General features: G+C 61.0%; 294 protein-coding genes and 5 pseudogenes. 155 read left to right on the plus strand and 144 right to left on the minus strand.

Features of this window, described 5'->3' with window-relative positions; translation table 11 throughout:
• The 6 genes from FHT69_RS27830 to FHT69_RS27855 form a co-directional block, all read right to left on the minus strand.
• The coding region (locus tag FHT69_RS27830) for an FAD-dependent oxidoreductase (protein WP_183613477.1) at positions 1–122 on the minus strand (122 nt) is incomplete at its 3' end.
• Positions 123–821, minus strand: a complete 699-nt coding sequence (locus FHT69_RS27835) for a dimethylsulfonioproprionate lyase family protein (protein WP_063476712.1) — start codon at positions 819–821, stop codon at positions 123–125.
• A 14-nt stretch (positions 822–835) separates the two neighbouring features.
• A complete protein-coding gene (locus FHT69_RS27840; protein ID WP_183906241.1) occupies positions 836–1,765 on the minus strand; it encodes an electron transfer flavoprotein subunit alpha/FixB family protein in 930 nt (309 codons plus the stop codon).
• 23 nt (positions 1,766–1,788) lie between these two features.
• A complete protein-coding gene (locus FHT69_RS27845; RefSeq protein ID WP_183906242.1) occupies positions 1,789–2,538 on the minus strand; it encodes an electron transfer flavoprotein subunit beta/FixA family protein in 750 nt (249 codons plus the stop codon).
• 33 nt (positions 2,539–2,571) lie between these two features.
• On the minus strand, positions 2,572–3,174 hold the full coding sequence (locus FHT69_RS27850) for a dimethylsulfoniopropionate lyase (protein ID WP_048338176.1): 603 nt from the start codon (positions 3,172–3,174) through the stop codon (positions 2,572–2,574).
• A gap of 47 nt (positions 3,175–3,221) precedes the next feature.
• A complete protein-coding gene (locus FHT69_RS27855; RefSeq protein ID WP_063474170.1) occupies positions 3,222–5,258 on the minus strand; it encodes an NADH:flavin oxidoreductase in 2,037 nt (678 codons plus the stop codon).
• Between the two features lie 147 nt (positions 5,259–5,405).
• Between FHT69_RS27855 and FHT69_RS27860 the strand changes: the two genes are divergently transcribed.
• The 8 genes from FHT69_RS27860 to FHT69_RS27895 all read left to right on the plus strand — a co-directional run bounded on the left by FHT69_RS27860 (position 5,406) and on the right by FHT69_RS27895 (position 15,164).
• Positions 5,406–6,035, plus strand: a complete 630-nt coding sequence (locus FHT69_RS27860) for a TetR/AcrR family transcriptional regulator (protein ID WP_063474169.1) — start codon at positions 5,406–5,408, stop codon at positions 6,033–6,035.
• An 11-nt stretch (positions 6,036–6,046) separates the two neighbouring features.
• A complete protein-coding gene (locus tag FHT69_RS27865; protein WP_063474168.1) occupies positions 6,047–6,841 on the plus strand; it encodes a pyrroline-5-carboxylate reductase family protein in 795 nt (264 codons plus the stop codon).
• Positions 6,842–6,908: 67 nt separating this feature from the next.
• Positions 6,909–7,910: an ABC transporter substrate-binding protein gene (locus tag FHT69_RS27870; RefSeq protein WP_063474167.1), complete on the plus strand. Its 1,002-nt coding sequence runs from the start codon at positions 6,909–6,911 to the stop codon at positions 7,908–7,910.
• A 95-nt stretch (positions 7,911–8,005) separates the two neighbouring features.
• On the plus strand, positions 8,006–8,893 hold the full coding sequence (locus FHT69_RS27875; protein ID WP_047616819.1) for an ABC transporter permease: 888 nt from the start codon (positions 8,006–8,008) through the stop codon (positions 8,891–8,893).
• Complete coding sequence (locus tag FHT69_RS27880; RefSeq protein ID WP_047616821.1) at positions 8,886–9,965, plus strand: glycine betaine/L-proline ABC transporter ATP-binding protein; 1,080 nt, start codon at positions 8,886–8,888, stop codon at positions 9,963–9,965. Before FHT69_RS27875 ends, FHT69_RS27880 begins: the two co-directional genes overlap by 8 nt.
• A gap of 100 nt (positions 9,966–10,065) precedes the next feature.
• Positions 10,066–12,051: an FAD-dependent oxidoreductase gene (locus FHT69_RS27885; RefSeq protein WP_097596425.1), complete on the plus strand. Its 1,986-nt coding sequence runs from the start codon at positions 10,066–10,068 to the stop codon at positions 12,049–12,051.
• Positions 12,051–13,055: an Ldh family oxidoreductase gene (locus FHT69_RS27890; RefSeq protein WP_063474166.1), complete on the plus strand. Its 1,005-nt coding sequence runs from the start codon at positions 12,051–12,053 to the stop codon at positions 13,053–13,055. The genes FHT69_RS27885 and FHT69_RS27890 overlap by 1 nt, the downstream gene beginning before the upstream one ends.
• A gap of 1,110 nt (positions 13,056–14,165) precedes the next feature.
• On the plus strand, positions 14,166–15,164 hold the full coding sequence (locus FHT69_RS27895; RefSeq protein ID WP_047616827.1) for an AraC family transcriptional regulator: 999 nt from the start codon (positions 14,166–14,168) through the stop codon (positions 15,162–15,164).
• A gap of 51 nt (positions 15,165–15,215) precedes the next feature.
• Here FHT69_RS27895 and FHT69_RS27900 read toward each other — a convergent pair whose 3' ends face one another.
• From FHT69_RS27900 to FHT69_RS27930, 7 genes are all read right to left on the minus strand, one after another.
• Entirely contained in the window at positions 15,216–15,500 is a 285-nt protein-coding gene (locus tag FHT69_RS27900; RefSeq protein WP_063474165.1) for a hypothetical protein, read from the minus strand.
• Positions 15,497–17,791, minus strand: a complete 2,295-nt coding sequence (locus tag FHT69_RS27905; RefSeq protein WP_063474164.1) for an FdhF/YdeP family oxidoreductase — start codon at positions 17,789–17,791, stop codon at positions 15,497–15,499. The genes FHT69_RS27900 and FHT69_RS27905 overlap by 4 nt, the downstream gene beginning before the upstream one ends.
• Before the next feature lie 81 nt (positions 17,792–17,872).
• Positions 17,873–19,801, minus strand: a complete 1,929-nt coding sequence (locus FHT69_RS27910; RefSeq protein WP_063474163.1) for a diguanylate cyclase — start codon at positions 19,799–19,801, stop codon at positions 17,873–17,875.
• Positions 19,802–20,223: 422 nt separating this feature from the next.
• Entirely contained in the window at positions 20,224–21,663 is a 1,440-nt protein-coding gene (locus FHT69_RS27915; protein WP_063474161.1) for a coniferyl aldehyde dehydrogenase, read from the minus strand.
• 21 nt (positions 21,664–21,684) lie between these two features.
• Positions 21,685–22,791, minus strand: coding sequence for an NAD(P)-dependent alcohol dehydrogenase (locus tag FHT69_RS27920; protein WP_063474160.1), 1,107 nt, complete (start codon positions 22,789–22,791; stop codon positions 21,685–21,687).
• Between the two features lie 31 nt (positions 22,792–22,822).
• On the minus strand, positions 22,823–23,644 hold the full coding sequence (locus FHT69_RS27925; protein WP_063474159.1) for a p-hydroxycinnamoyl CoA hydratase/lyase: 822 nt from the start codon (positions 23,642–23,644) through the stop codon (positions 22,823–22,825).
• A 40-nt stretch (positions 23,645–23,684) separates the two neighbouring features.
• The gene (locus FHT69_RS27930) at positions 23,685–25,271 is read right to left on the minus strand and encodes an AMP-binding protein (RefSeq protein ID WP_063474158.1); all 1,587 of its coding nucleotides are present in this window, start codon (positions 25,269–25,271) and stop codon (positions 23,685–23,687) included.
• 201 nt (positions 25,272–25,472) lie between these two features.
• Here FHT69_RS27930 and FHT69_RS27935 point away from each other — a divergent pair, with 201 nt between their 5' ends.
• The 4 genes from FHT69_RS27935 (at position 25,473) to FHT69_RS27950 (ending at position 33,377) form a co-directional block, all read left to right on the plus strand.
• Complete coding sequence (locus FHT69_RS27935) at positions 25,473–25,958, plus strand: MarR family winged helix-turn-helix transcriptional regulator (RefSeq protein WP_063474157.1); 486 nt, start codon at positions 25,473–25,475, stop codon at positions 25,956–25,958.
• A 123-nt stretch (positions 25,959–26,081) separates the two neighbouring features.
• Positions 26,082–27,488, plus strand: coding sequence for an adenylate/guanylate cyclase domain-containing protein (locus FHT69_RS27940; RefSeq protein WP_183906243.1), 1,407 nt, complete (start codon positions 26,082–26,084; stop codon positions 27,486–27,488).
• Positions 27,489–27,810: 322 nt separating this feature from the next.
• The gene (locus FHT69_RS27945) at positions 27,811–30,861 is read left to right on the plus strand and encodes a hypothetical protein (RefSeq protein ID WP_183906244.1); all 3,051 of its coding nucleotides are present in this window, start codon (positions 27,811–27,813) and stop codon (positions 30,859–30,861) included.
• On the plus strand, positions 30,858–33,377 hold the full coding sequence (locus FHT69_RS27950) for a hypothetical protein (protein ID WP_183906245.1): 2,520 nt from the start codon (positions 30,858–30,860) through the stop codon (positions 33,375–33,377). Before FHT69_RS27945 ends, FHT69_RS27950 begins: the two co-directional genes overlap by 4 nt.
• 293 nt (positions 33,378–33,670) lie before the next feature.
• Here the strand turns inward: FHT69_RS27950 and FHT69_RS27955 are convergent, their stop codons facing one another.
• Positions 33,671–34,570: an AraC family transcriptional regulator gene (locus FHT69_RS27955; protein ID WP_183906246.1), complete on the minus strand. Its 900-nt coding sequence runs from the start codon at positions 34,568–34,570 to the stop codon at positions 33,671–33,673.
• Positions 34,571–34,808: 238 nt separating this feature from the next.
• On the opposite strand from FHT69_RS27955, the gene FHT69_RS27960 reads away from it, so the two are divergent.
• The 8 genes from FHT69_RS27960 (at position 34,809) to FHT69_RS27995 (ending at position 43,385) form a co-directional block, all read left to right on the plus strand.
• Positions 34,809–36,272 (plus strand): aldehyde dehydrogenase, encoded by a 1,464-nt coding sequence (locus FHT69_RS27960; RefSeq protein WP_174824466.1) that lies wholly within the window; start codon positions 34,809–34,811, stop codon positions 36,270–36,272.
• A gap of 68 nt (positions 36,273–36,340) precedes the next feature.
• Complete coding sequence (locus tag FHT69_RS27965) at positions 36,341–37,660, plus strand: ABC transporter substrate-binding protein (protein ID WP_183904318.1); 1,320 nt, start codon at positions 36,341–36,343, stop codon at positions 37,658–37,660.
• A gap of 4 nt (positions 37,661–37,664) precedes the next feature.
• On the plus strand, positions 37,665–38,420 hold the full coding sequence (locus FHT69_RS27970; RefSeq protein WP_183906247.1) for an ABC transporter ATP-binding protein: 756 nt from the start codon (positions 37,665–37,667) through the stop codon (positions 38,418–38,420).
• The gene (locus tag FHT69_RS27975) at positions 38,417–39,145 is read left to right on the plus strand and encodes an ABC transporter ATP-binding protein (RefSeq protein ID WP_183906248.1); all 729 of its coding nucleotides are present in this window, start codon (positions 38,417–38,419) and stop codon (positions 39,143–39,145) included. Before FHT69_RS27970 ends, FHT69_RS27975 begins: the two co-directional genes overlap by 4 nt.
• The gene (locus FHT69_RS27980; protein WP_183906249.1) at positions 39,142–40,056 is read left to right on the plus strand and encodes a branched-chain amino acid ABC transporter permease; all 915 of its coding nucleotides are present in this window, start codon (positions 39,142–39,144) and stop codon (positions 40,054–40,056) included. Before FHT69_RS27975 ends, FHT69_RS27980 begins: the two co-directional genes overlap by 4 nt.
• Complete coding sequence (locus FHT69_RS27985) at positions 40,053–41,090, plus strand: branched-chain amino acid ABC transporter permease (RefSeq protein ID WP_183906250.1); 1,038 nt, start codon at positions 40,053–40,055, stop codon at positions 41,088–41,090. The genes FHT69_RS27980 and FHT69_RS27985 overlap by 4 nt, the downstream gene beginning before the upstream one ends.
• Before the next feature lie 40 nt (positions 41,091–41,130).
• Positions 41,131–41,916, plus strand: coding sequence for a coniferyl-alcohol dehydrogenase (locus FHT69_RS27990; protein WP_183906251.1), 786 nt, complete (start codon positions 41,131–41,133; stop codon positions 41,914–41,916).
• A gap of 23 nt (positions 41,917–41,939) precedes the next feature.
• Positions 41,940–43,385 carry an aldehyde dehydrogenase gene (locus FHT69_RS27995; RefSeq protein ID WP_183906252.1) on the plus strand — a complete coding sequence of 482 codons (1,446 nt, stop codon included), beginning with the start codon at positions 41,940–41,942 and terminating at the stop codon, positions 43,383–43,385.
• Between the two features lie 117 nt (positions 43,386–43,502).
• Here the strand turns inward: FHT69_RS27995 and FHT69_RS28000 are convergent, their stop codons facing one another.
• The 19 genes from FHT69_RS28000 to tssH all read right to left on the minus strand — a co-directional run bounded on the left by FHT69_RS28000 (position 43,503) and on the right by tssH (position 65,187).
• Positions 43,503–44,075 (minus strand): methyl-accepting chemotaxis protein, encoded by a 573-nt coding sequence (locus FHT69_RS28000; protein ID WP_183906253.1) that lies wholly within the window; start codon positions 44,073–44,075, stop codon positions 43,503–43,505.
• A 311-nt stretch (positions 44,076–44,386) separates the two neighbouring features.
• Positions 44,387–45,685, minus strand: coding sequence for a DUF4350 domain-containing protein (locus tag FHT69_RS28005; RefSeq protein WP_183906254.1), 1,299 nt, complete (start codon positions 45,683–45,685; stop codon positions 44,387–44,389).
• Entirely contained in the window at positions 45,678–46,436 is a 759-nt protein-coding gene (locus FHT69_RS28010) for an ABC transporter ATP-binding protein (protein WP_082849677.1), read from the minus strand. The genes FHT69_RS28005 and FHT69_RS28010 overlap by 8 nt, the downstream gene beginning before the upstream one ends.
• Positions 46,429–47,511, minus strand: a complete 1,083-nt coding sequence (locus FHT69_RS28015; RefSeq protein WP_210304360.1) for an iron ABC transporter permease — start codon at positions 47,509–47,511, stop codon at positions 46,429–46,431. Before FHT69_RS28015 ends, FHT69_RS28010 begins: the two co-directional genes overlap by 8 nt.
• Positions 47,492–48,559, minus strand: a complete 1,068-nt coding sequence (locus FHT69_RS28020) for an ABC transporter substrate-binding protein (protein WP_183906255.1) — start codon at positions 48,557–48,559, stop codon at positions 47,492–47,494. Before FHT69_RS28020 ends, FHT69_RS28015 begins: the two co-directional genes overlap by 20 nt.
• A gap of 201 nt (positions 48,560–48,760) precedes the next feature.
• Positions 48,761–49,939 (minus strand): hypothetical protein, encoded by a 1,179-nt coding sequence (locus FHT69_RS28025; RefSeq protein WP_183906256.1) that lies wholly within the window; start codon positions 49,937–49,939, stop codon positions 48,761–48,763.
• Positions 49,936–50,280: a DUF1851 domain-containing protein gene (locus tag FHT69_RS34370; RefSeq protein WP_246780763.1), complete on the minus strand. Its 345-nt coding sequence runs from the start codon at positions 50,278–50,280 to the stop codon at positions 49,936–49,938. The genes FHT69_RS28025 and FHT69_RS34370 overlap by 4 nt, the downstream gene beginning before the upstream one ends.
• A 1-nt stretch (position 50,281) precedes the next feature.
• Positions 50,282–50,683, minus strand: coding sequence for a GAD-like domain-containing protein (locus FHT69_RS34375; RefSeq protein ID WP_246780764.1), 402 nt, complete (start codon positions 50,681–50,683; stop codon positions 50,282–50,284).
• Positions 50,640–50,876, minus strand: a complete 237-nt coding sequence (locus FHT69_RS28035) for a hypothetical protein (protein ID WP_183906331.1) — start codon at positions 50,874–50,876, stop codon at positions 50,640–50,642. The genes FHT69_RS34375 and FHT69_RS28035 overlap by 44 nt, the downstream gene beginning before the upstream one ends.
• On the minus strand, positions 50,873–52,018 hold the full coding sequence (locus FHT69_RS33980; protein WP_088930329.1) for a hypothetical protein: 1,146 nt from the start codon (positions 52,016–52,018) through the stop codon (positions 50,873–50,875). The genes FHT69_RS28035 and FHT69_RS33980 overlap by 4 nt, the downstream gene beginning before the upstream one ends.
• A gap of 10 nt (positions 52,019–52,028) precedes the next feature.
• On the minus strand, positions 52,029–53,528 hold the full coding sequence (locus FHT69_RS34380) for a DUF4150 domain-containing protein (protein ID WP_246780765.1): 1,500 nt from the start codon (positions 53,526–53,528) through the stop codon (positions 52,029–52,031).
• Between the two features lie 57 nt (positions 53,529–53,585).
• Positions 53,586–54,662, minus strand: a complete 1,077-nt coding sequence (locus tag FHT69_RS28050) for a hypothetical protein (RefSeq protein ID WP_183906332.1) — start codon at positions 54,660–54,662, stop codon at positions 53,586–53,588.
• Positions 54,649–56,316 carry a DUF4150 domain-containing protein gene (locus FHT69_RS28055; RefSeq protein ID WP_183906257.1) on the minus strand — a complete coding sequence of 556 codons (1,668 nt, stop codon included), beginning with the start codon at positions 56,314–56,316 and terminating at the stop codon, positions 54,649–54,651. The genes FHT69_RS28050 and FHT69_RS28055 overlap by 14 nt, the downstream gene beginning before the upstream one ends.
• Entirely contained in the window at positions 56,313–57,422 is a 1,110-nt protein-coding gene (locus FHT69_RS28060) for a DUF2169 domain-containing protein (RefSeq protein WP_183906258.1), read from the minus strand. The genes FHT69_RS28055 and FHT69_RS28060 overlap by 4 nt, the downstream gene beginning before the upstream one ends.
• Before the next feature lie 10 nt (positions 57,423–57,432).
• The gene (gene tssI, locus FHT69_RS28065) at positions 57,433–59,697 is read right to left on the minus strand and encodes a type VI secretion system tip protein TssI/VgrG (protein WP_183906259.1); all 2,265 of its coding nucleotides are present in this window, start codon (positions 59,695–59,697) and stop codon (positions 57,433–57,435) included.
• A 28-nt stretch (positions 59,698–59,725) separates the two neighbouring features.
• Complete coding sequence (locus FHT69_RS28070) at positions 59,726–60,658, minus strand: hypothetical protein (RefSeq protein ID WP_246780766.1); 933 nt, start codon at positions 60,656–60,658, stop codon at positions 59,726–59,728.
• A gap of 9 nt (positions 60,659–60,667) precedes the next feature.
• Positions 60,668–61,744: a hypothetical protein gene (locus FHT69_RS28075; protein WP_183906260.1), complete on the minus strand. Its 1,077-nt coding sequence runs from the start codon at positions 61,742–61,744 to the stop codon at positions 60,668–60,670.
• A 150-nt stretch (positions 61,745–61,894) separates the two neighbouring features.
• Positions 61,895–62,371 carry an Hcp family type VI secretion system effector gene (locus tag FHT69_RS28080; RefSeq protein WP_003575677.1) on the minus strand — a complete coding sequence of 159 codons (477 nt, stop codon included), beginning with the start codon at positions 62,369–62,371 and terminating at the stop codon, positions 61,895–61,897.
• A gap of 41 nt (positions 62,372–62,412) precedes the next feature.
• On the minus strand, positions 62,413–65,187 hold the full coding sequence (gene tssH / locus FHT69_RS28085) for a type VI secretion system ATPase TssH (RefSeq protein ID WP_127430787.1): 2,775 nt from the start codon (positions 65,185–65,187) through the stop codon (positions 62,413–62,415).
• 230 nt (positions 65,188–65,417) lie between these two features.
• Between tssH and tssA the strand changes: the two genes are divergently transcribed.
• The 14 genes from tssA to FHT69_RS28155 all read left to right on the plus strand — a co-directional run bounded on the left by tssA (position 65,418) and on the right by FHT69_RS28155 (position 84,109).
• The gene (gene tssA, locus FHT69_RS28090) at positions 65,418–66,482 is read left to right on the plus strand and encodes a type VI secretion system protein TssA (protein ID WP_080759911.1); all 1,065 of its coding nucleotides are present in this window, start codon (positions 65,418–65,420) and stop codon (positions 66,480–66,482) included.
• A gap of 56 nt (positions 66,483–66,538) precedes the next feature.
• Positions 66,539–67,063, plus strand: a complete 525-nt coding sequence (gene tssB, locus FHT69_RS28095; RefSeq protein WP_047616886.1) for a type VI secretion system contractile sheath small subunit — start codon at positions 66,539–66,541, stop codon at positions 67,061–67,063.
• A 130-nt stretch (positions 67,064–67,193) separates the two neighbouring features.
• Positions 67,194–68,675, plus strand: a complete 1,482-nt coding sequence (gene tssC, locus FHT69_RS28100; protein ID WP_047616887.1) for a type VI secretion system contractile sheath large subunit — start codon at positions 67,194–67,196, stop codon at positions 68,673–68,675.
• A gap of 75 nt (positions 68,676–68,750) precedes the next feature.
• Positions 68,751–70,139: a type VI secretion system contractile sheath large subunit gene (gene tssC, locus FHT69_RS28105; RefSeq protein ID WP_183906261.1), complete on the plus strand. Its 1,389-nt coding sequence runs from the start codon at positions 68,751–68,753 to the stop codon at positions 70,137–70,139.
• Positions 70,136–70,966, plus strand: a complete 831-nt coding sequence (locus FHT69_RS28110; RefSeq protein ID WP_183906262.1) for a type VI secretion system accessory protein TagJ — start codon at positions 70,136–70,138, stop codon at positions 70,964–70,966. The genes tssC (FHT69_RS28105) and FHT69_RS28110 overlap by 4 nt, the downstream gene beginning before the upstream one ends.
• The gene (tssE, locus tag FHT69_RS28115) at positions 70,959–71,468 is read left to right on the plus strand and encodes a type VI secretion system baseplate subunit TssE (protein WP_047616893.1); all 510 of its coding nucleotides are present in this window, start codon (positions 70,959–70,961) and stop codon (positions 71,466–71,468) included. The genes FHT69_RS28110 and tssE overlap by 8 nt, the downstream gene beginning before the upstream one ends.
• On the plus strand, positions 71,461–73,242 hold the full coding sequence (gene tssF / locus FHT69_RS28120) for a type VI secretion system baseplate subunit TssF (RefSeq protein ID WP_047616895.1): 1,782 nt from the start codon (positions 71,461–71,463) through the stop codon (positions 73,240–73,242). Before tssE ends, tssF begins: the two co-directional genes overlap by 8 nt.
• Before the next feature lie 20 nt (positions 73,243–73,262).
• Positions 73,263–74,264, plus strand: coding sequence for a type VI secretion system baseplate subunit TssG (tssG, locus tag FHT69_RS28125; protein WP_097543427.1), 1,002 nt, complete (start codon positions 73,263–73,265; stop codon positions 74,262–74,264).
• A 10-nt stretch (positions 74,265–74,274) separates the two neighbouring features.
• Positions 74,275–75,468 (plus strand): type VI secretion system-associated FHA domain protein, encoded by a 1,194-nt coding sequence (locus tag FHT69_RS28130; protein ID WP_183906263.1) that lies wholly within the window; start codon positions 74,275–74,277, stop codon positions 75,466–75,468.
• On the plus strand, positions 75,458–76,798 hold the full coding sequence (gene tssK, locus FHT69_RS28135; RefSeq protein WP_183906264.1) for a type VI secretion system baseplate subunit TssK: 1,341 nt from the start codon (positions 75,458–75,460) through the stop codon (positions 76,796–76,798). The genes FHT69_RS28130 and tssK overlap by 11 nt, the downstream gene beginning before the upstream one ends.
• Positions 76,795–78,330: a type VI secretion system protein TssL, long form gene (gene tssL / locus FHT69_RS28140; RefSeq protein WP_183906265.1), complete on the plus strand. Its 1,536-nt coding sequence runs from the start codon at positions 76,795–76,797 to the stop codon at positions 78,328–78,330. The genes tssK and tssL overlap by 4 nt, the downstream gene beginning before the upstream one ends.
• Positions 78,327–81,803, plus strand: a complete 3,477-nt coding sequence (gene tssM / locus FHT69_RS28145; RefSeq protein WP_183906266.1) for a type VI secretion system membrane subunit TssM — start codon at positions 78,327–78,329, stop codon at positions 81,801–81,803. Before tssL ends, tssM begins: the two co-directional genes overlap by 4 nt.
• Before the next feature lie 10 nt (positions 81,804–81,813).
• Positions 81,814–83,187 carry a type VI secretion system-associated protein TagF gene (gene tagF / locus FHT69_RS28150; protein ID WP_183906267.1) on the plus strand — a complete coding sequence of 458 codons (1,374 nt, stop codon included), beginning with the start codon at positions 81,814–81,816 and terminating at the stop codon, positions 83,185–83,187.
• Positions 83,177–84,109, plus strand: a complete 933-nt coding sequence (locus tag FHT69_RS28155) for a serine/threonine-protein kinase (RefSeq protein WP_183906268.1) — start codon at positions 83,177–83,179, stop codon at positions 84,107–84,109. Before tagF ends, FHT69_RS28155 begins: the two co-directional genes overlap by 11 nt.
• On the opposite strand, the gene FHT69_RS28160 is transcribed toward FHT69_RS28155, so the two are convergent.
• Positions 84,106–85,245, minus strand: a complete 1,140-nt coding sequence (locus FHT69_RS28160) for a polysaccharide biosynthesis/export family protein (protein ID WP_063474125.1) — start codon at positions 85,243–85,245, stop codon at positions 84,106–84,108. The two genes, FHT69_RS28155 and FHT69_RS28160, sit on opposite strands and share 4 nt — an antisense overlap.
• Before the next feature lie 205 nt (positions 85,246–85,450).
• Here FHT69_RS28160 and FHT69_RS28165 point away from each other — a divergent pair, with 205 nt between their 5' ends.
• From FHT69_RS28165 to FHT69_RS28180, 4 genes are all read left to right on the plus strand, one after another.
• Positions 85,451–85,798: a DUF488 domain-containing protein gene (locus FHT69_RS28165; protein WP_063474124.1), complete on the plus strand. Its 348-nt coding sequence runs from the start codon at positions 85,451–85,453 to the stop codon at positions 85,796–85,798.
• 136 nt (positions 85,799–85,934) lie between these two features.
• A complete protein-coding gene (locus FHT69_RS28170; protein WP_183906269.1) occupies positions 85,935–86,456 on the plus strand; it encodes a DUF4142 domain-containing protein in 522 nt (173 codons plus the stop codon).
• An 8-nt stretch (positions 86,457–86,464) separates the two neighbouring features.
• Positions 86,465–86,791, plus strand: coding sequence for a cupredoxin family copper-binding protein (locus FHT69_RS28175; protein ID WP_063474184.1), 327 nt, complete (start codon positions 86,465–86,467; stop codon positions 86,789–86,791).
• A gap of 107 nt (positions 86,792–86,898) precedes the next feature.
• Complete coding sequence (locus tag FHT69_RS28180; protein WP_097543388.1) at positions 86,899–87,609, plus strand: RNA polymerase sigma factor; 711 nt, start codon at positions 86,899–86,901, stop codon at positions 87,607–87,609.
• 163 nt (positions 87,610–87,772) lie between these two features.
• Here FHT69_RS28180 and FHT69_RS28185 read toward each other — a convergent pair whose 3' ends face one another.
• The 3 genes from FHT69_RS28185 to FHT69_RS28195 all read right to left on the minus strand — a co-directional run bounded on the left by FHT69_RS28185 (position 87,773) and on the right by FHT69_RS28195 (position 89,901).
• The gene (locus FHT69_RS28185; protein ID WP_244604813.1) at positions 87,773–87,979 is read right to left on the minus strand and encodes a hypothetical protein; all 207 of its coding nucleotides are present in this window, start codon (positions 87,977–87,979) and stop codon (positions 87,773–87,775) included.
• A 373-nt stretch (positions 87,980–88,352) separates the two neighbouring features.
• Positions 88,353–89,396: an AraC family transcriptional regulator gene (locus tag FHT69_RS28190; RefSeq protein ID WP_097543387.1), complete on the minus strand. Its 1,044-nt coding sequence runs from the start codon at positions 89,394–89,396 to the stop codon at positions 88,353–88,355.
• Positions 89,397–89,472: 76 nt separating this feature from the next.
• The gene (locus FHT69_RS28195; RefSeq protein WP_097543386.1) at positions 89,473–89,901 is read right to left on the minus strand and encodes a DoxX family protein; all 429 of its coding nucleotides are present in this window, start codon (positions 89,899–89,901) and stop codon (positions 89,473–89,475) included.
• A 110-nt stretch (positions 89,902–90,011) separates the two neighbouring features.
• On the opposite strand from FHT69_RS28195, the gene FHT69_RS28200 reads away from it, so the two are divergent.
• A complete protein-coding gene (locus tag FHT69_RS28200; protein ID WP_183906270.1) occupies positions 90,012–90,971 on the plus strand; it encodes a LysR family transcriptional regulator in 960 nt (319 codons plus the stop codon).
• 98 nt (positions 90,972–91,069) lie between these two features.
• On the opposite strand, the gene FHT69_RS28205 is transcribed toward FHT69_RS28200, so the two are convergent.
• Positions 91,070–93,625, minus strand: a complete 2,556-nt coding sequence (locus FHT69_RS28205; protein ID WP_097543384.1) for an EAL domain-containing protein — start codon at positions 93,623–93,625, stop codon at positions 91,070–91,072.
• 957 nt (positions 93,626–94,582) lie between these two features.
• On the opposite strand from FHT69_RS28205, the gene FHT69_RS28210 reads away from it, so the two are divergent.
• Both FHT69_RS28210 and FHT69_RS28215 read left to right on the plus strand, forming a co-directional pair.
• A complete protein-coding gene (locus FHT69_RS28210) occupies positions 94,583–96,694 on the plus strand; it encodes a putative bifunctional diguanylate cyclase/phosphodiesterase (RefSeq protein ID WP_063474116.1) in 2,112 nt (703 codons plus the stop codon).
• A 57-nt stretch (positions 96,695–96,751) separates the two neighbouring features.
• Positions 96,752–98,002 carry an ABC transporter substrate-binding protein gene (locus tag FHT69_RS28215; protein ID WP_097543383.1) on the plus strand — a complete coding sequence of 417 codons (1,251 nt, stop codon included), beginning with the start codon at positions 96,752–96,754 and terminating at the stop codon, positions 98,000–98,002.
• 101 nt (positions 98,003–98,103) lie between these two features.
• Here FHT69_RS28215 and FHT69_RS28220 read toward each other — a convergent pair whose 3' ends face one another.
• The gene (locus FHT69_RS28220) at positions 98,104–99,006 is read right to left on the minus strand and encodes an NADP-dependent oxidoreductase (protein ID WP_097543382.1); all 903 of its coding nucleotides are present in this window, start codon (positions 99,004–99,006) and stop codon (positions 98,104–98,106) included.
• A 92-nt stretch (positions 99,007–99,098) separates the two neighbouring features.
• Here FHT69_RS28220 and FHT69_RS28225 point away from each other — a divergent pair, with 92 nt between their 5' ends.
• The 6 genes from FHT69_RS28225 (at position 99,099) to FHT69_RS28250 (ending at position 103,264) form a co-directional block, all read left to right on the plus strand.
• Positions 99,099–99,749 (plus strand): TetR/AcrR family transcriptional regulator, encoded by a 651-nt coding sequence (locus FHT69_RS28225; RefSeq protein ID WP_097543381.1) that lies wholly within the window; start codon positions 99,099–99,101, stop codon positions 99,747–99,749.
• Positions 99,750–99,958: 209 nt separating this feature from the next.
• A complete protein-coding gene (locus FHT69_RS28230; protein WP_183906271.1) occupies positions 99,959–101,320 on the plus strand; it encodes a TadE/TadG family type IV pilus assembly protein in 1,362 nt (453 codons plus the stop codon).
• On the plus strand, positions 101,317–101,847 hold the full coding sequence (locus FHT69_RS28235) for a TadE/TadG family type IV pilus assembly protein (protein WP_047616910.1): 531 nt from the start codon (positions 101,317–101,319) through the stop codon (positions 101,845–101,847). The genes FHT69_RS28230 and FHT69_RS28235 overlap by 4 nt, the downstream gene beginning before the upstream one ends.
• The gene (locus tag FHT69_RS28240; protein ID WP_063474111.1) at positions 101,844–102,428 is read left to right on the plus strand and encodes a TadE/TadG family type IV pilus assembly protein; all 585 of its coding nucleotides are present in this window, start codon (positions 101,844–101,846) and stop codon (positions 102,426–102,428) included. Before FHT69_RS28235 ends, FHT69_RS28240 begins: the two co-directional genes overlap by 4 nt.
• Positions 102,429–102,539: 111 nt before the next feature.
• Complete coding sequence (locus tag FHT69_RS28245; RefSeq protein ID WP_246780767.1) at positions 102,540–103,058, plus strand: hypothetical protein; 519 nt, start codon at positions 102,540–102,542, stop codon at positions 103,056–103,058.
• A 62-nt stretch (positions 103,059–103,120) separates the two neighbouring features.
• Positions 103,121–103,264, plus strand: coding sequence for a hypothetical protein (locus FHT69_RS28250; protein WP_164735942.1), 144 nt, complete (start codon positions 103,121–103,123; stop codon positions 103,262–103,264).
• Here the strand turns inward: FHT69_RS28250 and FHT69_RS28255 are convergent.
• The 10 genes from FHT69_RS28255 to FHT69_RS28300 form a co-directional block, all read right to left on the minus strand.
• Complete coding sequence (locus FHT69_RS28255) at positions 103,239–103,994, minus strand: SDR family NAD(P)-dependent oxidoreductase (RefSeq protein ID WP_097543379.1); 756 nt, start codon at positions 103,992–103,994, stop codon at positions 103,239–103,241. The genes FHT69_RS28250 and FHT69_RS28255 overlap by 26 nt on opposite strands.
• A gap of 11 nt (positions 103,995–104,005) precedes the next feature.
• Entirely contained in the window at positions 104,006–104,770 is a 765-nt protein-coding gene (locus tag FHT69_RS28260) for an SDR family NAD(P)-dependent oxidoreductase (RefSeq protein ID WP_097543378.1), read from the minus strand.
• Between the two features lie 9 nt (positions 104,771–104,779).
• Complete coding sequence (locus FHT69_RS28265) at positions 104,780–105,814, minus strand: proline racemase family protein (protein WP_063474108.1); 1,035 nt, start codon at positions 105,812–105,814, stop codon at positions 104,780–104,782.
• Positions 105,811–107,301 carry an aldehyde dehydrogenase family protein gene (locus FHT69_RS28270; RefSeq protein WP_132574969.1) on the minus strand — a complete coding sequence of 497 codons (1,491 nt, stop codon included), beginning with the start codon at positions 107,299–107,301 and terminating at the stop codon, positions 105,811–105,813. Before FHT69_RS28270 ends, FHT69_RS28265 begins: the two co-directional genes overlap by 4 nt.
• 34 nt (positions 107,302–107,335) lie before the next feature.
• Positions 107,336–108,586 carry an FAD-binding oxidoreductase gene (locus FHT69_RS28275; protein ID WP_132574899.1) on the minus strand — a complete coding sequence of 417 codons (1,251 nt, stop codon included), beginning with the start codon at positions 108,584–108,586 and terminating at the stop codon, positions 107,336–107,338.
• 42 nt (positions 108,587–108,628) lie between these two features.
• The gene (gene dapA / locus FHT69_RS28280) at positions 108,629–109,507 is read right to left on the minus strand and encodes a 4-hydroxy-tetrahydrodipicolinate synthase (RefSeq protein WP_132574897.1); all 879 of its coding nucleotides are present in this window, start codon (positions 109,505–109,507) and stop codon (positions 108,629–108,631) included.
• Between the two features lie 29 nt (positions 109,508–109,536).
• Entirely contained in the window at positions 109,537–110,202 is a 666-nt protein-coding gene (locus FHT69_RS28285) for an amino acid ABC transporter permease (RefSeq protein ID WP_132574895.1), read from the minus strand.
• Positions 110,203–110,211: 9 nt separating this feature from the next.
• Entirely contained in the window at positions 110,212–110,874 is a 663-nt protein-coding gene (locus FHT69_RS28290) for an amino acid ABC transporter permease (RefSeq protein WP_132574893.1), read from the minus strand.
• A 12-nt stretch (positions 110,875–110,886) separates the two neighbouring features.
• Positions 110,887–111,669: an amino acid ABC transporter ATP-binding protein gene (locus FHT69_RS28295; protein WP_132574891.1), complete on the minus strand. Its 783-nt coding sequence runs from the start codon at positions 111,667–111,669 to the stop codon at positions 110,887–110,889.
• A 62-nt stretch (positions 111,670–111,731) separates the two neighbouring features.
• Positions 111,732–112,565, minus strand: coding sequence for a substrate-binding periplasmic protein (locus tag FHT69_RS28300; protein ID WP_047616966.1), 834 nt, complete (start codon positions 112,563–112,565; stop codon positions 111,732–111,734).
• Positions 112,566–112,764: 199 nt separating this feature from the next.
• Here FHT69_RS28300 and FHT69_RS28305 point away from each other — a divergent pair, with 199 nt between their 5' ends.
• Together FHT69_RS28305 and FHT69_RS28310 are read left to right on the plus strand one after the other, a co-directional pair.
• Positions 112,765–113,484 (plus strand): GntR family transcriptional regulator, encoded by a 720-nt coding sequence (locus FHT69_RS28305; RefSeq protein WP_047616841.1) that lies wholly within the window; start codon positions 112,765–112,767, stop codon positions 113,482–113,484.
• Positions 113,450–114,271: a pyrroline-5-carboxylate reductase gene (locus FHT69_RS28310; RefSeq protein WP_210304364.1), complete on the plus strand. Its 822-nt coding sequence runs from the start codon at positions 113,450–113,452 to the stop codon at positions 114,269–114,271. Before FHT69_RS28305 ends, FHT69_RS28310 begins: the two co-directional genes overlap by 35 nt.
• Here the strand turns inward: FHT69_RS28310 and FHT69_RS28315 are convergent.
• Complete coding sequence (locus tag FHT69_RS28315) at positions 114,268–114,816, minus strand: cupin domain-containing protein (RefSeq protein WP_132574887.1); 549 nt, start codon at positions 114,814–114,816, stop codon at positions 114,268–114,270. The genes FHT69_RS28310 and FHT69_RS28315 overlap by 4 nt on opposite strands.
• Before the next feature lie 139 nt (positions 114,817–114,955).
• Here FHT69_RS28315 and FHT69_RS28320 point away from each other — a divergent pair, with 139 nt between their 5' ends.
• Entirely contained in the window at positions 114,956–116,290 is a 1,335-nt protein-coding gene (locus FHT69_RS28320; RefSeq protein ID WP_132574885.1) for an aspartate aminotransferase family protein, read from the plus strand.
• 40 nt (positions 116,291–116,330) lie between these two features.
• Here the strand turns inward: FHT69_RS28320 and FHT69_RS28325 are convergent, their stop codons facing one another.
• Positions 116,331–116,813 (minus strand): Lrp/AsnC family transcriptional regulator, encoded by a 483-nt coding sequence (locus tag FHT69_RS28325; RefSeq protein ID WP_047616969.1) that lies wholly within the window; start codon positions 116,811–116,813, stop codon positions 116,331–116,333.
• A 104-nt stretch (positions 116,814–116,917) separates the two neighbouring features.
• Here FHT69_RS28325 and FHT69_RS28330 point away from each other — a divergent pair, with 104 nt between their 5' ends.
• Genes FHT69_RS28330 through FHT69_RS28340 form a run of 3 tightly spaced genes read left to right on the plus strand, consistent with a single transcriptional unit; the run spans position 116,918 to position 120,530 of the window.
• Positions 116,918–118,129, plus strand: coding sequence for a diaminopropionate ammonia-lyase (locus tag FHT69_RS28330; protein ID WP_132574883.1), 1,212 nt, complete (start codon positions 116,918–116,920; stop codon positions 118,127–118,129).
• Positions 118,126–119,373 (plus strand): Zn-dependent hydrolase, encoded by a 1,248-nt coding sequence (locus tag FHT69_RS28335; protein ID WP_132574881.1) that lies wholly within the window; start codon positions 118,126–118,128, stop codon positions 119,371–119,373. The genes FHT69_RS28330 and FHT69_RS28335 overlap by 4 nt, the downstream gene beginning before the upstream one ends.
• Entirely contained in the window at positions 119,370–120,530 is a 1,161-nt protein-coding gene (locus tag FHT69_RS28340) for a M20 aminoacylase family protein (protein ID WP_183906273.1), read from the plus strand. Before FHT69_RS28335 ends, FHT69_RS28340 begins: the two co-directional genes overlap by 4 nt.
• A gap of 21 nt (positions 120,531–120,551) precedes the next feature.
• On the opposite strand, the gene FHT69_RS28345 is transcribed toward FHT69_RS28340, so the two are convergent.
• From FHT69_RS28345 to alr, 3 genes are all read right to left on the minus strand, one after another.
• Entirely contained in the window at positions 120,552–121,574 is a 1,023-nt protein-coding gene (locus FHT69_RS28345) for a helix-turn-helix transcriptional regulator (protein WP_168333261.1), read from the minus strand.
• 87 nt (positions 121,575–121,661) lie between these two features.
• Positions 121,662–122,912: a D-amino acid dehydrogenase gene (locus FHT69_RS28350; protein WP_097543368.1), complete on the minus strand. Its 1,251-nt coding sequence runs from the start codon at positions 122,910–122,912 to the stop codon at positions 121,662–121,664.
• 29 nt (positions 122,913–122,941) lie between these two features.
• On the minus strand, positions 122,942–124,075 hold the full coding sequence (gene alr, locus FHT69_RS28355; RefSeq protein ID WP_183906274.1) for an alanine racemase: 1,134 nt from the start codon (positions 124,073–124,075) through the stop codon (positions 122,942–122,944).
• Positions 124,076–124,201: 126 nt separating this feature from the next.
• Here alr and FHT69_RS28360 point away from each other — a divergent pair, with 126 nt between their 5' ends.
• The gene (locus FHT69_RS28360; protein ID WP_047616828.1) at positions 124,202–124,666 is read left to right on the plus strand and encodes an Lrp/AsnC family transcriptional regulator; all 465 of its coding nucleotides are present in this window, start codon (positions 124,202–124,204) and stop codon (positions 124,664–124,666) included.
• 73 nt (positions 124,667–124,739) lie between these two features.
• On the opposite strand, the gene FHT69_RS28365 is transcribed toward FHT69_RS28360, so the two are convergent.
• Together FHT69_RS28365 and FHT69_RS28370 are read right to left on the minus strand one after the other, a co-directional pair.
• Positions 124,740–125,465, minus strand: a complete 726-nt coding sequence (locus FHT69_RS28365; RefSeq protein ID WP_047616826.1) for a helix-turn-helix transcriptional regulator — start codon at positions 125,463–125,465, stop codon at positions 124,740–124,742.
• A 148-nt stretch (positions 125,466–125,613) separates the two neighbouring features.
• Positions 125,614–126,252, minus strand: a complete 639-nt coding sequence (locus FHT69_RS28370; protein ID WP_132574875.1) for an acyl-homoserine-lactone synthase — start codon at positions 126,250–126,252, stop codon at positions 125,614–125,616.
• A 181-nt stretch (positions 126,253–126,433) separates the two neighbouring features.
• On the opposite strand from FHT69_RS28370, the gene FHT69_RS28375 reads away from it, so the two are divergent.
• From FHT69_RS28375 to FHT69_RS28420, 10 genes are all read left to right on the plus strand, one after another.
• A complete protein-coding gene (locus tag FHT69_RS28375) occupies positions 126,434–126,778 on the plus strand; it encodes a helix-turn-helix domain-containing protein (protein ID WP_018245423.1) in 345 nt (114 codons plus the stop codon).
• 306 nt (positions 126,779–127,084) lie between these two features.
• Positions 127,085–128,515: a glycoside hydrolase family 15 protein gene (locus FHT69_RS28380; RefSeq protein ID WP_183906275.1), complete on the plus strand. Its 1,431-nt coding sequence runs from the start codon at positions 127,085–127,087 to the stop codon at positions 128,513–128,515.
• A 96-nt stretch (positions 128,516–128,611) separates the two neighbouring features.
• Positions 128,612–130,483, plus strand: coding sequence for a GMC oxidoreductase (locus FHT69_RS28385; RefSeq protein WP_028757368.1), 1,872 nt, complete (start codon positions 128,612–128,614; stop codon positions 130,481–130,483).
• Positions 130,484–130,579: 96 nt separating this feature from the next.
• Positions 130,580–131,698: a ferritin-like domain-containing protein gene (locus FHT69_RS28390; protein WP_028757367.1), complete on the plus strand. Its 1,119-nt coding sequence runs from the start codon at positions 130,580–130,582 to the stop codon at positions 131,696–131,698.
• The gene (locus FHT69_RS28395; protein ID WP_028757366.1) at positions 131,695–132,183 is read left to right on the plus strand and encodes a hypothetical protein; all 489 of its coding nucleotides are present in this window, start codon (positions 131,695–131,697) and stop codon (positions 132,181–132,183) included. The genes FHT69_RS28390 and FHT69_RS28395 overlap by 4 nt, the downstream gene beginning before the upstream one ends.
• Before the next feature lie 38 nt (positions 132,184–132,221).
• Complete coding sequence (iolE, locus tag FHT69_RS28400; RefSeq protein WP_063474096.1) at positions 132,222–133,160, plus strand: myo-inosose-2 dehydratase; 939 nt, start codon at positions 132,222–132,224, stop codon at positions 133,158–133,160.
• Between the two features lie 128 nt (positions 133,161–133,288).
• The gene (locus FHT69_RS28405) at positions 133,289–134,305 is read left to right on the plus strand and encodes a sugar phosphate isomerase/epimerase family protein (RefSeq protein WP_183906276.1); all 1,017 of its coding nucleotides are present in this window, start codon (positions 133,289–133,291) and stop codon (positions 134,303–134,305) included.
• 88 nt (positions 134,306–134,393) lie between these two features.
• Positions 134,394–135,218, plus strand: coding sequence for an MBL fold metallo-hydrolase (locus FHT69_RS28410; protein ID WP_028757363.1), 825 nt, complete (start codon positions 134,394–134,396; stop codon positions 135,216–135,218).
• 142 nt (positions 135,219–135,360) lie between these two features.
• The gene (locus FHT69_RS28415; protein WP_063474095.1) at positions 135,361–137,016 is read left to right on the plus strand and encodes an alpha-keto acid decarboxylase family protein; all 1,656 of its coding nucleotides are present in this window, start codon (positions 135,361–135,363) and stop codon (positions 137,014–137,016) included.
• Positions 137,017–137,177: 161 nt separating this feature from the next.
• Positions 137,178–137,858 carry a redoxin domain-containing protein gene (locus FHT69_RS28420; protein ID WP_063474094.1) on the plus strand — a complete coding sequence of 227 codons (681 nt, stop codon included), beginning with the start codon at positions 137,178–137,180 and terminating at the stop codon, positions 137,856–137,858.
• A gap of 68 nt (positions 137,859–137,926) precedes the next feature.
• On the opposite strand, the gene FHT69_RS28425 is transcribed toward FHT69_RS28420, so the two are convergent.
• From FHT69_RS28425 to FHT69_RS28490, 14 genes are all read right to left on the minus strand, one after another.
• Positions 137,927–138,628 carry an HpcH/HpaI aldolase family protein gene (locus tag FHT69_RS28425; protein ID WP_063474093.1) on the minus strand — a complete coding sequence of 234 codons (702 nt, stop codon included), beginning with the start codon at positions 138,626–138,628 and terminating at the stop codon, positions 137,927–137,929.
• Positions 138,629–138,643: 15 nt separating this feature from the next.
• Entirely contained in the window at positions 138,644–139,447 is an 804-nt protein-coding gene (locus tag FHT69_RS28430) for an SDR family oxidoreductase (RefSeq protein WP_063474092.1), read from the minus strand.
• 9 nt (positions 139,448–139,456) lie between these two features.
• On the minus strand, positions 139,457–141,133 hold the full coding sequence (locus FHT69_RS28435; RefSeq protein WP_063474091.1) for a hydantoinase B/oxoprolinase family protein: 1,677 nt from the start codon (positions 141,131–141,133) through the stop codon (positions 139,457–139,459).
• 11 nt (positions 141,134–141,144) lie between these two features.
• A complete protein-coding gene (locus FHT69_RS28440) occupies positions 141,145–143,208 on the minus strand; it encodes a hydantoinase/oxoprolinase family protein (protein WP_183906277.1) in 2,064 nt (687 codons plus the stop codon).
• Between the two features lie 191 nt (positions 143,209–143,399).
• The gene (gene nac, locus FHT69_RS28445; protein WP_047616805.1) at positions 143,400–144,338 is read right to left on the minus strand and encodes a nitrogen assimilation transcriptional regulator NAC; all 939 of its coding nucleotides are present in this window, start codon (positions 144,336–144,338) and stop codon (positions 143,400–143,402) included.
• 89 nt (positions 144,339–144,427) lie between these two features.
• Positions 144,428–145,636 (minus strand): aspartate transaminase, encoded by a 1,209-nt coding sequence (locus tag FHT69_RS28450; protein WP_097595385.1) that lies wholly within the window; start codon positions 145,634–145,636, stop codon positions 144,428–144,430.
• Positions 145,637–145,678: 42 nt separating this feature from the next.
• Positions 145,679–146,422 (minus strand): ABC transporter ATP-binding protein, encoded by a 744-nt coding sequence (locus FHT69_RS28455; protein WP_097543353.1) that lies wholly within the window; start codon positions 146,420–146,422, stop codon positions 145,679–145,681.
• The gene (locus FHT69_RS28460) at positions 146,412–147,185 is read right to left on the minus strand and encodes an ABC transporter ATP-binding protein (RefSeq protein WP_047616799.1); all 774 of its coding nucleotides are present in this window, start codon (positions 147,183–147,185) and stop codon (positions 146,412–146,414) included. Before FHT69_RS28460 ends, FHT69_RS28455 begins: the two co-directional genes overlap by 11 nt.
• Entirely contained in the window at positions 147,182–148,168 is a 987-nt protein-coding gene (locus tag FHT69_RS28465; protein ID WP_063474086.1) for a branched-chain amino acid ABC transporter permease, read from the minus strand. The genes FHT69_RS28460 and FHT69_RS28465 overlap by 4 nt, the downstream gene beginning before the upstream one ends.
• Positions 148,169–148,211: 43 nt before the next feature.
• Positions 148,212–149,084 (minus strand): branched-chain amino acid ABC transporter permease, encoded by an 873-nt coding sequence (locus tag FHT69_RS28470; RefSeq protein ID WP_028756903.1) that lies wholly within the window; start codon positions 149,082–149,084, stop codon positions 148,212–148,214.
• Positions 149,085–149,105: 21 nt separating this feature from the next.
• Positions 149,106–150,299, minus strand: coding sequence for an ABC transporter substrate-binding protein (locus FHT69_RS28475; RefSeq protein ID WP_028756904.1), 1,194 nt, complete (start codon positions 150,297–150,299; stop codon positions 149,106–149,108).
• 417 nt (positions 150,300–150,716) lie between these two features.
• Complete coding sequence (locus FHT69_RS28480; protein WP_097543350.1) at positions 150,717–152,063, minus strand: NAD(P)/FAD-dependent oxidoreductase; 1,347 nt, start codon at positions 152,061–152,063, stop codon at positions 150,717–150,719.
• A gap of 1 nt (position 152,064) precedes the next feature.
• A complete protein-coding gene (locus FHT69_RS28485; RefSeq protein ID WP_097595387.1) occupies positions 152,065–152,952 on the minus strand; it encodes a dihydrodipicolinate synthase family protein in 888 nt (295 codons plus the stop codon).
• 134 nt (positions 152,953–153,086) lie between these two features.
• Positions 153,087–153,734, minus strand: a complete 648-nt coding sequence (locus tag FHT69_RS28490) for a GntR family transcriptional regulator (protein WP_176707342.1) — start codon at positions 153,732–153,734, stop codon at positions 153,087–153,089.
• 381 nt (positions 153,735–154,115) lie between these two features.
• On the opposite strand from FHT69_RS28490, the gene FHT69_RS28495 reads away from it, so the two are divergent.
• Complete coding sequence (locus FHT69_RS28495) at positions 154,116–155,123, plus strand: helix-turn-helix transcriptional regulator (protein ID WP_097543348.1); 1,008 nt, start codon at positions 154,116–154,118, stop codon at positions 155,121–155,123.
• Positions 155,124–155,199: 76 nt separating this feature from the next.
• Here the strand turns inward: FHT69_RS28495 and FHT69_RS28500 are convergent, their stop codons facing one another.
• From FHT69_RS28500 to FHT69_RS28545, 10 genes are all read right to left on the minus strand, one after another.
• Positions 155,200–156,093, minus strand: coding sequence for an amidohydrolase family protein (locus FHT69_RS28500; protein ID WP_047616785.1), 894 nt, complete (start codon positions 156,091–156,093; stop codon positions 155,200–155,202).
• Between the two features lie 64 nt (positions 156,094–156,157).
• The gene (locus FHT69_RS28505; protein WP_409527194.1) at positions 156,158–157,120 is read right to left on the minus strand and encodes a substrate-binding domain-containing protein; all 963 of its coding nucleotides are present in this window, start codon (positions 157,118–157,120) and stop codon (positions 156,158–156,160) included.
• 66 nt (positions 157,121–157,186) lie between these two features.
• Positions 157,187–158,200: an ABC transporter permease gene (locus FHT69_RS28510; protein WP_097543347.1), complete on the minus strand. Its 1,014-nt coding sequence runs from the start codon at positions 158,198–158,200 to the stop codon at positions 157,187–157,189.
• A complete protein-coding gene (locus FHT69_RS28515) occupies positions 158,197–159,687 on the minus strand; it encodes an ATP-binding cassette domain-containing protein (RefSeq protein ID WP_047616781.1) in 1,491 nt (496 codons plus the stop codon). The genes FHT69_RS28510 and FHT69_RS28515 overlap by 4 nt, the downstream gene beginning before the upstream one ends.
• Positions 159,688–159,697: 10 nt before the next feature.
• Positions 159,698–160,957 carry a TRAP transporter large permease subunit gene (locus tag FHT69_RS28520; RefSeq protein ID WP_168333266.1) on the minus strand — a complete coding sequence of 420 codons (1,260 nt, stop codon included), beginning with the start codon at positions 160,955–160,957 and terminating at the stop codon, positions 159,698–159,700.
• Positions 160,954–161,484 (minus strand): TRAP transporter small permease, encoded by a 531-nt coding sequence (locus FHT69_RS28525; protein WP_028756906.1) that lies wholly within the window; start codon positions 161,482–161,484, stop codon positions 160,954–160,956. Before FHT69_RS28525 ends, FHT69_RS28520 begins: the two co-directional genes overlap by 4 nt.
• A 29-nt stretch (positions 161,485–161,513) precedes the next feature.
• The gene (locus FHT69_RS28530; RefSeq protein WP_028756907.1) at positions 161,514–162,518 is read right to left on the minus strand and encodes a TRAP transporter substrate-binding protein; all 1,005 of its coding nucleotides are present in this window, start codon (positions 162,516–162,518) and stop codon (positions 161,514–161,516) included.
• Positions 162,519–162,583: 65 nt separating this feature from the next.
• A complete protein-coding gene (locus tag FHT69_RS28535; RefSeq protein ID WP_028756908.1) occupies positions 162,584–163,621 on the minus strand; it encodes a transketolase family protein in 1,038 nt (345 codons plus the stop codon).
• Entirely contained in the window at positions 163,618–164,457 is an 840-nt protein-coding gene (locus FHT69_RS28540) for a transketolase (RefSeq protein ID WP_028756909.1), read from the minus strand. Before FHT69_RS28540 ends, FHT69_RS28535 begins: the two co-directional genes overlap by 4 nt.
• Positions 164,458–164,501: 44 nt before the next feature.
• Entirely contained in the window at positions 164,502–165,263 is a 762-nt protein-coding gene (locus FHT69_RS28545; protein ID WP_028756910.1) for an SDR family NAD(P)-dependent oxidoreductase, read from the minus strand.
• Between the two features lie 143 nt (positions 165,264–165,406).
• Here FHT69_RS28545 and FHT69_RS28550 point away from each other — a divergent pair, with 143 nt between their 5' ends.
• A complete protein-coding gene (locus tag FHT69_RS28550; RefSeq protein ID WP_028756911.1) occupies positions 165,407–166,309 on the plus strand; it encodes a LysR substrate-binding domain-containing protein in 903 nt (300 codons plus the stop codon).
• A gap of 57 nt (positions 166,310–166,366) precedes the next feature.
• Here FHT69_RS28550 and FHT69_RS28555 read toward each other — a convergent pair whose 3' ends face one another.
• From FHT69_RS28555 to FHT69_RS28585, 7 genes are all read right to left on the minus strand, one after another.
• Entirely contained in the window at positions 166,367–167,401 is a 1,035-nt protein-coding gene (locus tag FHT69_RS28555) for an L-idonate 5-dehydrogenase (RefSeq protein ID WP_028756912.1), read from the minus strand.
• Between the two features lie 9 nt (positions 167,402–167,410).
• Complete coding sequence (locus FHT69_RS28560) at positions 167,411–168,817, minus strand: TRAP transporter large permease (RefSeq protein ID WP_028756913.1); 1,407 nt, start codon at positions 168,815–168,817, stop codon at positions 167,411–167,413.
• A 4-nt stretch (positions 168,818–168,821) separates the two neighbouring features.
• Entirely contained in the window at positions 168,822–169,394 is a 573-nt protein-coding gene (locus tag FHT69_RS28565) for a TRAP transporter small permease (protein WP_028756914.1), read from the minus strand.
• 62 nt (positions 169,395–169,456) lie between these two features.
• Positions 169,457–170,431 (minus strand): sialic acid TRAP transporter substrate-binding protein SiaP, encoded by a 975-nt coding sequence (locus FHT69_RS28570; RefSeq protein ID WP_028756915.1) that lies wholly within the window; start codon positions 170,429–170,431, stop codon positions 169,457–169,459.
• Between the two features lie 21 nt (positions 170,432–170,452).
• Entirely contained in the window at positions 170,453–171,211 is a 759-nt protein-coding gene (locus FHT69_RS28575; protein ID WP_183906278.1) for a FadR/GntR family transcriptional regulator, read from the minus strand.
• 188 nt (positions 171,212–171,399) lie between these two features.
• Positions 171,400–171,720 carry a hypothetical protein gene (locus FHT69_RS28580; RefSeq protein ID WP_183906279.1) on the minus strand — a complete coding sequence of 107 codons (321 nt, stop codon included), beginning with the start codon at positions 171,718–171,720 and terminating at the stop codon, positions 171,400–171,402.
• A 197-nt stretch (positions 171,721–171,917) separates the two neighbouring features.
• Complete coding sequence (locus tag FHT69_RS28585) at positions 171,918–172,622, minus strand: transcriptional regulator NanR (RefSeq protein ID WP_028756917.1); 705 nt, start codon at positions 172,620–172,622, stop codon at positions 171,918–171,920.
• Between the two features lie 177 nt (positions 172,623–172,799).
• Between FHT69_RS28585 and oiaX the strand changes: the two genes are divergently transcribed.
• From oiaX to FHT69_RS28680, 19 genes are all read left to right on the plus strand, one after another.
• Positions 172,800–174,056 (plus strand): 3-oxo-isoapionate-4-phosphate decarboxylase OiaX, encoded by a 1,257-nt coding sequence (oiaX, locus tag FHT69_RS28590; protein ID WP_183906280.1) that lies wholly within the window; start codon positions 172,800–172,802, stop codon positions 174,054–174,056.
• Positions 174,057–174,061: 5 nt separating this feature from the next.
• Positions 174,062–175,399: a four-carbon acid sugar kinase family protein gene (locus FHT69_RS28595; RefSeq protein WP_183906281.1), complete on the plus strand. Its 1,338-nt coding sequence runs from the start codon at positions 174,062–174,064 to the stop codon at positions 175,397–175,399.
• On the plus strand, positions 175,400–176,164 hold the full coding sequence (locus FHT69_RS28600) for a triose-phosphate isomerase (RefSeq protein ID WP_183906282.1): 765 nt from the start codon (positions 175,400–175,402) through the stop codon (positions 176,162–176,164).
• Between the two features lie 35 nt (positions 176,165–176,199).
• On the plus strand, positions 176,200–176,640 hold the full coding sequence (locus FHT69_RS28605; protein ID WP_047616916.1) for an RpiB/LacA/LacB family sugar-phosphate isomerase: 441 nt from the start codon (positions 176,200–176,202) through the stop codon (positions 176,638–176,640).
• A gap of 82 nt (positions 176,641–176,722) precedes the next feature.
• Positions 176,723–177,550: a phosphogluconate dehydrogenase C-terminal domain-containing protein gene (locus FHT69_RS28610; protein ID WP_028757645.1), complete on the plus strand. Its 828-nt coding sequence runs from the start codon at positions 176,723–176,725 to the stop codon at positions 177,548–177,550.
• A 99-nt stretch (positions 177,551–177,649) separates the two neighbouring features.
• Complete coding sequence (locus tag FHT69_RS28615; protein WP_028757644.1) at positions 177,650–178,591, plus strand: D-ribose ABC transporter substrate-binding protein; 942 nt, start codon at positions 177,650–177,652, stop codon at positions 178,589–178,591.
• 73 nt (positions 178,592–178,664) lie between these two features.
• Complete coding sequence (locus tag FHT69_RS28620; RefSeq protein ID WP_183906283.1) at positions 178,665–179,309, plus strand: DUF2291 family protein; 645 nt, start codon at positions 178,665–178,667, stop codon at positions 179,307–179,309.
• Entirely contained in the window at positions 179,306–180,856 is a 1,551-nt protein-coding gene (locus FHT69_RS28625; protein ID WP_183906284.1) for a sugar ABC transporter ATP-binding protein, read from the plus strand. Before FHT69_RS28620 ends, FHT69_RS28625 begins: the two co-directional genes overlap by 4 nt.
• Positions 180,853–181,917, plus strand: a complete 1,065-nt coding sequence (locus FHT69_RS28630; protein WP_028757638.1) for an ABC transporter permease — start codon at positions 180,853–180,855, stop codon at positions 181,915–181,917. The genes FHT69_RS28625 and FHT69_RS28630 overlap by 4 nt, the downstream gene beginning before the upstream one ends.
• A gap of 1 nt (position 181,918) precedes the next feature.
• The gene (locus tag FHT69_RS28635; RefSeq protein ID WP_183906285.1) at positions 181,919–182,953 is read left to right on the plus strand and encodes a Gfo/Idh/MocA family protein; all 1,035 of its coding nucleotides are present in this window, start codon (positions 181,919–181,921) and stop codon (positions 182,951–182,953) included.
• A complete protein-coding gene (locus tag FHT69_RS28640; RefSeq protein ID WP_183906286.1) occupies positions 182,950–184,797 on the plus strand; it encodes a hypothetical protein in 1,848 nt (615 codons plus the stop codon). The genes FHT69_RS28635 and FHT69_RS28640 overlap by 4 nt, the downstream gene beginning before the upstream one ends.
• 54 nt (positions 184,798–184,851) lie before the next feature.
• Positions 184,852–185,856, plus strand: coding sequence for a dihydroxyacetone kinase subunit DhaK (locus FHT69_RS28645; protein WP_063474072.1), 1,005 nt, complete (start codon positions 184,852–184,854; stop codon positions 185,854–185,856).
• A gap of 3 nt (positions 185,857–185,859) precedes the next feature.
• The gene (dhaL, locus tag FHT69_RS28650; RefSeq protein WP_183906287.1) at positions 185,860–186,504 is read left to right on the plus strand and encodes a dihydroxyacetone kinase subunit DhaL; all 645 of its coding nucleotides are present in this window, start codon (positions 185,860–185,862) and stop codon (positions 186,502–186,504) included.
• A gap of 70 nt (positions 186,505–186,574) precedes the next feature.
• Positions 186,575–187,828, plus strand: coding sequence for an ABC transporter substrate-binding protein (locus FHT69_RS28655; protein WP_047616751.1), 1,254 nt, complete (start codon positions 186,575–186,577; stop codon positions 187,826–187,828).
• A gap of 94 nt (positions 187,829–187,922) precedes the next feature.
• Complete coding sequence (locus FHT69_RS28660) at positions 187,923–188,822, plus strand: carbohydrate ABC transporter permease (protein ID WP_028756743.1); 900 nt, start codon at positions 187,923–187,925, stop codon at positions 188,820–188,822.
• Positions 188,819–189,703: a carbohydrate ABC transporter permease gene (locus tag FHT69_RS28665; RefSeq protein ID WP_028756742.1), complete on the plus strand. Its 885-nt coding sequence runs from the start codon at positions 188,819–188,821 to the stop codon at positions 189,701–189,703. The genes FHT69_RS28660 and FHT69_RS28665 overlap by 4 nt, the downstream gene beginning before the upstream one ends.
• Before the next feature lie 30 nt (positions 189,704–189,733).
• Positions 189,734–191,254: a DUF5060 domain-containing protein gene (locus FHT69_RS28670; RefSeq protein WP_063474068.1), complete on the plus strand. Its 1,521-nt coding sequence runs from the start codon at positions 189,734–189,736 to the stop codon at positions 191,252–191,254.
• 15 nt (positions 191,255–191,269) lie between these two features.
• Positions 191,270–192,340, plus strand: a complete 1,071-nt coding sequence (locus FHT69_RS28675) for an ABC transporter ATP-binding protein (protein ID WP_028756740.1) — start codon at positions 191,270–191,272, stop codon at positions 192,338–192,340.
• Between the two features lie 110 nt (positions 192,341–192,450).
• The gene (locus FHT69_RS28680; protein WP_183906288.1) at positions 192,451–192,960 is read left to right on the plus strand and encodes a GNAT family N-acetyltransferase; all 510 of its coding nucleotides are present in this window, start codon (positions 192,451–192,453) and stop codon (positions 192,958–192,960) included.
• Between the two features lie 169 nt (positions 192,961–193,129).
• Here the strand turns inward: FHT69_RS28680 and FHT69_RS28685 are convergent, their stop codons facing one another.
• Genes FHT69_RS28685 through FHT69_RS28695 form a run of 3 tightly spaced genes read right to left on the minus strand, consistent with a single transcriptional unit; the run spans position 193,130 to position 195,572 of the window.
• Positions 193,130–193,597 (minus strand): cyclophilin-like fold protein, encoded by a 468-nt coding sequence (locus FHT69_RS28685; protein WP_047616746.1) that lies wholly within the window; start codon positions 193,595–193,597, stop codon positions 193,130–193,132.
• A 12-nt stretch (positions 193,598–193,609) separates the two neighbouring features.
• Positions 193,610–194,356, minus strand: coding sequence for an SDR family oxidoreductase (locus FHT69_RS28690; protein ID WP_028756737.1), 747 nt, complete (start codon positions 194,354–194,356; stop codon positions 193,610–193,612).
• Between the two features lie 28 nt (positions 194,357–194,384).
• Entirely contained in the window at positions 194,385–195,572 is a 1,188-nt protein-coding gene (locus FHT69_RS28695) for an MFS transporter (RefSeq protein WP_183845269.1), read from the minus strand.
• A 96-nt stretch (positions 195,573–195,668) separates the two neighbouring features.
• Here FHT69_RS28695 and FHT69_RS28700 point away from each other — a divergent pair, with 96 nt between their 5' ends.
• Together FHT69_RS28700 and FHT69_RS28705 are read left to right on the plus strand one after the other, a co-directional pair.
• On the plus strand, positions 195,669–196,565 hold the full coding sequence (locus FHT69_RS28700; protein ID WP_097543330.1) for a LysR family transcriptional regulator: 897 nt from the start codon (positions 195,669–195,671) through the stop codon (positions 196,563–196,565).
• Positions 196,566–196,701: 136 nt separating this feature from the next.
• Complete coding sequence (locus FHT69_RS28705; RefSeq protein WP_097543329.1) at positions 196,702–197,499, plus strand: creatininase family protein; 798 nt, start codon at positions 196,702–196,704, stop codon at positions 197,497–197,499.
• Here FHT69_RS28705 and FHT69_RS28710 read toward each other — a convergent pair.
• Positions 197,462–198,451: a LysR family transcriptional regulator gene (locus FHT69_RS28710; RefSeq protein ID WP_028756733.1), complete on the minus strand. Its 990-nt coding sequence runs from the start codon at positions 198,449–198,451 to the stop codon at positions 197,462–197,464. The genes FHT69_RS28705 and FHT69_RS28710 overlap by 38 nt on opposite strands.
• A gap of 183 nt (positions 198,452–198,634) precedes the next feature.
• Between FHT69_RS28710 and FHT69_RS28715 the strand changes: the two genes are divergently transcribed.
• The 6 genes from FHT69_RS28715 to FHT69_RS28740 all read left to right on the plus strand — a co-directional run bounded on the left by FHT69_RS28715 (position 198,635) and on the right by FHT69_RS28740 (position 204,699).
• On the plus strand, positions 198,635–199,651 hold the full coding sequence (locus FHT69_RS28715) for an ABC transporter substrate-binding protein (RefSeq protein ID WP_097543328.1): 1,017 nt from the start codon (positions 198,635–198,637) through the stop codon (positions 199,649–199,651).
• 67 nt (positions 199,652–199,718) lie between these two features.
• Positions 199,719–200,543 carry an ABC transporter ATP-binding protein gene (locus tag FHT69_RS28720; protein WP_097543421.1) on the plus strand — a complete coding sequence of 275 codons (825 nt, stop codon included), beginning with the start codon at positions 199,719–199,721 and terminating at the stop codon, positions 200,541–200,543.
• Positions 200,543–201,397: an ABC transporter permease gene (locus tag FHT69_RS28725; protein WP_047616733.1), complete on the plus strand. Its 855-nt coding sequence runs from the start codon at positions 200,543–200,545 to the stop codon at positions 201,395–201,397. The genes FHT69_RS28720 and FHT69_RS28725 overlap by 1 nt, the downstream gene beginning before the upstream one ends.
• The gene (locus FHT69_RS28730) at positions 201,397–202,710 is read left to right on the plus strand and encodes a cytosine deaminase (RefSeq protein ID WP_047616732.1); all 1,314 of its coding nucleotides are present in this window, start codon (positions 201,397–201,399) and stop codon (positions 202,708–202,710) included. The genes FHT69_RS28725 and FHT69_RS28730 overlap by 1 nt, the downstream gene beginning before the upstream one ends.
• A gap of 1 nt (position 202,711) precedes the next feature.
• Positions 202,712–204,121, plus strand: coding sequence for an FAD-binding oxidoreductase (locus FHT69_RS28735; RefSeq protein WP_047616731.1), 1,410 nt, complete (start codon positions 202,712–202,714; stop codon positions 204,119–204,121).
• Positions 204,118–204,699: an NAD(P)H-dependent oxidoreductase gene (locus FHT69_RS28740; protein WP_028756728.1), complete on the plus strand. Its 582-nt coding sequence runs from the start codon at positions 204,118–204,120 to the stop codon at positions 204,697–204,699. The genes FHT69_RS28735 and FHT69_RS28740 overlap by 4 nt, the downstream gene beginning before the upstream one ends.
• Here FHT69_RS28740 and FHT69_RS28745 read toward each other — a convergent pair.
• The 6 genes from FHT69_RS28745 to FHT69_RS28770 all read right to left on the minus strand — a co-directional run bounded on the left by FHT69_RS28745 (position 204,696) and on the right by FHT69_RS28770 (position 210,680).
• A complete protein-coding gene (locus FHT69_RS28745) occupies positions 204,696–205,085 on the minus strand; it encodes a RidA family protein (protein WP_183906289.1) in 390 nt (129 codons plus the stop codon). The genes FHT69_RS28740 and FHT69_RS28745 overlap by 4 nt on opposite strands.
• Before the next feature lie 126 nt (positions 205,086–205,211).
• Positions 205,212–206,033, minus strand: coding sequence for a carbohydrate ABC transporter permease (locus tag FHT69_RS28750; RefSeq protein WP_028756726.1), 822 nt, complete (start codon positions 206,031–206,033; stop codon positions 205,212–205,214).
• Between the two features lie 3 nt (positions 206,034–206,036).
• Positions 206,037–206,903, minus strand: a complete 867-nt coding sequence (locus tag FHT69_RS28755) for a carbohydrate ABC transporter permease (protein ID WP_028756725.1) — start codon at positions 206,901–206,903, stop codon at positions 206,037–206,039.
• Positions 206,904–206,959: 56 nt separating this feature from the next.
• The gene (locus FHT69_RS28760) at positions 206,960–208,291 is read right to left on the minus strand and encodes an extracellular solute-binding protein (protein ID WP_047616729.1); all 1,332 of its coding nucleotides are present in this window, start codon (positions 208,289–208,291) and stop codon (positions 206,960–206,962) included.
• A 53-nt stretch (positions 208,292–208,344) separates the two neighbouring features.
• Positions 208,345–209,862: a putative N-acetylmannosamine-6-phosphate 2-epimerase gene (locus tag FHT69_RS28765; protein ID WP_132574841.1), complete on the minus strand. Its 1,518-nt coding sequence runs from the start codon at positions 209,860–209,862 to the stop codon at positions 208,345–208,347.
• A gap of 68 nt (positions 209,863–209,930) precedes the next feature.
• Positions 209,931–210,680 (minus strand): GntR family transcriptional regulator, encoded by a 750-nt coding sequence (locus FHT69_RS28770; protein ID WP_028756722.1) that lies wholly within the window; start codon positions 210,678–210,680, stop codon positions 209,931–209,933.
• Positions 210,681–210,883: 203 nt separating this feature from the next.
• On the opposite strand from FHT69_RS28770, the gene FHT69_RS28775 reads away from it, so the two are divergent.
• Together FHT69_RS28775 and FHT69_RS34715 are read left to right on the plus strand one after the other, a co-directional pair.
• The gene (locus tag FHT69_RS28775; protein WP_183906290.1) at positions 210,884–211,627 is read left to right on the plus strand and encodes a FadR/GntR family transcriptional regulator; all 744 of its coding nucleotides are present in this window, start codon (positions 210,884–210,886) and stop codon (positions 211,625–211,627) included.
• Positions 211,611–211,992, plus strand: a pseudogene (locus tag FHT69_RS34715) (ABC transporter substrate-binding protein); the annotation flags it as partial. The gene FHT69_RS28775 and the pseudogene FHT69_RS34715, both read left to right, overlap by 17 nt.
• On the opposite strand, the pseudogene FHT69_RS34720 reads toward FHT69_RS34715, so the two are convergent.
• Positions 211,990–212,187: pseudogene (locus FHT69_RS34720) on the minus strand (peptide ABC transporter substrate-binding protein); the annotation flags it as partial. The pseudogenes FHT69_RS34715 and FHT69_RS34720 sit on opposite strands and share 3 nt — an antisense overlap.
• Between FHT69_RS34720 and FHT69_RS34725 the strand changes: the two are divergent.
• From FHT69_RS34725 to FHT69_RS28820, 9 genes and pseudogenes are all read left to right on the plus strand, one after another.
• Positions 212,187–213,209 (plus strand): annotated as a pseudogene (locus tag FHT69_RS34725) (ABC transporter substrate-binding protein); the annotation flags it as partial. The pseudogenes FHT69_RS34720 and FHT69_RS34725 sit on opposite strands and share 1 nt — an antisense overlap.
• An 82-nt stretch (positions 213,210–213,291) precedes the next feature.
• Entirely contained in the window at positions 213,292–214,251 is a 960-nt protein-coding gene (locus FHT69_RS28785) for an ABC transporter permease (protein WP_063474059.1), read from the plus strand.
• A 2-nt stretch (positions 214,252–214,253) separates the two neighbouring features.
• Positions 214,254–215,132: an ABC transporter permease gene (locus FHT69_RS28790; RefSeq protein ID WP_183906291.1), complete on the plus strand. Its 879-nt coding sequence runs from the start codon at positions 214,254–214,256 to the stop codon at positions 215,130–215,132.
• An 18-nt stretch (positions 215,133–215,150) separates the two neighbouring features.
• A complete protein-coding gene (locus FHT69_RS28795) occupies positions 215,151–216,068 on the plus strand; it encodes a dihydrodipicolinate synthase family protein (protein ID WP_183906292.1) in 918 nt (305 codons plus the stop codon).
• A gap of 8 nt (positions 216,069–216,076) precedes the next feature.
• Positions 216,077–217,093, plus strand: a complete 1,017-nt coding sequence (locus tag FHT69_RS28800; protein ID WP_063474056.1) for an ABC transporter ATP-binding protein — start codon at positions 216,077–216,079, stop codon at positions 217,091–217,093.
• Entirely contained in the window at positions 217,094–218,047 is a 954-nt protein-coding gene (locus tag FHT69_RS28805; RefSeq protein ID WP_183906293.1) for an ABC transporter ATP-binding protein, read from the plus strand.
• 24 nt (positions 218,048–218,071) lie between these two features.
• Positions 218,072–219,007 carry a dihydrodipicolinate synthase family protein gene (locus FHT69_RS28810; RefSeq protein WP_183906294.1) on the plus strand — a complete coding sequence of 312 codons (936 nt, stop codon included), beginning with the start codon at positions 218,072–218,074 and terminating at the stop codon, positions 219,005–219,007.
• Between the two features lie 115 nt (positions 219,008–219,122).
• Entirely contained in the window at positions 219,123–219,692 is a 570-nt protein-coding gene (locus tag FHT69_RS28815; RefSeq protein ID WP_047616932.1) for a nucleoside 2-deoxyribosyltransferase, read from the plus strand.
• A gap of 100 nt (positions 219,693–219,792) precedes the next feature.
• Complete coding sequence (locus FHT69_RS28820; RefSeq protein WP_183906295.1) at positions 219,793–220,509, plus strand: 4'-phosphopantetheinyl transferase superfamily protein; 717 nt, start codon at positions 219,793–219,795, stop codon at positions 220,507–220,509.
• Here the strand turns inward: FHT69_RS28820 and FHT69_RS28825 are convergent.
• From FHT69_RS28825 to FHT69_RS28835, 3 genes are read right to left on the minus strand one after another with little or no spacing between them, the layout of a single operon-like run.
• Complete coding sequence (locus tag FHT69_RS28825) at positions 220,482–221,840, minus strand: lysine N(6)-hydroxylase/L-ornithine N(5)-oxygenase family protein (protein ID WP_183906296.1); 1,359 nt, start codon at positions 221,838–221,840, stop codon at positions 220,482–220,484. The genes FHT69_RS28820 and FHT69_RS28825 overlap by 28 nt on opposite strands.
• Positions 221,837–225,829, minus strand: a complete 3,993-nt coding sequence (locus tag FHT69_RS28830) for a non-ribosomal peptide synthetase (protein WP_183906297.1) — start codon at positions 225,827–225,829, stop codon at positions 221,837–221,839. The genes FHT69_RS28825 and FHT69_RS28830 overlap by 4 nt, the downstream gene beginning before the upstream one ends.
• An 18-nt stretch (positions 225,830–225,847) precedes the next feature.
• Positions 225,848–226,066 carry an MbtH family protein gene (locus FHT69_RS28835; protein WP_132574825.1) on the minus strand — a complete coding sequence of 73 codons (219 nt, stop codon included), beginning with the start codon at positions 226,064–226,066 and terminating at the stop codon, positions 225,848–225,850.
• 194 nt (positions 226,067–226,260) lie between these two features.
• Here FHT69_RS28835 and FHT69_RS28840 point away from each other — a divergent pair, with 194 nt between their 5' ends.
• The 3 genes from FHT69_RS28840 to FHT69_RS28850 are packed head-to-tail and all read left to right on the plus strand — an operon-like array spanning position 226,261 to position 229,866.
• Positions 226,261–227,250, plus strand: coding sequence for a GNAT family N-acetyltransferase (locus tag FHT69_RS28840; protein WP_183906325.1), 990 nt, complete (start codon positions 226,261–226,263; stop codon positions 227,248–227,250).
• Positions 227,247–228,668, plus strand: a complete 1,422-nt coding sequence (locus FHT69_RS28845) for an MATE family efflux transporter (protein WP_183906298.1) — start codon at positions 227,247–227,249, stop codon at positions 228,666–228,668. Before FHT69_RS28840 ends, FHT69_RS28845 begins: the two co-directional genes overlap by 4 nt.
• 10 nt (positions 228,669–228,678) lie before the next feature.
• Entirely contained in the window at positions 228,679–229,866 is a 1,188-nt protein-coding gene (locus tag FHT69_RS28850) for a PLP-dependent transferase (protein WP_047616705.1), read from the plus strand.
• Here the strand turns inward: FHT69_RS28850 and FHT69_RS28855 are convergent.
• Positions 229,757–230,416, minus strand: coding sequence for a sigma-70 family RNA polymerase sigma factor (locus FHT69_RS28855; protein WP_132574821.1), 660 nt, complete (start codon positions 230,414–230,416; stop codon positions 229,757–229,759). The genes FHT69_RS28850 and FHT69_RS28855 overlap by 110 nt on opposite strands.
• Before the next feature lie 163 nt (positions 230,417–230,579).
• Here FHT69_RS28855 and FHT69_RS28860 point away from each other — a divergent pair, with 163 nt between their 5' ends.
• The gene (locus FHT69_RS28860; protein ID WP_132574819.1) at positions 230,580–231,071 is read left to right on the plus strand and encodes an N-acetyltransferase; all 492 of its coding nucleotides are present in this window, start codon (positions 230,580–230,582) and stop codon (positions 231,069–231,071) included.
• A gap of 50 nt (positions 231,072–231,121) precedes the next feature.
• Here the strand turns inward: FHT69_RS28860 and fhuF are convergent, their stop codons facing one another.
• Complete coding sequence (gene fhuF / locus FHT69_RS28865) at positions 231,122–231,910, minus strand: siderophore-iron reductase FhuF (RefSeq protein WP_183906299.1); 789 nt, start codon at positions 231,908–231,910, stop codon at positions 231,122–231,124.
• A 2-nt stretch (positions 231,911–231,912) separates the two neighbouring features.
• On the minus strand, positions 231,913–234,096 hold the full coding sequence (locus FHT69_RS28870) for a TonB-dependent siderophore receptor (protein WP_183906300.1): 2,184 nt from the start codon (positions 234,094–234,096) through the stop codon (positions 231,913–231,915).
• 424 nt (positions 234,097–234,520) lie between these two features.
• Between FHT69_RS28870 and FHT69_RS28875 the strand changes: the two genes are divergently transcribed.
• Both FHT69_RS28875 and FHT69_RS28880 read left to right on the plus strand, forming a co-directional pair.
• Positions 234,521–235,195: a L,D-transpeptidase gene (locus tag FHT69_RS28875; protein WP_183906301.1), complete on the plus strand. Its 675-nt coding sequence runs from the start codon at positions 234,521–234,523 to the stop codon at positions 235,193–235,195.
• 13 nt (positions 235,196–235,208) lie between these two features.
• A complete protein-coding gene (locus FHT69_RS28880) occupies positions 235,209–235,745 on the plus strand; it encodes an OmpA family protein (protein WP_063474043.1) in 537 nt (178 codons plus the stop codon).
• A gap of 99 nt (positions 235,746–235,844) precedes the next feature.
• On the opposite strand, the gene FHT69_RS28885 is transcribed toward FHT69_RS28880, so the two are convergent.
• Positions 235,845–238,307, minus strand: a complete 2,463-nt coding sequence (locus FHT69_RS28885) for a glycoside hydrolase family 3 C-terminal domain-containing protein (protein ID WP_183906302.1) — start codon at positions 238,305–238,307, stop codon at positions 235,845–235,847.
• A 164-nt stretch (positions 238,308–238,471) separates the two neighbouring features.
• Between FHT69_RS28885 and FHT69_RS28890 the strand changes: the two genes are divergently transcribed.
• Positions 238,472–239,110, plus strand: coding sequence for a TetR/AcrR family transcriptional regulator (locus FHT69_RS28890; protein WP_183906303.1), 639 nt, complete (start codon positions 238,472–238,474; stop codon positions 239,108–239,110).
• 62 nt (positions 239,111–239,172) lie between these two features.
• On the opposite strand, the gene FHT69_RS28895 is transcribed toward FHT69_RS28890, so the two are convergent.
• Positions 239,173–240,009 carry an alpha/beta hydrolase gene (locus FHT69_RS28895; protein ID WP_183906304.1) on the minus strand — a complete coding sequence of 279 codons (837 nt, stop codon included), beginning with the start codon at positions 240,007–240,009 and terminating at the stop codon, positions 239,173–239,175.
• Between the two features lie 124 nt (positions 240,010–240,133).
• Between FHT69_RS28895 and FHT69_RS28900 the strand changes: the two genes are divergently transcribed.
• Positions 240,134–241,096, plus strand: a complete 963-nt coding sequence (locus FHT69_RS28900; protein ID WP_168333294.1) for a LysR family transcriptional regulator — start codon at positions 240,134–240,136, stop codon at positions 241,094–241,096.
• Here the strand turns inward: FHT69_RS28900 and FHT69_RS28905 are convergent.
• Together FHT69_RS28905 and FHT69_RS28910 are read right to left on the minus strand one after the other, a co-directional pair.
• Positions 241,066–243,060: a methyl-accepting chemotaxis protein gene (locus FHT69_RS28905; RefSeq protein WP_183906305.1), complete on the minus strand. Its 1,995-nt coding sequence runs from the start codon at positions 243,058–243,060 to the stop codon at positions 241,066–241,068. The genes FHT69_RS28900 and FHT69_RS28905 overlap by 31 nt on opposite strands.
• A gap of 338 nt (positions 243,061–243,398) precedes the next feature.
• Positions 243,399–246,425, minus strand: coding sequence for an alpha-mannosidase (locus tag FHT69_RS28910; RefSeq protein ID WP_183906306.1), 3,027 nt, complete (start codon positions 246,423–246,425; stop codon positions 243,399–243,401).
• Between the two features lie 219 nt (positions 246,426–246,644).
• On the opposite strand from FHT69_RS28910, the gene FHT69_RS28915 reads away from it, so the two are divergent.
• A complete protein-coding gene (locus tag FHT69_RS28915) occupies positions 246,645–247,784 on the plus strand; it encodes an ROK family transcriptional regulator (protein WP_047616687.1) in 1,140 nt (379 codons plus the stop codon).
• Between the two features lie 8 nt (positions 247,785–247,792).
• On the opposite strand, the gene FHT69_RS28920 is transcribed toward FHT69_RS28915, so the two are convergent.
• Entirely contained in the window at positions 247,793–248,839 is a 1,047-nt protein-coding gene (locus FHT69_RS28920) for a Gfo/Idh/MocA family protein (RefSeq protein ID WP_047616685.1), read from the minus strand.
• A 394-nt stretch (positions 248,840–249,233) separates the two neighbouring features.
• Between FHT69_RS28920 and FHT69_RS28925 the strand changes: the two genes are divergently transcribed.
• The 6 genes from FHT69_RS28925 to FHT69_RS28950 all read left to right on the plus strand — a co-directional run bounded on the left by FHT69_RS28925 (position 249,234) and on the right by FHT69_RS28950 (position 255,652).
• Entirely contained in the window at positions 249,234–250,532 is a 1,299-nt protein-coding gene (locus tag FHT69_RS28925; RefSeq protein ID WP_047616940.1) for an extracellular solute-binding protein, read from the plus strand.
• Positions 250,533–250,616: 84 nt separating this feature from the next.
• Positions 250,617–251,546, plus strand: coding sequence for a carbohydrate ABC transporter permease (locus FHT69_RS28930; protein WP_047616681.1), 930 nt, complete (start codon positions 250,617–250,619; stop codon positions 251,544–251,546).
• Positions 251,543–252,385 (plus strand): carbohydrate ABC transporter permease, encoded by an 843-nt coding sequence (locus tag FHT69_RS28935; RefSeq protein ID WP_183906307.1) that lies wholly within the window; start codon positions 251,543–251,545, stop codon positions 252,383–252,385. The genes FHT69_RS28930 and FHT69_RS28935 overlap by 4 nt, the downstream gene beginning before the upstream one ends.
• Positions 252,386–252,426: 41 nt before the next feature.
• Positions 252,427–253,665, plus strand: coding sequence for an ROK family transcriptional regulator (locus FHT69_RS28940; RefSeq protein ID WP_183906308.1), 1,239 nt, complete (start codon positions 252,427–252,429; stop codon positions 253,663–253,665).
• 48 nt (positions 253,666–253,713) lie between these two features.
• On the plus strand, positions 253,714–254,568 hold the full coding sequence (locus FHT69_RS28945) for a sugar phosphate isomerase/epimerase (RefSeq protein WP_183906309.1): 855 nt from the start codon (positions 253,714–253,716) through the stop codon (positions 254,566–254,568).
• Between the two features lie 22 nt (positions 254,569–254,590).
• The gene (locus FHT69_RS28950; protein WP_127430842.1) at positions 254,591–255,652 is read left to right on the plus strand and encodes an ABC transporter ATP-binding protein; all 1,062 of its coding nucleotides are present in this window, start codon (positions 254,591–254,593) and stop codon (positions 255,650–255,652) included.
• A 281-nt stretch (positions 255,653–255,933) separates the two neighbouring features.
• Here the strand turns inward: FHT69_RS28950 and FHT69_RS28955 are convergent, their stop codons facing one another.
• On the minus strand, positions 255,934–256,407 hold the full coding sequence (locus FHT69_RS28955) for a ProQ/FINO family protein (RefSeq protein ID WP_183906310.1): 474 nt from the start codon (positions 256,405–256,407) through the stop codon (positions 255,934–255,936).
• 277 nt (positions 256,408–256,684) lie between these two features.
• Between FHT69_RS28955 and panC the strand changes: the two genes are divergently transcribed.
• Positions 256,685–257,614: a pantoate--beta-alanine ligase gene (panC, locus tag FHT69_RS28960; RefSeq protein WP_063474035.1), complete on the plus strand. Its 930-nt coding sequence runs from the start codon at positions 256,685–256,687 to the stop codon at positions 257,612–257,614.
• Positions 257,611–258,432, plus strand: coding sequence for a 3-methyl-2-oxobutanoate hydroxymethyltransferase (gene panB / locus FHT69_RS28965; protein ID WP_047616670.1), 822 nt, complete (start codon positions 257,611–257,613; stop codon positions 258,430–258,432). The genes panC and panB overlap by 4 nt, the downstream gene beginning before the upstream one ends.
• An 18-nt stretch (positions 258,433–258,450) precedes the next feature.
• Here panB and FHT69_RS28970 read toward each other — a convergent pair whose 3' ends face one another.
• Positions 258,451–259,365: a hydrogen peroxide-inducible genes activator gene (locus FHT69_RS28970; RefSeq protein WP_127430843.1), complete on the minus strand. Its 915-nt coding sequence runs from the start codon at positions 259,363–259,365 to the stop codon at positions 258,451–258,453.
• A gap of 144 nt (positions 259,366–259,509) precedes the next feature.
• Here FHT69_RS28970 and katG point away from each other — a divergent pair, with 144 nt between their 5' ends.
• Positions 259,510–261,699, plus strand: coding sequence for a catalase/peroxidase HPI (gene katG, locus FHT69_RS28975; RefSeq protein ID WP_183906311.1), 2,190 nt, complete (start codon positions 259,510–259,512; stop codon positions 261,697–261,699).
• Positions 261,700–261,926: 227 nt separating this feature from the next.
• Here katG and FHT69_RS28980 read toward each other — a convergent pair whose 3' ends face one another.
• Positions 261,927–262,484: a DUF3299 domain-containing protein gene (locus FHT69_RS28980; protein ID WP_183906312.1), complete on the minus strand. Its 558-nt coding sequence runs from the start codon at positions 262,482–262,484 to the stop codon at positions 261,927–261,929.
• Positions 262,485–262,775: 291 nt separating this feature from the next.
• Entirely contained in the window at positions 262,776–263,234 is a 459-nt protein-coding gene (locus tag FHT69_RS28985) for an SgcJ/EcaC family oxidoreductase (RefSeq protein WP_047616664.1), read from the minus strand.
• Between the two features lie 144 nt (positions 263,235–263,378).
• Here FHT69_RS28985 and FHT69_RS28990 point away from each other — a divergent pair, with 144 nt between their 5' ends.
• The 4 genes from FHT69_RS28990 (at position 263,379) to FHT69_RS29005 (ending at position 267,688) form a co-directional block, all read left to right on the plus strand.
• Positions 263,379–264,554 (plus strand): sensor histidine kinase, encoded by a 1,176-nt coding sequence (locus tag FHT69_RS28990; RefSeq protein ID WP_246780768.1) that lies wholly within the window; start codon positions 263,379–263,381, stop codon positions 264,552–264,554.
• The gene (locus FHT69_RS28995) at positions 264,551–265,213 is read left to right on the plus strand and encodes a response regulator (protein WP_097543300.1); all 663 of its coding nucleotides are present in this window, start codon (positions 264,551–264,553) and stop codon (positions 265,211–265,213) included. The genes FHT69_RS28990 and FHT69_RS28995 overlap by 4 nt, the downstream gene beginning before the upstream one ends.
• The gene (locus tag FHT69_RS29000; RefSeq protein WP_063474028.1) at positions 265,210–267,150 is read left to right on the plus strand and encodes an ATP-binding protein; all 1,941 of its coding nucleotides are present in this window, start codon (positions 265,210–265,212) and stop codon (positions 267,148–267,150) included. The genes FHT69_RS28995 and FHT69_RS29000 overlap by 4 nt, the downstream gene beginning before the upstream one ends.
• Before the next feature lie 70 nt (positions 267,151–267,220).
• A complete protein-coding gene (locus FHT69_RS29005) occupies positions 267,221–267,688 on the plus strand; it encodes a response regulator (protein WP_047616656.1) in 468 nt (155 codons plus the stop codon).
• A 158-nt stretch (positions 267,689–267,846) separates the two neighbouring features.
• Here the strand turns inward: FHT69_RS29005 and FHT69_RS29010 are convergent, their stop codons facing one another.
• Positions 267,847–268,314: a nuclear transport factor 2 family protein gene (locus FHT69_RS29010; RefSeq protein WP_063474027.1), complete on the minus strand. Its 468-nt coding sequence runs from the start codon at positions 268,312–268,314 to the stop codon at positions 267,847–267,849.
• A gap of 137 nt (positions 268,315–268,451) precedes the next feature.
• Between FHT69_RS29010 and FHT69_RS29015 the strand changes: the two genes are divergently transcribed.
• On the plus strand, positions 268,452–268,823 hold the full coding sequence (locus FHT69_RS29015; RefSeq protein WP_047616653.1) for a winged helix-turn-helix transcriptional regulator: 372 nt from the start codon (positions 268,452–268,454) through the stop codon (positions 268,821–268,823).
• 13 nt (positions 268,824–268,836) lie between these two features.
• Here the strand turns inward: FHT69_RS29015 and FHT69_RS29020 are convergent, their stop codons facing one another.
• The gene (locus FHT69_RS29020) at positions 268,837–269,805 is read right to left on the minus strand and encodes a zinc-dependent alcohol dehydrogenase family protein (protein ID WP_127430847.1); all 969 of its coding nucleotides are present in this window, start codon (positions 269,803–269,805) and stop codon (positions 268,837–268,839) included.
• A gap of 53 nt (positions 269,806–269,858) precedes the next feature.
• On the opposite strand from FHT69_RS29020, the gene FHT69_RS29025 reads away from it, so the two are divergent.
• The 4 genes from FHT69_RS29025 (at position 269,859) to FHT69_RS29040 (ending at position 273,912) form a co-directional block, all read left to right on the plus strand.
• A complete protein-coding gene (locus FHT69_RS29025; protein ID WP_047616650.1) occupies positions 269,859–270,275 on the plus strand; it encodes an acyl-CoA thioesterase in 417 nt (138 codons plus the stop codon).
• Positions 270,276–270,305: 30 nt separating this feature from the next.
• Complete coding sequence (locus FHT69_RS29030; protein WP_183906313.1) at positions 270,306–271,829, plus strand: class I adenylate-forming enzyme family protein; 1,524 nt, start codon at positions 270,306–270,308, stop codon at positions 271,827–271,829.
• Positions 271,807–273,012: a thiolase family protein gene (locus FHT69_RS29035; RefSeq protein WP_183906314.1), complete on the plus strand. Its 1,206-nt coding sequence runs from the start codon at positions 271,807–271,809 to the stop codon at positions 273,010–273,012. Before FHT69_RS29030 ends, FHT69_RS29035 begins: the two co-directional genes overlap by 23 nt.
• A gap of 150 nt (positions 273,013–273,162) precedes the next feature.
• The gene (locus FHT69_RS29040) at positions 273,163–273,912 is read left to right on the plus strand and encodes a sensor histidine kinase (protein WP_183906315.1); all 750 of its coding nucleotides are present in this window, start codon (positions 273,163–273,165) and stop codon (positions 273,910–273,912) included.
• 99 nt (positions 273,913–274,011) lie between these two features.
• Here the strand turns inward: FHT69_RS29040 and FHT69_RS29045 are convergent, their stop codons facing one another.
• The gene (locus tag FHT69_RS29045; RefSeq protein WP_183906327.1) at positions 274,012–274,470 is read right to left on the minus strand and encodes a carboxymuconolactone decarboxylase family protein; all 459 of its coding nucleotides are present in this window, start codon (positions 274,468–274,470) and stop codon (positions 274,012–274,014) included.
• 397 nt (positions 274,471–274,867) lie between these two features.
• On the opposite strand from FHT69_RS29045, the gene FHT69_RS29050 reads away from it, so the two are divergent.
• Both FHT69_RS29050 and FHT69_RS29055 read left to right on the plus strand, forming a co-directional pair.
• Positions 274,868–275,632, plus strand: coding sequence for an SDR family oxidoreductase (locus FHT69_RS29050; RefSeq protein ID WP_183906316.1), 765 nt, complete (start codon positions 274,868–274,870; stop codon positions 275,630–275,632).
• A gap of 43 nt (positions 275,633–275,675) precedes the next feature.
• Positions 275,676–276,089 carry a cupin domain-containing protein gene (locus FHT69_RS29055; protein WP_047616638.1) on the plus strand — a complete coding sequence of 138 codons (414 nt, stop codon included), beginning with the start codon at positions 275,676–275,678 and terminating at the stop codon, positions 276,087–276,089.
• A gap of 49 nt (positions 276,090–276,138) precedes the next feature.
• Here the strand turns inward: FHT69_RS29055 and FHT69_RS29060 are convergent, their stop codons facing one another.
• From FHT69_RS29060 to cysE, 6 genes are all read right to left on the minus strand, one after another.
• Complete coding sequence (locus FHT69_RS29060; protein ID WP_183906317.1) at positions 276,139–277,422, minus strand: cystathionine gamma-synthase family protein; 1,284 nt, start codon at positions 277,420–277,422, stop codon at positions 276,139–276,141.
• Positions 277,423–277,495: 73 nt separating this feature from the next.
• A complete protein-coding gene (locus FHT69_RS29065) occupies positions 277,496–278,575 on the minus strand; it encodes a YihY/virulence factor BrkB family protein (protein WP_097543293.1) in 1,080 nt (359 codons plus the stop codon).
• 1,258 nt (positions 278,576–279,833) lie between these two features.
• A complete protein-coding gene (locus FHT69_RS33985; RefSeq protein WP_210304368.1) occupies positions 279,834–280,130 on the minus strand; it encodes a hypothetical protein in 297 nt (98 codons plus the stop codon).
• A 41-nt stretch (positions 280,131–280,171) separates the two neighbouring features.
• Positions 280,172–280,441, minus strand: a complete 270-nt coding sequence (locus tag FHT69_RS33990) for a hypothetical protein (protein ID WP_210304370.1) — start codon at positions 280,439–280,441, stop codon at positions 280,172–280,174.
• A 1,044-nt stretch (positions 280,442–281,485) separates the two neighbouring features.
• Complete coding sequence (locus FHT69_RS29075; RefSeq protein ID WP_183906318.1) at positions 281,486–282,397, minus strand: protein-L-isoaspartate O-methyltransferase family protein; 912 nt, start codon at positions 282,395–282,397, stop codon at positions 281,486–281,488.
• Between the two features lie 394 nt (positions 282,398–282,791).
• Positions 282,792–283,640, minus strand: coding sequence for a serine O-acetyltransferase (gene cysE / locus FHT69_RS29080; protein WP_097543291.1), 849 nt, complete (start codon positions 283,638–283,640; stop codon positions 282,792–282,794).
• A gap of 49 nt (positions 283,641–283,689) precedes the next feature.
• Here cysE and FHT69_RS29085 point away from each other — a divergent pair, with 49 nt between their 5' ends.
• On the plus strand, positions 283,690–285,390 hold the full coding sequence (locus FHT69_RS29085) for an FAD/NAD(P)-binding protein (protein ID WP_312865627.1): 1,701 nt from the start codon (positions 283,690–283,692) through the stop codon (positions 285,388–285,390).
• A 12-nt stretch (positions 285,391–285,402) separates the two neighbouring features.
• On the opposite strand, the gene FHT69_RS29090 is transcribed toward FHT69_RS29085, so the two are convergent.
• Positions 285,403–285,546 (minus strand): hypothetical protein, encoded by a 144-nt coding sequence (locus FHT69_RS29090; protein WP_179867815.1) that lies wholly within the window; start codon positions 285,544–285,546, stop codon positions 285,403–285,405.
• Positions 285,547–285,977: 431 nt separating this feature from the next.
• Between FHT69_RS29090 and FHT69_RS29095 the strand changes: the two genes are divergently transcribed.
• From FHT69_RS29095 to FHT69_RS29110, 4 genes are all read left to right on the plus strand, one after another.
• Entirely contained in the window at positions 285,978–286,817 is an 840-nt protein-coding gene (locus FHT69_RS29095) for a transporter substrate-binding domain-containing protein (protein ID WP_028758973.1), read from the plus strand.
• 118 nt (positions 286,818–286,935) lie between these two features.
• Positions 286,936–287,598, plus strand: coding sequence for an amino acid ABC transporter permease (locus FHT69_RS29100; protein WP_047613797.1), 663 nt, complete (start codon positions 286,936–286,938; stop codon positions 287,596–287,598).
• Positions 287,599–287,604: 6 nt separating this feature from the next.
• Positions 287,605–288,264: an amino acid ABC transporter permease gene (locus tag FHT69_RS29105; RefSeq protein WP_183906319.1), complete on the plus strand. Its 660-nt coding sequence runs from the start codon at positions 287,605–287,607 to the stop codon at positions 288,262–288,264.
• A gap of 12 nt (positions 288,265–288,276) precedes the next feature.
• The gene (locus FHT69_RS29110; RefSeq protein ID WP_063474013.1) at positions 288,277–289,047 is read left to right on the plus strand and encodes an amino acid ABC transporter ATP-binding protein; all 771 of its coding nucleotides are present in this window, start codon (positions 288,277–288,279) and stop codon (positions 289,045–289,047) included.
• A 178-nt stretch (positions 289,048–289,225) separates the two neighbouring features.
• Here FHT69_RS29110 and FHT69_RS29115 read toward each other — a convergent pair whose 3' ends face one another.
• Both FHT69_RS29115 and FHT69_RS34385 read right to left on the minus strand, forming a co-directional pair.
• Positions 289,226–289,654, minus strand: a complete 429-nt coding sequence (locus tag FHT69_RS29115; protein WP_183906320.1) for a type II toxin-antitoxin system VapC family toxin — start codon at positions 289,652–289,654, stop codon at positions 289,226–289,228.
• Positions 289,651–289,782, minus strand: a pseudogene (locus tag FHT69_RS34385) (prevent-host-death protein); the annotation flags it as partial. The gene FHT69_RS29115 and the pseudogene FHT69_RS34385, both read right to left, overlap by 4 nt.
• Positions 289,783–289,992: 210 nt before the next feature.
• On the opposite strand from FHT69_RS34385, the gene FHT69_RS29125 reads away from it, so the two are divergent.
• The 5 genes from FHT69_RS29125 to FHT69_RS29145 all read left to right on the plus strand — a co-directional run bounded on the left by FHT69_RS29125 (position 289,993) and on the right by FHT69_RS29145 (position 293,636).
• On the plus strand, positions 289,993–290,736 hold the full coding sequence (locus tag FHT69_RS29125; protein ID WP_063474012.1) for a GntR family transcriptional regulator: 744 nt from the start codon (positions 289,993–289,995) through the stop codon (positions 290,734–290,736).
• A gap of 3 nt (positions 290,737–290,739) precedes the next feature.
• The gene (locus FHT69_RS29130) at positions 290,740–291,525 is read left to right on the plus strand and encodes a transporter substrate-binding domain-containing protein (protein WP_132574773.1); all 786 of its coding nucleotides are present in this window, start codon (positions 290,740–290,742) and stop codon (positions 291,523–291,525) included.
• A gap of 80 nt (positions 291,526–291,605) precedes the next feature.
• Positions 291,606–292,277, plus strand: coding sequence for an amino acid ABC transporter permease (locus tag FHT69_RS29135; protein WP_047616948.1), 672 nt, complete (start codon positions 291,606–291,608; stop codon positions 292,275–292,277).
• Complete coding sequence (locus FHT69_RS29140) at positions 292,274–292,933, plus strand: amino acid ABC transporter permease (RefSeq protein ID WP_183906321.1); 660 nt, start codon at positions 292,274–292,276, stop codon at positions 292,931–292,933. The genes FHT69_RS29135 and FHT69_RS29140 overlap by 4 nt, the downstream gene beginning before the upstream one ends.
• Positions 292,911–293,636: an amino acid ABC transporter ATP-binding protein gene (locus tag FHT69_RS29145; protein WP_047613813.1), complete on the plus strand. Its 726-nt coding sequence runs from the start codon at positions 292,911–292,913 to the stop codon at positions 293,634–293,636. Before FHT69_RS29140 ends, FHT69_RS29145 begins: the two co-directional genes overlap by 23 nt.
• 70 nt (positions 293,637–293,706) lie before the next feature.
• On the opposite strand, the gene FHT69_RS29150 is transcribed toward FHT69_RS29145, so the two are convergent.
• On the minus strand, positions 293,707–293,880 hold the full coding sequence (locus FHT69_RS29150; RefSeq protein WP_244604819.1) for a hypothetical protein: 174 nt from the start codon (positions 293,878–293,880) through the stop codon (positions 293,707–293,709).
• A gap of 48 nt (positions 293,881–293,928) precedes the next feature.
• Here FHT69_RS29150 and FHT69_RS29155 point away from each other — a divergent pair, with 48 nt between their 5' ends.
• From FHT69_RS29155 to FHT69_RS29180, 7 genes and pseudogenes are all read left to right on the plus strand, one after another.
• A complete protein-coding gene (locus FHT69_RS29155) occupies positions 293,929–294,810 on the plus strand; it encodes an alpha/beta hydrolase (protein ID WP_097543285.1) in 882 nt (293 codons plus the stop codon).
• A gap of 127 nt (positions 294,811–294,937) precedes the next feature.
• Positions 294,938–295,603: a class I SAM-dependent methyltransferase gene (locus FHT69_RS29160; protein WP_063474007.1), complete on the plus strand. Its 666-nt coding sequence runs from the start codon at positions 294,938–294,940 to the stop codon at positions 295,601–295,603.
• A gap of 465 nt (positions 295,604–296,068) precedes the next feature.
• On the plus strand, positions 296,069–296,515 hold the full coding sequence (gene fabZ, locus FHT69_RS29165) for a 3-hydroxyacyl-ACP dehydratase FabZ (RefSeq protein WP_174824469.1): 447 nt from the start codon (positions 296,069–296,071) through the stop codon (positions 296,513–296,515).
• Positions 296,515–296,640: pseudogene (locus tag FHT69_RS34600) on the plus strand (FAD-dependent oxidoreductase); the annotation flags it as partial. The gene fabZ and the pseudogene FHT69_RS34600, both read left to right, overlap by 1 nt.
• A gap of 198 nt (positions 296,641–296,838) precedes the next feature.
• Positions 296,839–298,107, plus strand: a complete 1,269-nt coding sequence (locus tag FHT69_RS29170) for a GMC oxidoreductase (protein ID WP_246712971.1) — start codon at positions 296,839–296,841, stop codon at positions 298,105–298,107.
• A 73-nt stretch (positions 298,108–298,180) separates the two neighbouring features.
• Positions 298,181–298,486, plus strand: a complete 306-nt coding sequence (locus FHT69_RS29175; RefSeq protein WP_246780769.1) for a hypothetical protein — start codon at positions 298,181–298,183, stop codon at positions 298,484–298,486.
• Positions 298,470–299,195: an SDR family NAD(P)-dependent oxidoreductase gene (locus tag FHT69_RS29180; RefSeq protein ID WP_183845259.1), complete on the plus strand. Its 726-nt coding sequence runs from the start codon at positions 298,470–298,472 to the stop codon at positions 299,193–299,195. The genes FHT69_RS29175 and FHT69_RS29180 overlap by 17 nt, the downstream gene beginning before the upstream one ends.
• A gap of 17 nt (positions 299,196–299,212) precedes the next feature.
• On the opposite strand, the gene FHT69_RS29185 is transcribed toward FHT69_RS29180, so the two are convergent.
• Genes FHT69_RS29185 through FHT69_RS29195 form a run of 3 tightly spaced genes read right to left on the minus strand, consistent with a single transcriptional unit; the run spans position 299,213 to position 302,693 of the window.
• Positions 299,213–300,466: an acyl-CoA reductase gene (locus tag FHT69_RS29185; protein ID WP_183845258.1), complete on the minus strand. Its 1,254-nt coding sequence runs from the start codon at positions 300,464–300,466 to the stop codon at positions 299,213–299,215.
• The gene (locus tag FHT69_RS29190; RefSeq protein ID WP_183845257.1) at positions 300,450–301,490 is read right to left on the minus strand and encodes a long-chain fatty acid--CoA ligase; all 1,041 of its coding nucleotides are present in this window, start codon (positions 301,488–301,490) and stop codon (positions 300,450–300,452) included. The genes FHT69_RS29185 and FHT69_RS29190 overlap by 17 nt, the downstream gene beginning before the upstream one ends.
• A gap of 6 nt (positions 301,491–301,496) precedes the next feature.
• The gene (locus FHT69_RS29195; RefSeq protein ID WP_183845256.1) at positions 301,497–302,693 is read right to left on the minus strand and encodes a DegT/DnrJ/EryC1/StrS family aminotransferase; all 1,197 of its coding nucleotides are present in this window, start codon (positions 302,691–302,693) and stop codon (positions 301,497–301,499) included.
• 492 nt (positions 302,694–303,185) lie between these two features.
• On the opposite strand from FHT69_RS29195, the gene FHT69_RS29200 reads away from it, so the two are divergent.
• Entirely contained in the window at positions 303,186–304,070 is an 885-nt protein-coding gene (locus tag FHT69_RS29200) for a glycosyltransferase family 2 protein (protein ID WP_028758662.1), read from the plus strand.
• Positions 304,071–304,130: 60 nt separating this feature from the next.
• Here FHT69_RS29200 and FHT69_RS29205 read toward each other — a convergent pair whose 3' ends face one another.
• From FHT69_RS29205 to FHT69_RS29225, 5 genes are read right to left on the minus strand one after another with little or no spacing between them, the layout of a single operon-like run.
• Positions 304,131–305,513, minus strand: a complete 1,383-nt coding sequence (locus tag FHT69_RS29205) for an AMP-binding protein (protein WP_183845255.1) — start codon at positions 305,511–305,513, stop codon at positions 304,131–304,133.
• On the minus strand, positions 305,514–305,753 hold the full coding sequence (locus tag FHT69_RS29210; RefSeq protein ID WP_007637453.1) for a hypothetical protein: 240 nt from the start codon (positions 305,751–305,753) through the stop codon (positions 305,514–305,516). It abuts the gene before it with no gap.
• A gap of 9 nt (positions 305,754–305,762) precedes the next feature.
• Complete coding sequence (locus tag FHT69_RS29215) at positions 305,763–306,416, minus strand: acyl-ACP--UDP-N- acetylglucosamine O-acyltransferase (RefSeq protein ID WP_183845254.1); 654 nt, start codon at positions 306,414–306,416, stop codon at positions 305,763–305,765.
• A gap of 11 nt (positions 306,417–306,427) precedes the next feature.
• On the minus strand, positions 306,428–307,402 hold the full coding sequence (locus FHT69_RS29220) for a transketolase family protein (protein WP_183845253.1): 975 nt from the start codon (positions 307,400–307,402) through the stop codon (positions 306,428–306,430).
• Entirely contained in the window at positions 307,395–308,300 is a 906-nt protein-coding gene (locus FHT69_RS29225; protein WP_244604821.1) for a transketolase, read from the minus strand. The genes FHT69_RS29220 and FHT69_RS29225 overlap by 8 nt, the downstream gene beginning before the upstream one ends.
• A gap of 264 nt (positions 308,301–308,564) precedes the next feature.
• Between FHT69_RS29225 and FHT69_RS29230 the strand changes: the two genes are divergently transcribed.
• Positions 308,565–310,709, plus strand: coding sequence for a TonB-dependent siderophore receptor (locus FHT69_RS29230; protein ID WP_183845252.1), 2,145 nt, complete (start codon positions 308,565–308,567; stop codon positions 310,707–310,709).
• Between the two features lie 246 nt (positions 310,710–310,955).
• Here the strand turns inward: FHT69_RS29230 and FHT69_RS29235 are convergent, their stop codons facing one another.
• Positions 310,956–311,126 (minus strand): hypothetical protein, encoded by a 171-nt coding sequence (locus tag FHT69_RS29235; RefSeq protein ID WP_183845251.1) that lies wholly within the window; start codon positions 311,124–311,126, stop codon positions 310,956–310,958.
• Between the two features lie 268 nt (positions 311,127–311,394).
• Here FHT69_RS29235 and FHT69_RS29240 point away from each other — a divergent pair, with 268 nt between their 5' ends.
• Positions 311,395–311,703, plus strand: a complete 309-nt coding sequence (locus FHT69_RS29240; RefSeq protein ID WP_183845250.1) for a hypothetical protein — start codon at positions 311,395–311,397, stop codon at positions 311,701–311,703.
• 163 nt (positions 311,704–311,866) lie between these two features.
• Positions 311,867–312,838: a transcriptional regulator GcvA gene (gcvA, locus tag FHT69_RS29245; protein ID WP_127430884.1), complete on the plus strand. Its 972-nt coding sequence runs from the start codon at positions 311,867–311,869 to the stop codon at positions 312,836–312,838.
• 259 nt (positions 312,839–313,097) lie between these two features.
• Here gcvA and fhuB read toward each other — a convergent pair whose 3' ends face one another.
• The 8 genes from fhuB to FHT69_RS29285 all read right to left on the minus strand — a co-directional run bounded on the left by fhuB (position 313,098) and on the right by FHT69_RS29285 (position 322,537).
• Positions 313,098–315,068 carry a Fe(3+)-hydroxamate ABC transporter permease FhuB gene (gene fhuB / locus FHT69_RS29250; protein ID WP_183845281.1) on the minus strand — a complete coding sequence of 657 codons (1,971 nt, stop codon included), beginning with the start codon at positions 315,066–315,068 and terminating at the stop codon, positions 313,098–313,100.
• Positions 315,068–315,946, minus strand: coding sequence for an iron-siderophore ABC transporter substrate-binding protein (locus FHT69_RS29255; RefSeq protein WP_183845248.1), 879 nt, complete (start codon positions 315,944–315,946; stop codon positions 315,068–315,070). The genes fhuB and FHT69_RS29255 overlap by 1 nt, the downstream gene beginning before the upstream one ends.
• Before the next feature lie 13 nt (positions 315,947–315,959).
• Complete coding sequence (locus FHT69_RS29260) at positions 315,960–316,754, minus strand: ABC transporter ATP-binding protein (RefSeq protein ID WP_183906330.1); 795 nt, start codon at positions 316,752–316,754, stop codon at positions 315,960–315,962.
• 292 nt (positions 316,755–317,046) lie between these two features.
• Complete coding sequence (locus FHT69_RS29265; protein WP_047613837.1) at positions 317,047–317,895, minus strand: sugar phosphate isomerase/epimerase family protein; 849 nt, start codon at positions 317,893–317,895, stop codon at positions 317,047–317,049.
• Between the two features lie 11 nt (positions 317,896–317,906).
• Positions 317,907–318,893 (minus strand): ABC transporter permease, encoded by a 987-nt coding sequence (locus tag FHT69_RS29270; protein ID WP_097543270.1) that lies wholly within the window; start codon positions 318,891–318,893, stop codon positions 317,907–317,909.
• Entirely contained in the window at positions 318,893–319,921 is a 1,029-nt protein-coding gene (locus tag FHT69_RS29275) for an ABC transporter permease (RefSeq protein WP_047613842.1), read from the minus strand. Before FHT69_RS29275 ends, FHT69_RS29270 begins: the two co-directional genes overlap by 1 nt.
• Positions 319,914–321,428, minus strand: coding sequence for a sugar ABC transporter ATP-binding protein (locus FHT69_RS29280; RefSeq protein ID WP_097595421.1), 1,515 nt, complete (start codon positions 321,426–321,428; stop codon positions 319,914–319,916). The genes FHT69_RS29275 and FHT69_RS29280 overlap by 8 nt, the downstream gene beginning before the upstream one ends.
• Positions 321,429–321,553: 125 nt before the next feature.
• A complete protein-coding gene (locus FHT69_RS29285; RefSeq protein ID WP_047616953.1) occupies positions 321,554–322,537 on the minus strand; it encodes an autoinducer 2 ABC transporter substrate-binding protein in 984 nt (327 codons plus the stop codon).
• A gap of 244 nt (positions 322,538–322,781) precedes the next feature.
• Here FHT69_RS29285 and FHT69_RS29290 point away from each other — a divergent pair, with 244 nt between their 5' ends.
• Entirely contained in the window at positions 322,782–323,840 is a 1,059-nt protein-coding gene (locus FHT69_RS29290; protein ID WP_047616954.1) for a LacI family DNA-binding transcriptional regulator, read from the plus strand.
• Between the two features lie 379 nt (positions 323,841–324,219).
• Here the strand turns inward: FHT69_RS29290 and FHT69_RS29295 are convergent.
• Positions 324,220–325,266: ISNCY family transposase (locus FHT69_RS29295; RefSeq protein ID WP_246721349.1), on the minus strand; the 1,047-nt coding region annotated here is incomplete at its 5' end.

Here is a 325,266-nt window from a genome sequence, read left to right on the forward strand (position 1 = left end):
GAGAGCTCCGGATTGACCTGCTTCAGCCGGATCGCCGCCGCAAGACCGGCCGGACCGGCGCCGACGATCACAACGTCGAATTCCATGCTCTCGCGTTCGGGCAACTCGGTCGTCTCGGTCATCTATTTCGTCTCCGGCTCGATCTGGCACCAGACCGCGAGAAGCGGCCGGGCCGTGCATCTTATCGCGAAGGATTGCCCGGCATCGTTCGCGAAGACTGTGCCGGTAGCGGCAGAAAACCATTGGGAATCGCCAAGGGAGATTTCAGCGGGCGAAAGCAGGAGGAAGGCACGGGGCTGCGTCTGAACATGATCGGGGAAACGGGTGTAGCGATCCATGTAGATCACGCCGACCCTGAGATCGGCGCGTTCCTCCATGCCGCCCGGGCCGACGACAACCGCATGGGAATGCGTATCGCCAAAATTCAGGCTTGCAAACGGACCGGAACGGCCGCGTCTCCAGAGCAGCTTGTCGGCGAGACTATGGAACTGGCTGGCGATCGCCTCATATTTCCGTCCCGATTTCGCAAGATGGGCGATGGCGTCATCAAGCCCTTCCGGCGTGCCGGGAAGGGACCCGCCCTCCGGGCGCACCTTGCCGGTCTTGAGCAGCCTCTGGAGAACCTTGCCCGCGACGAAGCTGGCGACGGCGGGAGCCTCCGCCGACAACATCAGCCCGCCGACATCGTTGAGGAATTCCTGCAACGGCCGAGAACGCCTTTCCCTTCCGATGTCGTGGAGCCGTATATATGCCGGCTTCTCGTCATCGTTCAGGAGAAGGTCGGCACCAGGTTTGATTGGACGTCCCACCGTGCGCGCCACGTTCGGTCTCCCCGCTAAAGCGCCTTTTGCAATTCCGGCAGGACGTCGAAGAGATCGGCGACCAGTCCGTAGTCGGCGACCTGGAAGATCGGCGCCTCCTCGTCCTTGTTGATGGCGACGATCACCTTACTATCCTTCATCCCGGCCAGATGCTGGATGGCGCCTGAAATGCCGCAGGCGATATAGAGCTGCGGCGCCACCACCTTGCCGGTCTGGCCGACCTGCCAGTCGTTCGGCGCATAACCGGCATCGACGGCCGCGCGGCTTGCCCCGACGGCAGCCCCGAGCTTGTCGGCAAGCGGCAGGATGACCTCCCGGAATTTTTCCGCCGAACCGAGCGCCCGGCCGCCGGAGATGATGATCTTCGCCGAGGTCAGTTCCGGACGATCGGAGGCCGACAGCGCATCGGCGACGAAGCGCGACAGAGCGGGATCGGAAACCGCTGCAACCGTCTCGATCGGCGCGGAGCCGCCTTCGGCTGCAGAGGCGAAGGAGGCGGTGCGTACGGTGATGACCTTCTTGGCATCGGTTGCCTGCACCGTCTGGATGGCATTGCCGGCATAGATCGGCCGCTTGAAGGTATCGGCAGAGATCACCTCGATGATCTCGGAGAGCTGGGCGACATCGAGCAGGGCAGCGACGCGCGGCAGCACATTCTTGCCGACCGACGTCGCAGCCGAGAGGATCGTGTCATAGCTGCCGGCCAGCGAGACGATCAGCTCGGCCAGCGGTTCGGCCAGATTGTTGGCCAGCGCATCGCTTTCGGCCAGCAGCACCTTGGAGACGCCGGCAAGCTTGGCCGCCGCATCGGCAGCAGCCTTTGCGCCCTTGCCAGCGACCAGCACATGCACGTCGCCGCCGATCTTGGACGCTGCCGTCAGCGCCTTGGCGGTCTGGTCGGAAAGGCTTGCATTGTCGTGGTCGGCCAGAAGAAGAATGGTCATGATGAGGGCTCCCTGGTTCTGGCTTAAAGCACGCCGGCTTCGTTCTTGAGCTTGTCGACCAGCTCGGCGACCGACTTGACCTTGACGCCGGCCTTGCGGCCGGATGGCTCCTCGGTCTTCAACACCTTGAGGCGCGGTGTGGTGGCAACACCGAAATCGGCAGGAGACTTCTTGTCGAGCGGCTTCTTCTTCGCCTTCATGATATTAGGCAGCGAGGCATAACGCGGTTCGTTCAGGCGCAGGTCCGAGGTGACCACCGCCGGCAGCTTGATCTCGATCGTCTGCAGGCCGCCATCGACTTCGCGGGTGACGGTCGCCTTGCCATCGTCAATCTCGATCTTCGAGGCGAAGGTCGCCTGGGCAAACCCAAGCAGTGCCGCCAGCATCTGGCCGGTCTGGTTCGAATCGTCGTCGATCGCCTGCTTGCCGACGATAACAAGGCCGGGCTGTTCGGCATCGGCGACAGCCTTGAGGATCTTGGCAACCGCCAGCGGCTCGACCGCATCGTCGGTCTCGACCAGGATCGCCCGGTCGGCGCCCATGGCGAGTGCCGTCCTCAGCGTCTCCTCGGCCTTGGCAGGACCGATCGACACCACGACCACCTCTTCGGCCTTGCCGGCTTCCTTCAGCCGCAGCGCCTCTTCCACCGAGATCTCGTCGAACGGGTTCATCGACATTTTCACATTGGCAAGCTCGACACCCGTGCCATCCGGACGAACCCGGATCTTCACGTTGTAGTCGACAACCCGTTTGACGGGCACGAGTATCTTCATGGGTGACCCCCTTTATTTCTAGACTACCGGCCGTCAGTGCGGCCGTTCGGCAAGCAATGCCCAGAAGGCGAAGAGCGGCGTGTCGAGCGACCTCATGGCATGTTTGATGCCAGGGAGATTGTAGAAGGATCCGCCGATACCAGGCGAAAACCAGTCCCCTTCCCCCTGCTGGAATTCTCCCTCGGAAAGCACGAGGTAGACTTCCTCCGGTGCATGGTCGTGATCGGGGTAGCGCATGTGAGGCGCCATCAACGTCACGCCGATCCACAGGTCGCTCCGCTCCTCCAATCCTCCCGGGCCGATGATCATCGCATTGGCATGGCCATCGACAAAATTGTCGCTGGCCGTGTGGTCATACTTGGTGCGCCGACGCCATTCAAGCATTGGCTCGATGCCTTTGAACCCCTCGATCAAACGCGCCAGCGAAGGATAGGACGGATCGATCGAGAGCGCCACATCAAGGAGCGCACACACGGGCAATCGACTTCCTTCCCCTGCGCGTGCATCTCCCGGGCATTCCAGCGCCGTAGAAATCTGACGAATCGAGCGACGGGCTTCCGGCGCCCTGGCAAATTGGTCGAAAGCCACGAAAGCCGCATCCACGAAAATCTGGAGGCTTTCATTGCGCAAACTCATGTCATCACCTCCCGAAACGACCCGCCGACAGGCGGCTGATCTTGCGATCAGATATCTTTTGCGATGCGCAGTCCGTCATAGACGGCGGCATGCGTGTTGCGTGCGGCCACGGCATCGCCGATCCGGAACAGCTGGAACCTGCCGTCGGGATTGCGGACGATGGACTGGGGTTCTCCAGACAGAAGCTGGTCGTGCGACATCTCACCGAGATTGCTCGAATTGGGTTTCAGTTCGAAATAGAGCTCATCGAGCGGGATGGTCCCATGATTGACGACGATCTGGTCGAAGCTGTGCTGCCTGGCAATCCCGCCGTAATCGCTGCCGATATGAGCGACCAGCTGGTTGCCGCTCTTCTCGACGGCTTCCAGACGGTAGGTGACGGTGAAGGTCACGTCGTGCTTCTGAAGAGAACGCATATAGGGCACCAGGTTCATGGCCATGACCTCAGGCGCGAAGGACCGGTCCGGCGTCATGATCTCGACCTTGGCGCCTGCCTTGGCGATGAACTCCGCCGCCTGCAGGCCGGCATGGTCGCCGGCATCGTCGAAGATCAGCACGTTGGTTCCAGGCTTCACGTCGCCGGAAATGATGTCCCACGAAGAGACCACCAGCTCGTTGCCGCTCGTGAGAACCTCGGTATGCGGCAGGCCGCCGGTCGCAATGATGACGACATCGGGATTTTCGGCCTCGATGGTGTCGGCTTCCGCCCAGGTGTTGAAGTGGAAGGTGACGTCGTATTTCTCGCACTGGCTCATGCGCCAGTCGATGATGCTGATCATCTCCCTGCGGCGCTCACTCTGGGCGGTGAGCCGGATCTGACCGCCGGGATTGTTCGCCGCCTCGAAAACGACGACCTGATGGCCGCGTTCCCCGGCGACGCGCGCCGCTTCCAGACCGGCCGGGCCGGCGCCGACGATGACGACTTTTTTCCTGGCGTCGGCCTTCGCCACGATATGCGGCATCGTCAGTTCGCGGCCGGTGGCGGCATTGTGGATGCAGAAGGCGGCGCCGCCCTGGTAGATGCGATCGAGACAGTAATTGGCGCCGACGCAGGGGCGGATATCCTCTTCCCGTTTTTCGATGATCTTGCGGACGATGTGCGGATCGGTCATGTGGGCGCGGGTCATGCCGATCATGTCGACTTTCCCGGCCGCGATCGCGTGACGCGCGGTCGCGACGTCCGGTATCTTGGCAGCGTGGAACGTCGGAAAATTGGTCGCGGCCCGGATTTCACCGGCAAAATCCAGGTGCGGAGAGTTTGCCATGCCCTGGATCGGAATGACATCCGTCAAACCCGCATCGGTATCGATGTGGCCCCGAATGACGTTCAGATAGTCGATGAGGCCGCTATCGCGGAGCCGCTTGGAAATCTCCATGCCTTCGGCCTTGCCGGTACCGCCGGGAAGACATTCGTCGGCGGTATAACGAACGCCGAGGATGAAGTCGTCACCCACCCTTTGCCGGATCGCCTTGAACACATCGAGACAGAAGCGCATGCGGTTTTCGAGAGAGCCGCCATAGGCACCATCGAGTTCGTTGGTCAGCGGCGACGCGAACTGGTCGATCAGATGGCCGTAGGCCTCCAGCTCGACACCGTCCATGCCGCCCGCCTTCATGCGCTCCGCAGCATCGGCGAAATCCTTGATGATGCGCTCGATGTCCCAATCTTCCATCTTCTTCGGGAAGGCGCGGTGGGATGCCTCGCGATGATGCGACGGCGCCACGACCGGCAGCCAGTCGCCCTTGTCCCAGCGCGTGCGCCGGCCGAGATGGGTGAGCTGGATCATGATCGCCGCCCCCTCTTCATGCACAGCGTCGGTCATTTCCCTGATCCACGGGACGATCTCGTCCTTATAGGCGAGCAGGTTGTTGAAAACCGGCGGACTGTCCCTGGACACCGCGGCCGAGCCTGCGGTCATCGTCAGCGCCACGCCGCCCTTTGCCCGCTCCACCGTATAGGCGCGATACCTCTCCTTCGGCATGCCGTCTTCCGGATAGGCAGGCTCGTGGGAGGTCACGATGAGACGGTTGCGCAGCTTCAAATGCTTGAGCTGATAGGGCTGAAGAAGGGGGTCATTCGACATGGGCCGTGGTTCCGGATTAAAAACGTCAGAGGAGACGCTAAGCATAATGTACATAAGTGTCAACGAGGAAAACAAACGGGTCGTTATTTTCGACACTGATGTACATTTTTCTTGTGCGTGGTTTGATAATTTGATAGGAAACACCCCATGGATCAGGCTTTGAACGACACTGGCTGGCGCGGATCACAGGAGGGATGGCTGGAAGCAGCGTATCACTCCCTGCTGGATTCCGGGGTGGATTCGGTGAAGATTCTGCCGCTGGCGAAGAAGCTCAATCTCTCTCGCACGAGCTTCTACTGGTTCTTCAAGGATCGGGAGGAGCTGTTGGCCGCGCTTGTGGCGCGCTGGCGCGATAAAAACACCGGCAACATCGTCAAGCAGTCGGAAGCTTACGCGGAATCGCTTGCCGAGGCGATGCTCAACGTCTTCGATTGCTGGCTCAACAATGATCTGTTCGACGCCAGGTTTGAATTCGCCGTGCGCAGCTGGGCGCTGCAGTCCGACGAGATTCTCGCCGAAGTCCGGCAAGCCGATCAGCTTCGCCTGGAAGCGCTCAAGCGCATGTTCATCCGGTTCGGACTACCAGAAACGACATCAGATGTCAGAGCGCGAACAACTTACCTCGTTCAGATCGGCTATATCTCCATGCAGTCCAGGGAGGAACTCGCCGTCCGCATGAAACGGATTCCAGAGTATATTGCGATCTACACCGGCGAAGTGCCGCAGCAGAGGGAGCTCGATCGCTTCTTCTCCCGGCATGGCCATAGGCCCGGTTAGGGAAGGCCGAGATGAGCGTTTCCTTGAGGATCGGTATCATTGGCGGCGGCGGATGGCTTGGCGGAGCAATCGCCGGCTCGATCCTCGATGCCGGCCTGGTCGGTCCTCGAAATCTCTCCCTCTCCTATCGCAGCGAGCCGCCGCGCCGTTTCCCGAATTCTTTCCTGACCACCGACAATCAGGAGCTTGCCGACCGCTCGGATGTGATCCTTCTCTCCGTTCGTCCGGCCGACTGGCAGGCCCTGGAGTTCGATGCCGGCGGCAGGCTCGTCATCTCTGTCATGGCGGGCATCCGCTTGGGCGCACTTTCGGAACGCCACAACACCGCTCGCGTCGTCCGCGCTCTGCCGAATGCCGCTGCCGAAGTAACCAGATCCTATACGCCCTGGACTGGCACAAGCGACGTCACGGAAGACGATCGAGCAGTCGTCCGCGCCATTTTCCAGGCATGCGGATCTGAGGACGAGGTCGGAAGGGAAAGCGACATCGACTATCTCACCGGCCTTTCCGGATCCGGACCGGCATTCCCGGCGCTGCTCGCAGCCGCCATGATGAGCGACGCCGTCGCCCATGGCCTGCCGGCGGAGATTGCGCAGCGGGCCGTCAACACGGTGATGACAGGCGCCGGCCGCCTGCTGGAGCGCCGTGACGAATGTCCTGACGACGTCGTTCAAACCTTTCTCGCCTATCGCGGCACCACCGCAGCAGCCATCGAAGGCATGCGCGCTGCCGGGTTCAACGCTTCCGTCGCCAAGGGACTGTCGGCGGCATTCAAGAAATCGGTGAGTATGGGAGACGCTTCCTGACAACCGTTGGAGCGGGTTCCTGCGGCGCCCCGCTCGTCAAAATCGGCCGCTAAGCAGAGGGAACGAAATGAAAAAACTACTTGCATCGACATGCCTGACATTCGGCCTGATCGGCGGGGCGTCTTTCGCCAGCGCCGCCGAATGCGGCAGTGTGACCATCGCCAGCATGAACTGGCAGAGTGCAGAGGTTCTCTCTAACCTCGACAAGTTCATCCTGAACGAAGGTTATGGCTGCGAGGCCGACATCACCGTCGGCGACACCGTCCCGACGATCACCTCCATGGCCGAAAAGGGCCAGCCCGATATCGCGCCGGAAGCCTGGATCGACCTGCTTCCCGATGTCGTCAAGAAGGGAACGGATGAAGGCCGGATCGTCCAGGTCGGCTCTCCGCTGCCCGATGGCGGCGTACAGGGCTGGTGGATTCCCAAATATGTTGCCGATGCCCATCCCGATATCAAGACCATCGGCGACGTGCTGAAGCATCCGGAACTCTTCCCCGATCCGGAAGATCCGAAGAAGGGCGCCATCTACAACGGGCCGCAGGGCTGGGGCGGCACCGTCGTGACCACGCAGCTCTACAAGGCCTTCGAAGCCGAGAAGGCCGGCTTCACCCTCGTCGATACCGGCTCAGCCGCCGGCCTCGATGGTTCTATCGCCAAGGCTTACGAACGCAAGGAAGGCTGGGCCGGCTATTACTGGGCGCCGACCGCGCTGCTCGGCAAGTATCAGATGGTCAAGCTCGAAGCCGGTGTGCCGCAGGATGCAGCCGAATGGAAGCGCTGCATCACCGTCGCCGATTGCCCCGATCCGAAGCCGAACGCATGGCCGGTCGATCACGTCGTGACCTTGGTTGCCAAGCCCTTCTCGGAAAAGGTCGGGCCTGAGGTCATGGACTATCTGACGAAGCGCTCCTGGAGCAATGACACGGTCAACAAGCTGATGGCGTGGATGACCGACAACCAGGCAACCGGCGAAGATGGCGCAAAGCACTTCCTGAAGGAAAACAAGGACCTCTGGACAAAGTGGGTCTCGCCTGAGGCAGCCGCGAAGATCGAAGCTGCGCTTTAACGCCGACTATTGCGGTGCGCTCAAAGCGCACCGCCTCTCGCTGCCGATAAAATCAAAAAGACTGCCGCGGCTCTTTGAAGAAAAAGGGGAACCGAATGGAATGGTTTTATAAATTCCCGCATATGGATGATGATGCCCTTCGCAATCTGAAGAAGGCGATCGATGACGGCTTTCGCGCCTTTACTCGCAGCTATGGCGACGCGATCGAAAGCCTCTTCTCCCCGCTGCAGCATTTTCTCATCGCCGCCGACCGCTTCATGACGCAGACGCCGTGGCCGATCATCACATCCATCATCCTTGTGATCGCATGGTTTGCGAGCCGCAGCCTGAAGATCGTCTTCGGCTGTCTCGTGACACTGCTGCTGATCGGCTATTTCGACATGTGGGACGATACGATGCGGACGGTCTCGATGATCTTCGTCTGTACCGTGCTCTCGATCGCCATCGGCATCCCGATGGGGATCCTGATGGCGCGTTCCGACCGGCTGCAGCGCGTCATCAACCCGATCCTCGACGTCATGCAGACCATGCCGAGCTTCGTCTACCTGATCCCTGTCGTCATGCTGCTCGGCATCGGCAAGGTGCCGGGACTGATCGCCGTCGTCATCTACGCCATCCCGCCGATGATCAGGCTGACCGACCTCGGTATCCGCCTGGTCGACAAGGACGTGCTGGAGGCGGCCGACGCCTTCGGGACATCGAGCTCGCAGAAACTGTTCAAGGTCCAGTTGCCGCTGGCGCTTCCCACCATCATGGCCGGCATCAACCAGACCATCATGATGGCGCTCGCCATGGTCGTCGTCGCCTCGATGATCGGTGTCCAGGGTCTTGGCCAGCCGGTTCTGAAGGCGATCGCCAACCAGTACTTCACTCTGGGCATTTTCAACGGCCTTGCCATCGTCGGCATCGCCATCATCTTCGACCGGGTCAGCCAGGCATATGGCAAGAGGCTCCAGAAGCATCGGGAGATCGTCCATGGCTGATCAACGTTTCGGCGGCATCAAGATCCGCCATCTCTACAAGATCTTCGGTCCCAATCCTGCCGCTTACGTCGATGCCGTCCAAAAAGGATTGTCGAAGACCGAGCTCAACCAAAAGCATGGCCACGTGCTGGGCTTGAGCAATATCAATATCGAGATACCTTCGGGCCGCATCCAGGTCATCATGGGCCTTTCGGGTTCGGGCAAATCGACCCTCATCCGCCACATCAATCGTCTGATCGATCCAACCGCCGGCGAAGTGCTTGTCGACGGCGTCGATGTCGTGAAAATGAACGAGACCGAATTGCGGGCGTTTCGCCGGCACCAGACGGCCATGGTGTTTCAGAAGTTCGCGCTTCTGCCGCACCGGAATGTTCTCGACAATACCATCTTCGGCCTCGAAGTGCAGGGCATGGAGCGTTCGAAAGCCGTCGACGTCGCCATGCGCTGGCTGGAGCGGGTCGGTCTCAAGGGCTTCGAGCAGAAATATCCCAACCAGCTCTCCGGCGGCATGCAACAGCGTGTCGGCCTGGCGCGCGCCCTTTCCAACGATGCGCCGGTCCTTTTGATGGACGAAGCCTATTCGGCGCTCGATCCCTTGATCCGCACGGATATGCAGACGGTCCTTCTCGACATTCAGAGGGAGATCAAGAAAACCATCGTCTTCATCACCCACGATCTCGATGAAGCCCTTCGCCTGGGCGACCAGATTGCGATCCTGCGCGACGGCGAAGTCATCCAGCAGGGCACCAGCCAGGACATCGTCCTGCGTCCGGCGGACGATTACATCGCCAACTTCGTCAAGGAGGTTAATCGCGGCCGCGTCATCCATGTCGAAGCCGTCATGACCCCCCTGCATTCCGGCGCAGTACCCGGCGGATTGACGATTGCGTCAGGCACGACAGTCGAAGAGGCCGTCCGGATCCTGGCATCGGCGCCGGACGACGATGCCAGGGTGATTTCACCATCAGGCGAAGCATTGGGTCTCGTCACCTTCCGCCAGCTCGCAGGCGCGATGGTGAACTCGCAGGAGGTGGCTCCCCGACGCGATAGCGCCCTCTCGGTCGCACTCTGAAGCTCAAATGCGGCCGTCTCTCCGTTTCGTTGGCGATACCGATATCGGGCACGCCATCGCAGGAAATGGAAAGTCGGCCGCCTGACGCTTGGGGATCACCATGTCGAAACTCTTCCCGCGTCTGTTTTCGCCCGTCAGTCTGCGCGGACACATTTTGCGCAACAGGATCGTCTTCGGCGCGCATACGGCAAACATGGCGAACAACGGCGTGCCCGGCGACCGGCATGTTGCCTATTATGCCGAGCGTGCGATCGGCGGCGCCGGAATGATCGTGGTCGAACCGATGCCGGTCCATCCCGCCGCCGTGTTGACGCGCGGGAATTTTCTTCCCGGCGACGATAGTGTCGTCCCTCATTTCAGGAAGGTCACGACGGCGATCAGGGAAAACGGCGCGGTCGCGATCCAGCAGCTCTACCATGTTGGCGCGCATGGAGATTCCGATAATTCATACCACCCGCATTGGTCGCCGTCCGGTCTGCCCAGTTATCACGACAGCGACGGCTCGCATGCCATGAGCGAGGCGGAAATCTCAGAAACCATCGACGGATTCGTGCAGGCGGCGCGCCGCTGTCATGAGGCCGGTTTCGATGGCGTGGAGGTCTGGGCGGCCTATCTCGGCCTCATCGAGCAGTTCTGGACGCCCTGGTCGAACCGGCGAGAGGATCAATGGGGCGGTTCGCTCGAAAATAGGACACGTTTCTCGCGCGAGATCACGAGCCGCATCCGGGCGGTCTGCGGTCAGGATTTCATCATCGGGCTTGCGATCAGCGATGAGCCCGATCATAGCGTCGCGCTGACGCGGGACGAGCTTGCCGAGATCGTCGCCCTCCATGACGATCTCGGCCTCGTCGATTACGTCACCTGCGGCTCGGGCGGCTATCTCGACTTCCACAAGCTGATGCCGACATTCCTTTACCCGGAGAAGCTCGGCGCCGATCTCGCTGCGACGATCAGGCGGTCCGTCAAGCATGCGCTCGTCATCGCCGAAAGCCACATCAGAACGCCGGAGAATGCCGAAACCGTTCTGGGAGAAAGAGCGGCGGACCTCGTCTCGATCGTCCGCGGCCAGATCGCTGATCCCCATCTCGCCCGAAAAGCCGGCGAAGACCGCCCCGACGATGTTCGCGGCTGCATTTCGTGCAACCAGATGTGCTGGGGCCGGCGCTCGCGTGATTATTGGATAAGCTGCCTCATCAACCCGTCGGCCGGACGGGAATACCAATGGGGCGGCGACCGCTTCAGCCCGGCCGGCCAGCCGAGAACGGTGCTGGTCGTCGGCGGCGGGCCTGCCGGTCTGGAAGCCGCCCGCGCAGCCGCGGAGAGAGGCCACCGGGTCATCCTCGCGGAAGCCTCCAGCCGGCTCGGCGGCAATTTCCTGCTGGCCGGACTGCAGCCTCGCCGCGCGCAGATCCTCGACCTCATCGGCTGGTACGAGCGGCAGCTGACGAAACTCGGTGTCGAGATCCGGCTCAACTCTTATGTCGAGGCATCGGATGTCGAAGCGATCGGCGCGGATGCCGTCATCCTGGCGACAGGTTCCTATTCTCCCGACACCGGCTTCCAGAAGGCTCTGCCTTCGGTCGAGACGCTGCCCGGCATCGAAAGGGGAAACGTCTTCACGATCGAGGCTGTCATGGCGCGGCAGGCAAGGCCGGGCAAAAGGGTCCTGCTGCTCGACGAGGGTGGCGGCTGGCGCGGCTGCGGAACCGCCTGGAAGCTCGCCGAAGATGGGCACCTGGTGACCATGCTCTCGCCCGACCCCTTCATCGGCAAGGAACTTCAGCGCACCACCGCCGACGTACCGCTGCGTCGGACCTTGAAGAGGCTGGGTGTCCAATGGCGTCTGGAGGTCAGCGTGCTGGCGTGGCACGGCAACGGCGTCACCCTGCTGGATCACAATACCGGCGAGCATTTCTTCGAGGAAGGCGACAGCCTGGTGCTCGCCACAACCAATGCAGCCGCCAACTGGCTCGGCGAAGAACTGCGCTCGAGCGGTCGCCATATCGTGGAGATCGGAGACTGCGCCGCCCCGCGCCAGGCGCCCTATGCCTTCTATGAGGGCAGGCGAGCCGCATTGGAGCTGTGATGACCGGGCAGAGGATCAGAATGCCGATCGACGAGCTCCGCCAACTGGCGCTCGAAGCCTGCCTCGCCTGCGGTGCCAGCCAGGCCATGGCGAAGGCGCTCGTCGATGCAACGCTGTCGGCTGCCCGTTTCGGGCGCCCCGAGCTGGGTTTTCCGCATTTCGTCGATTATCTCGCCAGCCTGCGCGAGGGGCGGATCAACGGAGACGCCAAGCCCGGCTTCAACCATGTGCTGCCGGCCCTGATCCAGGCCGATGCGGATGGCGGCATAGCGCAGCTCGGCTTTGACCTCATTTACGACGACTTCACGAAACGCGTGAAAACCTTCGGCATTTCAGTCTTCACGCAGAAAAACAGCTATACCGCCGGGGAACTGGGATATTACATCAGGCGCCTGGCTCAGGACGGATTGATCTCCATCGCCGCTGCCAACGGCCCACCATTGATGGCCGCCGCCGAGGGCGGTGAGCGCGTTTACTGCACAAATCCGCTGGCCTTCGGCGCGCCCATGCCGGCCCCTTTGCCGCCTCTCGTCATCGACCAGGCGACGAGCGCTACGGCCTTCGTCACCCTTGCCGAGGCGGCCAAGGCGCAGTCGCCGATCGCTCACGGCATCGCCATCGATGAGACCGGCGCAATCACCACTGATCCGGTCAAGGCGATGCTCGGCGCGCTCCTGCCCTTCGGCGGCTACAAGGGCGCCAATATCGCCCTTGTCGTCGAGATGCTTTCCGCGGGTCTTTCCGGGGCCGCATGGTCGCTCGATGCAGGCCACTTTCTCTCGGGCGAGCATCCGGTCAATGCCGGAATGACCGTGATCGCGCTCTTTCCCGCAGCAGTAGATCCGGATTTTCAGGCGCGAGCCACGGCCCAATTGGAGCGGCTGCGCGCCAAGGGAGTTCGCATCCCCGGCGACAGAGCGATGTCCGCATGTACCGCGGAAACCGATAGCCTCGAAGTCGACGCAGCGGTGCTCGAAACGATCCGCCGCTTGTGCCTTCAGTGAAAGCAAATCATTACCAAGCCGAAGAAGCGCGCGCACTGCGGACCAGTGCGCAACCATGGCGACAATGTCCTCGTTCGGCTAATTGAGAAACTAAAGATCTCTATCCACTTTGCGCAGCGCATTGCGCAGAACAGACGGCTTCAGGGGAGCGGCTTCATATACATTTTGCGCAAGATCAGTCCAGACTGCGTCACGAAAAGCCGCTCGGCCGACAATATCGGGACCGGACAATTGCTCCATAGCTGAGGAACAGTAAGATCAATCCCGACCAATGCCATTATGGTTTGCGGTCCTAAAACCAAACCCGTTCATCCATCACCCCCAAAAGGATGGAAGGGATCATACATACGCACTGCATCCCGTGCGTATGCCTGCATGCCTGTCAGCCTGCCGAAGGCCCTCTTTAAGCGGTCCACTATAGAACCTTCGGCAGGCGACTGCGCGACTTGCGAAATCGGGGGCCCACTCGATAAGCTTCAGATATCGCTCCTCTCGGCAAGACCCGCTGCATTTGAGCCCGCCGAGCGCGGCCGCGTTTTTCTCGGACGTGCCAAGGCCGCTCTATCACTTTGAATCAAAATCCTAAAACGCGTCGCATGAATTCGCATTGGCGCGATGCGCTGTATAGTGGCCTGGCGGATACAGGCGATAAATTTACCCTTCTGCGTAATCGTTTCATCATCAGCCCGATGGCTTGCCAACTGTTCCGAGTTCTGCCAGTTCCTGCCGTCAGGCTGCGAAAAACGGATGCGATGGGAACTCTTGGCAATGCATTTAACGGGTTGGTTTTATTGACGCTTGTCACGCCCGCGTTTCGTCTGCATCGGCTTACGCAAACCACCGATCCCGATGCCGACACCACGTGCAGATTCCCCTGCTCCGCTGAGACCTGCTGCGCTGCATGCTCCGATCGGCTAATATATAGCCACGCCTCAGCAATCAATCACGTCCACAGGCCCTGACGAAGCGGAGGAGGATGGTCGATGGTATCAGGCGAAGCGATTGGAGGTACGCGCATCAATATGTCAGCGCTATCATGGATTGCGCCGGCATCGGCGAGCGACGGAGAAGGACAAGTCAACACAGCCCCATTGAAACGATAGGAGCGGCATGACGGAAAATAGCACTGCCCCATTCTCATTTCGATTTAGCGGTTCGTCCTTCGACAACATGGTCGAAACGCTGGGCGGCGCCTTTGGCGCATTTGATGCCGAGCCTGTCGGCCGCAGCCAGGACTTCCATTGGGGATTGGATTTCTCGGCATGTGACAGTGCCGTCCTGCTCACCGGTTATCATGAGGCGGAATTTCAGTTCAATATCGAGCCGACCGTCGATACGGCCGAATATCTGTCGATCGTCGTGCCGCGCAGCGGCGGCATGGGGGTCACCTATGGGTCGCGCGTCGCCGAGGCCGGGCAAGGAAAATTGCTTCTTTACAATAATTTCGAGCCCAACAGCGTCATCATGCATGGGCGATCGAACGTCATCGACGAGTTGCTGATCAACTGGCCGCTCATCCTCCAGACGATCGGCCAGACTTTCGAGATGCCGTTCAGCGGCTCTCTCGACCTGCTGCCCGAACTGGATCTGTCCAAGCCGGAAGGCCGGTTGATCAGCAATCTCACGGAAACGATCATCGCGGGCATGCGCGACGATGGTCCCTTGCTGCAGTCGCCGATCGCCATGGCGCATATGACGCAGGCGCTGGCCGATCTGGTCGTGCGCCTGGTGCCGCACCGGCTGTCGCATTTCCTGGAGAATGGCCCGGCCCTGATCGCTCCCCGGCATGTCCGCCGGGCGATTGAATTCATGCACGCCAATATCGATCAGCCGATCACCATGCCGAAGGTCGCCGAAGCGGCCGGCGTATCCAGCCGGGCGCTCGAAACCGGTTTTCGTGCCTTCAGGGGAACCTCTCCCGCCGCCTACCTCTTGACCCTTCGTCTGCGTGCGGCGCGCCAGGATCTGCTCGATCCCGAGAGCAAGGACACCATGAAGGCCATCTGTCTCAAATGGGGCTTCTTTCATTTCGGCCGGTTTTCCGCGGTCTATAAAAACACCTACGGAGAATACCCTTCCGACACCAGGAAGCGCGTGATCCGGCGATGATGGCCTCGGCTTGCGGCGAGTAAGCGGGCAGCCCGCGGCCGACGCAAGGGGCTACGCCTCGTCCCTCGGCGGCAATGTGTAATGCACTCTCATCGTCCTTGGATCGCGCTTGACGATCTGCAGCACGCCCTCGCGTTCCGCCAGGGCGTTGAGTTCCCTCAGCACGAGAGAATGCGCTATCCCCAGCATGCGCGCAAAGGTGCGGCTGTCACGCGCAATCCCCAGCTCCGCGGCGACGAGCAGGCCGGCTTGTATCGACGTCAATTGGGCATCTCTGCCTTGCGCCGCCGCGACGAGGGCAAGAAAGCGATCGACCTCGGCTGCCTCTACGCTCACGCGGCTTTTCGCCGGCGGAAGGACACCATGATCGATTTCGAAGTGGGCGTATCGCTTTCCCTGCCGGCGCTGCCAAGCGGCACGAGCACGTTCAGTTCGGGGTAATAACCCGCTATGCTTCCCCGGGGGATGTCATAGGGCACAAAGCGGAAATTCTCAGCGATGCGCTCGATACCGTCCTCATGCTCGCCGACCACGTCGACCCGGTCGCCGGCCTCGGCATGCATCGCCTGCAGATCCGCCGGGTGAATGAAGATGACCTGCCGCTCCCCGTAAACGCCGCGATATCGGTCATCGAGGCCATAGACCGTCGTATTGTATTGATCGTGCGACCGGAAGGTCTGCAGGGCGAAACGCCCCTCACCCTTTCGCGCCCGCTGATGCACCGTCTCTTCCGGAAGCGGCTCGGCAGAGAATGACGCCTTGCCTGCCGGCGTATCCCACTCCCGATGGGCGGCCGTGTTGCGCAGGTGGAAACCGCGCGGCTTGCGCAGGCGCGCATTGTAATTTTCGAAGCCCGGGATAGTCGCCGCGATATGATCGCGAATGCGGTCGTGGTCGCCGGCGAGCTCTGTCCAGTCGACCACGGCGGCGCCGACCGTCGCTTGCGCAATGCCGGCAATGATGGCGACTTCCGAGAGGAGATGCGGTGAGGCAGGGCGATTGATGCCGGCGGAACCGTGCACCATGCTCATCGAATCCTCGACGCTGACGAGCTGGGAGTTGCCCGCCGCGTTCATATCCATCTCGGTGCGCCCGAGGCACGGCAGGATGAAGGCGGCCTCACCGGGCATGAGATGCGAATGATTGGGTTTGGTGGCGATGTGCACCGTCAGCTTCAGCCGCCGCAGCGCCTTTTCGACAAGGGCGCTGTCGGGGGTGGCGCGGGCGAAATTGCCGCCAAGCCCGATGAAGGCCTCGGCCGAGCCGTCGAGCATCGCGCCGATGGCGGCAAGGACATTGTGGCCATGTTCGCGGGGAACGGCGAAGCGGAAGTGTTTCTCCAGCGCATCGAGGAAATCGTCCGACGGCTTTTCGTTGATGCCGACGGTGCGGTCGCCCTGCACGTTGGAATGCCCGCGAACCGGGCAAAGGCCGGCACCCGGCCGGCCGATATTGCCGCGCAGGAACATGAAATTGGCGATCTCGCGGATCGTCGCGACCGAATGCAGATGCTGGGTCACGCCCATCGCCCAGGTGCAGATGACCTTCTCGGCGTTGATATAGACATCGGCCGCCCGTTCGATCTCCTGCCGGCTCAGTCCCGATTGATCCTCGATCTCAGCCCAACTCGTTGCCTCGACCGCTGCCCGATATTCCGCAAAACCCGCGCAGTGTTCGGCGAGAAATGCATGGTCGAGAACGGAGGGCAGACCGGCGGCGACCGCTGCCTCTTCCGCAGCCAGCACGGCCTTCGCCATCCCGCGCACCGCGGCCATGTCGCCGCCGAGTTGCGGCTGGAGATAAAGGCTGGCGATGTCGGTCGAACCGCCGCGCAGCATCTCGATCTTGTCCTGAGGATCGGAGAAGCGCTCCAGGCCGCGTTCGCGGATCGGATTGAAGACGACGATGCGCGCGCCGCGGATCGCCGCCCGGCGCAAGTCGCCGAGCATGCGGGGATGGTTGGTGCCCGGGTTCTGTCCGATCACGAAGATCGCATCGGCCTCTTCGAAATCCTCCAGAAGCACCGTGCCCTTGCCCACACCGACCGCCTGGCGCATGGCGATGCCGCTTGCCTCGTGGCACATGTTGGAGCAGTCGGGAAAATTGTTCGTGCCATAGACGCGCACGAAGAGCTGGTAGAGGAAGGCCGCCTCGTTGCTCGCCCGGCCGGACGTATAGAATTCCGCCCGGTTGGGATGATCGAGACCCTTAAGAATGGCTCCGATTTCGGCGAAGGCATCCCCCCACGCGACCGGCAGATAACGGTCGCTCGCCGCATCGTAGCGCATCGGATGCGTCAGGCGGCCGTTGAGTTCCAGCTCATAATCCGTCAGCCGGCGAAGCTGCGATACCGTATTGTCAGCGAAGAAAGCGGGCGTTGCCCGCTTCTCCGTCGCCTCCCAGGCGACGGCCTTCACACCGTTTTCGCAGAACTCGAACGACGATCCGTGTTCCGGATCGCCCCAGGCGCAACCCGGGCAATCGAACCCATCCGGCTGGTTCGCCTTCAGCATCGTCCGCGCCCCGGAAATCGGCATGCCGCTTTGAAGCAACTGCTTCCCGCAGCTCTTCAACGCGCCCCAGCCGCCGGCTGCCGCCGATTTCTTGCCAATGAATTTTTTGTCCATGCGCCCTGTATTGTCGAAGCGAGGAAAACATCAAGGCCGCAGGAGCGATGGATCGATAGGAAAAACCTATCAAGGATTCAATCAACCAACGTCCTTCATGGCATGCCGTTCGTCGGGCGAATGTGCCAGGATGCGATTGCGGCCTTGCGTCTTGGCGTCGTAGAGCGCCGCATCGGCCTCCGTCAGGAGACGGTTCGGGTTGACCCTCAAGGTGGCGCCGGTCGCGCAGGATATGCCGATACTGGCGGTCACTCGTCCGAATTCGCTGCCGGAATGAACGATATTCTCCTGGTTTAGGAGACGTGCGAATTGCTCGGCAACGATCATTGCCCCTTTCGCACTGGTCGCCGGAAGCAGAACCACGAATTCCTCTCCGCCGTAACGTGCGACGATGTCTGCCGGCCGGCTGACGGACTGGCGAAGGCACTTGCTGACGACACGCAGGCATTGGTCTCCGGCGGGATGACCGTAGGTGTCGTTATAGGCCTTGAAGCGGTCGATATCGACCATCAGCAGGCTGAACGGCGTGTTCTTCCTGGCGCTGCCGGTGGTCTCGCGTGCGAAAGCTTCGTCGAAGGCCCGACGATTGACGATGCCGGTGAGCCCGTCGGTCTCGGCAAGGGACTTCAGTTGCTCCGCCGACAGCCTGAGCGCGATTTCCGCCTGCTTCGTCGCGGTGACGTCCGAGACGACGGCCATCGCCGTGCCGTCTTCGGCAAGCCTTGTCCGGATGCTGCGCCAGTCGCCGTTATAAAGCTGGACCTCTTCGTCCTTGTTGCTGTGCAGCGCAGCACTGGCGACCTTGATCCATTCTTCGAGGTCATTGTCCGGAATACCGGTGCGCTCGTTTGTTTCGGCGACGCGGCGGAGAATGTCGCTGATATGGGCGCCAACCACGCGCGCATCCCCGGATAGCGGAAAGGCGGTGCGATACTGCTCGTTGCAGAAAACAAGGAAACCCTTGCTGTCGTACATGGCGATACCGTCGGACATGCCGGCCATCGCATGCGACAGCAGGTTCTTGCTTTCGCGCAATTCCCGCTCCAGGACGGTACGCTCCGTAATGTCACGTGTTACGCCCGCAAGGCCGATCACCCGCCCCTGCCTATCGCGCAGCGGCACCTTGGAGGCGAGCAGGGATCTGCCTTCGATATGCTCGGTAGAGTCGATCAGAGGCACCCCGGTGTCCATAAGCTGCTGTTCGAGATAATACAATTCTTCAGCGAGCGGGCGCGACAGGAGATTAAAATCTGACAATCCGGTCATCTCCGCCGTCGTCTTGAAACGATAAAGGCGGATCATATTTTCGTTGACGGTGATGAACCGGCTGTTTCGATCCTTCACGTAGAGATAGTCGGGCGACTGCGAAAATGCGGTCACCAATATGCTTCGCTCCAGCGCCCATTGTTGGGTCTTCAACAGAATGAAACCACACAGCGCAGTCGCCAGGCAGTTCAATACGGTCATGGGCAGACCGATCATGGCCAGCACACGGGCGTGCACCAGGGTGGGAAGCGTCGCCATCAACACGACAAGAGAGGCGCCGAGCGCGAGGCCCAGCAGGCCAACGTCCATGAGCCGGGGAGATCTCTTGCGGATCCAGAAATTGCCAATCAGGCCGATGCCGGTCGCGACAGCAATCGCGACGAGACCGTCGATCATTGCCGTGCCGCCGACCCAGAAGCGAAAGGCCATCGCCAGCGACGCCGCAAAAGCCGCCGCGATCGGCCCGCCGAACATGCCCGCCAAAGCAAGCGGCGAGAAGCGCAAGTCGATATAGAGGCCGGGATTGAATTCGACGGCCAGCAATATCGATCCGATCGAGGCCGCGCCGGCTACGATTCCGAAGGCGATTTTCTCCTGCCTGGCCGAACTGCGCTGAAACTGGATCGAAAAATGCGCCCAGAGCGAAATGGCCAGGCACACGAAAGAAAGGTTGCCACCGAATTGCGTCCAGATGCCACTCACTGCGTTGGATCCACCTTCCAATACATGTACCGAACTGATCATAGGGCAACACTGGTTTGAGCTTAGTTAAATCGGAGACCCATCAGGCTATTTCATTTGCAGATGCGTCTCCGGGCCGAAGCGAGTGCTGGAGACGGTGAAGTATGCGCAGGGCCTTGCTGCCAGATTTGACGACATGAGAAAGACGCTGAACCGGATTGAAAGGTCATGCCCGAAGACGGCAGGAGACATCATGTCCGCAATGCGCTGCAGTTCAACGGATAGCGCCCGATGCGATAAGGCATGCTTAACAACTGCATCCTGGGCCTCGGGACATCTATCCGGATAGCGCAATAGTTGCGCTATCCGGATAAGCATGCGCATTTGGACTATCGTGTTGCGCACCAAAGCGCTCGTGAAGCTACGAGAGAGATCGCGCCGCTGCTGTTCATAACGCACCCGCGGTCACGATCCCGGCTCTTTCACTACTTGCAGATCGCCGCAGCCAAAAAGCCACGCATCGCCTCGCCATAGGGCGGCCGCATCATGTATTCCGCTTCCACCATCTTGCTCTGGTGATAGACGGCGCGCGGATGCGAGAAAGTGAGGAAGCCGAATTTGCCGTGATAGGCTCCCATGCCCGAATGGCCGACGCCGCCGAAAGGCAGGCCTTCCGCCGTGACGTGGCTCATGCAGTCGTTGACCGTCACGCCGCCGGAGGTCGTATTGTCGAGGACACGGCGTTCCTCCTGCCGATCCTGGCTGAAATAGTAGAGAGCGAGGGGGCGCGGCCTGGCATTGATACGATCGATGACGTCGGCGATATCGCGATAGGCAATGACGGGCAGCACCGGTCCGAAGATTTCCTCCTGCAGCACGCGCATGTCTTCCGTCGGGTCGAGGATCAGGGTCGGGGGTATGCGATGGGCCGATTGCTGGGAGAAATTCTCCGCCGCCGGGTTGATCTCGACGATCCCAGCGCCCTTGGCCCTGGCATCGTCGATCAGGCCCTGGACGCGGGCGTGATGGCGGGCATTGACGATCGAGGTGTAATCGGGATTTTCCTTCAACGCCGGATACATCGCGCCAACCGCCGCGACCGCGTGTCCGGCAAAGGCTTCGACGCTTTCCTCGGGCACATAGACATGATCGGGCGCAAGGCAGATCTGGCCGGCATTCAGCGTCTTGACCGTCATGACGCGGCGCGCCGCGTCGGCGAGATCGGCCGAGCGGCCGACGATGACGGGCGACTTGCCGCCGAGTTCTAGCGTCAGCGGCGTCAGGTTTTCCGCCGCCGCGCGCATGACATGATGGGCGATCGCGGTCCCGCCAGTGAAGATCAGGTGGTCGAAGGCCAGTGACGTGAAGGCAGTGCCCGTCGCGGGTCCGCCCTGAACGACTGAGATTTCCGTTTCGTCGAAGGCGCCGGCGATGAGCTTCGCCATCAAGGCTGATGAAGCCGGCGTCACCTCCGAGGGCTTGATCATGGCGCGGTTGCCGGCGGCGAGAATGCCGGCAAGCGGCGCAAGGGCGAGCTGATAGGGGAAATTCCAGGGGCTCAGGATTCCGACAACCCCCTTCGGCTGATAGACCACTTCAGCGACCGCATCCGGAAACAGTGCCTCGTGCTCTTCCGGCTTCAGCCATTCGGCAAGATGGGCCTTGGCATATTTGAGCGAACCGACGCAGGTGAAGACGTCGAGAAGCAGGCTCGCCTCGACGCTGCGGCTGCCGAAATCGTCCGAGAGGGCCGCGGCGATCGCATCCTTATGATCGACCAGAAGGGCGATGACGCGGTCGATGCGATCGATGCGGGTCTCGATGCTTGGCGGCCCTTCCCTCAGGAAAGACGTCTTTTGCCGGTCCAGCAGCGCCTTCATGGCATCGGCACTGGTATCGGTGGCGATCGGGGTGACGGTGTTCATTGTTTCCTCCCTTGAACGATGTCAGACGGCCGGCTGGCGTACGATCGGTTTCAGCACGATGCCCTTTTCCGAATCCTCCACCGCCTGGTTGATGTCGGCGAAATCATAGAAGGTGACGAGCCTGTCGAAGGGGAAGCGCCCCTGCCGATGCAGATCGATCAACAGCGGGATCAGCACATCGGGATTGGAATCGCCCTCGACGATGCCGCGGACGCGGCGTCCGCCGGAGAGGATATGGGTGAGATCCAGCGTCAGCGTCGCGCCGTGCGGCGAGGCCCCGACGATGCCGCAGGTGCCGCGCGGCGCCAGCACCCGCACACACTGGTCGATGACGGCGGGCACGCCGGAGGCATCGATCGCATAATCAACGCCGGCGCCGGTCAGCGCCATGATCGCGGCAACCGCGTCGCTTGTCTTGCCGTTGACGATATCGGTGGCGCCGAGTTCCGCCGCAAGCGCCAGCCGCGTCTCGTTGACGTCGACGGCGATGATCCGCGAAGCGCCGACGACCCGCGCCGCCATCACCGCGGCAAGACCGACGGAGCCCATGCCGAAAACCGCGAGCACTTTTCCCGGTTCGACCTTGAGCGCGTTCATGACCGCGCCGGCGCCGGTCTGGATGCCGCAGGCGAGCGGCCCGAGCAGCGCCAGATCGGCATCTCCAGGCACTTTCACGATATTGCGTTCATGGCACAGCGCATGGCTGGCAAAGGAGGATTGCCCGAAAATATTGCCGTGAACCCGCTCCCCCTCGCATGAGAGCCCGCTCGAACCATCGGCACGCGCACCGAAGAAATTGCGCGGGAAGAATTCGTGGCAATAGGTTTCCTCGTGATCATTGCAGCTCGGGCAATGGCCACAGGAGTTGAAGGTCATGACCACATGATCGCCGGGCTTGACCTTGGCGACACCCGGCCCGACCCGCTCGACGATGCCGGCGCCCTCGTGGCCGAGCACGACCGGCTGCGGCACCGGCAGGTGCTGGTCACGCATGACGATATCGGTGTGGCAGACCCCTGTCGCCACGACGCGAACCAGGATCTCGCCCTCGCGCGGCTCCTCCAGATCGAGCCTTTCCAGCGAAAACGGCATATGCGGCGCACGCGCCACCGCGGCATGGATTTTCATTCTATCCTCCTCCCGAGATCAATCTGCGCCCTCAGCCGCGCTTGTAAGCGCCGAGCCCCGGCTGATAGGTCTTGTCGTCGAGGAACTGTTTCAGCCCCTCGTCGCGCCCCTTGGTCTTGTCGAGAAACAGCATCTGCTCCAGCTTGGCGTAGATGTAATCGTCGGCGAGATCCCATGGCAGGTTGCGCACCCGCTTGTAGGTGTCCTTGGCGGCCTTCAGCGTCACCGGGTTCTTTTCGAGCAGGCTGGCGCAGATCTTGCGGACCCGGGTTTCAAGCTCGGCCAAAGGCACCGCCTCGTTGACGAGACCCATTTCCGCGGCCTTGCGCCCATCGAACAGTTCGCCGGTCATGATGTAGTAGAGCGCGTCGCGATGGCGCATCACTTCGGCGACAGCACGGGTGACGTTGCCGCCCGGCAAAATGCCCCAGTTGATCTCGGAGAGGCCGAATTTCGCCTCCTCGGCGGCGATGGCGAGATCGCAAGACACCAGCGGCGTGAAGGCGCCGCCGAAGCACCAGCCGTTGACCATGGCGATGGTCGGCTTTTCGAAATACATCAGCCGGCTCCACCAGTTGCCGGACTGGCGCCGCGCCTTCAGCGTGGCGTCACGCGGCTTGCCGTCATTGTCGCGGAAATATTCCTTCAGATCCATGCCGGCCGACCAGGATTCGCCGGCGCCGCGCAGGACGAGGACGCCGCAGCGCTCGTCGCCCTCGAGTTCGTCGAGCACCTCGAGCATCCGGACATTCAGGGCCGGATTCATCGCATTGCGCTTTTCCGGACGGTTGAGGGTCACGAAAGCGATGCCACTATCGAATTCGACCAGAACCGGCGATTTCATTTCAGTCATGGTTTACTCCATTGGTTTCGGCGTGAAGGCGCAAGCCGCGTCACAAGGCCTGTCGTTGAAGGGTTTCGTCGGAATGGAACTGGCGCAGAACATGTTTCTGCACCTTGCCGGAGGCGGTGCGGGGAATGCTCTCGACGAAGAGGATGCGGGCCGGACGCTTGAAGGCGGCAAGCCTTGCCGCGCAATGGCCGGCGATCTCATCACCCGTTGCCACGGCACCCGGCCGCAGCACGATATAGGCGACGCCGCATTCGCCCCACCTGAGGTCGGGAATGCCGACGACCGCGGCATCGAGAATATCGGGATGGCTTGCGAGCGCCGCTTCGACCTCGGCGGGGTAAACATTCTCGCCGCCGCTGATATACATATCCTTCAGCCGGTCGACGATGCGATAGAAGCCGTTCGCTTCGCGCCGGCCGAGATCGCCGGTGCGGTACCAGCCGTCGGTGAAAGCGGCCGCGGTTTCCCGCGGCTTGTTCCAGTAACCCGGCGTTACCGCCGGCCCGCGCAGCCAGAGTTCGCCAATCTCGCCTTCGTCAACGTCGCGGCCGTCCTCGCCGACGATGCGAATGTCGAGCAACGGTGCGGGAAGACCGACGCTGCCGGGATTGTCCTGCACGGCGCGCCGGTCGATCGGCACATGCAGCACCGTTCCGGCCTCGCTCATGCCGTAACCGTTGACCAGCGCAACGCCGTCGTCGAGATAGCTTTCGATCAGCGCCCGCGTCAGCGGCGCGCCGCCGACGAAGAGCGCATGCAGGCCGGAAAGCGCCGCGGCGCTATAGGCGGGGTCGTTGCGCAAGGCGAGCGCGATCTGCGGCACGGCGAAATAATGGGTGATGCCGCGCTGCCGGTCGGCAAGGGCTGCAAGCGTGCGCGCCGGCGTGAAGCGGTCGGAAATGACAAGCGTGCCGCCCAGCATCAACGTGGTGCGCGCCACCGCGATCAGCCCGATCGTGTGAAAGAACGGCAGGTCGCACAATGCGACGGAACCTCGCCCGATCTCTCCGACCATGGAAAAATTGATGGCGGCGAAAAAGGCGTTGCGGCGGGTGATGACGACGCCCTTCGGCTGCCCCGTCGTGCCCGATGTGTAGAGAAGCACGCAAGGTTCATCGGCATCGATAGTCACCGGGCCGGCCGGACGGCTCGCCTCGATCCGCGCGGCGAGCCCGGCCGGGCCATCGGCCGTCGATATCAGCGCCATTTCGGGATCGACGCCCGCGACGCTTACCGCCGTTGCCGCGAACTCCTCGTCGTGAACGAGCAGAGCCGGCGTGCAATCGGCAAGGATCGGCCGCAACTCCGCGGCGTTGAGGCGCCAGTTGAGCGGCACGTAGATGGCGCCGGCGCGCTGGCAGGCAAAGGCAAGCACGATCGAATCCACCGAATTGCGCGCCAGCATGGCGACACGCGCCCCATCCCGCCGCGCCCCGAGCATATCGTTGAGCAAGCCGGCGCAGCGGGCGATCCGCGCATCGAGCCCGACATAGGTAAGCTGCCGGCCGGTGGCGATCTCGAACAGAGCCGGACGGTCCGGTGCGACGCGCGCGCGGTAAAGGATCGGATCATCCGTCACCAGTCCGCAATCTGCCGACGAAACCATCCCGGAAAAGGAATGCGCCATGTTCTCCTCCCATGCCCGCCGCTCCTCTGCAGCCGGCATCAAATTTGTATGTAACACATACTAATATTTTTCAGCTGAGATGCAAGAGGCTGTTCAAGGCAAATCCGACCGTTCGAATGGGCGCGGGGAAATCCGCGATGCCGATATTGACTAACCCGCTGATTTTGATGGTTATGACCCCGAACGAGGCGAGAGCGAACCATGGGCACAAAATCACCGCAGGACGATGTCGAGGGCGAAGATGCCCCCGCGACGCCGGCGCTCGACGTCGGCCGCCTTGGCGATCTGCTCGGCTTCCATCTGCGCATGGCGCATGTCGCAATCTATCGCGACTTTGCCGAAACCATGGAGGAGCTGGCGCTGACGCAGAAGCAGCTCGCCGTGATGGAACTCGTCGCCGGCAATCCCGGCGCCTCGCAGATCGACCTTGCCAACACGCTCGGCACCGACCGGGCGACGATGATGGCCCTCGTCAACCGGCTGGCCGCCCGCGACCTGATCGAACGCCGCCCCTCCGCGGCCGACCGCCGCCGCCAGGAATTGCATCTGACGAAGGCGGGACGCGCGGTGCTCGCGCGGGCGCGTGAGCTGATCGACAAGCACGAACAGCGTTTCCTTGAGCTGTTTTCGCGCGACGAAATGGACGCGCTGCTGATGGCGCTGAAACGGATATACAAGGGGAACTGAAATCCCCGCGCGCTTGGGAAGTAAGCCGCATCCAAGCTGATAGATTTCGCTTGGGAAAGTCCCGTGTTATGATCCCGGCCCTGGCGTCGTCCGCCGTGGGTTCTGCACACGGAGACTTGTCTCATGAGTGAAATGGACGTGCTTTTTGCCACCCTGCGACAGGCGGCTGACCCGCAGACTGTTGAGTGCATCGAAAACGTCGTCAAACATGGCTCGGATCGCGATCTCAATCGCATCAATGCGCTCGCCTTTGCCGACACGCATCATCTCGATGAAGAGAAAACCATCGCGGCACTTCTGCATGCCGCCCGCATCGGCGTCTTCGAAATGACCTGGAACGTCCTTTGCCCGGGATGCGGCGGCGTCCTCGACAGCGGCGCAACCCTGAAAGGGGTCGTCCAGGACACTTACCATTGCGCGCTCTGCGCGGCCGGATACGAACCGACCCTCGACGAGATGGTCGAGGTAACCTTCACCGTTAGTCCAAGAGTGCGCAGGATTGCCGCCCACGACCCCGATCGGCTGCCTCCGCTTGAATACTACCGCCAGATCTTCTTCAGCTCCGGCGTCGACCTGCCGCAGGACCTGGAGGCGAAGTTCGATCGCATCCAGCTGGAGATGATCGAGTTGGCGCCGGGCGAGAAGGCTTTCGTCTCGCTGCAACTGCCGGCGCAGTTCGTCATCATCTTCGATGCGGTCACACACTCGGCGCAGTTCATCGACGTGCAGGGCGAGCCCACCGACGAACGTCAAACCCTGTCGATGATCATCAGCCGGACGCATGCGCTGAACGAAACGCTGACCCTGCGTCCCGGCCTGCTGCGGCTCACCCTCGAGAACCACACCGATCGCCGAGTGGTGCCGAATGTCTGCATCGCCGGAGACGAACTGCACGACCTCCTGGGCCGCAGGCGGCCTTTTCTGACAGCCAAGCGACTGCTGACGAACCAGAGCTTCCGGGACATCTATCGGACCGACACGCTTGACGTCGATCAGCGGCTGAAGATCACCAGCCTGACCTTCCTCTTCACCGATTTGAGGGGCTCGACCGCGCTCTACGAGCGCGTCGGAGATCTCGCCGCCTTCGATCTGGTGCGGGCGCATTTCAGGGTTCTTCACGAGATCGTCGCCACAGAGGCCGGAGCCGTGGTCAAGACCATCGGCGATGCCGTGATGGCGACCTTCCCCAGCCCGGACCGGGCGGTGGCCGCAGCACTCAGGATGCGCGAGGCGATGCTTCGGCTGAATGCCGAACACGGCAGCGACGATCTTCTGCTGAAGATCGGCATTCATGAGGGACCATGCCTCGCCGTCAACCTGAACGACCGACAGGACTATTTCGGTCAGACCGTCAATATCGCTTCCCGCGTCCAGGGCCTTGCCGATCCCAATGTGATCATGACGACGGAGGCGATCGTCGGGGATGCCCAGGTTTCAGAGATCCTGCGCGACGGCGGCATCTCATCGGTCTCCCGGCTGGCGGAGCTTCAGGGCATCGGACGGGAAGTGAGGATTTTTGCGCTGTCGTGAGGGTGGTCTGATCTTCGACGTCAAGTCAACTTGAGCGGTTTCTACTAAGGGGGCCGAAGCGGACTTTTTTTCATTGTCGAAGGATAAGGCTGCTTTGCGCCCTCATGTCGGACGTCGATTCTTCATTCCGGCCGTCCCAAAAGCTGCCGTCGATCAATCTGGGCGGATCAAACGCCCCTGACGATACGGGCACGGGTAGCCAGTTCATGCTTCTCTTTTGCGCTTAGACATCTCTTCAGCGCCCAATTCCGGCCGTTTGCTATGGGTTGCAAGGTGGGCGGACTAACCGTTCTTTAGTTGTTTTCCCGTAGCTCTTAAAAACATGGATGTTCGGGACGCCCGACATGATCTTGAAGAGTTTACGATCGCAGCCGCTGATGTGGAGAACAAGTTTTTGAGCGATAACATTATAATCGATCTGGATACGATCGGTAATCCAAATGTTGATCCAAGCGTAAACGACTTCATCCAGCAGGAAGCGCGACAGCGCCTCCTTAGGGCGCTTGCGAAGACGGTGCATGCCCCAGCAGACGAAGACGCAGGAGGTCTGCGGCCTACCGCCTTAAACGTCCTTCGAGAGCGGCGTCACGACGCCATCCTCGTCTCGGCAAGGCGCGGAGAAGGGAAAACAACCTTTCTTACCAGAATCCTCGCTGAGATTGAAAAATACAAAGATTGGAAGGATTTGCTGGGCTCAGCACAAGGCTTGAAGGATCCGCCTCGCCTTTACAGTCTTGGTCTAATCGATCCAACGCTGATCGAAACCAAGCAAAATATCATGATTGTCGTAATCGATCGCATTCGCATCGCGACACAACACAAGCGGAAACACAACGGCGCTGATGAAGAATATAAAGTTGTTGATCGCGCGCTGCACAAATTGGCCGAGGGTCTGTCGTTGCTGGATGGTATTGGCGGTGATCTGTATTCTGGCAAGGACTGGCTCGATCCGGAATATGTGCTTGAACGCGGATTGGAGGAGGCTTCTGCTGCGCATGATTTCGAACGCCGGTTCCGCAATTACGTTAAGGTCGCAGCCGATTTCCTGAATATAAACGCCTTCGTTCTCGCCATTGACGATGTGGATACATGGTTCGAACGAGGCTGGCCGGTGCTTGAAGCGATGCGTAAATATCTCGCAACACCGCAGGTACGCATAATTCTTTCCGGCGACCTCAACCTTTACGCTTTGCTTGTTCGCCAACAGCAATGGGCGCAGATGCGCAAAGAATTTCTCAACGCGGAGAAAATGCTGGAAAAGGCTAATGGGACTTCGCAGATCCGCGAAATTGGAGCGATGGTAGGAACCCTTCAAGATCAGTATCTTGTCAAGGTCGCGCCACCTGAATCACGGATCAATCTGCGACCCCTTGGATCTCAACCGCCAGGGCGCAAGATCACGCTTAAATGGGGCGATCCGACAACAGAAGCAACACTAGAGAACTTCGTTCAACTGCTTTCTGAAAGAGTTCTTGGCATTCGGCAGAAATCCGACACTGACCTGATCCGGCTAAAACTGCTCCAGCTTCCGTTGCGCAGCGCCCTTCAGATTCTGGCGGGTGCGAGGTTGGCATGTTCCGCCTCTTACTCTTCATTCGATGAAGCCCAAAGCCAGGCCGAAGACGCCCTTCGTCATGTGGCCTGGACTGCTTTGATGAACCTTGGTCTCGACGTCGATAAGACACGGGATGCTGCCCCAGACCAAATATTGGGCATCTTGAGTGAATGGCTGACCCGGCGAAAACTGTGGGAGAGCCTTGCGCGTCTTTACCCGGATGCTGTTGATGCAGATGACAGGAACTTGGTGGCAATTTACCTGACGGCCATCCTGAACGGGTTCTTCGTCAAATCGCCTGGCAAAATGATTGATTATTGGCTGAAGATCTCGACCATCCGCGAGAAGATCGACCGTGGTGAAATCTCAGCGAGTTCAGACGAGGGCGTACCACAGCTCCTCAAGCATCTGGCCGCGGATACGTCCGAAAGCAGCTATCAGTTTGTCAGTCGGCTCGCGTCGTGGGAGGCAATTGAAGGCGGGAAGGAAGGAACTCGTCAGATTGTTGCGGACATTCGCTTCAGTGGGGCCACAGTTCCGATGAAGCGCATCCGCGAATGGAAGGCAGCCATAAAAGAGCTGTACGGCTTTGATTTCGAAAACTCTAACGATGCCAAAGTCACGCTCTCTGATTTCATAAACGGCAGCTCGAAGGGTGGAGGTGGCTCTCTGCCACCTGCGTTGAAAGGCTATCATGATCGTTTGAAGGCGGCCGGTTTCGACTATCAGTCTTACCGCGCCACAAAGGGCATTAAGCTCTACTATATTAACGGCCTTGAGGATTTGTCCGATAATCTGGACCGCAATGCTCGATTAATCGCTCACCTGCCGATCCACGAGATCATCTCCGGCCAGGCATCTGGACAAGGCAATTTCTCATTTCTCCGAATCCTCGCCGTAGTGGGAGAAATGATAGATCTGATGGAAAAACCAAGTGAAGATCGTGAATTTTCTTTGTCGGAGATTCTTGGGTCAGCGGGGATGATGCGCAGCTATCCGACGCCGGTTGCTGTTGAGGGGCTGCGCCTGGGCATCACCGACGGGTCTGATCTCGAAGTGGATGGTGATCCGTTGGATGACGCTGATCTTGATGGGATAAAAATTGAGACCGTCTTGGCGAAGTGGCTAGAGCATCACAGCAGAAAGGAAGGCCAGCGCCATACCTTGGCGCCGATCGTGCTTTCCCGTGTGTGGACTCGGTTTACCTACTCCTTTCAGAAAATCCGCGAGGGGATGGTGCATGGTGAGTCTCGATATCTCGGCGTTCTTACACATCGCATGTTGATTTCGTTCCTGCATTCAGTGGGATATGAAGCATTGCGTGCTGCCAACGTCGACGTGTCGGCCAGCCTTGCGAACAACCCTGTCACGTCAGGCGAGTTCTTTGTTCGTCTGCTCGACGAAATTTACGATGAAAAGCACGACAGCGGGTTCCATAGGACAGGGGAGTTCGCCTTTTTCGATCTGATCTTCACTTGCCCGCTGTGGGGATATTTTCTCGCGCGAAGAGAACAGGATGAGGTTACGCAGCCCCGCCGGCTTTCTCCTAACGAAAGCATTTTTGCGCGATATTCCAAGCGCACTGCAAAGTACTGGCTTGAGGATAAGATAGCTGTCGTTACATTGCGCTCTCCTGGCAATAGCGAGGATGCAACGTTCGAAGGTCTGTATTTTCTGCTAAATACCGTCCAGCTCCAGGGACAAGATAGTCCGGTCGGGCGGCAGCCTAGCGCCGCCAAAAAGAGGCGCGTCCGACTCTCAGATGTACCAGTTGAGGACAACCCAAACTCCGCGGCTCCGGATGAAAGCACGGCATGAGCGCCCTTATCTATCGGCGAGCATTTAGCGACAGCTTTGGGCTGAAACAGTTCTTGGAAGGCGTAATTCCTGACATCGAGGATATCCGCCGGCGCATTTTTGTTACCGAACGACGAAGCGATACGGGCCGACCAGATCACTTCTATAAGAACTATCTCCACGCTAGAATTGGCGATGTGGCGATGCTGCACGAATTGCCTCTCGTGGTGCTTTCGGCGCTGGCCAAGCGATTTCTTGTCCGCTCGGCAAACGGCATCCATGTCCGCAATGAAGCCTTTGAAGATTGGCAGGAACTTCTACCTTCAATCTCCCCCTTGGCCGTCGTCGTCGCCTTTCTGGTCAACGAAGGGCGAGGTCCCGCATTCGGGTCTGATCCATGCAGTTATCTGGCTGCGCTTCTCGGCGATACTGCTCTCGTTTCTCCGCTCCAGCCCGAGCTGCAGCTTCTGATCGAAACAGACGGCCTTAACGAGATGCATATGCATCTAAATGGTTCGACAGAACTCGACATCCTTTGGCCAGATGCAGTTCGATCACCCGATATGTACTACCGAGCGCTGAGCGAAGCCCAGAATGATACTGGTCAGCGCCAGTCAATATCTGAACTATACGACCAGATGGAATTCGGCATGAAGCCGAAAGAGATATTCCAAAGACTTCGTTCGGCCAGGCGCGTTAGACACCTTGTCGCTAAAGTTCTCGGAAGCCTGGTTCAGGGAGGCAAGCATACGTTGTCTCCCTCTCAGTTAAAGGAAACAGCGCGGGCAGATGTATTCGACTACGATTGCCCACACACGTCAGGCCTTCCACTGGGCGGTTACCCCATCACAAGCATATTTCCTGCAGCGGCCTGTAAGCCGATCGTTGCCGAAGCAGCATTCCTCTATACCTGGTTTCAGGCTTTGCGCTTGCCCACGGCACAAAAAGACGGACTTGGCACGGCACTTTATTTCAATCTGCTTGTTCTTACGCAGTTTGCACGCATCTCCGTCCAGCAGATCGACGAATTTGGCTTCGATCAATTTCAAAAATACACATTCGTGGGTGTGCGCGAGAGCCTTGAACGTCGCTACGAGGCTCGTTTTCGACAATTGAACCAGAGGCCACCCTATGACACGATCAAACATCTTGAGGGGCGAATCGCGCCCAAAAAGGACGTAGCAGCCTTCCTTGGATTGGTAGAAGGCGTCGTGGACGGATATCTTCGTTTCCGCGGTTGCCCAAGTCGGATTTCGCTGAGAGGCCTTCGTGGAGCCGCACCAGGCTGCATGACGGGAGGGTGCGCGGAGGCCTGCCATGCGGCCAAATCGGGTCACGCAAATGGCGAACTTTCGCTGGTCGTTCATTTTATAAAACGGCAATTTCGGCAAGATAGCGCGTCGCAGGTGCTCGATCTGCAGCTTCGTTCCCAGCTCCGCCAGCAAGCGAAAGTGGTGCAAAACGCAATGAAGAGGCATCGGCTAGTGCGTGAACTGATCCGCGGCATTGATGCGGCCGCAAACGAGCTTCATGCTGCACCGGAGGTCTTCGCCCCTGTCTTTAGGAATATGCGGTACAGCGGCATCGAGCGGGCGACATATCATGTTGGCGAAGATTTCGTTCATCTCGTGTCGGGGATCCGTGCATGCTTCGAAGCGCTCTCCTTTTTACCGCTGACAAACGGAGATCGCATGGGGCATGCCACTGCTCTGGGAATCCGGCCTGGTTTCTGGTTGGAAAGAACCGGGCCTAGGCTGATGATGGCGGCCGGCGAACATCTGGATAATCTTGTCTATGCCTACAACCGCCTCGTTGTCCACCCGGATACAACTCACGAGGCAATGATGCTAGAGGAACAGATTGCCGTTTTTTCTGCGAAGATTTACGGCAAGGAATGTACCCCCACACTTCTTCATCAGTCTTGGAAACTGCGCGAGCTCGATGTTCTTGAGATATCGAATCTTGAGAGGAGTTCGTCGCATTCGGTCGATGCGGCCGGTATGGCTCTTGCGGCGGGTATCCAGGCTAAAGTTGCCCGATCCGCAACAAGCCGAGCCGAGCTTGAACGGATCGAAGCGGCAGCTAGGCTATATCCGGCAGCCTATGAACTTTTCCGCGAAAGGCACAGACGCATAAAACAGCTTGGCGTTTTCGAAGAGGTGACGACGGCTTGGCTTTCTCCGAATGCTCTCGTTGTCCTGCAAGCCGACGCACTTGCGAATCTAGCCTCAAAGGGCGTTGTTATCGAAACGCTTCCAACCAGCAATGTGCGAATCAGCGCCTACGACAGTCTCAAGGAACATCATCTGTTCCGTTGGCTTAATCTAACCGGTGAGGAATTCTCTTCCGTTCCGCCGATTTGCGTGGGGAGTGACGACACCGGCATTTTTGCAACGAGCCTCCGCAATGAATATGCGAGCCTTCTTGAGGTTCTGAAAAGGCAGTCGACGGTCAAGCGCGGGGAGGAAATCGAAATCATCAGGAAACTTAACAGCAACGGAGCGGCTTTCCGCTTTAGACCTGTGCAGCGGCCTTAGCATCGCCGCGGTTTGCCGCCGGCGGGGGCCTCAAGCAACGTTAGCGTGGCCGCCCACGAACAGTACGGCGAAGAGCTGCGCAGGATGGTGCGCGTTCCTCGAGCTTGGACGTGAAGTCAGCATCTGCACCCAAAAGCCGTCTGTCGGCTGACGGCCCCACATCGGTCATTCCTTCAATCCGGGACAACGACTACCCCTGGCACATCGCAGTGCTACGCGGCCTGGGATTCCGAGTTCAGCATGATTTGTGACTCAAGATTGGCAAGCTATTACTTCGACCAATGGCCCCGAGCCTAAGGCCAATCAGCATAGCCCGAGGACAGCATGCTGTTTTCCGAGCCGGCGGAAGCGCGGGCGATCTCGCGGTAGCCGGCGGGCGAAAGGCCGGTTTTGCGTTTGAAGAAATGGCTGAAATAGGTCGGGTCGCGGAAGCCGAGGCTGTCGGAGATTTCCTGGATATTGCGAGCCGATCGCTCCAATCTCAGTTTTGCCTCCTGCACCACGCGCTCATGCAGAAGCTGGATCGGCGAGCGGCCGAGCGCCCTTTGGCAGATGGAATGCAGCCGGTCGGCCGTGACGCCCAACTCCGCGGCATAATCGCTGATCGGCCGGTGCTGGCGGAAACCGGCCTCGACCAGTTGCCGGTATCTCTGCAGGATCGATCCGGTTTCGCCCTGCCCGCGCTGCTCGCTTCTCTCGCCGTCGGAGCCGCGCCACAGCGCCATCAGAATGAGCCTGATATAGGCGGAGGCGACCATCCAGGAGGAGCGGGCGGGATCGCCCAGTTCCCGCACGAAGCCCGAAATCAGCGGGCTGATTTCGGCCACCGCGGAGGGATCCAGTGCCTCGACCAGCTTGCGCTGCTCGGTGAAGATGCGCAGCGAATAGGATTCCACCTTGTCGCCGATCGCATCGACCATGATCTGCGGCGAGGCGCCGACCAGATGGGCCGCGGTTCCGGCTGATATCGACAGGTCGCATCGCGCCTGCGGCGGCAGGAAGGCAAGCAGCGGTCCGTGCAGCGGCCGATGGTCGCCATTGTCGAAATGAAGCTCTCCACTTCCCTCCCCCAGCAGAAGGAAATGGTAGAAATCGGCATACAGCCCTTTTTGGAAACGGATGCGCCGGTGCGACAGCGACGGCCCGTGCCACTCGCCCCTGGCATAGTGATGAATCCCGCCGTCCGTTGCCACCGCCTCTCCTCCATTCCCGCGTCAAACAATGCTGATATCACCGGATAATTACAATATTAACCCAATAAATCGCATTCCATCCACGCCGGATCGGCGTAACCTTTTCTCATCAGCCTTTGGGAGGAGGCTCTTTAGCAGATGCAGGAATCGTCAGGCGACCTTCGTGGCGCCGCGTCCGCTCGTTTTCTCCCCATGGCACTAAAGCAGGCGCCGGCACTTGGCGCCAACACGTGACGAATTGGGTGGAACAGTGTTCGCGGCAAAGCTGATGATCAACAACGAGGCGATGGATGCTTCCGAAGGGGCCACCTTCGAACGCATCGATCCGCTGACTGGCGATGTCGCGACGATTGCCTCGGCAGGATCCGTTGCCGACATGACAAGGGCGGCCAATGCGGCCGCGGCAGCCTTTCCGGACTGGTCGCAGACCGGGCCGGGCGAACGGCGCAGGCTGCTGAATGCCGCCGCCGATATACTGGACGCCCGCGCACCGGAACTCATCGCCGCCATGACCGGCGAAACCGGCGCCACCGCGCAATGGGCCGCGATCAATTGCGGGCTCGGCGCGGATATTCTCCGGGAAGCGGCGGCGATGACCACGCAAATCTCGGGCGAGCTCATTCCTTCAGGAATTCCTGGAAACCTTGCCATGGCGGTCCGCCAGCCGGCAGGCGTCTGCGTCGGCATTGCCCCCTGGAATGCGCCCATCATCCTCGGCACCCGGGCCGTCGCCATGCCGCTTGCCTGCGGCAACACGGTCATCCTGAAAGCCTCCGAACTCTGCCCGAAAACCCATGGCCTGATCGGCGACGTCCTGTGTGACGCCGGCTTTCCGCGCGGCGTCGTCAATGTCGTTTCCAATGCGCCGAGCGATGCCGCCGCCGTCGTCGACGCCCTGATCGCCCATCCGGCCGTGCGCCGCATCAATTTCACCGGCTCGACCCGTGTCGGCCGGATCATCGCCGAATCCGCGGCAAGGCATCTCAAGCGCTGCCTGCTCGAACTCGGCGGCAAGGCGCCGTTCATCGTTCTGGCCGACGCCGATATCGACGAGGCCGTCAGTGCTGCCGCCTTCGGCGCCTTCATGAACCAGGGCCAGATCTGCATGTCGACCGAACGGATCATCCTGATGGACGAGATCGCCGACGGCTTCGTCGGCAAGTTCCGGACGAAGGCCGCAACCCTCGTCGCCGGCAACCCGAAGGACGGCAACACGCCGCTCGGCACGCTGATCAACGCCGAGGCCATCCGGCGGGTCAGGTCGCTCATCGACGACGCCCTGCAGAAAGGCGCGGTGCTCGTCTGCGGCGGTCACGCCAACGGCACGCTGATGGACGCGACCGTCATCGATCACGTCACACCCGCCATGCGCATCTACCGCGAGGAGAGCTTTGGGCCGGTCGCCGCGATCATCCGGGTCGGCAGCGTCGACGAGGCCGTGACGGTTGCCAACGACAATGAATACGGGCTGTCGGCCGCCGTTTTCGGCGCCGACGTCAATGCCGCGCTTGCCGTCGCCATGCGGCTCGAATCCGGCATCTGCCACATCAACGAGGCGACAGTTTCCGACGAGCCGCAAATGCCCTTCGGGGGCGTCAAATCAAGCGGCTACGGCCGCTTCGGCGGCAAGGCGGCGATCGATGAATTCACCGAGCTCCGATGGGTGACCATCGCATCGGGAAAACGGCACTACCCGATCTGAACTGAGATCGGCCGAAATGAACATTGGGAACGGGCTGGGAGGCCCCATCAAGAGGGAGGAATGATTTCATGAACGGCATTTTCCGCAGCGGAAAATTCAACGCGGCATCGCTGAGCCGCCGCTCTTTCATCGCATCGACCGTGGCGGGAGGCGCGGCGCTGGCGCTTTCCGGCCGCACCGCCTTTGCTCAAAGCAGCGACACGCTGAAGGTCGGCTTCATCAGCCCGCGCACCGGCCCGCTCGGCGGCTTCGGCGAGACGGACGGTTATGTGCTCGACCTGGCGCGCAAGGCGCTGGCGAACGGCCTGCAGGCGGGCGGCAAGACCTGGAAGGTGGAGATTCTCGACCAGGATACCCAATCCGATCCCTCGCGCGCCGGCCAGCTGGCGAAGGATCTGATCAACAACCAGTCGATCGACCTGATGCTCGCCGTCTCGACGCCCGAAACCATCAACCCGGTGGCCGACGCCTGCGAAGCATCAGGCATTCCCTGCCTCTCGACGGTCATGCCCTGGGAAGCCTGGTATTTCGGCCGCGGCGCCAAGCCCGGAGCGCCCTCGCCGTTCAAGTGGACCTATCATTTCGGCTTCGGCGTCGAAGAATTCCACAAGGCCTATGTTTCGCAATGGAACCTGATCGAGACCAACAAGAAGGTCGGCGTCATGTATCCCAACGATGCCGACGGCAATGCGATCCGTGCCCATCTGGCGCCGGCACTCGCCAAGGAGGGCTTCACCATCGTCGATCCCGGCGCCTATGAAACCGGCACCACCGACTTTACCGCGCAGATCGCTCTCTTCAGGCAGGAGGGCGTGGAGATCTTCAATTCGTTCCCGATCCCGCCCGACTTCGCCGCCTTCTGGCGACAGGCCGCACAGCAGGGCCTCACCCAGCAGATCAAAATCTGCCAGATCGCCAAGACGGGCCTGTTTCCCTCCGACATCGAGGCGCTCGGCGACCTTGGCCTGAACATCGGCAGCGCCGCCTATTGGCACAAGGCCTTCCCTTACAAATCGACGCTGACCGGTGTCTCCGGAACCGAACTCGCCGACGGTTATGAAACGGCAAGCGGCAAGCAGTGGACGCAGCAGCTCGGCGCCAGCCTTGCGCTTCTCGACGCCGGCTTCGATGCGCTGAAGGCCAGCGCCGACGTCAAGAGCAAGGAGGCCGTCGCCAAGGCGCTCAGCACGCTGAAGACCACTACGATCGCCGGTAAGGTCGACTTCACCAGCGGTCCCGTCGCCAATGTTTCTCCCGGACCGATCATCGGCACGCAATGGGTGAAAGCGCCGGAGGGCTCGAAATTCGCGCTCGACTACGTCGTCACCGAAAACGCCACCGACCCGAACGTTCCGGTCGGCGCCAAGCTCACCGCTTACAATGGATAACCAAGTGCAGCGACAGCAAGCGCAAAGACGGCCGGGGGAAGCCTTTCTCTCGGCCAAAGGGATCCACAAGCGGTTCGGCGCGCTGGTGGTCCTGGAGAATCTGGATTTTTCCATGGGCGAAGGCGAGGCGATCGGTATTGTCGGGCCGAACGGCGCGGGCAAGACGACCCTGCTCAGCGTGCTCGCCGGCGCCTTCCCGCCGAGTGAGGGAAGCATCACCTTCGACGGCAACGACGTCACGAACCGGACGGCGGCGGAACGCTGCCGCTCCGGGCTCGTCCGGACCCATCAGATTCCCAAACCCTTCAGCGGCATGACGACCTTCGAAAATGTTTTCGTCGCCGCATCGCACGGCAATGCCGCAAGCCGCGACGAGGCCTATGAGCGCGTGGTGGACTCGCTTTCGCTCTGCGGCATGCTTGATGTCGCCAACCGCCAAGCCGACACGCTCGGCCTTCTGGATCGCAAACGGCTGGAGCTTGCCCGCGCGCTGGCCACGCAGCCGAGACTATTGCTGCTCGACGAGATCGGCGGCGGCCTGACCGATGGCGAAGCGAGCGAGCTTGTCGAAACCATCCTCGAATTGCGCCGCCGCGGCATCGGCATCGTCTGGATCGAGCATATCGTTCATATCCTGCTGCAGGTGGCGGAACGGCTGATCTGCATGGACGCCGGCAGGATCATCGCTGATGGCGAACCGAAAATGGTTATGAGCAATGCGGAGGTGGTCAAGGCCTATCTCGGAGGGACACCCGCATGAACCACCTCTCCATCCGTGACCTCGACGTCCGCCACGGCCTGCTGCAGGCGGTGCGCGGGGTCAGTTTCGATATTGCCAGGGGCGAAGTGCTGGCGCTGGTCGGTGCGAACGGCGCCGGCAAGACGACGCTGCTCAGATCGATCGCCGGCGCCCACCTTCCGTCCTCCGGCCGCGTGCTTCTCGACGATGAAGATCTAGCCTCCGTTCCGTCCCACAAGCGCATCGCCAAGGGCATCGCCCTGGTGCCGGAAGGCCGGCGTCTGTTTTCACAGATGACGGTGGAAGAGAACCTGCTTCTCGGAAAGAGCTCCGGCCGCAAGGGCGAGTGGAGCATCGATCGCGTCCTCGACGCCTTTCCCAACCTGAAACCCCGCCGTCACGCCAAGACCGGGCACCTCTCGGGCGGGGAGCAGCAGGCGACCGCCATCGGCCGGGCGCTGATGAGCAATCCCGATATTCTTCTCCTGGACGAGGTTTCGCTCGGACTTTCGCCTCTGGTCGTCGATCGCGTCTACGCCCAGCTGCAGGCGCTGCTCACCTCGGGAACAACCATCGTGCTCGTCGAGCAGGATCTCGCCCGCGCCATGAGCGTGGCAAGCCGTGTCATCTGCATGCTCGAGGGACGCATCGTCCTCGACAGGCCGGCGGCGGCCGTCACGCGCGAACATGTCACCCAAGCCTATTTCGGATTGCACCGGGCAACCGGCGAAAGGAGCGCATCGTGATCAACACCCTGCTCCAGGGCATTCTGCTCGGCGGTTACTACGCCGTCATCGCCTGCGGCCTGTCCTTCATGTTCTCCGTCATGCGGATCATCAATCTCGCGCATGGCAGCCTGGCGGTCGCAGCCGCCTACGGCCTGTGGCTGCTCGCCGCCAAAGCCAGCATTCCGCCTTTCGCCGGCCTGCTGATCGTGCTGCCTGTGATGGCCGCCGTCGGCTGGCTGCTGCAGCGCTTCATTCTGGAACGCAGCGCCCGCGGCGGCACGCTGCTGCCGATTCTGACGACCTTCGGCCTGTCGATCGTCATCGACAACCTGCTGTTCGAGCAGTTCGGCGCCGACACACGGTCGCTGGCACCCTTCATCGGCAACCTGTCCTATGCCTCCTGGCAATTGCCGGGCCACATCTTCGTCGGCAAGCTTGCCGTCCTGATGATGGTGACGGCAGTCGTCATTCTCGGCGCCCTGCAGTTTTTCCTGAGCCGCTTTGCTCTCGGCCGCGCCATCCGCGCCACGGCGGAAGATCCCGATACGGCGGGACTGGTCGGCATCGATGCCCGCAGGGTCAACGCCGTCGCCACCGCGATCACCATGGTCACGGTTGGCATCGCCGGCGCCTTTCTCGGGATGCGGGCGACCTTCAGCCCCTATGCCGGCGGCCCGCAGCTTCTCTTCGCCTTCGAGGCGGCCGTGATCGGGGGAGCGGGATCGCTGTGGGGCACGCTTGCCGGCGGCATCATTCTCGGCCTTGCCCAATCGCTCGGCGCGCAATTGCATCCGCAAGGTTTCCTGATCGGCGGCCATGCCGTGTTCCTGCTGGTGCTTTTCGTCAGGCTGTCCCGGTTCGGCATGCCGGTTCTCGACAAATTTGGCGCCTCTCTCAAACTGCGCGCCCGTCTCCGGAGCCCGACATGACCTCCAAAACAACCTTTGCCGCCAACGGAATATCGATAGAGCGCTGGACGAAATCGTCTCGGGTGGCGCTCGGCTCCATGGCCGCGGTGCTTGTCCTGCTGACATTCGCCCCCGCCGTGCTCGGCGCCGGCGCGATCGACCGGATGACGGCCCTGTTCATCTATGTGATCCTTGCCGCCATGTGGAATGCGCTTGCCGGGTTCGGCGGGCTCGTCTCGGTCGGCCAGCAGGTATTCTTCGGCCTCGGCGCCTATTTCACCATCCGGCTTGCCGATGCGGGGCTCAATCCCTTCGTCTCGGTCTTTGCCGCCGCAATCGTCACCGGCGCCCTGTCGATCCCGCTTTCGCTGTTCATGCTGCGCCTGAAGGGCGGCGAGTTTGCGATCGGCATGTGGGTGGTGGCCACACTCGCCCACCTGCTCGTCAACCTCGACGGGCTGATCCAGGGAGAAACCGGAACCTCGCTGATTTCGCTCAACGTCTATGACAGCGGCACACGGCGGGCGACGATCTACTGGCTCGCACTGACGGCCATGGCCGCCCTGCTCGGCGCGCTGTTCATCCTGATGCGCAGCCGCGCGGGCGCTGCCATGCAGGCGATCCGCGACAATGAGGAGGCGGCGACCTCGGTCGGCGTGCGCGTGATCGCGACCAAGAGGCTGCTCTTCGTGCTCGCCGCCTTCGGCATCGCGGTCGCCGGAGGCCTGTGGCTGGCAACCGCCACCACCTTCCAGCCGAAGACCTATTTCAGCGTCCAGTGGACGGCCTACATGATCTTCATGGTGCTGGTCGGCGGCATCGGCAAGTTCGAAGGCGCCATCCTCGGCGCCATCCTGTTCTTCGTGATCGAGACCTTCTTCGGCGCAGCCGGCGTCTGGTACCTGATCGGCCTCGGCGCCACTGCCCTGATTTTCTCCCTCTACCTGCCGCGCGGCCTCTGGGGCGAAATCGAGCGCCGCTACGATTTTCAACTTCTGCCCGTCGGCTACCGGCTGAAATTGCCCGGTCCGCATAAAATCAAATGGGAAGAATGAGCCGGCTTATGTCCCGACTCTCTTGCGAAAGGTGACGTTCATGCTTTTTGGTAAAACAATCCTGGTGACCGGCGTGGCTTCCGGCATCGGCGCCCGCACGGCCGAGTTGGCCGGCCAGATGGGTGCCGAGGTCATCGGCGTCGATGTGCGCGAGCCGGCGGGTGGAAGTGCAGCCTTCATCAAGGGCGATCTGTCCACCCCATCAGGCGTTGCCGACATCGTCGCGCAGTTGCCGGCGCGCCTCGACGCGCTTGCCAATGTCGCCGGCCTTTCCGGCAGCACCGGTGTCGCCTCGACGCTCGCCGTCAATTTCTACGGCCTTCGCGCCCTGTCCGAAGCCGTGGCACCCCGCCTGCGCGAAGGCGGCGCCATCGTCAACGTCGCCTCGATCGCCGGCTATGGCTGGCGCGCCAATCTCGAGCGGGCAAAATCACTTACATCAGTCGAAGGCTTTCCCGACGTGGCGGCGGTTGTGGCCGAACACGGCCTCAAGGACGAAGAGGGCTACCCGCTCTCCAAGGAACTGCTGCTGCTTTGGACCATGCGCGCCGCCCATCAGCCGCTGTTCAAAAACCGCGGCATCCGGGTCAATGCGGTCAGCCCCGGGCCGGTGGAAACGCCGATCCTCAAACAGTTCCGCGCCGTTCTCGGCGATGCCAGGGTCGATAGCGACATCACCCGCGTCGGCCGGGCCGGCACCTCAGCCGATATCGCCCCCGCCGTACTCTTCCTCTGCTCGGATGGCGCGCGCTGGGTCAACGGCACCAACATTGCCGTCGACGGCGGCCTTGAAGCGTCCATCAACGCCGAAGTCCTCGGCTTCTAGTTCTTGTTCCCAGGAGATCTCCGATGAATATTTCCCTCCTCATAAACGGCGCCGACCGCGCAGCCTCCACCGGCCGGACCTATGATCGTATCGATCCCTTCACCGAGAAGCTCGCAACCCGTGCCGCAGCGGCGGACCTGGACGACGTTGCCGCAGCCGTCAGTGCCGCCTCCGCTGCCTTCGGCGCCTGGTCGAAGACCGGCCCCGGCCAGCGCCGCGCCATCCTGATGAAGGCTGCCGACATCATGGATTCCAAAGTCGGCGAATTTACCCGGCTGATGATCGAGGAGACGGGCGCAACCGCGCCCTGGGCCGGCTTCAATGTCATGCTCGCCGCCAATATCCTGCGCGAGGCCGGCGCCATGACGACGCAGATCACCGGCGAAATCATCCCTTCCGACAAGCCCGGCACGCTCGCCATGGGTGTTCGCCAGGCGGCCGGCGTCTGCCTGGCAATTGCCCCCTGGAACGCGCCCGTCATCCTCGCCACCCGCGCCATCGCCATGCCGATCGCCTGCGGCAACACCGTCATCCTCAAGGCATCCGAACAATGCCCCGGCACGCATCGGCTGATTGCCACCGCGCTGACGGAAGCAGGGCTGCCCGCCGGCGTCATCAACGTCCTCACCAACGCGCCGGAAGATGCGCCTGAGATCGTCGCCGCGCTGATTGCCCATCCGGCCGTCAAGCGCGTGAACTTCACCGGCTCGACCAAGGTTGGCAAGATCATCGCCGAGACCTGCGGCAGATATCTCAAACCCGCCCTTCTCGAGCTCGGCGGCAAGGCGCCGCTCGTCATCCTCGACGACGCCGATATCGACGGTGCCGTCAATGCCGCCATTTTCGGCGCCTTCATGCATCAGGGGCAGATCTGCATGTCGACGGAGCGGATCATCGTCGACGAGACGATCGCCGATCAGTTCGTCGCCAAACTGGCCGCCCGCGCCAGCCAGCTACCGGCCGGCGATCCGCGGGGCCACGTCGTTCTCGGCTCGCTGATCAGCCTCGATGCAGCCAAGAAAATGGAGGAGCTGATCGCCGACGCGACGGCCAAGGGGGCCAAGCTCGTGGCCGGCGGCAAGCGTTCGGGCACCGTGGTCGAGGCGACGCTGCTCGATCACGTCACGCCCGAGATGCGGGTCTATGCGGAGGAATCCTTCGGTCCGGTCAAGCCGATCATTCGTGTTGCCGGTGAGGAGGAAGCCATCCGCATCGCCAACGACACCGAGTACGGCCTGTCCTCCGCCGTCTTCAGCCGTGACATCCAGCGGGCAATGTCGGTTGCGGCGCGCATCGAATCCGGCATCTGCCACGTCAACGGCCCGACGCTGCATGACGAGGCGCAAATGCCCTTCGGCGGCGTCAAAGGCAGCGGCTACGGCCGCTTCGGCGGCAAGGCGGCAATCGCCGAATTCACCGACCTGCGCTGGATCACGGTAGAGGATTCCGCCCAGCACTATCCTTTCTGAGGCTGAGAGGCATCACCGGCGAAGCGATAGAGCGTCCTGTCGGAGACGCGACGCTCTATTGCATTGCGGTGCGGTCAGCCCGGCGAACGGTCGGCATACCGGCGCCACGGCGACCGTTCAGATCGAGAAGTCGTCCAGGGCGTCGGCAAGCTTCAGCCAGAGATCGTGGGGCGGCGAGGGAATTGGCTGCGCATCTTCGTCGGGGATCCGCACTCCGAAAGCACCCCCCTTCGATCGGAAAGCGGTCAGCATCCGGCCGAATTTTGTCGCCTTATCCGTGAACCGTTCTGAACCTTGCTCTCCCAGCACCGAGCGGATCGTGGCCACGGCCAGATTGAAGTTCTTCTGCAATTGTCCAAATGCGCCGCGGTGCTTGGCCCGCACGCTGATGCGGAGATCTCCCTGGGCAAAAGCGGCCATTGCATCGTTGAAATCGGACAGGTTGCCGTCGATCGACGAAATCAGCTCATTGAGGATGACAGCCGAACGACGAAGATCCGGATCCGCGTAGTCGGCGTTCATTCGCCGTCGGAGATCCCCGTTCATGGCAGCATTGGCCAATGCCGCGATTTCGGCGCAGAATCTGGCTTTCTGATCTGCGAAATCCGTGACCGCCTCGCCGGTGTCGGGATGATCAGCTCGATCCTGATGCGCTTTATTCCGTCCGGAGCTGTTGGTTGTCTCGACCATGCGCACCGAACCTTAGCGCAACGCGCCACGGGCATGAGACCCGTGGTGAATCATCAGAGCGCAAATGCCATGGATCATGTCTTATTCCCGTTTGCATGCCGAACAATTGCGCCGCTGCCGCCTGTGACCGAGCCGGTATCATCCGTTGACAGACAGCGATCCCATCCAAGGCGGCAACGTTTAAGAAAATCCTTCGGCACCCCGCAGCCCCCGTATTTTCTCGCGCAGAACGGACAGAATAGACGTGTTTTGACTATTGGCCGGTCGCTTGCAGCGCGCAGGCCGGCTTTCGTGCCTTCTCCCCACTGCTGCTAAAAGAGAAGCTCGCCGATGGAGAGCTTTCTCAGGGCGACGGCGATATTGGCAAGCAGCGCTTCCTTTTTCGGGCCACGGTCGGGATAGCGGGTCATGTTGTCGCCATTGTGCATGAAGACATATCCGCCGCGGCCGGTCCGGGTCGGATATTGCCATATCCAGTCCGCCGGCTTCGGATCGTGCTCGGGGCCGATATCGGTCAGCCAGATCGCTCCGGGCGGCGGGTCGGTCCAGCCGCGCGCATATTGGCCGAAAATTCCCTTCCACGCGTCGAAGCCGTCGCCGAGATCGGAGAAGATGCCGAAGCGGTCGTCGCGCAGGCGGACTTTGATGTTGGCGAAGGGACGCGGCGGCACGGCATGGAACGGCGCCATGAAGGGCAGCCACGGCTGGCACGGTTCGGCCGCGATGATCAGGTCTCCACCGCGCTCCAGAAATGCCAGGAGATCGTTCGCCCGGCTCTTGAGGAAGAACTCGTCATGGCTGCTTGGAATGTAGAGCGTATCCGTGCCGTCGAGAAGGTCGGGACCGAGCTGATAAAGCGGAGCGAACAATGTCTCGAAACCGGTGTGCCGGAGGCTTTCCTCCAGCCCGTCGGGATGCCACTCCGACGGGACGTGCGAGCATTGCAGATAGGTGAAGCGATTTCTCGCGGGCCGCTCGATGCCGAGCTCGCGGTTCAGCCAGGGATAGAAGGAGCGCAGAAAACGCGTGGTCGCCGGCATGAAGCGCTGGCCGTTGTGCGAATGGGGGTCCAGCGTTGCGAGCAGCAAACGCCCGCCGCCCGGCAGCGCGGGAAAATCGAGAAACAGGCTGCCGCGCCCATCGTCGATCTCGAGGATCGAGCGCGCGCCTTCAGGAACATTGTAGGAGCCGCCCCAGTGCCAGCTCATATGCGAGAGCGGCATGCTTTCGGTGATCGGGTGGTGCGGCTCGGAGAGGCTGACCTCCAGTCTTTCGCCCTTCGTCCACCACAGCCAATCGCGGCAATTTCCCGGCGTCCATTCCAACCCTGGAATATCGATCCAGTCGGCATGCCCCTGCAGGCAGACGACGAGAAAACCGCCGCCGTGGAGATAGGCGTTCAGCTGCTCTGCATGCGGCTGCGGTGCCGCCGCATCCATCGCATCCGGCATGACCACGGCGGCGTAGGACGACAGGTCGAGCCTGGGCAGATCGTTGATGTAGATGAGATCGTCGATATAGTGACGGAAATCCTGGAAGCTGCGCAGCTGCCAGCTATTGCCCCAATGGATATAGGCGATGCCTTTTCCGGGCCTTATTGCTTCAGCCATCGAAACGGGCTCCCTCATGCCGGAACACGGGCGCATAGGTGTGTTTGGCGAGCCCATCGAAATCGGCGCGCGCGATCGGCAGGTCGTAGAGGTCGCTCAGATTTCCGGCGCTGAGCGCATCCGCAGTCGGGCCGCAGACATAGCTGCTGCCGCTGGTCATCAGCAGGACATCGCTGGCAATCTCCACCGCGTGCTGCGGCATGTGGGTGGAAAAGGCGATGGTCATGCCATGCCTGTCCCTGAGCTGCTCGAGCAGGCACAGAACCTTGTCCTGGTTCTTGTAGTCGAGTGCCGCGCAGGGTTCGTCGAGAATCAGGAGCTCACATTCCGATGCCAACGCCTGAGCGATCATGACAAGCTGGCGCTGGCCGCCGCTCAACGAATTGAAGGCCTGCGGTTCGAGATGTTCGATAGCGAGCATGTGGAAATAGTGCCGCGCCAGCTCATAATCCCTCCTGCCCGGCGAACCGAACAGGCCGAGGTGGCGCGCCCTTCCCATCAGGACGATATCGAGAGCGGAATAGGAAAACGGCACTTCGAAGAGCTGCGGCACGAAACCCACCTGCCCGCCGATCGAAAGCCGCCCCGACTTCGGCTTGATGACGCCGATCAGCGTATTGATCAGCGTCGTCTTGCCGACGCCATTGGCGCCGAGCACGGCCAGAATCCGCCCGCGCTCCAGGCTGAGGCTGTAATTGCTGAGGATGGTTTTGCCGCCGCGCTCGACGGTGAGATCGCTTGCCTCAATCACTGGACCAGCCTCCCTTGGCATGCAGGCGGCGCAGGATCACCGCGAAAACGGGAACCCCGATCAGCGCGGTGATGATGCCGAGCGGGATCTCGGCCGTGCTCACCGTGCGCGCGAGATTGTCGACCATCAGCAGATAGATCGCGCCGATGACGCCGGAGACCGGCAGCAGCCGTTGATGATCGGCGCCGACGAGCGCGCGGGCGACATGCGGGATGACGAGGCCGACCCAGCCGATGATGCCCGATGTCGCAACCACGCCCGCCGAAATCAGCGCCGACGCAAGCAGGATGATCCATTGCACCAGCACCACCTTCGTGCCGAGCGCCCTCGCCTTTTCCTCGCCGAGCGACATGATGTTGATCTGGAAGCGCAGGAGATAGATCGCCATGGCGGACGGCACCACCGCCACCGTCATCAGAAGAACGTCCCAATAGCTGCTGGAGGCGATGCTGCCCATCAGCCAATAGGTGATGGCCGGCAGTTTCTGGAAGGGATCGGCCAGCAGCTTGGCAATTGAGATCGCCGCCGAAAAGAAGGCCGATATGACGACGCCCGCCAGAACCAGCGTCAGCATGCTCGTGCGCCCGCGCACCGTCGACAACAGCTTGACGAGAAAAATGCTGGCGATGCCGAAGAGGAACGCCATGCTCAACAGAAGATAGCCCTGCAATCCGATGAGGATCGCCAGCGTCCCGCCGAAACCGGCCCCCGACGTCACGCCGATGATGCCGGGATCCACCAGCGGATTGCGGAAGAGGCCCTGTAGCGCCGCGCCCGAAATGGACAGGCCGAAGCCGATGATGACGGCCGCTATGATGCGCGGTAGGCGGACCTGCTCGACCACCACCTCCTGCACCGGATCCCAATAGGGCGTGACCAGCGGGTGGACGTTGTCGATCAGGATATAGGCGACATCCCGGACCGACAGGTCGTAGCGGCCGATCGTTACCGAATAGAGCACGGTTGCGACCAGCAGGCCGATCAGAACGGGAAGGACGGAAACCGAAGCCAGTTTCCGCCCTGCCAAGCCTAGCGCGGCCACGCTGGCGCGGGGCTCAGCCGAAGAGTTCGACATACTTGTCCGCCGGCGCATTGCTTTCGGATTCAATGATCGCCTTCAACTGATCGTCCGTCAGTTCGGCGCCGTAGATCAGCTGGTAGACGTCGCGGATCTGCTTTCGAAAATCCGGCGCGAAATCGGCGCCATGAGCAACGGCGGCCAGCCATTCAGACGTCAGGAAGATCTCCGGCGCATCGGGCGTGCGGGCAAAGACCGGCTGTTTGTAGACGCGCTTCTCCTTGACCGCCTTGAGATTGGCAAGGACCGGGTTGTCGAAGAAATCCTTCGGATTGAGGTCGGTCGCATAGGCGGGAATGACTATGATGTCGGGGTTCCAGACCAGCAGCTGTTCGAAATCGACGGTGCGCCACCATTCACCCGATTTGTCGGCCGCCGGATTGGTCACGCCGCTGAGCGAGAGGTTCTGCGAACCGTTGGCGATGACCTGGATCTGATCGGCCACCTTGTCGATATGCAGGACGGAGGGAAAGGCCGATTTGTCGAGCTTGGCGACCTTGCCGTCGAGTGTCTTCAACGTGTCGGCCTGCGCCTTCAGGATCGCCTGGGCGCGGTCGTTGCGGCCGGTCATGGCGCCGGTCAGCGAGATATAGTCGAGCCGGTCCTGCTCGGTGCAGCACCGCCAGGCGACGACGGTGAGGCCGGCGCGCTCCAGGGGCTCAATGAGCTTTTCACTATGGTTCCACTGAATGACCGCGTCCGGCTTCTGCGCCAGGATCGCCTCGACATTCGGCACGAAACCATCCTGGGCGGCGCTGGCATTGATCTTCGCCATTTCGGGCAGCATCTCGGCATAGATGCCCTTGGTGAAATAACGCGTGAGCGAATCCTTGTTCATGCCGGCGATATTGTCCGCCTTCTCATCCACGGCGCGATAGATGATCGGCGCGGAGCGAACGATCGTGACCACCCGTTCCGGTGGTTTCTCGAAAGTGATGGTTTTTCCGCGGTGATCGACTAACGAACTTTCGGCATGCAGCGTTGCCGGCAGGAAAAACGACAGGGACATTGCCAAGGCGGAAAAAGCCTTGAGACGGCTGGACATGGATCACTCCTTTGACTGGCACTCCGGCCCCTTGGCACTCGGAGCGCCGGAGGTGGCAGGATAAATAACATGAGCTCCATAGTCATGTTATTTGCGACTGTCCAGCGCAAGTTGGGTCCGGTGAGCCCCCTCCGCCACTCTCGTTGAAAAGCGCTACGATGGGTCATCCTTGCAGTTGCCACTATCGCGATCGATGCGAGTTCAGTTCACCAACCATTGGGTGATCCGTTTGGCCGCCGCCCGCTTGCGGCCCACACGAATGTCGGCAGCGCCGGTGTCGAAATCCAGGCCGTTCTGCTCACGCAGCTGTCTCAGCCATGTCGGAAAGGCATGCAGATTTCCGCGCCCAAGAAGGGGAAAACCGAGATCGTTCCGGTAGTTCTTCTTTTCGCTTTCCGAGAATTCTCCGCGCTCGGCGATGCGCGCGTTCAGCTCCCACTGCCAGTCAGGGTTCGGGCGGATATGCAATCGCACAACGTTCTTGGCGATCAGCGGATGGCCTTCGGCGCCGCGCAGTGGCACCGCAATATGGATCTCCCAGTCCTCATCGTCGCTGAACGGCAGCTCCAGCCTCTGCGCCAGAGCGACGGATTCGGTGGCATTGCGGCGCGCAAGCTCGATGTCGTTGAGCTGCTGCGCCAGCAAACGAAAACGCTCCTCGTCGGCCTCCGCATCCGGCAGAACCGCCTCGACATAGCGGTGCAGGATCGCCAGCTGCTCGACCCGCCGCATAAGATCGTATTTGCCCTCGACCATATCGGCAACGAGATCGGCACGGGTCGCCTTGTTGAGCAGGCAGATGAACGCCATGCCCCAGAAGCGAAGATTGGTGACGTCGTAGAGATCTTCGCCGTAGCGCCGATCGTGGCGATAGCCCAGATGCCGGAAAGTTTCGAGAATGCGCACCGCCTCATCAGCGAAGGGAACAAACTTTGCCTTCTTGTCGCGCTGGGCGGGCATCGTCGTATAATTGCCGACCTGCGCAATGAGCCTGAGGCGCGCCTTCAGCGCCTTGGCCGAGATCGTCTCGCCGCTCGGCAGGACGCCGGCATCGTCGAAACCGAAGACGAACAGCAGTTGATGCCGCCGCGACATCGCAATGACGCCGCCAAGATCGAGAAAGGGCAGCATGCGCCGGTAGGCCTCGACCAGCAGCGGCATGTCCTTCTCTCCGACCGAAGGGGCTCCGCCGGCAACGCGCATGAAATGAAAATAGAAATCGATTTGCTCGTTCGGATCGAGCAGCCCGGAAGCTTTGGTCGCCAAGGGCCTGATCCGATGATGATTGGCAGGCCAGAACTTCCCCTGCCGCCGATCGGCAAAGGCTTCGTTTTCGTCGGCGATGAATGTTCGCAAGAGCTTTGCCTCGGTGTCGGTCATGGTGTGTTCCTGTTGATCAGAAATTCATGTCCGATCGTACGAACAGCTTCGAGATGTCCAAAGGGTCCTCGACCACCCTGCTTCGGATCGATATAGCGTTCGAGCGTAAAGGATCCTATCTGCGACAGCACGCCCAGATATTCGATGAAGCCGCCGATTGAAAAATCCTTGGCAGCGCCATCGCCGCCAAGGCGGAAATGCGGGACCATGGTGTAGACCTGATCAGCGCTGATCGGCCCGAGACGCCGACGCACCGCATCGAAAACGGGCTTGCCTGATGTAGCATCCACCCAGCCACGACCATCGAAAACGCTGGCGTCCACGGCGGCAGCTACCGCCATATCATCGTCGAAGGGGGGGTATGCCCTCAATGACGTGGATGGTAATGTCGGTGGTCGTGACGGTGCCGAGATTCATCTTGAGCGTGATCAGCTTGAATTTCGGATGCCAGACGCTGACTTCGCCGAATGCATCCCGCATGAAGGGCACCATTCTCGCGACGTCGAATTCCGGATCGCCTGCAAACAGCGTATGCAGAACAGGCATGATCGGCTCGGGATCGCAGATCCAGAAAAGTCCGTCGCGCCATTGCCCGCGACCATGCTCAACCCAGAAATCAACCATGGCATCAGGCAGCTTCCCGCGATAGCCCACGGCCTGCGAAGCAGAAACCGTCATACCATCTTTAAGTGGTCCGAATTCATCCAGTATTTCCTGTAAGGGGCGCCGAGGTGTAGCAGACATATTGGCTCCAGATGCTCATCAGCCGCTCGATATGGTCAGGGCGATCCTTTGTCGCCGCCATCTTTGCCCAGCGCGGACCGCCGACCAAAAGCGCAAAATACCGGTCATCCGCCATGCCTGCAGCGTAAAGCGACGGCTTCCCTGCTCCGTAAAGCTCCTCGAGATCTTCGTCGTCGTCAGGGGCGTCGGTCATCGAGATTTAGGCGGCACCCCTTTGAAATCGCGTTCCAGCAACTCAGGCGGAATTTCGATATCTGTCCAGCGATCACCGTCGAAGGTGTGAACGCCATGTTTTGAATCGAAGTAATACAAGACATCATCGACGGCCTGGACTTTGAGCGGGTTCGGAATGTTGCGATTGATGCTCGGATCAATGACGGGTTTCAAAGGCGACAGCAGATGTCCGTCGAACCAATGCAAAGCGTAGTCTGAGGCTATCACCATCCGATCCTTGAATTTCGTAATCGAATGCAGCTTTTCATTGTTTCCCTTGAAAGAAACATCCCGAAAGCCATGTTCGGCATTCCCGCACAAAATGACGCCATTACCGCCGACGGCCCAGACCTTCTCTGGGGACTCGATGAAAATGTCCGAAAGCGTAGCTGGCTCTGGATAATACTTCCCCGAGCGCGGTTTGACTATGATCCGCCATTCTTGCCCGTTCCAATGATAAAGACGGCCTTCCAGGACACGGCTTGAGCCCTCCGAGGCTCGTCGAATGGCTGCGGCCTCTTCATTTCGGCCGGCTAGGTAGAGGCGCCCCATCTCCTCCTCTTCTTCGTCCGTTAATTCCCTGTTTGTGCTTGTCGGCGAATAGGTCACATTCATATAGAGATCGCTCTCGGTCCAGCCATTCAGATTGCCGAAAACGAGGTAATCGTATGTTTCTGGTGCTTGCGGCAGCTTTTCCTTGTGGAACCAGGCTATGTCGTTCTCGACCAGACGATAAAGCTGCGAGTGATAGCCGGTTATGAACAGCGCATCCCCAATCAGGGCGATGGAATTGACGTATCCAAGATCGGTCGCATCGTCGGAATAGACGCCAGCGCCGACTATTTTACGATGCGAGGAGTCCTTGCCCATGGGCAGCGTATAAACATCGCCTTCATCGCTGAGAGCATAGATGATCGGCCGTCCATTCTCTCCAATTCTACCGGCAAGATCATCGATCTTACGCGGGACGTCGGAACGGGACCATGGCTGTTCCAACCCACCTTCGTGAACCAGGACGTAGGAATACATATCCTCATAATCCTTGCCGCTGAACACGACGCAGAACGTGTCTTTCCCCAGAGCAAGGGCTCGATCAAGGCGTAGGGGATCGTACGGTTTCATATTTCTTACCTCAATAAGTGCCGGCTTTTAGGACATCGATTACACCTTGTCCGCCCGGCAATCGGGGAGGTCGTAGCGTAGTGCGGCCAGGTTGCCTAAATTTGATATTAACTTGCGCGTCCGCCGCATCCTTTGCCATTTTTTTACATTTCTCGGGCAGCCCCTCGATCCGATCAATCGCCTTGTGTGCCTCATCTCTGATTTTACCAAGCGGAGCCGTTCCCTGAGGGTTATAGTTCTGTCCCAAACTCGCGAGAGCCGGATTGAGCGACTTGTGAACGGCATCGTCGTCCGTTCTGTGCATGCCTGGCGACAGGCAAATAGCCTGTCCCTGATTATAGGTAGGCGAATTGGGAATACGCCCGGCGGTGGACTCTTTTTCTGTCTGCGTTTCCGGAGCCGTGCCCAGACGATATACCATATCCGGAATGATATGATGCGCCTCGCCCGGGCAGATCGTCTCGACATATTTGTAGGGGCCAACAATACATGGCCATTCACCCTCATCGACATCTACCCGGACACCTTGACCAACGGCCGCTTCAAGCCTTTTAGAGTTCAGGACGGCTTCTGTCGCTTCTCGCGCTTCTTGTTTCCTAACTTCTTGCAGCTCCATTTTCAGTTGATTGAGAGCCTCGTCCTCCGTCATCGGCGCGAAGAAATTTCGCTTTATGAAGCTGGTTCCACCAAGATTTTCGGAATAATTTGACAGCGCCTGAAGTTCACGGCGATTGCTCGGATCGACCACTGTACCTTGTTCTTCAAGGCTATTTCGCAAGCGCCAAAGTCTGCTGCCAGCGTAATATTGATTTTGTATCTCTCCGAGAGCAATTGCGGCTCCAGCTAATCCACCGCCCGGAATGGGACGGCCAAAATTACCTTTGCGTCCAAGCGAGGAACCGCTTTTAGGCTGTGTCGCGCCTTGCTCTGCCTGCCGCGCCATGAATTCACGTAACAACCTCTGCCCTTCAGGGGAAGTGGCATCAAACGCAAGCTGTATCGGCTTCTGGGCTGCCAATGATCCCATTATAGGATCGTCATCCGCAGGCGGATCATAGGTCTCAGTCCCACGCACGAAGATCGCTTCGCCCTGGGTATTCCGATTGTTCATCCAGAAGCGGTCGAGATGCCGGATGACGTGAGAACCCTCGGCGCGCACCTGGTCGGCATGCCCGATCGGCTCGCAGACATTTCCCACAGTACCGGATTTGAATCCCTTTTTCGTTCCCGGTGCATCGCCGTGGACGTGGGTCGTACAGGACCGCAGGGCCATTGCCTTCTTGCCGGTAAAGCGGACAGATGGCGTGTAGTCTTTGTCGTGCCCGCAATAGTCGACGATCGGGTACGGGATGGAAACAACCGAGGAGCCGACCGGCGTCAGGCATACATCCGGCGATAGCGAGACGATCTTTGCCTCGTCAAGATCACGCAAACCTTCGCGCGGCTGCTTCGTCGTCCAGGGCGTGGGATAGTCGGGCTCGCCAACATAATTGTCGCGCGGGATGCTCATGCCGCTGCTCCATCGGGACGAGCATCAGCCACACCGGTGGGCAACAGATGCCTTGTTCTAAAGATCAGGATGCTCAATCCGCTCCCACTCATTCCCATCGAAGCGGAAAATATCCTTCTGACCGACAACCCAAAGAACATCACCGACAGCCCCCGCATAGAAAATGTATTCACCGCGCAGCTTAGGGAGAGCGGGGGAAAACCGGCGCAGATCGGACGTGCCGGGCGCGAGTTCGAACAGGCCGCCCGGGCGAACGCTCGACGGCAATATCAGCTTGCCTCGATAGGGCGTAATCATATGAAAAAGATTGAGCTGTTGACGCAGATTGACTGGCGTGAACCCGCGTGCATAGCTGCCGTGCAGCAGCACGCCCTCCCGTCCGCAGATCCAGACGCTATCCACGTGCTCAATGTGGATGCCCGTCAGCGCTGCTTCCTCAAGATAGACCTTCAGCTCATGCAGCTCCGAACCGTCCCAGAAATAGAGGACGGGCCGGGGCCCCTCTGATCCGCATAGATATATCGCATCCTCCGAAAAGCCTTTGATAGCGTTCAAAGAAATGTTTTTGGGCGCTTGCTTCTGAAAGTCCCTCAGCCAGGAAAGGTAGTCCGGATCATCTGTGCGAGGCCTTCCTTCTTTTTTCTTCTGATAGCTGGCCATGTCGAACAGCAATCTATCAGTCAGAAGGCTCCAACTGTCCCGACCGTGTCGCCGATAGATTTGCCCACCCTGTCCGCATGCATAAAGTTTGCCTCCGACCTGGGTAATTGCTGACATTCGTCCATGTCCTTTAGCGTCTGCCACCCAGGTTCCCGCGCCCGGGATCTTTTCGCGAAAGTTTCCTTTCCACCAAGCGTGATAAACATCCCCCTCAGAAGACAGATAGGTGAGATAGTCGGTCGTAGCGTCGATTTCCGGATTGCTGAATAAGGTGATGTCCTGCATATGGAAATCGAAGTCGTCGTAATACCATTGTTCTCCGATCCGGGCGTCGTGTTCGAAGCGAAAGATGCGGGATTCTGGAGCATAGACGTCAGATCCTGTCATGACGGCATTGATCACGACGACATCATCGGAGCGGGCACAGGCGCGAGTGAATTCTATCATGCTGCTCGCACTCTTAAGGTCTTGCATTTGCACCTCTCTTGGCACCCGTCTGCAACGCATTGAGCGTGTCGCTGGGCAAAGGCGGATACTGTTTGGCTCGCAATAGTTGGTTGGGGTCTCTCCCGGCGAACTCGCCATTGACTGCAGCGATGATCTGCGCGGCACAATCCGGCCGGACGGACGTCATCGCGTCAATAGAGGCATCCTTAACATCATCCAAAGTTGCGGTGAACGGCGGATTGGAATTTCTACCGAGCGCCTCGATCGCCCCATCGGCCAGATGAGCATCGTTATGTTCGGTTCTCTGCGTCCTTGCCTGCCCGACGACGCACATGCTTTGCCCCTGCCAGAAACCGGGCATATTCGGAATTCGTTTTTCACCGACGATCGCTTCCTTGCGGGTGCCATAGCGCAAGGTCCAATCAGGTACGATATGATGGGCCTGCATGCCGATGCTCTTGCAGATCGGCTCCATCTTTTCGTAGGTGTCGATCCGGCATCTTCGCTTTTCACGCTCCTGCTCCACGCGGACGTTTTCCGGCACGGGCAGTGCTGCAGGCGCCCGACGCTCACCGATGCGCTCTGCGTTTTTCCGCAACTGCTCGGCGCTGGGCCACGGCGCCTCGAGCAGGTCGGCGAGATCATCGGGGTCCATCGTGCGAAAATCGAGCGGCACACCGGCCTTCAACGACAGAATGTCATTGGCATTGAGGATGGTCGCATTCCCGGAAAACCATTCCCGCATATGCCAGGGCAAATTGCTGATTTCCTGCGCTTGCGGCGACGTAATAGGGACTTGCCCGCGCAAATGGTCGCCGATCGCCCGAGCCATGACACCATCCGGTCCGACATACCATCGTCCCGCCATGTCGCCGAGTTGGTAGCCGGCTTGCGCAAGGCCGAGCAAACCGAGCACCCGGCCCGCTCCTGTCGGCAAAGGGCGTCCGAAGGTTCCGCGGCGCTGATAAACGTTGTCATTCGCGGCGGGAGGAAAAGGTCGGGTCGTTTGCGGCCGCTGTGGCTGCGGCAGCGGCTTGGGCTGGGTTGCCGGTTGCGCATTTCCTGCCGATTGCTGCGGCGCTACCTTGCGAAGAGCGCTCCCAGCATCCGCGTATTGAGCCCCCATTATCAGCGGTTCGGGTGACGCGTCGCTCACGACCTTGCCTTCGTCACTACCCTTCCAGCGCAGTGAGCCGGGAATGGGATCATCGTCTTCAGGCGGTGCGAATGTCTCGGTACCACGCACAAAATTCGCCTCGCCCTGCGTATTGCGATTGTTCATCCAGAAGCGGTCAAGATGGCGGATGACATGAGATCCCTCGGCTCGAACCTGATCCGCATGCTCGATCGGCTCGCAGATGTCTTCCACCGCGCCTGACTTAACGCCCTTGCGATTGCCCGGAGCGTCGCCATGGACATGCGTGGTGCAGGAGCGCATGACCATGGCTTTCTTGCCAGTGAAGCGGACGGATGGCGTATAGCCCTTGTCGTGCCCACAATAGTCGACGATCGGGTATGGTATGGGAACGACCGAAGAACCTATCGGCGTCAGGCATACATCCGGCGACAGCGAAACGATCCGTGCCTCATCGATATCGCGGAGCCCTTCGCGCGGCTGCTTCGTCGTCCAGGGCGTGGGGTAGTCGGGCTCGCCGACATAGTTGTCGCGCGGGATGCTCATGCCGCTGCTCCGTCGGGATGAGCATCAGCCGCCGCTTTGACTTGAACCCGCGTCAACGTAAGCGATGTTTGGCCTGCCTCCTGAAGCGGAAAGCGCGTCCGCCAGGTCAGCATCACTCGATTGTCGTTCCGCCAGTCGAAATGCACGCCGTCCAGCGAGAGCAGATACCACTCATCGCGCTCCTGGCCGACACATCGGACGCCCAGCGTGATCCCCGGCAGTCGCCCTGCGGCTTGGGCGAAGCTAGGGTGGAGATGATCCAATTGGTAGTCTTCGTCCCCGGTCAGATAGGGGGCCGCAACGAGATCCGGATGAGCGCTTTGCCAGAAGCGTGCGTCGAAATCCCTAGGCAGAAGCGGGTGGCGCTCATTGAGCCAGACATCGTCATAGGTGCCGGCATGTTGCTGGCGGAACCGCCACCAGGGCGATACCAGACCCAGTCCCTGGGGCTCGGTCGGCGCGCGCCAGTTCAGCGTCTGTCCCGGCAACGTGATTTGCGGTGCAGCGACAGGGGCATGATCCCACGGCATGTCGAGATTGACGATGCCGCAGCCGAGCGGATTGCGCGCTTCGACATCGGCGGGTGTTTCGGTTTCCGGGTCGCCCGTACCGGGAATTTGACCGCCATAAGCCTTGCTCCAGCAGATCGGCACCGAAGATGCCGGTTCTGCTTCGCTCAGATGCCAATCCGCCAGCACCCGCTTGGCTTCCCTTGCCGAAAAGCCGGCCCATTTTTCCTTGATGACGGGGCGCCAGAAGCGCGCGCCATGGACTTCAAGCCTTTTGGAGAGCTGTCCGACGCGCAGACCGACCTGCCATGACGATGCTGGAGTGCTGCCCGGCGCATAGGCATTGCCGAGGAAAGTGATGTCGGTGCCGACCTTCTCTGGTGTGAGATCGGTCTGACGCAGGAGAGGGCCGGCATGGGGATCACCTTCATAGGCGTCCTCCCATTGGAAGTCTTCCTGCTCGCGACGTAACCGCAATCTGTCGTTTTGAACATGTTCGAACGTGCCACGAACCGACACGACACAATCCAAGTCCCCGTTCGCATCGAACTGCCGAAAGGCCATAGCCGGAAAGGGAAGCCGGTTGATCAGTTCCAAGCGAACCTCCTCAGTTCAGATCGATCGGCTTGCCGCGCATCTGGAAGTGTTCGGTGGCGACGAAGTTGAACGTCTTGCCGAGAATGATCACTTCGCCATTGGCTTTCATGATGAATTTGGAATCGCCGCACTCGATGACGAATTCCTCGCCGACGGCGATCTTCTTGAATTTGCCGACGCTCTCCAGCGATGTCTGGCCGACATTGGTCACCTTGCTCACGCCGACCTGCTCGGCACGGGCAATGCCGATCGTGTCCGATTTGAACGAGCCGACAATCGTGTTCATGATGCCGGGCAGCGGAAAAAGGCTGGAGGCCGCGTCGCCGACACCCGTGCCGGAACCAGCCAGCGCCGTACCCGCATCCGCTCTCGGTGACGGCCCGGACACAACGCCCTCGCGGCTTCCCAGTCCGCCTGCACCAAGGAAACCCAGCGCTGAAGACGCCAGCGTGCCGGCAAAGGCCGCAAGCCCCGGCCCACCGCCGCCCGCAATTTGCCCGGCCTGGGCCAGCAGTCCGGCCGTATGTCCAGAGAGACCGCTGACAGCCCCCATCAGCGCCATGGCCATCGGCCCGGTGCCGCCGACGACGGTGTTCATCGAGCCGCCGACCTCGTGCTTCTGGTTGCCGCCGACTTCGACCGTCCGGTTCGCGCCGATCGCCGAAACCTCGTGCCGGTCGATGCGTTTGGTGCGGTCGTTCAGCACCCGCGTCGTCTGGTCCTTCTGGGCGTGGAAGAACATGTTCTCCTGGCCGGCCTCGTCTTCGAAGGTCATCTCATTGAAACCGGTGCCCTTATGGGTGTTGGACCGCATGACCATGCGCGTCTTGTTGGCCGGCAAGTCGTAAGGAACCGAATTGGAAGGATTCGGCACCACGCCGGTGACCAGCGGCCGGTCGGGGTCGCCGTCGACGAAGGCGACCATCACCTCCATGCCGATGCGCGGGATGACTTGGGCGCCCCAGGTCCCGCCTCCCCAGACCTGGCTGACGCGCACCCAGCAGGTGTCGGAACCGTCTTTCTTGGCCTTGCGGTCCCAGGGGAACCACAGCTTGATGCGACCGTACTGGTCGGGATGGATCTCCTCGCCGGAGGGGCCGGCGACGATTGCCACTTGCGTGCCCTCTATCCGAGGCCGCTTGGTCTCGCGGTGCGGCGTCATCGCCACCCGTGACGGCACCGCCTCGAATGTGTTCGTGTATTCCGGCTCGTTGCTGTTCGTCTCGTAAGAGCGGTCGACGACGGTATGCACCGCCTTGACCACCACATGCTCCTCATAGGCATGGTCGGGATGGGCGACTTCATAGGGGGTGAAGCGGCGCCCCGCCTCCAGGATGCGGGATGTCGAGCCGCCGAAGACCCGGTCGTGATCGGCTTCGGAGGCCTGCATCCTCAGTTTTTCCGCCCGCTCCGCCTCGGCCACCGAGGAGATGCGCGCCGGATATTCGTAGAGCTCGCGCTTGGTCGCTTCCGGCATCTGCACCAGCGACGGCGTCATCGTGCCGGGCACCATGCGCGGCGTCTCGAAGTTCCAGTCGGCACCGGCCCGCTGCCCCGGCACATAGGAATAGCGCCGGCTCCACTCGGTGATATGGTTGCGGTCGGCCGAGCCCTGCGCCAGGCGGACCTGCCCCTCGCCCTGCGCCGAGGGCGACGGGCCGAGCCAAGACCGGGCGCTGTCGGCCACATGCAGCTTGTGTTTGCCGTCCTCATGGGAGAACCAGTAGAACAGTCCGTCCTCCTCGAAACGGCGGGTGAGGAAGGCAAGGTCGGTTTCGTTCCACTGCACCGAATAATGCTGCGGCGGTGGTGGCGTGATCACGCCTGACGTATCGGGCGCCGGGATGCCGTGCTCGGAAAACAGCGTTTCGACGATATCGACCGAGGTCTTGTCCATCCAGATGCGGCAGTCGGAACGGCGCGACAGCAGCCACATCTGCGGGCGCAGCACCATGGAATAGGATCTGAGGCCGCGGGTGATCGGCGGCCCCTCGTTGAGTTCGGTCACCAGCCCGTTGAACGGCCGGCGCACGCCGCCGCTATCCTCGCCCTGCTGCACCTCGACGGAGACATCCATCAGCCGGCCGATCAACTCCTCCGGCTTGACGGATGGCTTCTTGGCGCGCGCCGACAGCTTGATCTCGAAGAGCGAAGAAATGCCTTCCTCGATCGTCACCCGCTCCGGCAGAAGCTGGTCCTCACCGAGCGGCGAGACGATCTTCAGAATACGGTTCGCCTGGATGAAATCGGCGGCGAGGGATTGCAAATCGTCCATAACATCACGTTCCGTCTTGGGAGCCGAATTACTGCTGCTGTTGCGGCCGAGGATGGGTTTTGAGGTAATCCGCCAGTGCTTGGAAATACTGCCCCAGCATTTCGGTATTGGCCTGATCGGAGACCTGCTTATAACTTTCGATGAGCGCGTCGCGCTTGGCCTTTCCACCCGGGCTCTCATAGAAATCCGTCAGCACCGACAGATCTTCCGGAGACAGGGTGGCGAGCACGAAGGTAAGCCGCGCCTTTTCATTCGCCCGTGCCATGTCCTTGGGAAGCGGCTTCTCGTTCTCGCTTTTCGAACGCAGCGACGAGATCACGCTCTTCATCTCGGATTGCAGCTTGTCCTGCGGAGCGGACGCCAGTGTCCCGGCATCGGAGTTGGAGAGGGTCTCCAGGGACAGATACATGAGCTGGGCGGTGAAAGCCGTTTCCACGGCAAGATCCGGGCCGGCCATTAGATCGGCAAGCCGGTTGATACGCGGCCCGTTGACCGGGTCGGCAAGACGCGTTTCGATATCCTTCGCCGCGGTCTGGTCCTGCGCTTCATACATGCGCGCGACCTTCGCCTGCCCCTCTTCCAAAGCCGCTGCCGCTCTGGCGAAGGCTTTCGGATCGACGCCATCGTCGCCGGCCTCACCGACGGCTTTCGATATTTCGGCCAGCATGCTGTCGGCCTTGAAGGAAGACCGCGCCGCCGTTTCAAGCAGCGGCTGCGCATCCGAAGTCGCCGAAATGCCCCGATCGGCCGCAGCCTTGGCGACATTGTCGACAGCGGCGGTCGTGCCGGAAAGGCGCGACGCCACCTCTTCGATCTGAAGCAGGGACTGATCGGTGGTGTCAGAGGCACCGACCATGCCGGACGCACTTGCGGCCATGGCGCAGACGAGAGCGGCCGCAACCAGCGGCCAGCGCATGCGCCCCATCAATCCGTGCGGCTTCAGGAGATCCGTCAACAGCATCGACACCCCTCAGATCATCCTGACGTCGGTGAGCTGCTTGGGCCGCGCGTCGGTGGAAAGTCGGTTGATGATCTGCTCCGCCTTCGCCAGTTGGGCGCGGCCTGTGGGGTCTATCAGAAGCTTTTCGGCAAAATTTTGCTCGGGATAGAAGGATGAATTGCCGGTAAGACGGCTGAGCGTGTTGATGCGATCCCGTACGACCGATCCGATATTGTCGTATTCGACACGCTGACCGGGTTCGAAAGGCTGGAGCGGCCGGCCGATAAAGCGGGGCGAAGTGGCCTTCGGATAATCCGATGCCGAGGGCATCTGCGGAATGGCGTTCTTGCTGTATTCGATATCCCGGCCCATGCCACCGACAGTGCCGCCGGTGGCCGGCACATAGGTCACCAGCTTGTCGGAATCCAGAACCGCGCTCATGTAGAACAAGAGCTCCATCTTCTGGGACAGCCGGTTTTCGTCGACGCGCCGGCTCTCCGGCGGATTGCAGAACGGCGTCTTGCCAACCAGATCGGCAAGCCTGGATTTGTTGGCCTCGCTGATCGAATTGTCCTGCTGCACGCCCCTGACCAAATCATGCACGCAGATGTGGTTGGTATCGATGAAATCGGCGATCCGCGTCATGAAATTGAGGGCGGTCGGCGCGGAAGCGATCGGCGCGCTGCTCGTCAGCTTTTCCGCAGCGCTGGTCACCTGCTTGTTGGCGAGCTTCTTGGCCTCGTCGAGCACGCCGCCGAGCGCAAACATCACCGGCTTGCTATTGGCCGCGGCATGCATCAGGTCGAAGGTGCGGTTGAGATTGTTGTTGCAGATCACCCGAAGCGCCGTGCGCCCCGCCAGCACACGCACCGAGGTCGTGGCAAAGGCGGCCATCATGATGCTGCCCGTCAGGACCGAAGCGGAAAACACGAAGAGCTCGGCCAGCATCCGGTCGCGGGCTTCCTGGGCTTTCGTGGTCTTCTGGTAATTGTCGACGGCGAGATCGTAAGCCCGCACATAGGGATTGGCGACATTCGTCTCCCATTGGGATTTGTATTTGGGCAATTCTACAAGAATATCGTTCAAACGATCAGTTGCAGCCGACACGATCATCTCCATTGTCTAAAGCGCAAGGATGTCTCTCAATTCATCTGCGAAAACAGTCTATTTCAGCGCCCTTCCCTGTGATGGAAAAGGCGCTCGAATCGTCGGCTGCAGTGCCAGCAGCAAGGCTGGCACTGCCGATGTTGAGAAGCCTCAGGCGGCCTTGGTGGTCGCGAGATCGTAAGAGGCGATCATCGGCGACTGCGGCGAGTGCTTGTCGTCGTAAGGCGTGTACTTCACTTCCATCTTGGTGAAGTTCAGCTTGATCGTCTCGACCGGGCGGTCACCGTTGGAATCGATCGAGTAGCTGGCGATCAGCGTGTTCTCGAGGGAATACTCGATGTAAGTGTCGCCGGGGTTGCCCGTGGTGACGAGATGGATGACGGAGCGCTTGCCGGTGCGGCCCGAGCAGGCCTCCTGGAAGAGCTTGGTCGACGAGGAGTCGCTGACCTTGGTGAGGATCACTTCCGAAACGGTCGGCTCGGAAGCTTCGCGGTTTGCCGCCGAACCGGCGGAGGTGTTCATGTTGCGGGCGACGTTCCAGTGAATGGCTTCGATGTCCATCCACTTGCGATGCTGCTCGTGGGTCGCATCCCCCTGGATACCGTCGATCTGAAGATAAATCGGCATGCTGTCAGCTCTCCTATTGGCGGTTGAGTGCCTAGTTGCGTCTAAGGCGTAGTTGCCTTTCTTCTCGCTGCTCCCCGAGTGCGCTTGCGGCTCGGGGCTACTTCATCCGACAACCGGTTTTCTCCCGGCGTGTCGAATTCCTGCGGGGCGGCCTCTTCGGCATCGAGGCCGAAACGGTGGCCGTCGTAACCGATGGTGACCCCGTGAATTTTCTTCCCCTGGCCAACGGCATCGAGGAAAAATGTCGAAAGATCAGGCAAGAGGTCGCGGGCAATCATGACCTCGATCGCGCGGGCGCCCACCTCGCTGGCGCGGGCGCGCGAAATCAGCGCGTCGCGGGCTCCCGGCGAGAGTGAAAGCCTGGTCCCGTAGGTGGCCTCGACCCGCTCGCGGATGCGGCCGATCTGGATATCGACGATGCCCGAGAGGGTCTGGTTGCCGAGCGGCATGAAGGGCAGCACGGTCGTACGGCCCAGGAAGGCCGGCTTGAAATGCTTCTGCAATTCCGGCGTCAGCAGCGCTTCGAGCGCGTCGGCCTCGGGCATCGTGTCGGGGTCGGCGGCCAGTGCGGCGATCATCTCCGAACCGGTATTCGCCGTCATGACGATGGTGGTGTTCTTGAAGTCGATGTCCCGGCCTTCGCCGTCGCGCAGGGTTCCCTTGTCGAACACCTGGTAGAAGATTTCCTGAACGCCCGGATGCGCCTTGTCGATCTCGTCGAGCAGCAGCACCCCATAGGGCCTGCGCCTCACCGCCTCGGTGAGCACGCCGCCTTCGCCGTACCCGACATAACCGGGCGGCGAGCCGAGGAGCATGGAAATCTTATGCTCCTCCTTGAATTCGGACATGTTGATGGTCGTGAGGTACCGGCTGCCGCCATACAGCATGTCGGCGAGCGAAAGCGCGGTTTCGGTCTTGCCGGTGCCGGACATGCCGACCAGCAGGAAGACGGCCGGCGGCCGGCGCGGATCGGAAAGCCCGGCGCGGGCCGCCCGCATCGCTGATGCGATGCGCTCGATCGCCGCGTCCTGGCCAAGCACTCGCTCCTTCAGGCGGGCATCGAGCGTCTTGACGGTCTCGATCTGGTCCGACAGCAGCTTGCCGACCGGAATGCCGGTCCAGCGAGCGACGACGGCGGCAACGATTTCCTTGTCGACGACGCGCGGTAGCAGCGGCGTTTGATCCACGACTGCCGCCAGGCTGCGTTCCGTGACGGCAAGTGCGGCGCGTGCGCTTTCCGCGGTCATGGCTTGCGATGGGAAAGGCGCGACATTCGTGCCGTCGCCCGTCTTGTCGGCCGGCGCCAGCGGGACGACGGCGTCGTCGGGCGAGAAGAACTCCTCCAGCCGGTCCGCTTCCCGGACGAGCCGGTTTTCTTCGTCGAATTTCGACTGGAGCGTCTCGATCTCCAGAACGATCTGCTTCTGCTTGCCGGCGATCTCCTCAAGCCGGGCGCGCTTTTCCGGCGTCTCCGGTTCGCGTGCGAGCCAGTTCGCCTCGGTTTCCAGAAGATCGCGCTCGTCGGCGAGCAACTTCAGCGCCTCCGGCGTCGTCTGGCGCGCCAGCGCCACCGCAGCAGCGGCCGTGTCGATCAGGCTGATCGCCTTGTCGGGAAGCTGCCGGTCCGGCAGATATCGCGCCGAAAGCCGGACGGCGGCGATGATCGCCTCGTCGCGGATGCGGACCTTGTGATGGGTTTTCAGGCCTTCCGCCACGCCGCGCAGCATGCGGATTGCGGCTTCTTCGTCCGGCTCGCGGACATGCACTGTCTGGAAGCGGCGGGTGAGTGCGGCATCCTTTTCGATGAAGCGCTTGTATTCACCCCAGGTCGTCGCCGCGATCGTCCGCAGTTCTCCCCGCGCCAAAGCGGGCTTCAGGATATTGGCGGCATCACCCTGTCCCGCCTGCCCGCCGGCGCCGATCAGCCCATGCGCCTCGTCTATGAACAGGATGATCGGCTCGGGCGAGGTCTTCACCGCATCGACCACGCCATGCAAGCGCCGTTCGAACTCGCCTTTGACGCCGGCGCCAGCCTGCAGCAGGCTCAGGTCCAGCAGCAGCAGCTTCACGTCCTTCAACCGGGTCGGCACGTTGCCGGCGGCGATCTCCAGGGCAAGCGCTTCGGCCACCGCGGTCTTGCCGACTCCCGCCTCGCCGACCAGGATCGGATTGTTCTGGCGCCGGCGCATCAGGATATCGATCAACTGCCGCAATTCGCCATCACGGCCGATGACCGGGTCGATCCGGCCGGCGCGGGCATCCGCCGTCATGTCGTGGGTGTAGAGCCGCAGGAATTCATTGTCCCCAGAGAGGTTCGGAGACGGGGTGGCGGGCATGGAAAGCGGTTCCGACGAACCGGACGACGCTTTCTCCAGCAACCTGTCGAGCGTCGCCCTGTCGAGATTGCGCATCGATGGGGCAATGCCCCGCATCACGGCCCGCAATGTCGAATCATTGATCAGCGCGGCCAGCAGATCGGCCAGCAGCACGACATTCCGCCCGCATTGCAGCGATGCAACCAGAAAGGATTCCCTCCCAAGGGCAAGCAGGTTCGGAGAGAGCGCGAGCGAGGCGCCATCCTCCCGCGGCATGTCGGCGATCGCCGCGTCGAGCTCTGTCCTCAGCATTTCGGAGGAGAGCTTGAGCTCTTCGAAAACGGCAGAAAATCCTGCGATATCAAGAAGGGAGCGAAGCCAGTGGGCGATATCGACGACGGCGTGCTGATGCCGTACGGCAAGCGAAGCCGCTGTCTCAAGACCGACACGTAAATTGGGCTCAAGCGTTCTTATCAGACGATTGAGATCGATATGGGACATCCACCAGTCCTGTGTTTACGTCGAAATTCAGTATGCTCTCCTAACGCGAAGAAACAACTAGGGCGCTCATAAACCCTTGTCCAGAAGAAAAACGACTCTATTTTGAAAAACGAGCATATCGAAAGTCGTCATAAATCCGTCATCATCCTTCGATGGTTGACAAGCCAATATGAGCCGCCCAAAATGACCGTTCTTCGCAGTATGCTCTGCTTTTTGAGGAATTTAACCGCGTGAACGTTCGCGAAATTATAGATCCATTTGAACAAAATCATCCGTGCGGAGAAAACGTTCGGATTAATACTTCATCACGTGAAATATACTATAGAATTAAGGACGCGAGAAACGCCGCGCGTACAGCCGAACGTAGTATTTCTCCAGGCGACACTATTGCGCTTGCACCTGCCTGGCATGATGTTAGCAATCTTGGATTGCAGATCCTTTCTTCCAGAAGCAAGGACATCGAAGTATTGGCCTGGCTGGCGGAAGCGCAGTTACGGCTGCGCGGCTTCTCAGGATTGCATGACGTTTACGTCGCAACCGTGTCGCTTTTGGACAAGTATTTCGACGCTTTGCATTCGATCGGAGACGGCGATATCGAGGAACGGTTCGCGCCCTTCGCGGGCCTGAACGGCGTCGGCGGCGAAGGAACGCTGATCCAGGCTATTCGTTTGACATCGTTGATCCCCGGCGGAAAGTTCGCCCAGTTTTCGCTTTGGGATTTTCAGCTTGCACAGCGGCCGAACGAAGCCGAACGGCGCAAGGAATTGCAGCAGGCGGCGGCAGAAGCCGGTGTCGCTCAGATGTCAGCCCATCTCGGCGTGCTGACCGAGTGCATCGCCGCTTTCGATCGCATGGTCGAAATACTTGACAGACACTGCGGCGACCAGGCGCCACCGAGTTCGAATACACGCAATGTTTTGCAGGAGGCCGCTTCTGCAATCCGGATGCTCGCCGGGATCGAAGAGCCGCTCACCGCTCCTGAAGCCCTTGTCCCGCAGGGATCCGAGCCGTTGCAGGCAAGCAATGGCACCGAAGCCGAGGCCATTCGCATGCCACCGGTCAGCGCCGAGACGATTCGTTCGCGGGAAGAGGCCTTCGAACTTCTGATCGCCGTTGCCCGCTATTTCCGCCGTACCGAGCCCCATTCACCGATCTCCATGTCGATCGAGACGCTGGTGCGTCGCGGCCGCATGGACTTTTTCGAGCTTCTTGCCGAACTGCTGCCCGAACAACACACCCGCAACGCGGTGCTGACGGCAGCCGGCATCCAGCCCGTCACCGACAAGGGAGGCTAGCGGCAGGCCGCAGCATCTCAATTGACAATCCGCCGATGAGACGAAGGAGAATCTCGATGGCAAGTGTGCATGAAAAACTGGAACGGGTTCGCAAGCCGCGGGTCCACATCAAATACGAAGTCGAAACCGAAGGCGCGATGGTGGTGAAGGAACTGCCTTTCGTCGTCGGCGTGCTCGGCGACTTCTCCGGCAATCCCACGCAGGCGCTCAAGCCTTTCGGCGAGCGCAAATTCGTGCAGATCGACCGCGACAACTTCGATGACGTCATGCGCCGCATGACGCCAGGCCTCACCCTGTCGGTCGAGAACACCCTCGAGAAAGATGGAACCGAGATTCCGGTTTCGCTGAAATTCGAAAGCATGGCCGATTTCGAACCCGGCTCTGTCGTCGATCAGGTACCGGCGCTGAAGGCCCTGCTCAACGCCCGCAACCAGCTGCGCGACCTGATGAGCAAGGCGGACCGCTCCGAGGAACTCGAGCGCCTGCTCGAGGATATCCTGCAGAACAAGGCCGATCTCTCGCAGCTGGTGGCCCAGCTTGGCGGCGGCAAAGCCGAAGAGGCGAAGGACGTGTTGAACTGAGTGCCTGGGATCGCGGACCGATAGCGGCCCGCGCGTTCAATTCCTGAAAAGTCGTTGTCCGGCAGCCGCCCCTCTCGAAGGGAACCCCTCATGCTTCGAGGGCCGCCGCTTTCGCAAAAAGGATCGATAGATGACCGCCGAAACGCAATTGCAAACAAAGGAAGAAGCCGGGTTCGCGCCTGATGAGAACCTGCTCTCGAAGGTCGTTGCGGCAACCCGCCAGACCGAGCCCGACCGTGCCCAGGACCTTCTGCGCACGCTGACCGATCAAGCCCTGAAGGGTACGGTCAGCTATGATCGCAACCTGACGATCACACTGAACAATGCCATTGCCGAGATCGACAAGGCGATTTCAAGCCAGCTCGCGGCCATCATGCAGTCGCCCGAGTTCACCAAACTCGAAGGCGCCTGGCGCGGCTTGAATTATCTCGTCAAGAACACCGAGACCAGCGCCAATCTGAAGATCCGCGTGCTCAACGCATCCAAGCGCGATGTCGCCAAGGATCTGGCAAAGGCCGTCGAGTTCGACCAGTCGCGGCTCTTCAAGTCGGTCTATGAAGACGAGTTCGGCACACCCGGCGGCGAACCGATGGGCGCGCTGATCGGCGACTACGAATTCGACAATTCCTTCGACGACGTCCAGCTTCTGCAGGGCGTCTCGATGATCGCCGCAGCCGCTTTCGCGCCGTTCATCTCGGCCGCCAGCCCGCGTATGTTCGGCTTCGAGGATTTCCGCGAACTGGCCAAACCCCGCGATCTCGAGAAGATCTTCGAGACGGTGGAATACGCCAAGTGGCGCAGCCTGCGCGACAGCGACGATTCACGCTTCGTGACGCTCGCCATGCCGCGCGTGCTCGCCCGCATGCCCTACGGCCCGAAGACCAGCCCCATCGAAGAGTTCAACTTCGATGAAACCGGCGGCTCCAAGACCGGCGAACTGTCGCACGATTCCTACTGCTGGATGAACGCAGCCTATGTGATGGGCACGCGTCTGACCGAAGCCTTCGCCAAGAACGGCTGGTGCACCGCCATCCGAGGGGCGGAAAACGGCGGCAAGGTCGAAGGGTTGCCGATGCATATCTTCTCGAGCGACGACGGCGATCTGGACCTGAAATGCCCGACGGAAGTCGGCATCACCGACCGCCGCGACGCCGAGCTCGGCAAGCTCGGCTTCCTGCCGCTCTGCCACTACAAGAATACGGACTATGCCGTGTTCTTCGGGGCGCAGACCGCGCATAAGCCGAAGCTCTACGACCGGCCCGAAGCAACAGCCAATGCCGCCGTTTCAGCCCGTCTGCCCTATATGATGGCGACCTCGCGCTTTGCCCATTATCTCAAAGTGATGGGCCGCGATAAGATCGGCTCCTTCATGGAGGCGGAAGATTGCGAGGCCTGGCTCAATCGCTGGATCTCCAACTATGTCAATGCCAATGACGACGCCGGCGAGGAATCGCGGGCGAAATATCCGCTGCGCGAGGCAAAGGTCACCGTACAGGAGATCCCCGGCAGGCCGGGCGCTTACAATGCCGTGGCCTGGATGCGTCCGTGGTTGCAGATGGAGGAATTGACCACCTCGCTGCGCATGGTCGCCCGGATTCCCTCGAAGAACTGATGAAAGCAGGGTCGGGCGTGGTGGGTTCGCCGCCGCGCCTGACCCTTGCGTTCGAACATCTGTGTCAGGTTGACGATGGGTTCCAGCACTGAATGGCGGCGCCGGGCGGATCAGCTGATTACGCTGATCGACGAAGCGCTGAACAGGCAAGTCAATGCCATCCTCCACCATCCCGATTTTCAGGCGATGGAGGCGAGATGGCGAGGCCTTGCCATGCTCGTGCGCGAGGCAAGCCGCAGCGGCGAGGTGAAGGTCAAGCTTCTCAGCGTCAGCTGGAGCGAGCTCGCGCGAAGCATGGAGCGTGCCAGCGATTTCGACCAAAGCCATCTCTTTGAACTGATCTATAGCCGCGAGTTCGGCATGGCGGGCGGCGAGCCCTTCGGCCTGCTGGTCGGCGACTATCATCTTTCTCCCGCCGACCCGGCCGGTGGCGATCCGGTCGGCACGCTGTCGCAGATCGGCATGGTGGCGGCGGCCGCCTTCTGCCCCTTTATTGCGGGTGCAGCGCCGCAGGCGATCGGGCTTGAAGACTTTCACGAGTTGAACCGGGTCAACGACTTTTCCTGGCTTGCCCATGAGACGGCCCGCATCCGCTGGAACGGTCTGCGTGCACGGGAGGATTCGCGTTTCCTCGGGCTTGTCGCACCGCGCATCCTGATGCGCTCGCCGCTGACGCCTCATGCGCGCGATCGCAACGACGGCTTTCCCTTCCGCGAAAGCATCGCCGCCGACGGCAGTTCGCTTCTGTGGGGCAATGCCGCTTTCGCCTTTGCCACTGTCGTCATCCGAAATTTCATCGTCTCAGGCTGGTTCGCGGATATCCGCGGCGTCACGCAGGATGCTGTCGACGGCGGCCTGCTGAGTGCAGCCGACCTGCCGCCTTATGATTTTGGCACCGAAAGCAACGGACTATCAGCCCAGCCGCCGGTGGAAATCCAACTGACCAGCGGCCAGGAGCAGCAGCTTTGCGATCTCGGCATCATCCCCGCCGCCACCACCTATCTCTCCGCTTCGGCGATTTTCAATTCCAATCAGTCGCTGCATGCGCCGCCGCACTATTCCAACGAACATGCCCGCCAGAACGCCCGCCTCGCCGCCATGCTGCAATATGTGCTCTGCGCGTCGCGCTTCTCGCATTATCTCAAGGTCATCATGCGCGACGAAATCGGCCAGCTTTCGGATGCGATCTCGATCGAGCGGACGCTGGCGGACTGGCTGACCGCCTATACGCTCGGCAATGACGATGCCGACATCGCGTTGCGCACCCGCTTTCCCCTGCGCTCGGCCGGCATCAGCGTCGCCGAGATTCCGGGCAAGCCCGGCAGCTTCTCCTGCACCGTCCGGCTGCAGCCGCATTTCCAGCTCGATGACGTTGCCACCAGCTTCCATCTCGTCGCCGAGACCGCGACCACCGGCCAGACCCCGAGCCGCCCCATTGCCATACCCGAGAGGATGTCCGCATGACGCTTTCCGCCAGCATCGCCCAATCGCTCAGCGACGACGCCCTCGATGACGCGATCGAGGAGGTCAAGGCGCATCTGAAGATCAAGCCCTCGGATCAGGAGGCGCGGCATCTCTATATCGATCTTCTCGTGCTTGCCGGGGATTATCAGCGTGCGGACAATCAGTGCAGCCTTGCGGCCACCCTCTCTCCCGACGCGACGATGGGATTCGCCTTGCTGCGTAATGAGCTTCGGGCAATGGCGGCGCGTGACGCCTGGTTTACGAGCAGCGCCCTGCCGGAATTTCCGCAGGGGCCGAGCGAGCTCGACAAGCTCGCCGTCCGCCTCGGCATCGCCCATCGCGGCGGGGATGCGGATGAGGCGAGGACCGCGCTCGCTGCGCTCGAGAACCTGAGGGGCGAGCGCCCACTGATCTGGAACGGCAGGGCGGTCTCTGATTTCCGCGATCTCGACGACCGCACGCCGCACGCTCTCGAAGTCATCATGACCGGCGGCGCCTATCTCTGGATCGATTTCGCCAAGATCGCAGCTCTGTCGATAGAGCCAATTGCCCGTCCGCGGGATCTCGCCTTCCGCCGCGCCGAGCTCTCGCTGATCGACGGCGCGGCCGCGTCGGTGCTTCTGCCTGCGGTTTATCATGGCACCGGCAAGGATGCGACGCTCAGGCTTGGCCGTGAGACCGAATGGATCGAGGAACCCACGGGCATCACCACCGGCCGCGGCCAGCGCTGCTACCTCGCCGGCGACGAACTGGTTTCCTTCCATGACACCCAAAGTCTGGAGATCGTGCCGGCAACGGCTGCCGGCAGGCAGGTTGCGCATGGCTGATCCGCTCGAACGCTACCGGCTGCGCGACCGCGTCCTTGCCCGCTCGATCCTCGACAGGTTGATCGACGAGGCTCCGGATCGCGCCGTCGATCCGCCGATGAGCCTCGTCGATCAGGTCCGCGACGTCAGGGAGGCGATCCGCCGCGATCTCGAAGCGCTGCTCAACACGCGGCGCTGCCCGACCACGCCGCCGACGGCACTTTCCGAACTCAAGGACGCCCTGGTGAGCTATGGCGTCGACGGCGTCGTCTCGGCAAATCTGATGACCGACCAGGCCAAGCTCAAGCTGGCGCAAGCGATCGAGCGGCGGATCGCGCTTTTCGAAACGCGCCTTTCCGATGTCAGGGTGACGATCCTGAAAAGCCGGACGATGACCGAACGAGCGCTGCGCATGCGCATCCAGGCGACCTTCCGTCTGCATGAAGGCATGCCGCCGATCAGCTTCGAGTCGACCATCGATCCCTCGACCCAGCGCTTCCTCGTGGAGGCAGCGCATGGCTGAAGGTTTTCTGCACCGTTACAATGAGGAGTTGCTGGCGCTGCGCCGCCGGGCCGCACGTTTTGCCGACGCCTTCCCGAAGATCGCCGGCCGCCTGCGCATGACGGGAGACGTCGCCGACGACCCGCATGTGGAGCGCCTGATCCAGAGTTTCGCCTATTCGGCCGCCCGGGTCCGCCAGAAGCTGGACGACGAGTTTCCCGAACTGACCGACAGCCTGCTCGAAACGCTCTATCCCCACTACCTCTCGCCGCTGCCCTCGATGAGCATCGTCAGGTTCCGACCGAGCGATACGCTCGCCTCGGTCCAGACAGTGCCGCGTCATACGGAAATCCTGGCCGAGCCAGTGCGAGGGGAGGCCTGCCGTTTCCGCACCACGCAGGATGTCGAGATGGCGCCGATCGAGATCACCGGTGCAGCACTTTCCGGCCAGCCGATCAATGCGCCGCTTTCGCCCTATGTCGGCGTTGCCGGCTGCCTCAGGCTCTCCATCCGCAGCCTCGATGCCCGAAAGCCCCTCGGCAGCCTCGGCGTGAACCGGCTGCGCCTGCACATTCCCTCCCCCTGGCAGCAGGCGGTGGCGATCTACGAACTGCTTGCCAATCACACGCTCGGCATTGCGCTCGCCAAACATGCGGACGACCGGTCGCCGGTATTCCTGCCGGCGGGGAATCTCAAACCGGTCGGCTTCGAGCCCGAAGAGGCCATGCTGCCCTATCCGGCGCCGAGCTTTGTCGGCTACCGGCTGCTGACCGAATTTTTCGCTCTGCCACGGAAGTTTCTTTTTCTCGACATCGAGGGACTCGATGCCTGGCGCGGCGAGACGCTGGAGCTCTTCGTCTACCTGAGGGACAGCGACGCCAAACTCGAGCGAGCGGTGTCGGTCCGCGACTTCGCGCTCAATGCGACGCCTGTCGTCAACCTCTTCCGCCAGGTCTGCGAGCCGATTGCCATCGACGGCACCCGCACCGAATACCGTCTCCTGCCGGACGCGCGGCGCCAGAAGACCCGCGAGATCTATTCGATCGATCGCGTTCTCCTGACCGGATCGCGCGGCCAGGAGGAATTCTGCCAGCCGTTCTTCGGACGCTCGCAACGGGCAGGCGCGAGCCCGACCTATTGGCAGGCCTATCGCCGTTTCGACGAAGACGACAGGACCAGCGACATGGACATCGCCTTCGTCGATCGCCAGCGCCGCTCCGCCGGTCCCGTCGATGCGGTCGCGAGCGTCGATACGCTCTGCCTCAATCGCGACCTGCCGGAACAGCTCCCCTTCGGCGGCGGCCATCCTTTCCTGCAGCTCGCCTCCGGCCATGAAGCGGTCGCAAGTGTCGAAGCGCTGATCCCGCCGACGCCGTCGGTCAGGATGAACGATCAGGAGGGCCGAAACTGGCGGCTGATGTCGCATCTCATTCTCAATCACCTGTCGCTCTTCGACAATGACGGCGCGGCGCTGAAGGACATCCTGTCGCTCTACGCCTTCCGGGACAGTCCCGAGACCAAGCAGTTCGGCGATGCGCTCGTCCGGATCAAGGCGGGCAACTCGACTGCCCGTCTCGGCAGCGGCGGCATGGTGCCCGGCACCGAGATCGCGCTCGAATTCGATCCGGCCGCCATCGACCGGCCTTCGGCCTTCCTGTTCGGCAGCGTGCTCGACCGTTTCTTCAGTCTCTATACCTCGGTCAACAGCTTCACCCGGCTGACCATCGGGATGAAGGGGCAGTCGAGGCCGATCGCCCGATGGCCGGCACGCGCCGCCGAACGCCCGCTGCTCTGAGGAAGGATCGCTCTCAAATCATGGATCTCCCCGTCGCCCGCCAACCAGACGCCCTTGCCGATCTGCTCGAACGCGACCCCGGCCGCTTCGAGCCGGTGACGGCTTTCCGTGTTGCGCAGGCTTCGGTGGAGGAAGGGCGGCTCGATGTCGCCGCCCATGTCGGCGTCTCGCCGGCGCCGCTTGCGGTCAGCGGATACAGCCGCAAGGCCGGCCGGGCCGTCATCCGCAGCGCGCTTGCCGGTCTCGTCGGCGCGCTCGGCTCGATGCCGTCGGCCTATAACGAACTTGTCATGCGCGAGGAGCGCAACAGGTCACGGGCGCTGGCCGGCTTTTTCGACCTGTTCGGTGCGCGGATGGCGGAACTCTTCACCGACGCCTGCGAGAAATACCGCATCGCCCGGCGGCTGCGCTGGGGCGGCACGTGGGCAAACAACGCCTTCGTCACCACGCTCCTGTCGCTCACCGGTTTCGGCACCAAGCGTCTCGTCGAAAAGAGCGGCGTCGACGAAGAGCTGATCCTGCGTTTCTCCGGCTTTTTCGCCGCGCGCAACCGCAATGCTTCCAATCTGCGCGCCATGCTGCGCGAATTCAGCGGCCTGCCGGTGGAGATCGAATTGTTCCGCGGCCGCTGGCTGACCATCCCGGTGGAGGAGCGCAGCCGCATGGGCCAGCCGCAGGGCGTCCAGCTTGGGATCAATGCGACGGCGGGTGCAGCCATCCACGATTTCAGCGGCGGCTTTCGCATCGTCATCGGTCCGCTCGGCTATGCCGATTACCTGCAGCTCGCGCCGGGCGGCCGCGCCATCACCGAGCTCTTCGCCCTGACGCGGCTCTATGTCGGCGCCGCACTCGAATTCGACATACAGGCCATCCTGAAAAAGGAGGACGTCCCCTTCTGCCAGCTCGGACAGGTAGGCGATCCGCCGCGCTTGGGCTGGAACAGCTGGGCGAGGGTCGCGCCGGCGGCAAAGGACAGCGGCGATGCGGTGATCGTCGAGCGCCTGTCGGTCCAGGCGCGGTGAGGAGACGAAGATGCGGCTTGAACTGAAAGAGATCACCAGCGACGCGATGGCGCCAGGCCAGCCGAAATGGTTCTTCGAACGCGGCCGGCGAACGCTCGGCCGGGCGCCCGATTGCGATTGGCGGCTGCCTGAGGATCGGCGCTCCATCTCCAAGCTCCATTGCATCATCGAGCGCGACCGCGAAGGCTTCCTGCTGCGTGACCAGAGCGCAAACGGCTCCCGGGTCAACGGCATCGCCGTGCATGAAGGCCAGATCGTGCGGCTTTCCGACAGGTCGCGGCTGGAGATGGGCGGGCTTGCCTTTTCCGTCCACATATCAGGCGACAAGGACCGCGAGATCGAGGATCCCGATGCCGCCCTCGTGCTGAGCGACGAACCGCTGACCATCTCCGCAATCCTGGCCGATATCGCTCCGGGCGGCCATACCGCAAACGGCGTCCTTGGCGAGCGTGCGGTCGATGATTGGGGTCTTCCCGAAAAGGCCGGGAAAATCGGAGCGGCCTCATCCCGCAGTGTCGAGATCGGCTGGAGCGGCCCTCCGGAGATCCGGTCAGCCACCCAGCTTCTGCCGGAAGACTGGAATGTGGAGGAGACCGAATACGGCAGCCACCTGGAACATGGGGCCGCCACCCATGTCTCCGTGCCGATCGCCCAGCGCCGGCCGGCGCCGGTGATCGGGATCGTCAACGACAACGATCCGCGGCCCGAACCGGAGCCCGAGGAATTTCCGGCGCTGGCGATCGGCCGGCCCGACGCCTTCGCCGATCGGCTGGAGCCGCTGCTTGTCCGGCTCGAGCAAGCCATCGAGAATAGTTATGCGGTTTTCGAGATCAACGCGCCATCCTCCGACGGCGAGCAGGATTTCCTGGCCGGCGGCAGAGAGGAAGCGCTCCTTGCCCGCTTCGAGACCATGCTCGGGCAGCAGCTCAAACTCAATTCCGCGCTCGAGGCTCTCGTTCAGGCGGCAGGCCGGCTGGAGCCGCGCATCATCGAGGCGCGGGTCGAGACCGGCGCCTGGCGCCTGCCCTGGCGCCGGGACCAGGCCTATTGGCAGGCTTACCGGGCACTATTCGAAAAGGACGGCGAGAGCCGCTCGATCCATGACGTGTTCCGCGATGCGATGTCCGGCGCGGTGGACGACACGCAGGCACCGCCTCGTCCGCAAGACAGGCAGGAAGGAAAAGACACACATCATGAGGAATGAGAACCGGGTGGCCTGGAGCGAAGGCATGTTCCTTCGCGTGCAGCATTTTCAGCAGGCGGACCGCTGGACGGAGCGGCTCGTGCGCACCGCGACGCACGGCCTGTCGCCCTACCCCTGGGGTGTGGCCGAGATCGGCATCGACCGCGGCGCATTGGCGATCGGCCAATTCGCGCTGTCGAACCTGCGCGGCGTCTTGCCCGACGGAACGCCGTTCGAAGCCCCCATCGATACCGATCTGCCGCCGCCGCTCGATCTCGACGAGAACACCAAGAATGCGATCGTCTATCTGGCGCTTCCCGCCCGCCAGCCGGGCAAGGCCGACGTGGCGCTGAACGGTGGCGCCGCACGCAACAGCGTCCGTCTCGTCGCCTCGCCCTACGAAGCGCCCGATGCCAATGTCGAGACCGACTTCATGGCGCCGATCGATGTCGGCCGCCTCAGCCTGCGTTATCTCCGGACCGGCGACGAGCTTGCCGGTTACGAGCTCATCGGACTTGCCCGCATCATCGAGGTGCGCTCCGACCGGGCCGTGATCCTCGATCCGGACTATATCGTGCCGAGTCTCAACTGCACGGCCGCGGGACGGCTGAACGAATTGATCACCGAACTGCTCGGCATCGTGCGCCACCGCGCTGAGGCGATCGCCGAACGGATCGGCGACCCCACCATTCGAGGAACGGCGGAGGTCGGCGACTACCTGCTCTTGCAGATCCTCAACCGCGCCGACCCGATGCTGAAACATATTTCGGCGAATGCGACGCGGATCCACCCCATCGTCTTCTACGAAAACTGCATCCAGCTTGCCGGCGAGCTCGCCACCTTCACGACAGACCGCAAACGCGCCAGCGACTTCCCGCCCTACCGGCACGACGACCTGAAGGCGACCTTCGCCGCCGTCTTCGACGATCTGCGCGCTTCGCTGTCCTCCGTGCTCGAACAGGCGGCCGTGGCAATCGAGCTGGCCGAACGCCGGCATGGTGTCAGGATCGGCACGATCAACGACCGTTCGCTGCTCAGAGATGCCGGATTCGTGCTGGCGGTCCGGGCCGAGATGCCGGCCGAAGACGTGCGCCGCAAGCTGCCGGCGCAGATCAAGGTCGGCCCGGTCGAGCGCATCGCCGACCTCGTCAACGTGGCGCTGCCGGGCATTCCCGTGCGGCCGCTGCCGGTGCTGCCGCGCCAGCTCCCCTATCGCTCCGGCACCATCTATTTCGAACTCGACACCAAAAACCCGCTTTGGAAACAACTCGACACTTCGGGCGCCATCGCCGTGCATCTTGCCGGCGATTTCCCCGGGCTTGAAATAGAATTGTGGGCCCTCAGAGAATGAAGACCGAACCCGCCTCCACCTGGCAGAACCTGCCGACCATCGTCGAACTCACCGAGGATGGCACTCGGAAAAAGCAATCCGCCCGCAAGATGGCGGAGATGCTGGATGACGTCCTCGACTTTCCCGAAAGTGAGGCAGGAAAGCCGCCGGTGGGATCACCTCCGAAGAGCGCCGCGTCCATCGAAACCCTCGTCCGGGATTTTCGCTTCGGCGCCGACGACGTGCCGACGCTGGTACGCTCGGCCGCACCGCTGCTCAACCTCGCCCATGCCCTGCGCTACACGGAAGAACAGCCCGAGATCGACGCTTTGCGCCAGCTGGCGATCGAAGCCGTCGGCCGCTACGAGCGCGATCTGGCGAGCGCCCGCATCAGCCCCGAACGCGCGCGCGCCGCCCACTACGTCGTCTGCGCGACGGTCGACGATGTCGTGCTCAGCAAGGCCTGGGGCGTTCGCGCCGGCTGGGCCCGCTCGGGTCTCGTTTCCACCTTCCATATGGACGTGACCGGCGGCGAACGGGTATTCGACCTGCTCGATCATTTCCAGCAGAGCCCCGGCGCCAACAAGGACCTGCTGCTGCTCATCTATCTCTGCCTGTCGCTTGCCTTCGAGGGCCGCACCCGCGTCTCGGCGCGCGGCGGGCTGGAGCTCGGCCGCATCCGCGACAGTCTCTACAAGACGTTGCTCGGCCAGTACGGCGTGTTCGAACGGGAGCTGTCTCCCCATTGGAAGGGTGTTTCGGCCCGGCATCAGCCGCTGCGCACCGCGGCCGCGATCTGGACGCTGCTTTCGCTTCTGACCCTGATCCTGGCGTTCGGCTATCTGTTCTTCACGCTCTCGCTCAATCGCGCCTCCGACGGAACCTTCGAGCGGCTCGCCAAGCTGCCGCCGCGTGATATGCCGAGCGTGCTGGTCAAGGTGCCCGAAGCGCCCCGGCAGCCGCCGCCTGTTGTCGTCGCCGAAACCCCGCCGCCACCCCCGCCGCCGCCACAAGTGAAACCGCCGAGCCGGCTCGACAATCTGCTCGCCTTCCTTCAGCCGGAGGTCGAGAAGAAACTGGTCACGCTTTCGGATTCGAATGGCAGGCTGTTGGTCCGGATCAGCAATTCCGGCCTGTTTGCCACCGGCAGCGCGGAGGTCAGCCAGAAATTCCACGATCTTCTCCAGCGGATCGGCGGCGCGCTGGCCGCAGAGAATTTCCGCGCCGTGGTGGTGGGCTACACGGACAATGTGCCGATCCGCACCGTCCAGTTCCCCTCCAACTGGCACCTTTCCGAAGCCCGCGCCAAGGCGGTGGGCGAAATCCTCAGTTCGTTCACCGGGCCGGGCGCGATCCTGACCGAGGGGCGTGCCGACACCGATCCGATCGCCGGCAACGATACGCCGGAGGGCCGGGAGATGAACCGTCGCACTGAGATCCTGGTGCTGACCGATCCGAGCGAGCGGCTGAGCGATGCGGGTATGACGACACCGCGCCAGGCCGACATGCCGGATGACCCGACGGCGCCTGCTGTAGGAGGTGGTTCGCGATGAACCCGCTCAGTTATTTCTATACGCTGCGCTCCTATGTGGAGGCCTATGCCGGCCTCCTCGGCCGGCGCTTCATCTCGATCATCTGGGTGGCGGCAATCTGCGTCGTCATCTGGTTCTACGGCTATCTCGCCGCCTATGGCGATTTCAAGCCGCTGGCGAGCGCCAGTGTGCGGCTGACGCTGATCGGCATCATCATCGCCGCCTGGTTTGCTTATCTCGTCTTCACCACCATCCGCGACCGCCGCCGCGACAAAAAGCTCGTCGAAGGCATAGAGCGGGACGCGGAAGCCGAAGCGGCGGCCAGCCAGCAAGCCGAAGTGGGTGAGATCCACAATCGGCTCAAGGAAGCGCTGCAGCTGCTGCGCCGCATCACCAAGAAGCGTTTCGGCTATATCTACGAGCTGCCATGGTACGTCATCTTCGGCGCGCCGGGTTCCGGCAAGACGACGGCGCTCACCAATTCCGGCCTCAAATTCCCCCTCGGCGATGCGCTCGGCAGCAATTCGGTGCAGGGGATCGGCGGCACGCGCAACTGCAATTGGTGGTTCACCGACGAGGCCATCCTCATCGACACGGCTGGCCGCTATACGACGCAGGACGATCTGAATGGCGCCGCCAAGGCCGGCTGGGAAGGATTTCTCGGCCTGCTACGCAAATACCGGCGTTCGCAGCCGATCAACGGCGCGCTGGTGACGCTGTCGATCGGCGATCTCCTGACGCGCGATCCGGAGGCACAGCGCGAGGAGGTCAGGGCGATCCGCCAGCGGCTTTCCGAGCTCGACGAACTCCTGCATGCCCGCGTGCCGGTCTATCTGCTTTTGACCAAGGCCGATCTCCTGACCGGCTTCGTGGAATTCTTCGACGGTTTCAACAAAAGCGACCGCGAACAGGTCTGGGGCACGACCTTCGGCCTCGACGAAAGCTACAAGGCGGCAAATCTGCCGGAACGCTTCATGGAGGAATTCACCCTGCTGCAGCAGCGCGTCGACGCCATGCTGATCGAACGCTTGCAGCAGGAACCCAATCCGGAGCTGCGCGGCCGCATCTTCCGCTTTCCGGCCGAACTCACCTCTTTGAAGGAGCGTCTGCACGAGGTCGTCACCGAGCTTTGCTCGGGTTCGAAACTGGTGGAGGCGCCGCTCTTGCGCGGCATCTATTTCGCTTCCGGTACCCAGAGGGAGGAGACGGTCGCCGTTCCCCGCATGCGACGCAGCTATTTCCTCCCGCGTCTCTTCAAGGAGGTGATCTTCGGCGAAGCCTCGCTGGTCGCCCGCGACAAGCGGCTTTCCGGCCGGCAAATCCTCTTCCGCCGCGCCGCCTATGCGAGCGCGGTTCTGTTGCTGGCCGTCGTGCTGACAAGCTGGACGGCCACCTATATCCAGAACACCACCGCGCTCGCCGCCGCCGAAAGGCGCATAGACGCCTATGAGCAACTGGCGCGCGGCGTGCCGGTTCGCGACGTTTCGGATGCGGATTTCCTGCGTATCCTGCCGGCGCTCGACAATCTCGCCGCCGTCACCACCGACTTTTCGAAGACCCGCGTCTGGCCGGTCAGCCTCGGCCTCGACCAGGAAGGCAAGGTCGCCAGCCGCCAGCGCGAGGCCTATCAGCGGGCTCTGAACGCGCTGCTCCTGCCGCGCATGCTGGTGCAGCTCCAGAAGGACATGGGCGAAACCACCGACGTCACCCGAACCTTCGACGCATTGAAGCTCTACGGCATGCTCGGCGGGCTCGGTCCCATGGATGCAGACTTCGCCTCGCTTGAGGCGGAGGACATGTTCACGAAACTCTACCCCGACGAAGGCAGGGCCGCGGCCCGGCAGGCGTTGATCGCCCATGCCAATGTGATGGCGCGCGGCGCACTGCCGCCGATCGAGCTGGACAAGACGCTGATCGCCAAGGCGCGCGACATCATCCGCTCGCAGAACATCGCCAGCCGCGCCTATGACATCCTGGCGGAATATCGCGAGTCCCGCGCCCTTCCCGCCTGGAGCCCGGCAGGCGCGCTCGGGCCGCTCGGCGAACAGGCTTTCGAGAGAACCTCCAAGGCGCCGCTCAGCGAAGGCATTCCCGGCCTTTTCTCCGCGACCGGCTACCGCACCGTCGTTCTCACCGGGATTACCGACGCCGCACGCGCGGCGCTCGACGAGCAATGGGTCCGCGGCGATCCCAATCCAGCCGGCGTCACGGTCGATACGGTCGCCCAGGCGACGCTGCAGCTTTATTTCGACACTTTCGAGCAGCGCTGGTCGACGATCCTGGCCGATATCAGGGTAAAACCTTCCCAGACGATCGGCGATGCGGCAGAAACCACCCGCATCCTGGCGGGCAAGCCCGGTCCGGTCGAGACGATCACCAAATCGATCGTCGCCACCACCGATCTGCGTGGACCCGGCGCGGAAATCGCCTCGGCCGCCAGCGACAGCCTGCCCGCGTCGACCACCGCGCTTGCCAGCGCGGCGAATGCACCCGACCCGTTCGGCCGTCTGCGCGAAGCGCTGAAGGCGCCTGCCGGCCAGTCGCCGCTTGCCGAGCAGCCGAAGGATGCACCGCGATCGGAGATCGGGCAGCTCGAGCCGATCCTGCAGAGAGTGCAGGAGCAGCTCTCGCGCGCCACGACCTCCACCGCCGAAGTCGCGAAAGTCTTCGACGTCGACAGTCAGCTGACAAACGCCAATCAGGACCTGCTGCAGCAGGCCCGCAAGCTGCCGGCGCCGGTCGACACCTGGATGGCCGGGCTGGCTGCGGATGTCGGATCGCTGGCGGTCAAATCCGCACGCTCACGCATCAGCGACGCATGGGCGGCCGAAGGCGCAGGCTTCTGCTCGAACGTCGTCACCGGCCGTTATCCCTTCGAGCGGAAATCACCGCGCGACGTGGCGATGAGCGACTTCATCAGGCTTTTCGGGCCGGAGGGACTGTTCAAGACCTTCTTCAAGGAAAAGCTCGAAGCCTTCGTCGACACCAGCGCGTCGCCATGGGGCTGGAAGGGCACCTTCGGCGCAGCGAGCATTCCAAGCACGGCGATCGCCCAGTTCGAAAATGCCGACAAGATCAACCGCGCCTTCTTCCCGGCCGGTAGCGACAACCCGTCGATTACGATCAACGTCAAGCCGGTATCACTGACCGAGGCGGCCAGCGCCGTGATGCTGGAGATCGAAGGCGAACGCGTGGTCTATTTCCACGGCCCGATCCAATCGAAATCGATCACTTGGCCGTCGACGGAAGCAAGCAATGCGTCCCGCCTCGCCTTCCAGCCGGGTGGCTGGCAGCAGGCCTTGACGGAAAATGGCGATTGGTCGCCCTTCCGGCTGTTCGACGATGCCGACATCGCCATACAGGGCGACGACCTCTTCCGGGCGAAATTCCAGCAGGACGGCCAAGCGGCGGAATTCGACGTGCAGTTCGGTTCGGTGCTCAATCCATTCCGGCTGGAGGCGCTCGGCGCCTTCTCATGCCCGGCACAATTCTGACCGGTCTGATATGAACGAGCGCGCCGCCCTGGACCGAAGCCCGAGCGAAACCGACAGGATCGGCTTCTTCGGCAAGCTGCCGAGCCACGGCGATTTCGTCTCGATGGGGCTCGGCCGCGGCCTGCAAACAGCACTTGACGCCTGGCTGCAATCGGGATTGCAGGCAGCGCAGCAGGACCTCGGCGAGGATTGGGAACGCCGGTTTCGCCTCATGCCGGCATGGCGTTTCATCATCGAGCGCGGCCTCTGGGGACCGGCAACCGTCGCCGGCGTCCTGCTTCCCAGTCTCGACCGCGTCGGGCGCAGCTTTCCGCTTGTTATCGCGGCACAGCTTCACGGCTTTTCCGAGCATCCGCGCCAACTCTATCTGGACGATACGTGGTTTACGGCGGCCGAGGCGATCGCCGAAAGCTCGGCCAAGCGGGATTTCGAGATCAACCATTTCACCGCAAGCCTGAAGCGGCTGAGGAGCTTGCGGCCGGCCGATCTCGCGGAAAACGAGACGCTGCAGGACAGAGCGTCCAGCCGCGGCACGATCTGGTGGCGGATCGACCCCGAGGAGCGGCGGGCCAAGGGATTTGGCGTCACTGGTGCCCCGGAACCTGCTCACTTCGCAAAGCTGCTGCGCGAGAGTGCCAGTGTGGTTTCAACGGCGCCGCAGCCAGAAACAGTCGCGACACCGCCTCCTGTTGTCGTCGAACCGCATCCTCCTCTGGTGCTCCGGCACAGCCATGCCACGCATGCCGGAACAAGGCTTGCCGTCAACGCCGATGCGCTGCTCGTTTCGGAAACGCCCTCGCTCTTTGCCATCGCCGATGGCGTGGGTGACGGCAACACCGCGGCCGAAGTCGGCAAGATCGCCGTTCACGTGCTGGCCGAAACGGCGAAGCAGCAGACGATCGAAGCGCTGGTGCAGGAGGTCAAGGGTAAGCTCGGCCGTGCCCACGGCCTGCTTCAATCGGCCTATCATTCCTCCGATCGCGAGCCGTCGGCCGCCAGCATCGTCGTGCTGGCCACGCTTGGGGACAGCTGCGCCTTGCTCTGGGTCGGCGATGCCCGCTGCTATCTCTTACGGGACGGCATGATGCGCTGCCTCACCCGCGACCATGTTGAGATCGGCCTGCGGCGCACGCTCTCGCGCGCGATCGGCATGCGGGGACATCTCATCCCCGAAGTCCGTTTCGGCGGACTGCAGGCCGGCGACCGGCTGCTGCTCTGCAGCGCGCCGCTGCCGAATGCGATCCCTGAACGCGGCATCGCCGAAATCCTGCTTTCCGCAAAGATCGAAAAGGCGGCCGACATCCTCGTCCACGAGGGGCTGATCGCCAATTGCCGTGACAATCTCAGCGCCATCGTGATCGATGTGAAGACCGATGAGCCGTGAACCTCCGGACGCGGATTTCGAGGAGATCGCGCGACGTTTCTCCCATCTCTGGCAGGCCTTGAATGCCAGGGCGGACAGTCCGTATCCGCTCGAGACCCGGCAGATGCTGGTCGACCGGGTCCGGGATGCGCTCGATCGAGGCGAGGCCCGCCTCAGCGATACCGATCCCGGGGTCATCGCCAACAGCTTCGCGCTCGAGGCGCTGGTCCATGACGGCGCGCTGACCCAAATCTATCGTGCCCGCCATCGTGATCTCGGAACGCTTCATGCCATCAAGATGCCGCGGCCCGAGCACGCCGATGACCCCGTGCTGAGGAAGCTCATGCTGCGTGAAGCCGAGATCGGCATAACGCTCCGTCACCCTCATATCGCTGGAACACAAGCGGTTCTGCGCCTCGCCGACGGACGCCCGGCCCTGGTGATGGAATGGCTCGGGAGACGGCTTGCGGATCGCTTGCAGGAACAACCGTTATCTCCGGATGAGGTCATCTCGATCATGATTTCGGCGCTGTCCGGGCTGGACGCCATCCATGCCGCCGGCACCGTGCATTGCGACCTGTCGCCGCTCAATCTTCTCGTTGCCGATGGCGACCTCTCCCATTTGAAGATCGCCGATTTCGGCATCGCGATCGAGGTCGGGTGCCGGCACGGGCAACTCGATCTCGCGTTCGCCGGCCAACCGGATTTCGTGTCTCCGGAACAAATGGCCGGTGAATCGCTCGACGGCCGATCCGATCTCTATGCCGCTGGACTTCTGCTGTCCCTGCTCCTGCATCATTGCGGCGAGGAAGGCGAAGAGCTTCAGGCTTTAGAGGCGTTGGCGATCTGCCTGTCACAGCACAATCCTGAAGACAGGCCCGAGAATGCGAAGGCCGCCTTGCATCTGCTCGGCGGCCTCGCGAAACGTCCAGTCGGCGCTTAGTTGCCGCTCGATCCGGGGATCGGCGCTGCGGCCGTCGGCACGCTCTTCTGGTAGACGTTGAAGAGCTTGGCAAAATCCACCAGGCTGGCGTTGCTGGCGTAGATGATATCGCCATCCATCATCTGGAATCGCTGCATCAACGCCAGATTGGAAACGTCCTTCAGATTGACCCGGTAAATCACCGGCTTGGTGCGCACGACAGGCGGCGCGGCATTCTTGCCATTTGCGGCTGCAACCTGCGTATAGACCGGCTGGTTGCGCAGCACATAGAAATTGCTTGCATCGGCACGATCGTCGAGCAGGCCGCCGGCGCGCCCGAGCGCCTGGGCTAACGTCAGCTTGCCCGGTTCGAATTCGAACTCGCCGACACTCTTGAAGGCGCCGAAAGCGGTGAAGGTCGGCGAGTCCTTGTCGACATAGATCTGATCATCAGGCAGCAGGTAGACATTCTGTTTGCTGTCATCGATGACGCGCTGGAGCGGCACGGTGGCGCGCTGCTTGCCGCGCATCAGCGTGACGGTCGCCGATCCTGGCGCCGACGATGCACCGCCGGCAAGAGCGACCGCATCGAGCACGCGCTCCTTGCGTGCGCTGAGCGGGAAACGGCCGGCGGAGCGTACATCACCATTGACGGTGAAACCGCTGGAGGGCCTGTCGACAACGGTGACGACGGCCTGCGGATTGACCGCCGAGCCCTTGAGGCCGGTGACGATGCGGGTCTGCAGGGCTTCCGGCGAGGAATCCACCACCCGCTGCTTGCCGATGAAGGGAAGCGTCACATTCCCCGTCGAATCGACGGTGAACCGGCCGAGATTGAGGGTCTTGCTCTGGGTCGAGGAGAAAAGTCCATCTTCGCCGGGATCGAGGATCGTCACCTCGATGACGTCGCCGCGCCTCAGCTTCGTATCGGCAAATCCGCCCGAGCGCATAAGGCTGAGCCCGGGATCCGTGGCCGCATAGGCCAGCGGGGTGACCGCAACCGGACCCATCGGCGCTTCAGAGAGCCTGACCACCGGGATCCGCTCATTACTTTGAGGGGCCGTGGCATTATAAAAACCACCGGCGGTTGGGCCATCCGATGGCCGGGCGCAGGCACTGAGAACTGCGACAAGGACGAGCGGCGCCAACTTTCGCATCAAGTATCCTTTTGGCAATATTGAGAGAATCGGAAAATATCAGCGGCATGCGACCGAGCAATACCAGTTGCACGCGAAAAATCAATTATGACAGTCCAGAGGTAGGCATGTGTGACTAATTGGCAACCATCAGCCCCTCGGTGGAACCAAATCCTTCGCCCGTCTTTTCGGTCGAAGTTGGCGTCGACTCATGGCGAATGAGCAAATGGCTTTGCGCATCAAACGAATCTACGAGCCGAAGGAAGACAGTGATGGCACCCGCATCCTGGTCGACAGGTTATGGCCGCGCGGATTGAGCAAGCAGGATGCGGCAGTCGATATCTGGTTGAAGGATATCGCGCCAAGCCCGGCGCTGCGCCGATGGTTTGGCCATGACCCCGCCAAATGGACGGAGTTCCAGCGCCGCTACCGGGACGAACTGGAAGAAAATTCATCGGCCGTCGAAGAATTGAAACGCCAGATCCGGCAATCGGACGCGACACTTCTCTACGCTGCGAAAGATCTGCGCCACAATCACGCGATCGTCCTCCAGCGTTTCATCGGCAAGGACTGACACCGGCAACAAGCCGTTTCTTCGTCTCCGAAATTTCCGGGAACCTTTTCGACGGACCTGCATCCAATGTCCGCTTCAAAGGCGCACACCGCTGCTGCCGGGAGGCATCGTCATATCGACACAAGGGAGACAGACCATGTTGAAAGAAATTCTCGGCGCCGCCCTCATGGCGGCATCCATAAGCACGGCTTCGATCGCCGCAGACTCCAAGCCCACCGATCCTCAGATCGCCCACATCGCCTATACGGCTGGGCAGATCGATGTCACCGCCGCGGAGCAGGCGCTGAAGAAAAGCAAGAACGCCGAAGTCATCGAATTCGCCAAGACCATGGAGCGCGACCACAAGGCCGTCAACGACCAGGCGCTCGCTCTCGTCAAGAAGCTGAACGTGACGCCCGAAGGCAACGCCGTCAGCCAATCATTGTCGACACAGGCAGCGAAGGAACTGAAAACGCTGGAGGCGCTCGACGGCGCGGCATTCGACAAGGCTTATGTCGAAAACGAAGTCGCTTATCACAAGTCGGTCAACTCAGCGCTTGCCAAGATCCTGATCCCGTCGGCTGAGAATAAGGAGCTCAAGTCACTGCTGGAAACGGGCCTGATCCTGTTCAAGGAGCACCAGATACATGCCGAGCATCTGGCTTCGATGATCAAGTAGACATGGCGATGGGCTCGCTGGTCAAATCGCTGCGGCTCCCGCTGCTGTCTGCGCTGCTTTGGGCAGGCAACGGCGTCGCCTCGGCGGCGGAATATCAGGTCACCATCGCCGGCATGAAATTCGGCTCGCCATCTGCCGAGCTGCATGTCGGCGATGTGATCGTCTGGCGAAACGATGATATATTCCGGCACACGGCAACCGCACGCGACAAAAGCTTCGATCTCGACCTGCCGCCAAAATCGGAAGGCCGCATGACGCTCAGCCAGGCGGGAGCCGTTGATTTCTATTGTCGTTTTCATCCCGCCATGGCGGGCAAACTGGATGTTCGGCCCTAATGCATGTCGCCCGGAAGTGTGCAGCGGTTCCGGGATACCGGCATGCAGAAACAAAAGGCTTTAGGGCCGGGCTCCGATCGAAGGACGGCAAGCAGGGGAGAATTTCCATGACAGCCATTCCGGTTCCGGCCGAGCGACACCGGCAGGAGGTATCGACACTGTCCGACGCCGAGCTCGTACCCCTGGCAAGAATGGGCGACGAACCTGCCATCCGCGCCATCATTCAGCGTCACAATCGGCGCCTGTTCCGGACGGCGCGCGCCATCATCCGCAATGATGCGGAGGCCGAAGACGTCGTCCAGGCCGCCTATATCAAGGCGTTCAGCAATCTGGCCGCGTTCCGGGGCGATGCACAGTTTTCGACATGGCTGACCCGCATTGCCCTCAACGAGGCGCTGGCGCGCGTGCGGCGGCAAAAGAACACCACCGGACTTGAGGAAATCGACATGCAGACGAGATGGGGCGGCGACGTATTGCAGTTTCCGTCCTCCCTGTCGGCGACTGATCCGGAAACCGAACTCGCCAGGAGCCAGGCGCGACATCTCCTCGAAAATGCTGTCGACGAACTGCCGGATGATTTTCGCGCTATATTCGTGCTGCGGGATGTCGAAGGCATGGGCACGGACGAGGCCGCATCTTACCTTGGCATAAGACCGGAAACGGCCAAGACCCGGCTGCACCGGGCGCGAAAGCTGATGCGGCAGTCGATCGAAAACCAGCTCTCCGGTGCATTCTCGGCGCTGTTTCCGTTCGATGGCGCGCGGTGCGCTTTCATGGCCGATCGTGTGATCGCTGCCCTTCGTCACAAGACGCCATGATGTCAGGCAGCCTGTAGAGCTGCACCTTGGTCGAGGTGGTTCAGCGCTTAACGTGAGGCAGCAGCCCGTATATCTTCTCGATATCGAGCATCAGGGTTGCGGCGAGAATGCCGCGTTGCATCCCGCTCCGTCTTGCCGAGAAATCGTCCGAGTGAAAGGGCGGTTACCCTGCGGCGCCTGTCGATGCAGAACCGGTCTGCAGCGCTCCGCTTAATCTGTCGAGTTCATCCAGAACCTTTTGGATCCGGGCACGCGCCTGGAGCATTTGGTCCATATCCGGATCTCCGGACGATACGCCTGCGACGTTGAGGTCGTGAATCTCGATCGAGGTGTTGGGGGCCGGGTTTGGAAATGGGATGATTTCAGCCATGAGCATTCGCTATTCTTGACAATCTGGGAGGATCGGAAACTCTCATGTCTCCAAGTCCGACGGCTCGAGGATCCGGCATGCTTCATTCGCCGATCAACCGGAACATCTTCGCTATTCATTTCAGTGAGTTGCGCCTGTTCGTATGGCTAGTAAACGCCGTGTCAGCCTTAACAAACTCTTACTTTAGCGCGCACAGCGGCGCGCTTGCCGGCTTTGCTGCGTCAAACGGACAGAGATGCGACAATCGGATACCGCAACCAAAGATTTTATAAATATCATAGGTTGTGATTTTTTCACATTTATAGATTGCAAATTCTACCACTGCATATCGAGGACAGCGGCAAGCCAGATCAAAAGGAGAAGGCCGGCTCCTTTATCCTTTGGCAAGCGCCCTTGGTCGGGAGCGGCCTGAATCCGCCGTCCCGACATCGGCTGGAATTTCGACAATCCTGCGAAGGGTTTGCGATGGCAGTTCGCCGAAGCGCTTTCGATATTGGCCTGAGAACCGGCCAACATGGGCAAAGCCCCATTTTTGCGCAATGACTCTCACCGATTGCTCGGGATCGGCCGATGAAAGTTCCTGGCGAACGACATCAAGACGCATATGCTCCAGATAGGCCATCGGCGTCGTCATGCGAAATTTTCGAAAGCCATCCTGCAGGGTCCGGGCACTGACGCCGCATGCTTCAGCAATTTCCTTGAGAGTCATCGCCCGGGAAATATTGCCATGCATGTAGTGGATCGCGCGCTTAACGTGCCATGGAACAGGAGCCTCCCTGTCGCGGGAAAACTCCTGGGAATAGTTGTGCGGTAGGGCGTCGATGAGAAGCTCGAGCATTGCTCCCAGGACATGACCAAGCGCCGCAGGCGATTTATGGAGGGTTTCACCCGCCAGGCCGTGATGGATGGCCATAGCGAGCCGTGCTAGGTCCAATCCAGGCCCTTGCGACAGATCGATCTCGGTTGCGAATTGGAGACGCTCCCTCAACGAGGCATTCAACCGGGCTTCGATACGCCGGGTCAGTTCGAAGTGGGGCAGCCTAAGGCAAAGATGCGTTCTGGGGCCCGCAATGCGCAGCTGATTGTCAGACAGCCGATCGACGAAGACGCCCTTGTTTTGGATGGACGGCAAATTACGGTCGGCTACCGCGACCATCGCGCTCCCGGTCAGCGGAATGAGAACCATGGCTGTGTCGATCGATGCGGGAAAGTGGATCGAGAAATCGCCGTCATAGCGGCTCGCGATGACCGAGATCCCCCGCGTGCGAACCATATTGACCTGATATTTCGTATTCCGCTGACTTTCCGATCTCACTTGGATTCCGCTGTGCAAACGGGAAAGCGACGTTGAGAATTCCTGCAGATCCGCCCCGGCAAACGACAGATGGTCGAAGGTGTTCCAACTTACGTCCGGCACTCCCGGTTACCTCTGGCCAATGATGAATGTCTGCGTTTGCTGAGAGCCGAGGGGGCTCCCCGCTCGGCCGCCATCCTCATCGGCGTGGCGCGATCGGCGCCCGCCTGCCGCGGCCCCACAGGATGAACGCCGAAAGAGCAAGCAGGATGACGTTGAGCGGCACGGCGGGGGCTTCGCCGCGGGAGAGATGAAAGATCATCGCGGCGATTTGCAGCAGCACGCAGCCGAGCGCCGCCAGCACCGTCAGGCGAGGCTGGATGCGGGTCAACGCAGGCAGCAGCACGCCCACTCCGCCCGCAAAATCGATAATACCCATCAGACGCAAAAACCACACGGGAACGTCGCCGGGCCATACCCACATCGCCGCCAATTGATCGACCGGCATGAAAAATTTCATGCAGCCGAACAGGGTGAAGGCGGCAAAGATCAGCACCTGCGCGGCCCACAGCCCAATCTGGAGCCATTTTCCGGCAGGTGCAGGCAAGACAGTCGTGGTGTTGGGCATGCGAACCTCTGGAGCAAAATGCGGTGCGTCGCGCGGGATAGATAAAGCTGGAAGCTCATCGCGAAAACCGCTAAACTTTCGAGAAAAGTTATCGATAGGATCGATGAGATATGCAGCCCCACCCGACTTTGGATCAGCTTCAGGTGTTCCTGACCGTGGTGGAGAAAGGCAGCTTCTCCGCTGCATCCCGCGCCCTTAACCGAACGCAATCGGTCGTCAGCTATACGATCGCCAACCTGGAGGCGCAGCTGCGGGTGGCGCTTTTCAGCCGTTCCGGCACCAGACGACCGGAGCTGACAGATGCCGGCAGATCCGTCGTCGAGGATGCTCGCCGCTTGCTTGGCGATCTCGATCTGATGCGGGCTCGCGTGCAGGCCTTGAGCGACGGCCTGGAGGCAGAGCTCAACGTTGCGATGAGCTCCATTGTCCCCTCGGACGTCGTCGTCGAGGTGCTGCGTGCCTTCCGCAACCACTATCCCACCGTCTCCTTGAAAGTAACGGCGGGGACACCTGTGATCGTCATGGACGAGGTAATTCATGGCAGGGCCGTCGTCGGCTTTGGCGGCACTATGGCAGTCAAAAACGATCAGATCGTTTTCGAGCGGATCGGCCAGACGGCGATGGTCCCCGTTGCAGCCCCGGATCATCTTCTTGCCACGCTGCGCCGGCCATTGACCCTTGCCGACGTGCGAGACGAAACCCAGTTGGTGGTCTTCGATGCTTCGGGAACGGCGAAGGGCCGGGATTTCAATGTATTCTCTCTCAAGACCTGGCGGGTCAGCGACAACGCGACGAAACATCTGTTCATCCTCGGCGGATTGGGATGGGGCGGCCTTCCCGCATCCGTGGTCAAGGACGATCTCGCTGCAGGCCGCCTCGTCCGTCTCCAGTTTTCTGCCTTCGACCAGGGCGAGCTTCCCATCCATGCGGTCCGCAATGTTGCAAACCCGCCGGGCCCCGCTGCGAGATGGCTGACGGCGACGTTCCAGGCGAGGCTTTCAGGCGGGGTTGGAAGCCGAGAGCCGTCGGAGGAGGATGTCGAACCCGGCCTCATGGAAGCCGATAGCTGACGGCAACATGGATGTTACCCGCGTCAGGGCGGCGTCGCCTGGAGACGGGTGATCGCCACGTTGCACTCAGTTCGACGATGTTCCCTGCGTGATGGAATTCAAATGCAAGGCCGCTCCTCGCGTGGGGAGCAGCCGTTGGCCAGGGAACGCAGCCACAGAGCGATGATTTCCGTCTTGGGCAGAGCTTTGCTGTAAAGGAAGCCTTGCGCCGAACCGCATCCATTTGCCACCAGGAAGGCTGCCTGCTCGGCGGTCTCGACGCCTTCCGCCACCACATTCTGTCCGAGACAACGGGCGATGGACAGGATTGCCTTCACAAGTTCCTCGTTGCGTTTATCCGCGCTGTTGATGAAAGACCGGTCGATCTTCAGCGTGTCGATCGGAAAGCGCGCGAGATAGTTCAGCGCCGAATAGCCGGTGCCGAAATCATCGATGGCGATCGAAAATCCCATGTTTCGAAGTTCAGAAAGCATCTGCAGCGTTTCGTCTTTCTGATCCAGCAGCAGGCTTTCCGTTATTTCGATTTCAACCCATTCCGCGCGGCAGCCGGTCTCCTCGAGAATCTCGGCGATCGACCTTACCAGGCCGGCGGACTGGAACTGTTTGACCGACAGGTTGATCGCCACCTTGTGCGGTGACCGGCTATCGGCGTTGAATTCGGCCGCTGTCTGGCAAGCCTCGCGCAGCACCCATCGTCCGAGCTCCACGATCAGCCCTGTCTCTTCGGCAACCGGAATGAAGCTCGAGGGAGGGATCATGCCCATTTCGGGGTGACGCCATCTTAACAAGGCCTCGCAGCCGACTATGGCGCCGCTGTCCAAAAGCACCTTGGGCTGGTAGTGCAATTCCAACTCTCCGCGCTCGATCGCGCGGCGCAATTCCGATTCCAGCCGCATGCGCTCTTCGGCGCTCGCCGTCAGGTCCTTCGAGTAGAAGCGAAAACTGTTTCGCCCCGAGCGTTTGGCGAGATACATCGCCGAGTCGGCGTATTTCACGAGGTCGTTGGCGTCAGCGCTGTCATCGGGATAGAGCGCGATGCCGACGCTGCAAGAAATAAACAGCTCCTGGCCGTCCAGCAGGAAACGTTCCTTGAACTTTTCAAGGATCGTGTTGGCCATCCGGCCGAGATCGTCACCTTGCCGGATATCCGGCAACAGGATCGCGAATTCATCGCCGCCGAGGCGCGCAACGGTGTCATAGTCGCGAACGCTTTCGTTCAGCCGCGCGGCGGCCTGGCAGAGCAACTGATCACCGACGGGATGTCCCATCGTATCATTGACCGCCTTGAAATGATCGATGTCGATCAGCATCACGCCGGCGCGTTGGCCACGCGATACGGCAGCGGTGATCATCTGCCGCAGTCGATCGCTGAACAGCGATCGGTTCGGCAGCGAGGTCAGAGGATCGTAGAAGGCCATCTGGTGGATTTTTTGGCGCGAGACATTCAACTCAGTCACATCCCGCGACACACCGAGAACCCCGACGACGTCTCCTCCCGCGCCCAGCACCGGAACCTTGCGTGTCTCAAGAAGAACGGATTGACCGTTTTCCTGGGAGATGACCCATTCCTCGGAGGCCAGAGTACCTCCGGCCTGGATCGCGGCTTTGTCCGACTCCAGAAAGACCTGAGCCCTTTCAGCACCAAACAGTTCGAGATCCGATTTGCCGACAACCTCGGACTCCGCCTTACCTGTCAGTCGTTCGAACGCGTGGTTGCACAACAGATAGACGCCGCCCATATCCTTCACCCAGACCATATCAGGAATGGTCTGAAGCACGCTGAGCAGCTGCGTCCGCATGGAATTGACGGCTTCCTCCGCCTGTTTTCGCTCGGTAATGTCACGCGAAAGTGCGAGGAGCGTGGTGATCGTCGGATCGGCGCTCGGCCGTTTGGCGACGGAGAGTTCGAACCATCGGGTCTCGCCGTTTGGCAAGGAGATCCGAATGCATCGGCCATAGGCAACACCCTCTTTGCCGGCAGCCGCGAGAGCCTCCATCGCGATGGCCGCCTGGTCAGGCGCGAGAACCTCGTTGACCGTCTTGCCGAGCAGCATCTCCTTCTGCTGAGCCAGAAGTTCTGGGTTTCTTGTCCAGACCTGAAGGTAGCGGCCGTCCTCGTCCACCTCGAAGAGGACATCGGGAATGGCGGTGATGATCCCCTCTGCGAATTCAAGCGCTTTCTTGAGCTCCCGCTCGGCCTGCTTGTGCTCTGTAATGTCCACGATGGCGCCGATCACCCCGGCCGGATCGCCGTTGTGCCCGGTGAACACCGCCTTGTTGACGACGACATCCCGCACCGTCTGGCTCGCGGCAGTCATCTTCTTCTCGAAGCCTCGGCCTCCGCGCCCTTCGAGAAATCTCTCATCCCACGTGAACTGGAGTTCAGCCGGGTGCTCCGGATTGAGATCGAACTCGGTTTTCCCGATGATCTCCTCGCGCCTGTGGCCAAGCAAGTCTTCGAAAGCCTTGTTGCAGCCGGCGTAGCGCCCCTCGGAGTTCTTATAGAAAACCGGCAGGGGAAATGCGCCGAGCAACGCTTCGAGAAGGGCTTCCCGGTCGACGGCGGCGTCCTGATGCTGCGATCCGTCTCGCCTCTGCTCGTCCCCTTCCGTGAAAAGGGCCGGCTGCCGAAGCGATTGAGACAACGTCATCATGGATCTTCCTCACCATGGGCAACCGAATGCATCATCCATCCAGTCGAGAATTCTTCCAAGAAGGCCGCCCAAGTCATTTGAGGCGAAAACGAAGGCCCGAAGTTTCCGATCGCAAAGGCATCGGCCGCTGCGACCGAGCATGTCGGCTTGGCCTGAATATTGCGGTCAGAAAATTAAGAGATCGCTGCCCTCTCTTGCGCCGCGGCAACTTTCAACGCGCGAAACGGATCGGGCCGCGCAATATGGACATCCTCGCCTCTCGCGCAGATCCCAACCTGCGCGTCCTTTGGCTTTCATCGCCCAGCCGACGCTGCCGATGTCCAAACCAGGCACACTGACAAGCCAAAGCCAATCGATCGGAAAAGCAAGGGTGGGCGCCTTATCCGAAATCCGAATCCCATGGCCAAATCACGACGATTTTGTACCGAATTCTTCGCAAGGAACTGGTTTTATTGCCTTTTCACAAAAGTGTTTACGCTTCTTCAACCAGGTGGTCCACAATTTCGAGTCATTCGAATGAGGTGCTGCTTGTACTTCTCCGCCATGATGACGGGTTCAGGGACGAGCCAAAAATCCGCGCTGTCGTCAATCGATCGCGTCTATCAGAGGTGGGAATGTTCAATAATCGGCATGCATATGACGGCCTCTATTCCAAGTGCAGCGCAGATGGCGCGATCGCGCCGGCTCTGAAACTCCGGAGCATTCCGGGTAGCAGTTGTTGATGAGCAAAGCCGCACCGGCGTTGGTTCGCTGAAAGCCTCCCCTTGGCAGTGTTGACAGCAAATCCGATCGCGACAGCGGTCCGGGGAGCGCACGACGTGACCCTTCTATTTCCGGCGCCAGTGCTCGAGGTGCGGACAGGGCCATGATGGCCGATCTCTAAATAAATGATCGTGATGCAACCGTCCGCATGCCGGCGGCTGCTCAGCCGGCTTGTATCTTTCTGATGGAGCGCGAATGGTGGTGGGATCGGATTTGAAAAACACGGTGATGCCGCCCGGCGAGTCCCATTCCTCCGTGGCGAAATATATCCGCTCCATCGGGCGACACTACATCGTCGCCGTCGTCGTGATGACGGTGCTGATCGGGGCAACCTTCCTGACGGTCAAGGTGGCGCTTGATCGCCATTCCCTGCAGCAGAACATCAGCTATCTGATCGGGCGCCAGTTCATTCGCTTCCAGCAGCTTGCCAATCAGACGCGAGCGATCATGCGCGCTTCGGCCGATCCGAATATGCCGGAATATATCGTCAGGCCAATGGTCGAAGACGTTCAAAAAGCGATTAACGACATCCGCGCCATGAGCGCAGAGTTGAACGCGTTGAATATCGAGGTCGAAGCAAATCTTCTCGAAAAGCTGAACGGGCGGGATGCCGCATCTGAAAAATTACGGCTGGAACTCGACGGGCGGCTGGAGGATTTTCTTGAAAGAGCTGAACGCGTCGTGTCCGCGAAATTGCTGGATCGGCGGGAGCGTTACAGCTTCTGGGGACCAATCGACTTCGCCGTTTCCTCCGACAGCATGCTCATGCGTCAGTTCAGCGCCCTGATCGAGAGCGCGCATGACCGAAGCGATGTGAGCATCGATCATACCCGCCTGATCAGCGCCGTGCTCCTCAGCCTCACCGCAGCCACGCTGATACTGGCGACCCTCATCCTTTTCATACCGCTGCTGATAAAACTGCGCACCGAGCACCGCCGGACTCTCGATTTCGAGATCAAACTGACGCATCTGGCGCATACCGACACGCTGACAGGCCTTGGCAACCGATCTTCGTTCAATGAGGCCCTAAACGGGCTGTTCGGTTCGCTCGATCGGACAGGCTCAGGTTTTTCCATGCTGCTGGTCGATCTCGACCACTTCAAGGCCACCAACGACAGCTTTGGCCATCCTGCCGGCGATGCGGTTTTGAGCCATGTCGCGAGTGCGCTGCAGAAGACCTTCCGCACCGGCGACGTCGTCGCAAGGCTTGGTGGCGACGAGTTTGCCGCTCTCCTTCCTGGAATTTCAGATGCGGCAACGCTGGAAGGAATTGCCGGGCGCGCGGTGGCAGCCATTGCAGCGGAATGTCATTTCGAGGGCCGGTTGCTACCGGTTTCGGCGAGCATCGGCGGCGCGGTCGTGCCCGGCCACGCGTCAGATGAGGCGACGCTCATGCGCATCGCCGATCTGGCACTCTATGCCGCCAAGGCCAAGCGCAACACAGCCGTCATCTTCGATGAAGCATCCTTTGCCCAACGTCTGGAACAGAACCGGCTTGCTGCGGCCCTCGCCGTCGCGGCCGACCGCGACGAGTTTGTCGTCTACTACCAGCAGAAGGTCAATCTGCAGACCGGCAAGCATCTCGGTTTCGAGGCACTGGTGCGCTGGCGCCATCCTCAGCTCGGCATCCTTCCGCCCGGCCGCTTCCTGCCGCTCATGGAAGGCCATATCATACAAGGCATGACGCGCTGTATCGTCAATATCGTCGCGCGTGATCTGAGGACCTGGAAAGCAGCAGGGCTCAGGGTGGGGTCGATTGCCATCAATCTGCCGGAGGCCCTGTTGGTCGGCGACGACGGTTACGCCCTCATCGCTGCGGCGGTCGAAGCAAACCATCTCGACTGGCTCGATTTTTCCATCGAGGTCACGGAAGACGTCTTCCTCAATCGCGGCGCCAATCAGATTATCGAAACCATTTCCCGTTTTCGCAAACATGGCGTGTCGGTCTCGCTCGATGATTTCGGCACCGGTTTTGCGTCGCTTGTGCATCTGCGCGACTTCCCCTTCGATGAGCTGAAGATCGACCGCAGCTTCGTTGCCGAGATCGGCAAGGATATCCGCTCGGAACAGATCATCAGGGCAATCATCGATCTGGCCCGCAACCTCGGCAAACGGTGCGTCGCGGAAGGCATCGAGGACGAGAGCCAGCGTGATTTCCTTTTGAACGCCGGCTGCGAGATCGGCCAAGGTTATTTCTATGCCAAGCCGGAACCGGCGGCCGTAGCGGTCGACCGATTGGCTCGCCGGGCGGTTCTGCGCGGGATATCAGGCCGGTCGCGCAAATTGCGGGTTGAAACTGTCTCCTGAGAGAGGCGCCGCACAAGGGACGGTGCGGCAGAGTTTATCAAAGAAAGAGGGGAACGAATGAAACGGGGAATCATATGCACATGGCTCGCCGCGGCTCTGGCGGCCGCAGGTCCTGCGACACAGGTTTTGGCGGGGCAGGACATGGCCGTCGACGTCGTGCATTTCTGGGTGTCGAAAAGCGAGTCTGCCGCACTCGATGTTTTCCGCCGGGCCTGGGCAGCCGCCGGCAACCAGTGGGTGGACATGCCGGCAGAGAACAAGGTCGCCGTCCAGCGCGTGGTGAGTGATCGTATTGCCAATGGATACGCGCCGGCGGTGATGCAATGGAATGCAAACGAGGGATCGCGCGAACTGCCGGAAATGGGCATCGTGCAAGATATAGATGATGTCGCGCAGGCGGATCATTGGCAGGACGTCATCCCGGCAACGGTTCTCAACCGGATCTCCTACAAGGGGAAAGTCTACTTTGCGCCGACCAATATCCATGCCGAAAACTGGCTGTGGACAAGCGCAGCGGCCTTGGCCGAAGCGGGTGTGAAGACGCCACAGACCTGGGACGAACTTTTCGACGCGGCCGAAAAAATCAAGGCGACGGGGCGTCTGCCGATTGCGCTTGGCGGGGCGCGATGGGAAGTGTCGCTCATTTTCAACGACATCATCTATCACAAGTTCGGCCCGGAAGGTTATGCCCGTCTCATGAGCGGCGATGCCGACTTGGTGCAGGACCCGCGGATGATCGAAGCCCTGGATATGCTGTCGCGCCTGGCCAATTATGTGGAACCGATCGAACAGCGAAAGGACAAGACATGGGCTGATGCCACGGTGGCCGTGGGCCAGGGCAAGGCCGGCATGCAGTTCATGGGCGACTGGGCCAAGGGCGAGCTTGCGGCGCGCGGCTACAGCGTCGACAAGGATTTCAATTGCAGCCTCGTTCCGGGCACATCCATCGCATACTTCATGGTGATCGATGCCTTTGCCTTTCCGCTGACCAATCGGGAAGGCACGGCAGAGGCGCAGCAGGCCTTCGCGCGCATGGTGCTCGATCGCGACAATCAGGTTGCCTTCAGCCGGATCAAGGGGTCGTTGCCCGTCCGCACCGATGTCGATCCGTCCGGGCTTGATCGTTGCGGCAAGCTTGGATTGGAGATGATCAAGGCGAGGAAGGGCGAAGTCAGCGCCCAATCCCAGGCCATGCCGACCCAGATGTCTGAGGGCTGGATTGCCGTGGTTGGCGACTTCTTCAACAATCGAAACATGACTGCACAATACGTTCAAAAACGCCTGCATGATCTCCTGATGCAGCGCTGAAGGCGGGATTAAGTCAGATTCCCTGTGGCGGGAGGGCTCCTGCCGGCAGGCGATTGCGGGACGGCGCAACTGGCCCCTCCACAATCGCCTGCTCCGCTCGTTCAATGTTTCAAGACGACCTTGCCCTGGATACCGGCAGCGACGGCGCTGTGGGCCGCACCGATCTCACTCAGCGGGAAAGTCTTGGCGATCGGAACGATCAAAACGCCACGCGAGGCAGCGTCGGCCACGGCTTCGAGCGTGGCCGCATCGGCGCGGTGATAGAGTTCGTGGATGATCACCCGATTGCCGATATTGGCACCCTCCGGTACGGGAACGATGCTGGCGACTTGGCCGCCGTCCCTGACATGCCCGATGAGATTGGCCGCGACAGGGGCAGCAGCACTGATCGCGTAATCGAAGGTCGTGGCAGCCGGAGGCTCGGCAATGTCGAGTGCTTCTCCCGCAAGCCGGGCCGCCTCGTCGAGCCGATCCGCCCGGACGCCGGCCACCGGATTGGCGCCGATCTCCTGAAGATATTGGATGGCGGCACGGCCGACAGCCCCGAGACCGCCTGACACCAGCACGCGGTCACCCGCCTTGACGCCAAGAGCGTCGACCGATTGCCGGCCGGTAAGACCCGCCTTGGGCAGAGCAGCGCCCTGCTCGAAGCTGAGATTGGCGGGGAGTTTGGCAATCGCCGAGACCGGAACGACGCCGTACTCCGCATGCGCGCCTTTACCGTTCGGTGCGAAATCGGCGATAACGCGATCGCCGATCGCAAATCCGGTCACACTGGAGCCGATCTCGACGATGCTTCCGGCAGCGTCACCGCCCAGCACCGCGGGAAGTTCCAGGGGAATGTATTGAGCCACATAGCCCTGGCGGATCATGAGATCGAAGTGGTTGACGGCGGAAGCCTCGATCTTGATCAGGACTTCACCGGCCTGAGGCGTGGGCCTGCCGACGTCATCGATTGTGAACTGGTCAATGTCGCCATAGGATTTGAGACGGGCAGCTTTCATGTGTCGGCACCTTTGTATAACCTGATGTAGAGATACGATAACGTTCACTATCGTTGATACGATATGATTGACTATCGCATGGAGTCAAGCGCATGAAATCATGGTCATCAGACCATCCGAAAGCGAAGTTGATGGCGAGCAAGCGGGCCGACATCCTCGCGGCGGCCAAAGCATCATTCCTCGATACCGGTTACGAGGGAACGAGCATGGAAAGCATCGCCAAGTCGGCAAACGTCTCGATCATGACGCTCTACCGGCATGCTGAGAGCAAGGATGACCTGTTTTCAGCCGTGATCTCCAATGCCTGCGACCCGGACGACGAGGCCGAGCGGGCGCAGATGGAGGCGCTCCTTGAAAAACCTCTGAGAGACGTCCTGCTCTGGGCCGGGATGACGGCGCAAAGCCGCCTGATGGATCCCGACACGATCGCCCTCATGCGCACCGTGATCGCCGGGACCAGCCGGTTTCCCGGTCTGGCGGAGATGGCTCATACCAGCCTCGTCGGCAATCTCGAAGGCATGGTTGCCTTCATGCTCGGGCTCAAACAGGAGACTCTCGGCATCAGCGCCGAGCGCCGAAGCGAACTCGCCGTGCAATTCATCGACCGGCTGCTTGGCACCCATATGCTCGGCGTGCTGATGGGACTTCCCGGTCCTTCGACACAACAGCAGCAGGAAAGAGCAGAAATTGCTGCCGACGCGCTGATCGCCGCGCTTGGTCAGCCCCTGTCAGCCGAACGCTGACACCCCACGGATGTGGGTCCTCTCGACGTGAAAGACGACGATATGCCATCCCGCGGATATCCATAATTCGCAAACATGTACAATCTGCGCAGCAAATAGCGCGTCGGCAGCCTGCTTCATGTCGAAAAGTGCAGGAATTAACAAAGACTTAAGCACCTTGGATACATCTCGCACATGAGTAATTTTCATGACTTATGTGATGGTGGTTTTTGCGCTCGGGTCTTTCCTGTTCATTTGCTCGGCTCTTCAAAGCCCTCCGCGGTCTCGGCAGAGATAGGAGCGGCAATGTCGCGATTGTCGTTGCCCTCACCCTGGTGCCGATGATCGTCGCGGTCGGCGCGAGCTTTGACTATATTCGCGCTTACAATGTCAGGCAGCGGATGCAGAGCGACCTTGACGCGGCCCTGATCGCCGCCGTCAAGCAGATCGACACCTCGGACAAGGACGCCCTCGAGGAAAAGGTTTCCGACTGGTTCCACGCACAAGTGGAAAACAGCTATACGCTTGGCGACATCGACATCGATACGTCAAACCACAAGATCACCGCGACGGCCAGCGGCACGGTTCCGACGACCTTGATGAAGATCGCCAATATCGACACAGTCGACGTCAGCGTGGCAAGCGCCGTCAAGGGACCAACCACGTCCTATCTCAATGTCTATATCGTCATCGACACATCCCCATCGATGCTGCTGGCGGCAACGACGTCGGGGCAGTCGACCATGTATGCCGGCATCGGATGCCAATTCGCCTGCCACACGGGCGATTCACACAAAATCGGCAACAAGACATACAGCAACAACTATGAATACAGCACGGCCAAGAACATAAAGCTGCGCGCCGATGTCGCCGGCGACGCCGTCGAAGAAGTGCTCGACATGATCGACACGTCCGACAGCAGTCATGAACGGATCAAGGTCGGATTGTATAGCCTGGGCGACACCCTGACAGAAGTTCTAAGCCCGACGCTCAGCACGGACACGGCGCGCACCCGCCTCGCGGACGCAAGTTACGGCCTCACCAGCGCGACCTCGAAGGCAGCCACCTATTTCGACGTCTCCTTGGCGACGCTCAAGCAAAAGGTCGGCGCCGGAGGGGACGGAACCTCCTCGGGTTCACCGCTCAAGCTGGTTCTCCTGTTGACGGACGGCGTCCAGTCGAAGCGCGAATGGGTGACTGACAAGGTCACATGGAGCAACAAACAGGCGATCTCCGGGGCATATTGGAACAAAGTCGCGCCGCTCAATCCGGACTGGTGCGGCTATCTGAAAGATCAATCCGACACCATGGCCGTGCTTTACACGGAATATCTGCCGATCACCACGGACTGGGGTTACAACGCCACCGTCGGCGCGACAATGGCAAGCGCCAACTGGAAGAGCACCTGGGGCGGCACCATGGATAGCGGCGTGTCGACCAGCATCACGAGGCGCGACTACATCCCCTATGCGCTTTCGGACTGCGCATCGTCCACAAGCCTGTTTATATCAGCGTCATCATCGGCCGAGATCACGGCCGGCCTGTCGGCGCTCTTTAGCCAGTATCTTGCATCCGTTCGGCTGACCCAATGAGCCGCAGGAAATTCTTTGCATCGCCGCGCCGCCTGCTCGCCGATCGAGACGGCGTGGCTGCGATCGAATTTGCGATCCTGGCTCTGCCGCTCTTCATCATGATATTCGGCATTATCGAAGTGTCGCTGATGTTTTTCGTCAACTCTTCCCTGGATGCTTCGGTGCACAAGATCTCCCGGATGATCCGCACCGGCGAGGTCGCGTCCTCCAATATGACTTTGGCCGATTTCAAGGCCAAAATTTGCAGCGACATGCTTCTCTCGTTCAATTGTTCCAGCGATCTCCTGGTCAAGGTGAACGTGCTCTCCGACATCTCGTCCGCCGCCAGCGCCGACCCCATCGACGACAGCGGCAATCTCACCGTCACCGAGAGCTTTGATGTCGGCAAGGGCAGCGACTACATCCTGGTTCAGACGTTCCTGCCCTGGACGGCCGTCGTCAATTTCTTCAGCCTGTCGAGCGCCAAGCTTTCCGATGGCCGCTACCTGCTCGGCTCTGCCGTTCTGTTCCGCAACGAGCCTTTCTGACCATGAAACGGAGCCTGTCCTTTTTCCGGTGTACCCTATCCGCGATCCGCCGCCTCACGCACGACCGGTCGGCTGCCTCGGGCGTGGAATTCGCGCTCGTTCTGCCGATCCTGGTGATGCTGCTGTTCGGCACCGTCGATCTCGGCCACGCGCTCACGGTCAGCCGAAAGATCGATGAGATCGCCTCCTCCACAGGCGATATGATTTCACAGCAAAGTTCCTGGACAAAGTCCGACGTTGCCAAGCTTCTCACCGGCGCGAGCTTCATCCTACAGCCCTATGACACGACGGGGCTGACGATCACGCTTACGGTCAACGATGTCAGCAGCAGCGGCAGCGCGACCGTCAACTGGTCCGCCGCACTCAACACCACCGCGCTCAACTCAGGCACCGCGAGCGCGATCGCGATACCTTCAGAGATACAGGAAACGGACGTGCAGGTCGTGCTGACCCGGGTGCAATACACATTGACGACACCGGTCTCGGCGTTCTTTTCGAACTTTACCGGAATGAATGGCTACAGCTTCGATCACCATTTCTTCAATCGCCCGCGGGTTACCGACAAGATCACCTATAATTGAGCCGTAAGGTCTGCCGCAATCGGCTGGGAGGTCCGCCGGATTGTCAACCAATAAGCCATGACAACGGCGATTGCGGACGATATGGAAGGTCCTTCAACAAGGGGCGACATCATGGCAAGACGAGTTTTCGGCGGCATAGGGCGGCTGCCGGTTATCGTCCCGATTGCCCTGGTGGTGATTTTGTATTCGAATGGCACTGGCGGGGCAGCACCGACCGATCTTCATTGGTCCCAGGATCCAGGCACTCATTGCAAATTCGTCGCGCCAGCGTCCTTGACCAGCGGCCCCACCTTCTGGATCGGCTCCTGTATCGACGGCAAGGCGTCCGGAGAAGGGATGCTGCGTCGCCGGGATGGCGGCCAGGCCGGGCCTGCCTTCTTCGGCCGGATGAAGGAGGGGATTCCTGAGATCGGTGTCATCGATCTGGCCGAGGGATACAGAGCCGGCAGTTTCCGCGACGGCGATATCGGCGGGCAAGCTGAGCCTGAGCCGCAGAATCGGATAGATGCCTTTCGTATTGCGGCCGAGGCCGCGCGGTCGGTCAGCGCCCATTATGCCGCCGAGAACAATGCGGGATCTGCCCACATTTGTGAAGAGCTTGCCAAGACACTGGAACAGCAGACGGATTGAGCATGAGCGAGAGGCTGCAACGGCGATCCTTTCTGGCGGGCCTATGGGCAGGACTGTCGGCCATGTCTAGCGCCAGCACGCCCGCGGCGGCGGCGAACCAACCGCCGCAGAGCGCCGAAGGCCACCAGGGCAGGACTGGCATCCACCCCTGGCTCGGTGTCGGCGCACTCGGCCGTCCTTTCACGCCACGGCTTGCGCGCCGGTGATTTCAACCAGCGAGCCGCACATGAAGGCCGCTTCATCCGATGCCAGGAAGGCAACGAGCGCTGCCACCTCCTCAGGCTTGCCGATGCGGCCGTAGGGGACGAGCTTGTCGAGATCGGCGATCGTCCGGCCGGCGCGCGTAACGCCGGCTTCGAGCATCGGCGTATGGATCTCGCCGGGGCAGACGGCATTGACCCGGACCTTGTCGGGCGCATAGTCGCGAGCCAGATTCTGGGTGAAGGCGGCAACCGCCGCCTTTGTCGTGTTATAGGCGATATGGTTCGGCGCGGGGTAAAGGCCCCATTGCGAGGCGGTGTTGACGATCGCGCCGCCGCCCGCCGCAATCATGTGCGGCAGGACCGCGCGGCAGAGATGGAACATCGAATCCAGGTTGACTGCGAAACTCAGCTGCCAGTCTTCATCCGAAAGCGACAGCAGGTTTCCGCGCCGGTTGATGCCGGCATTGTTGACCAGCACATCCAGCTGCCCCTTGATCGCGAAGGCTTTCTCGATCAGGTCGACGCATTCCGATTTCCGGGAGATGTCGGCCCCGATGGCGATCGCCGATCCGCCCGCCGCCTCGATGAGCGAGGCGACGTCGCCTGCAGCCTGTGCATTGGCATCGGTCACCACCACCAGGGCGCCTTCGTCGGCCAACCTCTTCGATATGGCCGACCCTATACCGCCGCCACCGCCCGTGACCACCGCGACCTTACCCACAAATCTTTTCATATCGAACCTCCCTATCTGATGTAGCTGCCGCCGTTGACGTCGAACGTCGCGCCATTGACCGAGACCTGCGAAGGGCGCAGCAGGAAGGCTACCAGCTCGGCGATCTCCGCCGTCTCGGCCATCTCGCCGATCGGGATATCGCCGACCGCCGCATCCTTGCCATGCTTCGCCACGAAATCCTCGGCCATGTCGGTGCGCACCCATCCCGGCGCGATGGAGACGGCGACGACGCCGTCGCGCCCGAAGCTACGCGCAATCGACTTTGTGAGATTGATCAGCGCCGCCTTCGTCGCCCCGTAGGGCATGGCATCGGCCGCGTAACCGCGCTGGCCCGCCCGGCTTGCCATGTTGACGATCCGCCCTCCGCCATGTTGCCTGAAATGCACCAGAGCCTCCTTGCAGAGGTCCGCTGCCGCGAAGAAGTTCACCTGAAACTCCTTCTGCCAGGCGGCCCGCCAATCGGACGGATCGGCGTCGATCGAAATCTCGTTGCGGATACCGGCATTGTTGACGACGGCATGGATCCGCCCCGCCGCCGCGAGCGCGTCGCGCCAGAGTGCAAAGGCGCCGTCCGGACCGGAGAGATCGGCCTGGACGATCAGGCCGTCGCCACCGAGCCTGCGATGCAGGGCTTCCGCCCCTTCCCTGTCGCGCCCGTATTGGATGACAGGCCGCGCACCTTCGGCAGACAGGCGCTCGGCGATGGCTGCGCCGATGCCGCCCGACGCCCCGGTGATGAGGACCGTCTGGCCGGCCAGTGGTGTAACGTGAGACATCTTTGGCTCCTAACCGAGCAGGCCGACCTGGGGACCCCAGGTGTCGGACAGGGCAAATCCTGCTGCGAAGGGATCGTCGTCGGAGATACGCAACTGCTCCCGGCCATAGACGTAGGCCCGGCCGGTTATTCTCGGCAGAACGGCGCGGCGGCCGCCCACCTCGGTCTCGCCGATCGCCTCCGCGAGAAACTCACCGCCGATGATCGACCGGGACGTCCTGCGGTCGCCGACGGCGACCTCGCCGCGCGCATGCAGCACGGCAAGATTCGCCGAGCTGCCGGTCCCGCACGGCGAACGATCGACGCGGCCGGGCTGCAGCGTCGTGCAGGTCCGCACCGCGCCGTCGGCTTCGCATCCGCGAAACATCACATAGGCGATCTCGTCGATACCGCTGAGGACAGGATGAGCGACCGAGACCTGGCCTGATAGAAGCAACTTCAGCTCGATGCCGGCTTCCGCCAGCAGCCGCGCATTGGCAGGCGCAATATCGAAGCCGAACTGCTCGACATCCACCAGCGCATAGTAGACGCCGCCGAAGGCGACGTCGATCTTGATGCGGCCCCATTTCGGCGTGTCCACCTCCCTGTCCAGCGCTTCGGCAAAGCTCGGCACGTTGTCGAGGCTGACGGACAGGCAGCGGCCGTCGCGGCAGGCGGCGCGCGCGACGATGAGGCCGGCCGGCGTATCCAGGCGGACGATCGTCTCCGGTTCCGACATCGCCACCTGCCCGCTTTCGAGAAGTGCGGTGACCACGCAGATACAGTTGCTGCCGGACATGGCGTGGGCGCGATCGGCCTGGAGGACGATGAAGCCGGCGTCCGCATCGCTGCGTGTCGGCTCGACCAGCAGGTTCACCGACATGGCGACATTGGCGCGTGGCTCGAAGGTGACGAAGCGGCGCAGGCTGTCGTCGACCGTGTTGATGTGGTCCATTTTGTCGAGCATCGTGGCGCCGGGTATTTCAGGCGCTCCCGACATAATGACCTTGCCGATCTCGCCCTGGCAGTGGACCTGCAGCAGATCGAGGGTCCGGTTCCAGTTCATTCGGCCGCCTCCGGCTTGATGTACCAGCCCCAGGAATCCTCGCTGGCGAAGCGGGTGATCTGCTTGGTCTCGAGATAGTTGTCGAGACCCCAGCGTCCGAGTTCGCGGCCGATGCCGGATTCCTTGTAGCCGCCCCAGGGCGCCTCGGTGAATGTCGGCTGCGAGCAGTTGATCCAGACGATCCCGGCGCGGAAGGCGGCCGCGACGCGCTCAGCCCGGATGTCGTCCTTCGACATGACGGCGGCCGCCAGACCGAAGCGGGAATCATTGGCGAGTTCGACCGCCTCCTCTTCTGACTTGAACGGCCGGATGCAGACAACAGGCCCGAAGATCTCCTCCACCCAGGCGGCGCTGTCGAGCGGAACGTCGGTCAGAACGGTCGGCTGGAGGTAGTGACCCTTGTCGAATCCTTCGGGGCGGACGCCGCCGCAGGCGACGGTCGCGCCGGCCCGCCGCGCCTCCTCGATCGCCGCGACGACCTGCTCGTGCTGACGCTTGGAAACCAGCGGCCCAAGCAGCACGCCCTCGTCCAGGCCATTGCCGATCTTGATCTTGTTGGTTTCCTCGACCAGACGCGCTAGCAAACCTTCGTAGATGGTGTCCTGCACGAGGACTCTTGACGTCGCCGAGCAGACCTGACCCTGGTTCCAGAAGATGCCGAACATGATCCATTCGACGGCCTTGTCGATATCGGCGTCCTCGAAGACGACGAAGGGCGACTTGCCGCCGAGCTCCAGGCTGACGCGCTTGATATCGCGGGCGGCGGCCGCCATGATTTTCGAGCCGACCGGGCCGGAGCCGGTAAAGGCGAGTTTATCCACTTGCTTGTGATCGATGATCGCCTGGCCGGCAACCGATCCGGCGCCGGTTACGATGTTGAGGACACCTGGAGGCAACCCGGCTTGATCGGCGACATCAGCCAGTTCGAGCGCCGTCAGCGATGTCAGTTCGGCGGGCTTCAGCACCACGGTGCAGCCGGCGGCGAGTGCGGGGGCAACCTTCCATGCCGCCATCAGCAGCGGGTAGTTCCAGGGAATGATGGCGCCGGCCACGCCGATCGGTTCGCGCACCGCCTTGGAGGTGAAGCGCTGGTCGGGAAGCGCGATCGCCTCCTCGGGATTGTTGTCGAGCTGTTCGGCCAGACCCGCATAGAAATCGAAGCAGCCGGCCGCGTCGGCGATGTCCCAGTCGGCCTCCGGAAACGGCTTGCCGTTGTCAAGAACTTCGAGGCGGGCGATCTCGGCCTGACGGGCGCGGATTCCGTTGGCAATCGCGCGAAGATATCCGGCGCGCTGGGCGCCCGTCAGCTTCGGCCAGCCGCCCTTGTCGAAGGCCCGGCGAGCCGCTTTGACGGCGAGATCGACATCTTCGGCTGTTGCGGCTCCGATCGTCTGGATCACCTCCTCCGTCGCGGGGTTGGTCACCTCGCAGGCGCCGCCCTTGACCGGCTTCACCCATTTTCCGTCGATATAGAGTTCGCTTCGCATGTTCACTCCCTTTCTCCTTGCGACGGCACCGCTCTCAGAAGCGATCGACGCGATAGGGTTGCATATCCACGGGCGGCTGAACGCCGGTGATGAGGTCGGCCATCAGACGGCCGGTCGTGGCCGCATAGGTAAGGCCGAGATGTCCGTGGCCGGTTGCGTACCAGACGTTGCGGCGCTTGGCTGATGGACCCATGACCGGAACGGTGTCAGGCAGCGCCGGGCGATGCCCCATCCACTCCGTCGCCTGCCGGACCTGCAGATCCGGCAACGCCTCCTGAGCCCGCTTCACCAGAATCTTCGCGCGCCGATAATCCGGGGACGCGTCGAGGCCGGCCATCTCGACCGTGCCGCCGACGCGGATGCCGCCCGCCGTCGGCGTGACCATGAAGGCGCGCGCCGGCCAGATGATGGAATGGCGCATCGAGATACCGGGCTCCATGATCTGCGTGTGGTAGCCGCGCTCGGTTTCGAGCGGGATATGTTCGCGCAGCAGAGCGGAAAGCCGGGCGGTGAAGGCGCCGGCAGCCAGCACGACGTTCTCGGTCGTAAGGCTGCGCCCGTCCGCCAGCCGGAGAGCGGAAACACCGGCCTCGCCCTGCTCTAAGCCGGCGATCTCACCACGGACGGTCCTGCCGCCGAGCGCCTCGAACCTTTCGGCAAGGGCGGTGACAAGCCTGTAGGGGTCGGTGATCGACCGGTTGTCGGGAAAGAGCACCGCCTTGCCGATCTTCGTCGTCAAAAAAGGCTCGAGATCCCGGATGGCGTTGCCGCCGAGAATTTCGTACCTGAAACCGAACCGTTCCAGGATTTCGATATGCTCGCGATCGGCCTTGAATTCGGCCTCGTCGGTATAGAGGCTGAGGCAGCCCTCCACCGTCAGCATGTGCGTCAGGCCGGTTTCCTTCAGCAGCGCGTCCAGATCGTCGTAGACGCGGCCGCAGAGCGCGGCGCCGGCCGCCTCCAGCGCCCTCAGCTTGGAGGGACGGCTGGCGGCCAGGAACCTGAGGAACCAGGGCACCAGCTTCGGCAGGTAGCCAGGCCGGATTCGTACCGGCCCCTCCGGGTCGAGCAGCCATTTCGGCATCTGCGCCCAGATGCCGGGCCGCGAGGCCGGCATGAACTCGGTGACTGCGATACTTGCCATGTTGCCGTAGGAAGCGCCGAGGCCCGGCGCGTCGCGATCGACAAGCGTCACGGAAAGCCCGCGGCGCTGGAGTTCATAGGCGATGGTGACGCCGATAATGCCGGCGCCGACGACCACGATGGATGACACGGCGAACCTCATAATTTCAGTGGTCCCTGGCGCGGCTTGGCCGCTCCAGATCTGTTACCAATTGAGGATCGGCTGCATCGCGGCCTTGAATTCGGCCTTTTCCTGCGGTGTCAGTTCGCCGAGCGGCGCGCGGCATATACCCACGGGCAAGCCCTGAAGCTCGCAGCCATACTTGATCTTCTGCACGAACTTGCCGCTTTCGAGGATGTTCATCGCCCGGTAGAGCGTTTTCATCTGCTCGCGCGCCTTATCCAGATCGCCGGATCGGAACGTGCGGTCGAGGTCACAGCAGGCCTTGGCCATGCAGTTCGACGGTCCGCAGATCCAGCTTTCGGCGCCCCAGAACATGAAGTCGAGCGCGATATCGTCTGAGCCGCTGACAAGCTGGATCTTGCCGTCATAGCGGCTGGCGATGTCGACCGCGCGCTGCAGCACGCCCGAGCTTTCCTTGATCCCGATCACGCGCGGATTATCGGCAAAATGATCCATCAGCTCGAAACTGATGTCCGAACCATCCTTGGCCGGATAGGAATAGAGGACGAGGCTCACATCGACGGCGCCGAGGACGGCTTCATAGTGCTTGATGAGCTCCGTTTGTGTCGGACGGGTATAAAATGGCGGCGCCAGCAGGACCGTGTCATAACCGATATCCCTCGCCATCGCCGTCTGCTCGATCACCTCGCGGGTGGCGGGCGCGTTGGTGCCGGCGATCAGAATTTCGCCCGGCCTGGCAAAATCCTTGACGAACTGCAGCACGTCGCGGCGCTCTTCCCTGGATTGGCTGAAATACTCTCCGGTCGAGCCGTTTGGAACCCAGCCGGTGACGCCTGCCTCGCGCAGATGCGTCAGAAGCCTTTCGAGCGCCTTGAAGTCGATCCTGTTGTTCGCGTCGAAGGGAGTGATGAGCGCGGGCATGACGCCGGAAAGTTTCATGGGATTTCTCCTGTCCTGGGAAAGACTGATTAGATTGCGAGCTTCTTGAGAATGCGCCCCTCTATGAGGGAGACGGCCCGCGTGAGTGGGAAGGCGATGACGAAGTAGATGAGGGCGACGACCGTCAGCACTTCGACGGGACGGGCGGTGTTGTTGGAGATGTTCTGGCCGACGAACATCAGGTCCGCCATGCCGACGGCCGAGACCAGGGCGCTCTCCTTGAAGAGGCTGACGCAGTTCGACAACAGCGTTGGGATTGCGCGCAGCACCGCCTGCGGCAGCACGACGTTGACGACCTGGGCCCTTTTCGGCAGACCGAGGGCGACGCAGGCGTCCAGTTGCTCCCGGCCGATCGACTTGAGGCTCGCCCGAAAGGTCTCGCTGGTGATCGCCCCCATATAGAGCGTCAGCGCGATGACGCCGGACGCCAGGTTCGAGAGCTCGATGCCGAGGAGCAGCGGCAGGCAGAAGAAGATCCAGAAGAGCTGGATAAGCACCGGCGTGCCGCGGAAGAATTCGACATAGGCGCCCGAGACCGCGCGAAGCGCGAGGTTGCGCGACGTCCTCATCAGGCCGACGAGAAAGCCGAGGGTGCATCCGAGCACGATGCAGATGACCGTCAGCTTGATCGTCATCCACAGGCCGAGCAGAAGGGCGTTTTCGAAACGCAGCAGGATCGAAAAGTCGAGAGTCATCCGGGCCTCCTAGCTGACGAGGATCTGGCGGCGGCGTTCGAGCAGGCCGACGATCTGGGTTATCGGGAAGGACACGGTGAAATAAATGAGAGCGACGACGGTGAAGGTCTCGATCGGGCGATAGGTCTCGGTGGCCAGCGTCTTGCCCTGGTACATCAGGTCCTGGATCGCCACGATCGCAACCAGCGCGCTCTGCTGGAAGATGACGATGCCGTTGGTCAGAAGCACCGGGATCGAGGCGCGGAAGGCCGTCGGGAAGACGATGTGGAGAACACGCTGCAGCGGATTGAGGCCGAGCGCGATGCCGGCGTCGAGCTGTTCGCGCGGCACCGCCTGGATGGACGCCCGGTACGCCTCGGCGTTGAACGCCATCAGATTGAGGCCGAGCGCCATGATGCCCATCGTCACCGGGTCGAGGAAGACGTCGAACAGCATCGGTACGCAATAGAATATCCAGACGATCTGGACGATGGCCGGCGTGCAGCGGAAGAATTCGACGAACAGCATGAACGGCAGCCGGACGATCCGGTAAGGGCTCATGATCAGCAAAGCGAGCGCGAAGCCGAAGACGATACCGATGACATTCGCCGCAGCCGTCAGTTCCAGCGAAACCCACAACCCCTGCAGAAGCGGCGCCAGCGAAACCGCGTTGAAGTCGAACGTGTAGTTCATGGGTGCCCCTCCCTACTGCTTGATATGGAAGACGCGGTCGATGAATTCCTTGGTGCGCTCCTCGCGCGGGGCGCCGAGCACCTGCTCGGGAGGGCCGTCCTCGACGACCACGCCACCGGCGCAGAAGATCACGCGGGAGGCGATGTTCTTGGCGAACCACATGTCATGGGTGACGATCATCATCGGCATGTCCTGGGCGGCGAGTTGCAGGATCACCTGCTCCACCTCGCTGATGAGCTCGGGGTCGAGGGCCGACGTGACTTCGTCGAAAAGCATCAGCTTCGGGTCGAGCATGAGTGCGCGGGCGATGGCGACACGCTGCTTCTGGCCGCCAGAAAGTTGGGCCGGGTAGGCCTTGGACTTGGCGCCGAGCCCGAACCGCTCGAGCAGCGCCTGAGCGCGGGCCGCGGCCTTCGCCTTGGCTTCTCCACGCACTTTGCAGGGAGCGAGGATCAGGTTCTGAAGGACGTTGAGATGCGGAAACAGCGTGTAATGCTGAAAGACCATGCCGATCGAACGGCGGACATTGGTGTCGATCTGGGTCTTCCTCCCTGCCCCGTCGGAAGAAATATAAGGCTTTCCATCGAAATTGACCGACCCGCTGTCGATCTGCTCGAGCCCCATCATCACTCTCAGCAGCGTGCTCTTGCCGCCGCCGCTGGGACCGATGACGACGACGCGTTCGCCGGGCTTCATTTCGATGTCGATGCCTTTCAGCACCTGAATGGCTCCGTTGCCGTAGCTTTTGTGGAGCGCCTGCATTTTCACGAGGGGAAGGCTGAAGGACGTGGTCATGCCAATCTCCGATGATCGAAGCTGGAGAGGGCCGGCGCGATCTTCGCACCGGCCCGGCGAGGTTACTTTGCGCCCTTGAGGACTTCGTCGACCGCCTTCTTGATCAGTTCGTCGACGTGACCGGTCGCGACCTTCTCTTCGAGGAAGATATCGACCACCTCGACGTCGGCAGCCGAGAGATTGTGCGGCAGGCCGAAGGCGACGCCCTGCTTGGCGAGCGCCGGCGTCGGATTGAGCGCCACCGCCCAATCCGGGTTCGACTGGGTGAAGAGCTGGTTGGTGTCGGAGGCGTCGACCAGGATGTCGGCACGCTTCGAGGTTACCGCCAGGCGGGTCTCGTCATTGCCGGGAAGACGCATGATCGTGGCGTTCTTCACCGCTGCGGAAATGGCCTTGTCCTGCGCCGTGCCCGACATGACGGCGAGCGTCACGCCTGCTTTGTCGATATCGGTGACCGAAGCAGCACCAGCCGTAATCTTCGGATTGTTTTTGTTATAGGCGAGCGAGATCTGGTACTCCATCGCCGGGATCGAGAACTGCACCGCCATGGCGCGCGTCGGCGTCCGGTTCAGCGCCAGCGACAGATCCCATTTGCCCGCCTGCAGGCCGGCGACGATATTGTCCCAGGTCGTATCGACGAATTCGGGCTTCACCTTCAGCACATCGGCAAATTCCTTGCACAGATCGGCGAAGAAGCCGGAATATTCGCCGGTCGCCGGATCACGCATGACATAGGGCGGCGCGACAGCCGCACCGCAGCGCAGCACACCCGCCTTCTGCACGCCCTGCCAATATCCCTCGGCGGTCTCAGCCCGTGCGGCGGTTGCGGAAAGGCCTCCCATCAGGGCGAGCGCGGGCAGCGCCCGCAAGGCGGACGTCATCAACTTCGAAAGCATCGGCATTCCTCTTTTGCTGTGCGCGAAGCGCGCGGTTCCACTCGTCGGCTGTAGCCGTTTCTGTTATTTTTTTGTCGGCTCCGTGTCGACTGAGAATATTAAGTCAACAGCGTGTCGACAAAGTCAAGTGGAAAAATTACATTGCCGACACGCTGTTTTTCTGGCCCAATGGCATCCGCGTCGAGAGAAAGGGACCTAAGTGTCTGATGAATCGGAAGTGAAACGAATCCGCGGGACCGGCTGGAAGAACGTCTACGAAACGCTTCGCAACGAGATCCTGGCACTCACTTTGCCGCCCGGTCAGCTTCTCGATGAGATGACGCTTGCCGAGCGTTTCGACATGTCGCGCTCGCCGGTCCGCGAGGCCCTGATCCGGCTCGGCGCCGACGAACTGGTGGTGACGCTTTCGAACCGAAGCACGATCGTGGCGCCGATCGAAGTGGCGACGTTTCCGAAATATGTGGAAGCGCTCGACATCGCGCAGCGCATGAATACGCGGCTTGCCGCAGCATTGAGGACCGAGGCCGACCTGAAGATCATCACCAAGCGGCTGAAGTCGTTCGAAGCGGCTGTTAAAACCGGCAATCATCTGGCCATGTCGGAAGCTAACAAGGAATTCCACATGGCGATCGCCCATGCCGGAAAAAACCAGTATCTGGCCTCGTTCTACGAGAAACTGCTGTCGCAGGGGCAGCGCATGCTCCACCTGCATTTCGAATATCTGGAGCGGACCCACGAGGGCTACCTCCTGACCGACGAGCACTCACTCATGCTGAATGCCATCAGGGACAAGGACGTGGAGCTCGCCGACGAACTCGCCCATGCCCATACCCGCCAGTTCCAGGACAATTTCATCAATTTCATGCGCGAGAACTACACGACGGATGTCGCGTTGGGCCCGCTGCGGGCCGCGGAGTAATCACGTGACAGTCAAGCCTATTGGATTCGTCGGCACCGGCGCGATTACCGAAGCGATGGTTCGCGGGCTTCTCGCAGAACCGGCCTATGCCTCCGAGATTCACGTCTCTCCACGAAGCGCTCACATCGCCGCGACGCTCGCCGACGAATTCGCCGCCGTCAGAATTGCCAAGGACAACCAGGACGTCGTCGATCGCAGCGACATGGTGTTCCTGGCGATACGGCCGCAGGTCGCCGAGGAGGTCGTGCGCGCGCTGTCGTTCAGGGATGGCCAGATGGTCGTCAGCCTCGTTGCGGCGACGGAGCGCCAGGCCCTCTCCGAATGGATCGGCGCCGACGTGCACCTCGTGCAGGCGATCCCCCTGCCCTTCGTCGCCGGCCGGCAAGGCGTCACCGCCATCTATCCGCCAGATACCGCCGTCGCAGCGCTTTTCGATATGCTCGGAACGGCTGTCCAATGCCAGTCGAGGAAGGAATACGATCTTCTCGCGGCAGCGAGCGCAATGATGTCGACCTATTTCGGCATCATGGAGCAGGTTGCGGTCTGGCTGGAAAGAAGCGGCCTCGAAAAGGCGAAGGGACAGGCCTATATCGCCCAGCTCTTTGCAAGCCTCGCGCAGAAAGCGAACAGGCCCGGCAACGAACCGTTCAGCGCGCTGAGCCGCGAATTCGCGACCAAGGGCGGACTGAACGAGCAGGTTTTTTCCGACTTCGAGAAGAAGGGCGGCCTTGCCGCTCTGACCGCCGCACTCGACGGCGTGCTTGCCCGCATCGAGGGCAGGAACTAAAAAGTCGGCGGCGTGCAGGCGCTGATAACCTCGCAGGGCACGGGCCCGACGCAGCGGAAACGGTGCGGGCGCCTGCTTTCGAAATAGTAGGCGTCACCCGGTCCAAGGATGCGCCGCTCGTCGTCGACCGTGACCTCGAGCCTTCCCGAGAGCACGATCCCGCCCTCCTCCCCCTCGTGAACAAGCGGAACCTTTCCGGTGTCGGCGCCCGGCTGGTAGCATTCCTTGAGGATTTGCAGGCTGCGTCCGAACAGGTTTTCCCCAACCTGCCTGTAGGAGATGGCACCCTTGCCGATCTCCACCAGTTCCTCGGCCGCATAAAAAGCCTTCTTTGGACGTTCGGGCTCGAAGGCGAAGAATTCCGCCAGACCGATGGGAATGCCGTCGAGAATCCGCTTCAAGGCCCCGACCGACGGATTGGAGGCGTTCGATTCGATCAGCGAGATCGTCGAATTGGGAACGCCGGTGCGTTTGGCGAGCTCGCGCTGGGAAAGCTTATGGGCGATGCGGAGATGGCGAAGGCGGTTGCCGATATCGACGGACATGATGTGTTCGTTTGTCTTGTTCAGAATATCGAAAATGTATCCCTTCACCTGTTATATTTCAATGGGTTATATCGGCGAAGAAAAGGACTTGTTTGAAAAGGAGAAATCGCCATTCTCGGCGCATTCCAAGGAGGCCAGGATGGACCAGCTCAACAAGACGAACGCGCCCGTACTCGACAATTTCTGGATGCCGTTCACCGCGAACCGGCAGTTCAAGGCGACGCCGCGGCTTCTCGCGGCTGCAGAGGGCATGTACTACACCGACGTCGATGGACATCAGGTGCTTGACGGCACGGCCGGCCTCTGGTGCTGCAATGCCGGCCACGGCCGAAAGAAGATCGCGCAAGCGGTCGAGCGGCAGCTTGCAACGCTGGACTATGCGCCGACCTTTCAGATGGGGCATCCGATCGCCTTCGACTTCGCCGCGAAACTGGCCGCGAATGCGCCGGGTGGTCCGAAAGCCAAGCTCGACAGGGTGTTCTTCACCGGCTCGGGTTCGGAATCGGTCGATACGGCGCTGAAGATCGCCATCGCCTACCAGCGCGCCATCGGCCAGGGCACCCGCACGCGGATCATCGGGCGCGAAAAGGGCTATCACGGCGTCGGCTTCGGCGGCATTTCCGTCGGCGGCCTGGTCAACAATCGCCGGGTTTTCCCGCAAATACCGGCCGACCATATGCGCCATACGCTCGACATTGAGCGCAACGCGTTTTCGAAGGGCCTTCCCGCTCATGGCGTCGAACTGGCGGATGATCTCGAGCGGCTGGTGCAACTGCACGGCGCCGAAACCATCGCCGCCGTCATCGTCGAGCCGATGTCGGGATCGGCGGGCGTGGTCCTGCCTGCGAAGGGTTATCTGGAAAAGCTGCGCGCGACTGCCGACAAGCACGGAATCCTACTAATCTTCGACGAGGTCATCACCGGCTTCGGGCGTCTGGGCGCTCCTTTCGCGACCGACTATTTCGGCGTCGTGCCCGACCTGATCACCACGGCAAAGGGCATCACCAACGGCACGATCCCGATGGGGGCGGTCTTTGCCAGCCGCAAGGTCTATGACGGCCTGATGGTCGGACCTGATAATGCGATCGAACTCTTCCACGGCTACACCTATTCCGGCCATCCGGTCGCCTGCGCAGCCGGGCTCGCGACGCTCGAGATCTACGAGGAAGAGGGCCTGCTGACCCGCGCGTCCGATCTCGCCGAATACTGGCAGGAAGCTCTCCATTCGCTGAGAGGCTCGCCCAACGTGGTGGACATCCGCAATCTCGGCCTGGTCGGCGCGGTGGAATTGGCGCCGAGAGCCGCGGCGCCAGGAACCCGCGCCTACGACGTCTTCGTCGACTGCTTCAACAAGGGCCTGCTGATCCGCGTGACCGGCGACATCATCGCCCTCTCGCCGCCGCTGATCATCGAGAAGGCTCAGATCGACACGATCGTCTCGACGCTCAGCGATGCGTTGAAGCGCGCCGCATGACCTTCTCCCGATGCGGCGGCAAACGGGCCGCCGCATCCTGCTATCCCACCGGCACCCCAAGCCCGACCTTGACCCGATCCATTGCGACGAAGGTCCGGAAGCGTTTGACGTTGTTGTTGCCGAAGAAGAGCCTGCGCGTCAGAGCCTCGTAGTCGGCCATCGACGGCACGATGATGACCAGGATGAAATCCGCTTCGCCGGTGACGTAGTAGCATTGCTGGATCTCGGCCGCGGCCGTGAATTCACGCTTTGCCTGCTCGATCTGCTCGGCGGTTTCGCTGATGACCTCCACTTCGACGAAGATCGTGATGGATTGTCCGACCGCGTCCGGCTCGACGACCGAGACATCCGCCCGGATGACGCCCTCCTCCCGCATTCGCTTGATCCGACGCTGAACGGCCGGTGCGGAAAGGTTCACCGCATCGCCGATCGTTCGCTGCGGGGTCATATTGTCCCGCTGAAGAATGGCGAGGATTTTCCGGTCGAAATCGTCGAGATGCGGCGGATGAACGGGGTTGCGCAAACCGATGCTCCAATGAAACAAAATTGCAAATGAACGGCCAAATATCAGCGCCTTTTTCGTGTTCGCTGCAATAGAGTTCAACGAAACCCACATAAAGGTGCGCGATGTTTCTTTTGAACAGCACGGCAGACTATCGTCTGGCACTTGACCCGAGAGATGAGAAAACGCTCGACGCCTCCGCCGCCGTGGAGGTGGAACGCCACCTGGCTTTCCGGAAGGACCATGCGGTAACGCCGCTCGTGGCTTTGCCCGGATTGGCGAGCGAAATCGGCGTCGCCGCAATCCACGTCAAGGACGAAGGCCACCGCCTCGGGCTTGGAAGTTTCAAGGCGCTCGGGGGAGCCTATGCGGTGATCCGCCTCGTCCTCAAACAGGCCGAGCAGCAGCTTGGCCGCGTCGTCGATATGGCGGAGCTGCATTCGTCCGAGGTTCGCGCCATTGCGCAGACGATGACGGTCGCCTGTGCGACCGATGGCAATCATGGCCGTTCGGTTGCCCAGGGTGCGCAGTTGGTCGGTGCGCGCGCCGCAATCTTCGTCCACGCAGGCGTCAGCGGCGAACGCATCGCCGCCATCGCCCGCTTCGGCGCGGAGATGATCCGCGTCGAGGGAACCTATGACGACGCCGTCCGCGAAGCGGCCCGCGTGGCCGAGGCGAACGGCTGGATCATCGTTTCGGATACGTCCTGGCCGGGCTATGAGCGGATCCCCGGTCTGGTGATGCAAGGCTATACCGCCCTTGTCAGGGAAGCGCTCCGACAGATGCAGGAACCGCCGACTCATGTGTTTATCCAGTCCGGCGTCGGGGGAATTGCCGCAGCGGTCGCCGGCCATCTGGCCATCGAGTTCGGCAAAAATCGTCCGGTCTTTACGGTAGTCGATCCCGCCCGCGCGGCATGCCTGTTCGAGACGGCGCGGGCCGGGCGTCCGGTGACGGTCGCCCATGGCGAACCGACCGTCATGGCGATGCTCGAATGCTACGAACCCTCCCTTGTCGCATGGCGGATTCTTGCCCGCGCCGCCGACGCCTTCATGACGGTGGATGAGGCGGATGCGACCGACATCATGAAGCGTCTTGCCAACCCGGTCTCCGGCGACCCCGCCGTCGTTGCCGGCGAAAGCGGCGGTGTCGGCCTCGCAGGCGCCATCAAGGCCGTCGCCGACCCGGCGCTCAGGGCAGCGCTCTCGATCGACGGCCGCTCCCGTATCTTCGTGGTGAATACCGAAGGCGCAACCGATCCCGGCAAATATCAAGAGATCGTCGGACTGTCGCCCGCAGCAGTCGCCGCCAGGAACCGTAAAGGAGCCCTGACATGACCGGACAATCGATCGATGCCGCGCGTCTCCTCGGCCGGATCCGGACGCTCGGCGAGATCGGCCGGGATGCCGACGGCCGACTGATCCGGCTGGCGGCCTCCGATACGGAGAAACTCGGCCGCGACCGGTTCGTCGCCTGGATCGAGGGCGCGGGACTTCAAGTCGCCGTCGATCGCATCGGCAATATCTTCGGCATCTGGAAGCCCGATAGCGTGACCGACAACGCACCCCTCATGCTAGGCTCGCATATCGACACGGTCATCGGTGCCGGCATTTACGACGGCTGCTACGGCACGCTTTCCGGGCTTGAAGTGATCGAAACGCTGAGGGCAGAAGGCTTGACGCCGTCTCGTCCGATTGTCGTCGCGGCCTTCACCAACGAGGAAGGCGTGCGCTACACGCCCGATATGATGGGGTCGCTGGTCTATGCCGGCGGCCTGGATGTCGATACGGCGCTTGCCACCATCGGCACCGATGGAACGATCCTCGGCGACGAACTCGAGCGGATCGGCTATGCCGGCGAGCGTCAACCAGGATTCCCTAGGCCGCATGCCTATATCGAACTCCACATCGAGCAAGGGCCGGTGCTTGAGCGCGAGGGCATTCGCCTCGGTGCCGTGGAACATCTGCAAGGCATCTCCTGGCAGAAAGTTGTTATCACGGGAGACGCCAATCACGCGGGAACGACACCGATCTCCATGCGCCGCGACGCGGGTCATGCGGCCGCACGGGTCGTGACCTTCCTGCGTGACCGGGCGCAGGCATCGAACACGCCGACGGTCGCCACGGTCGGCTGCATGCGGTTCGAACCGGATGTCATCAACGTGATCCCGTCGCGGGCGACGTTCACGGTCGATCTCCGTGACCCGGACGAAGAACGGTTGAGAGAAGAGGAAGCCGCGCTCGCGACGTTCCTGGACAGGCTATCGGCCGAGGAGCAGGTCGGCGTATCGGTGGAGAGGCTTGCCCGGTTCGAACCAGTCAAGTTCGATCAGAACATCGTGAGGCTGATCGAAGAGGCGGCGCGGGAACGGGGCCTCGCCTGCCGGCGGATGACCTCCGGTGCCGGCCACGATGCGCAGATGATCGCCGGGATCGCCCCGTCGGCGATGATCTTCGTGCCAAGCATCGGCGGTATCAGCCATAATCCGAAGGAATATACCGACGACGAGGATCTCGTCGCAGGCGCAAACATCCTGCTCGATGTCGTTCGCCGGCTTGCCACGGAAGGATTGCCGGCATGACCACCGACAAGGACGCTTTACATGCAGAGATGACGGCGTGGAGACACAATCTTCACACGTACCCCGAATTCGGCTTCGAGGAGCAGCGGACCTCCGCCTTCGTCGCCGCAAAGCTGCGGGAATTCGGATTCGACGAGATCGTCGAGGGCGTCGGCGGCACAGGAGTCGTCGCAACGCTGAAGCGCGGCAGCGGCAACCGCGCCATCGCGCTGCGCGCCGACATGGATGCACTCAGGATCAGCGAACAGACGACCGTCCCGCACCGATCTCAAAACCCGGGCGTCATGCATGCCTGCGGTCACGACGGCCACACCACGATGCTGCTCGGCGCCGCAAAGATCCTGGCTGGTGAAGGCGGCTTCGACGGCACCGTGCGCTTCATCTTCCAACCGGCCGAAGAATGGGGCAAGGGGGCGCTGGCGATGATCGCCGACGGGCTCTTCGAAAGATTTCCCTTCGACGAGATCTACGGCATCCACAACCTGCCGGGGATCGGCGTCGGCAGCTTCCAAACGCGCCCTGACGCGATCATGTCGGCCGAGGACAATTTCGAGATTACGCTGACGGGCATCGGCGGCCATGCCGCAAGGCCGCACTGGGGCAACGAGGTGCTCGTCGCGGCATGTGCGCTCGTGACCAATCTGCAGACCATCGTCTCCAGGCGGCTGGATCCGGCCGATATCGGCGTCGTGTCCGTCACGGAACTGATCACCGACGGCACGAGGAATGCGCTCCCCGGCCTCGCTCGCATTCTGGGCGATGCCCGCAGCTTCCGTTCGGAGATCAGCGAGACGATCGAGAAGCAGATGCGCCTGATCGCCGAGGGCACGGCCATGACCTACAACGTCAAGGCCGATGTGATCTACACCAGGGAATTCGTGCCTCTCATGAACGACCCTGTCTTGACGGAGGAAGCCCTGACCGTGGCACGTGATCTCTACGGTGTTTCGAACGTCGCCATCGCGAGTAAGCCGATGACCGGATCCGAAGACTTCGCGCAGTTCCTCTCGCGCGTGCCGGGCTGTTTCGTATTCCTGGGCAATGGCGTGCACTCGCCGCCGCTCCATAACCCGACCTATGACTTCAACGACGCCGGCCTCTCGCATGGAGCAAACTTTCACGCAGGGATTGTTCGTCGACGGCTCCACACAGGCTGATCTGTGAGACCGGGTGAGCGCTCAGCGCTTCAAGGTCTGAGACGGCAACTGGCCGAAGCGCTTCCTGTATTCGGCTGCAAATCGCCCCAGATGCGTGAAGCCCCATCTCAGCGCGATGTCCGCAATGCCCTGCCTGGCGTCGGATTCGAGCAAATCGCGATGGGCGGCAACCATCCGAAGTTCCTGCAGGTAGGCCATCGGGGTCGTATCCCTGAACTGCCGGAAACCCTGTTGCAAAGTCCGAACGCTGACCTTGGCTGCAATCGCGATGTCGTTGAGCGAAATCGGCTCGGCGATGTGTTCGTGCATGAAGTCGATCGCCCACTTCACATGGCGTGGGGCCGGTGTCGGTGCAGGGAGCGCAAGCTCGTTCGAATAGCGATTGGGACAGGCCTCCAGAAGCAGATAGATTGCGGCGTCGCAGAGCGAGCCGGCGGCCAGCGGCGACCGTTGCAGCGGTCCGTTGCCGCTGAGCCCGCGATGGAGGTTCGAGACAAGTTGCTGCAATACAAGCCCCGGACCGGTCGTCAGATCGATGTGAGGATGAAAATCGATGTCGCCGCTGATCGTTCGTTCGAACATCTGCGTGAGGTGGCTGATGATCTTCGCCTGATCGACGAACAGGCCGAAATGACGGCGAGGCCCAAACAGGCGGGCGCCTGCGGCACGACCTGCCTCAAGGATCGTACCACGCGCGGGGACCGAGTATATTTGCTCCCGCATGCCGTCGAAGAACGCGTTTCCCTCCATCGGCAGAAAAACGATCATCCTGTCGCTGGTCGCCTCCCGCCTGATCAGGATCGTGCCTTCGTAGGTGCAGTCGGCTACGGTCACCTCGTCTCCCACGGACACGAAATTGCAGCGGTACGCTATGGGCATATTGCCTTCCGCCACAACTTTGATCGGGGAGTTTGGCGTCGACAATACTTCCGAAAGCGCGTCCGGGTCTGTTCCGCTATGCGCCGTCTCCCGAAACGACATGCTCTGCATTGCCAGCTGCCGGGTGAGGCCGGCATTGTTATATGTTTGAGAACTAATGGACATTCTGGACCTCGAAAGACGAGGCGCACAAGCGACACTGGATTTGTGCAATCATGTTCATCCCTCTTTTGTGTTGCCCCCTGGGCGCTTTCAGCCGTAGCGGCTGATTGCGAGATCCCTCGCATCGATTTCCGGCTGGCGGCCGCCGACGAGATCGCCGATGAGCCGCGCCGAACCGGTGCTCATCGTCCAGCCGAGCGTGCCGTGGCCGGTATTGAGGAAGAGGCCGGCGACCTTTGTCGCGCCGATGACCGGCGTGCCATCAGGCGTCATCGGGCGCAGGCCGGACCAGAAGGAAGCCTTGGAAATATCGCCGCCGGGGAAGAGATCGGTGACCGAGTGTTCCAGCGTGCTGCGACGGGCCAGGCCGAGGTCGTTGGTATAGCCTGAGATTTCAGCCATGCCGCCGACGCGAATGCGGTCGCCGAGCCGGGTGATCGCGATCTTGTAGGTCTCGTCCATGACGGTCGATTCCGGCGCGCGCGACGCATCGGTGATGGGGATGGTGAGCGAATAGCCCTTGACGGGATAGACCGGCAGCCGGATGCCGAGCGGCTTGAGCAGCAGCGGCGAATAGCTGCCGAGCGCGACCACCACCGCCTCCGCGCTCATCCGCTCACGATCGGTGATGACCCCGCGCACCCGGCCGGCCTCGACATCCAACGCCTTGATCGTCGTGCCGTAAGCAAAACGGACACCGAGCGCCGCGGCTTTGGCCGCCAGCGCATTGGTGAACTTGAAGCAGTCGCCGGTTTCGTCCTTCGGTGTCAGCAGACCGCCGACGATCTTGTCGCGCACGTGCTTCAGCGCCGGTTCGAAGCGGACACAGCCGTCCCGGTCCAGCACCTCATAGGGAATGCCGTCGGCAGCCAGTGCCTTGACATCCTTTGCCGAAGCCTCGAGCTGTTGCTGCGTGCGGAACAGCTGCAGGGTTCCCTGCATGCGTTCGTCATAGGCGATGCCGGTCTCGGCGCGAAGGTCGGCCAGCGCTATGCGGCTGTAATCGGCAAGGCGCAGCATGCGGCTCTTATTGATCGCATAGCGCTCGGAGGTACAGTTCGACAGCATCCTCGCCATCCAGGCAAGCATGGCCATGTCCAATTTCGGGCGCAGGATGAGCGGCGCGTGCTTCATGAACAGCCACTTCATGGCCTTCATAGGAATGCCGGGCGCCGCCCATGGCGAGCAATAGCCGAAGGAGACTTCGCCGGCATTGGCAAAGCTCGTCTCCAGCGCCGGACCCGACTGCCGGTCGACGACCGTGACGTCATGGCCTGATTTGGCCAGTTGATAAGCGGATGTGACGCCGACGATGCCGGCTCCTAGAACGATGACCTTCATGATGTTCCCAATGATGGAGCCGCCGGCTCTCAGCGATATTGCCTGTGATAACGATCGCCCAGGCCGGTTAGGATTTCGTAAGAAATGGTGCCGGCGTCGCCGGCGATGTCCTCGAGCGTCTGATGGCGGCCAAGCACTTCGACAAGGCTGCCGAAGGTCAGCGCGCCTTCGGGCAGTGCTGTGATGTCGACGGTCGCGCTGTCCATCGACACACGGCCGACGATCGGCAGGCGTACGCCGTTGAAATAGACCGCGCCGCGGTCGCCCAGGCACCGCGGCAGACCATCGGCATAGCCGGCGGCAATGGTGGCGAGACGCGTTTCCCGCTGCGTGACATGCGCGCCGCCATAGCCGACTTTGGCACCCGCCGGCACGATGCGCGTCTGCACGACGGCGACATCGAGGCTGACGACCGGTTCCATCGGGTTCTTCTCGCCGGCGTTCGGAGCGCCGCCATAAAGCGCGATGCCGGGGCGGGCAAGCACGCCGTGATAGGCGTCCCCCAGGAAAACCCCGCCGGAATTGGCGAAGGAGATGTCGAAGCCGGGAAATTCGTCGGCGATGCGGGACATCTCGGCAAATTGATCGCCGTTCTGCTCGCTGTCCATGTCATCGGCCGAAGCCAGATGGCTCATGATGAACAGGATTTCGACATTGGCGCCGTCCCGAAGGGCTGCCGCCAGCACCGCTCGCTCTTCCTGGGGAAAGCCGAGCCGCGACATGCCGGTGTCGAACTGCAGGACGGCGGGCAGGCAGCGATTCAGGATATGTGCAGCCGCCGACCATTGCCGCCACTGCGCCAGCGAATTGAGAACCGGAACGATGCCCATCTCGGCGCAGGCGATCTCGTTTCCGGGCTGCAAGCCGTTCAGCACGAAAATCTGGGCATCGTGCGCAAGGGCCGGCCGGAGCCTCAGGGCCTCGACGAACTGGGCGACGAAGAAATGCCTGCAACCTTCCCTGTAGAGCGCTCTTGAGACCCGCTCGGCGCCGAGGCCATAGGCGTCTGCCTTGACGACGGCGCCCGCGCGGACCGGTGAGAGCATCGACACGAGCTTGCGATAGTTGCGGCCGAGGGCGGCAAGATCGATCGTCAGATAGCCCGTGGCTCCCTGCGCTGGAGTAACGGTGCGTGTGCGGGAAACCAAAATATCGCTATCCATGTCCACCCCTTGTCGATTTCAAGGAGTTTATGAAATAATGAGCGAAATTGCCTATCATTCAGTAGTTGATTATTGTGTGATTTGCTTATTAGCCGCATAATCAACGAATATTTGGAACGATATCTCATGCCCGCTCTTGACGCGATCGATCGCAATATCCTGAGATTGCTGCGCCTCGATGCCCGCATGAGCAATGCCAAGCTCGCCGCGGAGATCGGTCTCTCTCCATCGGCCTGTCTCAGGCGCATCAAAATCATGGAAAAATCAGGCGTGATCCGCGGCTATACGGCGCTGATCGACACTGGCAATGCGGATGAGATGATCGCCGTGATCATCAACATCACCCTGGAACGACAAACAGAGGATTATCTCGACCGCCTCGAAGCGGCGGTTCGCCGGCATCCCGAGATCCGGGAATGTTTTCTGATGACGGGCGGTTCGGACTATCTGTTGCGCGTGGAGGTCGCGAATGCCGGCGAGTTCGAGCGGATTCACAAGGAGATACTGTCGACCTTGCCGGGTGTCCTCAGGATTCATTCCAGCTTCTCGATTCGCAATGTTCTTGCGACACGCACGAGGGGCAGGCGCTGAACCGCGATCCCCACGCTTAGAGCCTTTCCGGGTTAGATTGAAGCATTCTGCCGGAGCAGGTTTTCGTCAGGCTCTAGATCAATTCGAGCGCCGTAGCCTTGGCGACCGCTTCACTCGTCGTGGCGACGGTCAGCTTCCGGCGTGCCGAGGCGAGATAGAGTTGCACCGCGCTCACCGAAATGGACAGACGGGCGCAGATCTGCTTTGCCATCAGGCCGCTGGCCGTCATTTCAAGACATTGCAGTTCGCGGCGCGACAATTGCGGAAAATCCGCCGTTTTTCTCAGGCCCGACAGAACCATGGCCCTGTCGTGGAGATGGTGGGCGAGAAACTGGAGGTCGCGCATGCTGTCCATGCGGAAATGCCGCCAGTAGGCGTCGGGGTGATTGGACGTGACCGTAAACAGCGACCGCTCCCCTTGAGGTCCCCGCACCGGCAGAGTCACGCCCTGCCGGCCGATACCGAAGGCCATGGCCTCCTTGAAGAAGCCATAAGCCCGGCCCGAATCCCATTTTGACGCCGACCATTCCACGGGCAGGAAGCCGCGCCGGCCGAGACGGACGACGGGATCGATGCTGAAGTAGTCCCGGTCAAGATATTGTTTCACCCACTCGGGCGGGTAGGTCAGCATCAGCAACGGATTGCTGGCCGCCGCCCCCGAGGAGCGGATCACATGCAAAACCATGTGCGATATCGCATAGATGTGGCGGACTTCGTCCAGCGTCGTTTCCAGATCCCGCAATGTCGGCGCTGCGGAGATCCGATCCAGACAATAGAAAAAACGAGAACTGCTCAGCATGAGATGGACTCGTGGTTGTGCGTTTCATTGACTACCCGTATCGGTAACATTTCACGGGATCGGGGAACAGCTTATTCTAATACAACCATGGGTGCGGTGAAAAATGGGTTAAGGCTTAGCGAGAGCATATCCCGCTGGTGGGCGAGCCTTACCGCATGCCGCCATCGGCAAAGGTTCTGGGACGATTGGGCGAAGCTCGCTCCAGCAGTCGGGACAGGTTGGCCCGAAGTGCCCGGCAATTGTCCGCCGTCACATCCCATAGGCCGACATACAGCTTGCCGATCTCGGGCAGGGATCGGGCAAGTGGCGTCGGTCTCCAGCCGATCCTGCGATACACTCCGACCATGGCGCCATCATAGACGCCGACGATGCTTTCGATACCGGTGTCGAGCGCAAGGTCGCAAAGCCCTGAGAGCAGCTCCGTGGCGACCGTGCGCGATTGCTCCATGTGCCCGGCAAGCGGGTGAACGCAAAAGCGGGTACATTCCCAAGTCGTTGGGCTATCGACGTCGATAGGCTGATCGAAGAAATGCCGGAACTCGCTTTTGAGCATCGTCGCTCCCGTCGTCGGTAGCAGGCGCAGCGAACCCGTCAGTGTGCCGGAAGGTCGTTGCGTGACGAGATATACGGGATCCTCGGCCTCGTCGTATCGGTCCCTCTCCCATTGGTCCCGGACATCGACCTGCCATCCCAGCCGATCGCGAAAAACGGCGGCGCGAGCCCGAAACATTTCATCGAAAGCACGTCGATCGGTATCGAGCATGTCTTTGGTGAGTATCCGCAACATATCCGTCCCTCCTGATGTTCTGACGTTTCACAACAGGAGGCCGACCGGGAGCAATCTGGATATTTCACCAGGTTGACCGGTGCTTCGCTTTGCCTTCCCCTTTCATAAGAAGTTTCTGATGTTCGTCGATCGAAAGCTCTTGGTAATTGCCAATTTTAACGCAACCAACGGGAGGATTCTGATGACCCACGACATGGCCCGCGGCAAACGTATTCGAGAGGCGATATCCCGGGGCAAGTTCCGGAAAGTTCACGCCCTGGCGGCCGAACTGGACGTGTCTGTCGCCGCCGTCTCACGCTGGCAGAATGGCGGCCATACCTCGCTGGAAAGCGCCTGCGCGCTCGCCGACCTGCTGGATGTCTCCCTCGACTGGCTGCTGCTCGGGCGAGGCACCATGGACTGGCATAGGAACAGCGCGATCTCCGCCACCGAATTGCAAATGGTTCTGGCGTTGCGCAACCGGTCTGCGGCAACACGGTCCAATCTCGCTGGGCTGGTCGAATCCATCCCTCCGGAGCACCCGTAACGCCAAGCGCAATTCTGCGCGAATTTTTGACCTGAGATCAACACGTTTAGGTTGATAAAAAGCAGATCGTCGACGATCTTTCTAGTTAAAGCTTCGGCGGCGACACAACAGGGCGCCCAGCCCGCCCTGCCCTCGCTGCCGCAGAGACCTTGTTTTCACTCTCAATGCAGAAGGGTCGTTGGCGTCGGCTTTTGACGTGAAACCGTAAATACGCAGCCCGAAAATTATCGAAAAACCGCATCGCCACCGGTCCGGAACATTTTTGGATCTGGTCCCGGCAGTCTCACCCGATTTTGGAGTCAGTCAATGACAGTTGCGCTTTGGAGTCAGTCAATGACAGGTGCCAACCCGGCCCATATCGGGGCCAATGCGCCTACGGTCAAACCGCGGCCTGCGTTCGCGCAGACCGATCTGGTCGCATTGTCGCGCTATTTTTCTCTGCTGATGATGCGCAACATCACAAGCGATGGCTATGTCATCGAGGATCCGGCATCGCCGGGCGTCTTTTCGGCCCCGGGCTGCGTCATCGCCGCACCCTCCTATCCCGCGAACACGCCGGGTGTCGACCAGGACTATGTTTTCAATTGGGTCCGCGACGGGGCCATTACGGCCATCGAAATCGCGCTTGCTGGCTTGCTGCCCGTTCCGGGCGGGGTTTTGCCGAGCCTGGTCGACTACGTGAATTTCGCCGCGCTCTGCCAGGCGAATGCGCAGAATTCCGCGACCGTCACACTTGGTCACGCCTGCTTCACCATTACCGGCGAGGTTCGTCCGTGGTCGGAGCAGAATGACGGACCGGCCATTCAGTCGATTGCGATCCTGACCTTGTTCAATCAGCTGGATGGCGCCACGCAGACGATCGCCAAACAATTGGTCGAGACCAACCTCTCTTATCTTCTCGAAGTTTACCAGAACAAGACCACCAATCTCTGGGAGGAATATGAGGGCTATTCCTTTTTCGCAAGGGCCGTACAGCTGCGCTTTTTCCGGGAAATTTTCGCAAACACGATCTCTATTGCCGTGCCTGCCGGGGTGGCCGATGCCATCTCCTGGCTGGAAAGCCAGCTGGCCACCCACTGGAACGGGCAGCTCTATGTGAGCATTCTGGATGCCGCGGAGCAAGCCGGTTACGACGCGAACATCGATATCGTCTCTGCGGTCTGCTATGGCGGGATCGAGCCGACCGATACCAAGCTTCTGGCAACGGCGGCCATCCTGCGGCGCCAGTGGGCCGATCCTTCGTCTTCGAACTATTACCCGATCAATGGCGCCGACGCGGCCAAAGGGCTTGGACCACTCTTCGGGCGCTATCCAGGCGATCATTACGATGGCGATGTGGCGGCCCCGGTGGTCGGCGGGCATCCCTGGGCTCTGTGCACCGCCAACTTCGCCGAGTTTCAATATCGGCTTGCCAATGCCATCGAGGCCAGCGGCGCCATCCCCCTCGATCAGTTCTCCGAACCCTTCTTCGCGGAACTGGGACTTGGCGCATCCAGCAGCGCCGCCGACGCCTCAGCTGCCTTGCGGGCTTCGTCTGACGTCATGCTGCGCGCCATCGTCTACCACAGCGATCACTATGAACTGAGCGAACAGTTCGATGGAACCGTTGGCTACGAGAAAAGCGTCCGGAACCTGACCTGGAGCTACGCCTCCTTTCTCTCGGCGGTCAGAGCCCGCTCCGCCGCCGCCCCCGCCGCCAAGTCCAAACCCCGAAACTCCCGCGGCCCGAGATCATGACGACGTCAGGCTGTCCGGTCTGAAATCTCGATTGAGTGCAGAACCGCATGATCCGCAAAGCCTGATGCGGCTTTCCGGGAATAATGGAGGACCAAAGTGCTTTTTCCCCTTGAATCCGCGATAAAAGCCGATGCCAAGACCGTCGCAGCGTCTGGCGACTACGATATCGTGATTGTCGGCAGTGGCATTTCCGGAGCAATCATTGCCAAGCAGGCTGCCGAAGCGGGCAAGCGTGTCCTTATCCTTGAAGCCGGAACCGGTGCCAACAGCACACTGTCAGGCTATGACAATCTGCTGACGACTTTCTATTCGGCAGCCTCCAAGGACAACCAGTCGCCCTTTCCGCTGAATGCGAACGCGGCCATGCCCCGCAGCCCGCAGCTTCGCAAGCTGCGGGCGGGGGAAACCGATAGCTCGACCTATATCGTTCAATCCGGCCCTTATGTCAGCGATACGACATATACCCGTATTTTCGGCGGAACGACCATGCACTGGGAGGCGAAAACGCCTCGCCTGCTTCGCTCGGACTTCAAGACGCGCACCATTTTCGGCCAAGGGTTGGACTGGCCGCTGAGCTTTGAGGAAGTCGAAGATGATTACCGCCTGGCCGAGCGGGAAATCGGTGTATCGGCAGATGTCGAAGATCAGCAATATCTGGGGCAGACCTTCCCGGACGACTATGTCTTTCCCATGCGCGGCCTGCCGCTTTCCTATCTGGATCAGCAGGTCAACAAGGGCATCGAAGGCACCAGTGTCGAACTTTACGACAAGACCTATCCCCTGAAGGTCAGGCCCTATCCGCAGGGGCGTAACAGCATACCAAACCCGGCCTATGACGGCGGGAAAGGCTACCGTCCCATCGGAGCCGTCGATACGCATCAGGTCGAAGAGGGCGGTCGCTGCCAGGGCAACACCAACTGCGTACCGCTCTGTCCCGTGCAAGCGCGTTACCACTCCGGCAAAACGCTTGCCAAGGCGTTCGCAGTAAACGGGAAAAGCGGCGAGCGGCTTGTCGAACTATTGCCGCAGGCGGTCGCATCGAAGGTCAACATCGATCCGGATAGCGGGAAAGTCCACTCTCTCGAGGTCAAGATTTACAAGGATCCGGCCTCACCTGCTCACGAGACCATCACCGTGAAGGGCAAGGTTTTCGTGCTTGCGGCAGGCGCCATCGAAACGGCGCGTCTCATGCTTGCCTCCGGCCTGCGCAGCACCAGCGGTCTTGTCGGACGCAATCTGATGGACCACGCCTATCTGCTGAACTGGGCGCTGATGCCGGAAATCTGCGGCACGATGCGCGGAACCAGTTCGACGGGCGGTATCGTGGACCTGCGCGACGGCCCTTTCCGGGAAAGGCAAGCCGCCTTCGCCATCGATATCCATAACGACGGCTGGGGCTGGGCCACGGGTGCGCCGACTTCCGACCTTCTCAAACTGGTGGATGATCGCAACCTCTACGGGGCGGATCTTCGGCGCGGCATGATCGACCAGGTTTCGCGGCAGTTGCTGCTGGCATTCATGATCGAGGTCATGCCCGTCGAAAGCAACCGCATCGCGGTGGATCCGCAATATACCGATGCTCTGGGCAATATGCGGCCCATCCTGTCCTTCACGGTTCCGGAATATACCATGAAGGGTGCCGCCTATGGCCGCCAGTTTGCGCGCACCGTCTTCACGCGTCTGGGCGCGCAGGATCATACCCAATACGACCCCAGCGATTTCGGCTATGTGGCCTATGAGGGGCAAGGCTATGCGATCCGCGGCGGCAATCATCTGGCCGGGACCCATATCATGGGAACGACGAAGACCAATTCCGTCGTGGACAAGAACCAGCGCAGCTGGGACCACGAAAACCTCTATCTCGTGGGCGGCGGCAGCATGCCGACGATCGGCACGGCCAATGTCACCTTGACGCTGGCCGCCATGTGCTTCCGAAGCGGCCGCGACATTCTGAAGTCTCTGCATTGAACGAAGACCGGCATCCGCTGTGCGGAACGAACAGATGGCCTCGCAAGCGACACGAAGCCGGCCTGTGAACCCAACTTATCTTTCATGGAGCTTGAGATGTATTCCGCCAGTATTAAGACGCTCGATGAGCTGAAAGAATTTCTCTACCGGGCGATGCAGCTCGAACATGCGACGATTCCGCCTTATCTGACGGCGCTTTACTCGATCAAGCCCGGCGTCAATCAGGATGCGACCCAGGTTCTGCGCGTGATCGTCGTGGAAGAAATGCTGCATCTGACCATCGCGGCCAATATTCTCAACGCCATCGGCGGCACGCCGGATCTTGTCAGGCCGGACTTCGTAGCCCGCTATCCCGCCGCCCTGCCGGACGGCGAGACGGATTTCAAGGTCGGCATCCAGGCTTTCGGCCGTGAGGCGCTGGCGACTTTCCTGAAAATCGAGCGGCCGGCCCAGCGTCCTGAACATCTCGTCGGCAAGGGCCTGATATATCGCAAAACTCCTCCTGATATCACCGCGCTTGCCAGCCATCCGAGCCATGAGGACCTACATTTCTTCAGTATTGGCGAGTTCTACTCAGCCATCGCGGACGGCATCAAATACCTGGAAGCCGAAGCGCATGGGGCGGGCACAACCATATTTACCGGCGACAGATCGCGCCAGATCACCTCGGAATATTATTACTCCGGCGGCGGCGAGCTGTTTCCGGTGACCGATCTGAAAAGCGCGTTGGAAGCCATCGATCTCATCATCGAACAGGGCGAGGGCGACGGTGGCGGTATCTACGACGATGACGACCACGAACTGGCCCATTACTATCGTTTCGAGGAACTGGTCAAAGGCCGCTACTACCAGAAGGGCGACCAGCCCGGCCACCCCACAGGTCCTGAGTTGCAGGTCGATTGGGAAGGCGCGTATCCCATAAAAAAGAACCTAAAAGTGGGGGACATACTCGAAGGCTCGGAACTGCGTGGGGCGGCGATCGCCTTCAACACGCGCTACGGCGAATTTCTCCAGCTTTTGACGCGTGCCTATAACGGCCAGCCGACCCTGCTGCTGGAAGCCGTTCCGATGATGTTCGAATTCCGCAACATGATCCTCGAACTCATCCGCAATCCCCTGCCGCAACATCCCGGTAAGAACGGCAGCCCCACCTATGAGATCCCCGGCGCCATCAAACAGCCAGCCACCACCCGGCAGGCGGAGGTAAACGCATGAGCAACCGTTTCGAGGCATTTCTGGGTCTTTCCGGCGAATTGACGGCCTTCTCCCACTTTGATCTCCTGGGAACAGGCCTGGCGGACCGCTATCTCGTCACGCTCGACAAGGTGGTCGGCGGCGAGATCGTCGACGCGCTGCTGGCCGCCTTCGCCGCCCTGCCACCCCCGGAAGGTGAGGTCCGCATCCAGGCGGTGCGCACGACCATTCTGGGCAATGAATTGCTCGGAGACGTGGCCCGTGCGCTGATCAAGCTCTGGTATTCCGGCACCTGGTTCGAGCTGTCCTCCGCCTGGACGGAGCGCTTTGGCCCCAGGCCTGCGAATATCACCTTCGTCGTTTCTCCCGATGCCTATGTCGAGGGTCTGCTCTGGAAGGCGATCGGAGCCCACCCTGCAGGCGCCAAGGGGCCGGGTTTCGGCTCCTGGGCCTTTCCGCCGAAAATTCCGGCTTTTTCCGGCTCTCGATTCCAAAACCTGACCTGACGCCACTTCCGTTTGTCTTCAAGAACTGGATCATTGCCATGACGACACATCTGCATCGACTGACACCTGCTAAAGTCTGGCTCGGTGTCATCCCCACGCTCTGGTGGAATGACGATTTCATCAATATCGACATCGGCATCCCCTACGAGCAGGCTCTGAGTGAAATGGCGCTCGCCGGCTATGTCGGATGCGGCGTCGGCCACAAATATCCGACGGACCCGAAAATATTGCGGCCTGTCCTCGAACTCAGGGGATTGCGGATTTCCGAGCCCTGGGTGAGCACCTACTTCACCATCAATGCGATGAAGCGTCATACGCTTGATAATGTCGATGCTCAGCTCGACTTCCTCGAAGCCATGGAAGGAGGCAGCGACGATCCGCGCAGGGCCGACCTGGTCGTTTCCGAGTTTGGCGGAGCGGTCAATCCGCTTCCTGTCGCCCTGTTTCCGAATTGCCCCGATTTCTCCGATGACCAGTGGAAACGGCTGATCGAAGGCCTGCATGAGGCCGGAGAGAAAGCCAGAGCGCGTAACCGCCGGCTCTGCTATCACCCGCATCTAGGGACCGGGGTGATGAATACGGAAGCAATCCACCGGCTCATGGACGAGACGGATCCTCGCCTGGTCAACATGCTTCTCGATACTGCGCACCAGGCGGCTGCCGGTGTCGATCCGCTGGCGCTGGCCAGAAAATATGCCCACCGCATCAAGCATGTTCATCTGAAGGACATTCGCGCCGAGGTGGTTACGAAGATTCACAAAGAAGGATTGTCCTTCCAGCAAGGGATCGAGGCGGGGATCTTCACCGTCCCGGGTGACGGCTCCATAGGGACCTTTCCAGAAATCCTCGATGCGTTGGCCGAGGCGGATTTCGCCGGTTGGATCTGCGTCGAGGCAGAGCAGGACCCAGCCAAGGCCAATCCGCTGCAATACGCGAAAATGGGCCGCGAATATCTGCGCAAGCTGCTCGGATGGTAGCCCGGCGCGGACCGCTTGTTTCAGCCCGATGGCGATGTGAAGGAGGCGGGCAGGGATCTCGCTTCGTGACGGTGTCGGGCGGGACATCATCCTGAACCACGCATGACTGGATAGCGACAGCTGGAGCGATGAAGATGGAAGAGGCACGCAGACGAGAGATATATTTCAGCTTCTTTATGTTTACAGCCGATTTGAGGCCGAACGACGCCGGCTATACCCAGGTTCTTGTCCGACATCTGAAAGCGCTGACCGAGATCGGCTACACCGGCTTCGATGTGCATATCGCCCCAGGACCTGCCAACGTCGGTCATCACGCTGAGGTCGAAAGCTATATCAGCCTCAAGAGGGCGTTCGATCGGGCCGGTTTCCGGGATGTGAAGTTCACAACCAATGTGGGGACCACGCGAACCTTCGATCCGACCTCGCCCTATGAGGACCAGCGCAGGCAGGCGCTGTCCTATCTCAAATCCCGCGTCGACATCACCTCGGTGCTGGGCGGGGAGAATACGATCATGTCGGGGCCGTTCCTGTACCCCTATGGCATCTTTCCACTGACGGATGACGGCGAAGGGATCTGGAGCGACGTGCTTCAGGATTGGATGAAGCCACGATACGCGGCGGCCGCCTCCATCTTCCGGGAATTGGCGCAATATTCTGCGGAGAAGCGGGTGAAGCTCGCCATCGAACCGGTCAAGAATTGGGAAACGCCCGGGCCGACCATGGTCTCGGAAGCGCTGGACTTTCTCGAAAGCGCCGACATTCCGGTCGGGGGCGTCACGATCGATACAGCCCAGGTCGTCATGGAAAGCCAGGGACCGGCCATCTTCAGGAAAAATGTCGCCCGTGCCGTACAGCAGAGTCGGCTGAATTACGTTCACATCTCGGCGCCGGACCGGGGCGCTGTCAGAGATAGCTGGATTCCCTGGGAGATCATGCTGGACGAAATCGAGCCGGTCTATTCCGGCCCCTATCTCGTTGAAGTCTTCAACGCGATTCCACCCTTCGAGAGTTCGATGCGAATGACGCGCAGACGCTTCTGGCGGCCCGGTGAGGACGCGCCGGAGGCAGACGTCGACAGCGCCTACGACGTTGCGCGCGCGGCCCTGAAGACATTGGAGGAGAAACTCGCGTCCCGCGGCCGTTGATCTCATCCGTGATGGCGCTCGGGCGCAGATGTTGTGCCCGAGTGAACTTCAAATCTCAGCAAACGACCTTTCAATCAGGGAGATACCGATGGTCACGCAATTGCCGGATCCCATTAAAATCGTCAGGCGAGCAGGCGATGTCCGTATTCATACTTTCATTTCAGCTTTCACGGCTGACAATATCGCCAATGCAACGCACATCATCGAAAGCAGGAACAAGCTTGTTCTCGTCGATGGGCAATTCCTCGTTCCCTATGCCCTGCAATTCAGGGAATATGCCAACAGTATCGGCAAGAAGATCGACCGGATCTATCTGTCGCACAGACACCCCGACCATTGGTTCGGCCTGGGAGCCGCATTCAGCGATATTCCGATTTATGCATTGCCGAAAACGATAGAGTTCCTGCAGCAGCATGGGGAAGATTCCCTGAATGACCACTGGAAATTGGGCAATCTCGCTCCGAAGAGCTTGATCATTCCCGAAAGAGCTGTCCGCGCCGGCGAGGAAATCATCGACGGAGTCAAATACCTATTTGATGAAGTCGTCGATACGGAGATCGATTTTCTTCTCACCATAGGTCTTCCGGACGTGGGCGTTTTTATTGCGCAAGACCTGATCTACAGCGGAACGCACCTTTATCTGACGAAATACATGGAGCATTGGATTGGGATTTTGCAGGGTATGCTGCTGTCCGACTATGACCTGTTCCTTCCCGGTCACGGCTTTCCGGCTGACAAAAACGAGGTTGCCAAAAATATAGAGTATTTGTCCGTCGCCCTGGAGGCCGCCGGCAACGGACTCACCAATGACGCTTTCAAGCGCTTCCTGCTGGAAAGATTTCCCGAGCGGAAATGCCCCGGCATATTCGACATATACGTACCGCGCTTATTCGATAACGCGAGCGAGTTCTAGCGCATCGGCCCGAAAATCGGAATCGATTTTCGGAAAGAACGATGCGTAGATTCAAAGTGTTAGAGCTGTCCTTTGTGCGTCCGAAAGGACGCACGGCACTCTAATATCCGTCAATTGTCGTCAACAGGGGAGCCGTTGGAACATGGGCGACACATACACGGTTGGACAATATCTGGTCGACAGACTTCGCGAACTGGGCCTGGGGCACCTGTTTTCCGTAGCAGGCGATTATTCGATCGAATGGGTGAACAGTTATGTCGAGAAAAGCGATATAAAGGTCATCGAAGAGGCGAATGAACTGAATGCCGGTTATGCGGCTGACGGCTATGCCAGACTGAAAGGAATTGGCGCTCTGTGCGTCACCTATTCCGCAGGCTCGCTTTGCGCAACAAATGCGATCGCCGGATCCTACGTCGAGAAAGTGCCGGTCGTTCTGATCAACGGTGCGCCCAGCATCAAGAAAACGCTGACGTTCGAACAAACCGGCTACAGTTCGCATCACTTCATCAGCGGCCGGGAAACGGATCTTCAGGTATTCGAATACATCACCGCCGCTGCCGTCCGCATCGACAGCCCTCATCTTGCGCCAATGCTCATAGATTATGCGCTGACGCAGTGCATCACGGAAAGACGTCCGGTCTATATCGAGTTGCTGGAGGATATGGTGGACCTGGGATGTACGCGCCCGTCGAATGCCTTAAAAGCGGCGCCTGTTATATCCGACGAGAACAGTCTCAATCAGTCGATCGCGCAAATCAGCGAAAGATTGCAAAACGCCACCCGACCGCTGATCTGGGTCGGTGTCGAGATCGACCGGTTTGGCCTTCACGACCAGGCGGAGCGGCTCATCCGGGACCTCAAAATTCCCTACGTGACCGAGCTTTTGAGCAAGGCCATTCTATCGGAAGACGATGTACAATTTGCCGGGGTGTTCGATGGCAAATCGTCATCACCCTATGTCCAGTCTTTGGTCAAAGACTCCGACTTCGTATTGGCACTGGGCGTCTGGTTGACTGATATCAATGATTTGGGCTGGCCTATCGATCTCGATAAAACCGCATTCGCCTCCTGGGAGACCGTGAAATATGGCACGATCTTCAACGCACAGGTTTCGCTGGCGGATCTCGTCAACGGCTTGATTGACAAAAGGCTGACGTGCAAAGGCCAAAGTCTTCCGGTGAAACCGGCCCGGCAACTGCCGGTCGTCAATCCGGCAGGCGAAATTACCTATCAGGGCTTCTACGATTTCATTCAGCCGCAGATCGACGGAAATACCATCGTTGGTGCCGACGCGAGTTTGAATTATTTCGGGAGCCTGCTTCTTGAAGTGGGTGCTCGCCGCGGTTTCATCGTGCAATCATCCTATTCGGCGATCGGTTATATCGGTCCGGCCGCAACCGGGGTTTCGCTGGCGAAGCAAAATCAACAAAGGCTACTGGTCTTTGCGGGGGATGGCGGGTTTCAGATGACCGCTCAATGCCTCTCGACACAAACCCGTTTCAATCTCAACCCGATCATCTTTGTGATGGACAACGGCATTTATGGCGTGGAGCAATGGCTTGCCGACGCATCGGTTTTCCATGGCGACAAACCGTTCTACAATTCCTGCATCCTGCACCAGTGGAATTACAGCAAGCTGGCAGAGGTCTTTGGCTGCCAAGGCTGGAAAGTGGGCACCTATGGCGAACTGAGGGAGGCCATAAACGGCGCCAAAGAAAACCTGAACAGTCCGTCCATCATCCAGGTCGTCGTGCCGCAGCGATCGATCCCCGACAATGCGAACTGGAAAGCAAATTAGAATGGGCATAGGAGAGTTCAGCGCTTTAGTGGGCGGAACGGCAGATGGCATGCCTAACCACCTTCGGTGACCTCAACATCGAGCGCTGGGCCTTCTGGCCACAAGTGGTATAGTTCAATTTCGGTCGTCCGACCTAGACGATACGACAAAGGAACTGTTCCATGGGAGACCAGAAACGCCCGCTGCAACCTGGAGAAACCGCTCCCGCATTCGCGCTCGCCACGGCCAACTTCGACGGAACGGTCTCTTTCGCCGACTTGAGCGGTCGCCCGTTCGTGATCGGGTTCTTTCGCGGGCTGCACTGCCCGTTCTGCCGGCGTCAGTTGGAACAGCTTGCCGGCGTACAGCCGACGCTACGCGCCGCCGGGGTGGAGACCGTCGCCGTTATCAACACGCCGGTGGAACGTGCCCGCCTGTATTTCCGCCACCGGCCAACGCCAATAACACTTCTATGCGACCCGGATTGCCGCACGCATCGGGCCTACGGTGTGCCGCATGCCGAGTTCCTGCCCGATGGGAGTTGCGAGCAGCCCGAATGGCCCTATCGTACAACGATGGAACAGTTCCTGGCGGCACGCATCAACCCCACGGACGAATTGCCGGAACCGCTGCACCCGATGGAGGCCAACACGATACTCAACGCCAAGGATCGGTTTGAGCTTGACGAAGCCGACAATGAGATCTTCGCGAACCACGCGACCCAACTCGTCGGGCACTTCCTGGTCAATGCGAACGGCACCATCGGCTGGGCACAAATCGAGGCGCTCGACGGACCGAACAGCCTCTCCATCTTCCCGACCGCGGCAGAGATCATCGCGGCCGCTGGCAGCCTTGGACGCTGACCTGCGGTGAACCGTCCGATAGCATCTCAGTAGCAAAAGATCGAATGGTGGAAGCCCAATTCCGCCCGCTATCGCGTGAGTGTCTGCCTGATGCCGGCAATCCCGCGGCGCAGGAAGGGATCGGTGTGGACGTAGAACAACTGGACCCCCTTCTGCAGCCAATGAGGCAATTCGTCGGCGGTGGCGAGCGTGCCTGCAATCTTGCCTGCTGCACGAATCTTGTCGACGGCGACCGCGACCTTATCCATCACTGCTTCGGGACGCGGCTCGCCGAAGGGCGGAGCCGGCGGATAACCCATATTCTGCGAGAGATCGCCGGGGCCGATGAAGAAGACGTCAATGCCATCGACCTTCAGCATTTCGTCGAGATTGTCGATGGCATCCACCGTCTCGATCATCGCCACCACCAGGCGCTTGTCGAAGTCGGACGGAAGAGCGTAACGAACGGTATCGACGATGGCGCGCGCCTGTTCGGCCGTGTCCACCATCGGGACCATGATCCCATCGGCGCCCGCATTCAGGTAGCGGATAATGATCGGGCGCTCGTGCGAATGCGGCCGAATGATCGCCGCCCCGCCGACGGAGCGGACGATCTGCGCGGTCATGCGCACATCCTCGAAACTCCAGCTTCCGTGCTCGCAGTCGACGAAGACGGAATCGGCGCCGAGCTCCACCAGCCGGGCTGCCAGGCCCGACGATACGTGATGCGGCGTATACATGGTGACTGCCTCGCCGGCCAGCAGCCGCGCGCGCAACTTCGCTCCGTTCATCGATGTCTCCCAATTCTACTTTTTCGGCATATCCGGCATGTCGGCCGGCGCTCCGACCCACCGCGCAATTTCGATATCCGCTGACGTGTCCCGCATGAATGTCGGGCAGATGTGAAGCTCGGGGATCACAGCGCTCTTGTTCAGGCTGGCGCAGAGGACGATCGCACGGGCGACGTCATGCGGATCCATCATGACGGCACGTTCCTCCTGCAGAGGTGGGCGCGCGCGATTGTCCATGATCGGCGTATTCGTCTCGCCGGGCAGGATCGTCGTCGCCCGGATCCCCTGATTGCGATAGGTGTTGTGCAGGAAGGTCATGAAGTTCTTCACGCCGGCCTTGGCCGCACCATAGGCCGCGCCGCCGAGCAGGTTGGGGTTGATCACGGCAAGCGACGAGACCGTGATGATCGTCCCCTCGCCGTTGGCGATCATGTCCGGAAGGACCGCCTGGGTCAGGTTGAAGACGGCCGTCAGATTGACGTTGATGGTGGAGGTCCACTCGGCCTCGCTCAAGAACCGCGCGTTCAGCACCTTGCTTGCGCTGCCGGCATTGTTCACCAGGATGTCGACGGGTCCGACGCTATCCTTGATCCACTTCACGGCCGCAAAGATCTCTTCACGCGTCTCGATATCGAGTGCGCGCGTGACGGCCTTGCCACCCGCCTCTTCGATCAAGGCCGCCACCTCGCGCAGCGGTTCGATCCGCCGCCCGGTCAGCACGACGGTGGCCCCGTCCTTGGCCAGCAGCAGGGCGGTCTCGCGACCGATCCCGGAGCCGGCTCCCGTCACCAGAGCGATTTTTCCGTGAAGACGTCCCATATCTTTCCCCTATTCGGCCGCAGCAGCGATCGGGCCAGAATAGCCGTAAATTTCCCGCGCGGCCTTCGCTGTGATCAGGTTCTCGGCAAGATCCTGCTCGATGAGCGCCCGCGAACGATCACTCGCCAATCCCCAACCGCCGCCGCCAGGCGTCTCTACCTCGAGGCGCTGGCCGGTCTTCAGGACCACCTTGCCCTTTGGGAACTGAGGCTTGCCGTCCTTCGAGACCTTTCCGGCCGATCCGCTCTGCCCTTCGACGACACCGAAGCAGGGATGTCGGACACGCTCGGAGGCGAGATAGATGTTCATCGGGCTCCTGCCGAGGTTGCGGAGCACGACACGCTGGCCGAGACCGCCGCGATGTTTGCCTGCGCCGCCGGAGTCGGCGATCAGTTCCTTCCGCTCGGTCAGGACCGGCACGGCAACCTCGAACATCTCGATGGCCGTTACCTTGCAGTTCGACGGGAAGCTCAGCGTATCCAGACCATCGAGCTCTGCGCGCGCACCCTGGCCGCCATGGAAATTCTGAACGGATCCATATTGCGTACCGTCATTGCGCTGACCGACGCAATTGGCAGCCCAGATCGGAGCGCCGCCGCTGTCGCCCATCACCTTCTCGGGCACGACGCCTTCGAGCGCCTTGAAGATCAGCGAGGGAATGACGTGCCCGATCAGGTTTCGCGAATTGCCCGCCGTCCATTGCTGCGGATTGAGGATGCAGCCGAGCGGCGCCTCGTCGGTGATCGGGACGATGCAGCCCTCGTTGTTCGGCGTCTCGGGATCGAGCAGGCACTTCAGAGCATAGACGGAATGGGCGTAGCGATAGTTCGTCCGGCAGTTGATCGAGTGCAGAACCTGGTCTGACGTGCCGGTGTAGTCGACATGAACAGAGTCGTCCCTGATGATGACCGAAGCCTTCAGTGTCACGTCGACATCGTAACCGTCGAGCAGAACCTCGGCTGCGTAAGTGCCGTTCGGCCATTCGCGGATCGCCTTGCGGGTCTGTGCTTCGGAGCGCGAATGAATGGCGGCGGCCAGGCCTTCGACATCGTCGAGCCCGTATTCGTCCAGGAATTTGACGAGTTCGCGGCCCATGACGTTGTTGGCGGCGATCATCGATTCAAGGTCGCCCCGCACCTCTGTCGGAAGGCGGACCGAGGCTTCGATAATATCGAAGACGTCCTGGTTCGGAACGCCTGATTTCAGCAGCTTGACGATCGGAAAGCGGATACCTTCCTCATAAATGTCGCTCGCTTCGGAATGCAGAGGCGCGCCGCCGATATCGGGAAGATGGGCGATGGAGCCGGCATAGGCGACGACCTTGCCGTTCTTGAAGATCGGCGTGATCATCGTGACATCGGGAAGATGGCCGGTGCCGATCTCCGGATCGTTGGTCGCCAGCACGTCGCCCTCTTCGAGCCTGTCTGCCGGAAATTTCGGCAGGAAATAGTTCTGGGCAGCAGCCGGCAGCGAGGTGATGAAGACCGGGATCGACCAGGTGCATTGCGCCAGCGCCCGTCCCTTGCTGTCGAGGAGCACGGTGACGTAATCGTGGTTCTCGCGGACGATCGGCGAGAATGCCGTCTTGCCGAGAACGTTGTCGGCCTGGTCCGCGATGAAGATCAGGCGGTTCCACATGACCTGAAGATTGATCGGGTCGTTGAAATCGGTGGCGGATTTCGACATCAGAGTACCCCTTAGTGAATGTTGATCACGAGGTTGCCATGGGCATCCACATGGAAGACGCCGCTCGGGCCGACGATCGCGGTCGATTCACGCTGCTCGACGATTGCCGGACCCTTGACCTCTTCGCCGACGGGAAGCTTGTAATGGTCGTAGACCGCAGTCTCGGCAAAGCCGCCGATCTCCTGGAAATAGACCTTTCGGCTGCCCTTCTTCGCGTCGGCAACGACGGTCTCGTGCGGGCGCGTGACCTGATCCTTTTCGCCGCCGGCGCGCAGCCGCCAGGTGATGACCTCCAGCGGAGCGGCAACGGTACGGCCGAACAGTTCGCGGTAGAGCTTGAAGAAGTTGCCGCGAAGCTCGCTAAGGAATTCCTCCTTCGGCAGGGTCCGGTCGGGCAGAGCCACGGTGATTTCATGGCCCTGGCCGACATGGCGCATGTCGACGGTGTAGCGGTTGCTGATCGTATCCTTCGGGACGCCCGCTGCCGACACGACTTCGGCGCCCTGGGCCGATAGCTCGTCCAGCAGGCGGTTCATGGCGCCGACATCCCAGGCGTCGAGCACCATCGGATGGCTTGCGGAAAGATCGACGGCCACGGGCGCGATCAACAGGCCGATCGCCGAACTGACGCCAGCACCGGTCGGGCAGATGATGCGGGAAATGCCAAGCTTGCGGGCGATGCCATAGGCGTGCACCGGGCCGGCGCCACCGAAGGCGACCATCGGCAGCGAACGGGGATCGACGCCGAGATCGGTCGCATGCATGGCGGCCGCCTTGCTCATGGATTCGTTGACGAGGTCATGGATGCCCCATGCGCAGCGCTCGACCGAGACCTCGAGCGAGGCGGCAAGTTTGGCCATCGCCTCGTGAGCTGCTTCTCTGGAAACCTTGAACGACCCGCCGACGAAGGATTCGGTGCCCATATATCCAAGCAGGATGTCGGCATCCGTGACGGTCGGCTGGGTGCCGCCGCGCTGGTAGGCGGCCGGTCCAGGCATGGCGCCTGCGGAGTGAGGGCCGACATCGAGCAGGCCGAGAGGGTTCTTGGCCGCGATCGAGCCGCCACCCGCGCCGATCTCGATCATCTGGATTGACTGGATCTTCAGCGGGAAACCGGATCCCTTGCGGAAACGCTGATAATGGGCGACCTCGAGATCGGTCCCGACATTTGGCTCACCGTCCGGGATCAGGCAGAGCTTTGCGGTCGTGCCGCCCATGTCGAAGGACAGGACGCTCGCCTCGCCTGCCGTGCGGCCGAACTCTGCGGCAGCCACCGCACCCGCCGCCGGGCCTGACTCGATCAGGCGCACCGGCAGTTCCGCGGCACGCCGGCTCGGCACCAGTCCGCCCGAGGATGTCATCCACAGGACCTGGCGGTCGATGCCCTTCGCTGCGAATTCACGCTGCAGATGGGCGACGTGGCCGGCCATTTGCGGCCTCGTATAGGCATTGACGACAGTCGTCGACGCGCGGTCGAACTCGCGCATTTCAGGGCAGACTTCGGAGGAGAGCGAGACGAAGATATCGGGGTCTTCTTCGCGCAGCAGCGCTGCGACGCGCTGCTCGTGCTGCGGATATTTATAGGCATGGAGAAGGCAGACGGCGACGGAGCGAATGCCCTTCTCCTTCAGGCGACCGGCAATCTCGCGCACCGTCTCTTCCTTGAGTTCGGTCATGACGGAACCGTCGCCGGCGATCCGCTCCTTGGCGCCGAAGCTGTTTGCGCGGGTGACCAGCGGGTCGGGATATTTGATGTTCAGGTCGTAGAGGTCGTAGCGCCCTTCGTTACGGATTCGCAGCATGTCCTGGAAACCGTCGGTGGTGACGAAGCCGGTCTCGACGCCCTTGCGCTCGAGCACGGCGTTGGTGACGACGGTGGTGGCGCCCAGCACCTGCAGTTGGTCGATGGCGATGGTGCCGGCGAATTTTTCCAGCAATTCGGACACACCCTGCACGACGGCTTCAGCCGGGTTCTTCGGCGTGCTCAGGACCTTGTGAAGGTGGAGGTCGCCCCTGTCATCCAGGAGCGCGAAGTCGGTAAAGGTACCACCCGTGTCGAAAGCCAGTTTTGCCATGTTGTCCTCGAAGCGACTGTTCGGCGCGGCAGGCGCCGCTATGCGGATCCGATGCCCGGACCCGATGTCTGCTTGAAGGTTAGGGGAATGCCCGGCGCGTTGGCTAACACAACTACAGTCTGCCGCTATAGGGTTTGCTTATGGCGGGCGGCGGTCAGCCGTCGGACTGCCGCTGCGAGGAGCAGCTCGGGCTAGGCGGGCTTGATTCCCTGGTGATGACTGCTCATCAGTTTGCCGACGACATCAAGCAGAACCGACCGTGCGGCGATGGCGGGCTCCGACAAGGGAAGATGATCTGCGACGCAGAGCGACACGGTCGCGTCGATCACCGGCTTGGTCAGTGCCCGCACCTGCGCGCCTGAGAAGATCGCCGTCTCCGTCACCACCGAAGCCGGGAGAATGGTCGATCCAAGCCCTTCGAGCACAGCCGCGCTGAGGGCCGGAACGGACTCGATTTCCGAGACGACCTCAGGTGTCGCTCTGGCTCTCGCCAGCGCGTCGTCGATCAGCCGGCGCAGCAGATGGGCCTTGCTGGGAAGAAGCAGCGGGATCTCCTGGAGGGCGGCAAGCGGAAGCGGCGCGCTGCTATCCCCGGGGAGTTCGATGCCCGGCGGCGAGACGAGGAACATTTCCTCGCGGAACAATGGCTGCAGGGTAACGCCTTTGATCGGCGCAGCAGCATAGATCAGCGCCATATCCATCTTGCCCGTCATGATCAGTTCGCTGAGGATCTGGCCGAAACTGTCATTGATGTGGACGACGATATGGGGATGCCTCGCCTTCATCTCCTTGAGGATCGGCAGCGACAAGGCGCTTGACGAGGAATAGGTCGCAAGGCCGATCGAGACGCGGCCCGCCACCGATTTGGCGGACTGATCGATGTCGACCTGAGCCTGCTCGATCTGCTTCAACATCAGTTGCGCATGCCGATAGAGGATGAGCCCTGCCTCCGTCGGCGCAATGCCGACATTGCTGCGGATGAGAAGCTTGTGCTTGAAGTGCGCCTCCAGAGCGGCGATCTGCTGCGACAACGCCGGCTGGGCCGTCCTCAGAAGGCTTGCCGCGCGCGATACGCTGCCCGTATCGACGATCTTTACGAAGCTCTTCAGTTTGCGGAAATCGACGCTCATGGTCACCGGCTTGTTGTTTCATGCAAAACGTAAAGCCTGCAGCCGGAGGGACGCAAGTCCCAGTCACAAGTCCCACTGGCCTTTCGCGGTTAACGCAGCTCGGCAACAGCCCGTTCGATGCGGTCGCATGCTTGGGTGATCGTCTCCATCGACGTCGCAATCGACAGGCGGAAATGCGGCGATACGCCGTAGGCAGCCCCCTGCAGCGCCGCGACCCCGACGCCGTCGAGCAGATAGAGCACAAAATCGAGATCCGTCTCGATCGTCTTGCCTTCAGGAGTCTTCTTGCCGATGACGCCGGCGCAGTTCGGAAACAGATAGAAGGCCCCGTCCGGCACGAGGCAGGAGAGGCCGGGCACGGCATTCAGCCGTGCGCACGCATAATCCCGGCGTTCCTTATAGACCTTGACGCTTTCGGCGACGAATGCCTGGTCCGAAGACAGCGCATAGGCGGCGGCCGCCTGACTGACCGACGACGGGCAGGACGACATCTGCGACTGCAGCTTGTTGATGGCGGCGATCAATGCGGCCGGACCCGCCCCGTAGCCAATACGCCATCCGGTCATGGCGTAGGACTTGGAGACGCCGTTGGTGAGCAGAACACGCTCCTTCAGTTCCGGGACGGCGGCAACCAGCGTCGTCATCGGCTCGTCCTTGAACCAGACCTGGTCGTAGATATCGTCTGACAGCACGAAGACATGGGGATGGCGCAGCAGCACCTCGCCGAGGGCTTCGAGTTCGCGCCGGTCATAGGCGGCACCCGTCGGATTGGACGGCGCGTTGAGGACCAGCCATAGGGTCTTCGGCGTGATCGCCTTTTCCAAAGCTTCGGGCGTCAGCTTGAAGCCGGTTTCCTGCGGGCATTCGACGATGACCGGTTTGCCTTCGTTGGCGATGACCATATCGGGATAGGAAACCCAGTAGGGTGCGGGAATGATCACCTCGGCGTCGTTTTCGACGCTCGCCATCAGCGCGAGAAACAGAATCTGCTTGGCGCCGCCGCCGACGCAAATTTCGTCGTCGGCATAGCTGAGGCCGAGCCGGCGCTTGAAATCGCCAATGATTGCCTTGCGCAGCGCCGGCGTGCCGTTGACGGCGGTGTATTTCGTTTCGCCCCTGTCGATGGCGGCGTGCGCTGCGGCCTTGATGTTGTCAGGCGTGTCGAAGTCCGGCTCGCCGACCGTCAGGTCGACGATGTCGCGACCCGCCGCCTTCAGCTCGCGCGCCCGGGCGGCCGCAGCCGTGCTTGGCGAAACCTTGATTCTGGACACACGTGATGCAGGCACAAAGGTGCTCATGGGAATTTCCTCGCTTATTTTATAAGAGGCAAGAGATCGCCTTCAGTGAACGGCCTCGGTTTCGCCGCGCATTTTCCCGGTCAGGAAAAGTTCGCCGAGTTCGTCATGGGTGATGTCTTTCGGCAGGCCGTCCCAGATGACTTTGCCAAGTCTCAGGATGACTGCGCGCTGGGCGACTTCCATGGCCTTCTTGGTGTTCTGCTCGACGAGCAGGATCGTCATGCCGTCGGCGTGAAGGCGAAGAAGCTCGTCGAAGACGATGCCGATCGCCGCCGGCGACAGCCCGACGGACGGCTCGTCGACCAGCAGCACCTTCGGCCGCTGCAGCACCGCCATCGCCACTTCGAGCAATTGCTGCTCGCCGCCGGACATGTTGCCTGCCAGCGTCGCGCGACGTTTCTTGAGGATCGGAAAGAGGTCGTAGACGTAGTCGCGGTCGGCCTTCACCTTGGCGTCGCGGATAGTATAGGCCGCCATCTGAAGATTTTCGTCGACGGTCATGACGGGGAAGTTGCAGCGCCCCTGCGGCACGAAGGAAATCCCCTCGCCCAGAATGGCCCGCGACTTGCTGCCGGCAATATTCTTGCCGCGCCAGTCGACATTCCCCTGCTTGATGGTCGTCATGCCGTAGAGCGTCTTGAGGAGCGTTGATTTGCCCGCCCCGTTCGGCCCCATCAGCGCCACGAACTGTCCCGCCGGCACGTCGAGATCGACGCCGTTGAGGATGTCCAGATTGCCGTAACCTGCGCGCAGGTCGCGGATCGAAAGGTTCGAATTACCCGCCAAGATAGGCCTCCCTGACGCGCTGATCCTGAATGATGTCGCCCGGCAAGCCTTCCACGAGCTTGGCTCCCTGGTCGAGCACGATGACGCGCTGGCAGATGCTGGTGACGACATCGATATTGTGTTCGATCACCAGGAAGCTCACGCCGAGCGACTTGTTGGCATACAGGATGGTATCGACGACGCGTTCGATGATCTTCGGATTGATCCCGGCCATCGGCTCGTCCAGCAGGATGAGCTTCGGTTCGGGCATCAGCATGGATGCGAACTGGATGAGCTTCTGCTGTCCGCCCGACAGATTGCCCGCCGGCTGGTGGCGCACATCCCAAAGACCCGCCATCTTGATCAGCTCGCGGGCTCTCTCCCTGAGACCATCGATGCGCCGACGGGACATCTTTCCCAAGCCGAAGGTCGATGCAATGGACGGGAAGGTGAACATCTGACCGGCGATGACCAGGTTCTCCTCGACATCGAGCGACTTGAAAGTGACGGTCTTCTGGAAAGAGCGCAGCATGCGGCCTTCCCTGGCGATGCGGTTCAGGGACCAGCCGGTGATGTCCTGTCCGTCGAGGACAACCGTGCCGGTGTCCGGCTTCGCAAGGCCTGTGCTGCAATCGAAGAAGGTCGATTTGCCCGAGCCGTTCGGTCCGATCAGGCCCGCGATCTCACCCCGATCGATGTGAATGCTGACATCGTTGACGGCCTTCACCGCGCCGTAGGACTTGCTGAGGTTCTTGATCGCGAGAAGCGGAAGATGACCGGTCATTTCGCACCTCCGATCGCATTCCAGAAGCGATTGATCAGCGGCGCAAACCCGTTCTTGAACCAGAAGACCAGGACGAGAAGGCAGAAGCCGTAGGCGATCATGCGCAATTCGGGGGTGATGCGCAGCGCCTCGGTCAGCCCGACGAAAAGCAGGCTTCCGAAGACGGTGCCGGAAATCATGCCCGCCCCGCCGCCCAGCACGATGATCAGCATCGTCGTCGAATAATACATCTGGAAGGTCAGCGGGCTGACGACCGTCAGGTAATAGGCGTAAAGGCAACCGCCGATACCGGCAAACACCGCGCTGATCATGAAGACGATCAGCTTGTAGCGCCAGGTCGGGACGCCGAGAGATTCGGCGAGCGTCTCGTTCTCACGGATCGCCACCATGTTGCGCCCGGCGGGCGAGCGGACGATCGCCCAGACGGCGAAGGTGGCGAGGACCCCGATGATCAGGGCGAGATAGTAGAAGTTCGTCGTGCCGGACACCGTGAACGACAGCGGGCCCAGCTCGAAGTATGGTTTGGGAATGCCCGAAAGCCCCATGTCACCGCGGGTCAGCGAGATCCAGTTCTTGGCAATGGCCTGGCCGATGATCACGAAACCGAGCGTACACATCACGAAGGACGTCGAGCGCAGACGCAGGGCGGGAATGCCGAGCGGAAGAGCAAGGGCTCCGGAGACGGCGCCTGCCGCGATGAGATTGACGTAAAACGGCGTGCCGTAGGTGACGGCGAGAAGACCTGCCGTATAGGCGCCGATGCCGAAAAACGCGGCCTGGGCCAATGACAGCAGACCGGTGTAGCCGACAAGCAGATTGAGCCCATGTGCCGGCAGCATGAAAATCAGGGCGATGATCAGGGAATGGGTGATGTAACGGCTGCCGATGAACGGCGCGGCGAGCGCTAGGACGATCAGGACCGCGGCGAGCGGTATGCGAAGATCGCGCCTGCGTACCTGTTGAGCGGTTTCCGTCAGAGACATGTCGAGTCCTCGGTCGTTCGAGAAAGGTCGGCGGGCGCGGCTGCTAGAAGCGCGCCTGCGTCGAAAAGAGACCATGCGGCCGCCACATCAGCATCAGGATCAGCGTGGCGAAGCCGACGGTGTCGCGGAATTGCAGGCCGACATAGGTGGCGACCAGGCTCTCGGCCACGCCAAGGATCATCGCCGCGACGAAAGTACCGCGCACATTGCCCAAACCGCCCATGATGATGATCGGCAGCGTCTTGAAGGTGATCAGCTCGCCCATGCCGCCATAGACGCTGACATTGACCGGCGCCGTCAGAACCCCGGAGAGTGCGGCCAGCGCCGCCCCCAGCATGAAGGTTCGAAGCACCACCTGCGGCACATCGATGCCGACGACGCTGCAGCACTCGACGTTCTGGGAAACGGCGCGCATTGCCATTCCCAAGCGGGTGTAGCTGACCATCAGTTCGAGGCCGATGAACACCAGCAAGCAGACGACGAGAATGAGAATGCGCTGTTGGGCCAGGCTGAAGCCGAAGATGGAAACCGGCTCGATATAACCTCCGGCGAAGAACTTGTAGCCTCCGCCGAAGACGAGAATGATGGTGTTCTGCAGGATCAGCGCGATGCCGAGGGTGGCAAGCACGCCCGATTCCGCGGGCGCGCCGACCATCCGGCGCATGACGAGTTGCCCGACCACATAGGCAACGGCAATCGTTGCAAGAACCCCCACGACAATCGACGCTTCGTAGGACAGTCCGAGATAGTCGATCGCAAACCAGGCCCCGAACGTGCCGAGCATGTAGTATTCGCCGTGAGCAAAGTTGATGGCTCTCAGCACGCCGAAAATCATGGTCATGCCGACGGCGACGATTGCGTAAACAGAACCCGTGACGATTCCATTCACAGTTTGCTCAACTATGGTCGAGAGCATGGGCGTATTCCTCCCGGCAGATTACTTGGCAGGATATTGAATGTCCGCCGTATAGGCACCCTTGATGCTCGGCTTGCCGTTCTCGATCTGCAGCAGGATCATCGGCAGGCGGGCCTGGTTGTGGTCGTCGAACGTGACCTCGCCAACCGGGCTCTTGTACTTGATTTTGGAGAGTGCGTCGCGAACCTTCACCTTGTCGGCGCTGCCGGCCTGCTTGATCGCCGCTGCGAGGAGATTGACGGTGTCCCAGTGAACATAGGCGTGGTTGTTCGGGGCTTCGTCATAGGTGGCCGTGAACTTGTCGACGAAAGCCTTGCTTTCGGGCGAGTCGAACTGCGGCAGCCATGCGGCGGCTTCAACGGCGCCTTCGAGCGCCGACGGGGCTGATTTGACGGTCTTTTCCGTGTTGAACTCGCCATTGCCGATCAGCGTCACCTTGCCGGCTATTCCGAGTTCGACCATCTGGCGGGCGATGATGGGTGTCGTATCGGCGAGGCCGTACATGATGATGGCCTGGGCGCCATTGTCGCGTATCTTGGCGAGAACGCTGCGGAAGTCGACTTCGCCTTCCTTGTAATAGTCCTCGCTGAGAATCTCGCCCTTGAAGTCAGGCAGGTATTTCTTCGTGAATGTAATCGCCGAGCGGCCATAATCGCTGTCGACGGAGAGCACGGCAAACTTGGTAAAGCCGCGCTGCTCTGCTGCATATTTGGCGACGATCAGCGCCCGGTTCTCATCTGTCGGATAGTTGCGATAGGTCCATTTGAACCCGCCGACACCGGCCTGGTAGGTGATTTTCGGATTGGACGACGCCGCATTCAGCAGAAGCACTTCAGCGTCTTCAGCGACGGGCTGGATGGCGAGCGTCACCGAACTGGAAACGTCGCCGATGATGAAGTCGACGCCATCCTGGTCGATCAGGCGGCGGGCGGCCGAAACACCTTCGACGGGCGTACCCTGGCTGTCGGCATTGAGGAGTTCGATTTTCATCCCATTGACGCCGCCGGCATCATTGATGTCTTTGACGGCGAGTTCGGCGCCGTGCATCGAAAATGCGCCGTAGCGCGCATTCGGGCCGCTCATCGGCGCAACGAGTCCGAGTTTGATCGTCCCGTCCGCGGCCAGCGCCCCGGCCGGCCGGCCGGAAACGGCAACCGCCAGCGAAAGGACTGCGGTAGAAAGGAAAAATGCTCTGCGGCTTACGGTAAGTTTCATGTTCCCACTCCATGTTCTCGGGTGCAAACGCTTGGGCTTATGGCCCAGCGTACTCCTGACCGCTTTCCGCGGTTCTTATGGCGTCAGCCCAGCGCCGACACCGTCACAGTAGGTTCAGGAAAGCGTCGCTGGCCAACACAACTCCATTCTGCCGCTATAGCGTTTATTTATAGCGAACCGATCTATTCGGCATTGCGGGTGTTGTTCGCCTTCCTCGCCGGACAGGCCATCGGCCATATCGATGCCGTCGCCCCTCGCCGCGGCGCGGGCTCTCTTTGCCGAGGCGAAATTTCGAGATCGATGGCGGCATTCGCTGACGGATGTAGCGGCGCGTCATAAAACGGAGCGAGGCCGCCAGATGGTCGGCCTCGCCGTGTCGTCAACTGTGCCGCTGGCGCAGATTGGAGATCGCTTGCATCACTCGGGTCCGGCACTCCACTCGCGATAGGCGAGATGCATTTTGGCTCCGATCGTCGTGAAGGGCTGCGGCGGCAATGCCGTCGGAGCAGCCAGGCGCGCATAGATACGGCCGAGTTCGGAACTGTGACCGAGCGCCAGTTCGGCAGCTGCGATCCCTGAGGCCGTCGAGTTCGACGCTCCAAGGCCGTTGCAGCCGCATGCAGCGAACACGCCGGGCTCGATCTCACCGAATGCCGGAACATGATTGCGGGTGAGCGCCATCGCGCCGGCCCAGCGATACTGCATCCCGACGCCGCTGAGCATGGGAAAACGTTTGGAGAATTTGCCGTCGTGCAGGCGGCCGGCCCGCCGGATCGCGGCGTCGCTGATTTCGATGCCCGGATTGTAGCTGTAACGGGAGCGCACCAGGATTCGATCGCCGCCGGCCGTGCCGATGCGACGGACGGTTGTTCCCATCGGCAGGGCCGGAGTGGCGGCCCACTTCCGCTCTCCATCGAGGCGCGAGGGGTCGAACTCCTCGGTGAGGGAGGCGTAGGTGAAGACGTGGAGCAGGCGCCCGCGGAAGAAGCCGAAGCTTTCGGCATGTCCATTGTTCGCCATGATGATCTTTGCCGCCTGCACCGACCCCTGCGGCGTCTTGACGAGCCATCCCGTGCCGAGGCGCTCGAACGAGAGTGCCGGCGTCCGCTCGTAAAGGGCGACCGGCTCCTTCAGGCAGTCGGCGACAGCGCGTATGTAGGCGGCGGGCTGCACGATGATCGTACCCGGCATGAACAGACCTGAGGTATAGACCGGCGACCCCGTCACCGCCGCGATCTCCCTGCCGTTCAGGAGCCGGTGGGCTTCGCCCATTTTCGTGAGCTGTTGCGCATAGTCCTCGAGATGTCTGTCGCCTTCCGCGCTGATGGCGACGCTGTATCGGCCACAGGGATCGAACACTTCTTTGCCCCAGCCGTTTTCCGCGGCCATCTCGCTCGCCAGAGCGATGGCCGAGCGCTGTATGAGGACAGACTGCCTGAACCTCGCCTCCGACTCTCCGCTGAAATCGTCTGACGCGACTTCGTGCGGCAGGTCGATGATGAAACCAGAATTCGCGCCCGCCGGCCCCTCGCCGACGACACCCGCTTCCAGGATGGCGACCCGCACGCTCGGATCCAGCCGGGAGATGCGCCGGGCCGCGGAAAGACCGGCGAAACCACCGCCGATAATCGCAACGTCGGCAACGACCGGTCCGTTCAACACAGGCCGCGGCGTGCGCGGCGCAAGCGTGGCCACCCAGCCCGAAACGCCTGCGCGTTTCGGAAGCCTGGATGCGACGAAGACGTTCTTTCCGGCCTGGGTCACGTCAGATCGCTTCCCGCTCCATGAGCGTCTCGAGGGAGCGCCGGATGGCCGGAAGCTTTTCCGGGGCAAGCGCGCGCAGCGGCTTGCGCGGCGCGCCGGCGCCATAGCCCACCAGATCCGCCGCCGCATAGACGGATTGCACGTAATCGCCTTCCCAGATCAGCCCCATCGACGGCTCCAGGATTTTCCAGAGCGCGCGAACCTCCTCCCACTTGTGCCCGGCGGCAGCCTCGACGAGGGCGACGCAGGTTTTCGGAGCGAAGTTCGCCCCACCCCAGATCAGGCCATCGCATCCGGCATAGAGTGCATAGGGAACGAGCGGGTCGGCGCCGTTCATGACGAAGCGGCCGGTGCGGATAAGCGCGGCCTGCTTGGCAAGATCTCCGCCGCTGTCCTTGACGGCACAGAAGCCGGGGATTTCGCTCAGCTTGTCCAGAAGTTCGGGCGTGACGGCGACGCCGACCGCCTGGGGAACGTTATAGCCGATCACCGGAAGACCGGCCTTCGCGACCTCGCTGTAAAAATCGAGGATGCCCTGGTCGTCGGTCGGCCCTTCGAAGAAGGGCGGAAGCACCATGACGCCCTCGGCGCCGGCGTCTCGCGCCCGGACAGTGCGCTCGACGACGTCTTCCACCAGAAGTGCGGAGGTCTGTGCGATCACCTTCGCCCGTCCGTTGACGATCCGGGCTCCGCGCCGGATCAGTTCCTCGGATTCCTCCTTGGAAAGGTAGACATGCATGCCGGTGCCGGAACTGAACAGAAAACTTCTGACGCCTGCGGCTAGGTAACGCTCGACATTGTCTTCGAGCCTTGCGTAGTCGATGCGTCCGGCATCGTCGAACGGCGTGGCGATAGCAAGATTCAGGCCTGGAAACTGGAAGTCAGACATTCGTTTGGTGTCCCGCGTTAGGCTGCCGAAAGGTTGAGCCAGATGGTCTTGATCTGGGTGTATTCCTGCTTGCTCAGACGTTCGCCCGTTGTCCCGCCAGCAGTGGTTCGATGTGTTCTTCGAAACGCCAGGCCTTAAAGGGTCGGCGTTTCCAGACCCTCCGGGGCCGCGTACATGGCCATGTTTCGTCGTGAAAGTTCGAGGTGAAGCCGCGCCAGTTCTCCGCATGCATCGACATCCCGTTTCTCGATAGCTTCGATCATCTCGTCATGCTGTTGCGCGGCGAGCTCGAGCTCTTCCTGCATGCGCGGCGTGTTCGGGTGCTTGTAGAAGACCTTGCCGATGCGCGCATGATCGATCTGCAGACGCCGAAGGCTTGGAACCAGATAGACGTTGTGCGCCATCTCGCCGATCTGGCGGTGGAACTGGTCGTTGTGGAAGACGCGTCCCTCGACATCGCAGTGGTCGACGGCCTTGCGAAATGACCGCTGAACCTGCTTCAGCACGTCGAGCTGCCCGCGAGTTCCGTTCTCGGCCGCCAGCCTGTTGGCGGTGATATAGATCATCGGCGCAAGAAGGAAGAAGTCGCGCAGCGACTGGTAGCTCATGGAGCTGACCCGCGCTGCGCGGTTGGCTTCCAGCTCGATGTAACCTTCGCCGGCCATCTGGCGCATCAGCTCGCGAACTGGCGGACGGGACAGCCCGAACTCTTCACTCAGCGCCACTTCGTCCAGCACCGCCCCCGGCTGCAGTTCCATCGTCAGGATGCGTCTGCGGAGCATAAGGCCAAGCTTGGCTTTGCGGTCGGGATTGACTTCAGTATCCAAAATCGGTACCTCATATTTTTAGAAGACATTATGTAGACATTTGATAGACGTCAAGGATGGAGCGTGAGACTTCCACATCGAATCCACCTGCCCGGGTGGGCGATAGAGCAGTTTCAGGTCAGGAAGGATTGCTGACGCCGTGGTGGAGGCTAAGCCGACGATTTTCTTCAGATTCGGCAGCTCACGGCGATGCGCAAGAGTGGGTCAGACAGCCGCGCCGATAGCTTGGCGTCCGCGGCACAAATTTTGCCTCTCGAACTCCCGGAAGACGGCCGGGACAAATCCATGCCGTTTCTTTCTGCATTTGCTCATTATTTGATCGGCCACTGATTTCGAATGCCAGAGAATACGCCAGTAGATTTTTCACCGAGCTTTGAGGGTTCGACGTTCGAATATATGGTCGAAGCCTTCACCGGGAGCTTCGGTCCCTTTGATGCATGGCGTACCGGTCGGGAGCAGGCTATCAGCTGGAAGACGGGCTTCTGGACCGATGGCACGCTATCCCTTGTCAGTGGCCAATATTCGTACGAATGGAGCGTAAAAGCGGCCCCCGAAACGGCGGAATGGCTGTCGGTCATCCTTGTGCGCTCCGGAGCTATCGATTTGGCGCTTGGCCGGACCGTCATCGAAGGAACAGCTGGGCGCTTGCTGTTGGTGAATAATCGCGAGGCCGACCGCTTTTCCGTCCGGGGAACGCCGCATCAGTCCGACGTGCTTCGCCTGGATTGGAAAGTGATTGCGCAGACCGCCGCCGCAATATTGGAGACGCCGCTGATCGGGACATTGCGGTTGGCGCCGACCATCGATCTTTCGACGCCGGCCGGCCAACTCGTCAGAGGACTGGCTCAAACGATCATCAACGGGGTGCGGAACAACGGGCCGCTCATTCATTCTCCGATTGCCGTGTCGCACCTGACCCAAGCCTTTGCCAATCTGGTCTTGCGCTCTATCCCGCATCGGTTCTCACATCTGCTCGAGAGGAAAGTGCATTTGCCCGCGCCGCGGCATATACGCTGCGCCGTTGAATTCATGCATGCGAACGTCGGCGAGCCCATTACCATGCAGAATGTAGCCGAGGCTTCAGGCGTCTCCATTCGTGCGCTTGAGGGAGGGTTTCGTACGTTCAAGGGAACGACCCCGTCAGCCTACTTGCGCGCGATGCGCTTGCGAGCGGCCCGAGAAGATCTTCTCGACCCTTCCAACCGACAATTGCTGCGGGACATATGCCTGAAATGGGGTTTCTTTCATTTCGGCCGATTTGCTGCCAGCTACAGGACCGCTTTCGGGGAAACACCATCGGAAACGAGAAGGCGATCCAATGGTGAGCGCATGTCAGGCCTCTGAGACCTTAGAGCCGCAAGACGGCACGAGACTTCAAGGACGAATGAGCAGGATCGAGAAGTGCGCTCTCGGGCTGAATTCAGATCCGATAAAAGCGCGCAGCATTGTCGTGAAAGACAGCGCGGCGCTCCCCTTCCGTATAAGTCCTTGTGATTTCCTTGAACGCATTCCAGATCCTGTCATAGCTTGAAAACAGCTTGTCGACCGGAAAGTTCGACGCGAACATGCATCGATCTGTTCCGAACAAAGTGATCGCCTCCTCCACATAGGGTCGGATCGAGCTGGTCGTCCAGGTCCAGTCCCCCATCCCAAGTCCAGAGATCTTGCATGCGATGTTCGGCGCCTGAGACAAGGCCTTCATCCCCTTCCGCCAGCCCTCGAAGTGATCAGGTCCGTCTACCTGCATGCCTGTGTGATTGAGGATGATCTGAACATCAGGAAAGTCGCGGGCAAGTTCGAGGAACTCCTCCATCTGCCAATAGTAAAGCTGCAGATCGAAGCTGAGTTCCCGTCGTGCCAGTTCCTTGAATCCTCGCCGCCATTCCGGGGTGCGGCTTACTTCCGGCACGGTCAAATAGGTCTTGGCGGGATCGTCGTGGAAGTTCATCGACTGTCGAATGCCTCGGAAATTGGCAAACTGCATGTGCTCGTCGAGCAGCCTGCCAACGTCGGGTTTGCGCAGGTCCGCATATCCGACAATGCCATGGGGAAAGCCGTGTTGGTCCGCAACGCCCTGAAGCCAGCGCGTTTCACCAGCCGGATCCCTGGGGTCGTAGCCGACGTCGAGATGCACCGCTTTCACGAGGTTCTGGTTCTTGGCGTCGGCGAGATAGTCGCCGATCAGATAAGTCTGGTTGATTGCCGTATAGTCGCCGAAGGCCGAGGGCTTCACACCGTCGGACAGCCATGGATAGTAGTTGTTTTTCAGGTCCCACAGATGGAAGTGGGGATCGATGATGGGAAGGTCGTCCATTCGTTCGTTTCCATGGTCGCTGGAGATTGGCGCAGGAGTGCCGCCGGGGCGGCACTCCGTCTGGTCAGTTGCTCGGCGGGAAGACGCGCGCGATGACGGCCTTGGCTTCCGGAGAGTCCACCTTGTCGGCCGTCACAAGCGGCATGACCAGCGCAAGGTCCTTGGATACCGGTGCACCGGTCAGCGCGTTGTAGACCTGCTGGGTCCCGTCGATGCCCTGCCCCACCGCTTCCTGGAAGAAGATGCCCTGGATGGCGTTGGACTTCAGCAGCGCGATCGTGGTCGGACTCCCGTCGGCGACGGCGATGCCGACCTTGCCGGTCTGTCCGCGGGTTTGAAGAACCTTCGCAGCACCCGTCCCGGCCTCGTCATACATGCCGTAGATCGCCTTGATGTCGGGATGGGCCGTCAGCATATCGTTCGCCTGCGTGACGGCCTCATTGACCGTCAGGCCGCGGGTTTCCAGCATCTGCGCAAGTTCGCAACCGTCGGCCTTGAAGGACTCCTCGGCACCTTTCAGGTACTTCTGAGCATTCTCTCGGTCCTGCGGCAGCGACAGCACTCCCACCTGGTTTCCCCCTCGCTCCTTTGCAAGCTTGCACACGAAGCTGCCCTGCGCCTTGCCGGTCTCATAGTTGTTCGCCGTGACTGCAGAGGTGTAGTCGGTCTGGCCGGGCTGAGGCCCGATACCGGCAAACGAAACGGGAATGTTCTGGGACTTCAGATAGGCGAGCAGCGGCGGCGTGCTGGTCGAGCTCACCGGGCCGATGACGACCGCGCTGACGCCCTTGGTGACGGCGGTGCGCGCATTGTCCATCTGCTTGGCCGGGGAGTTCTCGGACGTGTACTCGACGTAGTCCATCCCGAGCTCCTTGGCCTTCTCCTTCACGCCATAACCGACCCACTGCCAATAGGAGATATCAAGCGACGGCGCGAGATAGGCGACGGTCTTCTTATCCTGCGCGTGGACAGAACCCGCCAGTCCGATGCCGACGGCGACCAGACCGAACACCAGGGTGCGGCTCATTTCAGATATTGATTTCATGTCTTTCCCTCCTCCTCATTGAGCCGGTATACAACCGGCTGCTGGTTGTCAGCCCGCACTGCGCCGGGCCTTGCCGAAGCGGTCGATGAGGACCGCGATCAGGATGGCAAGGCCGGTGACGGAGCCCTGCCAGAAACTGTTGATGCCGATGAGATTGACGCCGTTCTGGATCACCGTGATCATCAGTGCGCCGAGGACGGCGCCGACCGCGGTTCCCGTGCCGCCGAGAAGGCTCGCCCCGCCGATCACCACGGCCGCGATCGCCTGAAGCATCAGACTGGCGCCGGCCGTCGATTCCGCGTTCAGGATATAGGAAATCGTCAGCAGTCCCGAAAAGGACGACAGAAGGGACGAAGCGACATAGGCGAAGAACTTTGTGCGTTTGACCGGGATGCCCAGCAGATAGGCGGCCGCAGCGCTGCTGCCCACGGCGTAGAACCAGCGCCCGGCGACGACCTTCTTCAGGAAGATCTCGATGGCGACCAGCAGGACGACACAGAACAGGATGTAGTTCGGCATGCCAGGCACGATGCTGCCGGCATTGAGCAGCCAGTAATCGGGATCCGGGATCGGCATGGAGCGGCCATTGGTGACGATGAAGGCGAGCGACCCCGCGACGGCGAAGGTGATCAGGGTGACCACGAACGGCGCAAGGCCCGCGACCGTGACCAGTAAGCCGTTGATGGAGCCGAAGAGGAGTCCGACGGCGAGACCGGCGAGGCTGGAGGTGATCCCGCCGAAGCCGCTTGCCATGACCTGCGCCGTCACCATGCCGGTCAGCGAAAAGACCGAGCCGACGGACAGATCGATGCCACCGGTTATGACCACCAGGAGGACACCGAGCGACATGATGATCAGCGGCGCACCCGCCTGGGTGATGTTCGAAAAATTCCCCCAGCTCAGCGCCTGGGGAACCTGCGACCCGACGGCAAGACCTAGGATGACCATTGCCACTGCGATCGCGATTTCCGTCCGGTATGCACTGAGGAGACTGTCGCGATTTCTGGTGGCCTGTGGAGACGGCTCCACTGCGCGTGCCTCTTCTGTCGATGTTGGAATCATGTCGCCATTCCTGTCAGTTCTGCGAGCCTGTCCTCGCTCATGTCCTGCCGTTCGATGATGCCGGAGGCGCAACCCTCGGTGTCGAATGCAACGATCCGGTCGCATACTTCGAGGAGCTCGGCATTCTCGGTCGACCACCACACGATGATCGTTCCCGTCGACGCCATCTGCCGGATAAGCTGGTAGATTTCCTTCTTGGTGCGGATATCGACACCCCGCGTCGGCTCTTCGAGCACAAGCAGGCTCGACGGCAAGCCGAGCCACCGTGCCAGAAGCAACTTCTGCTGGGTACCGCCGCTCAGCGTTGCGGGTAGATCCCAGATCGAGGCGGCTTTCACACTGAGAGCCTGCAGCAAGTCCACGCATTCCAGGCGTTCGCGACCTGAGATGAACGTGGCACCCCGGACAACCCGGCGCGACGCCAGCACGTTGTCAATGATCGGAAGGCTGTGAAGAATACCCTTGTGGGTCCGGTCGCCAGTGACAAAACCGGCGCCGGCCGCAGCCGCCCTCCTAGGAGAGGCGAAGCGCTCTGGCCAACCCGCGCGCGACACCGTCCAACGCTTCGCCTGAGCGGCTCCGACCAGGGCCGAGATCAGCGTCGCGGGACCGGCGGGCGCGCCCGCCACTCCAAGGATCGTCCCGGGAGAAAGCGTGATCTCGAGATCGGCCTCCCGGATCGACAGCGGCTCTCCCTTCATTCCGTTCCGGTCCACGGCCGCGCTCGACGCAGAATGCGACGCAGCGACCTGCCCCATCTTCTCGATGATCGCGACATCGGAAAGTTCGGAAAGCGCCAAGCGGTCGACGATGGTGCGGCCATCGCGGATGATCGTGCAGACGTCCGCGATCTGACGGATTTCCTTCATCCGGTGCGACACGAAGACGACGGACAGCCCTGTCTCGCGGGTCAAACGGCGGAGCACGGAAAACAAGCGGCTCGTCTCCGCGGCCGTCAAGTTCGCCGTCGGCTCGTCGAGAAGAATGAGTTCGGCGCCTGACGAAAGCGCTCGGGCAATCTCGACCATCTGGCCTTCGTGAAGGCTGAGGTCTTCCACGAGCCGGTGCAGGGATCTGGCTGCGAACTCCGGATCGATCATCGCCAAAGCTTCGAACGCCTTCTCGATCGACAGCCTTTTTTTCACCGCCGCGAAACCCCTGCGGTAGTGCGGTAAGGTGATGTTCTCGGCGACGCTAAGGTGGGGAAGAAGGGCAAGCTCCTGATGGACGACCGCTACCCTGGCGCGGCCCTCGGCATCGGTGCGCGGCGCCCCACTCGGATCGAAGAAGCTAATGTCGCCGTCCCCTTTCGAGGCCGACCCCGTGATGATGCGGATCATCGTCGACTTGCCGGCACCGTTTCCCCCGAGCAGCGCGTGGATCTCGCCACGCGCCACGGAGAAGTCGACGCCCTTGAGAACCGACGTCGCCCCATACGACTTCGTCAGTCCCTTGACGCTGACAACCGGATTTCGCGTCTCGACCATGATCCCGCCCTCAGTAGATCGTCAGAGCCGGGATGAAGCTGACGGCGAGCAGCAGCAGCATCGCCATCCCGAAATACGGCCACAGCTCGCTGGTCGTCGCCCCAAGCGGCGCCTTGGCGATCGACGACGAGATAAAGAGCGTCGTGCCGATGGGCGGGGTGTAGAGCCCGATGCCGAGATTGATCACCATCATCAGGCCGAGTTGCACCCGGTCGAGACCGATCGCATCGGCAAGGGGCACGAAGATCGGCCCCAGCAGCAGTATGGCAGGCGGCATGTCCAAAGGCATCCCGACGATCAGCATCAGAATGTTCATCATCAGGATGATGACGACGGGACTGGAAATGTGGGACGCCACCCACTCGGCCATCTGCTGCGGCGCCTGGTCGAAGGTCAGCACCCAGCCGACGGCCGCACTTCCCATGATGACGAGCATGACCACGCCGGTCGCGACCCCGGCTTCCACCATGTTGTCGCAGAAGCGCTTCCAGGTGAGGTCCCGGTAGAACAGCAGGCTGAGCAGCAGCGAGTAGACCACTGAAAGGACCGAGACCTCCGTCGGCGTTGCAAAACCGAAACGCAGGAGGACAACAATCAGAATGGGTAGGACGACCGCCGGGAAGCTCTGAACGGCAAGCTTGGCCAGGTCCCGCTTCCGAACCTTGACGGCCTGCGCTTCGTAACCCCGCCGCACGGAAATGAACCAGCAGACGAAAATGAAGCTGAGCGCCATGATCAACCCGGGCAGGATTCCGGAGATGAACAGGTCGCCGATGCTGACGCCGCTGATCAGGGCATAAAGGATCATCGGGATCGACGGTGGGATGAGGACGTCGATGACCGCGGAGGTTGCGTTGTTGGCCGCGCAAAGGGCCGGCGGAAAGCCTTGGCGCTTCTGCCAGGGAATGAGGACGGATCCGAGAGCGCTCGCATTGGCCACCGCCGAACCGGACACCCCACCGAAGACGACGGAGGAGACGACGGTGGTCGAAAGTGGCCCGCCGCGCCAGCGCTGCATGGCGCGGGACGCCAGTTCGAGAAGCTGGCGGCCGAGCTCGCCGCCGAGCATCAGGGTTCCAGCGAGCATGAAGAACGGCAGCGCAAGCATCGGAAAGGATTGCGTCTGGTCGTAGACCTGTTGCGCCACCACCGACAAAGGGACGTAGCCGTTGAACAGCACTCCAAGGCCGGCCGCGATGATCAGGGCATAGCCGACCGGAACGGCCAGCACCATGAGAACGCAGAAGGAGATGATCATGACAAGGGTCATAGCGGCATCTCCCCGGATCCGATCACCGTCCGGTGCCCCCAGCCGAGGCGCAAGACACGTAGCGTTGCCGAAACGGTCACGATCGACACCAGAAGCGCACCGATAGCGAGCGCGTAATATCCGATACTGTTGGGCAGCTGCAGGACCGGGCTGTGCTCGACGCCTGCGATCTCGGCGACCACGACGGCCTGATAGCCGAGCACGAGGAAGGCTGCCACGCTGATTGCGTTCGCGATCACGAAGGCGGCGATCCGCGAGCGCCCCTCAAGCTGGTCGTACAGCCACTCGACCGCCATGTGTCCACCCGCCTGCGCGGCGATGACGATTCCCGCCAGGATGAAGAGCGGGAAGATCAGCAGCGGCAGTTCCTGGGCGAAAGAGAAGCCGCCGCTCTGCAGCGTGTAGCGGGCAAGCACATTGGCAGTCGTCACCACGGTCAGCGCAATGCCGCTGGCAATGATGATGAAACGGGACAGCGCAACGATGGCGCCGGCCGTCGTGTCGACGGCCTTCAGCACGTTTTCCATAGATGACTCCGCGTCATGGCAAAGGCCGGTCAGGCCTTTGCCTCCGCTTCAACCTTGCTGACGAAATCGCCGAAGGGCTTTTTCTTCCAGCTCTCGGCGACAGCGGCGGTCGCCTTCACGAAGGCTTCCCGATCCACGTCCACGACTTCGATCGCCGTGTTCTTCCTGAAGGCGCCGAGAACTTCGGACGCCTTCTCATTCGACAGCGTCCGCTGCAGCGCTCCCGCCTCCTTCGCCGCCGCCTTGACGGCGTCGAGGTCGGCGCCGAGCCGGGCCTCGGCGATCTTCGACATCAGGAAGGGCGTCGACTCCCACTTATGTGCCGTCAGGCTGATGAACCTGTTGACCTCGTGGAGCTTCGAGCTCTCGATGTTGGCGAGCGGGTTTTCCTGTCCGTCGACCACGCCTTGCTGCAGGGCGATATACAACTCGCCGAACGCGATCTGTTCCGTGCCGGCTCCAAGAGCTTGGAAGATGTCGATCGTCATCGGATCCGCGGGCGTGCGTATCTTCAGGCCGGCGAGATCGTTCGGGGCGGCGACCTTGCGTTTGGAATTCGTCAGGTGGCGAATTCCGTTGTCCCACCAGTCCAACGGTACGACGCCGACGGCTTCGAAACGCTTGTTCAGATCCTCACCGACCGGACCGCCGAGAACTTGGATCGCTTTCTCGGTATCGCCGAAAAGAAACGGCAGACCAAGCGCGGCAAGCTCCGGCACGATTGCCGAGGTGGCGCCCTGGCTGTTTGCAGTAAAATCCAGTGCACCGGTGCGCAGGCTGGTAAGCATCGCCGAGTCGCTGCCGAGCGTCTCAGCACCCGCGACGTTGATCTTCACACGGCCGTCGGTCTTCTGAGCCACGAGCTCGGCGAATTTGGCGGCGGCGACTGTCCGGGGATTGCCTGGAGCAGCGCCGTGACCCAATGTCAGTGCCGTGCCTGCCTGCGCCGGACGCACGGTCGTAAGAAGTGCGGGGGCAGCCAGGGCTGCCGCCGTCGCTACCAGAAATCTGCGTCTGTTGGTCTGCAAGCTCATCTTCTCCTCCATTATGTGCTCCCATCAGAACTCGGCTCTCCTCCTGAAAGAACCGAGTCCCGTCCCTATGTTCCCAGCCAGGACTTGATCGACGACGTCACGCGACTGGTCGCCAGACCGTATTGGTCGTGGAGCGTCGGCAGCGCGCCGGCCTCCAGGAATTGGTCCGGCAATGCGATCTGCCGGAATGCGGCAGGCGCGACGCCGGCACGCAGCAGCGTGCCCGCCACGGCCTCTCCTAGGCCCCCGATGACAGTGTGGTTCTCCGCCACGACGACCAGGCGGCCGCTCTTGCGGCACTCCGTCAGAATGGCTTCCTCGTCCAAAGGCTTGATGGTCGGCACGTGAAGCACCGCCGCGTCGACGCCGTCCTTGCGAAGCTCCTTTGCCGCCTCGAGGGCGCGCATCGTCATCAGCCCCGACGATATGATCAGGGTGTCGCGGCCATCCCGCAGGAGTTTCGCCTTTCCGAGTTCGAACTTGTAATCATATTCGTCCAGCACGAGGGGAACGTTGCCGCGCAGGAGCCGCATATAGACGGGCCCCTTGTAGGCGGAGATCGCCGGCACCGCCTGCTCGATCTCGAGCGCGTCGCAGGGGTCGATGATCGTCAGGTTCGGCATGCCGCGGAACATGGCGATGTCTTCGGTGGCTTGATGGCTTGGCCCGTAGCCCGTGGTCAAGCCAGGCAATGCGCAGACGATCTTGACGTCGAGCATCTCCTCGGCGATCGCCAGGCAGATGAAGTCATATGCGCGCCGGGAAGCGAAGACCGCATAGGTCGTGACCCATGGCTGAAAGCCTTCACGCGCCATGCCCGCGGCCGACATCATCAGCAGCTGTTCGGCCATTCCCATCTGGTAGAAGCGGTCGGGATGCGCCGCTCGGAAGACATGAAGATCGGTGTATTTTGCGAGGTCCGCCGACATGCCGACGATCCGCTCATCCTTTTCCGCGAGCGCCGCCAGCGTCTTTCCAAATGGAGCCGGCTTCGTCGGCTGGTCGGCGCTCGCGATCGAGGCGATCATCGCCGAGGTCGTCAGCCGCGGCCGGTCGCTTCCCTGCGAAAGATGAGTCGGGCGTATGTATTTCGAGCGCCTCATGCTTCAACTCCCGCATCGATGATCCTGATTGCCTCGGCCCACTCGTCTGCCTCTACCCGGAGGAAGTGATTGCGCTCGCGAGCCTCGAGGAACGGGACACCTTTCGCCATTTTCGTGTCGCATATGATGATGCGCGGCTCCGGCCCGGCGTGAGTGCGCGCGGCGTCGAATGCCTTGACCAGCGCGCTGATATCGTTGCCGTCGATCCGTTGGACGAACCAACCGAAGGCTTCGAACTTTGGAGCGAGCGGCTCGAAATTCAGGACGCCGAGCGAAGGGCCGTCCGCCTGCATCTGGTTGACGTCGACGATCCCGATAAGGTTGTCGAGCTTGTAAGAGCCGGCCGACATCGCCGCCTCCCAGGTCGAGCCTTCGTCGAGCTCGCCGTCGGAAAAGAGGTTGTATACGAAGGATTGCGACTTCTTGCGTTTGAGGGCGAGGCACATGCCGACGGCGATGCCGAGCCCGTGCCCAAGAGAGCCGCCGGTGATTTCCATGCCCGGCGTGTAGGCGGCCATTCCAGACATCGGCAGCCTGCTTTCGTCGGTGCCGTATGTCTCCAATTCGTCCTCGGGGATGATCTTCGCCTCAATAAGGGCGGCATAGAGCGCGATCGCGTAATGTCCGATCGAAAGCAGGAACCTGTCGCGGCCCTCCCATTCCGGGTCCTCCGACCGGTAGTTTGTGGCGTGGAAGTAGGCAACGGCGAGCACATCAGCCACGCCGAGGGCTTGGGCGATGTAACCCTGGCCTTGGACTTCGCCCATCCGCAGGGCGTTGCGGCGAATTCGTCGCGCGCGCTCGGTAAGGCTGATGTTATGACCAATCTGGCTCATTCTTGAAAAACGCCTTTCAAAGACACCGGAATTCCATTCGCCGATCAGTGGATCAGCATGCCGCCATTGACGTCGATCACGGCGCCGGTGACATAGGCGGACAGGTCGGATGCCAGGAACAGATAGATGTTGGCGACGTCGCTCGCTTCACCGAGCCGGCTCAAAGGAATGCCCTTGATGATATCAACCCGCATCTGGTCAGTAAGCTTTCCGCCGGTGATATCGGTCTGGATCAGTCCCGGTGTGACAGAGTTCACGCGGATGCCCGCAGGGCCGAATTCGCGAGCCATTGCCTTCGCGAGCCCGAGAACACCGGCCTTGGCCGCCGAATAATGTGGCCCGCCAAAAATCCCGCCGCCGCGTTGGGCCGAAACGGAAGACATGCATGCAATCGAGCCGCCGCCTTGGTCGCGCATCTGCGGAATGAAGGCCTGGCTGAGAAAGAGTACGCCGGTCATGTTCACCGCGACGATGCGATGCCAATCCGCTTCGGAAATTTCCAGCGTCGCGACAGGCTGCGTTATACCGGCATTGTTGATCAGAGCGTCGACGCGTCCGAACGTTGCAACCACCGCGTCGGCGGAAGCCTGGCAGGACGCCTTGTCGGCCACATCGCAACGCAGACCGATGTGGTCACCGCCGGCAACGGTCGGCAGGGTGGCGGCAGCTTCCTTGGCTGCGCCAGCGTCGATGTCGAGGATTGCCACTCTGGCCCCGTGTTCGGCGAAAAGCTGCGCGGTTGCACGGCCGATACCGCGCCTGCTTGCCGCGCCCGAAATGACCGCGGTCTTTCCTTCCAAAAGCATATGATCTCCTCCTGACGCTCTCCCGGCGTCCGGTTCTCTTCCCCGCAGCGATCGTCACTGCGACGGCCATAGTTCTGGCCGAACGGAGAGGAGTCATCAAACGCCAAGTTTACATCAGTAGGTGAATCTGTTTCACTAATCGCATGCTCAATACGATCTCGCTTTCCGCCATGCGAATATTCGAAGCAGCCGCCAGGCTCGGTTCGTTTCGCCGTGCGGCAGAGGAGCTGAACCTGTCTCCGAGCGCTGTCAGCCATGCTATCGTGCGGTTGGAAAGCGATCTGGGGGCGAGTCTTTTCGAACGCAACACAAGAAGCATTGCACTGACGCTTGCAGGTCAGACGCTGCTGCTGCACGCGTCGAACGCCTTCGAAGAGCTGCGGCGCGGTGTTGAACTCATTTCATCCAAAAAGGCTCAACTCCTGCGACTGCACTGTGCGCCGAGCTTCGCCGCACAAGTCCTTTCGCCGCGTCTGCCGGGTTTTCTCAAGGAGAATCCCGGCATCGAAGTAAGGGTGGCCGCCAGTACGAACTATGCCCGTTTCGTCGACAATCTGTTCGACGCGGACATCGTCTATGGCGAGCCGCAAAACCGCGACGATCTCATCGTGATCCCGTTGGGTGAGGAGCTTGTCTTTCCAATGTGCTCACCGGAGGTAGCGCAGCGCCTCAAGTCTCCGCGCGACCTGCTGCGCCATCCCCTGATCAGAAGCGACCTGAAAAGGATACAGTGGATCGACTGGTTCGAAGCCAATCAGATCGGCTCTCCGCCACCGCCCGCGATGAGTTTCGACAGAAGCTTTCTTGCCCTGGACGCTGCCGTGAACAGCCTGGGCGTGGCGCTCGAATCCAACATCCTCGCCGCTCGCGAGCTCGAAAGTGGAAAGCTCGTGCGGCCCTTTTCGGCAGGGTCCCGCGACAACAGGTACATAGGACATTACCTTGCCTATCCGAAGACCGGCACGCAGCGGCGACTGGCCCGAATTTTCGCAGATTGGCTCATACAGAACATGCACCGTTCGACCGCTGCCGCAACAACCTTGTGAGGTTCGGCGGCTCGGCTTCGATCGAGATCGTCGTCCGCGACGGACGCCGTGCCGCGCTTAAAAGGTGAGCTGCACCTTGCAGGCGGACGCGCGGTCGCCGGCGAGGATGAAGGCTGCGGTGGCTTGTTCGAGCGGCAGGCTGTGGCTGATGATCGGCCGGACATCGATCTTGCGGCTGGAGATCAGATCGACGGCGGTTGCAAATTCCTCGTGGAAACGCTGGGTTCCGTGGAGTTGAAGCTCCTTGCCGACGATGGCGTTGAGAGGGATCGGGACGTCTCCCGAGACGCCGACCTGCACGATCGTTCCGCGCGGCCTGATGGTGGCAATCGCGCTGCGGATTGCCGGGGCGGCGGCCGAGCATTCGAAGACGAGATCGAAATAGCCCTTTCCCGCCTCGAATCCGGCAAGCGCCTGGGCATCCTTGGCAACATTGTACGTGCGGCTGGCGCCCATCGCCTTGGCCCTGGTGAGCGCCGCATCCGCGAGATCGGTGACCACAACCTCGCTCGCACCATGATAACAGGCGACGGCAACCATCAGGGCGCCGATCGGGCCGGCTCCGGTGATCAGGACGCGTTTGCCGGCGATATCTCCTGCACGCGATGCGGCGTGCAGGCAGACGGAGAGCGGCTCGCTACAGGCCGCCTCTGCGGCAGTTGTCGCAACTCCGACCGCAAAGCACTGCCTGGCCGGCACCACCAGCCATTCCCGGAACATGCCCTGCTCATGCGGCAGGCGCATTGCGCTGCCCATGAAGCGCATTTCCAGGCAGTGGATCGGCATTGCCTTGTGGCAATATTCGCAATGTCCGCAAGGTTGGCTGGGATTGACCGCCACCAGCGTACCGGCTTTCAGATCGACGCCTTCGGCTGCTTGGCTCACTGTTCCCGCTGCCTCGTGGCCCGGGATGATCGGCTCGCGAACCCTGACCGGCCCGAAGCCGCCGTCCTGATAGTAGTGCAGGTCGGAACCGCAGATGCCTGCGGCCGCCATTTTGAGGAGCACCTCGCCGGGACCGAGAGCTGCAACCGCGGCGGTCTCGATTCTGAGATCGCCCTTTTGGTAGAGCCGAGCCACACGTGTCCGCATCTTCCACTCCTATCTCAGCAGTCCAAGCTGCTGCGGCAGCCACAGCGATATGGCCGGGACGAAGGTGATCAGGATCAGCGCCAGGAAGAGCGGCACCAGCCAGGGCAAGATCGCCATGGTCGTGCGTTCGACGGATAGTTTCGCGACCCTCGACAGCACGAAAAGCACCATGCCGAGCGGCGGATGCAGCAGACCGATCATCAGGTTCAACGTCATGATGAGACCGAACTGGACGGGATCGATCCCGAATTTCAGGACGATCGGCAGAAGGATCGGCACGAGGATGGTGATGGCCGCGATCGTGTCCAGGAAGCAGCCGACGAAGAGCATCAAGAGGTTCACCAAGATCAGGAAAACCCATTTGTTGTCGGTGATCGACAGGATCGCATCGGACAGCAGCTGGGCCGCCTGGCTCACCGTCAGCAGCCACGCAAAGACCGATGCCGCAGTGACGATGAAGAGAACGGAAGCCGTCGTCTCGATCGTATCGAAGCTTGCCTTGGCGAGCGTCGAGGGTGTCATCGTACGGTAGCGCACCAGACCGAGGAACAAAGACCAAAGGACGGCTGCGACGGCGGCCTCCGTCGGCGTGAACCAGCCCATCGTCATGCCGCCGATCAGGATGACGGGCGTCATCAGCGCCATGACGGCGGAAAAGCGGAAATACCAGTCGAGGGCGAGAAGCAGAGCAAGGGCAATGCCCGCCGCAACATTCATCGATACGCCCGCCCGCATCAGCAGATAGATGGCCAACGGCACCGCCAGGACGACGACGATTTCCATCCCCGCCGACAGGAGCTGCTTCACATCGAACGGCGCGTCGGAGCCCCACCGCTTCCAATAGGCAAAAGCGGCGACAGTGATCATCATCAGCAGCGTCATGACGATGCCGGGCAGGATGCCCGCCATGAAAAGAGCGCCGATCGAGACGTTCGCCATCATGCCGTAGATCACGAAAGGCAGCGACGGCGGGAAGATCGGGCCGAGCGTTGCCGAAGCCGCCGTCACGCCAACTGCGGCCTCGACCGGATAGCCATGATCCTTCATCGCCTTGATCTCGATCGTGCCGATCCCCGCCGCATCGGCGAGCGCAGTGCCGGACATGCCGGAGAAGATCACGGAACCGATGATGTTGACCTGCGCGAGACCACCTTTCATCCAGCCGACGAGAGCGACGGCGAAGGAATAGATGCGGCCGGTGACGCCCGCCGAGTTCATCAGGTTGCCCGCAAGGATGAAGAACGGGACAGCGAGCAGCGGGAAGCTTTCAACGCCAGCGATCATGCGCTGGGCGACGATGATGTCGGGTGCGATGCCGTAGAGGACGATGTAAAGCACCGATGCGACGGCCATCGAGATGGCAACGGGCACCCCGACCAGCATCAGCACCAGAAACGAGCCAAGAAGCAGTAGCATCGGATCAATCCTCGATGGTCTGGAATTCTTCGGGGCGCTCCAGAACGGAGTAGCCGCGGCGGATGTTGGCGATGAAGACGATGACCGCGCGGATCAACATCAGCACGAAGGCGATGAGAACGCTGTAGAAGACGATGTTGCGCGGCAGGTCGATGGTGACCATCTGCTCGTCGGCGACGATATCGACGTAGCGCCACATCAGGTGGCAGCCATAGGCGAAAAAGCCGATGCGGACGATATCGACGAAGGTGGCAAGCACGCGCGCCAGACCCGCAGGCATGTAGTGATAGAACACATCGACCTGGATATGCCGCGAGGTGCGCACGCACATGACGGAACCCAGAAAGACGACGCCGATCAGGCAGTTGATGGCGATTTCCTCGGTCCATGCGTAGCTGTCGTTCAGCACATAACGCGTGAAGAACTGAAGGAAGACGCAACCCGCCATCAGCCAGAAGACGATCAGCGTGATCCAGTCTTCAATGGCATAGTCCGAGATGTTTGCAGTCGGCGCGTGCCCTTCGAACTCGTGACCGATTTCTTCGGCCGTGATTTGCGTATGGATTTCTTGCGACATGATCGGCCTTGTTCCAGTCGGAATGAAGGAACGCGGCGCCTTACGGCGCCGCGCCGCGAGTCTTACTGGATCGCGCGGATTGCTTCCCAATCGGCCTTCTCGTAACCGAAATCTTCGAACTTGACCTTTTCCATCACGGTTTTTTCGAAATCGGTCTTGTCGACCTCAGCGACATTCAGGCCCTTTTCCTTGAAGGTCGCGATAAGGCTGTTTTCCTTGCCGGCGATCGTCTTGCTCGTGCGCTCGGCGGCCTCCTGCATGACCTCGCCGAAGATCTTCTTGTCCTCGTCGGAAAGGCTCGCCCACCGCGTCTTCGAGACCACGGTGTTGAGGTGATCGACGATGTGGCCGGTGAGGATGATGTTCTTCTGGACTTCGTAGAACTTCTTCGCCTCGATCGTCGTCAGCGGGTTTTCCTGCGCCTCGACCGTGCCGTTCTGCAGAGCGAGATAGACTTCGGCAAAGGCGATCGGCGTGGTGTTGGCGCCGCAGGCGCGCGGCATGGCGAGATAGGCCGGAACATCAGGCACGCGGATCTTCAAGCCCGCCATATCGGCGCATTTGGCAATCGGCTTGTTTGAAGTCGTATGGCGCGTGCCGTAATAGCTGACGGCGGCGATGTGGTTGCCGGTCTTGTCTTCATAGCCTTTGGCAAGACGCTTGAAGACATCGCTCTTGGTATAGGCGATCAGGTGATCGGGACCGCGGAAGATATAGGGGAAGTAGGTTACGCCGATCGGCTTGTAGTCGCGTGCCGCAAAGCTCGATCCCGAGATGATGATGTCGACCGTCCCGAGCTTGAGGCCCTGGTTGATGTCGGCTTCCTTGCCGAGCTGCGAGGCCGGGTAGACCTCGATCTTATAACGCCCGTCGGTTCGCTTGTTGATCTCTTCCGCAGCCCACACGGAATCGGTGTGGAAGGGCTCGGACGTTTCATAGACATGCGCCCATTTCAGCACTGTCTGGGCATGCGCAATCGCGCTGCTCGCCATGATCGCCGCTGCGGTGCAAAGTATCGTTGCCAGTCTCTTCTTCATCGCTCTCTCCTCCGAGCTCGGTTAAATCTTGGTCGTTCCTTTCGCGGGGCCCTTGCTGCGGCCGCGCTCCTCCTCTCCCGAAAGCTCCTCCCCGAAACTCTCGGAAAACCTCTTCTGCGACATGGTGAGATGGGCGCGCATGGCCGCCTTGGCGCCCGCCGCATCGCCGGCGGCGATGGCGTCGCGAATGGCCCGATGCTCGTCCACGGCGCTGCGCCACGTTCCCGGCCCCTCGAAATGGCTCGCGAGCCTCGCGAAGTAAGGGGTCATGCGCATGTCGAACATTTCGCCCGTCACGCGAATCAATGTCGCATTGCCGACGATTGCGGCAATGCCGGTGTGGAAGGCGCGATCGGCAGAAAGCACCGCGCTCGCATCATTGACCACGCCGCTCATCCGCAGCAGCGTTTCATCGAGCAGAGCGATATCCGCCGGCTTGGCGCGGCCTGCGGCTTCTTCGGCAATGGCGCATTCGATGAGGGCGCGCGCCTGCAGCAGCTCGAAAGGCCCTTCCACCAGTTCCCGCTCGGCGCCTGCGACGGTCGCGGCATGCTGGCGCACGACATAGATGCCGGATCCCATGCGAATATTGACGAAGCCTTCGACCTCCAGGACGATCAGCGCTTCGCGGACGGTCGGACGTGAGACCGACAATTGCTCCGCCAGGTCGCGCTCCGCCGGCAGCCGCTGACCGACGGCGAGCTCGCCGCTCGCGATCATCAAGCGAATCTGATCCGCGACCTGCCGATAAAGACGGCGGGATTCAACAGGCGAAAACATCGTGGCCTCCTCCGGCGGCTTCTCCTCAAGCGCGCAGCTGGTCAATTGGCCTGACCAATTCGGTATAGATATCACCGCTGGAGTTGTGCGTCAATCCGCCGCATAAACTCAAAAGGAGAGTTCAGGGCATAGGCCGAGCAGGCATACAAAAAACCCCGCCGAAGCGGGGTTCTTTGCGAAAGGAATAATCAGTTGTTATGCGCGGCGCAGGCCTCATCCATCGGCGTAGCGTTGCTCGTACCGCCCTGCGTCTGAAGATTGTCGGAGTTGTTGACCGGATTGGGGCACTTGGGCCTGTTGGTTTTCATAGTGCCGGTGGTCGTGGAGCCGGTCGTGGTGGTATCGGTCACCATCGGCTTTTTGGCCTTCATATCGCCGCTTGCACCGCCACCTTGATCGGCCTGGTTTTTATCGATCGTGGCGCCGGCTGGTGCCGGATTGGACTGTGCGAAAGCAGACGTGGCCATGCCGATGGCGACAAGCGAAGCTGCTATGAGTTTCATATGCATCCTGATGTCCTCCTTGGGATCTTTGCGTGATCAGGCAGAACCTCGCCGACAGCTCATTGTTCCGCATTTCCTGCTTACAAACATCCCATAAGCTCTGGAGCCCGGTCGCGACCAAGGATCAAGGGCGAGGGTGAGACAGAGTCAGGAAGTGAGTGATGGCCAGGCGTGCCGGCCAGCGGCGACCGCGTTCGTGAAGGTTACTTCGCGTAAAGCGCACGCGAGCGCTCGAGATGCTTGAGGAGGGTCGTTTCCGAGCCATCCACGTCGTTTGCTTCAAGGCGGTCGACAATCTCGTCGTGTTCGACCAGCGTGAATTTTTCCTTGCCGGTCCAGATCAGCATCTCGGTATGATATTCCTTCAGCCAGGCAAGCATCGCTTCGCTGACGGCGACGTAGATCGGATTGCCTGAGATCTGGGCGATGCGGGTGTGGAATTCCATGTCCGCGTCAATGAACTCTTCCGCCCGCCCAAGCGACATGCGCTGACGTTCGATGATGTTCCTGAGATCAGCGATATCGCTGGCAGAGGCGCGCTGCGCGGCCTCGCGCGCCATGCCTCGTTCGAAGAAGATGCGGGCACTCTTGAGATGCTCCAGCGAATCCGCCGATTGCGACAGCATGATCTTGGCGGTGAGATCAACCTGGCGGAATATCGATTTCGCCGTCAGCCTGAGAACCTTCGCCCGCTCGCCGTGCGAAATGCTGACAAGACCCTTGCTGGCAAGCGACTGCATGGCCTCCCTGATCGCCGGCCGGCCGACGCCGAAGCGTTCCATCAACACGCGTTCAGATGGCATTTCGTCGCCAGGCTGAAGCTCGCCCGAGGTGATCATACGCTCAAGTCGATCAAACACTTCGTCAGAGAGTTTGCGGCGGACGATTTGTTCGAGGGGCTGGGTCATCACATCTCGCTGGCTCAAAATGTTTCCTCCTAGCAGTTTCCATGTCGAGAACAAAGCTGTCGACGAAAATTTGCGCATCCGAAAATTCTGCTTTTCATTAGTTGGAATACTCATTATACCAGATCACAAGTTGACGCCATGACAATCTGCGTGGCGAGAGGAGCAACCGTCCGTTTCATGATGATTACCCTGACCTACCGCATCGAGACGCCCGGAAGCGTCGAGGCGATGGCGGACAAGATCGCGAGCGACCAGTCGACCGGAACCTTCGTGCCCGTTCCCGGTGAAACCGAAGAGCTGAAGTCGCGGGTCGCCGCCCGCGTCCTGGCGATCCGCCCGCTCGAAGATGCACGTCATCCGAGCTGGCCCGAGGTCGCCCCCGGCACGCTGCTCCATCGCGCCGATATCGACATCGCCTTTCCCCTCGAGGCGATCGGGACCGACCTCTCGGCTTTGATGACCATTGCAATCGGCGGCGTCTACTCCATCAAGGGCATGACCGGCATCCGCATCGTCGACATGAAGCTGCCAGGCGCCTTCAGAAGCGCGCATCCAGGACCACAGTTCGGCATCCCGGGAAGCCGCCGCCTCACCGGCGTCGAAGGTCGCCCCATCATCGGAACGATCGTCAAGCCGGCGCTCGGGCTGAGACCCCAGGAGACGGCCGCGCTCGTCGGCGAACTGATCGCATCGGGTGTCGACTTCATCAAAGACGACGAGAAGCTGATGAGCCCGGCCTATTCGCCGCTCAAGGATCGCGTCGCGGCGATCATGCCGCGCATTCTCGATCACGAACAAAAGAGCGGCAAGAAGGTGATGTATGCCTTCGGCATCTCGCATGCCGACCCCGACGAGATGATGCGCAATCACGATATCGTCGCTGCGGCCGGGGGCAACTGCGCCGTCGTCAACATCAACTCGATCGGCTTCGGCGGCATGAGCTTTCTGCGCAAGCGCTCCAATCTGGTGCTGCATGCGCATCGAAACGGCTGGGACGTGCTGAGCCGCGATCCGGGCGCCGGCATGGATTTCAAGGTCTACCAGCAATTCTGGCGGCTGTTGGGGGTCGATCAGTTCCAGATCAACGGCATCAGGGTCAAATATTGGGAGCCGGACGACAGCTTCGTCTCGTCCTTCAAGGCCGTCAGCGCGCCGCTGTTTGATGCCGCCGATTGCCCGCTTCCGGTTGCCGGCTCCGGCCAGTGGGGCGGACAGGCACCGGAGACCTACCAGCGGACCGGCCGCACCGTCGATCTTCTCTATCTCTGCGGCGGCGGCATCGTCAGTCACCCCCATGGTCCGGCGGCCGGCGTTCGGGCCGTGCAGCAGGCGTGGCAGGCAGCCGTCGCCGGCATACCACTGGAGATCTATGCGAGAGAACATCCGGAGCTCGCCGCCTCGATTGCAAAATTCAGCGACGGCAAGGGCGCGTGATCGCGATGGATGGACTTCTCGTCAGCTATTACGGCGATGACTTTACCGGTTCCACCGATGTCATGGAGGCCCTGGCATCGAACGGTGTCTCGACCGCGCTCTTCCTCGACGTTCCCACGCCGCAACTGCTCGCGCGTTTTAGCGATTGCCGCGCCATCGGCCTTGCCGGGACGAGCCGCAGCGAGACGCCGGCATGGATGCAGGTGCACCTTGCCCGCGCTTTCGAATGGCTGAATTCGCTTGGTGCCGCGATCTGCCACTACAAGGTCTGCTCGACCTTCGATTCCAGCCCCGGGATCGGCAGCATCGGCAAGGCGATCGAAATCGGCGGCGCGGTGTTCGGCCAATCCGTCGTTCCCGTCATCGTCGGCGCGCCGCAACTGAAACGCTACACAGCCTTCGGCAACCTCTTTGCCGCCTATCAGGGCCGGATCTTCCGCATCGACCGCCATCCCGTCATGAGCCGCCATCCGGTGACGCCGATGGACGAGGCGGATCTTGCGGTGCATCTCTCAAAGCAGACCCGTCTACCCGTCCTGGTCGCCGATCTCGTGGCGATCACCGCGGCGGACGCCGATCAACGGATCGACGATCTGGCGTCGGGTTCCGAAGGCATCCTGCTCATCGATGTCGACTCCGAGGTGACACAGCAGGCGGCGGGTCGGCAGCTGCTCCGTGTCACCGGCCGTTCGGCAAGCTTTGTCGCCGGCTCGTCGGGGATCGAATATGCCCTGCTCAGCGCATGGCGGCGGAGCGGTTTCATCGACGACAGCAGGACCGAATTTCCCGATATCGGCCCCGTCGACCGCCTCGCCGTCGTGTCGGGCAGCGTCTCGCCGACCACCGAGCGCCAGATCCGCACCGCTGTCGAGAACGGCTTCGAGAGCATGGCGCTCGACCCACTCGCCCTGGTCGGAGAGCATGGCCAAGCCACGGTGGATGCAGCGGTCAAGGCCGGTGTCCAGAAGCTTCGGCAAGGCAGGAGCGTCATCCTCCACACCGCACTTGGACCGTCCGCGGACCGTGGCGCCGACATCGACAGGTTTCCGGGCGCGCGTCACCGGCTTGGGAGTGCGCTCGGCACGATCTTGCTTCGCTTGATCGAAAGCGAAGGGCTGTCACGTGCCGTCGTTGCCGGCGGCGACACGTCCAGTCACGCCCTCAAGCAGTTGAAGGTCGACGCGCTGACGACGCTTCTGCCGTTGCCGCAAACGCCGGGTTCGCCGCTTTGCCTCGCCCATGGCGACTATCCGCCGACCAACGGCCTGCAGATCGCCCTCAAAGGCGGCCAGGTCGGCACCGACGGCTATTTCGCCCAGATCCGTGACGGGAGGAAGAGCTGAATGGTCCTTTGGGTCGGCACCAGCTTCAAGATGAACAAGACCGTGGAAGAAGCGCTCGCCTTCGCGCGCCGCCTCGCCCATGCAGACCGTGAACGCGACGTCCACGTGCAGCGCTTCGTCATTCCCTCCTTTACCTCAGTGCGCGAGGTCAAGCGCGCGCTTGCCGATACGTCGGTGAAGGTCGGCGCCCAGAACATGCACTGGGAGGACGCTGGCGCCTGGACTGGCGAGATTTCGCCTCTCATGCTGAAGGACTGTGAGCTCGACATGGTCGAGCTCGGCCATTCCGAACGGCGCGAGCATTTCGGGGAGATCGATGAAACCGTCGGCCTCAAGGTTTCGGCCGCCATCCGCCACGGCCTCATCCCGCTGATCTGCATCGGCGAGACATTGCAGGAGCGCCGGGAAGGTCAGGCCGACGCCGTGCTGCGGCGCCAGGTCGAGGCAGCCTTGAGGGGCATCGATACCGGCGCCGAACAGGCTACGGTCCTGCTCGCCTACGAACCCGTCTGGGCGATCGGCGTCAACGGTATTCCGGCAAACGCCGACTACGCCTCGGAGCGGCATGGAAGGATCGCCGAAGTGGCCAAAGCCATTCTTGGCCGTTCCGTGCCGGTGCTCTACGGCGGCAGCGTCAATCCGCAAAATTGCGAGGAACTGATCACCGAGCCACATATCGACGGCCTGTTCATCGGCCGCTCCGCCTGGTTCGTCGACGGTTACCTCGACATTCTTCGCCGCGTCAGCGCGGCGATCAAAGGGTGATTTCCATGCCTGAAGGCGAGCGAAAGGAAACTGCTATGAAGATCGCAATCGGCGCGGACAGCGCAGGCAAACCGCTGCTGGATGTCATTGCCGCCCATCTCGCGCACAAGACCGACCTGGAAGTTCATGATCTCAGCCAGTCCGGCTTCTACGCCGATCTGTCGCAGCGCCTCGCGCAGACGATCGTCAACGGCGAACATCAACGCGGCATCCTGATCTGCGGAACCGGCATCGGCGTCTGCATTTCCGCCAACAAGGTTCCGGGCATCCGTGCCGCGCTGACGCACGACACCTATTCGGCGGAGCGCGCGGTGAAATCGAACAACGCCCAGATCATTACGATGGGGGCGCGCGTCATCGGACCGGAGCTGGCGAAATCGATCGTGGATGTCTGGCTTGCATCCGAATTCGACCCTGACGGCCCCTCGGCCGGAAATGTGCAGGCGATCGACCGGCTCGATGCCGAAAAAAATTGATAGCGACAGATTAAGAAGTGATATGGTGATTGACTCATCATACCAGTATATGATCCTATCCAAACGGAAAAGGTGAGGAAACATGACTCAGATTGCCCTCTTCGGCGCAGGCGGAAAAATGGGATATCGGCTTGCCAAAAATCTCAAAGGCTCACGATTCCAAGTGCGCCATGTCGAGGTGAGCGACGCGGGCAAGGCCCGCTTGAAGAACGATCTCGGTCTTGATTGCGTGCCAGTCGATGCCGCACTCGATGGCGCCGATGTGGTGATCCTTGCCGTGCCGGACACGGCGATCGGCAAAGTCGCGGCAGGCATCGTCGACAAGCTCAGGTCAGGCACCATGGTGGTCGCGCTGGATGCTGCGGCTCCCTTTGCCGGCCACCTGCCGAAGCGTGACGACCTCACCTATTTCGTCACTCATCCCTGCCATCCGCCGATCTTCAACGACGAGACCGACATGCAGGCCAAGAAGGACCATTTCGGCGGCCTGTTCGCCAAGCAGCACATCGTTTCGGCGCTGATGCAGGGGCCTGACAGCGCCTATGCGCTTGGCGAGGAAATCGCCAAGCTCATCTGGGCTCCGGTCATGCGCTCGCACCGCGTCACGGTCGACCAGCTCGCCATGCTCGAACCCGGCCTGTCGGAAACTGTCTGCGCATCGCTGCTCGTCATCATGCGTCAGGCCATGGACGAATGCGTGGCCCGCGGCGTGCCGGAACAGGCCGCCCGCGACTTCCTGCTCGGCCATATGAACGTGCTCGGCGCCGTCATCTTCAAGGAAGTCGATGGGGTGTTCTCGGATGCCTGCAACAAGGCGATCGAGTTCGGCATCCCGGCGCTGATGCGCGACGACTGGAAGAAAGTATTCGAACCACAGGAGATCGCCGAGAGCATCCGGCGCATCACCTGAATTCGGCTTGGAGGAGGCAAGCCCTCCTCCTCAACTGCTCCGGGAGACCGGGCAACCGCTCCGAGGAGACGGAGCTTCATTCACAACAGGGAGGAAAAAATGAAACTGACGCGCAGACTGACACTTGCGGCTTTCGCCGGCGCCCTGGCGCTGGGAACGGCCATGCCGGCCTTTGCGGCCGATCTCATCGCCATCATCACACCGGCGCATGACAATCCCTTCTTCAAGGCCGAAGCCGTCGGCGCCGAAGCCAAGGCGAAGGAACTCGGCTACGAGACGCTGCTCATGACCCATGATGACGACGCCAACAAGCAGTCGGAAATGATCGACACGGCGATCGGGCGCGGCGCCAAGGCGATCATCCTCGACAATGCCGGAGCCGACGCCTCCGTCGCGGCCGTCAAGAAGGCCAAGGATGCCGGCATCCCCTCCTTCCTGATCGACCGCGAAATCAATGCGACGGGCGTGGCCGTCGCCCAGATCGTCTCGAACAACTATCAGGGCGCGCAGCTCGGGGCGCAGGAATTCGTCAAGCTGATGGGCGAGAAGGGCAATTACGTCGAGCTGGTCGGCAAGGAGTCCGACACCAATGCCGGCATCCGCTCGCAAGGCTACCACGACGTCATCGACGACTACCCGGACCTGAAGTCCGTCGCCAAGCAGTCGGCCAACTGGAGCCAGACGGAAGCCTATTCGAAGATGGAAACCATCCTCCAGGCCAATCCCGACATCAAGGGCGTCATTTCGGGCAACGACACCATGGCCATGGGTGCGATCGCAGCACTGCAGGCGGCCGGCCGCAAGGACGTGATCGTCGTCGGCTTCGACGGCTCCAACGACGTGCGTGACTCCATCAAGTCGGGCGGCATCAAGGCGACGGTGCTGCAGCCCGCCTATGCCCAGGCCCAGCTCGCGGTCGAACAAGCAGACGCCTACATCAAGACCAAGACGGCGCCAAAGGAAGAGAAGCAGTTGATGGATTGCGTTCTCATCAACGCCGACAACTCCGGCAAGCTCGAGACCTTCGCGCTGACGAACTGATCAGCCGCGAGATGCAGAGGGTGCACGGCCGCGCCCTCTGCAATGCATTTCGCAAGACGTCGAGGTTCACAGCATGTTGAGAATGAAGGGCGCCCTCATCGCTGCCGTCGTGGCGGCGGCCTTGCCCGGTTGCAAGATCATCAAAACGCCGACGCCGGAGGAAAAGGCGGCGGCAGCGGCCAAGACCGCCTTCGACCCGAATGCAAAGGTCGAGGCGATCTGGAAGCCCGAGGTCGTGCCTTATTTCGAAAAGCGCGCCGGCGACCTGAAAGACGTCATGCAACTGGCTGCCTCCAGCCCTGATGCCGCGGGCGAGAAATACGGCAATCCCCGCAAGCAGAGCAGTTCGCCATGGACCTATGCGGTGAAGATCACCGGCAAGGTCGTGGCGGCCGATACGGACTCGCGCGCGGCAACGCTCGATGTCGACGCCGATGGCGACGGCAAGGCCGATGCAAAGGTCCAGATCGGGCCGGCGCTCCGCGGCACGGCGCTCCGCGACACGCTGGACTTCGTCAATTTCAACGAATTCAAGAACCAGATCGAATGGGCGCAGTTCGGCAAGGCGTTCAACGAGAAGGCCAACTCGGCCTTCCTGTCGGCCGTCCCGCGCGAGGACCTCGCCGGCAAGACGGTGACCGTGATCGGCGCCTTTCCGCTGCCGAAAAGCGGCGAGCTGCCGCTCGTGACACCTTCGGAATTGAGGGTGGGCTCATGACGGCGACAGAGGCACAAAAGGATGATGTCATCCTGCGCCTTGACGACGTGTCGAAGGTCTATTCGGGCATCGTCGCCGTCAAGCGCGCCAATATGGAACTGCGCCGCGGTGCGGTGAACGTGCTCGTCGGCGAAAACGGCGCGGGCAAGTCGACGCTGATGAAGATCATCGCCGGCGTCGAGCGTCCGACGCATGGCCGCATCATCCTCGACGGTGAACCCGTCTCCTTCGACAGCCCAGCGGAAGCGCAGGCGCATGGCATCGGCATGATCTTCCAGGAGCTCAATCTCTTCGCCAACATGTCGGTCGCCGAGAACATCTTCGCCAGGCGCGAGATCACCCGCGGCCTGCTCGGCATCGACCACAAGGCGCAGGTGCAAAAGGCCAATGGCTTTCTCAAGCGCCTGGATGCCGGGATCGAGGCGGACACGATGGTCGAGGATCTGCCGATCGGCCAGCAGCAACTCGTCGAAATCGCCAAGGCGATGTCGCTAAATGCCCGGATCCTGATCATGGACGAGCCGACGTCGGCGCTTTCGGCGGCTGAAGTCGACATCCTGTTCAAGGTGATCGCGGAACTGAAGGCTCAAGGAGTTGCGATCGTCTATATCTCACATCGGCTCGAAGAGCTGATGCGGATCGGTGACTATATCACCGTGCTGCGTGACGGCCAGGTCACCGGCGAGGCGATGGTGCGCGACATCGATACGCGCTGGATCGTTCGCTCGATGATCGGCTCGGATGCCAAGGACTTTGCAAAATCCGTCACCCATGCCGTTGGCGCCGAGGTCTTTCGCGCCGAAAACATCAGCCTTCCCAGACCGACGGGCGGGCTGTCGGTCAACGATGTCTCGCTGTCGGTCAAGGCGGGAGAAATCCTCGGCATATACGGCCTGATGGGTGCGGGACGCAGCGAATTCTTCGAGTGTGTGATCGGCCGCCACGCACACTCGACCGGCAAGATCTTCATCGAGGGCAAGCAGGTTCGCGCCCGCGACACCACCCGGCGCATCCGCCGCGGCCTTGCGCTCATTCCGGAAGACCGGCAGCGCGAGGGTCTGGTCCAGGTGCTCTCGATCGCTTCCAACCTGACGCTGGCGAGCCTTGGCCGCTTCGCCCGGCTCTTCCATATCGACAGCGGTGCCGAGAAGAGCGCCGTCCAGGAGGCCATCCGCGATCTTTCGATCAAGGCGCCGAACCCGGATTTCGAGGTGACCTCGATGTCGGGCGGCAACCAGCAGAAGGTCGTTATCGGTAAGGCATTAATGACCAATCCGAAAGTGCTGCTGATGGACGAGCCGAGCCGCGGCATCGATGTCGGCGCCAAGGCCGACGTCTTCCGCACCATGCGGCGGCTGGCGGCAAACGGGCTCGCCATTCTGTTTTCGACCTCCGACCTCGAGGAGGTCATGGCGCTTTCCGATCGCATCGCGGTCTTGAGCAACGGCCAGCTGGTCGCCGTCTTCGACCGGAACGAGGCGACGGAAGAAGCCATCATCGCGGCTTCGGCCAAGGGACACGGACATCAAGGGAAACTCGCGTTATGATGGCGGCTACGTCAACCACTCTTGCGCCGAAAGGCGCCAACGGCTCGGCGCTTCTGACGCTGATGAAGCTCAGGACCTTCATCGCGCTTTTCGCCGTGATCATCTTCTTTGCGATCTTCGCGCCGAACTTCACCTCGACGGCGAACATGATCCTGATGTCGAAGCATGTGGCGCTGAACGCCTTCCTGGCGATGGGCATGACCTTCGTCATCATCACCGGCGGCATCGACCTTTCCGTCGGATCGATCGTCGGGTTGTGCGGCATGGTCGCCGGCGGCCTGATCCTTTACGGTATCGAATTGCCGATCGGCTACACGATCTATTTCAACCTCTTCGAGATCGTGCTGATCACGCTGTCGATCGGTCTCGTCATCGGCCTTATCAACGGCCTGCTGATCACCAAACTCAACGTCGCGCCCTTCATCGCCACGCTCGGCACGCTCTATGTCGCCCGCGGTCTCGCCTTGCTGTCATCGGACGGCCAGACCTTTCCGAACCTCGTCGGCCGGCCCGAATATGCCACGACCGGTTTCGACTTCTTCGGCGCGGGGCGCATTCTCGGCTTGCCGGTGTCGATCTGGATCCTGATCGTGCTGGCACTCGCGGCGGCCTATGTCGCCCGCTCGACGCCGATCGGCCGTCATATCTTCGCCGTCGGCGGCAATGAGCGGGCCGCGCGCATGTCCGGTATCCGGGTCGATGTGGTGAAGATCTTCGTCTACATGTTTTCCGGACTTTGCGCCGCCATCGTCGGCGTCGTCATTTCCTCCGAACTGATGGCCGCCCATCCGGCGACCGGCGAAAGCTTCGAGCTCAATGCGATTGCCGCAGCCGTGCTCGGCGGCACCTCGATGTCGGGTGGCCGCGGCACGATCGGCGGCACGATCATCGGCGCTTTCGTCATCGGCATCCTCTCCGACGGGCTTGTCATGATGGGCGTCTCCTCCTTCTGGCAGATGGTCATCAAGGGCCTCGTCATCATCATTGCCGTCGTGGTCGATCAGGCCCAGCGGCGCCTGCAGCAGCGCGTCACCCTCATGCAGATGGCAAAGGCAGGCTGAGATGACCGAGTTGAAGGGGGCTTTGATCGGCTGCGGTTTCTTCGCGATCAACCAGATGCACGCCTGGAAAGATGTCGAAGGTGCTGACATCGTCGCGATCTGCGATCGCGATCCGGAGCGGCTGAAGGTCGTCGGCGACCAGTTCGGTATCGATCGCCGCTACCGCGATGCCGAGGCCATGTTTGCCGATGGCGGCTTCGATTTCGTCGACATCGCCACGACGGTCCAGAGTCACCGCGCTCTGGTGGAAATGGCTGCAGTGAATAAGGTGCCGGCCATCTGCCAGAAACCCTTCGCCAAGACGCTGTCGGATGCAAAGGCGATGGTCGAGGCTTGCCGCAATGCCGGCGTGGCCCTGATGGTGCACGAGAATTTTCGCTGGCAGACGCCGATCCAGGCGGTCCGCAAGGCGCTCGATGCTGGCGCCATCGGCACGCCCTTCTGGGGCCGCTTCTCCTTCCGCTCGGGTTACGACGTCTTCTCCGGCCAGCCGTACCTTGCTGAAGGCGAGCGCTTCATCATCGAAGATCTCGGCATTCATACGCTCGATATCGCCCGCTATATCCTCGGCGATATCAGATCACTCACGGCCCGCACCAAACGGGTCAATCCCAAGATCAAGGGCGAGGATGTCGCAACCATTCTGCTCGATCATGAAAACGGCGCCACGTCGGTCGTCGACGTCAGCTACGCCACCAAGCTCTCAAAAGAGCCGTTTCCCGAAACGCTGATCGAGCTCGACGGCTCCGAGGGCACGATCCGCCTGACCCAGGGCTACCGCCTTGAAATCGCCCACGGCAGGGGCACCACCACAATGGATGTCTCTCCGAAGTTGTTGTCCTGGGCCTCGCGGCCTTGGCACAACATCCAGGAGAGCGTCTATGCGATCCAGCAGCATTGGGTCGATCAAATCAAGCGCGGCGCGGAGCACTCGACCTCGGGGGCCGATAATCTGAAGACCTTCGCCCTCGTCGAGGCCGCCTATGACAGCGCTGCCAGGGGACAGACGATCGATGTCAGAGCGATGCTGCGATGACGATCAATGCGTTCCAGCTCTACGGCACCCACCTGGTCGAGAGGCCGCCGGTTCGGCTGAGGGCCGGAAAGCTGACCGCCGACCTCGCCGATGGCAACCTCCGCGCGATCCGCTACGACGGCATCGAGGTGCTACGGGCGATTTCTTATCTCGTTCGCGACCGGGACTGGGGCACCTACAGCCCTGAAATCGTCGATCTCAGGATCGAGCAGAAGGAAGACCGTTTCGAAGTCGCTTATCAGGCCCGCTGCGAGGGACCCGGCGACACGAGGCTCGTTATCGATGTTCGCATCGCGGCATATCAGGACCGGCTCGATTTCGAGGGCGAAGCCATGACCGAGACCGGCTTCGAGACCAACCGCTGCGGCTTCTGCATCCTGCATCCAGTCGTCGGCGTGGCGGGTTCGCCGGCCAAGGTCGAGCATGTCGACGGGGAGATCGTGACGACACGGTTCCCCGATGTCATCGAACCCTGGCAACCATTCAAGGACATGCGCGCCATCACCCACCGGGTCATGCCTGACGTTCAGGCTGAATGCCGGATGGAGGGCGACACCTTTGAAATGGAAGATCAAAGAAACTGGTCGGACGCATCCTATAAGACATATGTCAGGCCGCTCGCTTTGCCCTGGCCCTACCAGATCTCTGCCAACCAACCTGTCCGGCAAAAGACGTCGCTTGTTATCAGAGACACCAGGCATTCCGCACCGCGCTTCGCGCCTGCGACCTTGGGCGGCGCGATAAAACTCAAGCTTGGAGAGCGGACCGGCATCATGCCCGATATCGGCGTGATCGTGACGCCTGAGGAGGCCGATGCGACGCTCACGGCAAAGGCCGTCCTGTCGGAGATCGCGCCTCGGGAACTCCTCTTTCATTTCGATCCGGATGCCGGGCACGCCGCCGAAGCACTGAAGACTTTTGCCGCGATCGCCGCCGTCCATCGCGGCCGCTCGACGCTGGAGATCGCGCTCCCCTGCAAATCGTCGCCGGCAAACGAGGCGGCCGAGATCGCCCACCAGATGCAGCTGGCGGCATTCAAGCCGGATGCGATCATGATCTCGCCATCCGTCGACCGGCAATCGACGCCGCCCGGCAGCACATGGCCGGATTGTCCGCCTTTGGACGCGGTCTATGCCGCCGCCCGCGCCGCCTTTCCCGGTATTCGCATCGGCGGCGGCATGCTGAGCTATTTCACCGAACTCAACCGCAAGCGCGTCCCGGATGGGCAGCTCGACTTCGTCAGCCACTGCACCAACCCCATCGTGCATGCGGCCGACGATCTCAGCGTCATGCAGACATTGGAAGCGCTGCCCTTCATCACCCGCTCCGTTCGTGCCATCTACGGCGACAAGCCCTACCGGATCGGCCCGTCGACGATCCCGATGCGGCAGAACCCCTATGGCAGCCGCACGATGGATAATCCCTTGGGCGCACGCATACCCATGGCCAACCGCGACCCGCGCCACAACGGCCGTTTCGCGGAAGCTTTCGCACTCGGTTACGCAATCAGAGTGCTGGATGCCGGTCTCGAATGCCTGACGCTCTCGGCCTTGACCGGTCCGTTCGGTCTGATTGCCGGTCCGGCCGAGCCGATCGAGCAGGGTGGGCGGCGTCCGCTGTTCAATGCGGTGCGGACTTTGTCCGCCTTGGCTGGTGCATTCTGGCAGGAATGCATCTCGTCCTCGCCCTCCGAAGTGCTGTCTTTCGTTGCGCGGGACGCCGCAGGAAACAGGCTCCACGTCGTCAATCTGACGAGCGGAGAGCGAAGAGTCGATTACCCCGCATCGGGGAAGGAACTGCTGCTCGCACCCTTCGCCACCGCGGTCTTGCCGCTGGCGGATTGACCTCCGGCGCATCAGCCGCATCTATGCAATCGGAGCTCACTGGGGAGGATCGGCGTGAAGACGAAGAAGCTTATCAATTCCGGCGCAGATGCCGTCGATGAGATGCTGCAAGGGATCCTCGCGGCGCATCCACGCCATCTTTACGCAGTCGAAGACATGCCCCGCGCGATCATTGCCAGAAACGGACCGCGCAAAGGCAAGGTCGGCCTGGTCATCGGCGGCGGATCCGGGCATGAGCCGACCTTTCTGGGGTTTGTCGGCAAGGGGCTGGCGGATGCCGCCGCGATCGGCAATGTCTTCGCCTCGCCGCCGCCCGATCCGATCATCGCCTGCGCCAAGGCGGTCGACGGCGGCGCCGGCGTCCTGTTCATGTACGGCAATTATGCCGGCGACGTGATGAATTTCGACATGGCCGCCGAGATGCTGGCGCTCGACGAGATCGAGGTCCGCACCGTCCTGACCACAGATGACGTGGCATCCGCTCCTGCCGATCAGAGGGACAGGCGACGTGGCGTGGCGGGCAACGTCTTCATCTTCAAGGCGGCCGGCGCGGCCTGCGATCTTCTCTACTCTTTCGACGATGTCGAGCGCGCCGCCCGCCATGCCAATGCACGAACCTATACGATGGGTGTGGCGCTCTCTCCCTGTTCGCTGCCCCAGACCCTCCGGCCGAACTTCCTGATCGGCGAGGACGAGATGGAGATCGGCATGGGAATCCATGGAGAGCCCGGCATGGCGCGCGAGCCGCTGAGGTCGGCCGATGCCGTGACCGACGAGCTGATGGACAGCATGCTTCGGGAGATGAAGGCGGACCCAGGCGATCGTGTCGCCCTGCTTGTCAACTCGCTGGGTTCGACTCCGCTGATGGAACTCTATATCATGATGCGGCGCGTGAAGTCCCGACTCGACGATGCCGGGCTCGTCATCCACACGTCGCTCGTCGGCAACTATTGCACCTCGCTCGAAATGGCCGGCGCCTCGATCACCGTCATGCATCTCGACGACGAGCTTCAGCGGTTGATCGACCACCCGTGCGATTGCGCGATGTTTGCGAGGTGATCGATGACGATTACCACAAAAGACCTGCAACAGCTGTTTGCCGGGATTGCCGAGGATATCGCGGCAGAGCGCGACCATCTTTGCGAGCTCGACGGCGCCATCGGCGACGGCGATCACGGCCTTGCCATGGACGGAGGCTGTCAGGCTGCCGCCAAGGCGGTCGGCGCGCTCGATGTGGAAACAGCACCGACGCTGCTATTCAACGTTGCGGCAAAGGCATTCCTGAATGCGGTCGGCGCTTCGTCCGGCCCCTTATATGCCACGGCCTTCATGCGCGCCGCGGCCGCAGCCAAGGACAGGCAGACCTTGACCGATGACGATTTCGTCCGCGTTTTCGCAGCCATGGCGACGGGAATCCAGGAACGCGGAAAGGCCGAAGCCGGTGAAAAGACGATGGTCGACGCCTGGAAGCCCGCGGCCGACGCGACACTTGATGCGTGGGGGACAGGAAAGCCGCTTCCCGAATGCTTCGACATGGCAGTGCATGCAGCCCGCGTCGGCTGTGACGCAACCAAAGACATGACGGCAGCGAAAGGACGGGCTTCGCGACTGGGAGACCGGGCTATCGGGCACATCGATCCCGGTGCGGCATCGGCGGTCATCATCATCGCCGCGATGGCCAAATTTGCTCGACGGCACGATGGTTAGCTCATCATACCAGTTGACATGTCAATGACTATCTGCAAAAAGGGTCCCGGCTTACAAGAGGAGGACGGTAATGCTGACCCTTTCTGCGAAATTGAAGACTGCGAGCATCGTTGCGATCGCCATGGCGTCACTTTCGGCAACACCGGTTCTTGCTGAAGACATCACGCTCTGGACCCTCAACTTCGACAATAATGCTGCCAATACGGCCCTGAAGAAGGTGGCGACGGACTTCGAAGCTGCAAATCCCGGGACGCATGTCGAGATCGTTCAGCGCGCCGTCGATGAACACAAGACCGCGCTCCGCGTCGCCGCAGGCTCGGACAAAGGACCCGACATTTATTTCAGCTGGGCGGGTCTCGGCCTCGGCGGCGAGTATGTGAAGGCCGGCCTGTCGCTGCCACTCGACAAGTATTACACCGAGTATAAGTGGAACGACGAATTGCTGCCGTCGGCTGCCGCTTTCGCCGACCTCTATACGGGCGGCAAGCACGGTGTTCCCTTCACCTTCAAGGGCGAAGCCGTCTACTACAATAAGAAGCTTTTCGAACAGGCCGGCATCAAGGAAGAGCCGAAGACCTACGAGGAACTCCTTGCCGCGGCCGATAAGCTGAAGGCCGCGGGCATCCCCGCCTTCACCTTTGGCGGCACGGTCAACTGGCACGTCATGCGCCTCATGGACGTTATCCTCGAAACCAAGTGCGGCGCCGAAAAGCACGACGCGCTGAAGGCGATGACGTTGGACTGGACCAAAGAACCCTGCGCGACGGATTCCTTCGCGGAGTTTGCGAAGTGGACGAAGGACTATACGCTGCAGCCGTTCATGGGCATCGACAACAAACAGTCCTACAGCCTCTTCACGGCCGGTCGTGCAGCGATGATGCTCGAAGGCGACTGGCTGGTCAGCCAACTCAACGGCTCCGGCGCCAATCTCGACGATTACGGCATCTTCCCCTTCCCCACAAATACCGACCGTCTCTACGGCTTTGCCGAGTACAATTACATCAGCACCAAGAGCAAGAACCCCGACATAGCGGCGAAATTCCTCGACTATTTCCTGTCGACGAAGGTGCAGCAGGATCTGCTCGGCCAGTTGAGCTCGACCTCCGTCAACAAGAACGTCCAGTATGCCAATCAGAAGCCGCTCGAAGCCGAATGGCTGGGCATCTTCCAGAAATACGGCAAGGTCTACATGAACGGCGACCAAGCCTTCCCGCTCGATGTCACGACGGAATATTTCCGCGTCATCAATGATGTCGCTTCCGGCAGCACCGAGCCGGCCGAGGCGGCCAAGCAGTTGCAGAGCTTCATCGCCAGCAGAAGCTGATCCCTCCCAAGCGCCAGTCGATCGACCTCTGAGTTGATCGGCTGGCACATTCTTTCATCAGCTGGCAGCGGCTTTTCACTGCCAGGAGGAAAGCATGTCACTTCGACAATCGACACATGATCCGCGCATGCAAGCGCTCATCCTGCTCGTGCCGGCGCTGGCGATCTATGCGGTCTTCGCGCTCTACCCGATGCTCAACGTCGTGATCCTGAGTTTCCAGAAGTGGAACGGGCTCGATCCCAATCGGCAATTCGTCGGCCTTGCGAACTATTCGGCGATTTTCACCAAAGATCCGGTCTTCTGGGTGGCGTTCCGCAACACGGTGATCTGGACCGTGATGAGCCTGATCTTTCCGCCGCTGGTCGGACTGCTGCTGGCGCTCAGCCTCAACCAGAAAATATTCGGCCGCAATGGCCTCAGGGCCATCTTCTATCTGCCTGTGATCATCGCGCCGATCGCCGTCGCCACCATGTGGAAGTGGATGTACGATCCCTTCTTCGGCCTGTTCGCCCAGCTGCTGACCTCCTGGGGCATGCAGGTCTGGATCAAGGATTGGCTGGGCAATAAGGATATCGCGCTTTATTCCGTCTTCGTCGCCTATCTCTGGCAGACGGTCGGCTTTTCGATGGTTCTATTCCTGGCCGGCCTGCAGAACGTCTCTCAGACGCTCGTCGAAGCGGCGCGCATCGATGGCGCCGGCCGCTGGGCGGTGTTCAAACATGTGACATTGCCGGCGTTGCGCCCGACGATCACCATCGTCCTCGTTCTCTCCGTCATCTCGTCGCTGAAGGCTTTCGACATCGTCTACGGTTTGACGGGCGGCGGTCCGGCCCAGTCCACGCAGATGCTGGCGCTCTGGGCGTTCACGCAGGCCATGCAGATCTTCGATTTCGGACGAGGTGCGGCAATATCCGTCGTGCTGCTGCTGATCACCATGGCCGTCGTCATTCCCTATCTCAGATGGACCCAGAAGCACGAGGAGGTCGAATCGTGACAGCAGTGCCGACCGACCATGCCGCCGTGCATCTCGAAGCCCAACCATCGTCGATGAAGCGCGATCCCGTTCTGATCGGCCTCTGGATAACGCTTGTCATCGTGGCGCTCGTCTGGGTCGCGCCATTCGTCTTCATCGTCTTCACCTCGCTGAAGACGCCGGCGGCGGTGACGAGCACCGGCGCCTTCATGCCGCCGGCCGAGCTTGCCTTCGAAAACTATGGCGCCGCATGGAGCCGCGGCAATTTCGCAAACTCCTTCTTCAACAGCGTCATCATCACCGTCATCAAGGTGCCGCTCGGCCTGTTCCTGTCGGCGATGGCCGCTTATGCCCTTGCCAAGATCAAGTTGAAGATCACCAAGGCGCTGCTGCTGCTCGTCGTGTTCGGCACGATGATCCCCTTCCAGGTGATGCTTGCGCCGCTCTTCACCCTGGTCAATTCCTTCGGCCTCATCGACACCTATCCGGGCGTCATCCTTCCCTACATCGCCTTCGGCGTTCCCTATCAGGTTTTCATCCTGCACGGCTTCTTCAAGGGCATTCCGAAGGAGCTATCGGAGGCAGCGCTGATCGACGGCGCCAGCCACTTCGTCATCTTCCGGCGGATCTTTCTGCCGGTATGCCTGCCCGTCCTCGCCGCACTGCTCATCCTCGACTTCGTTTCCACCTGGAACGAATTCGCCATGGCGCTGGTGCTGCTTCAGGACCAGCACATGTGGACGCTGCCGCTCGGCCTGATGTCGTTTCAGGGGCAGTTCTCCAGCAATTACGGCCAGCTCAACGCGGCGATCGTCATGACCGTGCTGCCGGCGACGATCGTCTATCTCATGTTCCAGCGCTACTTCGTCTCCGGCCTCACCTCCGGCGCCGTCAAAGGCTGATCACAAAATCATTCTACGAGGAGAGACAGAATGTCCGATGCAACAGTCGAAAAATGGGGTGTGTTCGAGGCCTCCTTCGAAGGGCCTGCCGGCGGCAATCCCTATCTCGACGTAGCATTCGATGCCGTCTTCACCCAGAAGAGCCGCGAAGTCCGCGTGCCAGGCTTCTATGATGGTAACGGCACCTACCGCATTCGCTTCATGCCCGATAGCGAAGGCGAGTGGTCGTTCCAGACGCGCTCCAAGACCGCGGCCCTCGACGGCAAGACCGGTGTTTTGGCCGCGACCGCACCTTCGGCCGGCAATCACGGCCCGGTGCGCGTGCGCAACAAATTCCATTTCGCCTATGCCGACGGCACGCCGTTCCTCTCCTTCGGAACGACCTGCTACGCCTGGACGCATCAACCGTTCGACATGCAGAAGCAGACGCTGGAGACGCTGAAGACGGCGCGCTTCAACAAGATGCGCATGGGCGTGTTTCCGAAGGATTATCCCTATAACGTCAACGAGCCGTTGCATGCCTGCTTCGAACGCGGCTCCGACGGCAAGGAAGACTTCGACCGGCCCAACCCCGCGGCCTTCCAGCACTTCGAAAAGCAGGTCGCCGCACTCTGCGACCTCGGCATCGAGGCCGATATCATCATCTTCCACCCCTATGACCGCTGGGGTTATGCCGACATGTCGGCCGCGCAGGATTTCCGCTATGTCGAATATCTGGCCGCCCGTCTTGCCGCCTACCGGAACGTCTGGTGGTCGCTCGCCAATGAATATGATTTCCTGATCGACACGAAACCGATGGAGCAGTGGGACCGCTACTTCCACATTCTGGAGGAAAACGACCCCTACCAGCATCTGCGGTCCATCCATAATGGCGACGTGACCGCCAATTTCGATCACCGCAAGCCGTGGGTGACGCACACCTGCATCCAGAACCCCGACGTCAAGCGGACCCAGGAATGGCGCGATGCCTATGGCAAGCCCGTCGTCAACGACGAGCCCGAGTATGAGGGCGACATCTTGCAGTCATGGGGCAATCTCCATCCGAGGGAGCTGGTGCATCGTTTCTGGATCACCATGGCGCGCGGCGGCTATGCCGGTCATGGCGAAACCTATTCTCACCCCGAGGATCTGATCTGGTGGGCCAAGGGTGGCGAATTGCGCGGCGAAGCGTGGAAGCGCATCGGCTTCCTCCGGGACCTCCTGGAGGCCGACGTCAAGCACGGTCTCGAACCGCTCGGCATCATCGGCGAATGGCCGTGGTCGCGCGTCTCCGGCGCGCGTGACGGCGACGGCGATTTCCGCCTGATCTATTTCGGCGAGCATCAGCCGGTGATCTGGTCCACCGGCCTGCCGGTCGACGGTGACGACTACGATGTCGATATCATCGACACCTGGGAGATGACGATCACGCCGGCCGAGAAAGTCGAGGCTCCCGTTCCGCATCCGACGCGCCATGGCTCGGTCGTGCGCGGCGGCAAGCCGGACGCGGCCTTCGGCGTGAAAATCCCGCGCAAGCCGTACCAGGCTTTGCGTGTGCGCAGGAAGCGCTAATCGAGAGGGTTCGGGATGTCAGGTTTAAGCATCAGAAACGTCAAGAAATCCTTCGGCACGGTCGATATCATTCACGGCGTCGACGTCGAGATCGCCGATGGTGAATTCACCATTCTCGTCGGCCCTTCCGGCTGCGGCAAGTCGACATTGCTGCGCATGATCGCCGGGCTCGAGGACATCACCGCCGGCCAGATCAGCATTGACGGCCGGGTGGTGAACAATCTGCAGCCGAAGGATCGCGATATCGCGATGGTCTTCCAGAACTACGCATTGTACCCGCAGATGACGGTCTCCCAGAACATGGGGTTTGCCCTTGAGCTCGCCGGAGCCAAGCGGCCTGAGATCGACAAGAAGGTCGGCGAGGCTGCGGCCATTCTCGGCTTGCAGCCGCTTCTCGACCGCAAGCCCGCCCAGCTTTCCGGCGGGCAGCGCCAGCGCGTCGCCATGGGCCGCGCCATCGTCCGCGATCCGAAAGTCTTTCTCTTCGACGAGCCGCTCTCCAATCTGGACGCGAAACTGCGGGTGAAGATGCGGGCGGAGATCAAGGCCCTGCACCAGCGCCTGAAGACTACCATCGTTTACGTCACCCACGACCAGATCGAGGCCATGACCATGGCCGACAAGATCGTCGTGCTGCACGGCGGCCGCGTCGAACAGATCGGCAGTCCGCTCGAACTCTACGACAGACCGCGCAACATCTTCGTCGCCGGTTTCCTCGGTTCCCCGGCGATGAATTTTCTCGAGGGGACCATCGAAGATGCCGGCAACCCGGTATTGTCGCTGCCGGGCGGTTCCCGCGTGCCGCTCTCGCGGGCTCCCGTTAATTCGGCAAACAGACCGATGACGCTGGGTATTCGTCCTGAAGATATCAGCTTCGGTGGCGAGAACGGCGTGGACGCGGTGGTCAAGGTGGTCGAACCCACCGGGTCGGAAACTCATGTCGCCGTGGACCTCGACGGCAGGGAGCTGACATGGGTCGTTCGCGAACGTGTCGAACTGGCGCCCGAACAGCAGGTGAAGCTTTCCTTCGAAACATCAAAGGTTCACTTCTTCGACCGACAGACGCAACAGCGTTTGAACGCCTGAACATAAGAGGCCGGAGGAACCGTCGAACCACAATTGCCTTTGCGGACGAAATGGCGATTTGTAATCTCCAACTTCGCCAATACGCCGTCAGTCTGGAGGTCGCCAAGAACATGCATATTCGAAAGGCAGTTTCTGCCGACGCAGCGGAACTGAGCGAGCTCCTCAACGAGATCATCCGGGCTGGGGGAACAACAGCACTCGAGACACCGCTTTCGGCTGCCGAGTTCGTGGACTGGTTCATCGACGGCGAGTTTCCTCTCCTCTGCCATGTCGCGGAGCATGATCGGTCGCTTATCGGCTTTCAGTCGCTCAGCCTATACGGCGATCCGCCGAAAGGCTTTGCCGACATCGGGACCTTCGCCCGCATGAACCCAAAGACTCCAGGCGTCGGCAGCGCGCTCTTTCCCGCAACCCGGGCCGCAGCGGAGGAACTCGGGCTCGACTTCATCAATGCCACCATTCGGGCCGACAATGTCAGCGGTCTTGCCTATTATGCCAAGATGGGCTTCGAGACCTATGACCGGCTGGTCCAGGTTCCGCTTCAAGACGGGACGCCCGTCGATAGGATCAAGAAGCGTTTCAGGATAGATGCCAGGCATCACGCGACACCTCACGCCTGAATGTGTCGACGGATCTGTGGGCGTGCCCGGCATCCCAGTGTCGGACCAGTTCTGGGTCAGCACGACCGGGCGTGCCGCGACCGGTGCCTGTGAAGAAGCGCAACTGGCTGAACACGTGGCCTGCCGGCGGAAGGAACTGAAACGAAGTCCTCAGCCGTGAACACCCTCGTCATATCCGTACGATGCGGACCGGGAATTCGCCGCGTACCAGCAGCGGGTCGAAGCCGCTATCAAATCGACCGAGCCGGATCAACCCGTCCCAGCTGTAATCGGCATAAAACAGCGCAAGGTTACCCCATGGCTTGAAGTAGCAGAGATCACCCGGCTGCTCGTTATCGAAGGGGCCGCTGGCTTCCTCAGTGAGTTTGCGCGGGAGATAGACGATCTTTTCGTTTTTGCCGTAGTCTTCGATCTTGAGATCCAGGGGAAGCATCGAAGCGAGTTCGAGCGCCGACGGATTGTCGTAGAGCGTCGCCGTCATGGTCATGCCGTTGAAGATTATCCGGATTCTGACATCGGTCGGTACTTGGCTCGCTGGATCCCGGCCTTCCTGTCCCTTGGCCGCATACGGCAGGGTTGCGGTTGCGAAGGTTGCGCCGAGGAGCGCACGGCGCGTCAGATATGAGGATGTCGACATGACTGCACTCCGTCAGACCGGCTGAGCAGTCGGCCGAAACAGGATCTCATTGATATCGACGTCGTCGGGTTCGTTCACCGCGAACGCGACGGTGCGGGCGAAGGTATCTGCACCGACCGCGATCTTGCTGACGAATTCCCTCGTGCCGGCCTGGATATCCTTCTCGCTGATATGCTCGAGCAGTTCGGTACTGACTGCGCCGGGAGAAATGATCGTCGTGCGGATATTGTAGGGCTTTACTTCCTTCCGCAGGCCTTCGGACAGGGCGCGCACGGCAAATTTGGTGGCGCAATAGACGGTGGCACCGGGGTCGACCACATGACCGTAGACGGACGAGACATTGATGATGTGCCCGGATTTCCGGGCCTTCATGTGCGGAAGCGCTGCGGCGATGCCATAAAGTACACCCTTGATGTTGACGTCGATCATACGGTCCCACTCATCGATCTTGAGCCGTTCGAGTGGTGCAAGCGGCATCAGACCGGCATTGTTCAGCATCACGTCGATGCGGCCGAACTCCTCCACCGCAGTGTCCACCAGTTTCTTGACCTGGTTCCGGTCGGTGACGTCGGTGGAAACGGCCTTGGCCTTATAGCCTCTAGCGGTCAACTCGCTCGCCAGCGCATCGATGCGCCCGCTTCGGCGCGCGCCGAGGACGACGAGAGCGCCGCGCTCGGCCAGATGGCGTGCCGTGGCCTCGCCAAGCCCGCTGCTTGCGCCTGTGATGACGACGACTTTGTTTTCAATGCCCTGAGACATGCCGATCTCCTTTGTCGAATTCGGAAGGTTAAGTGCGAGGGCTCGCCAGAGCGGCGAGCAGGGCTGATCCCGCGAGCAGGACGGCGGCGAGCAGGAAGGCGCTCCACCAGCCGGCAGTGTCGAACAGCACCCCGCCCGCAAAGGCGCCACCGGCGATGGCGAATTGGATCAATGCCACCTGCAGCCCACCGCCGGCTTCAAGTTCGCCGGGAATGATGCGTGTCATCCAGGTATTCCAGGCCACCGGAATAGGGGTGGTGAAGACCCCCCACAGCACCAGCAGGGCTGCTGTGACGGCCGTGAAGGGACCGAGGGCAATCAGCAGAAGGGCAAGCATCGCGAGCCCGCTCGGCAATCCGATCAGCAGGGCGGCAAGATGCCGCCGGAGGACGAAGCCGACAATGGATGTTCCCGCCAGGCCGCCAATGCCGAGCCCGAGAAGCATCATCGACAGTCCGTTCAATTCAACGCCCGTGACGCTTTCGAGGAATGGGCGCAGATAGATCGACAGTGCGTTCTGGCCGATGAAAGCGAGGCTGGTCGCCGCCATTCCGATCGCGAATCTGCGATTGCGCAGCAGTCCGAAGATTCTGGCAACCGAGACCGCTGCCGTTGCCGGCATCTTCGGCAGGACGGCCAATTGCCATACGAGCGCAGCCAGACCTATCGGAACCGTGATGAAGAAGGTGCCACGCCATCCGATCAGCCCGCCGAGGAAACTACCGAGGGGCGCAGCGATGACGACCGCAAATGCGGTGCCGCCCTGGAGCAAGGCGATAGCCTTGGGCAGGTCGGCTCCAGAAGCCAGGCGTGCCAGGATGGCTGTCGACAGCGACCAGAAGCCGCCGATCGAAATGCCGACCAGCGCCCGCCCGACCAGAAAGACGAGGAAGTTCGGAGCAAGAGCCACGGCCAGACTGGAAGCGACCAGCACCGCCGTATAAAGCAGGACGACCGTTTTCCGGTCGAGCCTTGCCAAAAACGCGTTGCCGAAAAGACTGGTGATCACCGCAAAAAGGCCAGAGACAGCGATCGCTTGTCCGGCCTGACCTTCCGAAATGGCCAGATCCTGGGCGATCGGCGTCAGAAGGCTCACCGGCATGAACTCCAGCCCCACCAGGAGAAAGGTCAGAAGCGAGAGGCAGGTGACCGCAGCCCATGGAGTAACGGTGCTGTCGGCCGGAACAGTCTCGTCCAATGTCAGTTCGATGGTCATTCCGCGTTCTCCTGTCCATTGCGGAAAGAGATAGCCGGATTGGTTTTGACAGACTAGCGGCTATAATCTGCATGTTGTGATGAGGGAGATTCACCAATGCGGCGCGACGAATTCACCGAGATGCGGGCGTTTCTCGAAGTGGCCAGAGAGCGGAGCTTCACGCGCGCGGCCGCCAAGCTGGGTGTCACCCGCTCGGCCCTCAGCCATACGATCCGGGCACTGGAAGAACGGCTCGGCGTCCGCCTCCTCTCCCGTACGACACGGGATGTCGCGCCGACGGCGGCCGGGGAGCGCCTGGTGGAGAGCATCGAACCCCATTTCGAAAGCATTGCCGCCGAGATCAGCGCAATCAGCGCCCTGCGCGACAAGCCCTCGGGCCATGTCCGCATCGTATGTCCCGACGACGCCATCGCGTTGGTTTTTCGTCCAAGACTGTCAGCCTTCTTGCGAGATTATCCTGATATCATCGTGGAACTCATTGTCGACAACGGATTCACGAACATCGTCGAGCGTCAGTTCGACGCCGGCGTTCGGCTGGGCGAGGCGGTTGCACGCGACATGGTGGCCGTTCGCATCGGCTCCGATGTCTCCTATGCCGTGGTCGGATCACCCGATTATTTCGCCCGCCGTTCCGTGCCGGCAAGCCCGCAAGACCTGACCCTCCACAATTGCGTCAACCTGCGGCTGCCAACCTCCGGCGCGCTCTATGCCTGGGAATTCAAGAAGGACGCACGCGAGTTCAGCGTCCGCGTCGACGGCCAGCTGATCCTAAGCCATATCGGATCGGCGATCGATGCCGCCCTCGACGGCGTCGGCCTCGCCTATTTGCCGAAGGACCTCATCCGACGATACGTTGAAACCGGTTTGCTCCGGGAGGTCCTTGTCGATTGGTGCCCGACCTTCCAAGGCTATCATCTCTACTATCCCAGCCGCCGCCATTCCTCGCCGGCCTTCAGCGCCTTCGTCGAGGCCTTCCGGTTCAGATCCCGGTAGCATCACACCGGAGACAACTGCAGTGGAGTATTGGCGCACTCGAAAAGGCAGCGCCATGCACACAAAATGATGCTTTTCGCGCTCATCGTTATTCCCTACTTCCTGTCAAGACAGGTGACGAAAAGGGGACGACCGCATGGCGACGCCGTTTTACTGGAACGAGCTCAACACATATGATTTTGCCGGCCTTTCCCCCGAGACCACGATTGCCGTTCTGCCCATCGCTTCGACGGAACAACACGGCCCGCATCTGCCGATCGCAACCGATGTCGCCATCGCGACCGGCATGCTGGCGGAGCTGAAGAGGCAGCGGCCGGAGAATCTGGACATCCTGGTCCTTCCGACACAGGAGATCGGCAAGGCCAACGAACATATTTACGGCCCCGGCACGTTGTCTCTCAGCGCCGAACTGCTCATCCCCGTCTGGACGGCGATTGGCGCAAAGGTTGCGGAAGCCGGGCTGCGGAAGATGGTGATCGTCAATTCCCACGGCGGCAATGTCGACATCATGAGCATCGTCGCGCGTGAACTGCGCGTGCGCCATCAAATGGCGGTGGTCTCCACGCAATGGGGCCGGTTCGGCCACCCGGAAGGCATGGTCAGCGATCACGAGAGCAGATACGGCATTCACGGCGGCGATGTCGAGACATCGTTGATGCTGCACTTCCGCCCCGACTTGGTGCGTATGGACAAGGCAGAGAATTTCGCCTCGAAGGCCGAACGGATGCGGCAGCAATCCAAATATCTTCAGCCCCTGCCGCCGCATTCGCTGGCCTGGATCGCGCATGACCTCAACCCCCTCGGCGTGGTCGGCGATGCCTCGATCGCCACCGCCGAAAAGGGCGAAGCGATCTGCCGCCATCAGGTCACGGGGTTTGTTGAATTGCTTGAAGACCTCAAGGCCTATCCACTTTCGAATCTCTATGTGAAATAGGCTCGGCCGCGGATCTCGTATCAGGTGGGATATGGCCCTTGGCCTGCAATTCCTGCACCAGGCCGAGCAGTTCGGCGAGCAGATATTCGACGAAAAGGCTGGTGGCCGCGTCGAGCGGCGCCCTGGCGCGCGCAAACAGCTTCATCTGCTGGTAACGCGCATGCGGCTCGGCGATCGGACGGAAGACGAGTTCGCCGCGCCGGCATTCGGTGATGACGTCGAGCGGATTGAGCAGCGTCAGCCCGGTGCCGCATTTGACGAGTTGCTTCAGCATCTCCGATGCATTGGTTTCCAGCACCGGCTCGACAGGGATGGGCAGCCGCGCAAAGGCAAGGTTGATCACCTCGCGCAGGCTGGTGCCCGGTTGCGCCAGAACCAGTTTTTCCTGCGTGACATCGGCAAGGTTGATCGGCCCGGGACCGATCAGGTGATGGCCCGGCGGCAGCACGACACCGATCGGGATATCGAAATTTCCGAGCGTGCGGATCCCCGGCATGGCCGGGATATTGAAGCCGAGACCGATATCCACCTCGCCTGATACAACGGGGCTGGCCGTCGTGCCGCCGGTATCGTTGCGCAGCTGGACGAAGACGCGTGGATGCTCTGAAAGAAAGCGCGCGATGATTTCGGGCAGCGGCCCGGCGGCAAGGCCGACGGTCGTCACCATGCGCACCTTCCCAGCCTGCTGCATCTTGAGGCTGCGGATGCGCCCCTCCAGGCGCTCGTAATTCTTCAGCACGTCCCGGATATGTTCGATGCAGAGTTCACCGGCAGCCGTCAGCCGCAAACCGCGCGGCAGCCGCTCGAAAAGCGGCGCCCCGATCTCTTCCTCCAGCGCCAGAATCTGCCTGTTGACCGCCGATGACGCAACATTGAGGCGCGCGGCCGCCTTGCGGATCGAACCGGAACGGGCGATCTCGTTGATGTAAAGAAGGCGTCTGGAGTGCAGCATGATCTCTCCGGTGCATAAATTTTACGCAGGGCGCACAAATTATCTTCAGCTTTCCGACAGATGCCGAAAAGGCATCAATGCGCACGAATTTTGATGCTTTTCAAAGCGCAACGCAATGGCTCAAATTCCCTTAAAAGGGAGCCGACCAAGGCTTCCTTCGGTTAAAAAGGGGAACTGCCGACCATGTTGAAAGCACTGACGAAGACGCAATTCCTGAGTTGCCTCGGCCTTGCCGCGATGCTTGCCGCCGCCTCGCCGGCGCTTGCCCTCGACAAGGTGAGCTATGGGACGAACTGGCTTGCCCAAGCTGAACATGGCGGCTTCTACCAGGCCGTCGCCGACGGCACCTATGCGAAATACGGCCTCGACGTCACCATCGTCCAGGGCGGCCCGAATGCGGCAAACAGCGCGCTCCTGATCTCCGGCAAGCTCGATTTCTACATGGGCGGTCCGCAGGGAGAAATTTCCGCCGTCGAGCAGGGCATTCCGCTGGTCGATGTCGCCGCGATCTTCCAAAAGGATCCGCAGGTGCTGATCGCCCATCCGGATAACGGTGTCGACAAGTTCGAGGACCTCGCCAAGCTGAAGACGCTGTACCTCAGCAAGGACGGCTACCTCACCTATTTCGAATGGATGAAGGCCAACTTCAAAGGCTTCAAGGACGAGCAGTACAAGCCCTATAACTTCAGCCCCGCCCCCTTCCTCGCAGACAAGGACTCCGCCCAGCAGGGCTACCTGACATCAGAACCCTACGAGATCCAGAAACAGGCAGGCTTCGAGCCGAAGGTCTTCCTGCTCGCCGACAACGGCTATTCGCCCTATTCGACGATGATCACGACGACGCAGGCGATGATCGACGGCAAGCCCGATGTGGTGCAGCGCTTTGTCGATGCCTCGATCGAAGGCTGGTACAACTACCTCTACGGCGACAACACCAAGGCGAACGAACTGATCAAGAAGGACAATCCTGAAATAACCGACGGCCAGATCGCCTATTCGATCGCCAAGATGAAGGAATACGGCATCATCGAATCCGGCGACAGCCTCGACAAGGGCATCGGCTGCATTACCGACGCCCATTACAAGAAGTTCTTCGACGAGATGACCGCCATCAAGGTGTTCAAGACCGATACCGACTATACCAAGGCCTTTACGACGAAGTTCGTGTGCAAGGGCACCGGAATGGCGCTGAAGAAATAAGCCTCCCAGGCCAGGTCCGCCGCCTGCCTGGCGGCGGACCGCATCCCTTCGACAAATGAGCGAGAATATGTCCCTAGCCGAAACCAAGGCGGCGCCTTCGAAGGAAACGAAAAAGCGGCCGCTGGTTGTCATGCAATCGGTGTCGAAGGTGTTTTCCAGCGGCACGACAGCACTTTCAGGCATGTCGCTGACGGTCGAAAGCGGCGAGTTCGTTAGCCTGCTCGGCCCTTCCGGCTGCGGCAAGTCTACGGCGTTGCGCATCATCGCCGGCCTTGGCGACATCACCGCGGGCAAGATCGATTGGCCGAGTTCACGCATCAATTCGAAAGGCCTGCCCGAGGGCGATATCGGCTTCGTCTTCCAGGAGCCGACGCTAATGCCGTGGAAGACCGTCTTCGGCAACGTCTACCTGCCGTTGAAATTGCGGGGGATTTCAAAGGCGGAAGCCCGTGACCGGATTGTGGAAGCGCTGGCGACCGTCGGTCTTCAAGATTTTGCCGATGCCTATCCACGAGAACTTTCCGGCGGCATGAAGATGCGCGTATCGATCGCCCGTGCGCTGGTGACGAAGCCGAAGCTGCTGCTGATGGACGAGCCTTTTGCGGCGCTCGACGAAATCACCCGCCAGAAGCTCAACGACGACGTGCTGCGGCTGTGGCAGACGACGGGTATCACTGTGATCTTCGTGACGCATTCGGTCTTCGAATCCGCTTACCTCTCCAACCGGATCGTGGTGATGAAGGCGAGACCCGGCCGCGTGCATGCCGATTTTCCGCTGATGACCAGCCTCGAGCGGGATTCGCATTATCGAACCTCGGAACAATATCGGCAGGCCTGCGAGACGGCATCGCGTTCGTTGATCGAGGCGATCGGCGGATCGGAGGAGCACTGATGAGTGTCGAAAGCATCCAAACTGCCGAAGTCGCATCCCTGCCCGTCGCCAAACCGGCGAACGTCGGGCGGCGCGACCTGGCACTGCGCATCGCCGTGCCTTTCCTGGTCATCACCGTGCTCATCATCATCTGGGAGCTTTACGTGGTGCTCTCGGGCGTACCGCCTTACATCCTGCCCGGCCCCGGCGCCGTGGCGGCAGCCTTCGTCAATGATTGGGGTACGCTTGCGCCTGCCCTCTGGGTCACGACCCAGATTACCTTCATCTCGCTGATACTGGCGCTGATCGGCGGCGTGGGGTTTGCGATCTTTCTCGTGCAATCACGCTGGATCGAGATCGCCTTCTATCCGCTCGCCGTGATCCTGCAGGTGACGCCGATCGTGGCGATCTCGCCACTGATCCTGATCTACGCTCCCTCCACGCAGGTGGCGCTGCTCATCTGCGCCTTCCTCGTCGCATTCTTCCCCATCCTGTCAAACATGGTGCAGGGCCTGAAGAGCGTCGACCATAACCTCATCAACCTCTTCGAACTCTACGGCGCCTCGCGCTGGCAGACGCTGATCCATCTGAAGATCCCAGCCGCCCAGCCCTATTTCATGACCGGTCTTCGCATCGGCGGCGGCCTTGCGCTGATCGCCGCCGTCGTCGCCGAATTTGCCGCGGGCTCCGCCGGCGCCGGCTCCGGCCTCGCTTTCCGCCTGCTGGAAGCGCAGTACCGGATGAACATACCGCGGCTCTTCGCTGCGCTCTTGATGCTCTCCATGCTTGGGGTCGCCATTTTCGGCCTTACCACCCTCATCGCCTGGCTGAGCCTCCACCGCTGGCATGAAAGCAGCATCAAACGGGAAAACTGATGACCTATTCCTTCATATCCCCGCCAAATGCGGCCCGCTTCGTGCTGAGCAATGCGACGGTGCCCGCCGTCACCGTCGAGCCTGTCGACGTGCCGGTTACGGAAGGACTCGCCACGGTCGATATCGTCATCAGCGACGGTACGATTGCCGCCATCCGGCCGGCTGGCGCCGCACCCGCCGATTATGCCAGGATCGATCTCAAGGACGGCATGGTCTGGCCCTGTTTTGCCGATATCCACACCCATCTCGACAAGGGCCATATCTGGCCGCGTCAGGCTAATCCCGACGGCAGTTTCATGGGCGCGCTCGATGCCGTCAGGGCCGACCGGGAAGCCAACTGGTCGGCCGCGGACGTGAAACGGCGCATGGAATTCTCGCTGCGCTCCGCCTATGCCCACGGCACCAGCCTGATCCGCACCCATCTGGATTCGCTGGCGCCCCAGCACCGCATCTCCTTCGAGGTCTTTGCCGAAATCCGCGATGCCTGGAAGGAGAGGATCGCGCTGCAGGCCGTCGCCCTCTTCCCGCTGGACGCCATGGCGGACAGCTCCTTTTTTACCGATCTCGTCACCGTCGTCCGGCAAACAGGCGGCCTGCTTGGCGGCGTCACGCGCATGGGGCCGGAGCTCATCTGGCAGCTCGACACGCTCTTCAGGACTGCCGCAGAGCATGGGTTGGATGTCGATCTGCATGTCGACGAGACGGATGATCGCGGCGCCGAGACGCTGAAGGCGATCGCCGAGGCCGTGCTGCGCAACGGGTTCGAGGGCAAGGTGACCGCCGGCCATTGCTGCTCGCTCGCCCGCCAGGAAGAAGACACCGCAGCGCGCACCGTCGAGCTGGTCGCCAAGGCAGGCATAGCGGTCATCGCGCTGCCGATGTGCAACATGTATCTGCAGGACCGCTATGCCGGCCGCACCCCGCGCTGGCGCGGCGTCACCCTGTTCCACGAGCTGGCCGCCGCCGGTGTCGCGACCGCGGTCGCCTCCGACAATACCCGCGACCCCTTCTATGCCTATGGCGATCTCGATCCGGTGGAGGTCTTCCGCGAGGCCGTGCGGATTCTGCATCTCGACCACCCGCTCGATACCACGGCGCGTGTCGTCACCACCTCGCCCGCCGCCATCGTCGGACGGCCGGACAAGGGCCGCATCGCCGCCGGCGATCCGGCCGATCTCGTGCTCTTCAGCGCGCGGCGTTGGAGTGAATTCCTTTCCCGTCCGCAGTCTGACCGCGTCGTGCTTCGTCGCGGCAAGGTGATCGACCGCAGCCTGCCGGATTACCGTGAACTCGATAGCGTCGTTGGAGCCTGACATGGCCGATTATCAGAAGATCAAAAAGGAACTCGAAGGCATCGCCGTCGAAGACAATCCGGCGCTCGTGCGCCAGAAGAGCCGGGATTTCTATTGGTACTCGCCAATCCTGAAGGCGCAGCTCGACAATGTTTCCGCCGATCTCGTCGTCACGCCGAAGACCGAGGACGAGGTCATCCGGACGCTGAAGATCGCCTATGCCCACGACGTGCCGGTCACGCCGCGCGGCGCCGGCACCGGCAATTACGGCCAGGCCATGCCGCTTTCCGGCGGCATCGTGCTGAATCTTGCCGCCATGGACAAGATCAAGGAGATCCATCCCGGCCGCGTCGTCTGCGAACCCGGCATCGTGCTTGCCCAGCTCGACAAGCAGACCAAGGCCCATTCCGGCCAGGAGTTGCGCTTCCACCCCTCCACTGCCCAGACGGCGACGGTCGGCGGCTTCATCGCCGGCGGTTCGGGCGGCGTCGGCTCGATCACCTGGGGCGGCTTGCGCGACCTTGGCAACATCCTGCGCCTGCGCGTCGTCACCATGGAGGCCGAGCCACGTGTGCTCGATCTCACCGGCTGGGATCTCCAGAAAGTCAGCCACGCCTACGGCACGAACGGCATCATCACCGAGATCGAGATGCCGCTTGCGCCTGCCTATGACTGGGTCGATGTGCTGGTCGGCTATGACGACTTCATGGACGCGGTGCGCTTTTCCGACGCGCTGGCCAAATGCAACGGCATCCTCGTCAAAGAGATCGCGCCGATCGCGGCTCCCATTCCTTACGACTATTTCACCCGCCACAAGCCCTACATCCGTCAGGGCCAGTCGATCGTCGTGCTGATGATCGCGCCGCACTCCCTGGATGCCTTTCTTGCCTTCACCGCGGCGCAGAAGGGCGAGATCATGTTCCGCTCCGACACGGTGGAAAGCATGCGCGGCATTCCGCATGCCTATGAGCTGGCCTGGAACCACACGACATTGCGCGCCCTTAAGGTTGACCCGAACTTTACCTATCTGCAGGTGCAATATCCGGGACCGGACCATGTCGCCAAGGTGCGGAAGATGGTGGAGATCTTCGGCGACGAAGTGCCGGGTCATCTCGAATTCATCAAATTCGACGGTCAGATCCAGTGCTCCGGCCTGCCGCTAGTGCGCTATACCACCGAGGAGCGGCTGGAAGAGATCATCAAGATCCACCAGGACAATGGATGCCCGATCTTCAACCCGCACCGCTATACGCTTGAGGAAGGCGGCATGAAGCGCACCGACACGGTGCAGCTTGCCTTCAAGCAGGAAACCGATCCGAAAGGCCTGCTCAATCCCGGCAAGATGATTGCCTGGGAAAATCCCGATTTCGATTTCAACGCCGGCAAGAACTATCTCTTCCCCGGTCTCGCGGCCCTGATGGAGGCTTCATGAGGGTTCTCGTCCTCCACTCTCACCCGGTCGAGGAAAGTTACGGCAAGGCGCTCTACCGGCAGACCGTCGAGAGCCTTGAGAAGGCCGGGCATACGGTGGATGGCTGCGACCTTTACGAAGAGCAGTTCGATCCGGTGCTCTCACGCCGCGACCGGCTCGTCTATCACGACTATCCGGAAAATCTGAAACTGGTGGAATCGCATGTCGAGCGGCTGAAGGCGGCCGAGGGGCTGGTGATCTGCACCCCGATCTGGAATTTCGGCTTTCCGGCAATCCTGAAGGGATATTTCGACCGCGTATGGCTGCCGGGCGTTTCCTTCGAACTGGTCAATGGCAAGGTGGAATCGCGGCTGCGCCACATCCGCAAACTCGCCGCCGTCCTGACCTACGGCGCAACGCCCTTCCGCGCTTTCGCCGCCGGCAACCCGCCGAAGAAGATCGTCAAGAGAGTGCTGAGGGCGCAGATCAATCCGGTGAGGCCGGTGACCTTCCTCGCCCATTACGACATGAACAATTGCACGCCGGAGACGCGGGCAAAATTCCTCACCCGCGTCGGAGACGCGATGGAGCGCTTTTAAAAAATCTTCGCCGCCGTCACCTCGACCTCCACGAAGAATTCCGGCCGCGTAAAGCCGCCGACGACGATCAAGGTGGAAACCGGCTTCGGATCGAGGGTATAGCGATCCCGCACGGCCATATAGGCCGGAAAGTCTTCGCGCCGGGTGACGAACCCCGAAATGCGGATGACATCGGCAAAACTCATCTCCGCCTCTTCGAGAATGGCCTTGATCGCCTCGAAGCAGAGTTCCGCCTGCGCGGTCACGTCGCCCGGAACAGTATCGTCGAGACCGATACCTAACTGGCCCGAAGTGACCAACAGCGATGCGCCGGGCGGCACGAGCAGGCCGTGATTGTAATTCCCGAAAGGCCGGCGCACCGAGGCCGGATTGAAGGTCTTCTTCATCGATCGCTCTGAAATTTTCTCATAGGCCTGCAAATACCGCACCCTACAGGACGCGGCGGGATATGAGAATATCGCCACCGCCCATTATGTCTTGTGACAAGGCAGGATGAATGCCTTGAACGGATACTAGCCCTTGACAGCACCCGAGATCATCGAGCCGGAAATCTGCCGATACATGAGGAGGCCTAGAAAGGCTGGAGGCAGCGCGCCGAGGATCATCACGGCCGATGCCGTCCCCCATTGTACGCCGCCGCCGCTTGCCGCAAAAAAGAAGGAAGCGCCAACGGTCATCGGCACCGCCTTGTTTGTCGTCAGCATCAGACCGAAGAGGAACTCGTTCCAGGCGGTGATAAAGCCGAAGATGAAGGTCGTCACCAGTGCAGGACGCACGACCGGCCGAATGATGCGGATCATGATCTGAAACGAATTCGCGCCGTCCACCTTTGCCGCTTCGTCCAGTTCGAGCGGGACGTCGGAAATTGCATTGACGAGAATGACAAGCGCCAGCGGTGTGTTGACGATGGTCAGGATCAGGCCGAGACCGAGCTGGGTATCGAGCAAACCGAGCCATTGGTACATCATGTAGAGCGGGATGGCGAAAATGATCAGCGGCACGGCGCGCAGATTGACGATGATCGGCAGCAGCGTGTGCTTGCCCGCTTCGCTCCTGGCGATCGCATAGGCCGCGGGAAAGGCGAGCATGATCGCAAGCCCCGTGCCGATCAACGAAGCGACGGTGCTGTTCCAGAGGTAGGAATAGATATTGAAACGGTCCGTCTGCGTTAAAACCCGCAGGTAGTTTTCGAGAGTCGGCTGGCTGATCCACAAACCAGGATTGACCGACAGTTCGCGCGCGCTTTTGAACGACGTAACGAGTGTGACGATGATCGGAAAATTCATCGCAAGAGCTGCGGCTGCAAAAACAATCCAGCGGAGCGTGTTCATCATCGCTCACGTCCTCCTGCGGCCGGCCAGCCAGTTGAGGCTATAGAGCACGAGCAGCGAGGCAAGGAAGAGAACAACGGAAGCCGCCACCGCCTTGCCGATCGCACCCTCCTTGAAAAATGCCTGATAGATATAGATCGACAGCGACATGGTCGAGCCGCCCGCACCGCTGCCGGTCAACGCGTAGACGTTGTCGAAAACACGAAAGCCGTCGATGAAGCGAATGAAGAAGGCGATCATGAGCGTCGGCAGCATCAGCGGCAGTTCGATAAACCAAAGCAGCTTGATTGCCGACGCGCCGTCGAGGGCGGCCGCCTCGCGCACGTCGAGCGGCACGGCGACATAGGCCATGTAAAACAGCAGAAAGGCAAACGGCGTCCATTGCAGCGTTTCGACCACGGTCAGCGTCCAGAATGCGTGAGCGACGTCGAGGAAGGCCGGGCTGTCGCCGAACCACTCGAAGAGATAATAGGGCACCGGCCCGGCAAATTCGTGCAGCACCAGGCGATACATCAGTCCGATCATGGCCGGCGCCACCATGAGCGGCAGCATGAGGGGCGCCATAAGGACCGAGCGCTTTGACAGAAGAGGCGCCAGAAAAATCGCAAGAAACAGGCCGAGCAGGCATTCGATAAGCGCCGTCAAGATGCCGAAGCGCAGCGAAAAGAAAATGGCGCGCCAGAAATCCCGATCGGCAAGCACCGCCAGGTAATTGCCGAAGCCGCTCAGCGTCGGACTTCGCAGTGTCTGGAAATCGACCGTCGAGACGGAATAGATGATGTTGATGACTGCGGGAAATCCGAGGAACAGCAGCAGGAAACCCACGAGCGGCGTGAGATAGGCTCTTCCCTCGGCACGTCTTACTATGGCCATTTCGATCCGCCGGCTGGGGCCGGATGCCCTGCAAAAGACAGGGCGTCCGGCGAATATCACTTCTTCAGGAGGTCCTGCATGCCAGCCTTCGCATGAGCCAGCGCGTCATCAAGGCTCTGCTGGCCCGACCAGTAGCCGGTGAACTCTTTCGCCTGCAATTCGTAGACGGAGAGTGCGTTAGCCGAAGTCGCACCGTTCATCACGTAGCCGTACCTGCTGGCAAACTCGCCGAGTTTGACGAGATCAGGACGTTCCTTGGCGACTTTCGCCACCACGTCGGGCGCAAGAGCCGGAGAGCCGCCGCTTCGTGCATAGAGCAGGGCCGCATCCTCGGTCGCCAGCCACTTCAGGAATTTGACGGCGCCGTCCTTGTTCTTGGCGTTCTTGTTGAGGCCGAGACCAAGACCGTGAATATGGTCGGCGCGTCCGTTCGGCCCGGCCGGCGGTGCCACAATACCGGTGACGTCGGCAACTGCGGGGGTTTTCTCGGCATTGGTGAGATCCGCCGCAGCGGCATTCCACTGAAGTGCCGTGGCAGCCTGCCCGGCACCGTAGGCGGCATTGGTCTCGGCATATTCATAGCTCAGCGAATCCTTAGGCGAAGCACCGGCGTCGTAAAGCTTCTTGTAGAGTTCAAGGCCAGTCTTGTAGGCATCGGAATCAACGGTGACATTGCCGTCCTTGTCGGTCCAGTCTGCGCCATAGGAGCGCGGCAGCGACTGGAACACCATCATGTTGAAGAGCAGGTTCTTCATCTGCAATACGGTGCCATAACGCACGGGGCTTTCGGAATTCACCTGCTTCGAGAAGTAGAGAGCCGTTGCCGCCCAGTCGTCCCAGGTCCAGTTATCCGGGTCCTTCGGCTGCAATTCCTTGCCGAGATACTGCTTGGAGATTTCAGCATATTTCGCCTTTGCCGCATCGTCCTTCATCAGCGCATCGATCAGATCCTTGCGATAATACATGAAGTGCAGCGACAGATCTGTCGGCACTCCATATTGCTTGCCGTCGAACTGCATGGTCTTCAGCACGGATTCGCCAAACGTCTTTGCGGCATCGCTACCGAGGTCGACTGGCTCCATGTACGGTGCATAACGGCCGATCGAGTAGGTGGCAACGAGGTTGATGTCAAAGGCAGTCGACCCCGCTGCCATGTCGGCCTGCAGCTTGTCGTAGAAGCCCTCCCGGTTGAAGAATAAGAGTTCGACCTTGTCGGCGTCGCTGATGCCCGCAGTGGCGTTGTAGGCTTCGACGGTCGCACGAAGCGCCGTTTCTTCCGAACCACCCGGCCAGCCAAGAACGGTCACTGTCGCATTCGAGGTGCCCGGCAAAGCAACGCTTGCGAGAAGCAGGGCAAGGGCTGATAAGGACGTTCTGTTCAATGTCATCGTAGTTCCCTTTCTCTTATTGTTACGTCTGAATCCATGTTTTCTGGAATTATTCAGTCACGTCGCACTGCCAGGCTCGCCACGCCGACGATGCCGGCACGGCTGCCGAGCCTGGCGGGTACGAGAACGGGCGTCAGCCGGGCGTCGATACCCGCAAGGCAATCACGAATCCGGTCGAGGTAGGCCACTGCAAGGCCGATGCCGCCACCGATGACGATATGCTTGGGATCGAGCATCATTTGGATATCGCAGCAGAGCGTCGCTGCGCGGAATGCCGATTGCGAGATGATCGCCTCGGCCCAGGCCTCACCGCTGTTGGCATGCTCGAAAACCTCGGCGGCGGTCGCCTGATGCCCGGCCTTTGCAGCCTCGGCCGCTATCCAGCGGCCCGACGTCTGGTCTTCCAAAGGCGACTGCCCGGCGGACGGACCACGGATCAGCCCGAAATGACCGGCAAGCCCGGCAAGTGGGCGCCCGTTGACAATGATGCCGCCGCCGATGCCGGTCGAGATGGTGAGGAACACCAGATCGCCGCCATCGCCGGCACCAAACCTGTATTCTCCCCAGGCGGCCGCCTGCGCATCGTTGACGGCAAAAACCGGTTTACCGAAGGTCGCCGTCGCCTTATCGACCAGCGGATAGCGATCGGGAATGCCGAGCGTCGCCGGATTGAGCGCCGACCAGCATCCATCCTGAATGAAGCCCGTCACCGCGATGCCGACACGCGAATAGCGATCCGTCCATGATCGGATAGAGTCGGCGATCATGGCAAGCCAGGCATCGGGGCCCGTATCCCGCACCGTCGGCACCGTAATTTCAGCCAGCACTTCGCCGCCCCTGACCAGAGCCACCATCGTCTTCGTGCCGCCGATATCGATTGCAAGCGCCGTTTGGGTATCGTCGGCATCATAGGCCGCAGCGACGGCGTCGCGAAACCACGACGTCACGTGCTCGGTGCGCGTGATCGCCGAGCCTACGACGACGGCAAAAGCCCCGGCCTTGGCTGCGGCGGCAGCCTGCTCCACCGTGCGGATACGACCCTCGGCTATGACATAAGGCGTCAGCGTGTGCATGGCTGTGATCAGGCCGATATCCGGATCGACAGGCTCAGGCCCGCCGACATAGCCGGACAGCGTGGTGCCGACGAAATCGACGCCGGCCGCCAGGGCGTTGCGCGCATCTTCGAGGCTCGAACAGTCGGCCATCGTCAGCTTGCCCCTTGTCTTAATCGCCTGCACCAGCTTCTGGACGGAGACGGGACGCAGGCGATCCGTGGCGTCGAAGGCGACGATATCGGCGCCCGCATCGAGCAGCGCTTCGGCATCGGCAACGAACGGCGTGATACGCACCGGACTGTCATCGAGATCGCGTTTGACGATGCCGATGATCGGCACGTTCACGGCCGGACGAACGGCCTTCACATAGGCGATGGATTCGATCCGCAACGCTCTTGCGCCGGCATCGACGGCGGCCTTGGCGAACCCCGTCACGAATTCAGCCGTGTCCGTAGGACCGCCCGGAACCGGCTGGCAGGAAACGATAAGGCTCTTTTTGATGTCGTCGCGCTGCAATCGTGACACTCCATTTCGGCATCACGATAGTTAGAAAATACCAGATTACAACCAGTTTATAACTGGTATTATCGCCTCAGTTCGAAGACGAAGTCGTAAACGTCGCCCTTATAGCGGCTCTCGCAGTATTCGACGATCTGGCCGTCGCCGAGGAAACAACGGCGCTCCGTCATCAGCAACGGCGCTCCGGCATCGCAGTGGAGATGCTGCGCATCCTCCACCGAGGCCGCGCGTGAACGCATGCGCTGCACGGCGCGCTGCGGCAGGAAGCCCCGCGTTTCCAGCGTCTCGTAGAGAGAGTCGCCGACCATGTTGGCCGAAGGTATGAAGCGAACCGGCACCGTTGAGGTCTCGACCGCAATGGGCACGCCATCGGCGGTGCGGATACGCTTCATGCGCAGGATATTGCTATTGCCAGCAATGCCGAGCGCCATCATCTCGGTCGGAGACGGGCGGCTTATCTGCTTGGAAAGCCATATACATCCTGGAACGAGCCCCCGCGCGAGGATGTCTTCCGAAAAGCTGGTGAGCGTGGAAAGGGATTTTTCGACGCGCGATCCGACTTCCGTCTTGAAGCCGTGGCGGCGATTGAGGAAACCCTCTTCCTCGAGCAGCGCCAGCGCCTTGCGTATTGTCACCCGGGAAAGCGACAGCGTCTCGGCCAGAACACGCTCTCCAGGCAGAACGGCGCCGGCCTTAAGCGTATTCGAAAGGATCGCGGTTTCGATCGCCGCTTTCAGCCGCTTGTAGAGCGGCAGACCGGATGCTGACACCTGCAATTCCTTACCAATCGCTTCGATCAGTTCATCTGTCGCCATGATTTCTCCCGATACCGTCCGCGGCACATTCAGTTTTTTCTGTGGAATACGCCTGGATCTATACTGGTATTAGAATGAAAGGGCAATCGCCAGGCAGCGGACCAGTTCTGCGCTGCGATGCAAACCTGCCCATTTGACAGATATCCTACAAGTGGATATGTAGACTTCATCAGATGGGCGAAACCAGAAGAAGACCGGGGTAAATGACATTGAAATCGATGAAGCCGCTGACGCGCGCCCCGCTGTTGCACGTATCGGTCCAGGAAAGCCTGCGCGCCTATATCAATGATAATGGCCTGGCGCCCGGAACCCTGCTTCCGGCTGAAGGAGAGCTCGCCACCCAGCTCGGCGTCAGCCGCAATTCGCTGAGGGAAGGCATCAAGGCGCTGGAATCGGTCGGCGTGCTAGAGACGCGGCGCGGCGTCGGCATCTTCGTCAAGGCCTTTTCCTTCGAGCCGCTTCTCGACAATCTCGCTTACGGCCTCGGCGGCGCCCTGCGGCAGATCGAGGAGGTCCTCGAAATCCGGCGGACCTTGGAAGTGGGGTTGATCGGCAAGACGATCGAGGTGATCGCAGAGGAGGACATCGCCGAACTGCGCGCCACCGTCAACCGCATGCGCGCCCATGCCGAGCGCGGTGAAACCTTTGCGACAGACGACCAGCTGTTCCACCGACTGCTGTTTCGCTGCCAGGACAATGAGACGCTCGTGCGGCTGATCGATGTCTTCTGGCTCGCCTTCTACAAGGCATCGGATTTCGTCAACCTTGAAAATACCGATCCGATGGCGACGTGGCGCGATCACGCCGCGATCGTCGATGCGATCGAGGCAAGGGATCTGGAGGAGGCGCGCAGACGCCTGGATCGTCACTACGAGGGCATTGCCCGGGTGATTGCCAACAACAAGGCAAGTTCAAACATGGGAGGAACACATGAAAAGACTGTCTAGATTATCCGCCATCGCGCTTGGCGCCATGCTGTCGACGGTTGCCGTGCCGGCTCTTGTCGTCTCGGGCGCTGCAACAGAGGCTCAGGCCGCCACCCTGTCCGGCGGTTTCGATGTCGGCCCCGGCGGCTTCCAGGGCAATTTCAATCCGCTTGCCGCGACCGCCGGCTTCACCTGGCTCAGCATCTACTACGAACCGCTGGTCAGCTATGACGAGGCGCTGCAGAAGGTGGTTGGCGCACTGGCAAGCTCCTACGAGGTCAGCCCGGATCAGATGACCTACACGTTCAAGCTCGCCGATGCCAAATGGCATGACGGCAAGCCCTTCACCGCCAAGGACGCCAAGTTCACCATCGGCCTTGCGACCAGGTGTTCTTCGCCAGCTGGTCGGCCGGTATGGAGGAGAGCGCATGCTCGGGCAGCATCATCACCTTGGTCATCGTGTCGAGAAGACTGCTGCTGGGTGCGCTGAGCTTGATGACGACGGTGTGATCGTCCGGCGCCTCGACGGACGATATGCCCTTCAGTCGGGCGGCGAGCACCGAGCCGGATTTCACATCCATGGTCCACCACCCCGATCGGCACCGGCCCGTTCAAATTCACCAAATACGTCTCGGACCAGTATGTCGAACTTGCCGCAAACACCGATTATCGTGGTGGCAAGCCCGCCCTGGAACGCGTCATCAATCGCTATTTCGCCAACCCGGCCGCAGCGATCGCAGCGCTGAGATCCGGTGAAATCCAGTTCACTTACGTCGATTCCAACGATGTGCCGACCTTCAAGGACAACAAGGACTTCAAGGTCATCGAAGGTGACTCTTTCGTCGTCAACTATCTCGGCTTCAACCACGATTCCCCGCTCTGGAAGGACGTGCGTGTCCGCAAGGCGGTGATGCACGCGATCAATCGCGATGCCATCATCCAGAGCCTCTACGGCGGCGCGGCAAAGCCCGCCAACTGCGCCTATGTCGCCGAACAGCTGATACCGCCTGATATCGACACCTATGCCTATGATCCGGAGAAGGCCAAGCAGTTGCTGACGGAAGCCGGCTGGGATCAGATCAACGGCGCCAAGCCGATCACGCTTCTGACCTATTACACCACCCCGCTGGCGACCAACGTCCTTGCGGCAGTCCAGGCAATGCTTGCCCAGGTCGGCATCAACATCGTCCCGCGCGCCGTCGATGCCCCGACCTATAACAGCATCGTGCTCAATGCGACGCCGGATATCGCCCAGTTCCAGATGGTCTATGCCGGGCTGCAGAACGGGCCGGATGCCGGCAGCATCAACGTCGGCCTCAACGAGAAGCAGATCCCTCCGGCCGGACCGAACGTTGCCAGGGTTCGCATGCCCGACCTCACCAAGGCACTCGATAGCGCGCTTGCCGAGCCTGACAGCGCCAAGCGGAATACGGCCTACCAAGACGTCTGCAAGGTGATGAACACGAACCTGCCCTGGGCCACGCTCTGGGTGGCAAACCGCTACGGCATCGTCTCGACCAAGGTGAAGGATTTCGTCTGGACGCCGGCTCCGGGCGGCGGCCCCTACCAGGCCGACCCGCAGAAATGGTCGATCGCCGAATAGGCGTTTTCCGCAAAGCCTTGAGGGTGGCTTCGGCCACCCTGACAAGACGGCCTGACAAACGGCCCGACAATACGGATTGCCGATGCTCCGATACAGTCTCAGACGCCTGATCATGGGAATGGGCATGCTCGTCGCCCTGAGCATGCTGATCTTCCTGCTGCTGCGCCTGACGCCAGGCGATCCGATCGATGCCTATATCGATCCGAACCTGCCGATGTCACCGTCGGATCTTGCCGATCTGCGCAGAAGCCTCGGGCTCGATCAGCCCTTGCCCGTTCAGTATCTGGGCTGGCTGCAGCAGGCGGTGACGGGCAATCTCGGCTATTCGATCAAGCGTCTCGACCAGCCGGTTCTGGGTCTGGTGCTATCGCGGATCGGGCCGACAGTGCTGCTGATGGGCACAGCCCTTGTCTTCGCCATTGTCGTCGGCATCGCCTGCGGGGTGATCGGCGCCGTTCGCCGCAATTCGCTCGCCGACCTCTCCCTATCGGTGGCTGCGCTTGCCGGCATTTCGAGCCCGGCATTCCTCAGCGCACTGCTCGGCCTTTATCTTTTCTCCGTCCGCCTGCACTGGATGCCGTCTGGCGGCATGCTGACGCCGGGCGAGACGTTCTCGGTGGGCGATCTCCTCCACCATCTGATCCTGCCGGCGGCACTTCTATCCGTCGCGCAAGCTGCATTGATCATGCGCTACATGCGCGCTTCGCTGCTCGAAGTCCTGAACCAGGATTACGTGCGCACGGCCCGCGCCAAGGGCGTGCGCGAATTCTGGGTCATCACCAAACACGCGTTGCGCAATGCGCTGCTTCCGATCGTCACCCTGATCGGCTCCACCATCGGGCTTGCCATCGGCGGCGCCATCTTCATCGAGAGCGTCTTCAACTGGCCGGGCATGGGTCTTTTGCTCGTCGATGCCGTGCAGACCCGCGACTACCCCGTCATCATGGGGGCGACGCTCGTCATCGGCACTTGCGTTATCGTCATCAATCTTCTGACCGACATCACCTATGCGGTCGTCGATCCGCGCATCAAGGTGGGCTGAGCATGCTGGCACGCTCCCCGCAACGCCGCAGCCCGGGGCCGCTTGCCCGCGCTTTCGACCGCTTTCTGCTCAACCGCGCCGCCGTTGCCGGCGTCGGCATTGCTCTTCCGATGCTGCTGTTGATCCTTTCCTATCCGCTGTGGTGGGCTTTCCGCCCGAACGACATCGATCTTCTGGCGATGAACAGCGGCCCGACGGCAAAGCACTGGTTCGGAACCGACGGCGTCGGTCGCGATGTCTTTGCGCGCGTGCTCGAAGGCGGTCGGATTTCGCTTCTGGTCGCCGTCGCATCGACCGCTCTTTCTGCGATCATCGGCTTTCTCTTTGGGGCCATCTCGGCGCTTGCAGGGCGCTGGGCGGATGCCGTCTCGATGCGCTTCGTCGATCTGGTGATGACGCTGCCGCCTGTCATCTTCCTGCTTGTGCTCGCCTCGATTGCCGGCACCGGCATCTGGCCGACCGTCCTCGTCATCTCGCTGCTCTCCTGGCCGCTCCTTGCGCGCATGATCCGCTCCCGGCTGCTGGAATTGCGTGAGCGCGACTTCGTCATGGCCGCCCGCGGCATGGGCGCCGGCATCGGACATCTGCTCTTCCGCCACGGCCTGCCGAACTCGATTGATATCCTCGTGGTCTATGCGACGCTGCAGATCGCCAATGCCATCCTGCTCGAGGCGGGCCTGTCCTTCCTCGGTCTCGGCATCGCTCCGCCGGCGGCAAGCTGGGGCAACATGCTGAACGCTGCCCGATCAACGGCCGTGCTCGAACAATATCCGTGGCAATGGCTCTTCCCCGGCGCCGCGCTGATCCTTGCGGTGCTTGCGATCAACTTCATTGGCGATGGCCTCAGAGATGCCTTCGACCCGCGTGCCGAACTGAACTGACAATCGAGAGAAGCGAAAATGACCAAATTCAAGGGGGTCGTCCCTCCCGTCGTAACACCGCTCAATCCGGATTTTACCGTCGACTATCCTTCCTATACGCGCGTGCTCGAACATCTGATCGGTGCCGGCAGCCATGGCGTATTCGTCCTCGGCTCGACGAGCGAGGTGATCTTCCATGACGAGAAGACCCGGCGCGAAATCATCGAACATTCGGCCAAGGTGGTGAATGGCCGCGTGCCGCTCATCGTCGGCGTCATCGCCCCGACCACGGATCGCGTCATCGCCCATGCGAAAGTCGCAAAGGCCGCCGGCGCCGACGCGGTGGTGGTGACGGCACCATTTTATACCGTCACCAGCCAATCCGAGATCCTCGATCATTTCCGTTATGTCAGAGACGCGGTGGACGTTCCACTGGTCGCCTACGACATTCCCGTTTGCGTTCACGTCAAGCTGCAGCGCCAGACCGTCGTCACGCTTGCCAGGGAAGGCGCCATCATCGGCCTCAAGGATTCCAGCGGCGACGACGGCAACTTCCGCTATGCGCTTCTCGACCTTGCCGAACACAAGGACGTCTTCCTGATGACCGGTTCCGAGATCGTTGTCGACAACGCCCTGCTGATGGGCGCCCACGGCGTCGTTCCCGGCATCGCCAATGTCGATCCGCACGGCTATATCAGACTTTGGGATGCTGCGCAGCGCGGCGACTGGGTCGCCGCGAGGAAGGAGCAGGAGCGTCTCTGCCGCCTCTTCGAAATCGTTTGGGTTGCACAGAGCCGCGTCAGCGGCGGCGCCGCCGGCATCGGCGCCTTCAAGGCTGCCATGCGCAGCCTCGGCATCATCGACACCGCCGTCATGCCGCGGCCGCGTGCCTCCCTGAACGATGCGGAAACAGCACGGATCGACGAGATCCTGCGTGCGACCGGCCTGCTGAACTGAGACGGCTGATGGAACAGACCGCCGAACCCGTACTCGACATCAGGGGATTGCGAACGATCTTCCGCGTCCGCGGCGGCGAGATCACGGCGGTCAACGATATTGACCTCAGCATTGCCGCCGGCGAGACGCTGGCACTCGTCGGCGAATCCGGCTCCGGCAAGTCTGTCACCAGCCTGTCGGTCATGCGGCTGCTCACCCGCGGCATCGGTGCGATCGCAGCGGGTAGTATCCGCCTGACGACGCGCGGCGGCGCGGCCCAGGATCTTGTTGGCCTCGACGAAGAGAGCATGCGCAGGATCAGGGGCGACGACATCGGCATGGTGTTCCAGGAGCCGATGTCGAGCCTCAATCCCGTTTTCACGATCGGCGACCAGATCGCCGAGCCGCTCCGCGTCCATCGCGGGGCGGACCGCAAGAAGGCGATGGACGCAGCCGTCGCGCTCCTTGAAAGCGTCGGCATTCCGGACGCCCGACGCCGTGCCGGCCAATATCCGCACGAACTCTCGGGCGGCATGCGGCAACGCGCCACCATCGCCATGGCGCTCGCCTGCGATCCGGCGCTGCTGATCGCCGATGAGCCGACCACGGCGCTCGACGTGACGATCCAGGCGCAGATTCTCGATCTGCTTCTCAAATTGCAGCGTGAGCGCGGCATGGCCATGCTCTTCGTCACCCACAATCTCGGCGTCGTCGCCGAAATCGCCCATCGCGTCGCGGTGATGTACGCCGGCCGCATCGTCGAAGAAGGGCCGGTCGGCGAGGTTTTCCGCAATCCGAAGCATCCCTATACCATGGGTCTTCTCGCCTCCATGCCTCGCCTCGGCGACGCCGCGCGGATGAAACAGGCCGGCGAAAAGCTCGCCGCCATTCCTGGCATGGTCCCGAGCCTGATGAACATGCCGAGCGGCTGCGCCTTTTCCCCGCGCTGCACATTCGCGATCGACGCCTGTCGCGCCGTCGTGCCTGGGCTCGAACAGGTCAATCCGCAGCACCGCAGCCGCTGCATCAGGTGGCAGGAGATCTAGATGAGCGCACCGCTGCTCTCCGTCCGCGACCTTTCGAAACACTATACCTCCCGCGGCACGCGACTGAACATTCTTCAGGGTATTTCCTTCGACATCGGCAAGGGTGAAGTCGTCGGGCTTGTCGGCGAATCCGGCAGCGGAAAGACCACGATCGGGCGTTCCGTCCTGCGGCTCGTCGAACCGTCTTCCGGCAGCGTCCGCTTTGACGGAACGGAACTCACCACGCTTTCGGCCTCGGCGCTCAGACGGCAAAGGCCGCGCATGCAGTATATTTTCCAGGACCCCTTCGCCAGCCTGTCGCCGCGCATGACGATCGGCGAAATCCTGACGGAGGGACTGAAAATCCAGGGGATCGGCAGCGTCGGCGACAGGCTCGATCGGGCGCTGTCGGCCTTGGCCCAGGTCGACTTGCCTGCCGAGGCGATCAATCGGTACGCGCATGAATTTTCCGGTGGTCAGCGCCAGCGCATCGGGATCGCCCGCGCTTTGACCTTGTCGCCCGAATTCATCGTCGCCGACGAGCCGGTTTCGGCGCTCGACGTGTCGATCCAGGCGCAGGTGATCAACCTGCTGCGCGACCTGCAGCAGCGGCTTGGCCTTACAATGCTGTTCATCTCGCATGACCTCGCCGTCGTCGAATATATCTGTGACCGGGTGATCGTACTCTATCTCGGCCGTATCATGGAGATCGCGCCGAGCGCCGATCTCTATGCGAGACCACAGCATCCCTATACGCGCGCCCTGCTCTCGGCGATCCCATCGCCCGATCCGGATGCCCGTCGCGACAGGCAGATCCTGAAAGGCGATATTCCAAGTCCGGCCAATCCGCCGAGCGGGTGCGTCTTTCGCACGCGCTGTCCGAGTGCTCTCGAGGCCTGCGCCGGCGCCGTTCCGCAATTGCGTGAGGTCGCGCCCGGCCACTTCAAGGCCTGCATCCGCGACGACCTCGATTGATCCGTCATTCATTGGGGAAAACAGATGAACGCAAAGATGCCGCGTGCCGCCATCGGCGGAAACTGGGCGAGCCTGCTTCTGCCGATTGCGGCCGGTGACAGCATCGAATTCGACAAACTCGCCGAGGAGATCGACATCCTCATCGAGGCCGGCGTCGACGGCATCTATTCCAACGGCACAGCAGGAGAATTCCACAATCAGACGGAGGAGGAATTCGACAGGATCCAGGAGATGCTGGCTGGACGCTGCAAAGCATCCTCAACCCCCTTCGTGATCGGGGCCTGCCAACCGGACCCATCGATCATGCTCAACCGAGTCCGCCGTGCCGCCTCGCTCGACCCCCGCGCCATTCAGGTCATATTGCCGGACTGGTGGCCGCTCACCAATGCCGAAGCGATCGACTTCTTGAATCGCGCTGCCAATGCTGCCGACGGAATTCCGCTCATCCTCTACAATCCGCCGCATGCGAAACGCGTGCTGACGCCAAAGGAACTCGGCGCGGTCTGTGCGGCCGCCCCTGACGTGATCGGCATCAAGCTCGCCGACGGCGACGGCCTCTGGTACGCAGAGGCGCGCCGGCATCTTTCCGCTCTGTCGCTTTTCGTTCCCGGTCATCATCTCGCAACCGGCATCAAAGAGGGCGTCGCGGCCGGTTCCTTTTCCAATGTCGCCTGCCTTAGCCCCCGCGGTGCGCAGAGCTGGACGACATCGATGCAAACCAATATCGATGCCGCACTCGATCTGGAACGGCGCATCCGCGCGTTCATGGACGTGCATATCGTCCCCTTCCGCCAGGAATTCGGCTATTCGAACGCCGCTATCGACAAATTGTTGTCTGCCATCGGCAATTGGGGACCCGTGGGCACCCGTCTACGGTCTCCTTATCGCTCGATAGACATGGCGGAAGCGATCAGGCTGCGGGACATTGCACGCTCGGAACTTCCCGATCTTTTCCGCTGAGTGTGCTTAAGCAACCGGGCATGGGCGGTTTCGCCCACTGGATTGAAATCCTTCTTCGCGCTACAGCGGGGAAGATATTTTGGTTGCCGAGCCCATCCCTTTCAGGTGCAATTTCATGACGAAAAAAGTCTATCTCGCCGGTCCGGAAGTCTTCCTTCCCAATGCCCGTGAAATCCTCGACCGCAAAGCGGCACTTGCCCGTGAGGCGGGACTTCTCCCGCTCTCGCCCGGCGATCTGGAAATCCCGCAGACGAACTCGAAGCGCGAGCGGGCCGCGGCGATCAACGCGGTGGACGAGAAGATGATGATGCAGGCTGATGCGATCATCGCCAATCTGACGCCCTTTCGCGGCGTTGCCGCCGATACGGGGACGGCCTTCGAACTCGGCTTTATGTGCGCAAGCGGTAAGCCGGTCTTCGCCTACACGAATGTGGCCCGCGACCACAGCGGACGCGTGAGCGATCTTTATGGCGGCGCCGTCGCCTATGATGCGGAAGGCCGATTGCGAGACCCGAACGGGATTGCGATCGAGGATTTCGGCCTGGCCGACAATCTGATGCTGCATGCCGGAATTGAGCGGCGCGGCGGTGTCCTCGTCATCGGAGACGCGCCGCCGGATGCACTCTATACGGACCTTGCCGCGTTCAAGACATGTCTTGCCATCGCCGTTGAGAAGCTGCGCTAAAGTCTTCAGTTCGGGCAGTTGAGGGATTGGCGAACCGCGGGGCAACGTCGGCAAGCACCTGACTGCTTGTCAATCGGTCCGGGGGACAGATATTGGAGCCATGCAGCAATCAGAAAACCAACCTGCCGGCATCGAAATCGCGCTCTGGCCGTATTCCAGCAATGAAGGCGACTGGAACCGCTGGATGCAGTCGCTTTCGCCGGATGAACAGGAGCGCGCAGCAACCTACCGGTTCGAGCGGGATAGCGCCTCGTTCATTGCCGGCCGCTATCTCTTGCGGCGGCTGTTGAGCGTGCATACCGGGACAGCGCCGGGCAAGGTCGCATTGTCTTCGGACAAGCACGGCAAGCTGAGACTTAAGGATCATGATACGCTGCAATTCAGCCTCGCCAATGCCGACGGGCTTGTGACGGTCGCTGTCGCGTCAGGTTGTGATTGCGTCGGAATAGACTGCGAACGCGCCGACGCCGAGATCGAAGAGGCGGCATGGGATAGCTATTGCAGCGCAGACGAACGGCGCTGGCTCGCGCAATTGCCTGCGCACGAACGCGCGCGCGGGGCCATTGCACTTTGGACGCTCAAGGAGAGCCATCTGAAGGCACTCGGCGTCGGGCTGCGCGAGGATCCCTGCAACATCGCCTTTTCCTGGAAAGATGGCATCCCTGTCATAACAGGCGGCGATCGCGATCGGCGATGGCAGCACCGTCTGATCGAAAGCGGCAGCCAGCACGTCGTCGCGCTGGCTGCCTGCTCTCAATCCGGCCTCCCCGGCATTTCTACACGGCTATTTCAGGACGATAGCAGGCCATCTGAATAACCGGCCCGGAACTGATGAGGCATTGCGGAAGCGGTCTCCGTCGCCCAGGCCAGTTGCGCATTGTCGGGTTCCGCATCGAAATGCTGCCGGCCGAGAAGCGTATTGACGATCATTGCGCTGCGCCAGGCCATGAGGCTGAGCTGGGAGTCGGCGATGCCGTGCGAGTACCGGCCCGCATTCTGCGCAAACAGCCGGTTGGCCCTCGGACCCGTCCACTGCATCGTGTAGTCGTCGTTGAGAATGGGATAGCCGTTTCTGTCGAGCGTTATCCGTTCACCCAGCGAGCCGAGAGCCTCCGGCAAGCGGAACCGGTAGCCGGTTGCCAGAACCACCGCATCTGCATGCAGCACCTCGATTCCGCCGTCGAATTGGTTCCTGACGATGAGCCGGTAGGCATTGCCGTTCCTCTCCATCTGGATCACATCGCGATTGGGCGCCAGAGATGCGTTGAGCGTGCCCGGCTCGAGATAGCGCAACGCATAGAGGCGGCGGTAGATCGAATGAATCGTCGAAATCGACAAGCCATCGCTGGTCAGGATCGAGTTCTTCAAGGCTGCCTGCTTCTGCTCGCCGCCGAGCTTCAGATAGGCCTGCACGTATTCCGGCGAGAAAACCTGGTTCGAAAACGGGGTGTCGTTGATCGGCTCGAAATTATGACGCCGGCTGATCCATGTCAGCTCATTCATGGAACCGGGATCGGCAAGCAAGGCTTCGACAACCTCGCCGCCGCTTTGACCGCCGCCGACCACGACGATACGGGCAGCACCGAGACCACTGAGGCGCGATTTGGCCTCGCTGTTGTGAAAGCAATCGGCGCCCAGAAACGGTTTTGCCCAGTCGGGCACGAAGGGCGAAGATCCGGTGCCGATCACGAGATTGCGGGCTTCTTCCTGCCCATTGTCGAACCGCAGGAAGAAGCGGTCGTCGCGGTGCTCGACGTCGCGAATCTCGGTTCCAAAGCGCAGTCCGTCCAGGCCGTTGGCGACCCAGGCGAGATAACGTGCAAATTCCTGCCGGGGAACGGCGTCATAATTGGCGTTCAGGAAGGCGTAGAGCCTCTTGTGCGCCACCAGATAGGAGACGAACGACCAGCGGCTGGTCGGCAGGACCGGGGTGACGAGGTCCTTCAGAAAGGACGATTGCAGCTCGACGCCCGGCATCATCATGCCGGGATGCCAGTCGAAGGAGTCGCGCCGTTCGAAGAAACGGCTCCTGATCTCCGGCACCGCCTCGAACAGGCAGGCGAGGCTCAGATTGGAAGGGCCGATGCCAATGCCGGCGATATCGAGCGGCTCGTTTATGACATCCCTGCGGGCAAAAGCGACGGTCATGCGATATCCTTCTCTGTTTCCTTGAGACGCAGGGCAAGCCTTGAGTGGAAGGCGGGAGACCCGATCATATGCAGATGGTTAGTGCCTGTGATGATTTCGGCGGCACGCGCCCGTGGCGACAGGCGGCGCCAGTCGATCAGGTTGAGGCCGCGGTTGAGGCTGTCGTCGGCAGCCCAGGGATAGATCGGCACATCGTGGGGAACGAGCCGGTGCTTGCGGAAGATTAGGGCATTGTCGATCAGCACCCAGAACGTATGTTCGCGGCTACTGATGTCAGGCCCGTCGTTCGGAAGCGGATCCTTTTCGTCGCCGACGAAGCGCAGGAACTGATCGTAGGTATCCGCATCCATCGTCGACAGCAGCCGGTCCCATTCGGGACGCATCGCGGTTCGTCCAAGCCACGCCTGCACATCTTTATGAAGCGCGTCGCGCTCGCCCGGCCGGAAGCGCGGCTTGGCGCCGATCGCAAATTCCGATCCGAGGTCGCAAACGTCGACCATCGCCATCATCCTGACGTCGACCTCGTTGCCGAGGGTGCGGGCGGCCTCGTAGGCCAGAAGCCCGCCCCACGACCAGCCGAGGAAATAGCAGGGCGCGCCTTTGTTATGCGTCCTGATATAATCGACGTAGCTCTCGATAATCTCTTCGATCGGAGCGCCGACTTCCTTCTTCTCGGACAACGAGTGGCAAATGAAGCCGGTCGCCGGTTGATCGGCGCCGAGATAATCGACGAGCTTCACATATTCGCGGGTGCTGACGAGAAGCCCCGGGAAGCAATAAAGCCGCGGCTTGGCGCCGGAAGCGCGCAGCACGATCACCTCAGACAGATCCCGCTGATCCCCCTGCTCCATCACGCCGGCAAAGGAGCGAATGGTCGGATTGTTGAAGATATCGGCGACGATGAGCGGGGTTTTCGGCCGGCGCTGCCGGAGCAGCGAAAGGATGCGGATCGCCCCGAGCGAATTGCCGCCGATCGCGAAAAAATTGTCCTCGACGCTGATCGCTTCCAGCTTGAGAACCTGACGCCACACATCCAGCACCTCCTCTTCGAGAGCCGATGCCGGTTCCACGATGGCGCGCTTGATCGGTTGCGGCGCCGGCAGCGCAAAGCGGTCGAGCTTGCTGTTCGGATTGGTCGGCATTTTTTCCAGTTCGACCACCGCGGCCGGCACCATATAGGAGGGCAGGCTGCGTTCAAGGCCGGCGCGGACCATCTCGACGTCAAGCGTCTCGTCCTTCTTCGGGACGACGTAGGCAACGAGCGCCTTTTCGCCGCCGGCATCGTCATCGCGCAGAACCACAAGGGCCTCGCCGACGCCGGGTTGCTGCAGGAGCGCCGCTTCGATCTCGCCGAGCTCGATCCGGTAGCCGCGAAGCTTGACCTGATGGTCGACGCGACCGACGAATTCGACGGTTCCGTCATCACGCCAACGCGTCAGATCGCCGGAACGATAAAGCCTGCCGCCCTCCGCGGAGAACGGGTCGGGAATGAAACGGTCCGCCGTCGTGTCCGGCTTGCCGAGATAACCGCGGGCGACGCCCTCGCCGCCGATATAGAGCTCGCCGGTGACGCCGATCGGGCACGGATTGAGGTCGGGGTCGAGCACATAGACCCGCCTTAGCCCGACGGCACGGCCGAGCGGAGCATAGACCCCCTGGAATTTCGTGCCGGCCCTCACCTTCCAGACCATCGGCGTCATGATCGTTTCGGTCGGCCCGTAGCCGTTGATCAGCCATTCCGATTTCAGCGCCCGCGACAATAGATCGAAGGTTGGCTGCGCCAGCCCCTCGCCGCCGAAGGAGTAAAGCCGCATCGGCGGCGCCCCATCTGTTATATCGGCCCACTCCGCCAGCTGCTGCAGATAGGTTGTGGGAATGCTGGCATTGTTGGCGCCATGCTTGCGCATGGCCGTCAACGTCTCTTCCGGCGTCCACAACGGCTGATCGGGAAGAATGATACTGCCGCCTTCCATCAGCGGGTTCATCCATCGCTCGTGCCCGCCATCCGAACTGAAAGGCAGGAACGGCAGCTCGCGGGACGCCGAGCTCATGCCATAGACACGTGAGGTGTTTTGCAGATGGTGCGTCAGCGGCCCGTGCTCGACGGCCACGCCCTTCGGCAATCCCGTCGATCCGGAGGTGTACATGACATAGGCGAGTTGATCCTTGTGGATCGGCACATCAAGCGGTGTATCCGGCTCGCCGTCGAGATCGATCTTGTCGAGTTCGAGGATAATGGTGTCGAGCTCTTCCGGCAGCCGATGGCGAAGCCAGCTGTGGGTCAGAACGATCTTGACGCCGCCGTCGCGCAGAATGTGATGGTTGCGCACCGGCGGGTGGTCGGGCTCGACCGGGATATAGGCGCCGCCCGCCTTCAGCGTCGCGAGAATCCCGACGATGGCCTCCGGCGAGCGTTTGATGAAGATGGCGACCGTCACCTCGGCTCGAACGCCGAGATGCCGCAACCGATGTGCGAGACGGTTGGTGCTGGCTTCCAGCCAGCCATGGCTCCATTCCTCGTCGCCGTAGACGATCGCCGTCTTGTCAGGCGTCTGGCGCGAATGGGCTGCGATCAACTCGTGGACCGGCCTGTCATCGTTGATGACGTCGTCTTCGTAGGGCGCAGACAACCAGTCGAGCTCGCCGCTGCCGACGAGTTCGATATTCTTGATCCGCACATTGTCCCGCGCGACGATCTGCTCGAGCACAAGGCCGAAATGCCGGGAGACACGGGCAATCAGCGCGCTGTCATAGAGATCCTGCGCATAATCGATCAGCCCGGAGGCGGCCCCATTCAGATCTGCCTCGATCACCAGGGAAAGCTCGCTGTCGGCGCGCGCACCCAGTGGCTCCAGATTTGTTGCGTGCGCGGGGATCGGATACGGCTCGCGGAATTCGAACAGGGCCTTGACCACGGCTTCCTGGGCAGCCGCTTCGTCGACCACCAATTCCTGCGTGATGCGCTCCAGCGGCACGAGCCGGCGAAGCCCCTCCTCGGTCGCCGATGAGATCGCAGCAATGACATCGTCGAGAGAATTTCTCGACGTCAGCGACAGGATGAGGGGAAGGACCTGTTCGGCACGGCCGAGGTTCGCAAGGTGCTCCTTCTGCGGCCGCGCGACGAGCAGCCCGGTCAGCAAGGCATAGTTGCCGCTATAGCGTGCCAGCAGCGCGCAAAAGGCGGCATGAAGCACGCGCTCGACCGGATACCCTTTTTGCTGCGCATGTCGCCCGAGCTTTTCCCAGAGATCCGGCGCGATCGAAAATGGGTGCTGAGCACGTGCCACGCCTGCCAGTCCACCACTGTTGAAGCGGGTGGGAAAGGTCGAGGCTGCGTAGTCGAGACCGATCGTGTTCCGCCAATAGGAGAGGGACTGCTGCGCCTCTTCCGTCTGCAGCCACTCAGCCTCCCGCGTTCCGGCCAAGATTTCTGCCGGCTGCGTTTCGCCGGCGGGTCCGCCATCGAGAATTCGCGTCAGGGAGCCGGCAAGAACCGACTTCTCGCGATCGTCTGCGATAATCGGATGAAGCACGATCGTCAGAAGCGACTGGCCGCCGGCCAGCAGGCCAATCTGAACACGCGCCGGCGGGCCGGCAAGAAGATCGAAGCGTCTGCCGCGAAAGGTTTTCTGTGCGGCCAGTGCATCCGGCTCGTCAAGAGCGGCACCTTCGCCGACAATCTCGATCGGCACAGCATTCACGGTGCCGCGATATTGTTCGACGCGGCCGCCCGCCAGCCGACGGAACCGGGTGGCAAGGGAGGGATGTTGCGCCACGAGCGCCCGGCAGGCGCCGGCAATCGTCTTGACGTCGACCGCCGGGCTCAATCGCAGCGAAATGACCTGATCGGGAAAGACCGTGTAGTTGCCGATCTGCTCCAGCGACCAGATACGCTTCTGCGCGATCGTCAATGGAAAGCTCTCGAAGACCGCATCCGTTGTCGCATCGGTCGGGTGGGCATCTGCGAAGTTTGTGATCTGCTTGTTCATCCGTGCCATCCAGCCGTTTCAGAGACGCGCATCGCCTGATATCGCCAAGCGCAAGGAGAGCGGGCGCGGATCCGCCCAGACCTCGCGGATATGCGCCAGGCATTGCTGGCGCGAACCGGCAAAACCCGCGGGCTCCCAGCCGATGGGAATCCGCTTGTCCTGCGGCCAGACCGAGTAGCGATGCTCGGTGTCGATAACGGCGATCCAGAGATCGTCGTGGGGCTCAAGATTATTCATTCGCAGCTCCTGCGGTGATGATGGTCATGCGCAAATGACGGATCCGGCAGGCCGCAGTTTAGAAAATTGATGAGAATTTTTTTCTTCGCTTATCCCTAAATTCGGCGGGAGATGGATCGTCATTCTACCAAATCGGCGCAAGAGCTCGCTTCATGCTCACAGCGCCAAAGGCCCGACTCGGCAAGGAGAACATCATGGATTTCGACGCCGCCAAACAAAGGCGCGCTCTGCAGTCGCGCAGCTACGTCAGTCTCGCGCCCAATCTCATTCACCTCAAGACCGCCTATGGCCACCACGAAGCCGCATTCGAGGTGGAGGCCAGCGTAGCGTCGGTGACCTTCTACCATGGGGATCCGGTTCAATCGCCGGAGCTTCTGATGGCGGCGGCCGAAGCGGTGACGGCAGAAGATCGCTCGATCACCTCAGTCGTCTTCGAAGGGCATCAGACAAGCCTTCCCGGACACATTGCGGACGCAGGCGGAGGGCTCGATTCGGCGATCCTGTGGCAGTGGCCCTCGCTCTGGCTGCCGCAGCTATCCTATCCCCTGCCGCCCGTGCAGGAGATGACTGCGGGCCGCTATCATCCGCGCCGGCCGGCAAAGCCGAAGGGCACCATCTACAGGCGGTTCATCCCCTGGCTGGAGCGGGATATCACCTTCACGGTGGCCGATCCCGAGACCGATCTTGCAGTCTTTCATCGCTGGATGAACGACGAACAGGTCAACACGATCTGGGAGGATGCCGGCTCGATCGACAAACATCGGGAGATCCTGGAAGAGAGGATCGCCGATCCACATGTCCTGCCGCTGATCGGCAGTTTCGCAGATATCCCCTTCGGCTATTTCGAAGTCTACTGGGCCAAGGAGAACCGGCTCGGTCCCTTTTACGATGCCGACGACTATGATCGCGGTTGGCATGTCGCTATCGGCGAGCCCGATTATCGCGGCAAGAAATGGATCAGCGCCTGGCTTCCCTCGCTGATGCATTTCATCTTCCTCGACGATCCGCGCACCAAGCGCATCGTCGGCGAGCCGCGCGCCAGTCACGAGCAGCAGATCCGCAACCTCGATCGCTCCGGTTTTGCCAAGGTCAAGCATTTCGATTTTCCGCACAAGCGGGCGCTGCTCGTGATGCTCGGCCGCGAGCGTTTCTTCGGTGACCGTCTCTGGGTGCCTGCATCATGAACGACATGAGCGACGCAAGCGGCAGCTTCCGGAGACGGCAACGCCTCGCACCGGAGGACCTTGCCAGTCCCCAGCTTTTCAGGCTGCTGCTTCGGCTCGGACTGCCGGCCATGTTCGGCCTGTCGATCAACGCCACCCATCATACGATAAACATGGTCTTCGTCGGAATGATCGGGGAAGACCAGATCGCGGCGATCATGATCGTCCTGCCGATCCTGATGCTCATCGCCGCCTTCGGCGAAGGGATCGGCGTCGGTGTCGCAACAGAGGTCGGGCGGATGCTCGGCGCCGGCAACCGATCCCGGGCCGGCGCCATCGCCTCGATCAGCCTTGCGGCCGGTGTTGCCTTCGGCGCGGCCAGCGCTATCGCGATCGTCGCATTTCCGGATTTGCTGCTGGTCGGCGCCACGCCTGCCCTTCAGCCGCTCGCGCAGCATTATCTGATGATCATTGCGATCTCGGTGCCGCTGACGATGGCGCAGATCATTCTCGATTTCCTGGCGATCGCGGAAGGCAATGCCCGCTTCAGCATGTGGACGCTGGTCGCCTGCTTTGCGCTGAATATGATCCTCGACCCGATCATGATCTTCGGCTTCGGTCTCGGCCTGCAGGGCGTTGCAATCGCAACCATCCTGTCCCAGTTCGTCGCGCTTTGCATCTATGGCGCCTACCACGCCAGGCGGCTTGGGACGATCCGGCTGACATTTGGCTGGCGGTGGAGGGATATCGGCTCTTTCAGGCCGGTCCTTGCCGTGGGCGCGCCGACGACGCTGACGAGTCTCGCAACCGCAGGCGCGATTGCGGCAATGGTGTCGCTCGCCGGCACCTATCACGGAGAAGCCGGCATCGCCGGCATTGGCATTGCCTTGCGGCTGCTTGCTGTGGGAACGCTCCCCGTCATCGGCATTTCGCTCGGGGCCCAGTCGATCCTGAGCTTTGCCTGGGGTCGAGGCGATATGGCCCGGGTGCTGTCGGCAACCCGCATCCTGACAGTGGTCACCAGTGCAGTGAGTGGCGCCTATGGGCTCACCGCACTCGCCTTCTCCGAACAGCTTGCCTCCTTCTTCACCGACGATCCCACGGTGATTGGTATTGCGGGGCAAGCGATCATCGCAACCCATCTCCCGCTTCTGCTGTTCGGCCTGCGGCAAACGGTGCTGATCCTCTTCCAGGCTCAGGGCAGACCGAAAGCGGCGGTTGCGATTGGTCTGGCGCAGAATGGGTATCTGCTTTTTCCGCTGATGGCGCTCCTGCCGCCCTTTTTCGGCTTTTCAGGTTTGCTGGCAGCCATGTCCCTGGCCTCGGCCCTGACCGGCTTGCTGTCGGCCGTCTGCCTGATGAGCGCACTTCGCGCGCTGCGGCGGCGCTCCGCCGACCATCTGACCTCCATCCGTCCATATCCCAGCTTTTGTCCATGAGAGGATGACCATGAACCAGTCGATCAACCCGCACGACCTTGGCGCCCATGCGACCGCCGACGATCTCTTTACGCCTGTCGATCCGGCGGCATTCAACGCCGTGTCTCCGCCGATCTTCCAGACGTCCCTCTTCACCTACGACAGTTACGAGGCGATGGAGGATGTCTTTGCCGGCCGTACCCGCAACTATATCTATTCGCGCGGCGACAATCCGACGGTTCGCGAATTCGAACTCCTGGTCGCCCGCCTCGAGGGCGCAGAGGACGGACGCGCTTTCTCGAGCGGAACGGCGGCCATCACATCGACAATTCTCAGCCTCGTACAGGCGGGAGACCGGGTCGTTGCGGTCCGTCACCTCTACAACGATGTCTACCGCCTTCTGGTGAAGCTGCTCGGCAGGCTCGGGGTCGCGGTGGATTTCGTGGATCCTGCCGACCACGATGAGGTCCGCAAGGCGCTGTCGGGCGCCAAGCTGCTCTACCTCGAAAATCCCACATCCTTCGTCTTCGAGCTTCAGGACATTGCGGCGCTGTCGGCCATGGCAAAGGAGGCCGGCGTTACCACCGTCATCGACAATTCCTGGGCGACGCCGCTCTTTCAGAAACCGATCCAGCACGGCGTCGACATCGTCATTCACGCCGCCTCGAAATATCTCGGCGGTCACAGCGATACGGTCGCCGGCGTCGTCGTCGGCTCGAAGGAGGCCATCGCCAGGATCAATGCAACGTCCTACCCCTATGTCGGCGCCAAGCTTTCACCCTTCGAGGCCTGGCTGTTGCTGCGCGGCATGCGTACGCTGCGTGTGCGTCTCAAGGAGCATGAGCGCAGCGGGCTTTTGCTGGCCGGGCGGCTGAAGGAGCATTCCGCCATCGCACGCGTTCGTCATCCGGTGTTTCAGGACCATCCCGGCCGGGCAACGCTCACGGGTTACGCGGGGCTGTTTGCCTTCGATCTCAATCCCGATATCGATGTTGCGCGCTTCGTAAACAGCCTTCGCGACATCCGCCTCGGCGTCAGCTGGGGGGGACCGGAAACGCTGGTGGTCCCTGCCAAGGTCGCGCTGCAGATCCCCGACCGGATGACCTCTTTCATCCGGTTCGGCGTGAGCGAGCAGACGGTTCGTTTCGCCGTTGGCCTGGAAGAGCCGGAACTGTTGTGGAGCGATCTGCAGCAGGCGCTGCACGCAGCGAAACGGTAGGATCCTGCCGGCTTGCATGATCGGGGCGGGAAGCAGGTTCGGTGATTGCCAGATGGCAATGTTCCTCCGCCGCCTTGATCATGAAGTTGACGAGGGTCCTTGAGACGCCGAGTTCGGCTGCGATGTCCTTCTGCGGCACGCCGTTGAGGCGATGGCGAACGAAGGCATCATTGGTTCGCTTCGGCAGCGCCTCGAGCGAGGCAAGCACATTGCGCAAGGTCTCGGCGGCGACCAGCTGGTCGAGCACGGTGGGGATGGGAGCCGTGATCTCCTGAACCTGGTCTATCGACCTATAGTTGTTCATCTGCTGGCGTCGGCGGCGGCTCTCGTCGAGTGCGAGATTATAGACCATCCGGAAGGCGTAACCGATCGGGCAGCGAATGCCGTCGGTCTTGACCCCATAGGCTTTAATGACTCCATCCTGAAAGATATCTTCCGAATATAACTTTGATTTGACAACGCTTTCAATCGTTCTAAGGAGCTTGTCCTTGTTTTCGATCATGGCGTTGACAACGGCATTTCCGTTCACATCACGATGCAATGCTTGCATTGTCCTGTACCCTTTTACAAATGGAAAATCAGGCTCTGTCGTTGCTGGTCGGGTGCGGTCTTGGCGGGCCTTTTCGAGAAAAACTACACGATTTGATTGCAGTGTCTATTTTAAGGTGATAACAAGAGTCAAGTTTAAATCGACCTGATGAAAGCGAGAAAAAATGGGAAGGACAGTGGAGATCCTGACGGGCAAGGCGGAGCTCTGCCGATCGATCATGGGAGCTTTGCCCGACTGGTTTTCAGAACCGGAGGTGATCGAAGCGAGCGCCCGGGCGATCGAAGACCTGCCGGTGTTCGGCTATATCGAAACGGATGTCGTGACGGCATTGATGGCGCTTAAGCCGCACCCGCCCGGTGCCGTCGAGATCGCGCTGATTGCGACACGACCCGAACACCACGGTCGCGGCGCCGGACGCCATCTCATCGATGCGGCCGAACGCTTCGGCCATGAATCGGGCGCCCGGCTGCTGACGGTCAAGACGCTCGCCCCCCGCGGCTGCGACGAGCCACAATTCGAGGCGACGCGGCGCTTCTATGACCGGAACGGCTTCGTGCGCGCGGAGGTCTTTGCAAACCTCTGGCACGAGGACCATCCGTGCCTGTTCATGGTCAAGCCGCTCGCCGATGTCCCGGAAGGTCAGGAAATTGCGTAGAACACAAAAGGATAGGGCGGTTCGGCGCTTGCGTTAAAAGCTGAACCGCTCTAATGACGCCCATCCGGCAGCGGGCAGGCTTCACCGCAGCCACCGACTCCCGGCAGGTTATAACGCAGGCAGCAGACCTTCCGGCGGGCGAATTCGAGGCCGCATTGCTGTCGTGCGATGCGGATCATGCCGAACATCGGATTGCGCCTGCCGCACGGCCATACCGCCTCTTCCAGCAGGGCCATCCCGCCTTCGACGAGGCCGGGCTCGTGGCGATGGGCGATCTCCTTGAGAATCCAGGAGAGATACGCCGCAACATTGTTCCAGAGAAGCTTCGGAGCGACGGCGGCATTGGCGGCGATCGCCGCGATTACCGGCTCGACATGGCCGCGCATCAGCCAGTGAAGCTCAGCGGCCGGATCGGTGGTCGCCTCAGGCCTTTCGGACATCACGAATGCCTCCGGCTCGCCCGTATGTTCGTTGCAGACGAGGGAAAGCCGATCGATCTCCAGCGGCAGCCCGATCCGATGCACGAACATGTGGACGCTGGGAGCGATCGTCAGCATGCTGAAATAGTAGAGCGTCCACATGGAGACGATCGCGCGGCGGTCGCTGCCTGGAAACTTTTGCGCATAACGGCCGATGATCTCGTCGAAGATCGCCCGGTCGCAAAGATCCCTGCAGGGAACGACGATGCCTGTCTGCGGTGGCGCGCCGAGCAGCTTGCCGCGGCAATAGGAGAACGGACTGTCGCCCACCAGGCCGTCGAGGTCGACGGCCTGGTGGGCGACAGAATGATCGGCGATCGAATTCCGGCGCCGAGATGCCCCGTTCGTCCCTGTCGCCACGCCTACCACCGATACTTCAAGGTGGCTGTCATGTTGCGGCCCTGGCCGAGATAGCAGAAGCCCTCGTTGCAGACCGTGTCGCGGTGGTCGGCAATGTTGCGGATATTGAAGGCAGCCGTCAGGCCCTCGTATTTCTTGTCGACCACCCCGAAATCATAGGCGGCGGATGCGTCGACATAGAAGCTCGACGGGTTCTTCGAGGTGTTGGCCGTGTCCGTCCAGTTGTTGCTGATGTAGCGGACACCTGCGCCGAGCGAGAGGCCGTTGAAGGGATTGGTTTCCTGGAAAGTATAGTTGGCCCAGAGGCTTGCGACATGCGCGGGCGTGAAGGCCGGCGTGTTGCCCTCATTGTCGCCTCCGGTCACCTCGGAATGGTTGTAGGTGTAGGCCGCAATGATGTCGAGGCCGTCGGCAACTGCCGCACGCGCTTCAAGCTCGATGCCTTTTCCCGTCACTTCGCCGAGCGAATCATAGGCAAGGGTCAGCGGATTGACCAGCACAGGCTTGTTTTTTTCGACGATGTGATAGGCGACCGCCGACAGCAGGATGTCGGTGCCGGGCGGCTGGTACTTCACGCCGACCTCGTACTGTTCGCCCTCCGTCGGCTCCAGGATCTTGCCGGATGTCGACCGGTTGGTCACCGGATCGAACGAGGTCGCGTAGGAAACGAAGGGCGCAATGCCGTTGTCGAAGAGGTAAAGCGCACCGGCCTGCCAGGAGAAGGCATTCTTGTTGACGTCTTCCGAGTCGTTCAAGCCGAAAGAGGGGTAGGTCGTGTCGCGCGTCTGGTTCACCCAGGTCTGGCGGCCGCCGAGGTTGAAGCGCCAGTTTCCAGCCTCGATCTGGTCCAGGGCGTAAATGCCGACTTGGCGCATATCGGCATCGGCAACAATGAAGTTATAGTCCGGTGTAGCGCCCGAAACACCATAGGTCGGGTTGGCAATATCGAAATCGAATGCCGAGTTCACCGCCCCGATGCCGTAGCCCCAGTTCGACTGGAGATTGGTGTAGTCGAGCCCGAACAGCATCGTATGCGCAAGGGGACCCGTATCGAACTTTGCCTCGAGCTGGTTGTCGACCTGGAAGACGTTCATCTCGTCCCGGATCGAACTGGCGTTACGATGGGCGACAGTACCGGTCCAGCTGGAAACGCCGAGGTAACGAGCCCTAAGATCGAGATGCGAATAGCGCAGGTTCTGGCGGAACGTCAGGCCGTTGTCGAATTCGTGCTCGAACTGATAACCGACCTGCTGCTGCTTGACCTTCTGGTAGTCGTAATCGGGATCGCTCTGCCTTATGTCGAGAATCTTGCCGTCGACGGTCGTGATCGCGCCGACATTGGCATCGGTCTCGTCGGACTGCGCCAGGCCGTACAGCGTGAAGGACGTGCCTTCGTCGGGCTTCCAGGTGAAGGACGGCGCCAGGAAATACCGGTCGTCGGCAATATCGAAATTGTTGTCGCCGTGGCGTGCAAGGCCGACGATGCGATAGAGAAAATCGTCGTTCCCTTCGCTGATCGGCCCACCGAAATCGAACATCGCCTGAGCCCGATCCTTGGTGCTGTAGGAGATACCGACTTCGTGGATCGGCTCTTCGGTTGGAAGCTTCGATATCTTGTTCACCAAACCGCCCGGCGATCCCGATCCGTAGAGAACGGATACCGGCCCCTTGATCACCTCGACGCGCTGCAGTTGATATGGATCGGTGCGGAACATACCGTAATTGATATAAGGCTGGCGCAAGCTGTCGCGATAGTCACCGACCGTCGTGATGTTGAAGCCGCGAATGAAGATCTGATCGAAGCGCGGATCGAAGCCGTTCGGTCCGGTCGTCACGCCGGCCGAATAACGCACGGCCTCGATGATGCTCTGCGCGCCGCGCTGCTCGATTTCCTTCTCGGTGGTCACCGAGACCGAACGCGGCGTTTCGATGAGCGGCGTGTTGATTTTGGTCGCAGCCGAGCTGTTCTTGGCGGCAACGGAGGTCCGGTCGGTCTTGCTATCAGAGGATGCGCCGCCTTCAATGACGATCGGATCCAGCGCTGTCGCATTGGCATCGGCAGAAGTGCTCTGGGCTGCGGCCGGCGATGCTGCAATGCCGATCAGGACGATCGCTGTCGTGACAAATAGGCTATCTCTATAAATTCTCGATACGTTATTAGAAACATTCAAAAAAACACGCGCCATTGCTTGGTCCCTACCTCTCGGATGCGGGCGGAAACTATGGAGCGAAAGAGACCTTGTCAACATAAGATGATTATTTTAGTCACCTTTTAGTCGATAAAATCTACGCCTTCGACACTCCCGAAGAGGTTGCACGCAGATATCGGGCCAGCACGCTCTGCGCAGAGGTGAATTGCCATCGGAATCGGTTCTGTTGTGCGGGGCGCCTGGAGTGGGGGGCCTGGGCGACTGTCAACTGTCTGTCCGTTTGAGGGATCCGTATGTTTGTCTGGCGTACGATCGTCCGGGGTAACGACCATAGCAATACAGACCCATGAAACCGGAAAGGCGATCTCGGTCTTTATGGAAGAGAAGAATTTTCTGTTGTCGCAAATGAAAAATCTGATTTACTAATATTCCGCTGCTGGCTTTAAGGGGGATATTGCCGATGGTGGGGACCCGCAGGGATATTTTGCTTGGTGGTTTGGCGTTACTTGGCGTGGGTGCGATCCAGAAACCCGCCTTTGCCGTCGCGTCTTCCAATTTTGCCGGCACCGCCGTCGACAATGGCGTGACCTTCCAAAAGACCAACTTCGCCAAGATCGACAGGAAGTGGCACCGCCAAGTCGTCAAATATTTCAGCAGCGAGCCGATCGGCACCGTCGTCGTCGATACACGGCACCATTTTCTCTACGTCATCATGGAGAGCAAGACCGCCATTCGCTACGGCGTCGGCGTCGGCCGCGAGGGCTTCAAATGGTTTGGCCGGGCCACGATCGATGCTAAATCGCTTTGGCCGCGCTGGACGCCGCCGCCGGAGATGCGCAAGCGCCATCCCGAACTGCCGGAATTCGTGGCCGGAGGCTCGCCAAAGAACCCACTCGGGCCCCGCGCCATGTACCTGCATCGCGACGGCGTTGACACCGGCTATCGCTTCCATGGCACATTGGAGCCGTGGAGCATCGGCAAGGATGCCTCCAGCGGATGTATCCGCATGTTCAACGAAGACGCCATCGATCTTTACCAGCGTTGCCCCATCGGCACCGCTGTACAGGTTCTGCCGCATATTGCCGATCAGGCTGAAAGTGCAGCTCAGGTCAGTCAAGCAACTCCGGTCCAATAAGGAATATCCCCTGATGTCTGCGATGACCGGATATACGAGGCGCCTTCTCGCCGCGGCCATGCTCCTGGCGCTTGCCGCCTGCTCCACCACCAAGATCGCCTCCCTGGAAGAACCAACGGCTGCGCCGATGACCGGCCAGACCAACGATCCCGCGCCCGGTTTCGAAAATGTCGCGGCTGGCAGCGAGGAGGATTTCATCCTCAATGTCGGCCGACGGATCTACTTCACGCAAGATTCCGCCACGCTCGATTCCGTCGCCATGGCAACGTTGGATAACCAGGCCATCTGGCTCAACAAGAACCCGACCTGGCTGCTCAAGCTGCAGGGATTTGCCGACGATTCCGGCTCCGCATCGAAAATGCAGACGCTGTCGCAGAAGCGCGCCGATGCGGCGATGGCCTATCTCGTCTCGAAGGGCGTGGACGCCAGGCGCATGTGGGCCAAGGGCTACGGCAACGACCGCGAAGTCCGCGACTGCACGGAGCGCTCCTGCAGGGTGCAGAACCGGCGCGTCGTCACCAATCTGCGCACTCAGCCCGACGCGGCCTGATCCAGCTCCAGCCACTCAACGCCTGGCGCGGAGGCGTCAACCGCTATCGACCGTATCGGCTAGGCCCAGCTCAAATACGAATGGGCCGCCAGCCTGCCGTTAATACGAAGCCGGCAGCCGATACTCGAGTGGTGACGGCAGGTCGATGACGAACCTGATATCCGCGGCATTCGCCGCCACGACCAGTTGGTAGCCGCCCGCTTCGGCGCGGAAGACGCCGGCCTCGACGTCGAAATAGGCGAGGTCGCGCGGCAGGATCTTCAGGTCGGCCGTGCCAGTCTCACCAGGGAGCAACGAAAGCTTTGCGAAAGCGCGCAGCTCTTTGTCCGGCCGCTCTACCTTGGACTTTGGCGAGCGCACATAGAGTTGGATCAGTTCCGATCCGGCGCGGTCGCCGACATTGGTCACATCGATGCTGACAGTCAGGCCTTCGGGACCCATTTCGTTGGCCGAGAGCCGCGGCTCGCCCCAGTTGAAGCGGGTATAGCCAAGGCCGAAACCGAAGGGGAAGAGCGGTTCGACAGCGCGTGTATCGTGATGACGATAACCGACGAAGACGCCTTCGGCGTAGCGCACGTGGCCATCCTTACCCGGATAGACGGCTGGATCGCCTGTGATTGCGGAATTGTCGGCAAGCGCCTTGGGGAATGTCTGCGGCAGGCGTCCGCCGGGCTCGGCATCGCCGAACAGGACATCGGCGACGGCGTTGCCCAGCTCCTGACCGGGATACCAGATCTGCAGCACGGCGCGGACCTTGCCGAGCCAGGGCATTTCCACCGGACCGCCCGTCTGCAGCACGACGACGGTGTTGGCATTGGCAGCCGCAACCCGCGCGATCAGTTCCTCCTGCCGACCCGGAAGCCGCATGTCGGGCAGGTCCAAACCTTCGGTATCCCATTCGCCGTCGCGGCCGACGAAGAGGAGCGCGACATCGGCGTTCAGAGCCATCTCGACAGCTTCCTGGATATCGGCCTCACCCAAGGGCTTTTCGACGCCGAACCGAATGGCCGTGAGATTGATCCCCAGCCCGTTCGCCAGCGGCGGGTCATATTCGACGGTCACGGCATGGGCTCGGCCCGCATCGAGCGTAACCATGCTGCGCTGTTCGTCATTGGCCGTGCCGAAATAATTCTCGCCGCGGGTCCAGCCGTCATGGCCGTCAACCGTCAGCCTGCCATCGACGAAGAGCCGCGCCAGTCCGGCATTGGTCATGCCGAAGACATGATCGCCGCTCTCCTCCGGCACGAATTGCATCGTCATCCGGGCCGAGAAATCGGTGGGGTCGAGTTCGCCCGAAGGCAGCTCGAACCAGAAGAACTCGCCCTTGTCGACGGTCTCGACGTGAATGGGCTTGCCCTGGCAGCCGCGCCCCTTGAAATATTCGACGGTGATCTTTCCCTTGAACACTTCGACCAGACGGTTATGGCGGCAACCGACGGCGTGGCTGACGCTATTGGCGTTGGCAAGGGCCGCGCGGATTCCTTCGAGCGGACTGATCGTATAATGCGCCGCGATCTGCGCGCTGCCGCCGCCCATGACGCGCGCGCTCGCAGCGTTGGGTCCGATGACGGCAAGCCGGTCGAGCGAAGTCTTGGCAAGTGGCAGGATGCCGTCGTTCTTCAGAAGGACTGCGCCTTCTGCGCCGATGCGCCGGATCAGCGCCCGGTCCTCCGGCAGGTCGACCGCCTGCTCCGTGACATCGGGCGTCGCCTCGAAGGCGCCCACCCGCTCGAGCAGACGCAGGATACGCCGCGCCGCCGCCCGCACGGTGGCGGCTTCGACCTTCCCCTCGCGGACGGCCGCAACCAGTTTCTCGCCGCGATCACGCGCCGGACCCGGCATTTCGAGATCAAGACCGGCATTGATCGTCTCGGCCGTCGAATGCGAACCGAACCAGTCGGACATGACGATACCGTCGAAGCCCCATTCCTGGCGCAGCACCTTGGTCAACAGCCACTCGTGCTCACTCGTATAGGTGCCGTTGAGGCGGTTATAGGAGGACATGACGGCCATCACGCCGGCGCGCCTGACAGCCTGTTCGAAGGGCGGAAAGTAGATTTCGCGCAGCGCCCGCTCGTCGATATCGGAAGACATGGTCTGCCGCTCGATCTCGGATTCGTTGCCGGCGAAGTGCTTGATCGTCGCCGCGATCCCCTGGCTCTGCACGCCCTTGATGTAGGCAACGGCGAGTTCCGCGGTCAGCATCGGATCCTCGGAATAACATTCGAAATTCCGCCCGTTGAGACCGGAACGATGGATATTCACCGTGGGCGCTAGCAGCACCGCGGCCCCCTTGCTCTTTGCCTGATGGGCAAGCGCCACGCCCATGCGCCCGACGAGATCGGGATTCCAGGTGGCGCCGAGCGCGATGGCAGTGGGAAAGCAGGTCGCCTTGACGCCGCCGACCAGCGAACCCGCGCCGCGCGCGCCATTCGGTCCGTCCGTCACCTTGATTTTCGGCACACCAAGACGCTCGACGGGAACCGTCGTCCAGAAATCGGCGCCTGATAACAGCGAGACTTGCTCCTCGAGCGTCATCTTGTCGAGAATGGAATCGATCATGCAAACCTCCCCTTGAACTGGAATTCGGGCGCTGTGCGGCGGCGCCAGGCGTGCGCGACTGCTCCGCGCCATGCAATTATTAAACTTACCGATTACTCGGTATTTTTAAGATGTCAACCGCCTAAGCCTGATGTATGGATTGAGAGTGCCGAAGAGGAGAGACGATGGCAGAGTTTGCCGAATTGAAGTCTGGACAGGAGGAAAAGCGACGACGCAGATCCCGCAAGGGCGAGGCGCGCCGCGCGGAGATCCTGACGGCCGCGATGCGGCGCTTCGCCGAAGACGGCTACCAGAATGCCGCCATCGGCGATGTGGCCCGCGACGTCGGCCTGTCGCTGCCCGGCCTGCTGCACCACTTCCCGACCAAAGTCGATCTGCTGCTCGCCATTCTGGACAAGCGCGATCTCGAAAGCGAAAGCTTCATCGGCATCCATCGTGCCGACCTGCGTGGCCTTCTCAAAGGTATGGTCGAGGTCTTCCGCCGTAACGCCGAAATGGTCGAGGTCATCAGGGCCTTCGCTATCCTGAATGCCGAGAGCCTGATGAAGGACCACCCGGCCAAGGCATGGTTTCTCAATCGCGCCACCCAGTTGCAGAACGATATCGCCGCGACCGTCGACCGGGCTGTTGCCGATGGCTCGATAGACGGCAGGATCGATGGCAAGGCGATGGCGGCCGAGCTGATTGCGATGATGGATGGCCTGCAAATGCTCTGGCTGCGCGATCCCGCGCGTTTCGATATGGTCGGCGGGTTGGAAGCCTATGTCAGCCGCCTGCTGGCGAGCCTTGGTCTGGAGGATTGAGCTTTGGCTTGCGGTTCTGTGCTCGGGAGCCGGTCGAGGATGACGCCCGATCGGCAGATCTATCATCCATCAAAGCGCGCCAACCAGTCGATAATTCGGCTTACCGCTTCGGAATACCTCTGTCCGACAAGCAGACCCGTATGTGTCGTGCCCCGGAGCCCCAGGTACTCGCCGCCGATGTGGCGAGCCGTCGCCCTGCCTCGATGATCATCGGATTCATCGTTGACGGCGCAAATGACGAGGCTGGGACAGGTGATCCTCTCGCCTTCGACGGAAATCCCCTCCGCCCCGAAATGAAAGGAAAATGCGCAGAATGCCTTTGCAGATTCCATGGACAGGTACTTCCGCTGGAATGCGATATCCTCGAATGTTTCATCGATACTCATTTGCTCGTCGCGTGCGGGCGCGGGGACCACGAGGCCGGGCATTCTTAACGCGAGATCGCGATAGGGCACTTCGGCATGCACTTCCCTGCAAATGCTGGAATCGATCAGCGCCAGTCCGGCAATCCCCACGCTTTCCGCCAGCTTTTGGCTCAGGATTCCTCCCATGCTGAATCCGATCACGATGGGAGGAGTTCCACATTCCTCGACGATTTCGGAGATCACCAGCCGGATGTCTTCCAGGTAATCTTCAAACAGGATTTTTGTGAAATCCGCCGACCTGCTTTTGTAGTGGCCTCGCAGGTTGATGCAATAAGAGTTCCATCCCGCCGATATGCAATGCGGAATGTACTTGCTCCACATCCAGCTCCCGGTAAAGGCGCCGTGGACGAAGAGCAAAGGCGGCCGAACGGACTGCCTTGAATCACCGCGCCCATGAAATATTTCCAGAAATAAGTCATTCTCTCCGATGTATTTTTCCGTGTGCTCGGGTCGTTCTTTTGCATAGTCCCGCATATCGCTCACTCCTTTGATATTGGCTGGCCGCGCATTCAGACAGAGGATATTTCCTATGCAATATTGATCAATTACCGCTCCTGGACTTACATAAAGGACAAAATGTCTTGAATTGGGTGTTGATGTGGAGAGTCTCGCAGGCGTTGTCGCCTTCGTTTACGCCGCCGAACAACAGAGCTATGTCGCAGCCGCCAGGGTTGCCGGAGTTTCGCCGTCGGCGATCGGAAAAGCCGTGGCGCGCCTCGAAAGCCGGCTGGGCGTGCGGCTCTTCAACCGGACGACGCGCAGTATCAGCCTGACCGAGGAAGGAGCCGTTCTCTACGAGCGCTACAAACGCATCCTCGACGACATGGATGACGCAGAGGCTACAGTCTCACGAAGCCGGGAACGCCCAAGGGGACGCCTGCGTGTCAGCGTGCCGCATATCGTCGGACATCACCTTCTTATGCCGATCCTGCCGATCTTTGCCGAGCGATTTCCCGAGATCGAGCTGGACATCGATTTCGAAGACAGGGTCATAGACCTAGTCGCAGAGGGCCTGGATGTCGTCGTGCGCAGCGGTGAGCTTGCCGATGCACGATTGATTGCCCGCCATCTCGGCGATCAACATTTCGTCGTTTGCGGAAGTCCCGATTATCTCAAGCGCCATGGGCGACCGGAGACCCCGGATGATCTCTCCCGACATGCCTGCATTCACTTCAAATACCCGTCCAGCGGTCGTGTCGCGCGGTGGGCATTCCGCCCGCCATGCGAGCGGCTGCTTTTGCCGAGAAGCCTGACATTCAACAACACGGATGCAGGTCTGCGAGCAGCACGGGACGGTTTGGGCCTTGCGCATCTGCCCGTCTACGTCGCAGAGCCCGATATGCGAACCGGAAATTTGGTCCCCGTCCTCACCTCCTTCATGGTACCGTACGGTTCGCTCTCGCTCGTCTGGCCATCCAATCGTCAGCTTTCACCAAAAGTCCGCGCTTTCGTGGATTTTGTGGTTGCGAACTTTGCCGCCCGCCCTGACGCTTTTCGACCGGCGGCAATCACGGCAGCCGCCACGGCAACTTATCTGCCAAATGCGCCTGCCAGCCTCTGACCGAGCGCGCGCGCAGGAGAGATCGCCGGTCTGCTTTCCGACGTGACGGCGCGTGGGGCTACTTGAGCGGCATCCAGTTTGAAGCGGGCGATCAATCGGGCGAGATTCGCCGCCTCGTCCGCCAGCCGGTTCGTGGCTGCGGTCGATTCCTCCACCATCGCCGCATTCTGCTGCGTCACCTGATCCATCTGATTGACGGCAGTACTGACCTCGGAGAGGCCGGTCGACTGCTCCCTTGCCGCCGTCGCGATCGAGCGCACATGCTCGTCGATCTTGACCACCTGGCCCTGGATATCGCCAAGCGCCTCACCCGTCGCCGTCACCAGCTTCACCCCGGAATGGACTTCGCTGCTGGAGCGGTTGATCAGCACCTTGATGTCCTTGGCCGCATTGGCCGAGCGTTGCGCCAATTCGCGCACCTCTTGTGCGACGACGGCAAAGCCCTTGCCGGCCTCACCGGCGCGTGCCGCCTCGACCCCCGCATTGAGCGCCAGAAGATTGGTCTGGAAGGCGATCTCGTCGATAACGTTGATAATCTGGACGATTTCGCCGGAGGCCTGCTCGATCCGCCCCATGGCCGAAACGGCCTGGCTGACGACGGCGCTCGACTGCCCGGCGTTTTTCTTCGCCTCATCCACCATGTGGCTGGCTTCCAGTGCCCGCTCGGTCGAGTTCTTCACTGCGACGGTGATCTCCTCCAGGGCAGAGGAGGTTTCCTCCAGCGACGCCGCCTGCTGCTCGGTGCGTTTCGACAGATCTCCAGAGGCAATCCGCATTTCGCCGGCGCCGCCGTTGATGATGTCGACAGCGGCGCGCACCTCGCCGAGAACGGAGCGCAGGCTGACCATCGTCGCGTTGACGTTTTCCTTGAGCTCGCCAAAGGCGCCCTGGAATTCGCCCCTCATGTTCTCGGTCAGGTCGCCGTCGGCGAGCGCAGCAACCACGCGACAGGTCTCGGCGATTCCGCGGTTGACTGCCGCAACGAGGTCATTCACGCCCGATGCGAATTGGTTCAGGTCCTGATAGCCATATTCCACGACGGCGCGACGCGTGAAGTCTCCGGCAACCGCTGCGGTGATGACCGCGTCGATGTTCATCTGCATTTCAATGACCTTCGCCCGCTTATCCGCACCGGCAGCGTCCAACTCACGCACCTTGATGCCGTTTTGCTTGAAGATCTCGACGGCGCGGGCCATCTGGCCGATTTCGTCGCGTCGATTGGCGAAGGGGATTTCGGCAGCGAGATTGCCCTCTGCAAGCTTGCTCATGCTTGCGGTAATCCGGCCGATCGGCTTTGCAATCACGCGAGCGCCAAAGACCGCAGCGCCGATCAGCGTGGCGATGGTCAGCAGGCCGATGCCAAGATTGAGGCTTAGAACGAGAAGAGTGCCGGCATCCGCCTCTTCCTCAGCCATTGTCGCCATCGCCTTTGCGGCGTCCACCCCTTCATCGATCAGCTGGGCTGTCTCGTCTGAAATTGCCAACAATTTTACCTGAACGTCCTTCTCCTTTGCGTTAAGCGAAGGATCGCCGGCCTTGAGGGCAAGCTTTGCCTTGACGATTTCGGCCATGTCGTCGGTGGCGGCATAAAGCCTGTCGCCCAACGCCTTGAGCTTCACGATCCGGTCCCTGTTGACCTGCAATCGCAACCCCTCCATGGCATCGTCCAGATATTTTATAACCGAGTGATGGCGTGCGGCGATGTAGTCGGCTGCCTTGGCAATCTCATCCGTGGAAGTGGCGAGACGCAGATCACGCACGCCGACCTGCAAGCCGCGCAACGACGCCTTGGCATCGACCAGATCGCGCGAGACGATCAACTGCTCGTCCCGGTATTTCGCGCGCTGAGCGACATGCTGGCCTCCCTGCCAGACGGTAAGGAGCATAACCGCAACCAGCAAAATGCCGATGGCGGAAAGCATGGCCAGTTTGGTGCTGATGCGCGAAAAGATACTTGCGGGCATGTGTCAGTTCCTGCTTAGCGCAAACAGGAGTCCTCATATCCCCTGCCGGCTACGGAATGGGTGATCGACTTCATTCGATCGCCACCTATGCGACCGACGTTCCGAGATCACCTTCGCTTCCGAGGGGAGTCTTTTTGTCGTGGCCACAGCCGACTAACAGCCGATAAGAAACTAATAAAAAGTTCCATTTTCGCCGCGCTTGGGACTTGTCTGCGCGATCGGGATAATGAATGCCGAAAGCGGACATCGCTGGCGACCAGCCCGGTTGCACGGGCTGCGCCCGGTAACTGCTCCGCCGCAAACGAAGCGGCGGAGCGTGATCTCCCAGGCAAGCGGCGTCAGGCTTTTTGCAGCCTCCAAGTCCTGACTTCGAACGGCATGATGTCGGCAGGTCCAATCCGCTCCATCGGCTCTTCGAGAATGTTCAGCGGCTGCGATGCCGCCCATCCGGAAGGCAGGCCGAGGGAGAGCCGGCCGCGCCGGCCGGCCGGTTCGTAGAGGCGCAGGATGAGGCCATCGCCTTCTTCCGCCGGCTTCAGGCCCGAGAAAGCGACGGGTGTGCCGTTGACGGTAAGCGGCGCGAAAGTGCCGGCGGAGAGGCCGCTGGCTTCGGCCGCGACGAGCGGCTGATTGAGATCGATCGCCTCGTCGAGAACACCGCCTTCATGCCAGGCACCCTCATGCGGCATCAGCGCATAGGTAAAGCTCTGTTCGCCTTCATCGGCCAGCGGATCCGGATAGATCGGCCCGCGCACCAGGCTCATGCCGATCACATTGCCGCGGGCGCTATGGCCATATTTGGCATTGTTGAGCAGCGCGACGCCGAAGCCCGGCTCGCTGATATCGACGAAGCGATGCGCGACAGCCTCGAACATCGCCTGTTCCCAGGAGGTGTTCGTATGGGTTGCCCGCTCGACGACGCCGAAAGCGCATTCGAACGTCGCCTTCCGGGTCTGGACGGCGACCGGGTTCAGCGTACGCAGAAGGGTGCGGCGGTCGTGCCAGTCGATCGTCGTTTCGATGTCGAGCCGCCGGGCGTTGGCCGTCAGCACATAGGTCTGCGTGACGCTTGAATTCCGGTAGCGGTAAACGACGCGGATCGCTGCGCGGTGCGGGCCTTCTTCGACGAGCGCGATGCTCTCCGGCGTGTCGAGGCGAATGGCCTTTTCGGCATAATCCGCATCGATGTCCCAGGCGTCCCAGTTGCGCGGCTTGTCGGCCGGATAGACCCAGAGCTGATTTGCCGAGCCGTCGATCGCTTCCCGGCCCGTTGCCTTGTGGATGAGGCTGACAACCGCGCCGTCCTCGCCGATGCCGACGGAGATGTGGTCGTTTTCGAGACGGTCGGAGCCTGCCCTCAGCCCGCCCGCCGGCTTGAGCGCGCGCTTGTCGAAGACCGCGACGGACAAGGGGGCGACGAGATCGGCGGCCGCGACGACCGTGCCATCGGAGAGCGTTGTGCTGAGTGGCCTGGCCGCAAGAGACGGATTGACGACGACGAGGGCGTCTCCAACCCCGCCCTTCGGCAGATTGGCAGACAGCGCCCGCAATGACTTTGCCTGCTCGGCCTTGGCATGGTCGATGACCCCGCCCAGTTCCTGCTCGGCATCCTGATAGACCTCACGGATACTCGAGCCCGGCAGAATGTCGTGAAATTCGTTCTTCAACACTACGCGCCAATCGGCTTCGAGGCTTTGGGGCCTGCCTGCTCCGAGCATATGCGCCAGCGAAGCGATGGTTTCCGCGGTGATCAGCGCACGTTCGGCCTGGCGATGCTTGCGCTTGACGCCGCTTTGCGACGTCAGCGTAGCGCGGTGCAGTTCGAGATAGATTTCACCGTCCCACACGGGAAGGGTCTTTTCCCCAGCAGTGCGGTGCGCCTGCTCGTAATAGCTTTTGACGGTGCCCCAGCGTGCCTGCGGGATCGCCGGGAAATCGCGCAGCTGCACTTCGCGCTCGACCATTTCCGGCGTGACGCCGCCGCCGCCGTCGCCGTAGCCGACGGCCAGAAGCGACGTATGGTGCTGCGTCTTGCCGCGGAAATTCTTCCATGTCGGCACGAAGCAATCGGGCTGCACGAAGCCGTTGTAACCCTGCATCGGATTGTCGAACGTATGGGTCAGCACCCGGCTGCCGTCGAGCCCCTTCCACCAGAAGAGATCGGAGGGAATATGGTTGGTCTCGCTCCAATTGACCTTGATCGTGAAGAAGCTGTCGATGCCGCCCTGTCTCAGGATCTGCGGCAGCGCGCCGGAGAAGCCGAAGCAATCCGGCAACCAGCAAACCGTATGGCGCGTGCCGAAGGTCTTCTCGAAATAACGCTGGCCGTAGAGAACCTGACGGGCGAGACTTTCACCGGTCGGCATGTTCGTATCGGGTTCCACCCACATGCCGCCGACGGTTTCCCACTTACCTTCGGCGACCTTCTGCTTGATGCGCTCGAGAAGGTCCGGGTCTTCCTCCTCCATCTGCGCGTAATAATGGGCGGTCGATTGATTGAAACGAAAATCATCGGAGCGCTCCATCAGCGACAGCGCCGTATTGAAGGTGCGTCGCATTTTCCGCCGCGTCTCGCGATAGGGCCAGAGCCAGGCGAGATCGATATGCGCATGCCCCGTGAGCAGCAGTTCTCCATTCGGCGGAAAGCGCTTCTGCAGCTCCTTCAGCCGCGCCGTCAGAGCCTCGAAGGCCGTAGCTGCCGAAGCGCTTTGCTCGTCCGTGAGGCCCGCCGGATTAGCTTCAAGCTCCGGCAGTTCCCAGATTTTCTGCTGCATGACCGCGCCTGACGTGCGGGAGATGTAAGCCGCCGTATCCGACGGCCAGTCGAGGCTGCGCAGCGCATGTTCGGCGGCATCCATCAGATGCGGCACGACTTCATGCTCGCCGAGCGCCTCGATCGCCTCGGCAACCTGCTTCAACAGAAGATGCAGACGGTGAGCGGGACCGTCGAGCCAGATAAACCGGGCCTTGTTGAGCCGCGGTGCGCGATTGGGCTCGCCGAACGGAAAACGGGCGACGGTTTCCGTTGCGATTGAAAAGCGGCGGCCCTTCAGCGGGAATTCCTGATGATAGGGATCGAGACCGAATGTTTCCGTCTCGCCGTCGGGATAGCTCAGCGTAATCAGGCTCTCGCCACCGAGATCGAGCTGCAGGCGAATACCGTCGAGAGGCCACGCTTCGGGTGCCTCGGCGGTTGCAGCAAAATGCACCACCCCCTGGCGGTGCGGCCAATCCTGGTGATGTGCGATCGGCTCTCCCTCGAAGGTCCAGCCGTCGATCGCAGCACTGTGTCGATCCCGCCAATGAGCGAGCTCGGCAATGCGGACTTTCAGACGATCGAGACGCTGGGCAATGGTCAGAGGCATGGCTTATCCTATTGAAAATCGACGGCGACAATCCGTGGTCATAGTTTTGGGAGATGAAGATGGTGCGACCGGCATCGCGATTTGCCCGGTCTCCTCCTCCAAGCAATTCCGAGAGCTTTAGATTAAGTAACTTTGATTTCCCGTCAAGCCCGTAAGAAATTCATTGCGGTGGACGCAGGCGTGATACACAAGCGTCTTGTAGCTCTAAGGACGGCGACCATGCGGTATCTTCGATCAGGGCCGCGTCGGCTTCAAACCCAGGACACGGGCGCCCCGCGTGCCAAAACAGTCGGTCTGCGATCCGGTGAAATCGCCGATCGAAACATTCGCGTCATCCTGGAAGCCATCCGCCGCCATGGTCCGCTGACGCGAATGGAGCTTGGCCGCCATTGCGGCCTGACCGGCCCGGGCATTACCAATATTCTCCGCCGATTGGCCGAGGAGAAGCTCGTCACCTCCAACCGCCGCAACGGCTCGGGCGGCGGTGCGACTGCGACCGAATTTGCCCTGCGCCCGGAAGGCGCTTTCTCGATCGGCGTCAAGCTTCGCCAGAGGCGCGGCGAGATGGTCCTCATCGATCTTAGCGGCCAGGTGCATGACCGGGTCTATTTCGGCCTGGAGCCAGCAGACAAGGTCAAGCTGGTGCACGCGGCCGTCAGGGACATGGTCGATCGCCACGCGATGTTGCCGATCATCGGCCTAGGCATCGCCGCCAACGACTGGACGGACGAACAAAGCGATCAAATCGCCGCCATGTCGACGATTGCGCGTCCCTATGTCGAGAACGAATGCACGGCGAGCCTTCTCGCCGAACGCACGATCGGCAGCTCCGCCAGGGAAGGCGGACTGGCGATGATCATCATCGATGACGACATCCAGGCCGGTTTTCTCATCCGCGGCATTCCTTATTCCGGCGTGCATGGCAGGGCGGGCAGCATCGGCGAAATGTTGACCGGCCCGGACAATGTTCAGCTGAACACCGTCGTCGGTTTCGAGTCACTGCGATCGCGGATCGGCGACCAGGACTTCACCCGCCTGCTGAAGGGCGAGGAAATCTCCTCGCCATCGCTGTCGCAATGGATACGGGAGGCCGCCGGCCATCTGCTCGATCCGATCATCGCCATGGCCGGCTTCCTTGCCCCGAGCGTCGTCATGATCGGCAGCGATCTGCCGCAGGGCGTGATCGAAGCGCTGATCCATCAGCTTTCGATCGAGCGCCGCGACACCTCCACGAGACCGTTGCTGACACCCTGGATTTCGCCGATGAAACCGGCGAGCTTCAGCGGCGGCGGCGTTGCGCTGGGGGCTGCCCTCCTGCCCTTCCTCAACACTTTACTGCTGCCGCCGGCTTCCGCTTGAGAGCCGGCTCAGCCGAGCGCTTCATCGGTGTGGCTAAGATCGGAGGCCAGCGCCTTATCCAGGACTTTCTGGATATTGGCGGCGCGGCGGAAGGACGGTTCCTGCGTCCTGCCCGCCCGCACAGCTTGGACGAAACGCTGGTAATTCGTCTCGACCGGATCGAACGGCACGTCGCGCCAGGTCGCCGTGTGCACGTCTTCGCCGAGGCAGGCGCGAAGCGTCGACTTTCCGGTATCGTAAATCATCTCGATCGAGCCGGTTTCGCCATAGACCCGGAGACGCAGCTGATCCATCTGTCCGGCCGCCGTGCGCGTCGCCTGGATCGTCCCGATCGCGCCATTGGCGAAATCGACATTCATCGTGAAGCTGTCATTGGCGTCTAGATCATATTCGCCGATCTTGTGCCCCGGCGCCTTGTCGAAGGTTTTCAGCCGCGCGAAGACATGGGCAACGTCGAGGCCGGAACCGTAGGAGGCGAAATCGACGATATGGATGCCGATATCGCCGAGCGCGCCGTTCGATCCATGCTTCTTGCTCAGCCGCCACAGCCATTTGCTTTCGCTCTTCCAATCGCCCCAGTGACGGCCGACCAGCCAGCTTTGCAGATGGGACGCCTCGACGTGGCGCACGTCTCCTATTTCGCCGGCGAGCACCATCTGCCGGCCTTTCTGGAGGGCGGGCGAGTTGCGATAGGTGAAATTGACCATGCCGACCTTGCCCGATCGTTCGATCGCCTCGGTCATCTCCATGGCCTTGAGTGCATCGGTGGCGAGCGGCTTTTCGCAGAAGACATGCTTGCCAGCGGCGATCGCCTCAAGCGTCGTCGGGTGGTGGATGCTATCAGGCGTGACGTTCGCCACCGCATCGAACTCGCCCCAGGCGAGCGCCTCTTCAAGAGACGTGAAATGGTTGGCGATGCCATGTTCGGTGCAGAAGGCGGCAAGCCTTTCCGGGACGACGTCGACGCCGCCCACGACGCTGACGCCTTCGATCGCCTTGAAGTTGGCGGCATGCTGGTTGGCCATGCCGCCGGTACCGAGAATGAGTAAACGCATCTTATCCTCCCTTGGCGCGTCCTATCGGACGCGGGTGTGTCAGAGCTGATTCCGGCAGCGCGGCCGGGCAAAATCGCACTCCTGCCATCGCGGCCATCCGCGATCGCCTCGTCCTCTTCTTCAGGAAAATTTCGGTCGATGCGCCACGCGCCCGACAGCACGCTCCATCGCTTTAATGGCGCGGATCCTTTTCCAGAAATCGATCTCGATTTTCGGAAATTATGCGCTAGCTGCTGTTGATTGTCGCCAGCATCTCAACCTCCCAGGCTCTGGCCTTCCAAGCTGTGGCTTGACATCAAATCAAAGTAACTTAATCTAATTAATGCAGCACGGAATTGAGGAGAGGTCAACCGACCGCCAGGCTGTATTCGTTCAAATGGGGAGGAGACCCATCATGAAGAGCGCCACCGTCAGCGCATTTGCGCTGAGCACAATGTTATTTTCAGCATCCACGTCATTTGCCCAGGAACTTGCCACCAAGGACAGGATCGGCCTTGCCGATGCGCCAAAATCCCTCGTCGTCCGCCTGACGAACGATAGTCCGAACAATTCGGATCCGGCCATCGCCGAGGGCTATCAGAAGCTCTTCGTCGATTTCATCAAGAAGCATCCCGACTGGAAATTGCAGATGCAGTTCATGTCGTCGGATATCGGCACGGAACAGGCCAAGATGCTGGAGCAGGCCAAGGCCGGCAACGCGCCCGACTGCGCCGCGGTCGACTCCTTCGTGCTCTCGCAGTTCATGGTCAATCACGTGCTGGCGGACTTCACGCCGTATTTTTCGAAGGAGGAAGTGGACGACCTCTTCCCCTTCATCCGCAGCGGCATCACCGATAAGGACCAGACGGTCCGCGCATGGTGGTGGGATACCGATCTTCGTGTGCTCTACCGCAACAAGTCGATTGTATCAGATGCGCCGCAGACCTGGGACGACCTGAAAAAGGCTGCGCTCGCCTCCACCAAGGAAGGCATGGAAGGCGTTCTGTTCAACGGCGGACGCTGGGAAGGTACGACCTTTGACTGGCTGGCGAACTATTGGGCGCTGGGCGGCAAGCTCGTCGACGATAGCGGCAAGCCTGTGTTCGGCGAAGGCGAGAACAAGGAGAAATTCCTGAAGGCGCTGAATTATTTCAAGGATCTCGTCGATTCCGGCGCCGCGCCCAAACGCGTCACCACGATCGCGAATTATGACGACATGAATGCTGCGGCGGCAGCGGGAACGACGGCACTCTTCATCGGCGGCAACTGGCAATATGCGCAGCTGAAGACGACGCTTGAAGAAGACGAGTTCAAGAATTGGACCTTCTCACCGATCCCCGGCCCCGCGGCCGATCAACTCTCGACCGGCACGGGCGGCTGGACGATCGCCTCCTTCAGCAAGGACAAGGACAAGATCGAGATGTGCGCAAACCTTGCACGCGAGGTCTATATGGGGCCGGCAAATGCGCTACAGCAGCAGCTGCCGACCAGAAAGTCGCTCTTCGACAAGTATGAGGTCTTCTCCACCGAAGCCAACAAGACCTTCGCCAAGGCTCTGGTCGACGGCCAGGCGCGCCCCGGCGTACCGATCTATCCCGAGATCTCCAACCAGATCCAGATCATGATGGGCGACGTGCTCTCGGGGACCAAGACACCGGAAGACGCTTTGAATGCCGCCTTCAACGCCGCATTGGAGGCCTACAAGCGGCTGTAGTGCCGGGCGTCCGTGACGCTTCCAATCGCGACGGCGCCTGCCCTCAGGCGCCGTCGACATTGCCAACCCGGACAGAGAGGCCCAATGAGCCCCATTGCCATCGAGGCTGACAGCCCGCCTCAAAGCAGAACGTTCATGCGTCGTTTCGCCGGCGCGCCCCTGCCCTGGATCATGCCCGTGATCGTCGTCATCGGCATCTTCTACCTCTATCCCGTCATCGACGTTTTCCGACTCTCCTTCACCAATGCGACGCTGATCGGCGACAATCAGGAATATACGCTCGGGTCGATCACCAATGCGCTGAGCTCACCGCAGCTGCCCGACATTCTTTGGGCAACCCTGATCTTCGTCGGCGGCAGCGTGATCGGCCAGCAGATCCTGGGCCTGGCGGTCGCCGTCACGGTCATTCGCGGCGAAAAGCGCGGCCTGTTCGGCACCACCATCCTGAGGACGACAGCGCTCGTCGCCTGGGTCGTGCCGGGTATTGCCGGCGGCATCATCTGGCAGATGCTCTTTTCCGAAGCGCCTTACGGCGCGCTGAACAGCATATTGCGGCTGATGCATCTGCCTGTTGTCGCCTGGCTTTCCGATCCGGCCATGGCGCCATGGTCGACGCTGATATCGAACATCTGGCGCGGCACGGCCTTTTCGATGGTCGTCATGTATGCGGCACTGAAGGCGATCGATCCCTCGCTCTACGAAGCGGCGGAGGTGGACGGCGCAACCGCATCGCAGCAGTTCTTCTTCGTCACGCTTCCGCAACTGCGCGCCGCAATCCTCGTCAACATGATCCTCATCACCATCCAGACCGTGAATACTTTCGATGCGATCATCACGCTGACGGGCGGCGGACCGGGGCGCGCGACCGAGGTGATCTCGCTCTACGTCTTCAATATCGTCTTCAGAAACTACGACCTCTCCGGCGGAAGCGTGCTTTCCGTGCTCATGTTGATCATCAGCCTCGGACTTGCCTTCGTCTACGCGTCATTCCTGCCGAAGGAGGAAGAGCAATGAGCGGACGGACAGGAACGCGGCTCGGCGATTTCTTCAGCTATCTGTTCATGCTGGCGATGTTCGTATTCTTCGCCGGCCCCCTCACCTATCTCCTGTCGATGGCGATGCGTGACAAGCGCGAGATCTATCGCGGCGTGGCGCGGTATATTCCGAACAATCCCACCATCGACAATTTCATCACCGTCCTGAACAACAGCTATTTTCCGATCTATCTCTGGAACGGCCTCAAGCTTGCGGCCTTGAGCGGCTTCGGCGTACTGATCGTGGCATTGCCCGCAGCCTACGCCTTTTCCCGGTTTCAATTCCGCGGCAAAGGCCTGTCGATGATGGCGCTGCTTCTCTTCCAGATGATCTCGCCGCTTGTCATCATGGTGCCACTCTACCGCTACATGAACCGGCTCGGTCTGCTGGATACGCATTTTGCCGTCGTCATGGTCTATATCGCGCTCGGCGTTCCGCTGGCGACATGGCTCTTGAAGAGCACGGTCGACGGCATCCCGCGCAGCCTCGACGAAGCCGCCATGATCGACGGCTGCAACCGGTTTTCGGTGTTCTGGCGCATCATCCTGCCATTGTCGGCGCCGGGCATCGCCTCGGTCTTCATCATCACGGTGATTGCCGGCTGGTCGCAATTCCTGGTGCCTTTCCTGCTGCTCACGAAAAATGACCTGATGCCGATCGGCGTCGGAATCTTTAACTTCCGCGGCATGCAAACCGACTCGTCCATTCAACTGCTTGCCGCCGCCTGCCTGATCTCGGTCGTTCCGGCGATCGTGGCCTTTCTGTCGCTGCAGCGGCTGATCCTCGGCGCGATGACCAGCGGCGCCGTCAAGGGATGAGGGTCGGTTCGGTCTCCATGCGCGATGAAGGATTTGACCCGATGAACCAGACACTCGGCGCCAGGCTGTCCCCGGATCTGACCGGCGCCAATGTCGAAGATGCAGGCGAGCATAACAGGGCGGTCGTCCTGCGCTGCATCCATCGCCAGGCGCCGATTTCGCGCGCCGAAATCGCCAGGCGGACGGGTTTTACCAAACCGGCGATCGCCCGGATCGTCGATCGCCTGCTGGACGAAGGCCTGATCATGGAAGCCCGCCGGCGACACGGGCTGCGGGGCCAGCCGGCGATCGAACTCGAGATCAATCCGGATGCCTGTTTTGCGATCGGCATCAACATCGATCGCGACCATCTGACGATCCTGGCCCTCGATGCGGTCGGCAATGTCCGTGCCCGCGTGCATCACGAAAAGCGCTTCATCCTGCCGGCGGAATTCCTGCAGCTCACCGCCGATGCGATTTCGCATTTCCAGCGCAGCCGCCTGATCGACGACGCGCGCCTGGCCGGTATCGGTCTCGCCATGCCGGATTGGCTCGGCGAGATTTCGCTCCTCGGCAAGCCCGACACCTATCAGGAATGGACTTCATTCGATGTGCGCGCTGCTTTGGAGAACCTGACGCAGCATCCTGTCTTCATCGAAAACGAAGCCAATGCCGCGGCCCTTGCCGAACTCGATTACGGATTGGGTGCCGAAAGCAGCAGCTTCTTCTACATCGCCATCAATGCCTGCCCGGGCGGAGGCCTGGTGCTTGACGGCAACGGTCATCGCGGCGCCATGGGCCTCAGCGGCGAGATCGGCTGGCTCCCAATTGCCGATGACCGGGACGAGAAGGCACACAAGGTCCAGCTTCTCGGCGAGATATTCTCGCTGTTTTTCCTCTATGATTTTCTTGCCCGGCACGGCGTCGAGGTCAGCGTTCCCCACGATCTGCTGACGCTGGATGCACAGGGCAGGCGCCTGGTTTCACAGTGGCTGAAGGAAATGAGCGCGCATCTGGCCGTCGCCGTCAAGCATATCGGCATGATCGTCGATCCCGATGCCGTCCTTGTCGGCGGCCGGCTGCCGATCCGTATCGTCGACGAGCTGCTTCGGTATGTGCACGAGCATCTCGACGCCGAGGACACCAACCTCCCCTCGCTTCACCGTGCCTCGCTCGGAGAGGATGCTTCGGCCATGGGGGCGGCGGTCATGCCGATGGCGGCGGCCCTGATGCTCGCATCGGCCGATGCTGCTCAACGCACACGTTCGCCACTCAAGAATATGGATCGCCTGAACAATTGAAACGGCCAGCTAGGCCCCAGGGATTTTGGTGAAGATCGGAGAACTTTGGTGAAGATCGGCTTTTACACCTCGACATTCAATGATCGTCCCCTGGAGGAAGTGGTGGAATTCGCCGCGTCGGCCGGTTTCGACGCAATCGAGATCGATGTCGGCGGCCATATCAAGACACCCGATCAGGTGACGGGCGCCGTCGCGCTTGCACGCGGCCGCGGCCTCTTCGTGTCGTCGATCACCTATTTCGGCAACCAGCTCGATGCCGACCCGACAAGACGCCAGGAACTTCGAGCAAAGACCGCCGAATTTGCCAGTGCGATTGGAGAAGCGGACGTTCCGATCTTCCTGATCTTCCCGGGCCGGGACGACACGGCCAGCGACGAAGCCAATTATGATGACTTCGCCGAATTCGCAAACCGGCTGATTGCGCAGACGCAATCGAGCGGCCTCACCTTCGCGATCGAGAACTGGCCGGGTCCGAAGGACAATTTCATCGGCACGACACCGAAAGGGTGGCAGGAGCTTTTTCGGCGGATCGACAATCCCCGCTTCGGCCTGGAATTCGATCCCTCGCACCTCATCCGCATCGGCGTCGATCCCTATCAGGCGATGGAGGCGGTGAAGGACCGCATTGCCATCCTTCATGCCAAGGACACGGCCATCGATCCGGAGATACTGCAGGCTGTCGGCTATCACGGCAAAGGCTGGTGGCAATACAAGCTGCCCGGGCTCGGCCTCATCGATTGGCCGAGGTTCCTGCGCCAGGCGCGTGGCTCCGGCTTCGATGGCACGCTGTCCATAGAACACGAGGATGCCGCCTATGGCTGGCCAGGCAAGGACTTAGCCGCGCGAAAAGAGGGCGAGCGCTTCGGGCTCGATTATTTGAGAAATGTCCTGAACGGACTTTGACGGCAATTTCTGGAGGACTGTTATGGCCCATGTTTCGGTCAACAATGCGCGCAAGGACTACGGTGCGTTCAAAGCCATCAAAGGCGTATCGGTCGACATCGGCGACGGCGAGTTCGTCGTGCTGGTCGGCCCGTCGGGCTGCGGCAAATCCACGCTTCTGCGAATGATCGCAGGTCTCGAGGGCATCACTTCAGGGCAGATTCAGATCGGCAAGCATATCGTCAACGAGCTTGCGCCCAAGGATCGGGATATCGCCATGGTGTTCCAGAATTACGCGCTCTACCCGCACATGACCGTCGCGAAGAACATGGGCTTTTCGTTGCGGCTGAAACGAATGCCAAGGACGGAGATCGACCAGCGGGTCGGCAATGCCGCCAAGATCCTCGGTCTCGAGAGCCTTCTGGAAAGATATCCGAAACAGCTGTCCGGCGGCCAGAGGCAGCGGGTGGCGATGGGGCGGGCAATCGTGCGGGATCCGGCCGTCTTCCTGTTCGACGAGCCTTTGTCGAACCTCGACGCCAAACTCAGGGTGCAGATGCGCTCGGAGATCAAGGAACTGCATCAACGGCTGCAGACGACGACCATCTATGTCACCCATGATCAGATCGAAGCCATGACCATGGCCGACAAGATCGTCGTCATGAAGGATGGGCTGATCGAGCAGTCAGGCTCTCCGCTGGAATTGTACGATCGTCCGAACAACCTTTTCGTTGCCGGCTTCATCGGCTCCCCGGCGATGAATTTCATCGCGGGCAAGATGACGGAAGACGGGTTTCGAACTGCCGACGGCCTGCTGCTGCCGAGCGAGCGACGTCCGCCCGCAGCCGTGACCTACGGCATTCGTCCCGAGCATATCCAGTTGGACCCCGGCGGGATCGAGGTCACGACGGTGGTCGTCGAGCCTACGGGTTCTGAGACGCTGGTCATCGTCCGGCTGGGAACGCAGACGCTGACCTGCGTCTTCCGGGAACGGATCAGGGCGGCACCCGGCGAGGTGCTGAGGATTGCGCCGATCCACGATGCGGTTCACTTGTTCGCCGCAGACGAACAGCGGATCACGTCAGGCGAAGCCGCGCTGAACTGACCCGGCCGATTGCCCCCTCCCCTTCGGCCGGGCTTCGGTCGGGGGCGCGTTTTCCGCGCCCCCGACCCCGAATGCGCTCAAGCTGCGTCGCGATAGGTCCGCGTGTTGGCCTGCGCCCTGCCCAATTCGGTAACCCGGCAGAACGCGGCGATGGTGGAGGAAACCACAGCCGCCGGCCGCACACAGATATTATTCGCCGCGGAGTACGATACTGTTCTATCGATCTCGTAGAATCGCCTTGCGCAAGAACGCGCAATGACTGCAGCCAGATATGGGGTGCTTTAGCTGACGGCGTTCCTTTTGCCGAGGAGGGCCGCGCGGATCTGTTCGCTTTTGCTCAACAGGGGAGCGGGAACCGGTGCTGCCTGCTCTGGCGCGTCGGCTTTGCCGGTGATCTGTTTGAGACTCAGGAAACGTTTTTGCGCGACCAGCCGGTCTTCGGGCGACAGTGGCTCGACGGGTTCGCCGTCAAGGCCATAGCGCATGGAATCGGGCTGGGCGCTGGCGAAATAGTAGCGCCGGCAGTGGACATAGGCCGCGGTCGCTCGCCGCAGGGTCGTGACGCCGGCATCGGGCTTCAGGAGCGGACGGAACTCGTTGAAAAGACCGACGGCAAAGGGACGGATCGGATCTCCCGACTTGGCCGGAAGGACGCCGACCGGCCGGATCAACAGCATGTTGATCGCGTTTGCCTTCTCCACGTCGAGCTCGGTTGCCGCAATCGGTCCGCGGCTGATCTTCCAGGGCTTGTCCATGCGTCCTCCATGTAACGTCCATAGCGACCGACTGTGATGGTATCTTGACGGACAGGGCGAGTAACGGAAGTCGCACATCGTCGGTTCCACTGCAAGCCGGTGAGGAGCGGTATGGGAGCCCGTGTGGTGAAATGGCGTTTCCGGGGTCGACATCGCCTGGTGTCATCGGCTGCCGTTGCATCTAATCGTTTTTATCGAGAAATATGCATTGACCTGTCACATCGATTACACTTCATATCCGCGCCCAAGATGGAGTGACCGGCCGCGGGGAGGATATATGCGGGTTTTCTCGAGTATTGACGAGCTGCGCCACACGCTCGATGCACTGAAGCGGCAGGGGCGAACCGTCGGCCTCGTTCCGACGATGGGCTATCTCCATGCCGGTCATATGGAACTCGTCGCGCGTGCGCGCGCTGAGAATGACATCGTCGTCGTCTCGATTTTCGTCAATCCACTGCAGTTCGCCCCGGCGGAAGACCTCAGCAAATATCCGCGCGATCTGGAACGCGATGCCGCCATGCTGAAACAGGCCGGCGTCAATTTCCTCTTTTCGCCTGGCGTCGAGGACATGTATCCCCGCCCGATGCTGACTGTCGTCGACGTTCCCGACCTCGGCTGCGAACTCGAGGGGGCGGTACGCCCCGGGCATTTTGCCGGCGTCGCCACTGTCGTTTGCAAGCTTTTCAACATCGTGCAGCCGCAGACCGCCTATTTCGGAGAGAAGGATTACCAGCAAGTCGTCATCATCAAGCGCATGGTGGACGATCTGGCCGTGCCGGTGCGGGTAATATCGGTGCCGACGGTCAGGGACGCCGACGGCCTCGCCTTGTCGTCGCGCAACGTCTATCTCAGCGCAGCGGAGCGGCGTGCCGCCGTAATCGTTCCTCAGACCCTCGACGAGGCGGAGCGCCTGGTCGCCGGCGGCCTTACCGATCCGGGGAAGCTCGAGGCCAAGCTCACGGCGTTTCTCAATCGCGAGCCTCTGGCAAAGCCGGAGGTCGTCGCCGTCAGGGATGCCTCGACACTGCAGCCGGTCACGTCGATTGCGGAACCCGTCGTCATCGCACTCTTCGTTCGGGTCGGCTCGACACGGCTTCTCGACAACAGGGTTATCGGTGACAACAGGATTGCCGGGGGCAACAGGGTCGCCGGGGGCAACCGCATTATCGGCGGGCGGAGCTTGCCGGGAAAGGGAGTGGCCAGATGAGCGCCGCCGGAATTCAGAAGCGCCTTACGCCAGCCCGCATCTTGGCGATGAAGGGCGGCAAGCCGATCGTCTGCCTGACCGCCTATACGACGCCGATGGCGCGGCTGCTCGATGAGCATTGCGATCTCCTGCTGGTCGGGGATTCACTCGGCATGGTGCTCTACGGCATGGAGACCACCATCGGCGTCACGCTCGACATGATGATCGCGCACGGCAAGGCGGTGATGCGCGGCGTCGGCAAGGCCTGCGTCGTCGTCGACATGCCGTTCGGCAGTTATCAAGAATCGAAGGAGGTCGCCTTCCGCAATGCCGTCCGAATCCTGCAGGAAACCGGCTGCGATGCCGTCAAGCTGGAGGGCGGCGAGGAGATGGCCGAGACCATCGCCTTTCTGACGAAGCGAGGGGTCCCGGTCATGGGGCATATCGGTCTGATGCCGCAGCAGGTCCAGACCGCAGGTGGCTATCGTTCCGTCGGCCATTCCGAACACGAGACGTCGAAGATCCGGCGCGACGCACACGCCATCGGCGGCTCGGGCGCCTTTGCCGTCGTCATCGAGGGCACGGTGGAGCCGCTCGCCCGCGAGGTAACGGCCGCCATGCACATACCGAGCATCGGTATCGGCGCCTCTTCGGCCTGCGACGGCCAGGTTCTGGTCTCCGACGACATTCTCGGGCTCTTCAACGATTTCACCCCGCGTTTCGTCAAGCGCTACGACGAACTGGGCAAGAGGATCGCGGCGGCCGCCGCTGCTTATGCGGACGAGGTCCGGTCGCGACAGTTTCCGGCAGCCGAGCATACATTCAAGCGGCGGCCCTGAAGCGAGCCGCCCGGCCCATCACCGGACGATAGACTGTTGGCGCATCGTCTCGGCCGACCGGCGGACCGCCTCGGAAACCTGCAGCAGCTGTTTGGCCATCGGTGTCGAATTGCGCCAGACCATACCAATCGTGCGCGACGGCTGCGGAGACGGGAATCGGGAAATCGACACACGCGCCGAGCGTGTTTCCACCGGAACGGCCATCTCCGGAATCAAGGTGATGCCGATGCCGGCACTGACCATCTGCACCAGAGTGGAGAGCGAACTGCCTTCCATGACTTCGCGGGGCCGAGCCGGCCCTATCTTGCAGAAAGACAGGGCCTGATCGCGGAAACAGTGGCCTTCCTCGAGCAGCAGCAACCGCATTTCGCGCAGCACCTCGCGTTCCGGCACAGGTTTGCCCTCGTCCTCATGTCGCCTGACCAGCACGAACTCTTCCTTGAAGAGCTCGAGTTCCGTGAGGGAGGGTTCCGACACCGGCAGCGCAACGATCGCCATATCCAGCTGACCGTGCGCCAGTTCCTGAACCAGCTTCGCCGTCTGCGTCTCGCGCACCTCGATCTGGATGCCGGCGAAGGTCCTGTTCAGGTCGTTGATGATGACAGGCAGCAGATAAGGTGCGATCGTCGGTATGATGCCGATGCGCAGCCGCGTCAGGAAGGAATTGCGCGAGGCGCGCGCCAGCTCCCCAAGCTCGTCGACGGCGCGCAGGATATCGCGGACCCGCAGCGCGAAGGTCTGGCCGAACGGAGTGAGCTTCACCTCGCGCGCACTGCGCTCGAAGAGCTCGTTGCCCAACTCTTGCTCAAGTTCTTTGATCTGCATTGAGAGCGCAGGCTGGGAGATGGCACAGGCGTCGGCAGCACGTCGGAAGCGGCCATCCCTTGCCAGGGCTTCAAAATAACGCAGCTGTTTCAGGGTAAGATTCTTCATAAGCTCAGCTTATCGCAACGATCAGTAAATCCAACTTAAAATTATTAAACGCTTCCGATATGAAGACTGCAGGGGAGAGAGCGGGCGCCGGCTCGGCTCATCTTTTTCGACGGGCAGACAAATTAAGCAATGAAGGAGACGATCATGGACAACCCCACTGACAGCGCAGGCAAATGTCCTGTTGCACATACGCATAAGGCTCCGACTGCCAGGACGAATCGTGACTGGTGGCCGAACCAGCTGAATGTTCAGATTCTTCATCACAATTCCGGCCGCGCCGATCCGTTGGGCCAGGCCTTCGATTATGCCGAAGAGTTCAAGAAGCTCGATCTCGACGGCCTGAAGAAGGATCTTCAGGCACTGATGACGGATTCGCAGGACTGGTGGCCGGCTGATTTCGGTCATTACGGCGGTCTTTTCATCCGCATGGCCTGGCACAGCGCCGGCACCTACCGCATCACCGACGGCCGCGGTGGCGCCGGCCAGGGCCAGCAGCGTTTCGCGCCGCTCAACAGCTGGCCTGATAATGCCAACCTCGACAAGGCCCGCCGCCTGCTCTGGCCGATCAAGCAGAAATACGGCAACCGCATCTCCTGGGCCGACCTGCTGATCCTCACCGGCAATGTCGCGCTCGAATCCATGGGCTTCAAGACCTTCGGTTTCGCCGGCGGCCGCGCCGACGTCTGGGAGCCGGAAGAACTCTACTGGGGTCCTGAAGGCACCTGGCTCGGCGACGAACGCTACAGTGGCGAGCGCGAGCTGGCCGAACCGCTCGGCGCCGTGCAGATGGGCCTCATCTATGTCAACCCCGAAGGCCCGGGCGGCAATTCCGATCCGCTGTCTTCCGCCCGCGACATCCGCGAAACCTTCGCCCGCATGGCGATGAACGACGAAGAGACCGTGGCGCTGATCGCCGGCGGCCACACCTTCGGCAAGACGCATGGCGCCGGCGACCCGTCCCTGATCGGCCCCGAGCCGGAAGGCGGCGCGATCGAGGATCAGGGCCTCGGCTGGAAGAGCTCGTTCGGCACCGGTGTCGGCAAGGATGCCATCACCGCCGGCCTCGAAGTCACCTGGTCGCAGACGCCAACCAAGTGGAGCAACTACTTCTTCGAAAACCTCTTCGCCTTCGAATGGGAACTGACGACGAGCCCGGCCGGCGCGAAGCAGTGGCAGGCCAAGAACGCCGAAGCCTCCATTCCGGATGCCTACGACGCCTCGAAGAGGCACCTGCCGACCATGCTGACGAGCGATCTGGCACTGCGTTTCGATCCGGCCTACGAGAAGATCTCGCGCCGCTTCCTCGAGAATCCAGACCAGTTTGCCGACGCTTTCGCCCGCGCCTGGTTCAAGCTGACCCATCGCGACATGGGACCGAAGGTACGCTATCTCGGCCCGGAAGTTCCGGCCGAAGACCTGATCTGGCAGGATGTGATCCCGGCCGTCGACCATCCGCTCGTCGACGACAAGGACATTGCCGACCTCAAGGAAAAGGTTCTCGCCACCGGCCTCACCGTGCAGGAACTGGTCTCGACCGCCTGGGCGTCAGCCTCGACCTTCCGCGGCTCCGACAAGCGCGGCGGCGCCAATGGCGCGCGCATCCGCCTTGCCCCGCTGAAGGACTGGGACGCCAACCAGCCGGCGCAGCTCGCCAAGGTGCTCGACGTTCTCGAAGGCATCCAGAAGGACTTCAACGCCGCCCAGACCGGGGCTAAGAAGATCTCGCTCGCCGACATGATCGTTCTCGCCGGTGCAGCAGGTGTCGAGAAGGCGGCAGCGGCCGGCGGCAACGCCGTCAGCGTGCCCTTCACGCCGGGCCGCATGGATGCCTCCGAAGCCCAGACCGACGCGCATTCCTTCGCAGCGCTCGAGCCGCGTATCGACGGCTTCCGCAACTACGTGAACGACAAGCGCCATCAGTTCATGAAGCCGGAAGAAGCACTCGTCGACCGCGCCCAGCTCCTGACGCTGACCGGACCTGAGATGACCGTCCTCGTCGGCGGTCTGCGCGTCCTGAAGGCAGGCAGCCCCGAGCACGGCGTCTTCACCTCGCGTCCCGAGACGCTGACGAACGACTTCTTCGTCAACCTGCTCGACATGGGCACGCAGTGGGTTCCCCTCGCCGGCAAGGAAGGCGTCTATGAAGGCCGCGACCGCAAGACCGGCGCTGCCAAGTGGACCGGCACCCGCGTCGACCTGATCTTCGGCTCGCACTCGCAGCTTCGCGCCTTCGCCGAAGTCTACGGCCAGGCCGACGCCAAGGGGAAGTTCGTCAAGGACTTCGTCGCCGCTTGGACCAAGGTCATGAATGCCGACCGCTTCGACCACGTCTGATCGGTAGCATTTTGCCCGGGCGCAGTTTCGGCTGCGCCCGGGCATTTCTCTTTTGGGTCGGTTTGCGCTTCCACTGCAACCCTTCTTCTCCCTCACCTCTGTGCTCGGGCTCGACCCGAGTGATGTCACGGAGATCCAGTGCGCCCAAGTCCTTGGGCGCGCGAGACGTCCTTGCTTTGATTGGAGTCATTCACCGCGCAGACGCGGGGTGGCACCACATGTGCGTTTTAGCGAGGCAGAATGCCGAAAGGCGAGAGTGACAGCAGATCGGGATCGGTCGTGGCCGTCGCCGTCGCTACCTCGGCATGGTTCATGCTATAGCCGTAGGTGAGAATGCGGTTGCCGTCGATCATGAAGAATTGCGCCTCATCCAGGCCGGGCTGCAGGGCACCCGTAACGGTGACGGTCTCGTACATTCTTGTAAGGTGCAAAGGCGCTTGCGGAACGACGCGAACCAGTTGGTTGGGCGGAGGGGAAGGCATGTGGCTGCAGGCTCCGGCCCAAGGCACCAGCATGAATTCGTAGACAAGATTGCCATCCTGGTCGATCGGCAGAACGAAGCCCGTCAATTCGATCGGATGTTCCTCGCCATGCCAGGCGAGTGTTTCGCCCTGCGGACCGCTCACCGGCTTACCCGACAGCGGCACCGTCGCCTTGGGCTGATCGGCCGGCCGTAAAGCGCTCCAGAAGATAGGCTGCGCAGCAGCGAAGGCGTCAGAAATCGGCCATGCGGAACAAAATGCGAGCGCCGCGAACGTCAGGAGGAAAGGTTTGTGTTTCATCATTGCATCTCCACCGCCGGCCGCTTTGACCACCTTGCCGCTGCCGCGTGGATGCTACTCCCGATCCCGCTTAGCCGTCAAAGCTTCGGGCGCGGATTACTCAGGCTTTGCAAGGAATAAGGAGAGGGCGTGCCGTGGCCACCCTCCGCCGTTTCGTCGCACTGCGATGCCAATTGTTTTGGGGAAACTGGTGCGTCCGGCCGATCTCACACCTGTGGGGGAGATGACCGGCAGGCCAGGCTCAGGAGACCCCGCATGGGGTATCTCCCTGCCGGACCGGCAAGCCATGAGGCCTTACTTCTCCGGCATCATCGAGGAGTGGTGCGAGGTGATCAGCCAGTTCCCGTCCTTGAACTCATAGGTATAGGTGTAGCGGGCGGGAACCTTCGAGCCGTCCTTCATGGTGAAGGTGTAGGTGCCGAGGTCGACGGCCCAGTTGCAACCGATCTTGATGTCGCGACTGTCGACATGGCCCTTGGGCTCATTCGCCAGGAAGTGTTCGAAATAATCGATCCGTTCGCCCTGGGTCAGGCGAGGTTTGTTCGACAGCGTCGCGAGAAGCACGGAATCTTCGCTGTAGTTCTTGGCGACCTCCTGAGGGCTCAGCGTCGCAAGCGAGGTATTCCAGCGATCGAAGAGCTTGGCGATTTCCGCCTCGCTTGTCGGCGCACAGGCTGCGGTTTCGGCAGCCGCCGCGGCCGACTGGACCTGAACGAAACCGAGAACGAGAGCGGCAGCAATGATGGTACGCATTTTGACTTTCCTATGTGGCGGTTCCGGCGGACATCGCATCGGTCAACCGCATGACCAGCAATTTAAGTATCCTGAGCTGCCGCCTCATCTGCCGGGTGGCTTCGATCCGATCTGCCGAACGGCATAGATGACATTCCCGCCGGAATGACTATCGTGCCGGCGTCATTCATCTTCGGAGCAGTCCTGTTGGGCATGGAGCACGATACAAGTCCGACGCATTCGCCAAACGTTGCGGAACTGCGCGCCCTTTACCGGGCGGCGGAAGCGCGGGCGGCACGTCTGCGTTTCATCATCGAAGTGCAGAACCTGCTCGATGCCGCGGCATTCGAAACGGCTGCCCGGGACGTTCTATCCCGGCTTGCAGATTTCGCAGGAGCATCGCTCGCCAGGCTCGTTTTCCCCTCATTGCAGGGAGAGGCGCCCGTGCAGCTGACGGTGGGTAAGTCGACGAGCCCGGAGAGCGACACCATCCTGTTTGCCTCTCAGGACGGCTCCGATCTCTGTTTGACGATCATCGGCTCGTCGAAAGCGCGCGCCATCGATGCCGACGACCGGCAGACATTGGAGGTGGTGGCCGGGCAGCTCGCCGACGCCTACAATCTCAATCGGCAGGCAGCGGAAAATCAGGCTCTCCTTGGCGATCTCCAGCGGCAGCGAAGTGAACTCGCGGCCCTTGTCGCCCAGTTGATCCAGGCGCAGGAACAGGAGCGGCAGCGGGTGGCGCTCGATCTTCACGACGGCTCGGCGCAACTGGCCGCCGGCCTCAGCTACCGCCTGCAAGACCTTGCGGCCCGCATCGGCGAGGCGCATGCCCTGAAGCCGGAGATCGACCAGCTCGCTGCATTGGCGCGCCATTCCGTTGCCGATCTCAGGGCTGCTATCGCCGATCTTCGCCCGCCCGAACTCGATGATCTCGGTGTCGCCGCGGCGCTGCGCACGCGTCTCGATGCGATCGACGGTCTCGAAGTGATCGCCGACCTCGATGCCGCCTCCGACCGCTGGCCGACATCGACCGGGATCATCTTCTACCGCGTCGCGCAGGAAGCGATCACCAATGTGATCAAGCACGCCGAGGCGAGCCGCTTGGTCGTGCGTCTCTTCGAGGACGATAAGGGCGAAGCGCATCTCGAAGTGATCGACGATGGCAAAGGCATCGGCGCGTTGCGCCATCCCCAGATGCGGGGCGGGCAACTCGGCATCGTCGGAATGCGTGAACGGCTGGCGCTGCTCGGCGGCCGGATCGAGATCGGAGCCGGGTCTTCGGGCGGCACGCATGTCCACGCCGCTGCCCCCCTTGCGCAGGGGACCCCATCAGCATGACGGCATCGATTCTTGTCGCCGACGATCACGACATCGCCCGCGCCGGTCTCATCGCCATGATCGGCGGCCAGGATGATTTCCATGTCGCCTGGGATGTACGCGACGGCGTCGAAGCGGTGGAAGCAGCAGCTCAGCACAAGCCGGATCTGGCACTCCTCGACATCCGCATGCCGCGTATGGACGGCCTTGCCGCGACGAGGGAGATCCGGCGCGTGTCGCCCGGCACACGCGTCATGATCATCACGATGCATGACAGCCTCGACTACCTGGAAGCGGCGATCGAAGCCGGCGCCACAGGTTATCTGCTCAAGGATGCCAGCCGGGAAGACATTCTCCGCACGATCCGGTGTGTCCTTCAGGGGGACGCCTTCTTCGACGGTCCGCTCGTCGCCAAGCTGCTGCGCCGCGCTGCCACCAAGCCGCAGACCAACAGCAGCGCTTTGGAGACGCTGACGATCCGGGAGCGCGAAGTCCTGTCGAAAGTGGCCGAAGGCCTGACCAACAAGGAAATCGCCAGGGCGCTGAAGATCTCGCCCGGCACCGTGAAGATCCACGTCGAGCGCATCATCGGCAAGCTGGATGCCGGGGACCGGACGCAGGCCGCGGTCATGGCCGTGCGCGGCGGGCTCGTCGCAACATCCCGGGAAGAGCAGCCATGACCGCCACGCGCCGGCGGGCGTTGCGTTTCGCCGACCTTCCGCTCAGAGCAAAGGGCATCGTCATCATCACGGTGCCGCTGGCGCTGCTGCTGGCGGCGCTGGCCTCGGTCTTCGTGGCCGACCGGCAAAGCCGGATTGCCGAGGATCAGGTGCGGGTGACGCTGGAGATCCAATCGGGCATTCAGGAGATCCACGCCTCGATCGCCGAAGCCGCCACCGCGATGCGCGGTTATCTGCTGACCGGCAGAAGTGATTTTCTCGATCCTTTCGACCGCGCCGAGGATAGGCTGCCCGTCGTGCTCGACGAGGTCGGCGGCCGATTGCGGGATGGGGAGCAAAAGATGCGCCTCGACCGCATCCGCGCCCTGGTCGACGCGAAAGTCGACCGTCTCCAACTCCTGAAACAGGCCGATACCCTGCGCGCCGGCGGACGCGAGGACCTTGCGGCCAAGCTCATCGAGGGCAAGCAGGTCCTCGATGAGCTGAGACAGGAGATCGACGCGATGAGCCGGCGGGAGGCGGATCTGCTTCACTCGAGAACCGAGGCCGCGGACCGGGTTCGCACTCTGTCGCGAAGCCTGATGATCGCCGCCGGCTTTCTTGGTTTTGCCGGCGCGCTCGTCGCCGTCTTCCTGTTTTCGGCAAGCATCGTGCGCCGTGTGCATGCGCTGAAAGCCGAGGCGCATCGGCTGTCGCAAGGCGAGGTCGTGACGGTGGCGGACCCCTTCCGCGATGAACTGGGGAGCCTCGGACAGGCGCTCGAAGATGCGAGCGTCCTTCTGAAAAGACGCGAGGCCGATCTGACCGAGAGCGAGGAGCGCTTCCGGCAACTGGTCGAAGGCGTCAGCGACTACGGCATCTTCGGGCTCGATACGACAGGGCGGGTCGTGAGCTGGAATGCCGGCGCCGAGCGGATCACCGGTTATGGCGCCGAGGAGATCGTCGGTCAGCATTTTTCCCGCTTCTATCCCACCGAAACCAGAGATAGTTTTCCGGCAGAAGAGCTTGCCAAAGCGACCCGTCATGGGCGCACCGAAGCGGAAGGCTGGCGCGTGCGCAAGGACGGGTCACAATTCTGGTCGCACGTCGTCGTGACCGCACTCCATGACGAGGCGGGCCGGTTGCGTGGCTTTTCCAAGATCACGCGTGACATTACCGAGCGCAAGCAAATCGAAGAGGCCCTGCTTGCCGCCCGCGAGGATGCGATCCGCGCGAGCAATGCCAAGAGCGAATTCCTGTCGCGCATGAGCCACGAGCTGCGCACGCCGCTGAACTCCGTGCTCGGTTTCGCGCAGCTTCTGGAAATGGACGTCACCGATACCGAGTCCAAAGAGAGCGTCGCGCAGATCTTGAGGGCCGGCCGACATTTGCTCAGCCTGATCGACGAGGTTCTCGACATGGCGAGGATCGAGGCCGGGCGCATGGATCTCGCGGTCGAAGCACAGTCCGTCGCCGAGGTGATCGACGAAGCCGTGTCGCTTGCAAGACCGCTCTGCGGCAAGCAGCAGATCACGATCGAGGTCGTCGAGCCGGCCGAGCCGGATCTTTCGGTGCTCGCCGATCGACGGCGGCTGCTGCAGGTGTTCCTCAACCTTCTCTCCAATGCGGTGAAATACAATCGTCCCCAGGGAAGCGTAACCGTCAGCCACCGCGCGATGGATGGCGGCTATATCCGCATCGAGGTCAGCGATACCGGCCCCGGCATTCCGGCCGAACGGGTCTCCCGGCTGTTCACCCCGTTCGATCGGCTGGGAGCCGAACGGATCAGCCAGGAGGGAACCGGTCTCGGGCTGGCGCTGTCGAAACATCTGACGGATGCCATGGGCGGAACGCTCGGCTTCAGCAACCGGGAAGGCGGCGCCACGTTCCATATCGATCTGCCGCGCGTGCCGGCGTCGGTAGAGGCAAGGCAGGCTGCGATGCGAAGCCCACCTTAATGGCATCGCCTTTGATTTGGCCGCGCCGCTTGATATCAGTTCGGCATCGCTTCAACGAAATATTGGGTCCATGACAGATTCCACCGATATCGTGCGAGGATCGACGATCCTGATCGTCGACGACGAGCCCGCCAATGTCTCGCTGCTGGAGCGCATCCTCAAGCGCGAAGGCTTTACCGCGCTGATCAGCACCACCGAACCGCGCGAGGCCTTGCGGCTTTTCCGCGAACATCCTGTCGATCTCGTTCTTCTCGATCTGATGATGCCCGATCTCGACGGCTTCGCCCTGCTGGAGACCTTTGCGAGGCTCATTCCCGAAAACAGCTATCTGCCGATCCTGGTGCTCACTGCGGATGCGACCCTGCCGACGCGCAGACGGGCGCTTTCGCTCGGTGCGAAGGATTTTCTGACGAAGCCCTTCGATGCGATCGAGGCGGTGCTGCGCATCTTCAACCTTCTCGAAACACGTATCCTGACACTGGAACTCGCCAAACACGGACTGGCGACGCCGAAATCGGAGCGTCCGCGGATTGATTGATCGGAATCGATTGATGGTGCCAGTTATCTTGGCGTATGGGCGTCAGGCCATTGGCGAATGTTGACCCAGCAGTGCAGCGGAAATCGGCAGCAATGAAACGGCTGAACCAGGCGCGTGGCGCCAATGACGGGGCCGGCCGCAAGCCGGCCCCCTAGAATTCAGAACATCGTGTTCTTGTTGGCAGCCTCGCTCGGAACCGCCTGGATCACGTCCCAGTGCTCGACGATCTTGCTGTCCTTGACGCGGAAAATATCGACGATGGCCTGGCCGCGGTCGTCGGCGCCGTTCGTCGCATGCACATGCAGCCAGACGAGATCGCCATCGGCGGCGCTGCGGACGATCTCCGCCTTCGATTGGGCATTGTCCTTGAAGAAGCCGGAGAAGAAGGAAATCAAAGGTTTCTTGCCGTCGGGAACCTGCGGATTGTGCTGCCGGTAGTCGTCGGCGACGACCGAGGCGGCTTCCAGATCGTGCTTGTTGAAGAAGCGGTCGTAGAACTCCACCACCAGCTTCCGGTTGGCTTCCTCGACCTTCAAATCCCGCGAGGCCGATTCAGCAAAAGCGCCGGCCGGCGCGGCGACGCCCGCCAGAATGACGAGTGCGAAAAGCAATTTCCCGAGTGTCATGTATCAAGCTCCTTGGTATGGATCGGCGATCTGGTCTAGAAAGCAGACTATGAGAACTGGTCTATGAAACCTCGACATGTCGAGCAAGGAGGCAGGTTTTGGTGGCAAGGTCAGCCGATAGTGACCGAGGAGGCAGCATGCCCAGGGAAACGGACGAGCCGAAACAGCGGCCTGGGGCGGGATGCCCGATCAGAGGCGTGCTCGATCGTATCGGCGATCAATGGAGCCTGCTCACCCTCGAGGCGTTGGAAGACGAGAAGAAGCGTTTCAACCAGCTGCTGCGTGAGATCGGGGACATCTCGAAACAGATGCTCTCCAAGACGTTGAGGCATCTGGAGCAGGACGGCTTCATCAGGCGCACCGTCTATCCGGAGGTGCCGCCGCGCGTGGAATATGAGCTGACGGAGCTGGGGCAATCCTTTCTCATCCCCATGAAAGCCCTGATCGGATGGGCTGAGCAGAACCACACGGCAATCAAGAGCGCGCGGCAGCGATACGAAACCCCTTAGCGGGGAAATCCTGTCAGGCGAGCAGAACCTTTCCGCCGGTCCGGAACGGAAGGGCGGATTGCAGCGCCTGGCCGACCTTTTCCAGAGGAAACACCTCCCGCACCTCGGTCGCGATGACCTTCGAGGCGATCTGCGCAGCGATCTCGGAATAGGCGCGCTGGACCTCGCTCATCGCTTCGGAATGGACCCATTCCCGGAGATGGCAATAGGAAAAGGCGATATCGGGATGGGAGGCCCAGAAGGATGCCGGAATGCTCTGACCCGAAAGCAGGCCGTAGTGCACGAAATGTCCGCCCGGCTTCAGCGCATCGGCGAGAACGGAGGCGCGCGCACCGCCGACGCAATCGAGCACCGCGTCGAGCCCGTGCCGGCCGGCGAGGCCGGCGGCGAGGTCGCTGTCCGCCCTGTCGACGATGACCGTCTCGAGGCGGCCGCGCAGACGCGCGAGCGAGGCTTCGTTGCGGACGATGGCGATAGGCGTGACGCCCACGGCATTGGCGAGCCCGATCAATACCGATCCGATCGAAGAGGCGGCGGCATTGATGGCGATGCGCATGCCGGATCTCAGCCCGATCTTATTGTGCAGCATCAGCCAGGCCGTCATCGGGTTGACGTAGCTGGTCGCCGCCTCGAAGTCGGTGAGCTCATCCGGAACGCGAAGGCACCAGCCGGAATCGGTATCCTTGAACTCCTGCCATCCGCCGGCGCTGCGAACCGGCAGCACGCGTGTTCCCGGTGAAAGCCCATGAACCTCCTCGCCGCACTGTTCGACCACCCCGAACGCCTCGAAGCCCGGAATGAAGGGCAAGGTCGTGCGCCCGGCATAAGCGCCTGAGATGGTGATGATATCGGAGGGATTGATCGACCGCGCCAGCAGGCGCACCCGGACCTGGTCGCGCCGCAGCGGCGCCAGTGCTACCCGCTCGAGCTCAACGACCTCCTGAGCCGGCCCGAATTTTCGCACGACCGCCTGATATTGCATTGCATCCCCCACACACTCCCGGTTAGATCACGCCTTCGAATTTGGGTGATCGAATGAGTGTTGACGACAGGCCTTTAGCATCCTTCCGGGTCTCGATGCGAGACATCGACATTTATGGCCATGTCCACAACTCCGTCTATCTCGATTATTGCGAGGATGCGGTCGTCGAGTTCCTGCGGCACCGGCAAATTCTCAGCCATTTCCGCCATACCTCCTCCGGCGTTGCCTATCACGTGAAGAAGGCGGAGATCACCTTCCACAACCCGATCGACGTCGATGACGTCGTCGAAGCGAAGGTCAGCATCGAGAAAATCGGGCGATCGAGCCTCTCATTTGCAATCGAACTCTTTCGCCAGCGCGACGGCGCCCATTGCGCATCGGCTTGCCTCGTCTGGGTATGCGTCAGTCTTTCCGACAGCCGCCCGACACCAATACCGGACGCGACCAAAACCGCTTTGTCTCTGGGTTAGTCGCCGATCAATCAAGCCCAGTGGGTATTTATGCCGATCCATGCGCAGCTTCTTCGACATGCAACGGAGACACCGGACAAGCCGGCGCTGGTGATTGACGGGCATTCCCTGAGCTACGGCGAGCTTTATTCCCGCGCCAAGGCAATCTATCGGTTTCTCCAGAAGCTCCCCCGCTCGAACTGCCGCATGCTCGATCTACCCGGTGTGGACAAGCTTGCCGCTCTCAGCCTCGGCAACCATATCGGCTTTGCCGAATATTTTGCAGCTGCTACCGCCTTCCCGACTGCTTGCGCGGTGATCGATCCGATGATGCCGCCGGAAAGGATCGAACGCATTGTCGAGCGCCTGGCGCCGGACGTGCTTGTTGTCGACGATGCTGCAGGCCCAAGCGCCGAAATCGGCCGCAGGTTCGGCATACCGGTGATCACGGCCAGTGCGGAGCCCTTCGACCTCGCCGCGACGGGAGACGACCTGCCTGTCGATACCGACGGAATCTTCCTGATCGGTTTTACCTCGGGCACCACCGCCGAGCCGAAAGCCTATTATCGCTCACGCGAGCAGTGGCGCCGAAGCCTCGACCGGGGGCGCGTCGTTTTCCAACTGGAAGACGCACCCTCCACCATGTGCCCGGGAGCCCTCGCGCATGGGCTGGCGCTTTACGCCCTGGTCGAAGCCTTGGATGCCGGGGCGACCTTCCATTCGGTCAGGAAATGGGAACCCGGCACGGTCGCGCGTATTCTCTCTTCCGCGCAGATAGAACGGATGGTTGCCGTGCCGACGCATATAGCGGGCATCGCTCGGGCCTGGTCGACGGAGCCCGCTTTGACATCGCTGCGCGACGTGCTGACCGCCGGCGCAAAACTCGATGTGAACGGCGTCGACTCCATGCGCCGCCTCTTTCCGAAGGCGCGCATTCGCGAATATTACGGCGCCTCCGAGATCGGCTTCATGACGGTCTCGACCCTCGTTGGCGGCGCAGTCGATTTTCCGATCGACCGGGTTGGACAAGCCTATCCCGGCGTCGAAATCTCCATTCGTGATCCGAATGAAAACGACGTCGGGAGCGACGTGCCGGGCACCATTTTCGTCAGAAGCGACCTGATCGCCGATGGCTATCTCTGGGGCGACGACGGTCAGGCGTTCCGGGTCACGGAAGCCGGAGCGACGGTCGGAGATCTCGGCGAACTCGATGCAAACGGCATGTTGCAGGTGATCGGCCGGGCGGGCGGCATGATGATATCAGGCGGCAACAACGTTTATCCTGCCGAAGTCGAGAGCGCGTTGAAAGCCTGCCCAGGCGTAGAAGATGCCGTTGTCTTCGCGCTACCGGACGCCTATCTGGGTCAGCGGATCATTGCTGTCGTCTCGGGAGAGATGAAGGACGCGAAAATCCTGGCCGATCATTGCGCGCGAGAGCTCGCCAGGTACAAGATCCCCAAGCAATTCTACCATATCGGAACCTGGCCGATGACGAGCAGCGGCAAGATCTCGAGGGGGCAAGTGGAGACATCAGTGGTTTCTGGAGGCGATCTTGTCTTACGCCTATCAGCCTGACGAGGATTGGCAGCCGGTCGTGGTTGCCGCTTACCGCACGCCGATCGGCCGGGCTTTCGGATCGCTTGCGACCGTCGCGGCGGAAGACCTGCTTGCGCCGATCATCCGTCGCATTGTTGCCGAAACGGGAATTGCGCCCGAAACCATAGACGACGTGCTGGTCGGCAATGCCGCAGGCGGCGGCGGAAACATCGCGCGGCTGGCAGCCCTCACCGCCGGCCTGCCCATGGTGGTTCCGGGTATGACGATCGACCGGCAATGCGGCTCGGGCCTGGAAGCGATCATCATGGCAGCCCGGCTGATCCAGGCGAAAGCGGGCTTGTGTTTTCTGGCCGGCGGCGTGGAGAGCGTCAGCACCGCGCCATGGCGCGTCGAAAGACCTAAGGCGAATGGGGCGCTGCCGCGCTTTTATGGCCGCGCCCGGTTTTCGCCTGAAACGACCGGCGACCCGGAAATGGGAATTGCCGCCGAAAACGTCGCACGTCAGTTCGGCATATCGCGCCAGCGACAGGATGAATTCGCCCTGCGCAGCCACCGGCTCGCCGTGCAGGCGGCCGAGGCGGGCATCTTTCGACCCGAGATCGTTGAAATTTCCACCAGCCACGGCCTGATAGAACGGGACGAGTGCCCCCGCGCCGCGACATCTCTTGAGGCGCTTGCAAACCTCCGGCCAGTGTTCCTGCCGGATGGTTCGGTGACGGCAGGCAATGCCTGTCCGCTGAATGACGGCGCCTGCCTGGTGCTTGTCATGAGCCGCGGAATGGCAAGAAGCATGGGCATCGACAAGGGCCTGGCCTTCATCGACAGTGCCGCTGCCGGTGTGGATCCCAACCTGCTCGGCATCGGGCCGGTCGCCTCGACCAGGAAACTCATGCGGCGTCAGCCCGGGCTCTCGCTCGCGGGCATCGATGCCATCGAATTCAACGAGGCCTTCGCGGCTCAGGTTCTGGCATCGCTGGATCAGCTCGAAATCCCGGCCGACGCGGTCAACAGGAGCGGCGGCGCGATTGCCTTGGGCCATCCATTCGGGGCCTCCGGCGCCGTCCTCGTGACCCGTCTATACAGCCAGATGATCCGCGACAGCGGGGGAACCTTGATGACAGGCACGACCGGGCTTGCGATGATCGGTATCGGCGGCGGCATCGGGCTGACTGCCATGTTCGAGGCTATTGCGCTTTCCTGAACCCAAGGGGCAACAGCGTCCGGCGCGAGACCATACGACGGTATTGCCTGCCCTCACCCTTGAACCAATCGACTACAGCCCGGCTCGTATCATAGCCTCCATCTGCTCGGGACCGACATGTCTGTCGATGGAGCGGATGAGGAGCAAAGCATGTCGGAATCAGATACGAATATCCTCGCCGGTGAAGCTTACTTTTCCCACACGCGACCGGAAGCGATCTCCCTCAATGCAAATCCTGCGGATGCGATACTCGGCATCGTCCACGACTTGGGCAATTTGATCCAGATCGCCACCTCCGCGCTGAATATGATGTCGCGCAGTCCCGACATCGAGATGGGCTCGACCCTGGTGCCGGTCTTTGCCAGCGCCAGGATCTCGCTTCAGAGGGCGGGAACGCTCGTTCAGCAGACGATGCGCCTTGCGAGTGACGGCAATGCCGCGGCAGAGCCAATCGACATCCGGGCTTGCCTGATGGAAATCGAAGCCCTGGCGAGAGCCACCTGGGACCGCGATATCGCGTTCGAGATATATGCGAGCGAGACGCTTCCCATGCTCAGATGCAGCCGCGTGGGGTTGCAAAGCGCCATCATGAACCTGCTGCTCAACGCGCGCGACGCCATGCCGGATGGCGGTGTGATTTCGATCGCAGCCGCCGCCATCGACGGCGAAGGCGAAGGCGCCGGGATCGAATTGCGGATTTCGGACAACGGTCTCGGGATGACAGAGGATGTGCTGCACCGGGCGACCGATCCCTTCTTCACGACGAAAGCATCGGGGCTTGGAGGCTTCGGCCTGCCGATGGTCAAACGCTTCGCCCAGGAAGCACGGGGAAATCTCCATGTGGAAAGCGAACCAGGCCGAGGCACGGTCGTGACGCTGCGATTGCCCGTCGAACGCTGATCCATCACTTTATTCCGGCAGATCCCGGCGAGCTGGAAAGAAACCAGTCAAATAGCCGGACGAAGTCTTTCGCCCGGCTCATTCGTCGTTCAGCTGCTATCAGGCGGCGGCGCGTTTGTGATCCGCCGGATGCTGAAGCCGGAAGCCGATCGCCAGCCTATTCCAGGCATTGATCATCGCGACGCCGATCGAAAGCGCCAGAAACTCGTCATCCGAGAAGTTGGCGTGCGCCTCTTCATAAATATCATCCGGCGCATGGCTTTTGGTGATCTCGGTGAGAGCCTCGGCCCAGGCGAGCGCGGCCCGCTCCCGAGTGGTGAAGAGCTGCGACTCCCGCCAGGCGTTCAGAAGCAGCAGCCGGTCGTCCGTTTCGCCGAGCTTCAGCGCGTCCTGGCGGTGCATATGCAGGCAGTGAGCGCATCCGTTCATTTGGGACACGCGCACTTTGACGAGCTCGAGCAACTTCGGATCGAATCTCTTGGCAATCCAGGCTTCAACCGCCACGAGGCCATCGATGCCGCTATTTCTATAAGCCATGAAGTTCAGGCGCTTGATCATTCTTGTCTCCATCGTGAGAGGATTGATGGTGCAAGCCAAGGTTTGCAGGCCAGTGAATACGCCTTGCCCTCCAGGTCGGCTATCTGCCCCGACGGTAAGTTTGGCCGATGCCTGTCGACGTGACACGTTCCTCCATTTCGGCCGGATGCATGGACCGCAGAGCCAGCTGCCCTACTGCGTTCGCATAGGGTGACAGCGACCGAGGGAGAATGGTTTGGGACTGCGATCAGGCGCATTCTCCAATCCATCGGTTTACCGGCCGCACCGGAGATCTTGCGTGCGACGGCGCCGACGAAGTCGCTTCGCTCATCGAGGACGCGGTGGGCATGCCGAACAACTGCCTGCTCACCTTCAAGTCACCAGAGGATAATCCTCGCCAAGGACAAGGAGACTACCCATGAAAATCGTCGTTATCGGCGGCACTGGCCTGATCGGCTCGAAGACCGTGGAAAGATTGCGCAACAAAGGGCACGAGGTGTTGGCGGCTTCGCCGAATTCGGGCGTCGACACGATCACCGGCAAAGGCCTGACGGAAGCGCTCGCAGGCGCACAGGTGGTGCTCGATCTCGCAAATTCACCCTCCTTCGAGGACAAGGCCGTTCTGGAATTCTTCCAGACCTCGGGCCGCAACCTGCTCAAGGCGGGGGCTGCTGCCGGCGTGAAGCATCACATCGCTCTATCGATCGTCGGCATGGAGCGGCTGCAGGGCAGTGGCTATATGCGCGCCAAGATGGCCCAGGAAGAGCTGATCAAGAGCTCCAGGCTACCCTACACCATCGTGCACTCCACACAGTTCCATGAATTCATGGCTGGCATCGCTCAGTCGAACACCGTCGGCCAGGCGGCGCATCTGTCGCCGGCCTATCTGCAGCCGATCGCCTCTGACGACGTTGCTGACGTCATGGCCGAGGTGGCGCTCGCCCCGCCTGTCAACGGCACGATCGAAATCGGCGGGCCGGAGAAAATCCGCCTTACCGACATCGTAACGCGTCTGTTCAAGGCGACGAACGATCCGCGCCAGGTGATCGCCGATCCGCACGCCCGCTACTTCGGCGTGGAGCTCGAGGACAATTCGCTCGTGACCGGCCCCAAGGCGCGGCTCGGCCGGATCCGCTTCGACGACTGGCTCAGCCGTCAGCCGGCCCAGAAAAAGAGCGCCTGATACCGGGCGTCCGACCCATTCCCATCAACGTAGGAGACCAGACATGCTCACCAAAATGATCTCGGCGGCGGCGCTCGCCGTTGTCCTTACTGCCGGCACTCAGGCTCACGCGGCAGGCGGCGACGCGAAGGTAAGCGTCGTTTACGACCAGAAGCTCCCCAATGTTCCCGGCAAGAGCGTGCGGGCGGTGCTTGTCGAATATGGGCCAGGCGGCTCCTCGCCCGGCCATACGCATCCGGCTTCGGCCTTCATCTATGCCACCGTTCTCGAAGGAGCGATCACCAGCAAGGTGAATGACGGGCCGGAAAAAGTCTACAAGGCCGGCGAAAGCTTTCCCGAATTTCCCGGCGATCATCACAGCGTCAGCAAAAACGCCAGCAAGACAAAGCCGGCGCGCCTGCTTGCGGTCTTCGTGCTGGATACCGACGAGACGGAGCTGACGATCGACGACAAGTGACGCCATGCGTGATGCCCGGCGGCGCCGGGCATCACTTCCTCGCCGTGTCTCAGGCCGCCTGCAGCGCCAGTTCCAGGTCGGCAATCAGATCATCCGGATGTTCGATGCCGATCGACAGGCGGATCGTCGATTCCAACACACCGATGCGCTGGCGGACATCGGCAGGCACACCGGAATGCGTCATGGCGGCCGGATGGCTCGCAAGCGATTCCGTGCCGCCGAGGCTGACCGCGAGCTTGAAGATCTGTAGCGCGTTCAGGAATTTGAACGAAGCGGGCTGACCGCCGCGAATATCGAAAGAGAAGGTGGAGCCGGCGCCGGTGCATTGCGCCCTGAAGGTCCGGCCGGCCGGCGATTCCGGATCGTGGTAGGGCAGGTAGTGGACCATCTCAACCTTCGGATGATCACGCAGAAAATCGGCAACGGCCCGCGCGTTGCTGTTTGCCCGCTCCATGCGCAGCTGCAGCGTCTCCAGCGAACGGCCGAGCATCCAGCAGGAATGTGGATCGAGCTGCGTGCCGATCGCGCCGCGCAGGGCCTTGATCTGCTTGATCACTGCCTTGCGACCAAGAACGGCGCCGGCGATCAGATCGGAATGACCGCCGACATATTTGGTCAGCGAATAGAGCGAGATATCGGCGCCGTGCTCGATCGGCCGCTGGAAGACCGGTCCGAGCAGGGTATTGTCGCAGACGATGATCGGCATATGGCCCTGTCTTGCACCGATCATGTCGGCCACCCGCCGGATCATCGCGACATCGACCAGGCTGTTGGTCGGATTGGCAGGCGTCTCAATCAGGATGACGGAGACGCGGCCTTTGCCCATCGCCTCTTCCGCCGCCTTCTGCACCGATCCTTCGCTGACGCCGTCGGCAAATCCAACGGCGGCGGTGCCGAGGTTGAGGAAGGTCTTCGCCAGCAATGTTTCCGTTCCCCCATAGAGCGGTTGCGAATGCAAGATCGCATCGCCAGGCCGGACGAAGGCAAGCAGAGTGGTGGCGATCGCCGCCATGCCGGATGAAAACAGCACGCCGCTTTCCGTCCGTTCGTAGACGGCAAGCCTGTCCTCGACGATCTCGCTGTTCGGATGGTTGAAACGCGAGTAGACGAGGCCGGCCCCTTTCCCCTCGGGCGGCTCGCGGCGGCCCGACACATAATCGAAGAAGTCGCGGCCATCCTCCGCGGTATTGAACACGAAGGTGGAGGTGAGGAACACCGGCGGCTTGACCGCCCCTTCCGAGAGTTCCGGATCGTAGCCGTAGTTCAGCATCTGTGTTTCGGGATGCAAGGCATGATTGCCGATATGGGTTTTGGAAGGATGCGGGGCGGTCATCATCGTCTCCTGTTTCGGGACTGCAGAAACGGCAGAATACATCAAAACTATATGAGAGTAGCAATCATCGCGGTCAGCTCATGGTCTCGCCCAGAGTGTCCGCGACATAGGCGCCACGCGCTCCCATCGGCAGCGGCGTGCCCGTCGTCGTGTCCTTTGCGGTCTGATGCTCCAGTTCGGCGTTAAGCTCCCCTCCGACGATAAGAATGACGACGGAAAGCCAGATCCAGATGAGGAAGCCGATCAGCGCGCCGAGCGTGCCGTATGTCGCGTTGTAATTGGCAAAATGATCCAGATAGAAGGAGAAACCGAGGGACATGGCAGCCCAGGCGACCGTGGTCAGAACCGCGCCCCACGTCATCCACCGGAGCGTGGCAGGCTCGCGGCTGGGGCCGAAGCGGTAGACTGATGTGACCGCCACCGCGACGACCAGCAGAAGCAGCGGCCATCGCATGAGAAGAGCCATATGCTCCTTGAATTGATCGAGCCAGAGATAGGAGAGGACCACCGGCATGACCCCGACGAGCGCCACCATGACCACCATCAAAAGCATCGCGCACAAGGTGAAGCAGAGACCTATCAGGTTCAACCGGACAAGCCCCCGCTTCTCCTCCTCCTCATAGGCGACGTTCATCGCGTCGAAGATCGCCAGCGTGCCGCTATGCGTGCTCCACAGGGCGATGCCGAGACCGACGAAGAAGGTCATGCCGAGCGTGGCGTCGCGCCGGTTGACCAGTTCCTTGATCTGGTCGGCAAGAAGATCGAACGCGCCGGGCGGCAAAAGCGCGGCCAATTCGCGAAGGTGTTCGGATATGGTGATCGGATCGGCAACCAGCCCGTAAAGAGAGACCAAGGCCGCCATGGCTGGAAACAGCGCCAGCAACAGATAAAAGGTCACGCCCGCCGCAATCAACGTCACTCGGTCCGCGAGGACTTCGTGGAAGACACGCCAGAACACGTCGCGCAGACCGCTGAGAGGAATGGCCTCGGGCACACTGGCACTGCGGCCATGATCGTCACCCCGGTGGCCGGTATTCGCAGACGGGGCGACCGAACTGCGCTCTTTTGCCTGCATCAAGACAAGCGCGCCGATCCCCGCGGCCATCACTGTCGCGGCAATGGAGAGCCTCTTGAGGTGAAGCACATCGGACATGAGGATGTTCTCCGGTCTGGTGCTGACATAACGCAGGCCGCCGCTAAAGGATGCAAGCCGTTGCTTTCCTACGGACATTTGATGCGGGGGCGACGTCAGTCTGTTCCCAGGCGGGTCAGGCTGCAGGGGAATGGACACGAAAGCGGGAGCAATTCGGAAAGCCATAAGTCATTGATATCGCTTCAATCACATAAGACTACGGAAGCAAAATCGGACTTTGGTTTCGTTACCGCGTTGCCGGCTGCCTGTCCGAAAGGGCTGCCACTAGGGTTTCTTGGCGGCCACGAGGCCATAGATTGGCGCTCGGCTCACATCCGGAGCGCAATTTGGATCCAAAATCCACTCCCCAACATCCCGATTCCGGCACCTTTCGGCGACCGGCATCCGCAGATGAAGCGTTGATCACAAGCCTGGCAAAAGAATAGCGCCGGCGACGATGGCCTGCAATAGCCGCTTGCGTTTTCACCCGACAAATATCGGGTCAGAGCATCCACGACCGATTGCTTTCCCCCGGCACAGCTCACGACCAAGCGTCGTCGAGACCGAGACGCTGCCTGCTCACGGACACGATCTTGAAGGCCTCGTTGTCGCGTACCAGATTGTCGGCAATTGACAGAATACGCCCAGCGATCGACGAACACGCAAGCATCTGCGCAGCAAGAAGGCGAAGCCAGCTGCCCACTCAGGATGGCGAGCAGTTCGCAGCCTGGCCTCATTCAGCCATCGGCGCCCCGACCGTCGCCGGCGGCGCTGCTCCGGCAGTTCAGTATCTGGCGCCCGTGGGCACCCCCTTCGCACGGCGCAGGATCATCTCGAGGTATAGTGGCCGGGATTGACGCAGGTCTTCCCCAGACTGCCTGAGAGCAAGGGACTTCCCCATCAATACGCGCACCACTGTCGGGCGCTGCTCCATCTGCCATGGCGGCGCAGCCTTAGCGCCACATATGCCTATCCCACGAGAATGAACCGGGGGCTGCCGTTTCACACATGCATTCGGCTCGCCACCGCGGGCAAATCGCTGAACGTCACCGCAGCTTCATGTGCGCTAACGAAGGTCTCATCCGCGAACTGCCGATCCCCTGCCCCGCAATCCTTCCACTCAATCACATAAGGACCCGACTGCAGATGACAGCTGCGCCGCTGGACCGCATCACACCGAGACGGCAGCCTCAATGGCGGGACGGCAATCCCTGCGCCCGGACAACTGCCTGATGGACCCCGTTGTCCGCGGACAACGGGATGATCAACGTGATTCCAATCAGATCATTTGCGCGAACGGCCCCACAGCAATTGATGGCGCGACCGACGAGATACCCCTGATGTCACCTTCCCAGCCGGCATCCTGGACGCGCAGCACCATGACCGCCGTGGCGGCGCCGCCAGCCATCGCAGAGCGGCGCCTTGTCGAACAGCTTCGTGAATGTGCGCAAAGAATTTGGTAAAGATCGGACCAGCCGGCAGATCTGCCCGCTCGTTCCACAAGGGACGGAATGCGGCCCATTCGAAAAGCCGCGCAGTTGCCGGCGTAGTGATTTTTCTCGCCGAAAGCTTCCACGGATGATCGTCGGCTGGCTCAGCGACGAGGCGGAAACGAACTCATCCACCGCGCGGTGGGAAGCCACTGGACCAATTAACAAGGCCGAAGCGAAAGTGGCTTGATGACAGCGGCAGCATCCGCATGCGGTGGAAGCCGATGGGCCGGTCCCTGCCGCAAATGACCAGTGTAAGGTGGTCAGTTTGGCGACCGCTTGTCGAATATTCGATCAATGCACCCATCAGCTGGACGGCGATGCGTAAGGTCACGCGCTCGAGCGAGCGAAAGGCCCAACCAAGACAGACCAAGAGAGGATCGTCATCGTCGACCACCGAGCCGCCCTCACCTTCGCGCACCCCGGCGCTTGAGGCGCAGCAATGCGATCACTGATGCTCTCACCGATCGCTTCACCCCGGACCGAGCCGACCTCCGTCGTCTCGCAGCGAAGCGCAGCCCTTCCTCCGGCACCGCACCTCGGCTGGTTGTCCGCGGACAACACCATGCCAGCCCCATCACCTGCGAGAAAAGCTGCACCTGCCCGACCGCCTTCGTCCGCAGCGTGATCCACATAAAGAGCGGCGCAACCGCCAGGCTTGAATTTGCCGCATTGCGGCACTACCTCGTGACGGACTGAAGCGCTTAACCCCTCCGAGCAGCTTCGGTCCGACGGACAGCATCTCTCCTCCCCGGCTGTCGGTCACAATCGAAGCCCGGCGCATCTCTCCCGCGCCGGGCTTTTGTCGTTTTGGCCGCCTTCCGTCGCCGGCGAGTCAGCAACGCTTCCCAATTTCTCCATTCTTGTGGACGCTCCTCAAGCGATAGGCCGTGAACCGGTGAAGCCGGCGGAAGCGACTTAGTACCCGTCGCCTGCTTATCTACACTGGCATCTGAACGCCGCCTTCCCAGAGGAGCCTCGAATGCCTCGGCGAGACCGCGCGCGCTCGGATCGGCCAGCAGCTCGTCCGTGGACGCGCCGTATCCAGATCCATACGGACCAGAGCAATCCCGCTTCGTCCTCCGCGGACACGGCCGTGGCTCGGACACCTCGGCGCACTTGGCCAATCTCAAAGGCACCGGCAGTAAAATCTCACCGGCAAGCATTCCGGCGCCAGGGCAGGGGAGACCGTGACGCGCCTGCACTCAGCTTAGGGAGGGTGAGTCAGACGTCGGCACTCCAAGCTTTGTCATCACCCATGCCGTCCTGGGCAGAGTGTTTGGGTGTGGCGATACCATTGCCGGCCAGAAGTGTGACCGGCTGATTGCGCCGCCAAAGGGCAGGGCGGCATCGAGGGCGTTTATCTCCCGGCACGGCGATGTGCTGCATCGCTCCCATTCCTCACGAAGATGGAGCGGTCGACTCGGGCGGAACGGATGTTTCAAACGTCGTCATAACAAAGCGCCCATTGGTCGCCGATATACCAGCAGCGTCCAATCCGCGGATCCGCCTTCCACAGCAGGCTTTTGACGAAATCGATACCGCCGCGCTTGAACGCGGCCGTCAGCGCTTCGATTTCGTTCTCGTCGATCGTCAACCCGCCCTCGGCGCAGACGAAATAAGCCGTGCTGATCCACCGCGCCGCAAATCCATTCGCGCCGCGCTCGATGCGAAGCGCGGCGCCGTGGGATGCGTGACGGCCGCCATTCGACGGTCGGCCCTGGCGCGGCACGCCAAGCGGCAGCACTAGGCGCCCTCCAGGCCGCAGCCCTTCGATCCAGGATGCCGCGGGACGCGCGACGGCGAAATTCACATAGATCGCATCCACCTCTTGCTGCGGCCATTGAGTGCCATCGGCGATGATGACGCTGACATTGGCTCGGTCGGCAAGCGCCGTTTGAGCGTGGTCGGCCAGATCGGCGTCCATCTCGACGGCATAGACATGACCGGCAGCACCGACCAGCTCCGCGAGGATGGCGTTATAATAGCCGGTGCCGGCACCGATATGGACGATACGATCACCGACCTTGACGTCCAGTTCGCCCAGGAGCCGGGCATGCAGTGAGGGACTGCCGTTGTTGACGCCCTTGTCGGGCTGCAGGGCGAATAACACATCCTGATAGGCCAGAACCAAATCGGAGGAGGGGAGGGGGCGATATCCGCCACCCAGATTGGCGATCTGCCATGGCGGAGCACCGAGAAATTTCTCGCGTGGCACAGCGGCAAAGGCAGCTTCGATCCGCGGGTTCGTCATCCCGGCGGTCGCCGCCACCTGATGGGCATAAGCGCGGCGGATCACCGCAAGGTCGTCGGCCGTGAACATTGCACTGGGCATGGGCAAATCTCCGGACATGGCTCCGATCTGTTCTGTTTTACGTCTTTGCGGCGCCAGATCCATCACTAGCGGTATTGGACCCCTAGCTATAGCGTGAGGGAGGCACTTCCATCCCATTCCGCAGTAGCGGAACTAATTGGCTAATTAAGTTCATTATACCGATAAATTAATTATATTTTCAGTGAACTGCAGAGATGCGGGATATTTATGCGCCGTCGCCGAACTGGCCGTAGAGACAATGCGGTTGATAGTCGCTCTGCGCTTTTATTTATCGGTCAATCCGGGGCAGGGGAGACAATGACGGCCGATGCCCTTTGGGACCTCCGCCTTCGCGATCTCCCGTCGAATCCCTTTCGGACCGCCGCGCAGTAGGGATGCTCGATCCAGGACAGCGTATATCCGCACCGCGCCCTTAGATCATATACTCCGGTTCGGACACGGTTTGGTCCATGGTGATACCCGGCAGGTTGAAGTGACGCCTGCCCACCTGCTTTGCCGGAATGCCTGCGACCGATGTGTAATCGGCAACGGCATTCACGACCACGCTGCCTGCACCCACCTTGGCGCCGATGCCAATTTCGATATTGCCGAGGATCTTGGCTCCCGCTCCGATCAGAGCGCCGCGCCGCACCTTCGGGTGCCGGTCACCGGTTTCCTTACCCGTTCCTCCCAATGTGACGTTCTGGAGGATCGATACATCGTCTTCGACGACAGCCGTCTCGCCGATGACCAGGCCGCTCCCATGATCGAGCATGATGCTCCGGCCCATCTTTGCGGCGGGATGAATGTCGACGCCGAAAACTTCGGAAATGCGGCTTTGAATATGGCGCGCCAAATGGAGGCGGTCATGGTGCCATAGCCAGTGGGCAACGCGTTGGCCCTGCAGAGCCACAAAGCCTTTGAAATACAGGAATGGCGTCAGGATTTCCGTGTTCGACGGATCACGCTCCTTGATTGCCGTCAGGTCCGCCGCGGCATCGGCGACAATATTGCGATTGCCGATGAACGCCTGGGCAATCACCGCCAGCAGCTCGTCATGGTCGAGGTCGTGGTTGGCCAGTTTGATCGCGACCCGCTGGGCCAGCGCCTGGGCGAAACTCGCATGATAAAGCACGGCGGAATTCATGGCGCGCGTGAGTGCTGCATCCTTGGCCGAAGCATTGACGGCCTCCGCGCAAAGAGCCTCCCATATGGCGGCAACCTGAGGCGAGGGGGATGGCTCGGTCGACAGATTGCTCAAGCTGACCAGTGGAACCGTCATAGCACCTTCCTTCTACAGGCGAACGTCGTGACGTCCGGCATGAGGTTAGGTGAATCCGGCCCTCGATAGATGGTCTATAATTACGTGGATCTTCGCAGCAGCTCCAAAATTCCTCTCTTTTTTCGTGAGAAACGGGAAATTATTTCCAAGTTGCCGCATCACCCGTCACCGGTGCTCCGGAAGGCTTGAAGCGAGCAGCCGCAAGAAAGCCAAGGCTCGCCAGACACCAAAGCCGGGCCGTCATCACTTGAAGTCGAATAGTGCTTGCGTTCCGGATATAAATTTCTATGGTTTTAGTAGAGAATTATGCGGCCGGTCGGTTCTGATGGATACAGAGCCGAGCGATCCAACGCAGAAGGAGCCAATGACTCTTCTCTCCTCACGTTCTTCGAATTCGGAGAGCCGAGATGCCGACCATCTCGCAAGGATTGCGATCATCGGCCGGGGCTTTACCGGGATCATGACCGCAATCGCTCTTTTCAAGAGAGTCGATCGGCCCTTCCATCTGGTGATGTTCGATCCGCGCGCGAAGATCGATATTGGCGAGGGCATCAGTCAGCCCGCATCGACGGTGCTAACCAGCCGCGTTCGCGACCTTTCCGTCGATCCCGGACTCCCGGACGATTTTCGCCGCTGGCTGGAAACGGATGACACATGGCGCGATCGACTGATCTCGGATCCTGCCGGTCTCGAACACGCCTTTGTACCCGGAGATATTTTCAGCACCTATGTGTATAAACGCTTTTCCGAAGCCCTGACGCATCGGCCTGATGTGATCGTCCAGTTTGGCTCGGATGCGGTCACGGCGATCGACAGGCATCTGGACGGGGGATATTCCGTTTGCCTTGGAAGAGAGCAACGAACCCGCTTCGATGCCGTGTTTCTCGCGACCGGTTACGGCATGCGGGACAATACAGACGTGGCGCCTGCCGGCGGAGTGCGAAGCGCCGTCGTGATCGGCGGCGGCATCCATGCGGTCGACAGGGCGCTCGGTTTGCTGGCGGATGCCAAGATTTCCCATGTCACGTTGATCTCGGAATCGGGCTTCCTGCCTCAGTCGCATGCTCCCGCCGCCGTCGGAGCTGTTGTCACCGACCAACCCATGCCGCGGACGCTGCGCGGCGCGTTCCGTTTCCTGCGTGAGGCCGCCAGCAAAGCCGATCTGGAAGGTTCGGGATGGCAAGGCATTATGAACGGCTTTCGTTCACGTGCGCGCGATCTTTGGGCGGGATTGACGCCGGAAGAGCGAGCGCGATTCAAACGCCACGTGAAGGCCATTTACGACAGCCATCGCAACCGCTTGCCGCCGGAGCACTATCAGCGCCTGCATCATGCGATCGCCAGCGGCGCGATCGCCGTCAGGAAGGGCAAAGTGAATTGCATCGCCACCAACGGCGTGCTGTTTTCAGCGCCGACCGGGCTCGAGGTCCTTCCCGCGGATCTGACGATAGACTGCCGGTTCCGGCCGTCCGGGACCGATAGCCCGCTGGTTCGATCGCTTATCGTTGCAGGCCTTGCAACGCGGGACGAACTCGAGATCGGTATCGTCGTTGACGAATGCGGGCGGACCAAGGCGAGCGCGTTGCACGGGCTGTTTGCGATGGGGCCGCTCGGCCTGGGCAGCCTTCCGGATATCGATCTGGTGCCTCAGATCGTCTTGCAGAGCCATGCGGCTGCGTCGTTGCTCAACAGCTGGATCGGCGAAACGGCCAAAGCGCGGCACGTCGCCAAGACCTTTGGCGACGCGTGAACGTTATCTGCGTCAGGCCGTTCGCGATGCCTGGATGGCTGTCGGTGACGCAAGCGGCGGCAGCTCCGGATTGGAGCGGAAATCCTCTCCGACATAATCGGTATCGATTGGCATCATAGAGCGCGTGACGATCTCGATGAACTCGGCGGCGCTCATAACATTCCTCCGGCTCGGCAGCATCTTTCCAAAATCAACGTGCCTTGCGAGCGGCAGCGGCGTGGATTCGTTGGGGAAGGGCGGGAGCCTCCGGGCCAGCTCGATCTAGCCGCGACCATATGGCGAGAAGGCGCAAGGCAGCCGGATCGCGAGGCGCCGGCTCCAAGGGCTGCATCTTCGACCTCCTTCAACCCGAAAATGAAACCCGCCAATGACCGCCAAGTCGCTGGCGGCAAGGTCATGGCGGTGAACCTCTGAAACAAGAGGGAAATGCTGCACTGCCGAAAAAATCGCCACGCGCGCCACTGCGCGTTTTTTCGGCATGCCCCATTGACAATTTCTCCTTGATGGCACTTGATAAGTCCATCCAATAAAATAGACATGTGTCCGGTATATTGGATTAGCTGGAAACATCCATTAAGGGGAACGCCATGACCATTTCCTTTCGCACCGGCGTGCTGTCGCTGATCGCTGCCGCCCTGTTGTCCACGCCTGCGCTGGCTGAAGGCAGCAAGCTCGATGAAGTGCTGGCCCGCGGCCACCTCGTCCTCGGCACGGGCAGCACCAATGCGCCCTGGCACTTCAAGAGCGCCGACGACAAGCTTCAGGGCTTCGACGTCGACATGGGCCATATCATCGCCAAGGCCCTCTTCGGCGATCCTGAAAAGATCGAGTATGTGAACCAGTCCTCAGACGCCCGCATCCCGAACATCACCACTGACAAGGTCGACATCACCTGCCAGTTCATGACCGTTACCGGCGAGCGCGCCCAGCAGGTTGCCTTCACCATTCCTTATTATCGCGAAGGCGTGGGCCTGATGCTGAAAGCGGACGGAAAATATGCCGATTACGCCGCCCTCAAGGCCGCCGGCTCCTCCGTCACCATCTCCGTCCTTCAGAACGTCTATGCCGAGGCCATGGTGCATGCGGCCTTGCCGGAGGCGACCGTCGACCAGTACGAATCCGTCGACCTGATCTACCAGGCGCTGGAGTCGGGACGTGCCGATGCAGTCGCCACCGACCAGTCGTCGCTCGCCTGGTACATGACGCAGAATCCGGGCCGCTATAAGGATGCCGGCTACGGCTGGAACCCGCAGACCTATGCCTGCGCCGTCAAGCGCGGCGATCAGGATTGGCTGAACTTCGTCAACACCGCCCTGCACGAAGCCATGACCGGCGTTGAGTTCGACTTTTACGCCAAGTCCTTCAAGACCTGGTTCGGCAAGGATCTAACGCCGCCGCAGATCGGCTTTCCCGTCGAGTTCAAGTAACATCCATGCGGAGCGGGACTTGCTCCCGCTCCGCTCGATTAAAGAGTGAGAGTGTGACGTCGCCCGAAAACTGTTCACACTTCTCGGCATCATGCTCTGATCTGAAAGGGCAGCCCGTATGGGTTACACTTTGAATTTCGCGGCCGTCTGGCGCAATTTCGATTTTCTTTTGAGCGGGCTTGCGCTCAGTCTCGGCCTCGCGGTGATCTCGATCCTGATCGGAGCCGTGATCGGTCTCGTCGTGGCCTTCGCACTGACCTCCAAGAGCCGCTTTGCGGTCGTGCCGGCCCGGGCCTATGTCACCGTCATTCGCAACCTGCCGATTCTCGTCCTGGTGCTTTTCGCCTTTTTTGCGCTGCCGCAGATGGGCCTGCGCCTCGACAAGATAAAAAGCTTCGTCCTGGTTCTATCCCTCTATTCCGGCGCCTATCTGGCCGAGGTGTTCCGCGCCGGACTGCTGTCGATTCCCAGAGGACTGACGGAAGCGGGCCTTGCCATCGGCCTGACGGGCATGCAGATCCGCAGTTCCATCATCGCGCCGCTGATGCTGCGCAACGTGCTGCCATCGCTGTCTTCGACGATCATCTCGCTCTTCAAGGACACCTCGCTCGCCGCCGCCATCGCCGTGCCGGAACTGACCTTTGCCGCCCGCAAGATCAATGTCGAGAGTTTCCGCGTCATCGAAACCTGGATGGTCACATCGGCCCTCTATGTCGCGACCTGTTTCCTCATCGCCGCCGTGATGCGTTTCGTCGAACGCCGTCTGGCCCTGCCGAGATAGACCCTGATGTCCCACACCTTTCTCGAACAACTCTGGATTGCCCGCTACGTCATCATGAACGGCATCGGCGTGACCGTGTCGATCTCGCTGCTGGCCATCCTCGCGGGCTCCGTGCTCGGCGTTTTCGTCGGCTTGGCGCTCGTCTACGGCGGCGTCATTTTGCGTCTGGTCGTGCGCGCCTATACCGATATCATCCGCGGCACGCCGGTGCTCGTGCTGGTGCTGGCGAGCTACTACGTCTCCGCCGCCGTCGGCCTCGATCTCGGGCCGTTCTCGGCAGGCGTGCTCGCCCTTGCTATCTTCTGCTCCTCCCATGTCGGCGAAATCGTCCGTGGGGCGCTTCAGGCGATCCCGAAGGGACAAACCGAAGCCGCCAAGGCGATCGGCCTGACCTTTACCCAGACCTTCACCTCGGTGCTGTGGCCGCAGGCCATGCGCCAGTGCCTGCCGGCCTGGGTGAATACGGCGGCCGAGATGGTGAAGGCCTCGACGCTGCTTTCCGTCATCGGCGTTGCGGAGCTTCTCCTGCGCACGCAGGAAATCATCTCCCGCAATTTCATGAGTCTCCAGTTCTATTTCCTGGCTGGCGGTCTCTATTTCATCATCAACTACGGCATCGAGCACTTGGGCAAATATGTCGAGCGCAAGACCGCCCTGCCGTCCTGAGGAGTTCCCCCGATGGCCAAGACCATTCTCGACATCAAGGGTCTGCGCAAGACTTACGGCATCCACGAAGTCCTCAAGGGCGTCGATTGCGCCGTGGAGGAGGGCGAAGTCATTTCCATCATCGGCTCGTCCGGCTCCGGAAAGACTACCCTGCTGCGCTGCATCAACATGCTGGAGGAATTCCAGGGCGGCACGATCAGCCTCGATGGCGAGGAGATCGGCTACCGCGCGGAAGGGACAACGCGGCGACGCAAGAGCGAGAAGGAAATCGCTCGACAGCGCGCGCTGACCGGCATGGCGTTTCAGCAGTTCAATCTCTTCCCGCATATGAGCGCCGCCGAAAACGTCATGCTCGGCCTGGTCAAGGTCAAGAAAATGACGAAGCCGGACGCTCGCGCCATCGCGGAGAAATGGCTCGATCGTGTCGGCCTTGCCGCCCGCGCGAACCATTATCCCGGACAGCTTTCCGGCGGCCAGCAGCAGCGTGTCGCGATCGCCCGCGCCATCGCCATGTCGCCCAGGCTGATGCTGTTCGATGAGGTGACCTCGGCACTCGATCCGGAACTGGTGGGCGAAGTGCTGCAGGTCATCAAGGGGCTTGCCGCCGACGGCATGACCATGCTGCTCGTCACCCATGAGATGCGCTTTGCCTATGACGTTTCGTCACGCGTCATCTTCATGAACCAGGGCGTCATCTGCGAGGAAGGCAATCCGAAGGAGATGTTCGTGCATCCGAAGACCGAACGGCTGGCGGAATTCCTCAAGACCTCGAGTTTCAACTAGAGCAATATTCAGCAAAAGTGCGTAGCGGTTTTGCGTTCGGAATTGCGTGAAAACAAAGAGATAGAGCATTTCCACGGAAATGCTCTAATGCATGTCGCCCAAAAGTGCGCAGCGGTTTGGGACAACGATTTGCATAAACAAAACTTAAAGATCCCGCGGCGCTCCGCTTTGCGGATCGTCACGGGCGCTCGGTCCAAGGATCGACAAGTTCGATCCCAAAGCCCTCGAAATCCTTTATATTGCGGATGGCGAGGGTGAGATCGTGAGCAATCGCAGTGGCGGCAATCAGGCCGTCCATTGACGACAAGCCGCGTCCGCTTCGCTTTGCGAACCCCATCAAGTCGCCACAGGCTATCGCAACCGGCTCGTCCACAGGGATGACGCGCTGCTCGAAGCGCTGCGGCAGGTCTTGGGTAAGCCATTCGGCCAGCGCGTCGCGCTTCCGGCCGCTTGCCATCAGTGCACCGCCACGCCGGATCTCCGCGATCGACACGACGCTGATGAACGAGCGATCCTCGTCGAGGCTGTCCAGCCATTGTAAGGCATGTGTATCGGGACGCGGCCTTGTCACCTCGGAAAGCACATTCGTGGCCGGCAGAAGTCTCACAGCTGGAGATCCCGCGGTTCGTCGCGCTGCCGTTCGGGATCCAGATCGGCGCCACGCAAAGGCGATTGCATCAGAAACTCTGCAAGGGTTCCCTTGCGCGCGGTCTTCCGCTGCCATTCCTCGGCCGAACCGGTCTTGCCGCAAGCAGCTTTTCGAGAGGAAGGGGCTTTGTGGGCTTTGGGCGGCCGGCGCCGATCCGGATTGACAACGAGTTGCCGGCACTCGCTCAATTTACGTTCAGTCTGCATTCCCAGGGTGCAAATTCCAGGCGCCGAATCCGAGATATCCTGGAAATCCTGAACGCAGAATTTTGGCACGCGCTTTGCTTTCTGTCTTGTATGCAAGATAGCCAGACATCCGAGACCACGCAGAAGACCATCGAGGAAACGATCGTTTCCGGGATTCTGTCAGCCAAGATCCGGCCCGGTACGCGGCTCAGCGAAAACCAGCTGGCAACCCTTTTCGGTGTGTCCCGCACCCGCGTTCGCGAAGCCATGATGCGCCTGGAAACACGCGGCATCGTACATGTCAGTCCGAGACGGGGCTGGTTCGTCGTCGAGCCGTCTGCCGAAGAGGCGATCGCGGTCTATGAGGCGCGGCGCGTCATCGAGGCCGGATTGCTGCGCAGCATGCGCGTGCTGACAGACGAGGGACATAAAGCTCTCGACGCGCATTTGAACGAGGAAAAAAGCGCCATGGCTGCCGGCGACCGCCAGCGCCTGACCTATTTGATGGGCGATTTTCACATCCGCATCGCAGAATTGAGCGGGAACGCCATCATCGTCGACATCCTGCGCGATCTCACCGCGAGGACGATCCTCATTTCGATGCTCTATCAGTCTGAATTTCATGCGACACAGTCTCACGACGGGCATTGCCGCATCTTCGAAGCGATGCAGGCGGGCGATTTCGGCAGAGCTGCGGAGCTCTCCGTCGAACATCTCGACGAAGTGGAAATGGGCCTCGACCTCACCGCGCGTCCGGATCCGCTCTCGGAACTGCGCAATTCCCTGTCCCTTCCTCCCAGAGCCGTATCCCCAACCGTCAGACCCAAAAAATCACAACTTCAAAGGAGCAATTGAAACATGCTGACAAGACGATTCTTCTTCGCAATCGCGACCCTGGCTGCAACCTTCGGCTTCGGCTCGGCGTCCTATGCCGATGCTCTCGCCGACATCACGGCGCGCGGGACGCTGCGTGTCGCCGTCCCGCAGGATTTCCCGCCCTTCGGTAGCGTCGGCACCGATATGGCGCCGATGGGCTACGATATCGATGTAGCCAATCTCATTGCCGAAAAGCTGGGCGTCAAGACCGAACTCGTGCCGGTCACCAGCGCCAACCGCGTCCCCTATCTGCAGACGAACAAAGTCGATCTGGTCATATCGAGCCTCGGCAAGAATGCGGAGCGCGAAAAGGTGATCGATTTCTCGACAGCCTATGCCCCCTTCTTCAATGGCGTGTTCGCGCCGGCCGATCTTTCGATCGCCAAGGCGGAGGATCTTGCGGGCAAGAGCATCGGCGTCACGCGCGGCGCCGTGGAGGACCTCGAACTGACGAAGATCGCGCCGGCCGATGCGACGATCAAGCGCTACGAGGACAATAACGGCACCATCTCCGCCTTCCTGTCCGGCCAGGTCGACACCATCGCCACCGGCAACGTCGTGGCCGCTGCGATCCTCGCTAAAAATCCTCCCAAGCGCCCTGAGCTGAAGTTCCTCATCAAGAATTCGCCCTGCTACATCGGCCTCAACAAGGAGCAGGCGGCGCTTCTGGAGAAGGTGAACGGCATTATCGCCGCCGCCAAAACCGATGGATCGCTCAACGCCATATCGCAGAAGTGGCTCGGCGCTGATCTCCCGTCGGATCTCTAAGGACCCGGTCTTACCAACGTCATCCCGCGCCCGCACGCGGGATGACGTGACGCTCGGTCACCGCAAGAGGGGACAATTCCTTGAGCTATCATTTCGAATTTGGCTGGCTGCTGCAATATTACCCTGAGATCATCAAGGGCATACTGGTCACCCTGGAGCTTATCGCGATCGGCGGTGTGCTCGGCATTGCCCTCGGCATCTTCTGCGCCTGGGTGCGCGCACTCGGCCCGGCCTGGCTGAAACCTGTCGTTGCGACCTATGTCGAACTGATCCGCAACACGCCCTTTCTGATCCAGCTCTTTTTCATCTTCTTCGGCCTGCCGTCGCTCGGCCTCCAGCTTCCCGAACTGACGGCCGCCAATCTCGCGATGGTCATCAACCTCGGCGCCTATAGCTGCGAAATTATCCGTGCGGGCATCCAGGCGACCCCGAAGGGCCAGTTCGAGGCAGGCGAGAGCCTCGCCATGACGCGCTTCGAAACCTTCCGCCATGTCGTTCTCGTGCCGTCACTGCAGCGCATCTGGCCGGCGCTATCGTCGCAGGTCGTCATCGTCATGCTCGGCTCATCGGTCGTGTCGCAGATCGCCGCCGAGGATCTGACCTTTGCGGCGAACTTCATACAATCACGAACCTTCCGCGCCTTCGAGGCCTACATCGTCTCGACATCAATCTATCTCGTCCTGGCAATCCTGCTCCGGCAGCTGCTGGGAGTGGTCGGCGGGTTCATTTTCCCGAGGAGGGCGGCACGATGATCGAGTTCACACTCTGGGACATCCTGCGCAACCTGCTGCTCTCCACCCGCTGGACGATCCTGCTTTCGCTCGTCTCGTTCATCGGCGGCAGCGTGGTCGGACTGGGGCTGCTGTTCCTGCGCATCAGCAAGCGCAAGGCATTCAGGGCAATCGCGAAATATTATATCGAGCTCTTCCAGGGCACGCCGCTGCTGATGCAGCTCTTCATCGCGTTTTTCGGCCTCGGCCTCTTCGGGATCGACGTGCCGGCCTGGCTTGCCGCAGGTTTGGCGCTCATCCTGTGGAGTGCTGCCTTCCTGTCCGAGATCTGGCGCGGCTGCGTCGAAGCGGTCGCCAAGGGGCAATGGGAAGCCTCTGCCAGCCTTGGCATGGGACGGCTGCAGCAGATGCGCTACGTCATCTTGCCCCAAGCGCTGAGGGTCGCCATACCGCCCACGGTCGGTTTCTCCGTTCAAATCGTCAAGGGTACGGCGCTGACCTCGATCATCGGCTTCGTCGAACTGTCGAAAGCCGGCACCGTGGTCACCAATGCCACCTTCCAGCCCTTCACCGTCTACGGGCTCGTCGCCCTCATCTATTTCGCCCTCTGCTGGCCTTTGTCGAAAAGCAGCCAGATCCTGGAAAGGAAGCTCAATGTCGCTCATCGAAATCACTGAAGTCCGCAAGAGCTATGGAACCACCGAGGTGCTGAAGGGCATCAATCTCGATGTCGAGGCTGGCGAAGTCATCGCCATTATCGGCAAGAGCGGCTCGGGAAAATCGACCCTGCTTCGCTGCATCAACGGCCTGGAGACCATCACCGACGGCTCGATCTCCGTGGCCGGCGCGCAGCTCCTCGATGACGAAGTGCATCTGAAGGCCTTGCGCCTCAAGGTCGGCATGATCTTTCAGCAGTTCAACCTCTTCCCGCACCTGACGGTCGGCGGCAACGTCATGCTGTCGCAGACCGTGGTCAAGAAAACCCCGAAGGCCGAAGCCGAAGCCACCGCCCGCAAGATGCTGGAGCGGGTGGGGCTGGGCCACAGGTTCGACGCCTATCCGGACGAGCTCTCGGGTGGCCAGCAGCAGCGCGTCGCCATCGCCCGCGCGCTCGCCATGCAGCCTGCAGCCCTTCTCTGTGACGAAATCACTTCCGCGCTCGATCCGGAACTGGTCGCCGAAGTTCTGGCCGTCGTGCGCGAGCTTGCCGCCGAGGGCATGACACTGCTGATGGTAACCCACGAGATGAAGTTCGCCCGCGACGTCTGCAACCGTGTCGTCTTCATGCATCAGGGCCGGGTCCACGAAGCAGGCCGGCCGGAGGAAGTCTTCGCCAATCCGCAGACGGCAGAGCTGAAGCAGTTCCTCGGTGTCAGTTAAGAAACGACGACATGCTCTCGCTTATGCCGGCCGGCGTCGTCGGCCGGCAGGATGAGAACGCACTGAGCCACTAGCGTAGCTCTTCATCCAGTTCCGCGTCGACGGCATCCAGAGCCGAAAAGGGCAGCATTTCTCCGCGCCGGGATTCCTCTTCCGCCCGCAACAGCGAGCATAGGGCATAGCGGCCATCTTCTTCGCGTGCCATATCTTCGCGAATAAGGGCGTCCAGATATTCACTCGGCATCGTGTACTGGCTCTTCCCGTTGGCGCGCATATCGACAAGGCGATTCTCATGACCATTCCTTCCAGCGTCTATTCAATGCCCGGAACGTGTTTTTTCGATCTGACTCCTGTCGCGGGCGGCGAGCCCTATCGCATATTCCTGTCCATTCCGGCAGAGAGACCACCAGCGGAAGGATGGCCGCTTCTCGTGTTGACCGACGGCAACGCCACTTTCCCCTTCGCGGTCGCCAGCTTGGTCACGCAGGCACCTTATCCCACGGGAACGAATGTCGGCTGGGGGGTGATCGCGGCGATCGGCTATCCGTGCGACGCGCCCTATGATCCACTCCGCCGGTCTTGGGATCTAGGGCCTCCGCCGGTCAAATCCTATCCGCCCTTCGTTGAGGGCGGTCCGCCGGTTGTCATCGGAGGGACCGGCAAGCTGCTCGATTTCATCGAGCACGAGCTTATACCGCGGATTGCAGAGATGGTGATCCTGGATCCCATGCGCCGATCGCTTTTCGGACATTCCTTCGGCGGCCTCTTTACTCTCTATGGCCTGTTCGAGCGTCCAAGTCTGTTTGCCAATTGGATTGCCGCCAGCCCAACCATCTATTGGGAGAACAGTGAAATTCTCAAGAATGAGGCGAACCGCCAAGTCATACCGGGAAAGGCATCCTTCCTGCATTTGTCCGCCGGAGAACACGAAGGCGATGAGCTGGCACCCTTCCAGTACCGGAACGAGGATGCCGCGACACGTCTGGAGAAGAGGAAGATCGAGCGGACCGTCCTCCTGGCGCGGGAGATGGCGGAGCGATTAAACGGCACCGCCGACGGATTGCGTACCGAATTCGAGCTGTATGCCGGCGAGACCCATATGTCGGTTCTTGCGGCGGCCGTCAATCGCGCGGTGAGCATTGCGTTCGCCGTCCAGGATTTGGCCGACAGATAACGCTCTCTGCAAAGGCTTCATCGGCGAAATGGCCTCCCCTCGGGAGTTGGTGGGGGCACTCCATATTGACAGAATCAGAGCAATAACACATCGAAGAAATGGTAAAAATCTGGCAGGGGACTGGGTAATGGATAGTCTAATAACGCTGATGACGGACCCTGCAGTGCGGGCACGCGTCGACAACGAATGGGATAAGCTGGAGACAGATTTTGCCGCAGCTTATGCCGCGATGCCAGTCAAGTACATGTCCCGAACAGAATTGTCCTTTCATTCCTACGTGAAGCTTTTGGGATTTCTCAGTATCGACGTGGCCTCACTCGAGGGAGACATCGTTGAGATCGGCGTCTGGAAAGGCAAGTCTCTCGCCTTTATGCAAAGGCTTTCGTCGCCTTCGACAAAACTCGTTGGAATCGATCCATTCGAATTGCCAGGACAACTTCAAGAAGTCGATTATTTTCGCAATGTTCTTTATAGAACCTGCATTTTGGTAAGAGGCTACTCGCAAAATGCCATCGAGCGCACGCTTCAGGCCACCAAACGGTTCAAGATTTTGCATATCGATGGCGGTCATGCGAGCGAGAATGTATGGGCAGATTTCCTTCTTTATGAGCGATTTGTCGTACCTGGTGGGTATATCGTCTTCGACGACTATGGCGATTTTGCCCATTCACCAGAAGTAGGACCCGCCGTAGATAGAATAGGTGCAGCGGGCCTTTTCGAAAATTATGATGTTTTGGGTCAATTGCCGGAGTACGAGAGCAGCTATGTCCTGCGAAAGCGAAAGGGCGAGTGAAATTCCCCGCTTCTCGAACGCCGGCGAGCATTCTGTCTTTACCCTCAGCCAGCTTTCGCGAGCTGCCTAAGACGCCTTAACACTTTCAATCCTCGCATCGGCCCGAAAATCGATTCCGATTTTCGGGCCGATGCGCTGGTAGGCGCACCATTGCAATCCATGACATCGACGGTTATCGCATTTTCGGTATAGCTGACGGCACTCCGGAAGCATGAGTTCGTTTGCTTTGATAAGCCGTTGTTCTCGTTCTCAATGAGAGCCACACTGGCTGGTGAAACCAGCCTATAGGCGCCTTTGCAGCGCAAGTTGGGCGGGGTTTCTGCGCAAGCCTGCGGCAGGGTTGGCTTGCTAAGTCGCAGTACGCCTTCACTTCGCGAGTCAGATCCATGAACATTGCTTATCCAGGATCGTGCTGCCGCATATGCTGAATTTAGCTGTCAGACAGGAGTAAGAACATTGGGATTCATGTTGAACGCGGAAGCGCTGAAGGATTATCAGCCAAATCGATATCCTTTCCTGATGATCGACTGCGTCACCGATGTCGAGCCAGGTAAATATGCAAAGGGCTACAAGAACCTCTCCAACAACGAGTGGTATTTTCCCATCCACTTTCCCGGCCGTCCGAACATGCCCGGCGCGCTGCAGCTTGAGGCGATGGCGCAGATGCTCACCGTCGCGATCACCACGCAGGAAGGGCTGAAGGGGATGGTCACTCATGCGCTTCAGCACACGGTGCGGTTTCGCAAGGAAGTTCTGCCGGGAGAGTGCCTGCAGATCGAAGCTTACGTGGACAGCTGGCGACGCGGCATATGTAAGGGTCACGCGACGGGCTATACCAACGGCACGATCGCTTGCGAGGCCGATATGTTGATTACGATACCGGAAATCCTAGAGCAGTTTCTTCCGAAGTAATGGACCGTTTCCACTTCATCATTGTCGGAGCCGGGGCCGCGGGAGCGGCAGCGGCCTGGCGGTTGACGTCGAAGGGATATCGGGTGCTGTGCCTTGACCGCGGCCCGCGGATGGAGCCCTCCAGTTACCCATCCACAGGCCCGGACTGGGAGATCCGAAAGAGGGCGGAGTTCAACCCAGCAATTGCAGAACGGCAGAACCGTTTCGATTACCCGGTTGATGACGCAGATTCCCCGATTGCGGTATGCAACTTCAACGCTGTTGGTGGTTCAACGGTGTTGTATTCCGGTCATTTTCCACGGTTTCTTGAGCCTGATTTCTCGTTGAAGACCAATGAGGGCCTCGGTGAGGACTGGCCGCTGAGCTATGCCGAACTGATGCCGTATTTCGCATTGAACGAACGGCAGATGGGCATGTCCGGTCTCGTCGGCGATCCCTATTATCCGCACATCGAGGAGGCGCTTCCGCCTGTGCCGCTTGGCGTGGCGGGTGCCCGGCTCGCTCGGGCGTTCAATGAAAAACGCTGGCACTGGTGGCCAAGCTTTGCCGCAATCGCCACGCGGGACAAGGGCGGGCGCAGTGCCTGTCTCAACCTTGGCCCTTGCAACACGGGCTGCCCGCAAGGGGCCAAGGCGAGTGCCGACAATACCTATCTGACGGATGCGTTGAGGCAAGGACTAACGATTGTTCCCGAATTCGCTGTGTCGCGCGTCCTTGTCAAGGACGGTGTGGCCTATGGTGTCGAGGGTTTTGATGCGAACGGCGAGCGCCATGCGTTTCACGCCGACAACATCATCCTTGCTTCAAGCGCTATCGGTACGCCGCGCATTCTCCTCAACTCGAGGAATGCCGAGCGCCCGACAGGGATCGGCAATACGATGGGTCTCGTCGGCCGCAATCTGATGATCCATCCGCTTGGTTATGTGGAAGGCATCTTTGCCGAGCGGATGGACACGGACGCCGGCCCGCAGGGGTGCATGCTTTACAGCCTGCAGTTTTACCGTTCGCAAGAGGCGGGGCATAAGCTTGGTTATATGATGCATGCATTGCGGGGGACAGGCCCTGTCGAGACGGCGATGTCTGCGCTCGGCAAACGCAAGCTGCGTTTCGGGAGCGATATCTATGGCGATTTCGATGCGCTCTACGGCAAGCAACTCCTTGTGGCGATCATCTGCGAAGATCTGCCGGAGGTGGAGAATAGGATCGAGCTGGACGAAACACGACAGGATCGTTTCGGAGATCCGGGCATCAAGGTTCACTACAAGCTGCACGAAAATACGAAAAAGATGATGGTGCGCGGCATGACCCGCGGGCGCGAACTCATGGCGGCGGCGGGAGCCGTGAGAAGCTCGGCCTATGGCCCGGTCCGCAACGCCGGATGGCATCTGCTCGGAACCGCGCGGATGGGCGACGATCCGCAGCACTCCGTCGTCGATCCATCGGGAAAAGTTCACGATACCGACAACCTCTACGTGATCGACTCCAGCGTCTTCGTCACCGGTTCCTGCGTTAATCCTGCCAATACCATTCAGGCAGTTGCCCTTCTCCTTTCGGATCGTATCGATGAACGTGTCAGACAGACCATTCTATAAACTGCTGGCAAGGATGTTTCCCGGTGAACCAGAAAGGTCGGTCCCGGCATTCGATGCAATTGCGGCCGCGCGCTTGGAAGAGCGGTTTGCCGGTCTGGCCGAGATTGATGCATTGATTCTGAAGGAGACGGAGGCCGCATGGCCGGAGGACGTCAATGTCCTGCTCAAGGCGCTGCGAAGTGGCGCACCGGATCTGGTCGATCATTTCACAGAGCAAGCGGTGGTCCTCTATTTTTCGACGCCGGCCGTCTCCAAGGCTCTCACCCGCAAACCGGTTCCGCTTTTCCCGAACCGGACCATTATGGACGATATCGACTATGATCTCCTGGAACCGGTGATCGCCAATTGCGGAGGGCTTGCAGATGCCGAACGATCCTGAACGCGTTGCGGTCGTAACAGGCGGCAGCAGAGGTATAGGTCTCGCCGTTGTTCGGAAGCTGGTCGGGGACGGTTTTTCAGTCGCTGCCTGCAGCCGCCATCCGTCTCCCGCACTTCCGACGGGGGATGAAGGCGATGTCCGCTTCTTCCAGCTCGATCTCGCCGACCCGAATTCGGTGAAGGAATGTGCGCAGGCACTTCACCGGCAATACCAGCGCATCGATGCGCTGGTGAATTGCGCTGGTGTCGCTGCCGGCGGGCTGTTTTCGATGGTTTCGATCCAGGATCTGAAACGGATATTCGACGTTAATTACTTCAACCAAATTCTGTTTTCTCAATATGTGGCGAAGAGAATGGTACGCGCGAAGGCAGGCTCCATCGTCAATATCGCATCGACCGCCGGACTGCTTTCAGACGCGGGAACGCTCGCTTATGGGGGCAGCAAAGCTGCGCTGATCCACGCCACAAAGGTGATGGCGACCGAGCTGGGGCCATTCGGGATTCGCGTCAATGCCATTGCGCCCGCGGTGGTCGAAACCGACATGGCTCTTCAGATGGACGAAAAAGCAAGAACAGCGTTGGATGAGCGTTCGGCATTGGAGGGAGTGGTCGAAGTGGCCGACGTGGCCGAACTTGTCGCCTATCTGGTGTCCGATGCATCATCAAAGATGACCGGACAGATCCTGCGGCTGGACAGGGGGCTGCATTGAATCGCGAGCTGAACCGCTCAGTTCTGGAAACTCGCTAAAGCCGTTGCGGATATTGCTGCATTCTCGCGCCCTTCCACTATTTCGACGCGCCGGGATAGAAGCGACAGAATGTCCTTGCCATCCCAGAAGGGGTTGATATCGAGCGCCTTGCCGATAGGGACGATGCGGTCGATCGCGTGATTGGCAGAACCCGACTGGAGAGCGAGGAAGAGCGCCTGCGGTTGCAGTCCGAAATAGGTCAGTGTCTGTTCCTGCGGGCGAAGAAACGCTGCGATGTCGGAAGGCGCCTGTACGTCAATTTCTGCAAACTGGCCGAAGCGCAGCCGCGTTTCCTTCGGCAAGGATTGGCCGATACACCAGATATCCGGCGAATAGCGGTTGAGCGCCAGGGTTCCCCCGGTCGTGCGTATTGCATTCATCAGGTCGAGAAACTTGTCCAGTCGTGCGACCGTATCCAGACGAAAGTCCTGGCGATGCAGCTCTTCGTCGAGATGATGCCAGAAATCGACCTTGGCTTTGGCGATCGCGGCCGGTTCCCCAAGCCAGAAGATCTGACTTGGCGAGGAGCAGGCATTCTGGTCGACCAGATAGGTGTCGTTGAAGAAATCTCGCGCCAGTTTCGTCTTCTGTTCCGTCTCAAGCGCGGAATAGGCGCTGGCGTCGATCGCGGCCGATGATGTCCGGTCCGGAAAATAAAGCTCGACGGATCGAGGCTTCTTCGGCAGCGAGCGGAATTCGGCGACGGTCGCGTCGCCTCCCCAAACTGTCAGGCCATCAACCGCTGCAACGATCTCCTTGAGCTTGGCACTTCCCCGCGCCGTCTGGATGAATACATTGCCAACTGCGATCGATCGGAATGTTTCCGACTCTGCAGCGCCGTCGAATGCCCGCAAGAAGATATCGTTCTGTGGAAACGCCTTGCTCGGCATGCGCACAATGTTCGAATTGCCGGACAGCATGCCGAAGACCAACGAGAAGGCGAAATTGACGGGAATATTGGATGGCGCGATATGGGCCACAGTACCCCATCCACTGCGATATTCTGCATCTCGATATTGCTGCGAGAGTGTCCGCAGATTCGCCTTGCGGCAGAAATAGGCGAAGGTAACGAGGTCCGGATAATGCCGGGCATCGTTGTCCTTCATCAGACGACGGGAAAGCTCATGCAGAAAATCGACAACCCGCTCATCGAAGAAAGCGTGGCGTGACGAAAGATCGAATTGCTTCAGCCAGTCGCCCGCTTCGAACCTGTCGTCACGAATTATAGGCATCGCTGCATCCTCGAATTTCCGCCTTCTGCAGTCGGCCGTTGATTTTGACGATCGTGTTTCGATTGCCGCAGGAGCAGGATGCGCCGTCGAGCGTGAAGCCGACATCCTCAGTCAGCAACGAGTGGCCCGGATAGCTCTTCTGGATGGAGGAGAAGACCTGGATAAGGCCTTCCCGGCCGTGCGGGAGCGCATCGAGCGACGAAGTATCGCGAATGAGGGCATCGGAGCCGGGTGCGGCATGCATATTGCCGTGTTCGCACTCCATGAAGATCGTACCCGTTTGCTCGACCATGCCGTAATAATTCCGTATGTCGCTACAGCCGGTCCATTCGCGGACCTCGTCCTTGAACATCGCATCCGAGATCTTCTGATCGGCGAGTTTCTTCCATCCGCCGCCGTGCAGCAGGAAACTGTTTGACAGGTTGAGCCGCACATTCTGGCGGCGCAGCATCTGAACAAAGTTCAACCAGACGATAGAAGTGAAACCGAAGATGAAGATGCGGTTGTCGCGATTGCTTTCGGCGAAGGCCTGCACGCGATCGAGGTCGACGGAAAGTTCGTCGTCGAGCGCGAAATCGCGTCCTCTTGAGAACATGCTGAAACCATTGATCGCTGCCGTGCGCGCGGAAAATTTCCGACGATCGGCAACAGTGTTCTCCGCATCGATGACAAGCATCGGGAAGCGGCTTTTCGAGAAGGCGATCGAGAAGACCTCGACGAGCTTGCGCGATTGTGCCTGTGACGTTTCCTTGTCGAGATAGATCCTGGAAACCTGTCCGGTCGTGCCGGACGAGGTCATGATTTTGACGACCTCACTATCGGGGACGCTTTTGAGGTCGAAGTTCTTGAAGGCCCGGACTGGCAGATAGGGTGTTTCGGCGAGCGACGTCGCCGCGCGGTCGCCGAACATCGTGTGCACATAATGACCGTAAAGATCGCAATAAGCCTTGTGGTGCTCGGTCAACAAATTGATTTCGTTCAGGAACACAACAGGATCATTGGCGAGTTGGTCGTCGATAGCCATGGCGTTTCAGCCTCTTCGTCCCATGGCTGCCGTAGCAAGGCCGACCGTGGGCAGCGACGCCGAGTGATATTCCTCGTAGGTGGCGATCATGACGTTGAATATCCGTGCCAGATCGCTGGCGGTCAGCGCGCCGAAGAACGGCAGGCAAAGGACCTCCTTCGCCGCCTGAGTCGCTACCGGCAGGTTGGAAGCCTGCGCGGAAGGCTGGTTCTTATAGTGCGGGGCATCGCTGCAAAGCGGGTAGAAATATTTGCGCGCGAGCACGTTCTTTTCGCGGAATCTGCTGTAGAGGATGTCGCGTGTGAAGCCGGATTGATCGGGATCGATGCGTACCGGCAGATATTGATAGCTCGGCGTGACACCGGCCTGTGGCTCGAGGATGGTGACGCCGCGCATGGCGGAGATCAACGTGCGGTATTGCTCGAGCAATGACCGGCGACGTTCCCATTCATCCTTCACCATGTCGAGTACGGCAAGGCCGACGCCCGCTTGCAGCTCGTTCATTTTGCCGTTGAGGCCGGCGAGCAGGATTGTTTCTTCGTTGGCAATGCCAAAATTCCGCTGAAGGTAGATCGTGCGCTGAAGTTCCGCATGCGGTGAAATCAGCGCACCGCCTTCGACGGTATGAAAAAGCTTCGTTGCGTGAAAGCTGTGCATCGTGATGTCGCCGAAGAGGCTGATCGGCTTCCCGTCGACACGCGTGGCAAAGGCGTGAGCAGCGTCGTAGATGACTTTGATGCCGTGCTTTGCCGCGAGCGCATCAATGGCCTTCACGTCGCATGCAATGCCGTAGACATGAACGCCGAGGATGGCGCAGGTGCGGTCCGTGATAAGGCTTTCGATCCGAACCGGGTCGATGGTCAGCGTGACGGGATCGATATCGCAAAATACCGGCGTCAGTCCGCAGGCATCGATGACGTGTACACTCGCCGGAAAGGTGAAGGGCGTGACGATGACCTCGCCGCCGGCAGGCAGGTCGAGGCTTTTCAGCGCGATCTGCAGGGCGACGGTGCCGTTATTGAACAGGCTAACGAAGGGAACGTCGAGAAAGTGGGCAAGCCGTGATTCCAGTTCACGGTGCTGAGCACCCATGTTGGTCAGCCAGGCGGTAGCCCAGATGTCGGCGAGGGTACGGTTGACCGTTGCGAGATCGGGAAGGAGCGGCTTCGTTACTGGAACAATGGGTAGTTCGTTCGCCGTCATTTCACTGCTCCATATCACGATATATGCCACAAGGCGGAAACCGGGCCTTGATTGTCTCCGCAGACTAGGGGGGTTAGCTTTCTCGTGGCTTGCGCGCGGGATGCCGGACGGTCAGCAAGAGGGCAAAAGACTCGCACAAGGTTAAATTGGAAAAATCGGCGGCGAGATGGTTTGAGATGGGCCGTTTCCGCGCAGAAACCGCTTCCGAAAGTGCAGTCCGCCTGATGATCTCACACGCTTCGAGTGGTCGCCGTATCGTCGTCAATGAGGCGCCCGTGGAACATGCCGCAGCGAGCTGCTCTTCGACAACAAGCGTTTTGAGCAGACAACGACTGCCGGAAATCAGGGCACTGGCCGTGCCGCCCCATCGACAGTCGCCAGGCATCGACTTCATCCGACATTGAATCTCGTGCTGGGGAACTGCGCGCGCCGCGCCAGCGTCATGCCACTTCCAACCACTCACGGGTGAGACAACCGCAAAAAGGACCAGCAATGCCCCGAGTATCGATCTGCATCCCCGCCTACAAGCCGGATTTCTTTGAGCAAGCCTTGAAGAGTGCCATCGGGCAAAGCTATGGCGATACGGAGATTATCGTTTCAGACGATTGCCCAACGGATGCAATCGCAAATATCTGCGAGCGATATCAGCAGCATCTCTCCTATAGCCGAAATCCGAAGCCGAGCGAGTTTTCCAATGTCATCCGGCTGGCCAATCTTGCGAACGGCGAATACATCAAGTTTCTGTTCGATGATGACATTATCAACCCATTCTGCGTTCAGTTCCTGCTCGAGACACTGGAGGAGAGCCGCCATCTCGGCACGAGGCTCGCCTTTTCGCCGCGTTACCTGATCGATGGGAAAAACCGCATCACGTCGCTGGTCAATCACTTCGGCATCGCCGACCAGGCAAAGGTCATCGACGGCGGCGCCTTCATCCGTGTGACAGCTGTCAATCACATGAACCTGATTGGCGAGTTCTCGAGCGTGATGTTCCGAAAGGAAGATTGCTTCGACGAGAACGGCGCATTCCGCCTGTTTCGCGTCGATGAGGATGGGATCTTCCGCGGCATCCTTGATCTATCGGCATGGATCGATCTCGCCAAACGCGGCCCGATCATCGGACATCCGCATCCGCTTTCCTATTTCCGCCAGCATGCCAATTCGACCTCAAATCACGAGATCAATCCGCTCTTCATCAACGGCATTCTTTACTATGAGGAAGTAATGAAGATGGCCTTCGAAAAGGGCTATATGACAAGAGAGGATCTGCCGGCCTCCATGCGCCGTCTGCTCGAGCACTACGGCTACTGGCAGAACGCTTATCCGCAGTTGAGGGCCCGGATCGTCGACTTGCAGGCCATGCTGGCGAAGCTCTGATATTGCCGATAGGCTGCTGCAGGACAGATGCGGCTCTGCCGCCTTTGATTTCGCAGAGGTCTACAGGAAACGCTCGGACAGCGTAACGTAGTCCGGCTTTCCGGCGGAGGTGAGCGGTAGGGTTTCGGAGACAACCACCCTTGCAACAGACGGGTGGAAATTGAAGTTATCCTTCAATGCCGTCTGCGCTCGCTCCGCGTCCGGCTCCCTGATGCAGACCATCAGGCGGTTTTCGGCACCGATGACGATGCAATCAAGCCCGCCGGACTTCAGCACGGACTCCGCATGATCGAGATTGACTGAAATTCCGTGCAGTTTGATGAAGCGCTTCTTACGGCCCACGATTGTGATGAACCCGTCCTCATCGATTTTGGCATAGTCTCCGGTATAAAGTTTACCGTGGAATTCGTCGCCCTTTTCAAGGTCTTGAGCGGAGGTCGCATACCCCATCGACACGTTCTGGCCGACATAGAGCAGCTCACCTTCACCGATCGGCTCGCCCGTTTCCGCGATCAAAGCTCGACCGCCGGGCAGCGGAATGCCGACGCTTCCCAGCTTCTCGATCGCCTGGCCGGGGGGGACATAGGAAATGCGCGGGGCAGCCTCGGTCTGGCCATACATGGTGAAATAGCGCACGCCATGATCGGCGAAATACTGCCAGAAATGGCGAGTCAGTTCCGGTGCCAGGCGCCCGCCGGCCTGCGTCACGCAGACGAGATTGCCAAGGCAGGCCTCGCTCAGGCGAATGCGCCGCAATGTTTCGAATGTGAAGGGCACGCCGGCAAGGTCGGTAACTCTCTCCTCTTCGATCATTTGCCAAATGCTCCTGTCGAGGATGGACTTATCAGTCAACACCATGCAGGCGCGCGCAAATATCGTATTGTGGAGAACGGAAAGCCCGTAGGAGTAATGAAATGGCAGAAGGCTGACCGTAATGCGTTCTCCGGTCATGCCGAGATATTCGACGATCGAACGCGTGCAGGCATCGATATTGTTGGCCGTCAGTCGCACGCATTTAGGGTCGCCTGTCGAACCCGAGGTGGGAATGAGCAAGGCAAGATCTTGATGCAGCGTCGTGTTTACGACCGACGACCGCTCGAACAGAGCCTTTGTGCCCAATCGCCCGTTTGGCGCATAGTCTTCCAGCGCCATCTCTGCGGGAGCGACGATGTAACGGGGGGTATAGGCTCCCACGGTGCGTTCCAGCGAGTGACGGGTCAGTTCACCGTCGACCAACATGGGCACGAGGCCTTTCCGCAAGGCTCCCAGATAGGCCGCAACGGTTTCGGGCGACCGATCGCACAGAATCAGTACGATCGCCCTGTCGGCCTTGGAGAATAGCGCATCTCCGAATCCGAAAACGTCGTTGTAGCTGTAGCGGCGTCCATCGGCGATCAGGAACGTCCTGTCATCGGCGCCATCCGAGAGGCTTTGCCAGAACATTCAGAACGACACGCCGTATTTCTCGAGCGTCTTCAGGCCGGTCTTGTACGAGCCGAAATCGACCACGTCGTCCATATCAAGCATGATGTCGAACGTATCCTCAAGAGATGCGATAAGCGCCATGTGACCGACCGAGTCCCAAGCGCGGATGCTCTGATACTGGAGGCCGTCGCTCAAATCCTCGGCGCCAATACCGAACGTTTCGATGAAAGCGGCATCGTATTTTTCTTTGTTGCTCATGTCTTGCTCCTACTTGAACACTTTTTTGTCTTCGTTCCTGCGAACGACGCGCGCGGGATTGCCCAGCGCAATGACTTCATCCGGAATGTCGATATGCACGACCGAGCCCATGCCGACAATTGACGAGTGTCCGATTTGCACGCGTTCCTTGACGAGTGCGCCCATGCCCAGATAACTCAACGTCCCGACTTGCGTGCCGCCGCCCAGATTGACCATGGATGAGACGACGCAGTTTTCTCCTACCACAATGTCGTGGCCAAGGATCGAAGCTGTATTGACGGCAACGTTTCGACCGATCTTTGCCGTCGCCTGGATGGAGACATGCGGCGCGACGATCACGCCGTCGGCAATCTCCGCATACTCGGAAATGAAGGCATCGGGGGAGAAGATCGATTGAAGCACAAGGCCCAACCCTTCCACCTTCTCGAGAAGAGCTTTCCGGGCAAAAGGTTCACCGACTGCGATCGTTACTTTGGCGCCGGGAACGTGATCCCCCACGGCGACGACCGGAAACCCAAGCACCTCAGTCGCCGTCGGATGATCAACGATGAATGCACAATGATGCGGTTTCTGCAGGCCTCGGCGGATTGCCGATTGCAGTATGTCCATGGTTTCAATGCCGAGGCCGCCCGCCCCGTAGATGTACCAATGATCCAGACTCATGCTTCGATTTCCTATTGCAACAACTTTTCCTGCAGGAAACCGGCGATACCCTCGCCATCCAAGCGCGCAGCCTTCAGCATGAAGGCATAGTCACCAGTCTCGACGAAGCGATCCGGAATGCCGTGCGTCACGATGCGCGGAAACGGCATGCCCGAAGCATTGTAGTGATCAAGGATTGCGCTGCCGAGACCGCCAACCGTCGTGTGCTCCTCGATGACGAAAACCGTGCTGGCATGGCGAGCGACGTCAGCCAGTGCGACCGCATCCAGCGGCTTGATCGTATGCATGTTGAGGACGCCGACTTCCAGACCGGCTTCACTCAGCTTTTCAGCGGCCAGAAGGCAATGCCCGACCGTGGTGCCGCTCGAGATCAGCATCACCTCGCGTGGCGGCGTCAGCCAAACGGCCTTGCCGATTTCGAACGTGTAGTCTTCCGTATAGACGACCGGTGCATTGGGCGTGCCGGTCAGGCGGATATAGACCGGTTGGTCGAAGCCGACACAAGCCTCCAACGTCTTGTAAATTTCCGAGCAGTCGGCCGGCGATATGATCGTCAGGCCCGGCACAGTACGCATGACCGCGACATCCTCCAGGCCGAAATGGGAGTTGCCGAGATAAGCCATCGCCAGACCGCTACCAAGTGCGACGAGCTTCACCGGCTCGCCCATATAACCCATGTTCATGCGCACCTGTTCGCTTGCCCGCATTGAAGCAAAGGGCGCAAACGTCGAGGCGAACACGTCGAACCCCATGCGAGCGAGACCGGCAGCGCAGCCCACCATGTTCTGCTCGGCAATACCGGTATTAAGGAATTGGTCCGGATGTTCCTTGGAGAATCGGTCTAGACCGGAAGACCGCCCAAGATCGGCGCTCATCGCGATAATGTTCTCGTTTTCGGTCGCGAGCGCTGTCAGCGCCTGGCCATAAACAGCCCGCGGCCCGATGCGCGACCATGTGCGTGCATTACGGCTCGACAACTCAACCACGGAATTCTCCTTCCGTTTCCAGCTCCGACCCAGTGCTCTCGCCGAGCGCCTTCAGGCACTCTTCATAGACAGTTCCCGTGATGCGATTGTGATGCCAATCGTTGTTATTCTCCATGAATGACAATCCCTTGCCTTTCACGGTACGGGCGACGATGGCGGTCGGTATATCCGCGACCTGCTTTGCCTGCTGGAGTGCCGACAGGATCTGATGGTGATCGTGGCCATCGACATTGATGACGTTCCAGCCGAAAGCTTTCCAGATGTTCGTCAATGCAATTCTATTGCTATAGGTGGCATTCGGCCCGTCGTTGCGGAACCCGTTCTCATCAATGATCGCGGTAAGGTTGCCGACGCCCATTTCCGAAGCGGAAGCGGCGCTCTCCCAAACGGACCCTTCATTGCATTCGCCGTCGCCGAGAAGCACATAAACACGACGGTCTTGTTTGCGCTTGCGCATACCAAGGGCGATGCCCATGCCATAGGCAAGGCCCTGGCCCAAGCTGCCATTGGAGCTTTCGATGCCGAGCGCGACCTTCTTTACCGGGTGAGCGATCAGATCGCTGCCGTTTGTCTGAAAGGTCGCAAGCTTTTCGGCGTCGAAATAGCCGAAGTGATGCAGCACCGCCAGATAGCCCAGCACTGCATGCCCCTTGCTAAGAATGAAGATGTCGCGACCGTCCCATTGAGGTTCATGGGGGCGATGCGAAAGCACGTCGCCGAAGAGCGTATTCAACAGCTCTACCATGCTCAGGCTACCGCCGATGTGCGCCGACTGTCCGCACCGAAACGCGGTGTCGACGATTATACGACGAACCCGCGCACAGGACTCCTCGAAGCTTGTATTGATCATCAGGCTAGCTTGCATCTTTCGGAAGCGGTTTAGATCGGAATGGTCCATCTCAAACCATCCCATTGCCGATCCTTCCAATTGAAGCTTGTGCGGGTCTGTTGCCGCTTCGTTGCCCGCCCCCAAGCCCGATCGAGACTGCCGGGCGCGCGGCCCGTGTTGCTCCAAAACCTCAAGGTTCGACTGGGTGCAAAGATGGTCACAAACCGTGATTATTAAGTTGACTCCAATTCTCCTGTTTGAGTAAACGCAACCTTAGCAGTGGCCGGAGGGGCGGCCGTCACACTGCCCGATATTGGTCTGACAGGGGATAGTATGACAGTGGGACTACAGGGAAAGTTGCGCATGCTCACAAGCCGATTGGTTGCGAGCAGCGCGTTGATAACGGTGTCATTCGGATCGGCAGGCATCGGCTGGGCACAGGACAATTCGGCCGAAGAGGCGACGCAATTGGCCCCGATCGTCATAACGGGCAAGTCGGATCGTGTGGTTGGCCCGGATCGCACCATCGTCGCCAAGAATACCGCCACCGGCACCAAAACAGACACTCCGGTCATCGATGTCCCGGCCTCCGTATCGGTGGTGACGCAAAAGGAGTTGGAAGAGCGTCATGTGGACAATCTTCAGCAGGCGGTCGCTTATACTGCCGGCGTCTTTTCGGATGAGTTCGGCAACGACGACCGGTACGATTATATAAGAATTCGCGGCTTTGATCAGACGGCGCTCGGCACCTATCGGGATGGTCTGGCGGCGCGTATTCCCGCGTGGTTCACGGCCAGCCGCCTTGAACCCTATGGTCTTCAGCGCGTCGAGGTCCTGAAGGGATCGACTTCGACCCTCTTCGGTCTCAACGGTCCGGGAGGACTGGTCAATGCGATCACCAAGCGGCCCTTGGATGAGAAGCATGGCGAAATCTACACCTCCTATGGTGATGGCACCAAGGAAGTAGGCGCGGATTTCGGCGGGCCGATCGATCCCGACGGCGTGTGGAGCTACCGGCTTACCGCACTTGCCAAGGACGGTGATCAGGGCTGGGATCATTCGAACGACGACCGCACCTACGTTGCACCGGCCCTGACGATCAAACCGGAAGAGGGGACCTCGCTCACCATCCTGACCGACTATTACAAACGCGATGGAACGGGCGCGCGCGGATTTCCCACGGACGCCGATATCGATATCGACACCTTCCTCGGCGAGCCGGACTTCAATCGCTTCAATACGGAGCAGGCCGACATCGGCTATCAGTTCGAACACGAGATCAATGAAAATCTGACCTTTCGCTCGAATGCCCGCTATACGCATCTCGAGCTCGACTATGCCGAAGTCTATGGCGCATCACTGGATCCGACCGCCGATCGAACGGCGTTCTCGGTCGACGGCATGTCCAACCGTTATGCCATCGACAATCAGCTGCAATATGATGCGACATGGAACGGGATCGACAGCAAGACGCTGGTCGGCGTCGATTACACCAACGACAATACGCGCGAGAACATCCTGTTCGGGACGGCCGGACCGATCGATATCAACGACCCCGTCTATTGCGGTCTCTCCTGCATCAATCTCGGCCCGTACGTGAACTGGCGCGTCAAGCAGCAGGCGGTCGGGATCTACGCACAGGAGCAACTGACCTTCGACGACCGATGGATCGTTACCCTGGGCGGACGATGGGACCATGTCCACACGACTGCGGATTATCTCGACAGCGGGACAAGCGACGACGACACGGCGTCAGCCTTCACCAAGCGTGCCGGGCTGACGTATAAATTTACGCCGAATCTCGCAGCCTATGCGAACTATTCGGAAAGCTTCCAGCCGCTCGTCGCGCAGACCGCAAACGGATACACCGTGACGGGCTCGCTGAAGCCACAGGAAGGTGAACAATACGAGATTGGCCTCAAATATCGCCCTGATGGGTTTGATGGCCTCTTCACCTTGGCGCTGTTTGATCTTACCCAAACGAATGTGCCGAGCTATGTCACCCCTCTGGTTCAGGAGCAGATCGGCAAGGTGGGTGTGCGCGGCATCGAACTCGAAGGCAAAGCCGCAATCAACGACAGGCTTAATCTCACGCTTGCTTATTCCTATTGGGACGCCGAAATCCGCGAGGACGGCACCGGCGGCAACATCGGTAACCGGCCTTCACGCGTGCCGCGGCACTTGGCATCCGCCTGGCTCGACTACACGATCCCCGGAGACGGAAAGCGCGGCGACCTGACGCTCGGCGGCGGTGTGCGTTATATCGGCCAGTCCTATGGGGACGATGCAAATACCGTGTCGGTTGCCGCCTACACGCTGTTTGATGCCGCGGTCAGCTACAAGGTGACCGAGGACGTGACGCTTGCCGTCAACGCGACGAACCTGTTCGATCGCAAATATATCGCCAGCAGCTACTACGGAACTGAGTTCTACGGCGATCGGCGCAAGGTCGTCGGCACGCTGAAGTATTCCTGGTAAAGGTGACGGACGCCGCCTTGTCCGATCAAGGCGGCGTCCGCAATCTGAACGTCGAAGTTATAAGGATCGCTGCGCTGTAGCCAGTGTTCCAAGGCATCTATACCGAACGCCATGGTGAATGCTCATCTTTCGATGAACGGCCGCCCTTACCGTCTTTGACCATAGAAGCTATTCGCTATCGGTGCTGCCAGCGCCCTATCGTCGGAAGAAGCCGAACATCGCACCGGTATCCTGCTGGTGCCTGCCTCATGACCGGGGGCAGTAAGGCTTGCCCTCCGTCTGGTGCCAGCGCAGGCGCTTAAACCAGTTGGAGGCAGTCGCATCCCGCATCTTGGCGAGATCGAGCACCGTCAGCGTTCGGCACTCTGGCGAGAGCAGGAAATGCTGGCCCTTGGGCGTGTCGTCGGGGTTCGCCACGGCTCAACCACTCCGCCATCCGGAAGGCGGCTGGGCGTATTTCCAAGCCATCGACCAACACACTGACGGTCGACACCTCGGCGCGGGAGCGATGGGCAATGGCAGCGGTGGCGATGAGGGTCATGTTCAGACTCCAGAGGTCGACGGCAGGCACAGCAGATCGGCGGACGAAAAGGCCGCGGGAGATCAGAGCTGTATTTGTATCATCCTGAACATGATCCAGGTTCTTATCTGGACTTCGCGTCGAGGTCGACCGAAGGAGGTCTAAATGGTTAATTTTGGCGAGAGATCGAAAGCCTTTTGCTGGATATCCGTGCGACCCGCGATTGCTTTCGGCCCATTGCAGGCATGTGGAAATGAATGCCCAGATGTCGGGGCTTTCTTCCCAGAAGCCCATTGGGGCCTGATTTCAAAACTCGAATTCACATTTCGTCAGATGAGGAATGTTCTGCGGGTTGATGCCTATGTCCCGCAGGCGTTGCTCAGTAAGACGACGCAGGTCTCGCTTGAGGTAATGCAGTGTCCGCCGCCGGCGCGTTTCATCGTTGAATCGACGCACCAGATCGTGCATTTTTGAATTAAAAAAATTGAGGGTAATTTTTGTCGAGTTCATGTGGCATATTCCTTGCCGTTATCGCGGCTACCTGATATTTCTCGAATAATTGACATACTCGCATATTGAATGCGAGCAGGGAAACGAGTATTCTCGTTCAGAATTTCAAACTTTCTTTGAAGCAAAAATGAGCATAATTCCTGGAATGCGGGCGCTAAGAGCGCTTGATGCCTCGGGGCGACATCTGAACTTCAGTCGAGCGGCCGACGAACTTGGCCTGACCCCGGCGGCGGTCAGCTACCAGATCAAGGAAATCGAGGACCAGCTCGGCCTGTCGCTTTTCAAGCGCACCAATCGCTCGATCCGCACGACGGAGGCTGGATTGATCCTTTGCCGCGCATCCGGTGACGCGCTCGAACTCATGAAGCGTGCCGTCGCACAGGCCCGCAGGAGCGAGCGCGGCTCCCGCCACCTGAAAATCACCGTCGATCCGGACTTTGCCGTCAAATGGCTGATGCAGCGGCTGAAACGCTTCCGTGGCGCTTGGCCGGAAATCGACCTGCGCTTTGATATCTCCCCCGAGGTGCGCGACTTCGAGCTGGACGACATCGATATCGGCATTCGCTTTGGCACGGGAAACTATCCCGGCCTTTGCGCTGATCGATTGTTTGATGACGTTGTCGTGCCCGTATGCAGTCCTCGGCTACTCGCGTCCGAGAGGCCCATTCGAACGCCGACTGATCTGCTTGATCACACCTTGGTCCATATCGAATGGGAGCGACAGGGTGTCGCGTGGCCGAACTGGTCGACGTGGATGGCGGCTGCCGGTATCGACGCCTTCGACGACAGTCGTACGGTTGCGCTCGCCACGTCATCGGAAATGCTTCAAGCCGCGATCAGCGGGGATGCTGTGGCACTTGTGGACCTCACCACTGTCGCAAACGATCTGGCCGAGGGGCGGCTTGTCCGGCTTTTCGATCTTGGCATCCCGATTCCGTCCGAACTCGCCTATTTCCTCGTGTATCCGCAGGAAACGGCTTCCGATCCCCGTGTCGTCGCCTTTCGCGAATGGATTCTTGACGAGGCGGAACAGATGCCGGGTCAGGAATCGCGAACACCTGCATCCGATGAAAAGGGGCGCGGGACCAGGGAGGCTTAGGCAGCCCAAGCCGTGCATCGAATTGCCCAACCAGAGGCAACATGTCCGAAGTATTCACACCCTCTACTCTGAAAAGCGTCACCCTCCGCAATCGCATTGCCGTTCCGCCGATGTAGGCTCCGTGGCAACGTTGTCAATAACCCAATCAACGTCAGCCGCATTCATGGGAATGCCGGCCTGAAATTCTGTTTTGATTCAGAGGCGTAAGGCGCTTTTGGTGGTCTTTGCTACCTAATGCCGGGCCTTCCTGTGGCAACCCTCAGCCGACACCGCGCTTGCGCATCATCAGCATCAGGAACGGTGCTCCGATGAGTGCGGAAACAAGACCGGCCGGGATCTGATAGGGCGATACGATCGTGCGGCCGACAAAATCGGCGGCAACCATAAGCCCCCCGCCGATCAGAGCGGCACCAACCATTTGCGGCAGCGCGCGTGTCAGTCCCGCCTCCCGTGCCAGGTGAGGTCCCATGAGGCCGATAAATGATAAGGGGCCGACCGTCAGCGTCGCGGCGGCCGTCAACAATCCTGCGAGGCCAAAAAGCGCAAAACGCGATTTCGCCAATGGTACGCCGACCGCCGCCGAAGGCGACGGCCCAAGGGGAAGTATGTCAAGCCAGCGGCGGGCGGCGAGCGCAACGGCAATCAGCACAGCGCCGAGCGCTGCCTCCGTTGCCGCGGTCGACCCTTCGATGAGGTAGGTGGACCCGCTCATCCACCGCATCAGCAGAACGGCTCTCGGATCTCCCGTCGAGCTCAACACGCCGACGACGGCATCGACCATCGCGCTTAAGGCAATGCCCGCAAGCAGGACCCGCTCGGGAGCGAAGGCCGATCGCCGGGAACTGGCGAAGATGATGGCAAGCACACTGATCGCACCGGCCACGGCAAAGGCAAATTGACCGGAAAATCCGGGAGCGACGGCAAAGAGGGCAATCGCAACGCCGAAGGTCGCGCCGGCACTGATCCCGAGAACTTCGGGACTTGCCATTTCATTTCCGGTCAACCGCTGAAGGATCGAGCCCGCGACCGCAAGCATCGCGCCCGATGCCAGAGCGGCGAGGATTTTAGGTATCCTGATGGCAAGGACATCGTACGAGAATTCGCCGGAAGCGAAGGCCCAGCCGCCATTGACGTCACGTCCGAGAAAAACGCTGACCATCAACAGCATAAGCAGACCGGCAGCGGCGATGACGACCGGTGCGGTTCCATCCCATCGACGTGACCGTCCGAACGCCGGCGATTGCTGCAATCGATGACGGATCTTCAGCCGCGGCAGGAGCGCGAGGAGCAGCGGCGAACCGAAGATGGCCGTTACCGCTCCCGTCGGCAAGAAATCACCAAGCCCGCCTGCGACCAGTTGCAGAACAGAGTCGGCGAAGAGAAGCAGCCCGGCGCCGATCAGGGGAGACCAGAAGATGAGCTGCGCGGGACGTCGTGCTCCGGACAATCGCGCAATCGTCGGCGCGACCAGTCCAATGAAACCAATGACCCCGACAGCGCTGGTGACAAATGCAGCAAGCGCGACAGCAAGGGCGACGACAATGAAACGCAGACGGACCAATCGGACGCCGAGTGCCGTGGAACTGCTCTCGCCAAGATCGAGCAGCGAAAGCGGTCTGATCACGAAAGTGCAGACGATGGCAACGACGCCCAACTTCCAAAGAAGCGACACGGGAATGACCCAACTTTGCTGGGCCAGCGAGCCGGCGCCCCAGATGAACAGGCTCGAGAGGTAGCGCTGGTTCAAATAGATCAGGATCGCAGAGAGGCCGCCACACCACAGACTGAGAACCAGCCCCGACAGAACAAGCGAATAAGGCGAAAAACCGCGGCGCGCGCCAAGGCTGACGACGATCACGGCCGCGGTCGCACTGCCGGTCAGAGCGACAAGATCACGGCCGGCCCCGAGCAGGTCCGGGAGAAACAGCGATGTTACCACCAGCGCCAGGTTTGCTCCGGCCGACACGCCGAGGGTGGTAGGGTCGGCGAGCGGGTTTCGCAAAACCTGCTGAAACAGCGCACCAGACAAGGCAAGCATAGCGCCGGCAATGAGCGCCGTCGCAAGGCGGGGAAGCGTCGAATAGTACAATACCATTCGTGTGACATCGTAATTCGGTAGCGCAATTTCAGACAGCGCAGGAGCAGCAAGAAACCACGAAGCCACGCCTCCACCGCCAATCAGGAGGAGGAAGACTAATGCTGGCCCGATATTGTCGCGGCGGGATATCATCATGCTTCTTTTTCCAGAAGATCTGTCAAAAGGCCCGCGAAGCGCATGGCCTCGTTCACCATGCCAAACATCAGGGCCGGCGGCAGAATCGACAGGTGGCCGGGACGCGCAAAGGCCAACCTGTTCCACAGCGGGCTCTGAGCAAGTTTCGGAAGAACGTCCGGAGGAACGGGGTCGAAGGCGATCAGACGCGCATCTGGATCGGTGATCTTGGAGAGCTCCTCAATGCCGATCGTTTCAAAACCCCAATAATTCGACTCTCTGGTCCAGGCGTTCCGGACACCGATGCGCTCGAGCACATTGTGGAACAGCCCGGGACTCGAATAGATGCGGACATGGCGGGCATCCATGAAATTCACCAGGGCGACCGGCGGCAGGTTCTTGTCCGCCAGGCGGCTGCGGCATCGCTCGAAGAAGGCGTCGGCGCGCGCGAGGAACTGCTCCGCCTCATTCTGACGACCAAGCTCAACGGCCAATTTGCGCGTCGCCGCAATGGCGGCGGGAAGAATAGGCCCAATGCCCGGCACGAAGATTTCCAGCCGAACGACTTTCGCCACCGACTGCAGCTTGGGTAACAGCTCATCGAGGTAGGGTGTGGTCAATATGATATCGGGCTTCAGCGCAACGAGAATTTCAAAATTGACCTCGAACGCACTGCCGATATCGACGACGGATTCTGGCATTCGCGGCTCGACAACCCATCTGTCCCAATCGGCGAGGTCCGAGATCCCGACCGGAGGCAATCCAAGGGATAAAAGCGTGGACGCAAGACCGTAGTCGAGGCTGACGACCCTTTGGCCGATCGACTGCGCAAACAGCGGAGCCGGAATGGCCGAGGCCGCCGCGAACTGCAGAAGGAAGCGCCGCGAAACGCCCATTGAACGCCCAACCTCAGCAAACATAGGCGAGCGGATAGGGCAGGGTGGGCGCGGAGATCACATCCATATCGATCCCATAGATCTCCTGCAGCGTCTTCGGCGCGAGGATCGCGCTCGGTGTTCCGCTGGCAACCACGCCACCGCGTTTCAATGCGTGGATCCGATCGCAGAAGCGCGCGGCCATGTTGATGTCGTGAAGAACGATGACGACACTCCTTCCACCCTCATGCGCCAAGCGTCGCACAAGTGAGAGCACCTCAATCTGGTGGGCAACATCGAGTGCCGCAGTCGGTTCGTCGAGCAACAGGCAGCGGGCATCCTGAGCAATCAGCATGGCGATCCAGGCCCGTTGCCGCTCACCGCCCGACAGTGTTCCGACGATACGGTCGGCGAACTTCTCGATATGCGTTGCCTGAAGGGCCTCCTCGACTTTCCCTTCATCGTCCTTGGTGAAGCGGCCAAGCGCTCCGTGCCACGGGTAGCGGCCGCATCCCACAAGCTCGCGGACCGTCATGTCCGCTCCGGTCGTGACGTCCTGGGGCAGATAGGCGACCGAACGCGCGAAGGCGCGTTCGCTATACGTCCTCAGATCCCGGTTTCCGTAAGAGATCGATCCGGCGCTCGGCACGAGCTGGCGCGCCAGCATTTTGAGAAGACTGGATTTGCCGGAACCGTTGTGGCCGACCAGTGCCACGACTTCTCCTGCCGGAAATGTCAGGCTTACGTCGCAGAGAATTGCGTTCCCCTCGATCGAAAGACCTATATTTTCGGTGACAAAAGTTTCGGCCGCTCGAGGCGGATCTTGCATCGGGGGGAGTATGGCCACGTGACATCCTTTAACCGGGTGATAGGCCGGTACTAAAGATGAGAGCAGCAATCAACTATTTTCGCTTCTTTCGACGCGGCTGCCCTGCTGCTCGTCACCAGCATGCGGCCGTACGCCTTTCGCCACTTGATCAGCCTGGTTTTTCGAGGGAAGAACCAGGCTGACAAGATGACCTTTGCGACGCCGCGCAAGGGTCCACGGCACTTGAACGGCAGGTGGCCTACGACAACGGTAAGGGTCACCACCGGAGTGTTCAAGTGACCCGGCAATCCGCTCAGATCAGCCCGTATTGTTCCGCCTTGTTGCGCAGGAATGGCAGGCCATTGCCCATGACCTCTTCCATATCGCGTGCAACGGGGCGCCAGACAGCCAGGCCATAGGCTACCTCAGGCGGCATGTTGATGAAGCTTTCCATGGCAAGTCCGCCCTTGAAACCGATTGCAGCGAGCGCGGCATAGATCGCATCCCACGGAATGTTGCCGTAACCCGGCGTGCCGCGGTCGCTTTCGGAAAGATGGATGTACTTCAGGTGATCGCGGGCGATCAGGATGCCGTTGGCCGCACCCTTCTCCTCGATATTCATGTGGTAGGTGTCGAGATGAACGAAGATGTTATCCGCGCCGACACGCTCTACCATGTCGACGGCCTGCTGCGCCGAGTTGATCAGGTGGTTCTCGTAGCGGTTCACGGCCTCGACGCCGAGCTGGATGCCGTACTTCCTGGCGTGTTTTGCCGCGGCGTCGAGCACCTTGGCGATGTTGTCGTATTCGCCTTGCGTCGGCGGCACGCCGGTGCGTTCGCCGATGCCGCCGAAGATGACGCCGGACAGGGCTTCGGCACTCATTTCCGCGGTCTTTTCGATCGCAACCTTCAGATGCTCGATTGCTGCATCCGGGCGGATGGAGGCCCAGGCGTGCTCCGGCAGGCCGAGCGAGCAGACGGCGCGCAGCTTGTTCTTTTCAAGCAGGTCGCGAGTGTGTTTGGCATCGACGGCAGGCGCGTTGAGCAGCGCGATCTCGATGAAATCCATCTTGTAGTGCACGGCCCCGGCAATCGCCTTCTCGGCGCCTGCGCGGTCCCAGTTCATGGTCCACATGCTGGTGTGAACGCCGAAACCTTCCATGGTCGTATCTCCTATTTCATGATTCTGATGAACTTGGCCGAGAACCACCGCAGCACCATCACGACGATGAGCAGGATGCCCCAGACGGCAGTGGTGAGATGCTGGTTGGCGCCGAGCAGGTTGAGCCCCGAAGAAAGAAGCTGCAGCACGATGAGCGCCACGAAGACGGGCAGGACTCGGCCGAAGCCGCCAAAGGGATTGATGCCGCCGAGGAAGCAGGCGAGCACGGTGATCAGCAGATAGGATTCGCCGTGGCCGACGCGCACCGAATTGAAGCGCGCAAGCATGATGATGCCGGCAACTGCAGCCATCACCCCGGAGAGCATATAGACCAGCACCAGGATCTTGCGGGTGTTGATGCCGGAATAGCGGGCAGACTCGATATTGGAGCCGATCATGTAGGTTGAAAAGCCGAGCTTGGAGCGCGAGAGCAGGAGGTGGCTGGCGATCACGCAGGCGATCAGGATCAACAAAGGTACCGGGATGCCGAGAATGCTGCCGTGGCCGATGGGAGCGATGAAGGTGGGGAAGCCCGAGATATCGCCGCCGCGCGTCAGGAACTCACCGAGGCCGCGCAGGAAGATCATCATCGACAGCGAAACGAGGATGGGGTGGGCGCGGGTAAAGGCGATGACGAGTCCCATGACCAGGCCGCTTGCCGCGCCGACGGCAAGCGCCAGAACCGAGCCGAGCAGAAAGGCGCCCGGACCGGCGTCGATGCCGCCATTGGCCTGCAGCGTCCAGGCGAGCGTCAGGCCGGCGATGTTGGCGGTGAAGGTGATCGCAAGGTTGAGGCCGCCGGTCAGGATCGGCATCAGCATCGCAAGCGTCAAGACGCCCAGCTCCGGAAGCTGAAAGGCGACCGATCCGAAGGTCGCGCCCGTCAGGAAATGGGGCGAAGCGAAACCGAAGACGACAAGCACCGCCGCCAGCGCGGCGAGGGGACCGGCCATGTCGGCGCCGAAGATGGCGTTGAAGCGGGCGGCGAGCGCGTTCATCAGCTCTCTCCCCTTTCTGCAGGTCTGTCACCGGTCGATTTGCGGGTCGCAAACACCGGCACCAGATTGCCGATGCGAGCGCTCGACAAAGTGATCGCAACGAGGATGATCGCGCCGACGATCATCTTGAAGGCGAAGGGCGAGACGCCCATCAGGTTGAGGCCGTTCTGGGTGATCGAGACGAGCAGCACGCCCAACACGCAACCGAGCACGGAGCCCTTGCCGCCGCCCAGCCGCGCACCGCCGAGCACCACTGCGGCCAGGACATCGAGCTCGCGGCCATAGAGTGCGTTCGGAACGACCTCCTGCGCATAATGCGCCTGCATCAGCCCGGCGATGCCTGCCATCAATCCAAGCCAGCCGAAGGCGATGAACTGCATGGCGCCGATATTGATGCCGAAGCGGCGCGCGCCTTCCGGATTGTCACCGAAGGCATAGAGCTGCCGGCCGGTCGTCGTGCGGGTAATGAAGAACCAGGTGGCGAGCGTGCAGACGACCATGACCACAACAGGCAACGTGATCTCAGCCCAGCTCCCATCGGCCATTTCGCGCTCGTAGATGATGACGCGGCTCGTCAGCCAGTCGGGCAGATTGTAGATCGACACACCCTTGGTGAAGAACATCAGCAAGCCGAAATAGACGTTGAAGGTTGCGATCGTCGCGACGATCGAGATGATGCGAAAGCGGTGGATCAGGAAGGCGTTGATCACGCCGAGCACGATGCCGATGCCGGCCGCAATCAGGAAGCCGGATATCCATCCACCCCCGCCGATCCTCTCGAGCGCAAGTGCAGTGACGTATTGCACGATCGAGGCGGCGACGGCGAAGGAGATGTCGATCCCGCCTGATATCAGCACCACGAGCAGGCCAACGGCAAAGATAATGTTGACCGCGCTGATATTGAGCAGGTCGAAGACATTGCCGAGCGTCAAGAAACGGTCGGTCATGAAAGCCAGGACAATGCTCATCGCGATGATGACGGCGATGAGCACGAATTCAGTCGTATGGGACAGGAACAGCTTACGCATAGACCGCCGCCTCCAGGTCCTTCAGTGTGGTCGCGCGCGGATCATGCCAGCCGGCGATGCGGCCCTTTTCCATATGGATGATCCGATCGGCGTTGAAATAGACCTCCGGCACCTCGTCCGAAATCAGGATGATAGCCAGCCCCGCCTCGGCGAGACGCGCAACGATTTCGAAGATACCGGCGCGTGCGCCGACATCGACGCCGACCGTGGGCGCATCGAGGATCAGCACCTTGGGATCGGTGGCGAGCCATTTGGCGATCGCGACGCGCTGCTGGTTGCCGCCCGAAAGCGTCGAGATCGCATCGTCCTGCTTGCCGATCCTGACGCCGAGATCAGCGATCCAGCGCGCGACGAGCGAGCGCTTCTTTTCCGGCGAAATGAGCCGCCGGCCCAGGATGCGGTTGAGCGAGGCCATGACCAGATTGTCGGCGATGGATTGCGGCTGGTTGAGACCGAGCGAAAGGCGGTCTTCGGAGAGATAGGCGACACCTGATGTGATCGCCTCGCGGTTGGAGGCAAAGCGCACCGGCTTTCCCTCCAACACGATCGTTCCGGCAGCGGGCCGGCGCATGCCGAACAGCGTAAGCGCAAGTTCGGTGCGCCCCGAGCCAAGCAGGCCGGTTATCCCGAGCGTCTCGCCACGGCGCAGATCAAAGGAGATGTCGTCGAACTCGCCAGGCCGGGAAAGCTTGCTGACCGAGAGCACCACCGGGTTCTGCGATACGTCGCGGGCGAGAACATTCTGGTCGAAGGTGCGCCCGGTCATCAGCTCGGTGATCTTAGACTGGGTCATGCCCTCCACCGGGTAGACCCCGACCAGCGCGCCATCGCGCAGCACCGTGATGCGCGAGGAGATATCCAGCACTTCCGCAAGGCGATGGCTGACGAAGACCACGGCAACACCCGAAGCCGACAGCGTGCGCACGATCGCCAGCAGATGGTCGGTCTCAGACTGGGTGAGCGAGGCGGTCGGCTCGTCCATGAAGACGATCCGGGCCTCTCCGACCAGCGCGCGGGCAATGGCGACGATCTGACGCTGCGCGATGGCGAAATCCTTGAGAGGCCTGTCGACGTCGAGGGTGACGCCAAGCCGGGCGAGCGCCTCCTCGGCTATTCCGCGGATCGCGGCATAATTGACGAAGCGCGGGCGCGAACCGGAAAGGGTCTGGAAGGCGATGTTTTCCGCCACGCTCATTTCCGGAAAGAGCGCGAGGTCCTGCCAGATGATCTGAATGCCGCGGGACTGGGCCATGCCTGGCGTCATGTGGGATATCGTCTCGCCGTCAAAGACGATCTCGGCGCCGTCTGCAGGCCGATAGACGCCTGATATCACCTTGATAAGGGTGCTCTTGCCGGAACCGTTCTCGCCAGCGAGGCAATGCACTTCGCCGGGCAAGACTTCGAAGGAGACGTTTTTCAGCGCCTTCACACCGCCGAATGTAATGTTGATGCCGCGAAGCGAAAGAAGCGGCGGGGCCTTCACACCATCATCCGTTGCCATGCTCATGCCGGTTGCCTGTCCAGTCGAATGCCATGAAAGGTCAATGGCCCAGCCATGGCCGGATACCGCTCTTTTCCCGAACGTCGGGCCGGTCCATGTCGACCGGCCCGACACCCGGGGAGGGGGCCTCTTCAGAGGCCCATTGCGGCCAGGTCGTCGACCGTATCCTTGTTGATCGGCAGCAGCTGATCGACGATGATGTCGTTGCCAACCGGCTTGATCACGCCGAGACCCGGAATGTCATCACCTTCCTTGACGCTCTCGCCCTTGATCAGGCGATCGGCGAGCGTGACGAAGACTTCGCCGGCCTGCTTCGGATTCCACATGAAGCCGCCCGATATCGCGTCGGACTTGATCAGCTTCTGGCCCTGGCCGGGCGAGAACGGACCGAGCACGAAGATTTTGCCCGTCTTGCGGCGTTCTTCGACAGCGCGCCCGGCGCCGATTGGACCCTGGCTGCCGAAGGCAAGGAAGCCTTTCAGATCCGGATGGGCGGCAATAAGGTCGAGCGCCGTCGAGCGGCTCTTGTCGACGTCTTCCGCGACGCCATAGCGATCGCCGACGAGTTTCATGTCCGGATAGTTCGCCTTGATATAGGCGATTGCGGCGTCCGCCCAGGCATTGTGCAGCGGGACGGTCAGCGAACCGACGAAGACGGCATATTCGCCCTTGCCGCCCATCTTTTCGGCGAGCAGCTTGCCATGGGCCTCACCAAATCCAGTCGACGATGCGAGCTCGAAATTCCAGTCGGCGCCCTTCTGCGAGGGCGATTCATGCGTAATGACCTTGATGCCGGCGGCTTGCGCCTTGGTGAGCACCGGCTCGAGCACCTTGGCATCGTTCGGGACCACGCCGATGACCTTGACGCCCTGGGCGATCAGATCCTCGATGGCGCGCACCTGCAGCGCCGGGTCGGCACTGGTCGGGCCGATCATGAAGGCATCGACCCCTAACTTCTGGCCCTGTTCCTTGATGCCGGCTTCCATCGCGTTGAACCAGGGAATGCCGCCGATCTTGACGACAATGCCGACCTTCGGTGCGTCCTGTGCAAACGCGACCACCGCCCCGGCAAGCGACAGCGATGCGGCAAATGCCGCTACGATAAGGCTCCTCATCCTCACTCCTCCTCAAAGGTCGCTCATGCGAACGACGACCACCGGCCGGCTTCACGGCAGGTTGCTCCTGATTGTTTCATGGCGAGGGAATACCCTTGCCTCCCGTCTCGCCTCCTCCGGCGAACCATCCTGCACAATCGATCTTTCTTTTTTGCACAATCGATGGTGCAATAACTATCGATCAAGGTGGGGCTTTCGTCAAGAGGGGTTTGTTTCTAAGGGAACGATAGAGGAAAGGCTGGGAATGACGGACATCAGCAAGAAAAAGGCGACAATCTACGATCTCTCGATCCTATCGGGCGCGTCGCCTTCCACCGTGAGCGCCGTGCTGAACGGAAGCTGGCGGAAGCGGCGTATCAAAGAGGCGACAGCCCAGCTCATTCAGAAGCTGGCGAACGAGCACGGCTATAAGGCAAATCTGCAGGCGCGTGGCCTGCGGTCGTCCCGCTCCGGCCTCGTTGGTCTTCTCCTGCCGGTGCACGACAACCGCTATTTCTCCTCTATGGCGCAGTCTTTCGAGGCGCAGGTCCGAAGCCGCGGCCAGTGCCCGCTCGTCGTCAGCGCCTGTCGCGACCCGGAGGAGGAGCGGCAGGTCGTCGAGACGCTGATCTCCTATTCTATCGACGAGCTGTTCATCGCCGGCGCGACCGATCCGGATGGCGTGCACAAGGTCTGCGAAAAGGCGGGACTGAAGCACGTCAACATCGATCTGCCGGGCACGCTGGCGCCGTCGATCATCAGCGACAATTATGAAGGTGCGCGCATGCTGACACAGGCGATCATCGAGCGCGCACAGGAGGATGGCCCGCTTTCGCCCGACGATCTGTACCTGTTCGGCGGCCGCAACGACCATGCCAGCCATGAGCGAATTCGCGGTTTCCGCGACGTAAAGCGCGCCCTGCTGGGCGCGGATCCGGACATCTGCATCCAGCCGACCGGCTATTCCCCCGCCATGACTGCTCGCGCCTTCGAAGCCTTCTACGAAGGCCACGGAAAGCTGCCACGCGCATTTTTCGTCAATTCCTCGATCAATCTCGAAGGGCTGATGCGCTTCCTCGCGCTGCATCCGCACGAGACCTTCGCCGATATCATCGTCGGCTGCTACGACTACGATCCCTTCGGCTCCTTCCTGCCTTTCCCCGTCTTCATGATCCGGCAGGATAGCGAGGCGATGATCACCAGGGGGTTTGCGATCCTCGATGCGGATCGCGGCCCGGCAATCACGCATCTGGTGCAGCCGACACTCGTGCCGCCGCGCACGGCGCTGATCGGCCCACTCGATGCGTTGAAGGATATCGAGTAATGCGTCCTGTCTCGTTCGAGGTGACGGCCCTGAATTCTTTGATGCCTGATCGCCAGACACGACGCCGTCATCACGTATTCAAGTCGCTATCAATCCCATCCGCTCGTCTCCCAGATCTCGTTCAGACTCGGGGAGAGTGACATTCCAACTTTTGCAGAAACAGGACGCTTCATCCTTGAACCCACCCCCGCTAGAACAATTGTCAAAGCTGATTAGAGGCGCGACGTTGCCAGCCATTTAGAGATGCGACACTCAGCATTGCCGCTGGCGCTGACGGCAGCCCCCGATCCGACCGGCTGGGCCGGGTTGCGAGGGAGGAGCGGGGGCGGGTGAGGGACACCCCTTCGGCTTTAGCTTTGAGACTATGAGTGCCAGCGGCTCATTCCGCGGCCTCCATGCGCGCCAGCGCCTTCTGCCTTTTGGCAATGACCTCCGGGTCGTTCATGAAGTCCGTCCGCCGGCCGGGCTTGCGGCCACGCTTCTGATAACCATTGCCCTGGCTACCATCCGGTATCCCAAACATATGATCTGTCTGACCTGTGCGGCGAGGGCCGCTCTTACTGCGCTGCAGTTCACGTCCAGCCTGTAGCTCAGCGACGATCGAAAGCATGTCGTCCAAACGCTTGTTCTCGACGACTTCGGGTCTGTGTATCGATCGCAACTTATCGAAGGTTCTGTAGGGTAGGGTGAAGCTCTCGTGCATGATCTCGAGGCGACCGTCCGGATAGTCGCAGACGACGACCTTCTTTCCCGCCAATACCTTGGCCTGTTCTGTTGGATCGAGGATGAACAAGACCTTGTCGTAGCGCAACGTCAGAGACTGCGACAGGGTGCGGACTTCCTTCCGGCACATGGCACCATCGAGGCTCTCATGATCGGCCAGCGGCCGATGCATGTCCTTCGGATTGCGCGGCGGCTTGCCGAAACGAGCATTGAAATCCGCAATGAACGCTGGTGCATAGAGGTTTGCCGCTTCGATCGTGTCGATGCCGCGCAGCCGCAGTTCCTTGACCAATCGATCCTGCAGCGTCTGGTTGGCGCGTTCGACGCGTCCCTTGGCCTGTGGGGTATTGGCGCAGATGATGTCGATGTTGAGCTCATAAAGGGCTCGGCCGAACTGCGTCAGGCCGCTCGTCCGGTCTTTCTCCGAAGCATGGACTGGGCGGAAGACACCGTGCTTGTCGCTGTAGAATGCCAGAGGCTTGCCCCACTGCTGCAAATAGGCCTTCGTCGCATGGAAGTAGTCGAAGGTGTTCTCCGATCCGGCAAACCGCAGATGCAAGAGCTTGCCGGTGGCGTCATCGATGTAGACGAGCAAGGCGCATTTGGGACCGCGGTTCTCGAACATGGAGTAATCGCGGCGCGATCGTCTGCGGCTTTTGGTCTGGCGAGGGTGGTTGCCCCCGATAAGATGGAAAAACGGGCT

Source organism: Rhizobium sp. BK008, from assembly GCF_014197345.1.
Classification (GTDB): Bacteria; Pseudomonadota; Alphaproteobacteria; order Rhizobiales; family Rhizobiaceae; genus Rhizobium; species Rhizobium anhuiense.

Excerpts from the sequence above, each read along its gene's own strand:
- alr (WP_183906274.1), bottom strand. The coding sequence starts at position 124,075 with ATGGATAGCGATATTTTGGTTTCCCGCACACGCACCGTTACTCCAGCG.
- FHT69_RS28315 (WP_132574887.1), bottom strand. The coding sequence starts at position 114,816 with ATGTCCGTCGATATCGGCAACCGCCTTCGCCATCTCCGCATCGCCCAT.
- FHT69_RS28830 (WP_183906297.1), bottom strand. The coding sequence starts at position 225,829 with ATGAACAAGCAGATCACAAACTTCGCAGATGCCCACCCGACCGATGCG.
- FHT69_RS27965 (WP_183904318.1), top strand. The coding sequence starts at position 36,341 with ATGAACGGCATTTTCCGCAGCGGAAAATTCAACGCGGCATCGCTGAGC.
- FHT69_RS28905 (WP_183906305.1), bottom strand. The coding sequence starts at position 243,060 with ATGCCCGCAAGTATCTTTTCGCGCATCAGCACCAAACTGGCCATGCTT.
- FHT69_RS28330 (WP_132574883.1), top strand. The coding sequence starts at position 116,918 with ATGTTTCTTTTGAACAGCACGGCAGACTATCGTCTGGCACTTGACCCG.
- FHT69_RS28885 (WP_183906302.1), bottom strand. The coding sequence starts at position 238,307 with ATGATCGATTCCATTCTCGACAAGATGACGCTCGAGGAGCAAGTCTCG.
- FHT69_RS28825 (WP_183906296.1), bottom strand. The coding sequence starts at position 221,840 with ATGACCGTCGCTTTTGCCCGCAGGGATGTCATAAACGAGCCGCTCGAT.
- FHT69_RS28470 (WP_028756903.1), bottom strand. The coding sequence starts at position 149,084 with ATGCTCTCGACCATAGTTGAGCAAACTGTGAATGGAATCGTCACGGGT.
- dhaL (WP_183906287.1), top strand. The coding sequence starts at position 185,860 with ATGACGATTACCACAAAAGACCTGCAACAGCTGTTTGCCGGGATTGCC.
- FHT69_RS28165 (WP_063474124.1), top strand. The coding sequence starts at position 85,451 with ATGGCTTTGCGCATCAAACGAATCTACGAGCCGAAGGAAGACAGTGAT.
- FHT69_RS29230 (WP_183845252.1), top strand. The coding sequence starts at position 308,565 with ATGACAGTGGGACTACAGGGAAAGTTGCGCATGCTCACAAGCCGATTG.
- FHT69_RS28635 (WP_183906285.1), top strand. The coding sequence starts at position 181,919 with ATGACCGAGTTGAAGGGGGCTTTGATCGGCTGCGGTTTCTTCGCGATC.
- FHT69_RS29210 (WP_007637453.1), bottom strand. The coding sequence starts at position 305,753 with ATGAGCAACAAAGAAAAATACGATGCCGCTTTCATCGAAACGTTCGGT.
- FHT69_RS28525 (WP_028756906.1), bottom strand. The coding sequence starts at position 161,484 with ATGGAAAACGTGCTGAAGGCCGTCGACACGACGGCCGGCGCCATCGTT.
- FHT69_RS28430 (WP_063474092.1), bottom strand. The coding sequence starts at position 139,447 with ATGGGACGTCTTCACGGAAAAATCGCTCTGGTGACGGGAGCCGGCTCC.
- nac (WP_047616805.1), bottom strand. The coding sequence starts at position 144,338 with ATGAGCGTCGATTTCCGCAAACTGAAGAGCTTCGTAAAGATCGTCGAT.
- FHT69_RS27985 (WP_183906250.1), top strand. The coding sequence starts at position 40,053 with ATGACCTCCAAAACAACCTTTGCCGCCAACGGAATATCGATAGAGCGC.
- FHT69_RS28845 (WP_183906298.1), top strand. The coding sequence starts at position 227,247 with ATGAACGACATGAGCGACGCAAGCGGCAGCTTCCGGAGACGGCAACGC.
- FHT69_RS28710 (WP_028756733.1), bottom strand. The coding sequence starts at position 198,451 with ATGCTGCACTCCAGACGCCTTCTTTACATCAACGAGATCGCCCGTTCC.
- tssH (WP_127430787.1), bottom strand. The coding sequence starts at position 65,187 with ATGTCCCATATCGATCTCAATCGTCTGATAAGAACGCTTGAGCCCAAT.
- FHT69_RS29290 (WP_047616954.1), top strand. The coding sequence starts at position 322,782 with ATGACGGACATCAGCAAGAAAAAGGCGACAATCTACGATCTCTCGATC.
- FHT69_RS28870 (WP_183906300.1), bottom strand. The coding sequence starts at position 234,096 with ATGGCGCGTGTTTTTTTGAATGTTTCTAATAACGTATCGAGAATTTAT.
- FHT69_RS28970 (WP_127430843.1), bottom strand. The coding sequence starts at position 259,365 with ATGAAGAATCTTACCCTGAAACAGCTGCGTTATTTTGAAGCCCTGGCA.
- FHT69_RS28070 (WP_246780766.1), bottom strand. The coding sequence starts at position 60,658 with ATGCTGTTGACGGATCTCCTGAAGCCGCACGGATTGATGGGGCGCATG.
- FHT69_RS29125 (WP_063474012.1), top strand. The coding sequence starts at position 289,993 with ATGCAAGATAGCCAGACATCCGAGACCACGCAGAAGACCATCGAGGAA.
- FHT69_RS28550 (WP_028756911.1), top strand. The coding sequence starts at position 165,407 with ATGCTCAATACGATCTCGCTTTCCGCCATGCGAATATTCGAAGCAGCC.
- FHT69_RS28940 (WP_183906308.1), top strand. The coding sequence starts at position 252,427 with ATGAACCAGACACTCGGCGCCAGGCTGTCCCCGGATCTGACCGGCGCC.
- FHT69_RS27935 (WP_063474157.1), top strand. The coding sequence starts at position 25,473 with ATGGGCACAAAATCACCGCAGGACGATGTCGAGGGCGAAGATGCCCCC.
- FHT69_RS28725 (WP_047616733.1), top strand. The coding sequence starts at position 200,543 with ATGAGTGTCGAAAGCATCCAAACTGCCGAAGTCGCATCCCTGCCCGTC.
- FHT69_RS29040 (WP_183906315.1), top strand. The coding sequence starts at position 273,163 with ATGTCGGAATCAGATACGAATATCCTCGCCGGTGAAGCTTACTTTTCC.
- FHT69_RS28050 (WP_183906332.1), bottom strand. The coding sequence starts at position 54,662 with ATGCAAGACCTTAAGAGTGCGAGCAGCATGATAGAATTCACTCGCGCC.
- FHT69_RS27910 (WP_063474163.1), bottom strand. The coding sequence starts at position 19,801 with ATGATCAGTTCGGTACATGTATTGGAAGGTGGATCCAACGCAGTGAGT.
- FHT69_RS27845 (WP_183906242.1), bottom strand. The coding sequence starts at position 2,538 with ATGAAGATACTCGTGCCCGTCAAACGGGTTGTCGACTACAACGTGAAG.
- FHT69_RS28855 (WP_132574821.1), bottom strand. The coding sequence starts at position 230,416 with ATGCAAGCATTGCATCGTGATGTGAACGGAAATGCCGTTGTCAACGCC.
- FHT69_RS28760 (WP_047616729.1), bottom strand. The coding sequence starts at position 208,291 with ATGACATTGAACAGAACGTCCTTATCAGCCCTTGCCCTGCTTCTCGCA.
- FHT69_RS27995 (WP_183906252.1), top strand. The coding sequence starts at position 41,940 with ATGAATATTTCCCTCCTCATAAACGGCGCCGACCGCGCAGCCTCCACC.
- FHT69_RS29110 (WP_063474013.1), top strand. The coding sequence starts at position 288,277 with ATGGCCAAGACCATTCTCGACATCAAGGGTCTGCGCAAGACTTACGGC.
- FHT69_RS28820 (WP_183906295.1), top strand. The coding sequence starts at position 219,793 with ATGCAGCAATCAGAAAACCAACCTGCCGGCATCGAAATCGCGCTCTGG.
- tssG (WP_097543427.1), top strand. The coding sequence starts at position 73,263 with ATGGATCTCCCCGTCGCCCGCCAACCAGACGCCCTTGCCGATCTGCTC.
- FHT69_RS28015 (WP_210304360.1), bottom strand. The coding sequence starts at position 47,511 with ATGTCGAACTCTTCGGCTGAGCCCCGCGCCAGCGTGGCCGCGCTAGGC.
- FHT69_RS28310 (WP_210304364.1), top strand. The coding sequence starts at position 113,450 with ATGTCGCGTTGGGCCCGCTGCGGGCCGCGGAGTAATCACGTGACAGTC.
- FHT69_RS28675 (WP_028756740.1), top strand. The coding sequence starts at position 191,270 with ATGTCAGGTTTAAGCATCAGAAACGTCAAGAAATCCTTCGGCACGGTC.
- FHT69_RS28930 (WP_047616681.1), top strand. The coding sequence starts at position 250,617 with ATGAGCCCCATTGCCATCGAGGCTGACAGCCCGCCTCAAAGCAGAACG.
- fabZ (WP_174824469.1), top strand. The coding sequence starts at position 296,069 with ATGTTGAACGCGGAAGCGCTGAAGGATTATCAGCCAAATCGATATCCT.
- oiaX (WP_183906280.1), top strand. The coding sequence starts at position 172,800 with ATGATGATTACCCTGACCTACCGCATCGAGACGCCCGGAAGCGTCGAG.
- FHT69_RS28815 (WP_047616932.1), top strand. The coding sequence starts at position 219,123 with ATGACGAAAAAAGTCTATCTCGCCGGTCCGGAAGTCTTCCTTCCCAAT.
- FHT69_RS29240 (WP_183845250.1), top strand. The coding sequence starts at position 311,395 with ATGGTTAATTTTGGCGAGAGATCGAAAGCCTTTTGCTGGATATCCGTG.
- FHT69_RS27925 (WP_063474159.1), bottom strand. The coding sequence starts at position 23,644 with ATGACTGAAATGAAATCGCCGGTTCTGGTCGAATTCGATAGTGGCATC.
- FHT69_RS28860 (WP_132574819.1), top strand. The coding sequence starts at position 230,580 with ATGGGAAGGACAGTGGAGATCCTGACGGGCAAGGCGGAGCTCTGCCGA.
- FHT69_RS27920 (WP_063474160.1), bottom strand. The coding sequence starts at position 22,791 with ATGAAAATCCATGCCGCGGTGGCGCGTGCGCCGCATATGCCGTTTTCG.
- FHT69_RS29050 (WP_183906316.1), top strand. The coding sequence starts at position 274,868 with ATGAAAATCGTCGTTATCGGCGGCACTGGCCTGATCGGCTCGAAGACC.
- FHT69_RS28595 (WP_183906281.1), top strand. The coding sequence starts at position 174,062 with ATGGATGGACTTCTCGTCAGCTATTACGGCGATGACTTTACCGGTTCC.
- FHT69_RS29010 (WP_063474027.1), bottom strand. The coding sequence starts at position 268,314 with ATGACACTCGGGAAATTGCTTTTCGCACTCGTCATTCTGGCGGGCGTC.
- FHT69_RS28850 (WP_047616705.1), top strand. The coding sequence starts at position 228,679 with ATGAACCAGTCGATCAACCCGCACGACCTTGGCGCCCATGCGACCGCC.
- FHT69_RS29105 (WP_183906319.1), top strand. The coding sequence starts at position 287,605 with ATGTCCCACACCTTTCTCGAACAACTCTGGATTGCCCGCTACGTCATC.
- FHT69_RS28475 (WP_028756904.1), bottom strand. The coding sequence starts at position 150,299 with ATGAAACTTACCGTAAGCCGCAGAGCATTTTTCCTTTCTACCGCAGTC.
- FHT69_RS28770 (WP_028756722.1), bottom strand. The coding sequence starts at position 210,680 with ATGGCGACAGATGAACTGATCGAAGCGATTGGTAAGGAATTGCAGGTG.
- FHT69_RS28405 (WP_183906276.1), top strand. The coding sequence starts at position 133,289 with ATGAAGATGGAAGAGGCACGCAGACGAGAGATATATTTCAGCTTCTTT.
- FHT69_RS28615 (WP_028757644.1), top strand. The coding sequence starts at position 177,650 with ATGAAACTGACGCGCAGACTGACACTTGCGGCTTTCGCCGGCGCCCTG.
- FHT69_RS27990 (WP_183906251.1), top strand. The coding sequence starts at position 41,131 with ATGCTTTTTGGTAAAACAATCCTGGTGACCGGCGTGGCTTCCGGCATC.
- FHT69_RS27890 (WP_063474166.1), top strand. The coding sequence starts at position 12,051 with ATGACCGGGCAGAGGATCAGAATGCCGATCGACGAGCTCCGCCAACTG.
- FHT69_RS28795 (WP_183906292.1), top strand. The coding sequence starts at position 215,151 with ATGACCAAATTCAAGGGGGTCGTCCCTCCCGTCGTAACACCGCTCAAT.
- FHT69_RS27880 (WP_047616821.1), top strand. The coding sequence starts at position 8,886 with ATGGCTGATCAACGTTTCGGCGGCATCAAGATCCGCCATCTCTACAAG.
- FHT69_RS28745 (WP_183906289.1), bottom strand. The coding sequence starts at position 205,085 with ATGAAGAAGACCTTCAATCCGGCCTCGGTGCGCCGGCCTTTCGGGAAT.
- FHT69_RS28730 (WP_047616732.1), top strand. The coding sequence starts at position 201,397 with ATGACCTATTCCTTCATATCCCCGCCAAATGCGGCCCGCTTCGTGCTG.
- FHT69_RS29060 (WP_183906317.1), bottom strand. The coding sequence starts at position 277,422 with ATGACCGCCCCGCATCCTTCCAAAACCCATATCGGCAATCATGCCTTG.
- FHT69_RS28625 (WP_183906284.1), top strand. The coding sequence starts at position 179,306 with ATGACGGCGACAGAGGCACAAAAGGATGATGTCATCCTGCGCCTTGAC.
- FHT69_RS27895 (WP_047616827.1), top strand. The coding sequence starts at position 14,166 with ATGACGGAAAATAGCACTGCCCCATTCTCATTTCGATTTAGCGGTTCG.
- FHT69_RS28640 (WP_183906286.1), top strand. The coding sequence starts at position 182,950 with ATGACGATCAATGCGTTCCAGCTCTACGGCACCCACCTGGTCGAGAGG.
- FHT69_RS28620 (WP_183906283.1), top strand. The coding sequence starts at position 178,665 with ATGTTGAGAATGAAGGGCGCCCTCATCGCTGCCGTCGTGGCGGCGGCC.
- FHT69_RS29200 (WP_028758662.1), top strand. The coding sequence starts at position 303,186 with ATGCCCCGAGTATCGATCTGCATCCCCGCCTACAAGCCGGATTTCTTT.
- FHT69_RS28755 (WP_028756725.1), bottom strand. The coding sequence starts at position 206,903 with ATGGCCATAGTAAGACGTGCCGAGGGAAGAGCCTATCTCACGCCGCTC.
- FHT69_RS34380 (WP_246780765.1), bottom strand. The coding sequence starts at position 53,528 with ATGAGCATCCCGCGCGACAATTATGTTGGCGAGCCCGACTATCCCACG.
- FHT69_RS28260 (WP_097543378.1), bottom strand. The coding sequence starts at position 104,770 with ATGTCTCACGTTACACCACTGGCCGGCCAGACGGTCCTCATCACCGGG.
- FHT69_RS28350 (WP_097543368.1), bottom strand. The coding sequence starts at position 122,912 with ATGAAGGTCATCGTTCTAGGAGCCGGCATCGTCGGCGTCACATCCGCT.
- FHT69_RS28265 (WP_063474108.1), bottom strand. The coding sequence starts at position 105,814 with ATGAACTGGAACCGGACCCTCGATCTGCTGCAGGTCCACTGCCAGGGC.
- FHT69_RS28565 (WP_028756914.1), bottom strand. The coding sequence starts at position 169,394 with ATGTCGCAAGAAATCCATACGCAAATCACGGCCGAAGAAATCGGTCAC.
- FHT69_RS28530 (WP_028756907.1), bottom strand. The coding sequence starts at position 162,518 with ATGAGCTTGCAGACCAACAGACGCAGATTTCTGGTAGCGACGGCGGCA.
- FHT69_RS28810 (WP_183906294.1), top strand. The coding sequence starts at position 218,072 with ATGAACGCAAAGATGCCGCGTGCCGCCATCGGCGGAAACTGGGCGAGC.
- FHT69_RS28835 (WP_132574825.1), bottom strand. The coding sequence starts at position 226,066 with ATGAATAATCTTGAGCCCCACGACGATCTCTGGATCGCCGTTATCGAC.
- FHT69_RS28200 (WP_183906270.1), top strand. The coding sequence starts at position 90,012 with ATGCAGCCCCACCCGACTTTGGATCAGCTTCAGGTGTTCCTGACCGTG.
- FHT69_RS28660 (WP_028756743.1), top strand. The coding sequence starts at position 187,923 with ATGTCACTTCGACAATCGACACATGATCCGCGCATGCAAGCGCTCATC.
- FHT69_RS28630 (WP_028757638.1), top strand. The coding sequence starts at position 180,853 with ATGATGGCGGCTACGTCAACCACTCTTGCGCCGAAAGGCGCCAACGGC.
- panB (WP_047616670.1), top strand. The coding sequence starts at position 257,611 with ATGAGCGCCGCCGGAATTCAGAAGCGCCTTACGCCAGCCCGCATCTTG.
- tssB (WP_047616886.1), top strand. The coding sequence starts at position 66,539 with ATGGCAAGTGTGCATGAAAAACTGGAACGGGTTCGCAAGCCGCGGGTC.
- FHT69_RS34370 (WP_246780763.1), bottom strand. The coding sequence starts at position 50,280 with ATGGCGGTAGCTGCCGCCGTGGACGCCAGCGTTTTCGATGGTCGTGGC.
- FHT69_RS28655 (WP_047616751.1), top strand. The coding sequence starts at position 186,575 with ATGCTGACCCTTTCTGCGAAATTGAAGACTGCGAGCATCGTTGCGATC.
- FHT69_RS28750 (WP_028756726.1), bottom strand. The coding sequence starts at position 206,033 with ATGATGAACACGCTCCGCTGGATTGTTTTTGCAGCCGCAGCTCTTGCG.
- FHT69_RS28410 (WP_028757363.1), top strand. The coding sequence starts at position 134,394 with ATGGTCACGCAATTGCCGGATCCCATTAAAATCGTCAGGCGAGCAGGC.
- FHT69_RS28420 (WP_063474094.1), top strand. The coding sequence starts at position 137,178 with ATGGGAGACCAGAAACGCCCGCTGCAACCTGGAGAAACCGCTCCCGCA.
- FHT69_RS29030 (WP_183906313.1), top strand. The coding sequence starts at position 270,306 with ATGCCGATCCATGCGCAGCTTCTTCGACATGCAACGGAGACACCGGAC.
- FHT69_RS27850 (WP_048338176.1), bottom strand. The coding sequence starts at position 3,174 with ATGAGTTTGCGCAATGAAAGCCTCCAGATTTTCGTGGATGCGGCTTTC.
- FHT69_RS29045 (WP_183906327.1), bottom strand. The coding sequence starts at position 274,470 with ATGATCAAGCGCCTGAACTTCATGGCTTATAGAAATAGCGGCATCGAT.
- FHT69_RS28920 (WP_047616685.1), bottom strand. The coding sequence starts at position 248,839 with ATGCGTTTACTCATTCTCGGTACCGGCGGCATGGCCAACCAGCATGCC.
- FHT69_RS27940 (WP_183906243.1), top strand. The coding sequence starts at position 26,082 with ATGAGTGAAATGGACGTGCTTTTTGCCACCCTGCGACAGGCGGCTGAC.
- FHT69_RS28160 (WP_063474125.1), bottom strand. The coding sequence starts at position 85,245 with ATGCGAAAGTTGGCGCCGCTCGTCCTTGTCGCAGTTCTCAGTGCCTGC.
- FHT69_RS29195 (WP_183845256.1), bottom strand. The coding sequence starts at position 302,693 with ATGACGGCGAACGAACTACCCATTGTTCCAGTAACGAAGCCGCTCCTT.
- FHT69_RS29255 (WP_183845248.1), bottom strand. The coding sequence starts at position 315,946 with ATGGGCGTTTCGCGGCGCTTCCTTCTGCAGTTCGCGGCGGCCTCGGCC.
- FHT69_RS27865 (WP_063474168.1), top strand. The coding sequence starts at position 6,047 with ATGAGCGTTTCCTTGAGGATCGGTATCATTGGCGGCGGCGGATGGCTT.
- FHT69_RS28025 (WP_183906256.1), bottom strand. The coding sequence starts at position 49,939 with ATGACCGACACCGAGGCAAAGCTCTTGCGAACATTCATCGCCGACGAA.
- FHT69_RS28235 (WP_047616910.1), top strand. The coding sequence starts at position 101,317 with ATGAGCCGCAGGAAATTCTTTGCATCGCCGCGCCGCCTGCTCGCCGAT.
- FHT69_RS28890 (WP_183906303.1), top strand. The coding sequence starts at position 238,472 with ATGGCAGAGTTTGCCGAATTGAAGTCTGGACAGGAGGAAAAGCGACGA.
- FHT69_RS33980 (WP_088930329.1), bottom strand. The coding sequence starts at position 52,018 with ATGAAACCGTACGATCCCCTACGCCTTGATCGAGCCCTTGCTCTGGGG.
- FHT69_RS28390 (WP_028757367.1), top strand. The coding sequence starts at position 130,580 with ATGTATTCCGCCAGTATTAAGACGCTCGATGAGCTGAAAGAATTTCTC.
- FHT69_RS28990 (WP_246780768.1), top strand. The coding sequence starts at position 263,379 with ATGACTATCGTGCCGGCGTCATTCATCTTCGGAGCAGTCCTGTTGGGC.
- iolE (WP_063474096.1), top strand. The coding sequence starts at position 132,222 with ATGACGACACATCTGCATCGACTGACACCTGCTAAAGTCTGGCTCGGT.
- FHT69_RS28005 (WP_183906254.1), bottom strand. The coding sequence starts at position 45,685 with ATGGCTGAAGCAATAAGGCCCGGAAAAGGCATCGCCTATATCCATTGG.
- FHT69_RS28345 (WP_168333261.1), bottom strand. The coding sequence starts at position 121,574 with ATGTCCATTAGTTCTCAAACATATAACAATGCCGGCCTCACCCGGCAG.
- FHT69_RS29065 (WP_097543293.1), bottom strand. The coding sequence starts at position 278,575 with ATGTCCGATGTGCTTCACCTCAAGAGGCTCTCCATTGCCGCGACAGTG.
- FHT69_RS28705 (WP_097543329.1), top strand. The coding sequence starts at position 196,702 with ATGGCGACGCCGTTTTACTGGAACGAGCTCAACACATATGATTTTGCC.
- FHT69_RS29100 (WP_047613797.1), top strand. The coding sequence starts at position 286,936 with ATGGGTTACACTTTGAATTTCGCGGCCGTCTGGCGCAATTTCGATTTT.
- FHT69_RS29260 (WP_183906330.1), bottom strand. The coding sequence starts at position 316,754 with ATGCAAGATCCGCCTCGAGCGGCCGAAACTTTTGTCACCGAAAATATA.
- tssF (WP_047616895.1), top strand. The coding sequence starts at position 71,461 with ATGGCTGAAGGTTTTCTGCACCGTTACAATGAGGAGTTGCTGGCGCTG.
- tagF (WP_183906267.1), top strand. The coding sequence starts at position 81,814 with ATGAACGAGCGCGCCGCCCTGGACCGAAGCCCGAGCGAAACCGACAGG.
- tssL (WP_183906265.1), top strand. The coding sequence starts at position 76,795 with ATGAAGACCGAACCCGCCTCCACCTGGCAGAACCTGCCGACCATCGTC.
- FHT69_RS29015 (WP_047616653.1), top strand. The coding sequence starts at position 268,452 with ATGCCCAGGGAAACGGACGAGCCGAAACAGCGGCCTGGGGCGGGATGC.
- tssM (WP_183906266.1), top strand. The coding sequence starts at position 78,327 with ATGAACCCGCTCAGTTATTTCTATACGCTGCGCTCCTATGTGGAGGCC.
- FHT69_RS34375 (WP_246780764.1), bottom strand. The coding sequence starts at position 50,683 with ATGTCTGCTACACCTCGGCGCCCCTTACAGGAAATACTGGATGAATTC.
- cysE (WP_097543291.1), bottom strand. The coding sequence starts at position 283,640 with ATGACGGTTCCACTGGTCAGCTTGAGCAATCTGTCGACCGAGCCATCC.
- FHT69_RS28715 (WP_097543328.1), top strand. The coding sequence starts at position 198,635 with ATGTTGAAAGCACTGACGAAGACGCAATTCCTGAGTTGCCTCGGCCTT.
- FHT69_RS29025 (WP_047616650.1), top strand. The coding sequence starts at position 269,859 with ATGAGTGTTGACGACAGGCCTTTAGCATCCTTCCGGGTCTCGATGCGA.
- FHT69_RS27905 (WP_063474164.1), bottom strand. The coding sequence starts at position 17,791 with ATGGACAAAAAATTCATTGGCAAGAAATCGGCGGCAGCCGGCGGCTGG.
- FHT69_RS28685 (WP_047616746.1), bottom strand. The coding sequence starts at position 193,597 with ATGTCGACATCCTCATATCTGACGCGCCGTGCGCTCCTCGGCGCAACC.
- FHT69_RS28670 (WP_063474068.1), top strand. The coding sequence starts at position 189,734 with ATGTCCGATGCAACAGTCGAAAAATGGGGTGTGTTCGAGGCCTCCTTC.
- FHT69_RS28555 (WP_028756912.1), bottom strand. The coding sequence starts at position 167,401 with ATGCGGACACGTGTGGCTCGGCTCTACCAAAAGGGCGATCTCAGAATC.
- FHT69_RS27915 (WP_063474161.1), bottom strand. The coding sequence starts at position 21,663 with ATGAACACCGTCACCCCGATCGCCACCGATACCAGTGCCGATGCCATG.
- FHT69_RS28460 (WP_047616799.1), bottom strand. The coding sequence starts at position 147,185 with ATGACCGGTCATCTTCCGCTTCTCGCGATCAAGAACCTCAGCAAGTCC.
- FHT69_RS28380 (WP_183906275.1), top strand. The coding sequence starts at position 127,085 with ATGACAGTTGCGCTTTGGAGTCAGTCAATGACAGGTGCCAACCCGGCC.
- FHT69_RS28700 (WP_097543330.1), top strand. The coding sequence starts at position 195,669 with ATGCGGCGCGACGAATTCACCGAGATGCGGGCGTTTCTCGAAGTGGCC.
- FHT69_RS28300 (WP_047616966.1), bottom strand. The coding sequence starts at position 112,565 with ATGCTTTCGAAGTTGATGACGTCCGCCTTGCGGGCGCTGCCCGCGCTC.
- FHT69_RS28195 (WP_097543386.1), bottom strand. The coding sequence starts at position 89,901 with ATGCCCAACACCACGACTGTCTTGCCTGCACCTGCCGGAAAATGGCTC.
- panC (WP_063474035.1), top strand. The coding sequence starts at position 256,685 with ATGCGGGTTTTCTCGAGTATTGACGAGCTGCGCCACACGCTCGATGCA.
- FHT69_RS28435 (WP_063474091.1), bottom strand. The coding sequence starts at position 141,133 with ATGTCGAAATCCGCCACCGATTTCAACGACCCGATCAATCTTCAGGTC.
- FHT69_RS28080 (WP_003575677.1), bottom strand. The coding sequence starts at position 62,371 with ATGCCGATTTATCTTCAGATCGACGGTATCCAGGGGGATGCGACCCAC.
- FHT69_RS28950 (WP_127430842.1), top strand. The coding sequence starts at position 254,591 with ATGGCCCATGTTTCGGTCAACAATGCGCGCAAGGACTACGGTGCGTTC.
- FHT69_RS28800 (WP_063474056.1), top strand. The coding sequence starts at position 216,077 with ATGGAACAGACCGCCGAACCCGTACTCGACATCAGGGGATTGCGAACG.
- FHT69_RS28515 (WP_047616781.1), bottom strand. The coding sequence starts at position 159,687 with ATGGTCGAGACGCGAAATCCGGTTGTCAGCGTCAAGGGACTGACGAAG.
- FHT69_RS28465 (WP_063474086.1), bottom strand. The coding sequence starts at position 148,168 with ATGTCTCTGACGGAAACCGCTCAACAGGTACGCAGGCGCGATCTTCGC.
- FHT69_RS28335 (WP_132574881.1), top strand. The coding sequence starts at position 118,126 with ATGACCGGACAATCGATCGATGCCGCGCGTCTCCTCGGCCGGATCCGG.
- FHT69_RS28500 (WP_047616785.1), bottom strand. The coding sequence starts at position 156,093 with ATGGACGACCTTCCCATCATCGATCCCCACTTCCATCTGTGGGACCTG.
- FHT69_RS28290 (WP_132574893.1), bottom strand. The coding sequence starts at position 110,874 with ATGAACTACACGTTCGACTTCAACGCGGTTTCGCTGGCGCCGCTTCTG.
- fhuB (WP_183845281.1), bottom strand. The coding sequence starts at position 315,068 with ATGATATCCCGCCGCGACAATATCGGGCCAGCATTAGTCTTCCTCCTC.
- FHT69_RS29020 (WP_127430847.1), bottom strand. The coding sequence starts at position 269,805 with ATGCAATATCAGGCGGTCGTGCGAAAATTCGGGCCGGCTCAGGAGGTC.
- FHT69_RS28895 (WP_183906304.1), bottom strand. The coding sequence starts at position 240,009 with ATGCGGGACTATGCAAAAGAACGACCCGAGCACACGGAAAAATACATC.
- FHT69_RS28600 (WP_183906282.1), top strand. The coding sequence starts at position 175,400 with ATGGTCCTTTGGGTCGGCACCAGCTTCAAGATGAACAAGACCGTGGAA.
- FHT69_RS28495 (WP_097543348.1), top strand. The coding sequence starts at position 154,116 with ATGCCAGAGAATACGCCAGTAGATTTTTCACCGAGCTTTGAGGGTTCG.
- FHT69_RS28980 (WP_183906312.1), bottom strand. The coding sequence starts at position 262,484 with ATGATGAAACACAAACCTTTCCTCCTGACGTTCGCGGCGCTCGCATTT.
- FHT69_RS29270 (WP_097543270.1), bottom strand. The coding sequence starts at position 318,893 with ATGAACGCGCTCGCCGCCCGCTTCAACGCCATCTTCGGCGCCGACATG.
- FHT69_RS28535 (WP_028756908.1), bottom strand. The coding sequence starts at position 163,621 with ATGAGGCGCTCGAAATACATACGCCCGACTCATCTTTCGCAGGGAAGC.
- FHT69_RS29000 (WP_063474028.1), top strand. The coding sequence starts at position 265,210 with ATGACCGCCACGCGCCGGCGGGCGTTGCGTTTCGCCGACCTTCCGCTC.
- FHT69_RS29215 (WP_183845254.1), bottom strand. The coding sequence starts at position 306,416 with ATGAGTCTGGATCATTGGTACATCTACGGGGCGGGCGGCCTCGGCATT.
- FHT69_RS28360 (WP_047616828.1), top strand. The coding sequence starts at position 124,202 with ATGCCCGCTCTTGACGCGATCGATCGCAATATCCTGAGATTGCTGCGC.
- FHT69_RS28180 (WP_097543388.1), top strand. The coding sequence starts at position 86,899 with ATGACAGCCATTCCGGTTCCGGCCGAGCGACACCGGCAGGAGGTATCG.
- FHT69_RS28320 (WP_132574885.1), top strand. The coding sequence starts at position 114,956 with ATGGACCAGCTCAACAAGACGAACGCGCCCGTACTCGACAATTTCTGG.
- FHT69_RS28175 (WP_063474184.1), top strand. The coding sequence starts at position 86,465 with ATGGGCTCGCTGGTCAAATCGCTGCGGCTCCCGCTGCTGTCTGCGCTG.
- FHT69_RS27930 (WP_063474158.1), bottom strand. The coding sequence starts at position 25,271 with ATGGCGCATTCCTTTTCCGGGATGGTTTCGTCGGCAGATTGCGGACTG.
- FHT69_RS28790 (WP_183906291.1), top strand. The coding sequence starts at position 214,254 with ATGCTGGCACGCTCCCCGCAACGCCGCAGCCCGGGGCCGCTTGCCCGC.
- FHT69_RS28485 (WP_097595387.1), bottom strand. The coding sequence starts at position 152,952 with ATGTCTGACTTCCAGTTTCCAGGCCTGAATCTTGCTATCGCCACGCCG.
- gcvA (WP_127430884.1), top strand. The coding sequence starts at position 311,867 with ATGAGCATAATTCCTGGAATGCGGGCGCTAAGAGCGCTTGATGCCTCG.
- FHT69_RS28910 (WP_183906306.1), bottom strand. The coding sequence starts at position 246,425 with ATGCCTCTGACCATTGCCCAGCGTCTCGATCGTCTGAAAGTCCGCATT.
- FHT69_RS28585 (WP_028756917.1), bottom strand. The coding sequence starts at position 172,622 with ATGACCCAGCCCCTCGAACAAATCGTCCGCCGCAAACTCTCTGACGAA.
- FHT69_RS28740 (WP_028756728.1), top strand. The coding sequence starts at position 204,118 with ATGAGGGTTCTCGTCCTCCACTCTCACCCGGTCGAGGAAAGTTACGGC.
- FHT69_RS28570 (WP_028756915.1), bottom strand. The coding sequence starts at position 170,431 with ATGAAGAAGAGACTGGCAACGATACTTTGCACCGCAGCGGCGATCATG.
- FHT69_RS28735 (WP_047616731.1), top strand. The coding sequence starts at position 202,712 with ATGGCCGATTATCAGAAGATCAAAAAGGAACTCGAAGGCATCGCCGTC.
- FHT69_RS28130 (WP_183906263.1), top strand. The coding sequence starts at position 74,275 with ATGCGGCTTGAACTGAAAGAGATCACCAGCGACGCGATGGCGCCAGGC.
- FHT69_RS28580 (WP_183906279.1), bottom strand. The coding sequence starts at position 171,720 with ATGCATATGAAACTCATAGCAGCTTCGCTTGTCGCCATCGGCATGGCC.
- FHT69_RS28560 (WP_028756913.1), bottom strand. The coding sequence starts at position 168,817 with ATGCTACTGCTTCTTGGCTCGTTTCTGGTGCTGATGCTGGTCGGGGTG.
- FHT69_RS29090 (WP_179867815.1), bottom strand. The coding sequence starts at position 285,546 with ATGAGCGCCGCCGAGTTCATCGAGATCGTCACGCGCTCTATGATGCCA.
- FHT69_RS29225 (WP_244604821.1), bottom strand. The coding sequence starts at position 308,300 with ATGGACCATTCCGATCTAAACCGCTTCCGAAAGATGCAAGCTAGCCTG.
- FHT69_RS28035 (WP_183906331.1), bottom strand. The coding sequence starts at position 50,876 with ATGACCGACGCCCCTGACGACGACGAAGATCTCGAGGAGCTTTACGGA.
- FHT69_RS28925 (WP_047616940.1), top strand. The coding sequence starts at position 249,234 with ATGAAGAGCGCCACCGTCAGCGCATTTGCGCTGAGCACAATGTTATTT.
- FHT69_RS28935 (WP_183906307.1), top strand. The coding sequence starts at position 251,543 with ATGAGCGGACGGACAGGAACGCGGCTCGGCGATTTCTTCAGCTATCTG.
- FHT69_RS28875 (WP_183906301.1), top strand. The coding sequence starts at position 234,521 with ATGGTGGGGACCCGCAGGGATATTTTGCTTGGTGGTTTGGCGTTACTT.
- FHT69_RS28285 (WP_132574895.1), bottom strand. The coding sequence starts at position 110,202 with ATGACTCTCGACTTTTCGATCCTGCTGCGTTTCGAAAACGCCCTTCTG.
- FHT69_RS28985 (WP_047616664.1), bottom strand. The coding sequence starts at position 263,234 with ATGCGTACCATCATTGCTGCCGCTCTCGTTCTCGGTTTCGTTCAGGTC.
- FHT69_RS28110 (WP_183906262.1), top strand. The coding sequence starts at position 70,136 with ATGACGCTTTCCGCCAGCATCGCCCAATCGCTCAGCGACGACGCCCTC.
- FHT69_RS29265 (WP_047613837.1), bottom strand. The coding sequence starts at position 317,895 with ATGGAAGGTTTCGGCGTTCACACCAGCATGTGGACCATGAACTGGGAC.
- FHT69_RS29160 (WP_063474007.1), top strand. The coding sequence starts at position 294,938 with ATGGATAGTCTAATAACGCTGATGACGGACCCTGCAGTGCGGGCACGC.
- FHT69_RS27945 (WP_183906244.1), top strand. The coding sequence starts at position 27,811 with ATGGATGTTCGGGACGCCCGACATGATCTTGAAGAGTTTACGATCGCA.
- FHT69_RS29155 (WP_097543285.1), top strand. The coding sequence starts at position 293,929 with ATGACCATTCCTTCCAGCGTCTATTCAATGCCCGGAACGTGTTTTTTC.
- FHT69_RS29180 (WP_183845259.1), top strand. The coding sequence starts at position 298,470 with ATGCCGAACGATCCTGAACGCGTTGCGGTCGTAACAGGCGGCAGCAGA.
- dapA (WP_132574897.1), bottom strand. The coding sequence starts at position 109,507 with ATGAAACTTTCCGGCGTCATGCCCGCGCTCATCACTCCCTTCGACGCG.
- FHT69_RS29005 (WP_047616656.1), top strand. The coding sequence starts at position 267,221 with ATGACAGATTCCACCGATATCGTGCGAGGATCGACGATCCTGATCGTC.
- FHT69_RS28775 (WP_183906290.1), top strand. The coding sequence starts at position 210,884 with ATGACATTGAAATCGATGAAGCCGCTGACGCGCGCCCCGCTGTTGCAC.
- FHT69_RS28215 (WP_097543383.1), top strand. The coding sequence starts at position 96,752 with ATGAAACGGGGAATCATATGCACATGGCTCGCCGCGGCTCTGGCGGCC.
- FHT69_RS28250 (WP_164735942.1), top strand. The coding sequence starts at position 103,121 with ATGTCTAGCGCCAGCACGCCCGCGGCGGCGGCGAACCAACCGCCGCAG.
- tssE (WP_047616893.1), top strand. The coding sequence starts at position 70,959 with ATGGCTGATCCGCTCGAACGCTACCGGCTGCGCGACCGCGTCCTTGCC.
- FHT69_RS28915 (WP_047616687.1), top strand. The coding sequence starts at position 246,645 with ATGCGGTATCTTCGATCAGGGCCGCGTCGGCTTCAAACCCAGGACACG.
- FHT69_RS28415 (WP_063474095.1), top strand. The coding sequence starts at position 135,361 with ATGGGCGACACATACACGGTTGGACAATATCTGGTCGACAGACTTCGC.
- FHT69_RS28720 (WP_097543421.1), top strand. The coding sequence starts at position 199,719 with ATGTCCCTAGCCGAAACCAAGGCGGCGCCTTCGAAGGAAACGAAAAAG.
- tssC (WP_183906261.1), top strand. The coding sequence starts at position 68,751 with ATGGGTTCCAGCACTGAATGGCGGCGCCGGGCGGATCAGCTGATTACG.
- FHT69_RS28375 (WP_018245423.1), top strand. The coding sequence starts at position 126,434 with ATGACCCACGACATGGCCCGCGGCAAACGTATTCGAGAGGCGATATCC.
- FHT69_RS28225 (WP_097543381.1), top strand. The coding sequence starts at position 99,099 with ATGAAATCATGGTCATCAGACCATCCGAAAGCGAAGTTGATGGCGAGC.
- FHT69_RS27840 (WP_183906241.1), bottom strand. The coding sequence starts at position 1,765 with ATGACCATTCTTCTTCTGGCCGACCACGACAATGCAAGCCTTTCCGAC.
- FHT69_RS28955 (WP_183906310.1), bottom strand. The coding sequence starts at position 256,407 with ATGGACAAGCCCTGGAAGATCAGCCGCGGACCGATTGCGGCAACCGAG.
- FHT69_RS28395 (WP_028757366.1), top strand. The coding sequence starts at position 131,695 with ATGAGCAACCGTTTCGAGGCATTTCTGGGTCTTTCCGGCGAATTGACG.
- FHT69_RS28520 (WP_168333266.1), bottom strand. The coding sequence starts at position 160,957 with ATGACCCTTGTCATGATCATCTCCTTCTGCGTTCTCATGGTGCTGGCC.
- FHT69_RS27870 (WP_063474167.1), top strand. The coding sequence starts at position 6,909 with ATGAAAAAACTACTTGCATCGACATGCCTGACATTCGGCCTGATCGGC.
- FHT69_RS29280 (WP_097595421.1), bottom strand. The coding sequence starts at position 321,428 with ATGAGCATGGCAACGGATGATGGTGTGAAGGCCCCGCCGCTTCTTTCG.
- FHT69_RS29140 (WP_183906321.1), top strand. The coding sequence starts at position 292,274 with ATGATCGAGTTCACACTCTGGGACATCCTGCGCAACCTGCTGCTCTCC.
- FHT69_RS28695 (WP_183845269.1), bottom strand. The coding sequence starts at position 195,572 with ATGACCATCGAACTGACATTGGACGAGACTGTTCCGGCCGACAGCACC.
- FHT69_RS28610 (WP_028757645.1), top strand. The coding sequence starts at position 176,723 with ATGACTCAGATTGCCCTCTTCGGCGCAGGCGGAAAAATGGGATATCGG.
- FHT69_RS28880 (WP_063474043.1), top strand. The coding sequence starts at position 235,209 with ATGTCTGCGATGACCGGATATACGAGGCGCCTTCTCGCCGCGGCCATG.
- FHT69_RS28270 (WP_132574969.1), bottom strand. The coding sequence starts at position 107,301 with ATGCGAAGCGAACTCTATATCGACGGAAAATGGGTGAAGCCGGTCAAG.
- FHT69_RS28680 (WP_183906288.1), top strand. The coding sequence starts at position 192,451 with ATGCATATTCGAAAGGCAGTTTCTGCCGACGCAGCGGAACTGAGCGAG.
- FHT69_RS28000 (WP_183906253.1), bottom strand. The coding sequence starts at position 44,075 with ATGGTCGAGACAACCAACAGCTCCGGACGGAATAAAGCGCATCAGGAT.
- FHT69_RS27885 (WP_097596425.1), top strand. The coding sequence starts at position 10,066 with ATGTCGAAACTCTTCCCGCGTCTGTTTTCGCCCGTCAGTCTGCGCGGA.
- FHT69_RS28185 (WP_244604813.1), bottom strand. The coding sequence starts at position 87,979 with ATGGCTGAAATCATCCCATTTCCAAACCCGGCCCCCAACACCTCGATC.
- FHT69_RS28450 (WP_097595385.1), bottom strand. The coding sequence starts at position 145,636 with ATGAGCACCTTTGTGCCTGCATCACGTGTGTCCAGAATCAAGGTTTCG.
- FHT69_RS28370 (WP_132574875.1), bottom strand. The coding sequence starts at position 126,252 with ATGTTGCGGATACTCACCAAAGACATGCTCGATACCGATCGACGTGCT.
- FHT69_RS28510 (WP_097543347.1), bottom strand. The coding sequence starts at position 158,200 with ATGATTCCAACATCGACAGAAGAGGCACGCGCAGTGGAGCCGTCTCCA.
- FHT69_RS28785 (WP_063474059.1), top strand. The coding sequence starts at position 213,292 with ATGCTCCGATACAGTCTCAGACGCCTGATCATGGGAATGGGCATGCTC.
- FHT69_RS28490 (WP_176707342.1), bottom strand. The coding sequence starts at position 153,734 with ATGCTCCGCAGACGCATCCTGACGATGGAACTGCAGCCGGGGGCGGTG.
- FHT69_RS28170 (WP_183906269.1), top strand. The coding sequence starts at position 85,935 with ATGTTGAAAGAAATTCTCGGCGCCGCCCTCATGGCGGCATCCATAAGC.
- FHT69_RS27975 (WP_183906248.1), top strand. The coding sequence starts at position 38,417 with ATGAACCACCTCTCCATCCGTGACCTCGACGTCCGCCACGGCCTGCTG.
- tssC (WP_047616887.1), top strand. The coding sequence starts at position 67,194 with ATGACCGCCGAAACGCAATTGCAAACAAAGGAAGAAGCCGGGTTCGCG.
- FHT69_RS28805 (WP_183906293.1), top strand. The coding sequence starts at position 217,094 with ATGAGCGCACCGCTGCTCTCCGTCCGCGACCTTTCGAAACACTATACC.
- FHT69_RS29145 (WP_047613813.1), top strand. The coding sequence starts at position 292,911 with ATGTCGCTCATCGAAATCACTGAAGTCCGCAAGAGCTATGGAACCACC.
- FHT69_RS28295 (WP_132574891.1), bottom strand. The coding sequence starts at position 111,669 with ATGACCACGTCCTTCAGCCTTCCCCTCGTGAAAATGCAGGCGCTCCAC.
- FHT69_RS28425 (WP_063474093.1), bottom strand. The coding sequence starts at position 138,628 with ATGAACGGAGCGAAGTTGCGCGCGCGGCTGCTGGCCGGCGAGGCAGTC.
- FHT69_RS28690 (WP_028756737.1), bottom strand. The coding sequence starts at position 194,356 with ATGTCTCAGGGCATTGAAAACAAAGTCGTCGTCATCACAGGCGCAAGC.
- FHT69_RS28365 (WP_047616826.1), bottom strand. The coding sequence starts at position 125,465 with ATGCTGAGCAGTTCTCGTTTTTTCTATTGTCTGGATCGGATCTCCGCA.
- katG (WP_183906311.1), top strand. The coding sequence starts at position 259,510 with ATGGACAACCCCACTGACAGCGCAGGCAAATGTCCTGTTGCACATACG.
- FHT69_RS27950 (WP_183906245.1), top strand. The coding sequence starts at position 30,858 with ATGAGCGCCCTTATCTATCGGCGAGCATTTAGCGACAGCTTTGGGCTG.
- FHT69_RS29075 (WP_183906318.1), bottom strand. The coding sequence starts at position 282,397 with ATGTCCGGAGATTTGCCCATGCCCAGTGCAATGTTCACGGCCGACGAC.
- FHT69_RS28055 (WP_183906257.1), bottom strand. The coding sequence starts at position 56,316 with ATGAGCATCCCGCGCGACAACTATGTCGGCGAGCCCGACTACCCCACG.
- FHT69_RS29055 (WP_047616638.1), top strand. The coding sequence starts at position 275,676 with ATGCTCACCAAAATGATCTCGGCGGCGGCGCTCGCCGTTGTCCTTACT.
- tssI (WP_183906259.1), bottom strand. The coding sequence starts at position 59,697 with ATGGACGATTTGCAATCCCTCGCCGCCGATTTCATCCAGGCGAACCGT.
- FHT69_RS28440 (WP_183906277.1), bottom strand. The coding sequence starts at position 143,208 with ATGGCAAAACTGGCTTTCGACACGGGTGGTACCTTTACCGACTTCGCG.
- FHT69_RS29285 (WP_047616953.1), bottom strand. The coding sequence starts at position 322,537 with ATGAGGAGCCTTATCGTAGCGGCATTTGCCGCATCGCTGTCGCTTGCC.
- FHT69_RS28545 (WP_028756910.1), bottom strand. The coding sequence starts at position 165,263 with ATGCTTTTGGAAGGAAAGACCGCGGTCATTTCGGGCGCGGCAAGCAGG.
- FHT69_RS28155 (WP_183906268.1), top strand. The coding sequence starts at position 83,177 with ATGAGCCGTGAACCTCCGGACGCGGATTTCGAGGAGATCGCGCGACGT.
- FHT69_RS28245 (WP_246780767.1), top strand. The coding sequence starts at position 102,540 with ATGGCAAGACGAGTTTTCGGCGGCATAGGGCGGCTGCCGGTTATCGTC.
- FHT69_RS27875 (WP_047616819.1), top strand. The coding sequence starts at position 8,006 with ATGGAATGGTTTTATAAATTCCCGCATATGGATGATGATGCCCTTCGC.
- FHT69_RS29150 (WP_244604819.1), bottom strand. The coding sequence starts at position 293,880 with ATGCCGAGTGAATATCTGGACGCCCTTATTCGCGAAGATATGGCACGC.
- FHT69_RS27860 (WP_063474169.1), top strand. The coding sequence starts at position 5,406 with ATGGATCAGGCTTTGAACGACACTGGCTGGCGCGGATCACAGGAGGGA.
- FHT69_RS29190 (WP_183845257.1), bottom strand. The coding sequence starts at position 301,490 with ATGGCTATCGACGACCAACTCGCCAATGATCCTGTTGTGTTCCTGAAC.
- FHT69_RS27855 (WP_063474170.1), bottom strand. The coding sequence starts at position 5,258 with ATGTCGAATGACCCCCTTCTTCAGCCCTATCAGCTCAAGCATTTGAAG.
- FHT69_RS28275 (WP_132574899.1), bottom strand. The coding sequence starts at position 108,586 with ATGAGGTTCGCCGTGTCATCCATCGTGGTCGTCGGCGCCGGCATTATC.
- FHT69_RS28255 (WP_097543379.1), bottom strand. The coding sequence starts at position 103,994 with ATGAAAAGATTTGTGGGTAAGGTCGCGGTGGTCACGGGCGGTGGCGGC.
- FHT69_RS28505 (WP_409527194.1), bottom strand. The coding sequence starts at position 157,120 with ATGAGCCGCACCCTGGTGTTCGGTCTGGTCGCCGTCGGCATCGGACTG.
- FHT69_RS28540 (WP_028756909.1), bottom strand. The coding sequence starts at position 164,457 with ATGAGCCAGATTGGTCATAACATCAGCCTTACCGAGCGCGCGCGACGA.
- FHT69_RS28340 (WP_183906273.1), top strand. The coding sequence starts at position 119,370 with ATGACCACCGACAAGGACGCTTTACATGCAGAGATGACGGCGTGGAGA.
- FHT69_RS28995 (WP_097543300.1), top strand. The coding sequence starts at position 264,551 with ATGACGGCATCGATTCTTGTCGCCGACGATCACGACATCGCCCGCGCC.
- FHT69_RS28020 (WP_183906255.1), bottom strand. The coding sequence starts at position 48,559 with ATGTCCAGCCGTCTCAAGGCTTTTTCCGCCTTGGCAATGTCCCTGTCG.
- FHT69_RS29205 (WP_183845255.1), bottom strand. The coding sequence starts at position 305,513 with ATGTTCTGGCAAAGCCTCTCGGATGGCGCCGATGACAGGACGTTCCTG.
- FHT69_RS28840 (WP_183906325.1), top strand. The coding sequence starts at position 226,261 with ATGGATTTCGACGCCGCCAAACAAAGGCGCGCTCTGCAGTCGCGCAGC.
- tssK (WP_183906264.1), top strand. The coding sequence starts at position 75,458 with ATGAGGAATGAGAACCGGGTGGCCTGGAGCGAAGGCATGTTCCTTCGC.
- FHT69_RS28205 (WP_097543384.1), bottom strand. The coding sequence starts at position 93,625 with ATGATGACGTTGTCTCAATCGCTTCGGCAGCCGGCCCTTTTCACGGAA.
- FHT69_RS29130 (WP_132574773.1), top strand. The coding sequence starts at position 290,740 with ATGCTGACAAGACGATTCTTCTTCGCAATCGCGACCCTGGCTGCAACC.
- FHT69_RS28575 (WP_183906278.1), bottom strand. The coding sequence starts at position 171,211 with ATGTTTTCGCCTGTTGAATCCCGCCGTCTTTATCGGCAGGTCGCGGAT.
- FHT69_RS29095 (WP_028758973.1), top strand. The coding sequence starts at position 285,978 with ATGACCATTTCCTTTCGCACCGGCGTGCTGTCGCTGATCGCTGCCGCC.
- FHT69_RS28210 (WP_063474116.1), top strand. The coding sequence starts at position 94,583 with ATGGTGGTGGGATCGGATTTGAAAAACACGGTGATGCCGCCCGGCGAG.
- FHT69_RS29185 (WP_183845258.1), bottom strand. The coding sequence starts at position 300,466 with ATGCCTATAATTCGTGACGACAGGTTCGAAGCGGGCGACTGGCTGAAG.
- FHT69_RS29275 (WP_047613842.1), bottom strand. The coding sequence starts at position 319,921 with ATGCGTAAGCTGTTCCTGTCCCATACGACTGAATTCGTGCTCATCGCC.
- FHT69_RS28605 (WP_047616916.1), top strand. The coding sequence starts at position 176,200 with ATGAAGATCGCAATCGGCGCGGACAGCGCAGGCAAACCGCTGCTGGAT.
- FHT69_RS28220 (WP_097543382.1), bottom strand. The coding sequence starts at position 99,006 with ATGAAAGCTGCCCGTCTCAAATCCTATGGCGACATTGACCAGTTCACA.